Origin of the sequence: Tenacibaculum sp. 190524A02b (assembly GCF_964036645.1) — a bacterium.
Classification (GTDB): Bacteria; Bacteroidota; Bacteroidia; order Flavobacteriales; family Flavobacteriaceae; genus Polaribacter; species Polaribacter vairaonense.
This window is the reverse complement of sequence record NZ_OZ038525.1, coordinates 3,268,358-3,729,730: the sequence shown is the minus strand read 5'-3', so window position 1 is coordinate 3,729,730 and position 461,373 is coordinate 3,268,358. Positions and strand designations below refer to the sequence as shown.

Genomic DNA, 461,373 nt, shown 5'->3' with positions numbered 1-461,373 from the left:
ACTTCTTTAAATCTGAAAAATGGAAATAACAACCTATTAGAAAAGTATGATTTTCGTCAAAACCCCAATCTAACCTGTATTCAAGTAGATAACAAAACTTATAGTGATGCCAATTGGAGTCATAAAAAAGACGCTACCGCTATTTATAGTGAAAATTGCGCTACTGCTTCTATTGAAGAGTTAGATAAACATAGTTTTAGTATTTATCCTAATCCTGCTAAACAAAAAATAGAAATACAAATTAAGGAAGCAGTTAAAAATATAAGTATCTATAATATCCTTGGTAAAAAAGTACAACAAGACAACCACAAACAAATAAACATTAACAAGTTAAAAAGTGGCATTTACTTATTAAAAATACATACTACATCAGGAAAGGTAGGTTTTAAAAAGTTTGTTAAAGAATAATCTAACACATACCTATTCTCTACTAAAATGATCTGTAAAAGAAGGCTTTTTATACAAAAACCACCCGTTTCGGGTCTTAAATATATCGAATATTGTATCTAATTTTGCTATCAAGTATCAAGACAGATTGACTCTTAACAACCTATGGTAAAGTTTTTAAACAGGAGTATTAGTAGCTCATGCAATTTCATAATTATTGAGTAATTATAGGGTAGTCATTTAACATGGCTACCTTTTTTAATTTTTTTGTCAAACCGTTATATAAAGAAAAAACTACTACAAAATTGAAAACACATAATAAAAAAACAAATAAAGAAGAGCTTAAAGAAAATATTAACTATCATAAGTATAGCAACTCAAGTGCTTTAGGAATTTTTATGCTACTTAAGCCTAAGAAGGCACAAGTGCAAAGTCCGCCTCAACCTCAACAAGATTTTGATTAGCAAACTAATATAATCTAAATAAGAATCTTAGAAATTTAATTTTAATATCTAAAAAATAAAAAAGCCTTTGTAAAATTTACAAAGGCTTTTCTCTGAGGTGCCGAGCGGATTCGAACCGCTGTAGATGGTGTTGCAGACCACTGCCTAGCCACTCGGCCACGGCACCTTTTCCTAGATAGGAGTGCAAATTTACAGCTTTTATTTTTTAATGCAAATCTTTTTTAACTTTTACGCACATCTTTTAAAATTATTACCACTTCTTGTACATTTCCTCCTATAGGTGGATTTATCTTAGCAACACTTACTTCAGCCTCATCCACCATAGGTATTTCGTCAAAAATTCTATCTATAATTCGTTTAGCTACATGCTCTAACAACTTAGAACGTATTGCCATTTCTTCTTTTACAATTTTATTTAGATGTACATAATCAACCGTATCTTTTAGTTCATCAGTTTTAGCAGATTTTTGTAAGTCCGCCTTTACTTCTATATCTACTTTATATTCTGAACCTATTTTAGCTTCTTCTTCTAAACACCCATGGTTAGTATATAACCGGATGTTATTTACACGTATAATTCCCAATTCAACTTTAGTTTATAAATCACCGCAAAAGTACATCTTTTATCATTTTATTTTGTGCACTATTGATTTATGCATTTAAAAAAATGTTAGATTTGTAAAACTCTCCTATAAAAAAGGAGGTCGACCAAATACATTTATCCATAAATTACTCAGCTACTATTAAATTTTTAGTTTAACTTTTACTCTTAATTAAGTCTATGAATATTTTTATTCTTTCGGTTAGTGAACATATTTATTCTACTAAACGAATTTATGAGGAAGCCATTAAAAGAGGACATGAAGTTAGTATCATTAATCATACTAAGTGTTCTATAAAGCTAAGTAGAGGAAAAAGACAAATAATTTATGAAGGTGAAAATATAATTGATGAACCTGATATAATTATTCCTAGAATTGGTGCTTCAGTTACCAAACATGGTGCTGCTGTTGTAAAAGAGTTTGAAATGAATAATGTGTTTAGCACCGCTAGATCTTTAGGTATTCTTAGAGCACAAAATAAACTCAGAACTCTTCAAATTATGAATAGGAAAAATATTCCTATTCCTGATACTGTTTTCTCTGCTAATACTGAAAACATAAGTGAACAAATTCAATTATTAGGCGGTGTACCTGTTATTATAAAGTTACAAGAAGGTACTCATGGTATGGGTGTTATTTTAGCTGAAACAGAAAAATCAGCCAAATCAATTATTGATACACTCTATAGTATGAATACTAGTTTTTTACTTCAAGAGTTTATTAAAGAAAGTAATAGTGAAGATATTAGAGCTTTTGTTGTTGGTGACAACGTTATATCTTCTATGAAACGTAAAGGACTGGAGAATGATTTTAGATCCAATATACATAGAGGAGGTAGTGGTTCTAAAGTTAATCTAACCTCAAAAGAGCAAGACATGGCTATTAAAGCAGCACATTATTTAGGGTTACCTGTTTGCGGAGTAGACTTGATACGCTCGAAAAGAGGTGCTCTTCTAATAGAAGTAAACTCAACTCCAGGATTACAAGGAATTGAAGCCTTTACTAAAATTAATGTTGCAGAAGGAATTATAAAATATTTAGAGAAAAAATGTTCAACAAAGCGTTCAAAAACGAAGAGGTAATAATACGAGGTAAAAAAATTACTCTTGGAGAATCACGATTAATTAAAATTCCTGTAGATAGACTGCCCACCGGAACACTTATTGAAATACCTGTTTATGTTTTCAATGGAAAAGAAGTTGGCCCAACAGTATTATTGCAAGGAGGTTTACATGGCGATGAAACTAATAGTATTGAATTAGTGAGAAGAATGCTTATTGATAAAAGGTATAAAATTCAAAGAGGATGTGTAATTGTTGTTCCTTTATTAAATGTTTTTGGTTTTCTGAACCTATCTCGAGATATGCATGGTAAGGATGTAAATAGAAGTTTTCCTGGCTCAAAATCTGGTTCTTTAGCTGGACGAATGGCCTTTTATTTAATGAAAGAAATTACTAAAAATGTAGATTTTGCTATTGACTATCATACAGGTGGCGCACAAAGAAGTAACTTTCCTCAAATACGATTCACTCCTGAAGATGCTAATGGCTTTGAACTTGCCAATATATTTAATGCTCCAATTATGTTTGGCTCTAAACTAATTCGTAAATCATTTAGAAATGAATGCTTTAAAAACAACATCCCTGTTATTGTTTATGAAGGTGGAGAATCTTTACGTTTAGATGAAAATGCCATACAACAAGGAATAGATGGTACCTTACGGGTTTTAAAACATTTTAATATGATTTTAGATTCGGTAGAAATTTCAAATCAAAAAAACTCTATTTATATTCAAAAAAGAAGATGGATACGTGCTAAAGTTGCTGGACTATTTACTCCAAGAGTTACCAATGGTGCCTCTATAAAAAAAGGAGAAGTACTTGGACAAATAATGGACACTTATGGAGAAACTAACTTTTCTATAAAATCGCCTATAAATGGATACGTAATCGCTAAAAATAACTTTCCAGTTATCAATATGGGAGACGCTTTATTCCATGTTGGGACTACATAACTATTTGGTTTTATTTGCTTTATTGCTTTATTTTTAGTTAATTTATAAGCAATTTAACAAACAAAAAATCAATTATGGAACTAATTATTAGCTTACTTACAGGTGCTTTAGGAGGGAATTTAGCAGGTGCATTACTAAAAAAATTCTCACTAGGTACATTATGGAACTCTGTTGTAGGAATCCTAGGCGGTGGTTTAGGTGCTCAACTACTTGGAATGCTTGGTATTGATTTAAGTGGTATCTTAGGAAGCATTGCTGGTGGTGGAGTTGGAGGCGGAGTTTTAATGGTAATTGTAGGACTTATTAAAAACGCTATGTGGAAATGATAAAGAAATTTTAGAATGAAGGGTAAAAGATGCTTTTAAAAGCATCTTTTTTCATTCTATAGTTTTTATTCTATCGTAAAACTTTCGTTTTGAATCCAGTTAGCTCTTAATTTAAACTCTTTTTCAAAATATATCACTCGCTCTGGTTGTATTCTTCTTAAAAAATTTCCTGAATCCCATTTATTGTTTTTGTTCTCATCAATAATAGCTCTTACAGAATATTCCTTAGGTTCTAATAAATCAAAAGTTATTTTTTTAGAAGTAGAAACATATACCGTTTTTACTACCTCATCTTTTTCTAAAAGCTCTATAATTACAGGCGCATTTACCTTTTTTTGTAAATCTATTACAATACTTCCATAATCTTCAATATCCTTTGTATTAAACTTATAGTTCAGTGTATCGTTTTTAGTCTCATATAAATCAACAAAAGCATTAGGTAAAACTGTTAGTTCATAATTTGTTTTTGGTTTTTTCTCAAACAATATCGCCAATTTGTTAATCTCAATCTTTTTCAATTGGTAATTGACTGCTACAGTATCTTGATCTACAAAAGTTATCTTGGTACTATCTGTTTTAATTAATGGATTATTTGCTTCAAAAAACAAGGTATCATTAAGATGTAGTATACTTTTTACGTTTGATGATAGTGATAATGAATCTAACTTCTTTTTACGTAAACGAACGGTAATTGTATCAATAAAATCGTTCTTAGTAACGGTAAAATTTAACGAATCTCTTTTAATAGGTGAGTGCCAGTAAAACAATGTATCTTTATCTTTTTCAAATTGAAAATAGGAATTAAAATCTTGTGGCACCTTTGAAAGCAATTCAATTTTTAATGAATCCTTTCCTCCTTCAAAACCAAACTGAATTTTTCCTTTAGAAATTTCTTTCCCTCTTTTAAATTTAAATGGTTGTTTTTCTTTAAAAATCCTGATGTCTTTGTTGATAACGCTATCTCTAGGCAAGGAAATTGTATCGGATAAAAAGCCTATTTTATCAATTTTAGGATTAAATATATAATCATTAGCACTCTCTTTTAAAGCCAATAATAAATAGTTTCCTTCTTTTATATTTGAAAAATTGTAACTTGTACTATCTAGCGTACTGGTCACATAATCTGGTTTTCTCTTATAAATAATAGAATCATTAAAACTGCTATCAATTCTATATAATAAAACACCAATACTTTTATCTGTTTCTCTTGTCAACGCATCTTTTACACTTCCTTTTGTTTTTAGAGAATCGATATACTTTCCAGTAGAAAAAACATATTTAAAACTCTCTAATTTATTTCCTTCATTGTTATCCTGCACTGCATTTCCAAAATTAAAAGTATATGTAGTATTGGATTTTAAGGTGTCTAAAATTTTAATATTAATATACTTACTAGGCGTACCTTGTGGCTCTATTAATGCAGGATTTTTAAATGGTGGTGATACTACTAATTGTTTTGTTAGATCTTTTAAAACAATGTATTCATCAAAATAAATACGAATGTTTTTTTCATCAAATTCTATACTTTCATAAGGAGGATTAGCTGTCACCATTATAGGTGCATTTTCATCTTTAGGCCCTCCTTCTGGATTTCCTCTACGTGCGCAACTTGTCACCAATAATCCAACAAATATTAAAACACAAACTTTGATTACTCCTCTCACAAAACTATATTTAAATCGATATCAAAAGTAGTAAAAAACAATAATGAACGCCTATACTTTTTCTGTATATGCTATTGTACAAATACTAATTGTGATATTTTTAACTTTTAATAATTCCTTACAGCAAGCTTCTAAAGTGGCTCCTGTTGTTACTACATCATCAATTAACAATACATGTTTATTCTCAAAAACACTAAGATCGTTCAAATGAAATTTCGTTTCATTGTTAGTAAAACGCTCAAATCGTTGCTTAAATGTTTGGGTTTTAACTTTTGATACACAAACTAGAACTGCTGGTTTAAAATCTACATTCAATTGCTTACTTAATGTTTTTCCAAACTTAGTGAGTTGGTTATACCCTCTTTTTTTAAGTTTTGATACATGTAACGGAACAGGCACAATACAATCAACGTTATCAAATACTTTTCGTTTCTTCAATTCATACCCAAACCAATTCCCTATAAAAACACCTATTTCTTCTTGTCCCTTATATTTTAAAGCATGTATTAACTTTTGAACAATATTACTTTTTTGATAGTAAAGAAAAGATTGCACTTTCTTAACTGGTACTTTACCATAAAAAACGGATGATAATTTACTATTAACAAACTCGTTATTCTCAATAACAGGTAACTGATAAAAGCAGTTTGTACACAATTTTTTTTCAGATTCTAAAAGCGGTTCTGAACAATTTATACATATTTTAGGAAAAAATAAATGGAATATATCTTTAAAAAATCGCATCTTTGGCTAGCAAAATTTTTGAGAGAAAGATACAAAAAATCACAGTAAACTATTTTGGGGAAAAACTTTAATTTTTTTAGAGAGGCAGTAAAAAACTATAAAACATCGGGTACCTTAGTACCTAGTTCAAAATATCTTGCTAAAAGAATGCTTAACTACATCGATTTTAAAACGGCTAAAGTTATTGTGGAATTAGGCCCTGGCGATGGAGCAATTACTAAAAACATTCTAAAAAAAATTCAGCCTCAAACACTTTTAATTTGTTTTGAAATTAACGATGCTTTTCTGAAAGAATTAAAAAAAATTAATCACCCACAACTCATACTCGTAAAACAATCTGCAGAAGACATTGAAAATCAACTAAAAAAATTGGGATTAACTAATGCTGATTATATAGTTTCTAGCTTACCTTTAAGTATTATTCCTAAAAAAATATCATCATCAATATTACTAAACAGTTATAAGATTTTATCTAATAACGGGCTGTTTATTCAATACCAATACACCCTTTCTTACTTTAAAAAATTAAAAGAAGTTTTTGGTGAACATATTGTGCTAGATTTTGAAACTTTAAATTTTCCTCCTGCTTTTGTGTATAAATGTGCTAAAAAATAGTATTTTAGCGAAGAACAGATGTTCTATATGTTATTAATATTCCCCTAATATGATGGCTGTCAAGAGATTTTTAAACAAAGGTGTTATAGCCTTTTTACTTTTGTTAGTGATTGGAATTGGCTATTTAGCTTACCAAAACACTATGGACTTTTTGTACCTAAAAAATGCCTTTGATACTGAAAAAAAGGAGTTAGAACTTGAGTTAGACAATGTAATTCATGATTACCAAATTGCTATTAATGAAAATCAAGACTACTCTATAAAACTAGGTGAAAAACTGAAAGAAGTGGAAATGTTGAAAGATACTATTCAACGTTTAAAAACTTCAAACTATAATTTATTAAGAATTTATAGAAAGAAAATTTCTAGGCTTGAAAAAGAAAACAAAAGGCTATTAAATAAATTAGATTCTTTACGTGTTTTAAATCTTGAACTTTTCAATGAAAATGATAGTGTAAAGCAAGCTTTAAGCAAAGAGGAAATTTTAAACCTTACTCTTGTTAAAAACAATGAAGTGTTAGAAAAAAAAGTAGCCTTTGCTGAAGTAATTGATATTGATAAATTGGTGCTTAATGCCATGAAAAAAAGAAGTAGTGGTAAACTAACCACTACATACAGGGCAAGAAGAGCTAACGCCATTAAAGTTCAGTTTGATTTACTAGAAAACAATGTAATAGATAAAGGTATTAAGCCTATTTATGTACAGTTATTAAATTCAAAAGGTGACGTAATTGCTGGAAAAGAAGAAGTAACTTTAACCAATGGAACCATAATAACCTATAGTGATACAATTAATGCCGATTATTATAATGATAGACTTTCAGTTACCTCATTAATAGATATAATACCAGGCTCATTACAAACAGGCACTTATACCGTAAAAATATATGTAAATAAAGTATTTACTAAAGAAGCAATCATAAAGTTAAAATAATCATAAAAGCCCCTAACTATGAATACTAAAACTATTAAAAATGCAACTATAATTGTATTACTAATTATAATTTCTTTTCTAATTCTATATGCATCTAAGCAATCTAGTAAACTAAAGGATTTACAAGAAGTCTTTAAAAAAGAAAAAGCTGATTTAAAAAGCGATTTAGATGAAATGATTAAAGACTATACTGACGTAGTGATTAGAAAGAAAAGCCTTTCTAAAAGACTTAGAGTGGAAATTCAAAAAATGAAAGACCTTAGAGATTCTGTTACCAACCTAAAAGGTCATAATTATAATTTGATTAGACGTTACAGAAGTAAAATTGCTAGTTTAGAAAGAGAAAACAGACGACTTTTTATTAAAATTGACTCGCTTAATTCAGCCAATCAAGTTTTAGCTCAAGAAAACGTAATACAAGGTGAAATACTCACTCAAAAAGAGACTATAAATACTGAACTAACTGAGAAAAACAAAGAGCTAGAAGCTAAGGTTGCTATTGCCTCAAAAATTGAAATTAGTCCTGTAAAAGCCATTGCTATGAAAGAAAGAAGTAGTGGTAAGTTAACCAGTACTTCAAGATCAAGCAGAACGGATGCTTTTAAGGTTAATTTTGATTTACTAGAAAATGAAGTAACTAGATCTGGTAGAAAAATGGTTTACATTCAAATTATTGATGAAAACAAAACTGTTATTACTCCTAAAGGAAAAACTCGTTTAAACAATGGTGCTAGAATTATGTATAGTGATTCTATTTCTGTAAATTACAACAATAACAGGTTAAGCTTAGTTTCTTTTGTACTAGTAAATAGAGACGATATAAATAAAGGGAACTATACTGTTAGTGCTTTTGTTGATGGCGAATACTCTGGTAATTCAGTTGTAAAATTGAGATAAAATTATAACAATCTTAAATTAATAGATTAAGTGGAGATATTATTATCTTCACTTTTTTTTATGTTATTAACAATAGTTTAAATGCTTATTATATTTTTGCATTATGGCAAAACAAGAAGATCAATTTAAAAAGGTAATTTCACACGCAAAAGAGTACGGTTATATATTTCAATCATCTGAAATTTATGATGGCTTAAGCGCTGTGTATGACTATGCCCAAAACGGTGTAGAATTAAAGAAAAATATTCGTGACTACTGGTGGAAAGCCATGGTACAAATGCATGAAAATATTGTAGGGATAGACGCCTCTATTTTAATGCACCCAACTACTTGGAAAGCTTCCGGCCACGTAGATGCCTTTAATGATCCGTTAATTGATAATAAAGACAGTAAAAAACGATATAGAGCCGATGTTTTAGTAGAGGATTATTGTGCTAAAATTGAAGGTAAAATTGAAAAAGAAGTTAAAAAAGCTGCAAAACGCTTTGGAGACGCCTTTAATAAAGAGGAATTTGTAGCTACTAACGGTCGTGTTTTAGGATATCAAGAAAAAATAAATACCATTTTAAGTAGACTGGCTAAATCATTAGAAAATGAAGATTTAGCAGATGTAAAAGCACTTATTGAAGAGTTAGAAATAGCTGATCCTTTAACAGGAAGCAAAAACTGGACAGAGGTTAAACAATTTAATTTAATGTTTGGTACAAAACTAGGTGCTTCAGCTGATAGTGCTATGGATTTATATTTACGTCCAGAAACGGCTCAAGGTATTTTTGTAAACTTTTTAAACGTTCAAAAAACTGGACGTATGAAAATTCCTTTTGGAATAGCGCAAACGGGTAAAGCTTTCCGTAATGAAATTGTGGCACGTCAGTTTATTTTTAGAATGCGTGAGTTTGAACAAATGGAAATGCAGTTTTTTGTAAAACCTGGTACGCAAAAGAAATGGTATGAGCAATGGAAAGAAACGCGTTTAAAATGGCACTTATCATTAGGATTAGGTAGAGACAATTACCGTTTCCATGATCATGAGAAATTAGCACATTATGCTGATGCTGCCGCTGATATTGAGTTTAAATTCCCATTTGGTTTTAAAGAATTAGAAGGAATTCACTCTCGTACTGATTTTGATTTAAAAGCACACGAAGAATTTTCTGGTAAAAAACTACAGTATTTTGACCATGAAGAGAATGAAAGTTATGTACCGTATGTAGTAGAAACTTCTATTGGTTTAGATAGAATGTTCTTAGCCGTATTCTCTAATGCTTTACAAGAAGAGGAATTAGATAACGGAACTTCTAGAACTGTATTAAAACTTCCAGCGGTATTAGCACCTACTAAAGCTGCTATTTTACCATTAGTTAAGAAAGATGGATTACCTGAAATTGCTCGTAAAATAGTAGAAGACTTAAAATGGGATTTCAATGTATCTTATGATGAAAAAGATGCTGTAGGTCGTCGTTACCGTCGTCAAGATGCTGCGGGTACTCCTTTCTGTATTACTGTAGATCATGATACTATAGAAGACAACACCGTAACCATTCGTCATAGAGATACTATGGAGCAGAAGCGTGTTAAAATAGAAGAACTAAGAAATATTATTAAAGAAGAGGTTGAAGTGCGTTCTTGGTTAATGAAAATGTAAAACAACTAGATTTTAAAAATAGTAAAACCGCATAAAAATAATTTTTATGCGGTTTTTTATTACTTTAATTCTGATTTTAATATTGTTAGTTGATTATAGTCAGGTATTTTGTCTAAATCACTATTTTCAATAACAAAATTATCTATATTTTTTAAAGCTATTTCATTTAAAGGAGAATCTAATATATCGAATATGCCAATTATTAATGCTGCCCCTATGTGAGAAGGAGCAGTATCTACAAACAAACCCAAAACATCAATAAGCCTTATTTCTAATTTTTCTGACTTAAAAAAGGTTTCTACTAAAAATTGAGCTGCTGCTATGGCACTATTTTTCCAAACTTCAACTCCATTAGTATTGGGGTAGTCTTTTCTCATAATTTTCCATTGACAATCATCTATTATTTTTGATTTTTCTTCACTAGATAATACCTGAATTTCAACCATTCCAAATCTCCCTCGTCCATTTAATTGTTTTTTATAAAAATAAGTATGTACTCCTTCTTTCATATTTTCTTCGGTATTGGTGGGTATATCTCCATTCTTCTATTTATAAATAAATTTAGCTTTAGACCTTTTTTTGACCCTTCTTGAATTTCATTAAACACTTTAATAACTCTTAAAATCAAGCTATTTAATTCATTTATTTTACAAGTAAGTGAAACCATGAGTTTTTCTGGTGATTCAGAAAAACTATTATCTTTTCCATAATTAAGTATATCTTTTTTTAAAATGATTTTCAATTCTTTTATTGAATAAGACCTATCTTTCTTTATACTATCTTTTGATATACTTAAAATATTTTTAAACTTTAATAGTGGGAATCTACATCTTCCATATGAAGTTGATAATAGTATATTGTTTTTTTCTGTTTCTGTTTCAACTATCAAATACCCTTTTTTCCGTTTATAATTTAGTTTTTCAATACTATCAACCAACTGATGAAAGCTTCTAAACTCTTTTAAATCTATACATTGAAAATCTTCTTTTTTTGAAAATGCAACCTTAGTAGGAAAATAGTATTCCTCTTTAGCAATACTTCTTTTATTAGTTTTACATGAAGTAAAAATTAATATAAATAAAAGTGTTTTTAATAAGTTTCTCAATTTTAGCAATATCTTTTTTTATTATCGTACACAAATATAGTTATCTCTTTATAATAATTTAATTAGTTATTAAAGCCTACAACCAAATAATCCCCCAAGCTAAGTGCTTGGAGGATTAAAAAAGCTATTGTTTGTAAAATAAAATATAGCATGTAATCCTAGCTAGTAAGGATAAACACTATTCGGTTTTAAAACTACTTAGTAAGCAGTCTTTCCATTAATTTCTTTTCTCCGTATTGATTGTATACTTCCATTATATATACCGTGCCACGTATTAGCTCAGAAACATCTACGGTATTATCTATAATAGGCCTGTCAATAATTTTTTTACCAGATAAATCAAATACTTTAGCGGTCCATAATGTTGTATTTTCTTCTCCGCTTACATACACTCTATCCGCTACAGGATTTGGATATAAAGCCAAAGTAGTAACCGTTTCAATACTCTTTTTAGCTACTTTGGTTGTTCTAGCACCACTACTTAAACATACCTCTTTAGTTTCAGTACGTGCAAAACTTCCGCCTGATGCTAATACTGTATTACTACTATTGATAACCTTATACGATCCATTGCCGTAATTACAACAAATACCATCACCATACGAATCGTTAATTGTAAGATTATAACATCCCACAGGTAAACATTTTGACACTGTAACTGTTTCACCACTTCCTTGCGAATAGTTACCTCCACTCATCACGGTTTGCCCGTTGCTGTTTTTAAGTGTCCACGATGTTTCACTTGAATATTGATCAAATACTAAGGTTACAGATACGTTTTCACAAACAGGATTACCGCCACCACCTTGGTCACCAGTTTCATAAGAAACAACTAATTTTGGTGCTTTTGAACTACTGCCATCATACGATTCTGCAGTACGCTCACCTGATCCTGAAATGTAAAATAACATTTTATTACCTGCTTTCCACCCTGATTTATTAACCACACGCTGCACTAATGCTTTTAAATTTGGCGTACGTTGTGCTGAATCTGAAGCTCCTACTGAATTCCAAGAACTAGGATTCCAATTTACTGATTGACTGTAGTAAGTTCTTGAAGTTATGTTATAGCTTGAGGTAGTTATATCAGCAGGGTTTGCACTATCTTGTATTTTTATAGCTAATGAAGTACTTCCCGAATTTCTTTCATCTGTAGTAAACTGTATATACGCATTGGTAATGGTAGCATTAGTAGGAATATTTAAACTTCTAAATAACATACCTACATGTTGGTTTCCTTTAGAGCTTCCATCATATACCAGCTCTAAATCCGAACTATCCATATACATTCTTCCTGATGACTGGTATTGCTCAGCGTCGTCATTTGTTCTGTTAATTGTTGATGTTACTGTTTTTGAAACTGCCCCAACAAATACAGATCTTATTGAAGATGTGCTTTCATTTCCTTCATTATCTCTAGCTACTGCCTTTAAGCTATAGCTCTGGTTAGTTCCTGTTGGCGTCCAATTAACAGAATAAGGTGCGCTAGTATCTGTACCTACTAATGTATTGTTTGCATAAAACTTAACACTTGCTACATTTCCATCACTATCTGAAGCACTAGCACTAATAGCTATCCTTGCATTGTTAGCAAAAGAAGCTCCTGCTGCTGGACTAGTAAGTGCAACCTCAGGAAAACTAACATTACTATTAACAATAGTTACTATACTTCCGTTTGATGGGTTCCATATATCTAAGTTAGATGGAATTGAAAATGGGTTGGTGTTTGATACTAAACCTACACTACTTGCGTTGTCTACTTTAATGGTTCTTACTTCTATTTTAGATTCTTCAACAAAAATCCATTTGAACTGATTAAAAGTACTGTTGTTTCTAGTCCAATTTTTTGCATCGTTAGAAGAACGTAAAGGTGCGCCCCAACAACCTTCACCTACATACACTGTTCCGTTTACATTGTCTCTTACAAAACCTTCATCACATCCGCTTCCTCCTGAACAAGGTTTTACCGGCCATGTAGTTTTTACAGTATGTGAATCTGATTCAAAAACTAAGTTTACACCTTTGTTGTAAAATAATTGTGCCCAACTAGAATACTCATCATTCCCTTCTGATTTAGAAGACACATGCGGACGCATAGGCTTGTGGTATTGTGCCGATTTCCAAATAGCATTGCTACTGTTTAGACGTTGGTTTAACCATGAATACTGATTTCCTCCGGCTGAGATTTCAGAGTTTAAAGTATAAATAGTATATAAGTTATTTCCGAATGTTATATCATAATAAATACTTGTTGAAGGTACATTGAATAAATGGTAAATACTGTTATTTGAATCTTCATGATTTCCTCTTGCTGGAATAATAGGAAACATTCTTCCATCACTAGCAATTGTATTTTGCCAGTCATCAAACCAACCTTGCCACTCAGAACTTGAATCACCATTGGTCATATCTCCACCAAAGAAAACCGCCGTTGGTTTTAATTTTGATACTAGTAAATTAGCATTTCTTCTTGGGGTTCTATTATTTCTTGAATCTCCTCCTGCAATAAATGACATACGCTGATTATTACTAGGAGCCGTTTTAAACCAAAAACGATTACTTGTTCCTTGACTATCTCTAATTACAAAATAATAATTGGTGTTAGGTGTTAAGCCTGTAAGTTTAGCAAACCTATTGTTCATTCCTTTATAAGAAACAGAACGATCTACTGTTTTAGAACTTGGATAGCTTGACCAATTGGTTCCAAAATCACTGGTTCCATAATACACTGTTGGATTAGATCCTGATCTTTGATTCCAACCAATCATTATTGTAGTAGCTGGATTGTCCGTGATAATTAATCGGTATTTATCATTAGAAGCATTACTGAAAAAAGTAACCAAAAATGATAAAACCAAAAGCGTTTTTTTCATTGTAAAAGGGTTTTTTGTTTAGTTATGTGCGGCAAATATATTTTTCGAGTTTACACTTTCATACTCTAACATTCAATATTAATCTTATAATAATTTGGTTAACTTTTAATTAACCGTAGATTTAAAGTTTGCTAAACTTATATTAACGAACAAGGTTTGTTAGCATTTCTATATTTGCCGAAATTTAATTTATGACCTATAAAACCCTTCTCAGTTTATTAAAAGTTAGTTCGTTTTTTATTTTTGCTGGTAGAGCCTATCAACACTTGATTTGGGATGCTCCTTATCGCTCTCTTTTTTGGGATCAAAAGTTATTAGAGCCTATTATCAATCTTGTTTTTGATACTACTTGGCAAAAGTATGTTACTGATTTAAATACCGATTTGTCTATCCAAATTTTAACTCGTTGTGTTGGCTGTTTATATGTTGTATGTGCTGTGTTAAGCTTAACAATTACAGGTAGTACAAAAAATTGGCAACGTAATATTCTTAAACTTGGCGCTGTAAGTTTGGTCTTTTTATCCTTGTTACTTACTAAAGAGAAGTTCTATCATTTAATTATGTTCTTTGAACACACTATTCAGTTTGGAGTACCCATTGCGTTATTATATTTTATAAAAAACAAAAATAAAGAAAAGCTCATTTTTGCTCTAAAAATATGTATTGCCTTAACGTTTACTTGTCATGGAATGTATGCTATAGGCGTTTTTTATCCGCTTCCTGCTAATTTTGTTACCATGACGTTAAATATACTACCTGTTACCGAAAACATGGCTAAAAGTCTTTTATTTGTAGCTGGTGTTTTAGATTTTGCAATTGCACTATTTATATTTATTCCTAAACTGGTGAAACCTACTTTAATCTATGCCGCTTTTTGGGGTTTTATAACTGCTTTGGCTAGAATAATAAGCGGCTTGCATTATGAAGTTTCTTTAAATATGGTGCATCAGTACTTGTATTTAGTAATTTATAGAATTCCTCATGGATTGATTCCTATACTAGTATATATGTATATAAGCAAAATTACGTATAAAAATGGCTTAACGTTAAAAAAGAACTTTGTTCGTAAAGCTGTTAATTCATGATAATACCAATTAACTTTTTAAAATGAATTATAAATGGAATATTGTTACCGAAGGAACAGATAGCTTCCTAGCGTTACTAGGACATACTTTCAAATGTATTCCAGAAAACTATAAAATAAAAAAGCGAACCATTTCTGATTCGCTTTTTCTATATGATAATTAATTTCTTTAATTATTTAAAGCTTCTGCTCCACCAACAATCTCTAAAATTTCATTGGTAATGGCAGCTTGACGTGCTTTGTTGTACGTTAATAATAATTCATCACGTAATTCCTTAGCATTATCTGTTGCTTTATGCATGGCAGTCATACGCGCTCCGTGTTCGGCAGCAAATGAATCACGTATTGCTTTGTATAACTGTGTTTTTAATGACTTAGGAATTAACTCTAAAATTATTTCTTCTTTTGAAGGCTCAAAAATATAATCTGCATTAGCATTTACTTCTCCTTCAATTGGTTTAATAGGTAAAAATTGCTCTACTTCTACAATTTGAGTAGCTGCATTTTTAAATCTGTTGTAAATAACCTCAATTTTATCATAGGTACCTTCTACATACAAATTCATTAACTTTTCAGCTAAAGAAGCTACATTATCAAAAGTTAAGTCATCAAAAACATCATTTCTATTTTCAATAACCGAATATTCTTTTGATAAAATATCGTTTCCTTTTTTACCTATTGTTAAGATATCAACAGAAGCACTAGCATACTTATCAGTGATTGTTTTAACTGTTTGCTTAATAATAGCTGAATTAAAACCACCACATAACCCTCTATTTGAGGTTATAGAAACTAATAATACTTTGTTTACTTCTCTTTGTTCAGAATATACTCCACCTGCATCCCCTTCAAGAGTGGCACTTAGGTTTTGTAATAATTCTGTAAGCTTTGATGAATATGGACGCATTGCCGTAATTGCATCTTGTGCTTTTTTCAACTTTGCAGCCGATACCATTTTCATGGCAGAGGTAATCTGCATTGTTGATCCTATCGAAGTAATTCTGTTACGTATTTCTTTTAAGTTTGCCATGTGATTTGCACTTAAAATTATAAAGCTTCCCGCTTTTTTACAGCGGGAAATTGTTTTTATTTATTTACTAGGCTGAAAATTTAGCCGAAATCTCTTTAGCTGCTTCTGTTAAGGTATCTGTAACCTCATCAGTTAATTTTCCAGCTTTTAAGGTATCTAACACATCTCTGTGCTTAGCGTTTAAGTAGTCTAAGAAATCTCTTTCAAACTGCTTTACTTTATTTACAGGAACATCTTTTAATAAGTTCTTAGAACCTGCATAGATAATAGCAACTTGATCTTCTACTGTAAAAGGATCTCCTTGATTTTGCTTTAAAATCTCAACGTTACGCTTACCTTTAGAAATTACATTCATTGTAGCTGCATCTAAATCAGATCCAAACTTAGCAAATGCTTCTAATTCACGATACTGAGCTTGGTCTAACTTTAAAGTACCTGATACTTTCTTCATTGATTTAATTTGAGCTGAACCTCCTACACGAGATACCGAGATACCTACATTAATTGCAGGACGTACACCCGAGTTAAATAAATCAGACTCAAGGAAAATCTGTCCATCAGTAATCGAAATTACGTTTGTTGGAATATATGCAGAAACGTCTCCTGCTTGAGTTTCAATAATTGGTAATGCTGTTAAAGATCCACCACCTTTTACTTTACCTTTTAAAGAATCTGGTAAATCGTTCATTTCAGCAGCAATTGAATCATCATTGATTACTTTTGCAGCACGCTCTAATAATCTTGAGTGTAAGTAGAAAACGTCTCCAGGATACGCCTCACGTCCTGGTGGACGACGTAATAATAATGATACCTCACGGTAAGCTACTGCTTGCTTAGATAAATCATCATAAACAATTAAAGCTGGTCTACCAGTATCACGGAAATATTCTCCAATTGCCGCTCCTGCGAATGGAGCATATACCTGCATTGGTGCAGGATCTGAAGCATTTGCTGCTACTATTGTAGTATAGGCTAACGCTCCTTTTTCTTCTAACATATTAGCGATTGCAGCTACTGTAGAACCTTTTTGACCTACGGCAACGTAGATACAATAAACTGGCTCACCTGCATCGTAAAATTCTTTCTGATTTAAGATAGTATCAATAGCTACTGTTGACTTACCTGTTTGACGGTCTCCAATGATTAACTCACGTTGTCCACGTCCAATTGGAATCATTGCATCAACAGATTTAATTCCAGTTTGCATTGGCTCGTTTACTGGTTGACGGTAGATTACCCCAGGCGCTTTACGCTCTAATGGCATTTCATAAGTTTCTCCTTCAATTGGTCCTTTACCATCAATTGGGTTTCCTAATGTATCTACTACACGACCAACAATACCTTCTCCAACTTTTAAAGAAGCAATTCTTTCAGTACGTTTAACTGTAGAACCTTCACTAACGCCTACTGATGGCCCTAATAATACCACCCCTACGTTGTCTTCTTCTAGGTTTAATACGATTCCTTCTAAACCGTTACCAAAGTCAACTAATTCACCGTACTGAACGTTAGATAAACCATATACACGTGCGATACCATCACCTACTTGTAAAACAGTTCCTACTTCGCTTAACGTTGCTTTTGTTTCGAAATTTGTTAATTGTTCCTTTAAAATTGCTGATACTTCAGCTGGTTTAATTGCTGCCATCTTATATTGTTTGATGTATAATTAAATTTTTGGAATATAATGACTATTGTCAAACTCTCTTCTTAATTCATTAAATTGGTTAGAGATACTTGCATCATACTGCACATCTCCAACACGTAAGATAAATCCTCCTAAAATATCTGGATTTACTATATTTTCTATTGTCGCGCTATTTCCTGTAAGTTCTACTATCTTAGCTTGAATCTTATCTTCTAACTCCTTTGTTAGTGATACCGCTGTAGTAACTTTAGCCACACGCATACTCTTATAATAATCATATATAACAGTATATTGCTTAGCGATTGGTTCTAACATCAACATACGTTTGTTTTCTTCTAATAGATTAAACAAACCTTTTACAATGTTATTTACTTTTTCTCCAAAAAGTGCTGTTAGTACTTTACGCTTATCGGCTGCTTTAATTACAGGGCTTTTAAGCATTGCATTTAAATCGCTACTTCCTGCAATAGTATCTACTATTAACTTCATGTTGTCATTAACCTCAGTTTCTTTACCAGATTCTTTGGCTAAATTTAATATTGCTTTTGCGTAACGTAATGCTGGTCTTGCTCCTTTCATTGAATGATTAGTTTAAAGTAACTTCTTCTAACATTCCCTCCACAAGTTTTAATTGATCGTCCTGTGAAGCTAATTCTTTTCTAACAACAGTTTGTGCAATATCTATAGATAAGTCTGCTACTTTCTTCTTTAATTCAGCTATTGCTGCTTGTTGTTCTTGTTTAATAGTTGCTTTTGCATTATTAATCATAGTAGATGTTTGCTCTTCTGCTTCTTGCTTAGCATCTGCTATAATTTTATCTTTAATTTCACGAGCTTCTTTCATCATGGCATCACGCTCTTCTCTCGCTTCCTTAATTAAACGCTCATTATCTGCTTGTAAATTTTGCATTTCTTTACGAGCATTTTCTGCTTGATCTAATGCATTTTGAATTCCTTCTTCTCTTTCATTTAAAGCATTTAAGATTGGTTTCCATGCAAATTTAGCCATTAACGCTATTAATATTAATAATATAATAGCTTGCATGATAAATAGACCCGGTGAAAAATCATTAAATATTCCCATTACTAATCTAAATTTTTTCTTTTGTTTTTGTTTAATTGTTTAAAACAATTCTGTAACCAACCGTCACAGAACTGTTTTAGTTTTTTGTTTCGGAATTATGCACCTAAGATTAACGCACCAAATGCTAAACCTTCTAATAATGCTCCGATGATAATCATTGCTGTTTGGATTTTTCCAGCAGCTTCAGGTTGACGAGCGATAGCTTCCATTGCACTACCACCGATTTTTCCTAATCCTAATCCTCCTCCGATTACGATTAATCCTGCTCCAACTAAATTTGGGATTGTCATAATAATTGATTTATATATAAATTAAACAAATTTCTTTTCTAAATTAATGGTGGTCATGATCTTCTACAGCCATACCAATAAACAATGAAGACAACATTGTAAAGATGAAAGCCTGTAAAAACGCCACTAACAGCTCTATTAAAGAGATAAATAATGTTAATAATAAAGAAACACTAAAACCTCCTGCTGTTCCTAAAACTTCTCTTGCCGTATAAGCTACTGCAATAAGCCCCATTACAACAGCATGTCCCGCTGTAATGTTTGCAAATAAACGTATTAATAAAGAGAATGGTTTTGTTAACATACCTAAAACTTCAATAGGCATTAAAACTATTTTCATTGGTACAGGTACACCTGGCATCCAGAAGATATGTTTCCAATAGTCTTTGTTTGCTGAAAATTGAACTATAACGAATGTAAATAACGCTAAACAAATAGTAATTGCAATATTTCCTGTTACGTTAAATCCTAATGGAGTTAATCCTAATAAATTTAATATCCAAATAAAGAAAAACACTGTTAATAGGAATCCCATAAACTTTCTGTATTTATCTTTTCCGATATTAGGAATCGCAATCTCATCTCTAACAAATAACACTAATGGCTCTAAGAAACGTCCAACTCCTGTTGGTATAGCTCCTTTCTTATAACCGTTTGCTAATGATCTAAATCCTAAAATCATTAATAAACCAGCTAATAAGATTCCGAAAATATTTTTTGTTATAGAAAAATCTAAAACTCTGTGTGCATTCGTCGCATGATGTTCAGCATCAAACTGTACTGCTTCAGCACCTTCGTTTAACTCGTATATTTTACTGTGTATTTTTGTTAACTTAACACCTCCAGCATCTACAACAACATGCCCATCATCATTATGATGAAATTTTGACGACATAAATGTTTTTAATCCTTTGCTTGTCCATACGATTACAGGTAATGGAAAACCAACATGTTTCCTTTCACCAGCATCATTTGTGTATGAATACAACGCAAAATCATGTGAGTCTGCCAAGTGATGTTTAATGTATCCTTTGATTTCTTTTTTGGTGTTAATCTGACCTCCGTCATTCGAAGTAGTCTTGTCACCACCGCCAGCGAATGCTGTAAATGAAGTAAATACTAGTACTAAAACTGTAATTAACTTGATAGTTTTGTTTGCTACCATCATACCTTTACTAAATATAGAGTTTTTGGTCTGTAAATTTCCGTGCAAAGGTACACAATAAATTAAAACTACAAACCCTTTTCTTATTTAGTTTTAACATGGGTTTTATTTTCAGCCTCCAAGAATAAAACTACTTGTTATTCAATAGTTTTGAAACAAAACCTGCTTCTATTAGTAAAAAAGTAAGTAATGGAAGTAAAATGGCAAGTTTTTCTGGTTTAGATAATCCTGATTCTGAAAAAATAAACCCTTGAAATAAAAGTAAAAACACGCCTAGTTTTATCATCATTAAAGCTAAATACAGATATCCTGTTTCATTAGGCAAAGGAACTACAACTAGTTCTACTATAATGTAAATTAACACACATGCAGTTACATTAAACAAGTACATACTTAACAAAGGGAAAGACAACTGAATATCTTTAGTGTTTAAAACATAATTATGAAGAAAATAGGTGGTTAAAAACACTACTGCTACTACGGCTAAAAACACAAAAATTCGTTTAATCATTATCTTTAGTTAATTTGATTACTTGTCTAATTACAGAGTACATTGCTCCGAAAACTGCTGCAAGTGTACAAATTTTTGTGTAAAGTTGATTGTCGTTTGGAAATTTAGCATCCAACCAATTTCCCAACAAGCTTCCCAGATATATGGTTGCACCCATTTGAATAGCAATTCCTGAGAAGCGAAGGTATTTATTAAGCTGATTTCTCGGCACGTCCTTGTTCGTTCTTCTTCAGTTCTTTTACTGCTCCTTTCATTGAACAAGTAGCGTTAAAGGTAGCTCCTGGCTCAACCGAAAGTTTTCCTATAACAACATCTCCTGTTATATTTGCAGTTGATTTTACTGTTAAGGTATTTGAAACTTGTAATTCTCCCGAGAACTTTCCTTCTATATCTGCATTGGCACAATCAGCTTTTCCTTTTATTAAGCCTGATTCACCTATAATTACTCTTCCATTGGTTTGAATATTACCTTCTAGTGTTCCATCTATTCTAAAATCACCTTCCGATATTATTTCTCCAACTATTTTAGTATTACTTCCTATTACGTTTCTTTCAGAAACTGATCTGTCACCGCTTTTTTTACTTTCTTTACTGAACATAATTTGGGGAATTAAGTAGTATTATTAATTCTATTTACTTTGTTAACTGTTTGATTATCTCTTCTGCTTTTTGACCTTCAATGGTATTGGCATAACTCAAAGACACAAACTCAAGTGCTTTTTTGTAAGTCTCTTTATCTTGTGTTTTCCCTATTGACAAAGCCTTAAGAAGAGCTAATTTAGGAATTAAATTTGAATTTTGTGCAGATGGAGAGAATTTATCTATCTCTGCAACGGTTTCTTCAAACTTATTTTCTTTATACAAGTAGTAAATTTCCTTATATTTTTTATACACCTCATCATCTTTCGTGTTCTCTTCAGAAAGCTTTTTATTTGGCGATTGTATTACTTGTGCAAACTTAGATTCTGGATATTTATTTAATACTAGGTTCTTGTTTTCATTTGCTTTTTCAGTATTTCCAATACTTGAATATATTTGATACAAATGATAACCTATAGCTAGTTCTAGCTTATTATCTTTTTGAATTGCTTTTAGTCTTTCAAGATTTTTAATGGCTAACTCAGGATTTTTAAATTGTTCTTTATAAATTAATCCTAATTGATACAAGGCAGCTTTTCTATCTTCTCTTAATTTATCTAGTTCTTTAGGTTCTTTTGGAATAGCATCTAAATAAGTAGTTACTATATATCTTGGGTCTTCTTTCTTTTCTTCTTCTGAAGCTTCCTCATCATTAGTAATCAACTTGTTGTTTTTTTCTGAAAGTCGCCAGTTATCTTCCGAAGGTCTATTTCCCCAAACCCTTTCAAATTCTACCTTACCAAAAGCTACACTTTGTGTATTATAAAAATACCATTTTCCCTTTTTAGTTGTATTCTTTCCTATAAAAGTACTTCCAAATGCACTTCCAAAATTCTGAGCATTTAACATTTGTTGTCTTCGCTCTTCATCTTCTTTTTTAATTTTCTCAATATATTTTTCGAAAAAAGCGGTTTGCTCATCCTTACTCATAGCGACAATTTTCAAAATACTATCATTGGTTTTTACTGTTTCTTCATATTTTCTAAGCGTAGTTAAGCCTTTATTTTTTCGTTTTATTCTTCTAATCCTTTTTTCTTGATCAAATTCCTTCGAGGCTTTTTGTAACACACTATCATAATAAGATCCTGCCAACACATAATCTTGTTTATCAAAAGCAATATTTCCTAACTGTTCATATGCATACGTTTTTTGATAATCATTATTATGCTTAGCCTCTAGTGATTTTTTAAAATATTTTTCTGCATTCTCTGTTTTATTCCTTCCTTTTTCTAAAACACCTGCTTGATAATATAAGGCATTTAAGAACTTACGATTATCCGTATTTTTAATTAGCTTTTTAATTCTACTTAATACCACCACTGAAGCAGAGTCATTAGGTGTATTTTTTGCTAGTTCAATATTAGCTCTAATTCTGTATTTATAAGGTGCTCTTCTATAATCTGCTAACTTCTTAAATACCATTCTAGCAGAATCTTTTCTATTTAGTTCGCTATAGATTTGCCCTAAAATGAACATATTTCGAGCTGCTTGTTCTTTATTTTTAAATATCTCTGAAGCTTTGGTTAAGTGATAAATTACCTTTTGAATGGTATCTGTTTTTTCATAAGCCATTGCCATTGCGGTATGTGCTTCTTCTCTTACTCTATCTGGTAATTCTTCTTCATTCTCTTCTACTTCCAAAAGAAATTTTAAAGATTCAATCGCTAATTTTTCATTATCTAAACGAATATTAGTTTTTGCTCTCCAAATTTTAGTTTCATTAATAAGGTTAGCGTTTGGGTAGTTCGCTATTATGTAGTTAAAAGCTTCTATTGATGGAATAAACCGTTGTGTATAATATCTGGCTTTTCCAAGTAAAAAGTAAGCATCATCAATTTGACGATTCTTTTCATACCCATCAATATTCATAGAATGTTTTTGAACGGCTTTTACCGCTTTTTCTTCCGCTTTATCAAAATGCGTTAAATTTTTAGGTTCCTCTTCCTCATCTTCATTACCAAATCCTGCCCCAGGTTTTAATGATGGTGCTTGAATTTTTCTATCATCAAAAGTTATAGGCTCTATTTGTAAACGCTTCCAAAAATTATCTTGATGCTTGTCTTCAATTTCTTTAAGTCCTTTTAAATATGCTTGTTCTCCATTAAACAATACGTTATACTTGGTTGTAATTGCATGGAAGTTACGATTTATGACATTGTTCTTTTTTGTACTACATGATAACACAAGTGCCAAAATCCCACTGAATACTAATCCCTTAGTTGTTTTTTTCATATTAAATAACGCATTTACTTTACAACAACTATCCTTTTAAGTTATTGTGTGTAAATGCGTAAAAATAGTAATAAAATGGTAATTTTTATCTTATGCAGAAAAATAGCTTTCTAATTCTTCTAAAGTTTCTGTAGAGGTATTGATATCTTTGACTACATTCCCTTTATCTAAGACCACAATTCGTTCACAAACTTCTGTTACATGGCTTAAATCGTGACTTGATATTAACACTGTTATTTCGTTATCATCTACTAACTCCTTTATAAGTTTTTTAAGTCGTATTTGAGTTGTAGGATCCAAATTTGCAAAGGGTTCATCTAGTATCACTACTTCAGGAGTTCCCATCATTGCTGCGACAATCCCCACTTTTTTCTGATTTCCTTTACTTAAATCACGTAAATATTTCTTCTTTCCTAGAATTTCATCGTTAAAAAATTCTTCAAATTGAGTTATAAATATTGTTACATCTGCTTTATTCATTCCTCTAAGTTCGCCTACAAACTCAAAATACTCATTAGGTGTTAAATATCCAATTAAAAAGCTTTCATCAATAAAGGAGCCTGTTATTTTTTTCCAATCTTCTCTTTCATTAACTATAATTTCATTATTGGTGATTTGCCCTGTTGTTGGTCTTATTAAATCCAACAATGTATTAAAAAAGGTTGTTTTACCTGCTCCATTGTTTCCAACTAATCCAAAAGATTGTCCTTTCGGTATTTGTAATGTTTCAATATTTAAAACCTGATTTCCTTTATATTTTTTGGTAAGATTTGTTACTTGTATCATACTGTTTTCTGTTAGTTTTCTTGATCAAATGCATGGATCATTGCGTATTTATTTGTAATATATTTTTTAGTAATAAAGCTCATTAACTTTTGATGAAATACAATTCCTAATACCCCTAATATTATTAGAGTTAACGTTGCAACTTCAAAATTCACCAACCAATTGATAAGCCCAAATAAAATCATAGGTACTATCATTAATGGAATTCCTATTAACCATTGTACTGCTCCTGTTCCTTGATAATTAAATGCTGCTTTTTGATCAAGATTAATTTTCTTCCTATTAAACGAACCTCCATACATAATTACATGTGTATTTACACCTATATTATAAATAGCTGCTGCAAAATGCGCTACTAAAATTTTCCATCCAAAATACACATAGGGAATTCCTAATAGAAACAACGCAATGATACTAATAGCCATTAATATAAATTTAGATTTTAAATAGCGTTCATACTTAAAGTTTTGACTCATTAACATTTTATAGTAACCGCTATCCCAAGCAGGAATAAATTGTCCAAAATTCATTAAGAATATTCCTGTAGAAAAAATGCCTATGAAAATAAAAAAGAACTCTTTATCTGCATACTCTGGTTGTGGATAGAAGAATAAGCCATATAAAAGTCCTATAAATAACATCCAAACTGTTGATTTTGTTCTTTTATTACGCATAATAAGTTTTAAATCTAATTGCATAAAAGGTGCAATATCTCCAAAACGTTTTGTCCAAGTATAATCAGATGATTTGGCTTCTTCAACCTTATTTTTTATTGCTGAGTCTAAAAACAATACTGTTTTAAGTAGTTTATAATTCAAAACATACAACAACACCAATAACGCAATTAACACCAATATTAAAATGGGCATATTTGAGATTGCTAAAATTCCCTTAGCAATTAATTTTGAAAAGGAAAATATTTTAAAGTAATCAATTGCAAACAATACAGAAGCGATTGCCAGTATTGGTAAAAAAGACAAACTTGTTTTGGCACTTATACTTTCTATTATAAAGTTTAAGAAATTAATAATTAATACAATTATAATTAAGCTAAACATCCAAGTTACTATCTGTATGGAATCATACCCTTTACTCATCAATACAATACTAAAAGGTACGATAGCAAATAGTGGTAAGAAGTTAAAAAACGATACTGCTGATTTACCTAAAACATAGTTAATAATTTTACTTCTTTTAATGGGTAATATTAATAATGGTTTAATAGACATTACAGGTAGTTTTTGTAAGAAAAATCTAGCTATTAAATCGCCCATAAACCAAAAGAATAAGAATTCATTTACAACAATAAATGGGTCTTTTTCTGGATAAACTTTCTTCAAAGCTGGATACATACCAACCCCTAAAGACAAAAACATTACCACAAAATAGAGTGCAAAAAAGCCTAAGAGAATTTTAAGTCCAATGCTTCTTTCCCAATACGAGGAGCGGAAATATTGTTTTCTCTCTAAATTTAAAAAACGTAAAATCATTCAACTAATTAGTTTGTATAACAAATAGGTGTATTTTTTTTTGATTTTGTTACATAAAAAAAGCATCAATTTAAAATGATGCTTTTTTGTATTATAATTTTATCTCTAAGTTTGTTAAGCCCATTGACATACAATACCTCCCATTAAAGCAAGTGTTACCGTCCAATAACCTACATTAATAGCAATATATTTAAATGATTTTCTTTCAAACAATGCTTTTGTTCCTAAAATTGGTAGCACAATAAATATTCCAGCTAAAACGCCATGCAATGCTCCATGCTTAAATGTTCTAAAACGATCACCAAAATTAGACATGAACTCTTGATAATAGGCATAACCTCCACCCGTTTTCTCTGCAAAACCAGGTTCTCCTGCTAAGGTTGAGAATACTCCCCATTGATGTATTACTAGCATTTGCATTGAAAAAGCTAATATGGCGCTAAATACAAAGCTCAAACCAAATATTAGAAGCATATTACCTCCTTCAATATCTTTTTGTGTAAAGTTCATTTCTTTCATCCATGCTTTTTGAAAAAGCATAGGTCCGTACCAAAGGAATCCCATTATCATTGGCACAAAAGCTGCCCCAAGAATTGCTAAAAAATTTGTTTCCATTGTATAATTAAGTTTAAGGTTAAGTATCTCAAATATAACAAAAAAGCATCAGGACTAGTCCTGATGCTCTTTTTAAACTCAAAAATGAGTATACCTTATTTTATTTTCATCGATTTTGCTATAGCTTCTAATTCAAATAAAAAATCTCTTTTATTTACAGAAGGCGCATACGTAAACCCTTCAAAAATTACTAAACGTTTGTTTTGTTTATCAACTATTGTATAATTTAAAAATGGGCCTGCCATAAAATCATTTTTAACTTCCCATTTCCCTCTAGTTTCATAGGCATTCTTATTATCCATGGTGGTTGCATATGTAAATGGTGTGTATGCTTGTTCTGTAATCATATACATTCCTTCTTTGCTACCTGGAATGTGTTTTTTACCAATAGTGTCTCTAACTGCTGTAATATTATCTTCAACTTTTGTTTCGTCTTCAAAAGGAACACTGTATATAAGAATATTATTAGTACCATCTCCTCTAGCAATCCCACTTTTTAAACGTTGACGTAACCATAAAAAATCACCTGTATCATCCACTTTTTTAAATCTTTTGGGAATATCAATCGTAATTCCTAAGTTTTTAATTGTTTCAAATTGATTTTCATCTACTTTTTCTCTTTTAAAGATGTTTTGAATAAACTTAATATCTTCATTTTTGAATGTTTGAATAATTTCTTTGCCTCTTTTATTGATTAGTTTTATTATAGCTTCTTCATCTTTTGCTACAGCATACACTAATATTTGTGGTGAGGCATATTTGTTTTTTTCAACTCTAATACTTTCTTCTTTTCCTTTTCTTATAAAAAGAATAGCCTTATTGTTTCTCATAAAGGTTTTGAAACCTGATGGATCAACTTGGCTTACTGAAAGTAGTGTTTCTGGTTGTGGTAAACCAACTTGATGTTCTCCAAAAACAGTTCGTATTTCATCTCCTATTTTTCCTTCCCAATCGTTTCCTTTAACAACAATTAGGATTTTGTTTGTACTCCCTGTTGATGTTGGTAATACAAACGTGTCTTTACCTCCTGTTTTACAAGAAACAAGTGTTAATATAGATATTAGAAATAAGGCTATTTTCCTCATGTTTTCTAGCTTTTAAATATTTTTAATTTCATTCCTGGCTTAAGCTTTGTTACACTCCAAATATTGTTCCATTTTTTAATTTGGTCAATAGAAATTGAAGGGTATTTTTTAGAAATCGTCCATAACGAGTCTCCTTCTTTAACGGTATAGATTTCATATTTTCCTTTTGGTTCACTGCTAATTTTTTTTGTGCTTTTTCTTACTTTCCTAAATCTCCTTGGATATATACTTAATCTTTGTCCAATTCGTAAATTATTTGAACGTAGTCCATTCCATCGTTTTATACTACTTACTCTAACGCCAAATCTTTTAGCTATTTTCCCTAAATAATCTCCACTACGCACTCTATAACGGATTCGCCTATCCATTTCAAAATACTTAGGTAATGGTTTTTCTCTTTTGGCATCATCTTTTTCCACTAATGCATATAAATCATTCTCTTTTTCTAAAAAGTCTATGACTTTATTACGAGGTAACCTCACAACATATTTTCTATCTTTCACCAAAGGAATAATATCTAACTTGTATTCAGGATTTAAAAACGATAATAGTTCTGTATCAATCCCTGTTGTTTCTGAAATCTGATCAAAACTAACGGTCTTTTTAACTTTTATAGTATCTGTTTCAAAATGAAAAATTTTTGGTGCTTCAGGATATAGTTTATGTTCTTTTGCATATTCAAAAATGTACATAGTCGCATAAAATGCTGGTACATACCCTGCAGTTTCTCTTGGTAAATAAGGTCTAATATTCCAATAGTTTTTATACCCTCCAGATCTTTTAATTGCTTTAGAAACATTACCTGGTCCTGAGTTGTATGCTGCCAAAGCTAAATCCCAGTCTCCAAAAATTTTATATAGTTGATTTAAGTATTTACATGCAGCAATAGTAGATTTCACTGGGTCTTGGCGTTCATCTACATACGAACTCACTTTTAAACCAACTTGAACACCTGTTCCATACATAAATTGCCATAATCCTGTGGCTCCAACTCTTGATTTTGCTCTTGGTTTTAGAGCCGATTCTACAATTGCCAAATATTTCATTTCCAAAGGAATGTTGTATTGATCTAAATAGCGTTCAAACATTGGAAAGTAATACTGTGCTCTAGCCATTAAAGCTGGATAATATTTTCTTCTGCGTTTTAAATATCCATTAATTACTTGTTCTAAAGACGGATTATAAGCTAAATGAAATGGTGTATTCACATCTATTTTTGATAATCTGGTTTTTAATAATTCTGAAGAAAGTACTAATGTTGGATCACCAATAATGTCTTTATCGTTAATTACATATTGAATGCTATCAAATATAGGAGCATTAAACTGTTCTTCAACCAATAAACTATCTATTATTTTTAAATCAGCATCTGTAAATAATGTATTTTTAAGTTTATTAATGGAATCATTTTTTGTAGTTATAGAATCTATAGGTTGCTTTATTTCTTTTTTAGCAATAGTAGTACTATCAATAGGTTCTTGCGCAATTATTGAAGTTGTAAAAAAAAGTAGTAGTTTAAGTAGATTTTTCATTTTTATACCTGTAAGAAGTTAAAATCAATAACATTTTAATTTAAATATTATTGATTTTTTTATCTTATAATTCTGTTAAACATCCAGTTCTAGTGCTATTGGACAATGATCTGAGTGTTTTGCTTCTGGTAAAATATACGCTCTTGTTATTTTATCTTTTAAAGGCTCAGCAACCATTGCATAATCTAAACGCCAACCTTTGTTATTAGCTCTAGCATTTGCTCTATAACTCCACCAAGAATATTCTTGACGGTCTGGATTTATATGACGGAAACTATCTATAAATCCACTATCTATAAATTTCCCTAGCCATTCTCGTTCTTCTGGTAAAAATCCTGATACACCTTTCATTTTAGGATTATGAATATCTATTTCTTCATGACAAATATTATAATCTCCACAAATTACCAAGTTAGGAATTGTTTTTCTTAATTCAGTTGCATACTCTAGGATTTCATCCATGTATTTAAACTTGTAATCAAGACGAGCACTATTGGTTCCTGATGGTAAATACATACTCATAACCGAAACCTCATCATAATCCACACGAAGATTTCTTCCTTCAAAATCCATAGATTCTATTCCTGTTCCATATTCAATATGTTTAGGTTCTTTTTTACAGAAAACAGCTACTGAAGAATAGCCTTTTTTTTCTGCTGAAAACCAATAATGATATGGATATCCAGCATTCTCAAATTCTGTTACATCCAACTGTTCTTTATGTGCTTTGGTTTCTTGTATGCAAATTACATCTGGATTTGCAGCTTTTAACCACTCTATAAAGCCTTTTTTTAACGCTGCTCGTATGCCATTTACGTTGTATGAAATTATTTTCATTATCCCCTCTCTAACCTTCCCATAGGGAAGAAGTTTTAATTCTTAGTTTATTATCTATCTTTTTAGTACGTAATTTTAGGATGCGATATCCATTTCAGGAATATCTCCATTGACAACTAAAGTTCCTTCTGTTGCCGCTTTAATTTCCTCTACAGATACTCCTGGGGCTCTTTCCAATAAATGAAAAGTATTGTCTTTTATTTCTAACACGGCTAAATTGGTTACTATTTTAGTAACACATCCAACTCCTGTTAATGGTAAAGAACATTTTTTCAACAGCTTTGAAGCTCCTTTTTTATTAGTATGCATCATAGCCACAATAATATTATCCGCACTTGCAACTAAATCCATGGCTCCTCCCATTCCTTTTACCATTTTCCCTGGAATTTTCCAGTTGGCTATATCACCATTTTCTGCTACTTCCATAGCTCCCAAAATAGTTAAATGTACATGCTTACCTCTAATCATTGAAAAGCTGGTTGCTGAATCAAAAAAGCTTGCGCCTGGTAAGGTAGTTATCGTTTGTTTTCCTGCATTAATAACATCTGCATCTTCTTCTCCTTCATACGGAAAAGGTCCCATTCCTAAAACGCCATTTTCACTTTGAAATTCAACCTCAATATCATCACGTACAAAGTTGGCTACTAAGGTTGGAATACCAATTCCTAAGTTTACATAATATCCGTTTTTTACTTCTTTTGCTATACGTTTAGCTATTCCGTTTTTATCTAACATTTTATTTAATGTATCAATTTAGTAATGTAACTGTGTATCAATTGCATATTATAATTCAATTTTAAAATGCACCTAATTTGTTTACTGAACATCTATTTTGAAAAACAACGCTTATTTATTTTGACTTGATACTCGTACTTAAAATTTTATATAGAATTAAACCTAATTCTTTCACTTTAATATTTAAAGTTAAGTCAGAAGGGTAACTTTTTGACTTCTCACAAAGAATTAACCAGTATTTTGTTTCTTCTAATTCTTTGGTTGCGATCTTGATTTTATGAATAAAATCTGATTTACTTTCTGCATTCTGAGCTTCGTGAATATTAGCTCCAATACTAGTTCCAGATTTTAATAATTGCTTAGCAATGACAAACTTTTTATTCTTTTCTAGAATTTCACAAAATTCAATAATTAACAATGCAACTTCTATTGATTTTTCTACAACTACATTTTTCATTGTTACATTGATAGATTGCTACATTTAGGAATTAAAGTTTTTGACGTACCGTACGTTGTTCTATTCTTTTTTCGTAGTTTTCTCCTTGAAAAATACGTTGTACAAAAATCCCAGGTATATGAATTTGATTTGGATTTAATTCTCCAACAGGAACCAATTCTTCTACTTCTGCAACAGTAATGGTTGCTGCTCCACACATATTTGGATTAAAGTTTCTTGAAGTTCCTTTAAATATTAAGTTTCCAGCTGCATCACCTTTCCATGCTTTTACAAAAGCAAAATTAGCTTTAAATGCTGGTTCTAAAACATACATCTTACCATCAAACTCTCTGGTTTCTTTACCTTCTGCTACTTCAGTACCGTAACCTGCTGGTGTATAAAAAGCAGGAAATCCAGCTTGAGCTGCTCTGCATTTTTCTGCTAACGTTCCCTGTGGTGTTAACTCTACCTCTAACTCACCTGATAACATTTGACGCTCAAATTCATCATTTTCGCCCACATAGGAAGAAATCATTTTTTTTATTTGACGATTTTGTAATAGTAAACCTAACCCAAAATCATCAACACCTGCGTTATTAGAAATACAAGTAACATCTTTGATTCCTAATCGTACTAATTCTGCAATGGCATTTTCTGGAATTCCACATAATCCAAACCCACCTAACATCAATGTCATTCCATCTTTTACACCAGAAACAGCTTCTTGTACATCTTTTACTTTTTTATTAATCATATATACTGCTTAGTTAGTGTTAAAAATCAGTTTCTTCTTCTTTTTCCTCGTTCTCTTTTGAATCTTCTCCTTCTTTCTCTTTAGGTGCTTTGCTACAATCTATTTGGATTGTTAATTCTTCAGTAGGTTTTTCAAAATCTTCCGTACTTATATTTAACGTTTTATCTTCATAACATTTCTTCATAAATAATCCCCATGTTGGTAAAGACATAGTAGCTCCTTGTCCTAATCCTATACCGTAAAAATGGGCAGCTCTATCTTCACCTCCTGTCCATACTCCGGTTGCTAAATTAGGTACAATTCCCATAAACCAACCGTCAGATTGGTTTTGTGTAGTTCCTGTTTTTCCTGCAATTGGATTTGTGAACTCATAAGGGAAACCTGTAGTTGCTTTTTTCCTTTTAGTCCATTTTGAACGTAATCTAGCTCCTGAACCTGATTGAGTAACTCCTTTCATTAAATCAAGAATAACATACGCTGATTCTTCACTTAACACTTCTTTTGTTTCTGGAACAAATTCAGTTAATACTGTTCCGTTTTTATCTTCTATACGCGTAATCATCATTGGGCTTACACGTAATCCTTTATTTGCAAAAGTTGAATAAGCACTTACCATTTCAATTAAAGATAAATCAATAGAGCCTAATGCTATAGATGGATTTGCTTCAATCTTGGATTTTATCCCTGCTGATTCTGCCAACCTTGCTACATTAATAGGAGAAACCATATCAATTAGCCTTGCTGTAATAACATTTGTTGAGTTAGCTAAAGCGTCCTTTAACGTTTTTTCTCCTCCGTATTTATTGTTAGAATTTTTAGGCGTCCAGTCTTTAGGCATTCCATATTTTTCTTTTGGAATTGTATAAGGCGTATTTGGTAGTTTATCACATGGCGACATTTTTAATTGATTAATAGCTGTTGCGTATACAAAAGGTTTGAAAGTTGATCCCACTTGCCTCTTTTGTTGTTCAACAGCATCATATTTAAAATATCTATGGTTAATTCCACCTACCCATGCTTTTATATGTCCTGTTTGTGGTTGAATAGCTAATAATCCTGAGCGTAAAAAATGTTTGTAATACAAAATAGAATCATTAGGTGTCATTACTGTATCTCTTTCTCCTTTCCAAGAAAAAACACGCATGTCTGTTTCTGTATTAAACGATTTCTCTATTTCTTTCTCAGACTTTCCAGCCGCTTTCATTCTTTTATATCGAGTAGAGTTTTGTTTTGCTCTTCTCATGATTCTATCAATTTCTACTTTCTCTATATCATAAAAAGGGGCTGTTTTATTCTTTTTATGCTCTTTAAAAAAGAACTCTTGAAGATTAGCCATATGTTCTTGTATTGCTTCTTCAGCATACTGCTGCATACGAGAATCTATAGTTACATATACTTTTAAACCGTCTTTATAAATATTATATGCTTCTCCATTGGATTTTGGATTTTCTTTAGCCCACTTTTTAAGAAACTGCTTCAAGTTTTCTCTAAAATAAGTTGCTAATCCGTCACTATGACTTTCAGGTGTGAAATTTATTTTTAATGGTAATTTTTGTAAGGAGTCTTTTTCTTTTTCTGTTAAGAAATTATTTTTAACCATTTGCGCAAATACTACATTTCTTCTTTGAAGTGATTTCGCTTTTGATCTTTCTCTATGCGGATTATACTGTCTTGGGTTTTTTAGCATGGCTACTAAAATTGCAGACTCTTGTAAATCTAAATCTCGAGGTTCTTTTCCAAAATAAATTCTAGCTGCTGAACGAATTCCTGTAGCATTAAATAAGAAACCTTGTGTATTTAAATACATAGTTATGATTTCTTCCTTTGTATATTGACGTTCTAGTTTAACAGCTACAACCCATTCTTTAATTTTTTGACCAAGCCTTTTAAAAATATTACTAGAACCTCCTTTATTAAATAAGTTTTTTGCTAATTGTTGAGTAATAGTACTTGCTCCTCCCTTTCTACCTAAATTTGCAACCGCTCTTAATGTGCCTCTAAAATCAATACCTGAATGTTCATAAAAACGTTCGTCTTCAGTTGCTACTAACGCTTTTACAATGTTTTCTGGTAAATCTTTATAATTAATGGGCGTTCTATTGGCTTTTACGTAATACTTCCCTAATGTTTTCCCATCAGCTGATATTACTTCCGTTGCTAAATCACTTTTAGGGTTTTCCAACTCTTCAAAAGTAGGTAAAGCACCAAGTGCTCCCCATGAAGCTAATAAAAATATGAGGCAAATAAATCCTAAACTACCTAAAATGATTCCCCAAAACCATTTTATATACTTTCTAAAATTGGTTGTTTTTTCTTCTGTCATTATTCTGTTTTTTCAATTCTAAATCCAACATGTGTAAGTCCTTCCAACTCTTCTATACCTTTTATTTCGCCATTTTTACGCATAGATTGACGTACTTTTAAGGTATAGTTTCCTTTGTTTGGAAATGTTATGTTTTCTTTATAAAAAAGTTTGTTTTCTTTAACATCAAAAACACCACTTCCTAAAAACTTGCCTTTAGCATCCGCCATATCATATTCCAATGTATCAATAACATTGTTTCCATCTGGAAAATTCATTTCTGTTATTACAAATAAGTTACTATACGCATAGTCTTTATTGTTTCTAATGTTTAGAAATAAATTATGTTTTTTAAGTGTATCATTAATGGAAAAAGCAAATTGTATTGTATTTCTCTTATTCCATGTTTGTTGAGGAATGGGTATATATTCATCAAATACCCTATTCTTATCACAAGAAGCAATAAAAAAAGTAGCTATAATAGCTAATAGAAATATGTTACTTTTGCTCTTTGTTTTCAGCATTTCTATTGTTGTTTTTATTCCGCCTTCTATTATTATTGTTATTATTTCTCCTTTTTTGATTGTTAGGTTTGTTTCCTTGATTTTTATTTTGAGCTTGCTTTTTCTGATTTGGTTGTTGCTTTACCTCAGTTTTAGTATCCTTTGCTGGTCTATTTTTAGTTCTAGCTCTAGTATTTTCGCCTTTCTTTCTTTCTACTGTAGGTTTGTTTCCTGATGTATTGGTTTTTGGCTTCGGTTTAGCTTTTCTATTATTAGCATTAGCTTGAGGTTTCTTGTTTCCTCTAGTAGTTTTATCATTTGTTTTATTTGGACTATTTTTAGCCTTATTTGCTGGCTTTCTTCTTCCTTTTCTTCTATTCCTTCTTGGCTTTTTAGGCGTATCAAAACGAGTTAAGCTATCTTGACCAACTACATTCTCAAAATCTACTTCCGGTTCTGCTATTATTTCCGACTCATATTCTTCTAACGGCGAAGCTAATTCTTCATTAGCATTTAGCTCCAATATTTCTTGTACTTGTTCTAAAGATAATTTATACCATTTAAAACTTTCTTCTTTGTAGGTATACCAAAGTAGTTCTTTAAAGATATCCATTTTTACAAAAACAGCATCTCCTTTTTCCGTTTTTAAGATGACATCTTGTTTAGGAAATTCTTTTAAAGCATCTAAATACGTATCTAACTCAAAGTTTAAACAACATTTTAACTTACCACACTGTCCTGCTAATTTTAAAGGATTTAATGATAATTGTTGATACCTTGCTGCGGCAGTATTTACTTTTCTAAAATCTGTTAGCCAAGTTGAACAGCATAATTCTCTTCCACAAGATCCAACACCCCCTAGTCTCGCTGCTTCTTGACGCATACCAACTTGCCTCATTTCAACACGAATTGAAAAAGCACTTGCTAAGTCTCTAATTAATTGTCTAAAATCTACTCGATCATCCGCTGTATAATAAAAAGTAGCTTTGGTTCCGTCACCTTGGTACTCTACATCCGAAAGTTTCATTTTCAGACCTAGCTTACTAATAATCTCTCTTCCTCGTCTTTGGGTTTCAAGCTCTTTATTTCTAGCTTCTTGCCATACATCAATATCCTTTTGAGAAGCTTTTCTATAAATCCTTTTTACGTCTTCACTACTTGCTTCAACTTTTCTTTTCCTCATTTGCACTTTTACCAATTCACCAGCTAAAGATACTATACCTACATCATGACCTGAGGAACCTTCTACGGCTACCACATCTCCCATTGATACAGTAAATTTTTCTGTGTTTTTATAAAAATGCTTTCTTCCGTTTTTAAAACGTACTTCGTATATATTAAATGGAGCTTCACCTGTAGGTAAAGCCATATTTGATAACCAATCAAAAACAGCCAGTTTATTACCACTTCCACATGTTCCAGTACCACAATTTCCATTACTCTTACAGCCTCTTGGAACGCCATTCTTGTTAGTTGAGCAACTGCTACAACTCATAATTATTATGTCTATGTTTATATATATGTTTTTTAAACCTGAATAGCATCAGCATCAAAAAACAGTTTTATCGTATTGATTTTTAGCTAGATTAAACTTTCTCTTGTCTATATCTACCAATGAGTAAAGATACATATAATAACGGAATGTGAAAATTCAATTTTATACATAGAAAAAGTTGTTACTTTCACAGCTTTAAGAATACTTTTTCTTTACTTTCTAACTAAAGAAAAAGGCCTTGTGATATTCACAAAGCCTTTTTAAAATTATTTTATAGGATATATTAAACCACTCCTTGATCTAACATTGCATCCGCTACTTTTACAAAACCAGCAACATTTGCCCCTTTTACGTAATCTACATAACCATCTTCCTCTGTTCCGTATTTTACACAAGCTTCATGAATATTATTCATAATTCCATGTAACTTACCATCTACTTCTTCACGAGTCCAAGATAAACGTAATGAGTTTTGAGACATTTCTAATCCTGAAGTAGCAACTCCACCTGCATTAGAAGCTTTACCTGGTGCAAATAATATTTTTGCATTTTGGAATACTTCAATTGCCTCAGGAGTAGAAGGCATATTTGCTCCTTCTGCTACACAAATACATCCATTAGCTACTAATGTTTTTGCTTCTTCTCCATTTAACTCATTTTGAGTTGCACAAGGTAAAGCTACATCACATTTTACTCCCCAAGGTCTTTCTCCTTTGAAGAATTTTGCTGATGGATATTTCTCTACATATTCATGAATTCTTCCTCGTTTTACGTTCTTTAACTCCATTACAAATGCCAATTTATCAGCATCTATACCAGCTTCATCGTAAATATATCCTGAAGAGTCAGATAAAGTAACTACTTTACCACCTAACTCTGTTACTTTTTCAGTTGCGTATTGTGCTACGTTTCCTGAACCAGAAACAGCTACCGTTTTCCCTTCAAAAGAATCTCCTTTAGTTTTTAACATGTTCTCTGCAAAGTAAACATCTCCGTAACCTGTAGCTTCTGGACGAATTAATGATCCACCCCAAGTAGCTCCTTTACCAGTTAATACTCCAGTAAATTCATTACGTAAACGTTTGTATTGACCAAACATATATCCTATTTCACGTCCACCAACTCCTATATCTCCAGCAGGAACATCAGTATCAGGACCAATATGACGTGCTAATTCAGTCATAAATGATTGGCAAAACGCCATTACCTCACGATCTGACTTTCCTTTTGGATTAAAGTCTGAACCTCCTTTACCACCACCCATTGGCAATGTTGTTAATGAGTTTTTGAACACTTGCTCAAATCCTAAAAACTTTAAAATAGATAAGTTTACTGATGGGTGAAAGCGTAAACCTCCTTTGTATGGACCGATTGCAGAGTTAAATTCTACTCTATAACCTCTATTAACCTGAGTTTCTCCATTATCATCTACCCATGGTACTCTAAACATTAAAACGCGTTCCGGTTCAACCATGCGTTCTAATAATTTTTTTCCTTGGTATTTTGGGTTGTTTTCTATAAACGGAATAACTGTTTCTGCCACTTCATGTACAGCTTGCAAAAACTCTGGTTCATATGCATTACGTTCTTTAACGTAATCCATAAAAGCATTTATTTTAGATTCCATAAATCTTTTAGTTGTTCTGTTATTAAAATTTAACAATTTTACTTGGCAAATATAATTAATTTACAATTTGTTAAATTTGATTTTATACTTTATTTTTAAGTTTTCTCAATCGTTTTCGTTATTCAGTGATTTCTACTCTTTTTTTTCGTAAAAAAACGTAAATTTGTGGCTTAATTTGGACAGACGATATTACAATGTTAGATAAGGTTAAAGAACTGATTGGAGATGTAAAGACTTTCACGGCGACTTCTAAAGAGGAAGTGGAAGCTTTCAGAATAAAGTATTTAGGCAGCAAAGGCTTATTAAAAGATTTATTTGCTGAATTTAAAAATGTAGATGCTGAACTGCGTAAAGATTTTGGCCAAGCTCTAAACAACCTAAAGAAATCTGCGGAAGGAAAAGTTGCTGAGCTAAACGAAGCTATTGAGAGTTCTGTTGAGGAAAAAGGTGTTTATGGAGACTTAACTAGACCTGCTGAACCTATTGAGTTAGGTTCTAGACACCCTATTTCTATTGTAAAAAATCAAATTATTGAAGTTTTTAACAGAATTGGATTCACTGTTTCTGAAGGTCCTGAAATTGAGGATGACTGGCATAATTTTACCGCTTTAAATTTACCAGAATATCACCCTGCTAGAGATATGCAGGATACCTTTTTTATAGAAAAAAATCCTGATACGCTATTAAGAACACATACCTCATCTGTTCAAGTACGTTATATGGAGAATAACGAACCTCCTATTAGAACTATTTCTCCTGGTAGGGTTTTTCGTAATGAAGATATTTCTGCACGTGCACATTGTATTTTTCATCAAGTTGAAGGTTTATATATTGACACTGATGTTTCTTTTGCTGATTTAAAACAAACATTATTATATTTCACTAAAGAAATGTTTGGTAAATCGAAAATACGCTTGCGTCCTTCTTACTTCCCTTTTACCGAACCTAGTGCGGAAGTTGATATTTATTGGGGACTAGAAACTGAGACAGATTATAGAATAACAAAAGGAACTGGTTGGTTAGAAATTATGGGTTGTGGTATGGTTGACCCTAATGTTTTAAAGAATTGTAATATTGATCCAACTAAATATTCTGGTTATGCTTTTGGTATGGGGATAGAGCGAATTGCAATGCTTTTATATCAAATTCCTGATATTAGAATGTTTTATGAAAACGATAAGCGTTTCTTAGAGCAGTTTAAATCTGTGTTATAAATATTTATGAGACTTTTAGGTCTTCTACTTTTTTTTGTAGTATTTAATAGTTGTATTACTTTTTCTCAGAAGAGTTTTATAGAAAGTTCTGGAGATATTCTCCAAATAGGTATCCCTGCTATTGCTTTGGGCTCTACTTTCTTTTTAAAACAAAGTGACAAGCCTCATTGGCAATTTGCAAAAGCAATGGGCACTTCTTTTGTTATTACACACTCTTTAAAAAGAATACTAAACAAGAAAAGACCTAACGGCGGTAATCATGCATTTCCTTCTGGACATACTTCGGCTGCTTTTACTGGCGCTGCTTTTATTCATAAAAGATATGGCTGGAAATACGGAATTCCTGCTTATTTATTAGCTAGCTATGTTGGTTATTCCAGAATTTACGCAGACAAACATGATATTTATGATGTAATTGCCGGGGCTGGGCTAGGCATTATCTCCTCCTTTATCTTTACAAAGTCTTATTTAGAAAATAGAAAGATAACATTTGGAGGAACATTTACTAAAAATCGTATTTTAATTAGTTTTAATTATCATTTATAATGAAAAAAGATATTCATATACCTGAGGTTACAGATATAGAAATGGCAATTGTTCTGGAACATAATGACACTCACAATACTGAGGATTGGAATGTATACCTTATTAACAAAAAATCTACTAACATTGAAATGGTAGTCATTGTTTCTCAAGGTTTTTCTGAAACTAAAACCACCTCTGTTTTTAGAAAAAAGTTAGACGCTTTACCTGCTAATTCTATTGCTAAAATAGAATTAATTCAACCTGAACTATTTGCTTTAGACAATCGTTTTCAGGTTAGTTTTTTTGAAGGAAATACTTTGTACGACAAAACATTTCTATTTGAAAAGAACACCATTAAAGAAGGCTCTTTACGTATGATTAAAGGCATCAACAAAAGAGGAGTTATTTGTAAATAAAACAACAACTCCTCGGTTTTTATTCTTTATAAATTTTTATTTCTAATTCTCCTTTAGCATTCATTGAGGCTCTGTACATTCCTGCCGTATTGAATTCAAATGCCATATTTCCATTATTATCTATCGCTATTACACCTCCTGTTCCTCCAGATTTTGTCAATTTATTTTGAATTACATCTTTGGTTGCTTCTTTTAAAGATACTTTTTTATACTCCATTTGCGCGGCTATATCATGTGCTATAACCCCTCTAATAAAATATTCTCCCCAACCTGTTGATGATACTCCACAAGTAGCGTTATTTGCATAGGTTCCTGCTCCTATAATTGGAGAATCTCCAATTCTATTCCATTTTTTATTAGTCATTCCTCCTGTTGAAGTTCCAGCAGTTATATTACCATTTTTATCTAATGCCACGCAACCAACCGTTCCATATTTACTATTCTTAATATCTTCATCATAAAACAATGCTGACTTATCATCATGATCTAACTCAGCTTTCTCTTTATCTTTTATTCTTTGAAGAGATTTAAAGCGTTTTTCAGTATAAAAGTAGTCAGGACTCATAATTTCCAACCCTTGTTCCTTAGCAAACATATCTGCTCCTTTTCCCGATAATAATACATGGTTTGAATTATTCATCACCTTTATGGCAGCAGAAATTGGATTTTTAATTGTTTTTACACCAGCTACAGCTCCAGCGTTCAATGTTTTTCCTTCCATTATGGAAGCATCCATTTCATTTGCTTCATCATTCGTAAAAACAGCTCCTTTTCCTGCATTAAACAATGGTGAATTTTCCATAATTTTTATTGAAGCTTCCACTGCTTTAATACTTGTTCCTCCTTCTTTTAAAATACTATGACCAGCAGTTATTGCTTGTTTTAATTTTTCTTTATAAGCTTCTTCTTTCTCTTTCGTCATATTCTTTTTAAGAATGGTTCCTGCTCCTCCATGAATTACTATAGCAAACTCGTTTTTCTTACCATCTTCAAGGTTATTTATTACTTTAGTTTGCTTCTTTTCACAAGCGAATACTACTAATAAGAATAGTAAGTAGATTATTGTTTTCTTCATTTTGATTAGTATAAATTCATTATTTAAAAGATAGATAGTTTAGATTGAGTTGTAAACTCTTCTAAAAAACGCATTCCTTTAAAGGAATTTCCTTTTTTATTTAATTTAGGGCTCCAAACGGTAATAACATATTGATTTGGGTGCACTGCAACAATACCTCCTCCAACGCCACTTTTACCTGGTAAACCTACTTTGAAAGCAAACTCTCCAGATTCGTCATAAAAACCACATGTTTGCATTAATGCATTTACTCTTTTAGTTTGACTTGGTGTTAAAACACTTTTTCCTGTATTATGATTTACTCCTTTATTTGCCAAAAACAAAAATGTTTGAGATAGTTCTTTTGCAGACATTTCTAAAGAACATATTTCAAAATAAAAATCCAACACATCATTTGGGTTATTATCTATATTCCCAAAAGACTTAATAAAATTACATAAAGCTATATTTCTATAACCTACTGACTTTTCAGATATTGCTATTTTTTCTGAATAGTTAATATCACTTGACCCTGATAAACTTCTCACAAATAGTAAAAAATCTTCTTTTGGACTTTTCAGCTTACTTAAAAGTATATCCACTATAACTATAGCTCCAGCATTTATAAAAGGGTTTCTTGGTATTCCATTATCAGTTTCTAATTGTACTAAAGAATTGTAACTATTGCCTGATGGCTCTACACCAAGTCTTTCCCATATTTTTTCTCCAATAATACTATACGCCAAACTCAATGTTAATACCTTAGAAATACTCTGTATTGAAAACTTAACATTATATTCTCCTATACCATAATCAATATTATCAGTTGTAATAAAAGAAACACCAAAATTTTCTGGACTTACTTTTTTCAATTCTGGTATATATGAAGCTACTTCTCCTGTATCATTTATATCTTGTATCTGATGATAAATACCAGTGATTATATGGTCAAAACTCACTTTTACTTTAAATTATTTTTCGACTTTAATTTTATCATGCACCTTAGTTGGAATGTTATCATTCCAAAATGTTAAGATATCAGTTGCTACACTAGCTCCACTTCCTGCAGCTATAGAAAACTGACTTCTCCACCCTGCAATAGTACCACAAACATATAATCCTTCTTTTATTAAATGATTAAAATTACGAAGTTGAATCCTATCTTTCATCGCATTAGCTCTAGAGTGTCTTTCTGCATATTGCTCCAACCCAACAATATCAAAAGGTTTTGAGTAATTCAAAGCTACTACAACTATTTTACTATAATATTCATTTTTATTGGTTATAATTTTATAACCTTTTTCATCATCTAAAACTGCTTGAACTTTTTCTTTTTCTATTTGAATTACACTTGGATACTGATTTGATAGTTGTTCTTTACCCTCTTTTAAAATATCCCTACCTAAAGTTCCAGGAGGCATTCCTAAAACATTATTAAATAAAGCATCTTGTAAGTGAGAAGCTCTTTGATGCATCAATATGCCTATTTTCTTGTTTTTTACAAACTCTTTATTGTTTGCAGATCCTAAAACTAAGGCGCATTGCATACCAGCAACACCACCTCCAATTATTAAAGTATCAAAAATCATTTATGCCATTAACATTTTTATGTTTGCAGCAAATAGTTTTACTGCAATTGCTAACAATACTACTCCGAATATTTTTTGTATTATCTTAATCCCATTAGGTCCTATAAATTTCTCAATTTTAGAAGAAGTTTTTAAGACTACGTATATTAAAACTACATTTAAAAAAATAGCTACTAGTATATTTTCCCATGCATATTCTGCTCTTAATGATAATAATGTTGTTAAACTACCTGGACCAGCAATTAGTGGAAATGCAATAGGGAAAACTGATGCATTTAACGCCTCGTCCTCTTCTTCTTTATATAAGGTAATTCCTAAAATCATTTCTAAAGCAATAAAGAACAAAATAAATGCTCCTGCTACTGCAAATGAATTAACATCGATACCAATAAAACCTAAAAGTCTTTGTCCTGCAAATAAAAAAACTACCATGATGACTCCTGCTATGACGGAAGCTTTTTCTGATTGAATATGTCCAACTTTTTTTCTTAAATCAATAATTATTGGAATATTACCAATGATATCAATTACTGCAAACAAAACCATAAAAACGGTGAAAATTTCTTTTAAATTAAAATTCATGATATACTGTTTTTCATTCGTGAAATTTGACTAGAAAACTTTTAAACTAGTATTTTTGCAAAGATAATATGCATTAGCAATATAGTACTTTAATATTATATTATATAGCATCCTAATTTTCATTATTCATGTTTCAACTAGGAAAAACTATTGTTTCTGAAGATTTAATACAAAAAGATTTTGTGTGTAATCTATCTGCTTGTAAAGGTACTTGCTGCGTTGATGGTGAGGCTGGCGCTCCTTTAAATAAAGAAGAAACAAAAATACTTGAAGAAATTTACCCTAAAGTAAAACCTTTTTTACGTAAAGAAGGTATAGAAGAAATTGAGAAAAATGGTACATGGATTACTAGTGATTTTAATGAACTAGAAACTCCTTTGATTAACCATGCTGAATGTGCTTATGTTATTTTTGATGACAAAGGCACTGCTTTATGCGCTATTGAAGAAGCATATAATAAAGGTATTATTGACTGGAAAAAACCTATTTCATGTCATTTATATCCTGTAAGAGTAAGAGACTATAGTGAATTTGCTGCAGTAAACTATCATAAGTGGGACATCTGTGACGACGCCTGTTCTTTAGGTAAAGAATTGCAAGTACCTATATACAAGTTTTTAAAAGAAGCACTGATCAGAAAGTTTGGTCAAAACTGGTATGATGAATTAGAAAAAATAGCAGGAGAGACATCTTAAATGATGTTTCCTGCTATTTTTTTATGTAATCTAATAGCAAAGCCATCTGACAAACCTGACACGTAACTACATATCTGCATAATACGATCATACAAGCTATCCTTTTCTAACTGATATTCTGCTGGCAACAGTTTTAATACTAGCTTATCAAAGTTTGACATAGTTCCATCATATTTATTATTTAATGCTGTTACAAACACATCTAGTAAATCAGCAATAATTTTATAGCCTGCTACTTCTTTTTCTATTACTTCCTTACTATTATATATTTTCTCTACGCTTATTTTAATAATGTCATTTATTTGCGCTTCATATCTACATTTATCTAATAACCCTTTGTCAAAAGTTCCATTAAGTATTGCTTTTTCATTTTCTAAAAACACTTTTACAGCTTCATTTATTAAGACACCAATTGCTAAAGCTCTTAAATAACTTACTCGATCTTTTTTATGTTGAAGTGAATGGTATTTTTTACTATCAATAGTATCTTTTACCAACTTAATCATATACTCTAACGCATAATCTTCATCAATTAAACCTAAGTTAATTCCATCTTCAAAATCAATTATTGTATAACATATATCATCAGCTGCTTCTACTAAATACGCCAATGGATGTCTGTAGTAAGCCGTACCAATACTTTCCTTTTTTAACAAACCTAAATCTTCTACCAAATCTAAAAAAGCGTGTTTTTCAGATTGGAAAAAACCATATTTTTTATCAACTATGTGTTGCGTTGGTTTTTTAGGCAAACTTTCCTTAGGGTACTTAATAAAAGCTCCTAACGTAGCATAAGAAAGCCTTAAACCTCCTGGAATTCCTTCTCTATTTTCTGTTAAGATTTTTAGACCATTAGCATTTCCTTCAAAATCAATTAAATCTTGATATTCTAATTCTGTTAATTGACTTTTATATTTTAATCCTTTTCCAGTTTTAAAATACTCACCTATTGCTTTTTCTCCTGAATGACCAAAAGGAGGATTTCCAATATCATGCATTACTGAAGCTGCCGCAACAATAGCTCCGAAATCATTAAACGTATACCCTAAACTAACCAAATTAGGATACCGTTTTAAAATCTCTTGCCCCACTCTTCTTCCTAAAGTACGCCCAACAACTGAAACCTCTAAACTATGTGTTAATCGAGTATGAACAAAGTCAGTTTTAGATAGAGGAATTACCTGTGTTTTATCTTGCAAACTTCTAAATGCAGATGAAAATATAATCCTATCAAAATCAACTTCAAAACCTAACCTTGTTTCATCTTGATTGGCACGTTCTCTTTTCTGTTTGTCTCCATATCTTTTTAATGATAGTAGCTGTTCCCAATTCATTAATAACTTAATTTAAGTATAAACAAAGTTATTCATTCTTTTTATTTCGTGATCTTTAGTTTACCTAATTTATTTCATTGTTTTTTAAACAAAAAGACACAACAAGAACTTTTTTAACATAAAAATTTGTAAACTAACTACTTAATTTAACGAATTAATAGCTATTTTTGTCGAAATTTTCTTGACAATCAAAAAAATTGTGCTTAATTTTATTACAAATTTTAAAAGGTATGGGGACCACTAGTTCTGTAGCGAACGAATTTATAAAGCTTGCAAAGCATTCAGATTATGAATTAACTAATATGAAGTTAGTTAAATTAATGTATGTTGCCCAAGGACTATCCTTGTCTATTTTAGAGCGTCCTATTTTTAAAAACGATTCTATTGAAGCTTGGAAATTTGGCCCTGTAATTCCAAGTGTATATCACGAATTTAAACACTTTAAATCTAGTCCTATTACTAGTAACTCTGTGATGCTTGACAATGATTGGGAACAACTATCTGAACCAAAATTAAAGAATGAAGACGATAAGAAGGTAGTTTTACTAACTTGGCAGTTATACAAAAATATTTCTGCTACCGATTTAGTAGACTTAACTCACATGCCTGGAACTCCATGGAGTTTAACCTATAGACCTGGTCAAAATAGAGTTATAGACAATGAACTTATTAAAAGATACTACGATAAGTTTGTGATTAACCTAGACAAAGAGCTAAAAAGTGCATAACAATAAATTAGATGAGTTAATAAAAGGATCTAAAAACCTCCCCTTTAACACTAAAAAAATAGATAAAGACACCGTTTTAACTGAACAGGAGGTATATGATAGAGTTCAAGACAGGTACGAAAGAAAAAAATACGCTTCAAGAACTTTTATTTTTTTATGTGGATTTACCAGTATTATTCTGCTTATAATTATTGCTTCTGGATTTTCTAAAATTACAAATTTTAGCTTAAGTGATACTGTTTTAGTAGCTATTATAACCTCATCTTTAGCTACCGTAGTAGGCATCTTTATATTAGTAATGCGTTATTTATTCAAATAGTAATAATTTTTCCTTAAAATCAAAAAAGAGAGGCTTATAAAAACCCCTCTTTTATATATGTATGTTTTGATTTTAAATTAAAACTATAATTTCTATGAACCACACATTAAGCAATCGTCTGGACCAGCATTTTTAGACGCTTCTACCATGGCTTTAAACTCTTCAGCACTCATTGCCTCATCTTCTTTCTTTTTTTCCTCTACATTCAACGTAAACTGCTTAGCATTAACAGCAGACTTTGTACGTAAGTAATACATACCTGTTTTTAATCCTGATTTCCAAGCATAGAAATGCATTGATGTTAATTTACCAAAATCAGGATCTTTCATAAATAGGTTTAACGACTGAGATTGATCTATAAAATACCCTCTATGACGAGCCATATCTATAACATCTTTCATACTCATTTCCCACACTGTTTTGTATAAATCTTTTAAATCTTGTGGAATACTTTCAATATGCTGAATAGATCCGTTGGCACGCATAATATCTTCTTTCATATTATTATCCCAAAGTCCTAATTCAACTAAATCCTCTAATAAATGTTTGTTCACTACAATAAACTCTCCAGAAAGTACTCTTCTTGTATATATATTAGAAGTATAAGGTTCAAAAGCCTCATTATTTCCTAATATTTGCGATGTTGATGCCGTTGGCATTGGTGCCACCAATAAAGAATTACGAACACCATGCTCCACAACTTCTTCACGTAATGATTTCCAATCCCATCTTCCACTTAACTCATCATCTTTAACTCCCCACATGTTGTGTTGAAATTCACCCTGTGACATTGGCGAACCTTTAAAAGTAGAATACGCTCCTTTTACTTTAGCCATTTCCATAGATGAAGTTACTGATGCAAAATATAAAGTTTCAAATATTTCCTGATTCAACTTCTTTGCTTCATCACCAGTAAAAGGCAATCTTAACATAATAAATGCATCCGCTAAACCTTGAATACCTAGACCAACAGGGCGATGGCGTATATTTGAATTTTCTGCTTCAATTACAGGATAATAATTTCTATCAATTACCGTATCTAAGTTTCTAATAACTTTTTTAGTAACTTCAAATAATTTTTGATGATCAAAAAACTTATCTCCGTTTTCATCTTGTGCTACAAACATAGGAATCGCTATTGAAGCTAAGTTACATACAGCTACCTCATCTTCAGCCGTATACTCCATAATCTCAGTACACAAGTTAGATGAACGAATTGTTCCCAAGTTTTTCTGGTTAGATTTGCGGTTAGCTGCATCTTTATACAACATATAAGGCGTACCAGTCTCTATTTGTGACTCTAGAATTTTCTCCCATAAATCACGTGCCTTAATCTTTCTTCTTCCTTTTCCTGCTTCTTCATAACTTGTATATAAACGCTCAAACTCTTCTCCGTAAGTATCGTATAAATGAGGACACTCATGTGGACACATTAAAGTCCAATCAGCATCTTCTTGAACGCGCTTCATAAATAAATCAGAAATCCACATTGCATAAAACAAATCACGTGCACGCATTTCCTCTTTACCATGATTCTTTTTTAAATCTAAAAAGTCAAATATATCCGCATGCCAAGGCTCTAAGTACATTGCAAACGACCCTTTTCTCTTACCTCCTCCTTGATCTACATAACGTGCAGTATCATTAAATACGCGTAGCATTGGAACAATACCATTAGAAGTTCCATTAGTACCACTGATGTAGGATCCTGTAGCACGGATATTATGAATAGACAACCCTATTCCTCCTGCAGATTGCGAAATTTTAGCTGTTTGTTTTAACGTATCATAAATTCCATCAATACTATCCTCTTTCATTTGTAGTAAAAAACAAGAAGACATTTGTGGTTTAGGCGTACCGGAATTAAATAATGTTGGTGTAGCATGAGTAAAATATTTTTTACTCATTAATTCATATGTAGCAATAGCTTCATCAATATCCTCTTTATGTATACCGATAGAAACACGCATTAGCATTTGTTGAGGGCGTTCGACAATTTGCCCATTAAGCTTTAATAAATAAGAACGTTCTAAAGTTTTAAACCCAAAATAATCATAGTTGAAATCACGGCTATAAATAATTGTAGAATCTAACTTCTCCGAATTATCCATAATAATTTGATAAACATCATCAGCTAACAACGGTGCTTTTTTACCTGTTCTTGGATTTACATAGTTATATAAATCCGTCATTGTTTCTGAAAATGATTTTTTGGTATTCTTATGTAAATTTGACACTGCAATTCTTGCTGCTAACTTAGCATAGTCAGGATGTGCTGTAGTTAATGTTGCTGCAATTTCTGCTGCCAAATTATCAAGTTCAGAAGTTGTTACTCCGTCATACAATCCTTCAATAACACGCATTGCAACCTTTACAGGGTCTACAATACTGTTTAAACCATAGCACATTTTTCTAACACGTTCCGTGATTTTGTCGAACATCACTGGCTCTTTTCTGCCGTCTCTTTTTACTACATACATATATTTTTGATATTTTTTGAGTTTAATGGGGTCGCCAAAGCATCACCTGCTTTAAAGCAACTAAATAATAATTTAAAAAATGGTTTCTTATTTGAAACTAGACATAGCGCTAAAACAAGTATATTGTTTTAAGCATCTCACCTTACCGCATGTAGGGGATTAGCAGTATAAATTTTCATCAATTTAAAAATCAGCGTCAAAGCTAATATTTCCAGTACCACCAGATTTCACACCTGCTTTTTGATACTCTGAAACTCTTTTCTCAAAGAAATTAGTTTTACCTTCTAAAGATATCATTTCCATGAAATCAAAAGGGTTTGTAGATTCATACACTTTTTTACATCCAAACTCTACTAAAAGTCTGTCAGTAACATATTCTAAATATTGAGTCATTAACTTAGCATTCATACCAATTAAACTAACAGGTAAAGACTCAGTAATAAACTCTCTTTCAATATCTAGTGCTGAAATAATAATCTCAGAAATTCTTTCTTTAGGAACTTTATTCACTAAATGATTATTGTGTAAATGCACAGCAAAATCACAATGCATTCCTTCATCCCTAGATATTAATTCATTAGAAAATGTTAAACCAGGAAGTAATCCTCTCTTTTTTAACCAAAAAATAGAACAAAACGATCCTGAAAAGAAAATCCCTTCTACTGCAGCAAAGGCAATTAACCTTTCCGCAAAAGAATCGGAATCAATCCATTTCAATGCCCATTCAGCTTTTTTCTTGATTGCTGGAAATACTTCAATAGCTTTAAAAAGTTTATCTTTTTCTTCTTCGTTTTTGATATAAGTATCTATTAACAGAGAATATGTTTCAGAATGAATATTCTCCATCATTATTTGGAATCCATAAAAAAACTTGGCTTCAGAATACTGAACTTCATTTACAAAATTTTCAGCTAAATTTTCATTTACAATACCATCTGACGCTGCAAAAAATGCTAATATATGCTTAATAAAATAGCGTTCATCATCAGTTAACTTGTTATTCCAATCGTTTAAATCTGAATGTAAATCAATTTCTTCAGCAGTCCAAAAACAGGCTTGTTGCTTTTTATACCATTCCCACAAATCATTGTGTTGAATTGGAAAAATTACAAATCTATCCTTATTCTCCTGCAAAATTGGTTCAATTCTAGCCATCCTTTTACTAAATATTTTTAGGTGTTTTTTTTAATGTATAACCGAGTGACAAAGATTGGAATTTTTACTAAAAATTGAAAGTTATACTTATTCACAAATCCCTTGAAGTTTTTAACAAATCGCTAAATCAACTTAAACAAACCTCTTAAAACACCAAAGCACAACACACTAAAAAACAACAATTTAAAAACTTAAATTTTCGTTAAACAGTGATGTTCACTGAGTTTCTTAATTTACATAACAGCATAAAAAAAAGTGGTGTTTTTTAACACCACTTTAAATTCTCTAATTTTGAATTTTTAACACATCTTCAATAATTTGTTTGATCTGTTTTTTAGGCAATGCTCCATGTGCCATTTGTGGTTCTTCATCTACCGGACAAAAAAGCATAGATGGAATACTTCGAATACCAAAAGCTGCAGATAATTCTTGTTCAGCTTCTGTATCTATTTTATAGATATGTATTTTACCCTCATATTCACTACTTAGCTCTTCTAAAACTGGAGCTAACATTTTACAAGGTCCACACCAGTCTGCATAAAAATCTATTATTGCAGGGATTTTACCTTCAAACTTCCATTCTTTATTTTTTTCATAGTTAAAAACCTTTTCGAAAAAAGTGTCTTTTGTTAAGTTTTCTGTCATTCTTTTTTAATTCTAATTATCTTAATAAAGTATCTAACCGTAAAGTTAGTCGTTTTTATTATGTTTAATTACAAAAATTAATCTAGATGTTAAATTCCTCTTAAAATGTAACATTTCTGTTATTTTTTAATCTAACTTTGGAAAGTTTACCTAATCCTTTCAAACATGAGAAAACTAATCTTTCCTATTGTATTAGCTAGTACTTTTTTTATAGCTTGTAAACCATCAAACAAAACAAATACACAAAGTAAAATTACAGTGAATTATCCTGAAACTACTAAAAAGCCAGTAATCGACGATTATTTCGGTACAAAAATCACCGATAATTATCGTTGGTTAGAGGATGATAGAAGTAACGAAACTGAAGCTTGGGTAAAAGCCGAAAATGAAGTTACTTTTGACTACCTAAATAAAATTCCTTATCGTAATCAATTAAAAGAGCGATTAACCGAATTATGGAACTATGAAAAAGTAGGTACTCCTTTTAAAGAAGGTAACTATACTTATTATTACAAAAATAATGGACTACAAAACCAATATGTTTTATATAGAAAAGACAAAAATGGCAAAGAGGAGGTTTTTTTAGACCCTAATACTTTTTCAAAAGATGGCACTACTTCTTTAGGTGCAATTAGCTTTACTAAAGATGGAAAAACTCTAGCTTATTCAATTTCTGAAGGAGGAAGTGATTGGAGAAAAGTAATAATTATGGATGCTGAAACTAAAGAAATCAAAGAAGACACTTTGGTAGACGTAAAGTTTTCAGGAATTTCTTGGAAAGGTAACGAAGGGTTTTACTATTCTAGTTATGACAAACCTAAAGGAAGTGAGTTATCTGCAAAAACAGATCAACACAAATTATATTTTCATAAGCTAGGAACCCCACAAAGTTCTGACAAAGTAATTTTTGGAGCAACTTCAGAAGAAAAACACCGTTATGTGGGAGGTTATTTAACAGAAGACCAACGTTTTTTATTAATTTCAGCTTCAACATCTACCTCTGGAAACAAACTATTTATAAAAGACCTTACCAACTCTAATAGTAAACTAATACCAATTATCAACAATTTTGATAGCGATACATACGTAATTGATAGCAGAGGAGATACACTATATATGGTTACCAACTTAAATGCTCCAAACAAAAAAATAGTAACTACTAGTTTTAACAATCCTACCTCTGAAAACTGGGAAGACTTTATTCCGGAAACAGAGAATGTATTATCTCCATCAACTGGTGCAGGTTATTTTTTTGCTGAATACATGGTTGATGCTGTTTCAAAAGTTTTGCAATATGATTTTAATGGAAAATTAATCCGTGAAGTTAAACTACCAGGCGTAGGTTCTTCTGGAGGGTTTTCTGGTAAGACTGAAGCCAAAGAACTTTACTTTTCATTTACTAATTATAATACTCCCGGATCATCTTATAAGTTTAATCCAGAAACTGGGGAATATCAATTATACTGGAAACCAAGTATATCTTTCAACAGCGATAATTATGAGAGCAAACAAGTGTTTTATAACTCAAAAGACGGAACAAAGGTACCTATGATAATAACTCATAAAAAAGGCATTGAGTTAAATGGTAAAAACCCCACTATTTTATATGGTTATGGTGGTTTTAATGTAAGTCTTACACCTAGTTTTAGTATTGCTAATGCTGTCTGGATGGAACAAGGCGGAATATACGCAGTTCCTAACTTAAGAGGTGGTGGTGAATATGGAAAAAAATGGCATGATGCAGGAACTCAATTAAAGAAACAAAATGTTTTTGATGATTTTATTGCTGCAGCTGAATATTTAGTATCTAACAAATACACATCCTCAGATTACTTAGCAATTCGTGGAGGATCTAACGGTGGTTTGTTAGTGGGAGCTACAATGACACAACGTCCTGATTTAATGAAAGTAGCTTTACCTGCTGTTGGTGTATTAGATATGCTTCGTTACCATACCTTTACAGCTGGAGCTGGTTGGGCATATGATTATGGAACTTCTGAACAAAGCAAAGAGATGTTTGAGTATTTAAAAGAATACTCTCCTGTACATAATGTTAAATCAGAAGTTGAATACCCTGCTACGCTAGTTACTACAGGCGATCATGATGATAGAGTAGTACCTGCACATAGTTTTAAGTTTGCTGCTGAACTTCAAGACAAACAAAAAGGAACCAACCCTGTATTAATAAGAATTGAAACAAATGCTGGTCACGGAGCTGGTACTCCAGTTGCTAAAACAATTGAACAATATGCTGATATCTTTGGTTTTACACTATTCAACATGGGGTTTGAAGCACTACCTAGCTCTTTAAAAACTAAAATAAAATCTTAATTAAACCTACAAAAACAATGAGAACCTTTTATAAACTTGTTTTTACCACTGCTATTACTTCTTTAGTAACTGTAGCATGTAAAACAGATAAAAAGCAACCTGAGGAAAAAGTTCAAGGGATTGTTTTAGAAAACATGGATACATCTGTAAAGCCTGTTGATGATTTTTTCCGATATGTAAATGGAACTTGGATAGACAAAACCAACATCCCTGACGACCAAACTTCTTGGGGTGGATTTAATCAACTTCGTAAAAATACAGATGCAGATGTCTTAACTATTTTAAACAAGGCTATCAAAGAACGTGACTTTCCAAAAGTTAAGGATAGTAATGGTAATGAAATAGATTCTGATCAAGAAAAAGCTGTTAATTATTACGAAACCATTATGGACACTGTTGCTAGAAATAAATCTGGCAAAGAACCTGTTAAACCTTTTCTTAATAAAATTAAAGAAATTAAAAATTTAAATGATGTACAACAGTTTTTAACTAACATGGCTCCTTATGGAGGTGGTGCATTTTATGGTTTTGGTGTTTTTAATGATTTAAAAAACAGCAGTATGAATGCTGGTTATATGGGAGCCGAAAGTTTAGGTTTAACCAGAGATTATTATGTTGACGAAAAAGTAAAAGATAAATTGGAAAAATATCAAGAGTTTGTTGCTAGGATGCTTCAAGAGTTTGGAGACGATGAAAGTACTGCTAAAAAGAACGCAGCTACAATTGTTGGATTTGAAAAAAGCTTAGCAGAACCAATGATGACCAAAGAGGAACGTAGAGACACTCGAAAAATCTACAATCCTATGACTATAGAAGAATTAACTACTCTGGCTCCAACAATTGATTGGAACGCTTACTTAAAAGGTATTGGTGTAGAAAATATTGACAAAATAATTGTTACTGATCCTAACTACTTCAAAGCAATGAGTGAAATTTTAAATACTCGCTCTATTGAGGACATCAAATTATTACTACGTTGGAACACAATTAATAATTCTTTAGGTTTATTATCTACTGATTTAGAAAAAGCAAACTGGGAATTCTACAGTAAAGAAATGCGTGGTTCTAAAAAGCAACGTCCAAGAGACGAGCGTGCTTTAGGAAGTTTAAACCGTGCTATTGGGGAAGCTCTAGGTAAACTATATGTAGACGCTAAGTTCCCTCCTGAAGCCAAGAAAAAAGCTAAAGAGATGATTGACAATGTAATGTTAGGCTTTGAAAAACGTATTGCGCAATTACCATGGATGAGTGAAGAAACCAAGAAAAAAGCTTTAGAAAAACTTCATAAATTAACTGTTAAGATTGCATATCCTGATAAATGGAAAGATTATTCTGCTTTACAAGTAACAGGCTTAAAAAATGGTGGTACATACTTTGAAAATGCTATTAATGTTTCTAAATGGAACTTTAATAAAGGTATTGCCAAGCTAGGCAAAGAGGTTGATAGATCTGAATGGGGAATGTCTCCACAAACTGTGAATGCTTATTTCAACCCTGTAAATAATGAAATTGTATTTCCTGCTGCTATTTTACAACCTCCTTTTTACAATTACAAAGCTGATGAGGCTGTGAATTATGGAGGAATTGGCGCTGTAATTGGGCATGAAATCTCTCATAGTTTTGATGATTCTGGAGCTCGTTTTGATGGTGATGGAAACCTTAAAAACTGGTGGACCGAAGAAGATTCTAAAAAGTTTGCTGATGCTGGGCAAAAATTAGTAAGTCAATTTGACAACATCATTGCCATTGATAGTATGCACCTAAATGGTAAATTTACTTTAGGTGAAAACATTGGTGATTTAGGTGGTGTACAAGCTGCTTATGAAGGATTACAAATTTTCTTGGCTAAAAATGGTCGCCCAGAAAATATTGATGGATACACTCCTGAACAACGCTTCTTTTTATCTTGGGGAACCATTTGGAGGACTAAAATGCGTGACGAAGCTCTAAAAAATAAAATTATGACAGACACACATGCTCCTGGTATGTATAGAGCCTATATGCCACTTAAAAATGTGGACTCTTTTTATGAAGCTTTTGAAGTAAAAGAAGGAGATAAAATGTATTTAAAACCTGAAGATCGAGTTAGAATTTGGTAATTTTTAACTCTTTTAATCACGAAAATATTATTCACCAAAAAGCCGACAATCAAATTGTCGGCTTTTTTAGTCTACCAACTCGATACATTTAAAGCCTATTTTTTCAATCTTACTTAAAATGTATGTTTCATTTATAGTATCATCAGCTTCTATTCTTAATACACAATCAACATCTTCTAAGTCAATTGAAATATCTATAATACTTTTATCTCTATTAAATATTTCTTGAACTGATTGTGCTTTTTGATCCGTATTAACATCGGATTTAAAAATAAATAGTTTCATAACTTCTATATGTTTTTAATCAACATTCTGATTACTGTCATTTTCACCCTTACGTTTTACATATTCTTTAAAAGCTTTACCACCTTCATTTTCCCAAAACTCTTCATAATACTTCCAATTTGAGAATTCATTTTTACAATTCTGATTATAGTACGATTTCATTTTATGTTCTTTTCTTTTTTTAAAAGAACTTTCTGATTTCTTTCTACTCCCTCCACAATCTCCCGAAGAAAGCAGAATTTTAGACAGAATAAACAAACCTACAGCTTGCCAATAGTTTATAACTGGTAAGCCAAAAATTTCTGGCATTAAATTATTCCATAACCACATAATGGCATAACCAAATAATATAGCTAATCCAATTACCGCAATTACTCCAAATACAATTCTGCCTACAAACAACCCTGGAGACTCACCTTCCATTCTTTCTTTAAATAAATTTTCCATCTTATTTTTATTTTTTATTTTCAATTTTGTTTAATAAAATACCTAATGCTCTATGTCTTCTAGACATTAATGTTCCTTTTGGCACTCCTAAGTTTTCAGCCAATTCACTATACGTATATCCTTCAAAATCTATAGCTATAATAACTTCTCTATATACAGGCTTTAAATCCATTATTTTATTTTTTAAGCTTTTTAAAGTTTCCTCAGAATAAAATGAATCAGATAAGTCTTGTACTACCTCTGTAAAATGAATCAATTTCTCCTCTTCAATAGCTTGATTCTTGTAAGTTTTCTTTCTTCTAACATCAATAATCTTATTTTTTATTGACCTATATACAAATCCAGCCACATTATTGATAGGTGAATAGCTATTAGCTCCTGAAAACAACTTAAGTGCAACTTCTTGAATAATATCTTCAGCATCTTGATGGATACTATCTTTGATTCTAGATCCAACATAAGATTTCAGTACCGAATACTCTTTATCAAAAAATGCTTTTAGCTTTTTATTGTTTTCTGATTTTTGATTCATTTACAAGCTTTTAAAATCGCTTTTCATTAATAAAGACGAAGTTCTTGAAATCTATTGCATGTTTTTCAAAAAATTTAAATAAAAACTCAACATTACTTCTACTAAACTTTTATTTTTTATCCTATTACTTTGCCTATTTTTGTCTTATGCTACATGTTAATAACATCTCTTTTCAATACCCAAATCAGAAGAAAACTTTAAGTGATATTAATTTTACTCTAAAGAAAGGTGAACACTTATGTATTATGGGAGAAAGTGGCTGTGGAAAATCTACTTTGTTAAAAATTATTTATGGTTTATTGGATGTTAATAAAGGCTCTTTATTTTGGGGAAATCATCAAATTTTAGGACCAGCACATCATTTAGTTCCTGGCATGGATTTTTTTAAATATGTAGCACAAGATTTTGACTTAATGCCCTATATTTCAGTTAGCGAAAATATTGCTAAGTTTTTATCCCGTTTCTACCCTGAAAAATCTAAACAAAGAACTCTTGAACTTCTTGATGTTATTGAAATGAAAGAATTTGCTAATGAGAAAGTTAAAAATTTAAGTGGAGGACAACAACAACGTGTAGCTATTGCTAGAGCTTTAGCTAAAGAACCTGAGTTACTTTTATTAGATGAGCCCTTTAGTCAAATAGATAACTTTAAGAAAAACTCTTTACGTAGAAAATTGTTTTCTTATTTAAAAGAGAAAAATATAGCCTGTATAGTAGCCACTCATGATGGCAATGATGCTTTATCTTTTGCTGATAAAATGATGGTTATACAAAACCATAAAACCATTGCTATAGACTCTCCTAAAAACCTTTACAACAATCCTCAAAAAAAATATATTGCTTCTTTGTTTGACGATGTTAATGTTATTGAGATTGATAATGAAAATTATTTACTTTTTCCACATCAGATAAAAATTGTAGAAAATTCTACTATTAAAGCTGTGGTAGAAAAGTGTTACTTTAAAGGGTTTCATTGGTTAATAGAACTTAACCTAGACAAACAATCTCTTTTCTGCTATCACAACAATGCTATTCAAGAAAAAAAGACAGTCTCTTTATTAATCAATAAAGAAACCGTCTAACATTTCAAACAATTTAATATTCAGGGTAAAAAATTTATTCTATAATCTATTTTGTTTTGTTGTTGCCTCAACAATTACACTATCTCTAACCACTTCTCCATCTGCATACTTTACATAAGGCCTTAAGTAATATTTTGAACTAGGTTTAAGTTTTTCAACTGTGCCTATATATCTAGCTATCCTTGCTGTTCCATTTTCATTATGGCTTAACACTGCTTTTGAGCCATAAAACTCTCTATTTCCGCAGTATTCAAAACCAAAATCAACAGGTGATTCCTTTAACATACTAACAATCTCAGCTTTTATAATTATACTATTAGGTGTTATACATTCTGAATCTGGCTCATTTATTTTTATAATTATCTTCCTATCAGAACTTGCATTTACATTTGTATTTACCTCAACTTGATTTCCATAATAAACACTTCCGTCTACTCTCTCCAGAAAGCCTCTTACATAATATTTAACACCTTTAGGCAATTCTTTAAGAACACCTTTCACTTTCTGAAAACCATTAGCTAAAACTTTAATACCTCCATTATCTAATGCTGGATTTAAAGTCTTCGCATATACAAATCCTCTATTTTTAATAGTGTTTTTAAAACCAGTATAGCCATATTCTCCTTCAATAATTATATTTACCGTTTGATTTGCATTTATGAAAAAATCTACATCTTCACTAGTAATAAAACTTTCATTTACAAACCTAACATCAATTTCATTTTCTTTGCAACCTAAGCTAACACCCATTAAAAAACAACTAATTAATATATATACTATCTTTAATTGTTTCATTATTTAATCCTCATCCTATTCGTTTGATTAAACAATTAAAAGTAATATATCCCTACCTAGTTTACTTTAAAAAACTTCTTTTATGATATATTTAACATTATTAAAAACAAATTCTGTATCAGTAGATTTTCCTAACAAACATCGTCCTATGGGAGATGAAACAGACACAGCAAAATAATTTTCTCCTTCAATATTTATTTTACCTGCAGAAATACTAAGAAAATATGTCATTTTATTGGTCACGACTACACTTCCTAAACATGCTAACTTATTATCTTCTTTTGGATTTATTTTTGCTAAAATTTCTTTCATAGTTTGAATGGAAACTAATTGCTTACCTGCCTTTTCCATTTCTAACTGTAGCATTGCCCTACCCGTTTCATGTTTATCTCCAGCTGAACTTTTGGTTTCAGATTGCAAAGATCTTTTATGTGAATTGATTATATTTTCAATTGTTTCAGCTTGCTTATTTACAAAAACAACACATGCTTCATATAATTCTTCTTTTAAACTCATAATAAATCTGCTAATTCTTCGCCAACTAAACTACCAATAGCTACACCCATTCCTCCTAAGCGAACCCCACAAAAAACATTATCTGAAATTTGTTTAACAATTGCTTTTTTCTGGTTTCCAACTCCCATAATACCACTCCATCTTAAATCAATCTCAAAATCAGTATTAGGTAAAATAACTTCCTTCAAAATTTCTTCTAATTTATTTTGAATTAAAGATGTTTGTTCAAAACTCATTGTTTCTTCTGCTTTAAAATCAAGATTTCTTCCTCCTCCAAATAAGATTCTATTATCAATATTTCTAAAATAATAATACCCTTTTTCCAAGTGAAATGTTCCTTTAATTTTTAAGTTTTGTATAGGTTTTGTTATTAAAACCTGTGCTCTTGCAGGAGATACAGATTCGTTTAATAATGTTTTTGCAAATCCATTTGTTGCTACAAATACTTTTTTGGTATTAAATGTTACACTTTTTGTTTTCACCAAAACCTCATTACTAATGGTATCCTCAAAACCTTCCACTTCAATTCCATTTAAAATTTGTATTCCTTTATCTTGAACTCTCTTTAATAAAGAAACTATCATTTTACCAGTGTCAATTTGTCCTTCAAAATTATTAGTGATGTATTTTTGATATACATTTTTGAAGCCAAATATGTTGTTTGATTCGCTAAAAACAGTTTTTTGAAATAACGGTTTTAATAAATTATTTATTTTTTCTTTTTCTTCCATACATTCTTCATATATATTTTTATCTAGAAAGAGTTCATATCCATTATTTTGTTGAAAATCTATATTTTTATCTCCTAAATTTTTTCGTAACAACTCGAGCCCTTCCCACCTCTTTTTAACCAATTCTAGTACTTCCTTATCTGTATGACTCTTTAAATCATCAATAAGCTCTGACAAACTCCCAAAACAAGCAAATCCAGCATTTTTACTACTCGCTCCTTGTGGTAAAACACCTTTTTCAATAATTATTATTTTTGATTTAGGGTATTTCTTTTTTAACTTCAATGCACAATTTAAACCAACAATACCACTTCCAATAATGGTAAAATCAATATTTACAAACCATTGTTTTAACTCCCAATAACTATAATTCAACATTTTATAATCTGTAATAAATTAGTAACTTGGCATACTACTTGAACTTTCTAAAGTAAATAATATAAAATGAAAATAATGAAACTCTTTGGAATCTTAATTTTAACTATTGGATTAACACAATGTGGTAGTATGAAACCTGACCAAGAACCTCCTTTTACTATTAAAGAAGCAAGTGTTACTAATATTATTGGTGGAATGCCAGGTAACAACAGTACCAACTTAGACATTATTTTCTTTTCTGAAAAAAATGTTGTTTTTGAAAAATTATACTTTGCTGATAAAATAACTCAAGCAACTGTTGAAGAAAAAAATGGAGAAAAATATTTAATAGGGCGATTTAATACAGATATTCGAGATAGTAAATATGATTTAAATTTACATAGCGATCCTAAAAAAGAATATGGTAATAAACCACCTCAACAAAAAGAGAAACTCCCTTTTGAACTAAAAAAAGGAGAAGCTGCTGTAAGTTATAAAGTAGATAAAAAAACTAAATATTTTAAGATCAAGAATATTAAAAGAAAAAAAGACATTTTTATGCAATAAACGGTTTTTTTTAAGAAATATCAAAAGCTATTTAGATTTCTCTAAATAGCTTTTATTTTTGGATACATCTAGCTCTTCAAATACTATTTTGTTAAAAACAAATACTAAATTAACATTATTGTTAAAAATTAACATTCTTTTTTACACTTTCTTCAATAAGTATACTTTCATACAAATTTTTAAAAACAATAACAAATAACTAAAATGAAGAAAACGTTAATTTTCACCCTTCTAGTACTAACCTGCAAGTTATATGCCCAAATTAATCGAGGTCCTTATATTCAGCAAGGTGGTCCAAACAGTATTATTCTTAAATGGCGGACTGATAAAGCAGAAAACTCACAAGTAAATATTGGCCTATCAACCAACAACATATCTTTAGAATTTAAAGACAATACTATTACCAAAAATCATGAAGTAAAAATATCTGGTCTTCAAGCAAACACTAAATATTACTATCAAGTCGGATCACAATCATCTTTATACCAAGCAAGAGTAAACCAAGAAAACCAATTTTTTAATACAGCTCCCAATTTTGGAGAAGAAAAAGCCTTTAGAACCTGGATACTAGGAGATCCTGGCACTCAAGATTTCAGACAACGAAAAGTAAGAGATGGATTTCTAAATTTTTCTAACGGAAATTCCCCAGATTTGATGCTATTATTAGGAGATAATGCATACAGCTATGGAACTCAAGAAGAATACCAAGCGGCTTTATTCGAAAACATGTACGAAAACATCTTAATCAATACCCATCTGTGGTCTAGTACTGGTAATCATGATTTATTATACGGTTATGAAGATGTTTTTTACGGTATTTTTACTTTTCCTACGCAAGGAGAACTTGGAGGTGTCCCTTCTAATTCTGAAGGGTATTATTCTTTTAATTATGCTAATGCTCATTTTGTCACTATTGAAACTTCAGAAGAAGATCTAGATGATACAAATGGCGAAATGATTAAATGGTTAGAGAATGATTTAAAAAACAACACACAAGATTGGATTATTGTATACTTTCATCATCCTGTATATAGCGGAGGACATGATTCTGACAAAGAAAAGGATTTAATTAACCTTCGTAAAAACTTCGTTCCTATTATTGAAAAATACGGTGCAGATGTTGTACTGTACGGACATAGTCACAGATATGAACGAACAGGACTAATAAAAGGTCATTTTGACTTATCAAACACATGGAATCCTTCAACAATGGCTATTGATAATGGATTAGGACAAGAGAACAATGGTGGTGTTTATGATAAAACTACTTCAAGAGATGGTACAGTATATATTACCACAGGAAATGCAGGAAAGGGACTAGGAGACGATGGTGCTAAACCTGTTCATAAAGTAACAAGTGGAGCTATTGGCTCTGGAATTTTAGACATAGACGGAAAAAGATTAGATTACAAACAATTAGACGGAGATGGAAATATAATTGACCATTTTACTATTATCAAAGATGAATTTATAACAATACCAATCCCTGATGAAACTACAATTGAGATTGGAATTAACAATGATAATGATGATGTTGAAGAAAATGAAAATGGAATCATTAATTACAATAGTAGTGATTTAGAATTAGTTTATGATCACTCAACAATACAAGTAGTTGGCTTAAGGTTTAACAATATTGAACTTCCAAAAAATGCCACTATTAAAAATGCTTATATACAATTTACTGCAGATGAAAATAACAGCGATACTACTGAATTAGAAATTTCTCTTCACAACTTATCTAATTCTCCTGCATTCTCTACATCCAATAATGTATCACAGAGACTTACTTTCTCTGAGAAAATAAAATGGACCCCATCTCAATGGACTAGAAATCAAAAAACTGATAACCAAAAAACCCCTGAGTTAAAAAGTTTAATTCAAAGTTTAGTTAACAAAGAAAATTGGTCTTCAGGCAATAGTTTAAGTTTTATTATAAAAGGGACAGGAGTAAGTACAACTAACCCAAATTCAAAAAGAGTAGCTTATTCATATGACAACTCAACCAGTAAAGCCCCAAAACTAGTAATCACCTACAAACTTGAACAAGATTCAGATCCTGACCCAATAGAATACTGTAGCTCTAAATCATCAAGAACAGATTATGAATACATACAAAGAATTCAACTAAATACTATTGATAATAGTAGTGAAGGATCTGCTAGTGGATATGAAGATTACACAGAAATATCAACTGAATTAAACAACGAAAACACCATTTCAATAACCCCTAAATGGCCAAAAGGAAACTCATATAACGAAGGGTTTTCTGTATGGATTGACTATAATAAAGATGGTGACTTTTTAGATGAAGGTGAACTGGTTTTTTCAGAAGCTCCAAATAAAGAGGTTTTAATTTCTAAAAACTTCTTCTTACCAAAAACTTACACATCTGGGAACACAAGAATGCGAGTATCTATGAAATACAATAAAATACCTACAAGTTGTGAGTTGTTTACATATGGTGAAGTTGAAGATTACACGGTTATCCTTCCTACCAACTTAAGCAAATCAAAAACGAGTAACAAAACCTTAAACAATGTTAAAACCTACTTAAATATTTCACCAAACCCAGTTAAAAACAATAGTTTCATCAAAATTAAAACCAACATAACAGTCAATTTAAAATATCAATTAGTAAACTTAAATGGTAAAGTAATTCAATCTGGAAAGATTAATAGAAATTACACTATTCCAATTAAAAGACTTAAAACAGGAGTTTACTTACTGAACATTGAAGATTCAGAATCAAATAAATTTATCAACAAAGTAGTTATAGAGTAATATTTACTTTACCAACAACAAAACCCCAGAAAATTCTGGGGTTTTGCTATTTGTGTAACTTTTCAATTTTATAAATCAAACTTGATACCTTGTGCTAAAGGTAAATCAGTAGTATAATTTATTGTATTTGTTTGTCTACGCATATATACTTTCCATGCATCAGAACCAGACTCACGTCCACCACCAGTTTCTTTTTCACCACCAAAAGCACCACCTATTTCTGCACCAGAAGTACCAATATTAACATTAGCAATACCACAATCAGAACCTGCATGTGACAAGAAACGTTCAGCTTCACGTAAATTATTGGTCATAATAGCAGAAGATAAACCTTGTGCTACGCCATTCTGTAGCTCTAATGCATTTTCAACATCTCCAGAATATTTTAATAAATATAATACAGGAGCAAATGTCTCATGTTGAACGATTTCAAATTCATTAGAAGCTTCAGCAATTGCAGGTTTTACATAACATCCACTTTCGTATCCTTCACCTTCAAGAACACCACCTTCTACTACAATATTCCCTCCTTCTTCAACTACTTTACTTAAAGCAGTTTTATACATTTCTACGGCATCTTTATCAATTAAAGGCCCAACATGATTGTTTTCATCTAATGGGTTTCCAATTCTTAATTGTTTATAAGCATCAGCTACCGCTTGTTTTACTTTATCATAAACTGATTCATGGATAATTAAACGACGTGTTGAAGTACAACGTTGCCCAGCCGTTCCAACTGCTCCAAAAACAGCTCCAATTACAGTCATTTTAATATCAGCATCTGCTGTAACAATAATAGCATTGTTTCCTCCTAACTCTAATAATGATTTTCCTAAGCGTCCCGCTACCTCTTTTGCAACTATTTTACCCATGCGAGTTGATCCTGTTGCAGATACTAATGGCACTCTTTTATCTTTAGATAAGTATTCACCAACTTTATAATCTCCATTAACTAAACAAGAAATTCCTTCAGGTAAATCATTCTCCTTTAAAACCTCAGCAATTATGTTTTGACATGCTACACCACATAATGGAGTTTTCTCTGATGGCTTCCAAACACAAACATCACCACAAATCCAAGCTAAAGCTGTATTCCATGCCCAAACTGCTACTGGAAAGTTAAATGCAGAAATAATACCCACAACTCCTAATGGATGGTATTGTTCATACATTCTATGTCCTGGACGCTCTGAATGCATTGTTAATCCGTGTAATTGACGTGATAAACCAACAGCAAAATCACAGATATCAATCATTTCTTGAACTTCTCCAAGTCCTTCTTGGTATGATTTTCCCATTTCATAAGAAACCAATTTACCTAACGCTTCTTTTTTCTCACGTAACTTTTCTCCAAATTGACGTACAATTTCTCCTCTTTGTGGAGCTGGCATCACTCTAAAAGATTTGAAAGCCTCTGTTGCCGCTTCCATTACCTTCTCATAATCTTCTTTAGTAGATGCTTTTACTTTTCCTATTAATTTACCATCTACTGGAGAGTATGATTCTATAATTTCTCCATTAGAAAAGTTTACAGAACCTGTTGAAGTTCCTTCATTTATATCTTTTAAACCTAATTCTTTAAAAGCTTTGTCGATTCCAAAATTAGTCATTTGTGGTCTAGTTTTTAATTATTCTACACTTTTGCGGTAACAAAACTACAAATAAAATAATATTTCTAATAATTAAACATTTAAAAGTATTTTGTTTAATTAAATAACAAATAGTATTATTTAAAACAACTTATCTAAAAACAAAGAAAGCCGGCTATTTTAGCCGGCTTAAAATTTTATGTAATTATAAAAGCTTATCCTTTTAAACTAGCTTTTAAGAATTCAGAATTCATACGAGCTATGTTTTCTAATGAAATTCCTTTAGGACATTCAATTTCACACGCTCCAGTATTGGTACAGTTACCAAAACCTTCTAAATCCATTTGTGCTACCATGTTTTTAACACGTTCTGTTGCTTCTACTTGTCCTTGCGGTAATAAAGCATACTGAGATACTTTTGCTCCAACAAATAACATTGCAGATGAGTTTTTACATGTAGCTACACAAGCACCACACCCAATACAAGTTGCTGCATCCATTGCTTTATCAGCAGCTTCTTTAGAAATAGGAATTGCATTTGCATCTTGTGTATTACCTGAAGTGTTTACAGATATATAACCTCCAGCTTGTTGAATACGCTCAAAAGAACTCCTATCAACCACTAAATCTTTAATTACAGGAAATGCAGCAGCTCTCCATGGTTCAATAGTAATAGTATCACCATCTTTAAACATACGCATATGCAACTGACAAGTAGTTACACCACGATCAGGCCCATGCGCTTCACCATTAATATACATTGAACACATTCCGCAAATTCCTTCACGACAGTCATGGTCAAAGGCAACTGGCTCTTCTCCATTATTAATTAATTGCTCGTTTAATACGTCCATCATTTCTAAGAAAGACATATGCTCAGAAATATCGGTTACCTTATAGTCAACCATTTTCCCTTTATCGTTCGCTCCTTTTTGTCTCCAAATTTTTAGCGTAAGATTCATATTACTCATATCTCTATTCTTATTTGTATGAACGTTGTTTTAGTTCAATATCGTTAAACTCTAATTCTTCTTTATGTAAAACCGCATCAGCTGGCTCTCCTTTATATTCCCATGCAGAAACATACGCAAAGTTCTTATCATCACGTTTTGCTTCTCCTTTTTGCGGTCCATCTAACTCAACTGATTCTTCCCTAAAGTGACCACCACAAGACTCTGTTCTGTTTAAAGCATCTTTAGCAAATAATTCACCTAATTCTAAGAAATCAGCTACACGACCTGCTTTTTCTAACTCAGGATTCATTTCACTAGCTCCACCAGGTACTGTAACATTTTTCCAGAAGTCTTCACGTAACGCTTTAATTTCTGCCATTGCTTCTTTTAAACCTTTTTCGTTACGAGCCATCCCACATTTCTCCCACATGATTTTACCTAATTTTTTGTGGTAATAATCTACAGAATGTTCTCCTTTATTATTTACAAAGAAATCAATACGTTCTTTAACAGCTTTTTCAGCCTCATCAAACTCTTTTGTTTCAGTTGAAATTTTCCCTGTACGGATATCATCTGCTAAATAATCACCAATAGTATATGGCAATACAAAATATCCATCAGCTAAACCTTGCATTAAAGCAGACGCTCCTAAACGGTTTGCTCCGTGATCAGAGAAATTTGCTTCACCAATAGCATAACAACCAGGAATTGTTGTCATTAAATTATAATCTACCCAAATTCCTCCCATAGTATAGTGGGTTGCTGGATAAATCATCATTGGTGTTTTGTATGGATTGTCATCTACAATCTTTTCATACATCTGGAATAAGTTTCCATATTTTGCTTCAACTATAGCTTCACCTAACTCAGTAATTTTTGCTGCAGTAGGGTTATCTATTCCTTTTAATTTTGCTTGCTCTTTACCGTAACGCTCAATAGCAGATTTGAAATCTAAATACACAGCTTCACCTGTTGCATTTACACCAAACCCAGCATCACAACGCTCTTTAGCTGCACGAGAAGCAACATCACGAGGCACTAAGTTACCAAAAGCAGGATATCTTCTTTCTAAGTAATAATCTCTTTCCTCTTCAGACAAATCAGTAGGCTTCTTACGTCCTTCTCTAATTGCCATTACATCTTCCATTTTCTTAGGAACCCAAATACGTCCATCATTACGTAATGACTCAGACATTAAAGTTAATTTAGACTGGTAATCTCCAGAACGTGGAATACAAGTTGGGTGAATTTGTGTATAACAAGGATTTGCAAAGAATGCTCCTTTTTTATGAATTTTCCATGCAGCTGTAGCATTTGATCCCATTGCATTGGTTGACAAGAAATATACATTTCCATATCCTCCAGAAGCAATTACTACTGCATGTGCTGAGTGACGCTCAATTTCTCCAGTAACTAAGTTACGTGCAATAATACCACGCGCTTTTCCATCAACAATTACTACATCAAGCATTTCATGACGATTGAACATTTCAATCTTACCACGTGCTATTTGACGGTTCATTGCTGAATAAGCTCCTAATAATAATTGTTGCCCTGTTTGTCCTTTCGCATAAAAAGTACGAGACACTAATACTCCACCAAACGAACGATTGTCTAATAATCCTCCATAATCACGCGCAAAAGGTACACCTTGCGCTACACACTGATCTATAATATTAGCAGAAACTTGCGCTAAACGATACACATTAGCTTCACGAGAACGGTAATCTCCTCCTTTTACAGTATCATAAAATAAACGGTAAAAAGAATCTCCATCTCCTTGATAGTTTTTAGCTGCATTGATACCTCCTTGTGCCGCAATAGAGTGCGCACGACGCGGAGAATCTTGATAAGCAAAAGCTTTTACATTATATCCTAATTCAGCCAAAGTAGCAGATGCCGAACCTCCAGCTAAACCAGTACCTACAACAATTACGTCAATTAAACGCTTGTTAGCAGGATTTACTAAGTTAATTTTATCTTTATAAGTAGTCCACTTATCTTTTAATGGACCTTTTGGTACTTTTGAATCTAAAATTGCCATATTTTTAAGTGGTTTTTATTAATGATTGAAATGATGAAACAATGCAATAATGATAAATCCTACAGGAATACCAATCGCATAAATTTTACTAAATGTTTTCAATCCTCTTGTGTATTTATTATTTGCTCCAACAGATTGAAATGCAGAATTAAACCCATGTAATAAGTGTAACGCTAAGAAAACAAATCCAAGACAATACAAAGCTACTCTCCAAATTGGGACAAACTTTTCTTGTAATTCATGAAAATACCTAAACTCTCCATTATGAAGTCCGCTCATATCTCCAAGAACGTATTTTGTATTTAATTCAGGAATCCAAAAATCAATAAAGTGAATTACCATAAAAATTAAAATAAACAATCCACTGTAAATCATGTTACGACTCATCCAAGTAGAATTCGCTGCTCCATTATTTTTAGCATAGCTTACTTTACGTGCGTTTTTGTTTTTTAACTCTAAAACAAACCCCATTACAAAGTGAAAAACAACACCAAAAATTAATACTGGCTGCATCACATATTGAATTAGTGGATTTGTTCCCATAAAGTGAGACAACTTATTAAAAGTAGACCCATCATCTGGAAAAATTGAAGTAAAATTAATTACAAAATGCTGTAGTAAAAAAAACATTAAGAAAAATGCCGAAAGTGCCATGGCAAATTTTCTTCCGATAGAAGATTTTAGTAATCCGCTCATTATTTTGTTTGTTGATTAAATAATAGCCACAAATTTAAGGGCTATGCACTACTTGCACAAACTTTAGGAATTGTTTTGTTAAATATTTAGAATGGGTATAAATAGAGAAACCCTGCTTACATCTAACAAAGCAAAACAACTCAACACCAGTCTTTTAAACTTAAAAAAAACACAACTAAGTGCTTTAAAACAATCTCTTGATATTTATTATTCAAAGAAAATCAGTCAATAAATTTAAATTTTAGTAGAAAAAAGGCATTGTTTATACCAATAAAGTTAGTGAAAATAGTTAATCCAACATTGATCACTAACTAAATTTAAATTATAGTAAACTACCTCGGGGCAAGTCCATGAGGCATTTAACAAGACAATAAGTTTAATTTCGAGGCAAGTCTCGGGGTATTATACCCTTTGGTGGCGCCAATGAATTCAAAATATAGTTTAATTCTAATGGTTTTTCTAAAGGAATCATGTGTCCACAATTCTTAATAAGAATAGATTTCCCTTTTTTCAATTTTTTAGCAATGTTCTTTATTGTATTCGAATCAACTAGACTATCGTCTTGAGCTGCAATAAAAAGTATTGGCATTTCTATACGTTTCAAATTCTCAGAAATAGACATACGATTAGAAGTGGCTTTCAATTGTCTAATCAATACCTCTTTCCCTAACTCTTTATCCATCTTTTTTATAATAGAAATCAACTCTTGATTATTATAATTTTCAGGATGCAAAAACTGCAAGACTCTAGTTTGAGAAATTCCTTTATAAGAATGTGTTTCTAAAAAGTCGATGGTACTTTTTCTTAATGCTATTTCTTCCTTTTCTAAACCATTAGCATTGGCCGCTATAACTACTAGTTTTTCAACCATATTCGGATAATTTATCGCAAAATTCATTATAGAAAACCCACCTAACGAAAAACCTACTAATATGCTCGGTTCATTTATAGTAGTTAGAATAATTTTATTAATATCATCAAAAGAAATTGCAGCAGTTATATCAATATGTACTGGCTGAATATTTTCTAATTTCGGAAAAACAAATTGCCATAAATCTACAGTACACATGGTACCAGAAACAAAATATACCTTTTTCACTATTTCGAATAATTAGAATCAACTAAACATTTATTATTTTTCCATTTTCCTTTTAAAGATACTTTTGAAATAAGGTTACCAGAACACGTTAGAAACTGCCCATCTTTATCTTTTTTTATAACTTTCATTTTTCCTTGTTGAATTGCATTTACAATTTTATAAATCAACCCATTTCTTGAAGTCTTACTTCCTTTTTGAGTAAGTGTTAATCCAACTTCATTATTAAACAAATCCATTGTTGAAGAAATTTCATCAGGCACAACCCCATCTTCTAGTTTTCTTTTTTTAAAAGTTTGGTAATTTTCTTTTTCATGTGCTTTCCCTAAAGAACGTGCTGCACTTTTACCTATTTCTTGATGCAATCTAGCCATCCAATAAGCATGTCTAAACGCATCTACTTGTCCACCAGACCCATCACCATCTAGTATAGGTGATTTCCTTAAAGAATCAGCGACCCTATTTGTTTCTTTAGAAATAGCTAATGCTTTTTTGGCCTTAAACGGATGAAAAAGCACCCATGCTTTTTTGGCAGCAGAGAGTTTTTTAAATTTTTGCCAATTAGATTGTGAAAAAGAAGAAAAGTGAATTAGTAATAAAAGTAGTGTTATTTTCCGCAGCATTTTAATTTTTATGATTTAACCTTTCTTGTAACTCTACCACTTTACTTTCTAAATCGTGTAACCTGTCATACACGTCAATTGGTTCTGGCATTTGTTTAGAAGCAAACATGGTTACGTACCAAACCTCCATAATTTCTTCAGCATTTATAGTATAAGTTGGATAATTACCATCTTTATTATCGCTTTTCAGTATTAATTTTCCTCGTTCTTGGATCCTATTAATAACCCTTTTTAAAACAATTCCGTCATTTTTACTTACAATCACATACACTCTTCCATCTTTAACATCTCCTAAATCTTCCACATATTTTCCAAAAACCAAATCACCATCAAAAAATGTACGTACCATAGAATTTCCTTGTACTTCAAAACACCTAAATGTTCCGTTATTTAAATGCGGCATATGAAAAGAAGGTAACTGTTCAATATAACTAGCATCACCATATCCATTTAAGTATCCAGCCCTAGCTTGCGTAGGTACATAAATTACATTTTCATTCCCTGATTCATTAATAGCAACTACTTTTGGAACTCCCGAATATGTTTGATTTTTAGAAACTTCTGATTTTAGCATCACCTCACTTTTACCAAACAAGTAATCTGGGTTTATGTTAAACTCATTAATAATAGAGGTAAGCACATCATATCCTGGTTTGGTTTTTTTCCGAGTACCATCCGATTGCGGTCTACCATTAACAATACTATCTACGGTAGTTCCCGTAACTCCAATTCGTTTTGAAAACGAAAAATTATTTAAATTAAAAGCATCTCTAATAGCTGCTATTTTTTCTGATATCCCCATATCTATTTTAGTTAAGCAACAACAAACATTTTACATAAATTTTCACACTTTTGTTTTGATTATTTTGTAAAATGTGTTATATTTGCAGTGTAATTAATTGCTAATATACAAAAAAATTGTAAAATCAAACATTTGTATAATTTCAAGATTGCGTTTTGGAGATTTTAACTTGATAATACTTCATTTTTTTAAAATCTCATCTTTTTAATTCAAACATTTTATGGAATAAAGTCCATTACAAAACAAAACTGTTAGAAAAGCAAACAACAGTACGATTAGTAAACACTTTATTAAAATTTAAAAAAATTATTAAAAATGAGTAAGAAACCAATCAAATCAAATTTATTTAGATTTATTACTTTACGTGGGCCGCAAACTATTGAAGATAAAGAAAAAGGATTCATCGAGTTTCCTGCATCAAAAAAAACTGAAAGTATTGCCTTTAAAGCTATTAAAAACATCACAAAAGAAGAAGAAAGAAAATCAGCTCTTAAGTCTGCATTTAATTCAAGATTCATTCCAATAAGTAAAAAAGAAGAAGTAAAAGGTCTACACGCTGGACTTTATAAATTTTCAAACTGGTTAATTCGTCACAAAAATAATTTATCATACATATCTATTAGATCTAACCTTAATAATGCACAAATACTTACTCTTGATGAAGAGCTTTTAATTTGGGATAATTTATTTTATCAAACAATAAACAAAGCATCAGTAAGTATTAGGGAATATTTAATTCAACTACTAGTTGCTAATCAATTTTTAAAAGCTTTTAAAACTTTTGAAACAAGCTTACCTTCTAAGTCAGTTAGAGAAATCGTTTTTACCAATGAAGACGAAAAGAGCTTTGTACGCAGAGCGAACGCTAGTGTCGTAATCCCTAAAGAAGTTGTTTTTTCAAGTAAAGAGCAAACGCTAAATCAACAACAAACACTTTCAACTAGCTTAACTAACTATATGAAAGCTGATTTAAAAGTTGAACAAGCTAAAAAGAGAGCTCTTCAATACAAACAAGTTTTATCAGAAGTTGAAAAGCAAGAAAATGTATACCGAAAAAAAGAGGAATTAAGATACAAAACAGCATTAGATACTTACAATACAGAAGTTACTGCATTGAAAGATGCTGCTAAACCTTCTCTTAAAAAATATATGGATTTTGAATCTGGAGTAGAAAAAACCTTTGAAGTATACCCTGATTTAGATTTACCAGAATTTAAATTTACCGAAGCAATAGAAATTAACAGAGTGCCTGTTGTCAAAGACTCAAACTCACAGTTTTCAGAAGAAACTTTAAATTTTCTAAACGCTAGTGATATTAAAGATATTGACACATTTTCTGGTGTTAAAAAAGTTTTAACCGATAAAATAAAAGAACAATATCAAACCATTTTTAATTCTACACCTGAAAGAGTTAAAACTGTTAATGTTTTAGGAGAAAGTGTAGATATTGATATCGAAAAACAAAAACCTCTATATTCTTACACTGGTTATTTAGACAGTAATCAAAAAAGAGAATCGAGCATCATTATTTTATTAAAAGTTGAAGATGCTTCTAAAATATCTATAGATTCATGTAGTTATGAAATTACAAATTCAAGTGGAAAATCCTTACACACAAATACCTTAGTTGAAACAAAAAGAGGAAAATCAGATTCAATCTTAGAAATTAGACTATTTCCTGATTCAGGAAACTTTATTAACCAAGGAAGTTATTTTATTAGTGGCCAATTTGTATTGAGCAATGGATTAACAATCAACTTTGGGCCTGACGACTTCAATATTCTTATAAAAGACGGTTATTTAGAATCTGAAGGGATTTTTGGGCAATGCAAAGAAAATGAATCAGATAAAATTGATGTAGGCGGTGACGGTATTTTATATGGGATTTCAAATTTAGGAATAGCTGACTTTAGACGTGTAGAGCAAGAGCTTTGCTGTTATGTTCCTGGAGAAGTATCTCATATAGAAAATATTATGGCTAGAGAATACAAGGAACGATCAACAAAGAATTTAACAAGTTTTGAAAACTCTACAGAAAGAAGCTCTGAAAAAGAAACCGAAAACTTAACAGACACTTCATCTACTGAAAGAAATGAAATGCAAACTGAAGCTTCCTCTATTGTAAATAAAGACACAGCTACTAATTTTGGAGCCAACGCAAGTGTACATGGAGGAATTGGAACACAGTTCAACTTCGGTTCTAATTTTAACACAAGTAACAATAGCTCTAGTTCTGATTCAAATTTACAAGCAAAAACCTATGCTCAAGATGTTACTGAAAGAGCACTAGAAAAAGTGATACAAAAAACAAGTGTAAAACGTACCTCTAGAATGCTTCAGGAGTTTGAAGAAAACAATTCTCATGGCTTTGACAACAGAAAAGGTGACAAGCATATTAATGGTGTATATAGATGGGTAGATAAAATCTATAAAAATAAAATGGTTAACTACGGCAAACGTCTAATGTATGAATTTGCCTTACCAGAACCTGCTAAGTTCTTAGTAAACCTACAGTCTAACTCTAACAAAGGGAGTTTTATTAAAGAACCTATAAAACCTATACACCCAAAAGACATTGAAGGAGCTCCAATACGTGTTCCGTCTGATATTACTGAGAGTAATTACCAAGGATTAGAAGGAAAATACAATATTGATATTGACACTCCTTTAGATAGCCAAATTAAAATTACAGATATTGTTTCTGGAGCCTTTGGTAAAGGAGGTCATGCTGCTAGTTATTCTTTAAATATTCCTGAAAACTATGAAGCTTTTTATTACAAAGCTGCCATCTCAGCTACACACGCACATGGTGTGGAACCTTGGAGAATGAGCTTACTTAGTTTTAATGTTGGTGGTAAAATTACTGGAACTAACAACTGGAGTCCTAAAGGAGAATTAAGTAATATTACTGAAAAAGTTAGTTACTCCATCAATGCATGGGATATGGGAAGATACAATATTAGTCTTGAAATTAATTGTAAACTTTCTGATAGATCTATTAACGAATGGAAAAGTAAAGCTTACAAAAAGTTAATGGATAGCTACAATTCAATGTTACAAGATTACAATATTGAACTAAAGGAATATGAAGACAAATTAAAACTTCAAAAAGAAGAAAGAAAACAAGAACAAAATGAACAAAAAGGGGTGTTTAGCAATAAAAGTACCTTAATAAACAGATCAATAGAAAAAAGAGAATTAAAACGTATTGCTATTGATTTAATGACCAAACCTTTTGACATTAATACTGCAGATAGTCATTATGTTAACCAAGACTATAAAACAATAAATAGAGATCAAAGCTTACAAAAACACATTGAAGTGGTGAAGTTTTTTGAGCAAGCTTTTGACTGGGAAATCATGGCATATACCTTCTACCCGTATTTTTATGGAGCCAAGAAAGACTGGGGAACTTCAGTAAGTATTGAAGGAGGTAATGATCCTATTTTTAAAGCATTTTTACAAAGCGCTATGGCAAGAGCCATAGTACCTATTCGCCCAGGGTTTGAAGACGCCATAAACTGGTATATGAAAACAGGTGAAATTTGGAATGGTAAAGGAATGGTTACTGATATGGATAACGAATTATACTTGTCAATTGCTGAAGAGCTACAAACTGTTCAAGGTGAAGTTGAAGGCACTTGGGAAACAAGAGTTCCTACTTCATTAACTGTTTTACAAGCTGACTCTGTGGCATTAAACGAAGGAGGGTTACCATGCAACCCAAACTGTGAAGGAAATGGTTTATTTGACACTGTAAAAACCTCACCAGACGGAGTAGATTATGACATTGTTGGCGCAACCAACACAGTAGCATAATAATATTAACAGCAAGTCTTATTTAAAAACAGTTAAAGTGTTTAAGTGGTTTTGTATAGTGATTTTTCATTATACAACCACTTATGCTTAATTTTTCATCCTTGAGGTATTTTCAAAAACTACAAAAGCTTCAACAAAAAAAGACTTGTTTTTTAACTTAAAAAAACAAAAGCTATGCAGACGCATATTTATGGAAAAAAACATTTTAAACACAAAACCAATTTTGGTGACATGGTTGTGTTTTCAGATACGCTACAAGAAAAAATTAAAGATATTAAACCCGTAAACAATGTTCTTTTTGTTGAAATAGAAAAAGGATACCACCTAGCTAATAGATGGTTTATACATTTCAATAGAACACTTTCTGGTGAGTATGGTGATTTTTTCTTAGCGCAAACACCTGCTCCAACAGGAAACACTGATAAATTTGAATTTAAACCCACTAAAGAAACAGCTCAAATAATACGCCAACACCAACGAAAATTTAACAATGGAAAAGTACCTTATTATACCATTAACGGAAAAAACTACATACGTTTAGATGAAAGTTTAACTAATTATAATGTTTTTGTTGGTGATAATAAAAGTAAACCTAATTACAATGTAGAGTATGATGCTTTCCCTACCGTATTTATTTCAGAAGATGGAGCAAGACTGGAACATGCTTATCAAAAAATTAATCAAGTAAACAATCATGAAGTTGCTGTTTTTATAGAACGAAATTCTGGTACCAATGCCTTTGGTACAGTATTCCGGTTAAAAGTAGGTAAAAACATAAAAACACTTCCAGAAACAGACCGTATTAGGATTTCTGAAATTGCCAGAGCTTATGGTGTAAACATTAAATCTACTGAGCTATCTAACATGATTCAACAAGAGTTAAAAAACAGTAATAGTTGGTTTTACCTTTTACTTTTACAAGGTGCGCAAGGAAGCGGTAAAGTTATTCGTTGGAGTACAGATATAACTTTATCTACCCTTAAAGAAGGTGTAAATACGGTAAGTAAAGAACTAGAACAATTAAAACTAGGTGCTGAATACTGGAAAACTCTAACCGATGATGGTAAAGAAAACCCAAAATTCAAATCATTACTCCCTAAGCTTACTAAAGATGCTATAATTAATACAGAAACGTTTGTAAAAAACACATACAAAACCTATTTCCAACCGCTAGAGAACAAAGTTAGTTACCTAGAAAAACTCTTTAAACAGCATGCTTTTTTAGGTAAAATTATTCCGTTTAATACAGACAAAATAGTTTCTTTACTACAAAGTATTCCAGAACTTTTACAGTCTTTTTTTACCAAAGTTCAAAACTCGCTAATATCCTTTTACAACTTTATTAACGGCTTGTTAGTAGGATTAATTAACAGTATTATTGAATTTATCAAATCCGTTTTTGATATATTAGCCTTGTTAATTGGCATACTTAATGGTAGTATCCAATCTACCAAGTTCTTTGAAAATCCTGCAAGCTATCTCAGTTTGTTTGTAGAAAGTATAGAAAATACTATTGATAGCGTATATAATGCTTTTACTAAGGAAAATTTTAAAAAACTACTAGATTTTTTAAGCAACCTTCCTAAACAAGCCGGCATGCTGTTAACTAATATCACTAACAAAATTGGAAACACAGTTACTGATCCTGGTGCTATTGGTTATTACTTTGGCTTTTTAGTTGGTTTTATTGCTTCTGAAGTGGTTACTTTTTTTACTACTGGCGGAACAGGAAATATTGCCAAAGCTTTAAAAGCGGTATTACAATCGTACAAGTCTTTAGTTAAAACCACCGCAAAAACTGTTCAAAAAACCATTACGTTTAGTATGAACACTTTTGTGAGTTTGGTAAAAAAGATTTTAGAATTTTCTAAAAACGTTCCCAAACATTTAGATACGTTAAAAGCTTGGATTGATGAGTTTATAATTTCCTTACAAGCAAAAGCTATTCTTATTGATGATGTTGCTTATACTTTTGTTGATCCTATTTCTTTATTTGCCAACAGTGTTTTTAAACTATTTAAAGCCAATGCATGGAAAAAGCTTAATAGTATTGGTGTTTCTATGTTGAAAAATGAAGAAGGTTTATACACTTTCTCTTATAAAGGTAAAGACATTAAACATAACCTTACAATAAAAGAAAGTAAGTTATTCCTAGAAGAACTTCTAATAGATAATCAATTATATCAAAGACAATATATAGATGAATATTTAGATGAACTAGTTCGAGTAGCAAGAAAATCAAAAGAAATAGGTTTAGACCTAAAGACTATGCATAGAGAATACTTAGGTGAAAATCTAGGCCTTCATCCATATACAGGCAAAAAAAGTAAGTTTTATCCTGACAAAGTAATCTACTTTGATGAATATAAAAAGAGTAAAAATGAATTATTTATCCAAAATAATAGGCTAATTGATTCAAACGGAGAATTTTTCGACTCTTTAGATATAAATGATATGATGAATAACGGAAAGGCTATTTTTGTCATGGACGAACATGGAAGAATTTTTGCATCAAAACATTATGATATTGGAGTAATACATCATTCAAGTTTTCTATCTGGACAACCAGTAGCTATGGCTGGAGAAATAGAAGTTTATAATGGTTATATTATTTCAATAAATAACGCTACAGGGCATTATAAAACTTGGGAAAAACATATAAAACAATTCATTTCTTACCTTAAAGATAAAGGAATAACTGTTGAAGATATCAAAATAGACAAAATATAAATAACTTATGAAAAATAAAGTATATATAAACCAATTAATGACGCCTATTTGGGCATTATACAATGTAGATAATATAACTGATGTTAAATTTACTATAGAAAGCGCTAAAAGAATAGCAAATCTTTATCCAAGAGAAAAACTAGACAATATGTATAACGCCTTAAAATGGGCTGAAAAAAATTCAAATTATGATTTTTTAGAAATAATGAATGAAGCCCCTACTCACAGAAAATTAAAATTCTCTAATAGTGAAATTTTTAAGCATCTGATGAGTTTTAAAAAATTTATGGAGAATGAAGAATTTGGTTTATTAACTGATGACACACCTCCTAATCAACCTTTAAAAAATGATTAATTTAATAAAACTCACGTATTAACTATATTTATAAAACTACTTTACTGATGCAAAGTAGTTTTTAGTTTTAATTACTTTTTTGAAAACTTACTCTGTCTCGCCATTGGCAAATGCTATCGGGAGAGTTTCATAATGGAATAAAAAACTCTTCTAATTATATCTGGAGGCGGACAGGTGATTTACCTGGAATCCACGCTGAAGTCTTATCCCTAAATGAGATTTTATGGAGAATCGAATCAAAGGGATATAAAATTAATGATGATGTATTAAAAGAATTAATTGGATTTAATAGAAACTTATCAAGAAATAGAGTAATCATTCGTTGTGGTGATTGTAATTTTCTTACACACGGTATACAGTTTATTGAAAAATTTATTTAAAACAAAAAGAAATGAGTCAAGAATTAAAAAGACCAAAGATTTTAAGAATAAAAGAAGAAGATTTAAATGACAAAGGTACAGGAAAATACACAGGGCTAGAATACTGGTATAAAGGTAAACCTTTTACTGGTTTTGTTGTATTTGGTTACCACGACAATGGATTTGTGGCTTCTGAACAAGAATATGTTAATGGGCAAACAATGGGTTGGGCAGTAGATTATCATGAAAATGGTAAAATAGAGTATGAATCCTTAAGGTACGGAGCCTCTTCTGTAGTTTTTCATGAATATGATGAAGAGGGCAACCAAACCGATGGAGGTTTTGTAAATACAAAAGCTTTATATAACTCAGTTGCTCGCTACACTGGTATGCCTACAGTAGATGAATACGGCTATACTGAAGAATAAGTTCTAAACAATGATTACAAATACAAAACACTTTAATTAAGAAACTTTATAAAAAATACTTTGCCTCACTGTAAAGTAGTTTTTAGTTTTAATTACTTTTTTGAAAACCTACTCTGTCTCCCCACTAGTAAATGCTAGCGGGAGCAGTTGAAGTATAAAAGTTTTCTCTGTTGATGATATTGAAAGTACTAGAGATTTAAAAAAATATTTAAGAATTAAATAAGGTTTGATATGGATATAAAATATTTAAAAAAGATGGCAGAAAATCCCAGTTTAAAAAAATGGGGTAATGAAGGTATGTCCATACAGGAAATTGAAGAATTAGAAATAAAATATTTAAGAGGAGAAAAATTCCCTCAATCATACAGAGAGTTTTTATTTTTAGCTGGCAAGTATACTTATATAGAAGCTGATATTTTAGATTGGGATTGGATGATTGAAGAAGCAGAAGAACGCTTTGAGCAATATAATATTCCAAAAATAGAACGCCCAATTTGGATAACTGACCAAGTAGATCAATGTGAACAATTTGGATTTATTTATTTAGATGAAGATGTTGATGATCCTATTATATATAATTGCCGTCCTGCATATGTTGAGTTAGGAGACAAATTAATAGAACCAAGACCACAAGGAAAGTTTAGTAATTACATAGAAGTATCCGTTGAGAGAGCTAAAATCACTGATGAATCTCTAAATAAAAGACGCAATCAAGGTCTTCTTTAATAAAAACATATAATTTTATAAATTTTTATAAAACTACTTTGCATCTGTAAAGTAGTTTTTAGTTTTAATTACTTTTTTAAAAACTTACTCTGTCTCGCCACTAGCTAATACTATCTCGGGGGGAGTAAAATTTATAAAATAAAAAACATGACACAAATAAACGACAAAGAAGTAGACAAACTACTAGAAATGATAAGCATAGACAACTCTGGAGGTCCTATTTACCACTACAAAGGAAAACCGTTTAACGGAATTATACAGTCTTTTTATGAAAATGGCAATATAATGGATGAAGTCCAATACACAAATGGTCATATTGGAGGTGTTCAAAGAGAATATTTTGAAAGTGGGCAAAAAAAACATGAATACTTTAAGTATTTTGCTAAACCAGAAGGAGATTGGAAAGAATGGGATATCAATGGTAATATAATACACCATTCAATATGGGAGAAAGGAGAAAAAATTAAAACAATAATAAAATAAATTTTATAAAACTACTTTGCATCAGTAAAGTAGTTTTTAGTTTTAATTACTTTTTTGAAAACTTACTCTGTCTCGCCATTAGTAAATGCTAGCCTTTACTTTGTTTTAAGGAAATTTATTGAATTATAAAAAATATAAATTATGAGAAAAATAACATTAGAGTTTCAAGAAAAAAAATTAAACATAGAAGATATTAGCACTTTCGAAAAAGAATATAAATTTGTTTTACCAGAAAGTTACAAGAAATTCTTACTGGAAAATAATGGAGGAATTCCTAAAGAAAGTATTTTTTGGGACGGAACTATTGAAAGCCATGTTTCCAATTTTTATTCATTAAAATATGGTAACGTAACATTAGAGAACATTATAAAAGAAATTCACCGAGAAGATGCATTACCTACAATTTTTTTTCCCTTTGCTAGTACAGGAGGAGGAGGAGATTATGCTTTTTCACTGAAGGATAGTAATTTTGGGGAAGTTTATTTATTTCATTACGACGGTTCTGAACCTTTTAAAATATGTAGTTCTTTTGATGACTTTATCAAAAGTCTTGAAGAATAAAATTTACTCTCTAATATAAGCCTATAACACCCTAATTTATACATCTGTTTGAGACTGTAAACACATTAACTAAAAACCAATAAATTAAAAGAAATTAAAAGATAACTTCTTTAAGAGATTTTTTAATAAATATTACTAAAATGAAAACCAACACAAAAGATTTGTTTCTTGAAATTATAAAATTTGTTGACGAAAAAGATTATAAAACACTTTATTTCGATAACATAAACAAAAAAATAAATACAGATGTATTATCACTTATTTTTCAAGAAATTTTAATTTGGAATCATCCTGTTTTTTTGGATTTAAAAATAAGTCACGAAGATAAATTAGATATAAATGAAAAAGGTAAAGAAAACTTTTTACTTTTATTAAATAATAGTCCTCTAGGCGATATTTTTGAAATTAACGATACTTTCTTAAGGTTTAAAAAAAATATTAACCAAGAAGAAAAACAGGAAATAAGAGAATTAATAAACAAAACTAAAAAGTAAGGAGTCTAGAAAAATAAATTAGAACTTTTAATCCTATATTTTAAATTCACTCAATTTTTTTATAGAACACTAAAATTAAAAATGTATCATTGTAATACAGTTATTGATTTTAGACATATTATTACTAATGAAAATAATTGAAGCCTACCTTATGACCCCAATTTTTTATTTGTATAAATTAAAAAAAATAGAAGATTTTTTATTTGATAAAAAATTAAGTGAAAGAATAAAAGATTATGAAGAATTAAAACATAGAAAAGGTGTTTATGAAATGCTTAAATGGGCTGAAAAAAACCCAAGCTTTCATTTTGAATCAATCATGGAGAATGCACCTGTAAGAGGAAAATTAAAATTTACAAATGAAGAAGTTTATTCTTATCTAATGAGTTTTAAATCTTTTATGGAAAACGAAGAGTTTGGTTTATTAACAGATGACAGACCTACAAATAAACCTTGGGAAAATGATTAGTTTAATAAAACTCATGTATTAACTATATTTATAAAACTACTTTGCCTCACTGTAAAGTAGTTTTTAGTTTTAATTATTTTTTTGAAAACTTATTCGTATCGCCACTAGCGAATTCTATCGAGGCATAAGATTCAAAATATTAATCTAAAAAATGAATATTAATTATGAGAAGAATAAAATCACATTTAATGACCCCTATATTTTATTTATATGATATAGAAAAAATAGAACAAATTGATATGAATGAAATAATGAGCGAAAAATTTAAAGACATATACGAAAAAAGTACAAGAGTTGAAATTTTGAAATCTTTAGAATGGGCTGAAAAGAACCCAAGTTTTCATTTTGAATCAATCATGGAAAATGCACCTGTGAGTGGAAAATTAAAATTTACAAATGAAGAAGTTTATTCTTATCTAATGAGTTTTAAATCTTTTATGGAAAACGAAGAATTTGATTTATTAACAGATGACAGACCTACAAATAAACCTTGGGGAAATGATTAGTTTAATAAAACTCACGTAGTAACTATATTTATAAAACTACTTTGCGTTTGTAAAGTAGTTTTTTAGCTTTAAGCCTCCATACCATCCTTTAAAGCATAGCTAAACCCCCAATATCTATTAATACACTGATTTCTACCTCAACAAAGCGACTAAAAAGTAGTTTATTTACTACCAATACCTCGTAATCAACCTTCAAAAACACGTTAGTTAACAACCAATATACCGTTAATAAGTACTTATATTCTATTAAAAACAATCTTAAACCAGTTTACCTACAAGTTTTAACACGTTTATAACGACTAATTATCCGTTAAGAAGAATCTCCTCCCTCTTCCAACCCTCCCAATAGGGTGATCAGACACCCCTATTCAAATCAAAAAACTCAACCCTATACAAAACAATAATTCTTCATTTTAACAGAACAATAGCAACTTTTTAACAATAAAGCACAATGTATATTGTTATATTTAAACACCTAAAACAGACAACTTCAAGTAAGTATCAATTAAGGTTAAAAATTAGCTATTGTCCAATCCTTAAAATTGTTAGAATTATGAAAAACACAAATCAAAATACACCAGTAAACTACTGTGAAAGAATTTTTAAAATTGAAAAGAAAAAGAATCTTATTGATTTATCGCAATCCTTATCTATTGTCAACAACAAAGCTTCTCGTTTATTTTTTGAAAAAGAAGCCTATACACTAAATTTTTCAACATATCACAAAGGTATTTACACACAAACTCCCATTTTTGTAACTGCTAATGAATGTATACCTAATGAGGAAATTAAAATACTTCAAAAACAATTAGGTATTGAAATAGATGGTTGCGGTATGTATTTTAGTATTCTTAATTATTCTTGTAATTTTTCTATACAAGTAGATCCTAAAAACAGTGTATTTATTGACACACCTAGTGTAAAAAACGGTTATATGTACTTCTACAAATAACTTAAAACCAAACAAAACACAAATAAACACAAAAATATTTGTAATTTGTTTTGTATAATTATGTAATATGTTGTATATTTGTATTGCTTTTCTAATAGTTCATTTTATTTATTAACCATTGGTTATGCAGAAACTAAAGCAGTTAGATTAAACCACTATCTGGTAAAGAAAAAACGAAAAAGAATCAAAAACTCACTAGTTATGTCTGCAAGCGCTAAAAAATCAAACAATTGTATGAATAGTTTATTATCAGTAGCGTTGTCGCAATACGGAGTAAAGGAAATTAAAGGACAAAAAGATCATCCTCAAATTTTACATTACTTTAAATCCCTAGGCTTTGACAGTGCTAAATTTAAAGATGAAACAGCTTGGTGCAGTGCTTTTGCTGGTTGGGTTGCCCAACAAGCAGGTTATGAGCACTCTAACCAATTAACAGCAAGAAGCTGGTTGCAAGTAGGAACCACTACACATCAACCCAATCAAGGTGATGTAGTAGTTTTATGGAGAGAATCGCCAAATAGCTGGAAAGGTCATGTTGGTTTTTTAGTGAAAGAAACCAATCGTTATGTGTATTTATTAGGCGGAAACCAAGGAAACAGTGTATGCGTAAAAGCATATCCTAAAAACAGAGTAATAGGTTACAGAAAGTTAAGAAAAAATGGATAAAATAGTGCATTTCATTTTTTGGTTGTTAGCTTTACTAGCGCCTTTAAATGGAGTGTTAACTACCATGATGTTTCTTATTGTGGTTGATTTTATAACGGGAGCTTATGCCTCACTAAAAAAACAAATATCTATAACAAGTGAAAAAATAGCACATACAATTTCTAAATTCGTCATATATAACTTAGTTATTATATCCGCTTATTTTTTAGAAATATACATTGTAAATGAAGTCCCCTTTTTAAAAATAATAGCTGGTTTTATTGCCGTTACAGAGATAAAATCAATATTAGAAAATTACAATAAAATCTATGGAGTAAACCCCTTTAAAGTGCTGTATCATTTTATAAACCAAGCAGGTTTAAAAAGTACGCTAGAGCAAATAACTGAAGAAGAACAGAAAAACCAAGAAAAAGAAAAAGAGTAACAAAAGAAAAAGTCTAGTCGTTAGCAATAGTTTTTAACGACTCTTTTTTATCAAATAGTAATAATTATTAATAATCGATAAAAAAGAACAAAATGCAACAAAGTAAAGAAGATTTAAAACGTTTTTTTGAAACAGGTGACAAACCTACACAACAACAATACGCTGATTTAATTGATAGCTATGTAGATGCCAAACAACCTAAAGGCAAACCAAATCGTAAATTTATAATTGATGAAAATGGAGTTGTCTCACTAACAACTTCAGATGAAATTTCTATTAAAGAAAGCTCCTTTTCCATAAGAGTTTACAGCAAAGGTTCTACATTTTCATACCAACACTCATTAGCTAGAAAATACAAAATAGGCAAAAGAGTTTTTGTTGATATTCTTTTGAGTGGAGTAACTTCTGATGGGAATGCTCAAAACAACTACATTCAAATAACCGGTATGAATGAAATATCTAGTTTTTTCGCTAGCGGAACTGTTACAACTGAAAAAACACAGCAAGTAACTGGCGCAAGTATTCGATCAAACTCAACTGGTATTAGGTTTAAAGATCAAATATGGAATGATGAAACATTAATGATTTCAATCAACTTTTTAGGAGATGGAACTACTCATTAGATAGTAAAATTATCAAATCATAAATTTTAAAAAAAGTCTAGTCACTAGCACGTCTTTTTAGTGACTCTTTTTTTATCAAACAAACTCTAATCATAGCTTAGAGAAATTCAAAAAGCATTTAACAATCACTTAGTAAATATAAATTAAAAATCTATAAAAAAGATGGAACAAACAAAAGAAACCTTAAAACAATTTTTTGAAACTGGAGACAAACCTACACAACAACAATATGCTGATTTAATTGACAGTTATGTAGATGCTAAACAACCAGAAGGAGAACCTAACAGAAGGTTTGTAATTGATGAAACTGGTAAGGTAACAGTAGCTCCGGCACAAGAAATTCCTGAGTATGATATTTCTAATTTAGAAGGAAATACTTTGGTATTACTTAAAAATGGTAAAATTGTAAAAAAGATTAACTTATCATCTTACATTGACGATACCAACTTAGCTAGGTTAGTATCTGGAAAAGTTGACAAAAATGGTATGGCTACTTTCACAAGAGATGATGATTCTACTTTTACCGTAGATTTCAGTTCAATTGTTGGTGGAAATGTACAACAAATACAGGCTAATTGGCAGCAAACAGATAAAACTCAACCCGATTTTATTAAAAATAAACCTAATTTAAATCTTACTGGTGGTTTTCCTCCTAATTTTTATGAGGAAGGGCAATGGAATCCAGATTTTGGTTCTTTTGGATTTTCTTATAATACAACTAGTAAAATAGGTAAATACATAAAAATTGGCAATCTAGTTCATATAGCAATATCTTTAAAAGGCATTACTACTCCTGAAAACACTGTTACTGATTTAACTAATACATTTTACATTAGTTTACCTTTTGCCAGAGATTTAACCCTACAACCTACAAGTAATTTTAAAATAAATCATTTTATTTTAGGAGCTAACTCCACTCAAATCCCTTCAAATAATTTGTCTGCCCACGTAGGAAACATAGGAGTAGGAACACATGTTGTTTTTAATTACACTATTACAGGCACACAAAACATAACTAGACTAGGGAAACTTACCATTAATAATGGACAAATAAACATAACTGGAACTTACTTTACAGATACAAAAAAACCTAACGGTTAATAAGCTTTAAAAATTAGCAATAAAAACCGAGAGTTTTCCTCTCGGTTAAACTTCCTATTAACTTAATAAACTACCTTAACACAGGCATATGGGTACACAATAGAAAGTATTTAAACCATTATGATTATCGCCTTGCGATTAAAAAGAATAGAAATAGTAAAATCATAGAATATGAAAAAAGACAAAACAACCATTAAAACGTATTTTGAAACAGGTGACAAACCTACACAAGAACAATACATTAACTTAATTGACAGTTATGTAGATGCCAGACAACCTGAAGGAGAACCCAATAGACGGTTTGTAATTGATGAAAAAGGAGAAGTTACAGTTGCCTCTGAACAAAAAGCTCCCGAATATACATTAATTGAAATTGCAGGTAACAAATTAGCTTTATTAAAAGATAAAACCATTGTTAAAGAAATTGATTTAGCGCCTTATGTTGATGATACTAATTTAGCAAGGTTAGTTTCTGGAACAGTGGATGAAAACGGACTTGCTACTTTTACTAGAGACGATGATTCTACTTTTACAGTAGATTTTAGCTCATTCTTAAATCAGCCAACTACTCAGCCTGATTGGCAACAAATAGACGCTACCAAACCAGATTTTATAAAAAATAAACCTGATTTTCTACCAACTACTGGCGGAAACATTAGTAATAGTGTTATTATTGATACAGAAAAATCTACTACACCCATAGCACAATCGGTTTTAACCGTAAAAGAAAACTCTCCTAAAAAAGGAAGTCGTGCTGCAGTTTTTGTAGACGCTAATAATGAAAACTCAGAAGCTTCAGAAACTGACGATGTTTATGGAGCTGTCTTTAGAAATACTTTTAACGGAACTCATAAAATAGAGCAAATTGCAGGTATATTAAGTATTGGTAGAAATGTATCTTCTTCTGAAATAGACTGGGTTACTGGAACTAGAGCAACTGGTCAACACAACGGAACTGGAAATATATTCTCTACCTCTGGGGATATGGTAGTTGCTGAGGTAAACGGCTCAGGGAATTCTGAACATGTTTTTGGAAGTTTTGTTACCGCTAGAGTAAACAATAAGGATACGGTGGTAGATTATTTAGAATCTAACAAAGCAACTATTGACCTGAAACAAGGAACCGTTAAAAATGCCTATTTACAGTATCTTGATTTAGATTTTGATGCAGCAAATGCAGCGAATGTAAATTTAGAAAACCTATACTACCTATATGCTAAAAACGACAATAGGCCTGAGGTTTCTGGTGAAGCCTATTTTGTTAAATCCTTGGTAGATCTTCCTTCTCTTTTTTCTGGAACTGTAGAAATGAATGTTTCAAATGAAATTATTAATAAGGCAGGTAACAAGACTTTAATTACCAAAGAATTTGCAGACACTAAATACTCAAGAGCTTTCAAAGTAATTAATACTACTACTCCGCAAACCAGCGAAATTTTAAATACTTCATTCCCTTTGGAAAGCAATCCAATAGGAACACAAGTTATGAATCAAAACGTCACAGAAAGATATATCTACACAAGAATAACAGACACTGCTTGGAGAAGAGGTGAATTGTTAACAGATATTTAAAAACAACCAAAAAGAAAAAGTCTAGTCACTAGCATCTCGTTTTTAGTGGCTCTTTTTTCTTACTGCAAAATACTTATAAAAACCATTTACAACACTCAAAATAAAGCTATGAAACCTACCAATATCAAAACTGAAAAAGTACTATTATACGTGATAATAGGATTATTAATAACTCATCTTTTTTGGAAAAAAAAGGATACAACAACTAAAAATCAACAACCTAAAATCACCATTGTAAGAGACACGGTTTGGCAAACAAAAATCGACACTTTTAAAGTACAAACGGTTAAATACAAAAAAGTATATGTGCATAAAAACGATGTTACTAAAATTATAAAAGACACTGTTTTTATAAAAGATACTACCAATTACATCGCTGCTAAAATATACAGAGACACTCTAAACAATACCGATGTAGAAATTTATAGTTATGATCTGGTAAACGGAAAATTATTAGACAGTAATCTATCCTACAAACTAAAAGTTCCTAGAGAAATCACCATTACTAAAACCATAGAACACCCTAAAACCTACAGAAGTGGATTCTATTTATTTTCTGAAGTTGGTGGTAATACACAACAGTTTGACAATCTTAGTTTAGGATTACAATATAATCGAAAAGGAAAATGGTTTGCTAGTTATCGAGTCAATCTTAATACAATTAATCAGCCTACGCATAACATTGGTTTTGGGTATCGGTTGTTTAAGTAATTTAAAAGTCGTCTTAAATGTGACGGCTTTATTTTTTTGAAATACTTACAAACTGTATCTTTCGTTAGTATTATAAACTTTTACGACTAACCACTAAACTAATCGCTATTTATGGCAGTTCAAACCACAACTTCCTATACATACAAAGATATTTTTAACCTACATACTGTTCAGTTTGAAAAAGCTTGTGTGGTAAACAAACCTCAACAAATACATCAACTTAAAATATTTTGGATTAAAGAAGGAAGCGGTATTTACAATATAGATTTTAAGAGTTATGAGTTTAACAATAGCGTACTCTTTTTCTTATCACCAGGACAAGTATTTTCTATTACCTCTGAAAAAATAAAAGAAGCTTATCAACTAAGCTTTCATAAAGATTTTTACTGTATACAAAATCATGATGCTGAGATTTCTTGTAACGGTGTACTGTTCAATAACGTGTACGAAACTCCATTTATAACACCTACCGAAAATGATATTATTAAGCTAGACAGCATTCTAAATAATATGATTGATGAGTTTAAACTGGGCGGAACCGCACAATATGATATGCTACAAGCCTATTTAAAACAGTTTATTATACACGCTGTACGCATTAAAAAAGAACACGATGTTGTAAAAGAAGATCAAGAAACTAAGCTATTCAAGGATTTTAGTGTATTAGTAGAACAAAACTTTAAAAAACTACATAGTGTTACTGAATATGCCAATAGATTAGGAATCTCTCCAAAATCACTCACCAAACACTTTCAAAAAATTGGTTCACAAACCCCAAGTGATTTTATTAAAAACAGAATCATAACGGAAGCAAAACGACAACTCCTCTACTCTACCGAAGCTGTAAAATACATTGCTTTTGATTTAGGATTTAATGATCCTGCTTATTTTTCACGTTTTTTTACCAAAGCTACTGGGCTATCACCTAAACAATTTCAAAAACAGAATTAATAAAACATAATAAATCAACACCTTTTCTTTAGTTTAAACTCAAAGTAATCTAATATATTATCATTGTTTTTAACTTAAAAAATCTATAAACAATTAAAAATAAAACTGATTAATATTTATTGAAAATTACATTCTAAAAACAATCTCTTTTAAATATGTTCTAGTACGAAAATTATTGATTACGAATAAAAGGTTATATATTTCGAAAATTTAAACGAATTATATATGGGAAGAATTGCTACAAACTTTGACGATCAAATCAAAAAATTAAGAAGTAGAGGTATGATATTTGATTGTAGCGAAGATAAAGTAAAAGAATGCTTGTCTGATATTGGTTATTATAGATTAGGTTTTTATTGGAATCCTTTTGAAAAGGATAATAATCATAATTTTATAGAAAACACCAAATTTTCAGATGTAATCAACCTTTATTATTTAGATGTTGATCTTAGAAATATTCTAACCAAATATATTAACAGAATTGAGATAAACTTCAGAACAAAAATTGTTTATTATGTTTCTAATAAATTCAAACAATCTCCTACTTGGTTTATAGATCCATCTATAATGGAAAACTCTTTTTTAGAAAAAATTGATAAATATTATGGTTCAGACTTCAAGAGAAATAACAAAGCAATAAAAAAACACCATGAAAAATATATAAATGACAGGTATGCTCCAGCATGGAAAACACTTGAGTTTTTTACTTTTGGTACTATTCTTAATATCTATAGAGATATTAAAGATGATGATATAAGAGAAAGAATAAGTAAGCTTTTTGGTATTAATAACGTAGATAAGTTTGGTAAATTGATGGCTAGTGTTGTTTTAATACGTAACCTTTGTGCTCATGGAGATGTTATGTTCGATTTTGGTTTACCTAGAGCTTTACCTGTTATGTCTAATATTGTTGATAAAAATGATAAAACTTCTTTGAACGCATGTATAAAGGTTATTACATTTTTTTTGGAAAAAATTTCAACAAACAGAAAAAAGGATTTAGATGATGAGATAAAAAAACTCTTTTATAACTATAAAGAAAACGAAACCATTAAAAAGATAATAACTGACAAAATGAAATATTCATTAGAATAAACCTAAAAATATTTGACTTTCTAAATTAGAATTCTTAGATTTGCACCATGTTTTATTAAAAACATTTTTTATAAAATATGGTGCACTGCTACTCAAACTGATTTGCTGTTAGATTTCTGCACATAAAAATATTGAATATAAGCCTAGACATATGATGCTCTGGGCTTTTCTCTTTATTAATAAATCTATTTAGTTACTTAACAATATTTTAGTATAGGAACTTCACTTTTTCTACCTTAAAGCTTCAGTCAAAACAAGCTCAAATACTTTTTGTCCAACTCATAGGAACTTTTGTCCATTTTTCAAGGCTGATTTCGGTCGCATCTTTGTATCAGAAATAAAAACAAGGAAAAATGAGAACAGAAATCAATCAATGTCCCAACTGTTGGGGATATCAAGAATACGACGAACAATTTCCTGAAAGAGAAATGTGTAACTGTCCAAAAACAAATCAAGAATTATAAAACCTTAAAAACAAAAATTATGAGTACTAGAATTGAAACTTTAAATCCAGAAACTACTACCGGAAAATCTAAAGAATTATTTGATGCAGTAAATGCTAAACTTGGATTTATCCCTAACCTAATTAAAGTATTTGGAAACTCGCCTGCAACTTTACAAAGTTATTTAAGTTTAAGCGATCTTACAGCAAGTGGAAACTTTTCTGGAAAGTTTAGAGAGCAATTAGCTTTAGCAATTGCAGAAGAAAATCAATGTAACTACTGTTTATCAGCACACACAGCTATTGGTAAAATGAATGGTTTAACAGATGCTGAAACTGAAGAAAACAGAAAAGGAGAAGCTTCTGATGCTAAAGTACAAGCTGGATTACAATTTGCACAAAGCGTTACTAAAAATAGAGGTAATGTTACTTCTGAAGAAATTAAGGCTGTAAAAGACGCTGGTTATAATGATAGTGATGTATTGGAAATAGTACTAAATGTAGTTGCTAATACCTTAACCAACTATGTAAACCACATTGCAGAAACTGAAATTGACTTTCCAAAAGTTGAAGCAGGAAAATTTAGTGTAAACGCATAACCCAATAATTAAGAAACCTAAAATATAACCCATAAATTTTATACCGATGAAAAAAGTAATAGCCATTGCTATCTTATTAATAGGATTTGCATTTCAAGCAAATGCTCAAGAAGTAAAAACAGTAGCTTTAGAACAAACTAAAGGGGAATTCACTCAAAAATCATTAACTTTATCAGAAGGCACCTATGTTTTTGAAATTGCTAACAATGAAGTTGGACATGATGTAGGATTTGTATTAGCTCCTAAAGGAAAAACAGATCAAAAACACCACATACAAAATGCATATGTAACTTCTTTAGTTAAAAACAATAGCAAATCAACTTCAAAAGAAGTAAAACTAGCTAAGGGTGAGTATGTTTACTTTTGCCCATTAAACCCAACACCACAATATACACTTACTGTTAATTAAGTGTACTTAATTCAAATAGTTATATAAAAGGCTGTCACCAAAGTGACAGCCTTATTTTTTTTATTCTTCTAACTTCATGGAAAGCTCAAACCAGCGTTCTTCTTTTTCTTCCAGCTTCTCTATAATTTCTTGAAGTTCTATTGATTTATCATTAATCATATCAGCTTCAATTTCATTATTAGCAAATTGCTTTTCTATAAGCTCTTTCTTTTTTTGTAGCTTTTCAATATCTACCTCCAATAATCCATACTCCCTTTTTTCATTGTAGCTTAACTTTCCTCTTTGAGGTGCTTTTTCTTTAGTTTCTACTATTTTTTCTTCTTTTTTAGACTCAGATGGCTGTGAATTTTCATAAGCTCTAAAATCAGAGTAATTCCCTGGGAAATTCTCTACCACGCCTTCACCTCTAAACACAAATAAAGAATCTACAATTTTATCCATAAAATAACGGTCATGAGATACCACCATTAAATTTCCTGGATAATCTAATAGAAAGCTTTCTAATACGTTTAGAGTAATCACATCTAAATCGTTCGTTGGCTCATCTAAAATTAAAAAGTTAGGATTCTGAATTAAAACTGCACATAAATACAAACGTTTTTGCTCTCCTCCGGATAGTTTCTCTACAAAATCATGTTGTTTTTTTCTACTAAATAAAAAACGTTCTAATAACTGCGCAGCAGAGATTTTTCTACCTTTTGTTAATGGAATATATTCCCCAAACTCTTTAATTACATCAATTACCTTTTGTCCTTCTTTAACTTTAATTCCTTTTTGTGTATAATAACCAAATTTTACCGTTTCTCCTACCACCACTTTACCACCATCTACAGGCATTGTTTGTGTAAGAATATTTAAAAAAGAAGATTTTCCTGTTCCATTTTTACCAATAATACCTATACGTTCACCTTTCTTAAAAACATACTCAAATCCGTTTAAAATTACTTTATCATCAAATGATTTTTTTAAACTGTGTAGTTCTACTATTTTACTACCTAATCGCTCCATGTTAATTTCTAACTGGACTTCATGTTCTTGCCTACGTTGGTGTGCTTTTTTCTTAATTTCAAAAAAATCGTCAATTCTAGATTTGGACTTCGTTGTTCTCGCCTTAGGTTGGCGACGCATCCATTCTAACTCTTTTTTAAACAGACTTTTTGCTTTGCTTAGATTGGTAGCTTCCAAAGCTTTTCTTTCTTCTTTATTTTGTAAGTAGTACGAATAATTTCCTTTATACTTATACAACTTACCATTGTCTAATTCTAAGATTTCATTACACACACGTTCTAGAAAGTAACGATCATGTGTCACCATAAACAAGGTAATTTTTTCTTTAGCAAAAAACGCTTCTAACCACTCTATCATTTCTAAATCTAAATGGTTTGTTGGCTCGTCTAAAATCAATAAATCAGGTTTATTAATTAATATAATTGCTAAACCTAAACGTTTTTTTTGTCCTCCAGATAGAGTAGCTACTTTCTGAGAAAGGTTATCTAATTTTAATTTTGAAAGAATTTGCTTGTATTGCGTTTCAAAATCCCAAGCGTTGTGTTGTTCCATAGCTTCAAAAGCTTTTTGATATGCTTCTTGATCGTCAGGATTTTCTAATGCTTTTTCATATTCTTGAATTATGGGTAGAATTTTGTTTTCAGTTGAAAAAATGGTTTCCTCAATAGTTAAGTTTTCATCAAACTTATTGTCTTGCGCTAAGTAAGCAATATGAATTCCTTTTCTACTTATGATTTGCCCAGAATCTGGCATATCTCTTCCAGCAATAATATTTAAAATAGATGTTTTTCCACTACCATTTTTAGCTACAAAAGCAATTTTTTGATCTTTATTAATTCCAAAGGATATGTCTTGAAACAAAATGCGCTCACCATATGCCTTTGCTATACTTTCTACTGATAAATAATTCATTTGGCAAAAGTAACTAAAAAACCCCGAGCTTTCGCCCAGGGCCTACATTAGTTAAATGAAAGAAGGGTTTTAACTATTGCTTAATTAATTTAGTTGTTAATGATTTTTGAACATCATTAGCTTCTAATATATATATACCGCTTTTTAACTGAGAAATATCTACAGTATTATTAACAGTTTTACCTTTTAACACAACTTTACCAATTGCATTTGTTATTCTAAAGTTAACACTCTCATTATCACCAAACTTAACAATAACATTATTTATTGCTGGATTAGGGAATACATTTAAACTACCTACATTATCAGTATCAAATGGCTCCGCAGAAACATTACTTACAGCAGCAATTGATGCTAAAGAAGAAGATGAACTTACAATATTTACAGTATAATCTTCTACTTCTCCATCTGCAAATGTTTCACAAGCAGTTGAAGCTGCATTATACTTCATAGAAACACGCATTCTAGTTTGCCCTAAACTAGCACCAGCTGGAACTGAAATATTTGCCGTTCTATTAGTAGCACTCTTAGATGAACCTAATGCCGTTTTTTCACTTTCTTCAAAAGTTCCATCTTGATCAAAGTCAATCCAAACTGTAAAATATTCTGTATAAGCCGTGCTTCTAAATCCAGCACTTACAATAATTTGATTAGTGCTTCCTTGTGCTACTGTAGCAACTTTAGACGTAAAATCTCCATAACCACCATTCTTTCCTGTACTATTAGTCATTCCACCAAAAGAAACATAGTCAATCCACTCATAAGTATCTCTATTTCCTTTAGATGCACAGTAAGAAACCACGTTTTTCAATGTAGTTACATTAACAGTATTACTTGCCGCTGATTCATTTCCTGCTTCATCTTTAGCTTTTACAGAAAATGTATAAGCTGTATCAGGTGTTAATCCTGTTACATTATAAGTAGTTCCAGTAACCGTAGTTAACTTAGTAGTTCCTTGATACACATCATAACCAGTTACTCCTACATTATCTGTTGAAGCAGTCCAATTTAAAGTTAATCCAGTTTGTGAAACATTTGACGAAGCTAAACTACTTGGTGCAGTTGGTGCTTGTGTATCTGCAACTGCAGCTGTAATATTTACTGTATAATCTTCTACTTCTCCATATTGGAAAGAAGCTTCACAGGCAGTTGGAGTAGCGTTGTATTTTAACACAATACGCATTCTTGTTGCTCCATCTTTTGCAGAACTTGGCACAGTAAACGAAGTTCCAACAGGCGTGTCTTTAGATTTCGCTTTTGTCCATACTGTTTCACCAGCATCTGAAAAATCTCCATCTTGATTATAATCTATCCACACACCATATCCTTCATCATAAACAGTTCCTGTCCACTTTGGAGTAATGGTAATTGTATTTGATTTCCCTTTCTCTAAATTAGTTGAGATACTTGTATGATCTGAATATCCATTTCCTCCAGTTGAAGTATTATCAATACTTCCTAATTGAACTCTTTGAATATATTCATCAGATACACTATTTCCTTTTGAAGTACAATAGGTAAGTGTAGCATCAGGAGTAGTTACATTAACAATATTACTAGCTGCTGACTCATTTCCTGCAGCATCTTTAGCTTTTACAGAGAATGTATAAGCTGTACTTGCTGTTAATCCTGTTACATTATAGGTTGTTCCAGTTACAGTACCTAACTTTGTTGTTCCTTGGTACACATCATACCCCGTTACTGCTACATTATCAGTAGAAGCCGACCAATTTAAAGTTAATCCAGTTTCAGTAACTGAGTTTGCTGCTAAATTAGTTGGAGCTGTAGGTGCTTGCGTATCTGCAGCTGCATTACTTGTAAATGTTCCTGTAAACACTCCCCTACCATATGTAGAAGCTATTACTTTATTATTTGTATTATCCCCACTCACATCCCAATAATCAAATGAAGTAACACTCACATCACTCATTCCATTATATGCTTGTGACCAGTTAGGATTTGCATCGTTAAAATTAGAGGTTGACCAAACTCCTAATTGTGTTGCTAAAATAGCCTCGTTTCTATCTAATGGGTTTTGTAAAATATCTCTTACTGGAATATTAGGTAAATTACCTTCTTTACTTACCCAGTTAGCACCTCCATCTGTAGTTGCCCAAACACTTGTTACACCATAGTTATGCATAGTAACAAAAATATCATTAGCAGTAGCACCAAACCTAACCGCAGAAATAGACCCTACAAAAGGAGTATTTATGTTAGACCAAGTAGCACTACTATTCGTTACATTTGTTAACTTCAGTAATCTACCATTAACTAAACCAACATACCATGCATTGTTTTCAAAAGGTGAAGGTTGGAAAGCAGTTGGACTAGCATTTAATAATGCATTTGTTAAAGTTCCATTAGTATTAGCAGCAACATTTATGCTTAAAATTGCTTTATCAGAAGTGGTTCTTGAAGATTTATTAGATAATAATCTGTTAGCACCACTATCATATCCCATTGGGTTTACAAAATCTCCAGTATTTTGTGCATCATTAAATAAAGTAGTTGCACCTCCTTGCCTTCTTCCTTGTCCATTCCAAGGTAAATTAAAACGATAAATTACATTTCTAACATAAGTAGCAATCATGTACTGACCATCTTTATCTACAAATGTATAGAAACCGTCTCCATCACTTAACTCAGTTGAACTATTAATACCTGCTACCGCATTTCTGAAAGCCTGTGTTCCATTATCTTGTGCACCAGCACTAAAAATACCATCTGTATCTCCTGCTCCATCAGGTCCAATTCCAGCCTTTACAAACTGTGTAACATTATAACCTCTATTTCTTACACTAATATTAGTACCTGCATTTCCTGAGTAATAAATACCTCCATCATTTCCAAATAACATTCTTGATGAATTGTTATTACCAAAAGCAATAGAATGCTGATCAGCATGTACACTTTGAAATCCAAAACCTCCATACCAATGAGATAATTGAGACCATGAATTACCACTATTTGTTGATTTAAAAAGATCAATACCTCCAACATAAACTACATTATCATTAGTTGGATCTGCTTCAATAACTAAATCATAAAACGCCTGTCCTCTACAGAAATCATTTGCAGCAATCCCTGTATCTGCATCATTTGGTAACGATGTAGCTGTGGCTGTAGCAAAACCATCAGTAGTTTTATAAATATGTACTGGAGCTGTGTTTTCAGTTCCTTGTGTCAATGCATAAATTTTATTTGCATTAGTTGCTGATGGCTCTAACTCTACTCTATTTGAATTTGTTAATGGAGATGCTGCTGCTTCTGTCCAAGTTGAACCATTTGTTGAGCTATACACTCTACCACCACCATTTTCTCCTAATGCAGACTTAATAGTTCCCATCCAAAGTGTATTATTAGCACTTACTTCTAAGTCGTTTGGAATGTAATAGTAGTTTCTATTACTAAAAGTATGCCTCATATTTGCCGACTCTATTCTATTCCAAGTAGTTCCATTATCTGTAGAACGATATAAACCAGCAGATTGTAATCCTAACCAGTTTCTTGGATTTCCAGAATCTCCATATACATGTGCTCCAACAGCAACAAATAACTCTGTAGAGTTTCCATTATCCCAAGCTAAAACATCATTTACAAAATGAACACCAGATAAGAAAACATTACTAGCATTGTGATTTATAATTGCTTCTCCTGCTGCTGGTATATTTACAGCGTTCCATGTAGTACCACCATCAGTCGTTACATACACTCCATTTCCTACAACATCACCTGCTGTGTATTGCTCCCCAGTACCAACGTACCATCTATTATTATCTCTAGGATCAACTGTTATTGAAGTAACCGATAAATTTCCAGGTACATTTTGGACTCTAGTCCATTGTGAATTTGCATTTGTAATATCTGCATTTCTCCACAATCCTCCACTTACACCACCAGCAAAAACTGTATTATTAGAAGCATCATTAGGATCAAATAAAACAACTCTTGTACGTCCTCCTACATTATTAGGACCTCTTTCTACCCAAGCGTTTCCATTATCTCCTGGATTTCTTTCTTGTGTATTTTTCCCTTTTGAAGCTCTTTTTCTCAATAAATCTTCTCGCAATTTAGCTAAACTACCATCTTCCATTTTTCCTGTTGCAGGATTCATTGTAAGAAGATGCATTTGATCAAAGTATCTGTTTGGAGGTAATCCTCTTTGTTTTCTTTCTTTTTTACCCCATTGTAACGCTTCATTTAAAGGACTTTCTTTTAAAAAAGTGCTATGAACTTTACGTTTCTCCGCCAATTCATTTAAAGCGTTTTGTTGCTTTAAATAATCAACTCCAATCATTGATACAGCAGCTACTGATAAGCCACCTATCAAAACCTTTAATTTTAAATTCATATGTTTATTGAATAGGTTGAAAGAAATAGTTAGAAAGAGGATTTCTTTCTAACTATTTCCTAGTTAGTATATATGTAGTAAATTATTCTTTAACTAATTTGGTAGTTAATGACCTTTGACCATCATTTACCTCTAACATGTAAATACCAGATTTTAACTGAGAAATGTTAACGTTTGAAGAATTTAAACGTCCTGATTGTACAACACTTCCAATAGTATTTATTATTTTATATGTTACTCCAGCCTCTTTTGAAAGCATTCTTACCTGAACATAATCTTTAGCTGGATTAGGGTATGCCATAACATCAGAAACATTCTCATGTCTTAAAGCATCTCCATTTTCTTCAACATAAATTGTATACAAGTTTGCAGCACTAGAGCCTGTAATATTAACGGTATAATCTTCTACCTCTCCATCCGCAAATGTTTCACATGGAGTTGGTGCAGCGTTATACTTCATAGTTACACGCATTCTAGTTTGTCCTAAACTAGCACTTGTAGGTATTGTAATATTTGCTGTTCTGTTACCTGCACTGTTTGAGTTTCCTGATGCTACTAACTCAGAAGATTCAAAAGTTCCATTTTTGTTGTAATCAATCCAAATATAAAAATACTCATTGTATTGTGTACTTCTAAATCCTGCGCTTACTACAAGTTGACTTGTAGCTCCTCTAGAAACGTTCGCTACTTTTGAAGTATAATCTCCATAACCACCATCTTTTCCTGTAGTGTTTGTCATTCCTCCAAATGCAACATAATCAATCCATTCATAAGTTACTCTATTACCTTTTGAAGCACAATAAGTAACCGTATTCCCTAGCGTAGTAACGTTAACAGTATTACTTGAAGCAGATTCATTACCTGCCGCATCTTTTGCTTTTACAGAAAACGCATAAGCAGTACTAGCTGTTAATCCTGAAACATTATAAGAAGTACCTGTTACAGTTGATAACTTAGAACTTCCTTGGTATACATCATACCCTGTTACACCTACATTATCTGTTGAAGCTGCCCAATTAAGTGTTAATGACGTTTGCGCTACATTAGAAGCTGCCAGACTACTTGGTGCTGTTGGTGCTTGTGTATCCGCCTGAGATGAACCAATTACAACAGTATAATCTTCTGTTTCACCATAATTATAGGTTCCACAAGCAGAAGGAACTGCATTGTATCTTAGAATTACACGCATTCTTGTAGCTCCTTCAACAGCTCCAGATGGCACTGTAAAAGACCCACTAACAGGCGTATCTTTTGATGCTGATTTGGTCCAAACTGTTTCACCTGAATCAGAGAAATCCCCATCTTTATTGTAATCAATAAAAACTCCATATCCTTCATCATAAACAGTTCCTGTCCATCTTGGAGTTATGGTAATTGTATGTGAAGTTCCTTTTGCTAAATTAGTAGATATAGCTGTATGATCTGTATACCCATTTCCTGCTCCTGAAGCATTATTAATTGTACCTAATTGAACTCTTTGAATATATTCATCATTTACACTATCTCCTTTTGAAGCACAATAGTTTAGTGTTACAGCACTTGTTGTAAAGTTAACTGATGTACTATAATTTGAATTTCCAGAAGAACACTTACTACGAACCTGAACTTCATACTGTGTAGATGCTGATAATCCACTTAATGTTGTACTAGTAGCAGTAACAGCATTTGTTGTCCAAGAAGTCGTTCCTGCTTGACGATAACGTACATCATAAGTAGCTCCTGGTACAGCTGTCCAGCTTACTGATGCACCTGAAGAAGTAACTCCTGATGTAGATACTCCTGTTGGTACTGTTGCGTTACAAACTACTGGTGTACCAGTAACTCCAGTTACAATTAATGTATAATTTTGACTTCCTCCAGTTAATGTTCCTTTATGTGTAACTGTAATAGTATATGTTCCTGAAGCATTCGCTACATCTACTCTTTCATAAGGATCAACGTTATTATCCTGTTTAGTACTTGTTGTTGGACTTGTTAATTTGTATGGCAAATACGTAGTACCACTTTTAGAAACTCTTAAATCTAAATCATTTACTAATGCAGGAGTACTTAAATTCACAGTACCTGTATTAGCTACTCCAGGTCTGTCTGTCCAAGAAATAGATGCCAATAAAGGATTAGTACCATCAGCATCAACTGTAATTGTATACGTTTGACCAGCTGAAAGAGTTAGCTCTTCAATTTTAGTTTCATTTCCTCTTTTTGTAATACTTTCTGCAGCTTTTTTAGCATTTAACAATCCCCATCCAAAAACAGCATCTGGCCCAGAAGCTCCTGCGTCATCAGCTGTATGAAGTGCTAAACCTTTTAAAGTTGCTGCTCTCATATAAGAACCATGCGTGTTATTATAATGCTCTTGTAACAATAATAAAGAACCTGTTACATTTGGAGAAGCCATAGATGTTCCTGTTAAGTTTTGATAAGAAGCATCACCATTATGATATGTAGAGTAAACCCCAGTACCATTTCCAGTAATATCAGGTTTAATTCTAAAATCATCTGTTGGCCCTTCACTACTAGAGCTATTTATAGATACAGAAACCAAGTTTCCATTTGAATCTACATTAGCATCTTGAGCATTTGCGACTACTAAATTATTCTTTGATGTTGAATGTCCTGTTAATTTATCCCAACCAGATCCTCCAGCAGGGTTTGTATTAGCAGTATTATCATTACCATCATTACCTGCTGCTACAACCATTAAATATTGAGGCGCATTGAACATAATTTGATCCCAATCACGAGACTCATCAATATATCCTCCAAAATAATACTGCGGTATAATTACTTGTCCACTATTATCTCTTACTCTGAAACCATAAGAATGATTAGAAACTAACATTCCATTAGAAGCTGCTGTAGTAGCCTCAGCTTTGTCATTGTTCCAATCATAACCTACACCTTTTGCATGAGGTGCCATTCCTTTTGCAGAAGCTGTAACACCAGAAGCTATGATAGTTCCTGTAACGTGTGCTGCATGAAAGTTTTGAGAAGAACTTCCATCTCCTACTGAAAAACGGTTATTTCCTCCAGCTCCATCATATTCTCTATGAGTAGCTCTAGCAATTCCACCATCCCATACATGGGCAGTCATATTTTGCCCCATTAAATTCAATCCTAATGAACCACCAGAATTTAAATGATTTGTTCTAGTAGACCTAGCTGCATCTTCATTAAACGTAGTGTAATAGATTGGCTTTCCATCAACAACTCTTTGAAGCTCTAGCATACTACCATCTTTGGCGGTAAACTTAGTTTTCCAACCATTTTGTTTTGCTAAACGTAAAGCTTGTTGTTTTTCATCTGAAGCATCTTTTTCGAAGTTTTGCTTCATTCCTCGTAGTTTTGTTAAGTTGTACTTACTACGAATTTTCTGAGCCTCGTTTTTGCTTTGTGCTTGGATTTGTGACGTGAATCCAATAAACGCACTAGCAACTACAAGACTTTTTAAGTACTTGTGTCTCATTTTTAGAAGGGTTTTAAATTAGTTTTTGTTTTTATTTAATTGCTATTTTTTCAAACCTAAAATTCAAAAATCAATAACGATTTAATTAAAACAGTGCCAAATATATAATTTTTTTTTTAACAAAAAAATAACAACACTAAACAGTATTAAAATAATCTATTGAAAAACAACAAAAAACCCCGAGTTTTACTCGGGGTATATAGCAAGTTTAATTTTTTGTTATTTCTATAAAAACTATTGTTTTATCAACTTAATTGTTATCGTTTTTTGACCATCATTAACTTTTAATAAGTAAACTCCAGCATTTATTTTAGATATATTAATATTATTCAAATCTGTTCCTGTTTTTACAACCGAACCTAAAGTATTTACTATCTTATATGAGACATTTGCTGCTTTAGATGCTAATCTTACACTAACGTAATTTCTTGCAGGATTAGGATAAGCTACTATAGCTACAACTTCTTCATTTCCTAATAATTCAGCGTTACTATTCTCAGCAACAACAGTGGTTCTACTTGAATTAGCTACAATATTTACTGAGTAATCTTCTACTTCACCGTCATCAAACGTTTCACATGAGGTTTGAGCAGAATTATACTTCATAGAAACACGCATTCTTGTTTGTCCTAAATTTGCCCCAGCAGGTACATCTACAGTAGCTCTTAAGTTATTAGCACTAGATGATGATCCAGACACAACTTTTTCACTTGTTTCAAATGTTCCATTTTGATTAAAATCAATCCAAACAGCCCAATGTTCAGTATATGCTGTACTTTTAAATCCTGCACTTACAATCATTTCATTTGAACTTCCTTGAACTAAAGTAGCTACTTTAGAAGTAAAATCTTCATAACCTCCATTATCTCCTGTAGCATTTTTCATTCCACCTAACTCAACATTATCAATCCATTCATGTGTTGAACGATTTCCTTGTGAACTACAATAAGAAATTGCATTTGATAAAGTTGTTACATTGACAGCAGTACTAGATGCTGAAATATTTCCAGCTGCATCCTTAGCTCTAACAGAGAAAATATAAGAAGTTCCTGCAGATAGTTCAGTAATATTAACTGATGTATTAGTTGTTGTTCCTAATTTTGTTGTTCCTTGATATACATCATATCCTGTAACACCTAGATTATCTGATGATGCATTCCAATTTAATGTTAATGTTGTTTGCGCAACATTTGATACTGATAAATTAGTTGGAACTGAAGGTGCTTGTGTATCTGCACTTGATCCAGCACTAATTGTAATAGCATCAATAGCAGCATCTGAAGTATAAGATGTTGAGGTTGTCATATGAAACCTTAATTGTACTTTTTTGGCAGTTAAGTTAACCTCAGCAGTACTCCAAGAGTTCCCTTGGTTTCCTGTTTTACTCCAAATAGTAGTCCAACCAGAAGCTCCTTCTTCTTTTGCTTCTAATTTTAAAGTTCCCATTGCTGCTCCATACATATGATACTTGAAACTCATTCTAGGATTTGAAACTCCAGCTAAATCAAAACATGGCCCATTGAAAATAGCTGTTTTTGCTGGATAATTAGGGCTTGAAGATTCAGTATACATATAGTAAGAACCTGCAGATGCTGATGTAGGCCCTGTAGAACCAGATCTTGTTTCTCCTGATTGTCTAGACCAATCAAAATCATCTCCAGATGCTTGTGTCCAAGCTCCTAAACCACTTTCAAAACCTTCCTTATAAGGAAAGGAATTAATTGTTGATGAGCATGAACTTGATGGAGGAGTTGTATTTCCTGTTTTGTCAGATAGTGCTAAAGCTCTTCTAGCTCCACCTTCATTTAAGTATGTGTGCATTCTATTTTTCTGACCTAGTGTAAATAAGTTCATACAAGAATCATCTGAATAATCCATATAGTTTTGAACCATATCTTCAGACCCACATGATGTATGACCAGTTTCACACCCATAATTTGGTGCATCAGATTCAGGTGTATCAGCAACAAAATCGTCACTCCCACAAGGTCCATCACCCCAAATATGACGTAAACCTAAATAGTGTCCTACCTCGTGTGTAGTAGTTCTTCCTCCATCAAATGGAGCCAAAGCAGTTCCAGTTGTCCCAAAATATTGATCAGCCATTACAACTCCATCAGTAGATTTATCTGTATCCCAAGGAAATTGCGCAAAACCTAAAATTGTTCTAGTACCTCTTGTTAACTTATCTACAATCCACATATTAAGATACTCAGAAGTATTCCATGGATCAACTCCACCTTTAGATGATCTTTTCATATCATCACTTGTGCTTGAGTTTTGAAGATCCCAAGTTGCTTTACTAACTTGAGTTCGAGTAATACCAGTTGTTGCATTACCGTTTGGATCTATTTCCGCTAAATAAAATTCAATTTTAGTATCTGCTGCTTGCGACCACTTATTCGTTCTATCAGCATTTGTTCTACGAAAATCAGCATTTAAAACATCTAATTGTGATTGTATTTGTGCATTACTAATATTATTTGTTGAGTTTGTGTACAAAACATGTACTACAACTGGTATTTGGATAACATCTCCTGAAATTTTTGAATGATTTTTAGCCATTTGCTCAATTCTTCTTTGAGTAAATGCTTCCATTTCATTCATACGTTTTGCAATATTTGGGTTTTTAGCCATTTTCATTTCTAAAAGCTCCATTACATTACAGTCACGTTTGACTTTTGTTGTTTTTTGTTGAGAAAATGTTAAAGCAGTAAAAAAAGAGCACAAAAGTGCTAAAGTAATTTTGTATTTCATTAGTAGAAGGGTTTATAATTAATTCTTCAAAGGGTTGATTTTTTCTTATTAAAATTGGGTTTTTATTGAAAAAATCTTGGCAAATATACCAAAATCATACAAATATCAAAATATTTTTTATTATTCATAAATCAAAACATTTCTAAACTCCCAGTGTTTCAGTAGGTTTAACAACTATATTTTTTATTAAAAAATTCCTAAACAAATAACCAAAACACTTACTTTTCCATAAAAAAACACAACAAAAAACCATTTTAACTAAACTAAACATATCATTTTAATTAATTTTAACATCTTGTTAAGATTTCAAATATTAATAACAAAAAGCCTAACAAAAATTACCAGGCTTTTTTCTAATAAAAACTTATTTTTTATTATCTATTTTTTAACAAACTTTTGAACTATTTCTTCATCACCTTCATTAACTCTAAACAAATACACACCAGCTTCTAATTTACTTACATTTAGTTGTTCTGTAAGCTTACCTTTTTGAATAACTTGTCCTATTAAATTGGTAATTTTATAAGTAACTTTTAATGAAGAACACATTTTTAAAAATAGAGTATTTCCTTCTATAGGGTTTGGATAAATTAACAACCTGCTTGTTATTTCTTTTTGTGATTTTGCAACAAAATTACTTAGTTTTCTACTTGAAATAAAACCTTTAATTCTTACCTTATCAAGGTAAATCATATCTGTATAGTATTGATTTCCGTTAAAATCAAATCTAAACCTTCCTTTGTCACTGAAATTATAGTCTGAAGCATCCATAACAACTGTAGCTTTATAAAAAGCACTTTTATCTATACCTTGTATTAATGGACTACTATTAAAATCTCTATCTACCGTCCATTTTTTAACAATAACCCAATCTATACCATCAAAATACCTTAGAAAAAAATCTTTAGTAAATTTAATATAAAAGCTCATTCCATATATATAATAATCAAATTCAATTAAGACTTTATTATAGTTAGTTAAATCAAAATAAGGGGATGTGAATTTAGCTTCATGTTTATAATTTCTACTTCCCCTTAAACGAATAGAATACTCTCCATCACTAGATCTTGTACCGTAATATCTACTGCAAGTTTTCCCTCCATCTATCCAACCTCCCCAACCATTTTCAAAAGAGTCTCTAAAAATTAATTCAGTATTTTCACCTTGGCAAGGCAAGCAATTTCCTCCACAATCTATACCTGTTTCAAAACCATTTTTTACTCCATCGTAACATGTTGCACTTGTTGCTTCAATTTTAATTTTATCTAGATATACTTTATCACTATAAAACTTACCATTACATTCAAATTTAAATTTCGAGTTTTCTGTAAAATTGTAATCTTCTGAATTTAACTCAATATTTACTGAATAAAACATTTCATTCACAAAATCTTTACCTATTTCCCATGACTCACAAATAGTCCATTCTTTTCCATTATAATATTTTAACCAAAACCCTCTACCTTTACTCATACTCTCTGTATAAAAGTCAAAATATATATTTACTTTAGTAAAACTTCTTAAATTATAATTGGTAGATTCTGTAGAAGAAGCATTACCTAAGTTATCTCTTAAACGTATACTATAATCACCATCACTTGAATTATCTCCAAAATATCGATGGCATGCACTCCCTCCATCAATCCATCCTTCCCAACCTTTTTCAAATGAATCTTCAAAAAGAATTTGTTTTGTAGGTTTTGATTCTTCTTGTGTATATAAAAATTGGGTAACAAAATAACATGCATAAAAAAGTAATAATTGTTTATTCATATTTTTTAAAGTTTAGTTAGAAAAATTAGAAGTGAAGTAGTTAGCCTTAATTTACAAAAAAACCCAGCAAAATTGCTGGGTTTTAATACTTTTTAATTATTAATATTTTTTATCTCTTAACAAACTTTTGAACTATTTCTTCATCACCTTCATTAACTCTAAACAAGTACACACCAGCATCTAATTTACTTACATTTAATTGTTCTGTAAGCTTACCTTTTTGAATAACTTGTCCTATTAAATTGGTAATTTCATAAGTAGCTTTTAATGAAGAACGCATTTTTACAAATAGAGTATTTCCTTGAACCGGATTTGGATAAATACTGTATTCATCTTCCATCAGAAGCTCTTCTTTTGCTGTATCTAATGTTCTTAACACTATTAAAGAATTATTATTCATAGACCTAGTTCCTGAACCAGTTCCAGTAATCTTTACTTTATCTACATAAATTTGATCTGCATTTCCACTAGCATCACATTGGAATCTGAATTGAGAATTATTAGCAAAGTTTACATCAGAAGCATTTAACGTAACCGTTGCAGAATAAAATGAATTATTGTTAAAATCAGTTCCTCTAGCCCAAGTTTTTACTGTTGACCAACTTGATCCATTATAAAAACGAAGCCAGAAGTCTTCTCCATTTTCCATACTATATGAATAGAATTCAAATGATACTTCTACTTGGTTAAAACCAGTTAAATCATAAGATGGTGAAGTCATTGCTGATCTTGTACCTGAGTTGTCTCTTAAACGAATAGAATAAGTTCCATCACTTGAACGAGATCCAGAATATCTAAAGCAGTCACCTCCTCCGTCTATCCATCCTTCAAATCCAGTTTCAAAAGAACCTTCGAATAACACAGTTGATCCACCTGTTCCACAAGGTGTACATGATCCTCCACAATCAACTCCAGTTTCATCACCGTTTTGAATTCCATCATCACATGTTGGTGCAGCATTTCCTACACAAAAGTTTTTAGTTTCTGTACTTTGGAATTGTCCTCCAGATGCTAACGTATTCCCTGAATTTGTAATTGAATATGAACCACTTCCATAAGAACAACAGATACCATCTCCATAAGAATCATTAATTGTAAATGTATAACAACCATCAGGCAAACATAAATCCTCAGACAAAGTTGTTCCATTATTTGAACTTCCATATCCATTACCAGAAGCTACCGTACTTCCAGAAGCATCTGTAATTGACCAAGAAGTTTCAGAAGCATAATTATCAAATGTTAATGAGAAGTTCACTTCATTATCAGTACATGTTGTTTGACAAGGCTCACAAGATCCTCCACAATCAACTCCTGTTTCGTCTCCATTTTGGATTCCGTCATCACATGTTGGCGTAGTTCCTCCTCCAAACTTATCAGATAAAGCTAAACTTCTACGAACTCCTCCTTCAGCTAAAACAGCACGCATTCTTGCTTTTTGTCCTTGTGTATACAAATTCATACAACTATCATCCGAATAATCCATATAGTTTTGAACCATATCTTCAGAACCACAAGATGTATGACCAGTTGCACAACCATAGTTTGCAGCATCTGACTCAGGTGTATCTGAAACAAAATCATCTTGACCACATGCTCCATCACCCCAAATGTGACGTAAGTTTAAATAATGACCAATTTCATGTGTTGTAGTTCTACCTTTATCAAATGGTGCAGATAAGTAGAAACCCGATCCTTTATCAGAACTTCCAAAGTATTGTGGTCCCATTACAACTCCATCTGTAGCAGCACTTCCTCCAGGAAATTGAGCATATCCTAAAATTCCACCACCAATATTACATACCCACATATTAAGGTATTCAGCAGTATTCCATGGATCTACTCCTCCTTGTGCTGAACTTTTCATAGCATCGTTAGTTCCCCAAGATGTTTTTGTTGAAGATTTTCTAGTAATACCAGTTGTTGCATTTCCATTAGGGTCAACAGTTGCTAAAGCAAACTCTATTTGCGTATCAGCAGCTTGCGACCATTTGTTATCGGCATCCGAATTGGTTCTACGGAAATCCTCATTAATCACATCAATCTGAGACTGAATTTGAGCAACACTAATATTTTCTTGTGCATTACTATAAATTACATGGACAACTACAGGAATTTTAATAATATCACCAATTATTTTTCCTTGATCTTTTTTCATTTCTTTTACTTTTTTCTGAGTAAAAGCTTCAATTTTTTGCATTCGTAATTTTAAAGAAGGGTCTTTAGATTGTCGATACTCTAAATTGTTCATTGCATGACAATTTCTTTTTTTTTGGGCATAGGTAAGCCCTACAAAAAACATGCACAAAAGTGCAATAGTAATTTTTTGATTCATTTTGAAGGTTTTTGGTTAATGTTGGGTTTTTGGCTTGTTTTTTAAAATAAAAATAACAAATTATCATTATTTTAAACAAATCAATTCAAATATAATTTTTTTTTAACAAAACAACAACACTTTATTAAATAAAAATTTAAAAAATAAAAAACCACTTTTTTTGTAATTCAATAAAAAAAGTTTTCGTAAATAGCTATTTTTACAAAAAACTGGTGAATGCTTCAAGTTAAAAACTTATCCATAAGTTTTGGTAAAAACAGAGTATTAGATAATATTTCTTTTACCATAAAAAAAAATCAAATAGTAGGTCTTGTTGGAGAGAGCGGTAGTGGAAAATCTATATCCTCTTTAGCTATTATGGGACTTTTACCTAACTCAGCTGAAACTTCTGGTTCCATAATATTTAAGAGCACAGATTTGCTAACTTTTAGTAATCAAAAATTTCAAAAAATTAGAGGCAAAGATATTGCCATTATTTTTCAGGAACCTATGAGTTCTTTAAACCCAACATTAACTTGTGGTTATCAAGTAGTAGAAATTTTACAACAACACACTAATTTTTCTAAGAAAGAGATTAAAGAAGAAGTAATTAATTTATTTAAAAAAGTAAAATTACCAAGACCAGAACAATTGTATAATTCATACCCACATGAAATTAGTGGTGGTCAAAAGCAACGGGTTATGATTGCTATGGCAATTGCATGTAAACCCAAACTTTTAATAGCTGATGAACCTACAACTGCATTAGATGTAACGGTTCAAAAAGAGATAATATTACTTTTAAAAGAGCTTCAAAAAGAAAATGAAATGAGTATTTTGTTCATTACTCATGATTTGGCACTGGTTTCTGAAATTGCTGATGAAGTTATAGTCATGTTTAAAGGAAATATTATAGAAAAAGGAACTGCCAAAACAGTTTTAACAACCCCTGAAGAAAATTATACTAAAGCGTTAATCAACTCAAAACCAAACATAAAAAAAAGGCTTAAAACATTACCTACAGTTAACGATTTTATTAATAATTCAATTGACAATACTGAGTTTACTAATGAGGAACGTAAACAGCTTCATCAAAAAATATACAGCCAAACACCTTTATTAGAAGTATTTGATCTAACCAAAGAATTTACTAAAAAAGCTTCTTGGTTTTCAACTTCTGAAAAAGTTATCGCTATAAATAATGTTTCTTTTAAAATTTATGAAGGAGAAACTTTAGGGCTCGTTGGTGAAAGTGGTTGCGGTAAAACTACTTTAGGTCGTACTATTTTACAACTAGAAAAAGCTACTAGTGGTAAAATCTTTTATAAAGGTATTGATATTACACAAATAAAAAGATCTAAATTGAAAGAACTTAGAAAAGAAATTCAAATTATTTTTCAAGATCCTTTTTCGTCTTTAAATCCAAGAATTTCTGTTGGAAAATCTATTATGGAAGTAATGTCTGTTCATCATATTTTAAATTCCAAAAATCAACGAAAAACTTATGTTTTAGATCTTCTACAAAAAGTTGGTTTACAACCCGAACATTTTTATAGATATCCACATGAGTTTTCTGGTGGTCAACGCCAACGTATAGGAATAGCTAGAACTATTGCTTTACAACCTAAACTAATTATTTGTGATGAATCTGTATCTGCTTTGGATGTATCTGTTCAAGCACAAGTTCTTAATTTATTGAATGAATTAAAACAAACATTTAATTTTACGTATATTTTTATTTCTCATGATTTATCAGTGGTAAAATATATGTCTGACCAACTCATTGTGATGAATAAAGGTAAAATTGAAGAAATAGATGATGCTGATATCATTTATAATTCACCAAAAACATTATATACAAAAACATTAATCAATGCAATACCTAAAGGTGTTTAACTTTGTACACAACGCATTTATGTGGTATATTGCAACGTTAAAAAGAAATTTATGAAAATTATTGTTCCAATGGCTGGAATTGGGTCTAGATTACGCCCACATACATTAACGATTCCAAAACCATTGACTGTTATTGCAGGTAAATCTATTGTTCAGCGTTTAGTAGAAGATATTGCTTCCGTGGTTAACCAACCTATTGAAGAAATTGCTTTTATTATTGGACCTGCTGCAAAAGGATTTCCTACTAATACCAAAAATGAACTTTTAAACATTGCTGCTAATTTAGGAGCAAAAGGAAGTGTTTATATTCAGGAAGAAGCTCTAGGTACTGCCCATGCAATATACTGTGCCAAAGAGTCATTAAGTGGTCCTTGCATTGTTGCTTATGCAGACACTTTGTTTAAAGCTGATTTTACACTTGATGTAAATGCTGATGGAGCTATTTGGGTTAAACAAGTTGATGATCCAAGTGCTTTTGGTGTTGTAAAATTAAATAATGGTGTTATTACAGATTTTGTTGAAAAACCAAAAGAATTTGTGTCTGACTTAGCCATCATAGGTATTTACTATTTTAAAGATGGTGATAAACTTTTAAGCGAGATTCAATATTTAATTGATAATGATTTAAAAGAAAACGGTGAATATCAAATTACCAATGTACTTGAATCTTTAAAACAACAAGGTGCTCAATTTGTTCCTGGAAAAGTAGATGCTTGGATGGATTGTGGTAAAAAAGATCCAACAGTTGATACCAATAAGCAAGTACTAACTTTTGAAGAGAAAGCAGGAAACAATTTAATTTCTGAAGATCTTGTTTTAGAAAATGCTGAGGTTATCCAACCTTGTTATATTGGTAAAAATGTGGTGTTGAAAGATACTAAAATTGGCCCTTATGTTTCAATAGGTGAAAATAGTGTAGTAGAAAATTCAACTATTGTAAACTCATTAATTCAAACCAATGTGCAAATATCTAATGCTAATTTAGATAATGCCATGATTGGTAATCATGCAAAATATAATGGTAATTATACATCTGTAAGCATTGGTGATTATACAGAACTTACATAAAAAAAACGTTGAAAAACATTTAAAAAAAACACTTATAGGTTTGTTATGCAAACTTGTATGTGTTTTTTGTTGTTTTTTAGTATCTGGTAACATTTTAGCACAAGATAGCATTCCTGCAACTGCTAGTAATGATGAGCGAGATCATATTAATTTTCAAAAGCATTTTTTTAAGGCTATTACTCAAAAAGCTATTAACAACTATCAAAATGCTGTAGATGCTTTAGAGTCATGTAATGAGCTTGCCCCCAACAACAAAGCAGTGTTTTTTGAGCTATCAAAAAACTATCATAAACTGCATCGTTATGTTGAGGCAGTAGAGTACGCCAATAAAGCGCTTAGTATAGAACCCGATAATTTGTGGGTTTTAGAGCATTTAGTTCAAGTACATAGAAAAAATAATGCAATTGACGAAGCTATTAAAGTTCAGAAAAAAATAGCTAAAAACAGACCTAAAAAACAGCAATACTTGGTGTATTTATATTTACAAAAAAATGATAAAGCTAGCGCTAAAGCACTACTTTCTAAATTGGAAAAGGCAAAATTATTAACTCCTTGGTTAAAACGTACTAAAAAAAGGCTTTTTACTATTAAATCTGAACCTACAGAAATTGTAAATAAACCTTCTGATAGTAATGTAGAAAACGTGTTTAATAAAAACAAAACATTTGCTAGCTTAAAACAATTACTTACTAAGTTAGATACTGAAAACAACCCTAAATTACTAGATTACAGCGTTCAAGGAATTTCTCTTTTTCCTGCACAACCATTAGTTTATTTGATGAATGGTAGAGCTAATAACAAAAGTAAACAATATAAAAAAGCAATTAGTAGTTTACAAAATGGTATTGATTTTGTAATAGATAATCCTACTATGGAGCTTAATTTTTATAATGAGTTTATTAGAAGTTATGATGGATTAGGTGATTCTAAAAACGCTAATAAATATAGAAAAAAGTTAAAATAGTAGTATGCTATTTTTAAATGTAAAAAAATGAAATTAGTTAAGTTTATACTTATTTTCCTTATTCTATTTACGTCTTGTAAATCAAGTAAAACAGCCTCTGAAAATGTTGGTGTTATTAAAGAAATGTCTGCTAGAAAAGTAGCTAAAAAACATAAATTTAATTACTTTAATGAAAAAACTGTTGATGCTAAATTAAAGGTAAATTACAAGGGTACTAAAGAAAGTTTAGGCTTTTCAGTACGTATGAAAATTAAAAAAGATGAGGTGATTTGGTTAAAAGGCACCAAACTAATTACTATTTTTAAAGCTAAGATTACTCCTGAAAAAGTAAGCTTTTATTCACCTTATAAAAGGAATTATTTTGAAGGTGATTTTTCTATGTTAAAGAAAATACTAGGTACAGATATTAATTTTGAACAACTTCAAAATATGCTACTTGGTCAGGCAATGTTAGATGTAAAATCGCAACGCCAAAATGTAGCTATTGTAGAAAAATCATATCAGCTTTCTCCAAAAAAACAACCAAATTTATTTGACGCCTTCTTCTATATAAACCCAAGTCATTACAAACTTAACAAACAATCTTTAGTAAACTCTTTAAAAGATCAACGCTTAGATATAAGTTACCCAACTTATTTAAACAAAGAACAAGTTGTTTTTCCTAATAAGATTACTATTCTTGCTAAAGAGAAAACAAAATTTACAAGTATTGATATGACTGTTAGATCTGTTAATTTTAATACCAATTTAAACCTTGACTTTTCTATCCCTACGGGATATAAAGAAATACAGTTATAAATGAAAATAGCTTTTTTTTACATATTAATTTTATGCCTTCTCTTTACTAGTTTATCTTCTTTTTCACAAAGTAGAAAAGAGTTAGAAAAAAAACGAACTAAACTAGAAAAGGAAATAAAAAAGGTAAATACATTACTTTTTAAAACTAAAAAGAAAAAAACCAATGCCTTAGATGATTTAAAAGATTTAAATCAGAAAATTACAGTAAGAGAGCGTTTAATTGAAACTATTGAGCTTGAAACTGAAGAGATTGAAAAAGAAATTGATAAAAATAAAAAACAATTAAAAAAATATAATACCGAGCTAAATAATCTTAAAAAAGATTATTCTGCCATGGTAGTGAAAACTCATAAAAGTAAATCAATGCAAAGTAAAACTATGTTCTTACTATCATCAGAAAACTTTTATCAAGCTTATAAGCGTATTAAATATATGCAACAATACAATGATTTTAGAAAGAAGCAAGGCGAAGAAATCATTGTAAAAACAAAACAAATAGAAAAATTAAATGATTCTTTAAACAATAGAAAAAGATCTAAAGAACGTTTAGCTACTAAAGAAAAAAAGCATAAAGAAGAAATAGAAGGTGATAAAAAAGACCAGGAGAAGTTAATTACCACCATTAAAAAACAAGAGAAAAAATATAAAAGAGAGCTTATAAAAAAGCAAAAGGAAGAGAAAAAAATTGCTGCTAGAATTGACAGGTTAATTAAAGAAGCTATTGCCCGATCTAACCGTAATAAAAAGAAAAAAGGCACTAAAAAAGCTGCCGAATTTAGTTTAAATGCTGAGGAAAAAAAATTACGTGCTAAATTTGAACTAAATAAAGGAAGTTTACCTTGGCCTGTAAAAGGTGTTGTTACTAGAAAATTTGGTGTACAACCACACCCTACTTTTTCAGGGATCAGTATAAACAGCCCTGGTTTGCATATTGTAGCTAAACAAAACTCAAATGCAAAAAGTATTTTTAATGGAAAAGTATTAGTAGTACAAATACAATCTAAAGGATTAAAATCTGTACTTGTACAACATGGTAACTATATATCTGCTTATAACAACTTAGAAAAAGTCTTTGTTAAAAAAGGCGATAAGATTAAAACAGGTGATAAATTAGGGAAAATATTCACCAATAAAGTAACAGGAAAAACAAAACTTAGTTTTGTTTTATATAAAAATACAAAACGTTTAAATCCATCTGAATGGATTCAATAATTCTATATGAAAAACTCTGCCAATTTTATTATTGTAACTATAGCTATTGTAGCGGTTTTAGTAGTTGGTAAAGGTATTTTAATTCCTTTTGTTTTTGCTTTAATTTTTTGGTTTTTAACCAGAGAAATACGTAAAACCATATACAAAATACCTTTCACTAAAAAATTTATACCTAAATGGTTAAGTAATGTATTGGTTTTTTCTTTGATTATCTTAGGTTTTAGCTTTGTATCTGAAATCATTACTAACAGTATTACGGATTTAACGGAATCATATTCAAAATATGAAACTAACATTGATTCTATTATTAAGAATATTGACTCATATTTTCATGTTGACATTATTAAATCTATCAAATCAATTATAGGTAAATTTAATTATGGTTCTGTTTTAGGTGATATTGCCAATGGTATTAGTAGTATTTTGGGTGATACTTTTATGATTGTTATTTATGCTTTATTTATCTTCCTAGAAGAAACTAGTTTTAAGAAAAAGCTACACAAAATGTTTTTAAACAAAGAAAATAGCTATAATAATATACAAGTTATGCTAACCAAAATAGAAACTTCTATTTCTAACTATTTACGTTTAAAAACCTATGTTAGCTTATTAACGGGTATTTTAAGCTACCTTGTTTTGTTATTAGTTGGTGTTGATAGCGCTCCCTTTTGGGCTTTTTTAATTTTCTTACTAAATTATATTCCAACTATTGGCTCTTTAATAGCTACTGTTTTTCCAGCTATTTTTAGTCTTTTACAATTTGGTGAACTCACACCATTTTTAATTGTACTAATTGCTGTAGGTGTTGTACAAGTAATTGTTGGTAATGTAATTGAACCAAAATTATTTGGAAAATCGTTAAACTTAAGTCCTTTGGTAACCATTATTGCCTTAGCGGTTTGGGGGAAAATATGGGGAATCACTGGTATGATTTTGAGTGTCCCCATAACTGTTATTATGATTATTGTTTTTTCTCAATTTGAAAAAACAAAGTCTATTGCCATACTTTTATCTGAAAACGGCGATATAGAAGAAATTTAATTGCCTGTATGTATACATCTAGGCAGTTGATTTATATAAAAAACTAACTTCTTTTCTATAATAAGACAAATACAAAGTGTTTTAAACACCTTTAAGCCGTAAACAATGCTTTTAGCTCTGTAGCATCCTTTGGTTGCATTTTACCCGCTAAAACTAAGCTTAATTGCTTTCTACGTAAAGCACCTTCATAACGTTGTTTTTCTATAGCTGTTTCTGGTGTTATTTGTGGAATTGGCACTGGTTTTCCTGTTTCATCTACCGCTACAAATGTGTAAATACCTTCGTTTACTTTTGTTCGCTCACCAGATTGACGGTCTTCAATCCAAACATCTACATATACTTCCATAGAAGAGGTAAATGCTCTAGATACTTTTGCTTCAATAGTCACTACACTACCAACAGGAACGGATTTAGTAAACGCAACATGGTTTACAGAAGCTGTTACTACTATTCTTCTAGAATGGCGACGTGCTGCAATACTACATGCTCTGTCCATACGTGCTAATAATTCTCCTCCAAAAAGATTGTCTAAATAATTAGTTTCTCCTGGTAATACTAAATCAGTAAGGGTAGTTAACGATTCTTTAGGTGTCTTTGCTCTCATGTATTAATTTTGAAGCAAAGATACGTAATGCTATAAAAACCTACTTGTAATAGCTAATGAATCGGTATATAACAAATTTCTCTTTTTATTAATAACTCGTTTCTTGATAATCAAAAATTCAATAAAACCAATAATTGTAAAATTTTCATATTTTAAGTTTTTTCTCAGAGTAAAATTTATCCTATGTTCAAAAAGAGATTTAATCAATAGCGCTATACTTTTTGATAAAATGTAGAGTTTTGGGGTAAAAAACACTTAAAAGTTTAAAAATTACACATAAATACAAAAGAAACCATAAGTAAATTATATTTTTTTAAGTAAGAAATCAAATTTATGATTGATTTCTTACTTTTTGTTTAATCTTAAATTACCTTTTTATTTTTACAAGTGATATCATGCTTATCAACAAAACAAATAATGTTTAAAGGAGATAAATAAGTGTAATATTTTCCATCCGTAGAAAAGTTTACTTTTTCATTGTCATAATCATTTATATCTCCCATAACATTTTCTACTGCTCTAAAATATTTGTATCTAAATATTATTTTTCCTTCTTTGTTAAGTTTTTTAAAAAACTCAATCCACTGTCCAAGTTTAAAACTACCAAAAACCTTTTTGTTTTTTTGTATATATTCTTTTTTAAGTTCGCGAAAATAACTACTTGATCTTCTATCTAAAAAATCTAATAAAAAATTATGATTTAAAGATAAATTTTCGAATTCTATTACACTATAATTCCCTTTATAATGAATGCTACCCCATCTGTGAGCAGCTTGAATATTTTCTTCCCAAAAATAGTAGCCTTCACCTAAAAAAGGAACTCTATTTTTATTATTTCTACCTTTCTTTATTTTTGAAGAAAAAGGGGCTCTTTCTAATAAATATGCTTTTTGACTTTTTGCACATGTATGTTGGCATGTGTATTCTAATACAGGTTTATTCATTCTCTATTCCATCAATTTCAATCAAGTTTTCTATTATATCGTCTCTAAAACCTGATAGATTTAAAGTAGGTAAAGTAACTGTATCTAGTCCCGAAAGAGCTGTAAAGTTAGAGATGAAACTTCTAATATATGGAAATATGATTGCTGGACCATTTATTGATAAATAACTAGTTAATTCTTCTTGGTTTTCAGTATTGTATTCAAAAATACCTGTGCAAACCATTCTTAATTGAAAATGGTTTTCTATGTCTAACATTTCGAATATAATATTTATATGAAATTGTTTTTTTTTCCTACTAATAGCGGCGTTAGGAATAATATAAAATATATCTTCCTCTGTATTTTTTGGAAACTTTTCAAATTCAAAATTTGAAACAATAAAATTTTTAAATTCTAATTTTGCTTCTTTCATTTGGTTTTTGTTGTAAATAAAAAAAGAACTCTTTTAGAGTTCTTTTGATTAATTTTTTTGTTTACTTTTATTAACTTTACATTGAGTTCATGAAGTGAACTAAAAGTATCTGGTTTATTATTATATTTTTGGTATATATAACTATGGAAGTCTCCAAAGCTACTTAACCAGTTTTCTTGGATTAGACCGCAAGTTTCAATTTCACAATCTATAAATTCCTCTGCCAGTTCAATTAATTCATCATCAGAAACACCTTTTAAGAAATCCTTACTTGATTTTAAGGATTCCTTCATTTCTTGAGTGTATTCCATAATGGTAGTTTTTAAGAGTTAGTACCCTATATTTCCCTTACTTTTTTAAAAAAATAGCCGTTGTTTGCAGGCAAATATAATCTATAAAAAAAATATCAACAACAATATAACTGTTTTTAACCAAAAAACATTGAAAATATTATTTTTTCTGAGAAAAATATATCAAAAAATAGACCATTTCAATCTCAAAAAGGATTTTTTTTATATTGAATACGGAATTTCTTTTTTTAAAAGAGTAAAGACAAACAGGTATTTCTTCTGTAAATATTTTAAACCTATTTACATTAATTAAAATTAAATTGTAATTTCTACTTTTTATAGTTAGCTATAAAATATTCTTATAAAGTTTATGTTATTCCTCTATCTATTTAAGGTTTTAAATGGATTTTATTATATATTTGTTTTAACACATTTTTAACATTATTTATTATGCGTATTATACCAAACTTAATGGCCATTGCCTTAATTAGTTTAACTATTTCTTGTAAGAAAAATCCAGCTGAAAGCGCAGAACACAAAGCTCTTATAGCTGAACATGAAACTATGATGAAAACTCATACTGAAATGGAAAAACAACATTCAGCTATTAGTGATGACCATACATCTTTATTATCTTCTCATAAAGACATAGCTAATGATTCTCTTCATATAGTTAATGAAAAGAAACATGCTGCTATTTTAAATTCACATACTTTATTAGTTGAAAAACATAAAGGTTTAATTAGTGCACATAAAGCGCTTGAAGAAAAGCATGCTAGCGGTACAATTAGCTTAGAGGAAATGAAAAAAGATCATGAAAAGCTTAAAAAACAACATCAAGAAATGTTAGATGAGCATCATAAAATGATCAAAGATCATGAAAAAGTTACTGCTGAAGATGCTAAAATGGTAAAAGAACATGCTGCTGCTGAAGCTGCTAAAGAAGAGAAAAAATAGTATTTTTTAAATATAAAATAACCAAAAAGGTATACAGAATTGTATGCCTTTTTTATAACTTTTATATTGATATTCAATTATTACAAAATCGAAAAATTATTTAAACCACAACAAAAAACCTTTGAAATTAACTTCAAAGGTTTAAATAAACTTTTATAAATCTGTCAAACTATTTTTAGGATGACTAATGTATATTATAATTTTTTACTTTTCTAATAACCAAGCATCTTCCGATACTGTTTCTTTAATATGAAGTAACTCCTTACGAGCTTCTTGTTTGGTAGCATAACTTTTATAAGCTACTTGTGTAAGTCCCCAAGAGTTTTTCCCAATAATTTTAGGCTCAAATCCTTGTAATTTTAATTCTTCCACTTTTTTATGAGCATTGTCAACTTCTTGAAAAGCACCTGCTATTATGTGAAAATTTTTACCTTCTTCTTTTGTTACTTTTAAATTAATGGTAGGTAATGGATTGTCAATAACAAAAGTAGCTGACTGAATTTTCTTTTCTAATGACTTTTCTTGACTTGCTAATACCTCTTGTTGTTGCTGGTTTTGCATTCCGTTCCAAATACCATAAGTAATTCCCATAACTACGGCCGCTGCAGCAGCACCTTTAACATACATAGGGATTACCTTCTTTGTAGCGGTTTCCTCTTCAACAGGCAATTGTTTTATCTTTTCCTCACGTTCTATAGTTGAAGCTTGAGTATCAGTCAATCCAAAAGATTCAGCAAGGAAGTTAGATTCTTTATTAGGTTCAAAAACCAATTGATTTTCTTCATTTTTAACTAATGAACCTATACTGGCAATAGTAATAACATTCGTTTCTAATTGTTTTTTCCAGTTAGAAACTTCATTTACTATCTTTTTAGTAGCTTCCTCAAAAGATACTCCTTCTGTTGAAGCAATGTAATTAGCTAATAAACCATCATTATGTTGTAAATACGCATTAAAAGTAATTTGCTTTTTAGGAGGATAAAATGTATTTGTATCTTCATTTATCGTAGTACCAACTTTATTGGTTACAAATCCACCAAATTCAGGCACAATTACGCAATCGTATCTATATAATAAATCGTTTATGTAGTCGGCTATTGTCATATTACAAAATTACTAATTTTAAAAGTTGTTACCTCTTTTTTACTCCAATAGTTATTAACACATTTTTTGTATATTGGTAGTCAATATTTTGCACTATGAAAAAAGAAGAATTATTAGCCGTTCTTAGGCTACAAGCTACAAAACACATAGGTTCCATACTTGCTAAAAAACTTATTTCTGCTACAGGAAGTCCTGAACAAATCTACAAAGAATCCTTAAACTCATTAGCCAAAATTCCTGGCATAGGTAGTTATAGTATTCAGCATTTATTTGACACTAAAGTTTTAAATAGAGCAGAGGAGGAGCTACGTTATATTGAAGAAACTAACTGTAAATATCATTATTTTTTAAGTACTAACTACCCTAAAAACTTACAGCAATGTGTTGATGCTCCTATCTTAATTTTTAGAGATGGTAGTATTGACTTTACCAATCAAAAAATCATTTCTATTGTTGGTACAAGAAATATTACTTCTTATGGAAGAGATTTTTGTAATGAATTAATAAAAGATTTAGCTAATTATAATCCCATTATTGTTAGTGGATTTGCGTATGGTGTTGATATTTGTGCTCATAAAGCTGCTATAGATAACAACTTACAAACTATAGCTGTATTGGCTCATGGATTGGATGAAATTTACCCGAAAACACATAAAAAATACATGCATAACGTAATGGATAATGGTGGTTTTTTAACCGAGTTTTGGCATGATGAACAACCTATGCGAGAGAATTTTTTAAAAAGAAATAGAATTGTTGCTGGATTATCTCAAGCTACCATTGTGATTGAATCTGCTAAAAAAGGTGGTTCATTAGTTACGGCTGATATTGCTAATTCTTATAACAGAGATGTTTTTGCTTTAGCGGGTAGAAATACTGATAAGTTTAGTATTGGCTGCAATAATCTAATTAAAAATAATAAAGCACATTTATTAAGTAACGCTACTGATATTATTGAAATGCTTAATTGGGATGTTTCAAAAAACACAGTTCAAAAACAAACTGCCTTATTTGTTGATTTAGATACTAATGAGCAAAAGATCTATGACTATTTAAAAACAAATGGTAAACAGTTGTTAGATGTAATTGCTATTGAATGTGATATCCCTATTTTCCAATTGTCTTCTATTTTAATTCAAATGGAATTAAAAAATGCTATAAAACCATTACCAGGAAAAATGTTTGAGATATAATACTATTTCTAATTTCATTTACTCAAAAAACAAAAGCAATCTTCATACGTTGAATACCTCAACAAAAGATTGCTTTTTCCCCTAATAAAATGATTCTTCTATATTATTAATCTACCTTAATTGTAATAGGTAGCGTATATTTTACACATACATTTTCACCTTCTTTTTTAGCAGGTATAAATTGTGGTAGTTTCCCTATAATTTCTTCAGAATGTTTTTTTAGTTTTAGATGCGGTGCTCTCACTCTTATTTCTGTAATAGTACCAGTTTCAGAAATAATTAATTGAGCAAATATTCTATACTTTCCACTACTAAGCCCAAGGTTTTTAGTCAGATTAACATCAAAATTTTCCTTTATAAATTCTTTTATCCTTTTTTCAAAAACTTTCTTAGCTTCTTTTTCTTTTAAATTTTTGTCTCGTTTAAACCTTATAACCTCATCTACTCCATAAAAATTATAAGGTACATTCTTTTCTAATTTTATTTTTCCTAGTTCAACTATTCCATCAATCATCTCAGATTCTTTAATAGTTGATTTAAAATCTACTTCTCCTTCTAATTCAACTTTTTCATCCTTATCTTCTCTTGAAGGGCAAAATGTAGTATAACCTTTTAATGAATCTTTTGAATTAAAATATGTTAGAGAATCCATAATTTTTTCTGTAAATACACTATCTACTATTTCAACCTTTTCTATTTTTTGATTCTTACCTGTATCTGTTTTACAACTAAATAGGGTAGTGCCCATAATTAGTAGTAACGACAATACAAATAGTTTTTGAAAACTTAATTGATGATAAAATGTACTTTCTGGAATTTGAATAACAATACTATCTAATTGTTTTCTTTTAAAATGTCCACAAACTCGTTGGTTTTTATTTTCAATTAAATAATCCTGAATTTCTTTGGGTGATTTTTGAGTAAAATCAACTACAGTTTTAGCGCAAGAATTACAAAATCTTCCTTTTTCGTTTGGCGTCATGGTATTCCAATCTTCATGACAAGGTTTTGGAATTGTAATTTTGAATAGTTTGTTCATAGTAATTTCATTTGAGGCAAAAACTTGCAAATACTATTCCATAATCTATTTTTTGTGTAATAAATTTTTATTTTTGAGTAAACTACTTCGGGACAGGTTCTCGAATCGTCTGATTAGGACACTAAGTTTAATTTCGAAACAAGCCTTAGGGCATTATACCCTTTGGCGGTGCCAATAAAAGCCCCAATATATGCCGTCTTTTGAAAAATTAATGTCGCAGAAAAAACCTGCTTTTCCAGTAACTAAACAACTAAATGACTACTTAGTAGAGCATAGTAGAAATAGTAAAATTCCTATTTTTTATGATGATTTACTTCGTTTTCAAGGCTCAATAGTAGTGTATGATAAAGACGATGAAGATACCTTATGGGTAAGAACTTATTACTCTGAATTTGAACGACAAGAAATCGATTTAAGTTTAAAGAAAGTATATACCATTTTACATTCAAATGGAAACGAAGAAACCATTCCTTATTTGAATATTGATGCTATTGACTACTGTACTTTTGGAAATTCAAAACCTTTTAGAGTTAAGGTTAGAAATATTTTAAACGATAATTACACCTATTTTTACGTAAAAAAAACGGATGCTTCACGTATTTATGGTTTAGAATTAGAACACATTCTATCACCATATAACCTCAACTTTATGGTGTATAAGGATACTTTAATTGAAGAACATATTGCTGGTATTCCTGGTGATGATTTTATTAAAGATTTTTTACCTAAATGTACTGAATCTGAGAAAGCACAAATAGCCAAGGAGTTTGTAAAATTTAATGAGCGTTGCATGATTCGTTTGTTAGGGGATATGCGTTCTTATAACTATGTTATTGTACCTACTCACGATTTTGATCATGTTGTTTTTAAAATTAGAGCTATTGACTTTGATCAACAATGCTACGAGGGGAAGTTTAAAGTGTATTATCCGCAGTTTTTTAAAGAAAACCTACCTATGGTTACCTTAGTAGGAGAAAAACTACAAGAAACCTCTATTAATCAATATAAGATTGAAGAGCGTTCTATTGTAGCTAAGCGCATTCTTAGTTCAGAAAATAGAGTAAGAGAACTTATTTCATGTATGAAGAACGATGTTATTTCAACTGAAGAGAATATAAACTTATTAAAACAACAAATTTTCGATTTTACGAAAGATATTGTATTTAAAAAAAGCACCAATATGGGAGAAGTTTTAGAGGCTGCACTAGAGTTTGTAAAACGAAATTATGAAAACATGAGAATTACTTAGTAAGCTATCTCAGAATATTATACTCCTAGTACCAATAAAAAGAGGTTTCAAATTAAATGAAACCTCTTTGCCTTTTGTTACGTTAATAGTGTGTTTAATTTTTATAAACTAAACCTATAGAAAAGGCTTTTTCTTTACTAAAATTTCTTCCATCAATCGCAAAACCGTATCCTGCAGAAACCCCAAAACTTTGTTTATAAACGGGTACATATACATCAAAATGTAATGTAGTATAATCAACTTGTGTTTGAGATAAAGCAACTGGACCTCCATTTGCACCAAATTCAGCCGAACCAATATCATACCCTGAAGTAGAATCTTGTCCACCTAACTTAGCGTGTGCATAAATCCATTCATTATAATATCCTAATTTCAAGCTATACAACAATGCATTCGGTATTTTAAAGTCTGAATTACTTCTGATACTATATCCAGTTTGCCCTTCAAAGAAAAGATTAAAAGGCATAGTATATTGCATTACAACTACACCATCAAAAGTAGTTGCCTTATTTCCTATTGATAAAATTCCGTTTCCTTCATAATTACTCATAGGAAAACTAATCCCTGCCGCTGTTCCTATACTTAATTTTGAGCCTTCATCAAAGTTTTTATTTAATACTCTGGCTTTCATAAAAAGCGATAAGTCTTGAAGACCACTTACTTCACTTTTTTTATGAACTGGATCAACAGTACCTTCTTCACTCTTCAATGAAATATAAGGAAGCGATACTACAGCAGATAACCAATCGTTAATACCATAATCAGCATAGACACTAAAAATTGAAGAAGATATTTCTCCTAGATTTGCTGGATTTCCTTCTGTTAAAGTAGTACCTCTATAAAATCGGTCAGAAGTTTTATAGGCATAACTAGTTGCTATTGTAAGTTTATTTTTCTGTGGATAGAATCCGTTGACTAAAGTTTGTGCTTTTGTAAATAAAGGGAAGCATAAAGACATAGCTATCCCATAGATAGTTGATTTAGATTTTAGCATGTTTAGTAGTTTAAAGTTAAACTCTTTGACGTAGGTTTTTTAAACTACTTACATTTATTCATAAAGTTTATTTTTTCTTATTCCTAATACTTTCAATTACTACTGTAGCTAAAATTAAACTTCCTCCTAAAAAAGTATTTAAAGTTGGAATTTCTCGTAAGAAAAAGAATGCTAAAATAATTCCAAAAATAGGTTGTACACTGCTAATAATACTTGCTGTAGCAACTGAAAAAAATTGTAATGAATGTACCATTAAACTATGCCCGATTACTGTAGTTAAAAAAGCTAATAATAGTAAATAAGGGAATTGACTTTGAAATCCAGAAGTATCCATAAAAAACAAAACTGGTAACAAACAAACAGAAATAATTAAGGTTTGATATAACATTAACATTACCCCATTATATTGAGTTACATATTGCTTTAAAATCAAAATTCGTATAGAGTAACATATTGCCGATAATAAACCAAAAAGTATGCCTTGCATACTTGAGCTTTCAAGATTAAATTCTGGTGATAAAATATAAAGTCCTATTAAAACTAAAATTCCCAATACAATATGCATTGGATTAAACTTTACTTTTAAGAATATAGGTTCTAAAAAAGCTAGCATTACTGGAAAAGTGTACAATGCTAACATCCCTATGGCTACATTAGATAATTTTAAGGCATAAAAATAAGTTACCCAATGTGCCGCCATAAATACACCACTGATAATAAAAGGTAAATAATGTTTTGGTGATTTTATTTTGAGGTCTATTTTCTTGTATTTACAAAAAATATAGAGGAATATCATAGCAAATGCAGAACGAAACCATATAATAACCTCTGATGGCATGGCAATATATCTTCCTAAAACCCCTGAGGTACTGATAAAAAATGTAGCTATTAATAAACCTGCTAAATTTTTAATATAGTCGTTCTGCATTGTATATAAATATTTGTTACTACCTGATTTTTAATATCAGAATATCAAGTAACAAATATCCATTTTATTTCTTTATAATCTTTTTATAGGCACGTTTTTTATTGCTTTCAATATTTAAAAAGTAAACACCTGATTGTAAGAAATTAACATCTAATTGTTTATTTAAAATTCCTTTTTGAGAAAATACTTCAGCACCTTTGCTATCAAAAATTTGTAATTTATCAATCGTTTTGTTCCCACTAAAATTCAATACGCCTTGCGTTGGGTTAGGGTAGATATTGAATTCTTGTAATAATGAAACCTCTTCAGAACTTAAGGTACCATTATCATTAAAATAGTTGCTATATGCTGTTGAATACTCATAAGAAGATGCACATGATGCCGCTGCATCCCAATTTACAGACCAGGTCATCATTCCTCTAATATTAGCATGAGGGTTTCCTCTTAATGTATATTTTCTTCCATCATACTCAGTTCCAAAGCGTAAGTAATTTAATGCTTTTATAGTTTCTGAAGGACGAAGATAACCACCTGCTGGAGCAGCAGAAGGACATGATGGCAAACCAACCATTACTTTGGTAGCTGGTAATGCTGGAAAATTAAATCCTGTTGAAGCTACTTTAAAACCAGTTAACAACATATCTGTCATAGCAACAATAAAATCTGGTGTTGCTTGTGCATAGGCTATATCATCTAAAGCATTTATTGATCCTGTATTGTACAATTGTACCATTACTAAATCTAATTCTTCTCTTAAATTATGAATAACTGGTAAAAAAGATCCACCTCTGTTATTGTAAGTAGCGTATCCAACTTGTACATAAAAAGTTTCTGGAGCACAAGTAAGTATAAAGTGCTCACCATAATGTTGTTTTATTTCTTTAAAAGCATCTACTACATTCTTTAATTTTGGGAACGGTGCTAAATTTTCATATGAGAAATCTTTAAGAGCTCCAGCTCCAAAATCCATAGAACCACCTTCAAAATCTAAATCTAAACCATCAAAACCGTATTCATCTATAATTGCTTTAAGTCCTGCAACAAATTCGTCTTTATGCGCTGTAGTTCCTAGTTCAACATGTCCGTTTTGACCTCCAATAGAAGCAATTACAGGAATTCCTTTATCTCTTAAAAACTGAATATCATCTTTTAATAACTGCTTATCAAAAGCACCGTTACTTTGATATCTAGCACTATTAATAGTTAATTTAGGTGTATGCCCATTTTGACCTTCCGTTTCTATAAATGAATACATTACTACATTGTAATTTTTATCTGCCATATCTCTAAAGTATAAGAATGGTGCTCCTGCATTTTCCCAAGAATGCGCATATCCTAAAATGATATTTCCACTTGGTAATGGTGTAAATACTGAATTAATAATATTCAGTTTAGTAGTGTAGGTAGTACTTGCTCCTTCATTATCAGTAGCCGTTATGGTTACTGGGTATTCTTGGTGATTTGTTGGTGTAAAATTATACGTGTATTTATTTCCACCTGTAGCAGTCATGTTATTACTATTTCCATTGATTGTTATTTGAGCAGAGGCTATAGTTCCATCAATATCAGTAACAGTTACTTCAATAGGAATGTTTTTAAATCCGTCATTTTGATTTAATGTAGTACTTGCTGGCTTATTCCATACAATAGATGGTTTTAAATTAGGGCATCCAGAACCATTACATCCTAGTGTAAATTTAAAATCTTTAGTTAATGTACTTCCGTTAGATGCTTCTGCAACTACAGAAAAAGTATGTTCTACACCATAATCTGCATCTGTAGGAGACCATGAGCCTGTATAAACATCGTTTCCTGCATTTGAAGTTGTAACCGTAGTTCCATTTACTTTAAAAACTACCGATGATATATTATCTGATCCATTATCAAAAGATAATTTTACGGTTGCATTTAAAGCTAAAGCAGTTCCATAATCAATAGAAGTCAACGCATTATTTGGATTATTAATAGTAATGGCTGGCTTTACTTCTTGAGAATTAAAATCAAAAGTTTTAGGCGATGTTGGCATTGGTATGTTAGCAATATCAGTAGGGTAGTAGGTTACTCCACCATTGTTACCTGAATTTAATTTTAAGGAGTTGATAGTTTTATAACCATCTAAATCTGCATTAGAAAAACTATATTCTCCTTGTGCATTGGTAGTTGCTGTTAGATTAACATAAGGATGCGCACTGTCTGTCCATGGCATAATTAGGTTAATAGTTGCATTTGCCACTGGCGTAGCACCTTGTTTTACAGTTCCAGAAATTAAAGGGTCTTGTGCGGTTACTTTTACTAAAAAAAGAAGATTGACAATTGCATAAATAATTGTTTTTTTCATCAGTTATGAATTTAAGGGGTTTGTTTTTTAAAACAAAGAGTAATAATTGCTTTATAGATTAATAATTTTATTAATGCCACTAAAGGATTCAACTATATCCAGAAGTAACTTACTTTACGCTACAACAACTTAAAATGCTTCTAATTATTATATTCTCTATAAAGGTTTTCTAACTGATCTTATTATTTGTTAAAATAGTATCCTTTTACTGTCAATTTTTTATAGCTTTTATTTAGTAAATCTCACAATAGCAAGATCATCTGTAGGCATGTGATTCCATTGTTGTTTTAAATAAAGAATTTTTCTATCTAAACAGTTTTCTTCATTTATAAACTTCTTATCCACCAATAAAAACTGAATTATTTTAGTTTCTTTTTTTTGTTCATTTTTCTCTTTCAAATTTTTAAAAGAGAAAATTCCATCTGTACAAATAGAAAAGTCTTTAAAAGAAGTGATGGATATTTTTTGTTCTTGTTTTTGGTACCATAATTCAAAATCTTCATGTAAGTGATATCCTAAATAGTCTGGTTTATCTTCTTGTTCAAATTCATAAAATACCTCATCTACACATACCAAACCATCACCTACTACCAAAATTTCAGCATTAGTTTCTTTTGTATCTACTACACTTATAATTAGCGTAGAAAGTAACTCATATGTATCTAAATCTAATTGTTTTTTAGTTGCATTAATTGCTACTATTAACTCTTGAATAATATCTTTTAGCTTAGATTTTAAATCTGTGGTTTCTTTGGTTACAAAGTCTTTATAAAATGTTTTTTTAGCAATATTTCTTAAAATCTTTCCATACAACATGGCTGCAAAAACAGATTCTTTTCCCATGGTACATCCATCCATTACCGCTATTAGTTTTTGGTTGGTTGCTATGTTCTCAACTACTAAAAAATCTTCGCAATACTTTGTATGAAATTCTCCTATTTGTAGGGTAGTATGTATTTTCATTCAGGAGCAAAAGTACTTATTCTTATTAAGATTCTATTCTATTATTTAGAATTGATTTTGCAGCAGTAACAGCTGCTTCTTGATACATTTCTGCATTATTTATTATATAAAGTAATTCAATATCTGTTTTCTCTTTAAACTTAGATATAAAACCTTCCTTTTTATTTAAGTCTCTTTTTTGTTTTAAAATCTGGTCTTCTAATTCATTCTTCTTTTTTATATAAGGAAAAATTCTGTAAATTTTTTTGGTATTTCTTCCTTTTCTGAACTTATGAATGTTGTGAATCAAATTTGTCAAAAAATATCTATCCCCATTTGTAAACTGTACTTCCCAATAACCAAAATCATAGATTAAAAAATCTTCACTCATTGATGATGGTTTCCTTGATAAGGCTAGGTTATAATTTGACTTAACTATATCAGAAATTAAATATTCTTTTGTGATTTTTTTATGTGTTATTCTAATTTTTTTAGAATTATAAATAAACTGCGTGTCTTTATTCTCTATATAATATGTAAAAAACAACCAAAATGAAGGAAACATTAAGACCATCATGACTATTAGCATAGACATTAAGAGTTTTATTGAAATAAAGCTTATAATAATAACTAATATTATAATTAAGATTACATGTTTTTTTATAATTTTCTTACACTCTTTACTAGGAAATTTATTTATTACTTCCATAAAAATGAACCTTTTTATTTCTAAAAACAACTAGTATATCATTACACTGCTTCTAATGTTTTTAATGCTTTGTTTACGGTATCTATTTTTATAAAAGTGATTAATAAGCGTAACCCGTTTTTAGTTTCTTTTTCCTTCATTACACAGCTTTTAGAATGTTTCTGTACATATTGTAACATCCTTGTAAAAGCCTGCGTTTGATAAAAATCACTTTGCTGATCTGAAACAAAATATCCAATCATTCTCTTTTGTTTCAGTACTACTTTTTCCAATCCTAATGATTTTGCTAACCATTTAATTCGGACACTATCTAATAAATCAGCTACTTGCGTTGGGTATTCTCCAAAACGGTCTATAATTTCACCTTCAAATACCTTTAATTCTTCTTCAGAATTTACATCGGATAGTTTGTTATACAGTACCAAACGTTCACTTACAGAGTTTACATAATCATCTGGGAAAAGTATTTCAAAATCGGTATCAATTTGTACTTCTTTTACAAACTCTTTTGGTCCATTTTCTTCGGTATTATATAATTCCTTAAACTCGTTTTCTTTTAATTCTTCAATAGTTTCTTGTAGAATTTTCTGATAGGCATCAAAACCTATATCATTGATAAATCCACTTTGTTCTCCTCCTAATAAATCTCCAGCACCACGAATTTCTAAATCTTTCATGGCAATATTCAATCCGCTTCCTAAATCAGAAAATAATTCCAATGCTTGAATTCGTTTTCTAGCATCTTCGGTCATATGATGGTAAGGTGGTGTGATAAAATAACAAAAGGCTTTCTTATTAGAACGCCCAACACGTCCACGCATTTGATGTAAGTCTGACAATCCAAAGTTATTGGCATTGTTTATAAAAATGGTATTGGCGTTTGGTACATCCAATCCACTTTCAATAATTGTGGTAGATACCAATACATCAAACTCATTGTTCATAAAGGCTAACATTAACTCTTCTAACTTTTTTCCTTCCATTTGTCCGTGTCCAATACCTATTTTAGCATCAGGCACTAAACGTTGCAACATTCCTGCAACTTCTTTAATATTTTCTATGCGATTATGGATAAAAAACACTTGTCCTCCACGTGAAATTTCATACGAAATAGCATCACGAATGGTGTCTTCAGTAAAACGAATGACATTGGTTTCAATTGGGTGACGGTTTGGTGGCGGCGTTTTTATAACCGATAAGTCACGCGCAGCCATTAAACTAAACTGTAAGGTACGAGGTATTGGCGTTGCGGTAAGTGTTAAGGTATCTACGTTTTCCTTAATGGTTTTTAACTTATCTTTTGCCGATACTCCAAATTTTTGTTCTTCATCAATAATTAGCAATCCTAAATCTTTAAACTGTACACTCTTATTGGTTAATTGATGTGTTCCAATCACAATATCTACGCTACCATCTGCAACACCTTCTAACACGCCTTTTCTTTGTTTTGCGGTTCTAAAACGATTTAAATAATCAATGGTAACTGGAAAGTCTTTTAAGCGATTAGAGAACGTTTTAAAGTGCTGAAATGCTAATATGGTAGTTGGTACTAATACTGCTACTTGTTTTCCGTTATCTACTGCTTTAAATGCAGCACGAACTGCAACTTCTGTTTTACCAAAACCAACATCTCCACAAACCAATCTGTCCATAGGTTGTTCTTTTTCCATATCAGCTTTCACATCTTGTGTGGATGTATATTGATCTGGCGTATCTTCATATAAAAAACTTGCCTCCAGCTCATGTTGCATGTGTGTGTCTGGTCCAAAAGCAAATCCTTTTTCTAATTTTCTTTTAGCATAAAGTTTAATAAGGTTAAAGGCAATTTCTTTAACTCTTTTCTTTGTTTTTTGTTTTACTTTTTTCCAAGCTCCAGAGCCTAGTTTATATATCTTTGGTGGCTTTCCATCACGTCCATTGAACTTAGAGATTTTGTGTAAGGAGTGAATGCTTACATAGAGAATATCTCTGTCTCCATATATTAGCTTTATAGCTTCTTGCTTTTTCCCTTCTACATCAATTTTTTGGAGTCCTCCAAACTTACCAACTCCATGATCTATATGCGTCACATAATCGCCAACCTCCAATTTAGTAAGCTCTTGTAAAGTGATGGATTGCTTTTTAGCATATCCGTTTTTTAGTCGGAATTTATGATAACGTTCAAATATTTGGTGATCTGTATAACAAACAATTTTCGCATCTTCATCAATAAATCCTTGGTATATTGGAAATACTAAGGTTTCATAATGGACTTCTTTTTCAGCATCGTCAAAAATATCTTTGAATCGTTGTGCTTGTTTGTCATTTGAACAAAAAATATAATTAGTAAACCCATTGTTATGGTTCTCGTTTAAATTATCTATCAGTAAGTTGAATTGTTTATTAAACGAGGGTTGTGGTTTCACGTGAAATAATACATCCATTGCTGGGTTTTCTTTTTTCAACTCAGAACGGAAGCTTATATGTGCCACCATAAAATCTTGTAACTGCTTGATTATTTCAGTTCCGTTACAGAATAGGGTAGTGGGTGCTGCATGATTTACTTCTTTAGAAAGTTCACTAAAAGCAGTTTCTGCTTTTACGTAAAACTTATCTAATTGCGCTGCAATTACCTCTGTATTTCTTGTAAAGACTACCGTTTTTGAGGCAATGTATTTTAAAAAGCTTTCGCGAGTTTCTTGCAATGCTTTATTTTCTACATTAGGCATTATACTCACTTTGGTAAGCTTTTCTTTAGAAAGTTGAGTTTCTACATCAAAAGTTCTAATGCTATCTACCTCATCACCAAAAAATTCAATACGATACGGTTCGTCATTAGAAAATGAAAATACATCTATAATTCCTCCACGTACCGAAAATTCTCCTGGTTCTGTTACAAAATCTACGCGGTTAAAGTTGTATTCAAACAATACTTCGTTTACAAAATCTAATGATACTTGCTCGCCAACAGCTACTTTAAGCGTATTTTTTTCCAGCTCTTTTTTAGTCACTACCTTTTCAAATAGGGCAGTAGGATAGGTAACAATAATGGCTGGCTTTTTACGGGAATTGATACGATTCAATACTTCCGATCGTAACAATACATTTGCATTGTCTGTTTCTTCTATTTGATACGGACGTCGATACGAACCGGGATAAAATAATACATTTTTCTCTCCTAACAATTGTTCTAAATCGTTCAAATAATAAGCTGCTTCTTCCTTATCGTTACAAATTAACAAATAGGGTTTATTGGCTTGTTTAAAGGTTTCTGAAATAACAAAAGACAACGAAGACCCGACCAAATTCGTTATTTGAAAGTGGTGTGCATCTTGCTGTAACTGTGCAACAATCTGTGTTACCTTTTCAGATTGTTGGTAATGGTTTACAATGGTTTGCTTACTCAACAGTACACTATTTTACGCAAATATAAGGGTATTGTTTTTTCTTACTACTTTAATGGTAATTATACTATGCCTTTTTAGTTTAATTTTGATAATAAAACTACAAACAACTACCTACATACAAATTATTTAGTTCTAAAATTTTAGAATTGATTTCTTGTTCTGATTGATATGGTGAAACTCCCATAAAATAATAAAAAGCTAAATCATTTATCAATTCGTAAGCCTTTTCATAATATACTTTCGATTGTTTTTTTGGAAAATTTTGATGACTTGACAAACTCTTGATAAAGTAAGAAATATACCATACACCAGAAGCTGTTTCTCTCGATACTGTTTTAGTTTCTTTTATTCTAATACATTCTGTATTCAATTCATTTAAAAGGTTTATAAACGAGTGGTGGTTCCAATTAAAATCTGATCTTAGTTAAAGTAAAAAAGAACCTTCCTCAGCATTTAATTCATCTTTTAAATTCATTTTAAATTCATTTTAAATACATTTAAGCTAGTAAAAATAGCTACTAATTTAATTAATTTTTCTTACGTTCTAAAATAATAACAAAACCATCTCCGAAGGTCGCTAGTGGTTTTGTTGACAGAAAAGAGGCTTCCGCGAGTGTCGCGGAAGCTTCTGCAAAAAAACAGAGCCGTCAGCGAGCTTCGGGGACGACTCTGTTGTAACAACAAAACGTTCCCCGACACTCGCTGAACGTTCTGCAAGAAAACAATGCGATTTCCGACACTCGGGCATCATTTTGTTATAAAAAAACAACCTTGAATTTGATTTTAACATATCAAATTCAAGGTTTATTTAATTACTGGGAGATATAACCGAAAGATTTAATCCTCTTACCTTTTTTTCTCCACTGTAAAGTCCGCTTTATATTTTAATGTAATTCCAAATGGTGCTTTTCCTTCTATATACATTCTCCATAATATAGATACATCTCCATATTCAATAGAATGTAATCCTTCTCTTTCTGGAAAATTAAACTTTACTATTGGAACTTGTTTTAAATTTTTAACTTCTTTAGTAGGTGACCTATATAGTATCTGTGTATAGGTACTTGATGTTGTTCCTCTACTGTCTACAACTTTTTCAATAATATGATAATAAAGCTTTTTTTGAGTAACATTAAAATTTCTAGGTTTATGTATTTTACATAAAAAAACATCTTCATCATTTAAGGTTTCCATGGTTACTACACCTAAAGATTGTTTTACTATTTTTGCTACTATAAATACGGATGTAACAATTATTATAACACCCAAGAATATAAACATTTCTTCAAATTCAGGTATAAAATAAGCATAAATTACACCTACAAATAAAGTTGTTAAAAAACTGATTACAACATTGAATTGTAAACTAAAATTCACTTTAGTTTCTACTACTTTATACTCACTTTTTTCATCTTTTACACTAAAATATACTCCTTTTTTAAAAGAGTTATCAGCAGTAACTAAAGATTTTACTTTTGAAAAAAAGGATCTTTCAATTTTGTCTATATCCGCTTCATTTACCTCAATATTCACTTCTATTTTATAAGAAAAAATAGCATTTGTTCCTTTATAAGTAGGTAGATTATCACCTGATAATTCAAAAGAAATTGGGATTTCTTCTACTACTTCTTTTTCTAACATTTTATGAGTACATATAGTAAAGCTATCTATTTCTTCTTTTGTACTTGCCAATTTACCTCTAACCTCAAAATAAATAACAGCTTCTATTCTATCTATTTGTAAATTTTCAGTAGCTTTTATCTGTAAAATACCTTCTGTAACTTCATTTATTTTTGAGTTATCAATATGAATTCTGGTTTCTAATATTGCTTTTTTCATTGAAATTTTTCGTATAAATGATTTATTATTCCTCTATAATTATCACTATAGGTTTTAATTAATTTATCAGTGGCATCTATAGTAAATAAGTCTTTTTTATCTAAATCTGTTGCAGCAGCTAATTGTAATCTTTTATTTAATAGTTCTTTAAGTTTGTCACTGTCTATCCCTTTAAACAAAATACAATGTCTTTTTTTCTTAGCTATCAAACATTCAAATTTTCTATTCCAATGTGTTGTATAGATAACAACTCTCTTCCTTTTAAAAAGCTTTATTCTTTTAGTAAGAGATAAATGATGAATACTATCTACAAAAACAACCTCAGATTTATGCTGAATTATTTCTGAAAAATCATCATTTCCATCTAATAAGAAAATAGGATAATGTGGAATTTGATTTTGTAAATATTTTAAATGTGTAGTTTTCCCTCTGCCTTGCCTTCCTATAAATTCTATAGCTAATGATGTTGAATTTTCAATTTGTTCAAAAACTTCTTCTACGTTAAAACATGGAACAATTATTTTATCAATATCTTCTTTTAAAACTCCTGAAAAAGGATTAAACATAAACTTTTCTTTCAATTTTTTACATCTTTTTATGCTTGTTAAAAATACTAATTATTCATTCTTTAAACAGTAAAATTAATTCACCTTTGTAAAAAATCACTCTTTTTACTTGCTTTTTATAGAAACTTATTTAAACCCCCTTTTTAAACATTCTTGTAAACACTGATAATCTATTTACTTCTCTTTTTTTTAAATCGGCTTAAAACAGCGTTTAAAAAAGCCTATTTTATTATTAATTCTTATTACTACCACATAAAACATAAATAAAACTAATCGTTATTTTTCTTATAAAAATTATATGATAGTTCAACCTTTTTTTAATTGTAAAGAAAATCACGTGAAACATTTTATTCTTTTATTTAGTAACTTTAGTGTTGTGACTTTTTTTGTAAACAAGCTTCTAACAACTGGAGATTATTTACTTTTTATATTAACTAAAAACAAATTAAAAATTATGTCTATATCCGATTTATATTCTAGTGGAAAACATAAACAAGAAATAGGACACTTTGCAAGTATTGTAAAAATTGCTAAAGTTGATACTATAATTACTGAAGGGGAAGAAAAGCTATTAAATAAGGCTGCCAAAAAATTAAATATTAGCGAAACAGAATATGCTGAAATTTTAAAGAATCCAGAAAAATTTCCAGTAAATCCGCCTGTGAGTTATGACGAGCGTATTGAACGTTTGTATAGATTAACTAAAATGATTTTTGCAGATGCACAGGTAGATAAAGAAGAGGTAGGTATTATGCGAAAAATAGCAGTTGCCTTACAATTTCCTACTGATAATGTAGAGAAAGTTTGTGATGAAGCTGTGCATTTAATACTGAATGACAATGATTTAGAAGATTTTACGAATGCTATAAAAAAAGTGAATTTAGTGTAAAAATATACTAAATTTGCTTACATTTAGTTATTCTTATAAATCTCCCTTATGAAATCAAATTTTTTATTAGCAGCTGTTTGTTGTTTTTTAACAGCGTCAGTAATTTCACAAAACTTAAATGAATCCTGGCAATTTGGGGTTGGATTTGGTATTACCAAATTTAATGAAGGTGATGCCGCATATATTGGTGATCAGTACCAATTTCAAGTACCTGTTATTAATTTAACAATGCCTATTGGTGAGCGTTTAGCTTTAGATGGCGCAATGTCCTTCAATACTATTGATGATGTAGGTTTTATTAGTAATTCTGCTAAGTACTTTTCAATAGATGGTTCTTTACGCTATAATTTTGACGCAATTTTAGAGCGTTTTGGTCCATATATATTTATTGGTGGTAGTGTGGTAGATTCTGAACGTAAAATGACCCCAACCTTTAATGCAGGTGTAGGTGGTATTTTTTGGATTTCTGATCGTTTTGGTATTAATCCACAATTATACTATAAACATTCTTTAGAAAGTTTTGAAAGTATGCGATCACACATTCAAGGTACTTTAAAATTAATTGTTAAACTAGATTGGAACAATTTATTTGAAGGTGGTAATCACGCAGCTAAATCATCTGGAGTTTGCTTCTAGATGTTTAAAAATGAAATCATAAAAAAAGCGGCCATGAGCCGCTTTTTTAGTTTTTATAAGTTATTTATTGCATTTTGTATGCGTTCTACGGTAGCTTCTTTTCCTATCATTTCTATAATATCAAATAGGTGAGGGCCTTTTAAAGCACCTACTAAGCTTAAACGAAGTGGTTGCATTACTTTACCAAAACCTACTTCTTTTGCCGTAATCCATTCTTTTACTACAGTTTCTGTGTTTTGAGAGCTAAAATCTTCAATGCCTTCTACTATAGTAATCAATTCTTGCATTAATGCTGGAGTTCCTTCTTTCCATTGTTTTTTAGCAGCTTTTGCATCGTACTCTGTAGGACTTACAAAGAAAAAATCTGCTAAATCCCAAAAATCTTCTACAAAAGTGGCACGCTCTTTTATTAACGAAACTACTTTTTCTACATAGGTAGTTTCTTTGGTTTTTCCTTTAGCTTCAACTATAGGTAAAAACAATGCTGTTAAATCAGCATCCGACTTTTGTTGTAAGTATTGTTGATTAAACCATTTGGTTTTATCTGGACTAAACTTAGCACCCGATTTACTTACTCTACTTAAATCAAAAGCATTAATTAATGCTTCTAAAGAGAATATTTCTTGCTCAGTACCTGGATTCCAACCTAAAAAGGCTAGCATATTTATAAAAGCGTCTGAAAAATACCCATCTTCTTTGTATCCACGTGAAACATCTCCTGATTCTTCATTTGTGTATTCTAATGGGAATACTGGAAATCCTAATTTATCACCATCACGCTTGCTTAACTTTCCTTTACCTACTGGTTTCAATATTAACGGCAGGTGTGCAAACTTTGGCGCTTGCCAATCAAAAGCTTTGTATAATAATTCATGAAGTGGGAGAGAAGGTAACCATTCTTCACCACGAATTACATGTGATATTTGCATTAAATGATCGTCTACAATATTTGCCAAATGATAGGTTGGCATTCCGTCCGACTTAAATAATATTTTATCATCCAACGTATTGGTATCAATAGTAATGGTTCCACGTATTTCATCTTGCATTACCAAGGTTTCATCTTGTGGTGTTTTAAAACGAACTACGTATTTTTCTCCAGCCGCTATTTTAGCTTGTACTTCTTCTTCAGAAAGTACTAGGGAGTTTACCAATCTTCCTTTTTCTCTATTGTGCCAATTATAAATAAATGTTTTTCCTTCAGCTTCATGTCCTTTTCTATGCGCATCTAATTCTTCCGAAGTATCAAATGCATAATACGCCCATCCTTTAGCAAGTAATTCATCGGCATATTTTTTATAGATTTCTTTTCGTTCTGACTGACGGTAAGGGCCAAATTGTTCGTTTTTACCAGGTCCTTCATCAAAAGGAATATTACACCATTCTAACGAATCAATTATATACTGTTCTGCATTTGCTACATAACGTGTTTGGTCTGTATCTTCAATACGTAATACAAAAGTTCCATTATGCTTCTTAGCAAATAAATAGTTAAATAAAGCGGTTCTTACTCCTCCCATGTGTAAAGGGCCTGTTGGACTAGGAGCAAAGCGTACTCTTACGTTATCAGTCATTTTTTATGCTTTTAAAATCTATATAAGCGGTTTTTAAAGCGCAAAGATACTTATCCCGATTAAAGTTTAAAATTATACGCAAAAAATAACCCTCAAAATTTTGAGGGTTATCAAAGCACAATCTACTACACTGTTAGTTTTTAATAAACTTACATTTGTGCTCTTTGCCTTCTTTATTGGTAGTATTTAAAATATACATACCACTTTTTAAACTGATTATTTTAATAGAAGATGCTTTTTTAGGGCTTTTAAGCAACGTTTTACCATTCATGTTTTGTATAGTATAAGAAGTTACTTCTTTGTTTAAATTTAGTATTTCTTTACTAGGATTTGGATATACTTTTAAAGATTCTTCTTCGGTTTCTTCTTGATTATCATCAACAGAAGTACCTTTTCCATCAAAAGCTTTAAACATGGCTTTTATTTCTTCTTTCATTTTTGCATTTAATCCGCCTGCTTTAGCATTCCTTGCTCCTGTTGAGTTTAAGGTTAATTGATATGCCCAACCTTCATCATAACAACTTTCACAACAAGACGGAACATACATACCAATTAAGTACAATTTATTATCATCAAACACATAATCTGGGAAGGTAGTGGTTAAACTCCATGCCGAAGACAATGCACCTGTTGCCTGACTAAATCCTCCTTGGTTACTTGACCACGCAAACGTACCTGGAACCATATTACTACCTAATGATGAGAATGGATAGCTACTTAACTCAAACACAAACCAGTAGTATTGAATTCCTTGGTTTTGTTCTTTACACTCTTCATTTACCAATAGAATATCATCAGCAGTATCAATAGTGTTTACTGAACCTATTATTTGTTTTGGGGTTCCTTGGTGTTGTACTGTTATACTTAAATTTTGATCTAACTTTTCTTGTACAGCAATATCATCAATAGCTAAATCATTTCCATCTCCTAATCCGTCTTCTTTTAAGTGAATTTTTATGTTTACTAGATCATCTGTAGCTGAAAAACATTCTGAAATATTTTGCCAATCACAAGCATCTGAAGAAGTATCTATGGTTTGCCAAGGATATAATGTGCCATTAATTTCTAGCTGAACTTCTGGTAAAATATCAAATCTACATTGTGGTAAGTTTTTAAAATTAGCACAGAATTTATAGTTTCTATCTGGTTGTACACTTACATTTTGTTCCCAAACTACACTTGTTGTTCCTGTTGGCTGGGTAGTTTTACCATTTATTAATAAAAACTGACTGTTATTTGCGTATTTATTTGGGTCTTCACAATAGGAATGGTCTTTAATTTGTGTTCCAAACTGACTCGAATCATTATCTACATTATATGCTCCTGGGTACAATACTGGATCATTAGCATAATCACTACTAAAACCTGTATTTCCAAATTCAAAATTTCCGTTTTCCACCAAATTATCTCCTTCACAACAATAAGCACCTTCATCTGTAGGTTCTCCAACAATATCACAATCTTGAATACAAATATTATCGTATCCATATTCTTCAATTGGGTAACTGGTTAAATCCAATACAAACCTAATTCCCGTCATATTTTGTAGTAAATTATTCCAATCCGCGGCAGTAGATCCAGCTGCCATTGACCAAGATCCATTGGCATTTTGAGGAAAAGGATCACCAGCATTTAATACTTCAATAGGTGCACAAACATGTACCCATCCGCCACCTTCAGTAGTTTGTACCGTAGCTGTAAAAGAAGCGGCAGCTGTTGGACTTGTTGAAGAGCCACTATAAATAATTAATTTTGGTGATAATGGTTGCCCTAAATTTCCATCGTTAATTACTTTAAAGTCCCAGCAAAGGCATTGTCCATTATATTCTGTCCAATCACCTTTATAATCAACATCATTATAAATATATGAATATCCTTGATCGTCATAAGAATGTAAAAAATAGTCGTTACTAGCTCCTGAAGGTCCTGGAGAATCTGCGGTATTTGCTCCTGCTAATACGCCATTCCAGTTGGATACGTTTTGATCATTAAAATCGTCACAAAATTGACCGAATGTAATAGCACTTAGAAATAAAGCTATAATGGTAAGTTGTTTTTTCATAATAAATGGTTTTAGTTAAATGATGTTTCAAAATTCAGTTAACTAAAACCATTTGAGCTAATGCAAATCCTGATTTTAAAGAGTACTTTACCTAGGTATAAAAACAGTTAATCCAACTGTAAAATCAGGAAAAACACCTAGGTATTGTTTTTATTATAATTTATAATAAAGGCCAAAACTAATCGCTGGCTTTTTAGCTACATTTCTTCCGCCTAAAGCGCCACCTAAACCTACATTAGCACCAAAACTCTTATTAATTTCTCCTATTAATTTTAATCCAAAAGCAGCATAACTTTGGTTATTTACATATAACCCCGTTAATCTGTTAGCAATAGTATCCACTCTATCTCCATTTTTTAAAGAAGCTACACCATCTAAAAATCCAGCTATCCATAGCCAGTCAATAGCTTTATATCCAACTTCTCCTCCTAATTTATAATTGCTGCTATAATCGTTAGTTCTAACATCAAAGCCTGTAAATGCTTGAATATACCAGTTATTAAAACCTCTTCCTACTAAAAACAAAGGCGTAAAGGTCCAAGCATCATACCCAGTTCGTAAACCAGCAGCATTTTTATAACTACTTGTATTAGCTTCTATTCCTAACTGTCCAGATAGTAACCATTTTTTATTATAAAAGTTATGTTTTACTCCTAATTGAATATTTCCTAAAGATGTTTCTGAACTTGCAGTTGTAAATGGTAATAGTGATTGTGTAACTAAATCACCAGATTTTACCATTTTTAAAGGTATATTTCCAAAAAAAGTGGTTTTATCTGTGATACCATATTCTGCATATACTTGTAATGTATTATCAGTAATTTTACGCTCCGTTGCATAGTCAGGATTACCAAAAAGTTCATCGTAATTAGAAATTGTAGTAAAAGAAAGCTGCAAATAAGCTTCATTTTTCTTTTTTGTCCATGGGCTTTGTGCTAGCATTGAACTAACAAATAATAAAGCTACTAGAGTTTTAAGTTTTTTCATCGTTTTATTTTTCAATTATTTAGATAAGCTTATTAAGAACAATTATAGAATTGCTCTATTAAAAATATGCTTTTTTAGTTGCTTATTATACTGTTTTCTTACAAAAAATAGTTATGAATATTATTTTCTGTAAAGTAGTACCTTTATAGCTTACAATTTTATTAATAACTAATTAACATTTTCTAAGGGTTTCTTTTGTATATTTTAAAGAACCTGTTAGTAATTGCTTATAACATTATTTTGCTAATGAATAAAAGAGAACGATTTAGAATTAAAATGCTTAAATACAAGAAAAGACTAAAGAATATTGGTTTAAATGAAAAAGAATTTGGTAATCTCTATGCCTATAGATCACATGGAAAACCTTGCAGTTGTTTTGTGTGTAAAAAAGAGAGATTCAATAGAAAAATTAAACATAAACAAAACTATATAAAACAGTAGTTTATTACTTAAAGATATTACTTTATGGACGTTTTTAACAGTATTGAAAAAAAGTTACAACAATTTAGTACTAAATACTATACTAATGAACTAATAAAGGGAAGTATTTTATTCTTCTCATTAGGACTTATTTACCTTTTTGTAACTTTATTTATAGAATATTTTTTATGGTTAAAGCCTACAGCAAGAACCTTTTTATTTTGGTTATTTATAGCTATTGAGCTTTTACTATTAATTCGATTTATATGTTTCCCTATTTTTAAATTAATTGGTTTAAAAAAAGGAATTTCTACTGAAGAAGCTTCAAAAATTATTGGTAATCATTTTCCGGAAGTAAAAGATAAACTGCTAAATGTTTTACAACTAAAACAGAATTCAGAGCAATCTGACTTGTTATTGGCTAGTATAGCGCAAAAATCAAAAGAATTACAACCAGTACCCTTTGCTAAAGCTGTTAATTTTAAATCTAATTTAAAGTATGCTAAATATGGTTTGATTCCTGTTTTTATATGGTTACTAACTTTATTATCTGGATTAAACACAAAATTAGGGCAAAGTTTTAATCGTGTATTAGATTATAAAACGGCTTATGCTCCACCAGCTCCTTTCCATTTTTCTTTAACCAATAATCAATTAAACGTTATTAAAGGAAAATCCATTACTGTATATGCGGAAGCTAAAGGTGAACTTATTCCTGAAGAAGCCAAAGTTTCTTTTAATGATCAGCAATATTATATGCAAAACAACGGAAATGGATTGTTTTCTTATACATTTAATGAAGTACAAACGCCTATTAATTTCTTTATTTCTGCAAATAAAGTTGAATCTCAAGAATATAAAATCAACCTAATAAAAACACCTTCTATTCAAAATATTTCCTTGAAATTACAGTATCCTAGTTACACTAAAAAGAAGAATGAAACCATAACCAATACTGGAAACATGAATGTTCCACAAGGAACATTTGTTACTTGGCAATTAAAAACTTCTGAAACAGAATCCGTTGCTTTTGTTTTTAATGAAAAAAGAGAGCTTTTTAATGAAAATTCAAAAGAGGATTATTCATTTAAAAAACGAATTTTAGAGGATATTAATTACCAAATTACCACTTCTAATAAAAATTTAAAAGACTATGAACAGTTGCAATTTTCTATTAATGTAGTAAAAGATGAATTACCAACCATTAGTGTACAATCAAATATAGACAGTATTTCAAGAGGTAATGCACAGTTTGTTGGTCAAATTACTGATGACTATGGTTTTAGTAAATTAGAATTGGTTTACCATGAAGAAAATAACAACCAAACAACTGAAAACCAGTTAATTAAAATAAAAAATTCACCTATTCAAACCTTTGAATATCAGTTTCCTAATGGGTTGAATTTAAAGGAAAATACCAATTATGAGTTGTATTTTCAAGTGTATGATAATGACCGAGTAAATGGTGCTAAAAAAGTTGTAAGTCGTAAATTTTATTACAAACAAAAGTCTTCTGAACAAATAGAAGAAGAACTGTTACAAGAACAAAAAGACTTTATTGATAAACTTGAAAACTCTTTAGAAAAACAACAAAACAGTAAAAAAGAGCTTGAAAAAATTCAGTTTGAACTTCAAAACAAGAAAAATATTAGTTGGAGTGATCAAAAAAACCTGAAAAACTTAATAAAAAGACAAGAACAGTATCAAAAAATGATGCAACGTCAAACCGAGAAGTTAGAAGAAAACTTTGAAGAAAAAGAAGAAAAAAACGAGTCTTTACAAGAGAAAAAAGAACAGCTTAAAAAGCGAATGGACGAGCTCAAGAAGCTAGAAAAACAGCAAAAATTATTGGATGAATTAAAAAAATTAGCTGATAAGCTTAAAAAAGATGATCTTATTAAAAAGGCTAAAGAATTGTCTGAACAAAATAAACAACAAGAAAAAAGCTTAGAACGTATTCTTGAAATGACGAAACGTTATTATGTAGAGCAAAAAATGAATCAGATTTCTAAAAAATTAGATGATTTAGCAAAAAAACAAGAAGAGGCAGCTAAAAAGCAAGAAGAAAATACAAACAAAGATGGAGAAGAGCAAAATGAGAAAGCAAAAAAGGAACAAGAAAAACTAAACAAAGAATTTGATCAAATTAAAAAAGATATTGATGAATTAAAAAAGGATAACGAAAAATTAAAAGAACCTATGGACATTCCATCTATGGAAGAATTGAAAAAAGATACGCAAAAGGAACTGGATAAAGCCAAGGAAAACCTTGAGAAAAACAAGAGTTCTGATGCCAAAAAGAATCAGAAAAAAGCTGCTCAAAAAATGCAAGAAATGAGTAAAAAAATGCAGCAATCTATGGATATGATGAGTATGGAAATGCAAGAAGAAAACATGGAAGGGTTGCGACAAATACTAGAAAACTTGGTTACTTTTTCTTTTAATCAGGAAGATTTAATGAATACTTTTTCTAGCACTTCTTCTGCACATCCTAATTTTGGTTCTAATCTTAGAAAACAACATCAATTAAAAACTTATTTTGAACACATAGATGATAGTTTGTTTGTTTTATCCATGCGTGTGCCTCAAATATCTACTGAAGTACAAAATGAATTAGCAAATGCACATTATAATTTAGATCAATCTTTAGAAAACTTTGCAGATAATAGATTTAGAAACGGTGTTTCAAATCAACAATATGTCATGACATCAGCAAATACCATTGCAAATATGTTAAGTGATACTTTAGATGCTATGAAAAATCCTAAGCCAGGTTCTGGAAAAGGAAAAGGTAAGGGAGAATCTTTTAGTTTACCAGATATTATTCAAAAGCAAAATGAGTTGATGGAAAAGATGAAAGAAGGCATGAAAAAGAACAATAAAGGAAAACCTAAAGATGGAAAAGGAGAGAAGGATGGTGAGAAAAAAGGCGATAAAGGTAAAAAAGAAGGAAAAGGAGAAGGTGAACAAAAAGAAGGTGAAGGTATGAATGGTGAATTGTATGAGATTTATAAAGAACAATCACAATTACGCCAACAATTAGAAAATGCTATTAAAAAAGGAAAAGATGGTAATGGTAAAGCTAAAAAGGCCATAGAAAAAATGGAGCAACTTGAAAATAAAATTTTAGAGAATGGCTTTACTCAAGAAACTATAAACCGAATGAAACAATTAAATTATGAGTTATTAAAATTGGATAAAGCTACTTTTGAACAAGGAAAGAAAAAAGAAAGGAAGTCAAACACCAATTTACAAGAGTACAATAGTACGAATAGAAAAAACTTAGAGTTTAAGAAGTTGTTTTACAATCAAACAGAAATATTAAATAGACAATCATTACCTTTGCAGGAAAATTACAAAAACAAGGTTAAAAAATACTTTACAACTACTAAAAAGCAAGATTAAATTAACCAAAATTCAACTATTCAATCCTTCTAAAAACACCATAGATACTTTTAATTCAATTAAAAATTAATGATACAGTTTAATTACGAAAATAACTTTAAGTTACTTGATGAAGAAAAAACTAACACTTGGATTCAAAAATGTATAGAAAAAGAAGGTTTTGAGTTAGGTGAGGTTAATTACATTTTTTGTGATGATGATTACTTACATAAAATAAACGTTGAGTTTTTACAACATGATACATTAACAGATATTATCAGTTTTGATTATACCATGGGAAAAGAAGTAAATGGAGATATTTTTATTTCTACAGAACGTGTAGAGGAAAACGCTAAAGAATTCAACGTATCATTTGAGAATGAATTACACCGAGTAATAATTCATGGTATTTTACATTACTTAGGTTTTAAAGATAAAACTGATGAAGAGAAAGAAATTATGCGTGCTAAAGAAAATGAATGTTTAGAAATTTTAAATATAAAATAAAACGAGTTCCACGTGGAACTGAAATATAAAAATGAGTTTATTTAATACAACATACGACGTAATTGTAGTAGGAGGAGGACACGCAGGAAGTGAAGCAGCAGCTGCTAGTGCCAATATGGGGGCAAAAACATTGTTAATTACAATGAACTTACAAAATATAGCTCAAATGAGTTGTAATCCTGCTATGGGTGGAATTGCCAAAGGGCAAATTGTAAGAGAAATTGATGCTTTAGGTGGTTATAGCGGAATTGTAACTGATAAAACAGCTATTCAGTTTAAGATGCTAAATAAATCGAAAGGGCCTGCTATGTGGAGTCCTAGGGCGCAATCAGACAGAATGCAGTTTGCAGAATGCTGGAGAACTATGCTTGAACAAACTGAAAATTTAGATTTTTATCAAGATTCAGTGAATGGTTTAATTTTCAATAACAATACCATCACAGGAGTAAAAACTGCTCTAGGCTTACATATAAAATCCAAAAGTGTAATAGTAACCGCTGGAACATTTTTAAATGGTTTAATTCATATTGGTGAAAAAACTTTTGGTGGTGGTAGAGCAGGAGAAGGAGCTTCTACAGGTATTACTGAAGATTTAGTAGCAAAGGGTTTTGAATCTGGAAGAATGAAAACAGGAACGCCTCCTCGTGTTGATGGCCGTTCTTTAGATTATTCTAAAATGACTGAACAACCTGGTGATGATGCTCCAGAAAAATTCTCCTATTTATCAGTAACAAAACCTTTACAAAAACAACGTTCTTGTTACTTAACTTACACCAATCCTGAAGTGCATGATTTACTTCGTGAAGGGTTTGATAGATCACCTATGTTTAACGGTAGAATTAAATCTACAGGACCTAGGTATTGTCCATCAGTAGAAGATAAAATAAATCGTTTTGCTGAGAAAGACAGGCATCAAGTTTTTGTTGAACCAGAAGGATGGAATACGGTTGAAATCTATGTTAATGGTTTTTCTACATCACTCCCAGAAGATATACAAGACAAAGCTATACGATCTATACCTGGTTTTGAAAATGTAAAATTCTTTAGATATGGGTACGCTATTGAATACGATTATTTTCCACCAACACAGCTAAAACATAACTTAGAAACTAAGTTAATTGAAAACTTATTCTTTGCTGGACAAATTAACGGAACTACTGGTTATGAAGAAGCAGCTGCTCAAGGATTAATGGCTGGTGTAAACGCAGCTTTAAAAACTCAAAATAAAGAACCATTTATTCTTAAAAGGAGTGAAGCTTATATTGGTGTTTTAATTGACGATTTAATTACAAAAGGTACTGAAGAACCTTATAGAATGTTTACGTCAAGAGCTGAGTACAGAACCTTATTAAGACAAGATAATGCAGACTTACGTTTAACAGAAAAATCGTATAACTTAGGATTAGCTTCTAAAGAAAGAATGAATCGTGTTACTGAAAAGAAAAACAAAACAGCTTTAGTAATTGATTTCATAAAAGGTTTAAGCGTTACTAAAGAAGAAATCAACCCAATACTTAATAGTAAAAATTTAGCTCCCATAAACCAATCAATGAAGCTTTATAAAATTGCTGCAAGACCTCAATTATCATTTAATGATTTAAGAAAGATTGAAAAATTAGAGCAATATATTATAGAGAACAATATAGATCACGAAATCATTGAACAAGTAGAAATTCATTTAAAATATTCTGGTTATATAGAGAAAGAAAAAAACAATGCTGATAAATTAAACAGATTAGAAAATGTTCCTATACCTTCTAGTTTTGATTATACCAAAGTAAAATCATTATCCTACGAAGCAAGAGAAAAACTATCTAAGATACAACCTACATCTATTTCACAAGCTAGTAGAATAAGTGGTGTATCCCCTAGTGATATTTCTGTTTTATTAGTTTACATGGGTAGATAATTATTAGAAATAAAATTATATTAAAAAGGACGTTCCATGTGGAACGTCCTTTTTTTATCAGATTAATATTTACAAATTATATTTTATTTAAGTACTCAACACATAAAAATACGTACAATAGAGTAGAATTGTAACCTAGAACTACTTATTTAAGTTCAAAAAAATATTAACACCATATAAGAGAACTTCTTTAAAAAACAATATAATTCAAAACTACATTTTACTTAGAAATAAAAAATCAATTGTATTAGTAAAAAGAAAAACAAAACAGCTTTAGTAATTAGTTTTATAAAAGATTTAAGCGTAACTAAAGAAGAAACCAACCCAATCACTTAGTAGTAGAAATTTAACTCCTACAAACCAATTTATGAAGCTTTATAAAATTACTGCAAGACCTCAATTATCATTTAATAATTTAAGAAAGATTGAAAAATTAGAGCAATATATTATAGAGAACAATATAGATCATGAAATCATTGAACAAGTAGAAATTCATTTAAAATATTCTGATTATATAGAAAAAGAAAAAACAATGCTGATAAATTAAACAGATTAGGAAACGTCCCAATTCCTTCCTGTTTTGATTACACCAAAATTAAATCATTATCCTATGAGGCGAGAGAAAAACTATCTAAGATATAACCTACTTCTATTTCACAAGCTAGTAGAATAAGTGGTGTATCTCCTAGTGGTATTTCTGTTTTATTAGTTTATATGGGGTGATAATTATTAGAAATTATTATTATTTTAAAAAGGACGTTCCATGTGGAACGTCCTTTTTTTATTAGATTAATATTTACAAATTATAATTTATTTAAGTACTCAACACATTAAAACACGTACAATAAGGTAGAAGTGCAACCTAGAACTACTGATTTAAGTTCAAAAAAAATATTAACACCATATAAGAGAACTTCTTTAAAAAACAATATAATTCAAAACTACATTTTACTTAAAAATAAAAAATCAATTGTATTACTAAAAAGAAAAAAAAACAGCTTTAGTAATTAGTTCTATAGGAGATTTAAACGGAATTAAAAAAGAAATCAACCCAATCACTTAGTAGTAGAAATTTAACTCCTACAAATCAATTTATGAAGCTTTATAAAATTACTACAAGACCTCAATTATCATTTAATTATTTAAGGAAGATTTAAAAATTAGAGCAATATATTATAGAGAACAATATAAATCATTGAACAATTAGAAATTCATTTAAAATATTCTGGTTATATAGAAAAAGAAAAAACAAAGCTGATAAATTAAATAGGTTAGAAAACGTCCCAATTCCTTCCAGTTTTGATTACACCAAAGTCAAATCATTATCCTATGAAGCAATAGAAAAAATATTTAAAATACAATCTACATCTATTTCACAAACTAGTAGAATAAGTGGTGTATCTCCAAGTGATATTTCTGTTTTATTAGTTTACATGGGTAGATAATTATTAGAAATAAAATTATTTTAAAAAGGACGTTCCATGTGGAACATCCTTTTTTTATTAGATTAATATTTACAAATTATATTTAAGTACTCAACACATAAAAACATTTACAATAGAATAGAAGTGTAACCTAGAACTACTCATTTAAGTTTAAAACAAATATTAACACCATATAAGAGAACTTCTTTAAAAAACAACATAATTCAAAACTACATTTTTACTTAAAAATAAAAAATCAATTGTATTACTAAAAAGAAAAACAAAACAGCTTTAGTAATTAGTTCTATAGGAAATTTAAACGGAATTAAAGAAGAAATCAGCACAATCACTTAGTAGTAGAAATTTAACTCCTACAAACCAATTTATGAAGCTTTACAAAATTGCTGCAAGACCTCAATTATCATTTAATGATTTAAGAAAAATTAAAAAAATTAGAGCAATATATTATAGAGAACAATATAGATCATGAAATCATTAAACAAGTAGAAATTCATTTAAAATATTCTGATTATATAGAAAAAGAAAAAACAATGCTGATAAATTAAACAGATTAGAAAACGTCCCAATTCCTTCTAATTTTTATTACACCAAAGTTAAATCATTATCCTATGAAGCAAGAGAAAAACTATCTAAGATACAACCTACATCTATTTCACAAGCTAGAAGAATAAGTGGTGTATCTCCAAGTGATATTTCTATTTTATTAGTTTATATAGCGAGATAATTAATACACAAACCAGATACAATAGAGCAGGAGTATAAACTCTACATTCCTAATTTAACTTTTAAACAGGTATTTTTTTTATAAAAAGAATACCTAAAAAAACTTATTATTTAAAAAGCTAAACACTACTAAAAAACAATTGAATATTCATACACAAAAATCTTACTCTTATAAATCAATTTATAAAACTTTATAAAAACTAAATACATTATTTATATCTTAAATAAAATACAGGTCTTTATTAACTCAAAAAATTCATAATAATATAATATGTTCCACATGGAACTATTTCATATTTTTGTATAAAATCATAAAAGCTAGTTAACGTTCCACATGGAACATCATTTAATTCTACTAATTTGTTCGATCAAAAAAAAGTAAAAATTCAATCAGAAAATTATCTTGTAAGTAAAGATTATACAGTATCAAATGAAACTTTTGATATAATATACAATAAAGAATATGATTTACTAATTACTTCTCCTGCTCCTGATAATTTAGATAAATATTATATAAGTGAATCTTATATATCACATACAGATAGCAACAAAGGTTTATTCAATAAAACGTATCAAATAATTAAAAAATATGCTTTAAATAAAAAACTAAAATTAATAAACAACCAATTAACAACTGATAAAAGTATTTTAGACATAGGAGCTGGTACAGGTGATTTTTTAAATGTATGTAAACTGTCAGGATGGAAGGCTACTGGAATTGAACCTTCATTTCAAGCTCGAAATTTAGCTAATAAAAAAGGAATTACTCTTCATGAAAATATAGAAAATATTAAAAATAAAAAATTTGATGTTATAACACTTTGGCACGTATTAGAACATATTCCAAACCTTGAAGAACAAATAAAAGTTTTCAAAAACCATCTTAATAAAAACGGAACTTTAATCATTGCTGTTCCAAATTACAAGAGTTATGATGCTAAATATTATGGAAAACATTGGGCTGCTTTTGATGTTCCAAGACATTTATGGCATTTCTCTACAAATAGTATAAAAAAAATTTTTAATGAAATAAATATGGATGTGGTTAAAACACTGCCAATGAAATTTGATTCTTATTATGTATCTCTATTAAGCGAAAAATACAAAACTGGAAAAATGAACCCTTTGAAAGCTTTTCAAATTGGTTTTATATCAAATTTAAAAGCTAAAAAAGAAAATAACTACTCATCATTGATTTATTTACTTAAAAATAGTAAAAATTAATTTTAAATATATTTTAATCTATTTTAAATCAAAAAACATATAAACACCTTACCAAAAAATTAAACCTCTTTAAAACTAAGATTTAAAGAGGTTTTTTAATAAGAAAAAATTATTAAAATAAAATATACTATATTTTTTAATTATTTAACAAAAACATACCAAAAATGGTAATTATAAAGTAAACTGCTAGTGTCATTGCTCCAGCATAATCTTTTGCCAAGCGCTGACCTATTAATAAAAAAATTAATGTTAATGCAGAAAGTTGTACACCAAGTAAAGCTAATTCTTTTGTTCCAGTAGTTATTAAATTAAATATACCTACAAACATAAAAGCTCCAGCAATTAATTCTAAAACTAAAATTATAGCCAATAATAAAGGAACCATATTTTTTAATGGAGAATTTTTAAAATGTTCTTTTATAAAAGATAAATTACCATTCCAATCTGTTACTTTATCAACACCTGATTGTAAAAAAGTTACTATTAAAAATAATAAAACTAAAATTTCGGTTGCGTGTATTTTTATTAATTCCATTTGTTTGATTTTAAGCAAATATAAGTGATAGTGTAACAAAAATTAAAAATTACGTCATATAGTTAATAAATGGTATATTTATTAAAAAAATTCAATCAATCTTAAAATCTTAAATTATGGTATTATATGCTCCAATTATCTTTTTGTCGGTAATTATAGTAATCTCTGCATTTTTTATTGTTAAACAACAAACAGCAGCAGTTATAGAACGATTTGGTAAATTTCAAAGTATAAGACATTCTGGTTTACATTTTAAAATTCCTTTGGTAGATAGAATTGCTGGTAAACTAAGTTTGAAAATTCAACAATTAGATGTAATTGTAGAGACTAAAACGCTAGATGATGTATTTGTTAAATTAAAAGTTTCTGTTCAATATAAAGTGATACGAGATAAGGTATATGAGGCATTTTATAAACTAGATTATCCCCATGATCAGATAACTTCATATGTTTTTGATGTAGTTAGGGCAGAAGTACCTAAAATGCGCTTAGATGACGTATTTGTAAAGAAAGATGATATTGCTATAGCTGTAAAATCTGAATTAAATGATGCCATGATGGAATATGGGTATGATATTATAAAAACATTAGTTACAGATATTGATCCAGATGCTCAAGTTAAGGAAGCTATGAATAGAATTAATGCTGCTGAACGTGAAAAAGTAGCTGCACAGTACGAAGGAGATGCACAAAGAATTTTAATTGTAGAGAAAGCAAAAGCAGAAGCAGAAAGTAAGCGTTTACAAGGACAAGGTATTGCTGATCAACGTAGAGAAATTGCTAGAGGTTTAGAAGAATCTGTAGAAGTATTAAATAAAGTAGGTATTAATAGCCAGGAAGCATCTGCTTTAATTGTTGTTACCCAACATTATGATACTTTACAAGCTATTGGTGCAGATACTAATAGTAATTTAATTTTATTACCTAATTCTCCACAAGCTGGTAGTGATATGCTAAATAATATGGTAGCTAGTTTTACTGCAAGTAATCAAATAGGAGAGGCAATGAAAAACGCAAAAAATAAAAAGAAAAATAACGAAGAATAATTAATATATGATACTTACTACAACAAATAATATTGAAGGAAAACCAGTAAAAGAATACTTAGGAATTGTAACTGGAGAAACAATTATTGGAGCTAACTTTATTAAGGACTTTTTTGCAGGAATTAGAGATATAGTAGGAGGTAGATCCGGATCTTATGAAAAAGTACTTAGAGAAGCTAAAAATAGTGCTATGAGTGAACTTGAAGAAAGAGCTAAACAATCAGGTGCTAATGCTATAATTGGTATTGATTTAGATTATGAAACTGTAGGTCCAAATGGTGGTATGTTAATGGTAACTGCTTCTGGAACTGCAGTAATTATATAAAACATAAAAGCCGAATCTATTATGATTCGGCTTTATTATATATTATAAATATTTTCTATTTACTTTCAGTACTTTCTTCTCCTTCTTCCTTTTTTGTAGCATCTTTAAATTCTTTAATACCAGTTCCTAAACCTTTCATTAACTCAGGAATTTTTTTACCTCCAAACATTAATAAAACTAAAGCTACTATAATAGCTATTTGCCATGGTCCAATTATTCCTAAATAAAAAGTAAGTAAATTCATTTTATACTAAATTTATGACCGCAAAGATACAAAATTAACTTCTGTGTTCTATAACTCCGCCAATTACTTTTTTATCTTTTAACACTTCAGGTTTACCTTTATAAAATATAGAACCACCAAAAGATACTTTAGCGTCCAATATTTCACCAGATTGCACCTCTGCTTTTGCACCAGAACCTGCTCTCACAGTATTTAAGTTTTCAACAGTTAAATTATAACCGTGATAATTAGCTCCTAAATCAACGTTTACTGTTTGATTTTTAGCTTTACCTGATAACTTGATTACTGAGCCAGATGTACTTTTTACTTTTAAATGTTTAATAGCCACAACCATATTTATAAAAGCTCCTTCTTGAGCCTTTATTTCAACTTTCTGCTGGCTGATTTTTTTACTAGTTATAATAGCACCTTCATTAGCATCTATTATAGCTATGTCTTCTGTATAATACAAGGTTATTTTTGCTTTACCGTCTGCTGTTGTTTCAGGGAAAGCTAACACAATTTTAAGTGTATCATTAACAGATTTAAATTTTACTTTACCTGACTTTTCTCCTTTTACAATGGCTTTATTTTCATTTGACTTAATAAGTTCAACATCAATACCATTATAAACTTTTAATGTTGTAAAACCACCTAACTTTTTGGTTATTTCCTCTTGAGAAAATGTTGATAAAGCGATAAAAAATAAACTAAAAAAAACTAAATTTTTCATTATGTTTCATTTTATGTTATTGATTAACAGTAGTATTATAAACTACTAACTGTATAAAATAGTCAATAACTATACCAATACTATAAAGACAAATATGAAGATTTATTGTTACAATAGAAAGTATTAATGTGTAATTAACTCAAAATCGAGATGCTTTCGTTCTAAATCTGTATGCTTTACTTTAACAACTACTTCATCTCCTAACTGAATCATATTTTGAGTAGATTGCCCCACAATGGCATATTGTTTTTCATCAAAAATGTAAAAATCATCTTTTATATCTTTAATACGAACCATTCCTTCACATTTATTAGAGACAATTTCAACATAGATTCCCCATTCAGTTACTCCAGAAACTACACCATCAAACTCTTGATCTTTATGATCTTGCATATACTTTACTTGCATATACTTAATAGAATCTCTCTCTGCTTTAGATGCTAATTCTTCCATTTTAGATGAATGTTTACATCGTTCTTCATAAACTTCAGCTTTTGGTGAGTTTTCTCCATCAAGATAATGTTGTAATAGTCTATGTGTCATTACATCAGGGTATCGACGTATAGGTGATGTAAAATGTGAATAATAATTAAAAGCTAGACCGTAATGCCCAATATTCTGTGTAGTATATTCAGCCTTACTCATTGATCGGATAGCTAAAGTTTCAACCATATTAGCTTCTCCTTTACCATGAACATCACTCAATAATTTATTTAAACTTTCAGAAGTTTTTTCTCTTGTTTCTGTATTAATTTTATAACCAAACTTACTAACAATATTTTGTAATGAAGCTAATTTTTCAATATCTGGTTCATCATGTACTCTATATACAAAAGTTTTGTTAGTAGCTTTTCCTTTAGAAAAACCTATAAATTCAGCTACTTTTCTGTTAGCTAATAACATAAACTCCTCTATAAGTTTATTTGCATCTTTAGCTTCTTTAAAATATACACCAATAGGATTTGCTTTTTCATCTAAATTGAACTTTACTTCCACTTTATCAAATGAAATAGCGCCTTCCTTCATACGTTTTTTACGTAGTTTCTTAGCTAACTCATCTAACTTTAATGTAGCATCTACTATAGCTTTATCAACAATGTATTCTTCTCCTGTCAAAGAAATATGAGCAGGTATTACATTATTTTTTGTTTCTATGAGTACTTGAGCTTCTTCATAAGCAAACCTTTTATCAGAATACGTAACGGTTCTTCCAAACCATTGGTCTACAATTTGAGCTTTTTCATTTATTTCAAAAACAGCTGAAAACGTTAGCTTTTCTTCATTAGGTCTTAATGAACAAACCCCGTTAGATAGCATTTCAGGAAGCATAGGAACCACTCTATCAACTAAATAAACAGAAGTAGCCCTGTCATAAGCTTCATCATTCAATTTTGTTTTAGGTTGTACATAATGAGATACATCTGCAATATGAATTCCAACTTCATAATTTCCATTTTCAAGTACTGTAAAGGACAATGCATCATCAAAATCTTTAGCATCTTTTGGATCAATGGTAAAGGTTAAATCTTCACGCATATCTCTTCTTTTAGCTATTTCTTCCTTTGTTATTTCAATAGGCAATTGGCTAGCTTCTTCTTCTATTTCTTTAGGAAATTCATAAGGTAAACCATATTCTAATAAAATAGAATGAATTTCAGTATCATGTTCACCAGGATTTCCTAAAACTTGTTCTATTTTTCCAAATGGATTTTTAGAGTTTTCGGGCCAATCTGTAATTTTAGCTAATACTTTTTGACCATGTTTTGCATCTTTAAGTTTACTTTGAGGAATAAAAATATCTGCATACATTTTATTACTATCTGGCAATACAAAACCGTAATTTTTATTCAGTTGTAAAACACCAACAAATTCACGTTTAACACGTTCTACAATTTCAACTACATCCGCTTCAACTTTGTTACTTCTTTTCTTTTTGTAAATATATGCACGTACAACATCATCATGTAATCCTTTACCTAAATTTACGGAAGGAACAAAAATATCTTCTTCAAAATCATCACAAATAAAATAGGCATTTCCATTAGAAGTTACATCTAATGTACCTATATGATATTTTCTGTCTTCATTAATTTTATACTTTCCTTTTTCAACTTCAATAATCTTTTTAGTAGCTGTTAATTCAACTAATTTTTGTAAAATTTGAGTTTTACCATCTGTATCAACAATACCTAACTTACTAGCAATCTGCTTATAGTTATAATGTTTATTACTGTCTTTATTAAGTATTTTGAAAATGTTTCGGGTTAAATCTTTTATTACTTTGCCCTTTTTTTTGTAGATTTTTTTCTTTCTAGTCATTAATCTTACTTCTTATAAAATTTTGTACCAAAGTACAAATAAATTTGTTGCTCAAGCTATTAAATAACTGTTATCAATACATTTTTGTATTTTTCTACTCTATTTTTTTATTTTTTATATGGAAAAAACATGGTTTTTAATAGTTAATCCTAATGCAGGAAATGGTAATTTTAATAAGAAATGGGAAACTATAAAAAAAGAGCTTAAAGCTAATAATATAAACTATTTAAGTAAGAAAACGAATTATTATAAAGAAGAAAACGAATTAGTTCAAAAAGCTATAGAAAAAGGTTATAAACATTTTATATCCGTAGGTGGTGATGGTACTTTACATCATATTGTAAACGGTATAATGAGTCAAAATTATGTTCATCATTCTGATATAACTGTAGCTGTAATACCTATTGGTACTGGTAATGATTGGGTAAAAACTTACAATATAAGTACTAAAATAGCAGAAGCTGTGAACTTAATTAAAAAAGGAACAATTATACAACAAGATGTAGGCTTTTTACAACTTACTAATACTTCTTGTTACTTTGTAAATGTTGCTGGTATTGGTTATGATGGTTACGTTGTTAACAAACTAAAAAAATTAAAAAAACTAGGAAGTATAGCCTATTTATTAAGTGGAATTTTTGGACTTCTTTTTTACAGGAATTCTCCATTATCTATAGTTATTAACAATAAAAAACAACAAACTAAATGTTTAATGGTACTGTTTGGTATTTGTAAATATTCAGCAGGTGGAATGCAACTTACTGATTATAAAGATAGTACTAATGGTTTATTTGATATAACAATAGCTAAAAATTTGAATTTAATAGATTTAATAAAGAATTTACAAAAGCTATATAACGGATTAATAACTCAGCATAAAAAAGTAACTACACTTAACACTAAGAAGTTACTAGTAACACCAACTGACTTTAATACAACTACATACATTCAAGCCGATGGTGAATTAATAGGTAGCGGTAGTGTAGAAGTTTCTATTATAAGTAATGGAATTCAATTTATTATTTAAGCTTATCTAAAAACGTTAAAAAAAACTTAAGAAAACTGTAACGTTTCTTAAAATAACTCGTCTTTAGTATATAAGGGCAGTATAATGAAACATTTAAAGAAAATAATAGCGCTTTTTTTATTCATTTTTATAACGGGTATTTTCATAGCCGTTATAAGCATTAATAAGACCCTAGATAAACCTACAAAGAATTTAACAGTTAAAGCTAAAGACAGCGTTTATTTATTAAAAAAAGGAGTTTAATAAGTAAAGTACCTTTATATAAAACTGTAAAAGATATCCTCTTTACCCATAACTTACTATCAAATTTCACATAAATAAGATGCTATATCTTTTATAATCATTATAAAAAAGTATCATATACAACCAAGTAATTCAAAATTAAACTTATTACACTATAAACAGTTCCTGTATTTATTCTAAGGAAGTTTATCTAAAGTTAACTTCAACCTATTATAAGTAAACAAACATTTAAAGTATTCTTGAAATTCAATTTTAAAAACAACAATCAGTTATTAACACATTATATAATTATAAAAAAGAATTTTAAAATTTAAAAAAAGATATTATTGTTATTATAGCGTGTGAATATGTAGAGTAAATAGTTTAATTAATATTTGTTTTTCTTACTTATTAAAATAAATAAACAAGTTATTATAGTAATAAGAGCTTTTAAATCAATGAAAAAAGAAGGTTATTAACAAAAGTTATAAACAGCTATTCACCTCTTTTTTTGAATTGTTTATTTTATTTTCACTGTAAATAAATTGTAAATTTTATGTTGATAAATGTTCATTAAAAACTCAAAAAAAAAGTTGCATAATTCACTTGTAGTCTTGTATTGTAAAAAAAACACAAAAAGTCAAATATTTTTTTCCAAACATACTATTACTTCTTAACAATTTGGTAATATTGATTAATAGCTTTAAAATGAGTACTTTATTAAGTGTTCTAAAAAAAGCATTGTTAATTACTGTTGATAACCGTTAATAATGGTATTTTTGTACTTCACAACTAAATTAAAATCAACAAATTATGACAATTGCGATTGGTAACGATCATGCTGGTACCGAATATAAGTTTGAAATTATCAAATTTTTGGAAGAATTAGGGCATAAAGTTTTAAACTTTGGAACAAATACAAATGATAGTATGGATTATCCAGATGCTATTCATCCAACAGCTGAAGCAGTAGAAACAGGTCAGGCTGAAATAGGGATAATTCTATGTGGAAGTGGAAATGGAGCACAGATGACAGCCAATAAACATCAAGGTGTTAGAGCTGCTTTATGTTGGAATAATGAATTGGTAGCGCTAACACGTCAGCATAATGATGCTAACATTTTAACTATTCCTGCACGTTTTGTTTCTTTGCAACAGGCTTTAGGGTTTGTTAAGGTATTTTTAGATACTGAGTTTGAAGGAGGACGACATGCCAATAGAGTAAATAAAATAGCTTGTAACTGTTAATGAATATTATAGTAAAAACATTTAATGAACTAACAACTTCAGAACTGTATGATATACTTCAGTTACGTTCTGAAGTTTTTGTTGTAGAACAAGATTGTGTATATCAAGATATTGATGGAAAAGATCAAAAAGCACTTCATATAATAGGTGTAAAAGAAGGTAAAGTAGTTGCATATACACGTGTATTTGATGGTGGAGATTATTTTGAAACACCTAGTATAGGAAGAGTAGTAGTGGCTTTACCTGAGCGTAAATATGGTTTTGGACATGATATTATAAAAGCTTCTATAAAAGCTATTAATGAATATTATAAAAATAAGATAATAACTATTTCTGCGCAGACCTATTTACTTAAGTTCTATGGAGCTCATGGCTTTGTAGCTACAGGTAAAGAGTATTTAGAAGATGGATTACCTCATGTGAAAATGGTAAGAGAGGTGAATAACTAAGTTATTAACTTAGTTACTTCAATTACTTCACCAGGTTTCAAATCTTTTAAAAATATAGCACCTATTCTAATACGAACTAATCGTAATGTTGGGAATCCTACAGCTGCAGTCATTTTTCTAACCTGCCTAAATTTTCCTTCACGTAAAGTAACAGATAACCAACTGGTTGGTCCATGTCTGTCATCTCTTATTTTTCTTGTTCTCTCAGGAAAATTAGGAGGATCAATTATAGCAACTTTACAAGGATTAGTAGTGTATTTTTTACCATCAAAACCAATTTCAACACCAGATTCTAATTCTTTTATAGCTTCTTTTGAAATAATACCATTAACCTGTACGTAATATTCTTTTTCAACTTTATTACTAGTAATATGATAGCTTATTTTTCCATCAGTTGTTAATAATAATAGTCCTTCAGACTTTGCATCTAAACGTCCAATAGCCATAGTATTATCTGGAAAATCAAAAGCTAATTCGCTTAATAATTTGTTTTTATTTCTTTTTTGATTGGTAATAAATTGAGATAAAAAACCATAAGGTTTGTGAATAATAAAATGACGATGTTCCATATAAATACAAAGATACTATTTAAAAATACCTTTGTAGAGGTAATACTCTTTTATAGGATAATTATACTTATTAATTTTAATAGTATCAAGAAGTTGAATTTCAGAAAATAATTTTTGTAATTCTTTGTTTAACGGACTTCTATCATCAGTTAATATTAAAGAAGTAGTATTTGTTGTATGGTTTAAATTTTTAGTCCAATAATCAAATTGATCAAATCTTGAAGAATAAGAATACACCTTAGAATTATCAAGAGCAAAAGCCAATAAAGAAGCATTTCTATAAGAAGAGGCTAGTATAGGATCTTGTAAGTTTTCTTGATGTTTTGAAATCGTATTTTTTACAGTATTCCAACCATAATGGTAAGTACTATCTTGATCTTGTCCACCAAAAACACTAGTTAAAGGAACAATTCCAAAATGAACTGTTATTCCAATAATAACAATAGTTGAAAAAACTAAAGCACCCATGGCTTTTTTCTTTTGTACTATATAGTGAATACCTATTGGAGTTATAAACAATAAACCAACAATATTCCAATAGTATAAAACATTTGAAAATATAGATAAAAACAAAAAGGTAATAGAGGAAACTAAAAATATATGTTTAGCAAATTTGTAATAGACTACTGTAAAAGTTGATTTATCACTAAGGTTTTTATCCCTGAAAAAAGAAACAATTCCCCACCAAATAAAAGGTGATAACATGATTAAGCTACCAAATATAAAACCAGCATAATTCCCTTTAAAAAACTCATAATTTAAAAAAGGATCAATGGTTCTTTGTTGTAAGTTAAATTGAAAAGAGCCAAACTTATTTTTACTGTTCCAAAGTAATATAGGAGAACTCACTAAAAAGATTAGTAACAAACTAATATATAATCTAAAATCTTTAAATATTGAATGGAATTTTTTAGTAGAAATTAATAAAGAAAGAATACCTAAACCTAAAAATATTGCATTGTATTTAGATATAATTGCTAATCCAAAAAATAAACTACCTAAAAAAATATCTTTCGATTTTCCTTTTTTATCTAACCATACATCATGTAAAAAATTAAGGAAAAAATAACCAGAAACTAAACAATTGGTAAGTAAAACATAATCGTTCCAAGCAAAAGAGGTAAACAAGTAAAAAAGAGGACTTGAAAAGAATAAGAGTAAGTATAAACTATAATTCTTAAACTGTAACTTTTTAAAAAGTAGAACAAATACATAGGTAATTATTACACAGCATATAAATACAGGTAACCTCAAAGAAAATAAAGAAGCACCAAAAATATTTGTAAATATATTTTGAGTTAAAGCTTGTAAAGCTGGATGATCATGATAAGAATAATCAGGAAATCTACCCCATAACCAATAATAAGCTTCATCAGGGTTTGGAAATACAGCAAACCAGTAAAAAAGTTTACACAAACAAACTATGATTAATATAGAATAGAAATAATTTTTTTTAGGAAACATTTAAGTTTTTTAGAACCAAAAGTAAATAAATACTTTTTATGTAATGTTAACCATTGCCAATTTATAGCAAATAAAAAAGCTACTGTGTTTTTAAAACAATAGCTTTTTATAGGTAAAAATACCAAGTTAGTTTATTAAATTAATTATTATGCTATATCTTCATTTTTAGAAGTACCAAAAATTTTATTTTTAAAAGCAGTAAAAGCTCCAATAATTGCAATGGCTATAAATTTCCAAAACTTAAGAAGTAAAGCAAAAAAACCGACTTTAGTTAAAATTTTACCTGCAATTAAACCACCAATACCATAAGCAGCAACTTTATCTATTTCAGGGTTAAAATCAGCATAAGTATTTCCTTGTGTAAAAGAAACACTTTGTAAAACTTGATTTACATCTTTATTAAAGTTAGGTAAAACATCAATAGTTCCAATAGCGTTTAAATTTAAATATCCTTTTCTACCTAAAACACGAATATTATAATTTAAAGTATTTATTTCTTCTCCTTCAAATTTTAATTCTTTAGCCCAGTGCAGTTTTTTATTAGTAGCATCATAAAATGGTTGAGAAGCCCAACCTACAAGTTCTATTGTTGGATATCCTAATTTAGACCTTTCTTCATTACCTTTATTTGCATCATCTTGCATTTGTTCTAATAAATCGTTATAATTTAAGTCTTTAGCATCTTCGTCATTTATATACCCTTCATCAGAGTAAGTAATTTCAACAGCATAACTAAAATTTTCACTTAAAGGAGTAATATCTTCAGGAAACAACATTCCTAAAACTTCAGAAGGTGGATTCCCCCATAAATCAGTTAAAACAAACTTACTTTGTTTTGCATTTAAAAATTTGTAGCCTTTAGGTACATTAATTTCTGCTACACCATCTAGTAAATTAATTTTACCATGTTGGTAGGTAAAAGAATTATTAATACTATCTAATTTTTTAAAATAAGCTAGTTTTTGTTCTTCAGAAATTTCTTCATTATTTTCTTGAGAGAATGATAAAAATGTAATAAATGATAGAATGAATAGAAAAGTATTCTTCATAGTTATTTTTTTTAATTTCGACAAAAGTATAAAATTTTATAAAATTACATGTACTTTTTACATAACTTAGCAGCTCTTATTTTATAATACATTTTTAGCAGATTTTATGGCAGTAGATAAAGAAAAAGAAGCGAAACTAAAAGCGCTTCAACTTACACTAGATAAATTAGATAAGACTTATGGTAAAGGAACTGTAATGAAGTTGGGAGATAGTCAGGTAGAAGATATCGATGCTATTTCTTCTGGTTCATTAGGTTTAGATTTAGCTTTAGGTGTAGGTGGATATCCAAGAGGAAGAATTATTGAAATTTATGGACCAGAATCATCTGGTAAAACAACATTAACTATTCATGCAATAGCAGAAGCACAAAAAGCTGGTGGTATAGCTGCTTTTATTGATGCTGAACATGCCTTCGATCGTTTTTATGCAGAGAGTTTAGGAGTGGATGTTGATAACTTAATTATATCTCAACCTGATCATGGTGAGCAAGCTTTAGAAATTGCTGATAACTTAATACGTTCTGGAGCTATTGATATTGTAGTGGTAGATTCTGTTGCAGCCTTGACTCCAAAATCAGAAATTGAAGGAGAAATGGGAGACTCTAAAATGGGACTTCATGCACGATTAATGTCACAGGCACTTCGTAAATTAACAGCAACTATTAGTAAAACTAATTGTACTGTGATATTTATTAATCAGTTACGTGAAAAAATTGGGGTTATGTTTGGTAACCCTGAAACAACAACTGGTGGTAATGCTCTTAAGTTTTATGCATCTGTTCGTTTAGATATTAGAAGAAGAACGCAAATTAAAGATGGAGATAAAGTTATTGGTAATAGTACAAAAGTAAAAATTGTTAAAAATAAAGTAGCTCCTCCATTCCAACAAGCTGAGTTTGATATTATGTATGGTCTAGGAATTTCTAAAGTTGGAGAAGTTTTAGATATTGGTGTTGAATACGGAATTATAAAGAAAAGCGGTTCTTGGTTTAGTTATGGTGATACTAAATTAGGACAAGGTAGAGATGCTGTAAAAGGTATTATCAAAGACAACCCTGAATTGATGGATGAATTAGAAAACAAAATAAAAGAAGCAATAGAAAATCAGGAATAAGTATTTAAATTAAAAGTTCAAACTACTACTTATTTTAAAGCTATTGAGTTGACCAACTCAATAGCTTTTTTATTGAAGAAAAATTAGTAAAATGATAAAATTTATAAAATATTATGATTTTTTTACAAAAACAATGTTAATATATTGTTTAATTACCTTATAATAATACTATTCTATCAAAAATTTTCATTAGGGAAAAGTTAATGATACATTGCGGTAACATTAACTTAAAATAAACCCTTACTAACAATGAAAATATTAAGTAAATTTTTGTTGTTACTTTCTTTGGGCATAACTTCAATTTCTACCCAGAGTCAAGAAAGTAATGATATACCGTTGCGGTGTGAAACTCCTTCTAGAGAAACCTATTTTTCTGAAAATTCGAATGCTCGTGAAGAAGCATATAGTTTAGAAAAATTCACACAAAAATTCATAGCAAAAAGAAAAGAACTAGCAAAAAGAGGAATACAAAATAGAGCTTCTAAATACATAGTACCAGTTGTTTTTCATGTATTTGGAACTGATTTTGTAGGTAAAAAAGTAGATGATGCTTTAGTAAAAGATGCTTTAAAAAAAACAAATGAAGACTTTAATGGATTAAATAATGACTTTAACGATGTTTCTGATAGGTTCAAACCCTTAAGATCTACTCTTGATATTGAGTTTAGATTAGCAACTATTGACCCAAATGGAAACCCAACAACAGGAATTAACTATTATACTAACAGAGCTGGATTTGGAGCTGATAATATTTATGATGAAGAAATAGCAGAGTTTGCCTGGGATAATTATAAATATTTTAATGTATACATCTTATTAGATTTAAAGAAAGATGGTAAGTTAAATAGATCTGGAGTAGCTTGGTATCCTAACAAAAACCAATCGGATAGAAATGTAGCTAGAGCAGTTTTTAATGGAAGGTATTTAGGAACAAATGGTGATGAAAACTTTAGAAGAATTTTAACTCATGAATTTGGACATTACTTAAACTTAGCTCACACTTTTGAAGGAGGATGTTCAGGTACTGGAGACAATGTAGATGATACTCCAGCAACTACAGTGAGTTTAGAATGTTTGGTAACTCAAGAAAAATGTGCAGGTGCTGGAATACCAAATTCTGAAAATTTTATGGATTATACGGATTGCTACCGAATGTTTACTAAAGGTCAGGTACAACGTATGCAAGCTGCTTTAGAGTTTTCTTCTAGAAAACCATTATGGCAATCAAGTAATCATGCACAGGTATTTTCAACTACCAATGAAGCTAAAATATATTATGATTTTACAACATTCTCAGAAAGCTTTGAGAATGATGGAACTATAGGTGGTGGAAGAGATGTAAAAGTAAGATTAGAAAATGGACCTAAATTTTCAAGAGTGGGAACTTTGTCTAGCTCAAGCTTTACTACTGAAAATCTTCCAGCAGGTTTAGGAGTACAAGTTATTAGTAGTAGTGATACAGAAGCAGTTATTCGTTTAACTGGAAAAGCTACACAACATGCTAAAGAAAACAATATCAGAAATTTTAAATTAACCTTTACAAATGCAGCATTTTCTAATTATTCAGCGGCAAATATTAAAGGATATAGCAGACCAGATTTAAGAGTTGAATTCAATGATGCTTATGAAAGTACTTATTTAACTTTTGATGAATTAAGACAAGTATCTGTTGATGGTAATAACTTTACTTCAATTGGAATTAATGAAGGGCAACAAAGACCAAGATATGAATTGTCAATAGATAATGGTAATTTGATGTTTGGTTATGATGCTGGAACTAAACATGTAGCAGTAAACAATAACAAACAAGTATTATTTATAGAAGAAGGAACTACTATTGGAGCTAATCTTAATTGGGATCATAATGATAGAGATCGTGTATTATTAGATAACTCATACCAAGCATGGAAAGGCAAAAGAGGTTTTGTAGGATTAAGAATAGAAAGAGAATCTTTTCCTGGAAAGTATTATTATGGATGGGCTAGAATAGAAGTATCCGCAGATGGAAAAATTGTAAGATTTATAGACTTTTATTCACATAAAAATCCAGAAGTTACTGTAGTAGCAGGACAAACGGATAAGCCTTTCATAGCAATATCAAAACCAACTTTTTTTGAAAATGAAGTAAATAACGGAACGTTTTCTGAAGAAATAGATATTATTTTAGAAGGCTCTGCAACCTTTACCAATCAAAATTTAGCTAGTGGAATACATTATTCGGTTTCAAATTTACCAGAAGGATTATCTGCAAGTATTCAAAAAGTTAATAATAAATTAGCAAAACTTAAATTACAAGGAACAGCCAATACTCATGTTAAAGGAGATGGAGTCTTAACTAAATTACAATTTACTGAGTCTGCATTTACAACGTCACCAACCAATACAATGAACTTTGATGTTCAAGTTCGATTCTTTGATCCGTACGATGTAACGTATATTGATACAGCCAATTTATTACCATGGATTAATAAAAATAAAACAAACAGATGGATTTATGTAGATACAGATTTTGACTTTGGTGATAATTCGAGATATTCTGTAACTTATTATGAAGATAGTGCTGATAATGGAAAATATGTAGTGTTAAATGGTAGAGGTAAAGGATTTACTATGAATGCTGAAAATCTACATCCAGAATCTTTAAATGTAGGAACGCAAGTAGGCTCATCTAGTAATTTTGTATCAACAGGATATGGTGTGAATAATGCTCCAAAATTATCAGGAACTAATGTGCCTCATAATGGAAAAGTAACATATACTGGTTTCCGTTTTAGAGATAGAGCTGGTAGATTACATTATGGTTGGATAAAATTTGAATCTAGATCAAATGGTTTGGAAGCTAAATTATTAGCAATGGCATTTAATAGAAAACCAAATGAATCTATAACTGTAGGACAAATACCTAATGATTATTGCCATGCAGCAGCAAACATTAATGAAAAATATGATAATTCTTCAAATTCAATAGGAGAATTTAAAATTGAGCAATTTGTTCAAAAGTCTGATTTCCCTGAAAACTACACCAATTTTACAAGTAAACTGATAAAGGTCAGACCAGGTAAAAATAATTTTACTATGAAAAATGGAGGAAGAAGAGTATCGGATACAGATATCTTTGGAATGTGGATAGATTTAAATAACGATAAAGATTTTGAGGATTCAGGTGAACAAATTTATATGTCGTCTCCTTTTCCAGGTGGAAGTACTCATAGCGGTGAAGTAAACTTACCAAATGTTGATGGGACTTATACATTAAGAATTATTGTAAAAAGTGAAAAAGAATCTGACGATCCTAAACCGTCACCTTGTGACTTCTTTTTACATGGAGAAGTAGAAGATTACACCATTAATATATCCAATTCTAATCCTATTTATCCAGTACCTGATTTTGAAATGCCAAGTACTATTTCGGCAAAAGAATTAGTAGAGGTAACAGATAAATCTACAAGAAATCCAGATACATGGAATTGGGAATTTGAAGGTGGTGTTCCAGCTACTTTTAATGGTAAAACGCCTCCATCAATATACTATGAAAATGAAGGAACTTATAAAGTTACACTTACAGTTAAAAAAGGAGATATAACCCAAAAAATAGAAAAAACACTTAAAGTTAATCCACATCCAACTAATTATTGTGAAGTAACTAGAAGAGGAGATTACAAAAATAGAAGTGATGTAACTAAAGTAGTTTTTGGAGATATTAACAATACTACAGAAAGAGGAGGAACAGGATATGCTGATTTTACCAATTTATCAACAAGTTTAGTAGAAGGACAAACGTATTCTATAGAACTAAATACCTATCAACAAGTTACAAATTCAAATAATGATAGAGGAACTAATTTAATAGTTTGGATAGATTGGAACAGGAATAATGAATTTTCCGAGAATGAAATAGCTTATGAGAGAAGGTCGTTAGCTTCTGATACACCAGAAATGGTACTTACAAGTAATATAACAGTTCCTAAAATCTATTCAAATGGAGCATCTCGAATGAGAATTGTTCGTTATTATTCGTACGGTTTAGATGATAGACCAAGATGTGGAGCTATTACAGAAGGAGATACTGAAGATTATACGGTGAATTTAACAGGAACAATAGTTAAGGCACCAGTAGCAAGTTTTGAAGCTAATCCAACAACTATAAAAGAAGGAAATACAATTAACTTCTCAGATACTTCTACCAATGAGCCAACGGAGTGGGCTTGGACATTTGAAGGAGGTACACCAGCAACTTCAACAGCACAAAACCCTGTAATAGTTTACAATACAGCTGGAGTATATAAAGTTACGTTAACAGCTAAGAATTTAGGTGGAGAAAACACCATTGTTAAAGAAGATTATATAACAGTTGAAACTTCAGGTGGAGGTGATGTTGTCTATTGTGAGTCTTCAGGTTCAAGAGTTCAATATGAATGGATAGCTAAGGTACAAGTAGGTGATTTTACAAATACATCTGATGCTCAAAAGTATTCTAATTTTACAACCAAAACTATTCCTTTAACAAAAGGCTCTGCTACCAATATTACATTAACGCCTGGACATTCAGGATCAGCTTATGAAGAGTATTTCAAAGTCTGGATAGATTATAATCAAGATGGTGTATTTGCAGCAAATGAAGTAGTTTTTGATGCCGGTAAAGCTTCTAAAGTTGCAGTTTCTGGAACCATTAATGTTCCTAATACTGCAACATCTGGAACTACAAGAATGCGTGTCTCTATGAAATATAAACAAGCTCCAAATGCTTGTGGAAGTATTGGAGATGGTGAAGTAGAAGATTATACAGTAAATATTTCAGGAGGAACTACGAATCCACCAAATAATGGAGATGTAGTTTATGTAGATATGCCAGATGTTACTGTAAACTCAAGTAATACTTGGTCACCTTTTCAGATAGAAAAAGGTGATGAAAGATATTTTGGACCTTGGTATTCTTCAGCAACTATTAACTTAGTTAACTATGGTAAAGATGTTGTGTGTGAAAATACAACCAATAACGCTTCTATTCTTTCAGAAGGAGTTACTGTAGGAAATGCAAGTAATTTTAATTCTGACCCAAGTAGGTTTGTAATAAGTTCAGCAAGTTATACCAATTGGCATGGAAAATCGGGATATATAGGTTTTAGTTTCAATATTAATGGAGACAAACATTACGGATGGTTCTATGCTACAGTTTCTAACGACGGAAAAACAATTACGTTTAAAGATTATGCATACCATAGTGAAGCTGGAAAAAGTCTTGTAACTAAAAGACCAGACGTAAGTTCTGCTAAATCATCTAAAGCTTTATCAGTAAATAAAGAAGAACTTCTTAAAGGCATTCAAATGTTCCCTAACCCTGTAAGCACTGAGTTAGTTGTTCATTTTAATAGAGAAATGAACATTGATAAAGCTAATTTCAATATTCAAATTTTAGATGTTACAGGTAAATTAATACTTGAAGAAACTAAAATGGATAGAAATGAGCTTAGGTTCAATGTTGAAAATTTTAAAAACGGAACATACATCCTACAAATTAATAATGGAGGTATCCAAGAAAACAAACTGTTTATTAAGCGGTAGTTCTGTAAGTTTTAATTAAAAAAGAGAAAACGTCTAAATTCAATTTAGACGTTTTTTAACTGTTTAGATATGTAAAAAATGTAACTTTTAAATTCAATATACAATATGAAAAACTCTATTAAGTCTTGGTTAATTTTTAAAATAGATTTTAAACAATAAAAGATTAAATGTTAAATTATTGTTTTATAAATGGTAAGATGTTTATTATAATAATAATCGTAAATACTAAACGTTTCCTTAACGCTTAGTATTTGATAAATATAGATACTTTGAAAAATAAATTTTTAAAACTCAAAAAAAATGAAATCCCTTAAAATTACTTTACTCCTTTTAATAGGAGTTTTATCAATTCCTATGGTTGGTCAACAACATAATGATGAGATACCGCATAGATGTGACACACCTTCAAGAGAAGCTTATTATTCTAAAAACTACCAAGCCCGGGTAGAGGCATATGAATTAGAAGTGTTTACCAAAAATTTTATAGAAAATAAAAAAAGACTGGCTAAAAAAGGAATTAAAAATAGAGCACCTAAATATGTAGTTCCTGTTGTTTTTCATGTATTTGGAACTGATTTTGCAGGTAAAAAAGTAGATGATGCTTTAGTAAAAGATGCCTTAAAAAAAACTAATGAAGATTTCCATGGTTTGAATAATGATTTTAATGATGTTTCAGATAGGTTTAAAGGACTAAGAGCAACATTAGATGTAGATTTTAAACTAGCTGAAGTAGACCCGCATGGAAATCCAACTACTGGAATAAATTATTACACAAATAGAGCAGGATTTGGAGCCGATAATATATTTGACGAAGAAATAGCTCAATTTGCTTGGGATAATTATAAATACTTTAATATTTATATTTTACTAGATTTAAAGAAAGATGGTAAATTAAATAGATCTGGAGTAGCATGGTATCCTAATAAAAATCAATCTGATAGAAATGTAGCAAGAGCGGTTTTTAACGGAAGATATTTAGGAACAAATAGTAATGAAAATTTTAGAAGAATTTTAACTCATGAATTTGGACATTACTTAAACTTAGCGCATACATTTGATGGAGGATGTTCAGGAACAGGAGATAATGTAGATGATACACCGGCAACAACTGTTAGCTTAGCTTGTTTGGTTACTGAAGAAAAATGTGCAGGAGCAGGAATACCAAATTCAGAAAACTTTATGGATTATTCTGATTGTTACAGAATGTTTACTAGAGGACAAATAGAGCGTATGCATGCGGCTCTTGAACATGAAACAAGAAAACCATTATGGCAAGCTAGTAATTTGGCAGAAATATTTCCTTCTAATACAAACGAACCAAAATTATACTATGATTTTACCACTTTTAGTGAAGGATTTGAAAATGATGGTACTATTGGAGGAGAAAGAGAGGTAAAAATAAGGTTGGAAAATGGACCAAAATTTTCAAGAATAGGAACTTTACCTATAAATAGTTATACTACTGAAAATTTACCTTCAGGTTTAAATGTAGAAGTAATAAGTACAAATGAAACTGAAGCTGTAGTGAAATTAACTGGAAAGGCAACCTCACATGCAAAAAGAAATAATATTAGAAACTTAAAGCTGACTTTTAATAATGCAGCTTTTACAGGTTTTAATGCCACAGATATCAGAGGTTATAGTAGACCAGACTTACGTATTGAGTACAACGATTCCTATGAAAGCACTTATGAAACTTTTGATGAATTAAGACAAGTAGCTGTTGATGGTAATAATTTTGTTTCTTTTGGAATAAACCCTGGACAACAACGTCCTCGTTATGAATTATCAATTGAAGATGGAAACATAAACTTTGGATATGATGCCGGAGCAAAACATGTTGCTATAAATAATGATAAAAAAGTATTATTATTAGAAGAAGGAACAACTATTGATGCAAGTTTAAATTGGGATCATGATACTAGAGATAGAGTATTAATAGATGAAGCGTATCAAGCTTGGAAAGGAAAAAGAGGTTATGTTGGATTGAGAATAGAAAGACAATTATTTCCTGGAACTTATTATTACGGATGGGCAAGAGTAGAAGTATCTGAAAATGGAAAGATAGCTAGATTTATAGACTTTTATTCACATCAAAATCCAACGTATACAGTAAGAGCAGGACATACTGATAAAGGCGTAATTACGTTATCAAAACCTATATTTTTTGAAGATGAAACAAATAATGGAACATTTTCGGAAGAAATAGATATCATGTTAAGTGGTTCTACTACTTTTACGGATAACAATCTAGTAAATGGAGTTCATTATAAGGTAACAAATGTACCTTCAGGTTTAACAGTAAATATTCAAAAGATAGATAATAAAACGGCTAAACTTACTTTACAAGGAGCAGCAACTAACCATGTTAAAGGAGATGGAGCTTTAGTAAAGTTGAATTTCTTAGAAGATGCTTTTACAATAAAACCTGTTAATAGAATGGATTTTAAAGTTCAAGTTAGATTTTTTGATCCATATGGAGTTACGTATATAGATACTGCTAATTTAATGCCATGGATTAATAAAAGTAATGATAATCAATGGTTTTATTTAGATACAGACTTTGACTTTGGAGATAATTCTAGATATGCAATGAGTTTTTATGAAGACGGAAGTGATAGCCAAGAATATGTTGTAATGAATGGTAGAGGAAAAGGCTTTACTATGACTCCTACTAATTATCATGCAATCTCTTTAGCACAAGGCTCACAAGTAGATGCTTCTAGTAGTTTTATTTCTACGGGTTATGGGGTGAATAATGCACCAAAATTTGCTGGTTATAATATTCCTTCAAATGGGAAAACTATTTATACAGGACTACGTTTTAGAGATAGAGCTGGTAGATTACATTATGGATGGATACAGGTTGAAGCGAAATCAGATGGAACTGGAGCACGTTTATTAGCTGCGGCTTTTAATAGAAAACCGAATGAATCAATTACAGTTGGTGAGGTTGAAAATATACATTGTTATGCTGGAGCTAATCAGAATGAAAAGTATGATGATTATTCAAGTGCTATTGGAGAATTTAAGTTTGAACAATTTATTCAAAGATCAGATTTTCCTCAAAATTATACAGATTTTACTAGCCGAGAAATTAAAGTAAGACCAGGTAAAAATAATTTTTCTATCAAAAATGATGGTGTTAGAACTTCTGAAACTAATACAGTTGGAATGTGGATTGATTTAAATAATGACAATGATTTTGATGATGATGGTGAAGAAGTTTATATGTCATCACCTTATCCAGCAGGAAGCGGCTATGCAGGTGAAGTTAATTTACCTGAGATAGATGGTACATTTAAATTAAGGATTACGGTTAAAAATGAAACTGCAGCAGCAGATCCAAAACCATCTCCTTGTGATTTGTTTTTACATGGTGAAGTAGAAGATTATACAATTAATATTTCTAATTCTAATCCAATATATCCAGTACCAGATTTTGAAATGCCAGAGAGTATTTCAGCTAAAGATTTATTAAATGTAAAAGATACATCTAAAAAAGATCCAGAAACGTGGAATTGGGAGTTTGAAGGAGGAGTTCCTTCAACTTTTAACGGGCAACAACCACCTTCTATTTATTATGAAAATGAAGGTACTTTTAAAGTAACATTAACAGTTACTAAAGGAGATATTACTCAAAAAATAGAAAAAACATTAAAAGTAAATCCAAGTCCATCAGATTATTGTGATGTAACTAGAAGAGGTAGATATACAGGAAGAAGTGATGTTACTAAAGTTGTTTTTGGTTCTATAAATAATACTACTGAACCGGGAGGAGATGGTTATAATGATTTTACTAGCTTATCTACTGATTTAGCTGAAGGACAAACTTATCCTATAGAGTTAACAACTTATAAACAAATAACTAGTTCAACAAGTGATGCTGGTACTAATTTAATAGTTTGGATAGATTGGAATAAAAATAATAAGTTTTCCGAAGATGAAATCGCTTATGAAAGAAGATCTTTAGCATCTGATGACGATGAAATGGTTTTAACAAGTGATATTACTGTTCCTAAAGTATATTCAAATGGAGCTACTAGAATGAGAATTATACGTTATTATTCATATAGTATCAATCACAGACCAGTTTGTGGAGAAATTCCTGAAGCTGATATTGAAGATTATACTGTGAATTTAACAGGTAGTACTTTAAATGTTGAAGAAAGTATCTTTGAGTCTACTAAAATATATCCTAATCCAACCAACAATGAATTAAATATTAGTTTTAATAAAAATTTAAAGATTAATAATGATAATTTTAAGGTTCAAATTTTAGACATCACAGGTAAGTTAATACTTGAGAAAAATAAAGTAGAAGCTAAAAGATTAAAGTTTAATGTAGAAGATTTTGAAAACGGTACTTATATATTACAAATCCGTAATGGAAGTAACTACATTCATAAATTATTTATAAAGAAGTAATTTAAATACTTAATAAGAAACTCTAAACCGTCTTAATTTTTAAGACGGTTTTTTTTATAACTGTAAATAAGTAAAATAGTTGTAAATTAAAAGATGTCAATTTATGACAAAAGTAACACAGTAAAGTAGTTATACATTTGTATTCGTGGAAACAAAAGAGTTTTATAAAAATCGGTTGCAACAAATAGTTTCCTATTTAAGAACCAAATACAATCAAAAAATCTTAATAGAAGAATTGGAGAGTATTTCAAATTTTTCTTATCGAAATTTACAAAGAGTATTTAAAGCACATTATAATGAAACTATAGGTGCTTATGTTACGCGGATAAAAGTAGAAAATGGAGCAAAAATGCTTATGTATTCTTTAAAAGAAATAAAAGTGATTGCTGAAGAGGTCGGATATTCAGATGTTCAAACTTTTAGTAAAGCATTTAAAAAACATTTTGGAATTTCACCTGCTATTTATAGAAATAAGAAAGAAGAATTATTTCAAAAAAAGAATATAAAACACACACAAACAATGCCTTTTTTTGAAGAAAAAATTACTGTTTTGACAGCTAAAAGAGTATTATATACCACTTTTAAAGGAGACTATTATAATACTAAACTAGATGATGTTTGGGATGAGTTTTTAGAAAGAGTTACTTTATTAGATATAGAAGTAAATAATACTGAATGTTTAGGAATAATTTGGGATGAACCAATTATATCAGAAATTATTAATTACGATTATGATGCTTGTATTGTAATTGATTCATTAGAGATACCCGAACAAAAATTTAAAGTAAAAACACTACCTGAACAAAAATATGCTGTTTTTACTCATGTAGGATCTTATAGAAGAATTAATGAAACTTATGATAAAATTTTTAGTAGATGGTTATTTACCACAAACCAAATAGTTTCAGAAAAACCTTTTATAGAAAAATACACGAAACATGAAGGAAATACAAATAATATAAACCTTTACGAAACAGAAATTTATATACCCATTGAAGGCTGATTTAAAATCAGAATAAACATGAATAAAATGAAATTGATAACTATTTTATTAAGTATTGTAATAACATCAAAAGCTTGTGTTAAAAAAGAAGAATTAGCACCTATTGTAAATATAAACTCGACTGAGAAATTATATTTTAATGGAAAAATATATACTGTAAATGAAAAACAACCATGGGCAGAAGCAATTCTTGTAAAAGAAAATAAAATAGTATATGTAGGTTCTACAAAAGATGCAGAACTAAAAGCTACTGAAAATGTAAAAAAAATAGATTTAGGTGGAAAATTAGTACTACCAGGTTTTCATGATGTACACATGCATCCAATGGAAGTTGGTTCTACAACAACCGCTTTTACGTTAAATGAAAATGAAACTAATGCGGAAAATTATATTTCTGAAATAAAAAATGCAGCGAATCAAAATCCAAATGTAGAATGGTTAATAGGTTTTGGACACTCAATAAATACATTATTTTCTGCATTAAGAAATCCTATAGAAATTTTAGATGAAGCTGTTTCAGACAGACCAGTAATTATTATGGAACAAACATCACATTCTATGTGGGTAAATTCAAAAGCATTAGAATTAGCAAACATTACATCTACAACTCCTAATCCCCAAGGTGGAATTATAATGAAGGATAATGGCAAGTTGAATGGTATTTTAGTTGATAATGCTGGAGATGTTGTTTTTCAACAAGCAATAGCAGCTTTAAAAAATGAAGAAGGTGAATACAATGGAATGGTTAGTTATGTACTACCTGAATTGGCAAAAAACGGTATTACATCTGTGTCAGATGCTAGAACTTATTGGAAAAGAGATCAACATAAAACTTGGATTAAATTAGCTAAAGATGGTCAATTAACTGCTCGTTTTAACCTTGGTCTTTGGGCGTATCCAACTGAAGAAGATATAAATCAAATAACTACCTTAAAATCCTTATTTAAGAATGATGAAAATAGTTTACTAAGAATTAACCAAATAAAGTTATATGCGGATGGAATTACGCATAATACCACAGCTGCATTACATTCTGATTATAAAGAAAATTACTTTGGGTTACCTACTAATAATGGATTAAATTATTTTACACAAAATAGAATAACAAAATATATTCAAGAATTAGAGTCAGTAGGTTTTGATTTTCATATCCATGCTATTGGAAATAGAGGAATAACAGAAGCATTGAATGCAATAGAAAAAGGAGGAAGTTTAAGAGGTGGACACCGATTAACACATGTAGAAATGATTGATGAAAAAGATTTGTCAAGGTTTAAAAGTTTAAATGTTACTGCTGATGCTCAAGTAGCGGGTGATTTTACTAAACCTGAATATTGGCATGAAAATGAACATTTGGTAGGAAGTACGTTAGCAAAAAATTTAATACCAATAAAATCTTTAAAAAACTCGGGAGCAAGGATAACACTTAGTAGTGATTGGAATGTAAGTACTTTAAATCCATTTGTAGGTATTCAAAATGCAGTCACAAGATCACCTCAAAATATTTCATTAGAAGAAGCCATAAAAGCTTATACAATTAATGGAGCTTATACTATGAGACAAGAAAATAAAGTAGGTTCTATAGAAGCAGGTAAATTAGCAGATTTTATTATAATTGATAAAGATATTTTTAAGATTCCAACAAATCAGATAAAGAATACGAAAGTTCTAATGACAGTTTTTAATGGAGAATTGATTTATAAAAAGTAATAACTTTTTGTTTAAAATAAAAAACATAGTGAAGCTTCGTATAATAAGCAATAAAATTATTTTCTAGATATTTTTATGAGTAATTTGCCTTAAAAAATAAGATGCAAATTACTTCAAATATAGCACTAAAGAAAATAACTAATCAAGATTGTGAAGTATTATATACAGTAATGAAAGAAGTTTATCCTTTGGCATACAAACATTTTTGGAAAGATGAAGGAGTTTGGTATTTAGAAAGTCAATACTCAAAAAAGAATATTGAAAAAGAACTATTAGAAGACAATGCAACATATTATTTTATTCTTTTTAATGGTGAAAAAATAGGAAACCTTCGTATTCTTTGGAACAAACAATTATCAGGTTTAGAAGATAAAAAAACACTAAAACTACACCGAATATATTTACACTCAAAAGTACAAGGGCAAGGTGTAGGGAAAGCAGTGTTAAAATGGTTAGAAAAAGAAGCTCTTAAAAAGCAATATGAATTGATATGGCTGGATGTTATGAATGAACAACCACAAGCATTTAACTTTTATAAAAAGTTAGGATACCAATATCATTCACATTGCTTTTTAGATTTTGAATTATTACATGATGAGGTAAGAAAAATGAGCCAAGTGTATAAAAAACTTAGCTAGAAATTAAATTTATGGTCTCATTAAATACTTCGTGAGATTGTCTTGAAGTAGTTTTCTATATTATTTAGAAAAAATTTTAACAACCCATAAAATTAAGTATAAACCTATTCCAACTCCAGCAAATATAACCGAAGCAACAAAAGCTATTCTAATATAAGATGCTTTCCAACCTAACTTACTACTTAACCAATCTGATACTCCTAAAATCATATGTTATTTTTTATATTAAGTAATTATACTCCAGTACTTCCAAAACCACCGGCACCACGTTCAGTTTCATTTAAAACATCTACCTCTTGCCAAGTAACGCGTTCATGTTTTGCTATTACTAATTGAGCAATTCGTTCACCATTATTTATAACAAAATCCTCATTGGATAAATTTACTAAAATAACACCTATTTCTCCTCTATAATCAGCATCCACAGTTCCAGGAGCATTTAATACAGTAATTCCTTTTTTGGCAGCCAAACCACTTCTTGGGCGCACTTGAGCTTCAAAACCAATAGGTAATGCTATAAATAATCCTGTTTTAACTATAATTCTTTCTAAAGGTTTTAAAGTAATAGGCTCTTCAATATTGGCACGTAAATCCATTCCAGCAGAGCCTTCAGTTTCGTAAGCAGGAATTTGGTGCTTAGATTTGTTAATAATTTGTACGTTCATAAACTCTAATATATTTTCATGGTCAAATATAATAACCTTAACTTTTAGATTGTAGTTTATAGTTTTATTAATTTCGCAGTATTAAATAGTACTATTGAATGAAAGACACGCAAAAAATAGCCGTATTAGGAGGCGGAAGTTGGGCAACAGCTATTGTTAAAATGCTTTCTGAAAACCTAGAAACTATAGGTTGGTATATGCGTAGTGTATATAATATTGAGCATATTAAACGTAATAAACATAATCCTAGTTATTTAAGTTCAGCCGAATTACACCCTGAACAATTAGATTTATCAGATAATATTAATAAAATAGTAGAAAAGTACGATACGTTAATTTTTGCCATTCCATCGGCTTTTTTAAAAAGTGAATTAGAAAAATTAACTATTCCTTTAGAAAAGAAAATCATTTTTTCGGCAATAAAAGGAATCATTCCAGAATCAGGATTAATTGTAGGAGAACATTTTCATGACATTCATCAAGTACCTTTTGAAAACATTGGGGTTATAACAGGACCTTGTCATGCTGAAGAAGTTGCTATGGAACGTTTATCTTATTTAACCATAGCTTGCCAAGACGAACAAAAAGCAAAAGATATAAGTAAATACATTGCGGGAAGATATATTAAAACCAAAATTTCTGATGATATTATTGGAACTGAATATGCCGCTGTGTTAAAAAATATTTATGCAATTGCTGCTGGAATTGCACATGGTTTAGGTTATGGAGATAATTTCCAGTCTGTTTTAATGAGTAATGCCATAAGAGAAATGAAACGTTTTATTAAAAAAATACACAAAATGAAACGTAACATAAATAACTCTGCATATTTGGGTGATTTGTTGGTTACAGGATATTCTGTTTTTAGTAGAAATAGAATGTTTGGTAATATGATAGGGAAAGGATACACTGTAAAATCAGCTATATTAGAAATGAATATGGTAGCGGAAGGTTATTATGCAGCTAAAAGCGCCTATAAAATAAAAGAAGAAAACGGAGCTAAAACACCTATCATTGATGCAGTTTATAATGTATTGTATGATAAGAAAGAAGCGAAAGATGAGTTTAAAAAGTTAACAAATAGATTAGATTAGTTGTTTGCATCTGTACAAATAACTCCCATCAATCGCCTCTTAATTTGAGTTGTGTGTTAAAGTTTTGTAAAACTTACAATGTAGCAAATGTAGGTTAAAAATCTGATTTACAAATTATTTTATAAAATATGTTAATTTAAAATTAAAAGTATATTTTTACATTACAGATAATTTTTATTACTTTTAGTTTAAAATTTAACAATAATGAAGACAATTCAAGAAGCTGTTGAAATTACAATCAGAAAAACACCCTTTATAGAAGAGGCGTTAAATGAAAAATTAATTAACGTTTCTTCATTAGCTAGAGAAATATTACCAGAGGTTTCCAAACTATTAAAAAAAGAAGTAAAAGTTGGCGCTGTAATGATGGCTATTAATAGGTTATCACCAGTAAATGAACTTAGAATTAGAAAAAATATTAAGAAATTAGCTTTAGATTTAGGTGATGTAATAGTACGATCTGATTTATGTGATTTTACATTTAAAAACACACCATCACTTTTAAAAGAAATTGCTAAAATTTTAAGTAAATCGGCAGATAGTAATGATTATTTCTTAACTGTATCTCAAGGAATATTTGAAACAAATATTGTAACTAGTAAAAACTTACAACCTTACGTTGAAGATATTTTTAAAAGCGAAGTATTAATAAATAGCGTAACAGATTTAGCTTCAATAACTATAAAATTACCAAAAGAAAACTTAGAACAATCAGGGGTTTACTATTTCATATTAAAACAATTTGCTTGGGCTAATATAGCAGTACAAGAAGTTATTTCAACTACACATGAAATGACCATAGTTGTAAAAGAAGAAGATGTAAACGAAACTTTTTCCATTTTAATGGACTTAAAACTGAATTAGAAAATACCTAATGGATAAAAAAGATCCCTATGCCTCGCTAAGAATTAAAGAGTTTAATATTTTTCTTTTAGTTCGTTTTGCATTAGTATTTGCTTGGTCAATGCAATTTATAATTATTGAATGGCAAGTATATTCATTAACTAAAGACCCATGGAGTTTAGGACTTATTGGTGCATTTGAGTTTATCCCGGCATTTTCAATGGCATTGTTTGCTGGTCATATTGTAGATCAAAAAGAAAAACGGAACTTATTAGCGCTTTGTATAGGACTATTTTCTTTAATTAGTTTAGGATTATTTTTATTAACAAGTCCTGATTTTACAATTGGATGGTCTAAAAAAACAGTATTGTATGCTATTTACACTTTAGTGTTTTTTGGAGGATTTTTAAGATCATTTTTCGGACCAACAATCTTTTCTTTAATAGCCTTAATAGTACCTAAAAAACTATATCCAAATGCAGCAACTTGGAGCAGTACTACTTGGCAAGTATCTGGAGTATTAGGTTCCGCTTTCGCTGGGTATTCTATACACCTTTTAGGCGTAAATACATCGTTATGTATTGTTTTTGGCTTAGTTCTTTTTTCTCTATTAATGGTGTTTTTTATTAAAAGAAAACCTATAATGAATCCTAAAAAAGGAGAACCAATACGAAAAAGTTTAGCAGAAGGAATTTCGTTTGTATTTAAAACAAAAGCCATTTTAGGAGCTATTACTTTAGATATGATTTCTGTTTTATTTGGAGGAGCCGTAGCTTTATTACCCATTTTTGCACAAGACATTTTAGAGGTAGGAGCCAAAGGATTTGGTGCTTTACGTGCGGCACCAGCCGTAGGTGCGTTTTTGACTATGTTGGTAACCGCTTATATTCCGATTAGCAAAAATGCAGGAATGAAATTACTAACCGCAATTTTTGGTTTTGGTATTTGTGTAATTGTATTTGGAGCTTCTGAAATATTTTGGGTTTCTTTATTAGCTTTGTTTTTTTATGGAGTTACAGATGGCGTTTCTATGGTTATACGTCAAACTATATTACAATTAAAAACTCCTGATCACATGCGTGGTAGAGTAGCTTCAGTAAACTCTATGTTTGTAGGATCTTCTAATGAACTAGGTGCTTTAGAAAGCGGTTTAACAGCTAAATTAATGGGTACGGTAACTGCGGTTATTTTTGGAGGAACAATGACCCTAATTACGGTAGTAGCTACAGGAATATTTAATCCAACATTACGTAAGTTAGATTTAACTAAAGATATGGAAGAACATGAAAAAGATGATTAACGTTTCATCTTAGAAAATAAGTCCCATAAAACAACACCACAACTTACTGAAATATTTAAAGAGTGTTTAGTACCCAATTGAGGAATTTCTATACACGCATTAGAAGCTGTTACAACTTCTTGTTGTACACCTTTAACCTCATTACCAAAAACAACAGCATATTTCTGGTCAGTTTCAGGAATAAAAGTATCTAACATAGTACTGTTTTCTGCCTGTTCAATACTTGCTACAAAAACATCATCTTTTTTTAACTGTTCTACTAAATCAATGGTATTTTCAACGTATTCCCAAGCTACAGATTCTGTAGCACCTAAAGCAGTTTTATGAATTTCTTTATTAGGAGGCGTAGCTGTAATACCACACAAATAAACTTTTTCAATTAAAAAAGCGTCAGAAGTTCTAAAAACAGAACCTACATTGTTTAAACTTCTAATATTATCTAAAATCACTATAATAGGTGTTTTTGAAGTTTGTTTAAATTCTTCAACACTAATTCTTCCTAATTCGTTGTTTCTAAGTTTTCTCATTCAAAATATAATTAGATAATAATTGGTACTGTTAACATAAAAACCATGTTAAAAACAGTCAACTACTCACTTTTTTCTATCTTCGCAAAACTAACAGAAAAAAACCATAAACTTGGCAAAAACAAAGGCAAAAAAGGTAACACCATTAATGCAGCAATACAACGGAATTAAAGCAAAATATCCGGATGCTATGTTACTATTTAGGGTTGGAGATTTTTATGAAACCTTTGGAGAAGATGCAATAAAAGCGTCGGAAGTGTTAGGTATTATTTTAACTAAAAGAGGTGCAGGAAGTGAAAGTGAAACCGCTTTAGCTGGTTTTCCACATCATTCTTTAAATACCTATTTACCTAAATTAGTTAAAGCAGGATTACGCGTGGCAATTTGCGACCAGTTAGAAGATCCTAAAATGACTAAAAAGATTGTAAAACGTGGGGTAACGGAATTAGTTACACCAGGTGTAGCTTTAAATGATGATATTTTACAATCTAAATCTAATAACTTTTTAGCGGCAGTTCATTTTGGAAAAAAACTAATAGGAATTTCTTTTTTAGATGTTTCTACTGGAGAGTTTTTAATTGCCCAAGGAAATGAGGAATATGTAGATAAATTACTTCAGAACTTTTCACCAAGTGAAGTACTTGTACAAAAACAACATAAACAACGTTTTTTAGAATTATTTACCAATCAGTTTCATACATTTTATTTGGAGGATTGGGTATTTCAAAAAGACTATGGCTATGAAACATTAACCAATCATTTTAAAGTACAGAATTTAAAAGGATTTGGAGTTGATGAATTAGAACATGGAATTGTAGCAGGTGGAGCTGCTATGTATTATCTGTCTGAAACGCAACATAATAAAATTGAACACATTCAATCTATAAGTAGAATAGCTGAAGATAATTATGTTTGGATGGATCGTTTTACCATAAGAAACTTAGAGTTGTATGGTGGAAATTCTGTGAATTCGGTATCATTGCTAAACGTTATTGATAAAACCATTTCTCCTATGGGAGGAAGATTATTAAAACGTTGGTTGGCATTACCTTTAAAAGATTTAGATGCTATAAAACAACGTCATGACTTAGTACAATATTTAATTGATAATGATGATTTTTTAGATACGGTAAGTTATCAATTAAAGCAGATTTCTGATATCGAACGTTTAATCTCTAAAGTAGCTACTGGGAAAGTTTCACCTAGAGAAACCATTCTATTAAAAAATTCGTTAAAAGCAATTTTACCCATAAAAGAAGCAACATTAAGTAGTAAAAATGCTTCTGTAAAATTAATAGGGAATAGATTAAATGATTGTAAAGATTTAATCGAAAAAATAAGCAATACTGTTTTTGAAGATGCACCTGTAAATATCAATAAAGGAAATGCTATTGCAAGTGGAGTTTCTGAAGAGTTAGACGAATTAAGAAATATAGCTAATTCAGGTAAAGAATACTTGGATAATATGGTAACCAGGGAAGTAGAACGTACGGGAATTCCTAGTTTAAAAATAGCTTTTAATAACGTTTTTGGTTACTATATTGAAGTAAGGAATACCCATAAAGATAAAGTTCCAGAAGAATGGATTCGTAAACAAACGTTGGTAAATGCGGAACGTTATATTACTGAAGAACTTAAAGAATACGAATCTAAAATATTAGGAGCAGAAGAAAAAATACAACAGTTAGAAACTGATATTTTTGCAGAACTAGTACATTATGTTATTGATTTTGTGCAACCTGTGCAACAAAATGCACAATTAGTAGCACAGTTAGATTGTTTACTGTCTTTTGCAACGTTAGCTATTGAAAGTAATTACATTCGTCCTGTAGTTGATAAATCTACAGATATTGAAATAAAAAATGGACGTCATCCAGTAATTGAAAAACAATTACCTATAGGAGAAGAGTACATTGCCAATGATGTTGTTTTAAATAGAACATCACAACAAATTATTATGATTACTGGGCCTAATATGTCTGGTAAATCGGCAATACTTAGGCAAACCGCATTAATTGTATTATTAGCCCAAATAGGAGGCTATGTTCCTGCTGAAAGTGCTAAAATAGGTTTAGTAGATAAGATTTTTACAAGAGTTGGAGCTAGCGATAATATTTCAATGGGAGAATCAACTTTTATGGTTGAAATGAATGAAACAGCTTCTATATTGAATAATATTTCTGAAAGAAGTTTGGTATTACTTGATGAAATAGGTAGAGGAACTTCTACTTATGATGGAATTTCTATTGCTTGGGCCATTGCCGAGTATTTACATGAACACCCAACCAAAGCAAAAACATTATTTGCTACGCATTACCACGAGTTAAATGAAATGACTACTACGTTTGAGCGTATTAAAAACTTTAATGTATCTGTAAAAGAATTAAAAGATAGTATTATTTTTTTAAGAAAACTAGTAGAAGGCGGAAGCAATCATAGTTTTGGAATTCATGTAGCTAAGTTAGCTGGAATGCCAAATATGGTGATAAAAAGAGCGAATAAAATTTTAAAGCAATTAGAAGAAAATCATTCTCATAAAGAAGTTGAAGACACTCTAAAAGACATTCAAAACGAAGAAATGCAATTAAGTTTCTTCCAATTAGATGACCCTTTATTAGAAGATTTAAGAGAGGAAATCTTAGATACTAATATAGATACTTTAACGCCTATTGAAGCCTTAATGAAGCTTAATGAAATTAAGCGTATGCTACAAAAAAAATAAAGGAGATAAAAACATAACGATACACTCAAAGGCTTTTCCATTACCCTTATGGGTTCTTTAGTACGGTACACCAAAAGGCTTTATAATTCCAATTAGATTTAAAATGATATTACTGAAAATTTATAGCGGTAGCTATTTTAGAATCTAATTCATTTAAGTATTTTGAAGCATCTTTAGTACTCCAGTTAAAGTACTTAGCGAACTCTGTAATAACAAAAGCTTTATAAACATCTACACTTGGTTTGTCAAAAAATAAACGTCCAGTTCTTCTCATAAAAAAGTCAGTAGGCGTACAGGTCATTTCATGCTGAACGGTAAACCAAACTTCAGCTTTTAGTAAACGTTTTAAACTATCTTCTTCTGTTAATTCATCAAACTTATCTAAAATAATATCAGATTGTTTTCCATAGTTATGAACTAAATAGCTAGCATCTTTTTCAGATAAACCAAAAGGTTTTATATGTTTATATACTTGATTAATATATAGTTTTACCGATTTGTAATTTTGAAATGGTCCACCTGATAGTACAATTTCTTCAGTTTGAATAGGCTCAAATTCAATTTCAAACCTTCTACGCATTTTTTTAGCTACCAAATCAACAATACGCTCAGCCATTTTTCTATATCCTGTAAGTTTTCCGCCAGCTATGGAAATAAGCTTCGTATCAGAAACAAAGATTTCATCTTTACGAGATAGTTCAGAAGCAGATTTTCCTTCTTCATGAATAAGCGGACGTAATCCAGCCCAAGAAGATTGAATATCATCTAGGGTAAGCGTTATATCTGGAAACATATTATTTACCGCTTCAATTAAATACAAAGCATCCACAATACTAGTTTCTACATTGTCTTTATCTAGTTGGTAATTGGTATCTGTAGTTCCAAAATAAGTTACTTTTCCACGTGGAATGGCAAACATCATACGACCATCAGGAATATCAAAATAAACAGATTGTTTTACAGGTAATTTTTCATGAGGAACTACTAAGTGAACTCCTTTTGTTAAATGCAAGCGTTTCCCAATTTTAGAGTTGTTAATTTGACGTAACTCATCAACCCAAGGTCCAGCAGCATTTACTACATATTTGGCTTTAATATCAAAGGTTTCAAGGGTAATTAGATTAGTAGTTTTTGCACCAACTACACGTTTATTTTCATAAATAAATTCGTTAGCCTCAACATAATTTAAAATATGAGCATCATATTGACTAGCAGTTTTTAACAACTCAATAGTTAAACGGGCATCATCCGTTCTATATTCAGCATAAAAACCAGCTCCGTTCAATATTTTTTCAGGCAATAAAGGTTCTTTTTCTAAAGCTTCTTCTTTAGTTAACATTTTACGTTTATCATCACCTTCAACAGAAGCTAGTACATCATAAACTTTTAAACCAATAGAAGTTAACCAGGATCCATATGTGCCACCTTCAATTAAAGGTAAAATCATTTTTTCAGGAATAACTAAATGTGGTGCTAACTTGTGTACAATGGCACGTTCCGTTCCCACTTCTTTAACCAACCAAAAATCAAATTGCTTTAAGTAGCGTAATCCTCCATGAATTAATTTAGTTGATTTACTAGAAGTACCTGAAGCAAAATCATTTTTTTCAATCAAAGCTACTTTCATTCCTCTAGAAGCAGCGTCTAAAGCAATGCCTGCTCCTGTGATTCCTCCACCAATTATAAGGATATCAAATTCAGTATTTTGTAGTTCTTGTTGAATGTTAGCTCTGTTAAAAAACGAAAAAGTGTTCATATTTGAAAGGTGTTATGCTAACAAAAATAAGAATAAAAACGAGTGTAATACCAATAAAAAAGAACTGAAATAAATCAGTTCTTATCGTTACCCCCCGGATCGTGTAAAATCAATAATAGTATCTATTGTCTTATCAATATCCAGTTTTTATCGGCTTGCTTTCGCAGCGTCTCAGGTTGCTCTTTTAACCATAATTTTAAGGTATTTGTACCCCAAGAATTATAGAATAGATACAACTTGTTATCTCTTATTTCAAAGGTTTTAGGATCTATGCCTACTTTTTTACCATTTTTACCAATGGCATAAGCACAATATCCGCCATATTGCGGAATGTATTTTTCAGGTGCTTCTTTAAAAGTAGTAAGGTTCTTCTTTGAAGAAAATCTAAAAGTAACATTGTCGTAAACAGTACTATGTTTTTTAGTTCCTTTTTTTGCTTCATTATTAAAATAAGCAACTACATCATAACCATTAGCTACAGCTCCTTTTTTAGTATTGTAATTATTTTGTGAAAAAGCAGTAGAGGTTATAAATAATAAAATGAATAATAATTTACGCATTATTGATTTTTATATTTTATTTCTTCCCAGTTTTTATCTCCTTTTGATTGTAATTCTTTTGTATCTCCTTCCTTCCAGTCATCTAATTTATTAGATAACCAAGAGTTATAAAATAGATACAATTTACCATCTCTAACTTCATAAGCTTCTGCATCTACGTACATTTTAGTTTTTTTTGCTGCAACGGCGTAAGCACAATACCCACCATATTGCGGAATGTATTTTTCAGGTGCTTCTTTAAAAGAATTTAAGTTTTCTTCTGAAGAAAATTTAAACTTAACACCATCATGAGTAATTTGGTATTTGTTTTTACCCTTTACAGGCTTTTCATTAGTAAAATAGGAAACAACATCATATCCTTCAGCTACATAGCCTTTTTTAGTATAATAATCTATTTTTTGAGCTAAAATGCTAGTGGTGGTTACTAGTAATAAAAGGGTGATTAAGTTTTTCATGAAATTGTTTTTTAATATTCAATTTAAGGTTAGTATAACGAGTCAATAACAGTAAAATTTCTTATAAATGCTCTTGACTCGTTTTGTAAGTAGTTATTCTCCCAAAGGTAGTCTTAGATAATTTAAAAACCTTACAAGAAATATAACTATTGGTTTTTTAATAATTGCCATTCAGGCTGAATTTTTCCATTTTTTAGAGGTAATATTTCTCCAAACTGTAGAAAGACGAATTCACTTTGTTGAGGTCTTAAAAAAATAAAATCATCAACTTTTAATAAGGTTTTTTTTGGTGAATTTATCATTGTTTGATTGGTAGAAACACCATACAAAGCGTTTTGTTTTATGGTTTTTGGATAATAAAAATCAGCTTTCCAATAACCTCCATAAATAAAATAAGATTGTTTATGTATAGAATTCAATAAATTTAAAAGTCTTGAAAACTTTTCTATACCAGGTATGCTTGTATTGGTAAATTTTTTTAAAATAGGAGTTGCAATAAAACAAGCAGGTTTATATTCTTTTAATGAAGGAATGTCAAAAGTTGAAGGTTTTACAAAACAAGAGCCTACAGCAATATCATTAATAGGAGAATCTTCATTTTTATGTAAGTTAACTGTTGGACTTCCAGCACCATTAAAAGTTAGTTTTTCATGCCATAAATTAGGAAACTCATTTTGTATTAATTCTTTACAACTTTTGTAAAATCGATTAGCTTTTAAAATTGATTTTCTAGGTGATTGAAGAATTTTAGGAATTTTTACTACATGAGGATCATACCCCATCAAACCACTAAAATTTACCCATTTATTATTAGTTATAATTAAATTTAAAGCCTTTCGAAGGTGGTTAATAGAAGAAAAGCCACCTCTATGCAGCCCAACATCTATTTCTAAATTTAATTGAATTTGTTGATTCAGTTGTTTAGCCAAATTAATATACTCTTGAATTCTTATTTCGGTATCAACTAACCATTGAATTTGATGGTATGAATTAAACTTTTCATTTTTAGATGTATTTTCATAGAAATATGCAGCTGTTTTTACCGGCATTGGTTTACCTAATAACACATCTGATTTTTCATGCAAATAAGGTATTAAATCAGTTAAAAAAGGCTGATGAAAAACCATTAATTTGTTTGTGTTGGTTTTTTTGAGTACATATAAAATTAAATCAATTGATGGTAATGATTTTACCACAATTCTAAGATCAGATTTTTTAGGAAAGTTATGTAAAAGTATATCTATATTTTCATCTAACTTATCAACATCAACTAGCATACAAGGAATATACCTTTTATGATTATGTAGCTGTTTTTGGATATTTTTAAAATAAATAGTTTCACTATGCATAACTTAGTGATTTAACTCCTAGTAGTTTTTTTATATATGGATTTATAAATAACTGATCTGGGTCTTGCATTTCTCTAATGCTCATAAAATCTTCAAATCTAGGATAAGAATTAGCAATATCTTCAGGGGTAAAAGAATTCATTTTCCCCCAATGAGGTCTACCTTCATAAGCTTTAAAAATTTCTTCAACTGCAGAAAAATAGGCTTTACTATCTTTTTTATGATATACATGACAGGCTATATATGCAGATTCTCTACCATAAGCAGGACTCATGTAGATAGCATCTTTTTTTACCCAACGATTTTCAATAGGAAAATGCACATGAAACTTTTTTTTATTAATCATTTTAGTAATGTCTTTAAAAACATCCCAATAAGTTTCCGTTGGAATATTGTATTCCATTTCATGAAATTTAACTAAGCGCTGTGTAGCATAAACTTTATGGCTATGGTATATTTTTTTAACATTGCTAATACTAGCGGCTGTTATTTTTGAAACCATTTTATTTTGAGAAGGAAACGCGGTGGCATAATCACATAACATTTTAAAAACATAGTTTTCCAACACATATTCTGTCCAATAATTAAAGAAATTAATTTTATCAGGAGTAGCATCTTCAACAATATTAGATGTTTTAGTCCAAGCTGTTTGTGTATATGGAATCCAATAAAATTCAAAATTTCTATTATTATTTTTTCGCTCTTCCAAGGAGGCTAATACATCATTTATGTTTTCTTTTCTATTTTGAAGTTTTAATTTGTAGGCAGGAACACATTGTAAGGTAATTTCAGTGATAATACCTAAGCAACCTAAAGAAACTTGAGCAGCTTTAAATACATCTTGATTTTCATTTACGGAACAAGAAATAAGTTCTCCTTTTCCATTGATAAATTTTAAAGCAATCACTTGATTACTAATAGAGCCAAATGTAATTCCGGTTCCATGAGTTCCAGTACTAATGGTTCCAGCAATAGATTGTACATCTATATCACCTAAATTTTCCATAGCAAGTCCTTTTTTAAATAAAAGTTCGCCCAATAATTTAAGTTTAGTTCCACCTTTTACGGTAGCTTGATTAGTTTTTTTATCAACTGAAATAACACCTTGATAATTATCTAAGCTAATTAATAATTCATTGGTAGCACATAAAGCGGTAAAAGAATGTCCAGTACCAATAACTCTTATTTTTTGATTGTTATTAGCCGCTTTTAAAACTAGCTGTTGAATTTCTTCTTGATTGGTTGGGTAATTGATTTGGGATGGATTCCATACCACATTTTCAGCCCAATTTTTTAGGGTATAATTCATAGTTAAGTTTGGTTAGTTAGTAAGGTTAAGTAAGGTAGAATTACCTCATTATATTTTTGTTCTAAAAAATCTTTACTATTTTCTTTTAAAGTAGAATGATGAATAGCTATTCCTTCAATCATACTAATAAGTTGTTGTGTTATAACTGATACAGAAAGTAAGTTAGTAATTTCTTTAGTTTCTTGAGCTTTTTTTATAATTCGAGTTACCTCTTGCTTATAGTGTTGTATAGTATCTATGATTTTCTCTCTTATAATAGGATCTTGTTCACTTTCTAATTGAAATAAAAAAAATTGTCGAATAGGGTAGGTAATACCATTACCAATATTTTCAATATAATTTATTAAATCTGTGAAAAAGGTATAACTATACTTTATATTTTCTTTAAAGTTAGAAAATTCATTTTTTGAAAATAAATCCTCATAAAGTTTAAAGAAATAAGTATCCAAAGAGGCTAAATAGATTTCATGTTTACTTTTAAAATGATGATAAATAGCTCCTTTAGATAATTGAGTTTCTTCCATGATATCCTTTAAACTAGTTTTTTGATAGCCTTGTTTTATAAAAAGTTCAAAGGCAGAGTTTATAATAACTTCTTTACTGTTATTAGGCATAAATAAGAAAGTTGGTTATCTCAAATATAAGTAAAAAAACACAAACAGACCAATTGGTCTGTTTGTTGAATATTATATATCTTAAAATATTTTATAAAACCATTAAGTTACAACCCCTAATATCAGAATTATCAAAACGACCAATAATTTCAAAGCTTCCATCTTTATGTACTTTACCCAAATCTTGCGTTGCAATAAAAGAACATGAATTATAATTTGCTAAATCAATTACATTAATTCCTCCTGATTTTCCGTGTGGTAAAATTGTTAAAGGATCTTCAGTATCTCTTGTTAGAATTTTCATCCACGGAGGTGTATTAAAAATACCATTTCCATTTGAATATCCTTGGCTTAACAACTCCGTCATACCATATTCAGAATGTATATGAGAAACACCAAAACCTTTACTCAAAATTTCATGTAGTTCAGTACGAATGATTTCTTTTCGCCTACCTTTCATACCACCAGTTTCCATAACAATGGTATTTTGTAAGTTAAATTGATAGGTGTCTAATAAATCTAATAAAGCAAAAGAAACTCCAATGAGAAGTGTTTTTTTACCAGAAGCATCTAGTTTTTTAAGTGTGGATGCTAATTCATCTAAATTATTTAAATAGAATCCACTTTCAGGTTGTTTTGATTTATTTATTAAATCATTTACCATATAAATCAAAGAAGAACCCTTACGTTCTAAATAATTGGGTAAAAGAGCCAGTACCACATAATCTTCTATATTTCCATAAAAACTTTTAAAACCTTGTAAATAACTTTTTTCATACCATAGTAAATCAGTAACTAAATGTTTACTGGTAGTACTTCCAGTAGTTCCAGAACTAGTAAATGTAGCTTTAATTTGTTCTGTTGACGAGATTACTTCTTTACTCTTAAAAAACTGTATTGGTAAAAAAGGAATTTGCTGAATACTAGTAATATCTGATGGATGAATGTATAATAAATCACAGAAAGAACGATATACCTTATTATTAGAAAATTGATGTTGAAAAATAGTAATAGCAATGTTTGTAAATGCTGTTTCAGACCGTATGTTAAAAACTTCGTTTTGCATAAGAATTACAAAAATAGGGGTATTCTATTACCTTCAGTACATTTTTTTTGAGATAAAATTTTTATCAAAAAACTAATTACTTATTCTTTAAGTACAATTCCTTTAAACATCACTATAAGCATATGTTTTACAATGCTGTTTGTTTTATAAATATTCTTAATTTTTTGTTAAGAAAAAATCTTAAGTTTAAATTATTATTTTGGTTAATGGTTTAATAATTAGTATATTGTTAATGTTTTAGTAAAGAGAATAAAACAAAATAATTTTGCTATTACAACTTTAACATATTCTATATTTAATAAAAAATAGAAGAAATAATTAGTTTTAATTTAACCCCCGAAATCATGAATCAAAAACTAAAGTATGCACTATTACCATTATTTATGGTAACTGTTGCTTTTTCGCAATCCACAAAAACTTGTAGTAGTCCAGACGATGATACTCTTGCCGATTTAAATAGTATCACCAAATGTTCTATAGACAAATCTAAGGATGGTAAAGAGCAAAAAATTTCAGTTGAAATTGTTACAAGAAAGAGAATTGTTAGAAAAAGAAACAAAGCCACTGGCTTAACTAACCAAAACAATCATTCACATAAACTTGCTGCTGTTAAAAAGAAGGTAGATGTAGTAAATACTATTATTGATAAAGGTAATAAGGAAGCAGTTCCTGATATTTTACCTTTTAGTTATGTAGACCAAATACCATTATTTAAAAAATGTGAATCAGTACCAATTTTAACACAAAGTAAATGTTTTAGAAGTCAGGTAATGAGTCATATAAAAAGAAATATGAAATACCCTGAAATAGCCTATAAAAAAGGAATTCAAGGAAAGGTTTATGTCCACTTTATCATCAATAAAGATGGAAATATAGATGAATTAAAAGTAGTACCTCCTTATAAAGGGGAGTTATTAGGAAAAGAAGCTGAGAGAATTATTAAAAAATTACCAAAACTTACTCCAGGAGAACATAAAGGAAATCCAGTAGTAGTTAAATACGGATTACCAATTACATTTAAAATACCAGGAGTTAAACGTACTAATATTAGAAAAGTATCAGCTAACAAAAAAATTAAAGAAGTTATCTACAGTTTCTCTTCATTAGATGAAATACCAAAATTTGATGCATGTGAAAAATCTAATGATGACACAATGAGTTGCTTTAATAAAAACTTAATAAGACACATTGAAAAACATTTTGCTTATCCAGAAGAAGCTAAGTTAAAAGGTATTCAAGGTAATGTAATGGTAAATTTTGTGATTAATAAAGAAGGAAATATTACCGATATTACTAGTAATGGATCTGAAAGCGGAAAAATTTTGGAGTTGGCAGCTGTAAAGCTTGTTGAGAAACTACCAAAACTTAATCCAGCTAAAAAAGCTGGAAAAAATGTGAATACTTCGTATTCCTTCCCTATTAATTTTAAGCTTGACTAACATAAAACTTTAAAATAATAAAGCACAAATAGTATCTAATTTTATAGATACTGTTTGTGTTTCATACAACCTCCTTGAATATTTAGCCAAGTTCAAAAACCTTTTTATTAAGTTCTATATGAAAAAACTATTAGTATACTTTACTATGTTTTTTGTATTTGTTGTGTCATATGCGCAAGAAATAGAAGTAACAGGTAAAGTTTTAGACGGGGCTACTGGGGATCCTATTCCTGGTGTATTTATTTTATTAAAAGAATCATCTGTAATAGCAGAAACAAGTTTTGATGGTTCATATCTTATTAAAGCAGAAATTGGTAAATCTATGGAAGTCAGTTATCCAGGATATGTTACCAAAATAGTGGTGATAACCAGTTCTATGATTGATGTAGAATTGGAAGAAGACACCGAAGAAAGTTTTTTAAATGAGGTAGTTATTATAGGGTATGGTTCAGAAAGAAGAGAATTAGTTGCGGGTTCATTCTCTAGTATTAGACCAGAAGCTATTGAAAAAAACAACCCAATTAGAATTGAACAAGCTTTACAAGGTAGAGTATCAGGAGTTCAAGTCTCCTCCAACTCGGGGTCACCAGGTTCATCATTAAACATTCGTATTAGAGGTATTACTACTAATGGAAATAATTCACCTTTGGTAATAGTAGACGGTGTACAAGTAGGTACAGATCTAAGTATTATTGACCCTAATGATATTGCAAAGTTTGATATTATTAAAGATGCGAGTACAGCAATTTATGGAGTACAAGGTGCAAATGGGGTAATTTTAATCACAACCAAATCAGGAGAAGCAAAAACCCAAACCAAATTTACCTATAATGCTTCTTTAACACTACAAGAAACTACTAAGAAACTTAATTTATTAAAAGGATTAGAGTATGCAGCCTTGGTAAATGAAATTGAAGCTGCCGATGGAAATGTAGCACCTTTTCAATTACAAAATATTACATCTGAAACAGATTGGCAAGAGCAGCTTTTTCAAACATCACCAATGATTACACATTACATTGGAGCTTCTGGAGGAGGTGAAAAATATACGTATAATATTAGTGGTAGTTTTTTAGATCAAGAAGGAATTATAGCTCCTCAAAAATCGAGCTTTTCAAGATGGACGGTTAAAAGTAATTTAGGGTTTAAGTTAACTGATGATTTAAAATTAAATACACTATTATTATACACAAATAACGTACGAAAAACCATTCCAGAAGGAGACAGAGGTTCCATACTGTATTATGCAAACAATGCTTCACCATTAACACCAATATATGATGGAACAGATGGTACTGGTCCTTCAAGAGGTTTTTCATATATAGAAAAAGGAAATGAAATAGTCAATCCATTTGCAGTAATTCATAATACATATAACGCTACCAGAGTAAATAGGTTTACCGGAAAAGTAGAATTTGAATATGAACCTATTGAAAAATTAAAAATTACGTCTAGATATAATTTTAATTATTCTAATGTAGAAGGAAGGGAATTTTTCCCATTACAATTTTACGGACAAAACAAAGTAGTAAACAATGTAAGCTTAAATACGGCAAACACAGCTTTTGATTTGGATAGAAATGATAATGGCGAACGCGATGTATTTAGCAGGGTAAATGAAAATACTCAAAATTACCATGATTATACCTTTGAAAACTTTGCTAATTATGATTTTACTATAGGAGAAAATAATAATTTTCAAACCATGTTAGGATTCTCTTTACGAAGTGAGCAAAGTAAAGGAGTATATGGTTCTGGATTTTTAACGGCTAATGAATCTTGGGACAATGCGTACTTGTTTAATACGCAATCAGATATAAACGACTTACACATATACTTAGATCCAATAAAAAATGAAATAGTAGATGAAAGTATAAGAGAAAAAATAAATTCAGATTCCTTCAATGTAGAAGATAGATGGGTATCAGCATTTGCAAGAGTACAATATGATTATATGGAGAAATATATTGTGTCTGCCATGATACGTAGAGATGCCTCTACACGATTTGGACCTGAAAATAGAGTAGGGTATTTTCCATCATTTTCAGCAGCTTGGGTATTACACAATGAAGATTTTATCAATAATGTAATTTTTTCTAATTTCAAGTTTAGGGCCAGTTGGGGTATTACAGGAAATGACAAAATACCTTCGTACAGATGGATTGGGGTTTTACAAGGAACTAATGGAGAAGCAACCTATCCGTTTGGAGACGTATTATCATTTGGAAATGCATTAGGTGCTTTATCTAACAAAAAACTACAATGGGAAACAAACTATCAAACCAATATTGGGGTAGATCTAGGTTTCTTAAATAATAATTTAAACTTAAGTTTTGATTATTTTAAAAAACGTACGGAAGACTTATTAGTAATACCTGAAGTATCAGCATTATTAGGAACTTCAGCAGGAGGTGGGCAAGCACCTGTTATTAATGCAGGAATTGTAGAAAACCAAGGATTTGATTTAGATCTTGATTATACTCATTATTTCACAGATGATATTTCACTGAATTTAAATTACAACCTTACTAGTATCAATAATGAGGTGATTGATGTAAACAATGCTGCTGGGTTTATACCTGGAGGAGAATTTAGTTTAGACCAACAGCCTTCAAGAATGCAAAAAGGACTTCCTATTGGTGCTTTTTACGGGTTAAAAACTGATGGTGTTTTTCAAACCCAAGCAGAAATTGATGCTTTAGCAGTAGATAGAAACAATGATGGTATTTTAGATGAGTACCAACCAGGTGCTGCTCCGGGAGATTTAAAATATGTAGATATAGATGGCAACGGATACATTGAATTTGGTAGCGATAAAGATTTTACCATGATAGGAAATCCAATTCCAGATGTTACTATGGGAGGCGGATTTAATTTAAAAGTGCATGGGTTTGATTTCGGTGCTTCTTTTTATGCATCATTAGGAAATGATATTGTAAGAAGTTATGAGCGTTTTGAAAGTTACAGTAATAAACTATCACTGTACAATGGAAGATGGACAGGTCCTGGAACGTCTAATGAAATACCAAGAGCTTCAACTAAAGCAGCTAACAATCAATTGTTTTCTTCATTTTACGTAGAAGACGGTTCTTTTTTAAGAATACAAAACGTACAATTAGGATATACATTAGGAGGTAATCAGATAAAAGGAATTGATAAACTTAGAATTTTTATAGCTGCTAACAACTTATACACATTTACAAAATATAGAGGTTATGATCCTGATATATCCAATGAGAATGCCATTGGAGCAGGGGTAGATTTAGGACAATATCCACAAGCTAGGATGTTTATAACAGGAATTAAAGTATCATTTTAAAACATAGTAAAGATGAAAAGAGCAATAAAATTAGTACTTATAGCACTTACCTTTATAGTGTTTGGTTGTGAAGATTATTTAGATATAACACCTGAAGGAAGAGAAAACTCAGAAAATTTTTTCAATAGTGCAGATGATTATGAAAAAGCATTAACTGGAGTTTATGATTTATTATCAACAACTTATTTAAATCAAATTTTAGGAGAAATAGCATCAGATAATAGCCTTTGTGGAGGAGAAAATGCTACGGATGTATTAGACTGGCAGCAAATTGATGACATGACACACAACCCAGATAATGGAGCTTTACGTAATGTTTTTCAATGGATGTATGCTGGAATTAGTAGAGCCAATTATATTATAGAGTTTAAAGACAAAACTAACTTTGAAAGAAAACCACAAGTACTGGCAGAAACAAAGTTTTTAAGAGCTTATTATTATTTTGAATTGGTAAAGTTTTTTGGAAGTGTACCTATGTATTTAGATAAGAGGATTACACGTGAAGAAACACAAACGATTAATAAATCTACCAAAGCAGAAATTTACCAACAATTAGAAAAAGATTTACAGGCAGCAGCAGCTGTACTTCCTTGGACACAAACACAAAAAGGAAGAGCTACAAAAGGAGCCGCTTTAGCTTTGTTAGGTAAAGTTTATTTATATCAAGATAAATTTTTACCAGCAACACAGGTATTAGATCAAGTAATCAATTCAAGTCAGTATAATTTAGTAAGTGATTTTGCTTCCATATTTAGCAATCAAAATGAAAACAATGCAGAATCTGTTTTTGAAGTACAATACTTTGGACAAGAAGGAGGGAGCTTTGATTGTTTTCAATGTGTAGAAGGTAATATTGCCGTTGGGTTTATGGGACCAAGATTTACAGGTGGAGATTATGAACCTTATGCAGATGGTTTTAGTTTTAATATTCCTACACCAGAAATTGTAAATCTATTTGAATCAGGTGACACTAGAAAAGAAGCTACTATATTTAATATAGAAACCTTTGTACAATCCAATCCAGGAGTTACTTATAATGAAGGGCATGACCATAATGGATATTTTAACTTTAAATACATTCCATATGCAGAAGGAAATGCATCAGATCCACATTTAACACATAGTAATAATTACAGAGCTATAAGGTATGCAGATGTTTTATTAATGGCAGCTGAAGCCTATAACAGAGGTAATATTAATGATGGGATGGCTAGAAATTATGTAAACCTTGTTAGAAGAAGAGCCTTTGGAGACACCAATCATGATATTATATCAGGAGGATCAACATTAACGGATGCCATTTTAAATGAACGAAGGTTGGAACTAGCTGGGGAAGGACATCGTTTCTTTGATCAGGTAAGAACGAATAAAACAACAACAATATCAGGTTTTATAAGTCCTAAAAACACCGTATTCCCAATTCCAAGAGTAGAAATTGAATTAGCAGGGAACAGATGGGAACAAAACACAGGGTATTAATAAAATAAAGATTATGAAAAGTTTATATAAAACACTAGCCTTATTACTATTCTTAGTAGCTTGTACAGATGATAGAGATCTTTCTTTTATAGAAGTAATTAAAGCACCTACAAATGTTACTGCTGATTATACTATAGCACAAGATAATACAGGTACAGTAACCATTACACCTACAGCAGAGGGAGCCAATAGTTTTAAAGTATATTTTGGAGATGGTACAGCTACTCCAGTAGAACTAAAAGTAGGAGAAAGTGCCAAACATACCTATACAGAAGGTACTTATACTATAAAAATAGTAGCCTTTAGCATAAATGGAAAAAAAACAGAAGTTACACAACCTTTGGTGGTTTCGTTTAAAGCGCCAGAAAACCTAGTTGTTACTTTAGAAAATGACGCTCAAGTATCTAAACAAGTAAACATTACTGCCAATGCAGATTTTGCTACCATGTATGAGTTTTATTCAGGAGAAACTGGGGTAACACAACCAGTGGCCACAGCTAATATTGGAGAAGCAATAACATACAAATACCAAACAGCTGGTATGTATGATATTAAGGTAGTAGCAAAAGGAGCTGCAATAGCTACCACAGAATATTCAGAGAGTTTTACAGTAACTGAAATTTTACAACCTATTGTATCTGCTCCTACTCCGCCTAATAGAAATAGCGCAGATGTTATTTCTATTTATGGAAGTGCTTATATCAATATAGCGGATACCAATACATTTCCTGACTGGGGACAAGGAGGACAAGGAAGTTCATGGGCTGAATTTGATTTAAATGGTGATAAAATGTTACAATATAGTAAAATAAGTTACCAAGGAATTGAATTAGGAAGCAGACAAGATATTTCTAGTATGGAATATTTACATTTAGATGTTTGGACTAACGATGTAGATAAATTAGAAACTTCTTTAATTAATATTACCAATCAAACACCATCAGTAACAACTGAAAAACCAGTAGTTAAAGACTTAACTAAAGATACATGGACCAGTATAGATATTCCTATTTCAGAATATACTGCACAAGGATTAACCGTAAATGAAATACTACAGTTAAAATTTGTTGGTACACCATGGGCTACAGGAACTGTTTTTATAGATAATATTTATTTCTGGAAAATGCCTGCAATAACAAATGAAGTAACGCCTATTGATTTTGAAACTTATACGCTTAGTGGTTTTGATGGTGGTGTTACAGAAGCAGTGACCAATCCAGATACAAATGGAAACAACTCTAGTACAGTATTAAAAATGGTAAAAAATTCAGGACAACCATGGGCAGGATCAAAGGTAACCATTCAAGAACCATTTTCTTTTGCTAGTGGAACTACAATAAAAGCAAAAGTGTGGTCGCCAAGAGTTGGGGTAAAACTTACTATGAAGTTTGAAGATGCTGTTCCTTGGCCAAATGGAACTGCTTCTGCTGAAGTTGAAGCAACTACTACAGTAGCCAATACTTGGGAAGAATTAACGTTTGATTTTACGGGAATTAACAATAGTATTGATTTTTACAACTTAGTATTAATCATGGATAATGGAACCCAAGGTGATGGATCTGCAAATTATACCTTATATGTTGATGATATTACTACAACGCCAATATTAGATTTTGAACCAAAATTTACCTTAAGTAGTTTTGATGGTGGTGCTATGTCTGTAGTAACGAATCCAGATATGAATGGAAACACTTCAGCTATGGTAGCACAATTGGTGAAAAATGGAGGACAGGTATGGGCTGGGTCAAAAATTACGGTACCTGAAAAATTCTCTTTTGAAGGTCAAACAAAAGTCAAATTAAAAATATGGTCACCAAGAGTAGGACTTAAATTATTATTAAAGTTTGAAGATGCCGTTCCTTGGCCAAATGTAACCGCTTCTGCTGAAGTTGAAGCAACTACTACAGTAGCCAATACTTGGGAAGAATTAACTTTTGACTTTACAGGAATTAGCAACGCCATAGAATTTTACAATCTGGTGCTAATAATGGACAATGGAACCCAAGGTGATGGATCAACAAATTATACAATTTACATAGACGACATTACGCAATTTTAGAGGATACACATGAAAAAAATTATAAATAAATCAATTTATCTAGTAGCATTTTTAGGAATACTACTATTTACCCAATGCAAAGAAAATGAATATGAGTTTGGTAGTATTGTTGTACCATCAAATATTCAGGTAAGTGCAGAAATTATTGGGCAAGATGCAACGAATCCTTATGGAGATGGAAGTGGAGAAGTAAATTTTACTTTTAGTGCAACCAATGCGCTGAGTTATGTAGTTAATTTTAGTGATGGAACAGAAAAAACAGCACCCTCAGGTAAAGCATCACATACTTTTTCAAAAACTGGAGTTCACAAATATATAGTTACCATAATTGCTGTTGGAACCGGAGGTGTAAAAACTTCATCTACTATTGAAGTTGAGGTGTTTAGTGCCTTTTCAGATGTAGAAGCAGAAAACTTTTTAGCAGGGCTAGCAGTTGGTGATAGTAAAAAATGGTATTGGCAAGCAGATGTTGCTGTGCATGTTGGATTGGGACCTGTAACTGATGATTATGGAAATGGAGAATTTGCTTATCCAGCTTGGTGGAGTGCTATTCAACCTTGGGATACTGAAAAATCATGTATGTATGATAATGAATTTGTATTTACCAGAACAGCTACAGGAATTACATTTGAACAAACTGTAGGGCCTGCATTTGTTCCTAAAGCTTATGCAGATGTTATTGGGGTAGCAGGAGATACTTGTCATGATGATTCAGTAGCTAGCTCTATGTTTGGCGTAAAAGAAGTATCATTTGGTAAATCAACTTCTAAAGCAGGAGTAGAAGGTACATGGAATGGACAACCGTATAGAGGAACTTTTTTTCAAATTGCTGATGATGGGTTTATGGGATGGTATGTAGGAGCTAGTAGATATGATATTATTACAATTACTCCTGATAAAATGATTGTAAGAATTATTCAAAAAGGAGACGGTTTTGCTTGGTATCATACATTTGTCTCAACAAAACCAACACAAGGCTCTAACTACATATATAATAATTTAGTTTGGGAAGATGACTTTACTATAAATGGAGCTCCAGATACCTCAAAATGGACGTATGATATTGGTACAGGAACCAATGGTTGGGGAAATAATGAAAGTCAGTATTATACCAATAGAGCAGATAATGTAGTCGTTGAAAATGGACATCTTATCATTACCGCAAAAAAAGAAGACTATATGGGAAGTGCTTATACTTCTGCTAGGTTAAAAACCGAAGGACTTTTTGATTTTAAATATGGTAGAGTAGAAATAAAAGCAAAATTACCAGGAAGTGCAGGTACATGGCCAGCGTTATGGATGTTAGGAAGTAATTTTTCAACAATAGGATGGCCTAGATGTGGAGAAATTGATATAATGGAACAAACAGGAAATGACAAAAATACAGTGTTAGCCACTTGCCATTGGTTTGATACAGCTAGTAATACAAAAGCTGATTTTGGTCAAACTACAAGTATTACCAATGCCACCACTGCTTTTCATAAGTACACATTAGAATGGACGCCTGAAAGTATTAAAATGTATGTAGATGATGTCAAATATTATGAGTTAGCCAACAATGCTAATTTACCATTTGATCAAAATTTCTTTTTACTATTTAATATAGCAATGGGTGGTACTTTAGGCGGAAGCATTGATGCCGCTTTTTTACAAGAAACCATGGAAATAGATTACGTTAAAGTATATCAGTAAACTTGATATTAACCATGTCACCTCAAGCGTAGTCGAGAGGTTAATTATTGATTATAATAAACAGATTGCTTCGATGTCTAGTGATGATATTCATTTACGTCATTACAAATGTAGCCTAAGTGGAGTGAAGTAATCTGTTTGTTGAACAAAGAGATTACTTCGGTTTTTCGTAATGATGTCCAGTTTTCCGAACATAGTTTACGAAGTGAAGGAATCTTTAAAAACATAACTAAGGTATATTACCTTAGTATAAGTAAAAATGTCACTTCGAGTGAAATTATTTGAAATACAATGGAAAATAATTTTGTATCGAGAAGTTTTCATTTTCGGAATTGTTCTCGATACATCTCCTTATAGTCGATACTCGAACTGATATAGTATATATAATTATAATATCTAAACAGTATTATTTAATTTGTAAAACCTATAAAAGATGAAAAACTATCTTTTAGCAAGCATATTACTATGTGTGTGTTTTAGCTGTAAACAGAAAAAGACACTTCAAAAAAAAGAAAATAGTATTGATTACAAAGTCGATTCTCTTTTGCAACTAATGACATTAGAAGAAAAAGTAGGACAGATGAATCAATACAATGGATTTTGGGATTTTACAGGACCACCGCCTAATGAAGGGCATGCAGCACAGAAATATGAACACCTTAAAAAAGGATGGGTAGGTTCTATGCTAAATGTTAGAGGTGTAGAAAACGTAAAAAAAGTACAAAAAATAGCTGTAGAAGAAAGTCGATTAGGTATTCCTTTAATTATAGGTTTTGATGTAATACACGGTTATGAAACACAAAGTCCAATTCCGCTTGCAGAATCCGCAAGTTGGGATTTAGAAGCTATAAAAAAATCTGCGCAAATGGCGGCCAAAGAAGCTGCTTCAGCTGGTATTAATTGGACGTTTGCCCCTATGGTAGATATTTCAAGAGATGCCCGTTGGGGACGTGTAATGGAAGGAGCAGGAGAAGATCCATTTTTAGGAAGCAAAATAGCCAAAGCTAGAGTAGAGGGTTTTCAAGGTAAAGATTTATCGAGTCCATTTACCATAGCAGCTTGTGCCAAACATTTTGCTGCTTACGGATTTGCTGAATCTGGAAAAGATTATAATACAGCAGATCTAGGAACTTCTACCTTATACAATACAGTATTACCACCTTTTAAAGCAGCCAAAGAAGCTGGTGTAAAAACTTTTATGAATGCCTTTAATGAATTAAATGGAATTCCGGCTACTGGAGATGCCTTTTTACAGAGAACCATTTTAAAGGAAGCGTGGAATTTTGAAGGATTTGTAGTCTCGGATTGGGGTTCTATTATAGAAATGGTAGCCCATGGTTATGCAAAAAATAAAAAGCATGCCGCAGCATTGGCTGCCAATGCAGGATCTGATATGGACATGGAATCCTATGCCTATGTAAGTGAATTAGTAACGTTGGTAAAAGAAGGAAAAGTATCAGAAAAAGTAATAAATGATGCCGTAAAAAGAATTTTAAAAGTAAAATTTGAATTAGGCTTATTTGAAAATCCTTACAAGTATTGCAATGAACAACGAGAAAAAAGCACTATTGGTAGTAAAGAAATTCAAGAAGCAGCATTAAGCATGGCTAAAAAATCCATAGTCTTACTAAAAAATGAAAATAAGATACTTCCACTTTCAAAAAATGGACAAAAAATAGCCTTAATAGGCGCTTTAGCAGCTGATAAAAACAGCCCTTTAGGAAATTGGAGAATAGCAGCTAAAGATCATTCAGCTATTTCAGTATTAGAAGGCATGCAAAAATATACAGGTAACGAATTAACCTATGCAGAAGGCGCAAAAGTAGCAATTGGAAATACCAACTTTATTCATGAAGTAACCATAAACACCAATGATACCTCACAATTTAAAGAGGCAATACAAGTAGCAAAAAAAGCAGATGTAGTTGTTATGGTTTTAGGTGAAGTTGGCTTTCAAAGTGGAGAAGCCAGAAGTAGCGCAAACTTAGGTTTACCAGGAGTACAACAAGCATTATTAGAAGCGGTTTATAAAGTAAACAAAAACATAATATTAGTACTTACTAACGGAAGACCTTTAACTATTAATTGGGCAGATAAAAACATACCAGCTATTGTAGAAGCTTGGCAATTGGGATCACAAGCTGGCAATGCCATTGCACAAGTATTGTATGGTGATTATAACCCAAGTGGAAAACTACCAATGACCTTTCCTAAATCAGAAGGGCAAGTACCTATATATTATAACTATAAAAATACAGGAAGGCCAGGGCCTAAAAAAGAAGTATTTTGGTCACATTACCAAGATGAAACCAATACACCACTATACCCATTTGGTTACGGACTTAGTTATACCACATTTACCTACAATACTATAAAAGCAAATGTAACTTCTAATGAAGTTGAAGTATCTGTTGAGGTAACCAATTCAGGAAACGTAATAGGAAAAGAAGTTGTACAACTTTATATTAGAGATGTAGTAGCTAGTGTAACCAGACCTGTAAAAGAATTAAAAGGGTTTGAATTAGTGGAATTAAAACCTAACGAAACCAAAAAAATTACGTTTACACTAAGCTCTAAAGAATTAGGTTTTTATAACAATCAAGGAATCTTTGTTGTAGAACCAGGAATCTTTGAAGTTTTTATAGGAGGAAGTTCAACAACAACTTTAAAAACAAAATTTAATTGTGATAGCGAAGAGTTTAATTCCCCGATGCCTAGTATCGAATAGTTTTAAAAAATATTTTCGGCTAGATATCCTGTATTGCATTTGGGTAGTTCTTTTTTAAAACAAAAGCAAGTAATTGTTTTTACTTGCTTTTATAATATATAGAATTAAGCTATTATTGGATGGTGTAACTAGTTTTGGCAAATTGGCTTAAACGAAAGTACCCTAAAACTTCTTCATCAGGGTTATTAATATTAATACAGTTTCCTTTTAATTGTGCAGGTGTTGCCTGAAATGGGCTGCCACCTTGTGTTCCAGATTGCTCAATAAGTTGCTCTATGTATAAATAAAACCTTTCAGATATTCCATAAACATTAATATCAATTTTAGTTCCTTTAACATTCTTTTCATCAAAGTGTAAAACAAAGGCTTCATTTCCATTTACAAACTCATCTTTAATAGAAGCAAGTGAAGGTACCGCTAAATTAGTTTGAATAAATTCTCCCATATAATAATTTACTTCATCCGCAGGATCATCAAAAACTACACGAATTCGATATTCATCTTCATTAAAACCATCTTCCTGACTAACCCCATTAATTTTAGTAAAACCAATTAAAGTTTCTTTAGCAGAATAGGTTTCTCCCTTATAAATAATGTTTAACGTATATGCTGCATTAACTTCAGGAACAAAACTATTGGTGGTATAATAACCATTATTCTGATCTGTAAAAATATATTCAGAGCCATCATTTTCTTTAGTAATAGTAACTGTTGCACCTGTTGCTGGTACATTTGGATTATTATCAAAATAAGCAGTAGACGTACTTAACTTAATTGTTTGTTCATTACCAGCTGTTCCTTTTTCCCAATTAATGGAAGCTTCAACAACTAGTCTTGCTCCTGCATTTGGAACATCAATATTTACAACATCGGTACAAGATGAAAAAATTGTACTAATTGCTACAAAAAGGCTAAATATTAATTTTTTCATTTTTTTAAAATTTAAAATTATAAGTTACAGAAGGAACGATACCAAAAATAGAGGTACGTTCAGCTTCATTAATTCCAGTTTCATTATTTACGCCAAAACTAATAGCCGCTGCATTTTTTTGAGAGTATAAATTATAAATACCAAACACCCATTCAGCTTGCCACTTTCTATTTTTGTTTTTTCTAGGCGTTAACGTAGCAGAAATATCTAAGCGATGGTAAGAAGGTAATCGGTTAGCATTTCTAGTTGCATACGTTGGAATTGATAAGCCATTGTATTGAAATTGTCCGTTAGGATAGGTTACAGGTCTTCCAGTTTGAAAAACAAAATTTGTGTTGAATGTCCATTTTTTGTTAAACTTATAATTACCTGTAATAGATACATCATGAGTTCTATCAAAAGGCGTATTATACCAATTACCATTATTTAAGCCCAGCCCACCAGCTGCTCCACTTAATGTACGTTGTTCAGATTTTGACAGTGTATAAGCAATCCAACCTGTTAAATCTCCTTTATTTTTTCTTAGTAAAAACTCTAATCCATATGCTCTGGCATTACCATTTAAAATTTCTGTTTCAATGGTGTTTTGTGCAATTAAATCAGCTCCATTAATATAATCTACACGGTTTTTTACGGTTTTATAATAGGCTTCTGTTTCAATTGAGTAAGTGTTGTTATCAAAATTTCTAAAATACCCAATGGCGTATTGATCCGCAATTTGTGGTTTTAAAAACGTACCACTAGGTGCCCAAATATCTAATGGCGTTGCTGAGGTAGTATTTGATATTAAATGTAAGTACTGTGCCATTCTATTATAACTTGTTTTGATTGACGACTTTTCATTTAATTGATAGGATAACGCAAAACGTGGTTCAAAGTTATCAAAACTTGCCATACTTTCCTTATCTCCATAGCTTACTTTACCTGTTGGTTTTGCACGTTCGTAAACCCCTAAGGTACTATTATAAACAACAGGTAAATTATTAGCGTACGTATTTAATGTTTGACTTCCAAACCTATTAAAGTAGCTATAACGTAAGCCATACATTGCTGTTAACTTGTTAGATATTTTATGTTCTAAACTAGCATAAATTCCTGCTTCAGTAGCAAACTTTTTATCTAAAAAATCTTCATTAATAGAAGATTCTGGTGTTAAAGGACGAATTTCTCCTGGATTGAATTTGTAATAAATTCCGCTTACACCAAAATCAAACTTTAGTTTATCATTAAGGTAGTAATCAATATCGTATTTTAAATTATAATTATCAATACGAGACAGCCAATCTAATCCAACAAATTCAAGTTGTAAACCATAGTTATATCTGCTATAAATTGCAGATAAATTAGAAAATAATTTATCATTAAAAATATGGTTCCATCTTAAGTTAGCAGATAAGTTTCCGTAAGAGTTAAAAAATGAATTGGTAAAGTTTACATCATCATTTCCAAAATAAGCTGATAAATATAAACGGTTCTTATCATTAAGCTGGTAGTTAGTTTTAAAGTTTACATCATAAAATCCAACTCTGTTTTCATTCTTAGCCAAGGCTAAAAATATATTTGCGTAAGAAGCACGACCCGCAACTAAAAAAGAACCTTTGTTGTTAAATAAAGGGGCTTCAGCTGTTAATCTGCTAGAAATTAAGCCAATTCCTCCTGTAAGTTTAAACTCTTTATTATTTCCATCTTTTTGTCTAACATCGAGTACAGATGAAATACGACCTCCAAATTTAGCTGGAATCCCTCCTTTATATAATTTTACATCTTTAATAGCATCATTATTAAAAACAGAGAAAAATCCAAATAAATGTGAGGCATTATAAATAATAGCTTCATCAAGTAAAATTAAATTTTGATCTTCTGCACCACCACGAACGTTAAAACCTGATGCTCCTTCACCAGCATTGGTAACTCCTGGTAGTAATTGAATAGATTTAATAACATCTACTTCACCCAATACTACAGGAATTTGTTTTATGGTTTGTGCGTTAATTTTAGCAACACTCATTTGAGGACTTCTCAGATTAACTTTTTTACTTTCTTCAGAAGTAATTATTACTTCTTCTAATAGATTTGCATTTTTACCTAAAGAAGTATTAAACTTTATATTTTTTGTAAGCTCAATTTCTTTTTCAATAGGTGAATATCCAATATAGGAAATGCTTAGCGTATAATTTCCTTTAGGAGCTGTAAGTGAATAAAAACCATATTCATTAGTAATTGTACCTAAACTAGTTCCTTTTAAAAATACGGTAGCACCAAATAGTGTTTCACCATTAGCTTTGTCTTTTAATGTACCACTAATAGTGAATTTACTTTGAGAAATTCCCATAAATGGAATTAAAAGCAACATAATGATTGTGTGAATTTTCATAATTAATTATTGGTTTTATTTATTAACCACGCTTTTAAGTTTGATAGTGTGTATGTTATTTTATTTAATACTTTGCTAATTATATTTTATAGAAATTGGATTAATTCATGAAGAGCTAATAAGCTACCTTTAACAATTAATTAAAAATAATGCTAACAAAATTATATGTTTAGCTTTTTGCCTCAAAAATTAAAAGCTTAAATCTATATTAAAAAATATGTTTTCAATTTAACATTCTTTCATGTTACCATTTAGGTAACATATAAGTTTTTGTACAATAAATTTTCGTTTTTATTTTTTGATTGTACACAGCAGCTGTACAAATTTTTTTTCTGAATTTTTTTTCTTGTACAGTATGGTGTTTTAAAAGTAAAAACCTAGGAATTACGTACAGAATTAAGGTAAATGATTAAAAAAGAGGCTGAAAAAGTTGTTGAAATAAAAAAAGAAACTAAATTTGCCTAAAAATATTAGAAAAGAATTTAAAATAAACGATTGCTAATTTAATCACATTTTTTTATGAAAAAAACATTGTTATGCATTTACGCAATGCTATTAGGCGTAGTAGGCTATGCACAAAAACAAGGAGATATTCCACAACTCCCTAATTTAATACCTCCTTCACCCACGGCTTATGAGCTAGGAAAGTACGGAGAAGTACAAGTAGGTCATTTTACAGGAACCGTCCAACCCAGCGTTCCTTTAACCGTTTATAAAACCAATAATTTACAAGTACCTATTAACTTAAGTTATAACGCAAGTGGTATTAAGGTAGACCAATTAACAAGTAATGTTGGTTTAGGTTGGAGTTTAAATATTGGCGGGGTTATTTCAAGAACGGTAAGAGGAAAGCCAGATGAAAATAGAACGTCAAAAATACCCGAAAGTGTAATTGGAAACTATGCAGATAGAGAAACTATCCGTTATTTTGAATCTTTTGCTATTACTAATAATAGAGAAAATCTAAAAGATACTTCAATTGATGTTTTTAATTACAACTTCTTAGGACATTCGGGGCAATTTATACTTGATAATGATAAAAACATTGTACCCCTAATACCTAAGGGGTTACAAATAGCAATGACTAATGATGGATTTACAATTACAGATACATTAGGAGTACTATATTATTTTACTGTTTTTGAAAAAACAGCAAATAGAACCTACGGACAAGGGCATAATGTAGAAAGTTTGCCAGCAAAAACAGCTTGGTATCTAACTAAAATTATTCACCCAAAAGGAGATGAAATTTATTTGGCTTATGAATCAGATGCCTATACTTATGACTCTAACAAAGCACAATCTTTAACTGTTTTAGAACCATTTTATCAAGTAGATTGCAAAGGTAGTATTTTAGGCTCTAATGCAGAAATAAGTAGAGTATCTACCACTATGATACGAGTTATTGGAGGAAAAAAACTAAAACGTATTACTAATAATAATGACAATACTACTTTAGTTATAAAGTACAAAAACAACCCAGATGTTGGTATAACTAATCTAGTAGATGAAATTACATTAAGTAAAGAATCAGAAATAGAAGCTTTTACATTAAAACATTTAATAACGAATAAAAATAGAGTTTTTTTAGAAGAAGTAATTTATAAAGATCCTTCTAAAAAATATGTATTCCAATACAAAAAACCTGAATTATTACCTGAACGCATGTCGTTTAGCCAAGATCATTGGGGGTTTTACAATGGTAAAAACAATTTGTATTTTTTTCCAAACCCATCAAAAACAGAAACATTTTCTACCGCTTTAAGTGTTCAAAATATAGGAGCAGATAAAGAAATTGACCCTATAGTGTGTCAATATGGTATATTAGAAGAAATAGAATACCCCACAAAAGGAATTAGTAAATTTACTTATGAAAACCATTCAAGAACTGTAGTAAAAGATGTGTACCCTGATAAAACACTAGTATCAATAAGCTCAGGCGATTTTCCTGGTCCTCCGCCTCCTGGAGGTACTACTTTAGGCGGTATACAAATTGATGAATCAGGAGAAATAACCACACCTAATTATGAGCAAGACATTGTTATTAACGCTTACGTAAGTTTAGATGATTTTTCAGAGAGTTGTAGAAATAAAAACATTCCTCCCCATAGAGTAAGTGCCAATTTTAGTGTTTATAATGTTAATAAATCACAATTAGAACAATTGTATGTTAAGAGTGTTGCGGGCTTAACATCAATAGGTACAGGTGCTACAATTGCTCCAAATAGATTCCACAAAACATTTTATATCAAGCTAGATGCAAATACTACCTACAGGTTCTCACTCAATGGAGGAGATTGTGTAATTGCTGGTGCTAGTTTTTTATTTCATAAAGAAAAGCCAATACCTGAAACTATTGAAAAAACAGATCTTATTGGTGGATTACGAATAAAAAAGAAAGAGAATATACCAAATGTAGGAAAAACAGAAACTATAAGATATTACTATGGTGATTTGAATAACTTAAACAAATCATCAGGTTTTAATTATCGTTCGCCTTGGTATGTTTCTAATCTTGTAAGTACCACACCATGTCAAGAAGGGATTCCTATCTCAGGATTTTATAATTATTACACTCACAAATCACTAACTTCTTCTAGCTTACGGAATTTATACGAGTCATCCTCAGCCTTTAATACCAATTATAAATATGTAACAGTAAGCTATGGCGGAGATAATTTTGAAAAAGGAGGTGAACAGTATGAATATTTTGTTAAACCAGATACTCCTCCAGCTATAGTTTATGGCTCAATAATAGAAAATAGTCCTTTTGATAATTTTGGATGGGATAATGGTTTATTAAAAAGGAAAACCCTATTAAAAAAGAAAGAAGATACTTTTATTAAAGTACAAGAAGTTACCAACCAATATAAAAGAGATAATAGGTTTAATGATGTTGTTTATGGTTATACAATTAAAAGGGTTTACGAATTAGGAACCGTATTTACAAGACCAGATTTACGTAACCTATCTAATTTAGATGTTATGGAAACAAGGTATAGAACTAACTGGTTCTATATGGATAGAAGTGAACAAAAGCTATACGATGACAATGGAGAAAACCCCATAACAAGCAGCACCAACTATTTTTATGATAACGATACACATTTACAATTAACTAGAACTGAAACTACAGATAGTAATGGTTTGGTGTTAAAAACCAAAACCTATTATCCTGATGATGTGACAAGTACTTCTTCATTAGGGCATGACAATTTAACCACCACAGAAAAAGCTGCTATAGATCAGTTAAAAACCCAAAACCGTATTGCAGAGCCTATACAGGTAGAGAGTTATAAAAACAATGTATTACAATCTACCCAACGTACCAATTACAAAAACTTCGGCGGTTTGTATTTACCAGAGTTTGTACAAACGGCAAAAGGAACATCAGCATTAGAAGACCGTGTAGTTTATCATTATTATGACAATAAAGGAAATCCAGTAGAAGTAAGTAAAAAAGACGGGACAAAAATCTATTACGTTTGGGGCTATCAGCAAACCCAGCCCATTGCAAAAATAGAAGGCTATGGTAGCATTACTAGCGCACAACAAACCGCGATAAACAATGCCATTACAGCCTCGAATAATGATGTTTCAGAAGCAACTGAAAATACATTAAGAACACGTTTAGAAACCTTACGAAACAGCTTTGCCAATGAAGCTACGCAGGTAACTACTTTTACCTACAATCCATTAGTAGGTGTTACCAGTGTTACCGACCCAAGAGGAATTACCATGTATTATGAGTACGATGCTTTTAACCGCTTACACTTGGTTAAAAATTCAGAAGGACATATTGTCAAAGAAAATGAGTATCACTATAAAAACTAAGCGTCATGAAAAGGAGATTTATTAACAAAGTCAAAGCAAGTTTAGTTGTCGGATGCACGCTACTAGCTATTGGACTACAAGCCCAAACACAAACAGAAAACTATGTGGTAAGTAAAACGTATAAAAAAGCACGTACCACAAAAGTTACAGGAGATAACAAAGACGAGGTAAGTACCACCATTCAATATTTTGACGGTTTAGGACGTCCAAAACAAAGCATTGCTATACAAGCTGGAGGGTTTTTAACCAATGCCAATGAAATGCCTATTGATTGGACGGTTAATAGTACAGCAACTGATTTTTACAACCGTAATGGCGGGAGTGTAGAAAACAAAATTATAAATGGAACAACGCCATTTGGCGCTACGGATTTATTATGGGAATGTATACCTGATGTAACTAGAAACGCAGACGGAGGCTGGAATACTGATTATTTTACTATTGACAATACCAAAACTTACCGTTATACAGTATGGGTAAAAAAGAATAAAATTGGAGATGAGTCCCAAGGGCTTACTTGGCATGGAACTCAAAATGTAAACAATTTGAATGGTACAGCCAATACCAATCCTTATTTTTGGTATGGACATTTACCAAATGCAGATACATGGTATTTATTAGTAGGAATAGTACATCCGCATGATTATACAGGAGGAGATACAGGAGTAAGTGGAGTGTATGATAAAGAAGGGAATAAGGTTTTAGATGGGATTGAATTTACTTGGCGTTCAAATATAACGAGTACTCGTTTAAGAAACTACTTATATTATTCTACAGATACCAGCGTACGTCAATATTTTTGGAGTCCATTATTTCAACAAGTAGATGGCGGTGATTTAACAGTAGAAGAAATTGTAAACTCAAAGAGTGCTATCAGTTCTTTAGCAGCACCAAAAGATATTGTTACACATTTTGAGTATGATGAGTTTGGACGTCAAACCAAAGAATACCTACCCTATGCTTCTGCTACTAGTGCAGACATACGAACAGGAGATATAGCCACAGCTACGAATGCCTATTACCAAACTAAGCATACTACTGATTTTGCAGGCGTTTCTTTACCAGAGGTCAATGCCTATTCAGAAAAAGTATTGGAAGATTCTCCATTAAATAGAGTCTTTGAACAAGCAGCTCCGGGGAAAGATTGGAAAAAAGGAAGTACTTATTCAGCAAAAGGGTATACTAACAATAGCCATAGTATTAAATTTGAATATGCAACTAATAGTACTTCAGAAGTACGTAGTTATTATGTAACTACTAGTTTTGCTAACAATACTTATACGCCAACTTTAAGAACTAGAACAACCAATAATGGGTATTACAAAGCAGGTGAATTGAGTAAAACAGTAACCAAAGATGAAAACTGGGAAGCTACAGATGGTAACAATCATACCACACAAGAGTTTAAAAACAAACAAGGACAAGTAGTTTTAAAACGTACATATAACGCCAACCAAGCGCACGACACCTATTATGTATATGATGATTTTGGGAATTTAACCTATGTACTGCCTCCAAAAGTAACCACCAATGATGGGGTTTCAACAAGTGAACTATCTGAGCTATGCTACCAATACAAATACGACCACAGAAACCGATTGGTAGAAAAGAAAATACCGGGCAAAGGATGGGAGTATATTGTATATGATAAATTAGATAGACCGGTTTTAACGCAGGATGCAAACTTAAAAAGTCAAGGGAAGTGGTTATTTACGAAATACGATATTTTAGGAAGGGTTGCCTATACAGGGGTTTATAAGTCAAGTAACCTAAGAACATCTCTTCAAGCTACTTTCAATGCCAAAAACAAAGAAGATAATTATGAGGGGAAAGTATCTCCAGGTTATAGTTTAGCAGGTACTTTTATTTATTACTCAAATAATGATTTTCCTAATACCATAGATGAAGTTTTAACAGTTCAATATTATGATGATTATTTGGTAAATAGAGATGGAGGAGGATTGACTATGGAAGCTTATGAGGTAACTTCAGTACGTCCTGTTAAAGGATTACCAACAGTTACAAAGACAAAGGTTTTAGGTAGTTGTTGTACAATGGTTACTACAGTTTCTTATTATGATACTAAAGGTAGAATTATAGCAAATTATTCTAAGAATCCATATTTACAAACCACTGACATAACAGAAAGCAAACTAGATGCTTTTACAGGCAAGGTTTTAGAAACCAAAACCACGCACACAAAAACAGGCAAGGACGCTATTGTTACGGTAGATCGTTTTGAATACGATCATATGGATAGGTTGGTAAGTCAAACCCAACAAATCAATGAGCAAATTTCTGAGCGTATCGTTAAAAACAATTATGATGAGTTAGGTCAACTAGAAAGTAAGCTAACTGGCAACGGAACAAGAGCAGGTTATAAAGATGTAACTAGTGGTATTAGTATTAATAAAGGTGTAATAAGTAAAATAGGAGGTTTAGGTTGGGCAGTTGGTTTAGCTACCCTAGGAAGTTTTAATCAAGATGGTTATGTAGAGTTTTCAGCTACTCAAGTTAATAAATATTATATGGTTGGATTATCTAATGCAAACACCAATGCACACTATAATACAATTAAGTACGCAATTTATATTAGAAATTCAAATACTGTTCATATTTATGAAAAAGGAAAACCAAAAGGACAAAAAACAACCTATAAAGTAGGCGATGTATTTAGAGTAGAACGTATAGGAAGTGAGATACATTACAAAAAGAATGGCGAGACATTTTATATTTCACAAACGCCATCAACAGGAAGTTTGTTAGGAGATATTTCTATGTATCATACAGGTGGGAAAATCAAAGATTTTAAAATTGTAGACAATAGTAAAGGATTACAAAAAGTAGATTATACGTATAATGTACGTGGTTGGTTAAAAAAGATCAACGAAGATGCGGTAGATGATAATGATTTATTTAACTTTAGCCTTCAATACAATGATGTGACCGACCAAAGCAAACGTTTATACAATGGAAACATAGCTCAAACCAATTGGCTAACAGCTAATGATAACAAGTTAAGAAGTTATCAATATGGTTACGATGCTTTGAATCGAATCACCTCAGGAACCTACGTAGCTACTGGAGAAAACGGAAGGTACAACCTGTCAGGAGTAACTTATGATAAGAATGGAAATATTTTAACATTACAAAGAAACTACAGGGACGGTAGTGGAAGCAGCCAGTTAATGGACAACCTCAGTTATAGCTATGATAATGGAAACAAACTACAAAAAGTAACAGACAATGCACATAGTTCTCATAAAGCCAATGGTTTTAAAGATGGTACTAACTCAGGAAATGACTATACCTATGATGTGAATGGTAATATGATTAGTGATTTAAATAAGAAAATAGGAGCTATTAGATATAATCATTTAAACTTACCAAGAGAAATAGATATTTATGATGAAGGTGGAAGTGTGATTGAATATGTTTATGCAGCAGATGGCACCAAATTAAGAAAGGATGTAACCGACGAAGGAGATGATATTCAGATAACTACGGATTATGCTGGTAACTACATCTATGAAAATAATAAACTACAATTTTTTAATCATCCAGAGGGTTATGTAACTAAAGATAACACAGGGAAGTTTAATTATGTATATCAATACAAAGACCATTTAGGGAACGTTCGACTATCCTATACCGATAACAATGGAGACGGCGTAATACAGACTTCTTCTGAAATCGTAGAGGAGTCAAATTATTATCCTTTTGGACTTAAACACAAAGGGTATAATAACAACGTCTCATCCCTTGGAAATAGCACCGCACAGAAGAAAGGTTTTGCTAATAAAGAGTTAGAAGAGGAACTCGGAAAAAACACAATAGCTTATCAATGGAGAGATTATGACCCTGTAATAGGAAGATTTAATAAGATTGATAGGTTTGCTGAAAAATATCAAAATCTTTCCCCTTATATATATGCTGCAAATAACCCAATTAAATACAGAGATATAAAAGGTGATAGTATAGCGGGAGTTGATAGAAAAAGTACACGAAGAGCAAGAAGATTGATAAGAAGAACGTTTAGAAAAAACCGTAAAATTGCTCGTTTATTTAAGACTAAAGGGAAAGGGTTTAAAAAAATTAGTGATAAGAAGTTTGCTAGAGCAACTAGAGGAGCTACAAAAGATGAAAAAGCATTAGCTTCTGCTTATAGAAATTCAATTAATTCCAATAACGTAAATTTAGTTGAAATTAGAAAAAGTAAAGAAAAAATGAGTAGTTTTACTCAAAAATATGGAGTACTAGCATTAGCAAATGACAAGAAAGGTAGTGTGCTAAATAATTTTGGAGGAGGTTTAAGTTTTAAAGTAGGAAGGAAAGGGATAGATACTTGGTCTGGCGTTTTATTAGACTCTAAGCAACAAGTTCCTTTTGGTAATATTTTTGGTATGCAAACTCCAATAACTAATGACCCAGGAGATACTTTAGCTCATGAATTACTCGGGCATATGCTAGGTAAAATGAACAATAGTTCAAGTTATAATCATATAGACGCTGTTCAAACAACTAATTTATATTATAGGGTTATAGGAAAGGGGCAATTTCAATGGAATGGAACAGGTCACGGAAAAACTTTACCTTCAAACATATATTCTGGCATACCAACTCATTTTTAAATTAAAACTCATGAAAAATTATTATATTTTTGTTATGATATTTTGTAGTTCCTATTCAATTTCTCAGAATAAGGATTTATATAAATTGGATTCAATTTATCATAAAAATGAATTAATAAAACTTATTGACAAATCTGAAGCGAATACTTTTTCTTATTTAACATTTTATAATTTCGTTAAAAATGAATCATACTTTTTTCAACTGAAAAATAACGACATCGAAGCGATTTATTTAACTAATAAGAAATTTTCTAAAGATATTAGATGTAAAAAAATAAAGTTATCTGATGATAATAAAAAAAATATTTTAAAAGTTCTTAAGAGTTCAAAAAGTAAAAGTTTTATTTTAGATAGCACAAAATGTTTTAAAAGTAATGTAGCCCATTATTATGATATAGAGATTAGCATTTTTGCTAAAAAACACAAAATAAGTTCAAAATGTATTATAGCATTGAAGGAGAATGGAAATTTGAAACCTATATTTAGAGCGATTGATAAATAATTTCTTTGCTCCGCAAAGTGGTAGTGTAGTAAAATAGGTTATAGACAAATTCATAACTGTAAATAATTAAGAATAAGTAGTTAAAGATTTATTTCACTACTCGGCACTCTCTACTTAAAATCACGACAAAAAGGTTCCAATATTGGAATTTCATAGTAATACTAAGGGTTAAGAAGATATTTGTAGAGCCCAGTTATAAAGTATAAATGCTAGTGCAGATTTGTAATCTGTACCCAGTATTAATAAGTAAAAAAATAAAAATAAAACCACGTTATACCTATATAGCGTGGTTTTTACATTTTAAAAAAAGTACTAATTAGTAAAGAAAGATTAAAAACACTGTTTTTTAATACTTTTAAACATTACAAGCCATGATTTTTGTACAATCATTAAACAGTTGATTGCTGCTAAGTCTATTCTTTCTAGCCAATAGTATTTGTTGTTTAAACCTATTTTTATCAGGAATTTTACCTAGTATAATTTCCATAGGAGTATATCCATAAAGCTCAGTAGGATATCTTTCATAGTTATAATATTGAACAAACCGCTCTAAATCTTGTAAATGCATTTGTGTATTTAAAGACAGTTTTCCGTTCTTAAACTCCGTTTTGTAAATACTATGCGTACTTTCAGACATGGAATTAGAAAAAGGAAACTCTTTAGTTTGCGCCGTAATTTTGGTAACTATAGGCGGCGCTTGTATATTTTGAACCCATGTAAGTAATGCTCCTTTATTCTCACTTCCGCCATCAGACAAAATGTTAATCGGACTCACTATATTCAATAACTGATACTTCTCAAAAGTTTCTTGAAAAAGGTTTTTAATAAATTCGCTACCAGCTTTTCCATTAGTAGAACTGTAATGTAAAATTGCTTTCGAAAAATTATCTTTTACAAAAGCAACTTTTTGTATTCCGTTTTCTGTGGTGTGAATATTGGTAATATCTACATGCAACCATTCAAAAATACGAGAAGCTCTAAATCCTTTTTTAGATTTATTTTTAAAACGTTTTGGTTTTTGATACCCCAAAACATTAGCATATTTAAAAAAAGTAGACTTACCACAGGTAACTATATTATTAACAAGTGCATGATAATACAAAGTGGTTTTCGTTTTCCCAAAATGATTAGCATCTGTTACCAAATATTCAATAGCTATAACTTCTTTAACTGTTAGCTGATTCGGGTGTTGTTTATAGCATTTTTGAAAAGGACTTAAATTACAAATCAATTTCCTTTTCTGTATGTAATACCAATCTTTAGAAACCCCATAATATTTACAAGCAGTAACCACCGATACTTTAGATAAGGAAGCAAGATGATTTATAGAACTGACTATTTTAGAAGCATGCAATTGTAAAAGGTTTTTGTTATGAGCTAATTCTCCTAACATATGTAAATACCCTTTTCTAGTTGCAATTAAAAACCGTAGTGATGTAAATAAAAACTTAGAAGCATATACCTCCTTTATAGCATCAAATTGCTCAATATAATCAGTAGCCCATTGATACCCATAATACTCTTGGTGTGTAAATTTTTTCCAGTTATGTCTGGTAGTTTTGGGTATTTGAGCAATTTGTTGGTCACTTAACATATCGCTAGTATACAAAACAATAAGCAACGGATGATAACATCGTTTATACATTTTTCATAGCTTTTTAAAAAACAGTACAAAGCTAGTTATTTTTTGTACAATGAATTTTCGTTTTTGTTTTTTGATTGTACACAACTGTACAAACTTTTTTTTTACAATTTTTTTCTTGTACAGCGTTGTACAAACTTTTTTTTCTGAGAAATTTTCTTGTACAGTGTTGTACAAACCTATCTTGTACAAATATTTTTTTTGCATTTTATTTCTTGTACAAGAGTGTACAAACTTTTTTCTGAGAAATTTTTTCTTGTACAGTTATACACAAAAATGATAAGAAAAAGTATTTTATATTGTTATAATGGTAAATAAAAGGCGAGTATAATGGGAAGGAATACATAGCAAAAAAATTAAAAAGTAAAGTTATTAACAACAAACCCTTATTAAAGTAAAATAAATAAAGACTTTTTTTATTGATAACGGGTTAAAAAATCAATATTTTTATTAAAAAACGAACTAAAAACATCAAAAGTGACTACCCAAATCAAATTTTTAAAACAAGACGAATTTTACTTTAGAATTATTTTATTAAAAGATAGTGAATATTACGGATTGGATGGCGTATTAGACTTAGTAGATAAATTACCAAATAATATAATACCAGAATCTATTAAAATAGGAAAACCAGCATGTAAAATTTATTGTTTAACAACAAGTCATTCAGATTATATTGGTCTTGAAAGTCGTCTAAAAATAAGAACGGAATTAATTTAATAACTGAATACTAGTTAAGTAGTTTAGTTATCAATGTAAAAATTAAAACTACTAATAAAAAACCTCTCTGTTAGAGAGGTACAAAATATAGCCTTTTAAATTAGTTAAATTCATAACTATTACACATATTTAATTTACGATAAAATTATAAAAGCCAGATATTTATTCGCTTAAAAACAGAAACTGTAGCATGAAAAGCTTTACTTTATATCTAAAAATATATGAAATAGAAAGCTTAGTAAAAACAGAGTATATTTTAAGTTAAATTTAACATACAGTCAATTAATTATAGGAGCATATGGTAATTGATTTTTAGTTTCTTTGCAGGTTAGAAAAACCATTTTTAAATTAACTAACTATCAATAATATAGGATGAAACACCTAATTTTAATTTGTAGTATTTTATTTGTACAACAATTTTATTCACAAACCATAAAAGGAAAAGTAACTTCTCAAAACAATATTCCTGTTGCAGAAGTTCATATTTTAAATATAAGCGAGAAACACCATACACATACTAATGGAAGAGGAGACTTTATACTTCATCATGTAACCTTAGGAGATACACTTGTAATTAGTCATATTAATTACGAAAAGAAAAAAATAGTAGTAAAGAATTTTGAACCTATTGCTATTACTATAGAAGAAAAACTGATTTCTCTTGAAGAAATAACCATAGGAAAAAAAATAAATGCACTAAATGTAATTACAGCAGTAGATATTCAAACAAATCCTGTAAATTCTTCACAAGAAATTTTACAAAAAGTACCAGGATTATTTATTGGGCAACATGCAGGAGGTGGAAAAGCTGAACAAATTTTTCTTCGTGGTTTTGATATAGATCACGGAACAGATATTACCATTACTGCAGATGGATTACCTGTTAATATGGTGTCACATGCGCACGGACAAGGGTATGCCGATTTACATTTTGTGATTCCAGAAACAGTAAATAAAATAGATTTTGGAAAAGGCGCTTATTATGCAGATAAAGGAAACTTTAATACGGCTGGATATGTTAATTTTAAAACAAAAAACAGGTTAAAAGCTAACCTTTTAAAATTAGAAGTTGGGCAATATAATACACAACGTTTATTAGGGATGTTTAATGTATTAAATAACAATAAAGAAAGTGCTTACATTGCTTCAGAATATACACTTACAGATGGTTACTTTAATAGTTCACAAAACTTTAATAGGTTAAATATTTTTGGAAAATATACTGCCAATGTAACGGATACAGATAAAATAGGCGTAACACTATCTCATTTTACAAGTGATTGGGATGCATCAGGGCAAATTCCACAAAGAGCCGTAAATAGCGGTTTGATTACACGTTTTGGAGCTATTGATGATACCGAAGGTGGTAGGACTAGCCGTACAAATGCACTTGTAAATTATGATAAAATAATTTCAGAAAACGCATCTATAAAAAATAAAATATATTACAGTAAATACAATTTTGAGTTGTTTTCAAACTTTACATTTTTCTTAGACGATCCTGTAAATGGAGATCAAATTAAACAAAAAGAAACACGTAATATTTTTGGTTTTAACAGTGATTATCATCAAGAATTTACGGAATTAGATGGAAGTTTCTCTGCTGGAATTAGTTTACGAAACGATCAAAGTTTTAATAATGAATTATCCCATACAGCAAACCGAAAACAAACATTAAACCAAATTCAGTTGGGAGATGTTAACGAAACCAACTTAGGTGCTTATGCAAGTGCTAATTTTAACCTTGGTAAATTTACCATAAACCCAGCAGTACGTATTGATTATTTTAAATTTAAATACAATGATGCTTTACAAACCAACTATACAACACAATCAGAAACAGAAAGCATTGTAAGTCCTAAATTAAATGTTTTTTATAATTATAATGACAATTTACAGTTGTATGCAAAAGCAGGAAAAGGTTTTCACTCTAATGATACTCGCGTAGTAGTTGCTCAAAAAGGAAATAATATTTTACCTGCTTCTTACGGATTTGATACAGGTTTTATATGGAAACCTATTCCTAAATTACTTATAAACACTGGGTATTGGTACTTATTTTTAGAACAAGAATTTGTATATGTGGGAGATGCTGGAATAGTAGAACCAAGTGGAAAAACAAATCGTCAAGGAATTGATTTTAGTTTACGATATGAACCTATAAGCCACTTATATTTTAACTTAGATGCTAATTATACACATGCCAGAACTATTGAAGAAGCAGAAGGGCAAGACTTTATTCCTTTAGCTCCTGATTTTACACTAGCAAGTGGTATAAATTATAAAAGTGATTCAGGTTTTTTTGGAGGAATACAGTTAAAACATATAAATGATAGGCCTGCAAATGAAGACAATTCAATTGTTGCAGAAGGTTATACCATAACAGATCTTAATTTAGGATATGAGCTTAAAAATGTTACGTTGGGTGTACAAGTTCAAAATCTTTTTGATGTTGATTGGAACGAAACTCAGTTTGCAACAGAGTCTCGTTTGCAAAATGAAGTAACTCCTACAGAAGAAATTCATTTCACACCAGGAACACCATTTTTCTTAAAAGGAACAATTACAGTGAATTTTTAAAGATATAGACCTAACTCATTTATTTTATTGGCACCGCCAAAGGGTATAATACCCCGAAGCTTGCCTCGAAATTAAACTTATTGTCTTATTAAATGCCTCGTGGGCTTGCCCCGAGGTAGTTTACTAAACTATGTTTTACTACAAGTTATCGACACTTATTGTTGTTATATCTATGATTAATGCTTTAATCGTTGTTTGTAATGTATTTTAGCCATGAGTTTGGTTAGTTAGTTTTTAGAGACACTTCCGGGGGGATAGTGTCTCTTCTTATTGAAGAACATTATTAGTTTCAAAAATAAAAAGCAAAAAAAGACTGTCTGAAGGTTTTTTAGCATCCAGACAGTCTTAAGTTTGGTTTATTAGAAGAGTTAAACGCTAAATGTGTACATATAAATGTTTTACTCTTGCCCTAAGATACTAATTATTGTGTTGATTTGCAATAGTATACGTAGTGTTAGTTATTGTATAAAACAAATGTGTTTAGAATTCCAATTCTAATGAAAGCATAAAAACGATTGTTTTATAAAAATGTACCAGAATAATCTTTTAAAAACACTTATAATAATAGTATACTTGTTTTTTAAAAAATACGTATAAATACATGAAAGTTCAAGTTTGCTCTGATTTACACCTTGAGTTTAAAGAAAACCGAGAATGGTTGCAAAAAAATCCAATAATACCTAAAGGAGAAATTTTAATCATTGCTGGAGACTTTTACCATTTAGATAAAAACTTTGCAGCATTAGATTTTATAAACAAAGTATCAGAAGAGTTTGAAGCTATATACATAGTGCCAGGAAACCACGAATACTATGGAGGTTATGATATTTCTACAGCACTTGGTTCAACGTGTAAAAAAGTTAAGAATAATGTGTTTATAGTCAATAATTACCAAACTGAAATAAAAGGAACTAAATTTATTTTCTCTACCATGTGGTCTAAAATAGAGAAGAATATTTATGAAATTACACAAGCTGTAACCGACTTTAGAAAAATAAAATTCAAGAATGAACAATTCAATGCCATTCATTTTAATAAAATTCACGAAGCATCTTTTAACTTTATAAAAAAGGCTGTACAATCAGAAGGAAAAAAAGTAGTGGTAACACACCACTTACCAAGTTATGACTGCATGAATGAAGCATTTAAGAAAAGTATGTTTAAAACGGCTTTTTGTGTTGAGAAAAAAGAATTTATTAAAGATAGTAACATCGATTTTTGGATTTATGGGCATAGCCATAGAAATTTAGGAGATCTTAAAATTGGTAATACGCAAATGATTTCAAACCAATTTGGTTATGTGAATTGGAAAGAACATGAAACGTTTGATTATGAAAGAATAATTGAAATATAACTCCTCATATACTTGTAATAATGATTCAAAACCGTCTCAACCTCGTTGAGAAGCTTTTAATACTTACCGAAACCGTCTCAATCTCGTTGGGAAGCTTTTAATACTTACCGAAACCATCTCAACTTCGTTAGGAAGCTTTAAATATCTTTAAATAAGGTGATTATATAGTTGTTTTCAAAAAAATAAAAAAAACTACGCAACCCTTAAGTCTTCTTTGCATCTATAGAGTAAATAACTCAATTAAGAAGAAATATGAAAACAACTGTACTACTACTAACTTTAGTGTTCTTTTTTTCTTGCGCTGATAACGATGTTAAAAATGAAGTTTGCGGTGTAGAGAATCCAATAGAACAACTAGCTTGGTTAAAAAAGAAAAAAGAAGACCTAGAAAAAATGGCTTCTCCAGGAAAAAAACATATCATTCAATATACCTATAAAAACCAGCCAGTTTTTTTGATAGATGCTTGTGTAGATTGTGCCGATGGTTTACAGTATCTATTTAACTGCGCTGGTGAAAAAATTTGTGAATTTGGTGGTATTGATGGCCGAAACACTTGCCCTGATTTTGATAAAACTAAAACCAATAAAATAGTATTATGGGGAAATTAAAAATAGTAAAAGGAATAGTATTAGCGGTCATTTTAATGGCAACCGCTTGTCAGAAAAACGAAGAAATACCAGTAAACACTAATAACTTATTAGTAGGCTATTGGGCCAATGCTGTACATACCGATGATAGCATAACTTTTGAAAGAGTAGGAGAATTACCTACGAATAATTATGGAATAGCTTTTAAAGAAAATAATGTTTTTATACAACGTACTTCAGGTTGGTGTGGTACGCCTCCATTATCATTTTATGATGATAATGGAACTTATGAAAAAAATGAAGATCAGATAAAAATAACTTTATCCGTTTTTCCGCTGAATTATAATTGGAAAATATTAGAATTGACCAAAGAGAAATTAAAAGTGAAAGTAGAATTATCAGATAGAGAAAAAGAACACCAAGCTTTACTACAATTATTTGATGAAATTAAAGCATTAGCAACTAGTAAAACATGTGAAGATGATAACGATTGGACATTTACAGCTTATGGAAGTAAGGCATGTGGTGGTCCTCAGGGGTATATAGCATATTCTAAAAAGATAAACGTACCGGAATTTTTACAAAAAGTAACAGTGTATACACAAGCAGAAGCAGCCTTCAATAAAAAATGGGGCGTAGTATCTACTTGTGATATTATAGCGCAACCTACGGGAGTTACTTGTGAAAACGGAAAGGCCGTGTTAAAATATTAGTATTTTTAAATAAACTTTTAGCACATTAATTTAAAAGAAATCATAGTAGAGTGTTGCCGTCAGAATATCAAGGCACAGGCAAAAGTTTATCAGTTATATGCTGATAAGCTTTTTGCACTATGCTTAAAGTATTCTAGAAATTATGAAGATGCACAAGATACTTTGCAAGATAGTTTTATCACTATTTTTAAAAAGATAAAGCAATACAATCATCAAGGATCTTTTGAAGGATGGATGAAGCGGATTACTATCAATACAGCTTTACAAAAATACCGTCAAAAATCACCTTTACAATTAGTAAAAGAGGAAGCCCTTGAAGAAGATTTTGAGGAAGTAGAATATGACGATGCTTCTGTAAGTGTAGATTTTTTATTACAATGTATTCAAGAACTACCAGACAGATATCGATTGGTTTTTAACTTATATGTTTTAGATAAATTTTCACATAAAGAAATAGCCGAAATGTTAGCAGTCTCGGAAGGAACTTCAAAATCTAACTTATCAAGAGCTAGAATGTTGTTAAAACAAAAAATTGAAGTACATCAACAAATGCAAAAGGAAGCCTAAATGAACGATAGAAAAGACATAGATAGATTATTTGAAGAAAAACTTAAAGGGTTTGAAGCTTCTCCAAATCCAGAAGTTTGGAATGCTATTGAGGCAAAACTTAAAAAGAAAAAACGTAGAGTTTTACCTATGTGGTGGTTGTATGGAGGTGCGGCGGCAGTATTGATTATTGGTTTTTTAATATATCCTTCAGTAACAAAAACAACAACTTTACCAGTAAATGAAAAGGAAGTTGTAGTAGAGCAATCTGATAAAGAAGTACCAACAAAAAATAACGAAGAAAATAAATTAGAGCAAACGAATATTGAAGAAGTACCAGTAGAAGTTATAGCAATAAAAAAAGAGCCTAAAAAGAATGCTATTGATACTACAAAATCAATAGATGAAAAGAGGAAGAAAAATTCATTGTATGATGAAATAAACACCACCAATGAATTGATTGCTAGTAAGAGAATAATACCTGATAAAACAAGGGAAGGGGTTTTATCAGGTAAAAAAACGGCTATGAAAAAGATTTTACCAAATATCAATAAAAAAGACAGTACATTAATTGTAAAAGATTCGATACTAAAAAAAATGGAGGTAAAGAAAGATTTTATTGCTGAGATGAGTGAAAAAGATAGTACAACAATTGCTAAAAAAGAAAAAGATAAATGGGCATTGTCACCGGTTTTTGCCATTATAAAATCAAACTCCTTTACCAATACGTCTTCTTTAGATCAAAGTTTAGCTACTACTGAAACTACTGGAAATAATAATTTTTCTTATGGAGTAAAAGTAGCGTATCAATTAGCAGATAAATGGACAATTCAATCGGGAGTTTTAGTTCAAAAAATGGGATATACTAATGATAATTTATCCATTTTATCTAATGTAAAAGGAAGTAGTTTGCAAGGGGTAGATTATGAGCAAGAACCTTCTTTTATGTTAGTAGAAACTAGAAATGGAACCTCTGATGTTGCTAGCTTAAGTGCAGCAAATGTTGAAACCCAAGAAGCTACCTTAACTCAAAATTATAATTATATAGAGGTTCCAATAGAAGTAAAATACACTTTTTTAGAAACTAACCGATTTAATTCTAAAATAGTAACAGGTTTTAGTTCTTTATTTTTAAGTAAAAACAACATAATGCTTTCCTCTTCTATACTTACAGAGAATTTAGGAAAAGCCAATAATTTGAACGCTATAAACTTTAGCGGAAACATAGGAATAGATATTGAGTATTCTATAAATCCAAAATTAAAGTTTACTGTTAATCCAATGTTTAAAATGCCTTTGAATACATTTTCAAAAAATGATAATGGGTTTAGGCCTTATACAATAGGAGTTTACTCAGGAATTAGTTATCAATTTTAAAAACAAACATCATGAAAAAAATAATAGCATTAATCACAATTTTAGTTTTATCTGCTTGTTCTATGGATGGAGATTCAGGAGGACAAGTAATCACCTTATTACCAATAGATGAATCCGTTACGCCTTCAAATTTTACCTATAGAACTACTGACACTATTAAGGTAAAATACTCGTTGCCTAGTGGTTGTCATATGTTTTACAATTTATATTACCAGTATAAAGATACTACGAGAATAGTAGCCATTCGATCACTTCAAGATTTAAGCCTTACTTGTTCAGACGCTTTAATAGAGAAAGAATTAGAAATTCCTATTCAAGTAACCCAAAAACAAGATTATGTCTTTAAATTTTGGAAAGGCAAAGATGCTGATGGTAAAGATACTTTTGAAGAAAAAGTAGTACCAGTTATTAATTAAGCAGCCTTATACAGGTATTAAACTTTTAGTATAGTCTCATAATTAAACACGGATTATATTTTCTGAGGTTAATAACGGTTTGTTACAAAATTTAAGAAGTAGTTGTGCAATAGCAATAGTATCTTTTTCACAATATGTTACAATGCGTTGTAAATTCTTTTCTTGATAATATACTTTACAAACCTCACTCCCTTCAATATCTTGTTTTGGAGAAGGAATCCCTAAAATATGAGTCAGTAATTTTAATGAGGTATAATGTTTGTAATCACCAAATTTCCATAATTCCAGCGTATCTAAATGCTTAACATCCCATGGTTTTTTACCAAATAAATTCAATTTTTCTGGTAATGGAATTTGGTGAACAATCATACGTCTAGCAATATATGGAAAGTCAAATTCTTTTCCGTTATGCGCACACAAAAGATGCCTGTGTAAATTAAAATGATTGTCTAAAAGATGTTTGAAACGTAATAGAATATCAACTTCTTGATTATCATAAAAAGAAGTAATTCTAAATTGTTTTTTCTTGTTTGTTGTTACAAAATAACCTACCGAAATACAGATAATTTTACCAAACTCAGCCCAAATACCTGCACGCTCATAAAATTCTTCCACCGCATGTTCTTCTTTTCGTTGATACTGTGTTTTTAAAGTATATAATTCTTTTTCGGTTTCAGAAACTTTATGCCAAGTTTCATGTTGAGGTACTGTTTCAATATCTAAAAACAATACATTTTCTAAGTTTAAATTATTTAGCATTTTTTTCTTTGATAAACACATACGCTTGTGCGTTGTTTATAGTATAGTTAGTATTCTTTTTCGTTAAGTTGATGTTTTGAAACAGTATTTTTACCGCAATATCTTCCCATTCTTTTTCAATAGTCATCATAGCTGGGTCAATATTATAATCTTGAGTTAATAGTGATAAACTATTTATTTTAGTACTTAAAACAATAGTATAGCGTTGTTTTTTATTAGAGATTTCAACCAAATTTTTATCGTTTATGATTTTGAAAAAGTACCCATGAATACGGTTTTGATCTTTCTCATAATTATTAAAATACATGATTTTAAAAAAATCATAATTTTTAATAGGTATTAATAAATCAGATTCATTAATATTTAAATGACGGTACTTACTATTTGCTAATGGCGTATCTGTGGTTTTTATTTGAAGACTGTCAAGAATTCTATTAGGCAATTCCCAAGATTTTAGTGTACTAAACGTTGTTGTAGGGTTGTAGTTTAAAATTGGTGTAAGCTTTGTTAATTGTTTTTTATCGTTCAAATAATAAAGTATAGAACTCAGTTGCTTTTTAGTTTTAGTAGTAGTTACAAAATCTGAAGTAAGAAGACTATTATAAACCTTTTTAAATTGATGTATTTGACTTTTAGTAGCAATAGAAAAAGCGCCCCAAAAACCAAAAGAAGCGAATACACAAAGTATGGCTAAAGAAGAAAAAAACACACGTATTTTTTTTGACTTACTAAATAACATGTACAGCGTAATTCCTAAAATCCAAAAGGCCAATACTAATACAAAATACCTATTCTCAGTAAAACCATACTCACTAATTCTTCTAAAAATGGCTATAAATAATAAAATAAGTAAGGGTACTAAAGCGTAATAGAATTTAGGGGTAAACTTTTTTATAATTTTAGAATCTATAGTTGTTTGTACAGGGTTAATCAGTACTTGAATAAGAAACCCAAGAAAAGACAAAGCAATAACCAAATAAGAAACCCATCCTTTAGGTAAATTCCAATTAATAAGTATTTTAAAACTATACGCATATAAAATAATCAAGTAAATAATAACCAAAGGAATAAGGATATACTTCACAAATATTTCAAGAGCCTTGGTATATTGAACAGTGTTTTTTTGATGAATGTTTTTAGGGAAATCTGCCAAGTAAATCCAAGTATTGACAATACCTATGCAAACCACAAACATTTGAAAAAATCGTTTGTCGTTAAAATCAAAGACAAACAAATGTTTAATAGCTAACAACGCCAACGTAATCCCTAAATAAAGTACCAAAGAGAAAAATAAACTTCTAACAATAGCTATAAACACACTTTTTATATATCTGAAATAGTTTGTGTTATTCCATTGAGTAATAAAAGGAGCAATAAGTAATAGTAAATGCCCAGCAATAAAGTAGAGTGCAAATCTAATTCCACTTTCTTCAGTGATGTTGCGTTCAGTGGTAACAATACTAGTGTAAAAGATTCCTAAAAAGGAAAATGTGAGTAGAAATAACCATTGAAACTTTTTAGGGAGTTGTTCAGTTATAAAACGTGTTGTAATTAACCAACTAATACCCAAAATGAAGGTTAAAATAATTTTGCCCCAAAACGGCGTGTCAAAATTTTTATTTTCAATGACAGTTAAGGTAAAAAACGTACCAATAATTGCCCAGATGATAACAATAGGAAAACGTTTAAAAGCTTCTTTACACTTTAAAGCAAACTCTCCAAAAGAAGGAATAAACTTCATATACTCAATTTTTGTTATAAAGATATAAAAAAAGAGGGTTTTAGAAACCTAAAACCCTCTTTTTATGTATTGTAAATACTTAATCCTTATTTAATCACTAATTTCTTAGTAGCAGAATTAGCATTTTCATTCACTTTTAAAAGGTAAACACCTGTTTTTAAATTTGCAATATTAATTGCTTTATTGCTACCTGTAAAAGTTTCTTTTTGAATTTCTCTACCTAAAATAGTGTAAATAGTTACTTCTTTTTTAGCAGTAGAAGCAGTAGTTAAAGTAAAAGTATCTCCACTTATTGGGTTAGGGAAAATGCTAAAACCTTCAATAGTATTTTCTTGTATAGAAGCTGTTGCTCCAGTAGGAGTAACCTCTTTCCACGAAGTAGCAATCCTTAATTCATCAAAATTGATATTAGGTGTTTCTGTACCAGAATCTTGCCTTAATAAAAATCTTCCTAAATTTCCAGGAATATCATTTCCAGACGCAGTAAGTGTTAAGCTTGCGCTTGGAGCAGAGTTAGTAGCGAAAGTGTTTGGAGCCGGGTTTTCCCATAATTTTAATTCATTACTTGCAAAGTCATAAGCAACAACTACAAAAACCTCTTCACCTGGTGTGTGCATAGTTGTAGTGTAAGAAGTATTACTACTTCCTGTACTAACACCAATCCTATATTTTGTATTATCTGTATCATCTTGCTTTAACCATATTCTACTTTTGTATGAACCACCAGCTTCAGTTAATACAACAAAATAACCACCATTGGCATTTGTTAAACCACTAATATCTGAAGCTGTAAATAAAAAAGAAGCATAAATAGTTCCAGAATTTTGTTGATTATACTCTAAGTAAGGGTCAGCACCTGTTCCGTCAAAACTAACCATATTTCCAGTAGGATTTGGAAATTCTGACGCTTGAAATGGATTAGCAAGAGTAGCGGTTGTTACCTTAACTTTATCAGATGAAGATGAGGTTGTTTGCCACCAAGCAGCATCAGTTAAATTAGAATCTGCAGCGTAATCAAATGTCTCAACAATTGGAAAAGGAATACATGTTGGACTGTATAAAGTTCTTGTATAATCACAACTACTGTTAGCACCTCCTTTAATAGTTACTGTAACATCTGAACCTTCTGTTATACCTGTAACTGTAATTGTTCCTTCAGCTATAGAGTTAGGATTGTCTCCTCCAATAGTACCTTCAGATGCAGTAATTGTATAAGTAACTCCTGTGTTTCCTCCTGTAAAAGCAATAGAACCATTAAATGTATCAGTACCACTAGTAACAGCATCACAATTGGTAGCGATTGATCCTAAGGTTAAATCACATGGATGTTTAACAGAAAAGTTTACTGTTTTATTAACAGCAGTAGCTAAAGGGTTACCACTATTATCAACTAATTCAATATATACTTTATAAGATGTACCACCAGTTACTGGAAAAGTAATGTCATTAGTGTCAAATTTATCAGCTTGTGCAACATCGTTCAACTTCCATTTGATATAACCGTCACCAGTTCCTCCGCTAGCAACATTAAAGTTAGCTACTGATAATTTAACTGTAGCTGTGGTTGTATGATCTAATTCAGCTCCTTCAGAAGGAGATGTTATTGTTAAAGAAGGTTCACTTGAATTACAAGTAGTACAAGTTACGGACAGATCATCCCAATATACCATAGAGCCAGAATACGAACGAACTTCAAAAATAAGAGTATCTACGCCATCAGGTGCTACTACAGTAGTTTCAAACTTTGTCCAAACCCCACCATTGTTATCTAAATAACCATTATTTGGACCTCTTAACGGGTCAGTTGAAGCATCACTACTTGTACCAGTGTGATATACTGTTGTGGAACCGCTTTTCCATACAGACCATATACGTACATCTTCACCATCTCCACTTGCTTTATACCAAAAAGATATTTTATAGCTAGAACCAGATATTATACCACTAATATTTTGTGTTAAATCTTTAGTACCACTACCTCCGTTTCTAAAAGCAGAATAGGTACCCCCATGTTTTTCGGTATTAGTCTTAACTAGACTTTCAGCTTTATTCCACCCATTTGGGGTTGTGTCATCGTCCCACAACTCTAAATCTCCATTAGTTAAAAGTTCTTGCCCAAAAGCAAAGTGGCCAAGAAAGACCAACATTAAAGATAATAAGTAATTTTTTTTCATTTTGTTTGTAAGTTTTAATTCCTTCCAACAAAACTACAAAAAATGTTAATTTTAAAACATTAATTTAAAGTTAAGTAGTTGAATTTTAACCTTAGGTAATGCTTTAGGTTTATAAAACATTAAATGAACGTTAAGTTCAAGGGCAGCACATCTAATTTGTTATTTTATCGTTACTTTTGGAGTGATTACTTAAATAATTAATGTATGAATACTAGTGATATTAAGATTTTATTGGTGGATGATGAACCAGATATTTTAGAAATAGTTGGTTATAATTTAAAATCTGAAGGATATCAAGTTTTTACAGCTAACAATGGAGCAGAAGCCGTAAAAACAGCTAAAAAAGTAAGTCCACATCTAATTTTATTAGACATTATGATGCCAGAAATGGATGGTATTGAAGCTTGTGAAAAAATTAGAAGTATTAAGTCTTTAGAAGATGTAATTATTTCTTTCTTAACAGCAAGAGGGGAAGATTATTCTCAGGTAGCAGGTTTTGATGCTGGTGCAGATGATTATATTACTAAACCAGTAAAACCAAAAGTACTGGTTAGCAAAGTAAAGTCATTACTTCGACGTTTAAAAACAGATGAAAAAACAGATACCACTACCAAAATTGGTGACATTATTATCAATAGAGATGAGTATGTTGTTTTTAAAGGAGAAGACAAAATTTCATTACCAAGAAAAGAATTTGAATTATTTTCTTTATTAACTTCTAAACCAGGAAAAGTTTTTAAAAGAGAGGTAATTTTAGATAGCGTTTGGGGTAATGAAGTAGTGGTAGGAGGAAGAACAATTGATGTTCACATACGTAAATTACGTGAAAAGATTGGAGATCATTACTTTAAAACTGTAAAAGGAGTAGGATATAAATTTGTATTAGAAGGGTTTGATAAATAATTAAAAACCTTTAAAAATATTCTAGTAGATTGCTTGTTAAATTATAACAAGCAATCTACTTTTATTTAATAGAAGAATGATAGCAAGGAAATAATTATTAAATGCTTACATTCAATCGTTTATTTAATATGAAAATAAAAAAAACATATAAATACGCACTTTGGTCAGCGTTATATTTAACCGTTTTGTCAATCACCTTTGTGGTGTTATCTTATTTATTTCTGTTTAAGTTTTTTGGATTAGGAACCATCATTATTTTTGGTGTTATTTTATTTGTTTTATCATTCTTTGTTATTCAGTATAGAGCTGAACATTTTATATATCAGCGAATTAAAAAACTATATGAAGATATTTCAATATTAGATATTAACGATTTAAAAAGAAAAAAAGTTACTACAGATGTTGAATCGTTAACAAAAACAGTACAAGAATATGTAGAAGGTAAAAGTGAAGAAATTGCTGATTTAACCCAAAGAGATTCTTTTAGAAGAGACTTTTTAGGAAATGTATCACATGAATTGAAAACACCTCTTTTTACCGTACAAGGATATATTTTAACTTTAATGGAAGGCGCTGCGGAAGACAAAGTAATAAGAACTAAATATTTAGAGCGTGCTAATAAAGGTGTTGAGCGGTTAACCTCTATTGTAAAAGATTTAGATATGATTGCTAAATTGGAAACAGAGGGGATGAAAATGAATATTGAAACGTTTAATATTTTAGAGCTAATTCAAAATGTATTTGACCTTTTTGAGATGAAGGCTAAAAAAAGAAATATTACGTTGAAGTTTGATAAAGCATATGAGTTCCCATTCTTTGTAAAAGGAGATGTTGAGCGTATTGAACAAGTATTAATTAATTTAGTAGTTAACTCTATTAAATATGGAAAAGTTGATGGCGTAACTACGGTTAGTATTGAAAGTTACAATCCTAATAAATTTATTATTAAGGTAATTGATAATGGTGAAGGAATAAAACAAGAACATTTATCGCGTTTATTTGAGCGTTTTTATAGGGTAGATCAAAGCCGTTCTAGAGAACAAGGAGGTTCTGGTTTAGGGTTATCTATAGTTAAACACATAATAGAAGCACATGGTGAAACCATACTTTTAAAAAGTAAGTATGGAGAAGGTTCTGAGTTTTCTTTTACTTTAGAAAAAGCTAAGTAAACTACTTCGGGGCAAGTCCACAAGGCATTTAATAAGACAATAAGTTTAATTTCGAGGCAAGCCTCGGGGTATTATACCCTTTGGCGGTGCCAATAAAATATACTGTCCTGTTGCAAACATCCAGGGAGTTAAACCTTTTGTGATTAAAACCAAAATCCTAAATTAAACAGCCAAAAGTTTTCCTTATGATCTGGTGACCAAGTATATTTAATTTCTATAGGGCCTAAAAATGTTTCTATTCCATAACCAATAGCATAACCAGATTTGGTGTTTTTAAATAACTCCCCATTTAAAAATATATCATTTTCAACACGGGCATAATTAGCAATAAAATTAGCATAATGCTTGTCAAAAACACGATATCTGAAATTAAACTCAGACCTTAAAAAAGATTGATTATTTAAGGTAGCAGTATCATAACCATAAAAAGCATAAAAGCTATTGGCATAGTTTTTATTATAGCCACCTAACCTAAAATCAAAAACCTCAGAAGAAACATTACCTAAGGTATACCCAGCATCCGAAGTGTATTGAAAAGTAAGCTTATCAAAAAATGTTTTTGCAAAACCTATAGTACCAGAAAGTTGGGAAAATTGAGTAAATCGATCACTTCCGCTAGGAAATTCATTAAATCGCTCATTCCTATCCGACCAAACAAACCACTTAAAACCAATATCAGCATAAAAACCTGAGGTTGGAAACATGTTTTTATCATAAGTATCTAGCTTTAAAAAGCTATAAGCATTTACGTAATTACTATTGTCAAATACAGTATCTTCATTATTAACTAAAAAAGTATCTGAAGTAATTTTAATTCTCTTATTTTCAATACCTAAACCAAAAGCAAATTTTTTATCCATAGTAGTTTGTACATAAAAAGCATTGGTGAAATCTAAATAACGAATGTTTATTTTGTTAACTACATCATCATATAAAAAATTACTTGTAAAAGAATTATAATTTGAAGAAAACCCATAACTAGGAATAATTCCATTATCTATAAAGTAATTTAAATTATATCGAATTCGGTCACCAATTCCCACATCAAAGGTAAATTCATCATTCTGTTTTAATAATTTTTTATGGCTATAATTAACTAATACAGCAGATTTGTAGAGTAAATCGTAATGTAAACCAAAACGTAAGAAAGATTTTATATTATCTTCTTTTACTTTTAAAACTAACTTTTTTCCTTTAAAAGAACTTTCAAAATGATAATCAATTCGTTCAAAGTTTTTCGTAGCAGTTAACGAACTTATTTTTTTTGAAATATCTTTATAAGATACACTATCACCTTCTTCTAACTGTAATTTACCCAATACATAATTATCTGTATAGTTTTTATTTCCTTTAATAATAATTCTATCTACTAATAATTTATGAGGCTTAATATTTAATTTTGGTCTTCTTTTTTTTCTTGTTTGCAGTTTAGCAATACTGTCAAAAACAGCTTTGTATGGTTTAGCTACTTTAATACCTTCTTGTAAAATTTCTTTTTTCTTATCAAAAGAAATTACACTGTACTCTATAATATCAGGTTTTAAAGAGATATCTAATAGTTTTATATGCTCATCTGCCTTTTTATACATTTGAAAATTGATAATTTGTAACAAAAGAGAAGCAACGGAAGAAAGTTCATCTCTTTTTAAAAGTTGGCCTTGTACATTAACTCCAATAATCAAATCAACATTTTTAGTTTTCATAATATCAACTGGGTAGTTGTTTACTACACCGCCATCTACTAGCAATTGTCCATCAATATCTACAGGATTTAACAAAGAAGGAAACGCACCACTAGCTCTTAATGCCAAGGGTAAAGAACCTTTTTCTAAAACCACTTCGTTACCAGTTTCAATATTAGTTGCTACACAATAAAAAGGAATAGATAGTTGAGAAAAATCATTAATATCATCAACAGGAGCTAGTAATTCTGTTAAAAAGTTTAAAACATTTTGCCCTCTGGATAATCCTAAAGGTAAACCAACACCATCTTTTTTAATAGGTAAAGAAATAGCATATTTTTCACCATGTTGTTTCATAAAAAAAGGCTTCGAATTTCTACTTACTTTATCCTGAAGTAAGGTCATAAAATCGGCACTTTTAATAATATTTTCTATTTGCTTAGCAGAATAACCAGAAGCATACAATCCTCCAACAATAGCTCCCATACTTGTTCCGCCAATATAGTCAACTTGCAGACCAGCTTTTTCTAATTCTTTTAATACGCCCACATGAGCAAAGCCTTTAGCACCTCCGCCACTTAAAACCAATCCTATTTTGGGTTGTTGTTGCGCAAATAAGTTTAAGGTTATAAAAAAGGGAAGTAGTAGTAGTTTTTTCATGGCTAGTTTTTATGATAGTATTGATAAATTTTTTGTGCTCTTGCAAATCCAACAGCTTCTTTTAGCTCGTCAAAGCTAGCACTTTTTACGCGTTTAGCTGATTTAAATTTACGTAATAAATTAGTTATGGTTTGTTTACCAACGTTAGGAATTTGTTCTAATTCAGATTGTATAGCACTTTTACTTCGTTTATTTCTATGGAAGGTAATTCCAAAGCGATGGGCTTCATTACGTAAGTATTGAATTATTTTAAGTGTTTCAGATTTTTTATCTAAATATAAAGGCACACTATCACCAGGATAATAAATTTCTTCCAAACGTTTAGCAATACCAATAATAGCTATTTTTCCACGTAAACCTAGTGCATCTAAACTTTTTAAAGCAGAAGATAATTGCCCTTTTCCACCATCAATAACAATAAGTTGTGGCAATGGTTTTTCCTCTTCTAGTAAACGTTTATATCTTCGGTATACAACTTCTTCCATAGAAGCAAAATCATCTGGACCTTCCACAGTTTTTATATTAAAATGGCGATAATCCTTTTTACTAGGTTTTCCATTTTTAAAAACCACACATGCGGCAACAGGATTGGTTCCTTGTATATTGGAATTATCAAAACATTCTATATGACGAGGTTCTACACGTAAACGTAAATCTTTTTGCATTTGCCCCATAATACGTTTTACATGTCTATCAGGGTCAACAATTTTTATTTGTTTAAACTGCTCTTGACGATAGTACTTTGCATTTCTTTCAGATAAATCAACAATCCTTTTCTTATCTCCTAATTTAGGAACTGTTACTTTTATTTTATCTCCTAAATCTACCTTAAAAGGAACGTATACTTCTCTTGATAAAGAGTTGAATCGTTGTCTGGTTTCAATAATAAAAAGTTCTAGTAAATCCTTATCCGTTTCGTCTAATTTCTTTTTAATTTCAGTAGTGTATGACTGTACAATAGCACCATTCATAATTTTAAAGAAGTTAGCATATCCGTGGGTTTCATCTGAAATAATAGAAAAAACATCTACATTATTAATAGACGGATTTACAATGGTAGATTTAGCCTGATAATTTTGCAATGAGGCTAGTTTATCTTTTATCTTTTGAGCTTCTTCAAACTTCATTTCTGAAGCAAAATCCAACATTATTTGATGAAAATGCTCTAAACTTTCTTTAAAATTACCTTTAATAATATTTCGGATAGATTTAATATCTTTTAAGTAGTTATCTTCAGTTTGTAAATCTTCACAAGGTCCTTTACAATTGCCTAAATGATATTCTAAACATACTTTATATTTATGTGCATTAATTTTAGTTTCATGCAAGTCATAATTACAAGTTCGTAAAGGATATAATTCTTTAATTAATTCTAATAAATGGTTTACTGTTTTAACGTTTGTGTAAGGACCAAAATATTCAGAACCATCTTTAATGACTCTTCTGGTTGAAAAAACACGAGGAAATCGTTCTTTTTTTATACAAATCCAAGGATAAGATTTGTCATCTTTTAGCAATACATTATACCTTGGTTGGTATTTTTTAATCAAGTTATTTTCTAGAAGAAGTGCATCTGTTTCCGTATCCACCACAATATGTTCCAGTCTAACAATTTTCTTAACTAAAATTCTAGTCTTTCCATTATCATGATTTTTAGTAAAGTAAGAAGAAACCCTTTTTTTTAAGTTTTTTGCTTTACCAACGTAAATAATAGTATCTTCTTTATCAAAATACTGATAAACTCCAGATGAATTTGGTAGTGTTTTTACTTGTAATTCTAAAGGTGTTGGCATATGACGAAAATACGATTTTATAAAAAAATATGTAAGTAATACTGTACATTTATCCTTTTTTAACTAGAAATGCAAAAACCAACAGATTTTTACTCGGAACAACTTGATAAGTTAAAACAGCAACTCACAGAGGTTAATAAAAAAATAAGTACCGTTAGGTTATTAAGATTTATTGTTTTTATAAGTTTAGTAATAGGAATTTATTACACATTTAATCAAGCATATATTCCAGTTATAATAGGAGTTATAGGAATAGTTGTTTTTAGCTTTTTGGTAGTAAAGCACCAAACATTGAAAGAAAAAAGAAAAATAATAAAACATAAAATTTCTATTAACCAAACTGAGATTAATGTATCAAAAGGCGATTTTAGCAACTTACCTAACGGAGCTGAGTTTATAGATTCTCAGCATTTTTATAGTTATGATATTGATTTATTTGGAGAAAACTCCTTCTTTCAATATATTAATAGAACCATTACATCTAATGGAAAAAAATTGTTGGCGAAAATAGTATCCGATAATTCTATTAGTCATATTCAAGAGAAACAAAAATCACTTCAAGAACTTTCACAAAAAGTCAATTGGCGTCAACATTTTTCATCATTAAAAACATTAATTTCTTCTGGAGAAAATGATACCCGAAATATTGTGGATTGGATGACAAGTTATGAAAGTAAACTTTCGCAAAGTTTGATTAATCTAGCTCGTTTGTTTTCTATAGTTTCTATTTTATTAATTGGACTCGTTAGTTTTAAAGTAATTTCCTTTTCAGTAATTATCAATTGGTTTTTTATAGGGTTGGCGATCACAGCTTTTAATTTAAAAAAGACACAAAAAATATATACTTCAGCAAGTAAATCAAAAGATGTTTTTAAGCAATATTATGTATTACTTGAACAAGTAGAAAAAGAAACATTTTCTTCAAAAATTTTAAAAGAAAAACAAAAAAGTATTCAAACAAACACCCAAAAAGCATCTTTAATTTTTAAAGAGTTTTCTAAAATTTTAGACGCTTTTGATCAACGTAATAACGTAATTATTGCTGTTTTTGGAAATGGACTGTTTTTGTGGGAAGTTTTAAATGCGTGTAAAGCAGAAAAATGGATAAATAATCATAAAAATACTGTAGAAGAGTGGTTTAATACTATTAGCTTTTTTGATGCTTATAATTCACTGGCTAATTTTGTGTTTAATAAACCTCAGTATGTTTTTCCAACTATTCAAGAAGAACACAATAATATTAGTGCTAATAATTTAGGGCATCCATTATTAAACCCATTAAAACGAGTGGATAACAATTTTACCATTCAAAATGGACAATTTTTTATTGTAACCGGAGCTAATATGGCTGGTAAAAGTACTTTTTTACGTACGGTTTCATTATCAATTATTATGGCTAATTGCGGATTACCTGTTTGTGCGGAAAGTTATAAATACACTCCAACAAAACTAATTACTAGTATGCGTACTTCTGATTCGTTATCCGATGACGAATCTTATTTTTACTCAGAACTAAAACGATTAAAGCTAATTGTAAATACTATTGAGTCAGATAACTATTTTATTATACTTGATGAAATTTTAAAAGGAACCAATAGTAAAGACAAAGCAATAGGGTCTAAGCAGTTTGTTGAAAAGTTAAATAAATCAAACTCAACAGGAATTATAGCAACACACGACGTAAGTTTGTGTGATTTAGCCGATGAATACCATGAGATTTTAAATTATTATTTTGATGCTGAGATTGTTAATGATGAATTGTACTTTGATTACAAAATGAAAACAGGAGTTTGTAAAAATATGAACGCTTCATTTTTGCTCAGAAAAATGGAGATTGTGTAACTGAACTACTTGAAACATTAATACGTACCTTTGTAGCATGCAAAAGCTTATAGATAGTTTTGGTCGTCAAATCGACTATGTTCGATTAGCTGTTACGGATCGTTGTAATTTACGATGCCAGTATTGTATGCCTGCACACGGAATTGAAATTGTTCCAAGAAAAGAATTGCTTACTTACAAAGAAATGTACCGAATTATCCGAGTATTAACAGAGCTTGGTGTAACTAAAGTAAGACTTACCGGTGGAGAGCCTTTTGTTAGAAAGGATTTTGTGAAGTTTTTAGAAATGCTTTCTTTCAATGATTTATTAAACATAATTAATGTAACTACCAATGGAGCTTTAATACGAAAACATATTGAAACTATTGTGAAACTTAATAAGGTTAAAACTATTAATTTAAGTATTGATAGTTTACAATCAGATAAGTTTCACCAAATAACAAGGAGAAATGTTTTTTCTGAAGTTTATAAAACACTTGAACTGTTAGAAGAAAGTAGTTTAAATCTGAAGTTAAATGTGGTAGTACAATCTGGTTTTAATACTAATGAAATTAATGACTTTGTACGTTTAACTAAAGATAAAAATGTTGTAGTACGATTTATTGAAGAAATGCCTTTTAATGGAAATGGCCAGCGTGAACTTGGAGAATCATGGAATTTTAATAGAATTTTACAGGAAATCAAATCGGAGTTTGAGGTAGTTGAAGTATCTGCAAAAAAATCATCTACCTCTAGAAATTATCAGGTTTCTAATTTTAAAGGAAGTATTGGAATTATTCCAGCCTTTACAAGAACCATTTGTAATGATTGTAATCGTATTCGAATTACATCTACTGGAATGTTAAAAAACTGCTTGTTTGATGATGGTGTTTTTAATATCCGTGATTTTATTAGAGATGGCGCTAGTAATGAAGATTTAAAGGAATTGTTTTTATCCTTGGTAAAACAAAAACCTAAAAATGGTTTTGTAGCTGAAGCCAACAGAACTAAAGGAAAAGTTTCTGAAAGCATGTCAACTATTGGTGGGTAAAAAACTATTCTTATGATTAATTATAAAACAGTAACTTTAAATACCTTAATCTTTTGTTTAATTTCACTGCTTCTAGTTTTTCTAAATACTTTTTTATTTTTTCTAGTTTTTGGTTCTGGAAATGAAGCGTCAAAAATTACTGATAAACCGTATATTAGTTTTCTATTTAATTACATTCCTCTTCTTTTACCATTGATTTACTTAATATATTTGATTTTTAAATATAACATGGAGAATAATATAATTCAACGGAATTCATTTTTTACCGTGTTAATATTATTAGTTATATTTTTTCTTTTTAAAGGACCTTTTTTAGACGTTATAATTATATGATTTCAGTAAAAGAAGCAACAGATAAAATTTTAAATCACACCCGTGATTTTGGTGAGGAAGAAATTCCTTTTATAGATGCAGTTGGAAGAGTTTTAAAAGAAGATATTATTGCCGATAGAGATTTTCCACCTTTCAATAGAGTAGCCATGGATGGTATTGCAATCAACTATCGTTTTTTTGAATATGGTGTTCGTGATTTTAAAATTGAAGGGATTCAGCCAGCAGGAAGTGCGCAAGAAAAAATGGAAAATGCAACGCATTGTTATGAAGTAATGACAGGCGCAGTGTTACCAGAAAATACAGATACAGTGATTCGTTATGAAGATGTAGAAGTAAATACGCTAATGGCAACGGTAACGGTAGATACTATTAAGGAAGGGCAAAACATACATTACCAAGGTTCAGATAAAGAACAAGGAACTGTTTTAATTAAAAAGAACACCATTGTTTCTCCGGCAGAAATTGGTGTTTTGGCTACAGTTGGAAAAAGCAAAGTAAAAGTAGCTAAACAACCTAAAGTGATGATTGTTTCTACTGGTGATGAATTGGTAGGTGTTGAAGAAACACCATTAGCACACCAAATAAGAAGAAGTAATGTATACACTTTGGTATCTTTATTAGATAGGTTGAAAATTCCTTCTGAAACAGTACATTTGACTGATGATAAAGAGGTTTTAAAAGAAAAGATAAAAGAATACTTAAAAGAGTACGATGCCCTATTATTTAGCGGAGCGGTTAGTAAAGGAAAATTCGATTTTTTACCTGAGGTGTTAGATGGGTTAGGTGTAGAAAAACTATTTCATAAAGTAGCACAACGTCCAGGAAAGCCTTTTTGGAGTGGAATTACTGATAATTGCTGTGTATTTGCGTTTCCAGGGAACCCTGTATCTACTTTTGTAAATGGGATGGCATATTTTTACCCTTGGTACTATAAATCTGTAGGTGTTGCGCAAAAAATAGAAGCGGCTGTTTTAACAGAAGATGTAATTTTTAAGCCAAACTTAACCTACTTTTTACAGGTAAAACTGTCTGTTGAAAATAGTGAGCTTAAAGCGACGCCAGTTAAAGCAAATGGTTCTGGAGATTTGGCCAGTTTAATTGATGCTGATGGATTTATTGAGTTGCCAAAAACTGAAGAAATAACATTTAAAAAAGGAACGGTTTTTCCTGTGATTCTATATAGAAATTTTTAATTTTTAGTGTTTGGTTTTTAGTTTCTATACTGGAAACTAAATCAGTTTGATGGTTTTACTATTATAAATATAAATGTACTTTTGATAATTAATTATGTTATCACCGTGGTTGTAAAAACATCTCAAAAAAAATTAACTAAAAACTAAACATTAAACACTCAAAACTATCTATTAAATGAGTTTTACACATTTAAACGAAAAAAATCAACCTAAAATGGTTAACGTTTCTGATAAAAAAGTGACGAAACGAGTGGCTATTGCTAAAGCAACTATGTTTTTAGGAGAAGAAGTAATTAATCATTTTACAAATGATGAATTAATTACTAAAAAAGGACCCGTTTTTCAAACAGCAATTATTGCAGGAATTCAGGCTGTAAAAAAGACATCAGATATTATTCCAATGTGTCATCCATTGTTAATTAATGGGGTTGATATTGATATTACTATTGTAGATGATATGCATATTGAAGTGTTTTGTAAAGTGACTATTGAAGGAAAAACAGGGGTAGAAATGGAGGCGTTAACAGGAGCTTCTGCTACTTGTTTGACTATATACGACATGTGTAAAGCTATTAGTCAAAAAATGGTAATTAAAGAAGTTAAATTAGTAGAGAAAACCGGAGGGAAATCAGATATTAAAAATGGATAAAAAACATACCAAACATACCAATTTATTAAGAAAACATAATGATAATTTTGCGCCTAATGAAGTAGCTGTTTTAGGAACAAAGTGTAGTACCATTGCCGATTTAGTTTACAAGGTTTCTGCAAAACTTTCAACCTATAATTTAGGCTATTTTGATGCTTCTCATGCAAAAGATGTTGCATCTAACATCCTAACGGAATATACATTTCATCATGAAGGAAATTTACAAATAACAACTTCTTCTAGTATTAATAAATATGAACAACGATTACAGTTTTACAATCATGATTTAGTGTTTGTTAATGGAAATCATTATGAAGGAGCAAAGCAAATTTTAATTTTAGATAAAGAGAAAGAAGCTTCCATAAAAAAGAGGCTACATCAGCTCACAAATATTCAGTTTATTATTAAGTTGAGTGAAGACACTGTGTATTTTGACTGTTTGTTAGAAAAGTTTCCAAACATAAAAAACTTAACTAGTTATCACATTAATGAGGTAGATAAAATAACTAATCATATTCAAGGTTTAGTAGAAGAACATATTGCTCCGGTAAATGGATTGGTTTTAATAGGAGGGAAGAGTACCAGAATGGGTACTAATAAATCTGAATTAAATTACTTTGGAAAACCTCAAAAAGAATATGCAAAAGAGTTATTAGAGAACTGTTCCTTAAAAACCTATTATTCGGTTCAACAAAATAATGAAATTGAAACTGAGATACCAGATACTTTTGTGAATTTAGGGCCATTTGGAGGTATTTGTTCTGCTTTTCAAAAAAATCCTAATACCGCTTGGTTAGTTATGGCAACGGATGTTCCTTTTGTGAATGAAGAACTTATTAAACTATTGTTGCAAAAAAGGAATCCAAGTAAAGTAGCTACAGCAATTAAAGGAAAAGGGAAGGAATTTCCGGAGCCTTTGATAACTATTTACGAACCTAAAGCTTATGGAAAATTATTACAATATTTAGCGCAAGGATATTCTTGTCCTAGAAAAATGCTGATTAATTCAGAGGTAGAACTTGTAGAAGTAGATGACAGTTTTATTAGAAATATTAATACACCTGAAGAGTATGAAATGGCTCAAGAAGAATTGAGGAATAATTAATGAGTATTAAAAACAAAATGCTATTATCCTATGCAATTGCTTTTTTAGGGGTGGTTTATATAATAGTACTTCCCAATTTATCTTTAACTAAAAAGGAAGTAATTGAGTGTGGAACAATAACTCCAAGATGTGGAAATGTTTTGAATGAATACCAAAGAGAAGGAAAGAAGCTTTTTCGAATTTTATGTGCTAGTTGCCATAAAATAGACAAAAAATTAATTGGCCCAGCGTTAGGAAATATTAAAATAGACAGTTTAGCATTGTATAAATATCTTTCAAAAACGGATACTATAAATTTTCACACTCCACGCTTTGAGCAGGTAGATATTGAAAATATTGGAATGTTATTGAGTTATATAAAAGATGAGTAAAAAAATAAAAAGTATCCCCCCTTCTAAAGGATACTTTTTATAACAAACTACTAACAAAAAAGCTATTTTTTTAACTATATGATAAAAGTACATGATACTTTAGAAGAATTTTTTATAAAACGGTGAATGGAGCTTATATATCGGTGAATGGAGGAAAAGTAAGGTTCAGTTAACTTAATAACCAAAAAAAACCACAGGGTATGTGGTTCTTTTGAAAAAAAATAATGGGGATTATATTAATTCAACAATGAAAAAATTACACTTTTAAATTTATTTTCTAGGAGAAATTTGATTAAAAATACCTACTTTTTTAAAGTAGGTATTTTCCCCTTGAATTATTATAAGTTGATTAATTTACCAACTTTAACACATAGTAAAAGTATGTAGAAATTAGATGCTGTGAAATAAGTACAATCCCTAAATGTTTAATAGTCAGAAACCCTTAAACAAGTACCTGAAAACCCTATAAGTATTTTTTTAATTCCCTAATTCTAATTGATTTTTAACTAAGCTATAATAGTCTCCTTTTTCTTCTACAAGCATTTTATGAGGTCCTTCTTCAATTACTTTTCCATTTTTAAGAACAATTATTTTATCGGCATTTTTTACAGTACTTAATCTGTGTGCTATAATAATTACAGTTCTGTTTTTAAAGAATTCTTGTAGATTATCGTGAATTATTCTTTCGTTTTCAGCATCAAGTGCAGAAGTAGCTTCGTCTAATATAATAATCTCAGGGTCTTTATACATTGCTCTAGCAATTAGAATACGTTGAATTTGTCCTTTACTTAAGCCTAAACCATTTTCACCAATTTTAGTCAATTCTTTTTGAGGAAGTTTGTTAATAAACTCATAACTATTTGATAGGTATACGGCTTTTTCAAAGCGTTGTTTATCAAATTCAGCTCCTAATGTAATATTACCTTGTACGGAGTCAGAAAAAATATATCCCTCTTGAAAAACAACACTAATCAAATCTCTCCATTTATTTGGTTCTATTGAATCTACATTTTTTCCTTTATATCTAATTTCACCTTCCAATAATTGGTAATATTTAAGAAGGAGTTTAATGATTGTTGTTTTACCACTTCCACTTGTACCTACTATAGCTGTAACTTTATTAAGAGGAAAATTAATATTTAAATTTTCAAATAAAGAAGGAGAGTTAGGTCCTAAATAAGAATATCTTGCATTTGTAAAACTAATAGCATTATTGTTTGGGAAATTATCTGTCTCTTCTTGTTGTTTATGCTCTAAAAAAAGTTGTTCTTCATCTTTTTTTCTATACACATCAGAAAGCCTATCAATGCTAATAGAAGCGTCCTGATATGAATACAAATATTGAATAAAACTTTCAATAGGAAGTGTTAATTGACCTATAATAAATGATATACTTAAAAGCGCTCCAAATGTTAATTCTCCACCAATTACCAAATAGGCAACATATCCTATAATTAAGGTGTTTTTAAGTTGTGACATATAATTGATACCTATGCTTTGTTTTAATTCTAAAAGCATTGTTTTCTTGTTTAGCTCAAACAGGTCAGTTTCTGTTTTTTGCCATTGAGATGTTTTGTAGGTTGTAGCATTGTTTATTTTAAGATCTGAAATACCATTTACTATTTCGTATAAGATATTTTTATTCTCCGTTTCAATTTCAAACCTTTTATAGTCTATGTATTTTCTTTGATTTTGAAAACGATATACCCAAAGTATGGATAAAGCTGAAACGAATAAGAAAAAACCAAAAACTAAAGAAGAATAGTTTAATAATAATATTGAGTAAATAATAAATACAATAATTGATACACAGAATTGAAGTGAATGATTTGAGAAAAATTCTTCTATTCTATTATGATCATCCACCCGTAACATAATATCTGTAGTTAATTTACTATCAAAAAAAGACAGTGGCATTGTTATTAATTTTTTTAAGAAATCAGAGATAAGGTTAATACTTAATCTTGTATTTACTTTTAAAAAAATCCACCCTTGAAAAAACTCTAAAACATTGGTGCTTGTATATAAAACTAGTTGCGCTATTAAAAGATATACAACAAATTGAATATTATTATTACTAATTCCTTGATCAACTAACTTTTCATTTATTAGAGGATAAAAAACACTAATACCAGCAATCCCTAATAAGAGCAATAATAGAAATGCAAATTTGGTTTTAAAAGGTTTTAAGTATTTCATAAAATACTTTACCTTTTCAAACTCTTGATTTGTTTTAATTTCTTCTGTAGAAAAATTATCATTTGGTTCTAAAAGTAATGCAATTCCTTTATTATTAGCATCTTGTTTCCAGAATTTTAAAACATCAGATTTATTTAGTTTTAATTTTCCAAATCCTGGGTCAGCAATTACTATTTCACCTTTTTTAGTAGTTCCTAAAAATACAACATAATGATTATCTTTCCAGTGTAATAAACATGGTTTTGGAGCTTGGTGAATTAATTGATGTAAGGTAATTTTTACAGGAACTGTTTCAAAACCTAATTTGTTTGAAGCATCTATTAAATCTGCAAAGTTTACACCATTTTTATTAATATGACAAAGTTCTCTAAGGCTATGGATATCTACTTTTTTACCATAAAACTTTGCGATCATTTTTAAACAAGTAGGACCACAATCTGCAGATTCTAATTGTTTGAAAAATGGGAATTTTTTATACGACAAGTTTATATTTTCCATCTGAAATCTTTTCTAAATCGTTAGTTATAATATAATTGTATCTCAATTCACTGTTTTGAATATCTGTGATTTGATCATGAGTTACATGCCAAAACTCTTGAAAGCTTTTGCTTGTGACCACTTTTTCTAGTGAATCATTTTTTACATTTCCAAAAACAGTAGTGTTTTTAATACAATTCTTTATTTGTCCTTTTGAGTCAATAGAAACTTTTTTATTGTAATAAGGATTGAATTTTTGACATTCATAATAGTATTCTATGCTATTAACTAAAAACTTTCTATTAATATTGGAATTGGTAATGTCTTTAAGTTGTTGCGTTATAAAAAACGTTTGTTGGTTTTCTCTCTCTAAGGACTTATTTGACTTACTGTTATAAAAGATTATGCAATCTATAATTGGAAATGATTTTGTTAATGCTATTATTTTTTTTGAAACCTCTTTTGAAACGTATGGAAGATAGATGCGTGTACTTCTTAAAACTGAACGACTACAAAACTTCAAAAGCTCTTCAAATTCTGTAATGTTTTCTTCTGTAAATGAAGTAAATCTAAATTCGATAAACTTTGTACAAAGGTTATCTAGTTGGTATAAAACTTTCTTTAGATTGTATGCTTTAAAATCATACTCAATAATTGCATTGTTAATTACTTCAGGACTTGTCCAATAATTCTCTATGTCTATAAAGTTTTCTTTGTCTTTACTATAGAACGCAAACCCTTCAGAAATTAAAAAATTTATATATGAGTTAAAAACTTCAGCGTCTTCTTCAAAATATTCTTTAACTGAGTTAAAAGGTTTTTCTTTTAACATTGTTATTATTTCTCCCATTTCATTTGGAATAAACTTAATTTTTTCCCTTTGAAAATCACAAATAATACTTTTTTCTGTTCCTTTTACTACCTTACAAAAATTAAATAGTAGCAAGTGTTCTGCTTTAGATTGTTTCATCATCGATTAAAAAATTTGAAATAGGTTTGTGAGAATTAAATATCATATACTTTTTACTAAAGTGCTTATCACTTCTACTATACATACTTCCTACATATAGTTCACCAATATTTTTAGTTTCTTCAACTTCCATTTTTCTATAGGTTAATGGAAGGTGCTTTAAATCTTCTTCTGTAAAAACAGATGTTTTTGTTAATTTAGTTGTCATAACTTATAAGCCAATTGGCGATTTTTTCTTCTAGGTTATAATTACATCGATACCCTGGTGCACTGTATTGACCAACAGGATTTACTTCTAACATTACATATTCGTTATCTTTAGTTTTCATAATATCTAGCGAACCTGTATTAAGGTTTATAGATTTCATAAAAGCATCTAATGACTGTTCATATTTTTCAGGTAGTTTATAAGGTACCCAGCTAATATTATTGGAGTTGTAGTTTAATTTCACATCAACCACATTATCTGGTTTGTCAGAAACTATTATAGCTGTAGCGTAAAACTCACCATCTAAATAGAATACTCTTATTTCAAATTCAGAATCAACACATTCTTGAAATAATGTTAAAACAAAATTTTCTGGTAAAGTTTCTATTTCAGGTTTTTCAAATTTTTGGGTGTATATACTATAGGTGTGCTGGTTGTCAATAAAATAAGAACTGTGCCTTATTGGTTTACTTATTAAGTTTGTTTTAACGTTGGCTTGAAAATCTAAAAGATCCTTTTTATTGTTGGTTATAATACTTTTAGGAGTTTTAAGGTTAAACTGTTCAGCAAAATAAGTTACTTCAGGTTTGTCTAATGAAATACCTTCATTATAAGGCATCCATTTTTTATCAGCTAAGATTCTTTTTAAATAAGAAACTGTTACTTCTACTTCGTTCTTAAGCTCAAATAATGCTTGTTCTGAATGTTCACTATTTGGAAGTTCAGATACTAAATCTTCTTCAAATCTTCTATACCATATTACCTTAATTTCATCAGTAATATCTTTTCCTTCTACAAAAATTCGTCCTTTATTTATATCAATATTAAAACGGATGTTTGTTTGTATTAAATCTTGTATGGTAACTTTTACAAAGTCAGCTTTGTGATACAATAACCAATCTATTACTGGATCTGTACCTTGTTCGTAGTAATCAAATGAAAGTACTAAAATCATAGTTTAAAATTTAAAATGTGTCGTTTTTAACAGTATCAGTAGCATCAGAGTTACATACTCTTTTAGACTTCCTTTTTTTACCTTTCTTTTTTTTATCTGATTGTACTTGACCTCCAATAATATATATGCTCTCTTCTGTAGAGATTTCTGTCAGTTGTTTTAATTTAATTTTCATTTTTTAAAGTTTAAATTACCTATAGTTAGTTCTTGTTTTTAAAAAGAAGAGATTGCTAAAAGTTAAGTTTATGGTTAAACAAAACTTATCTTTGCGTTTATTAGCCTTAGTATTAAAGCTATTATGAACTTGAGAAAAGTTTAAAGTGGTAGTTAATTGCTTTTAGACAATCCCTTCTAGTAATCTAACAAACATCTTTCTTGTATTAATAAAGTATAATAGCTACGTACACTATTTAAATATCCTAAAGACTTTTTTGTGTTTAGTGATAAAACAAACGTCTTAAGTATTGAAAGTTTAAATAAATCAACTAACCTTTTTTTTCTTTGCAGGTCTAGTTGGTTGGTTGTTGTCGTCTATTTTACAATTTTTTTTACAAGAATGATAAAATACTTGGCCTCCGTTAATAAAGGTCAATTCTTCGTTATTAACTTTTTCTATTTGGTTTAAGGATGTTAATTTCATGATTTTTAGTTTTTAAAAAGCCATTAAAGCGGCTGTATCTTGTTTTTTACTATTACCACCTACGTCCTTTTTTTTACAATCATGACTGGTAGAGTCTTGCCAAAGTTCAGAGTCTGTTCTCATTCCGCCTCCTACTATAAAAGATAATTGCTGTTTGTTTAGTGATTCGAATGAATCTAAAGATTTTAATTTCATAATTTAATTGTATTTATTGAGCTATGTGTTTGAATTGTCCGCTTGCACCTCCGTCTTGTTTTTGTGAGTCGTTTCTTAGAGTATCGTGTCCTCTAGTATGATTGTATTTCAAACCAGTTCCTCCATTAACAAATGCTAATTCTTCTTTGTTAATTTTTTCAATTGTGGTTAAAGATGATAGTTTCATGCTTTTATTGGTTAAAAGGAGGAATACATCCTTGCCCGTCAGATCTATCACTATCTTGTCTAGTATCATTTTTTTTAGAATGTACTAGTGAAGTACCTCCATTAACAAATACTAATTCTTCTTTATTTAAAGTGTCTATATGTTTTAATGATTTAAGTTTCATAATTTATTTGGTTTTTATTTTTATTAATTTTACCTTTGATTTTATTCTTATAATTAAGAGGACAGTTCTTTTGTCAGAGGATACTGCCCCCTAATTAATTTTAAATGATAAGTTTTTTGAATTTGCTTGTTCGATAAACTTAAATTTTATGAAATGGTATGTTGAGTCAGCTTCTTTATAGCTGCTCTTCTACCCAAAGTCACTTCAATAATTTAGTTATTAAATTTTTCGAACAATTTTATTTCAATCAAGCTATTTTTAAGTAAGCTATTAATTAAACTTATCTCCTTTTTTACAATCTTTTGTTTTACTATCATTACGTCTAGAATCACCATCTCTTCCTGGTACTCCACTTCCAGTAATAGTTTGAACAGTTTCGTTTTTTAAAGTTTCGAATTGTGTTAAATTTGATAATTTCATTTTATTTAAATTTTAATTGATTACTAATTATGCTTGTCCTACAGCTGCAGATGTAAAAGTGTCACCTTTTTTACAGTCATGAGATTTAGAGTCATTTCTTCTAGAATCTAAAGCGCTACCACCAGTAATAGTTTGAACAGCTTCGTTATTTAAAGTTTCGAATTGTGATAAATTTGATAATTTCATTTTTATTTAATTTTAATTGGTTACTAATTATGCTTGTAATATTACTACTGGAGGATCATTTTTTTTACAATCCTTTCCTGTAGAATCATTACGTCTAGAATCTCTTCCTGTTGCACCACCGGTGATAATCTCAACAGTTTCACTATTTAAAGTTTCAAGTGATGTTAGCTTTTTTAACGTCATTTTTAAAATAATTTTAAGCTTGAGCTATAGAAGCTGATTCAAAAGTGTCACCTTTTTTACAGTCATGAGATTTAGAATCATTTCTTCTAGAATCTAAAGCGCTACCACCAGTAATAGTTTGAACAGTTTCGTTATTTAAAGTTTCGAATTGTGATAAATTTGATAATTTCATTTTTATTTAATTTTAATTGATTACTAATTAAGCTTGTCCTGCAGCTACTGATTGAAATTCGTCATTTTTCTTACAGTCATGAGAAGTAGAATCGTTTCTTCTTGAATCTCTTCCAGCTGCTCCACCATTGATAGTTTCAACAGTTTCGTTATTTAAAGTTTCGAATTGTGATAAATTTGATAATTTCATTTTTATTTAATTTTAATTGGTTATTAATTACGCTTGTCCTGGAGCTCCAGATTTAAACTCATCGTTTTTCTTACAGTCATGAGAAGTAGAATCATTACGTCTAGAGTCACCATCTCTTCCTGGTACTCCACCTCCAGTGATAGTTTGAACAGTTTCGTTACTTAATTTTTCTATTGCTTTTAAATTTGATAATTTCATTTTGTTTAAATTTTAATTGGTTACTTATTAAGCTTGTACGTCAGCTATTGCATTAAACTTGTCGTTTTTCTTACAATCTTTAGTTTCACTATCATTACGTCTAGAATCTCTTCCAGCTACACCACCACCAGTGATAGTTTCAATTGTTTCATTGTTTAAAGTTTCGAATGCTTTTAAATTTGATAATTTCATTTTATTTAATTTTAATTGGTTATTAATTAAGCTTGTCCTGCAACTCCAGATTTTGACTTAAAAACGTCCCCTTTTTTACAGTCTTTTGTTTCGCTATCATTACGTCTAGAATCTCTATCCGCTGCACCGCCAGTGATAGTTTCTACAGTTTCATTGTTTAAAGTTTCGAATTGTGATAAATTTGATAATTTCATTTTATTTAAATTTTAATTGGTTAATTAAACCTAAAGTTTAAAGTCATTGGTTATTTACGGACTTGCTTGCAAGCGTTATTTTATTGTTTGTGTTAGTTGATTAAGATTGGTGTTTTAATGATGCGTATGCGTATGAGCGTGAGAATGGACTTTCTGTAATTTGTCTGCATTCTTTTTTATTACGCAGCAATCTCTTACATCTGCACATCTATGACTGTCTCCTTTTTTTGAAGGACGTTGTGTTTTTCCTCCATTGATAAGGTTAATAGTTTTTTCGTTTAAGATTTCGAATGATGTTAATTTTGATAATTTCATTGTATTTAATTTTTAATTAGCTCTACTTCTTTCTTCTTCATTACTAAAGCTTTTTCTTTTACTTCTAAGCTTACTATTACCAAACTTGTAAGTAAGTGAAACCCTTAATTGTCTATTATCATAGTAGTTGTTGTATTCTTGTTTTATACCGTTTACTATACTTTTAATAACACTTCTATTAGTTTTAAAAATATCCGTTAACACAAAGTTTACTTGTAGTTTTTTATCTAAAAAAAGCCATTTTAACCCCATATCAGCAGCATAACTTTGCCCAATTCTATCAACCCCGCTAACACTTGGACTTGAATACCAAAAATTAAATTCTCCTAGAAAAGTTTTACTATTGTTAAAATAGAATGAGTTGTCTATGGCTCCATAAAAGTTAAAACCATCTTGCTCTTGAATAGTATTTGGAAGGTTTGATTTTATTTTTGAATAATTTACATCATATTGTAAATAAGACTCTAACCATTTTACTTTTTTTAGTGTATAAGATTGGTATATTCCAAGTACATTTTGTGTTAAAAAATTTCTTCTAACAGTAGCTTGTATATTGGTGTTGCTATCTGTTAAAGTTATTTGGTCACTTCCATCTTCAGTAAATGAAACATAAAAAGAAGTATTTAAGTTGTTTTTAAAAGTATGTGATAGCTCAAAATTATCTATAAAAGAAGGCTGTAAAAATGGGTTTCCTTCAGAGTAAGAAAATGGATTAGAATACCACCTGAATGGATTTAACTCATGATAATTAGGTCTGTTAATTCTTTTACCATAATTTAATGATAAAGAGTGACTATCATTTGGATTATAAGTAACATAAGCTGTTGGAAATAACTTATTATAATTGTTTTCATTTAATTGATTAAGCGTAATTGAATTTCCTTCAGTTTGCGTAAACTCCATACGTAAACCTAATTTAAAATCCCATTTTTTTAATGACTTGCTAACACTGGCGTAAATAGCTTGTGTATTTTCTTGGTATTCAAAAACATTTGATTGGTTAGGATTAATTGTAAATGTGTTGTTTTGAAAATTAAAAGCACTTACATCACTATTATTTTTAATGAATGATACCTTTCCTCCAAATTCAAGATTAGCAAATTTACTTGGCCATTCAAGGTCAATGCCTGAAGTAAATGATTTAATATGCTGATTAGAAGTATTTCTAAATACATTTGTTGAATTTTGTACTAAATTTCCTTGTTGAAAAGTTTCAGTGGTGTTATTTCTAGTTTGCTTATTATCATAAATAAAGTAATCAACATCCACATTTATAGATTTGCCTAATGTGTCCAATTCAGCTTTAAAATGACCATTAAAAGAATGGTAATAGTTTTTCTTATCTACCCCAGCTTTTGTTAACAATAAAGAATCTATTGTTCTTAAGTTATTAATTAAGTTAGTATTTGTTATTTCATTATTGTCAGGTTTGCTTGTTCCTCCAAGATATTGAAATCCAAATGAGGTGTTCTCATTAATATCATAATCAATACCAGCTCTAGCAGCAATAGATTTAGTAAAGTACCTAACCTTTGAATCTGTATCCCAAGTTTGATTTGGATAAAATATTTTATTAGTTTCATTTACTTCTACAGATCCATTACTTGCATTTATATTAGTAAATAATGATAGCTTGTTTTTTTGGTAGGTTATTCCTCCTCCTAAAATAGCACTAGCATATGTAGCTTGTCTATACGTGGACCTAACATTACCTCCAAAGTAATTCTTTTTTGCTTTTTTAAGAACTATATTAATAAGTCCGCTATTACCAGCTGCTTCATATTTTGAAGGCGGATTAGTAATAACCTCAATTTTAGTAATATCATTTGAGTTAAGTGATTGTAAGTAATTGGTAAGGTCTTCTCCTGTTAAAGGTGAAATTCTGTCATTAATTAAAATTCTAACCGAACTTTTTCCAATTAATGAGATTGCATTATCTCCTACACGAACACCGGGTGTTTTTTTCAAAACATCCATAGCATCTCCTCCGGAAGAAACAATACTATTTTCAATATTAAAAACTAATCGATCTACTTTTCTTTTTATAGTTGGCTTTTTTGCTGTGATTATAACCTCATCTAATTCGTTTTTAATTTCTTTTAAGATAATAACTCCAAAATCAGTATTACTAATAGCTGTTACTTCTTTGTGCCAACTTTCATAGTTAATAAAACTAATTTCTATTTGAAAAGGCTTCTTTTTTGTTACTGTAATTTCAAACTTACCTTCTTCATCAGTAATAGTCCCTGTAATCATTTGATTATTTTGTTTTACTATTACATTGGCAAAAGCAATAGGAGTGTTGTTATTGTCTTTAATAATACCTTTAAAAGTTTGCCCAAAAACAAGATTGCTTACTAAAAATAAAAATGTACTAATTATTATATTTTTCATATCTATTAAATATCTTAATAACCACTGAGGCTTTTTTGAAATTAATTTTTTAGAGTTCTAATTTTGTGTTTACAAAAAATCTAGTTTCATCTTCTGGATACTTAAAATGTTGTTATAACTTTTTTACTTTTGGTATTAGTTCTAACTACATTGTCCAGTTCATTTCCGTCAACAAAACAATAAATAAACTCAATGTATTCAAAGTGTTTGGTCTTGGGTTTTATAAAAAACACACTTGATATTTATAAATGTCAAGTGTGTTTTTTGTTTGTTAAGTTGTTGTTTTTTAGTGTTTTGCATTGTTTTTTATGTTTTTGTTCTTAATTTTAACAGCAATAATTCTCAAACACGATAAAAAACATTATTTGCCAGTTCTTATTGAATGAATTAATTTCGTACAACTACCAAACTATATATTATGATTAAAAAGAAAAACCCTTATAGCTTTTTAAACACGTTTTATTTTAGGGTGCCTCTTTTTTCTATTGATTTCTATAAAAATTTGTTTGAAAAAAAGAAAATATCTCTTGAAGTGTTAAAAACCATTTGGGAAAAAGAGCAAATAAATGAAGCAATACTTATAGCTTCTCCTGTTTTATATAAGGAGCTTAATAAGTTTTTTAAAGAAGAAATACAACAACCTAAAAAAAGAGAACAACTTAAACAATCTTTTTTGAAGTACTTAGTAAGGCTTTCAACAAGATGTACTCCTTTTGGTATGTTTGCAAGTGTAGGCTACGGAGAAATAAGTAAAGAAACTCATATGGAGTTGGTTGATAGTAGTGCGTATGAAAAGATAAATAGATTAGATACCGATGTTTTGTCTTCTATATTAGAGTTTATTTCTAAAGATCCTAATGTTAAAGAGAAACTACTTTTTTACACAAATACAACACTATATAAAGTAGCTAATCAATATCGATATATAGAGTATCAAATATTAAATAATAAAAGATTGTATACCGTAGAAGGTGTAGAGGAAAGTGTTTTTTTAGAAAAAATTTTAAAAAAAGCTAAAAATGGTGCTACTATAAGATGTTTAGTTCAGGTTATTATTGAAATTGATACTAGAATTTCTATAGAAGATGCAAATACGTTTATAAATACCTTAATAGATAATCAATTTATAGTTAGTGAGCTGTGTGTTAATTTAACAGGTAAAGATACCTTGGCCCATACCATACAATCTTTAAAAAAAATTGAAGCACCTTCTGAAGTTTTGAAGTATGTGGGCGCATTACAACATAAACTAGACTTATTGAATAAAAAAGAGGTGTGTTTTGGTAAAAGTAATCAAGAAATACAAGAAATGTTAAAACGCCTTGATATCTCTTATAACCCTAAATATCTTATTCAAACAGATATGTTTAGTGATGCAAGCACCAATAAATTAAAAACCAAACACCTTTACACACTTAAAAAGTTAATTCCTTTTCTTAATAAATTAAGTTCTTATAAGGATAACACTAGTTTAATTCAATTTAAAAAAGCTTTTTTAGAAAGATATGGGAGTAAAGAAATGCCTTTAGCTCATGTTTTAGATATTGAATCAGGAATTGGTTATATACAACACAATGCTATTTCTGATACCACGCCTTTTTTACAAAAGATTACCCCAAAGAATAAACCAAAAGATAAAAATTTATCATGGACGGAAGTAAATGAAATACTACTTTTTAAACTATTAAATTTAAAAGGAGCATTTGTATTAGAATTAACAGATAAAGATTTTGAAAAAATAGCGTTAGATTGGGAACATACTCCAGATACCCTTTCTGCTTTTACTGAGGTTTTTAGCAATGGAGAAAAAGAGCAAGTTTTTCTAAAAGGATTTAGTAACAATGCAGGAAAATTATTAGGTCGTTTTGGGTATGGAAATAAGAAGTTAGGAAATCATTTTAAAGAAATTACAGAAATTGAAAAACAACTTCAACCTAATAAAGTCCTAGCAGAAATTGTACATCTTCCAGAAGCTAGAACAGGGAATATTTTAAAAAGACCACATGTTAGAGATTATGAAATCCCCTATTTAGGAATGTCTACATTACCAGTTGATAACCAGTTGTTAATAGATGATTTATGGATACGTATAAAAAATAATAGAATTATTTTAAGGTCTAAAAAGTTAAATAAAGAAGTGGTTCCTAAGCTGACTAACGCACATAACTATGCACCTAAAGCATTGCCTATCTACCATTTTCTATGTGACCTTCAATCTCAAAATGAAAAAAATTATATTGGATTTTCTTGGCCTTCAGTAGTAGAAAATTATAGTTTTTTACCAAGAGTAATATATAAAGATGTAATTATATCAAAGGCAACTTGGTTTATTTCAAAAATAGATATAGAGAAAATGTTGAATAATTCTGATAAAGAAGAGAAGCTGTTAGAAGAAACATTAAAATTCAGAAATAAGTTAAAAATACCTAGATATGTTCAATATAGTAAAAAAGACAACTCATTGTTAATAGATTTTCAGAATATTGAATCTATTAAACTACTTCTTAATAGTATAAAAAATAAGCAAAAGTTTAGGCTAAATGAATTTCTTTTTACAAATGAATCAGTAGTTAAGCATAAAGGAAAACAATTTGTTAACGAGTTTGTGTTTACCTTTTTTAAAGAGAAAAACCTTAAAGCGGTTTAGATGAAAAGAATTTTTATACCTGGAGAAGAATGGTTGTATTATAAAATCTATTGTGGAAATAGAACAGCCGATTTAATTTTAACTGAAGCTATAAAACCATTAACTGAAAAGTTGTTGAAAAATAATAGCATAGATAAATGGTTTTTTATAAGATATTCAGACCCTAAGCCACATTTAAGAATCCGATTTCATTATACAAAAAGTAAAGAGCTAGGCAATATTATATTTAATGTAAAAGATACATTAAAACCTTTTGCTGAGAATAATTTGATATGGAAAATTCAAATTGGTTCTTATGAAAGAGAAGTGGAGAGATATGGAGAACATACAATTATCAATGCAGAGGATTTGTTTTTTATAGATAGTGTGTATTGTTTAAATATATTAAGTAACATAGATGATGATGAGGTATTGTTTCTTTTAATGTTGAAGCTAATAGATGATTTACTTACTAGCTTCTCATTCTCCGTAGAAACAAAACAAAGTTTTACTAAAAGACAACTAAACGCTTATAAAAGAGAGTTCAATTCTGATAAAGATTTAGTAAAACAACTAGGTGTTAATTATAATAATAGTAAAGAAAAAATAGTTTCTTTATTACTGGAGCAGGATAACTCTATGAAAGGAGTATACCAACTGTTGAAAAATAAGAAAAATGAAATAGAAGGTATAGCTAACACTATTGTTGAGTTAAATAAAAAAAATAAAAATCTTGATATTGAAAGCCTTTTATCTAGTTATATACATATGATGGTAAATAGATTTTTTAGAGATAAACAACGATTATATGAATTAGTTTGTTATGATTGCATTCATAAATTCTATAATTACTTAATAGCTACAAAAAGATGATTTTATTAAAAAAAAGATATTTGTTATATCTAATATCCTTTATTTTGACTTCATTATATAGTCAAACAAACAACGATTTCTATAAATTACCCATTGAAAAAGTAGAGCAAAGATTTATTAAGTTAGAGAAAATAGAGAAGAATATTATTTCTAATAAACTATTATTAAAAGCTAAAGAAAATAATGACTCAATTAAAATAGCTAAAGGTTTTTATTTTAAGGCTCTAGCAAACTCCCATGATCAGGGTTCATTAGTTTATTTGGATAGTTTAATAACACAAACTAAACATTGGGAAAATTCAAATTTTCCTGCAAAAGCATATTTGCAAAAAGGAATTCAATTGTACTATTTATATAGGAATAAAGAAGCATTAAATAGTTTATTGTTAGCCAGTGAAAAATTTGAACGAGATAAAAATCAATTCGGAAAAGTACAAACATTACATTATATAGCACTGTTAAAAGGTGTTGCAAAACAATATGAAGAATCGCTTGAAATACTTGAAAAAAACATACTTTTTTTTGAAGAGGGAAATAATAAAACAAAATATGAAAATCAGTATTTGAAATCATTATTTGCCTTAGTACCTTTTTATAATAGACTTGATAAGTTGGATTTAGCTGAAAAAATAAATAAAGAAGGAATAAAAAAGAGTAAAGAATTAAAAAATGACATTTATCCTCACTTTTTAATGTCATACGGAACCACTTTTTTAAGAAAAGGAAATCCGGAATTAGCAATAGATAGTATTAAGAAAGGTGTCAGTTTGGTAAAATATAAAAAAAAGGCATACTGTGCAGGATTATTAAGAGTAGATGAGTGTTTAAAATTACTTGGAGAGAAAGATAATAAGTATTTATTAAAAATTGATTCTACTTATAATGTTGAACCACAAGTTGTATTTTATGCTAAAGAAGCAAATCAAAAACTATATAATTATTATAAAGAGAAAAACGATTTAGAAAAACAATTAATTACAGTTGAAAAACTTTTAAAAATAGATAGTTTATTGGCTGAAAAAAATCAATTGAGAGAAGTGCTTTTAAAAAAATATCAAATTCCTAATTTATTAAATGAAAAAGAAAATTTAATATCTAAATTAGAAAAAGAAAAAGGATTTGAAAGTCAAAAGTCTATCTTATTAATAATAGTCTGTCTAATCTTAGTAGTATTAATTATAAGTTTTGTTCAAAAAAATCAACGAAACAAGAAAAGATACAATGAGTTAATTCTTTCTTTAGAAAAAGAAAAAGTTCCAGTAAAAGACACGAAAAAAGAAATAGATGCTTCAGTAAGTATTGGTGTTTCTGAAGAAATAGTAACAAGTATCTTAGAAAAGTTAACCTCATTTGAAGAGAAAGAAAAATTTGTACAAAAGAGTTATACACTAAGTTCGTTGGCAAAAGAATTAAAAACCAACAGTTCTTATCTTTCAAAAGTAATTAACTCTTCAAAAGGAACCAATTTCTCAAATTATATTAATAACCTAAAAATTGATTATAGTGTTAATAGATTAAAAAATGATAAAAAGTTTAGATCCTATACAATTACAGCCATAGCAAAAGAGTCTGGATTTAATACAGCACAGTCATTTACCAAGGCATTTCAAAAGAAAACAGGGTTGTATCCTTCATACTTTATTAAACAGTTGAATAATGTATAGGGTGTTGTTTATTAGTGTTTTGAGTGTTGTTTTTTTACGTGAAATTTATAAATCACACCTATATATAGTAGGTTTTAAAGGGAGAAATGATATATGTTTGCAGTGTAACTAACAAACAATATATCATGAAAAAATTACCATTACAAAAAAACAAAACAGAGTTATTTTTTAACAAATTTCAAATTTCAAAAATAGAAAACCCGCATACTATTTTTGGAGGAAGAGGAGGAGTAGGAGGGTTACATGGTTTTAACGAAGATGATGATGACGATGATACAGAAGACCCAACCCAAAGTGGTTTTGTTAAATAAAGGATTAGAAATAATTAAAGGCTTCTATATAATTTAGACTATATAGAAGCCTTTAATTATTCTCATATTTAAAAATGGATAAACAAATTTCTAAATTAAGAAATAATTGATTTAATAGATGAATACTAAATAATGAAACAGATTTTTATAGTTTTTCTTATGATTTTTTGCTTAGAGTGTAACACTGATACTGCAAAAAAATACCCTTTCATTGATAAGCAAGAAGAAGTTAGCAATCATTTTGGGGTTAAAATTGTAGACGCTTATAGAGGACTTGAAAATATAGATAATGAAAATGTAATTAATTGGTATAGAACACAAAGAAAACAAACAAATAAAATATTTTCTAAAATTGAAGGAAGAGAAAAACTATTTAAAAACCTTAATAGTGTAGATTTTAAAAAAAACTTTCAAATAAGAAAATTAGTAATATCTGAAAAGTCGAATTATTTTTATTTAAAAAGAGAAGATCAAGAAAAAAAACACAAACTGTTTTATAGAAAAGGAATACATGGAGAAGAAGTTGTTTTACTAAACCCAAAAGATGTTTTTATAAATGAAGACTATATTATTAACTACATAAACCCATCTTGGGATGATTCAAAAATAGTAGTTAGCTTTTCTAAAAATGATGAAGAATTTTCTATTTTAAAAGTTTTAGACCTGAAAACAAAAAATATTCTAGAAGGTGAAGTAATTAATACCAAACCTAATTCTTATGGAGGCATTGAATGGCTACCAGACAACTCTGGGTTTATTTGCACTCAAATCCCTGAAATAAATCCAACTAAAAAAGGATATAGAGAAAATTTAGAAGCAGTTTTGTGGAATGTTAAAAAAGAAAAAATTACTCCAAATAAAGTAGTTTTTTCAATTAAAACTAACCCAAATGTTAGTTTTAAACCAGAGTCTATACCTATTACTTATATTAAAGATTCAAAAAGCAATTTTGTGTTAGGGGCTAATGCATATACTTCAGGTTATAGAGATACTTATGTAACCACTATAAAGAGTATAAATTCAAAATCACCAGTAAAATGGGAGTCATTATATAAAAAAGAAGATAAAATTAAACAGTTTTTTATTGTAGGAGATACCCTGTATTATAGAACAGCAAAAAATGCTTCTAATTTTAAAATATGTAAGACATCACTAAAAAAACCAAATTTTAAAAACCCTAAAGTCCTAGTGAATGAAGATGTTAAATCAACTATCAGTGATTTTACGGTAGTAAAAAACAGCCTATTTTATGTTAAAACTACAAATGGAGTAGATGCCAAATTGTTTCAAAAAACAAACAATAAAGTTAATGAAATAGAATTACCTGTTTCTTCTGGGTATATTAACGTAAAATCAAAAGGAATTGCTTTTGATGATGTTTGGATAGAAATTGAAGGTTGGGCTATGAAAAAAACTAGATACAAGTATAATTATGAAAATAAATCTTTTGTAGAGGAAGGTTTTATACCTGTTCAACAATTTAAAGAATTAGAAGAGGTTGAAATAAAAGAAATAGAAATTGCTTCTCATGATAATGTAAAAGTTCCCTTATCTATAATTTATAAAAAAGGTACTTCACTTAATAGTTCTGCCAGACTGTTAATAAATGGCTATGGTAGTTTTAAATGGAGTAACAAACCAAAACTATATCCACATTTATTAGAGTGGGTAAAAAGAGGAGGAGTGTATGCTGTAGCTCATGTAAGGGGAGGAGGAGAAAAAGGAAATGACTGGCATTTAGAGGGATCAAAATTAAAAAAACACAATTCATGGAAAGATTTAATAGCATGTGTTGAATATTTAATTGACAATAAGTTTGTTGACAAGGAAAAAATAACTGCTTGGGGAGCAAGTGCAGGAGGTGTACTATTGGGTAAAGCCATTACTGAACGTCCTGACTTATTTTCTGCAGTAGCTATTAGAGCAGGTGTTTTTAATACCCTTAGGTTAGAGCACTCTATGAATGGTAAAAAGAACGCGAAAGAGTTTGGTTCTATTGAAGATTCTTTAGGTTTTATCTCTTTAAAAAATATGGATAGCTATGATGCTATTAAGAAAGGAGAAAAGTACCCAGCAGTATATTTAAAGGTAGGGATGCGCGATAGCAGAGTTTCTCCTTGGCATTCTTTTAAGCTTGCAGCTAAGCTTCAAGAATGTTCCAATTCAAATAAGCCAATATTATTAGATATTGATCCTAAAAGTGGACATGGTTTTGAGTCCTCAAAAGAAAGAAGGAATATTGAATTAGCCAATATGATTTCATTTCTATTATGGCAAACCAATCATCCAGAGTTTCAATTAATGGAATAGTAATTATACATAAGAAAAAATAAAAACCCGAAACCAATATATATAGATTTCGGGTTTTTGTACCAAAGGTGGGACTCGAACCCACACGTCCTTGCGAACATCGGATTTTGAATCCGACGTGTCTACCAATTCCACCACTTTGGCATTTTGGAAGGCAAATTTATAAAATATTTTAGTTAATTCATTAAAATACTTTCAAACTCTCAAAATAGTTTTATTTTTGCTCCATCACAACACACTAATACAAAAAATATACTTCGGTAAATGTCTACAAATCAATTAAGTCCAAAGGTTTTTGCTTGCTCGCAAAGCGTTGAGTTGGCAAAAAGCATAGCAAATAAGTTTGGAACAGAATTAGGAAATGTAAAAATATCACGATTTAGTGATGGCGAATTTCAACCAGCTTTTGAAGAATCAGTAAGAGGAAGGCGTGTATTCATTGTTGGCTCTACTTTTCCATCTTCAGATAATTTAATGGAAATGTTATTAATGTTAGATGCTGCTAAAAGAGCATCTGCAAGACACATAACAGCAGTAATGCCATATTTTGGTTGGGCAAGACAAGATAGAAAAGATAAACCAAGAGTTGCAATTGGTGCTAAATTAGTTGCTAAGTTACTGGAGGCTGCTGGAGCTACTAGAATTATGACTATGGATTTGCATGCAGATCAGATTCAAGGATTCTTTGAAAAACCAGTAGACCATTTATTTGCTTCTTCTATATTCTTACCTTACGTAGAAGGTTTGAAATTAGATAATTTAACAGTGGCATCCCCAGATATGGGAGGCTCTAAAAGAGCTTATGCATATTCTAAATATTTAGAAAGCGACGTGGTTATTTGTTATAAGCAACGTAAAAAAGCAAACGTAATTTCTCATATGGAGCTTATAGGAGATGTGCAAGGTAAAAATGTAATCTTAGTTGATGATATGATTGATACAGGAGGTACACTTGCAAAAGCAGCAGATTTAATGATGGAAAGAGGGGCTTTAAGTGTTCGTGCTATTTGTACGCATCCAATACTTTCTGGAGGAGCGTATGAACGAATTCAAAACTCAAAATTAACCGAGTTAATTGTTTCAGACACAATTCCTTTAAAAAGACAGATATCTAAAATAAAAGTTGTATCTTGCGCCACTTTATTCGCAGATGTGATGCACAAAGTGCAAGACAATACATCAATTAGCGATGAATTTTTAATGTAAATTATAATTAATATATAAGTAATGAAGTCAATTACAATCAATGGATCTCAAAGAGAAAGCGTAGGTAAAGTAGCAACTAAAGCCTTACGTAATGCTGGAAAGGTTCCTTGCGTATTATACGGAGGAGATAAGCCTGTACACTTTTCAGCAGATGAAAAAGCGTTCAAACCATTAGTTTATACTCCAAATGTATACACTGCTACGATTGAACTTGAAGGAAAAACATATAACGCTGTTTTACAAGATATTCAGTTTCACCCAGTATCTGATAAAATTTTACACATAGATTTCTACCAGTTATTTGAAGATAAGCCAGTAACTATGGAAATTCCAGTAAAATTAGTAGGTAGCTCTAAAGGGGTTATGGTTGGTGGAGCTTTACGTCATAACATGCGCAAAGTAAAAGTAAAAGCATTACCAGCTGACTTACCAGATTTTATTGAAGCTGATATCACTGAGTTAGAAATTGGTAATAAATTATATATTACTGAGCTTAAAAATGAAGCATATACATTCTTGCACCCAGATAACACTGTGGTTGCTCAAGTACGTATGTCTCGTAATGCTGCTAAAGCTGCTGCTGAAGCTGAAAGTTAATAGCTTAGTTTTAAAAAATATAAAAAGCGTTACCTTGTGTAGCGCTTTTTTAGTTTAAAACAATGAATATTTTTACATATTTAAAAACAGTATTTAAGAATTCTAATCAACCTGATAAAGAAACAGATCCGATGAAAAAATTTTTAATTGTAGGTTTAGGAAATATTGGTGAAAAATACCATAATACGCGTCACAATATTGGTTTTCGTATTGTAGATGCTTTTGTAAAGGAGAACGAAGGGAGTTTTGAAACTGAAAAGCTAGGAGATCTAGCTAAGTTAAAAATAAAAGGAAAAACAGTTTTTGTATTAAAGCCTAACACTTATATGAATTTGAGTGGTAAAGCTGTCATGTATTGGATGAAAAAAGAAAATATTCAAGTAGAAAACTTATTGGTAATTACTGACGACTTGAATATTGATTTTGGTAAGGTTAGAATTAAAGGAAAAGGAAGTTCTGGAGGCCATAATGGTTTAAAAGACATTCAAGATAAATTTAATACAGGCGCGTATCCTCGTTTTCGTTTCGGAGTAGGTGCTGATTATAGAAAAGGAAGACAAGTTGACTTTGTATTAGGTGAATGGAGTGGAGAAGAAGAAAGTGCTATGATTGAACGTATCCCCTTTTCAGTTAATGCAGTAACTTCTTTTATTACTGCAGGACTCTCAAATACAATGAATGAATTTAATGGCAAATAAAATGCTAGTTTTCACTAGCATGCCATTCAGCGAAACTTGTATCTGTTTCTTGTAATTTTAAAGAATGTAGCTGAATATTCTCAGGTAATCTCTTTTTAATTTTAGAAGCAAAATCAATAATCATCATTTCACTAGTTGGTTGGTAGTCAACAAGTATAACATGATGATCTCTATCCATCAATTCTTTAGCTAACTCAATATGAGGCGTGTTTTGGTTAAAAACAGTAGCATGATCAAAAACATCAACAATTTCCTCTTTAACTATTTTTTTTAAGTCGCCAAAATCTATAACCATTCCATACTTTACATTAGTAGAATCAGTTATTGGTTTACCAACCACAGTAACAGATAGTTTATAACTATGCCCATGTACATTTTTACACTTTCCGTCATAGCCATACAATGCATGACCTGTTTCAAAACTAAATTGCTTAGTTATTCTAATAGTACTCACTTTCTTCTAAACTTTTTGTTACTTCTGTATTTATTAAAAAAATACACAATTACAACTAAAACTGCTAAACCAGCAAATAATAAATTGTCCATCTTAAACTGCTTTTACGCGCCGAAAATACAAATTTTGATTTTAAAAGTTCTAGTTTTAGAAGGTTAAAAAGTCCTTAAAAATTAATGCCTAGCTCTAGTTCAAGGTTAAACTCTCTATTTAATACGTTAGAATTGATAAAATACTGTTTGTAATTTATCCCCAAAACAATACCCAGTTCTTTCCAAGGAATCAATCGTATGCCTTGCTTAGACTCGAAACCAATTAAGAATTTTGATTGTTGTTTATTGCTCAAGTTTCTAGTTGTTTCATAACCAAAAGGAATATTTACACCAATACCAACATAAAAACCTTTATAAAATTTAATAAACCCATCTAAACCAGCTCCTAATAAAAATTGATTAGAACTTTTGTAGCCTTTGCTTTTTAAAATATTAGACTTTAGTTGGTAGTTGTTAAATGAAAATACAGCAGGAATTATAAAATCCTCTTCAGTATCTGTAAACTCTGAGTATTTTATTTTAAATCCTTTATACTGTTTACTAAAAATAGTATTGTAAGAAACTATATGGATAGTTTTTTGAGTTTCTTTTGTATTGGTATTGGGGCTTTGAGAATGAATGAAGCCCATTGAAAAAAGAGCTAACCAAAATAAACAACGCATCGCTTATTGTTTTTTATAATGAAAAATAATATAGTCTAAATCTTTAGTATTGTACTTTATAGTTAAAAAATCCGAAGTGATTTTTAATAAAGTAACCTCTAAGCTTTGGTTGTCATCTGTTATAAGTGATATTTTAGCTTCTTTGTTAAAACTCCAAGATCCTTTGTCTTGATTTCCTTCCGAGAAAATTTCAAAAAACATGTTGGTTTTAAATAAAATATAATCATTACGTTCTTTTAAAGAAGGTTGATGTATTTCACCAAGTATTTCATAACTTTCAATTTGCCATTTTCCATATAATTTTGACTTTAAACCTTTTTGAGAAAAAAGAGAAAGAGATAGTAAAAACAACATAATAAATAAAGTGATTCGATACATATTACAAAAGCTTATTAAATTTTTAGGTAAAAGTATACTTTAGGTTAAGTGTGGGTTTGTTCATTTAAGACAATAGTTTTTTTTCCTTTTGTCCTAGATAAACAAACCATTAAGAAAAAACTTACTGTAATTTTGGTAGATACAACACATACATGAAAAATGAAACACAAGTAGAGCGATTTAATAAGTTGTTAAACTTTTTAGAAACGCGTTTTAAAACATCAATCGACGTACATGAAATTGAAGATATTTCTTTTTATTCCTATCGAAATATTAATAGAATATTTTTAGCATTACAGCACGAAACTATTGGTCAATTTCTTAAAAGAAGAAAACTAGAAAAAGCTGCGGAATATTTAAAGTTCTCTGATGCTGAAATTTCAGATATTGCTTTAGAAATTGGGTATAGTGATGTGGCTGCTTTTAGTAAAGCTTTTAAAAAGCATTTTCGTTGTACTCCTTCAAGATTTAGGAATTCTTATACATTACAACAAAAAATTACCAATGAAATTCTAGAAGAACCTATTAAAAAAAACAATCCTTTATTAAGATTTGAAATTGAAACACTGCCAACATTTCAAATGCTTTATTTGCAATATCAAGGAACCTATGAAAATATAAAAGGTATAGAGAAGACTTGGAAACAGCTTTTAAAGTATGCATATAGTAATAAGTTATTAACTGATGAAACGATTGTTGTAGGACAAATTTTAGATGATGATGAGATAACGGAATCTATTAATTGTAGATATAATGCTGGTGTTATACTTGCTAAAAAACAAAAGATTGAAGAAAAAGGAATGTTTAAGATTCAAGAGGTGCCTTCTCAAAAGTATGCAAAATTTATTCATAAAGGAAGCCATGAAAGCTGTTTTGAGACCTATAATACAATTTATGCTCATTGGATATATGAAGTTCAATTAGAGTTTGCAGATGCACCAATCTTAGAGTTTTATTTGAACGATGAAGAAGATACTCCTCAAGAAGAATTGATAACTGAAATCTATATTCCTGTCATTTAACTAAATACAAAAGATAAAAAATATCTTCTTGCTATGATGATTGTTTTTGTCTTAAATAAACAAACACTCCAGCCTTACTCACAACTACTTTTGTATTGTAAAATGAAATACCCCGATGTATGTATACGGGTATCTAGTAGAAAATATTTAAAAATTATGTAATGCAAGACGTCTGGAAATTAAACTCTTGGCGATCTCTCTTACGATTAAAAATTTGGGAACATGAAAGATTATAAAGTACAAAAGTATTGGTATTTAGGTTTTTTAGGTTTTGTGGGAATCTATTATATTCCTTATATAATCGACTTTTTTCAAGGAAACAATTCCCCATGGGTTTTAACAAATCTACTGTGGTTTTTATGGTTCTCTCACTTTATTCCTGAATACGTAACTAAAAAACAAGCATAAGAAAATGAGTTTTGCCAAATTAATATCACTGTTCCAAGAGTCGTCAATTATGTTGTATATAGGTTACTTTTTTATATTCAACATAAGTTTAATACTATTAGAAATAGTTATTGATGTATTGTTGAGAAAAAAAAGAAGATGGAAAGATACTTTAGCGAATATTGCTATTTTCTTTATGAATCAACTTATAGAAAAAACAATCATAGGTTCTATTGGTGTCATCTGTTTAATGCCTTTTCATTGGATAACTCCAATAACAATTCCTAGTAATATTTATACTTGGGTATTCGCTTTTATTGTAGCAGATTTAACCTATTATTGGATGCATCGTTTAGAACATGAGCATCGAATTTTATGGGCAAGTCATAGCGTTCATCATTCTTCAGAAGATTATAATTTAACTATTTCTATGCGATTAAGTATTGTAGAAGGATTGTTTGAGTGGGCATTTTTAATACCAATGGTACTTATAGGTTTTTCACCATTTCAGGCAATTGTAGGGTTGGTTTTAGTAGCACAATTTCAAACCTGGATTCATACAGAACGAATTGGTAAATTAGGATGGTTAGATGAGGTATTCAATACGCCATCCAATCATAGAGTGCACCACGGATCCAACCGAAAGTATTTAGATAAAAATTATGGAGGTGTTTTTATTTTGTGGGATAAACTTTTTGGAACATTTCAAAGAGAACAAGAAAAAGTAGTTTACGGACTTACCAAAAACATAAAAACAAACAATCCTATTAAAATTAATTTTATAGAATATATAAATATCTATAAAGAAGTAAAAAAATGTAAAACGTTAAAACACAAACTAAAAATAATATTTGGGAACCTAATTTGGAAACCAAGTTATTTTAAAAACAAATAGGTTTAGTTTTCTATATAGTTATACCATTTATAATGTGAATTTACTCATAAGAAAAGTAGACAGTTTAATTGAGCAAACTTACGTTATGAATGGTATTAAGTACGGTATTAAATAGTTTATATTGAATACCGTACTGTTTTTATTTTTTAAATTTTTCTAATGCTTTTTTAGTAAAATCAGATAAAACAAGCTTTCCAGAAGTTTCAGCTCTTTCAATAAGTAGTGTATCCCAATGTTCAGTGCCAACCCATAACGCCTGTTTCATTTCAAGCAAAGCTTCAGGATTATAAGAAGCTAATTTTTCAGTAAAAATAACAAGCTCTTTATCTAAATCTTCAATATTTTCAAAAACCCTGGCATACAATCCTTTTTCCTTTGCCCAGTAGGCATTTTTCCAACTAGTCGCATCTAACGTTAGCTCAGCCAATCCGCTAACGCCTATTTTACGTTTTACAGCAGGAGCAATTACAAATGGCCCAATACCAATGGTAAATTCAGAAAGTTTAATAGCCGCATGTTCTGTAGCTAACACATAATCACAAGCTGCAGCCAAACCAACACCGCCGCCAACAGTTTTTCCTTGAACACGACCCACAATTAGTTTAGAACACTTTCGCATAGCATTAATAACATTTGCAAAACCAGAAAAGAAATATTTTCCATTCTCTAAATTGTTAATAGCTACCAATTCATCAAAAGAAGCACCGGCACAAAAAGCACGTTCTCCTTCAGACTTTAAAACAATAATTGAAACTTCATTTAAGTCAGAAAGCTTATCAAACTCTTTGGCCAATCTATCTAACAATTCACTAGGAAAAGAATTACTAGCCGGATGCCCAAATTCAATAATAGCAATGCTGTTTTCAATTTTAGTATATAAACTTCCGTTAGGTCGAGTTGTTTGCATTTTTTTAAATTTTAATCAAAAATAAGGAATTTTAGTCGCAAGGTTCAACCATTATCATATTCTTCAATTATACGGTCTATGAAATACTTTTTCTTAAGTTACTAAGGAAATTTATTTAAAAGAATCTTGTGTTATACTGTTTTCGAATATTTTTTTCGCGTATGTCAATTCGAGTATCGACTATAAGGAGGTGTATCGAGAACAATTCTATAAACGAAAACTTCTCGATACAAAATTATTTTCCATTGTATTACAAATAATTTCACTCGAAATGACATTCAATAATGCAATTAAAAATTACTATAGTTTGTAAAACTACTTAGAAAGCGGCACAAACTTTTTTCTAAACAGAAAAATTAAAGGAATTCCCCTGGCAATAATCCAAGCATAAAAAGCAATCCAAATAGCGTACAGTTTATAGTCAAAATAATCAAAAACCAGTAAAACAGGCACAAATACCAATGAAGTAGCTAAAAGTAAAATATTTCTAAGATATTTAGTTTCACCAAGTCCTTTAAACATACCATCATAAATAAAAGCAATAGCACAAATAGGTTGCATAGCTAGTATAATCCAGAAACTAGTGTAAAACTGCTCTAAAACAAGAGCTTCCTGTGTAAAAATTTGACCAATAAATTGATAAAAAATAAAGCCTATTACACCTAAAGCAGTCCCAAAAATAAAACCATATAAAATCAATTTTTTGCCCAAAGCCAATAAAGTACCATAAGCCTTTGCGCCTAACAACTTTCCTGAAAGTATATTACCAGCACTAGAATAACCATCAATCATAAAAGCAGCCATAAGCCATAAATTTAAGCCAATAGTATAAGCAGCAATGTATTCTTTACCATAAGCAGTAGCATAGGAAGTAGCAAAATACAACGCCACATTAAGAGCAATAGTTCTTACAAATAAGTTTAAAATCATGGTTATAAACCGTGGTGTTTCCTTATTAAAAGGTAAAGTAAAACGTAATGAAATACTTGTTTTTTTCAATAATAAAACCCCAGAAATAACAGCCATAGTAAACTGAGCAAAAACACTAGCATAGGCAGCACCTTGAATATTCATAGCTGGAATGTATCCCTCAATTCCATATACCAAAATAACATCCAAAACAATATTAACTACTGTACCAATAATAGCAATAAGCATAGGGTAATACGTATTTTGCAAACCTCTAAAAACCCCAAACACAGCAATAACAAATAAGGTTAAAGGAAAACCAAAAACACGAATTTTATAATATTCAATAGAAAATTCAAGTATGGTACCTTTTGCATTATAGAACTCAAAAATTTCTTTAGCAAACGGATAGGTTAACCCTAGAATTAATAAGCTAGTAGTAACTACTAAAACAATAGCTTGTGCAGGTAAATCTTTAATAGCATTGAGTTGATTAGCTCCTAAATATTGTGAAACAATAGAAGAAATGGCACTACGTGTTTGTCCAAACACCCAAATAAGCATGGATAAAAAAGCACCAACCACACCAATAGCCGCAATACTTTCGGTAGCATTGGTGTCAATATTACCAACAATAGCCAAATCTGTGGTAGAAAGCAAAGGTTCTGCAACACCTGCAATTAAAGCAGGGATGGCAAGTTTATTTATCCGTTTAAAACTGATGTCTTGATCCATAAAATATAATAGACCTCAAAAATAAAAAATGTAAAACCAATAAGGTGAATTCCTTTACTTATTTTTAAGTGGTATGGTTTTTATGGAGATTGAGCTTCCCGAAATCTAAATTTGAATAAAATTTAATCAAAACATGATTCTATATGTTTGATTTATATTTATTTAATATACCTGATGTCAGTTCGAATATCGACTGTAAGGAGATGTATCGAGAACAATTCCAAAGATGAAAAATTTTCGATAATAAAAATCTATTGTATTGTAAATCGTATACTTCCACTTGGAACTAACATTTTAGTTTTAAAAAGGATTTATTATTAATTCGATACAAACCGAGCTCAGGTTACAAAGCTGTACAATGAAAAAATAAATTTTAAAAAATATTGTACAGTAACTGTACACGAAAAATTTCTCAGAAAAAAAACGTGTACAAAAGATACCTATGAGTAATCAGATATAAATTTCACTCTAAAAAATAAAAAGAGTGACTAAAAAGGAATAAATAGAATCAGAGATTATGAAAAACTAGTAATTACTTCAAAAATAAAAGTTATGAACCAAAGTTTAAATTTTTAGAATTGATGCGGTATGAAAAACGAAATGTAAAAACGCTTAAATATTGATAATGAGTTTACAAAAATAGGAGCTAAAAATAATTTTAATAATATCAAATTATCCAATGATACGCTAAGCTCCCATAAATACTAGAAAAACTTTTTAAGATTAGGTAAAAAACATTATTTTTAAAAAATTATATAAATATTATTAAAAATAAACAAAATGAAAAGTAATTACACATTAGAAAAGCAAGTGGTATTTCGTAGCCCAATAGACGAAGATAAAATTGGAGATAATACTGGAGGAAGTGGTGATGGTTCAAGTGGTGACGGAGAAGGAGGAGGAAAATAGACTTATACCAAAAAAAAACTATTAGGAAGCAACCTTTAATCATTTAAAGGTTGCTTTATTTATAAAATAACTTTACTATGTGCTTAATCTTAGTTAAGAATGTGTTACTTTTACTGAGAATTAAAGTATCCTAATGCGCTTTTTTCTCATAATTATAATTTTATCGATAACTACTACATTTTCTCAACAAGGTGAAGAGTTGTTGAGTTCTTATGATTTAAGGAAAAAAAAATTGGTAGAGATAGGTATAGATTCTTATTATAAGAAAGATACTTTTACTTTAAATAAATCAGGAAAAAAATTATTACAATTATATAGAAAATATAAGGATTCTTCCGCCTTAGCTAAATATTATCATTTTAAAGCTCTTCATCACAGAATCAAATTTATAGCTGATAGTTCTTATTATTTTTATCATGAATCAAAAAAAATATCAAAAGATTTAAAAGATTCCTTAGAAGTTGGAAGGAGGTTGTTAAGTATTGCTGTTTTGCAAAGGGATGCAAAGGATTTTTTAGGTAGTGAAATAAGTTCTATTGAAGCATTGCATTACTTAGAGCCAATTAAATCATTTAGGTTTTTAGAGAGCTTGTATAATAATTTAGGTTTAATATCTGAAGAGTTTGATAGAAAAAAAGATGCGATAGATTATTATAATAAAGCGCATGAGGTTAGTAAGTTAAATAATAATAAACAAGTAAAGGAAATAGGATATTTAAGAGTTTTTAACAACTTAGGATTACTGTACCAGAAAAGAGACCAGCATAAAAAAGCGATAGAGTATTTTGAGGAAGGTCTAGCATTTGATAGCATAAAAATTAAGTATCCAGAAAATTATACCTTACTATTAGAGAATTTTGCTGTTAGCAGTTCTTCTTTAGGTGTGAGTAAAGATATTTTGGGTAAATATATAGAAGTTGCTGATATAAGAGAAAAGCTAAAGGATTTTAATAGATTAAGTACTGTTTATGTAAATATAGGCAGGTATTATATTGATAGTGAGGATTTTAATTTGGCTAAGTTTAATTTAATTAAAGCTTTAAAGTATGCAAAACAAACCCATAACAATAAACGTTGGTTAGAAGCTTTGGAATTATTATCTGAGCTTAGCAAAGGAGAAGAAGCAACCAATTATTTAAAAGAATACATACAACTAAATGATAGTTTAATAAAGAAAGAACGGAGTTTAAAAAACCAATTTGCAAAAATCCGTTATGAAACCACTAAAAAAGAAGAAGAAAACACCTTTTTAAAAGCAGAAAACGATAAAAAACAAGCAGAGATAGTAAGGCAAACCCAACAAAAAATCATTGGTTGGCTAATGTCATTAATCAGTTTATTAGGTTTAGGGTTTAGTATTTTGTTTTTTGTTTTCAGACGAAGAAAATTGTTATACCAAGCACAATTACAAAAAGCACAAGCACGAGAGCAAGAGCGTAAACAAATTGCCAAAGCCTTGCATGATGAAGTAGCAGGAGATTTACGTTTACTACATAGAAAACTAGAACGTTCACAACTTTTAGACGAAGCCCAAAGATTGGATGCCGTTAAAGAAAATGTACGAAACTTATCGCACCAGTTAAGTAGTGTAAGTTTTAAAAAAGTTTCTTTTAAAGATCAGATTATCAATTTGGTTACCGATTATTTTGAGCCAGGGTTTAGAATTGTTGTACAAGGTTTAAATGAGCACAATTGGGAAGAGGTAGATAGTACTTTAAAAAGACTATTATATATATGTACTAGAGAGAGTTTACAAAACTGTAAAAAACATGCAGAAGCATCAAAAGTAATGATAGTTTTTTCGGTACATAAAAAAAATGTATTTTTGAATATTACTGATAATGGTATTGGTTTTGATACCACCATTAGTAAAAAGGGAATCGGTTTACATAATTTACAAGAAAGAGTTGAGGAGTTAAAGGGAGAACTCGCAATTAGTAGTAAGGTAGGTTTGGGAACTGAAACCAATATTCAAATACCTTTAAATGTCTGATAAAATAAAAATACTTTTTGTTGATGATCATCAACTAATTATTGAGGGAATACTTTCATATCTTAAAGATATTGATGGACTTGACATAACCAGTACCAATTCTTGTGATGAGGCTTTTCATATGGTAAAATCACATCTGCATACAGAACCTTTTCATATACTTTTTACCGATTTAAGTTTTGATAATGCTACGGATAATAATACTATTGATGGTGGAGAAAACTTGATTAAAGCTATTCAAAAAGAAAAATTACCCATAAAAGTGGGAGTAATTACTGGACATTCAGAAACCAATAGAGTATATAATGTAGTACGTAACCTAAACCCGTTAGCTTATATTTTAAAAGGAAAGTGTAATACAAACGAGTTGAACTTTGCCATTCAAAAAATGTTGAATGATGAAACGTATTACACGCATGAAATTCATGAAAAATTAATGAAACGTGCTATGATTGAAATTCAAATGGATGATGTAGCCGTTCAAATTTTAAAGGAATTACCAAGGCATACTAAAATCTCAAATATGGAAGGTGTAATTACAAAGCCTGATGGGAATTTAGTTAAAATTAGAGCTATTGAAAGTAAGTTAGCAAAATTACGTACAGATTTAAATGCCAATAACAATACTGATTTAGTGTTGAAGGCTAAGGAGTTAGGTATTTTGGATTAAAATAATACTACAAAAAATAGCTTTTCAGTATAAAAAAAGCTATCTTGGTATAAGATTTGATTCTAGAAAAACAACTTTAACTAACGTTGTTTATCATCATACAAAGAAAAGCGAAGTTCTTATAAAATAGGTTGTTTAATCGCAAGGGCGATAGCCAAAAATTTAATTCCCGATGCCTTGCATCGAATAATTTTTTATTTAGGCTAGATATCCCGGATGCTTCATGGAAGCAATTCATTTGCGGAAAACAACATTTTTTTGTGCGGACATCCCTTTTTCTACCCCTTGAATGTTGCATAACTTTGTTACAGAGTTAATCGTAAAGGGAGAAATTCCTTGAGAAGAAGAGGAAATTTAAAAGAAAACCTTCAGGCCTAAGCTAGAAGGTTTTTTTTATGTCGAAAAATTAACTGCTGTATCTTACAATTTTCCCATTATCACTTTGAAAATTATAAAGTGTATTTATAAGTACATAGTTTATTGTTTTTAAGTTTTTATGTGGTTTAAGCTTCAGTAAAACAGTTGTTTATGGTTGTGTTTTGCGGAAAACTACATTTTTTTGTGCGGAAATCCCCTTTTTAAAAAACAGAATAGAAGATATATTTGTAGTGTTACTCGTTTTTATGAGAAGAATAATTTAAGGGGAAAATGAAACCTTCTAGATGGGGAAATCTAGAAGGTTTTGTATTTTATAATGTTTTGTTTTGCGGAAAATTACGGTTTTAACAACGGTAAACCCATTTTTAACGCTGATTATCAGTGGTATATTTGTATTGGTTATTTGAGGGAATAACCATAAGGGAAAAATTTAAAACATATTAAAAATGGGAAAACAATTATTTAAAAAAGTAAAAAATGCTCTAGTAGGAGTTTTATCAGCTTTAGCTGAATTTGGAAAAGGTGCAAGTTATGCACTTAGGCATTAAAGAATTTGAACCTAAGGTAGTAACTAAGGGTTTAATACCTTGATAATTGTTGTTAAGGTAGTTTAATTATTCATAAAGGTCTCTTATTAATTTAAGAGACTTTTTTTATGGAATAATTTATTGGTACCGCCAAAGGGTATAATATCCCGAGGCTTGCCTCGAAATTAAACGTATTATCTTATTAAATGCCTCATGGGCTTGCCCCGAGGTAGTTTACTTTAAGAATAGGGTTAACGGAAAACTACACTTTTATATGCGGAAATCCCCTTTAGTGAAAAATATACTTCTTGTAAATTTGTAGTATGTCACTCAATCATGAGCGGATAATTTAAGGGGAAAAGCAAACACCTTCTGAGGGGATTTCAGGAGGTTTTGTGTTTTTATATAGGAAACATATCTTGATTGTTTTATTGCGGAATTATACAATTTTAACAACGGAAAAACCCTTTTAGATACATTTATTTGAATTTAATTTTGCCAAAGATTATTTGAATAATTAGTTGAAAAACTAGATCGGGTAAACTTTAATAAAAAGAACCAACAATGTCTTATTTTGAAATTAGTACTGGTAAATAAATTACAAGTATAATGGATGAACAAAGACGACTCTAAGACCTCTCGAATACTATCGAGAGGTTTTTATTTGTAAAGCATTTTATTTGTACGGAAAATTACATTTTTAGTTGCGGAAAACCCATTTTATAGAAGGTATTGGTCATATACCTTTGCAGTGTCACTCATTGATATGAGCGGATAATTTAAGGGGAAAAGCAAACACCTTCTGAGGGATTTCAGGAGGTTTTGTGATTTATACAGGTAAGTATAATTGTCAAGTTAATTTATCTGAAAGCATAAAAGTTCAATACTTACGGAAAAAGACAAATCTATTCGCGGAATTCCCGTTTTAGTTGTGGTGTATCAGGTTTACTTTTGTATTGGTTATTTGAGGGAATAACCATTAAAGGGAAAAATTTAAAATCAATTATCATGGGGAAACAATTACTTAACAAGACACAAAAAGTAAGACATAACTTTATAACACTTTTATCAGAATTTGGCAAAGCAGCAGGATATGCGCTAAGTCATTAAAAAGAAATCACTAACCAAATTATAAACCTCTCAGTATTAATTGAGAGGTTTTTCTTTTTTAAGAAACTTTACTTAACGGAAAATAGCATATTTAGTTGCGGAAAACCCATTTTATAGAAGGTATTGGTCATATATCTTTGCAGTGTCACTCATTGATATGAGCGGATAATTTAAGGGGAAAAGCAAACACCTTCTGAGGGAAATTCAGGAGGTTTTGTGATTTATACAGGTATGTGTAGTTGTCTAGCCATTTTAACTGAAAGCATAAAAGTTCAATACTTACGGAAAAAGACAAATCAATTCGCGGAATTCCCGTTTTAGTTGTGGTGTATCAGGTATACTTTTGTATTGGTTATTTGAGAGAATAATCACAAGGGAAAAATTTAAAATCAATTATCATGGGGAAACAATTACTTAACAAAACACAAAAAGTAACACATAATTTTATAACACTTTTATCAGAATTTGGCAAAGCAGCAGGATATGCGCTAAGTCATTAAAAAGAAATCACTAACCAAATTATAAACCTCTCAGTATTAATTGAGAGGTTTTTTCTTTTTAAAACATTTTAGTTATACGGAAAATAGCATATTTAGTTGCGGAAAACCCATTTTATAGAAGGTATTGGTCATATATCTTTGCAGTGTCACTCATTAATATGAGCGGATAATTTAAGGGGAAAAGCAAACACCTTCTGAGGGAAATTCAGGAGGTTTTGTGATTTATACAGGTAAGTATAATTGTCAAGTTAATTTATCTGAAAGTGTAAAAGTTCAATACTTACGGAAAAAGACAAATCAATTCGCGGAATTCCCGTTTTAGTTGTGGTGTATCAGGTTTACTTTTGTATTGGTTATTTGAGGGAATAACCATTAAAGGGAAAAATTTAAAATCAATTATCATGGGGAAACAATTACTTAACAAGACACAAAAAGTAACACATAATTTTATAACACTTTTATCAGAATTTGGCAAAGCAGCAGGATATGCACTAAGTCATTAAAAAGAAATCACTAACCAAATTATAAACCTCTCAGTATTAATTGAGAGGTTTTTTCTTTTTAAAACATTTTAGTTATACGGAAAATAGCATATTTAGTTGCGGAAAACCCATTTTATAGAAGGTATTGGTCATATATCTTTGCAGTGTCACTCATTAATATGAGCGGATAATTTAAGGGGAAAAGCAAACACCTTCTGAGGGAAATTCAGGAGGTTTTGTGATTTATATAAGTAAAGTTAAGATGTTGCGGAAAATAACATTTTTAGTTGCGGAATTTTCATTTTAATTACTGTAAATCAGTTATATATTTGTGTTGGTTGTTTGAGGGAATAACCACAAGGGAAAAATTTAAAATCAATTATCATGGGAAAAAAATTACTTAACAATATTAAAAAAGCAACGCTTAATTTAGTAAACATCTTATCAGAATTTGGAAAAGGAGCTAGTTATGCAATAAGTAATTAAAAATGTAAAAATGAAAAAAATACTATTTATAAGTTTATTGTTGTTTTGTATAACCAATATATGTGGGCAAGATGTAACAAAAAAGGATATTTGTAAAGGTGCTGCCTTTTCAATTGTTTACACTATAGATGGAGCAGTAAGAGCTAATATGAGTGAAGCTATGGTAAAAGAAATGAGTAATGAGTCTTTTAAGAAAGTAGCTTTACCTTATGCTGAAAAGGCATATAAGTTATTGAAGCAAGGAAAAGAAAGAAGTAAAGTAGTTGAGGTAATACAATCTGAACTCATGAAAATAGATAATAAAATTCTATTCCAAGGACTTTTAAAAGGTTCTAAAGAAAACTAAATATATTAGTATATAACACTTTATTAGACGTAGTAACAATAGGGTTTTTCTATGGCCTTTCAGTATAAACTGGGAGGCTTTTTTATTAAAAATATCTAAAGAAAAAGTGAGCGGAAAATAACATTTTAAGTTACGGAAAACCCATTTTATAGAAGGTGTTAGTCATATATCTTTGCAGTGTCACTCATTAATATGAGCGGATAATTTAAGGGGAAAAACAAACACCTTCTGGAAGGATTTCAGGAGGTTTTGTGATTTATATAAGTAAAGTTAAGATGTTGCGGAAAATAACATTTTTAGTTGCGGAGTTTCCATTTTAGTTGTTGTAAATCAGTGGTATATTTGTGTTGGTTATTTGAGGGAATAACCACAAGGGAAAAATTTAAAATCAATTATCATGGAAAAAAAATTACTTAACAACATTAAAAAAGCAACACTTAAATTAGTAAACATCTTATCAGAATTTGGAAAAGGAGCTAGTTATGCATTAAGCCACTAGTAAACACAATAGGATTATACGAAAGCCTCTCAGTTAACATTGAGAGGTTTTTTTATTAAATAGGATGTTGTAAATTGCTGTTTTTAAAATTAACTAAATGCCGAAAAAGTACATTATAGCTTTAGATCAAGGAACTACGAGTTCAAGAACTGTAATTATTAATGAGAAAGGAGAAATTGTAGCTATGGAACAACTAGAGTTTACACAAATATTTCCCGAATCTGGTTGGGTGGAACATGAGGCAGAAGAAATTTTAGAAACACAATTAACTACTTTAAAAAAAGTACTAGAAAAATCAAAAATAGAAGCTAATGAGATTGCGGGTATTGGTATAACCAACCAAAGAGAAACTACGGTAGTTTGGAATAAAAAAACAGGAAAACCAATATATAATGCTATTGTTTGGCAAGATAAGAGAACAGCAGCTATTTGTGAAGATTTAAAAAATAATGGATTTGATAATTATGTTAGGGAAACAACAGGGTTGGTGATTGATAGTTATTTTTCTGCAACAAAAATTCATTGGATTCTAAAAAATGTAAAAGGAGCAAAGGAGGAAGCAGAAAAAGATAATTTACTATTTGGTACCATTGATACTTGGTTGTTATGGAATTTAACAGATGGTAAAGTGCATGCAACGGATTATAGTAATGCATCAAGAACAATGCTGTATGATATTAAAAAATTATCTTGGGATGCTAAACTTCTCAAGGCGTTGGATATTCCTTTAGCATTGTTGCCTGAGGTGAAACCTTCTTCGTATCATTTTGGAAATTTTGAATTAAATGGAGTTTCTATTCCTATATCAGGTATAGCAGGAGACCAACAAGCGGCATTATTTGGTCAGGCATGTTTTCAAAAAGGAGAAGCTAAAAACACATATGGTACAGGGTGTTTTATGTTATTAAATACAGGAGAAAATATAGAGTATTCTGAAAATGGATTATTAACAACTATAGCTTGGGGAATTGATAATAAAGTATATTATGCATTAGAAGGAAGTGTTTTTGTAGCCGGATCAGCCATTCAATGGTTACGTGATGGATTGAAGATTATAAAGAATGCAAAAGAAAGTGAGCAATTTGCTAAAAAGGTAGAAGGAGAAAATCCAGTATACGTAGTACCAGCTTTTGCTGGCTTAGGAGCTCCTTATTGGGATATGTATGCAAGAGGCGCTGTTTTTGGATTAACCAGAGATACTGGAAAAGAACATTTAATAAAGGCAACATTAGAATCGTTAGCGTATCAAACAAAAGATGTGCTAATGGTGATGGAAAAAGATAGTAAAATAGCCTTAACATCTTTGAAAGTAGATGGCGGAGCTTGTGTTAATAATTTACTGATGCAGTTTCAATCAAATATACTAAATGTATCTGTTGAGAGACCAGAAGTTATTGAAACTACCGTAATGGGAGCGGCTTATTTAGCAGGGATTTGTGTTGGGTTATGGAAAAAAGAAGATATTATAGAAAGAAGAAGAATAGACAAACAATTTTCTCCAGATTTTTCTGAAGAAAAAAGAGAAAGACTGTATAAAAAATGGCAAAAAGCAGTTGAACGCACAAAAGATTGGATAGATTAAATTTAATTATAAGCTATGGCAAAGTTTTATGATAACATACCACAAAGAGTACAAAAATTTATAAAAGAACAAAAGATGTTCTTTGTCGCAACCGCTGCTTCTGAAGGAAGAATAAATCTTTCTCCTAAAGGAATGGATACTTTTAAAATACTTGATGAGAATAAAGTGGCATGGTTAAGTGTTACTGGAAGTGGCAATGAAACCTCTGCACATTTGTTAGCAAATAATAGAATAACTATTATGTTTTGTGCTTTTGAAGGCGCTCCTAATATTGTTAGATTATATGGAGAAGCTGAAGAGGTTTTACCAACTAGTGAAGTATGGTCTAATTATATTGACTTATTTCCAACATTACCAGGGACACGCCAAATATTTGTAGTAACCATAGAAAGTGTACAGACATCCTGTGGAATGTCTATTCCGTTTTACGAATACAAAGGAGAACGAAATCAGTTAAATGAATGGGCAGAAAAGAAAGGAGAGGATGGAATCAAAACATATTGGGAGGAAAGAAACCAGCACAGTATTGACGGTTTGAAAACCAAATTTCAAGAATAACTATTCATATCATTTCTGTTTGAAAAAAGTTAGAAATGATATGAATAATTTTTAAATGTTATTTAAAGGCATTTAATCCAGTGATGTCTAAACCTGTAATTAATAAATGTACATCATGAGTACCTTCATAAGTAATTACACTTTCTAAATTCATGGCATGGCGCATAATAGAATATTCGCCAGATATTCCCATAGCACCTAAAACTTGTCTTGCTTCTCTGGCAATATTTAGAGCCATTTCAACATTATTTCTTTTAGCCATAGAAATTTGTGCAGAAGTAGCTTTCCCTTCATTTCTTAACGTTCCTAAACGCCAAGCTAAAAGTTGTGCTTTGGTAATTTCGGTAATCATTTCAGCTAATTTTTTTTGCTGTAATTGAAATTGACCAATAGGTTTACCAAACTGAGTACGCTCTTTTGCATAACGCAACGCAGTGTCATAACAATCCATGGCTGCACCAATAGCTCCCCATGCAATACCATAACGAGCAGCATCTAAACATAGTAAAGGAGCTCCAAGTCCTGATTTTTTTGGTAAAATATTTTCTTTAGGTACTTTTACATTGTCAAAAATTAATTCTCCAGTAATAGAAGCCCTTAAAGACCATTTGTTATGAGTTTCAGGTGTTGAAAAACCTTCCATACCACGTTCAACAATTAAACCGTGAATTCTACCTTCTTCGTTTTTTGCCCAAACCACAGCAAGATTACAAATAGGTGCATTAGAAATCCACATTTTAGCGCCATTTAATAAATAATGGTCACCCATGTCTTTAAATTTGGTTTCCATGCCACCAGGGTTTGAACCATGATTAGGCTCTGTTAATCCAAAACTTCCAATCCATTCACCAGAAGCAAGTTTAGGTAAATATTTTTTACGCTGAGCTTCGTTACCATAGTTATATATAGGCCCCATAACTAAAGATGTTTGCACAGAAGCAGTAGAACGAATACCGCTATCACCTCTTTCTAGCTCTTGCATAATTAAGCCATAAGAAATTTGATCTAGTCCAGCACCACCATATTCAGTAGGAATATAAGAACCAAAAGCGCCAACTTCAGCCAATCCACCAATGAGTTGATCAGGGAATTGTGCTTTTTGAGCATACGTTTCAATAATAGGTGATACGTTTTTTTTAACCCAAGTTTGTGCTGAGTCTCGTACTAACTTATGCTCATCGGTCAGTAAATCATCTATTTGGTAGTAATCTGGAGATTGGAATAAATCAGGTTTCATATTTTTCGTACAGAATTTGTTCAAAAATACTTAAATAAAATGATTATTTATTTTGGTTTTACGTATGTTTGCACTTTATGAAATTTACTTTAGGAAAAGAAGAACGATTAAAAAGCCGAAAGCTAATTGGCAAGTTATATGAAGAAGGAAAATCCATCAAGGTTTTTCCGCTAAGAATGGTATATATTCAAGCGGAACATACATCTAACTACCCTGTCCAAGTCGGAGTTTCAGTACCTAAACGTAATTTTAAAAAAGCTGTTGATAGAAATAGAATCAAGCGCTTGTTAAGAGAAAGTTACCGTAAGGAAAAACATACTATTTATTCGGAAGTAGATAAACACTATGTGTTTATGATTTCTTATCTTGCAAAGAATGAGTGGGAATATGCAGATATTGAACACAAAATGAAGAAAATAATAGCAGTTTTTTTAGATGAAATTAAGACAAATGAACAATAAAAATATAGTTACTCTTATTGGTTTGGTAGTAATTACCATTTTCTTTTCATTTCAATCTCGTTTTTTTGAAATAGCAAAACAGATAGAGATTTATAATAACCTTTTTAAAGAGTTAAATATAAACTATATTGATGAAATTAATCCGGGAGACTTAACCGATAAAGCGATAAAGAATACACTTAAAAACTTAGATCCATATACTAATTTTTATAATGAGCAAGATGTAGAAGATGCACGTATAAGAAGAGAAGGAGAATATGGAGGAATTGGAGTACTTTCTTACTATACCAAAAAAGGAATTATTTTATCAGAAATTTATAAAGGTTTTTCTGCTGATAAAGCAGGTTTAAAAGCTGGTGATATTATTGTTAATGTTGATGGGCAAGAACTGAAAGATTTAGAAAGAGAGCAATTATCACAAATGCTAAAGGGTACACCTAATAAGGAGATATCTTTAAAGGTAGTTAGAGGAAGTAAAAATTTAAATTTTAATTTAAAGTTAGATAAAGTAGTTGTAAACCCAGTGCCTTTTTATGATATGATTGATGCAGAAACTGGTTATGTGGTATTAACAAGGTTTACAAGTATGAAAGCTACCGAGGAGGTTAGAAAGGCTATCAAAAATTTAAAAGAGCAAGGAATGAAAAAGCTAGTTTTTGATTTAAGAAGCAATCCTGGAGGCTCTCTTTTAGATGCAGTGAATATTACGAATTTGTTTATCCCTAGAGATAAAAAAGTGGTAGATACTAGAGGTAAAATAAAAAAGAATAGTAGGTCATACAAAACAAATAGAGAACCATTGGATATTGAAATGCCAATGGTGGTTTTGATAGATGATAGATCTGCTTCAGCTTCAGAAATTGTATCAGGAGCATTACAAGATTATGACAGGGCTGTAGTCATGGGGAATCGTTCTTTTGGTAAAGGTTTAGTACAACGTTATTTTAAATTAAACTACGGCACCCAAATGAAAGTAACTATTTCTAAGTATTATACGCCAAGTGGAAGGTGTATTCAAGAGTTAGACTATGCTAATAGAGATGCTAAAACAGGAAAAGTTCCATCTTTTTCTGAAGGAGTTATAAATAAGTTTACTACAGAAAATGGGAGACCAGTTTATGATGGAGGAGGAGTTACTCCAGATGTTAGTTTGGAGCATGCTGAAAAAAACAAAACGATTAAAGATTTATTAAAATCAAGAGCAGTATTTAATTTTGTTACAGATTATTTAAAGACCAAACCTGTTGTAGATTCACTTAGATTTAAATTTACAAAACCAAAGTTAGAAGATTTTAAAACATATTTATTAACAGTTGATACTACTTTTCTAACTAAAGAAGAAAGAATTTTTAAAAGAGCGTACAAAGTATCAAAAGAAAAAGTAGAAATTGATTCTGATTATAAAAGTATTGTGAGAAAGCTAAAACAAGCTAAAATAAAAAAATTGGAAGAGAATGATGAAATACTTTTAAATGAAATAGAAAAAGAAATTATTAAACGTTCTTTTTATAAAGAAGGAATGTATAAACATCAATTAAAAAACGATGTTACAATTAAAAAAGCTACAGCTTTATTAAAAAACAAGAATAAGTATAACACAATACTTAAAAAATAAAACAGTTATATAACTTAATTTTTGATTGAAATATATGTCAAAACCAAACCAGAAAGAAAGAACTAGAGCACAAGAATCAACAAATGCAATTGAGCGTTTATATATATCTATGCGACATTTATTTAGCCGTGGATTTTATAAGCCAATGGGAGTTTCTGGAGAAACATTAAGGAAATCATTATTAGCATTGCGTCCTGAAATTTATGGGTCTATAGCAGAAGATAAAACAGAACTTAATGGGTTGATTTATGTGATAGAAAGACTGCCTGAAGGAATTGAAGAATGTCAGTTTATCAACTTAACAGCTGATGAAGGATATCGTAATTCACGTTTTAAGGCAATAGTACCCCCAAAAAGAAGACGAAACTGTTACCGAATAGATAAAGATCAAATGAATATTGAAATCACAAGAGGTCGATCTGAAATCTATGATATTCTTACGCATCTTACCTTTTTATTTATTGAATCTCATAAAATAAAAGATAGGGTTTCTATTGGTAGTTCAGGAACAAAGTTTATTAGAGAATGGATGCACTTAGAAGAAGTGGTGCTTCATAATAAAACACTTACTGATGAAGAAAAAGATGTAATAATAGTTCATCTTGGTAATATTTTAGGTAGAACCTATGATGAGGTTTATGATGTATATAATTCGTTTGCATCACAAGAGAACCCTAATAGGTTTTTACATCTTATTTATTGGCTTGGCAAATTGGCAATCAATGAAGTGTTATTAGACCAAAAAAGATCTATAAAATTTAGTTCGGTTTTAATTGAAGAAATAGGACATCATTTTTACGGAGAAATCTGGGCAAACAACATAAAAGAAACCTTAGTTCAAAATAATTTAATTAATAGACCAATTCATATTATTAGTGCCAATATGCATAGTGTAATGAATACAGTTTATGCTAAAAACGCATTACCAACAGAAGCTAAAAAGCACGAAGGTTTTGCTTTGTTTGAGTTGTTAAGTAATTCAAATAGTGAGTCTTTACAGAAAAAAGTTAAACAATATGCTTCTGAAAACGGATTGATTTATTTAAAAGATACCTCAGGAACTAACATTAATGTACAAATTATTGATACTAAAAAAATTGATATAAGCTCTACGTCTTTTAGTAAGATAAATTCTGTAGATAAAGACCCTGTTATTATAGTTATGGACTATGCTTTTGGAGAGCAGGCTTATGAAACAATGGATGAATTGTTAAAGCCGTATAAAACTAAAGAAGGCAAGGTTCATTTAAACGTAGAGTCGATTTCTATAATGGGTAAAGCTGGAATTTTAGAAGGAGGAAAAGGAGATATAATGATTCCGTCTTCTCATATTTTCGAAGGAACAGCAGATAATTATCCTTTCCGTAATGAGTTATCAAAATTAGATTTAGAAGGTTTTGGTGTTCAGGTTTTTGATGGTGCTATGGTTACAGTATTAGGAACATCTTTACAAAATAAAGACTTATTAAAGTTTTTCCATGATTCTACTTGGAACGTTATAGGACTAGAAATGGAAGGGGCTCATTATCAAAAAGCCATTCAATCTGCTTCAAGAATTAGAGGAAATATTTCTGAAAATGTAAAAGTGCGTTATGCCTATTATGCATCTGATAATCCATTAGAAACAGGTGCAACTTTAGCCTCAGGAGGTTTAGGGATGAGTGGAGTAACACCAACATATGCAATAACACAAAAAATAATAGAACAAATTTTTTAGAACATGAGTGCTAACAAACACGAAGAAGAAGTAGATTTAGGTTCCTTATTTGTATTAATAGGTAAAGGATTTACTAAGTTTTTCAACTTTATTGGAGGAATCTTTGTAGGAATTTTTCATTTTTTAATATTAATTCTTCTTTTTTTCAAAAAGAATTTTTTAAAACTTGGAATAGCTATGGTAATTGGAGCTGGTTTAGGTTTAATAATTGATGTAAAAGAAGATAAAAAATATGGATCTAATCTTTTAGTACAAACAAATTTTGATAGTGCTAGACAATTATATAATAATGTTGAGTTTTATAATAACTTAGTAAAGCAAGAAAATATTCCTTTATTAGTAAAAACATTTAATATCAATGAGGAAGAAGCAAAATCCTTACAAAAGTTTATAATAGAACCTGTTGAAAATAGTAATGATATTGTTACTACTTATGACGAGCTAATTTTATCTATTGATACACTAACAGCGAAGAGTTTTACGTTTTTAGATTTTAAAAAATCATTTACCAAATACGATTATAAAGTACATAATCTTGAAGTTAAAGCAACTAAAAATGACGTGTTTACTAAGTTAGATGAGGTGATTATTTCTTCTATCACAGAAAATAGTTATTTCAATAAGTTGAAAGAATTAACGAATGAAAACTTAAACAGAACGGATAAGTTATTGAGGAAAAATCTTTCTCAAACAGATTCGTTACATAATTTATACAAAAAAGTACTACTAGAAGAAGCGAAATCAGTTAGTCAAGGCACAAATATAGATTTGGGAAATAGTAAACAAAATAACAAAGAACTGGATTTGTTTTCAACGTCTTTAAAACTTAATAAAGAACTAAAAGCGGTAAGCGTAGAGAAATCAGAAAAGTCTGAAGTAGTGAACGTAATCTCTAATTTTCAACCAATAGGGTATGAAATAAAAGGGGTTTCTAAGTACAAATTTGTTCAGGTTGCTTTGTTAGCTTTAGGTGTAATGATTTTATATTTATTGGGAGGGATGCTTAATAGGTATCTTAACGGTTATAAAAAAAGTAATTAACATTTAATTGTATATAGATATCTCATACAAAATATTAATAGATTTTAATTGGGCGAACTCTCATTATTTATAAAAAGATAAAAATGTTTAAAGGTAGATTAATACAGCAAACAGTTATAGTTCTTTTTTTTAGGGTTTTAGGTGTTTGTTTATTATTTGGTTTAACTTTATATTTGACTAATAATTACTCAGCTAGTTTAGTAGGTAAATATGATTTTATTAGATCTTTTTTACTTGTAGTTGGGAGTATTTGTCTGCTAGGAACTGACCATTCAATTTTATATTTTTCAGGAAAATTAAGTAGTGTAAATAGATCTAAAGATTTAAAAGGGGTTTATTATACAATGATTAAGTTAATTCTTTTAGCTACCTTATTTCCTATTATTATTTTAATAATATTAGGAAAAAAAAATGTCAACTTATTTTTTCAAGATTCAAGCATGTATTTTTTAATTTTAAATGGTACTTTAATCTTATTTTTCTATTGTTTGAGTATATTAAATACAGAATTTTTTAGGGCAATTAATTTAGTTTCTTTATCAGAGTTATTTAGAAATATAATAAAGTATGCCCCCTTTTTTTTAGGTGCAATTTTACTTTCAATATTTAACAAACAAGAGTTGTTAATTATATTGTTTTTATATGGTTTTGTTTTTATCTCTATTATTTCAACAGGTTTGCTTTTTATTAAGATGAAGAGGATGAACTTTACTTCCTTTAAAAAAGGACGTATTTCTAATAGAGAAGTTTTTAAAACATCATATCCAATGGCGATAAGTAATATGGCTTTTTTTTTATTATTAAGCATTGATGTAATGTTGTTAAAAAAATATAAAGGGGATGAAGTTGTAGCTTATTATAGTGTAGCTGTGAAATTTGTTTTAATATTATCAATGATAATTAATACTATTAATATAAATGTTTCATCAAAAATAGCTGAGCTTTATAAGAGTCAAGATTTTAAAAAACTAAGTAAACTTTTAGTGAAAAGCTCAAGATTGATAGTAGTGTTATCACTTCCTTTAATTCTTATTGTAATTTTTTTTAGTGAAAGAATTCTTTATTTGTTTGGAGAAAAGTATGTAGAGTCTAAAGAAGCTTTAATAATTATGGTAGTAAGTCAGGGAATATGTACCGTTTTTGGAAGTGTTGGAGTTTATTTGAATATGACAGGAAAGCAAAAAGCATTTCAAAATATTTTGATTATGTCTGTTGTAATAAATTTTATACTCAATCGTTTTCTAATTCCTATTTACGGTATGAAAGGAGCTGCAATATCTTTTAGCTGTAGTTTGTTTTTTTGGAATATAGTATCAACGTTTTATATATATAGAAAGGACAAAGTAAAAGTGTTTTTAAAATAATTGAAAATGGAAAAGGTCTTAATTTTATCTTTGGGAAGGTCTGGTTCTCTACCAATTTATGCTGAGAATATAGTATCTAACTTTGATTGTGATAATTATGATATATTAGTATCTAAGAATAGGTTTATTAAGAGGAGAATAAAAAACTCAATCGAGTTTTATACTTATACAAATAAGTTTTCATTTGTTTTAAGCACATTTTTTTATTTACCTTTAAGGGTTTTATTTTTATTACCTCGAATTTATAAAGACTATCATACACTTTATTTACCCTATAAGCATTTTTGGGACATATTATTTATTTTTATTTTTAAGCTTTTTAAAAGAAAGGTTGTCTTTACTGTACATGATGGTGTTTTACATAAAGGAGAAAAGAATTTTTTTACCCAATTACTCTCTAATATTAGATTAAAAAATACTTCTGAGTATATTTTTTTAACGAATTATGTAAAAAAAATAGTTGAAGATAAAATAGAATCTAATAAAAAGAGGTATGTAATCCCACATCCAATAATTGAAAATGAGTTTGTAAAAAAGGAAAGTAAATATAATGAAACAAGAAATATTCTTTTTCTGGGAAGAATTGATAAGTATAAAGGAATAGAGTTATTAATGAATAGTGCAATTCTTTCTGAAAGTTATTATGATAAATTAATTATAGCTGGTAAAAGTAATTACCAAGTTAAATATATAGATCATAGTAAAATAGAAATACTTGATAAGTATCTTACTGAAAAAGAAATAGGAGATTTATTAAGTTGGGCAGATTTACTTGTATTGCCTTATACTGAAGCAACTCAATCTGGTGTAATATCATTGGGGATATTTTCAGAATTACCAATGATTTGTACAAATGTAGGAGGTTTTTCAGAACAGCTAGAAAAGGATGAATGTTTTTGGAGTGAACCAAATGAGGAGGATTTAGCAGCTAAGATAAGAACAGTATTTAATGATTATCAAAAAATAAATGATATTAAAAATAAACTGAAGCTAAAAAGAACAAAATTGTCATGGGCTGAAATATCAATTAGAATTGAACAAGTAATATTTAATTAAACATGTTGAATCATTAGGTTTTATTATGAAGTTTTTCGTTAATAAATCAAAACTTACTTTTTTACTCTTGTCTCTAATAGGCGGAGTTATAGCAATGATGGGTTTTTTTTTCTTGCCTGAACGCTTTTTCTTTGATACTGAAACTATATTATTCGATAAGTATAATGAGATAGGTTGGGTAGGTAGTTACCCTTTTACAATTCTGTTTTATCGTTTAACAGGCATAGGTAATTTACACTTTTCTATAATTGGTCTGTTTCAATATTCGATAGTAACTTATTTGACATATAGAATTGGAGTACCTAAGAAATTTGATATAATCACAGCAAAAAATATAATTACTTATCTGAGTTTTGTTATGGTTGCTGTTTTTTTATGCATGCCTACAAAAGAATTTATTAATTACATTTATTTGTCAATGGTGGTTTTAATTTTAAAGAATCAAAAATTTAGATTTAAAAAAACCGTTTTCTTGGTGTTATTGTTGCTGGTGTTTTTTGGTGTTTTCTTCAGAGAATATTATATACTTATAGCGTTCTTATCTCTAATTTTTTGGGCAGTAAGTAAAATAAATATAAAGAACAAAAGAATAGCAACTATTGCGTATGGATTAATAACAGCAATATGTATATCTTTAAGTTATGGGATTATAAAAGGACAGTTTATATCAAATAAAACAAGGGAAAGTTATAATCTTTCAAGGATTAATGGAGAAGCAAGTAATTCGATGATAATGTCTCCAATTGATACTGAATATTGGTATGGAGAATCTTTTGGTATTATCTATGGTTTTTTTTCAGTTAATTTACCAGTAAATGGTTTAAAACATATTTTTTCTCCTCAAATTTTAGCTTTTATACTTTGGCAGCTTTTAATTTTCATAATACTATTTATTAGATATGAAAGATGTTTAAAAAAGGGAGTTTTTAATAACCAAGAGATATGGATTTTTTATATTTTATTTTCTTTTTTTATTGTTCAGGGAGTTTTTGAACCAGACTTGGGGTCGGCTATAAGGCATAAAATGGGATTTTTCCCAATAATATATTTTGCATTATATTATGATAAATTTCAAAATTAATTATTAACGAGTTATGCTTAATTTTAAGTTTTTATTTTATCTCAAAAAAGACCTAAACATTTTATTTTTGTTTATTCTATCTTCTATTACGTTTGTACAAACTAATGTACTTACGCTTCCTCTAATTATAGTTTTAACTTTATTTCAGATTTACAGGCTAAAAAAAGAAAAAATTAAAGAAGTTGATTTTTTTTATAGTTTTTTTTACCTTTTTATATATTCTTTGGTTTTATTTAGTGTTTTAGCTAAAGTTTATTTAATCTCTCTTTTAATATTTTTCTACTTGTTTAAGAGAGAAAGAAAAGGGTTAAGATATGATAAAAAGATGCCAGAGTTTTTAGTACTTATATTTTTTATTTTTATTTTAATAAACCACCTTATTTTTCCTCCGTTTGGTATAGGAATAGATGTATTTTTATACTTTTTGTTAATACCAGTATTATTTTTAAAAATAAAAAGATATAAATACAATATTAATATCAATGAGTTAGTTAAAGTGTTTGTAAGTTCTGTTTTAATTTGTTCAATATTAATGTTAATTTATAGTAGTTTTTTTGGTAAAACTAAACTTCCGATTAACACTTTTTTTTCAGAACCTATTGAAATGATTCATGTTTATTTTGGAATGTTAGTTGGAGTTGCAAGTAGTTTTATATTGATATTAAACCTAAATAAGGATAATTATATTTCAAGTTTAATAGATGTTTTTATATACATTTTTTTTACTGTATTATTATTTCATATTGGAGCAAGGATTTCACTGTTAGGAAGTATTTTTATTTTATTTGTTTTTTTTCTAAAAAAATTAAACACTTCATTATTGGTGAGGTCATTACTAATGATAATACTGTTTTCTAGTACTATTTTTTTAGGAATAAAAACACCAAGATTTAAAAAAGGTATTAAACAGGTAGAAGATATTTATACTTCAATTATTAATGATGATAAAGAGAGTCTAATTAGGAATTCATGGTTAAATATGTATAGGAGATTTCTAGTAACTAAATATACTATTGAAGAGATTGAAAAAAACTTTTTTTTAGGAATTGGTATGCAAAATGTAACAACCAAAATCTCTTCTAAAATAAAAAAAGATGGTTACATTCATTTTTATCCTATAAACACACATAATCAATATTTACATTTTTTAGTAGGTATGGGAGTTTTTGGGTTACTTTACTTTATCTATTTAAGCATTTTTTTTATTAAAAATTCTTACCCTAACTCTAGCTTATTTCTATTCTTTTTTTTATTAATAATGTTGACAGAATCTATTTTGGTTAGAGAAAAAGGAATTTCTGTTTTTATAACTTTTTATTTAATTTTTTTGAGTCAAAAACAAGCTAAACACAATGATTAAGATATTACATATTGCTAGACCAGTGGGAGGAGTTGGTGTTTATATTCAGTTGCTTTCTAAGTTCTTAGAAAAAGAGAGTTTTTCTAATGTTATGATATGCAATAAAAAAGAAAAGATAATACCAATAAAAAATAACCTAGGCGAGGATATAGAGAAATACCATGTTAATTTAAAAAGAGAAATAAACCCTTCTAATGATTTACAATGTTTAAAAGAGATAATAAGAATAGTAAAAGATAAAAAACCAGATGTAATACACTGCCATAGTGCAAAATCAGGTATATTAGGGCGTTTAGCTGGAGCTTATCTAGGAATTCCAACTTTATACACACCGCACGCATATTCTTATTTAAGTACGGATTCAACTATCAAGAGGAATGTATATATACTTATTGAAAAAATATTTAAATTTTTACCATCTAAAACTTTATGCTGTTCAGAATCTGAAAAGCGAAGAACAATAGAAGATTTAGGGTTTAATATTGAAAAAGTACTTCTATGGAATAATTCAATAGAGAATGTTTCCGTTAGGTTACATGATAATTTTGAGTACAAACTACCGTTAAATTATATTTGCACAATAGGAAGACCATCCTATCAAAAGAACACAGAACTTTTGATAGAAACTATTTTTGAAGTAAAGAAAGAGGTTAAAAATATTCATTTAGTGATATTAGGTGTTGGATTTTATTCACCATCATTAGACAATGTAAAAAAAATGATAAATGAAAAAGAATTAAATAACAATGTTACTTTAATAGAGTGGGTGGAAAGAGATAAAGCCTTGGGTATTTTAAGGAAATCTGACCTTTACATATCAACATCTAGGTATGAAGGTTTGCCATATGCAGTAATAGAAGCTATAGCCTTAGGAAAACCTTGTGTGGTTACAGATGTAGATGGGAATAAAGATTTAGTTAAAGATGGATTTAATGGCTTTGTTGTTAAGGAAAATGTTAATGAAATTGCTAGAGGAATAATATCGTTGAATGAAGATGATAAAAGAAGAAATATAATGGGAAAGAACTCAAAGGTTTTTTTCGATAAAAATTTTAGTATGGAAAATAATATAGAATTGTTAAGAAATATTTATAGAAAAATAAAAAAATAATGAAAAAAAGATATTCAAAATATATAAACATAGCCTTTTTGTTGGTTGATTTACTAATAATTTATTTAGTAGTCTTTTTAGTAAAAGATAAAGAATACTTAAATCTAAATTTTTTAGGATATATATCTTTGTTTTGGGTTACATCCTCATTATTTACTAATTTTTATAAAGTTTTTCGTTTTACTACATTTTTGAGAATAGTAAATTTATTAATAAGGCAATTTTTAATATTTGCTTTAGGGTTTTTTACCTATTTTTCTATTTTTAGAGAAGGAGTTATAGTTGACAATCAATTCAAAACATTATTAATTCTTTTTATATCTATAAGCGTCAGTAAAATTTTAGGTGTTTTTATTTTAAAAAAATACAGAAGATTAGGTAATAATTATAGAAAAGTTATTGTCTTAGGGAACGATAGTTCAGCAAAAAAGCTAATAGATTTATTTAAAATGAATAAAGAATTAGGATATCAATATTGTGGTTTTTTTTCAGATACGAAGAATAATGATAAAGAGTACTTAGGAACATTAAAGAAAAGTTTTTCTTATACTTTAGAAAATGAAGTAGATGAAATATATTGTTCTCTAACAGAAATGGTTAAGGGTGATCTTAAAAAAGTGAAAAAATTTGCAACCAAAAATAATAGAATTGTAAAATTGATTCCAAATTCTAATGAATTATATCAAAAAGATACTGTAGCTGAATATTATGGAGATGCAACTATGATATTAAAGGTGAAAAAAATGCCTTTTGAATTAAATGAAAATCGAATTATTAAACGAATCTTTGATATTATTTTTTCTTCACTTGTTTGCATTTTTGTAATGTCTTGGTTGTATCCTTTGTTATTTATTCTGATTAAATTAGAATCAAAAGGCCCAGCTATTTTTAAACAAAAAAGAGAAGGGCTACATGGAGGTGAGTTTGTTTGTTATAAGTTTAGATCCATGCGTTTAAATGATATGGCAGATAAAGTACATGCAAGTAAAAATGATAGTAGAGTTACTAAAATAGGAGCTTTTTTAAGGAAGACTAGTTTAGATGAATTTCCACAATTTTTTAATGTGTTTTTGGGTTCTATGTCAGTTGTAGGGCCAAGGCCACATATGAATGAACAATCGTCAAAATTTACTAAAGAAGTAAGAAATTACATGAAAAGAAAAGAAGTAAAACCAGGAATTACAGGTCTAGCCCAAATAAGTGGGTATAGAGGAGAAATAATTAAAAAGTCAGATATAGAAAACAGAGTACGTTTAGATATATTTTATATTGAGAACTGGTCGTTGGCACTAGATATAAAAATAGTATTCCAAACGTTTTTTAATGTTTTTACTGGCGAAGAAAAGGCATATTAAATATTGAATAACAAAGTAATCATATCAGCATCTATAGTACTCTACAAAGAAAATATAGTAGAGTTAACAAAGACTATTGAAAGCTTTTTAGCTATCCCTTTGTCAAAAAGACTATTTTTAGTTGACAATACATTTACTGCTGATTTTGAAAATAAATTTAACTCAGAAGAAATAGTTTATATAGCTAATAGGAGAAACTTAGGATTTGGTAAAGCACATAATCAAGTTATAGAGAGAATTAAACAAAAATCTAATTATCATTTAATATTAAATCCAGATGTTGTTTTTTTAAAAGATGCTCTCCCCAATTTAATAGAAGAGTTAAAGATAAATACTGATGTAGCAATGATAGCTCCTAGAGTACTATTTCCTGATGGACAACATCAATTTTCATGCAGGAAATACCCGACTATTTCCGATTTATTAATAAGGAGATTAGGTTTTCTTAAACCATTATTTGAACAATCGATAAAGAAAGGAGAATATAATGATAGAGATTTAACAAAACCTTTTAACCCAGAGTATTTAACAGGTTGTTTTCAATTGTATAAAACTGAGGATTTTATTGCTATAAATGGTTTTGATGAAAGATATTTTTTATACATGGAAGATATTGATATATGTAAAAAAATAGAGAAGTATGGAAAAAAGAAACTCTATTTTCCAGAAGAAAAAGTATATCATAATCTTAAACAAGGCTCTTCAAAAAAAATAAAACTACTTTTATACCATATTTCTTCAGCTTTTAAATATTTTAATAAATGGGGAATTAGTTAAGTACTCCCAACTGAATTGCCTTTTGAATCAACCCAGCGTTAGACTTTACCTGAAGTTTTAGAAAAATATTTTTCTTATGAGTTTCCACAGTATGTCTACTTAAAAAAAGAGCTTCAGCAATTTCATCAACCGTAAATTCCTGAGCAATTAAATTAATCACTTCCTTTTCACGTTTGGTAACTATTTTAGAAGAAAAAGCTAATTCGTTTGAAGAGCTAATCGAAGGGCTAAAATAAGAAGTGTCTTCATAAACAACACTTTTAATAGCATTTACTAGAGTTTTAATTTCAGCATCTTTTAATAAATACCCGTCATAAAAATTTTCCTCAAAATGAACAGGTTTAAACATGCTTATGGCAATTACTTTGATAGTAGAATTTTGTTTTTTTAATTTTTTAATAAACTCTATTCCATTCAACTCAGGCATAGAGATATCTGTAATCACTAAATCAATAGTTTCTTTTTTAAGAAAGTTTAATGCTTTATTTGCTGTATTAAAAGTAGCAACTATTTCAATGAAATTATATGGTTTTAAAGCTGCTTTTAAACCTTCTAAAAACAACGTATGATCATCTACTAAAACGATTGTTATTTTTTCCATAGTATTTTTATTATATATTCATTCTTTGTACAATAATCCAAATCGTACCTTGTACGAAGTCGAAAGATTATTATATCTAAATATTTATCATTTTAATTTACTAAACCAATAGGTATTTTAACAATAATAGTTGTTCCATGTCCAGAAGTACTATCTATAGAAAGTTCTCCCTGTAAATTATCAACACGTTCTTGAATATTATGTAAACCAATTCCTTTACTTTTAACAGAAGTATCAAAACCAATACCATTATCTTCAATCATAAGAATAATATCATCAATAATAGTTAACGAAATAGTGACCAAATTCGCATTGGCATGCTTGTAAATATTATTAATTAATTCCTGAAGTGTTCGGTGTAAAAAATGCTTCGTTTTATCCGAAACCTTTTGCAAAGCTTCCTCAGGATAAATAGAAATCTCAGTTTTAAAATGATTTTTATACTGCTCTTGTAATACTTGTAATAAATCCGTTAAAGGTTGTTGCATACTATAGCTAGAACTCAAGCTATGTGATAATAAACGAACTTCTTTAGTTACATTGCTTAAATCTTTTAAAAGTATCGTTTTCTCTTTACTATCCTCTAAAGAAGTAGCATAATGTTTAATGCCCGAAAGTTGTCCACCAATACCATCGTGTAATTCCAAAGCAATTCTATTTTTTTCTTTTTCTTCTCCAGCTACATAACCTTCAATACGTTTTATTCTTTGTTGCTGTTGTAACTGCTCTTTTTCTTTTTGATGTAATTCAGCTTCTTTAGCTCTAATTGTTTTTTGAGATTGTACTCGGTTTCTATACATGAAAGCTATTAATATGGCAGGGATTAAAAGTAATAAACCTATAATCAAAATCAATTTTTTACGCTGGCTTTCCAAAGCTTTTTCCTTTTTTAAAAGTTGAATTTTACTGTTTTTCTTCTCAACTTCATACTCCGTTTTTAAGCGTTCAAACTCTTTATTTTTATTCTCCGTAAATAAACTGTCTTTTAAGAGAATAAATTTTTCCTGAAACAAACAGGTTTCTTTAAATTGCTTATTTCTATAATAAGCGCTGTAAATAAGATCATATACTTTTAATTTTTGAGATTTACTTATATGAGAGCCGTATTCTTCAATAGCTTTTTTATATTTTTTAATTGCCTTAGTGTACTTTTTTGTATTATCATAATAAACACCAAGGGCTATATTAATATGAAATAAGTTTGTATAGCTAAAAATTTCTTTTCCTATTGTTTCGGCAGCTACTATATGTTTTTTTGCATTGACTAATTGTTTCAGCTCAAGATAGGTGAAGGCAATATTCGTATGTAATACTTTTTGGTAATACTTATTTTTTATTTTCTTTGATAAAAGAAGGGCTTTGGTATAGTAATAAATACTACTATCTTTTTTGTTTTCAATATCTAAAATATCTCCCCAGATGCTAAAGGTGGCAATACGGTTAATTAAATTTGTTTTATTATTTTTTAGATTTTCTTTTATAAGCTTTTTCGCTTCTTTATAATCCCCGTTGGTACTATATAAGTTTGCTATACTGTTTGTAATCTTGTGACTAAGGTTATTAAATCCATTCTTATTTGCTATACTTATTGCTTTTTTATGATAGGTTAATGCCTCTTTATAATTTCCTTTTTTTCGTTTAACAACTGCTATTTTATTATACGATTTGGCTATAAATTCAGGGTTGTCTAGTTTTTGAGCTATTGTTAAACATTTTTCTGATGAATCATAAACCTTATTGATTTTTTTTTGACGAAGATATATTACAGCCAAATTATGATAAGATTGCATGAGTAGTGTAGAGTCTTGTAATTTTTCACCTAAAGAAACTTCTTCTATAGCTATTTTATATGCAATGTTTAGGTTATTATACTCATTTTGTTCAAATTTTTGTTGAAGTCTTATAAACTCGTCATTACTTTGTGCGTAAATACAGGTTGCTAAAAACACCAATACTAAAAAAAAACGATTTCTCATCTATCTATTTTACACCTATTTCATAAGGTATTGTTTGTTAATAATTTTGTTGGTTAGTATTAGTGTGTAAATATAATTAACTCTTACATAAAGTTTAGTTTTGTGTTCTCAAAAATACCATATTTATGGTATTTTATTTAAAATATATTAATCGCAACTTTGTATTAAATCATGGGGGAATGAAAACAAGAAAACTAGGTGCATTTTTACTGCTATGCAGTATGACTTTTTATGCACAGGAAAACAACAACGAACAAAATGAAATTTGTAAAGAGTTCCTATGGGAATGTGGTAAGCCAGTACACGGAGAAGTTTGTAATATAAGCTTCGGAAACTGTAATGATGATGTTTTTATTACCATAAAACCAGAAGATGAAAATGGTACTAAAATTAGTGGTTTTTTATCGGCTAGAAAAAGTATTGTGATAAAAGGAAATAGCTTAGGGACTATAAAAATTATACCTCTTGAAAAACATGCAATAGATATAACGGAAGAAAATACGGATATAGATGAATTTGATATATGGATAGGATTAGGTGATGATTCTCCTTCGAATATTGGTATTAAAGACAAAGGAGATGATAAAGACCCAATCACTCCGTTTGCTTCAAAAGTAACTGTTTATCCAAATCCTACAGAAAGTAGTATTACAATTTCTACTGAAAACATAATTATTAATCGTTATCAGTTATACAATTCAGTAGGGCTTTTATTAACAGAGATAACAAATCCTGATTTAAATAAAAGTAAGGCTATCTCATTAGAAGAGTACCCCAAGGGTTTATACAACCTAATAATGTACACAGAAACAGGAGAGGTATTGACAAAAATAATTTCAAAAAAATAAACATAAAAACACCATGTTTATGGTATGTTTTTAAAAACAGATTAACCGCAATTTTGTAACGAGAAAAATTACAAATAAAAGTACAAATTATAACTAAAACATTTATTAAAAATTAAACATTATGAAAAAAGTAATTGTAGGTGCGGTAGCACTAGTAGCATGTTTTACAATGAATGCACAAGATTTAGTAAGTGGAGGCTCTAACTCTTGGATTTTCCACACACCAGATAATGGAAGAACCTCAATGCATATAGCACCTAAAACTAATGGAAGTTGGGATTGGTCAAAAGAAATTAAGTTTGAAAATAATGGAACGGTTTCTGCTTTAAATCTAATATCACGTGTTGATCTTACAGTTGGAGGTTTTTTAAAGGCTAAAAATGACATTATTTTTGAAGGAGGTAATGATTGGATAATACATACACCAGGTGATAATCCAGGAAGTTTACATTTCGCTCCAAAAATTGATGGAGATTGGAGTTGGGGCAAACAGGTTTATTTTACAAAAGATGCTGATGTAATTGTAGATGGAAAAATTGGTATTGGTACAAGAAATCCATTGAGAAAATTAGATATTGAATCTAGTGATTTTATTGTTTCTAGAATAACTAGAACTACTTCAGGAGGAGGAGTTGTAAGTGAGGCAGTTAATGGGAATGGAGAAAGTTGGAGATATGGAGTTGGTGGAGGCGTTAATAGTAAATTTTCTATATATCAAAGTACTAAGTCTTTTGGAGAAGGATTTTTAATAGATTCTGAAGGTAATATTGGTATTGGTTCAAAAAGTCCAGATTCAAAATTAACGGTTAATGGTACCATCCATAGTAAAGAAGTACGTGTAGATTTGCAAATACCAGCAGATTATGTTTTTGAAAAGTATTATGAAGGAGCATCTACCTTAAAAGCAGATTATAAAATGCCAACTTTAGAAGAAGTAGAAGCATTTACTAAAAAAAATCACCACTTACCAGCCATTCCATCAGCAGCAAAAATTCAAGAAGAAGGATTGCACTTAAAAGAAATGACTAACTTATTGTTACAGAAAATAGAAGAACTTACCTTATACACTATTGAGCAAGAAAAACGTATTAAAACGTTAGAGAAAAAGTTAGCTACTAAATAATAGTATCATCTTTTATTTAAAGCAATTACTTATAAAAGTTTTCTTTATAAGTAATTGCCACCCTTAAAAACTTAAACAAATTGTTTAGGTTGGGGTTTTATTGTCAAAACTTAAATAAAAAACGATGAAAAAAATAATAGCTTTTTTACTCTTATTTATCATGCAATTTGTTGGGTTTGCCCAGATAGCAACTCCAGCCCATCAAAATGTATCTGTAAAATATGGAGAAACTAGAATAGTTTATGTAGATATAAGTAGTGGGAGACTTGATGCTACTTGGAGCATTTCTGGAGCTGGGGCTTTACATATTTCACAAACATCAGGTACATTGCCTAAGTACCAAAGAAAAGTAATTCCAATAATTATTAGAAATAATCAGTATAATATCAATATAACAAATACTTACATTGGTACGGTACATTTTAGGACATCACTTGGAAGTTTTTCTTTTAACTTTAGTATTATAGTAAACTACTTACCAAGTTGTATGAGTACTATTTCTGTAGTAAGTAATATCAATTCAGGACAAACGCATAACCTTTCTGCAGGAACAACCATAAATGCTACTAACATAATCCATAATAATGCAGTTGCAAATTATAATGCAGGAAGTAATGTAATGCTGAAACCAGGATTCAAATCAGTTTCAGGGTCTAAATTTAAAGCCTTTATTAAAGGTTGCACAATAGCTAGAAAAGTTGGAGGTAAAGAAAATTTTGCATCACTAGAAATAGAAGGCTTTGTAATTAATGAGGTTGAAGAAGTAAAAGTATATCCAAATCCTTTTTCAACAGTATTAAATATTTCAAATACTGAGAATATTGTTAGCTGGCAATTGTTAACCATGCAAAACAAAATAATAAAATTTGGAGAAGGAAGAGAGCATCAAATAAATACAAGCAACTTGCCAAAAGGTATGTACGTTATGCAGTTTATTTTAAAGAATGGGGGAATTCTGAAAAAGAAGCTTATTAAAAACTAGCTATGAAATTTGTAGTATTAGTATTTGGTTTATTAATGTTTAGTTTGGGAAGCTATGCCCAATAAAAAAATAGAAACATTAATTAAAAACAAAGCTCTCAACTTAAATGAAGTTGAGAGCTTTTTAGAAGAGAATTAATTAATGTCTTCTAATAAACAAACTTAATTTAGCAAAATTAAAATTTATGAAAAACAATCTATTTTTTATAATCTTATTACTTTTTGGTTATAAGATGTTTTCACAAAGATGTGGAACTGATCAGTATTTAAATGCTTTAAATAGTTTAGATTCATCAGTGAAGGGAAGTATAAGAGGTGAGGTGAATAAAATAATAAACAAGAGGAAGAATTTACTTCAGATAGATAAGAGTGAGGAAACTATTAATATTCCTGTAGTTTTTAATTTAGTATATCCAGCTTATTATAGTTTAGGTCAAGGAGCTAACCTTCATGGTTCAGTGATACAAAATCAAATAGACATCCTCAATACAAGGTATTCAGGAGAGGGAAAAGGAGTAGATACTAAAGTGAGATTTTGTTTAGCAAAACAAAATATTTATGGATTAAAAAGTACTGGTATTAAAAGGTTTTTTGGAGAATCTAGTTATCAACCAATGGTTCTGTCTGGTAATGTTAAGAAGCATTTTCTTGAGGTTGATAGTAGTATTAAGAAACATATGGATAATGGATTTCCTGAAGATAGTTTTTTAAATATATGGGTAGTTGATTTAAAAGACTACAAAGGAAATGATGATTTAGCAGGTTATTCTTCGACACCAATACCAAAATATAGTCAAAACTTACCTGTTAAAGATGGAGTTGTAATAGATTTCGCAGAAGTAAATAAGTACACTATGTCTCATGAGGTAGGTCATTGGTTGGGCTTATTTCATGTCTTTTCTTCACAGGAAATTTCGTCAGGGAATTCGTGCGATGAAACTGATTGTGAATTACAAGGTGATTTTATTTGTGATACTGATAATGTACCTAGAAGTGGTATCAAAAATATAGCTCCTGGTGAATGTAAAGGTTATAATTGTAATGGAAAATCTAGTTCAGTTGTACAAAATTATATGGATTACCAGGAAAGAGAAAGAGAATATTGTTACAATAATTTTACCATTGGTCAAAAAAATCGAATGAGGGATGTTTTAAAAGACAAAAGATTTATTATATATAATAATAGTGTTTTAAACTTAAAAAATTATTGTGAAACTCCTACGAATTCTGGAGGTGGAGGTTATAACCCTCCTTTTAATTTATTCTGTAGAACTTGTTATGATCCAAGTTTTTTGTTACCAGACCCTTACAATAAGCACTACTATGGTGTACATAACATTAAAAATGATTTTAAGGATAATACATATATAGTATCCTACTTTAATGCTGGTTTTTCAAGAACTGTAATTTACGAGAGAAATTGTCTGGATTTTCAAGAAAAACAAGCTTTGGATAATGTTTATGGAGAAGTACATATAGTTGATAGCGACACGTTTTTTGTTTTTTCTATGGGATCAAGTAACAATTTTAAGATTTATAATAAATCTAAAGGACAATGGTCATTAGTAAAGGAATATTCAATTAAAAGAAATATGAGAGATAAAATAATAAAAAATGAAAAAGGAATTTATTTTACTAGTTTGGATTTTCATTCTGGAAGTAATACTCCTCAGATTGTTACTGTTTATAAATTTGATAAACTGACAAATACTATAATTAATGTTGATAGTTTTTATACAGGGTTTATTGCTGCTGATAGTTTTGGTTATCATGAAATTAATTATTCAATGAGTCATGAGAGTTTCTTTTTAGAGGTAAATAGAGGTGTTTTTAAACAATTTGATTTAAGTACTTCAGGAAATAAATTATATTATAATTCAGAATTTTCTGTACCTCTAGTTGGTACTTACATAAATGATTATATTGGTGCACCTATGCCAGGGAAAACTTTAACAGTAGGTGCTTATAAAGATTATCTTGTAGTTGAGGAGCTACGAAATGATGAGGTTGGAAGGCCAGTTCCTAAGAAAAGTAGTTACTTAAAAGTTTTCAAAAAAGAAGGTTTAGGTTGGAGTTTGATTAAAGATATTGAGATTAATTTTGGGGTTAGAGAAATTAGTTTTATAAATGAAGATTTCTTCATTGTCAGAAAAACTGGGTATAAAGAAGAAAGATTATATTTATTTAAAAAAGATAATAATGATGGCTTTGAATTAATGAACTTAAATCACATGTACGCTAATTCACCAGATACAATAGATTTTCTTTGTTCAGGCAACTTTTCAATCAACCATAATACTAATGAGTTGATTTTAGATGATAGAATGTTAAAATTGGATGATGTTCTACAAACAGATACCTCTAATTTTAGTTTTGCTTTTGAAGAAAAAACAACTATGGATATTTGTAAGTCAATAGAATATGATTCTTATCAGGATTTTAATATTAAGATAAGTGGAAATTTAAATTGTAAGGCAGTTTTTAATAATACTAACAAATTATTTAAAGCTAGCAATCAAATTTTAATTAGCCCTAATACCATAGTGTCAGGTGGTAAAAATACTTTTAAAATATCTAGTATAGGAGATTATAATGTCTGTAATTTTGAAAACAATTGTACTTTATCTAGTAAACTGAATCAAGATTTTGTAAAAAAAACAGATGAGCTTAATAAGTTTTCAAAGTCTCAGACAAGTGAAGGATTTGAAATTTATCCTAATCCTGTTAAAAAAGAGGTTTTTATAAGTAATTATAAAAGAGTGTCTAATTTTAAATTGATAGATGTTTGGGGTAATATTGTCTCTAGTTTAAATAAATTGGACTCAGGAAAAGTAAGTTTATCTAACTTAAAAAAAGGTATATATGTAGTAAGAATAACTTCAGTAGACAATAAAATTTTTAATAAAAAAATAATTAAACAATAATTGCTATTGTAATACTTTTATTTTCAATACCTCTAATAGAAATGATTATTGTTTCTGTTGGAGGTTCTTTTTCTTCTCAAAAAAAGTAAAAGATAATTTTTACATTGTTTAATTAGGAAAATTTATATGCTGCGTGAAGTTTATTTAACGTCTCAAGGAAAAGTTTATATGTTACGTGAATTTCCTAGAGTATCTTATAGAAAATATAGAAACGGTATAAGCTGTAAATGTAAAGCATTAATGTTTTTCAGTTTAAGTGTCCGTTTTTTTTAGGAAGACTTTATATTTGCAGAACAACACAACAAGAATATGAATATTTTAATTTTAGGATCAGGAGGAAGAGAACATGCATTTGCATACAAACTCTCTCAGAGTGATAAAGTTGAACAACTTTTTGTAGCACCAGGAAACGCAGGTACTGCTAACATCGCGGAAAACTTACCAATAAACCCCACAGACTTTAAGGCAGTTAAAGAAGCTGTATTGAATAATAACATAAGCATGGTAGTGGTGGGGCCAGAAGCACCTTTAGTTGAAGGAGTTCACGATTTTTTCTTATCAGATCAACTCTTGAAAAATATTCCAGTGATAGGGCCTAAAAAAGATGGTGCATTATTAGAAGGAAGTAAAGACTTTTCAAAGCAATTTATGCAAAAGCATAATATACCAACAGCAAGATATCAATCTTTTACAAAAGAAAACTTAGCTGAAGGTTTTGCTTTTTTAGAAACTTTAGAAGCACCTTATGTATTAAAAGCTGATGGATTAGCTGCTGGTAAAGGGGTTTTAATCTTAAATGATATTCAAGAAGCAAAATCTGAATTAGAAGAAATGGTTTCTAATCAGAAATTTGGAGAAGCTTCATCAACTGTGGTAATTGAAGAATTTTTAAAAGGAATAGAATTATCTGTTTTTGTATTAACAGATGGTAAAAGCTATAAAATATTACCATCTGCTAAAGACTATAAAAGAATAGGAGAAGGAGATACAGGGCTAAATACAGGAGGAATGGGCGCTATTTCACCCGTTCCATTTGCAGATGATGTATTTCTGCAAAAGGTAGAAGAAAAGATTGTAAAACCAACTGTAAATGGACTGCAGAAAGATAATATAGATTATAGAGGATTTATATTTATAGGTTTAATGAATGTAAAAGGAGAACCATATGTGATAGAATATAATGTACGTATGGGAGATCCAGAAACAGAAGTTGTATTACCAAGAATAGAGTCTGATTTATTTGATTTATTTGAAGGAGTTGCTTCGCAAACTCTTGAAAGTAAATCTTACAAAGTAACTAATAAAACAGCTACAACAGTAATGTTAGTCTCAGGAGGATATCCAGAAGCTTATGAAAAAGGAAAATCTATTAGTGGCTTTGAAAATATTATAGATTCAATTGTATTTCATGCAGGGACAAAAGTTACTGATGAAGATGTAGTAACAAGTGGCGGAAGAGTAATGGCAGTAACTTCTTTTGGAGATACTATAGAAGAAGCTTTACAAAAGTCATATAATAATATTAAGTCTATTTCATTTGACAAAATGAATTATAGAAAAGATATTGGTTTTGATTTATTATAAAACCAAGTTTTTATAAAAAATAAAACCCCATTCTATATTAATAGAATGGGGTTATTTCATAATAAGATTTGCCTTACTTACTTTTTAAGTTCTTTTTTTTATAAAAGAATTTATATTGTAAGTACATGTAAGCATCTCTAGGTAAAATCTTAATCCACTTTTTATATTTTAAAAACCATTTTACTTGAATAGAAACTAATCCTTTAGTGAGGTAACCTGCAAGAAAAGGATGAACATTTAACGTGATGTTTTTGTATTGCCTATCACTATTAATTATACGATCAAGTTCTGATTCAATTTTATCTAATAAAACAATAGGAGCTTCTACTTCTCCATTTTTATTAGGGTTAGGTTCTCTTGTTTTTATATGTAATTCAGGTCGTACGCGTTGTCTTGTGATTTGCACTAATCCAAATTTACTTGGAGGAAGTATTTTGTGCTTTGTTCTATCTAAAGACATTGCTTCTTTTAAATGCTGATATAATTTTTGTCTATTTTCAGCACTTTTCATATCAATAAAATCAACTACTATAATCCCTCCCATATCTCTCAATTGTAATTGACGAGCAATTTCAGAGGCAGCAATTAAGTTTACTTCTAATGCAGTTTCTTCTTGGCTTAAAGCCTTATTTGAACGATTTCCACTATTTACATCAATAACATGCAAAGCTTCAGTATGCTCTATAACTAGATAGGCACCTTTGCTCATAGAAACTGTTTTACCAAACGATGTTTTAATTTGTCTCTCAATGCCATATTTTTCAAAAATAGGCATTTGTGATCTGTGTAATTTCACTATTTTTTCTTTCTCTGGGTAAATTTCTTGAAGGTACTCCTTAATTTCTACTTTTAAGGCTTCATCGTTTGTTACTATACTTGTAAAAGAATCGTTTAGAACATCTCTTAAAATTGAGGAAGCTCTATTTAATTCACTTAGAATTTTAGTTGGTGTATTGTTATTAGGTATACGTTTACACATATTTTTCCAACGATCAAGTGAATTTTGTAAATCTTTGTCTAGTTCTGCTACTTTTTTACCTTCAGCAACAGTACGTAAAATAAGTCCAAAACCTTTTGGTTTTATACTTTTTGCTAATTTCTTTAAACGTTCCTTTTCCTTACTATCAGCTATCTTTTGCGAAACTGATACTCTATTAGAAAAAGGGACTAAAACTAAATATCTACCAGCAATAGATAATTCAGAGCTAATTCTTGGCCCTTTGGTAGAAATAGGTTCTTTTACAATCTGTACTAATAAATTTTGACCTGATTTTAGTACATCATTAATACCTCCGTCTTTATCAATATCTTCTTCAGAACGGAAGTTTTTTAAAGTGAATTCTTTGAATTTACCTGTGCTTACTTTCTTAATGAATTTATTTAAAGATTGTACTTGCGGCCCTAAATCATGATAGTGTAGAAAACCATCTTTAGGATAACCAACATTTACAAAAGCGGCATTTAAACCAGTCATAACTTTTCCTATTTTTGCAAGAAAAATGTCTCCAACTGAAAATTTATTATCGCTTGTCTCTTTATTTAATTCAATAAGTTTACCATCTCTTAGTAAGGCAAAATCAATATCAGAAGAATTTGAACGAATAATTAATTCTGTTTTCATCTGAAACTAGTTTTTATGCCTACGTAAATTTTACGAAGACGGATTAAAAATTGTAAACAGGTAATTTAATACCATTTAAGGTGTTTAAACCTTAATGTCAATGAACTTTTAAAGTGCTTAAAGCAAACGGAAAAAGTAAGCTACTGCTTACTTTTTCTTATGACGATTTGCTCTTGCTCTTTTCTTTCTTTTGTGTGTAGAGATTTTAGCTCTCTTTCTTTTTTTACCACTTGGCATAATTAAAATGTTTTATAAAACCAGAAAAATGGTTTGTGTTAATACTTTAGTTACAAAATTATTTTACAGCAACTTTAGCTTTAACTCCTTCTGTAAATACTTTTGAAGGCTTGAAAGCAGGAATGTTGTGTGCTGGAATTTTAATGGTAGTATTCTTAGAAATGTTTCTACCAGTTTTTTCAGCTCTTTTTTTGATGATAAAGCTACCAAAACCTCTTAAGTAAACATTATCTCCATTTTCTAATGCTTCTTTTACCTCTTCCATGAATGCTTCAACAGTTGCTAAAACATCTGCTTTTTCGATTCCACTCTTATCTGAAATTTTAGATACGATATCTGCTTTTGTCATTATAAATATTTTTTGATTTATTTTCTTTAAAAATTGAGGATGCAAATATATGATAATTATATCTATTCCAAAAGGTTAAAAGGTTAAAAATTAAATATAATAAAAAAACCCCAAGATTTTGAAAATCATTGGGGTTAAATATATTTAAGTTTTAAAATTTATTATAATTCCATAATAAACCAAACATTAGGGTCTTTTGTACTAGTAAGTTTCACTTCTGTTGGGCTTGCAGCAGGAGTTGGTTCAGTAGTATATGGGGCATTGTCAATATATAAATCTAATAAAGGATTTAAATGTCTATAAAAACGCCAGTTAAAACCTTCAGAAACTCTAACAATATCTATTTGAGTTGGTTCTCCAAAAACACCTTGAAAAGCAACATTATACTGAGCAGTAAAACCTCTACCTGGTCCAGTAAAAGAGAATAAAGAGAATCCTTTTCTACCACTAGCTAAATTCCCAAATCTAGCCCAATTTGATAAAGTTTCTCCCCAAGTAGCTGTATTTGCCGTCTTAGCTGTAGCATGAGCTGTATTAACAGCTGGAGATGATTTAGTTGTTGAAGCGGCGTTAGACCACCATTCTTGGTTTATGTTAAAAGGCAGTTTTAAGAAGAAAATAGTGAAGTTTCCATCTAAAGAAACTAATTGTGTCTTATCATCACTTAACGTAAACTCACTATACTTAGTACCATTAACATCAATTGCAGGAGAAATTACAACTCCTGTAGATGTAAATCCTACACCAAATCCAGCAGTACCATTATTATCTGTATTACTAGCAAACCATCTTAGAGGGTTAAAAGAGAAATTACTAACTTTATCTCCAATTTTATAGGCCATATGGTTAGTAGGGAAACTTTCTCTAATCGTTTTGTGTTTCTCTATATCTGTCCAATCAGCAGCAGTTGCTTTCTTAAATCTTAAATAATTTGAAGCATCTCTATTAACTCTAAAAATAATATCATCTCCATCATACGAAGAAAGTAAGAACTCAAAGTCACCTTTATAACCTCTACCTACTAAATCATTATCTGGATAATTATCTCCATCGGCTAATTCATGTAATACATTTTTTGTAGTAAAAGAAAGCTTTATGGTAGATCCTAAAGTGATGTCATATAAACTTAACTTGTTAGGATCAGGATTTCCAAAATCAGAATGCATTTTAACTTCTTCATCACTGATAAAGTTAAAAAGGAAAGTATAACCACCTAGAAGTTCATCATCTGTAAAGTAAGTAACTTTCCACCCGTTTTCAGATGATTTTAATGCGGTTCTTAATTTTTGAATAGCTTGTTTAGTTCTTGCCGTTGGAGTGTCTTCAAATAATAATTCAGGATCATTATTGTCTTGACAACTAGTTATAAACAGTGAAAAAACTGTAAACAAGGCAAGATATATATGTGATTTAAATAATTTCATAATATCAAATTTTAATTAATAGCTTTTAAGATATTTTCAGAAGCAACTCTTTGCAACTCGTAAATATCAACTTGAAATTCTCTCTTAAAGTAATCAGCAACTATAGCTTCTTTTTGTCTTATTAAACTAACAGCTTTATCAGCATTTGGAGTTGCAGTTACTGTAGCAGCATCAGTAGCTATTTGAATTTGTGCAGCTGTTGCTCCTGAACCTAATGCTGCAACAGCTTCAGTTACGGCTTTGTTAATGATTCGAGTTCTGATATTACTTAGAAGAGCTGCATATTCAGTAGCTGAATTAGATAATAAAGCAGTTACCATTTCAGCAAAGTCTTCCGTGTGGTTTAATCTAGAATAATCAGAAATAAAACCTAGGCTATTTGCAATATCAACTCTTTCAGTTTCATTTGCTGGGTTAAACCATTGAGCTGTATAATCCGCAGGTGTAATTTGTTTAAAAGCCTCTTCATCAAAACGTACAGTTTGATTTAGAATATGTGTATATTCATGTTGAATAGTCTCTACAAATCGGATAACACTAGCTTTACTTTTTAGGTCAATTAAATCAGCTTCAAAAAGTACTATGTTTTTTCCACCTTCAGCAAAACCAAGTGTTCTAGTACCATCCTCATTTAAATTTTTACCACCTACTAAAACAAGTTCTCTAGGAGCAATCTTTTTAACAAAATCTGCACCACCTACTTGACTATAAGTATCTAACCATATAGTTTTTACTATTTCCATAACAGGAATTACATTTTCTAAATAAGGAGGGTGTAAATATCTATTTAAATCAACTCTACCTTCATCCCATTTGTATGTAACTTCAATGTTATATGGAGTTGTGTAATTATCCCTTAACCATTGGTCCGTAGTGTTTAAATTTGGAGTATTAATATCTAAATTACTACCCTCTAGCTTTTCATCAGTTGGATTACAAGAAAATAATAATCCAGATATTGCCATAAGTAAATATATTTTTTTCATAATTATCTAGGATTAGGAGTTAAACCAAAGTTTATTGCAGATTGCGGTATTTGCAATTGCTTACGATTGTCATCTTTTTCTAAGGTTATAGGAGTAGATACTCCACCTTTGATAAAGTCACGTTCTATTTTTATTTTAAACCTTCTAACATCAAACCAACGCATACCTTCATGGTAGAACTCTTTTTGTTTAAATTCTAAAATAGCTTTAGCAAAAGAAGTTTGTTTATCATCCATAGGGTATGGAGGTGTTAATTCATCAGCAACTACAGGGAATGTGTTAACGATCATGTTTTCAGTGACATTGTCGCTACCATCATTAAAACCTAAAGTTTTTTGTGATAGGTAATCTGTTAAATCTTTTAAAGAGTTAGTATAATCACCCAACATTGCGTAAGCTTCAGCTCTATTTAACAAAACTTCATCTTTACTAAATAAAACTTGAGCGGTAAACCCGAAACCAGTTCCTGCACTTTGATTAGTAATTTTAAAATATTCATCATACTTAGGTCTATTAGAGAAACGATTTCCTCCAAAAGTTTGGTAAGCCCAAGCTTTACCAAGAGGATTGTTTGAAGATAAAATTGTAGAACCAGAAATCAATCCATAGTTAGTACTTGCATAATTCCTTGCCCACCAAGAACTAACAGAGTTAATTAACATATTAGCTCTTTCTAATGAACCATTATACCTTAAAGTTTGTTGAGAATAAGATAAACCTCTTAATTCTATTTGGTTTCTTATTTCATTTCTAGGATCTGTTAAAGCCAGAGAAGCATGTTGTATAGCTTTAGCCCATTCTCCTTTGAAAGTATAAAACCTTGTAGCAAATGCATGAGCAGACTCTTTTGAGAAGTGAAATTTAGCATTTCTTTCTCTTTTTACGATTAACTTTATTCCTTCAAGTAAATCTTTTTCTACTAAATCATATACTTCTTGAACCGTGTTTCTTTTGTATTTTTTTATCAATACAGTTTCAGGTTCTGTAACATAAGGTACACCTAAATCACTACTAGCTGTACTTGGATCGTAATGTTTTCCCCAGAAGTTCACTAGCATAAAATGAGCATAAGCTCTTGCTACAAGAGCTTCTCCTTTTTGTGCATTTAAATTATATTGACCTTTTAAATCTTCAATAGATTTTAAAGCTTGGTTTGCTTGAGAAATAGCTTCGTAACAATTAGACCAATAAAAAACCGGAGTATCTTGGTTATCATCATTAGAAGTTTCCCAGTTGAACATATCTTCATGCAGTCTAGAGTTAACTACCCCATTTGTGGTGTTTTTTGAGAAAGCATTGTCTGACATTAATTCTGCCATTAACATATAGTTACCTTGAGGGTAAGCTCCAGTAACTAATGCACTAATTTTTTCAGGAGAGTCTATATCTGTCCTATTATCTGGTAATTCAGATAAATACTCGCTACATCCTACGAAAGAAAATAATAACGTAAGAGAAACGATTGCTGTTATATATTTATATTGTAATATTTTCATTTTTATATTTTTTAAATTCCAATATTTAATGACATTGTATATTGTCTAGTAATAGGCAATGCAACACCACCAGTTCCGTAGAATTCTGGATCTTGTCCATTTAACTTATCATCAGAATATAATAAGAACAAGTTAGTTCCTTGTACTTGAATTCTAAATGTGCTTAATCCAATCTTATTTAAGAATTCACTGTCTAAGTTGTATCCTAAAGCAATATTCTTCATACGTATAAAGTCACCTTTAGCAACTCTAGCAGTAGAGAAATTATAGGCATTATAAGCTCTAGAAAGGTCACTGTTTGTGTAGCTGTTATTATTTCTAACATCAACTATCTTAGGAATATTAGTCACGTTTTCATCACCTTCTAATACCCATCTGTTTATTGAGCTTTTAGTAAAAACATTAGTTCCTGAGTAGAAATTATCTAATGAAGGATTTAATCTAATTACATTACCTCCAGCACCAGTTATTAATACATTTAAGTCCCAGTTTTTATATTTAAATGAATTTGAAATACCACCAGAAATATTAGGAATAACTGATCCATTAAAAACTAAATAATCACTAATGTTTTCCGAATCTTGAAAATCAACACCTGTAGTTGGATCTTCTCCTTCTGCTAAATTGAAAGTAGGAAGACCTTCATTATTTAAGCCTTGGAAATCAAAAGAGAAAAGAGAGTTAATAGGATACCCTTCAAGATTACCACCTTGAACACCTACAAGATCTACAACTCTTGGTTCATTTTGTAGTTTTGTTATCTTTTGATCATAGTATGAGAAGTTTAAATTAGAAGTCCAAGAAAAATTATCTGTAGAAATGTTCTTGGTAGTAATTCCAAACTCAATACCTTTAGTTTCTACATCAGCATTATTCCCTTGTTTAAATAATTCACCACCAATACCTGAAGTTCTTACAAAATCAATGTTGTCAAAAATATCTCTAGAGTATACGTCTGTAGTTATATTTACACGATTGTTAAATAAACCAAGATCAAAACCAATATTCAATTCATATTGCTTTTCCCAAGTAAGCTCTGAGTTTTCAAGATCATTAATGTCTAAATAGGTTTCTCTTTCTGAAGGAGTAAGTCTATCTGTAATTTGACTTCTAAAAATAGCTAAAGCATTTGTAGCTGAACCAGGAGTTGCTACTAAACCATATGAACCTCTAAATTGAAGATTACTAATAGTATTAGAGTTTTGTAAGAATTTTTCTCTAGAAGCATTCCATTTAGCACTTACAGTACCAGTTGGTAACCATCTAGAGCTAGCGCTTCTACCTTGTCTGTTGGATCCATCATATCTTCCAGTAACAGAGAAAATATATTTGTCATCAAATCCATAAGTAGCCTTACCAAAGAAAGCAACAGTTCTTTCTCTTTCTTGCCCAACACCAAAGTAATTACCACCATCAGTAATAACCTTTTCTAATAATCTTGGGTCTGTAAACGGAGTATAACCATTATTATATTGTAACCCATAACCAGTAAAGTTATTATTATCTCTATTGATATACCTTAAATCTTGACCTAATAATACATTTAAACTATGTTTCTCATTAAAAGTATTATCATACTTAATACTATTTCTTAAGTAATAAGAAGTCAATCTATTGTCATTTTTAATATATAATCCTCCTTCAGGAAAAACTGGAACTGGAATAGCGTCAGGATTATTTGGATCATTATACAAGAAAATGTTAGCATTTGCAATTACAGGAGTTTCATTTGAGTTATATGCTCTAACTACATTTGAATCTTCTTTAATTTGGTGTTCTCTAGAGCTATTTACATATCTGGCAGCTCCATTAACCTCATAAGTTATATGATCAGTTAATTTATATGAAGCATCTGCTTGAAAACGGATATCACTTACGTTTAAGTCTATAAAGTTATTTTCTAACTCTTCTAAAATGTTAAATGGAGCCCAGTTATTAGTATAGTACTCGTAATTTCCATTATTGTCTCTAGGTCTTAAAGCCCTAGAAGTATTCAAAGCATAACTAAATGGGTTAATGTCAAAATCTCTTGAAAATTGACCATCAACTACATTAGCTTCTCTACGGAAAGTACCTGGAGCTCTTTGTTCTCTGATAGAAGCAACTGAAGCTAATGATAATTTGAATTTATCAGAAAAGAAAAAAGTGTTTTTCAGATTAGCTGTTAATCTATTAACATTATCAGCTACTGTCCATCCTGGGTCATTAAAGAAACCAACTGAAGCATAAAAAGCATTTTTCTCACCACCACCACTAAAATTGATTGAATGATTTTGAGAAATTGATTGGTTAAATAATGTTTTGAACCAGTTAGTGTTAGCTAATTCATAGTCTCTTAAGAATCTATTTCTCGCTTCCACAACGTTAGGAGTTCCAAAAGTTCCATTGTTTAAATAAGTGTTGATTCTTTTTTCTAAAATACCATATACCCCAGAAAAACGAGCATTACCAACATCAGGGAATCTTAAATAACCTTGACTTCTTAAACCTTCTAAAATACCAATAGTTTCTCTAGAGTCTAAAATATCATATTGAGAATAGCTAGGGATATCTCTAACAGTTTGCTCTAATGAATATTTTACCTTTAAAGGAGTTGATCTTTTACCACTTTTAGTAGTGATAACAACAACACCATTTCTTGCTCTTGCCCCATATATAGAGGTAGCAGAAGCATCTTTTAATAAGTCAATTTTCTTAATATCACTAGAGTTAATACCAGCAATTGAAGAGCTAATTAAGGTAGAAGCGTCACCAGAAGTTAATGCATCTAAATTTTGTTCAACAATGTCTTCTTGAACTACTCCATCAATTACATATAAAGGAGTATTGTTACCAAAGATAGAAGATGAACCACGAATCGTTATTCTTGGGGCAGCACCAAAAGTACCAGAAATGTTTTGAACATTAACTCCGGCAACTTTACCTTCTAACATTCTTGAAACATCAACAACTCCATCAATTTTAAGGTCTTCAGCTTTAATTGTAGCAGCAGAACCAGTAAAGGCTTTTTTGTTGATATTGTCATAACCAGTAGCAACTACCTCTACTTCATTTAAGACATTTGAGTCTTCTTCTAGCACTACATTAATAGTACTGATACCTTTAACACTTTTCTCAACAGTTTGCATTCCAATGTAACTGAAAACAATAATATCGTTTTCATCTACTTTAATGTTATAAACTCCATCGAAATCGGTTTCGGTACCTTTCATAGTGTTTTTAATAAGTACAGTAACTCCAGGTAAAGGACCCGAGCTGTCTGACACAACACCTGTAACTACTTTTTGCTGAGCAATTACATGATGTAAAACAAACAAACAAAACAGTGTAAGTGTTTTTGTAATTTTAAACATAGATTATTTGAATTAAATTAAAAAAATTTAGTTTTCTGTTACCATATTTGCTGAAAAAGCAAAGAGATGGCATAAACTAGAACAAATATAGGTACAAATACCCTACTTTTTAAAGTAAAATTTAATAAAATAATAGGAATTTATGTTAATAAAAGCTTTTAATTATCATAGTTTCGCAAAAAAAATAGAGTTAATGTAGATGATTTTTTATAAAGAATTAGCTATTTGGTACGAGAATAATAAGAGAAATTTACCATGGAGAGAGACTCAAAACCCATACTTTATATGGTTAAGTGAAATAATGTTACAACAAACTAGAGTTTCTCAGGGTTTACCTTATTTTTTGAAGTTTACTGAAGTATTTCCTACAGTTTTTGATTTAGCAAAAGCAAAAGAGGAAAAAGTATTGAAACTTTGGCAAGGTTTGGGGTATTATTCAAGAGCTAGGAATTTGCATTTTGCAGCTAAATATGTGGTTGATGAATTAAATGGTATATTTCCAGATAATTATAAAAACCTTTTAGACTTAAAAGGTGTTGGAGATTATACAGCTTCAGCTATCGCTTCTATATGTTTCAATGAACCTGTTGCAGTAGTAGATGGTAATGTTTATAGAGTTTTATCAAGATTTTTTGGAGTTTCAACTCCAATAAACACAACAAAAGGAATCAAGGAGTTTAAAAAGCTGGCTCAATCTTTAATAGATATCGATAATCCTGGTGATTATAATCAAGCTATTATGGATTTTGGAGCTTTACATTGTAAGCCTCAGAATCCTCTTTGTTCTGAATGTAGTTTAGCTAATAGCTGTGTTGCTTATCAAAATAAACAAGTTAATGTTTTGCCAGTAAAAGTGAAAAAAATTAAAATTAAAAAGCGTTTTTTTAATTATTTAGTTCTAGAAACTTTTGATGGTAAAACAATCTTAGAAGAAAGAATAGGAAAAGGTATTTGGCAAGGATTGTATCAATTTCCTTTGTTAGAGTCTGAAAAAAGGATTGAGGTTGAAGAATTAATAGAGTCTAAAATTTTTAATGAACTATTTACTGGAGAATTAACTGTTAAACTTTTTAATTCTAAAGAAATTGTACATAAACTTTCTCATCAACATTTACATGTTCATTTTTGGATAATTAAATCTAAAAGCAAAATAAAAGTAAATGTAGATTGGGATAAAGTAAGAGAGTTTCCTGTTCCTGTTTTAATAGAAAATTTTTTGAAAGCCTACTTAAATAATAAAAGCTAATTTTTGTATATTTGGATTTACTCAAAACACTAAATTTTGGCTGGAACAGTTAATAAAGTTATTCTTATAGGGCATTTAGGAGACGAGGTGAAAATGCATTTTTTTGAAGGAGGAAACGCAATTGGGCGTTTTCCTTTGGCTACTAATGAAACATATACCAATCGTCAAACGGGTGAACGAATAACAAATACAGAATGGCACAATATTGTTGTTCGTAATAAATTAGCTGAAATATGTGAAAAATATTTGGTAAAAGGAGATAAGGTTTATATTGAAGGACGTATAAAAAACAGACAATACGAAGTTGATGGGCAAAAGCGTTATACTACAGAAATTCAAGTGCAAGATATGACCTTTTTGTCTACCAAGAAAGACCCAAATAGTAATGGAACTTCTCCTTCACCAGTAAGTAATCAGCCTAATGTTGATGCTAAACCAAAGGTAGATCAAAGTCATAATGAAGATGATGATTTACCATTCTAGTATAACTAAACTTTAAACTTTGGATCCAGAACCCGAATCAGTAGTACATTTTTTTTTATTTATAGATTGGTTAACTTCAGTAAACCTGATAGTACTTTTCTTTTTATTAGTTTGTTCAGCTTTGATTTCTGGAACTGAAGTTGCTTTTTTTTCAATCTCTCAGGTTGATTTAGACCGTCTTTCTGAAAAAACAAAAGGGAAGAGTGTAGTAGTTAATTTATTAAAAAAGCCTAAAAAACTTTTAGGAACTATACTTATAACAAATAACTTTATTAATATACTAATTGTACTATTGTTTGCTTCGTTAGGTGAGGTATTTTTTAGTGGTTTATCTGAAGGAGTGAAGTTTTTAATAGAAGTAGTTTTAGTTACTTTTTTAATTTTACTTTTTGGAGAGGTGTTGCCTAAGGTATATGCTACACGTAAATCATTACAGTTTGCTAACTTTATGTCAAAACCAATTCAGTTTTTAGATATGGCTTTAACACCATTAAGTATGCCGCTTATAAAACTAACGGGGTTAATAGAAAATAAACTAGGAAATAAAAACAGTAGCTTATCTGTAGAAAAGTTATCGCAAGCATTAGAGTTAACATCGGATGCTGCTACTACAAAAGAGGAACAAAAAATATTAGAAGGAATTGTTACTTTTGGAAATACGGAAACAGTTCAGATTATGAAACCTCGAACTGATGTATGTGCTATAGCAGACGATACAAGTTATGAAGAAGTACTTAAGATAATTTTGAAGAACGGTTATTCTAGAAATCCTGTTTACAAAGAAAATATAGATAATATAACTGGTGTTTTATATGCCAAAGATTTACTGAAACATTTAAATAAATCTTCATACAGTTGGCAATCTTTAATAAGAGAACCATTTTTTGTGCCTGAAAATAAAAAGCTGGATGACTTATTAAACGAATTTCAAGAAAAAAAGAAACATTTAGCAATTGTTGTAGATGAATATGGAGGTACTAGTGGTATAGTAACTTTAGAGGATGTTATAGAAGAAATTGTAGGGGATATTAATGATGAGTTTGATGATGATGATTTGTCATATTCAAAATTAGATGAGAACAATTATATCTTTGAAGGTAAAATAACGATAAAAGATTTTTGTAGAGTTTTAGGAGATGACGATGAAGAACAGTTTGAAGAAGAAAAAGGAGAAAGTGAAACGTTAGCGGGATTTATCTTAGAAGTGTCTGGTAAATTTCCAAAGAAAGGAGAGAAAATAAACTTTAGTAATTATACGTTTACTATTGAAGCGTTAGATAGAAAGCGTATAAAACAAGTAAAAGTGACGAAAAATGCGTAAAATAATTTTACTGTTAGTAACAATGTTTTTTTTTAGCTGTGGAGAAGAAACAACACCCAAGCCTAAGGCATATTTAAGTTTAGAATATCCAGCTCAAAAATATGTAAACTTAAGAATAAAAAGGCCTTATTTTTTTGAAATTTCTGCAAACACAGTTATTAAAGAATTACCTAAAAAATGGTTGAAAATTAAATATCCAAAACTAAAAGCATCGGTAGATATTACCTATAGACCTATATCTAATAATTTGAGAGAATTATTAATGGAAGCTGAAAAGTTAGTCTTGGAGCATACGGTTAAAGCTGATCATATTTCTTGGAGAAATTTTACAAATAAAGAAACAGAAGTTTATGGAAAAATGTGTGAAATTGCTGGTAATGCAGCTTCTCAAGTACAGTTTCATGTAACTGATAGTACAAAACATTTTGTAAAAGGGTCATTATTTTTTTATGTAAAACCTAACTACGATTCAATTCTTCCTGCTGTTGAATATATTAAAAATGATATGATTCGTATGATGGAAACTCTTGAATGGAGGGATTAACGAATTTTCAAATTGCTATAAAAAAATGAAAACAATATTCTGTTTAGTTTTTAAAAACCAAAAGGGTTTAAGGCTTTTAGCTGATAAATATGAAGATGATTTATATAGAATTAGCCTTGGTGTTTTTGCTGTTTTTGGTATTGTGAATTTTTTTAAAAATAAAGGAGAAGGTTTATTTCACAATAATTTATATGGTTTGCTAATAGCTGTTTTAATTAGTTTGTTTTTTGGTATGCTTTGTAGTTTTGTGTTATATAAAATTGGAAGAGTATTAAAAGGAAAAGGCGAATATGCAGATATTTGCCCATTATATGCCTATGCTATAATTCCTATTGTTATGGCTAATATTTTTAAATTAATGCTTGAACAGGTGTATACAAATGGATTATTAAGTCTAGGTTATTTTAGGTTGTTAACTATTGTAAATTCCATTGTCTTTAGTTTAATATCTTTGAAAATTCTTTTTTTTGGGTTGAAGAAATTTAACCGATACTCTTATTTAAAAAGTGCTATAAATATTATAGTTTTTTCATTGCCAATAATAGGTTTATATTTTTACCTTTTATTAGCTTAATTTTCTTCTACTTTGAAGCCATAAATAAAACTGTAGTCCAAATAAAACAGCACCAGCTAATAAATGTATGGCTTGTGTACCTATAGGAAACTCCGCATAATACATTAAAATGCCTGAAATAGTTTCTAAAAAAATTAAAAAGACAATCCAGTTAACTAGTTTGAAACTTAAGTTTTTAATTTGATTTAAGTAAAACATACCTAAATTTACCAGCACTATAGCAATAGTAAAGGATCTATGGAAATAAAATTTAAAACTGGGATTTAAAAGGCTATACTGTTTATGTTCAAAACCATAAAGTTTTACTTGCTCATCAATAAATTGACGAACCTGCGTTCCCATAGCTATTTGTATTAAAGAAAATATAACCGAGACTATTAGTAACTTATTAAATATTGAGTTGTAATTATCTTTTGACGTTGTTTTTTTTGAGACTATAAATAACAACCATAATAGTAAGGCGATAATTACAAGTCCAGCAACCATATGGATAGTAATTACGGCAGGTTTTAAATTGGTGTCAACAACAGTTTTACCTAGCCAAGCTTCAAAAAGCATTAAAAAGAAAGCTGTATATGTAATTATAGAAATTATCTTTTTTTCTTTCCAAAATTTTGAAGCTGCATACACTAAAAATAAAAATACAAATCCAGATAAAACTGATGCTAGTCTGTTTATGTATTCTGTCCAAGTATGGTATTTATTAAACTTAGCGTAATTGTGCTTTGTGTATTTTTTCCAGTTGTTATTGTCAAAAGTATTGTTTGTTTTAACATTGTTTTCAGCAACAAACAAAGCTTCATCTTTAACTATAATCATTCCTTTTTTATAACTAGTATTAGGCTGCCATGTAATTTGTTCTTCTGAAGTAGGAGGTATGTAATAACCAAAACATTTTGGCCAATCAGGGCATCCCATACCTGAGCCTGTCATACGAACCACTGAGCCAGCTAAGAAAATTAGGTATACAGATATTAAGGCAATTTTTACTAGTAATGGAAAATGTTTTTTCAATTTACTACTCAATGTTAAAAAGTTTTTACAAAGATACGTAAAAAGCAAATTTTAGCATAAGAATGATGCGTGCTTGTATCAAGAGTGTTTTTTGTAGGGTTAGTAAAAATAAAAACACCTGAAATTTTGTTTTTCAGGTGTTTAATAATTAATTGTTATTTAGGAAGATTTTTTTTGAAACTTTAATTTTTCGGATCTTCCCTTTTTAAATATTTTATTACTAGCATGTTTTCCTTTTCGAAGTTCTTTTTGTTCTTCATAAGGTAAGTGTATTATTTCTTGACATTCAGTTGAACAAGTATTTTCCATTTGTTCAGCACATTCATCACATTGAATAAATAATAAATGACAACCTTCATTAGCACAATTTGTATGAGTATCACAAGGTTTTCCACATTGATGGCAGTTAGAAATCACATCATCAGAAATACGCTCAGCACGTCTATGATCAAAAACAAAGTTTTTGCCTAAAAATTTATTCTCTATACCTTCAGATTTAACTTGCCTTGTATATTCTATAATTCCACCTTCAAGCTGAAAAACATTTTTAAATCCTTTATGTTTGTAGTAAGCAGAAGCTTTTTCACAGCGTATTCCACCTGTACAATACATTAATAAGTTTTTATCTTCTTTATGTTCTTTTAAGTCTTCTTCAATAATATCTAATGAATCTCTAAAAGTATCTACGTCTGGAGTTACAGCACCTTCAAAATGACCAATTTCACTTTCGTAATGATTTCTCATATCAACACAAACAGTGTTAGGGTCTTCTAGCATTTTGTTAAATTCAGAAGCTGATAAATGAACTCCTTTGTTAGTTACGTCAAACGTATCATCATTTAACCCGTCAGCAACAATTTTGTTACGAACTTTAATCTTTAACTTCAAAAAAGATTTATTGTCTTGTTCTACAGCTACATTAAGACGAATGTCTTTAAGGAAAGAAATGGAGTCTAGTTGCTTTTTTAGAGTTAAGAAGTTTTCTGCAGGAACGGAAATTTGTGCATTAATTCCTTCGTAAGAAACATAAGTTCTTCCTAAAACATCTAACTCGTTCCATTCAATAAAAAGCTTATTTCTAAATAAAGTAGGGTTTTCTATCTTGTAATATTGATAAAAAGAAATGGTAAGACGGTCTTTACCGGCTTCATCAATTAATTTAGCGCGTTCTTCTGCGCTTAACTTGTTGTACAGTTGCATGCTATACTTTTTTAAGTTAAACAAAAAATGTGTCGATTTTTTTCAAAATCAAGGCAAAAATACAGATTTTTTGGTTTTTAGCTGTTTGAAATATCACTTTTATGAGTTAATATGACAAGAATTAAACTATTTATAAAAAAAACATAAATTTAATATACAACCAAAAGTAATTTTTTAAACCTTTGTAATCATTGTATAAAGATTTAACTATAAAAAAAATAAAAATGAAAGTAGCAGTTGTAGGAGCTACCGGAATGGTAGGTAATGTAATGTTGCAAGTATTAGCTGAGCGTAACTTTCCTGTAACAGAATTAATTCCTGTTGCATCTGAACGTTCAGTAGGTAAATTAATGTCTTATCAAGGAAAAGAATATTCAGTAGTTAATTTGGCTACTGCTGTTGAAATGAAACCTGATGTAGCTTTGTTTTCAGCAGGAGGTTCTACTTCTTTAGAATGGGCACCTAAGTTTGCTGAAGCTGGAACAACGGTAATTGATAATTCATCAGCATGGAGAATGGATCCAACCAAAAAGTTAGTGGTTCCTGAAATTAATGGAGATGTTTTAACAAGTGATGATAAAATTATTGCTAACCCTAATTGTTCTACAATTCAGTTGGTAATGGCTTTAGCTCCATTGCATAAAGAATATAAAATGAAACGAGTTGTAATTTCAACCTACCAATCAGTTTCTGGAACAGGAGTTAAAGCGGTTCAGCAATTAGATAATGAAGAAGCTGGAGTTGAAGGAGAAATGGCATACCCACATCCAATAGGTAGAAATGCATTACCACACTGTGATATTTTCTTAGAAAATGGTTATACTAAGGAAGAAATGAAGTTAGTAAAAGAACCTAAAAAGATTTTAAGAGACGATTCATTTTCTGTTACAGCAACTGCGGTAAGAATTCCAACTGCTGGGGGACATTCGGAATCTGTAAATGTTCAATTTGAAAACGATTTTGAACTTGAAAAAGTATTAGATATTTTAGGGAAAACCGATGGAGTAGTAGTGCAAGATAATGTGCAAGAAAATGTATATCCAATGCCTATTTTAGCTAATAATAAAGATGAGGTTTTTGTTGGTAGAATTAGAAGAGACGAATCTCAGTCAAATACATTAAATATGTGGATTGTAGCTGATAATTTACGTAAAGGGGCAGCTACAAATACTGTTCAGATTGCTGAATATCTAGTAGAAAAAAATATTTTAAAAGGAAACGTTTTAGCTTAAAAAACAAATAGCTTTTAATTATAAAACTCCCGAGTTTATTATAAACTCGGGAGTTTTATTTAGTTACTTTTGTTATATGGATAAAACTCAAATTATAAATAATACAATAGATTTTGTTAAAGAATCATTAAAAGGAGCAGAAGGAGGTCATGATTATTTTCATGTTGAAAGAGTGTATAGAAATTCACTCCTAATAGCTAAAACTGAAGAGGTAGATGAATTTGTTGTGAGTTTAGGAGCTTTGTTGCATGATATAGCAGATAGTAAATTTTATAATGGTGATGAAACAAAAGGTCCCAAAAAAGCAAGGCAATTTTTACTGTCAGAGGGAGTAGAGAATGAGGTAATTGTACATGTAGAGAAAATTATAGTTAATATTTCATTTAAAGGTGGAAACTTTGAGCAAAATTTTAGGTCAAAAGAATTGGATGTAATACAAGATGCAGATAGATTGGATGCTATAGGAGCTATTGGAATAGCTAGATGCTTTAATTATGGTGGGTTTAAAAATAGAGAGCTATATAATCCTGGTATAGAACCCAATTTATCAATGTCTAAGGAAGAGTATAAAAAATCTAAGGCGCCAACTATCAATCATTTTTATGAGAAGTTACTTTTGTTAAAAGACAGAATGAATACGGTAACAGGAAAACAAATTGCAAAAGCAAGGCATAACTATATGGAAGAGTTTTTGAATCAGTTTTATGCTGAATGGAATGGAAAATTATAAATACATATACTATATTAACATTATATTGTATTATATAATCTATATCTAATGTATTGTTTTGTTGATCAGTAATTTAGCTTTATATTTGAAGTGTAAAAGTTTAACATTCCCCTTGATATTACAATTTTTACAATTCCCTTAAATTAAATGGCATCTAGTTAGCAAACACTTAGATGCTATTTTTGTTTTCAGCCATTTTTATAAAAACAACCTTATTGATATAATATTACCTTTATATTGTATAATATATGCTTGTTTAAGTAATTATTGTATTTGAATGAAAAAATAATTGTATATTAGAATTGTAATTAATTTACATCCCCTTAATACTGTAAGTTTTACAATTCCCTTAAATTAAGAATGGCATCTAGTAAGCAAACACTTAGATGCTATTTTTGTATTTACTCTTTAATAAAATCATATTTCAACCTACTTTTGCATTTATACAGTGATTTAAAATGTGTTAATATACTATATTATCATAAAAGTATACTATATATACATTATATGTGATTTTTGTATAGCTGTTTAAATTTAAAATGTATATTTAGCTAGTTGAGATTAATTAAATAAATTTCGACAATTTTTATTTTTTTCCCTTAAGTTAAAGTAGCATCTAGTAAAATTCCTAGATGCTGTTTTTTTTATGATAACCTTCTTAAATGTTTTTCTATTTGAAAAATGTTTAGTTCCCTGGGAAGTTTGGTTTTCTCTTTTCTAAAAAGGCAGTAGTTCCCTCTTTAAAATCATTTGTGCCAAAGCAGTTTCCAAATTCAGTAATTTCAGTTTGGAAGCCATTAATTCCTTCTTTAAAATTGTCATTAATTGCTTTAATAGCGCTGCTAATAGCAACAGAGGAATTTCTCATTATTTTTTGAGCTAATTTTTCAGCTAAAGGTAATAATTCGTTTAACGGGGTAACATAATTAACAAGTTTTAACTCTTTACTCTCATTTGCATCAATCATTCCAGCAGTCATAATTAATTCCATAGCTTTCCCTTTTCCTACCAGTTGAGGAAGTCGTTGTGTTCCACCATATCCAGGAATAACGCCTAAAGAAACCTCTGGTAATCCCATTTTAGCATTATCAGAAGCAATTCTAAAATGACAAGCCATGGCTAACTCTAAGCCTCCACCTAGTGCAAACCCATTAATAGCAGCAATAACAGGAGTAGATAAGTTTTCAATAAAATCAAAAAGTATTTCTTGACCCTTTTGAGCTAATTGTCCACCTTCATTTATGGAAAAATGAGCAAACTCTGAAATATCTGCTCCAGCTACAAAAGCTTTTTCACCACTACCAGTTATAATAATTACTTTGGTGTTTGTATCATTATTTAAAGCTTGAAAAGCTTTGTGTAGTTCCTCAATAGTTGCTTTGTTTAAAGCATTTAATTTTTTAGGGCGGTTAATAGTTATAGTAGCTAACCCGTTTTTTTGGTCAATTAAAATATTATCAAAATCCATGTTTCTATTCTTTATAATCTATTTGTTGTTGTAGTGTTATATTTTAGGTAAAATAACCGTAAAAACAGTACCAATACCTTCTGTTGATGAAAAACTAATTGTACCATCATAAGTTTCAATTATGTTTTTTATCATGGCTAACCCTAAGCCCATGCCGCTTGTTTTGGTTGTAAATTTAGGTTCAAAAATTAAATCTTTGTTCTTTTCTATAATGCCTTTTCCATTGTCAGAAACAGTGATTTTTACATTACTATTTTCTGAAGCTACTTTAACTTCTATTCTTGGCTGTGTGCCATCTTTTTTCATAGCTTGTGTAGCATTTTTAACTAAATTGGTAACAATACGTATAAGTTGAGTTTTATCTAAGTTTGCATAAAGCTCATTTTCTTTAGGGATATAATAAATATAATCTTCGGTAAAAATATCCAAAGCATGTTTTACAACCTCTACTACGTCTAACTTTTCTCTACGTTGTGTAGGCATTTTAGCAAAGTCAGAAAAGGCAGAAGCAATGGAACTCATTACATCGATTTGTTGAATAAGTGTCTGACTATATTCAGACATTTTTTCTCGGATATTAGGATCATCTGGGTTAAATCTTCGATCAAAGCTTTGTACAGAAAGACGCATTGGTGTTAGCGGATTCTTAATTTCATGAGCTACTTGTTTAGCCATTTCTTTCCATGCTTGCTCGCGTTCGCTTCTAGCTAATCTTACAGCACTATTTTCAAGCTGATCAATCATATTGTTGTAAGCATCAACTAATGAATTTATTTCAGCACTAGCAGAGCCTAAAGTTATTTTTTCATTTCGTTTATTTAAACGTGTTTCTTTAATTTTTTCCGAAATAGTTTGAATAGATCTTGTGATATAACTAGATAGAAAATAAGCTAAAATAATGGCAAGAATAAACATTAAAAAATAAACAATAGATAGGCGAGACATGAACTCTTCTAGTTCTTTTTTCTGATCTTCATTGTCTTGGGCAATTTGAAGTTCTAGAATACCTATTCGCTTAAATCTAGGGTCATTAATATAGGTATAAGATGATTGGTAAGTGACTCCTTTTTCTGTTCTGCTTTTTAAAATTCTATGATTAGAATTGTTAGCTAACTCCTTAATTGTTTCTTTGGGTAAAGGCTCTTCTTTGGCTTTATCAAAATTATAAGGAATGGATGATTTTAATAGCGTACCATTCATGTCATACATAGAAATAGTTAGTTTATGTACAGTGGCTATTTCATATATTCTATCCTGAAAAATTTTAGATAAATTCTCCGTAGTTACAGCGTAAGTAGTTTTGCGCTTTAATTCTATTTCAATATTATGTTTGGTAGCATCTTCTTTTCTTCCAAAACGTTGAATATTATATTCTTTTGTTTGTTCATCATACTGGTAAATAGTTACAGAAACAATAAGAACAGAAGCCAATAATATTAACAATATCATTGACAAGAATATTCGAATGCGGAGTGATATATTGTTAACGTTTATCAATTTGTAGTAGTTATTCTTTTGGATTTCATAAGTAATTTATCATCAAATTCTCCATCATTGTCCCAATCATAAATAACTTTACCTTCAAATCCTTCTTTGGTTTTTGTAATTAAATACCAAGCTTGTACTTGTTTTCCTATATAAGGATAGTCTACATACAAACTATCTCCTTTGGTTTTCCATGTACCATTGGTAACTCCAGACTTTTTACCATCAGGTTGCAAAAACCATGCAGAAAACGTACCATCTTCTTTATAGGTAGATTGTGCTTTTCCAGAATTAGGATTACTAAAGTCATCTTCAAAAACTTGTAAACTATCTGTTTTATTAACAGTTGGCATTTCTATTTTAATATAGGATGTTTCCCAGTTACCAACCATATAATTTTTTAGTAGTGCTTTAGGTATGTTATTTTTTTCTGTGTTTTTTTCAACTTTCTTTTCTTGTTTACAGGCTATAGCAAGTAAACACACACAAATAATAAGAGAAATATTTTTAAACATTATGATTTGATTTTGTCTTCTTTTGAATGTAAAAGACGTGTTAGTTTAATGGATAAATCTAATAAAATTATTTTTGCATTTCCATTACGCTCAATATGGTATTGTGCTTCTCCAATTTCTTTTTCAATAGTGAGTATGTTGCCGCTATGCACAAAAGGGGCAAATTTAGCTAATTGAAAGTTAGGGGTTTTTGTTTCTAAAAAAACCAAATCAGGAGTCCCATAATTTAATAGCAAAGCTTGCCTGAAAAATTGTAAACAGTACTGTAAAAATTGTTTTTGAGTTTCTCTACCAGTACTAGCAATAGTTTCAGACCATTTTATTAAGTCTTGTATTACAGTAGCATTTCCTTTTGCTTTAAAAGCACTTCGAATCCAAGTAATAAACCATTCTTCAAAAATAATATCATTAGAATTATTATGAAGCAGTTGTACTGCTTTGTTATAGTTTCCTTCAGCCTGATGAGCTATTCTAGTAGCTTCTCCTTCATTAGTACTTTCCCTTTTTAATAAAGTTTCAATAATATCTTGTTCACTTAAAGAAGGAAAATGTAAAGCTTGGCATCTAGATTTTATCGTGTTTATTATTTGGCCTTCATCTTCAGTAACTAATATGAAAATAGTTTTACTTGGAGGTTCTTCTATTAATTTTAATAATTTATTAGAAGCGGCAATATTCATTTTTTCCGCCATCCAAACAATCATTATTTTAAAACCTCCCTCGTAAGATTTTAACTGTAGTTTTTTTACAACATCTTCAGCTTCATCAACTCCAATTTGTCCCTGTTTATTTTCAACCCCAATATGTTGAAGCCAATTGAATAAGTTTCCATAAGGATACTTGTTAATAAACTGACGCCACTCTTCTAAAAATAGATTGCTAACAGGGTGTTTTTTAACAGTATCGGTGGTAGTTACAGGAAAAGCAAAGTGTAAGTCTGGATGTTGTAATTTATTACACTTAATTACACAGGCTTCTTGATTGTTAGAAAAGCTGCAAAGTAAATGTTGTGCGTAAGCTATAGCCATAGGTAAGGTTCCTGAACCTTCTTTGCCTATAAATAATTGAGCATGCGGAATTCTTCCGTTTTCAGTAGATTTTTTTAAGTGTTTTTTTATATGTTCTTGTCCAATAATATCCTCAAATGTCATACTACAAATATACTATTTCAGTAAAAGCAAACAATGTTAACATGGTGGAGAAAGTTATAAAGTATTTATTCTAGTTTAGAACGGTTCTATTTTAGTATATTTGCAAGCTAACATACACTTAATTTATTGAGTACAATTGCATCATTACAAATAGGGGAAAAGGGAGTTGTATCAGAAGAAAGCTTAGATAGAATACCTTTAAAATTACTGGAAATGGGATGTTTACCTGGGGCAGAAGTAGAATTAATACAAGTTGCTCCATTGAATGATCCTTTATATATATGCGTTAATGGAAGTTATTTGGCCATTAGAAAAAAAACAGCTGCAAATATCCAATTAATTAAAGTTTAATTATGAGTAAAAAAATTAATGTAGCTTTAATAGGAAATCCAAATACAGGAAAAACATCATTGTTTAATCAATTAACAGGATTGAATCAAAAAGTAGGAAACTACCCTGGTGTTACAGTTGATAAAAAACAAGGAAAATGTAAGCTTTTTGATGATAAAATAGCCTCTGTAGTAGATTTACCAGGAACTTATAGTATCAATCCAACTTCATTAGATGAAAGTATGGTAATCAGATCAGTAGTAGCCACTGAGGATTTACCAGATGTAATTATTGTAGTTGCAGAAGTAGAGAATTTAAAAAGGAATCTATTACTTTTTACGCAAGTTCAAGATTTAGGATTACCAACCATTTTGGCAGTAAACATGTCAGATCAAATGGAACGCAAGGGAATAAGAATTGATGTTGAAAAATTATCAGCTAAATTAAATACAGAAGTAGTTTTAATTTCTGCTAGAGCTGGAAAAGGCATTGATGAGCTTAAAAAACAAATAGCAGATTATTCAAAAATAGAAGTTACAAAAGATTTTAATTCAATTACGTCAAAGATTGATAATTCGTACTTTGAATCATTAAAAACTGTTACAGATCGTTATTCTTTATATAAAACATGGTTAATGCTTACGCAAAACCAAGTCTCTTTGTTGACAAAGGAGGAAAAAGAGAAGCTTTCTACTTTTAAGAACGATGTATCTACCTTAAAAAAATACCAGCACAAAGAAACTATTTATCGTTATCAGTACATTAATGAAGTTTTAAAAGAGACATATATTGTTGATAAAACTAAAGCTACTGATGTGCGAAGTAAGTTGGATAAAATATTTACACATAAGGTATTTGGTTATGTCATATTCTTTGGGCTCTTATTGTTAATGTTTCAATCTATTTTTGAATGGGCTTCTGCTCCTATGGATTTTATAGATGGAACATTTGCTAATATCTCTGAGTATGTAAAAACAATACTTCCAGAAGGGAAATTAACAGATTTACTAACAGATGGAGTAATTCCAGGTATTGGTGGGGTTGTTATTTTTATTCCTCAAATAGCTATTTTATTTTTATTTATCGCCATTTTAGAAGAAACAGGTTACATGAGTCGTGTAGTGTTTTTAATGGATAAAATAATGAGGCGTTTTGGAATGAGTGGAAAAAGTGTGATTCCGTTAATATCAGGAACAGCTTGTGCTATTCCAGCAGTTATGGCTACTCGTACTATTACTAGTTGGAAAGAGCGTTTAATAACTATTTTAGTAACACCTTTTACCACTTGTTCGGCACGATTGCCAGTATATGCTATTTTAATAGCTTTGATAATACCTGATAGAAAATTATTTGGTTTTTTAAGTTTACAAGGGGTTACCTTGTTAAGTTTGTATTTGTTAGGTTTTATAGCAGCAGTAGGTTCAGCGTATGTTCTACATAAAATGTTAAAAATTAAAAGCACTTCATTTTTTGTAGTAGAAATGCCTAATTATAAAGTGCCTTCTGTAAAAAATGTAGGATTAGAGGTCTTAGAAAAAACAAAAGCATTTATTTTAGGTGCTGGACAAATTATATTAGCAATATCAATAGTATTGTGGTTTTTAGCATCTCATGGACCAACATCTTATAATAATGTAGAAAAAGAATTAACGGAAGCCACTACCAATCTTACAGGTACTGAGTTAGACCAAAAAATAGCATCTGTAAAGCTAGAAAAATCGTATATTGGAATAATGGGTAAAACTATTGAGCCAATAGTAACACCATTAGGATACGATTGGAAAATAGGAATAGGTTTAATAGCTTCTTTTGCTGCACGTGAAGTTTTTGTAGGTACGTTAGCTACTATTTATAGCGTTGAAAATAACGATGAAGATACTACTACAATTAAACAAAAAATGGCTTCTGAAGTAAATGCAGTAACAGGAGGAAAACGATTTAATTTTCCTACTGGGATTTCATTACTATTATTTTATGCTTTTGCTATGCAGTGCATGGCTACTTTGGCAATAGTTAAAAGGGAAACTAAAAGTTGGAAATGGCCAATGATTCAACTTGTAGGTATGGGGTTATTGGCATATGTTAGTGCGTTGTTATCTTATCAAATATTAAGTTAATGCAAGAGATTATAGCTTATAGTATTGTTTTGTTGGCAGTGTTTTTCTTGGTGAAGAAGTTTTTTTTACCTTCTAAAAAGAAAAATGGCTGCGATACAAATTGTAATTGTTAAGGATTTATTTTATAAATAATCACATATAGACAGGTTTACAACAATAAGTAGACCTGTTTTTTTATGTTGAATGTTGTACAATAAATTTTCGTTTTTATTTTTTGATTGTACACAGCTGTACAAACTTTTTTTCTGAATTTTTTTTCTTGTACAGTATGGTGTTTTAAAAGTAAAAACCTAGGAATTACGTACAGAATTAAGGTAAATGATTAAAAAAGAGGCTGAAAAAGTTGTTGAAATAAAAAAAGAAACTAAATTTGCCTAAAAATATTAGAGAAGAATTTAAAATAAACGATTGCTAATTTAATCACAATTTTTTATGAAAAAAACATTGTTATGCATTTACGCAATGCTATTAGGCGTAGTAGGTTATGCACAAAAACAAGGAGATATTCCACAACTCCCTAATTTAATACCTCCTTCACCCACGGCTTATGAGCTAGGAAAGTACGGAGAAGTACAAGTAGGTCATTTTACGGGAACCGTCCAACCCAGCGTTCCTTTAACCGTTTATAAAACCAATAATTTACAAGTACCTATTAGCTTAAGTTATAACGCAAGTGGTATTAAGGTAGACCAATTAACAAGTAATGTTGGTTTAGGTTGGAGTTTAAATATTGGCGGAGTTATTTCAAGAACGGTAAGAGGAAAGCCAGATGAAAATAGAACGTCAAAAATACCCGAAAGTGTAATTGGAAACTATGCAGATAGAGAAACTATCCGTTATTTTGAATCTTTTGCTATTACTAATAATAGAGAAAATCTAAAAGATACTTCAATTGATGTTTTTAATTACAACTTCTTAGGACATTCGGGGCAATTTATACTTGACAATGATAAAAACATTGTACCCCTAATACCTAAGGGGTTTCAAATTGAAATGACTAATGACGGATTTACAATTACAGATACATTAGGAGTACTATATTATTTTACTGTTTTTGAAAAAACAGCAAATAGAACCTACGGACAAGGACATAATGTAGAAAGTTTGCCAGCAAAAACAGCTTGGTATCTAACTAAAATTACTCACCCAAAAGGAGATGAAATTTATTTGACTTATGAATCAGATGCCTATACTTATGACTCTAACAAAGCACAATCTTTAACTGTTTTAGAACCATTTTATCAAGTAGATTGCAAAGGTAGTATTTTAGGCTCTAATGCAGAAATAAGTAGAGTATCTACCACTATGATACGTGTTATTGGAGGGAAAAAACTAAAACGTATTACTAATAATAATGACAATACTACTTTAGTTATAAAGTACAAAAACAACCCAGATGTTGGTATAACTAATCTAGTAGATGAAATTACATTAAGTAAAGAATCAGAAATAGAAGCTTTTACATTAAAGCATTTAATAACGGATAAAAATAGAGTTTTTTTAGAAGAAGTAATTTATAAAGATCCTTCTAAAAAATATGTATTCCAATACAAAACCCCTGAATTATTACCTGAACGTATGTCGTTTAGCCAAGATCATTGGGGGTATTACAATGGTAAAAACAATTTGTATTTTTTTCCAAACCCATCAAAAACAGAAACATTTTCTACCGCTTTAAGTGTTCAAAATATAGGAGCAGATAAAGAAATTGACCCTATAGTGTGTCAATATGGTATATTAGAAGAAATAGAATACCCCACAAAAGGAATTAGTAAATTTACTTATGAAAACCATTCAAGAACTGTAGTAAAAGATGTGTACCCTGATAAAACACTAGTATCAATAAGCTCAGGCGATTTTCCTGGTCCTCCGCCTCCTGGAGGTACTACTTTAGACGGTATACAAATTGATGAATCAGGAGAAATAACCACACCTAATTATGAGCAAGACATTGTTATTAACGCTTACGTAAGTTTAGATGATTTTTCAGAGAGTTGTAGAAATAAAAGTATTCCTCCCCATAGAGTAAGTGCCAATTTTAGTGTTTATAATGTTAATAAATCACAATTAGAACAATTGTATGTTAAGAGTGTTGCGGGCTTAACATCAATAGGTACAGGTGCTACAATTGCTCCAAATAGATTCCACAAAACATTTTATATCAAGCTAGATGCAAATACTACCTACAGGTTCTCACTCAATGGAGGAGATTGTGTAATTGCTGGTGCTAGTTTTTTATTTCATAAAGAAAAGCCAATACCTGAAACTATTGAAAAAACAGATCTTATTGGTGGATTACGAATAAAAAAGAAAGAGAATATACCAAATGTAGGAAAAACAGAAACTATAAGATATTACTATGGTGATTTGAATAACTTAAACAAATCATCAGGTTTTAATTATCGTTCGCCTTGGTATGTTTCTAATCTTGTAAGTACTACACCATGTCAAGAAGGGATTCCTATCTCAGGATTTTATAATTATTACACTCACAAATCACTAACTTCTTCTAGCTTACGGAATTTATACGAGTCATCCTCAGCCTTTAATACCAATTATAAATATGTAACAGTAAGCTATGGTGGAGATAATTTTGAAAAAGGAGGTGAACAATATGAATATTTTGTTAAACCAGATACTCCTCCAGCTATAGTTTACGGCTCAATAATAGAAAATAGTCCTTTTGATAATTTTGGATGGGATAATGGTTTATTAAAAAGGAAAACCCTATTAAAAAAGAAAGAAGATACTTTTATTAAAGTACAAGAAGTTACCAACCAATATAAAAGAGATAATAGGTTTAATGATGTTGTTTATGGTTATACAATTAAAAGGGTTTACGAATTAGGAACCATATTTACAAGACCAGATTTACGTAACCTATCTAATTTAGATGTTATGGAAACAAGGTATAGAACAAACTGGTTCTATATGGATAGAAGTGAACAAAAGCTATACGATGACAATGGAGAAAACCCCATAACAAGCAGCACCAACTATTTTTATGACAATGACCAACATTTACAACTTACACGTACCGAAACTACTGATAGTAATGGTTTGGTGTTAAAAACCAAAACCTATTATCCTGATGATGTGACAAGTACTTCTTCATTAAGGCATGACAATTTAACTATTGCAGAAAAAGCCGCTATAGATCAGTTAAAAACCCAAAACCGTATTGCAGAACCTGTGCAGGTAGAAAGCTATAAAAACAATGTGTTACAATCTACCCAACGTACCAATTACAAAAACTTTGGAGGTTTGTATTTACCAGAATTTGTACAAACGGCAAAAGGGGTATCAGGATTGGAAGACCGTGTAGTATATCATGACTATGACAATAAAGGAAATCCAGTAGAAGTAAGTAAAAAAGACGGGACAAAAATCTATTACGTTTGGGGCTATCAGCAAACCCAACCCATTGCAAAAATAGAAGGATATGGCAGTATTACTAGCGCACAACAAACTGCGATAAACAATGCCATTACAGCCTCGAATAATGATGTTTCAGAAGCAACTGAAAATACATTAAGAACACGTTTACAAACCTTACGAAACAGCTTTGCCAATGAAGCTACGCAGGTAACTACCTTTACCTACAATCCATTAGTAGGTGTTACCAGTGTTACCGATCCAAGAGGAATTACCATGTATTATGAGTACGATGCTTTTAACCGTTTGCACTTGGTTAAAAATTCAGACGGACATATTGTAAAAGAAAATGAGTATCACTATAAAAACTAAGCGTCATGAAAAGGAAATTTATTAACAAAGTCAAAGCAAGTTTAGTTGTCGGATGCACGCTACTAGCTATGGGACTACAAGCCCAAACACAAACAGAAAACTATGTGGTAAGTAAAACGTATAAAAAAGCACGTACCACAAAAGTTACAGGAGATAACAAAGACGAGGTAAGTACCACCATTCAATATTTTGACGGTTTAGGACGTCCAAAACAAAGTATTGCTTTACAAGCCGGAGGGGTTTTAACCAATGCCAATGAAATGCCTATTGATTGGACGGTCAATAACACAGCTACTGATTTTTACAACCGTAATGGCGGGAGTGTAGAAAACAAAATTATAAATGGAACAACGCCATTTGGATCAAATGATTTATTATGGGAATGTATACCTAATTCAGGAGATGATGCAGATGGAGGTTGGAATACTGATTATTTTACTATTGATAATACCAAAACCTACCGTTATACAGTATGGGTAAAAAAGAATAAAGTAGGAGGAAGAGCTCAAGGAAGAACTTATCATGGTACTAGAAATGTAAACAATTTGAATGGTACAGCTAATCCAAACCCTTATTTTTTATCACCTTTTTTACCTAAAGCAAATGAATGGTATTTATTAGTAGGTATTGTACATCCGCATGATTATACAGGAGGAGATACAGGAGTTAGTGGAGTGTATGATAAACAAGGGAATAAAGTTTTAGATGGTGCGGAGTATACTTGGCGTTCTAATGTACATACCACGCAATTACGTAACTATTTATACTATTGTACAGATACCAGCGTGCGTCAATATTTTTGGAGTCCATTATTTCAACAAGTAGATGGCGGTGATTTAACAGTAGAAGAAATTGTAAACTCAAAGAGTGCTATCAGTTCTTTAGCAGCACCAAAAGATATTGTTACACATTTTGAGTATGATGAGTTTGGACGTCAAACCAAAGAATACCTACCCTATGCTTCTGCTACTAGTGCAGACATACGAACAGGAGATATAGCCACAGCTACGAATGCCTATTACCAAACTAAGCATACTACTGATTTTGCAGGCGTTTCTTTACCAGAGGTCAATGCTTATTCAGAAAAAGTATTGGAAGATTCTCCATTAAATAGAGTCTTTGAACAAGCAGCACCCGGAAAAGACTGGAAAAAAGGAAGTACTTATTCAGCAAAAGGGTATACTAACAATAGCCATAGTATCAAATTTGAATATGCAACTAATAGTGCTTCAGAAGTACGTAATTATTATGTAACTACCAGTTTTGCTAACAATACCTATACACCAACTTTAAGAACTAGAACAACCAATAATGGGTATTACAAAGCAGGTGAATTGAGTAAAACAGTGACCAAAGATGAAAACTGGGAAGCTACAGATGGTAACAACCATACTACACAAGAGTTTAAAAACAAACAAGGACAAGTAGTTTTAAAGCGCACTTACAATGCCAACCAAGCGCACGACACCTATTATGTATATGATGATTTTGGAAATTTAACCTATGTACTGCCTCCAAAAGTAACCACCAATGATGGGGTTTCAACAAGTGAACTATCCGAGTTATGTTATCAATACAAATACGACCACAGAAACCGATTGGTAGAAAAGAAAATAGCTGGTAAGGGATGGGAATATATAGTGTATGATAAATTAGATAGACCGGTTTTAACGCAGGATGCAAACTTAAAAAGTCAAGGGAAGTGGTTATTTACGAAATACGATATTTTAGGAAGGGTTGTTTATACAGGGATTTTTAAAAACAATAATAACAGAATTGTTGTTCAAGAAGCGGCTAATAATCATAATACCCTGTTTGAAGAAAGAGGGAATCATTTATATCATTACACCAATAATGCTTATCCCAATGTAATTTTTGTCAATGATATTTATAGCATTACTTATTATGATAATTATGATTATTGGAAACATGGATTAGTAGTACCTTCAACCGTACAAAATGTAACAACAACTAATAATGTTAAAGGTCTTGTTACAGGTACAAAATCAAAAGTATTAATAGGAGGAGAACCAAAATGGGTAATGACTATTAATGGTTATGATACTAAAGGAAGAACTATTTATGTGGCAAATAAAAATGAGTATTTACAAACTACGGATATAGTAGAAAGCAAGTTAGATGACTTTACAGGCAAGGTTTTAGAAACCAAAACCACGCACACAAAAACAGGCAAGGATGCTATTGTTACGGTAGATCGTTTTGAATACGATCATATGGATAGATTGGTAAGTCAAACCCAACAAATCAATGAGCAAATTTCTGAGCGTATAGTTAAAAACAATTATGATGAGTTAGGGCAACTAGAAAGTAAGCAAACTGGTAATGGAACAAGAGCAGGTTATAAAGATGTAACTAGTGGTATTAGTATTAATAAAGGTGTAATAAGTAAAATAGGAGGTTTAGGTTGGGCAGTTGGTTTAGCTACCCTAGGAAGTTTTAATCAAGATGGTTATGTAGAGTTTTCAGCTACTCAAGTTAATAAATATTATATGGTTGGATTATCTAATGCAAACACCAATGCACACTATAATACAATTAAGTACGCAATTTATATTAGAAATTCAAATACTGTTCATATTTATGAAAAAGGAAAACCAAAAGGACAAAAAACAACCTATAAAGTAGGCGATGTATTTAGAGTAGAACGTATAGGAAGTGAGATACATTACAAAAAGAATGGCGAGACATTTTATATTTCACAAACGCCATCAACAGGAAGTTTGTTAGGAGATATTTCTATGTATCATACAGGTGGGAAAATCAAAGATTTTAAAATTGTAGACAATAGTAAAGGATTACAAAAAGTAGATTATACGTACAATGTACGTGGTTGGTTAAAAAAGATCAACGAAGATGCGGTAGATGATAATGATTTATTTAACTTTAGCCTTCAATACAATGATGTGACCGACCAAAGCAAACGTTTATATAATGGAAACATAGCCCAAACCAATTGGCTAACAGCTAATGATAACAAGTTAAGAAGTTATCAATATGGTTACGATGCTTTGAATCGAATCACACTTGCAGACTACACTGCCACTGGGGAAGAGCATAACTTTAGTGTGTTTAACATCTTGTACGACAAAAATGGAAACCTTACCCAGTTAAAAAGAAACTATCGAGACGCTTGGGGACATAGCCAGTTAATGGATGACCTTAGTTATAGTTATGATAGTGGAAACAAACTACAAAAAGTAACAGACCGTGCGCATAGTTCTCATAAAGCACATGGCTTCAAAGATGGAGCAAATGTGGATACAGAATACTACTACGATGTTAACGGGAATTTAAAATCAGATATAAATAAAGGAATTAATCTTATAGATTATAACCACTTAGGCTTACCTACAAGAGTAGCTAAAATACCTAATCGTGAAGAAATAGTATATGTATATGACGCTACAGGTGTTAAGTTAGAAAAACAAGTAGTGTCTAATAATGCAAGGAATGTAACACAATACGCAGGTGATTATGTGTATGATTATTTCCCAAAAGTAGGAGTGACTAATTTAGAGTTTATTAGTCATCCAGAAGGGCATGTAAAATATGATGGAGGCGCTTTTAACTATGTATATCAATATAAAGACCATCTAGGAAACATACGATTATCATATACAGATAATAACAAAGATGGTGTTATTACACCTAGTACTGAAATCATAGAAGAATCTAACTATTATCCCTTTGGATTAAAGCATAAAGGGTATAATAACAACGTTTCTTCGCTTGGAAACAGCACCGCGCAGAAGTTTGGTTATAACGGGATTGAGTTAGAAGAATCATTAGGATTAAACCTAATGGAAATGGATATGAGAAGTTATGACCCAGCTATTGCAAGATGGACTTCGATTGACCCTGTTACGCATTGGAGTAACTCTACTTATAATGCTTTTGACAATAATCCTGTGTTTTTCGCTGACCCTAGTGGAGCAGATTCTATTTATAATTTTGAAACACAGCAATATGTGATAAATGGAACAGTTGTTTCTGAAGAAGAAGCTATTAAGTATGCTAAAAACGGGGGTAATGCTGATGGAAGTAATAACAATAAAGTAGATGATAAAATTACTCTAACTGGAGATGAAAAATTAATTAAAAGAACAGTAGATGTATTAAATACTGCTTTAAACGGTTTTTATAAAGTTTCTTCTAAAAAAGGGGTATTATCTCTTCAAAAAACTAACAAGAAAGGAAAAATCAGTAAAAATGTATCATTAATTGCAAAATTATTAGGTACTATTATCAAAGATGATGAAAATATTACGATTGGGGTTTCTGAAAAATCTAACCAAGTTTTTATAGGTAGTTATGAGTTAGAAGAAATAGATATATCAGATATAGAAAAATTTGGTAGTACGAGTGATGTTCAGACTTCTGGAGCTGCTCTTTTACATGAGTTTGTAGAACAATATAGAAAGCAAAAACTAGGAGAAGAATATAGAAGTGCTCATTCTAAGGCTTCAAAAGCAGAAAACTTAATTAATGGCTCTGAAAGGGTTCAATCACAGATGACAAGAAATAGAAATGGTTTTTTAGTTCCTTACAGGAAAAATGGAAAGCTTAAGTATATATCAATACAAATATCTAATAACAATATTATAAAAGTGACACCCAAATGAAAATATTAAAATTTTTAGTTGTAGTTTTTATTTTTTCTTCATGTAAACAAAGAAGTAATCAAAAAGAATGTTTTAAATATTTAAAAGAGTTAAAATATTTAAAGGAATATAGTGAAAACACTAAAGATACTATTTATACAATTGAGAAAATTAGTGATAAAATAGAATCTATTGAAAATTTCACTGGTATAAAAGCTATTAATCAAGGAGATTGGATAGGTAAGCATGAAGTCAAAAGCAAAGATATTAGAGCTTGGGAGGATTGGTTTAATAAGAATTGTAAATAATGGTAGTGTGCACTCTCTACTTAAAACCACGACAAAAAGGTTCCAATATTGGAATTTCTTAGTAATACTAAGGGTTAAGAAGATATTTATGGAGCCCAGTTATAAAGTATAAATGCTAGTGCAGATTTGTAATCTGTATCCAGTATTGGTAAGTAAAACAATAAAAATAAAACCACGTTATACCTATATAGCGTGGTTTTTACATTTTAAAAAAAGTACTAATTAGTAAAGAAAGATTAAAAACACTGTTTTTTAATACTTTTAAATATTACAAGCCATGATTTTTGTACAATCATTAAACTGTTGATTGCTGCTAAGCCTATTCATTCTAGCCAATAGTATTTGTTGTTTAAACCTATTTTTATCAGGAATTTTACCTTGTATAATTTCCATAGGAGTATATCCATAAAGCTCAGTAGGATATCTTTCATAATTATAATATTGAACAAACCGTTCTAAAGATTGTAAATGTGTTTGGGTATTTAAAGACAGCTTTCCGTTCATAAATTCGGTTTTATAAATACTATGTGTACTTTCTGACATGGAATTAGAAAAAGGAAACTCTTTTGTTTGAGCAGTAATTTTGGTAACTGTTGGCGGAGCTTGTATATCTTGAATCCAAGTTAAAAGTTCTCCTTTGTTTTCACTTCCACCATCAGACAAAATGTTAATCGGACTCACTGTATTCAATAATTGATACTTCTCAAAAGTTTCTTGAAAAAGGTTTTTAATAAATTCGCTACCAGTTTTTCCATCGGTAGAACTGTAATGTAAAATTGCTTTCGAAAAATTATCTTTTACAAAAGCTACTTTTTGCATTCCGTTATTTTCAGTACGAACATTAGTGATATCTACATGCAACCACTCAAAAATACGAGAAGCTCTAAAACCTTTTTTTGAGTTGTTTTTAAAACGCTTTGGTTTTTTATACCCTAAAGCCAAAGCATATTTAAAAAAGGTAGATTTCCCACAAGTTACCAAATTATTAATCATCGCATGGTAATATAAAGTGGTTTTCGTTTTTCCAAAATGATCTGTATTGGTAACTAAATTTTCAATGGCAACCACCTCTTTAACTGTTAGCTGATTCGGGTGTTGTTTATAGCATTTTTGAAAAGGACTTAAGTTACAAATCAATTTTCTTTTCTGTATGTAATACCAATCTTTAGAAACCCCATAATATTTACAAGCAGTAACCACCGATACTTTAGATAAGGAAGCAAGATGATTTATAGAGCTGACTATTTTAGAAGCATGTAATTGTAAAAGGTTTTTGTTATGAGCTAATTCTCCTAACATATGCAAATACCCTTTTCTAGTTGCAATTAAAAACCGTAATGATGTAAATAAAAACTTAGAAGCATATACCTCCTTTATAGCATCAAATTGCTCAATATAATCAGTAGCCCATTGATACCCATAATACTCTTGGTGTGTAAATTTTTTCCAGTTATGTCTGGTAGTTTTGGGTATTTGAGCAATTTGTTGGTCACTTAACATGTCGCTAGTATACAAAACAATAAGCAACGGATGATAACATCGTTTATACATTTTTCATAGCTTTTTAAAAAACAGTACAAAGCTAGTTATTTTTTGTACAATGAATTTCCGTTTTTGTTTTTTTATTGTACACAACTGTACAAACTTTTTTTTTCGAAAATTTTTCTTGTACAGTATGGTGCCTACCAGTTTTGTACAAACATTTTTTTTACAATTTTTTTCTTGTACAGCGTTGTACAAACTTTTTTTTCTGAGAAATTTTCTTGTACAGTGTTGTACAAACCTAGCTTGTACAAATATTTTTTTTGCATTTTATTTCTTGTACAAGAGTGTACAAACTTTTTTCTGAGAAATTTTTTCTTGCACAAGTTTTAAAACAACGAATTATTTAAAAACCGTGCTTCTTGTTCATTTTACACCAATTAAACTATTTTTGCGTTCATTACGTTGATAAAATATGACGAATAAAATCTTTTGTGTTTTGTTTTTTATGCTGGGAGTAGTTGGATATTCACAAACGAAACCAAAAGAATTTCAATTAAAAAAAATAGCTGTAAAAAATGATACCATTCAAATTGATAGTGTAAGTATCAATCCTACAAAATTTAAAATCCTTTCACAGGAAGGAAAAGTCATTGCTCCAGAAAACTATAAGGTAAACTTTGGATTGTCGCAGCTGATAATTGATAAAGAAAAGCATCCAAATATTGTTATAGAATACTATCGTTATCCAGAATTTATTACCAAAACATATTCACCATTTGACAAACGATTAATTGTAGAAAGTACTCAAAATACAGGGAAACTCTATAGTGAAACTACCAATAAAAAAACAAAAAATGTTCGCCTTTTTGAAGGTTTAGAAACCAAAGGGTTTATTACCCGTGGTGTTACAGCAGGGAATAATCAAAATGCGGTGACCAATTCGTCTTTAGATTTAACTATTTCAGGAAAACTTTCAGAAAAAGTGGGGATAAGAGCTAATATTTTTGATACCAATTTTCCGTTACAGCAAAACGGATACTCACAAAACGTTACGGATTTTGATCGGATTTTTGTAGAGTTATACAGTAAAAATTGGCGTGTAAAAGGAGGAGATGTAAGCTTAGAAAATAAGGATAGTTATTTTTTAAATTTCAGTAAACAAGTATCAGGAATAGAAGTAGCCGCCAATATAAACAAAGAAACAAATATATCTGCATCTGGAGCCATTGTTAGAGGTAAGTTTTCTACGTTTAATTTTACAGGAATAGAAGGAAACCAAGGGCCGTATAAAATTTTTGGTTCTAACAATGAGTCGGCAATTATTATGGTAGAAGGAAGTGATAGGGTGTATGTAAATGGAACCCTAATAGAAAGAGGAACTAATAAACACTATGTAATAGATTATAATCTTGGAGAAATAAGGTTTAACACCACATACCCAATAACTAATGATATGCGTGTGCGTATAGAATTTCAATATTCAGATAGAAATTACACACGTTTTATTACTTATGAAAAAGCACAATATAAAGGTGAAAAATTTTCGATAGCAGGGTTTTTCTATAATGAAAACGATGCTAAAAATCAGCCTATACAACAAAGCTTAACCGATAATCAAAAGCAAACTTTGGCAGATGCAGGTAATGATGTAGAAAAAATGATAACGCCTAGTGCTTTTGCCGATGAATTTTCTGTAAATAGAATCCAATATAAAAAAACAATAACTGCAGGAGTAGAATTTTTTGAATATACAACTAATGAAAATGATGAAGTATATTCAGTACTATTTTCTAATGTTGGCATAAATGAAGGAGCCTATGCCATAGATAAAACCATTGCTATTGGAACCATTTATAAATATGTTGGAGAAAATTTAGGGAGTTTTAATCCAGTGGTACAATTAATTCCGCCTACAAAACTTCAAGTGGCTGTGGTAAATGCTGGTTACTCACCTTCAGAAAAAACAATAATAAAAGCAGAATTAGCATATAGCGACCAAGATGCCAATTTATTTTCAACAATTGGCGATGCTAAAAATCAACGCTTGGCTACAAAACTAGGATGGAAACAACGATTGTTAGATAAAAAATGGCGCGTAACTAGCAATGTAGATTATAAATTTATTCAAGATAATTTTCAAACCGTTCAAAGATTTCAAGCAGTAGAGTTTAATAGAGATTGGAATTTGGTAAATACGCTAGGTGATCAGCATGAAATAGGAACCACGTTTAGTATAGATAATAAAAAACAAACAGCGTTTTCGTATGGTTTTCACCATTTAAATTTCACTAATAACTTTTCAGGAAATAAACATGTTTTAAAAGCAGTTACTAAAATAGATAGTACTCGTTTTTGGTTGAATGGAAGTTGGCTGCAAAATAAAACAACAACCAAAAAAGGAGAATTCTTCAGAGTAAAATCCAAAGCAGTTCACAGTCTTAAAAAATCATGGGTTGGTGGTTTTGTAAACCTTGAAACCAATTCACAAAAAGAAATAACTACTAATAATTTTGATGCTAACAATCATCAGTTTCAAGAATATGAAGGGTTTTATGGAATAGGCGACAGTGCAAAAGTATTTGTAAAAACGGGTTTTAATTACCGAACCAATGACAGTATTAGAAACAATACATTTACTCATATAAATAGCAGAAAAACATGGTATATAGATAGTAAGTTAATTCAAAACAAACGCACTAATTTATCTGTGTATGCTAACTATAGAATTACAAATAATAGCTTTTCAGCTAACGAGACCGCTTTAAATTCAAGGCTTAATTATAATCAACGGTTTTTTAAAAACTTCTTGACGCTGAATACCAGTTATGAAACTTCTTCGGGGAATATAGCACGACAAGATTTTGTATATATAAAAACAGAACCAGGACAAGGATATTATACTTGGATAGACTATAATAATGATGGTGAACAGCAGTTTAATGAATTTGAGGTAGCACAATTTCAAGATCAAGCTACCTATTTAAGAATAGCGCTGCCTAATATTCGATTTTTGCCAACCCAACGTGTAAAATGGAAACAAGCTATTACGTTAAACCCTTCCCATTGGAAAACTAAAAAAGGAACAAAAAGTATATTTTCATATTTATATAATCAAACATATCTGTCTATTGATAATGAACGTATTCGAGATAAAGCTAGTTTTCATTGGAATCCTTTTAATACAGAAGAAACAGCACTGTTGGGATTAAGTTTTAATTTTAGAAATAGTTTTTACATTAATAAAGGCATTCAAAAAAATACGTGGATTTATACCTATGGACGATCAAAAAACAAACAACAATTTTCTATAGGAAATCAAGAAAGTAATTCCTTTATCCATCAATTAGAATGGCAGCATAAACTAACTAAATTCTGGTTGTTTGAAACCAAAGGTTCTATTGCAGAAAATAAACTACAAACCGAAAATTTAGCCAATAGAAATTATATAATTGATAGCAAAGAGGTTCAGCCAAAACTGACTTTTTTATATAGTAAAGATCATAAGTTTTCTGTTTCTTATCATTATAAAAACAAGGAAAACAGACTTTTAAATTTTGAGAAATTGCAACAGCAAAAATTAGGAGCTTCTTACTTTTTTATGAGTAAAAAGAAAAACCAATTAAGTGCAGATGTATCAATGTTTCTAAATAACTTTACTGGAAATACCAATTCACCAGTAGCGTATCAAATGCTTGAAGGGCTTCAGGCAGGCAAAAACTATACGTGGAACTTACAATGGAATCAAAAGTTAACAGCCATTTTAAACCTATCACTCAATTATTTTGGCAGAAAAAGTAAAGATGTTCAAGCAATACATACAGGTTCTGTTCAATTAAAAGCTATTTTTTAAGTAAGTTTGTGGTATTATAATTGCATCATACAGAAATATTATAGTAATAAAATAAAATACACATGAAGAAAATAGTAGTAGCAGCGTTACTTTTTGCTAGCTCTTTAGTGAATGCACAACAGGAAATAAAATTAGACTTAGCAGATGCTTTGGTGATGAAAACAATAGAAGTATCTTACGAATACTATTTAAGTGATCAATCTTCAGTAGGACTTTCTGCATTGTTCAACTTTGAAAAAGTATCAGCTGATTTTAGATATAACGAAAAACAAATGTTTACACCCTATTTCCGTCATTACTTTACTAGTAACCGTAATTGGAATCATTTTGGAGAAGTATTTTTAGGAATTAATACAGGAGAAAAAGAAATAGATATAGCAGGAGCAAAGGCTTATAAAAAATATACAGACGGAGCTTTAGGGTTAGCTGTAGGTACTAAATATATATCTAATGGAGGTTTTGTAGTTGGTATATATGCAGGAGCCGCTAGGAATATGTTTGCGGAAGACTCTTATGCAGTTGTACCAAGGGCTGGAGTTAATGTTGGGTATAGATTCTAGAAAGTAACAACTAAAAAATATTCATAGTTGCTGAAAAATATAATAAAAAGACGCTCTTTTTAGTGTGTCTTTTTTCTTTTTATAAAGACTTTAAGTTTCATTTTTTTATATTTATAATTCTAAAACCTTGTTTTTTAGTGGTTTTTTGAAAAATGATGTGTATGGCAAAAATAATTACGCTGATATTCTTTTTTAATTCGTTAATAGTTTTAAGTCAGTTTGATAGTGGTAACTTAATGGGCGTTCCAGTAGTGCCAAATTTGACTGATGCTACTGGTATAACTGGTGCTAATAATGGAAATATGGTATATGTAGATGCTGAAAAAAGTATGTATATCTATGATGGAGCCAATTGGGTTAAAATATTGAATAATGCTCCCGTAATCACTAACGAATTACTATTTGAAGATAATGACTATATCTATGTTTCAGTGAGAATAAATACGAATGATTGGATGGTGAGTAGGTATCATAAAAGTGATATTAATACAGAAACTTTAGCAATGGGAACAGGCACGCAACCCACAACTTTGGTGGCGGTTGCAGCATTAACCTATAATTAAAAATATAAAATATGAAGTGTTTTTTTATTAGTACGTTTCTATTTTTAGGAATATCGGTTAGTGTGTTTTCTCAAATAACCCTTAATCCGTCCTATAACCCAGGTGGTCCAGGAGGCGCAAGAGCTTCTATCATTATTCAAGGAACACAAACTGGTGACGATTTAAGAACTTTTGTTCAGGCAAACCCAACCACAGGAACTGTTACCAATAGAGATATTACTTTTAATGCAGAGTTGGTAATTAATAACAATGCAACGTTTACAGATAATAATGCGGTTTACCATTTTCCAAATGTGTTTAGATATACACCAAGGAGTAATTGTACAGTAAACCTTACAGATATTACCATACATTATAGCGGAAGTCAGAAGCTACATTCTTTTAATCAAGCGTATACTGCTAATTTTACAAGAGTGTTTTATTTGCAAGGAGTTGTTAGTGGTAGAAGTGACTTTTTTAATAATGGAAGTTATAGCTTCAACATGGATAATGTAACTTTTGTAAGTTATGGCGGAAGTGATTTTTTACACTTTCAAACCAATACCACTTTAAATAATATTACTATAACCAATGCAGCAGGAGGTTTGAATTTTGAGCCTGGAGCTAGACTAGCTGGAGAAACGGAGATTATTAATAATTTAAAGTTGGAAGGTGTTACAAGAATGGTAGGAGGTTCGGGCTCACAAGGAGATTTTAAAACCTTTGATATGGAATGGGATGCCACCAATTGGAATTTTAGCCCACGAAATGTAGATTTCTTTTTTGTAAACCCAATTAAGCCAGCTGGATGGACAGGATATTCTGGCGGTGGTACTTTACCAGTACAAGAATTTTATACACATGACCTTACCTTAAGATCACCAAACCTTACACCACTAAATGGATTGACAGTTGCATTATATAATATTAACGGTAATAGTTTTGATTATACATTAACAACCGATGCTCAAGGGACAATCCCCACACAAGAAATATTACGAATAGACAATACGGTAGCTTTAAATTTTAATAGAGGAATGTCTGTAATTGTAGTTCCTAATTATTTGAAGAACTATATTGCTTTAGATAGAGATTTTACAGCACCAATTACAGACAATCTTGTAGTAACGGATGATGAATTTATAAGTGAAACAAATACAACTACCGTAGGAGCTTATGCAGGTGTCAACATTAATCATGCATCTAAAACCGTAACTATTTCTGAGAACAGAACACTTTGTGAACTGTATGATTTTATTAAGTTGAATAAATTAAGTAATCTAACTGAGCCAACAATATATGAGGTTTTTGCAAAACCTAGTACAGATGTTTTAAGTATAGATGATTACCAGTTAGTACTTAGTGGAACAGCAGTTCTTTCACCGTGTGATAAGTTTGTAAAAATAGAAAGTACCGTTACTTCTAGTATAGCAGACCTAAATAATTTGAATGTAGGTTTGCAAGATGCTGCACAGTTGTATAAATTTATTAGTATTACCAATTTAACCAATGCCAATTTAACCATTACGGATAATGCAGTGACCCCAAGTAATACTTTTTTAAGTCTTACTAATTACACAGGAGAAAGTAATAGTGTAACTCAGTTTAGTAGTACTAATGTTAGAATAGACGTTACAAGAGATGGTTATACCGATTGGAGTACAGAACAAGACTTTTCCGGACCTGAAGATATTTATAAATTTGTGGTTTATCAGGCACCTATAGAAGAACCGGCTACTTCAAATAATCAAGATGATATTTTGTTTTTAACTAAAAAAATACTTCAAAAAAATGAAGGCATCTTACAGCAAGTTAATGGCGTAACCCCTACTGTAACTATTCAAAACATAACACAAAATGCTACTTTACAAGCAACAGAAGAAAGGCAAATAGAAATATTAGGACTTTTGAAACGTATTCTAACAAAAACAACCGTAATCAAAAAACGATTAGAATAATGTTAGTTTTTAGCTTTTAAAAGATTAACAAATCCAAAACTCAAAACAGCAGGAAGTACCCAACCTAAATGATATTTTGCTAATGGAATTAAATTAATAATTCCTGTTAATTTATCCTTATCAACTACAAACTGCAAAAAATCTGGAATACTAAATACAAAAGTTACTAGAACTACTATTTTAAAAACAAGATCAGAAGCTAGTTTGTTAGGTAGAATGTTTAATAAAATTAGAATAATAGTAATTGGGTAAATGAACATCAAAGCAGGTAATGCAATATTAATAATATAATGTACGTCAAACTGACCAATTACAACCCCTAAAATACAGCTAATAATAGCGGTAATTAGGTACGCTTTTTGAGAATTATTAAAATACCCTTTAAAATAATCCGCAGTACCTGTAATAATACCAACTGCAGTGGTAAAGCAAGCCAAGGCAACTAAAACACTTAAAAATGTAGTACCAATAGTACCTAATGTTTGTGTACTTAAAGAAGATAATATTTCTGCACGAGTGGCTTTTTCAGGAAAAGAAGCATTGAATAAAGCACCATTAAAAATTAATCCAGCATAAATAATTAATAAGCCTAAACCAGCAATAAAACCAGCTTTGGTTATCAACAATTTTTTTTCTTCAAAAGAAGCATTTTTGTTAAAATTCATTGATATCACTAATACGCCACCAACCACAACAGCACCAATAGCATCAAAAGTTTGATAACCTTCTAATAAACCATCAATAACAGGTGTTTTAAAAATACTTGGTTCCATGGTATTGGGTGCTATAAAAATACCTACTAAAATAATAGCTAATAAAATTAGGATGATAAGCGGTGTTAAAAGTTTTCCTAATAGATTTAAAACTTTAGTTCTATTTATAACAAATAGAAAAACAAGAACAAAATAAATAGTACTTGTGAATAAAGAAGATAAATCAAAATATGGAGCAATAGCCATTTCATGTGTTACAGAAGCAGTTCTTGGAGCTGGTAGCGTAATAGAAATAAGGTATACAATAAAACAATATGCAATACTAAAAATAGGAGAGACCTTTTTACCAAAATCATACATAGTACCTTGAAGCTTCGCATGTGCTAAAATTCCAAGAATAGGAATAAAAACAGCAGTAATAAAAAAACCAACAGTAACTAAAAACCAATAATCACCCGCATTTTTACCTAGTAATGGAGGTAAAATGAGATTTCCAGCACCAAAAAACATAGAAAATAAAGCAAATCCAGTTATTAATACATCTTTCGTTTTGTTCATGATATAACAAATTTATCTTTGTCCAATATACATTAAAAATGATTGTAAGTTATAAAGGAGCTTCTGTTTTTTATACAGTACAAGGTACAGGTAACACTATTGTTTTACTGCATGGTTTTTTAGAAAACACCTCTATGTGGAAAGATATAGCATCTGAATTATCAAAAACTAAGAGAGTGGTTTGTATTGATCTATTAGGTCATGGACAAACAGATTGTTTAGGGTATGTTCATACAATGGAAGAGATGGCAGATGCAGTAAAAGAAGTGTTAAAGCAATTGAAGGTTAGACGTTGTTTTTTAATAGGACATTCAATGGGAGGTTATGTAGCCTTGGCTTTTACAGAAAAGTATTTTAAAAATGTAAAAGGAATTTGCCTATTAAATTCTACGGCACAAGAAGATACTAATGAACGTAAGGAAATTAGAGAGAAAGCAAATAAAATGGTTCCTAAAAACTTTCATAAAATGGTGCAAATGTCGATACCAAATTTGTTTACACAATTATCTAAAGAAAAATATGCAGCTGAAATAAATGAAGTTTTAAAACAAGCATTAAAAACATCGATTAGAGGCTATATAGCATCTAATGAAGGAATGCGTTTACGAGAAAATAAAGAATTGGCTTTAAAACTAATTTCAAAAAGAATGATTATTGTAGGGAAAAAAGACCCGGTATTAAATTTTGAATCTATAAAAAAAGAAGCTGAAAGAACAGAGACTGAATTAATTATTTTACCAAATGGACATATGAGTCATATTGAAGATAAAGAAGAGTTGCTTAGAGTTTTAGTAGGTTTTATAAATCGTAAACCTTAAATAAAATAATACAATTATATTTGATTTGTAGGTTTTAGTAGATGCTAAATTTTAGAAGAAAAAGTATTTTAAAAAATAAGGTAATATAAATTAATTCATGGAAAATACAGTTGTAATAGGAGTGTTGGCTTTTGTTTTTTCATTACTTCTTTTAGTTTTTTCAGTGTTTTTATTAACAGTAAAAACTAGTAAAAAACTAAGTAATATATTATTATCGCTATACTTAATAGTTGTAGCATTAGATTGTACCGCATTCTTTTATCATTTTTTTGGAGAAGTTAATTTGATGTTTGATATGTTAAGAATGAAGCTTTCGCATTTTAAAGAACCTTTGCTTTTTTTGTATATTTTATCTGTTATCTACTCCAACTTTAGGTTGAAAAAAAAGCATTTAATCCTTTTATTACCATGGTTAATTAATATAATAGTACTATTCCCTAACTTTTTTTTAGCAGATTATAATGGTAAAATTCAGTTTTATAATAACTTTAATGAGAACCCTGAAGTAGTTGTTTTTACAGTTTTAGGGCATTGTATCTCGTTTGTCTATTTTGTTGCTTATATATATTATGTTTTAAGATACCGTAAGTTATTGTTAGAAAATCATACAAATGAAAATGATTTTAAAAACTATAAGTGGTTAAAGCAACTGCTAATTATAATGGCTATAGGTTCGGTAATAACTATTATTAAAGGAATGGTTAGAGATGGGGAATATACAACACAAACCATAGAAATTTGGAGAATAATAATGCTGCTTTTTGGAATGTTCTTTGTTTTTTGGTTGTTTTTTAAAGCGCTTATTTCTCCAAAATTATTTAGAGGAATTGATGTGAATTTAAGTACATCAAAAGAAATAATGATTGAAGATGAGAAGACAAAAAATAAGGAACAAATAGTGTATTTAAAAAAGTATATGCATACAGAAGAGCCTTATTTAAATCCTTCACTTACTATTCGAAATTTAGCAGAACAAGTAAATATCCCTATGCGAGATTTATCAGTATTGATTAATCAAGATTTAAAACAACATTTTTTTGATTTTATAAATGAATACCGAATAGAAAAAGCAAAAGAAATTTTAAAAGATAGCACAAAAAGTAAGCAAACAGTATTAGAAATTTTGTATGAAGTTGGCTTTAATTCAAAATCTTCTTTTAATACTGCATTCAAAAAACATACAGGAACTACACCTACTCAGTATAGGAAATCTATTGTTTAATAGTGTGTTAACGTAAAGTCGAACGCTTGGTTTAAAAAGTCGAACTCATTTTTGCACTTAAAATGAGTTCGACTTTACGTTTTCGGTCGTGTAGTTTTACATTCCGTAGCACTTTTGTCTCATCAAAACAAAAACAAGTTATTATGAGACGATTAATTCTAATTTTTTTAGCACTTATTTCAACCCATATGGTTTCGCAAACTATTACGGGTATAGTTAAAGATACAATAGGAAGTGTTGCATTTGCAGATGTTATTTTAAAAGATACATCAAACAATATTATAACAGGAACAACAACAAATGACAACGGGAAGTTTAATATTAAAGCACAAAAAGGAACTTATACAATTCAGGTTTCTTTTTTAGGATATCAAAATTGGAGTAAAAAAGTTACTATTGATAGTGATTTAAACTTAGGAGTGATTAATTTAAAAGAAGACGCAGAAGCACTAGAAGAAGTTGTTGTAAAAACTAAGAAAAGAGTAATTCAAAGAAAGGTAGACCGATTGGTGTTTAATGTAGAAAAAAGTATCGTTGCAGAAGGAGGAAATGGAATAGATATTTTAAAAATAGCACCAAGAGTACAAGTACAAAATGGAACAGTTGAAATTCTAGGTAAAGGAGCTTCTAGACTACTAATAAATGGAAGATTATCCCCTTTAGAAGGAGATGAATTAACCGCTTTTTTAGAAAATTTAAATTCCAATGATATTAAAAGTATTGAAGTAATTACCAATCCGCCAGCAAAATATGAAGCATCTAGTAGTGGAGGTTTAATTAACATTATTCTAAAAAAAGGATTAAAGAATTCATGGAAAAATGCAATAACATTAACCCACAATCAAAATAAGTATCATTTTAACTCTTTAAGAAATAGTTTTACTTACAATAAAAATAATATTTCACTAGCAATGAGTATGAATGCTACCAAAGGGTTTCATAATCATATAGAAGGCTTGGTAATTAATTATCCAGAAAATTTGTGGGATATTAATGTGCAATCTAAAGAAAGAGATGTTAATTATTCAGGGCGATTTTTATTAGATTATACAATTTCTGATAAAACAACCATAGGAGTCCAGTATTTAGGAAGTAAAAGTAATCCAGGTGGTTTTTCTACAGTTACTTCTACAGTTTTTAATACAAACAAGAACGTAGATAAAACGATAGAGAATAAAGGAGATAATAATATTAATACCAAAAATAACGCAATAAACTTTCATGCTATAACAGCAATAGATTCCTTAGGGAAAAGTATTTCATTTGATGTTGATTATTTTCAATATAACTCAAAAAATAACAGAGATTTTATTACAGAAAACTTTTCAGCTAATAACAATTCTTTAGGAGTTGTGGCTGAAGTATTAAATACATCAAATCAAAATATTGAAAACTTAAGTGCTAAAGCGGATGTTGAATTCCCTTTCAATAAAGTGAAGTTGTTATTTGGAGGAAAAGCAAGTTTTACAACGACTAATAGTGAAGTGTTATTTTATAATAGACTTTCAGGAGTTCCAATATTAGAAACAAATAAATCAAACAATTTTAAGTATGCAGAAAATAATATAGCAACCTATGTTTCTGCAAATACAAATCTAACTGGTAAAGTTAAAATGAAAATAGGAATGCGTATGGAAAATGTAACTACTAAAGGCACAAATGAAGGGATGTCTGAAGAAAATAAAAATAGATACACAAAATTATTTCCTACAGTATTTTTTAAGTATACTAAAAATGATAAAAATTCCTTTAGTTTCTCTTATGGGAGAAGAATTAATAGACCAAGGTTTTCAGATTTAAACCCATTTAGGTATTATATAAATGATAATAGTTATAGCGAAGGGAATCCGTTTTTACAACCATCGTTTACAGATAGTTTTGAACTTTCTCATACCTATAAACGAAACTTAACAAGTAGTGCTTTTGTAAATGTAACAACCAATGGTTTTGGAGTAGTATTTACTTCAGATACAAATAATCAAACGCAAATAATAACTAGGGAAAATTATTTTACACAATACAATTACGGAATAATAGAAAGTTTTTCTTTTAATAAAATTTCTTGGTGGCAAAGTCAAAATAGCTTGAATTTACTTGGTTACTATTCTATTTTTGATAAAACATTTAAAGCTAAACCTAAAAACGGAATGCAAGTTTTGGTAACATCTAATAATACCTTCTCTATGTCAAAAAGCACGAAATTTATGATTAATTCCTGGTATAGTTCAAGCCACAATAGAGGGTTGTCTAGTGTTGGAAACATGTTTAATTTATCAATAGGATTGCAACATACTTTTAAAAATAGCGGATTTAAAATGTCTTTTTTAGCAAATGATATATTTGATACAAGTAGTTTAAACAATTATGAATCTATAGTCAATGGAGTAAAACAAACATACCGTGCAAATTCCAGTACAAGAAATTTTAGAATTTCTGTATCATATAATTTTGGAAATCAAAAAATAAAAAATAAAGAAAGAGAATTCGGTAATAATGAAGAAAGGAATAGAGCACAATAACTTTGATAGTTTATCAAGTAAAACAAGATAAGATTGCTTTGAAATGGATTGAGTACTTTAAATATAACTTGTTTTTGAGAGCTTTGCTATTTAAATAGTGAAGCTTTCTTTTTCGTACTTTTGTGAAAAATAATTTGTATCCATGAAAGTTCATCATATAGCCCAAAATAATTCTATTTTAAATAAATTTCTTTTAGAAATAAGAGATGTCTCAGTTCAAAAAGACGCCATGCGATTTAGAAGAAACATAGAAAGAATAGGGGAGATTTTAGGATATGAACTAAGTAAAGAACTTGAATATTCCGAAGAAAAAACAACAACACCTCTAGGAACTAAAACAAGTAGTATTCCAGTAAATGATATTGTTTTATGTTCTATTTTAAGAGCAGGTTTGCCTTTGCATAACGGGTTGTTAAATTATTTTGATGATGCCGAGAATGCATTTATTTCTGCCTATAGACATCACCCTAATAATGATGAAAACTTTGAAATAAAAGTAGAATATTTTGCTTCACCAGATATTAATGATAAAACTTTATTCTTAATTGATCCAATGCTAGCAACAGGTAAATCATTAGTAGCGGTTTATCAGGCAATTTTAAAATACGGAAAACCTAAAAAAATTCATGTTATTTCAGTAATAGGTTCTCAAGAAGGAGTATCTTATGTAAAAGAACATTTTCCTGATACAACAGAGTTATGGATTGCAGATATAGATGCCGTTTTAAATGAAAAAGGTTATATAGTTCCAGGATTAGGTGATGCTGGTGATTTAGCTTTTGGCGTGAAAAAGTAACTATAAAATAAAAGTTACCACAGAGGCTATGATAAAGCAAATCATAAGCACGTCTGTATACCATTTTTTTTGAAAAAGCTCTATTCCATTAGCTAATATTACTGATGTAGGAAAAAGTAGGAATAAGAACTCAACTCCTGATTTTTTAGGAATTAAAATAAATACAATTCCAGAAAGTAATAAATGTAGAAGTATTAATAACCAATTTTTTCGAAACCTATTAAGTATAGCAAGTGTTTTTGGTGTTTTCAAAAATAATGAAACTAAAGTAAATAAGCCTGTAAAGGCAACAGGGAAAAGGTACTTTGCTTGTTTATATAAATTAAAATCAAAAGGAACTTCCCACCAATGGTATAGTTGGAAAAAGTGTTCAGTGAAATCATACCAATAACAGTAAGTGAAATACAAAATTATAGGAGATAAAAAACCAAGTATAGGTGTAAAAATGGTTTTGTATGTTAACTGTTGGTGTAAAAATATTGAAGCAAAAACCAACGGTGTAAAAACTATAGTCATAGGCTCTATAATAAAAGATATACCTAACCATAATCCACCATCAAAAAGCTTTTGAAATATATTCTTAGTAGATTGTAAACTATATACTTTTCTTATGAATAACAAAGAGGTTAAATTGGCATAAAATAGAGTAGAAATAGAAATGTTTCTAACAAAAAATAGAACTAATATGGTATAAAAAAAGTAAGCAAAAGAGTTGTCAAACGTTAACTCATTTTTTAGAATGATGAAATTATAAATAGAAAAAAGAGTAATAAAAAAGAAGAGTTCTTTACCTATGATTCCAATGGTTATTTCTCTTGAAAATAATCCTGCAATATAAAAGCATAAAAAAAGCAAGAAAAGAACTAAGAAATTTACAGGCTTAGATTTGCTGAAAAAATTGGCTAACATGGTTTCTTTTTATATTTTTGCAAACGTAAAGATAATCAAGTTATGTTAGGTTTAAATATTTTTAGATTAATTGGAGATTTGTTTGAGTTATTATTAACGCCATTTGAGTGGATTCGTCGTACAGTAGCGAAATCAGATGGAGGATGGTGGAGCTCTAATTTAATCAATTGGATATTCCTACTTGTTCTAATTGTTCTATTAGGGTACTGGATGTCACAATCTCTTAAGTTTAAAAGAGAAGGAACAGAGGATAGAGCTTAATTCTACATACTATTGGGAAGCAAGAATAAATTAAAACGTTTCAAAGAAAATGAAACGTTCGCTAATGTAATACAACCAACCCGAGAAGAAGTTGTTGAAAACTTTCGTTATAAAGGGAAATGGAATACCTTTTTTAAAAATGACAATCCAATTGTACTAGAGTTAGGATGTGGAAAAGGAGAATACACCATTGCGTTAGCTGAAAAAAATCCAGATAAAAACTTTATAGGAATTGATATCAAAGGAGCTCGTTTTTGGAGAGGAGCAAAAACAGCCATTGAAAACAATATGCAAAATGTAGCTTTTATAAGAACTCAAATAGAACTTATAGAGTTTATATTTTCTGAAAATGAAGTCGCTGATATTTGGATAACTTTTCCCGATCCACAAATAAAATACAAACGAACTAAGCATCGTTTAACAAATTCTGAGTTCTTAAAGAAGTATAACCGCATTTTAAAACCTGAAGGAACCATTAATTTAAAAACTGATAGTGAATTTATGCATGGTTATACATTAGGATTGTTGCATGGCGAAGGACATGAGGTTTTACATGCAAACCATGATGTATACAAAAATCACTACTCACCAGAAGAAGTAACAGGAACCCAAACCTTTTACGAAAAACAATACTTAGAACAAGGAAAGCCAATAACCTACGTCAAATTTAGAGTTAAGAATTAAAAGTAAATACGTTTCTTACTAATTAATTCTTGTTTTTTTGAGGGAGTATATACTTTTTGATACAGAGTAAATTCACTACAACCTCATTTCTGATATAAATTAACATCTCTCTTTTAATGTTTAATTGACATTATAACGGTATATTCAGCATTATAACTTTATTTTTAAAATATGGCAACATCTGAAAACTTTTTTAATAAGGTATATGAGGTAGCAAGATTAATCCCTTATGGTAGAGTTACTAGTTATGGAGCAATAGCAACATATTTAGGTGCAGCAAGATCCGCAAGAATGGTTGGTTGGGCTATGAATAACTCAAGTAGTCAAGAAGAAGAGGTACCAGCGCATAGGGTGGTAAATAGAAAAGGATTGTTAACAGGAAAACATCATTTTTCTGGGGTAAACTTAATGCAGCAACTTTTAGAAAGTGAAGGAATAAAAGTTATAGAGAATCAAATTCAAGATTTTGAAAATATTTTCTGGGATCCGTCTAAAGAGCTTGAGTAATACTATTTTTTATATAGAAACCCTTTATTAACCTATAAATATTCCTAATTTAAACACTTTATTTTATAAGGTGTAAAGCGTATCTTTGTAGTTTAGAATAAAATAGATAAATAATTATAATAAAAGTCAGTTGTTTAGGCAACTGCATTGATAATGAGTTTTAAAAAACAAGATATTTACAAAGCGTTAGAAACTATAACAGCGCCAGGTGAAGGAAAAAGTTTAATAGAAAACGAAAATGTAAAGAATGTAGTAGCTTTTGGTGATGAGGTGATTGTAGATGTTACAATAAGTAACCCTTCTTTACAAGCTAAAAAGAAAGTTGAGGTTGAAATCATGAAAGCAATTCATGAACACGTAAACCCAAAAATAGACGTTAAAGTTAATGTCAAAGTAGAAGTTGCAGCAAAAGAAAATCCTAATTTAATAAGAGGAAAAGAGATTCCTAACATACAAAACATAATAGCAATAGCTTCAGGAAAAGGAGGTGTAGGAAAGTCTACAATAACCTCTAATTTGGCTGTTTCTTTAGCAAAAATGGGATTCAAGGTTGGGGTTTTAGATGCAGATGTGTATGGACCATCTCAACACTTGATGTTTGATGTTGAAAAAGAAAAACCTTTAGCTGTTAAAGTAGAAGGAAGGTCTAAAATGAAGCCTGTTGAAAATTATGGTGTAAAACTATTATCCTTAGGCTTTTTTACAGATCCTAATCAAGCAGTAATCTGGAGAGGACCTATGGCTTCTAAAGCTTTAAATCAATTAATATTTGATGCAGATTGGGGAGAATTAGATTTTTTGCTGATAGATTTACCACCAGGAACAGGAGATGTACATTTATCTATTGTACAAGCTGTGCCAATTACTGGAGCCGTGGTAGTAAGTACACCTCAAAATATAGCTTTGGCAGATGCTAAAAAAGGAGTAGCTATGTTTAAACAAGAAAATATAAAAGTCCCTGTGCTAGGAATTGTTGAAAACATGGCGTATTTCACACCAGAAGAGTTGCCAAATAATAAATATTATATATTTGGACAAGCTGGTGCTAAGAATTTAGCAGAACAAATAGAAACAAGCTTTTTAGGAGAAATACCATTAGTTCAAGGTATCCGAGAAGCTGGAGATGTAGGGCATCCTGTAGCTTTACAAGAAAACACACCGTTATCTGAAGCATTTACAGAAGTAACAAAAAACATGGTGTCTGAGTTATTAAAAAGAAATGCAAACTTACCACCAACAGAAGTAGTTAGAATAACTACAATGAGTGGTTGTAGTACAAAATAAACGTAAGTAATGAATACTCAAATACCCGTTTGAGTTCCTTTTTAAAGGTAAAGTAGGGATGTATTATGGAATTAACAGAAGAAATAAGAAACAATGTAGAAAAAGCTTTAGAAGAAATTCGTCCTTTTTTAAAAAGTGATGGAGGAGATATAAAGTTACTTTCTATTGAAGATAATACAGTAAAAGTTCAGTTAGAAGGAGCATGTAGTGGTTGTTCTGTAAATCAAATGACATTGAAAAATGGAGTGGAAGCAACCATAAAAAAATATGCCCCAGAAATAAAAGAAGTAATTAATGTAGCTTAATTTTTCGAAAGAAAATAAATCAAAAGCTAACAACTTTTAGTAAACCTCATTTTGTGTGTTTACACTCATAATAAAATTTATTCCTGTCTTTATTTAAAGGCAGGAATCTCCGTATAAAAGAAGAATATTTTTGTAAGAAAATGATAAAAACAGACATACTAATTATTGGAGCAGGGCCTACTGGGTTATTTACCGTTTTTGAAGCTGGTTTGTTAAAATTAAGATGCCATTTAATAGATGCTTTACCACAACCAGGAGGACAATGCTCAGAAATATATCCCAAAAAACCAATTTATGACATACCTGCTTACCCAGAAATATTAGCTGGAGATTTGACAAATAAATTAATGGAACAAATTAAGCAGTTTGAACCAGGGTTTACTTTAGGAGAAAGAGCAGATACGGTTGAAAAACAAGAGGATGGAACCTTTATTGTTACTACTAACAAAGGGACAAAGCATCAAGCTCCAGTAGTAGCTATTGCTGGTGGTTTAGGTAGTTTTGAGCCAAGAAAACCTCCTATTGCAAATATTACTGATTATGAAGACAAAGGAGTAGAGTATATGATTAAAGAGCCAGAATTATATCGAGACAAAGATGTGGTAATTGCTGGAGGAGGAGATTCTGCGTTAGATTGGTCTATTTTTCTTACCGATGTAGCTAAGTCGGTAACTTTAATTCATAGAAGAAATGAATTTAGAGGAGCTTTAGATTCTGTAGATAAAGTTCAAGAATTAAAGAATGAAGGTAAGATTAACTTGATTACACCTGCTGAAGTAAAATCAATTGTTGGTGAAGGTAAAGTTGAAGGAGTTGTTGTTGAACAAAAAGACAAAGAGCCAGTTACATTAAAAACGGATCATTTTATTCCTTTATTTGGATTAGCACCTAAATTAGGTCCTATTGCTAATTGGGGATTAGAAATTGAGAAGAACGCTATTAAAGTAAATAATGCTTTAGATTACCAAACTAACGTTCCAGGAATATATGCCATTGGAGATGTAAATACGTATCCAGGTAAATTGAAACTTATTTTATGTGGATTCCATGAGGCTACTTTAATGTGTCAAAGTGCTTATCAACGCATTCATCCAGACAAAAAATATGTAATGAAATATACAACTGTTGGTGGGGTTCATGGGTTTGATGGTACTAAAAAAGAAGCACCAAAAGCAGTGGTGAAAAAAATTGAATAATTTTCAATCCTTTAAACAGACAGAATATACTCAATTTAATTCGGGAAGATTAGTTAAATAGTCTTCCTGATTTATCTTTAGGATTAAAAAATCATTTAGAAAGTTAAATTTTTAATGGTTTTCACCTTAAAAAATAAGTTAAAGTAGTATTTGTTTTAGGTTAAAATAATATTGTAAAAGAAATGCTAAATTTGTAGCAACCAAAAACAAAATTAATATTGACTTTAACAGATTATATACAACAGCTATCTCAAGACACACTTTTATATTTTGCGCTACCAGTTTTTTTTATCAGTATGTTGGTAGAGTATCAATTTGCAAAAGAAAAATATCACGGAAAAGACACAGGAGTTTCCTTAGCTATGATGATTTTCTCTGCTATTATTGAGTTTTTACCTAAAGTGTTAGCTTTTGTTGTGTTTTTTTATTTGCATGAATTAAGTCCGTTAAAAGATATAGTACAACGTCAATGGTGGGCTTGGATATTGTTGTTTTTTGCAGATGACGTTTCTTATTACTGGTTTCATCGTTTAAATCACGAAGTACGACTGTTCTGGGCAGGTCATGTGCCTCACCATTCATCTGTATATATGAACTTAGGAACAGCATTACGTCAAGGAGTAGGAGAGCGTATTCATAAATTTTTCTTTTGGTTGTGGATTCCTTTGTTAGGAATTGATCCTTTAATGATGTTTACTATGATGGGAATTAGCTTAATTTACCAGTTTTTTGTGCATACAGAATTGGTAGATAAGTTTCCTAAACCAATAGAGTATATTTTTAATACACCGTCACATCATAGAGTACATCATGCATCGAATATTCGTTATTTAGATTGTAATCATGCAGGCATTCTAATTATTTGGGATCGTATGTTTGGAACGTTTTCAGAAGAGTTAAAAGAAATAGACCAACCTGTTTATGGTTTAACAGTAAATATTGAAACATTTAATCCAATAAAAGTAGCGACACATGAATATACGGCTATATGGAAAGATGTAAAAAGAGCAAATACATGGAGTGATAAATTAAATTATATATTTAATTCGCCAGGGTGGAGTCATGATGGAGAAGATAAAAGAGCAAAAGTTTTAAGAAAGAAGTTAAAAGAACAAGAAGAAAATTAGGTTGTAAATAAAAACTATGTTAGTTATAAATTGTTTAGGAAATTATTTTGATTCCGAAATTTCTGGGGTTGATTTGTTTGTTTTTTTTATTGGTGCTTTGTTAATACTTGGTTTGTTAAGCTGGTATTATGGTAAAATTTCCAATAAAAGTTCTATAGTAAGTTTAAATTCAGAAAGCAGTGTTTTTTATGATTTAAGAGATGTGCTTCTTCAAGAAAAAAGTAATATAAAAGACTACCATTTAGTAAATGAGAATAAGAGTGTTTGGGTAAAACTAGTTGTTTTTGTTTTAGTACTATTGGTAGCAACAACACCTTTATTTGAGTTGTTTGGAATACAAACTATATACTAAAAATGGATAACCAAGATATTAATATAAAAATTACAGATAGAGAAGGCGTAACACATGAAGTAGTTGCACCAACTGATATGGCAATGAATTTAATGGAAGTAGTACGTTCATATGAGCTGGCACCAGAAGGTACTATTGGTATTTGTGGAGGTATGGCAATGTGTGCTTCTTGTCAATGTTATGTAAAATCCAATCATGAACTTCCTGAAATGACAGATGATGAAGATGCCATGTTAGCTGAAGCTTTTTATGTAGAAGACAATAGTAGACTTGGATGTCAAATACAAATAACTCCAGATTTAGATGGTTTGGAGGTTGAATTAGCTCCCGAGAGCTAATTCAACAACCTTTTTATATTCTTTCTGAATATCTTCTAGCCAAGTTTTCAATCGTTCAGAGGTTAATTCTGGTTGATTGTCTTCATCAATGGCTAATCCATAAAATAAATCTTCGCCTTCAATTTCGGCTTTAGACTCTGTAAAGTCGTATCCTTCAGTAGACCATTTACCTACTACAGTACCTCCATTATCAGTAACTACTTCAGCAAGCATACCCACGCCATCAATAAAATACTCACCATAACCGTATTGATCTCCTAAACCAAAAATGGCTACCGTTTTTCCTGTAAAATCAATAGTTTTAAACTCATCAAAATAACTTTCCCAGTCACTTTGTAAGTCGCCATCATACCAGGTTGATAAGCCTAGGATGAGAAAATCAAATTGTTCAAAATCTGAGGTGCTTGCATTACTAACTTCAGTTACTTCAATTTCACTAAGATTCCATTGATCTACAATAGAATGTGTAATTTCTTCTGTCATACCAGTATCAGAACCGTATATTAATCCTATTTTATCCATTGATGCGTTGTTCGTTTAAATTTTTAATTAAGAAAACACTGGCTATCACCATTAATATTAAAACTAATATCTCTGATATGTTAGAAGCTTCGTACATGAAAGAGCTTAAAACATGGTATAGATTATATAAACCTCCAATAATAGCCCATATAAAAGATATCCAAACAAACCATTTTTTGGAAACCTCTAAGGTTAATAAGGCAAAAAGTAAAGCCATGCCTTCAAACAGAATTCTATACATGTGGTGTACAAAAGGAACTTCTCCAGTTGCGTCTTCCATCATTACACTTTCATGGTAGTATACACTGAAAAGCCCATATATATGGTGTACAATCCATCCGATGGCAATAAAAAACCATAAAATTGAAATTTTTGTTCTCATAGGTATTGTGTTGTTATTAAGTTCTTGATTGTTTTTTTGTGTTAAAGTTTTTGCACGTTTCTTTTTTCTGTTGTGTAGCCATAGCATGGTACCTGTAACTGGCAAAGAAGCTCCGATTAGCCCAGCCAGAAAAACGATTATTTTACCACCAATACCTAAAATACTTCCAGTATGGATATCGTAGTATAGGGAGTTGAATTTTTCTCCAGCATTTTTTTGAGAGTCTAGTTTACTTTTTATTAGTTTACCAGAATCAGGCTGTAGGTAATAATTGTCTGAACTACCAAAACTATCATCATTTGGATATGCTGTTACTTGAAGAGGAATGGTGTCCTGTTGAGGTAAAAAATAAATAAAAAGGTTTCTGTTGTTTTGATTATAGTCTAATTGTTGTTTGGTGGTAGCTAATGCATTTTTATTAAAAACAGTTGATGTTATCGTGGTTGTTTTTTCTGTTTTCTTCTTTTCAAAAGTAACTAAACTATATAATGCTCCATCTACCCATGTAAAAGTCCAAGCTATTCCGGTTATGGCTACAACTAATAAAATAGCAGAGGCATAAAACCCTAATACATTATGTAAATCAAAGATAACTTTGTGTTTTTTTGCTTTTGCTTTTGTTTTTATAGAAAACTTAGATTTTCTACCCTTTTTGGTTTTAAAAACTTTAGTGTTTTTAGGGAACCATAATATTAATCCGGTTATTAATGATAAAATGAAAACAACTACAGACCAACCAATTATTTGGGTTCCTAATTCGCCTAGTAATAGATTTTGATGTATGTATAAAACAATGACAAAAAAATCACTAGCTAAATTTTTCTCTTTTAATAAGTTACCGGTGTAAGGGTTTAAATAACTAAAGAAATATTGCTGATCTTTTTCAGTAAGTAAAATGGTACTTCTGGTGGTTTCGGTAAAATCGTATATCCTAAGAACATTGTTGTCAGATTGTTTTTTGTATTCGTTTAATAAATTATCTAATGTTAGTTCTTGTTGGTTTTTATGAACAACAGTGTAATAAGGATATGCAGCTAAGCGTATTTCTTTTTGAAAAGCATAAATACAACCAGTAATACATACAATAAAAACAATAAGACCTGTGAGCAAGCCTATCCATAAATGAATGAGTCGTACGTTTTTTTTAAAATCAATTTTTTTCACATTTTTTTATTTAATAACTAAACTCTGATTGTATAATCAGAGCTTAGTTTAACTAATTGAAATTTATTAACATAAATCGTTAAATGAATGAAACTATATGTATCATATATTAATGTTTAATAGCTATAGTTTATTCGATTTTTTAAACGATTAAAATTTATAAGTTAAAGAACCGTAGATTGCTCTAGGTTGTTGTGGAGTTACTGTACTCCAACCTTTGTAATATATTTTATCAGTAAGGTTATTAGCATTAATGCTAGCTCTAAATTTGCTGTTTTCATAATAAACCGCTGCATTGAAAATTGTATATGCAGGCAAAATGAATTCTCCAGCAATAGGGTAGTCAACCATAGTATTTACATCACTAGCTCCGTTAAAACCACCAGCAATTCCAAAATTCTTTAAAGTCCCTTGAGGGAATTTATAATCAGCCCAAAAGTTATAGTTAAACTTAGCGCCAGCTTCAGCAAAACGTTGCCCCACTGAACTTGGGTTAGAGTCAGATCGTGTAATTTCTGAATCATTATAACTAAATCCACCTCTAACATTTAAACCATCTACTGGGTTAGCGTTTGCTTCAAATTCTATACCTTGACTTTTTACAGCACCATCCTGTGTTTTTGTAAAGCCAAACCCCATTATTTTATTATCTACATTAATGTTGTAGTAAGTAAGGGTAGTTTCCAATTTGTTTCCAAACAAGTTTGTTTTAACTCCTCCTTCAAATTGATTAGCATTCTCTAAGTCGAAAGATAAAAGCACTCCTTGGTTAGTAGCTGGATTGATAGCATATTCAGGATTTACATAAGAGAATCCATTTTGATAATTTGCAAATACTGAAACTTTATTAAGAATAGGTTGGAAAACTACACCAAACTTTGGTGAAAAAGTAGATTTAGTATATTCTGTAGGGTCATCTGAAGGTGTGTTTTTATCCCCTTCATAGTCAAAGCGATCATAACGTACACTAGCCATTACTGATAATTCTGGTAAAATATTTACCACATTAGAGATGTAAGCGCCAAAAATATTTTGATTAAGATCACTATCATTGTTTGCTGAATTGGCTAAAGCAGCTGTAATATTTCTTTTATTAACAGGTAAATTTGCAAAACCAAAAGCTGCAGGAAGAGGTATTAGTTGCCCCTGTGGGTTAACTGCATGTATACCTACTCCAGAACCACTAGTGTCTTGGTTTAAGGTTTGAGACTCAAGATAATCAACACCTAAAACAACTCTATTACGAACTTCACCTATTTTAAAATCACCAGTAAAGTTTTGTTGTAGGTTTAATGTATTGGTTTCTGAGTTTAAGTTCATGGCATACAACCCAAATACATTTGCTTGCAGGTTATATAAGTAGGTATACTGTCCGTTAGATTTTGCATTACCTCCAGCAATAATAGATTGAGAAGTTATGTTATCTGTAATTTTATAAACTACCTCTCCACGATAGTTTTGTGTTGGGTTTTTTACAGACACATCATTGTTGGTTAAAGATAAATTGGTGTCGTAATTTAATTCATCAAGATTTTTAAAAGCTAATGGAGCGTTTCTGTTTAAGAATAAAAAAACTTGATTAGTTTGGTCAGTTGATGATAGCTCATAATTAAAGTTTAACGCTAACTTATCTGAAACTTGATAAGAGATTGCTGGAGCAAAAAAGTGTGATTTTCTAAATCCAGCATCTTGAAAGCTGTCTTCAGATTGGAAGCCAGCATTTAAACGTAAAGAAAACTTTTCACTTTGATCAGTAGTGTTAACATCTACATTTAATTTTTTAAAACCAAAAGAACCATAGCCTAAACTAATATTTCCACCAGTTCCTTTATATGGTTTTTTGGTAACGATGTTTATTAAACCACCATAAGACGTTACAGTACTTCCAAATAATGTGGCAGATGGACCTTTGATAACTTCAACACGCTCCACATTAGAAGGATTTATAAATCCATTAGTAATACCAGGCATTCCATTTACTAATTGAGGTTGAACTGAAAAACCTCTTACAGAGTAGTAACCAGCTCCGTCACCAGTTCTTCCTGTAGAAGGCCATAGTTGGTCTACACCTACTGCATTTTTCAATGCATCAGAAAAATTGTTTACATTTTGAGATACTAAAAGTTGATTAGTAATTGTACTGTAAACTTGTGAGTTTTCAATGTTTTTTAAAGGTAATTTAGCTACATAGGCAGTCTTTTTTCTAGAAAATTTATTTGCTCTGTCCGTATCAATTACAATTTCTTGTAGTAATTCGTTTCCTTCAAATAATACAATATTAATAGTATTGTCTGGTGCTTGAAATTGTATAAATTTGGTTTTGTAACCAACAAAAGAGGCTATAATTTCTTGAATGCCACCTGGAGCATTTTTAATTTCAAACTTACCATCAATATCAGTTTGAGTCCCTTTTTTGGTTCCTTTTATTAAGATGTTAACACCTACCAAGGGCTCATTATTATTGTCTTTTACAGTACCACTAATGTCTCCCCCTTGTGCTACTGAGATTGCTATTCCTAAAAATATAGAAACAGCGGTTAATAATCCTTTCATTGTTTTTATTTAGATTTATTTTAATTAAGGCAAAATTATCTTACTTTTGGTAAAAAACAAATTTTATTTAGATTAATTTTAAATAAAAAACTATAACCTTTTGAAAATTTGCTGTTTATGAAGCCAAGAATATTCTGTATATTTGTAGGAACAATTACTAATTATGATGGCTTGTAATCCTTTTGATGGTTTACTAATACTTCTAAAATTTCTTATTAAAAGAAATCCAGAATAATGTAGGTTTAGAGAATACAGTGTTTTAAGTATTAATCTTTAAATCAAATAAATTATGCCTTTTTATCATAAACTTGGGAGTATTCCTCCTAAAAGACATACACAGTTTAGAAAACCTAACGGAGATTTGTATTATGAGCAACTTTTCGGAACCATAGGTTTTGATGGAATGTCAACCAATAGCTACCATGAATTTAGACCAACTATGGTCAAAGAAATCAGAAAACAATATTCGGTAGCTCCAAAAGTAGCTAAAGAAAATAATATTCAATCGTATCGATTAAGAGGGTTTCAAGTACCTCAAATAAATGATTATCTAGAAAGTAGAAAAGTTGTTTTAACAAATTCAGATTGTAACATTATCTTATCTGCTCCTAAAGAATCAACCAAAGAGTATTTTTATAAGAATACTGATGCTGATGAAGTAATTTTTGTTCACAAAGGAACAGGAAAATTACGTACCATGTTAGGGAATTTAGATTTTAAATATGGTGATTATTTAGTAATTCCTAGAGGGGTTATTTACAAATTAGATTTTGATTCAGACGATAATCGTTTATTTATAGTAGAGTCTTATAGACCTGTGTATACACCTAAAAGATATAGGAATTGGTTTGGTCAATTATTAGAGCATTCTCCATTTTGTGAAAGAGACATTAGAAGACCAGAGGAGTTAGAAACTCATAATGAAAAAGGAGATTTCGTTATTAAGATTAAAAAGAAAAACGAAATTTTTGAAATGGTGTATGCTTCACATCCATTTGATGTAATTGGCTATGATGGATATAATTATCCGTATGCATTTTCTATACATGATTTTGAGCCAATAACAGGTAGAATTCACCAACCACCACCAGTACATCAGACATTTGAGACTGATGCTTTTGTAATTTGTAGTTTTGTGCCAAGATTATATGATTATCATCCTGATAGTATTCCTGCTCCATATAATCATAGTAATATTGATTCTGATGAAGTTCTGTATTATGTAGATGGTGACTTTATGAGTAGAAATGATATTGAAGCAGGACATATTTCATTGCATCCTGCAGGGATACCTCATGGGCCACATCCTGGAGCCACGGAAAGAAGTATTGGAAAAACAGATACGGAAGAGTTAGCGGTAATGGTTGATACTTTTAAACCATTAATGGTAACAGAGGAAGCTATGAAAATAGCGGATGAAGACTACTTTAAGTCTTGGTTAGAGTAATTTAATTAGTTAAGAGGAATTTTGTATTGAGTTAATATTAATTTTCTCATTTACATTATAGTTTCTAGTTGTAGTTTAATGCTAGAACTCAAACTAACATTACTTTTCTACGTAAGATTATTTAACAAAACAAAAATTAACAAAGATTGAAAAGAGGATACGTTGAACTTTAAAAGAAAATATACTTGATAAAGTATCAGTTTTATAACCTGTTTTCAGTTTCAAAAAAGAACAACAATGTCAAAAGAAATAAAATCAGTAAACTACGGTTTAGAAAAAATATTTGAAGGAGCACAAGACTTTCTTCCGCTTTTAGGAACAGATTATGTTGAGTTTTACGTTGGTAATGCAAAGCAATCTGCTCACTTTTATAAAACAGCTTTCGGATTTCAATCACATGCTTATAAAGGACTCGAAACTGGTTCTAGAGATTCTGTAAGCTATGTGTTAAAACAGGATAAAATACGTTTAGTATTAACCACTCCATTAAATAGTAAATCACCAATTAATGATCATATCGTTAAGCATGGAGATGGAGTTAAGATTGTGGCACTTTGGGTAGAAGATGCCAGAAAAGCGTATGAAGAAACTACAAAGAGAGGTGCAAAATCATATATGGAACCTGTAGTAGAAACAGATGAACATGGAGAAGTTGTAAGAGCGGGTATTTATACGTATGGAGAAACGGTACACATGTTTGTGGAGCGTAAAAATTATAACGGAACATTTTTACCAGGATTTAAAGAGTGGAAAACAGATTACAATCCACCAAGTGCCGGGCTTAAATTTATTGATCATATGGTTGGTAATGTTGGTTGGAACCAAATGGATAAATGGGTAAAATGGTATGAAGATGTAATGGGATTTGTTAATTTTTTATCTTTTGATGACAAGCAAATCCATACAGAATACTCAGCATTAATGAGTAAAGTAATGTCAAATGGAAATGGAAGAATAAAGTTTCCAATAAATGAACCAGCCAAAGCTGCTAAGCGTTCACAAATTGAAGAGTATTTAGATTTTTATGAAGGAGAAGGTGTACAGCATATTGCAGTTGCTACGGATGATATTATTAAAACAGTAGCACAATTAAAAGCTAACGGAGTAGAGTTTTTACCACCACCACCGCAAGCGTATTATGATATGATTCCTGAGCGTTTAGGAGAACATATGTCTATTATGAAAGAAGATATTTCAAAATTACAAGAGTTGTCAATTTTAGTAGATGCTGATGAAGAAGGATATCTTTTACAAATATTTACCAAGCCAGTTGAAGATAGGCCAACATTGTTCTTTGAAATAATTCAACGTATGGGAGCAAGAGGATTTGGAGCAGGAAATTTCAAGGCTTTATTTGAGTCTATTGAAAGAGAACAACAGTTAAGAGGAACACTTTAATCAAATAATTTATAGTAAAATGATAAAACGTCGTTACAAAAAGTATATTTGTAACGACGTTTTTTAATTTATAGACCCATGAGCAAAGAAGAAATTTTAAAGGCATTAGAAAAAAAGTATGAAAATTTAGACGTGCCTTTAAATTCCATGTTAGAAGGTTTACTATGGAGTAAGCCAATTACCTATTGGGATTATATTCAAACAGATGCACTACTTGGATTACAAATACCAAGAACCACTGAAGCAGATGAGATGGTATTTATTATGTACCATCAAGTAAATGAAATCATCTTTAAAATGGTGTTGTGGGAAATAGATCAGGTGGCAAAAGCAACGGAATTAACCGCAGAAAAATTCTCAAAACATTTAATGAGAATTAGTCGATACTTTGATATGTTATGTAGTTCTTTCAATGTAATGGCAGAGGGAATGGATATTGAGCAGTATTTAAAGTTTAGAAATACATTAACACCTGCAAGTGGTTTTCAAAGTGCGCAATATCGTAAAATAGAATTTGCTTCAACTGAATTAATAAATTTAATAGATGCACGCTACCGAGATACTATTGATAGAGATTCTTCGTTTAAAAATGCATACCAACATTTGTATTGGCAAGCGGCAGGAGTAGATCATAAAACAGGAGAGAAATCAACCTTAATTAAGTTGTTTGAGAAAAAATACATGGGAGATTTTATCGACTTTATGGAAGATTATAATGACTGTAACTTGTCAAAGAAGTTTCAAGAGCTGCCAAAAGAAGTTCAAGAAAATGAAGAATTAATACAAGCAATGCGCCACTATGATTATTCAGTAAATGTAAAATGGGTAATGGCGCATTATAACGCGGCTGGAAAATATTTGGGAGGAGATGATTCGGCATTAGAGGCCACAGGAGGAAGTAATTGGCGTAAGTATTTACATCCTAAGTATCAAAGAAGAGTTTTCTTTCCATACGTGTGGAGTGAGGAAGAACTAAAAAATTGGGGTACTTTTTAATCGTAAGATTAGTAGCCAAGGAGTTAGTTCGTCAATGCTTTGTTAAGAATTTTCTTTTAATATTTTTGGCTAGATTCTCCTATGCTTGCATTGGGATAATTCAATAAATAATAGAGCCATTAATTTAAATTTAATTAATGGTTTTTTAATTTTTGGAATGGAAATTGTCTATTAAAATCCATAAGTTTGACATTATGAAAAAAAATAAAATTATAATATTATTACTTTTAGTAGCTGCTAATATATGGTCGCAAGAAGAGGTTGTACCAGCTTTCAAAGGAGGCGAGTGGTTACGTTATAAGATGAGTTACAGTGGTTTTTTAAGAGCAGGAACTGCCGTTTTAGAACTAAAAGAAGAGGAGTTAAAAAGCAAAAAAGTAATTCATGCTACAGGAAAAGGTTGGACAACAGGTATGGTAAGTTGGTTTTTTGAAGTAGATGATACTTATGAAAGCTATTTTGATTCGCAGGAAGTTAAACCTTATCTCTTTAAAAGAGATATTAACGAAGGTGGATATAAAACGAAGCGAAATATTACCTTCAACCATGAAAATAATACTGCTTATATACAAGATTTTATAAAACAGAAAGATAGTGTAGTCTCTGTTAATGGACCACAAGACATGATTTCTACTTTTTATTTTTTAAGAAGTCACAATACTAAGAAAATGAAGAAAGGCGAAGAGATTAATGTAGACATGTTTTTTGATGGTAAAAGTTTTCCGTTTAAATTAAAGTTTTTAGGATATGATACATTAAGTACGAAGTTTGGAAAAGTAAAAACACAAATGTTCCGTCCTTTAGTACAGGCAGGTAGAGTTTTTAAAGCACAAGAAAGTGTAACTGTTTGGATTACTGCAGATGATAATAAAATACCGATTAAAATGAAGGCTTCTTTAGCAGTTGGCTCTTTAAGAGCAGAGTTAGAAGCATATAAAGGATTAGCAAATCCGTTTGAAATAATTATAGATTAAACCATTCACAATTTTTAGGAATTGAATTTTTAATTATTTTCTACGATTAAATCAAAGTTGTTTAACGTATTGTTAAAGTGTAAAAAACAAGTGTAAATATTTGTATTTTTGCGGTTATTTGGCAATTTAAAACAACTTTTTTGAGAAAATTCACCCTAGCACTCGTCATTCTTATCGCATTTTTTTCTTGTAAAAAAGAAAAACCAGTTGTAATAACACCTGTTAAAGTGGTTGAAAAACCCAAACCAGTGTTTTTACATGGTTTTAATTTAGATAACTATAATGTAGTGAATGACACGATAAAAAATGGTGAAAGTTTTGGTGTTATTTTAGATAGACATCATGTTATGTATCCAAAAATTAATAAAATTGCCACTGTTATAAAGGATACTTTTGATGTAAGAAGAGTGAGATCCGGAAAAGCATATACTATATTAACTACCAAAGATTCACTACAAAAAGCACAAGTGTTTATATACAAACACAATAAAATTACATCCACCGTAATTAATTTTCAAGATTCAATTATAGAAGCTTATAAGCATAGAAAAAAGGTAACAACATTAGAAAAAGAAATTGCTGGTGAAATATCCTCAAGCTTATCTATAACTATGGATAGTTTAGGGTTACAGCCTACACTTACTAATTCTGTGGCTGATATTTATGCATGGACGTTAGATTTTTATAGATTACAAAAGGGAGATACATTTAAACTAATTTTTGAAGAAAAGTTTATTAATGATACCACGTTTGTAGGATATGGAGAAGTAAAAGCTGCTATCTTTAAGCATAAAGGTGAAGACTTGTATGCCTACCAGTTTGTTGCCGATAGTATTAAAAACGTAGCAGAGTATTATGATGAAAAGGGAAATATGTTAAGAAGTACCTTTTTAAAATCGCCTATAAAATTTCAATATAGAATTTCTTCAAGATATAATTTAAGAAGACGTATAAAACTGTATGGTAATAGGATACGACCACATAAAGGAACTGATTTTGCAGCTCCGTATGGAACACCTATTATGACTACGGCTAGCGGAACAGTAATAGAATCTAGAAGAAGAGGTGGTAATGGTAACTATGTAAAAGTGAAACATAATAGTACCTATTCTACACAGTACTTACACATGAAAAGAAGAAAGGTACGTGTTGGAGACTATGTAAAACAAGGCGATATTATAGGTTGGGTTGGAATGACGGGGAATACTAGTGGTCCTCATGTATGCTATCGTTTTTGGAAAAATGGAAGGCAAGTAGATCCTTTTCGTGAAAAATTACCTTCTGCAAAACCTTTAGTAGATAGTTTAAAACCAAAGTATTTTAAGTTTATAAAACCTTTAAAACAACAGTTAGATAGTATTCCTTCATTTACAAAAGAAATTCCTAATTTAGTTGAAAAAGAAATAATAGCTACAGAGTAACTATGGCATTAAAAAATACGAATCCAACCCAAACAATAGCTTGGAAAAAGCTAGAAGAACATTTTCAAGAAGCAAAACATTACCAACTTAAAAAACTCTTTCAAGAAGAAAATGAAAGAGCTACAAACTACAAATTACAAGTTGGTGACCTCTCTTTAGATTATTCTAAAAACCACTTTACTTCAGAAACCTTAGCACATTTAGTAGCTTTAGCAAAAGAGTTAAACCTTAAAGATGCTATTGAAAAATATTTTACAGGAGCGGTTATTAATCAAACAGAAAATAGAGCCGTTTTACATACTGCATTAAGAAGCACTACAGATGAAGTAGTTTTGGTAGATGGAAAGGAAGTAAAACCAAAAGTTCAAACTACCTTAAGAAAAATTAAGGCATTTAGTAATAAAGTCATTTCTGGAAAATGGAAAGGGTTTACGGGTAAATCCATTACGGATGTAGTAAATATAGGAATAGGAGGGTCAGATTTAGGACCTAACATGGTGGTAGATGCACTTAAATTCTATAAAAATAAATTAAATACACATTTCGTGTCGAATGTAGATGGAGATCATTTACACGAAATCATAAATACCTTAAATCCAGAAACAACACTATTTGTTATTGTTTCAAAATCATTTACTACACAAGAAACCATCACTAATGCCAATACTATAAGAGATTGGTTTTTAAAATCGGCAACAGTATTTGATGTAGCCAAGCACTTTGTGGCAGTATCTACAAATTTAGAAGCCGTTACTAATTTTGGAATAGACAAAAAGAATATTTTCCCAATGTGGGACTGGGTAGGCGGTCGCTTTTCATTATGGTCTGCTGTAGGGCTAACCATTAGTTTAGCTTTAGGGTTTGATAATTTTAAAGCGTTATTAAACGGAGCGGAAAAAATGGACTTGCATTTTAGAAATACACCGTTTGAAGAAAACATGCCTGTAATTATGGCTTTATTAGGAGTTTGGTATACAAATTTCTTTAAAGCGGAAACCGAAGCCGTGTTAAGTTATGCACATTATTTGCAAAGATTCCCAGAATATTTACAACAAGTAAGTATGGAAAGTAATGGTAAGGGAGTAGATAGAAATGGAGAACCAATCAATTACCAAACAGGAGCTATATTGTGGGGAGGTGTTGGTACTAACATACAACACTCTTTCATGCAGCTGGTACACCAAGGAACAAAAAATATACCAGTTGATTTTATAGGAGTTGAAACTTCTTTACATGCAGATAGTAAGCACCATGAAATACTAATGGCTAATTTTTACGCACAATCAGAAGCTTTGGCTTTTGGAAAAACAAAACAAGAAGCCCATTTAGAATTGAAAATGGAAGGCAAAATGCAGGATTTGAATACTTTATTACCCTATAAAGTATTTGAAGGAAATAGACAATCCAACACCATTTTGCTAAAAAAATTGTCTCCAGAAACCTTAGGAATGTTAATTTCTGCCTATGAACACAAAGTTTTTACCCAAGGAGTGTTGTGGAATATTTATTCATTTGACCAGTTTGGTGTAGAATTAGGAAAGGTTTTAGCTAAAAAAATATTAGAATCGCATAAATAGTATCTTAACATTTGTGTATTTAAAACTTAAAGGAGTGTTAAAAAACTTAACATTAAGTTAATATTGGACAGATGTAAAAACAAGAATTTTGCCCAAGCATTTAATAACAATTAGATTAGACAATGAGAAAATTTAAAAATGTATTGCTTGTAGCATTGTTCTTTGTGGCTGCTACAGTTTTAGGGCAAACCAAAATTACTGGTACAGTGGTTGATGAAATGGGTGAGCCATTACCAGGAGCTAACGTTGTAGTAAAGGGGACTACCAGCGGAGCTGCAACTGATTTTGATGGAAAGTTTATGTTAAACGCTACATCAAACTCAGGTACTGTTATTGTATCTTTTATTGGTTACAATAATAAAGAGGTAGCATATTCAGCTGCACAAACTAATTTAGGAACAATTGAATTGGAGCCTTCTAATGTTTTAGGTGAAGTTATTGTTACTGGTGTAATTGATGTAGCTAAAGATAGAGAAACACCTGTAGCTGTTTCTACTATTAAGGCAGAAGAAATCCAAGAGAAATTAGGATCTAAAGAATTTCCTGAAATTTTAAACACAACACCTTCTGTTTATGCAACTAAGCAAGGAGGAGGTTTTGGTGATGCTAGAATTAATATCCGTGGATTTGACCAAAGAAATACTGCGGTAATGATTAATGGTATGCCGGTTAATGATATGGAAAATGGTTGGGTATATTGGTCTAACTGGGCTGGTTTATCCGATGTTACTTCTGCAATGCAAGTGCAAAGAGGTTTAGGTTCTTCTAAATTAGCAATTTCTTCTGTGGGTGGTACTATTAATGTATTAACTAGTGCAGCAGATAAAAAAGAAGGAGGTAGAGTTTATGCAGGTGTTGGTAATGACAACTATTTAAAAACTACTGTTTCATACAATACTGGGTTACTAGATAACGGAATGTCTGTATCTGCTTTATTTGGTAGAACATCAGGAGATGGTTATGTTGATGGAACTGAATTTGAAGGATATAATTATTATTTAGCTTTAGGATATAGACCTAATGATGATCATAACTTACAATTAACTATTACAGGTGCTCCACAAAGACATAATACTAGAGGTTTTGCACCATCTATAGGTGATTATATTAAATTTGGTGGAGTTGCAGGAGAGCCTAATAGAAAGTATAACTCTGATTGGGGATACAGAAATGGTAAAGAAGATACTTTTGGAGGAAACTTTTACCATAAACCAGTTGCTTCTTTAAACTGGAACTGGCATATTAATGATAAATCTAAATTATCTACAGTATTATATGCTTCTTTAGGACGTGGAGGTTCAGTAGGAGCAATAGGTAGAATTAATGGAAAGCAGTTCTTTCAAATTAGAGATGAAAACGGTTTAAATCGTTTTGATGATATAATTAAGTGGAATTCTGGAGGTACTGTAGCTGATTTTGGTGCAGATAGAGAAGTGTATACAGGTGGAGCAGGAGGACCAGCTTCATTAAATGGTCAGTATGTTAACGGTAATAACAATCCAGGTCAGCATTTTTCTGCTGATAAACCTTGGACTAGGAGCGGAGAGAATGGTATTTCTCAAAGATCTTCAGTGAACTCACACAACTGGTATGGAGCAATTGCTAACTTTAATACAGAGTTAAATGAAGAATTAACTTTTGATTTTGGTGTTGATTTAAGAAGTTACAAAGGGATTCATTACAGAAGATTAGTGGATTTAATGGGAGCTGATGCATATATTGATAATGATGATATTAATAATGTAGGAAGAGTTGTTACAGCTACTTATGAACCTGAAATCTCAAATATTTTAAATGTTTTTTCTAGTGTAGATGATGAGGTTAAAGTTGATTATTATAATGATGGAAAAGTAAATTGGATGGGAGCTTTTACTCAATTAGAGTATAAGAAAGATGATATTTCTGCATTTATCCAAGGAGCAGTTTCTCGTCAAGGATTCAAAAGAATAGATTACTTCAATTATTTAGATTCTGATCCAGAGCAAGAATCTGCATGGCAAAACCTTTGGGGTGGAAACATTAAAGGGGGTGTTAACTGGAACATCAATGAGAAGCATAATATTTTTGCTAACGCAGGTTACTATTTAAAACAACCTATTTTTGATGCGGTATTCCCAAACCGTACAAATAATAATGTAAATGAAGGTTTAACTAATGAAAAAATATTAGGAGTTGAATTTGGTTATGGTTTCCGTCATGAAAACTATAATGTAAATCTTAACCTATATAGAACTTCATGGAAAGATAGATTCTTAAATTCTACAGCTACTTTTAATGAGGGAACTGCACAAGAAGTAAGAGGTACAGCTAATTTAAGTGGTGTTGAGCAAGTGCATATGGGAGTTGAGTTAGATGCTACCGCTAAATTTGGAAATTTAACTGTTAGCTTAATGGGGTCTATAGCAAGTTATGAGTATGGTGCTGATGTAACAGCAACTTATTTTGATGAGAATAATGCACCTATTTTAGTTGGGGGTGTTCAACAAGAAAACACTTTGTACTTAGATGGTAAGAAAGTAGGAGATGCACCTCAAACTACATTTAGATTAGGTTTTGATTATGAAATTATCGAAGGGCTAAAGTTTGATATTAGTAATTTCTTTGTAGGTGACCTTTACGGAGGTGGTATAGATCCAGAGGCTTTTGGTGCTCAAAACAATGCTCCAGACGCTGTTAAGTTGGCTGCAAAAGAAAGACAAACTATTAAATTACCAGGTTATTCTTTAATTGATGCAGGCTTATCTTATAAGTTTAGATTTAAGAATGATTCATCTGTAGGGTTAAGATTTAATGTAAGTAACTTAACTGATGAGTTATATATTTCAGAGTCTGATACTAACCGTGAAGCTAACCCAGGAGATACTACTTGGAGAGGTATAAATACAAGAAACAGAGTTTTCTTTGGATTAGGTAGAACTTGGAATTTAGGTGTTAACTACACGTTCTAAGAAATATTCTAAAATTAAAATACAAAACCACCTCAAATGAGGTGGTTTTTTGTTTGTTATGGCTTCTTTTATAGGTAAAATATGAGAGTGTTAATGAATAAGAATTTTAATCTTAATGAGTACGGAAAAATCAGTAAATTTGCTAGAACATAAACTAGCAAAAACATGATGAAAACAATCCACTCTTATTGGGCATATTTAGTACTAGCAGTGTTAATTTTTACCGTAGTAAATGCCATTATAGGATTAACACAAAAAAAAGAATTTACCCATAAAGAATTTCGTTTAGGGTTATTTACTTTAATAACCACCCATATACAATTGCTTATTGGTTTAGGATGGTATTTTATGTCGCCTTGGTATAAAGCTTTAAAAGCCAACGGAGGCGAAGTAATGAAAGATTCTGGAGCTAGATTATTAGCTATAGAACACCCATTAATGATGTTGATAGCCATTGTATTAATTACCATAGGATGGTCAAAACATAAAAAACAAGTTAAAAGCGAAGCGAAGTTTAAAACCTTTGCTGTTTTTTACGGAATAGCACTGTTATTAATACTAACAAGAATTCCTTGGAGTAATTGGTTTTAAAACAAATAATATAATAAGTCCCGATTTAAACGGGACTTTTTTATTTTTGCCAAAATGTATACAAACAAATGAAACTAATAAGTTATCTATTGTCGCCAATATTTGCATTGGTGTTTTTTTTAATGCTGTTACTATTTCATCCATTACAATGGTTAGGGCTTAAACTATTTGGTACTAAAGGACACCAAAAGGTAGTAGACATCATGAACTGGTTTTTAATAAAATCACTATTAGTGTTAGGGGTAAATGTTCAAGTTAAAAATGAACACCAATTACCTGAAAATACCACGTTGTTATTTGTAGCGAATCATCAAAGTATGTTTGATATTCCACCTATTATTTGGCATTTTCGTAAACATTGGCCAAAGTTTGTTTCTAAAAAAGAGTTAGGAAAAGGCATTCCAAGTATTTCGTTTAATTTACGCCATGGAGGAGCCGCTTTAATAGATAGAAAAGATGGAAAACAAGCTTTAGGAGAATTAGCAACCTTTGCTAAACGTATTAAAGAAAATACATGGTCGGCAGTAATATTTCCAGAAGGTACAAGAAGCAGAACGGGAAAACCAAAATCATTTGCACCTAACGGATTAAAAATGCTGGTAAAGTACAACCCAGAAGCCTATGTTGTGCCTTTAACTATAAACAACTCATGGAAAGTATTTAAGTATGGTAAATTTCCACTAGGTGTAGGTAGTCCTATTAAAATAACTACCCACAAACCTATAAAAGTAGATAGCATGCCTTTTAATGAGTTGTTAGCTACTGTAGAAGAAACTGTAAAATCAGGAATCCAATAAAAAAGGGACTAATTAAAAACAAATGAGTTAATAATAATAACTTAGCATTTAAGTTACTTGTTATAGCAAATATTTGCTGATTAATTTGTAGTATTGGTTTACAGAACTTAATAAAGATCAAGTGCTGCTTAAGCAAATAAAATTAAAAGGAAAATTGGTCTTAAAAAGAACAAAGACTAATAGTTAAACACCATAAAGCTGAAGTACTAAATTCTATAACTCCTTTAAAGGAAGTTTAATGTAAGTAATTAGTACCTTTAAAAACCACACTATAAGTTATGTGGTTAATAATGTGTATATTGCGCGACTTAAAAACAAACACAAAAACAACTAAAATATAAAACCCCATAAATAACATTATGTCTATACAAAACATACGTAGAGAAGTAATGCAAACGCTGGAAAAAAACATTGACAGTTTTGTAGACAAATTTTTAGTACCTATAGAAAAAATATGGCAACCCACTGATTTCTTACCCAATTCACAAGAAGACAGTTTTATAGAAGAAGTACAAGAAATACGAGAAATATCAAAAGAATTAGATGATGACTTTTGGGTGGTGCTAGTAGGAGATACTATTACAGAAGAAGCCTTGCCTACTTATGAATCTTGGTTGTTAGATTTAGATGGTATAACGCAACAACCAGACAATGGCTGGGCAAAATGGATTCGTGCTTGGACTGCGGAAGAAAACCGACATGGAGATGTATTAAACAAATACTTATACCTATCAGGTAGAGTAAATATGCGAGAAGTTGAAATATCAACCCAGCACCTAATTGCAGATGGTTTTGATATAGGTACAGCAACCGATCCATATAAAAACTTTGTGTATACCAGTTTTCAAGAATTAGCTACTTACGTATCTCATTTAAACGTAGCCAAAATAGCAAAAGCTAAAGGACACAAAGCTCTGGCTAAAATGTCTAGAATTATTGCAGGAGATGAAATGCGTCATCATTTAGCCTATACAGAATTTGTAAAAGAAATCTTTAAAATAGACCCAAGTGAAATGATGTTGGCGTTCCAACACATGATGAAGCATAAAATAGTAATGCCAGCCATGCATTTACGTGAGTCCTTTGGTACTAAAGGAGATTTGTTTGATGATTTTTCAACAGTAGCACAACGCATAGGCGTATATACTGGTTTTGATTATGTAGACATTTTAAAGAAGTTAAACACTGCTTGGGAAATAGATAAAATAACCAATTTAACACCAGAAGCAGAAAAGGCAAGAGACTATCTAATGAAGTTGCCAGAAAGAATGTATCGAATAACAGAACGTATAGTAGTTCCAGATACCAAATTCAACTTTAAGTGGATGATACCCGCATAATTACTTATAAGTACTTAGTGTTTAATTTTTAGTTAGTAATTAAAAATTAAACACTAAAACTTATATAGAAGTACTTTTTTAGAATTTTGTTAGTTCTAATACAAATAACCTTTGATTCCTTGCTTTGATTCTGTAATTATCCTTAAACCCTAGATACATATTTAAATATCTAGTCATTACAAACGTAGCCTAAGCGAAGTGAAGTAATCTTTCACTTCAAACCTTTTACCTTTTCCAAAAAATACTGCCAAAGACTGAAAACTAACAGCCCTTTTTGCCTAACCAAAAATTATAAAATATTTAGATGTTTCGTGCTAAAGAGTTCATAGGGGTAATGGAAAAGTCTTTTGGTGCTTCGTACTAAAGAGTTCATAAGGGTAGTGGAAAAGCCTTTTGGTGCTTCGTGCTAAAGAGTTCATAAGGGTAATGGAAAAGCTTTTGTTAACTGCCAATAGCTAAAAACTAAGAGTTTAGCCACATTTTAAATTTATGGTCATTACAAACGTAGCCTTTGCGTAGTGAAGTAACCTGTTTGTCAAGACTTAGAGATTGCTTCTTCCGTTAACACTGCATCGCAATGACGTGATAAAATTTTGTTTGTTATCGTCATTACGAACGTAGCCTAAGCGAAGTGAAGTAATCTTTTAGTCAATAATCTGTATTCAGTTATAAGTGTTTATTATTAGTATTGAGTATTGAGTATTGAGTATTGAGTATTGAGTATTGAGTATTGAGTATTGAGTATTGAGTATTGAGCACTGAGCACTGAGTAGGAGCTAACTGCCAATAGTAAAGACTAAGAGTTTAGCCACATTTTAAATTTATGGTCATTACGAACGTAGCCTAAGCGAAGTGAAGTAATCTTTTAGTCAATAATCTGTATTTAGTTATAAGTTTTTATTATAAGTATTGAGTATTGAGTATTGAGTATTGAGTACTGAGTATGAGGAACTAACTGCCAACAGCTAAAAGCTAAAAATCCATTTCCACCTTCTACCTCAAACCTTCCGTCTTCAACCAGAACCAAGAGATTGCTTTATACCTCATATAGTTTTTAATGCTAAGTATTTAATTATTAGTTTTAGCAACCGCCAACCGCCAACCGCCAACCGCCACTGCCATTTCCTTCCGTCTTCAACCCAAAAACTAGAAGGTCATTTTATGGGTTTTAACACTTCTTTAACAAAAACAAGGCTAAAAAGCACCCCAATAGACCAAAAAGTACCTTTTTCGATTACTTTTTGTAACGGAAAAAAGTCCCCCTTTTACAAAAGAGCTATTTAATTTTGTTTTGAAAAAATTATGAACTTTAATTATTTACCAGTATGAGATAAGAAGAAGCTTTTGTTTTATTTAACATTTATTTAAGAAAAAACAGTAAAAATCATCAAAAAACACTAAAAAAGTAAGTCAGTGACTTACTAAAAGTAAGCCGTTGGCTTACCACTTTTAGTTTAAGTCCAATTAATTTTGTTTTTCAGACTTAGCTAATTAGGTCTGAATGCAACACCAAATACTAATTAACTAAAAACAATTAAAATAATTATGAAAAAAGTAGTATTTAGCATTTTTACAATGCTATTTTGTGTATATAGTTATGCACAGGAATTACCCAAGGTTGTTCCGCCTTCTCCAACGGCTTATGAGTTAGGAAAATATGGAGAAACCCCTAAAGGAAATTTTACAGGAACCGTACAAGCTAACGTACCATTATTGGTTTATAAAACCACTAATTTAAGTGTTCCTTTGTATTTATCTTATAGTTCAAATGGAATTAAAGTAGACCAAATGGAGAGCAATGTAGGTTTAGGTTGGAGTTTAAATGCAGGAGGCGTTATTAGCCGAACTGTAAGACAAAGACCAGATGAAGATAGAACTACATCAATTCCTGAAGCCATTTATAGCTCAGTTACTAGCCCAGCAGTCTTAAAATACTTGTTTGATTCTTCGCAAGAAGACTCTAAAGCAGATGCACAAGTAGATGTTTTTAATTTTAACTTTTTAGGAAAAACAGGAAAGTTTGTATTAGATAAAAATAAACAACCTGTATTGCTTACTGGTAATAGCTTACAAATAACATTCACAAATAAAGTTTTTGAAATTACGGATGAGCTAGGTATTCAGTATACCTTTAGAACAACAGAAAGCTCACAAAGCAAATCAAAAACAATAGGAGGAGTTCATGAACCTTGGAGTGATTTGTTTACTACCTCTTGGTACTTATCAGAAATAAACCACCCAAAAGGCGATCAAATAACATTTGTGTACGAGGCAGATACTAAAAATTATAACACAGGAGAAAGCCATTCTTTAAGAAAACATTCAGATAACCATACTACAGCAACCTATTATAAAACCTCTAAAAGCATTAGCTATGGAATATTTAATGGAGTACTTTTAAAAGAAATTTACAGCAATCAAAGTACCTCAGGCATGGTATTACTTACCAATGTTGAACATTTTACCAAAAAAATAGAATTGAAAAAGTCTAATACTATTTTTGAAGAAGTATCTTTTAAATATCTTAAAAACAGTAAAGAAAGAGTTTTTCTTGAAGAAGTTACTTTTAAAGATCCAGCTAAAAAATATACATTCAACTATATCAATCCTGTAAACTTTCCTGCTAGATTATCCTATAGTCAAGACCATTGGGGGTATTACAATGGAAAATCAAATAGTACTTATTTTTTCCCAAACCCTTCAATTACCAAAAATATGTCGGGAGTTTTTGAAAACTATAATGGTGGTGCTAATAGAGAAATAGAAGGAAACTTAGCTCAAACAGGATTGTTACAAAAAATAACCTATCCAACTAAAGGTTATACAAGCTTTGAATATGAGAGTAATACATATTATGGTAGCGAAGAAATTCAGCCTCCACGAATAAACAAAGCACTCGCTGCTAATACAAGCTCAACAATTAGGCAAAGAAGTAGCTCATTTGTGTTTGATGAAATAACAGATCATCAAGAAGTAAACTTTTTTACGGATTTACTATACCTAGCCAATTGTGAAACATTTGCTCCTCCACATAGAGAAAGAGCAGAGATAAAAATAGAGAATTTAAGTGGTGGAGCTCCATCTTTTTATACCAAAACTTCGGGAGAAAAAATTTACATTGGTAGTTCTTTTTATATCTCTCCAAACCAAAGTAAAGTATTTTACGCTTCTTTAACTAAAAATACAAAATATAGAGTAACCATTACCACAGAATCTTATTGTTTAAAAGGAAACTTGCGTTTTTCTTATTACAAAGGCAGCCCTACTTTACTATATAAAAACATACCTACTGGAGGTATGCGTGTTAAGAAAATTATCAACACATCTTCAAACGCTAATGAAAATGAAATTACAAGGTTTTATTATGCTAAAAAGGACAACTTAACCAGATCTACAGGTTATAAAGGATTAAAACCTTGGTATGTAAGAGCTGTAAAAAATAAAACATTAAAAAATGGAGTGTTAGTAGATGATAATTATAGTGTGTTAATGTCATCAAGTATTCGAAATCTATACCATAATGAAGGAGCGTATGGTACTAAATACCCTACAGTTACCGTAAGTTATGGAGGTGATAATTTTGAAAAAGGAGGCGAAGAACTTACCTATAACATAGGAGATGATTTACAAGGTAGGTTAATGTATGGAGATAGAATTGAAGGGAGTGTTAATAGTGTTATAGCTTGGAAAAACGGATTGCTAAAAAATGCTACAAAGTTTAAAAAAGTAAACGGTAGGTTTATAACGGTACATACTACTGAAAACTTATATAAAAGAGATAGTAGAATAAATAGTAATGTAAGAGGTGTTAGTGTACGAAAAAACTACGATTTGTTTAGACCTTATGATCCCTCTAAAGGTATTTTAAATATTGAGAACTTGGATGTAATGACTAATACATTTGTAACTAATTGGCATTATAAATACCGAACTATAGAAAAACAGTTTGATGAAAATGGTAGTAACCCAATAATTAATACCACCAATTATTTTTATGACAATGCAAACCATTTACAGTTAACCAGAACAGAAACTACGGACGCTAATGATTTGGTATTAAAAACCCAAACCTTTTACCCAAATGATAAAAATAAATTAAGCGGATTAAGTGCTACAGCGTCTATGGCTATTGATCATTTAATAAGCGAGCATAGGATTGCAGAACCTATACAGGTAAAAACATTTATAGGAACAGCATTACAAGCTACAGAGCGTACCAATTACAAAAACTTTAAAGGTTTGTATTTACCAGAAACCATACAAACAGCAAAAGGTAGCTTAGGTATGGAGAACCGCGTGGTATACCATAATTATGATAATAAAGGAAACCCTATAGAAGTGAGTAAACAAGATGGTACTAAAACATATTACGCTTGGGGGTATCATAGGACCCAACCCATTGCTAAAATAGAAGGATATACAAGCTTAACTACAGCCCAAAAGACTGCCATTAACAATGCTATTACCGCTTCTAATAATGATGTTTCAGAGGCAACAGAAAATACATTAAGAACTCGTTTACAAAGTTTACGAGATAGTTTTACTAATAAGGCTATACAGGTAACAACTTTTACCTATGATCCATTGGTAGGTGTAACAAGTATTACAGACCCAAGAGGAAAAACGACCTATTATACCTATGATGGTTTTAATCGTTTACATTTAATAAAAGACAGCAATAATCAAATAGTAAAAGAAAATCAATACCATTATAAAAATTAAGTCAAATGAAAAGGAAATTTATTAACAAAATAAAAGCAGGTTTAGTTGCAGGATGCGCTATGCTAACCATGGCATTACAAGCCCAAACACAAACGGAAAACTATGTGGTTAGTAAAACCTATAAAAAAGGAAGAACTAGCGTAGTTGCAGGAAATAATAAAGAAGATGTAAGTACTACCATTCAATATATTGATGGTTTAGGGCGTGCTAAACAAAGTGTGAATTTGCAAGCAGGCGGAGGATTAATCAGTCCTAAAGATATTGTTACACATTTTGAATATGATAATTTTGGGCGTCAAACCAAAGAATACTTACCCTATGCCTCAGCTACTAATACGGAGATAAGAACAGGTGATGTAGCAAACACTATCAATACCTATTATAAAACAAAATATGCCAATGATTTTGCAGGCGTTTCTATACCTAATGTCAATGCCTATTCAGAAAAGGTGTTGGAAAATTCACCATTAAATAGGGTTTTTGAACAAACTGCTCCAGGAAAGGATTGGAAAAAAGGAAGTTCCTACTCTGCTAAAGGCTATACTAACAATAGCCATAGTATTAAGTTTGAATATGCTACCAACCATAATACAGAGGTACGTAATTATTATGTAACCACCAGTTTTGCTAACAATACTTATACCCCAACTTTAAAAGTAAGAGCCAGTAATAGTGGTTTTTACAAAGCTGGAAAATTAACCAAAACTGTAACTAAAGATGAGAATTGGTTGGCATCAGACGGCAATAACCATACTACACAAGAGTTTAAAAATAAGCGAGGTCAGGTGGTTTTAAAACGTACGTACAATGCTAGTCAAGCCCATGAGACCTATTATGTATATGATGATTTTGGGAATTTAACCTATGTAATTCCACCAAAAGTAACAACTAATGATGGCGTTTCACCTAGTGAGTTAACTGAACTGTGTTACCAATATAGGTACGACCAACGAAACCGTTTGGTAGAAAAGAAGATACCCGGAAAAGGATGGGAGTATATTGTGTATGACAAATTAGATAGACCTATTTTAACACAAGACGCTAATTTATACAGTAGAAGAAAATGGTTATTTACTAAATATGATATTTTAGGAAGAGAAATTTATACAGGAGAGTTTTCTGATTCTAGAAGTAGAGTTGATATGCAAAAGCATATAAAAGCAACTAATAATTTAGCAACTGAGCAATACGAAACGAGGCAAAGTACTGAAAGTTCTTTAGGGCTTTATTATACAAATAATAACTACCCTACAGCTATAAAAATACTAACCGTTAACTATTATGATGATTATGAGATAGGTAATCAAATATGGTTTAACCCTGCTACCATGGAAGCTCCAGTTTGGGAAGGAATGCGTTTTACTGCAAATGTAAAAAGTTTACCTACGGTTTCAAGAGTACGTGTATTAGGTACTAATGCAAATGATTGGGTTACTACAGCTAGTTATTATGATGATAAAGGAAGAGTTTGGGGCGTGTATGTTAAAAATACATATCTGAAATCTGGAGACTGGAAGCTAGATAAGTTAGATTTTACAGGAAAAGTATTATTAACTAAACATATCCATGAAAAGCAAGGAAAACCAAACTTGACCATTTTTGACCGTTTTGAATACGACCATAGAGACCGATTAATTAGTCATACGCAAAAAATAGAAAACCAACTATCAGAACGAATTGTAAAAAACAATTACGACGAATTAGGGCAGTTAGAAAGTAAATTAACAGGAAACGGAACAAGAGCAGGTTACAAAGATGTAACCAGTGGTATTAGTATTGATAAAGATGTAATAACAAAAGCTAGCGGTTCTGTATGGGCAGTTGGTTTAGCTACTTCAGGAAGTTTTAATCAAGATGGTTATGTAGAGTTTTCAGCTACTCAAGTTAATAAATATTATATGGTAGGGTTATCTAATGTAAATACCAATGCACATTATAATACAATTAAGTACGCAATTTATATTAGAAATTCAAATACTGTTCATATTTATGAAAAAGGAAAACCAAAAGGACAAAAAACAACCTATAAGCTAGGGGATGTATTTAGAGTAGAGCGTATTGGAAATACAATCTATTATAAAAAGAACAATGAAATTTTTTATACCTCACAAACGCCATCTACAGGAAGTTTGCTAGGAGATATTTCTATGTATCATACAGGTGGACAAATCAAAGATTTTAAGATTGTAGACAATAGTAAAGGGTTACAAAAAGTAGATTATGCGTATAATGTACGTGGGTGGCTAAAAAAGATAAACGAAGACACCTACAATGACAATGATTTATTTAACTTTAGCCTACAATACAATGATGTAACAGACGTGAGTAAGCGTTTATATAATGGAAACATAGCACAAGCAAATTGGCGTACCGCAAATGATAATAAATCAAGGAGTTATAAATATGGCTATGATGCCTTAAATAGAATAACTTTTGCCAATTATGATGCTGTTGGAGAAACACATAATTTTAGTGTATTTAACATTTTGTATGACAAAAACGGAAACCTTACCCAGTTAAAAAGAAACTATCGAGACGCTAGTGGGAACAGCCAGTTAATGGACAATCTTAGTTATAGCTATGATAATGGTAATAAACTACAGAAAGTGACAGACCGTGCGCACAGTTCTCATAAAGCCAATGGATTTAAAGATGGAGCTAGCATAGGTAACGATTATGCATATGATTCTAATGGATTATTAAAAGCAGACCAAAATAAAGGAATTAATCTAATACAATATAATTATTTAAATAAACCTACTAGTATAGCTAAAATACCAAGACGAGAAGAAGTAGTGTATATATATGATGCCAATGGTGTTAAGTTAGAAAAACAAGTAGTGTCTAATAATGCAAGAAAGATAACACAATATGCAGGAAATTATATATATGATTACTTTCCTAAAGTTGGTTCAATTAAATTAGAGTATTTTAGCCATTCAGAAGGCTATGTAAAAAATGATGGCGGTACATATAATTATGTATATCATTATAAAGACCATATTGGGAATGTTAGGTTATCTTATACAGATAATGATAAAAATGGCTCTATCTCACCTAGTACTGAAATTATAGAAGAATCAAATTACTATCCTTTTGGATTGAAGCATAAGGGGTATAATAATAAAGTATCTTCGTTAGGTAGCTCAAAAGCACAGAAGTACAAGTACAATGGTAAAGAATTACAAGATGAGTTAGGAATTAACATGTATGATTATGGGGCAAGATTTTACGACCCTGCTACAGGTAGATGGTTTACGCCTGATGCTATGGCAGAAAAGTATTACAATCAATCCTTATACACATACACGCTTAACAATCCTGTTTATTATATTGACCCTGATGGAAATCAGGTTGCAATGTGTTGTGATTCCTTAATAGGTTTTGTAGCAACAATGGTTGATAATACTTTTGGAAGTAATTTAAGAAATACTTTAGACACAGGTAGCGCTTCCTATGGTACAGGTGTTCAGTCAGCACACGCAGTATCACAAGTAGGGGGTACATTTTTACAACTAAAAGGAACATTTGATATAGGTGCTGGTGGTACAGGAATGGCAGCAACAACATCAGTTACAGTTGGTAGTGGAGGAACACTTTCTGTAGGTACTGCACCCGGTTTTGCTGCTAGTGCAAGTTTAACTGTAGCTGGTGTAGCAGAAAAAGTAGTAGGTTCAGCTTGGGTTAATAATAGTAAAAATAACATGCAAGCTGATGGGACTAAGTTTAATAGAGGGGGTGGTTCTAGTTCATCTAATAATACGACAACTACATCTAACGCTTCTTCAAATAAATATACCCCAAATAGAGCGATTAAAAATGACCCCAAAACAGGTAGACCTATGGTTGATCCTGAAGCAAAAGGAACCACACACACTCAACTAGGGAATAAAAAAAGTTCAAATAAAGGAGTAGGAACTTATTCAACAAGAAGAACTATAGACTCAAAAGGTAATGTGAGAAAACAAATAGATTATACAGATCATGGTAGATCCAAAAATCATAGTAATCCTCACACTCATAATTATCATAAAACTGAAAATGGTCAATACAAAAGACAAAAACAAGAAAAATACAACTAAAATGATGAAACTTTTTTTTTCGACAGCTTCCTTAAAATCTGACTTTGAATTAATTGATTTAACATATATTTTTAGTAAAGTTTTTAAAGATGATAACTTAATATTTAAAATATATCAATACGAATATAATGGAGTGAAAGATAATTGGAAAAATATTAACCCTAGAATTATTGATTTTTTAGAGAATGAAAACTCTGAGTACATACGTGTGGAATACAATGATTTCATAAAGTTTGCAAAATTTATTAATCAAACTGAGAATGGTTTTTTTATAGTATCTAATATCCTTAAAAACCTAGATTTAGAAGTTGAAGTATTTGATTCATATTTTTGGAGCATTTCTTCTAAAAATAAAGATATATTAAAGGAAATCATGCGTGATGAGAGAATAATTAATTTTAATCCAGAATTGGAAAATGCAGTAAATTAGCTCGTACTGAAATTATAGAAGAATCAAATTATTACCCTTTTGGGTTGAAGCATAAGGGGTATAATAATAAAGTATCTTCGTTAGGTAGCTCAAAAGCACAGAAGTACAAGTACAATGGTAAAGAATTACAAGATGAGTTAGGAATTAACATGTATGATTATGGGGCAAGATTTTACGACCCTGCTACAGGTAGATGGTTTACACCTGATGCTATGGCAGAGAAATATTACAATCAATCCTTATACACATACACGCTTAACAATCCTGTTTATTATATTGACCCAGATGGAAATCAGGTTGCAATGTGTTGTGATTCCTTAATAGGTTTTGTAGCAACAATGGTTGATAATACTTTTGGAAATACTTTAGACACAGGTAGCGCTTCCTATGGTACAGGTGTTCAGTCAGCACATGCAGTATCACAAGTAGGGGGTACATTTTTACAACTAAAAGGAACATTTGATATAGGTGCTGGTGGTACAGGAATGGCAGCAACAACATCAGTTACAGTTGGTAGTGGAGGAACACTTTCTGTAGGTACTGCACCCGGTTTTGCTGCTAGTGCAAGTTTAACTGTAGCTGGTGTAGCAGAAAAAGTAGTAGGTTCAGCTTGGGTTAATAATAGTAAAAATAACATGCAAGCTGATGGGACTAAGTTTAATAGAGGGGGGCTTCTAGTTCATCGAAAAAAGCAACAAATCTAGATAGAAGAGGTAAAGTAAAGAATGACCCTGAATTTGGAGACTTGAAAGACCATGCAAAAAGACACAGCGAATTTGGTGGTGGTGATGCAAATAAATATTATAATTCAGCTTTAGAACATACTAAAAGTTCTAAATGGTCATTTAAAGTAACACATGATGGAAAAACAAAAATAAATTATGTAACACCTACAGGTAATGATAAATATATGTTTACCTCAGGAAGTAAATCAGGAAATAGAATTTACACTCATATGGAAGTTGATGGTAAATATTTATCTAACAAAGGAATTACATTACCAATTAAAAAATAAAATTTTATGACTTTTAAACAAAATATAAAAGAAGTTGAAGAATTAATATCTAAGGGATGGCACTATAATGCAGCTTGTTTACTGTCTGAAATATTCCTTCTCGATAAGGAGAATGAAAAAATAGCTCCACTTAACTTTTTTAGTGAACTTAACTTTTCAGACATAAATAGTAATCTAACTAAAGATTATGAAAAAATTATTAATATTACTTCATATGGTAAAAAATGGGATGAAGATGAGTTACTCTTAATCTTTACATATTATATCAAAATAAGGCTATTAGCTGATTATTTTAATCATTTTAGTATTGATTTAAATGTTGATTTTTTAAAACTTAACTCTTGTATTGGAGATGTTAATTTAAAGCTTCATAAAGCTGAAATAGATTATGTAAAAAAAATGATAAATAAAAATTGGAAAGGGATAAATTTTGAAACCTATTGGAAACTGAATTAATACAATTCTTGATTCCTTGATACTCCTAGTATGCGTAACGGCTCCCGCTAGCTTTTATAGCTAGTGGCGTTTAAGCTGAGTTTAGAATACAAGCCACGTTATACGGTAAATAATAGTATAGCGTGGTTTTTGGTTAGAAAAAAAGTATATACTTTAACTTTTGAGTTGTAAACAAAGAATTTGCTTCGTATCTCATATAGTTTTTAAAGCTAAGTGTTTATTGTTAGTATTGAGTATTGAGTATTGAGTATGAGGAGCTAACTGCCAACAGCTAAAAACTAAGAGTTTAGCCACATTTTAAATTTATGGTCATTACGAACGTAGCCTTTGCGTAGTGAAGTAACCTGTTTGTCAAGACTTAGAGATTGCTTCTTCCGTTAACACTGCATCGCAATGACGTGATAAAATTTTGTTTGTTATCGTCATTACGAACGTAGCCTAAGCGAAGTGAAGTAATCTTTTAGTCAATAATCTGTATTTAGTTATAAGTGTTTAGTACTGAGTACTGAGTATTGAGTATGAAGAGCTAACTGCTAACAGAGCTGATTGCCAAAAGCTAAGAGCCAACAACCAAAACTCTTTAAATGCTTTGTATTGTCCTTTTAGTTAATTAAATATGGAATAGAAATTGTACATTTGTAATAATAACCACAAGAAAATTATGGATTTATCTTCAAGAAAATACCATTTTATACAAGAGCTTATAAACGTTGATAAAGAAACGATTATGGATGCTTTGGAACGTGTTTTAAAAAAAGAAAAAGAACAACATCAAGAAATATCTTCAATAAATAAGCAAGAGCTAGACAAACGTATAGAAAGTTATAAAAACAACTCATCGGATTTATTAGACTGGGAAGATATAAAAGATAACTGGTAGCGTGAGTTATGTTATAAAGTTGCTTCCTGTTGTTTATCAAGATTTGCAAAAAGCAAAACAATGGTATAATGAACAAAAAGAAGGATTAGGAGAGGAGTTTAAGTCTGAAATTAATAAGGAGTTTGCTTATATAAAAGAATATCCATCACATTATCAGAAAAAGTATAAAGATTTACGTCAATCTTTAACACCACGTTTTCCGTATGCTATATTTTATTTGTTGGAAGAAGATAAAAAGAGAATTATTGTTTTTGGTGTTTTGCATACTCGAAGGAACCCAGAAGTAGCAAGAGAAAGAATGAAATAACTCCGTTTTTATTAGTGTAATAAAGAACTTACGAAGTGAAGTAATCTGTTTGTCAAGACTTAGAGATTGCTTCTTCCGTTAACACTGCATCGCAATGACGTGATAAAATTTTGTTTGTTATCGTCATTACGAACGTAGCCTAAGCGAAGTGAAGTAATCTTTTAGTTAATAATATGTATTTAGTTATAAGTGTTTATTATTAGTATTGAGTATTGAGTATTGAGTATTGAGTATTGAGTATTGAGTATTGAGCACTGAGCACTGAGTATGAGGAGCCAACAGCCAATAGCTAAAAACTAAAAGCCATTTCCACCTTCCGTCTTCAACCTGAACCAAGAGATTGCTTCATACCTTATATAGTTTTTAATGCTAGGTATTTATAGAAACAAAAAAAATCACACTGAAACAATGTGATTTTTAAATGAATGATCATTATTACTAATTCTAGTCGGGGGGACTAAAGAAATTCTTAATAGTTAGAGTAAGGTAGTTAACTAATAATCATCTATTTTTTATCCTAATTTATTTAAAAAGGAAACCTATTTTTCGTAGCGCAAGATATTACGATGTTAAAAGTTAATAGATTAAAACCCGTTTAATGGTAGTAATCTATAGTTGAATGGTATTAAAAGTGTAGGTGAGTGGTTTTAAACTAGGCAAATAAACCTTAAAAATAACTGATTTAAAGTAAGGTATGGTAGTTTATGCAAGATATTAGTTAATAAAATATAGCTAATAAAAATATTAACTATTAATGTACAATAAAAAGAATATCTGTCTGTTATCGTCCTCATAACAAAGACATTTTAAAATAGGACGGTTAAATATATTAAATGACAAATAAATACTAAACTCAAACACAACCCCTTTATTCATGAAACACATTTATTTTTGTATGGCCATGCTAATGGCTATGATTGGTTATGGTCAATCTTTTACCAAAACACACACTGTAGGTACTAATACTTACGAATTAGGAATGACATTTACACCTCAAAACTGGGGTGATGTATATTTAGATGTAGTATTAAAAAACACAGGAACAACGGATTTAGATATCCGTAACTCCGTAATTCGTTTTTTATCATCACATGCAGCCGTATATAGGAGCGTAAATACCAATAGTAATGCTACATTTCCAGAAGTATCTATAGATCACAAAGCACAAGGAGAGCAAACCATTAATTCAGCATTGTTAAGTTTAACCACGGAAGACTGGGTAGATAATATTTTAGCAACTAATGAAACCTTGAATTTAAGTTTAAACTTAAAAGCAGTAGATAGTGGTAGTTTTGAAAGCATTGCTAATGACATGCGTTTTTACCCAGAAAGCGAAGTGCCGTTACTATTTGTTACGGTAAACGCCAGTGTAAGTGGAAACGATGGAGAAATGGTAACCATTGTTTATAAGAATAAAGTAACGGATATATCAGGACAATTAAAAACAAATAGTTCATTAGAAAAGCCATTAAGAGTAAACCAAGAGTATGCTATTTGGGCAACTGATTTTGTGTCAGGTAATTCATATTACACCAGTCAGTACACAGAAGCTAGCCCTTTATCATTTACACCAAGTACAAGCAATAAAAACGTTACTGTTGCTTTTACTAAATCTGCCGCAGATGTAGCATCGGTTACTGTAACAGTATCAGGATTGCCAAATGGTGTAGCAGCCCCTATTACATTAAAAAACAAAACAAACCATAGCATTACGTATAATAGCACCATAACTAATGGTAGTACTACTATAGAAAATGTATTAAAAGGAGAATATACTGTAACCTTAAATAGAGTGGCGGAAAATAACTCATTATACACGCCACAGTATACCGAAACATTAACAGTAGGGAATGCTAGTAGTTTAGAGGTAACATATACAGCTAGTGATTTATTTCCATTTACAGTAAAAGGTTTTCCTGAGTATTTAGCCCAAGGGACTATTACAAGTGCTTCTGAATCAATTGATGGAAACTTTAAATCACCATTAGATGTATTGTTTAAATATTCAGGAATAGATGGAGCTGGAGATAGAGGTAAAATTCCATCAATGATACCAGCAAAAAATACGATTGAACAAGCTAGACGATTAGAGAAAAAGCAACCAGGTAGAAAAATATTACCAGTAATGGTGCATTATACGGCTAACGCCAGTGGAGGAGGTTCTTTAGAAGCAATTAAAGATATAGATGAAAATGAAAATCTTTATTACCATTACCGTAACTTAATTCAAGAGATTAAAACCATATTAAGTTATGAAGATGCAGAGCATCCAAATCCAGGTGCTTTTGTAATCAGCCCAGATTTAATTGGAGCTATTCAGCAAGATGTAGTATTTGGAAATGACCATGATATTACTACAATGCAAATTGATGTAAATGAGGATATAGCAAAAGCTTTTAAAGATGAAAATATAAATATTAGCGAAATACCAACATTTACAGATGATTTAAAAGGGTACTTCCAATCAATAAACTATACCATAAAACATGTTGGAGAATGTAAAATACCTTTTGGATACCAAGAAAATGTATGGGCAGCTGGATCAGCATTATGGGTGTTTGAAAATGCGAATGAAGCCAATGATGCAGTAAGTGAAGCAATAGAAGTAGCTAACTTTATCAATTCATTAGAATTATATACTGGAGAATGGAAACCAGATTTTATAGCTTTTGATAGGTATGAAAGAGACTGCTTTGGTCCTGATGCTGTATTGAATTATGCATGGACAGCAAAACATTGGGATAAGTATTTAGTGTTTTGTAAAGAAATAGCAGAAAGAATAGGAGACATGCCTATTATGTTATGGCAAATTCCTGCTGGACATATGGTAACGAACGACGAAACAATTACCAATTATAGTATTCCAAGACATTCTTCAGCAGCAGCTCCTTACTTTTTAGGAGATGATAGAATAGGAACCAACTTAAATAATATTCATGCAGACGTACGTAATATTCCGCTTACTTCAGGACACTATAATGCAAGTTCAGTAGGAGAATTATTAGCTAAAGATGGTAACTACGATTGGAGTAAATCTAACCTACAACGTTTAGCAGATATGAAAGTCTTTTCAATTCTTTGGGGTGGCGGTTCAACTACAGGCGTTGCAGCTATTGGAACAAATGGTGATGATGATGGTTGGATGGCCAATAAAATAACAAAGTATTATGAAAATGTAGTGTACAATACTAAAGAGGCACCAACCTATACAATTCCTAATGCATGTGGAGGTGTGTTAAATGTAGAAGAATCTGTATTAGAAACATCAAATATATATGTATATCCTAACCCAGTTGCAGATAAATTATATGCTTCGCAAAACACATCGTTTAACGATTTTTCAGTACAGGTGTATGATATAACTGGAAGAATAATACAAAAAGTAAACATATTTGAAAAATATATAGACGTATCGCAATTACCTGTAGGAATTTACGTTATAAAGATAAATACAGACAACAACCAAAACATAATAGCAAAGTTTATAAAAGAATAAAGAATTAGTTTTCTATTTAAAAAGTGTGTGTAAACACAGGATATTTGAATTGGAGAAGGAGCGTTTAATTACGTTCCTTTTTTATTGGAAAAGGTTTTATAACTCAAAGTTTGCTTCAAAATTAAATTTATAGTTTTATTAAATGCTCCGAGGTAGTTTACTGAATAATAAATAAATCTCGATCTTCTAAAAAAGAAAACTTAGTTCTTAAGGTTTCTTGTTGCTCTTTATCTATTTCAACCATTAAAACAGTGTCTTCACCGTTGTCTTTTTTAGCTAAACAATTGCCTAAGGTATCATATACAACAGAATTTCCTGAGTACTCAAAATTAAGACCATCTGTTCCTACACGATTCACGCCTATGGTATAACTCATGTTTTCAATAGCTCTGGCTTTTAATAAAGCATCCCAAGCATTAATTCTAGGTTTAGGCCAGCTAGCTACATACAGTAATACATCGTAATAATCTGTATTTCTAGCCCAAGCAGGAAAACGAAGGTCATAACAAATTAGCGGACAAATTTTCCATCCTTTATAGTCAATATGAATCTTTTTTGTACCAGCAGTATAAACGGTATGTTCGTTAGCTAGTGTAAAAGTATGTTTCTTGTCATAAAACTCAATATCCCCAGTAGGATGTACAAAAAGCAATCGATTAAAATAATTTACCTCATTTTCAACCTCTTCTTTTATGATAGTGCTTCCAACTATGGCAGCATTTTTTTGTTGTGCAAGTTGTTGCATCCAAGTGACCGTTTCACCTTGCATAGTTTCTGCATACGGATGGGCGTTCATGGTAAACCCAGTGGTAAACATTTCAGGAAGAATAATAAGATCAGTGTTTTTAGGTAAATCATTTATTTTTTCTGAAAAAGCAAGTCTATTAGCTTCAGGGTTTTCCCAAACTAAATCCGATTGAATTAAAGCGATGTGAAGTTTACTAGTCATTTGTTTAATAAAAATTTCAATAAGCCTACTAAAGATTGTTTACAATAAAAAATTTCGGCTTCTCAAAAATAAGATAAAAATTGTACTTTGCCTTGTATATAGTTGAGCAATGCAGTCCTTTATTTCCGATACCTTAGATGATATTTTAAAAACCACCAAATCTTTTGAAAATGTAGTATTTGTATTGCCTTCTCAAAGGGCAGGAGTATTTGTAAAGCAAGCGTTGAAAGATAAAATTTCGGTAGGCTTTTTACCCAAAATAAGCAATATTGGTGATTTTATAGAAGAAGTATCAGGGATTAGAAAGGTAGATTCCGTTCAACTATTGTTTTATTTCTATGCTATTTATAAGGAAGAAGCAAAGCCCGATACTTTTGATGTATTTTCTTCATGGGCATTTACCGTATTGCAAGACTTTAATGAAATAGATCAGCATTTAATAAACGCACGTGAAATATTCTTATACTTAAGAGATATTCATCGATTGCGAAAATGGTCAGTTTCCGGAACTTTTGAAGAAACAGAATTAATGAAAGATCATTTTGCGTTTATGGAAAAACTGCACAAACTCTATGATTTATTCTATACTTTTTTAGTAGATCGAAAAATAGGATACCAAGGTGTTATATATAGAGAAGCGGTAAAGGAAATAGCAACTTTTGCTGAGAAAGAAGAAGGCAAAAAATACTTTTTTATAGGGTTTAATGCCTTAAATGCGGCGGAAGAATTTTTATTTCAAAAAATGCTTGCCGTAGGAAATACTAAAGTATACTGGGATATAGATAAAACATTTTATGAGAGCACACATCAAGCAGGAAGTTTTATTAGAAAGTATAAAACTACTTGGAAGCATTATCAACAAAACCCTATAGAAACAGTAGCCAATCATTTTGCAGGAAGTAAACATATAGAGGTTATTGGAGCTTCTAAAAACATTACGCAAATAAAATATGCAGGAGAAATTCTCTCTAAGTTTTCAGCATATAACAATACAGCATTAGTATTAGCAGATGAATCATTACTGCCCATTACCTTAAATTCGTTACCTAAAAATGTAAATGCCGTTAACATTACTATGGGATATCCGTTAAAAGATGTACCAACCACTAGTTTATTGTTAGCTATTTTTCAACTTTTTCTAAATCAGGAAAAATTGCAGAAAGTAACAAAAGGACTGTTTTATTATAAAGACGTAATTATTCTATTAAAAAATCCATCCATATATAAGTTGCTAGTATTAGAAAAGGGTAATTTATCAGACACCATTGCTGAGGTGATAGTAGTAAGTAACACCACTTTTGTAAGTCAGAAAAAAATAACTTCTTTTTTAAATGAAATAGAAGAGCCTATACGAAATACAATAATCGCTTTATTCAATCCATTTAGTACAATTGAAGATTTTTTAAAGCGTATTTTAAATATAATTGATCTAGTAAAAGATACAGCAAATGAGTTAGAGAAAGAATATTTATTTCGTTTTTACACAGCGTTAGTACAGTTACAAAATTTACAAGAAACCTTTAATTATATACAAGATTTAAAAACACTACAACAGTTTTTTAAGCAACTCATTCAGTCAGAAAGTCTATCGTTTCAAGGAGAACCTTTACAAGGGTTACAGTTAATGGGAGTTTTAGAAACCCGTGTGTTAGATTTTGAAAATGTAATTATTACCTCAGTAAATGAAGGGATATTACCCGGAAATCACCAACAAAACTCATTCATACCTTTTGATGTAAAAATAGAATTTGGATTGCCTACTTATAAGGAAAAAGACGCCCTGTTTGCATATCACTTTTTTAGATTATTGCAAAGAGCTAAAAATATATACATATTGTATAATACAGAACATGATGTGTTTGGTAGTGGAGAAAAAAGTAGGTTTATTACACAGTTGGAGATGATGCGAAATGATATAAAAGAAGAGATTATAGTTCCTGAGTTGGTGAATGATACAGAAGAACCTAAAGTGATTGCTAAAAACAATCGGGTTTTATTGCGATTAAAAGAGCTGGCTACCAAAGGTATTTCACCTTCTGCTTTAACTAACTATTTATACAATCCAATAGCGTTTTACAAACAAAAGGTTTTAAAGATCAAAGAGTTTGAAGAGGTGGAAGAAACGGTAGCAGCAAATACCATGGGTACTGTAGTACATGATACTTTAGAAGCATTGTATAAACCTTTTGAAGGGAAATTTTTATCTGTGGCAACTATAACTGAAATGCAACAGAAAACAAAAGAATTGATAGTGTATTATTTTTCCAAACATTTTAAAAATGGAGATATAAGTACAGGGAAGAATCGCTTGATATTTGAAGTAGCCAATCGTTTTGTAATTAATTTCTTAAAACAAGAGAAAGAATTGTTAAACGACGAAGCAAATCAACTAAAAATAATAGCAACAGAACAAACATTAGCAGCTACTATAGCAGTTGAAGGGATAGATTTTCCAATTAAAATACATGGGCAGGTAGATAGAATAGATGAATTGAATGGTGTACTTAGAATTATAGATTATAAAACAGGAAAAGTAGAAGAAGCAAACTTAAAGGTGTTAGATTTTGAAGATGTAAGAGAATTAAAATACCATAAGGCAATTCAGGTAATGCTATATGCGTTTTTATATACTCAAAATAAAAAAGAAACATTAGGTAAACCTATGGAAGCGGGAATCTTTTCTTTTAAAAATTTAAGAAAAGGGTTTTTAAAAATGAATTTCTCTTCCAATTATCGTAATCCAGATAACACTATTTCAGAAGAACGTTTGGAAGAGTTTATGACAGAAATAAAAGAGGTATTAAAAGAATTATACAATCCTGAGGTCTCTTTTGTAGAACCTACAGATTTAAAATATTAAAAGAAGTAACTTTTTTAATTACTCAGCTGATTAGTATTCCTTAATTTTGGATAGTTAAGAAAAGATTTAGGTTAGTTATTGTTCTCTGTAACAAAGTTTAAAGAGGTTCGTCTTCAGTTAAACTAATTGACTAATAATAACTTAATAATGAAAACTAAATCTATTTTTACAGGAAAAGTAAAGTTTGTCCTAGCAACTTTTATTTTTACACTCTTACTTATTTTACGTGAATATTATAGCGGAGGAGTTATAACTCATTATCTATTAGCTAGAGAAGATTTGCCAAGCTTTTCAAATTGGTGGGGACTTCTGACGGTTTCGTTGCTAGCGATAGTAACCTTATCTATTAACAGTCGGGAGAGAAAAGGAAAAATCTTTGAAATAAATGATAGTCAGTTTTTAAGACGTTTACTAGGTGGATTTGTATTTGGTGTCATCATCTCATTACTATGGGAGTTTAATTTAGAGCATATTTTAAGATATTTTATTCTCTTACCTATTGTCATAGCTATTTTTAAACCAGTACATTTTCTAGAATATTTGTTAGGTTTTGTATTGGGAATGTTATTTTCATTTGGTGGTGTTTTACCAAATATAATCGGAACCGTATTATTAATAGCATGTTTTGTAGTGAATAAGTTGGTGCAAATAATCAAGAATTTGATTGTATAGGTTTGATTTCTCATTCGAGAGCTCTAATTCCAAATAACAATCAAGTATGTTCCAGAGTAACTAATTCGACGTTAAAAGAAATTTAATATCAAAACACAATATTTAAAATTCAATTCTAAACCGAGAGTTATATATTCATAAATACCACAACCCAAGTTTCACCTTCAAAATCGTAGCGGATTAATTCGTTAAAACCAATACTACTATGTGCGTTAATTGAACGAGTGTTTTTAGCATTAATCTCCGTTATAATACAATCGAAAGTTTCAAAAAATACTTTTGCCATATGGGTGTACAAACCTCTAAAAACACCTTGACCACGAAAACCCTTAGCAACACAAACTTGTCCCATAACTAGATAATTATCATTAGCTCTGTTAGATTTGTCAATTTCAGTAAACATAGGTGCTAATATTGGAATCTCTTCTCTAAAACTTTTAGACATTGACAAAGCATAGCCAGCAAGAGTATCATTTTCCTTAGCTATTATATGAGGGTGCACCTCGTGCATTTTTGATAATATTGTTAAGTCATGTTGTACAGTTACAAAACCTTGTGTTTTCTTTTCTTCTTCAGTTAAATTAGTAGGAAGATTGCTCTTTTGTAATTCAATAATTTGAAGTAATTCTTTTTCAGTTTGTGTAGAGGTGTAAGTAATCATGTTTAATCTTTGTTTGAATTAATAACTACTATGGTAGTTTAAAAACAGCCTCTTTGTTTATGGGGTTACAAAGTTTTTTGTGGAGCATATCGGAGTCGAACCGATGACCTCTACACTGCCAGTGTAGCGCTCTAGCCAGCTGAGCTAATGCCCCATTATGGATGTGCGTTTACCCATACTTCTCCATCTGTAAAATACTCTTTCTTCCAAATAGGAACTGTTTCTTTTAACGTGTCAATTGCATATTGACAGGCATCAAAAGCAGCCTTTCTATGCGGAGCAGAAACCGTTATAATTACTGGAATATCACCTATTTTTAGCAAACCTTCTGCATGATGAATAGCTATTTTTTTGATAGCAAATTGACGTATTGCTGTTTCGGCTATTTTTTGCATTTCTTTGATTGCCATAGGTTTGTAAGTAGAGAAGTCTAACTGTCTAACTTCTTTGTTGCTAGTAGCATTTCTTACCGTACCTATAAAAACAGCAATACCTCCACAAGAAGCATCAGTTACAAAATCATAACAGGTTTGTAAGTTTAATTTTTCAGATAATATTTCAACAGAGATAGTACTCATAAACTTTAACAAATATATAAGTTTGTTATGAAAAATGAAGCTGTTGACATATAGTTTTAAATAGTTATTTTTGTTTGTAAAAAATTTAGAAACACAACAACACTATTAGAAATACAACACAACACATGAAAACACTAAGCAATTATAATTTTGAAAAAAAGAGAGCTTTAATTAGAGTTGACTTTAACGTACCTTTAAATGAGGCTTTTGAGGTAACAGATGCTACAAGAATTCAAGCAGCTAAACCAACTATAATTAAAATTTTAGAAGATGGAGGAAGTTGTATTTTAATGTCGCATTTAGGACGTCCAAAAGGTGTAGAAGAGAAGTATTCCTTACGTCATATTGTAGATAAGGTTACTGAAGTTTTAGGAGTGAAAGTAACTTTTGTTGAAGATTGCATTGGAGAAAAAGTAGCAGAAGCAGTAACGAATTTAAAAGCAGGCGAAATTTTATTATTAGAAAATCTTCGTTTTTATGGAGAAGAAAAAGCAGGAGATGTAGCTTTTGCAGAACAACTTTCTAAATGGGGAGATATCTATGTAAATGATGCATTTGGTACAGCGCACAGAGCACATGCTTCTACAGCAGTAATAGCGCAGTTTTTCTCAGAAGATAAATGTTTTGGTAATTTATTAGCTCAAGAAATAGAAAGTATTGATAAGGTTTTAAATAATTCAGAAAAACCAGTAACGGCTATTTTAGGAGGCGCAAAAGTATCTTCTAAAATAGGAATTGTTGAAAATATTATTGAAAAAGTAGATCATATTATTATTGGTGGTGGTATGACGTTTACTTTTGTAAAGGCTTTGGGAGGAAAGATAGGAAATTCCCTAGTGGAAGAAGATAAGTTAGATTTAGCTTTAGATATTTTAGCAAAAGCTAAAGAGCATAATACAGAAATACATTTACCAGTAGACGCTGTTATAGCTGATAATTTTGCAAATGATGCAAATACACAAACGGTAGATACAAAAGAAATCCCTGATGGGTGGATGGGCTTAGATGTTGGACCAAAAACTTCAGAGAATTTTGCAAAAGTACTAGCAGAGTCAAAAACCATTTTGTGGAATGGTCCTTTAGGTGTTTTTGAAATGGAAAATTTTGCTAAAGGAACAGTGGAATTAGGAAATGCAATTGCTGAAGCAACAAAAAATGGAGCTTTCTCGTTAGTAGGTGGTGGTGACTCTGTAGCTGCTGTAAAACAATTTGGCTTTGCAAATAAAGTAAGTTACGTATCTACCGGTGGAGGTGCTATGTTAGAAAGTTTAGAAGGAAAAACATTACCAGGAATTGAAGCTATTTTAACAAGTACAGTTAACAAATAAAAACAGATTAATTAATACATGAAATATACAACCTTACCCAATACAGATATTAAAGTTTCTAAAATTTGCTTAGGAACTATGACCTGGGGAAATCAAAATACAGAAGCAGAAGGACATGAACAAATGGACTACGCCTTAGAAAAAGGAGTTAATTTTTTTGATACTGCTGAATTATACGCAGTTCCTGCTACTGCTGAAACCTATGGTGCAACTGAAAAAATAATAGGAACTTGGTTTAAAAAAACTGGAAATAGGGATAAGGTAGTTTTGGCATCTAAAATAGCTGGAGCAGGGGATTATACAGCGCATATTAGAAAAGATGGTTTTAGTAAACGTGCTATTAAAGAAGCTATAGAAGGGAGTTTACAGCGTTTGCAAACAGATTATATTGATTTATACCAGTTACATTGGCCATCTAGAGGAGTAAACTGTTTTGGAGTTAGAGACTATCCTTATAAAACAGCGACAGAAGAAGCTGAGAATCATTTAGAAATTTTAGAAACATTAAATGATTTTATAAAAGAAGGTAAAATAAAGCATATAGGGTTATCTAATGAAACACCATGGGGAACTATGAAGTATTTAGAAACAGCTAAAAATCATAATTTACCAAGACCGTTAACTATTCAAAATTCATATTCTTTAATTCATCGTTCGTATGAATATGGAATGTCAGAAGTTTCTTTACGTGAAGACATTGGTCTTTTAGCTTACTCTCCATTAGCTCAAGGGGTGTTGTCTGGTAAATACTTAAAAGGCGGTCAGCCTGATGGAGCAAGAGGTACTTTATTTCCGCGTTTCATAGCTAGATACAAAACAGGGAGTTCAGAAAAAGCAGTTGAAGAATATTTAGCTATTGCTCAAAAACATGGATTAACATTAACGCAATTGTCTTTAGCTTATATAAATCAGTTGCCTTTTGTAACTAGTAATATTATTGGAGCAACAAAGATGGAGCAGTTAAAAGAAAATATTGATTCTATTAACATTGAATTGTCGGAGGAGATTTTACAAGAAATTGAGGCGGTTCATAGCCTAATACCAAATCCAGCACCTTAATTGCAATCAAAACAAAACATAAAAAAGCCGATGAAAACTTTCATCGGCTTTTTTTATGCTGTACTATGTGTTGTTTAAAATAGTGTATATCCTAAAGTTATATTGAATGATTGATAATTACCCTGCCAATAAACATAGTCTCCCAATATGTCTCTATTTTCTTGAAACTCCAGTTCAATACTATACTTATCATATTTGTATCCAACCCCAAAAGCTAAATTGTTTTCGGAGTTAATATCAAGATCACTTAAAATTGAATTATCATTTCTTTTAATGTCAATATTAGAACTAAAAGGAAAGTCAAATACATATGCTACTTGTGCAAATAATTTTGATTTTTTATTTAAAAAGAAATAATGCCTTAAACCAAGGGGGAATTCAATAGAGCTGTAATCAGCATCAGCTTTAAAAAGTCCACCAACTACAAAATCAGAGCTCTTTTGTTTACTAGCTTTAAATGATTGATAAGTAGGCTTCGTATATATACCCCATTTGTCGTTATTAAAAGGTAAAATGTACTCTAGTTCAATTCCAGCACGAAAGCCATTTTTACTTCCAAAATTAGTATTTCTGTCATTAGAAATATTGTTGTCAGCATCTAAAGAAGAAGTACTAAATCCAGCTTTAATTGAAAGGTTAAAAGAGTTTTTAGCTTTTCTTTTTTTTATCAAAGAAGTAGTCAAAGCATTATGGCACTGATTGTATTTAATAAAAAACTTACTTAAACTACTTGTAGTATAATGTAATTTTTTTACATTAAAAGTTTTATTTTCACAAATAACTTCTTTTAAAAGTTGTTGCTTGTAACGTTCATTAACAGCTACACTATATTCTTTTACTTTGAATTTTTTATAAATAAGTTGTTTTGTGTCCGTGTTATTTACTGAGTAAAAGAATCGTCGCAAGTTATCATGTTGGTATGAGTATAAATTAGCTTTACCTTCAATTAAAACTTTTAAAAAAAGAGTTTCTTCTTTGAAAGCAGGAGCTCTTTCATTACTTAGTTTGTTTATGTTACTACTTGAACGATCAATATTTACCTTTTTTCTCACATATTTAGAAATGTTGTAAATACCAAACTCTTTAATGTTTCTAATGCCTTTGTTCTTTTTGTCTGAGCTGTCATTTAATTTATAATTGAATTTACTAGGATTGTTCATCCAGTCTAAATCTTCAATTAAACATTCAGTACGTTGGTTATTATTACTAATAAAATATCCCTTTTTAAAAGTGTTTTGAGCAAATGAGTTAAAAGAATAAATAAAAAGTGCTAAGTAAAGTATGCAATTTTTCATATTAGAATTTTTTAAATTTTTGACAAATATAAAAAACCAATGAAAAACTTTCATCGGTTTTTGTTATATATTTAATAAAACTTTAGTTTATTATTTCAAATGAGTTTATTAGAAATTTATTGCTGCTTATTTTACCTGTAACTTTTGCTTTACGTACAACATTACAAAAACCAATATTTTCATCATGAGCATCTCCATAATCATCTATATGTGCTCCTTCAACAAAATAAGCTTTCCCGTTAATTTTAACGGCTAAGTCACAACCTTTTTGAGTTTTTAAATCAAATTGACATTGTCCACAAGAAGCCTCAACAGTTTGTGTTATTTGTTTTGGTCTAGAACAAGACAAAAACAAACTAACTATTAGTGTTAATGAAATAATAAAAGATTTCATTAATAGCCAATTTTTTCACGAACACGTTGTAAAACATCTTTTGCTACTGTTCTAGCTTTTTCAGCACCTACAGCTAAAGCTTCATCAATCTCATTTCTATTTTCCATATAATGGTTGTACTTAGAACGAATATCGGCAAATTTGTCAATAATTAATTCGTATAATGCTTGTTTAGCATGTCCGTAACCATAATTACCTCCTTCATAATTAGAACGCATTTCAGTTATTTGTTCATCAGTAGCTAATAATTTATAGATGGCGAAAACATTATCAGTGTCTGGGTTTTTAGGTTCCTCTAAAGGAGTACTATCCGTTTGGATACCCATAATTTGTTTGCGTAATTTTTTATCTGGTAAAAAGATATTAATTATATTATCTCTTGATTTACTCATTTTTTGTCCGTCAGTACCTGGAATTAATTTAGTTTCTTCACTAATTTTAGCCTGTGGAGGAACTAACGTATCGCCAACAATGTTATTTAATCTGTTAGCAACATCACGAGACATTTCTAAATGTTGTAATTGATCTTTACCAACAGGTACAATTTCAGCATCATATAATAAAATATCTGCGGCCATTAACATGGGGTATGTAAATAATCCACTATTAACATCAGCTAATCTATCAGCTTTATCTTTAAAACTATGTGCTAATGTTAGACGTTGGTATGGAAAAAAACAGCTTAAATACCATGATAATTCAGTTACTTCTGGAATATCGCTTTGACGATAAAATACAGTTTTACTAATATCTATACCACAAGCAAGCCAAGTAGCAGCCGTACTATAAGTATTTTCACGTAATTGCTTACCGTCTTTAATTTGCGTTAAAGAGTGCATGTCAGCAATAAATAAAAACGATTCATTATTAGGGTTATTAGCCATTTCAATAGCAGGTAAAATTGCGCCTAATAAATTACCTAAGTGTGGTGTTCCAGTACTTTGTACTCCAGTTAAAATTCTTGACATTTGGTATTGTTATAAATAATAAATTACTCTTAAATTAGGTGTATAAACCTAATGTAGCTAGCAAAAGTAAGGTTTAAATTTTTCAAACAAAAGAAATTACTACTTTAGCAAAATATGAAGTATCTTAAAGTACCATTTTTATTGGTTTGGAGAGTATGGTTTTACGTTTTAATGTTCAGCTCAATAATTATCATGCTCCCTTTTTTACTAATATTAACTTCTTCTGAAAAATATTACCCTACTTTTTGGAAAATGATGCGAGCTTGGTCGTTTTTGTTAGTTTATGGAATGGGGTTTCGGTTGAAAATTGAAAGAGAAGAAACTATTGAAAGTGACAAAAGCTATATGTTTATTGCAAATCATGCTTCTTTATTAGATCCTTGGGTAATGATTATAATGAGTAAAAACCCAATCGTTTTTGTTGGTAAGAAAGAACTGGTAAAAATACCTGTATTTGGTTTTTTCTATAAAAAAGTAGTAATAATGGTTGATAGAGGTTCGGAGAGAAGTAGAAAAAGAGTGTATGAAATGGCAAAAAAGAGATTGCAAAATGGTACTAGTGTAGGTATTTTCCCAGAAGGATTGGTACCCACTGAAAATGTTGCATTAGCACCTTTTAAAAGTGGGGCGTTTAACTTGGCAATAGAATATCAAATCCCACTGGTTCCTCAAATTTATTATGATTGCAAACGTTTTTTTTCTTGGGATTTTTTTAAAGGCGGGCCAGGTGTTTTTAGAGTAAAACAATGTAAATTTATAGAAACCGATGGGCTTGTTTTGGAAGATAAAGATCAATTGAAAGAGGAAGCTTATTCAGTTATTTATGACGAATTAACTAAAGATTTGTTGTATATGGAAGATACAAATAGACCTAATAATGACCGAGAATTTAAATCACCGCTATAGTGAAAAAGAAGAAAAGTTAAATGTTATAACACATGGTATTGGCCTTTTCTTAAGTTGCATAGCTTTTCCTTTTTTACTTTATAAAGCTTTTCAGTTTGACTCATTTTTTAAGAGTATTAGTTTTATTCTTTTTGGTTTAGGGTTAATTGTTTTGTACGCGGCTTCTACCTTTTATCATGCAGCAAAAGAGCCTATACTAAGAAGAAAGTTAAATATTTTTGATCATGCAGCCATATATGTATTAATCGCCGGAAGTTATTCTCCTTTTTGTTTGGTTGTCTTACCTAAAAGTATTGGTGTTCCCATGTTTATTTTTGTTTGGGTATTTGCTTTTACAGGTGTTGTCTTAAAATTATTTTTTACAGGAAAGTATGATAAGTTGTCTACATTTTTATATGTGTTAATGGGGTGGCAAGTTGTTTTTTTTATAAAACCATTGGCAAATAACTTAGTTAGTGAAGGTTTGTGGTTTTTAATTTTAGGAGGTGTTTTTTACACAATTGGGGCTATTTTTTATTCTATTAAAAAGATAAAATATAACCATGCTATTTTTCATGTATTTGTTTTATTGGGTAGCTTTAGTCACTTTATAACTATCTTCTTTTTTGTTTGATTTTTTAATTATAATGTTAATTAATTGAATAAAACTTAAACCAAAAGTTAATAAAATGCTAATGGTTAATTTTTTATTTATTTTAGTTAGTATTGTATTGATTTAATTTGTTTTATAGATGTAAGTTTGATTAAACTATTTAAAATCAACTAATTATGAAACAAAAAACTATTCTATTACCCTTCTTACTTATGATGGTTTTGTTAGCTATAGATGTATCGGCGCAAGATTGTAAGGTTACAAGTGAAAATCAAAAGGTGTTTTTAAAATACCCAGAATCGAAAAAGGAATTTGACAATTTTAACGAGTACTCAAGAAGAGTTACTCGAGAGAAAAAAACTTCAATTTTTAATAGAGCAGGAGAAACGTATACAATTCCAGTTGTGATACATGTATATGGTGATGTTCAACATGGACAGACTGTGACTTATGATAAAATTAAAGTAGCATTAGATAAGCTAAATGAAGATTTTAATGGACTTAATGATGATTTCAATACAGTGGATCCAGTGTTTTCAGGAAGACGTGGTACTTTGAGCATTCGATTTGCTTTAGCAAAGATTGACCCGAATGGAGGAGGTACCAATGGAGTGGTATTTCATCCAGAAAAAGGAGGCTATGGAAATGGATCAGGGTATGATGCGCAAATAGCTGCAGATGCTTGGGATAACTATAAATATATGAATGTATATATTATGGGAGATCTTTATGCAGACGGAAAAGCAACTAACTCAGGAGTTGCTTGGTACCCAAATACGGCAATGTCTAATAATAATACTGCTAGGGTTGTTTATAACGGGCGTTATATCCATGGTAATACTAATAAAGAATTTGCATCTGTATTTACGCATGAATTTGGGCACTGGTTAAATTTAATACACACTTTTGAAGGTGGTTGTAATGATCCTAATGGAGATTACGTAGATGATACACCAAAAGAAGATACAAATTCGGGTGATGATGGGTGTGTTGTTGGTGCAAGTGATTGTGGCAATCTAATTAATTATGAGAACTACATGGGATACGATGCAGCTGCTGGTTGTGGAAAAATGTTTACACAAGGGCAGATAAGTAGAATGTTAACGGCTTTACAGCATCCTGCACGTAGACCATTATGGCAGCCTGCTAATTTAACAGCAACAGGAGTTAACTTAACAGGTGCGTCTTTAGTTGTAGATAATTCAACAGTAGAAGAGGCAGTAATTAATAATGGTACAATTGCTAATGAAGCTAAAAATGTTACACTACAAGGAGGTACCTTCGCTGTTGGATCTGGAAACTTATCTGCCGGAACTCATTTTGATGCCAATCTTCCTCAGGGAATATCAGCACAAATTACGGTAGTGAACAATCAAAAATTAAGTGTAAAATTTACAGGGCAAGCATCAAATCATGCGAAAGCGAATAATGCTACAGGTACTATTACATTTAGAAATGCAGCTATATCTGGAGGAACAGCAGCTTTAAATTCAAATAAGATAGCTTTCGAGTTTAGTTTTTATGATCCGTATAAAGTAGTATATGTTGATAATGATGATTATACTGCAAACTCAGGAAAAACATGGACTTTTTTTAGAATAAATGGAGCTGAAAATGATAGAGGTTTTGGAACATTCTTTGAAAATAACGCGCTTAAATTAGAAACCTATCAAAAAGCATTGGTTTGTCAATCTGGAACTAGAAACCCAATTCCGCTAGCACTAAATACTGAGATCAACCAACAAAGTTCTTGGGTTGCAGGTGGTGCTTATCCTGATTTACATGTAATTCGAGATGCAAATTATACAGCATGGGATGGGAAAACAGCTTATATAGGATTTCAATTTCAATTATACCCAGGCAAAGTAAACTATGGATGGTTTAGAGTGCGGGTAAATAGTAATGGAAGTTCTTATACATTGCTGGATTATGCGTATAGTACAGAACCTAGTGGTAAAATTAGAGCAGGAAGTAAAGTTTGGGATGGTGGTGATACTGGAGGACCAACTTGTAATGACGGAATTCAAAATGGAGATGAAACAGGAGTAGATTGTGGCGGTTCTTGTGAACCATGTGATACAACAGTTACCTATTGTGATTCTAATGGTAGAAGTATTAATGATGAGTTTATCAGTAGAGTTCAGTTAAATACCATAAATAATAGTTCGTCTGGTTCAAATGGAGGATATGCTGATTATACAGCTACGGTATCTACTAGTTTATCTAAAGGAAGTAACTATTCAATAACCATAACACCTAGCTGGAGAAGTACTGTGTATTCTGAAGGATATAGTGTATGGATTGATTATAATAAAGATGGTGATTTTACAGATGCAGGTGAACAAGTATGGAGTAAGGCGGCCTCAAAAGATACTTCAGTTACAGGGCAGTTTACAGTGCCTAATTCAGCAACCTCTGGAAATACTAGAATGAGAGTATCAATGAAATATAATGGAGTAGCAACTTCGTGTGAATCGTTTGGATACGGTGAAGTTGAAGATTATAAAATTGTTATAGATGGTGGTGGAAGTACACCAACGTGTAACGATGGGATTCAAAATGGAGATGAAACAGGAGTAGATTGTGGCGGTTCTTGTGCACCTTGTAATACAAATGATGATATAGTGTATGTAAACATGGATGATGTAACGGTTACCTCTAGTGATACTTGGAAGTTTTTTAGAATTGAAACAGGTGATGATACAGGGTATGGTGCCTGGTATACGGGAAATTCTGTGAGATTAGTTACCTATAATAAAAATATTGTTTGTGAAGGAACAAGTAGTAATGCATCTTATTTAGGTGAAGGTGTCTCAGTGGGAAGTTCAAGTAATTTTGTAGCAAATTCAAATAGTTATATTGTAAGTGATTCTGGCTATACTTCTTGGAATGGAAAAACAGGGTTTATAGGTTTTACATTTAAGATTAATGGAAATACTCATTACGGTTGGTTCCGCATATCAGTAGCTAGTAATGGGTTATCCTATACAATAACAGATTATGCGTATAATAAAAATGCTAATGGAGCCATAACAACTGTGACAAGAAATGGTGCTGTTGGTCCCAATTATAATAAGTTAAGTACTAGTGGAGCTATTTCAGCAATACCTAACCCATTTACAAAACATACTAAAATAGATATTTCTAGTTTATCAAAAGATGGGGCTATTAGATTAGAGGTATATGATTTATTAGGTAGGCATATTTATAAGGAAAACATTCAGTCACCATCAAGCTTTATTTTAATTGATGATGCAATGTTGAAAAATGAAGGAATGTATTTGTTAAAAATACAGTCTGGAAAACAAGTGAAGACTCTTAGTATACTTAAACAGTAAGAAAAGAGTTTTGTAGGGTTTAAAAGCTGCTTGATATTTTCAAGCAGCTTTTTTACCATTTATTAAAAGGTAATTTACTTAAATTAGAATTGTAATATTTAGGAATTCCCGTAACTTCTATTCCTAGCCAATTAGGTTTAGTAAAAGTTTCATTTTCATTTGTTAATTCAACTTCAGCTATGAGTAATCCATCATTATTTCCCAAAAACTCATCAACTTCAAAAGTATGAGCATTACTTTTAACTAGATATCGGTATTTCTCTATAATGTTTTCCTCACAAAGAAGAAGTAATTCCGCTGCTTCTTGCTTACTAATTTCTTTTTCCCACTCAAATCTTGAAGTTCCAGTATTATTAGAAGGCCCTTTAATAGTTAAAAAACCAATATCATCCTTTATTCTAACTCTAACCACTCGGTTTTTGTTGGAATTTAAAAAGCCCTGTTTTATATAGTTTTTCTGAAAAGCATCAGCTTTAAAGTTTAAAGAACTAACTAAAAACTTGCGTTCAATCTCTATGGCCATAAAAACAAAAAATCAAATTTGTACGAATGTACCGTTTTTTATCGTTAATAATAAATATCTTTGAACTTGATATGAAGAAAATAGTAGTACTTTTCTTAGTGTTTTTGAGTGGAAAACTCGTTTCGCAGACAGATTATAGTGACCGTTGGGAAGATTTGTATTCTTATACAAATGTAAAAGATTTTGTGAAAATTGATGATGTAATTTATGCAGTAACAGATAATGCTGTTTTTGTATATAATATACAAACAAATGAAACAACAAAAATATCATCAATACAAGGTTTGTCAGGTGAAACTACATCTGCAATTCACTATAATGTTAAAAATAAACGATTAGTAATTGGTTATGAAGATGGATTGATTGAGGTAATTGATGAAAAAGGAAAAATAACTACCTCTCCAGAAATAACCAATTTTAATCAAGCTGGTGAAAAAAGAATTAACCACATATTTGAATATAATAATAAATTATACCTAGCAACTTCATTTTCAATTGTTGTATATGATATTGATAATTTAGAGTTTGGTGACACTTATTTTATAGGGCTGGGTTCAACGGATGAATTGATTAATCAAATTACCGTTTTTAATGATACTATTTATGCTGCAACTAAAAGCGGAATTTATACAGCAGCTATAAACAATCCGAATTTAATTGACTTTAAAAATTGGACACTTCAATTTACAGGTGATTATACAAATGTTACAGTATTTAATGATCAAGTTTTTGCTTCCAAAGAAAATGAATTATTTAGAATTCAAGGAAGTGTTAGTAATAGTGTGCAAACTTTCACAGAAAACATAGAAGGATTAAAAGGAGGTAATACTAGTTTGTCGGTTGCTTTAAAATCAAAGGCTATAATTTTTAACTCAAGTTTGAGTCAAGTTGCTGAAGTAAATAGAACAAGCGATTTTTCATTTAATTTAAATGAAGTTTTAGAAGATAATAACCAAGTTTATTTAGCTACAGCTAAATTTGGGATATTAAAAACAGAATTAGGAGCTTTGTCTACTTTTCAAGAAGTTCACCCAGATGGGCCAATGCTAAATGATATATTTTCTGTTGAGACTCATAATAATAATGTTTGGGTAGTGTATGGAGGGCATACAGGAACTTATGCTCCTTTAAATAGAAGAATTGGGTATTCTCGTTATACGGGCGAAAAATGGATTAACACACCTTTTAACTCAAATCAACCACCAGATTTAACATCAATAACTATAGATAAAACTAAAGAAAACACAGCTTTTATTAGCGCGTTTGGGGCTGCTTCTGGGGCAGATATGAACACACCTTTAACTGGAGGTTTGTTAGAAGTTGAGGATGATAAAATAAAAACTTTCTATAATCATTTAAATAGCCCTTTGGAAGATATAGAAAAAGATTTACCCAATTTTGTAACGATTAGAATTGGAGGAACAGCTTTTGATAACCAAGGAAATTTGTGGGTTTCTAATATAAGAGGAACCAAAAAAATAAAGAAGCTATCGCCATCAGGAGGATGGACAGAGTTTGATATTGAATCTTTAGTTATTAATAATAAGGCTTTAGGAATGAGTGATGTGGTTGTTGATAATTCAAATACGGTTTGGATAGCTACAAGGAGTAATGGGGTTTATGCGTTTAATGAAAGAGGAGATAGAAAAAAATCATTAACAACAGAGGCAACAAGAGGAAGTCTACCTCATATAAAAGTAAATACTTTAGCTGTTGATAAAAATAATAGAATTTGGATAGGTACACTTACAGGTTTAGTTACATTTAATAATGGAGCTGGAATTTTTGATAATAATGTAAATGATGCAAATCCTATTGTTATTTTAGATGAAGGTATACCTAAAAGACTTTTGGGGGATCAATCAATTAACTCTATAGTGGTTGATGGAGCAGATAACAAATGGTTTGGAACGGAAACAGGAGGTGTACTTTATACTAATCCAAGTGGGCAAAAAACTTTAGCGCAGTTTAATAAGGATAACTCTCCTTTACCAACAAACAAAATAAAGAAAATAAGCGTAGACCAAGAAACGGGTAAAGTGTACTTTGCAACAAGTAAGGGTATGGTTGCATACAACAGTAAAGTTGCACCATTTGGAGAAACATTGGAAGAAGTGTATGCTTATCCGAATCCTGTTCTTAAAAAACACGATATCGTAACTATTGATGGGAGAAATGGGACTCATTTACCTAAAGGCACTAATGTGAAAATTTTAGATACTTCAGGTAATTTAGTTTATGAAACAAATGTAGTTGAAGGTCAGCAATTAGGAGGAGGGAAAGTAGAATGGAATAAAAGAAATTTAGCAGGTACAAAAGTAGCTTCAGGAATTTACATTGTCTTACTTTCAAATGAGGACAACACAGAAACAGCTTCAACCAAAATAGCGATTGTTAATTAATGGCTATTATAACTACAAAAGCCATTGTTTTTAATACAATTAAGTACGGAGATACTAGCTTAATAGTTAAATGCTTTACTTTTGAAGATGGTGTAAAGTCTTACATGATAAAAGGAGTTTTAAAATCTAAAAAAGGAAAATTAAAAACAGCTTATTTTCAACCTTTAACACAGTTGCAAATTGTAGCAAATCATACTAATAAACAAGGGTTAAATTCTATAAGAGAAGCTTCAATTATCCATCCTTATAACACATTACATACCTCTATAATAAAACAAACGATTGTGCTTTTTCTTTCAGAAATATTGTCTAGTATTATACAAGAAGAAGAAAAAAATGAAGCATTATATACGTATATTGAAACAGCACTTGTTTGGCTAGACACACATACTGATGTGTCAAACTTTCATTTATTGTTTTTGTTAAATTTATCTAAGTTTTTAGGGTTTTATCCAGATGTTTCTGACCAAGATAAGGAAGCCTTTAGTTTGTTAGAAGGAAGCTTTACTGATACGATTCATGATAAGTTAATAATTCATAGTAATGAATTAATTTCATTTAAAAAGCTGTTAGGCATAAATTTTGATGCAATAAACACAATTTTATTTAACAAGAAAGAAAGGCAAATGATACTTCAAGTTATAATTCAATATTTTGAACTACATTTGGAGGGGTTTAAAAAACCAAAATCATTAGATATTTTAGAAACGGTGTTTAGTTAGTTATGAAGCAGATAATAGCCATACTTTTTTTTATTACAATTACTCCAATGTTTTCCCAAACATTAACAGTTATTGATGCTGAAACTGGTAAGCCTATTGACGCTGTTGCTGTTTTCAACCCAAATAAGTCAAAATCGTCTATAACCAATGAAAATGGAGAAGTAAATATAACATCGTTTAAAGAAGAAGAATTGCTTATTTTTTCTCATGTAGCTTATGCAGAATATCAGTTAAAAAAATCTATAGCTAAACTTAATAACTATCAGGTTTACCTATCTAAACAATCAGAACAGTTAAATGAGGTTGTGCTTTCTGCTTTTAAAAATAATGAAAAAGCAAACCGAATTGCAGAACAAATAGCAGTAATTACAGCTAAAGATATTGAAAAAGTTTCGCCACAAACATCAGCGGATTTATTGGCTAATATTCCTGGTATAAAAGTACAGAAATCTCAATTTGGAGGAGGTAGCCCAGTTTTAAGAGGAATGGAAAGTAATCGTGTGTTATTGGTTGTTGATGGAGTGCGAATGAATAATGCAATTTATAGAAAAGGACACTTGCAAAACTCAATAACAGTAGCACCAAATTTACTTGATAGAACTGAAGTGATTTTTGGGCCATCTTCTGTAATGTATGGTTCTGATGCCTTAGGAGGGGTGATTCATTATTTTACGAAAACACCAAAGATTTCAGAAAAAAATGAGGTTTTAACGTCGCTGTATTCAAGGTATAGCTCGGTAAATAACGAAACAACAAACACTTTGTCCACAGAATTAAGGTTTAAAAAATGGGCGTCTTTTACAAGTGTTTCATACAGTAATTTTGGTGATTTAACTATGGGAGAAAATAGATCCCATGGGTTTCAAAATTGGGGTAAGGTTCCTTTTTATTCGGATAATTTAAACGGAAATTATAGCGAAAATCCATTAGCTAATACTAATGTGAACCTCCAAAAAAACACAGGATTTAGCCAAACAGATGTTTTACAAAAATTCTATATACCTTTATCTAAAAAAACAGACTTTAAACTTAATTTACAATATTCAACCTCTTCGGATGTTCCACGGTTTGATAAACTAATGGAGTTGAAATCTGGAAACCTGAAATTTGCTGAATGGTACTACGGTCCTCAAAAACGTTTGTTGATTTCTCCACAACTAGAAATCAACCCTAAGAAATCATGGATTGAGAAAGGAGTATTTACGGTAGCTTATCAAAATATAGAAGAAAGTAGAATACAACGTAAGTTTGGAAGCTTTGATAGATCATACAGGGAGGAAACTGTTCACATATATAGTATTAACGGAGATTTTTCGGTACCATTAGCAAAAAAAAGGAATTTAGGTTATGGTTTTGAAGTAGCTTATAATGATGTTGGGTCATATTCATATGGGAAAACACTAGATGTAGTAAATGATGAGGTAGTTGGTTTTAATGGGAATTTTGGAGTGCAATCAAGATATGCAGATGGAGGAAGTAGTTACTTAAGCTCTGCTTTATATGTAGATTATAGGCAAGATATAAACAGTAGATCTACTTTGAATACAGGTGTTCGTTTAACAAACACTAATTTAACTGCTAAATGGAATGACGAGCAGTTTATTCAACTTCCTGATAATGATATTAGTCTAAATAATACAGCCTTAACAGCAACAATTGGCTATGTGTTTAAACCCAATAAAACTTGGCAGTTAAACGCGGTTTTATCTTCAGGTTTCCGTTCGCCCAATATTGATGATGTAGGTAAAGTAAGGGAAAAAAGTGGTAAGGTAACGGTGCCAAACGTAGATTTAAAACCAGAACATGCTTATAATGCTGAAGTTGGAATACAGAAATATTTTAATAACAGAAGATTTAGAATAGGGGCAAATGTGTTTTATACATTATTAGATAATTACATTTACAGAGAAGCGTTTGAGTTAGGAGGAAGTGGAAAAATATTATTTGATGGAGAAGAAGGAGCTATTGTGGCTAATGTAAATAAAGGAAATGCTTATGTTACAGGAGCTACTGTCAGTTATCAAGGTAAATTACATGAAAATTGGAATACTTCAGGGTTTATAACATATACGAAAGGAGAGAGTTATGATTTAAAAGAACCTATGTCCTCTATTCCGCCTTTATTTGGAAACTTTGAAGTAAATTATACAAATAAAAAGTTTGAAGGTGGTGCAAATTTGATTTTCAATGCGAAAAAAGATATCAAGGATTACAATATAAATGAAGGAATAGACAACCATCAACAAACACCAGTAATAAATGAAAACGCTGATAAAGATGTGGATAAGTATTATGGCACACCTAGTTGGATGGTAGTAGGGCTTTATGGAAGATATAAAGTAAAACAGAATATATTTGTACAAGCAAGTGTAAATAACCTATTTGATGAACATTATAAAGAATTTGCTTCTGGTATCTCAGCACCAGGAAGAAATTTCTCTATAGCAGTCAACGTAAATTTATAAAACCAAACATGATAAACGTATTTAAAATCGTTAGTTTTTTAGAAGGAATCTCTTATATCTTATTATTATTTATTGCCGTGCCTATTAAATACCTACAAGGCAATCCAGAATATGTAAAACTTCTAGGTATGCCGCATGGGCTTCTTTTTGTGGCTTATATAATTATAGCTATTATGCTTAAATATGAGTTGAATTGGAATGGAAAAACTTTTGGTATAGTTTGTTTGCTTTCTATACTACCTTTTGGAACTTTCTTTGTAGGTAAATATTTAAAAAAATAATTGTTTTTTGTAAAATTATCCGCCACTTACAGGTGGGATAATAGCTACAACATCATTTTCTTGTAGCACAGTGCTGTCTTGTGCATAAGACTCATTTACAGCAATAGCAAAAGAACTAACATTTTTCATTTTTGGAAATGTTTCTATTAAATGTATTTTAAAATCTTTAACTATAATCCTTTCTGGAACGTTTATGCTGGTAGAAGATGTATTAAGGATGTCTCTAACAATACCAAAAGCTAATAATTGAATGTTCACTAATTTGTTTTTTAAGCTTGAAAATAAGCTATTCCTATAAACAAAGTTACAAAAGCTATTTTACCAGAACAATAGTGTCTTGAAAGTTTACAGAAGTCATTTCTTGGTGTATGACGATTCTGTATTTGATGCAAGAGGTATTTCACAATGCAGGAAGCTTTTGTAAGCTTACATTTTTAAGTTTCCTAGTGCATAGTGATTCTGTAGGTTAAGAACTTGAAATAAAGTCACACTTATTTTGTATGACTTTATTTAATGTAACGTTTAGCTGTTATTTAGGGAGATAAATTTTTCTTAAAGCAGTGTTTCCAAATTCAGAAACATAGAGAATTTTGTTCTTTTTATCCGCGGTAATTCCATTTGGGTTGCTAAAAGCAGCTTCAGAAAAATCACCATCAATCGTTTTAAGTTCGCCAGTACCTACTAATTCTGAAAAGCTTCCGTCAGGTATAGAAACTTTAAAAATTTTATTCACACCAATTCCAGTAGCAAATACTGTATTTTTAATAACAGTTATATAGCCAATTCCAAACCCTTGAACGACAATATTTGGGATGTTAGTAACTAATGATACTTCCCCATTAGGGGAAATGGATAAAATATCGGCTGTAGCAAAATTCCCTACAATTATATTTCCAGAAATATCAAAATCAATCCCAACACAACCCGCTAATCTAGGATCAGAAGCAAATAGGCTAACTGTCCCATCAGGAGAGATTTTATGTACTGTTGGAGCTGAAAAGTTTGAAACATAGATGTTATTGTTTTTATCAATAGTTAACCCAGAAGGAAAGCCATCAATAGTAGCTAGAATAGTTCGTTTTCCTTTTTTAGAAATTTTTAAAACATTACCATTACTGAGGTTATTAGCATCATTTACATAAATATTTCCTTTAGCATCTATGGCATTCCCTAAAGGACCGCTTAAGTTTGTTACTGCTTCAGAAACAACGCCGTTTTTTGTAACTTTAAAAATTCGAGTACCAGAGCCGCCTGTTTCTCCAAAAACACCAAATTCAGAAACAAATATGTTTCCATGTTTATCTAATGAAACAGCATCATTCCCTAATAAATCAGATGTGATAGTTTCTACCTTTGGCACTCTTGGAAATTCGTTGTCTGTGCAAGCAGATAGTCCAATAATAATAAGTAATAATGAAATAGTTTTTTTCATAATGGTTAGATTTATAGTTCAAAGCCAAAACTATTTCTTAAAACAGTGGTAATCGACATTCTGTATACAGATGGACTATTTTAAGGAGAGTGTGCTATGCTTTTTATAAAACCAGAAGGTGTTTGTTGTGTGATTTCTTTAAATACCTTATTAAATGTTGATTTTGAACTGAAACCAACATCTAGTGAAAGTGCTAAGATTGTATGTTTCTTATATTCTCCATTATGGATTTTTTCAATAAAAGCTTGCACTCTATAAGAGTTTACATAGTCATAAAAACTAGATTTATGAACATTATTAAGTAGCCATGAAGTGTTATTAGTAGTTGTGTTTAATTTTTTAGCTAATTGAGTTAATGAAAGTTGATGATCTAAATAAATTTTTTCTTGAATCATTAAAAACTCTAAATCATTTTTTAAACGTTCTAGTTCTATTTTATCTATTCGTTCTTTTTTCTCTGTAATTTTTTCTAGAGGTTGCACTCTAAATATTTCAGGTTGCTTTAAACTAAAAAAACTCACAATGTAAATAAATAAAGAAATACTAACCCAAACAGAGTTGTAGTTTATGTAATTTGAAACTAATGATAGTTGTAAGTTTCTGTTTAAAAAACTGCAAAGCCAAAGCGTTACAAAAATTGAAATACCCAACAGTAAGCAATGTAAAAAAACACTGATAGCTTGATGGTAAGACAAATTATTTTTTTCTGCTTTTCTAAATCTAGAAAGTAAGATGAGTGATTTTAAGATGTAAAAAATTACGGATAAAATACCCAAAAGTTCTATAATAAAATAAACACCATTTAAAACACCTAATCGAAGTAATTTGTTGTAAGATGAATTGTTATAACTGAGTGTGTAAAGAAAAAAAAGAAAGTGAAATAAAGGAAGGGTATAATGATAGAATGGTAATTGAAACCTTTTTGAGTCCTGCACTATTAGTCGTCTGACATAGGTGTATAATAAGGGGCCAAAAAAGAAAATGATAATATCTACAAATTCGGTGAACCTATAAAATTGTATGTTAGTAGCGTATTTAAAATAACAAAACCTTCCTAGAAGCATTATTGAAATAATAAGAAGGAGTAAAGACAATGTGTTGTTGGCTACTTTATTGTTTTTATGTATGAATTGTAGTGTACTAGCTAAGAAAATCCCTTGACTAATGCCTAAGAATAAAATAAGTTCTAAAAATCCAATATTCATGAGTAGGTTAGTTTTATAGTAAAACTACTAGAATTCTAATAAATTAATGTCCGTTTGTATATAAACAGACCTATTTGTACGATGTTTTTTGATTTCAGAATAAATGCGAATATTATTCCCTGTGCTTTAGTTTAATGCTAAGTTTACTAATAAGAAAAATCAATTATACAACAACAATGGTTTTCTCTTTTATGTTTTGGGAATACAGTAACTGTGTCAGTAACATTATCTTTACTAAGAATCAAATCTGATTCAGCAAAGTTGGGTTACATAGCATAAGATTTCATAGGATACTCAGATATTATATCAATTTTTGAAGATATAGAAGATGCTATTTTAGAAAATAGCAATTAAATAAAAAAATCCCGATTGGTTAAATCGGGATTTGTATTTAGTAAGCTCTTTTGTTGTTTCCTTCATAAAAGTTAATGAATGCTTGGTTTACCACTCGGTGTCCTCCATCAGTAGGGTAATCACCAGTAAAGTACCAATCTCCTAAGTTTTCAGGACAAGCTTTATGAAGCTTGCTTACTGGTTGGTAAATCACTTCTACTTGCGCTTTAATTTCTGGAGTTTTAAGCATTTCTGCAATTTTACCAGAAATCTGCTCGTCAGTAAAAGGCGCATAAATTTCTTTTACGTAGTTTACAATGTCTTTATCGCTATTCTTCTGCTGTGCAATGCATTTTTGGTATACGTCATATACAATATGATACTGATTAGTTTCTTTTAAAAGCTCTAAAGCAGCTTTAAAAGCAATAAAGTCACCAATTCTAGCCATGTCAATACCATAACAATCAGGATATCTAATTTGAGGAGCAGAAGAAACAATAACTATCTTTTTAGGTTGTAAACGATCTAAAATTTTAATAATACTCTTTTTTAGAGTAGTACCTCTTACAATACTATCGTCAATAATAACTAAGTTATCTGTAGGTTTAACAACACCGTACGTAATGTCATATACATGCGCTACTAAATCATCTCTACTACTATCATCCGTAATAAAAGTTCTAAGTTTAGCATCTTTAATAGCTATTTTTTCAAAACGAGGTCTTTGTGATAAAATTTCAATAACTCTTTCTTTAGAAAGTTTACCGCCACCAGCCAAAATAGCTTCTGTTTTTTGTTGATTTAATACATCTTCCGCAGCTTCCATCATTCCAAAAAACGAAGTTTCGGCAGTATTTGGAATGTAAGTAAAAACCGTATTTTCTAAATCATTATTAATAGACTTTAAAACTTCTGGAAAAACATATTTACCTAAATTTTTACGCTCTTCATAAATACTAGCATCACTTCCTCTTGAGAAGTAAATACGTTCAAAAGAACACGCTTTTTTAGGTCTTTGATCCAAAATTGGATCCATAGAAATTTTTCCATTCTTTTTAATGATTAAGGCATGTCCTCTTTCAATTTCCTTTATCTCATCAATTTTTACATTGAATACTGTTTGTATTACTGGACGTTCAGAAGCAACAACTACCACTTCATCATCTTTATAATAAAATGCAGGTCTAATAGCAGCAGGATCTCTTAATACAAAAGCATCTCCATGACCAAGTAAACCAGCCATGGCATAACCGCCATCCCAATTTCTAGAAGAACGTTTTAAAATTCGCTGAATATTTAAATTTTCTTCAATAAAGGGTGAAGCATCTTTTTTATTTAAGCCTTCTTTTTTAGCATCTAAGTATGTGTCAGCTACTTGATCTTCTAAAAAATGACCAATTTTTTCCATTACAGTTACTGTATCGGTAGATTCTTTTGGGTGTTGCCCTAAATCAATTAACTCTTTCATTAATTCTTTAGAGTTAGTCATATTAAAGTTACCAGCTACAATTAAACTTTGATGGCGCCAGTTACTTTGACGTAAAAAAGGATGGACGTTTTCTATACTATTACCTCCAAAAGTTCCATAACGTACATGTCCTAAGAATAAATTACCAATGTAAGGCATGTTTTCTTCTTGCCATTGTACATCATTAATCTTATCAGGATTCTTTTCAAAAACACCATTAATTCTTTCATTAATTTGTCCGAAAATATCTTGAATTGGTTGTGATTTATTAGAACGAATTCTACTAATGTATCTCGTTCCTGGCTCCACATTAAATTTAATACTAGCTATACCAGCACCATCTTGACCACGATTATGCTGCTTTTCCATAAGCAAGTACATTTTGTTAACACCATAAAATGCAGTACCATATTTTTCTTTATAGTATTCCAATGGCTTTAGTAATCTAACCATCGCAATTCCACATTCATGTTTTAAAGCGTCACTCATTTTTCAAAGTATTTAGTTGTGTTTGTGTGTGTTGTATGAAAAAAAAGTCCGCAGATTTCCTGCGGACTTTGTTTATGATAACTCTATGTCAAAGTGTGTTAGTTCTTTAAAAGCCTGTAAGCGCTCTCGTACTTCATCCTTGCTTAGCTCTTCCATGCGTTGTGTTCCAAACTTTTCTACACAGAACGAAGCTAAATTAGAACCATAAATAATGGCATTTTTCATGTTTTCAAATGAAACATCTTCGGTTTTAGCTAAATATCCGCAAAAACCACCTGCAAACGTATCTCCGGCTCCAGTTGGGTCAAAAACTTCCGCTAAAGGCAATGCTGGTGCAAAGAACATTTTACCTTCGTTAAAAAGTAAAGCACCGTGTTCTCCTTTTTTAATAACTACATATTTAGGACCCATTTCATGGATTTTCTTAGCAGCGTTTACTAAAGAATACTCTCCACTTAATTGACGGGCTTCTTCATCGTTAATAGTAATTACATCAATGCGTTTTAAAACTTCATGTAAATCATTTAAAGCAATATCCATCCAAAAGTTCATGGTGTCTAAAACCACTAATTTCGGACGCTCATTCATTTGGTCTAAAACAGAAGCTTGTGTTAAAGGGTGTAAATTCCCTAACATTACTATTTTTGAATCTTTAAACTTTTCCGGAACAACTGGCTGGAAATGTTCTAAAACATTTAATTCAGTCACTAAAGTATCTCTTGAGTTCATATCGTTATGATACCTACCACTCCAGAAAAATGTTTTACCATCTTTAATAATTTCTATTCCATCAGTGTTAATTCCTTTGTTTTCCATCATATCCAAATATGATTGAGGAAAGTCACCACCAACTACAGAAACAACTCCAGTTTCTACTCCAAACTGAGCAGCTGCTAAACCAACAAATGTTCCTGAACCTCCTAAAATTTTATCCGTTTTACCAAAAGGCGTTTCAATAGCATCAAAAGCTACAGTACCAACAGCTAATAATTTACTCATAAATTTTAATTAAACTTTCCATATAGGGAAAGTATTATATTAAGTTTGATTTAATAAATACCAAACAAAATTAATAATTACGTTTACTTTATACTTAACGGGTATTATAAATACCTTATTTTGTCGTAATTTTGCACCTTTAATATAAAAAGTGTCGTTTGACAGTGCAAAAATAGTTTTAAAAAATGACTATCAAAGAAATACAAGAAGAAATTATTGATGAGTTCTCTATGTTTGATGACTGGATGGAACGTTATGAATATATTATAGAATTAGGGAAATCATTACCTTTAATTGATGACACATATAAATTGGATGAAAATTTAATAAAAGGATGTCAGTCTAAGGTATGGTTACATTCTAATCTGGATGGAGAAAAGATTAAATTTACTGCTGATAGTGATGCTATTTTAACTAAAGGAATAGTAGCTTTATTACTTAGAGTATACTCAAACCAAACTCCACAAGCTGTTTTAGATGCCGATACTAGTTTTATAGATGAAATTGGTTTAAAGGAACATTTAAGCCCAACAAGAGCAAACGGATTAGTATCTATGGTAAAGCAAATAAAAATGTATGCAATTGCTCAACAAAGTAAATTAGCAAATTAAATAGTAGATTATGACTGAAGAAAACTTAGAAGAATTAGGAGATAAAATAGTACGCGTTTTAAAAACCATCTTTGATCCAGAAATTCCTGTAGATATTTATGAGTTAGGATTGATCTATGATGTATTTGTTTCTGAAGATAATGATGCTAAAATTTTGATGACCTTAACTTCACCTAACTGTCCAGTTGCGGAAACACTGCCAGTGGAAGTAGAAGAAAAGGTGAAAACATTGAAAGAAATTAATAATTGTGAAGTAGAAATTACTTTTGACCCTACTTGGACACAAGATATGATGAGTGAAGAAGCAAAGCTTGAATTAGGACTTTTGTAAGGAATGGCTGACGAAATTATAAATAGAGTTGCAAATAGCAAATTAGTAACCATTGATTTGGAAGACTTTTACCCTAAAGGAAATCGATTGGTTTTTGATATAAAAGAGTGGTTGTTTGAAGGGTTAATTCTTAGAGAAAAAGATTTTAGAGAGGAAGTGAAAAATCATGACTGGTCTCAGTATCAAGATAGTTATATTGCATTAACATGTAGTACAGATGCTATTATTCCATCTTGGGCATATTTACTAATTACAGCTGAAATGTCCATTTATGCTAAGAAAGTAATAGTAGGTGATTTAGAATTATTAGAAACAGTAATTTATCAAGAAATAATAGCAGACTTAAATGTAGAAGAATTTAAAGATAAACCTGTTATTATAAAAGGTTGTGCTAATAAGCCTATTCCGCCTTCAGCATATACATTGTTAATTCAAAAGGTGAAAAATACAGCTAAAAGTTTAATGTTTGGAGAAGCATGCTCAACTGTGCCTTTATATAAAAGAAGATAAATTATTAATTACCTAATTGCTAATAATGATTTAGAATGAAAAAAGTGATTCTAACCAAACTGCTTATATTCTATTCAGTAACTACCACTTTATCACAAACAAGTACAGATAGTATTCCAAAAAGCTGGAATGATAATGGGAAGTTTACCTTTCTATTTAATCAATCCTCATTTTCCAATTGGGTTGCAGGAGGAAGTAATACCATAGCTGGAAATATTATGCTTTCCTATAATTTTAACTATAAAAAGAACAATTGGAATTGGGATAACGAAATCAATTCTAGTTACGGTCTAAGTTATATAGATGGTCAAGGAGTAAGGAAAACAGATGATAGGTTTGAATACAATTCTTTATTAGGGCTTAAAGCAGAGAGATATTGGTACTTCTCATTTATAAGTAATTTTAAGACTCAGTATACAAGAGGATATAACTATAAAAAAGAGCCTAAAGAACCTATTTCAGATTTTTTGGCACCTGCATATTGGGCTTTTGGTCCAGGTATGCTTTGGAAAAAATCTGAGAATGCAAAAATAAATATTGCTTTAGCTACTGCCAGATTTACTTTTGTCTCAGATGAGTTTTCTGGAAAATATGGAGTGAGAGAAGGAGATAACTCAAGTTTTGGATTGGGTTTTAATTTATCTGCCTATTTTAAATTCCAGTTAATACAAGACCTTACAATGGAAAATATTTTGGCGGTATATTCCGATTATTTAGATAACCCTCAAAATATAGATATTGATTACCAAATGAGGTATTTAGTTAAGGTAAATAAATACCTTTCTATGAATTTAGGTTTTCATCTTATAGTAGATGATAATGCTTCTAGTAAGATACAATTCAAACAAGTTTTTGGGTTAGGATTAAATTATATTTTTTCTTAAAAAGTGACTTTTATAGAATAACTTTGTCTTAAACCAAAGTAAAGGTGTACTTTTGCGCCCCGAAAAATTAAAAATCATACAAAATGAAAAAATTATTAGCTATTGCAATTTTATTTGGAGCATTGTCTGCTAATGCTCAAGAAAAGAAAGAAGAACCAAAAGAAGGATGGAAAAAGAGTGGTAACATTTCGTTCTTATTCAACCAATCTGCATTCAACAATTGGTTAGCTGGTGGAACTAACAACATTTCTGGAACATTAGGTGTAAATTATGACTTTAATTACGCTAAAGGTGATTGGACTTGGGATAATAAAATTATTGCTTCTTACGGTTTAACAAAATTAAAAGGACAAGGAACTCAAAAAACAGATGATCGTTTTGAGTTAAACTCTTTGGCTGGTAAAAAAGCTTCTGAATACTGGTATTACTCAGCATTTTTTAACTTTAAAACGCAAATGTCATCTACCCATGATGCTAATGGAGTACATCAGTCGCACTTTTTCTCTCCTGCATATTTCCAATTTGGTCCAGGTATGTTATGGAAAAAATCAGATAACTTAAAGGTGAATATTGCACCAGCTACTTCTAAATTAGTTGTGGTAAATAAAGATTTTACAGCTAACTTGCCAGCTGGAGCTAGTTATTTTGGTGTTGAGCCTGGAGAAACTACTCGTTATGAGTTGGGAGCTTCTATTAGTGGTTATTATAAGTTTAATATAATGGAAAATGTTTCAGTAGAAAACATTTTAAACTTATACAGTAATTATTTAGAAGAGCCACAGAATGTAGATATTGATTACACAGTAAATGTGGTAATGAAAATTAACAAATATTTATCTGCTAACTTAGCGTTACAAGCTATTTATGATGATAATGCGTATAAAGGTTTTCAAACAAGAGAAGTGTTTGGTTTAGGAGTTAACTATAATTTTTAAGTTAAAAAAAACATAAAAAATTGAAATACCGTCTTTAAGACGGTATTTTTTTTTAATATTGCAAATTGTTATTTAAGTTCTTTGAGGAGGTAGGAAAATTTTTGGCATGCAATTTGAATTTATCATAGTATAATGTTAACCACATATGCTTATGAAACGTTTAAAAATACTATTACTGCTTGTACTAACAGGAACTACATTAACATCGTGTGTAGTTACTAATAATGAATATGTAGACGATGCTATTTCTTTAAATGAATTAGTTTCAAGTTACGATTTATGGTACATAGATTACCACAGAACAGAAGGGAATTCAGATGTTCCTTTTGTGTCTAAAGCTTTTACAGTTTCCTTTTTAAATGGGAGGATGTATGCCAATAATAATATTGTTGATGTAGGAAAAACAGGAAACGGATTAGGAATTTATATTGGAGCCTATGATACGTTTAATAATGTTTTAGAAACTAGACATAGCTTAGATGGAAGATATGATTTTGATGTTGTACAGCTATCAAGTAACGAAATACGAATTGATCACATATCAAGAAACGTTAGTTATTATCTTATAGGTTATAACAAAGGTAACTTTGACTATGATAAATTGTTTTATGATAATATAGAGTATTTTTTACAAGAATATGTAGCATGGGAGCGTACCAAAACAGATGGCGGAGCGCCTAATGTATTTGATAAGGAACATTATTTACAATTTACACCTGAAAATGATGTAACGTTTTACTCATCTCACGATCCATTTGGCATGAATATTGATCATATTAGTTGGGACTTCATAGGAAGTTATGAAGTAGCTAATGTTTTAGGGTATGATGACCTGAAAATTTTAACACTTAATTATGAAGGTGGAGATACTGAAAAGTTTGAATTAAGCGTTATAAATGATGAAACGATAGCGTTGTTTCATATACGTTCAGAAACAACTTATACGTTTTCAGGAAGGGGCTTTACACAATATTTAAAAAGAGAAAATACAAAAAAATCACAAACCCTTGTAAGGAATAATAGTAGGAAACGTACTAAAATACAAAGAAGAACCTTACAAAGAAGGGTTTTAAAATAAAGTTTGGTTAGTTGATTTTTGGTTGGTTTTTTAAAACCAATTGAAATGGCCGCCCCGCCTGGGGCGGTTTTTTTGTTTTATAATATTCCGTTTACATAAAAAAAAGTACCTTTATAAGAAATTAAAAACATGGCTAAAACTGCTTTAATAACGGGAGCAACTTCAGGAATAGGAAAAGCAACAGCACAACTTTTTGCAAAGAATAATATTAATTTAATTATTTGTGGAAGACGCATTGAGCGCTTAAACCAATTAAAAAAAGAATTATCAAGTTATGTAGATGTTCATATTTTACAATTTGATGTTCGTTATAAGGAGGAAGTGCAAAAAGCAATTGAAAATTTACCAGAAGGTATTAATCAAATAGATATACTAATTAACAATGCGGGTAATGCACATGGATTACAATCTATACAAGAAGGAAGTTTGGAAGATTGGGATGCGATGATAGATGGAAATGTTAAAGGATTGTTGTATGTGTCAAAAGAAATTATACCTCAAATGGTAGAAAGAAAAGAAGGTTTTATACTGAATATAGGTTCAATTGCAGCAAAAGAGGTGTATCCTAATGGAAATGTATACTGTGCTTCAAAATTTGCTGTAGATGCTTTAAATAAGGGAATGCGTATTGATTTAAATCAACATAATATACGTGTTTGTGCTATACATCCAGGTCTAGTAGAAACTGAGTTTTCTGATGTCCGTTTTAAAGGAGACTCTCAGAGAGCTAAAACGGTATATCAAGGCTATAAGGCCTTACAACCTGAAGATATTGCTGATATAATATATTTTGTGGTTACAAGGCCTTATCATGTGAATATAGAAGACCTAATTGTATATCCTACTGCACAGGCCAGTGCTACCATATTAAAAAAGGATGATTAATAAACGGCTTCTAATTAAAAACCTGCTTTCTAAAAATGATGAAAATAGTTTTTACGATAAAAAGCAAAAACTCTCATTAAATTCAAAAGAAGGTAAAGCAAAGTTTGTAAAGCATGTATGTGCTTTATCTAACTCTAATCCTGATAATAACTCCTATATTGTAATTGGGGTTGAAGATGAGAATAATAAAATTGTTGGAGTAGATTTTTTTGATGATAGCAAAATTCAAAATTTAGTCAATGCCTATTTAAACAATCCTCCAAAAATTGAATATGAAAATGTGCCATTTCCAAGATTACCTAGGTATAAAGTAATAGGTTTGGTAACGATTTACCCTAACAGTGAAATTACCTCGTTAGCAAAATCAGCTTGGAAATATTCAAAAGGAACTGTTTTTTTTAGAAGAGGTAGTAATTCTATTCCTTCAGAAGAAGGTTTTGAGTTAAAAAACACCAATAAACCAGCTGTAGATTCCATTGAGAAAAATGCTCGTAATAATATTGAATTAACTCTAAACGGAGTTTTTGATTTCTTTAATCGCCATAAAGAATACAATCCTAAATACAAAGTTTTTAAAGAACAGTTTGTGTTATGTTGGGCAGGTAAAGAAAATAAAATAAATAATGAAACCTATTTTTCAAGAGTTGATATAGAGTTGGTTAATGAACAAGTGCGTTTGTTTTTTTCAAATTTAGACGATGTGCAGATATTTTATAATGAGCATTCATTTATTATTACAGAATATATTGTTTTAGGGATAGATACCATACAGAAACATTACCCTCTTGAAAAAACAATTATTCATTTTAAAGATAACGGAATTCATGATATTGCTACTGAATTTTTATTTGAACCACCTCAATTTGATAAAAAAATCTTACATCATATTTACAATAATAATAACACGATTATATCTAAAATAAGTAAGGGGATTCCACTTTCTGATACAGAGTTTGAGGATGTTTCAAAGTTGCCAACATCATACTTGATTTGTTATCTAAATGGTTTTTTAGAAGCACCGTTATATTTGAGAAAAGCTAAAAAATATATTAGAAACTTAGAAGATAAAACTACTTACGTAAAATATAAAGAAGCAATGCGTGTATTACGTAAGGTAAAGTATAATTAAAATAAAAAGACTTCGAATTTCCGAAGTCTTTTTATTATTACCTAAGTTTAGGCTTTTCCGCCGTCAAGCTCATCTTGCCATTTTAGTAGTTCTTCCCACTTGCCTTCGTAAGCCATTTGTGCTTGTTTTGGCCAGGTGTTAGGCTTATGAATTTTATATCTTTCTCCACCGCTATCCAAAACCTCTTGACATTTTTCTATAGAAGTTTCTCCTAAGGCTTTCCATGTAGAGATCCCAAAGCTTTGAAATAGTTGTTCTATTTTAGGTCCAATACCTTCTACAATCTTTAAATCATCTTGTTTAATTTTTTTGCCAAATACAGCTTTAGCAGCATCAGCATTAAAAGGAATTGACGCTACAGTAGTTGCTCCTGCAAGTGAAGCGGCGAAATTAGTATTTCCAGTATTAGATTCTTTAGCAACTTTTAAATCAGATTCTAAAGTTAATTTACTTTGATTACAAGCATCTAAGTCAGCTTGTAAAGCTAATCTAGCTTTTTTACAAGTTTCTAAATCAGTTTCTAATTTTGCTATAATATCATTAGAGTTATTGTTGTCGTCAGATTTATTTTTTCCCAGTAAATAACCAAAGTAAGCACACAAAGCACCTACTAGTAAAGGGATTAGCCAACAAGGTATAATGTCAAATAAGTTCATGTTTTTTCTTTTTTAGGTTTGTTTAGTTTATGGTTACTTCTATTCGTCTGTTTAAGGCTCTTCCTTCTTCAGTAGCATTGTCAGCAATAGGTTGGTTTTGCCCTTTGGAAGTTGCAGAGATATTTTCTTGTAAAATTCCATTTCTAATCAAATAGTTTTTTACAAAATTGGCTCTATCTTGTCCTAATTTCATATTTGCATCAGGGTTTCCAGTATTGTCAGTATGGCCAAGGACTATTATTTTAACGCCTAATTTATCCACACATTTAGAAATGTTAACAAATTTTTGTCGTTGTTCAGGTGTAAGATTAATACTAGCCTGACCAGTCTTAAAATATAATTTTAAAGGCTTGTTTTTTAGAGAGTCACAAGAAGCCTTCAAAAGTTCATCGTTTTTAACCGATTCTTCATTTCTTGTAAAAATATCAAAAGCTAAAGGACCGTGTAGAATATTGTTGCTATCAGGAATCAAATCATCATTTAATTTACCAAAAATATTAATTAACTTAGGTGAAATCCCTTTAGAAATCATGTAGTTTTCTACTGCTTTTGCTCGAGCTAATCCTAAGTTAGGGTAAGCAGTATCATTTATTTCATCACTTCTATAAAAACCAACTATGTTAAAACGTTTGTTTCCGTTTGCATCTAGATATTCTTTAATAATTGAAGTACCTTTTTCAATAGAAGAAGATATAGGAGTAAGTATTTTAAAATCTGAAGTGTTGAAATTGAAATTATCATTAATTTCATAAGATAAATCTCCGTTGGCATCTTTAATACTAAAAGGTATTAAAGTAGGTTCCTGTTTAGGCTTTGCTACTTCAGTATTGATTACCTCATTTTTATTAGTGCCTGTTATTTTGCCACAGCAAACTTTGCAGCAAAAAAAACAATAAAAAAAAGTACCAATAATGATGGTAAGTGCAATAAGTCCTAATAAATAAAGTGATTTTTTACTCATTAAGTTAGTTGTTTAAGTTAATGAATGTTAAAGTATTAAAAAATAATTAGAAATGAAAATTTGTTTTTTTAACAAACTAATATTACAAATGCTAAATAAATGTTAAGTATTGTAAAAAAGTGAAACATTTTTTTGTGAAGCCAGTCTTATAGGTGTAAATTTAATCTTATAAAAATCAACTCTCATGAAGAAATTTTTAGTAACTACCTTAGTACTTGTATTGTCATTTTCAACAATGAATGCAACAAACTCGATAGAAGATAATAAAACTACAACTACAAAGTATTTTAGACTAAGTACTTTTTGTAAAATGATCCAATCTGGAGATTATGAAGCTGTGGCCGCTTTTGTTAAAAACGGAACAGATATCAACAGAAAATCTATGGGATTAACTCCTGTAATGTATGCAGCAAGGTATAACAGAACAAAAATATTAAAATTGTTAATAGATAAAGGAGCTAGGTTAAAAACAAAATCAGATAAAGGGCATACAGCTCTTGATTATGCAAAGATGTCTAAAGCAACTGAATCTTACGATTTATTGAAAGCTGCATTGGAAAAATAATAAAAGAAGGTGTAATTATTTGAATTAAGACTGTCTATGTTGACAGTCTTTTTTATTTTTGCTAAAAATTTTAAAAATGACTTTATTACTGATTTACGCAACACTATCTATCTTATTTTCATTTCTATGTTCTATTTTAGAAGCAGTTTTGTTAAGTGTAACACCAACGTTTATTAATGTAAAAAAGAAAGAAGGAAAAGCATTTGCTAATGATTTAGAAGTGTTGAAAAAAGATGTTGATAAGCCTTTAATTGCCATTTTAACGGTAAATACAATTGCACATACAGTTGGGGCTATTTTGGTGGGAACACAAGCTAAAAAAGCATTTAATGATGATGGAAATGGTGTTTTGATTGTTTCTGTAGTGATGACCATTTTAATATTAGTGGCTTCTGAAATTATTCCAAAAACAATTGGGGCAACTTACTGGAAAGGGTTGGCAGGATTCTCTACAAGAGCTTTAAATATTTTGATTTTTGTTTGTAAATACACAGGAATTATTTGGGTATTACAATTGTTTACGAAAATGTTTGGTAAAGGTGCACATGGAGAAAGTGTGTTGAGTAGAGAAGATTTTTCTGTAATGACAGATATTGCTGAGCAAGAAGGAGTTTTTAAAGAGAGTGAAAGTAAAGTAATTCGTAATATGATAGGTTTTAAAGAGGTGCAAGCAAAACATATTATGACACCTCGTACTGTTTTAAAATCTGCGGATGAAAATCAAACCATTCAATCATTTTTTGATGAAAATAAATCTTTGCGATTTTCAAGAATACCTGTATATGCTAATAATTCGGATAATATAACTGGGTATATTTTAAAAGATCAGTTATTAGTTTCATTGATTAATAATGAAGGAGATAAACCGTTAAAAACAATTAAAAGAGATATTATTGTAGCAAAGAGAGATTTGTCTATTCCTAGTTTATTTGAGAAGTTAATAGAGCAAAGAGAGCACTTAGCTTTAGTGGTAGATGAATATGGTACAGTAAGTGGATTGGTAACACAAGAAGATGTTATTGAAACCTTGTTAGGTTTTGAGATTATGGATGAAAGTGATAACGTAGCAGATTTACAAAACTTTGCAAGAAAGAACTGGGAGGATAGAGCAAAACGTTTAGGAATTATTGATACTACTGAGGAAGCAGAGTAGGCTTCAGGTAGTAATAAAACAAATAAAAAAGAGAGCTAAGGTTGAATAGCTCTCTTTTTTATCTATTATAATTTTATCCCAAACAACATAGTGTTTTCTTTACGACCATTGAAGTTAGATTGTACAAAGTCAACTCTTAATATATTCCATTCTCCAATACCTATATTGTCAAGACCAATAGAGAATTCTGAATAAGGTTTGTTTTCTTTCGTAAATAATGCTTTAGCGCCAATAACTAAATGATAGTTTAACTGGTTGAGTAGTGGTATCTTATTAAGTAAAGCACCTCTAAAGTTTTGTTCTGCGTGCATTTCACTATACCTGTCATTGGTACTTAACGTATAGTATGGTAAAAGTAAAAAACCATTTAAATAATTGTTTTGTGGAGCTACGGTTAAACGATTACTATTAAAGTGAGCATAATCCATAAAAGGAATATCTTTCTTTTCTAAAAAGAGTCCACCTTTTACACGATATTTAAAGTCTCCCCAATTATCTAACGAAACCTGTTGGTTAATTTGAGAAAATACAACATCAGAATCCCAAGCTTCGTTTCCTGAGCCAAAATTCTTTTTATAGCCAATATATAACGATGGATATTTCTTATTGTCAATGTTTATTTTTCTATTTGGGTAAGACAGGTATTTCTGACCAAACTGAATAGAAAAACCTAAGTCGAAAGTCCACATTTTATGAGCAATGAATGAGGGAGTATTAAAGTTATTAGGCTGTAGTGGATTGTTAGAAGTGTAATTAACATCTTCTTGTGGGAACATTACGTAGCTTGTAGTGTTAAATAATGGATTTCTATCAGCATATTCTAAACCGGTGAATAAATGTAGGCCATTGGTTAACTCTTGAGAATAAGTAGCTTTAGCAAAGGTTTTTTCATATAGTTTTAAATAGTTTCTTTCAAAAAAAACAGAACTAATAGTATTCCAAAATCGAGAAATAGGTTTTTTACTGTTAAATTGAGTAGTAGTTACTCCACCAGATAGTTGTAGTTTTGGATAAGAAATGTTATTCCATTTATAAGAGAAGTGCCCAGTAGTTCTTGCTCTTTTGTCAGAGAAACCATAATCCGTTTTTAAGCCAACATCAAGGTTTTTTCCAGTTTCATTAAGTTGTTTTGAAAAATTTACATCAATTCCAGTATTCCATCCTTGAACTGTGTTGAAGCTCAGTTTTTCAATAGGTGAGGAAACATCAATAGACCATTTTTTATAAGTATTACTATACGTGTAGCCTGTAAGTATATTGAGTATGTTAAATTTATTCATACCTGTATCTACAGAATCTAAATATTTTTTTGAACTTCTAATTGTCTTAATACTATCTTTAACTTTATAATCTTTGATTTCTTCCTTAGTTAATGGCATTGGTCTAATTGTGTTCCAATAAGCAGAGTCTTTTTTAGTGGCATTTTCAGAAAAAGCAAGAACTTCGTTAGTAAAAGACTTACTAGAAAATGTAGGCTCTAAATTGTAATTAGAATAAGTAGCAGTAAATCTACCATCAAAATTAAATCCAAGTAACCCAGCTTTAAAATCAATTATCTGTGTAACAATAGGCCAAGATTTGGTGCTGGGGTCAAAATTGTAATTCTGTTTAATTTTAAGGTCTTTAATCATAGGGATACCTACTTGTTTACCAGAAATATAAACATCGGCACCATAAATAGCCCAATCGTCTTCTACAATATAAATAAAACCATTGAAAACACGATCTTTCTCTCTTTTAGGAAGTAGCTTTATTTTATTAATTAAGCGTCCGTTTTTATCATAAAAAGTACCTGAAAGTTTATAGTTATAATATCCAAAAGCACCGTTAGCAATAGGCGATATCATTTTTATATCAGCCAATTCAAAAGAGTTTTCATAGAAGTTAAAGTTTACATCATCTGCCTGATTAAAGCTAATACCGTTATCTTTCCCCGAAACTTTAGATGCAATAATATATTCGTTAAAGTTTTTCGGATTTTTTTGATATTTTATTTTAGAAATAGTTTCAGATAAGTATATAACTCCAGTACGTGTAGAATCTAATCCGCCACCAAAATCACCAACATCCATCCCTAGAAATGTTTCAGGAGCATCTTTGATTTTAAACAACCCTCTTGAATAAAAATCTGCAGTATATTTACCTAGTTTATCCGTGTTTTGATCTTTGTTAGCAATAGTGTTTCTTATAATTCTGTTAGCAGGGTTTTCTTTGGTGTTTATTTCAACCTCTTCTAAAGATACTTGTTCCTCTTGGAGTGTAACATTTAGTGTATATGGGAATTTAGAAACATCAATACTTTTTTTAACAGTTTTAAAACCTAAAAATTGGAAAATAATAGTGTGCTTTCCTTTATGTTTTATCTCTAAATTATAATCACCATTATTGTTGGTAGTTGTACCTGTTACAGAGTTTTCTAAGTACACACTAACAAAAGGTAATGGTTCTTGTTTTGTGTTGGTTACTTTCCCTGTTATTTGGGAAAAAATAGAAAAAGAAGTTAGTAAAAAAAGAAGCAATACTTTTTTTGATATAGTTTTCATAATTAATGATTAGTTTTATTGGTACCGCCAAAGGGTATAATAACCCGAGGCTTGCCTCGAAATTAAACTTATTATCTTATTAAATGCCTCGTGAGCTAGCCCCGAGGTAGTTTACTTATAGGCAATAACAGGTATTAATTTCCCATGTTAGGTCTAATTGTTTTGTAACAAAATTAACTTGAAATCTCAAACACTTATAATTGAGAGAGTTCATTAGCAAACGTAACAACTATATAGCCGATAACATGTCTTTATTATGTTAAAGATGTTATAATATAATCTTAAAAAAAGACGCTTCTATTTTATAAAAGGTTGCCTACTGTTTCTTTTTTTCTTCCTTTTTATTCTTTTTACCAAAAAGCCCGCCCAAAACATCCGTTACTTTTTTAACAGTATTGTTTTTTGTGTTGTTGTTAGCAGATGTTTTTGTAGTATCCTTTTTACTGCCTCCTAACAAGCTTCCTAAGGTGTTCTTAACAAGGTTGTCTTTTTGCTGTTGTACTAACTTTTGAGTTAGTTTAGAAATAGAAGAAGATAAATCAGTTTGTATGCTGGGAGAAGTCATGTTTCCTGTAATATTTGCTGAAACAGGTACCGTAACATTTTGCTGATTATCATTAAGCTTAGCCAATAAACCAGATACCTCCGATCCTAAGTATTTTGCAGGAACATCAAAAGTAACATTATAGTTCATACTTTGGTCAAAACCATGACTACCGCCTACTTTGATACCAATGTCTTTATATTTTAAATTAAAAGGTTTTACGTTTACTTTTCCATCATTAAAAGAAAGATGTGTTTTGATGTCAGATAAGTCAAGTTTAGTTAAATCAACAAAAGATAATTTGTTATTTAATAAGTTAAGTGCTTTTGTTTTTTCAGGATTAATTTTAGTTGATAATAGCTGCGCTAAAGCATCACCAGAAATAGAGTTCATATTAGGTGTAAAATCTTTATTTAAACTACCAGATAAATCAATTTCAGAATTTAACTTTCCATCCATAGCACCAGCAATTGGACTCAATGATTGTAGTAAATCCATACTAGTAAAAGATTGTGCAATGTCAAATGATTTCATTCCTAATTTTATAGCAAAAGTAGGTGTTGTTTTTTGTGTGTTTACTTCACCATTTAAAGAAATTTGACCGTTAAAAATACCAGCATTAACATCTTGTAAAGTGGCTTTTTCATCCTTTAGCCATAAAACACCTCTAACATTTTTCAAAGTTAAATTATCATAGTACACTGTTTTTGCATCAGCTAATACCTTGCAATCTAAAAAAGCAGGGATTTTTAAAGATTCTTCACCAGTTTTAGTTGGCGTATCTTCTTCAGAATTTTCTTTTTTAGTAGTTGATTCAGGTTTTTTCTCCATAAAATCACTCACGTAAAAGTTATTAGATTTTACGTTGAAAGTTCCCTGAAGTTTTTTGTCAGAAAGTAAAAAACCTAATAAATTGTTTATTTTACCAGTAGCATTTAAATCACTTTTTCCAGTTTTAGCATCAAATTTAGTTAAAGAAATAACCTTGGGGTCAAAATTTATGTTGGCATCTTTAATTTCAATAGCGTTCACTACATCTTTAGAGGAAAAAACAAAATCACTAATTCCTACAGTACCTTTGTTTTTTATTCGGTTTACCTTATTGGTTTTGATTGCGTCAACATCAAACTGTGTTTGTAAATTTGCTTTTAAAACACCTTGTAATTCATTTTCTAAATCAACAGGATACGCTTTGTTAATATTAGCTAAGTTGAGGGTTCCATTAATAGTAGCATTTACATTTGGATTTGTAGTTAAATTATGAACATTTCCTTTTCCTGAAAAAGTGTCTTCATCAATTTTAAAAGAGAGTTTATCAATAGTAACAAACGTATTTTCTACTTTTCCAGTCGTGTTTTTTATTTGCGAGTTTATATTGATGTTTCTAACACTTTTAGGAAGATCAGGATATTTAAAAGAAGCATTTTCCGCATTAATAGCAATATCTAATTTAGGAATATGTTTGTCATCTATAATACCATCCACTTTTCCTGCTACACTAAAGTTTCCAGAAGTTTTAACATTACTAATGTTTTTAGCATATACTTCAGGAATTAATCCTAAAAAGTTTTTAAAATCAGAAGAAGGTGTTTTAAAATTGATGTGTACTTCTTGATTATTTTCATTTATCTGAATAAGGCCATCAAATACCAATGGTAAATTATTTAGTTTGGCCTCATTTTTTAAGAATGAAAACTTTTTGTTTACCAAATCCATTCCCAAAACCGCATCCAAAGAAACTTTTTGATTTTTAGCATACGCTGTACTGTCCATTATAAAGGATACATGTGTACTAGTATTAGTTTTTAATTCAGAATTAGATTGAGAAAAGTCTCCACTACCACTATGGTTAAAGTCTGAAAGAAGTAAAGACATTTTACTCTTTTCATCATTATAGTTTATAGTTGTATTGGTAATACCATATTCTTGAATAGATAAACCAAAACTAGAAGGAGCGTCATTTGAAGTCTCTGTTTCTTGTTTAGAAGTATCAGAAGGTTTAGCAATATCATAATTAGCTTTACCATTTTTATTGGTTAGTACATTTACTAGCGCATTATCAACTTGAAAAGATTTAATATTTAATTGATCAGATGAATTTTTAAAAAGCTCTGTGAGTTGTAATTTTAAAACTATAGCTTCTGCATATAAAAGTGTATCTCCTTTAAAAGGTTCGTAATTAATTACAGAAACATTAGAAAGTTGTACAGCAGCATTTGGGAAATTTCTGAGTAAACTTAAATTACTATCAGAAAAATCTACTTGAGCATTTACATTATTATTAATAGTTTCTTTGATTAATCCAACAATCTTATCTTGAAATAAAAGAGGAATACTGATTAATAAAATAAAAAGACTTACTACAATACCGATTACAATTTTATAAACTTTTTTCATGAAGGAAGTTTTTAGTATACATATGCTAACGAACAAAGTTCAACATTTATTTGTTAACATATCGCTAAGAAAAGTATAAAAATAAAAGAATTGGTAATTTTGCAACAAAATAATTCCTCAATATAAATAGTCTATACAGGCAATTCTTAGACTGTTTTTGATAAAAATAAGCGTATTAATGGATCAAAAAGAGCAATATTCAGCATTTATCAAAACCCAAGCAAAACGTTTGGGGTTTTTAGGCTGTGGTATTGCCAAAGCAGATTTTTTGGAAGAAGAAGCACCGCGCTTAGAAAAATGGCTACAAAATGGATTTCATGGTAATATGCACTATATGGAAAATCATTTTGATAAACGTTTAGATCCAAGATTATTGGTAGAAGGTTCAAAATCGGTGGTTTCACTTTCGTATAATTATTATCCAGAAGAAATACAGGAAGAAGGCAGCTATAAAATATCAAAATATGCGTACGGGCAAGACTATCATCATGTTATAAAAGATAAACTGAGAGAATTATTACAATTGATTAATGATGAAATAGGAGAAGTCTCTGGTAGATGTTTTGTAGATTCGGCACCAGTAATGGAAAGAGCTTGGGCAGAAAAATCAGGATTAGGATGGAATGGAAAACACTCTTTATTAATTCAAAAGCAACAAGGTTCTTTTTTCTTTTTGGCAGAATTAATTATCGACTTAGAATTAGCATACGATCATCCGTTTACAACAGATCATTGTGGAAAATGTACCCGTTGTATTGATGCCTGTCCTACACAAGCTATATTACCTAATAATACAGTAGATGGGAGCAAATGTATATCTTATTTAACGATTGAATTGAGAGATAATATTCCCTCGGAATTTAAAGAAAAAACAGCCGATTGGATGTTTGGTTGTGATGTTTGTCAAGATGTGTGTCCATGGAATCGTTTTTCAAAACCTCATTCAGAACCTTTATTTGCTCCACAAGAAAGCTTACTAAAAATGTCAAAAAGAGAATGGGAAGAAATCACACAAGAAACCTTTAGTAAAGTATTTAAAAAATCAGCGGTAAAAAGAACAAAGTTCTCTGGATTGCAACGAAACATTTCTTTCTTAAAAAATGAATAACTAAACCAAGGATGAGCCTGTTGAAGTCGATACTTATAAAGTAAAACAGATCTTCGGCAAGAGTTGAGGTGTTCCCAATGCTGTTGAGACACTTTTGTTAGTTGTTTAGAAGCGCCCCAACATAATTGAGATGTTTTAAAGAAAATTAAATTTAAGTACTAGGTTATATTAAAGTCTTTTTTAGTATGTATTTTAAGAATTCAAAATACTAAGCAAACTCACCGAAGAAAAACCAATGCAAGCCTTTTTTAAAGTTGCTTTTACCGTCTTCTTTTTCTAGGTATTCTGCTTTTTTACTCTCTTCTTCAAATAAGTCTACTACAAATTCATTGTAGTTTTTTCCAACTTCTTCTTTTAAATAAGCATTAAAATAGAGTTCGCTAGCTTTTTCGCCTTTAAGATTTTCAATTTCTAATAATGTTCTATATAAAGGTTCAATTTTTTCTACAACTCCATTAGGGACTGCTTTTCTTCTAGCGGTATAACCTGTAGGATTTCCGCTTTCATCTTTATCAATTGAGAAGTCAGTAATTACCCAATAATACCTTCCTGTTCTGGTTAAGTTTTTAATTATAGCATGGAAATTTTCTCCTTTTTTTAAACTCTCCCATAAAATTTTAAAGGCAACTTTAGGCATATCTGGATGTCTAATTAAGTTGTGAGGTTCACCAATTAATTCAATAGCATTATATTCTGAGGCTTGGGTAAATGTGTCATTTGCATACAAAATTGTTCCGTGTAAATCAGTTTTGCTAACAATAACTTTGGAGGTGTCCCAAGAGACCTCTTCGTTAATTATTTGTTTTGGGGGCATATTCATTTCGGTATAATTTATAATTATTTACCGTGCAAAACTCTATTAATAAAGGATAAATAAATATGACTTTTATCAGGTTGTAAGTTATTTTAATTTCTAACAAAGCGTATATTTGTACGCTAATACAAACAACAACTATCATGAGTGAATCTAGAAAAAGGCGAGAAGCTTTGCTATACCACGCAAAACCCAAACCTGGAAAAATTTCAGTAGTTCCCACTAAAAAATATGCTACACAGCACGACTTATCTTTAGCATATTCTCCAGGAGTTGCAGAACCTTGTTTAGAGATAGCAAAGGATAAGAATAATGTATATAAATATACTGCTAAAAGTAATTTAGTTGCGGTAATATCAAATGGAACAGCAGTTTTAGGATTAGGAGATATTGGTCCAGAAGCATCTAAGCCTGTAATGGAAGGGAAAGGGTTACTTTTTAAAATATTTGCAGACATAGATGTTTTTGATATTGAGGTTGATGCAACCGATGTAGATAGATTTGTAGAAACTGTAAAAGCAATAGCACCAACTTTTGGAGGAATTAATTTAGAAGACATCAAAGCGCCTGAAGCTTTTGAAATTGAAACTAGATTAAAAGAAGAACTGGATATTCCTGTAATGCATGATGATCAACATGGAACGGCTATTATTTCTGCAGCAGCCTTAAAAAATGCGTTAGAAATTAATGGAAAGGATATTGCTAAGGTTCAAATAGTAGTAAATGGAGCAGGAGCAGCGGCAATTTCATGTACCCGTTTATATTTAGCTTTAGGTGCTAAAAGAGAAAATGTGGTAATGTGTGATAGTAAGGGAGTGATACGAAAAGACAGAGGAAACCTAACATCTCAAAAAGCAGAATTTGCTACAGATAAAGATGTAAATACATTAGAAGAAGCAATGTTGAATGCAGATGTATTTATTGGGCTGTCTAAAGGAAATGTGGTAACTCCAGAAATGCTATTGTCAATGGGGAAAAACCCAATAGTATTTGCTATGGCAAATCCAGAGCCAGAAATAGCTTATGATTTAGCAGTAGCTACCAGAGAAGATATTATAATGGCTACAGGAAGATCAGACCATCCTAACCAAGTGAATAACGTATTAGGTTTTCCATTCATTTTTAGGGGCGCTTTAGATGTAAGAGCTACCAAGATTAATGAAGAAATGAAAATGGCTGCAGTACATGCTTTGGCTGATTTAGCAAAAAAATCGGTACCAGAGCAAGTAAACATAGTGTATGATGAAGTAAGTCTTTCTTTTGGTAAAGATTATATTATTCCAAAGCCATTTGATCCAAGGTTAATTTATGAAATTCCACCAGCAATAGCAAAAGCAGCTATGGATTCTGGAATAGCAAAAGAACCTATTACAGATTGGGAGAAGTATAGAGAGGAATTAATGGATCGTTCAGGAACGGGAAGCAAAGAGATTAGATTATTACATAACCGAGCTAAGAAGAATCCTAAAACGATTGTATTTGCAGAAGCAGATCATTTAGATGTTTTAAAAGCGGCACAAAGAGTTTATGAAGAAAAAATAGGAACTCCTATTTTATTAGGTAGAAAAGATGTAATTCTTGAATTAAAAGAAGAGTTAGGTTTTACAGGTGAGGTGCCAATTATTGATCCAAAAACAGATGAAGAAGAAGGAAGAAGAAATCGATTTGCAAAAGCTTTTTGGGAAACACGTCAACGTAAAGGGGTTACTTATTTAGAAGCGCAAAAATGGATGAGAGAACGTAATTATTTTGCGGCAATGATGGTGAATACAGGGGAAGCAGATGCTTTAATAACCGGATATTCTAGGCCATATGCTTCTGTTGTAAAACCAATGTTAGAGTTAATTGAAAAAGATAAAGGGGTAACAAGAGTAGCGGCAACTAATCTTATGCTTACAAAGCAAGGCCCTATGTTTTTAGCAGATACAACGATTAATATCAATCCAACAGCTAAAGATCTAGCAAAAATTACACAATTAACATCTTCATTAGCAAAAATGTTTGGTATGAAACCTAATGTAGCTATGTTAGGATTCTCAAATTTTGGCTCAGCCAAATCAGAAACTTCAGCAAAAATTAGAGAAGCAGTAGCTTACATACATAGGAATTTTCCAAATGTAGTAGTAGATGGAGAATTACAAGCAGATTTTGCATTGAATCCAGAGTTGTTAGCTAAAGAATTTCCATTTTCAAAATTAAACGGAAAGAAAGTTAATGTGCTAATTTTTCCAAATCTTGAAGCGGCTAATATTACGTATAAGTTAATGAAACAGGTAGATGGAGTAGAGTCTATTGGTCCAATTTTATTAGGAATGAGTAAGCCAGTACACATTTTACAACTAGGGGCAAGTGTAGATGAAATGGTGAATATGGCAGCTGTAGCAGTGGTTGATGCACAGAATAAAGAGCTCCAAAAAAAGTAAGGAAAAAACCTTGAAAATGAATGTTTTTAAAAACAAATAATTTTTCTACTTTAGACAACGCGAAAAAATTATAGATGATAACACAAATTAGGGGAAGACTTGTTGAGAAAAATCCAACATACGTTGTGGTTGATTGTAATGGTGTTGGTTACTTATTACATATTTCTTTAAACACATTTTCAGCACTTACTAGTGATGAGAATATTGTGCTATATACACATCTATCAATAAGGGAAGATGCACATACCTTATATGGTTTTATCAATAAAACGGAAAGAGAAGTTTTTAGACTTCTTGTTTCGGTATCGGGAGTTGGCCCAAGTACAGCACGTACTATGCTATCTTCAATGAGTTCCGAAGAAATTCAACAAGCCATTGCTTCAGAAGATGTGAAATTAATCCAATCTGTAAAAGGAATTGGAGCAAAAACAGCGCAGAGAGTTATTGTTGATTTGAAAGATAAAATTCTTAAAACGTTTGATTTAGATGAAGTTTCTGTGGTTCAAAACAATACAAATAAAGAAGAAGCGTTATCTGCTTTAGAAGTATTAGGATTCGCTCGGAAACAAGCCGATAAAGTAGTTAGCAATTTATTAAAAGAAACTCCTGAAGCTACTGTTGAGCAGCTTATAAAACAGGCGTTAAAAAATTTATAAAAAGGTTGGGAAAGACATTTAGGAATAAATTATTTACAGCACTTACTTTATTAGTAAGTGTTGTTTCGTTTTCACAAGGTATTACAAAAAATAACAAAGAAGAAACTAAGAAAGACTCGGTTGTACCGCTTAAGTATAACTTTAAATACAATCAAAGAGGGAAGCTTTTTCTAAACAACCCATCTGAGTTTCAAGTGTCCTATGACAAGGCATTGAATAAATTTGTTTTGGTAGAAAAAATAGGTGATTATTATATTGGAACTCCTATTTTTATGACACCAAGAGAGTATGATAAGTATCGTTTAAAAAACGATATGAAAGCTTATTTCAAAGAAAAAGTAGATGCTACTGATTCAAGAAAAAAAGGAAATAAAAACGCTAGAAAAAACTTATTACCTAAGTATTACGTAAATTCTAAATTCTTTGAATCTGTTTTTGGAGGAAATACCGTTGAGGTGATTCCAAGAGGACAAGTTAATATTAAGTTAGGTGGTGTTTATCAAAATAATGAAAATCCACAAATAACTATAGACCAGCAAAGTAGTTTTACATTTGATTTCGATCAGCAAATTAGTGCTAGTTTACAAGCTAAAGTAGGTAAGAGATTAAAAGTAACAGCCAATTATGATACGCAGTCTACATTTGATTTTCAAAACTTAATAAAATTAGAGTATACTCCAACTGAAGATGATATTATTCAAGGAATTGATGCAGGTAACATTAGTATGCCTATTAAAAACTCATTAATTAATGGGGCACAAGCATTATTTGGTGTAAGAGCAGATTTACAATTTGGAAAAACAAAAATTACAGCAGCATTTTCACAACAGAATTCACAATCTAGAACGGTTGTTGCTGAAGGAGGAGCTACTATTGAAGAGTTTGAGTTAAGAGCTTCAGATTACGATAATGATCGCCACTTTTTCTTATCACAATACTTTAGGGAGAATTATAAAGAAGCTTTAAGAAACTATCCATTAATTAGTAGCCCTATTAACATAACAAGAGTTGAGGTTTGGATTACTAATAGAACACAAAATGTAAATGATTTTAGGAGTATTGTTGCTGTTGCCGATTTAGGGGAATCTGAAAATAGCAATAAAGTAAATTCAAATATAGATAATAGTACAAATCTTGTTTCGGTTAGAGGAAAAGTAATTCCTTACAATGAGGTAAATGAAATAGGAGGTTTATTAACTGAAAATAGTGGTCTTAGAGAGGTTTCTACGGTAAATGCTGCATTAGATGGTTTGTTGCCAGGAGGTAGCAAAGTTACTCAAGGAACTGATTTTTCATATTTGCAAAATGCACGTAAACTACAAGCAAATGAGTATAAATTACATCCACAATTAGGATTTATTTCTTTAAATAGAAGACTAAATGATGGTGAGGTATTAGCCGTTTCTTATGAATATACAGCAGTTGGAGCAACAGAAAATGGAGCGCCAACAAATAAAACAATATTCAAAGTAGGAGAGTTTTCTAATGATGGAGTTATAGCGCCTGCTAATTTAGTGGTAAAGTTATTACGTAGTGAAATATTAACAACCGTTAGAGAGGTTGCTGGTGTTAAAGAATCATTTCCAACATGGCGTTTAATGATGAAAAATGTATATGCTATTGGCGCATATCCATTGCAACAACAAGGATTTCGTTTTGATCTTTTATATCGAGATGATGAAACAGGGACATTACAAAATACGTTACAAAATGCAAGTGCTTCCACTATAAAAAACACACCATTAATGCAGGTATTTCATATTGATAGATTAGATCAAAGTCAATATGCAGTTGCTGGCGGAGATGGTTTCTTTGATTTTATTGAAGGCGCTACGGTAAACTCACAAAAAGGATATATTATTTTCCCTGATCCAGAGCCATTTGGAGACAATTCATATTTAGATAGTAAGTTAGCTCCAGCGGATAAAAGTAAGTACTTATTTGAAGATTTATATTTAACTACTAAAATTCAAGCAAAAAATGAGTTTCAGAATAAAGATAAATACTTCTTAAAAGGATACTTTAAATCTGAAACAAGTAGAGGAATTTCTTTAGGAGCTTTTAATATTCCAAGAGGGTCTGTAAAAGTAACAGCAGGAGGAAGACAACTAGTTGAAGGGGTTGATTATGTAGTAGATTATCAGTTGGGAAGAGTACAGGTTTTAGACCCAGGTTTAGAGGCTTCAGGTGTACCTATTAATGCTACTGTAGAAAATAACACCTTCTTTAATCAACAAAGAAAAACATTTATAGGTATTGATGTAGAGCATCGTTTTTCTGAGAACTTCACATTAGGAGGTACTTTTGTAAATGTAAGCGAAAGACCAATTACACCTAAGGTTAATTTTGGAGGAGAACCTATAGATAATACCATGTTAGGTTTAAATTTAGACTTTTCATCAGAAGTTCCTTATTTAACTAAGTTAGCAAACAAACTCCCTTTTGTAGAGACGGATGCACCTTCTAAGGTATCCGTAAGAGCTGATATGGCATATTTATTACCAGGTTCACCTAGTGGAATTGATGTAAACGGAACAGCTACATCATATTTAGATGATTTTGAAGCTTCGCAAATTCCTATTAATTTAAATGCACCACAACAATGGTTTTTAGCAAGTACTCCAGAATCTCAAGGTTTTGAAACCGATGGACAAAAGAATGATGATTTAGGATATAATGACCATAGAGCTAAAATGGCTTGGTATAATGTAGATCAGTTGTTTTATGGAACTGCAAATAGACCAGGTAGTATTGATGAAAATGAATTGTCTAGAGATGAGGTTCGTCAAATTCGTTATGAAGAACTATTTGATATTGATTTAGATATTACACAACAAAATTTAGTAAGAACATTAGATTTAGCTTATTATCCAGAAGAAAGAGGGCCTTATAATTTCAACACAACCGATGTAGATTCTGAAGGAAATTTTGATTCACCACCAGAAACTAACTGGGGAGGTATTATGCGTCCGTTAACTACTAATAATTTTGAACAAGCCAATGTAGAGTACATTCAGTTTTGGTTAATGGATCCTTATGAAAATTATTCGATTACAGAAGCAGAAGGATTACCAGCAGGAGCTAACCCAAAAGATGTTACCAATCATGGTAAGTTATTTATAAACTTAGGAAACATTTCTGAAGATATTTTACGTGATGGACGTAAGCAATATGAAAATGGATTACCGGAAGATGGTGTTAAAAATGCAGGAAGTAATGTAAGACAATCTGCTTGGGGATACACACCTATTAATCCTTCTATATTATATGCTTTTGCAACAGATGAAGCAGCTAGAGCAAATCAAGATGTTGGATTAGATGGTTTAACAGATGCAGAGGAAAGAACAATTTTCCCAGCACCATATTCAAATTTACCAGATCCGGCTGGAGATAACTTCCAGTTTTTTAGAGGAGGTAATTTGGATGCGGCAGATGCATCTATTTTAACAAGATATAAAAACTATAACAATACTCAGGGAAATTCACCAACAGCAAATCAGTCACAAGAAGCTTTTCCTACATCGTCAACAACTTATCCAGATACAGAAGATATTAATAAGGATCAAACGATGAATCCTGTAAGTAGTTATTTTGAATATGAAATACCTTTAAGCGCTACAGAGTTAAATAAAGGAGTTGGTTCTAATCATATAGTGGATGTAAAAAACAGTTCGGTTTCTTTGCCAAATGGAGAGACTAGAACTACTAGATGGTATCAATTTAGAATTCCAGTAAAAAGTGGTACACCAATAAATGGAATAACAGACTTTAATAGTATTCGTTTTGTTAGATTATTTGTTACGCAATTTAAAATTCCAGTGGTTTTACGTTTTGGAGAATTGGAATTAGTACGTAGTGATTGGAGACGTTACACTCAAAATGTGCCTAGTGGTGAGTTAAATAATTTTGAGATTGGTATTATAAATATTGAGCAAAATAGAGACAGATATGCATTGCCTCCTGGTATTCAAAGAGAGCAATTACAAGGAACGAATAGAATACAACGCCAAAATGAACAATCGGTAACTTTAAAAGTAACTGATTTACCAACTGATTCTATTAGAACTATCTATAAAAATATAAGTATTGATATGCGTAGGTATAAAAACTTACGAATGTTTTTACATGCTGAAGACCCTAATAGAATAGCGAAGCAAGGAGAAAATGCGGAAGCGGTGGCTATTATTCGTTTAGGGACTGACTTGAATGAAAATTATTACGAAATAGAAAAACCTCTAATATACTCCGAACCAAGTGGAACACCAGTTGATACTAGGGTATGGCCAGTAGAAAATGATTTAGATATTTTAGTAGAAGAGTTAGCAAAGCTAAAATTAGAAAGAACAGGTAGTTTAACAGATGTGTTTTCTGGAACTAGTACCAACGGATTAAAAATATCTGTAAAAGGTAATCCTACTTTAGCCCAAGTAAGAACTGTAATGTTAGGAGTTAAAAACACTTCAGCTTCTTCTAAAGATATAGAAGTGTGGTTTAATGAATTAAGAGCTGTAGGTTTTGATAATAAAGGAGGTTGGGCAGCTGTTGTAAATGCAGATGCTAATCTTGCGGATGTAATGGATATTTCATTAGGAGGAAGAATGTCTACCATTGGTTTTGGTAATGTTGAAGATAGGGTGCAACAGCGTAGTATCGAGGAAGTAAAGCAATATAATGTAGCAACGAATGTACAGTTAGGTAAAATGATGCCTAAAAAGTGGGGCATGCAAATACCAATGAGTTATAGTTATGGTGAAGAGTTTAGAGATCCTAAATATGATCCGCAGTTTCAAGACGTGACTATTGAACAAGCAAGAGATGCTGCTAATAATTCAGGAAATGAAAAGGCGAAGGAAAATATAGCAAATGCACAAGATTATACAAGAAGAAAGAGTATAAGCTTTATTAATGTTAAAAAGAATAGAAATCCAGAAAGTAAGAAAAAACAAAAGTTCTATGATGTAGAGAATTTGTCTGTTTCGTATTCTTTTAATGAAGAGTATCATAAAGATTATAATATAAAAAAATACGTGAATCAAAACGTAATGGCAGGAGCTAGCTATAATTTTAATTTTAAACCTTGGGTGTTAGAACCTTTCAAAAACTCTAAAAAATTAGGTAGTAAATATTGGCGTTTTATTAAGGACTTAAATATAAATCCAGTACCTAAAACTATAGCTTTAAACTCAAGGATAAATAGGAATTATAGTGCACAACAATCAAGAAACTTAATTGAAGGATTATCTGAGCAACCAGAACTCAAGCAACGAAATTTTGTGTTTGATTGGGACTATACAGTTGGTTTCGATTTAACTAAATCGCTACAGTTAAACTTTAATGCGACTAATAATTATATTTATGATAGTTTTGGTAGAGATGAAGATTTAGAAATCTATGATAAGTTTTTTAATATAGGTAGGCCTAATAGCTACCACCAAAAATTAAATGCTACTTATAAAGTACCGATCAATAAACTACCATATTTAGGATTTATTTCTGCAGATTATGGATATACCGCAGATTTTGACTGGCAAGCAGCATCACAAAGTCCAATTTTTAACGATGTAGGAGAAATTGTTGGAGATGTAAAAGACAAAGTTGGTAATATGATTCAGAATGCAAATACGCATAATTTGAATACAACTATTGATTTTGGAAGATTTTATAAAACATTAAAACTAGATAGACTTCTAGTTAAAAAAGCTAAAAATGCTCCAATTCAAAAAGGTTCCGTTAAATTGGGAGCAAATAATCAAGTTGCAAAACCTAAACTTAAAAAGAACGCTAAGTTTGGACAAAGAGTTTTAAAAGGAGTGTACGATGTTTTAACCTCTGTAAAAAGAGCAAAAATAAGCTATAGTCAAAACAATGGTACTTTATTACAAGGGTATAGACCATCTATAGGTTTCTTAGGAAGAAATAGTTATAGTGGAGGCATGGCACCAACATTTGGATTTGTTTTTGGAAGTCAAACAGATATTTTAAGAACTGCTATTGATAATGGTTGGTTAGTAACTAGAAATCAAAATGATCCAAATGATGAATACTTCAATAAAAACTATGGTAAAACAAGTAATAAGAAGTTAGATTATACCATTTCTGTAAAACCGTTTAAAGATTTAACTATTGATTTTAGAGGTAACAGAATAAAAACAAGTAATCTTACGCAGCAGTTAGATGTAGTTTTAAAAAATGGAGTAACAGATATTACTAATCCAACTAACTTTGAGCAGAATAGAGAAATTAGAGCGTTTGAATCTGGTAATTATAGTATTAGTCACTTTATGTTAGGAACTATGTTTACAAATGGAGAAACATTATATCAGAACTTTAGAAACTACCGAAGTACTATAGCTACTAGACTTCATGCCCAATCAGGTTTACCTAGTAACACAAATGGTGCGTATCAATTAAATGGTCAACAGGTAATGTTACCAGCATTTATTGCTGCGTATTCTGGAAATGATCCAAATTCAGTAGATACAGGTATCTTTAAAAACATACCAATACCTAACTGGACACTTCGCTACAATGGTTTAATGAAGTTTAAGTGGTTTAAGAAAAACTTCTCTTCTTTTGCTGTTACACATGGATATAAATCATCGTATACTATTGGAGATTACACCAATAATTTACAATATGGAACTGCCGATAACCCAGGAGTAAATACTGCGAAAAATTACCAATCACAATTGTTAATTTCATCTGCTACTTTAATAGATGAGTTTTCTCCTTTAATAAAAGTAGACTTTAGAATGAAGAACTCTTTATCTTTTAAAGGAGAGATTAGAAGAGATAGAAGTTTAACTTTAAACTTTAATAATAATACGTTAACAGATATTAATGGAACAGAATATATAATTGGATTTGGATATAAGATCAGAGATGTTAAATTTGTAACCCGATTTACAGGTAAAAAAGAAACCTTAAAAGGAGACATAAATTTAAGAGCAGATATATCATTAAGAGATAATTTAACATTAATAAGAAGCGTTGATGAAGACAATAACCAAGTAACAGGAGGAGAACGATTGTTTGGAATTAAATTCTTAGCAGATTATAATTTAAGTAAGAACTTAACAGCTTCTTTTTATTATAATCATCAAACATTTAATTACGCAATTTCTACAACGTTCCCAAGACAGTCTATCAATGCCGGAATTAATTTAGTATATAATTTAGGAAATTAAACAAACACAAAACAATAAAAACAATACAATGAACATTCCATCAGAATTAAAGTACACAAAAGACCACGAGTGGATCAAAATTGAAGAAGACGTAGTAACTATTGGTATTACGGATTTTGCTCAAGGTGAATTAGGAGACATCGTTTATGTTGATGTTGACACTTTAGATGATACTTTAGACGCAGAAGAGGTTTTCGGATCTGTAGAAGCTGTTAAAACAGTATCTGATTTATTTATGCCAGTTTCTGGAGAGGTAATTGAATTTAATGAAGAACTAGAAGACGAACCAGAATTAGTAAATTCTGATCCTTATGGAAAAGGTTGGATGATTAAAGTTAAAATCTCTGACGCTTCACAATTAGAAGACTTATTAAGTGCAGAAGCTTATCAAGAACTTATTAAAGGATAAAAAAATTAAAGTAGCAATAGCGATATTTATAACAATAAGTATCGCTATTCTTAGTTTAATACGGATAGGTAAACAACCGGTTGCTATAGCCAATATTGATAAAATAGAGCATATAATAGCCTATTTTGCTTTAACTTTCTCATGGTTACTTGCGCTTCCCAAAAATAATAAGCAAGTATATTTTATAACCTTTTGCTGCCTTATTTACGGCATAATAATTGAGCTTTTACAAGCTAGTATAACGACGTATAGAACTGGAGACTATTATGATATAATAGCAAATTCGGTAGGTATTTTAATAGCTTTTACATTTTTTAGCTTCTTTTTCAAGAAAAAACAGTGTTAATTGAAAAAATAGCTTGTAAAAGTTGGAATAAATTAATTAAATTAGCGAACTATTAAAAACTTATAGGATGGAAATTAAGAAAAATCCAAAATCAAACTTAGAGAATTACAGCAAGCTGTTTATGCAGTTAGGTTTGGTTTTAGCTTTATTTGTAACGTATGTTGCCATAGAGAATAAAACATACGATAAAGAATATGGAGATTTAGGGGTTGCAAGTATGAACTCTGATGTAGAGGAAGAAACTATTGAAATTCAACCAGAACCTATTAAACCACCACCAAGTACACCACCACCACCAGCTCCAGAAAAGATTGAAATTGTAGAAGACGAGAAGGAAGTTGAGGAAACAGTAATTGAATCAACTGAAACTGATGAATCTGAAGCTGTAGAAGTTGAAGAGATTGTTGAGGTGGAAGAGGAAGAAGAAGTAGTGGAAGATGTACCATTCTCAATTATTGAAGATGTACCTGTATTTCCAGGTTGTACGGGAAGTAAGGCTAAGAAAAAAGCTTGTTTAAATAAAAAAATGCAAAAACACGTACAACGTCACTTTGATGCAGATTTAGCAAATGAGTTAGGATTAGCACCTGGTAAAAAAAGAATTTACTTAATTTTTAAAATTGGTAAAACTGGTAATATTGAAGATATTAATGCAAGAGCTCCACATCCTAGATTAAAGAAAGAAGCAATTAGAATTGCAAAAAAATTACCTAAAATGCAGCCAGGAAAGCAAAGAGGTAGACCTGTAAGAGTTGGGTATACATTACCAATTACTTTCAATGTAGAGTAAACTTTTTTACAATATAAATGTTAAAAAAAGCAATCCATCACGGATTGCTTTTTTGTTGGCATATTTCTTGCTTCTTAACAAAGCATTAACATAAATTTTTATACTATGAAAATGCTTAAAAAAAATCCCAGAAAACAACTTGAAAAATTCTCAACAGTATTTACCCAATTAGGGTTAGTATTGGTGTTATTTGTGGTTTATGTAACACTTGAGTATGAGTCCGAGAGAACAAATACAATACCTGAACCCGTAGGAGAAGAAATTGGAGAAGTTTGGGACTTAACTGAAAAACCTAAAGTCTTTGTAAAAGAAGTAAAAAAGGTAAAAAGAGTAGTTGTAAAACCTATTTCTAATGATTTATCTAAAGTAAAAAAAGTGGATAATAATGAGGTTATTAAAAGAGTGGTAGATATTACACCAACAGATGAAGACCCAATTTTAGATATAGATAAGTTACCTGAGGTAGATGAAGGAGATGATATTGAACCTATAGATGATCCAAATACATATACCATACGTAACTTACAAAACGCCCCAGTTTTTAGAGGCTGTGAAGGACTAAATGAAGTCGAAGGCAGAAAGTGTTTGGAAAGAAAAATTAAAAAACATGTACAACGCTATTTTGATGCAGATTTAGCACAAGATTTAGGAATGCGTGCTGGAAAATATAGAATTTCAACTCAGTTTATAATTGATAAAGATGGACAGGTGAAAGGTTTACAAATAAGAGCACCTCATAAAAAATTAGAAAAGGAAGTAAAGAAAGTAGTTACAAAATTACCTAAGTTTACACCTGGTAAACAAAATAATAGGCCTGTTAAAGTAAAATATACCTTACCTATAACTTTTAGAGTAAATTAGTATTGAAAAACTCAACTATAAACAGTTGAGTTTTTTTATTTTTGATTTATGAGTGATTCAAAACAGTATTTTGCGCATGAAACTGCGGTAATAGACGAAGGTTGTACTATTGGTAAAGGAACTAAAATTTGGCATTTTAGTCATATAATGCCTAACTGTAAAATAGGAGAAGGTTGTAATATTGGTCAAAATGTAGTGGTTTCTCCTGAAGTAGTTTTAGGAAAAAATGTAAAAGTACAAAACAATGTATCCATATATACTGGAGTAATTTGTGAAGATGATGTTTTTTTAGGGCCTTCAATGGTATTTACCAATGTGATTAATCCAAGAAGTGCTATTAAACGAAAAAATGAATACAAAAGCACTCTAGTAAAAAAAGGAGCCAGTATAGGAGCCAATGCAACCATAGTTTGTGGCAATGATATTGGTGAATATGCATTTATTGGTGCTGGAGCCGTTGTAACAAAGGAAGTTTTGCCATATGCTTTAGTCGTTGGTAACCCTTCTAAACAAATAGGCTGGATAAGTGAATATGGACATCGTTTAAAGTTTGATAAAGAAGGGGTCGCAGCTTGTCCTGAGTCAAATGAGGAGTATAAGCTTACTCAAAATACTGTGATAAAACTTATTTAAGCCTTTATTTTTATGGAAATGTTAAATTTTTGTAAAAAAATTTGGTGATACTAAAAAAGAATTATATATTTGGAGTGTGGTTGAATAAACCACTTTCTTTTTCTTTTTCATAGCAATTTTTCCCACTCAGATTTTTTTGAGTGGGTTTTGTTTTTATAATATTTCATTTTTTTAAAAGAAGGTCAGATTTAGTTTTTGTGTTATCAAACCTATTTAATTTGAATTAATGGGTCTTGTAGATTCTCTTATTACTAAATCAGTTCTAATAACTTTTGTTTCATTTTTATTAGAATCTGCAGTTTTCTTTTTTTCTAACTTATTAATTAACATTTCAGCGGCAGTTTCTCCCATTATTTCACCGTGTTGACTTACAGTTGTCATTTTGGGACTAGAATGCCTAGCTAAAATTCCATTTGAGAATGATATTACTGAAAAATCTTCTGGAATTCTAAGCCCTTTTCTTATAGCTACTTTCATTGAAGCAACAGCCGAAGATTCATCTGTTGTAATAACACTATCAATAGTGTTGTTTTCAAATATAGGCGTTAAAATAGACTCATATTTTTTATAATCTTCCTCATGAATATTAATAACAAGGTTTTTGTCTAAAGGAATATTTAAGTCCTCTAAACCTTGTAAATAACCTAAATATCTTCGTTCACCAATTCTTAAGTCGCTCATTGTAGAAATAAAAGCAATTTTCTTGTGTCCTATTCTGTATAAATGCTTAACGGTGTTAGCGGTAGCTTCAAAATCATTGGTAATAACTTTATCGCATTGTATATTTGGGGCAACACGGTCAAACATTACGATAGGAATACCATTATCTATAGTTTTTTGAAAGTGTTTAAAACTATTTTTTCGTATCGTTTCCTCCGCTAAAGAAAGGATAAATCCATCAATACTACCATTAGAAAGCATTTTGATAGTTTCAACTTCTTTTTCATAGGATTCATTTGAAATACATGAAATTATTTTATAACCTTTTTTACTAGCAACATTTTCAATGCCTTTAAACACTTGAGCAAAAAAGTAATTTAACATATTGGGTATTATAATTCCTATAGTTTTTGTTTTTCTACTTTTTAAACTTAAGGCAGTTACATTGGGTTGGTAGTTATTTTCCTTAGCATATTTTCTAATTCTCTCTTTGGTAGCTTCACTAATTTCGTAACTATCATTTAAGGCTTTTGAAACTGTAGAAATTGAAACATTTAAATGCTTGGCTAGGTCTTTTATAGTAAGTCTTTTCATATCTAAGAGAATATTGGAAAAACAATAATATAAAAATTCCTTTTAGATTACTTAAAAATTGAGGTTAACTTTCTCTTAGCATTCTCAGGAGAATATTTTATTTCAAAAATTAGAAAGGTATAAAGCAGGATGTATTCAAGAAAAACAAGCCATAAGTTTTCCTTCCAAGGGACATTGGCATAAGCTTGATAACTAATAATTATTACAAAGCTCCAAACAATGGGAAATCTATAATTGGCAAAAACAGAAAGTATTATTAATGTAGAAAGATACCATGGATGAACTGTTGTTGATGTAAAATAGTAAAAGGAAAGACCAAATAACATTATAGCACATAACTCTTTAATTGTTTTTCCTTTTTTGAGGAATGTAATATATAAAAGGAAAAGAACAGTTAAAGCGGGCATTATTTTTCCAATAGTGGCAATTTCATTATAACCTCTAAATAAATAGCCTATTTCTCTTGCTATATAATAAATACTTGCGTTAAATTCAAAATTACGAAACCATAAACCAACAGAGTTACTATAGTTTTGTATAAACTCAAAAGAGAAAAAGGGCAGGAATAGCAAGAAAGTGGTTACTAATGTTATTAGATAGAATCCAATTAGCTTTTTAGCACCCTGAAAAAAAGTAGCTTCATTTTTAACAAAATACTGATAAAATAAAGGTAAAAAAAGTAACGGGATTAACTTGACAGATACAGAAAAGGCTAATAAAACAGCTGCAATAACCCATTTTTTTTGATGCAATTTGTACAAACTTAATACCAAAAAAAATAACATTACAGGCTCAAAATGAAGATTTCCTGTTAGCTCTATAATTACAAAAGGATTCAGTATATATAAGAATATATTGTGAACAGGTATATTTAGTTTGGTAAGTAATTTTTTTCCATAAAATAGGATTCCAATATCTGCGGCAATAATTAATAGCCGCATAATAATTACGGAACCTAATATACTTTTGTTAGCTAATACTCCTGCAATAAAAAAGCATAATTGATTTATAGGAGGATAATTGGTATAGTGACTTCCATTCATTTCTCCCATACCTTGATATAATTCGGTAGCTTGATGTATAGGGTATATCCTTTGTTCAATAAAATTTTGAGGTAAAGAAAGGTATGGGTTCAATCCTTCAAATAACATTCTCCCATCCCAAATAAAACGATAAAAGTCTTGAGATAAATTAGGTATTGAAAATAAAAACGCTAACCGAAATAGTATAGAAATACTTGCTAAAAAGCTGAAATCATTTTTTCGATACTTTATTAGAAAGTAAGAAGAAGTAAATAAAATACTCCAAAGTGTTACCAACCAAGTGAATTGTGTTCTTTCTAAAAAGTAAGCAAATAAAAAATAACAGAGCAGAGTAAACCCTACTAAAGTATGAATTTTATATTTTCTCAATGTAAACATCTATGCTTTTGAAAAGATAGATTTAAAAAACACATACCCAAATCCTATAAACAACATGAAATGAAATGGAAATAAACCAAAATCACCACCTTGATCACCAACTATAAAAGCACTGTACATTCCAAAGGCAAAGTAAACTGCAAGCAATCCTTCAATAATAACATTTGTGCTTAATTTATTTTTAATGTATTTATTGTTTTTCCAACTATCCTTTAGCGATTTAATATTGAACTTAGGAGTTCTAACAAATTCACTCTTTTTTCCAAAATGTCCTTCTAAAACAGCAACAGTATTATGAAGAGAAAATCCCATTGCTATTGAAAAAAATGAAAAGAAAGCACCAATGTATTTTATAAAACTGAGAAAACCTCCTCCGTATATTTTTTTGTACATAAACCAATAACAAATAAAAAATATAAGTGTGCTAACAATAAAAAAGCTCATTACTAAAAAATAAATCTTTAAATGGGCATATTCATTTTTTATATAAAGCATTGGGATACTTAATACGGCGACTAAAAATATACAAGTAAACATGGAGCTATTTAACAAGTGTAACATTCCATGTATTTTTGTTTTCCATGAAATAGTATCATTCACAATAATTTTACGCAGCATTTTTTGAAAGTTTTCAGCACCTCCTTTATTCCATCTAAATTGTTGCGAACGAGCAGCACTAATAATAACAGGAAGCTCAGCAGGAGTTTCTACATTTTCTAAATATTTAAACTTCCATTTTTTTAATTGTGCTCTGTAGCTTAAATCAAGGTCTTCAGTTAACGTATCTCCTTCCCAGTTTCCAGCATCATAAATACATTCTTTACGCCAAATACCAGCAGTGCCATTAAAGTTGATAAAATGCCCTTGGCTATTTCTTCCAACCTGTTCTAAGGTAAAATGAGCATCTAAGGCAAAAGCCTGAATTTTAGTTAATGTAGAATAATTTCTGTTAATATGTCCCCATCGTGTTTGAACAACACCAATTTCAGGATTTTTAAAAAAAGGAACTGTTTTTTCTAACCAACAAGGTTTTGGTAAAAAATCGGCATCAAAAATGGCAATAAATTCACCTTTTGCAATTTTTAAACCTTCTTTTAAAGCACCAGCTTTAAAGCCTTCTCTATTTTCTCTTCTAATATGTTGAATATTCAGCCCAGATTTTTGTAGCTTTTGAATGTGTTTCTCAGTCGAAGTAACAGATTCATCTGTAGAATCATCCAAAACTTGTACTTCAAGCTTTTCTTTAGGATATTTCAACTGTGCTATATTATCTAACAAACGTTCCATAACATACAACTCATTATAAACAGGAAGTTGAACAGTTACATAAGGAACCTCATCAGGATTGTTTAAATCAAATTTAGGAGAATTGTCTGTTTGTTTACTTGCTTTTAAGTAATTAAAAAGTAAGTTTAATTGTGCCAGTGCATACATTAAAATAAGCACTAATGCTACAGTGTATAACGAAATTATAATATATTCAAAAATCATTATTTAAAACTATATTTAAATATCCAACTTAATATTTTTACGCCTGCTAAAATGCTTCCTTTAACCGTTCCAGAAACTTTAGATACACCTATTCTATTTCTATATTTTACAGGTATTTCCATGTAAGTTAGCTTTTGTTTTAAAGCTTTTAATTGCATTTCAACTGTCCAACCATACGTTTTATCTTCCATATTTAAGTTTAACAGTTTTTCATATTTAATAGCCCTGAAAGGTCCTAAATCTGTAAATTTTGCCCCAAAAAATAATTTCATTAAAAAGGTAGCTAACCAGTTACCAAAAATTTGTTGCGGTGTCATAGAACCCTGTTCACGTAGTCGTTTAACACGAGCTCCAATTACAAAATCAATATTATTATTTAAAATAGGAGCTATAATTTCTGTAAGCTGCTCAGGGTAATCAGAATAATCACCATCTAAAAAAACAACAATGTGAGGTTTTAATGATTGATTGGCTATGTAATCCATTCCTTTTAAGCAGGCATAACCATACCCTTTCCTTTTTTCAACCAAAACAGTAGCACCTGCATTTTTAGCATTGAGCTCAGTATTGTCTGTAGAATTATTACTAACTACAATAACTTCGTCAACTACTGTTGGAATATCTTTAATTACATTTGCTATAGAACCTTCTTCGTTGTACGCAGGTATAATAACTTTTATAAGTAAGCTCATTATTTATTGTAAATCCTTCAAATTATTCTCTTTTTTAAAAGAAGAGAATTCAGTCCATTCATTTATTTTCTTACCATTCTTAAACCGAATGGCTTTTACTAATCGTTTTTTCTTGTATAGTAAACAATAACCATTTTTTTTATTGTCTTTTAATTGACATTTATAATTAACTTCTCCTTGTTTGTTATAAAATAACCACCATTTATTTTGTTTACCATTAATATAATGACCTTCTTTTTCTTTAATTCCATTTTGACGGTAAAAGTACCAATATTTTACAGGAAGGTTATTAATAAAATGTCCCTGTTTTTTTACTTGTCCATTTTTGTAATAAAATTTCCAGTAATCTACTTTATTATTAGCTACTAACCAGCCTTCTTCTTTTAAGTTACCGTTAAGATAATAACTTTTATAATATTCTTTTTGAGAAAAAGTTTGAAGGGAGAAAGAAAGGAAACAGATATATAACATCCATTTCATTTCTTTAACTAATTCATTTTTAAGTTTCATTATTATATTTAAAAAATGGAATAAGTTTTATTGTTTATTTACAAGCTTCATTAAATCCACGTCGTTCCCTAATAAAATTTCTGTAGGATTAATTCTGCCTTCTTCAGGCCCATTTTCTAGCTTTAATACACCTCTAGGACAAACAGCAGAGCAAATACCACATCCAACACAACTAGCTCTTACTATATTCTCTCCTTTTTGAGCATAAGCGCGTACATCAATACCTTGCTCACAATAGGTTGAACAGTTTCCACAAGAAATACATTGCCCTCCGTTTGTAGTAATTCTAAAACGAGATTTAAAACGTTGTACTAATCCCATATAAGCTGCTAATGGACAACCAAACCTACACCATACTCTATTTCCAAAAATAGGATAGAACCCTGTACCAATAACTCCTGCAAACCAAGCACCAATTAGAAAGCTATAGGTGTCTTTAATCCATTGCGATTTAATACCTAAAAATGAATGTGTTCCAGTAAAGTAACAATATAAAGTAACTAGGGTCATTACTAAAGAAAATACTAATACAGAATGAATTACCCAGCGTTCAAGTTTCCATGCTTTTAGGCTTTTGTCTGAGTGCTGACGATAAGGGTCACCTAAAGTTTCAGCCAATCCTCCACATCCACAAACCCATGAACAGTACCATCTTTTACCAAAAAAGTAAACCATTACAGGAACAATAACTAAGGTTAGTAAAATACCCCAAACAAGTATAAAAATTCCAATTCCACCACTATTAGTTAGAGTATCAAGATTCCACTCAAAGAAAAAATCGTAATCTAGAGGAAAAGCATTTTTAAAGTCATAACCAGGCATATTTAAACTAGTCATGATTTCTGGGATTAAAAAAGCAAAAACAATTTGAAAAAATAACACAGAGGTAGTACGTACTATTTGGTATTTATTATGACGGTATTTTATGTACATTCTAATGCCCATGACAATCATAATTACACAATATAAAAAACCATATACAAACCACTGACTGGCAGCACCGCCATTTAGCGCTTTACTAATAGGATCTAAAATAAAGGTCCAATTAACCACATAGTCAGGTAAAAAATATAGAAGTATATAAAACAGCACTAAGTATACTAACACCATCCAAGCAATCCAGCCTCTATTTGTACTAGCTTCTAAGTAAATTCCATTATTTTTAATACCTGGATTCCCCAATAAAATAAAGTTAGGTAGTATAAATAATAAAGCACCAATAATTCCAAGTCCAAAAGTTAAAAACCATAATAAACCGGGATTGTTTTTTACAAAACCTTTTCCTGCTTTTTTGGCTAAATTGTAACTTAAAGTATGAGGTTTGCCAAATATTTTATACTGATATTGTGCTCCTTTTAAATCCCAATTTTTTTCAGCATCGTATTTAGCTATTAATTTATCGTAATGGCTGTTTGAGTTTTCAAACGCTTTACGAGCAGCTGATGAAAATTCAAAAATATTCATGGGCGTTTCCGTGACAACTGCTTTTGATAGTTCCTCTTTAATAACTTCGTTTTTAAAGCCCTTTTCTTGAATATAGCTGTCTAATTCAGCAGAGCTCAAGTTAAAAGATCCAGTAAATAAGCTACCTGTAAATATGCTAAGTCCTAGTAAGAAAATAACTAGGCCAATTTGTTGTATTGCTTTCATATTTTAATTTCTGCTAAAAATTCGTTTCCAGCTTTTTGGTTTTAATTGAATATTGGTATTATTTTCTTTATTGAACTTGGCTACAATTTCTGATTCATGTAATTTGTAAAATTCAGGATCAAAATTGGCATCAGCTAAATGTTCTAAAACATGTTCTACAGTCTTTTTTTGATTCAATACATTGTCAAAAAATGCATGTCGCATTCGAATTCCAAAAGTGTTTATGCCAATAAATTTTCGAGTAGATTTATCATAATTTATATGAATGCACTTTTTACCACTCTGATGCTCCCAATAAAAGCGAGCTTCATTTTCTTTAGGTTGTGCCCAAACCCAACCGTAGGTTTGATATTCTATATCAATAAATTTGGCTGAATTAAACCAATGTCCAGGTTTGTATTCAATTCTATTACCGCAAATAGTTTGAGCTACAGTTTCTCCCATCATTCTACCAGTATACCAAACAGCTTCAATTGGTCTTCGTTGTCCAATAGCTTCATGTTGTTCAGCACAATCACCAATAGCATAGATATTAGAGATATTTGTTTCTAAATAGCGATTCACTTTAACACCACGACCAAATTCAATTTCGGAAGTTTTAACAAACTCTATATTTGGAGAAACACCAGCAGTTAAGCCAACAACATCACAAGCTATTTCTTCTCCAGTTTCAGCAATTACTACTGAAGTGGCTTTACCATTTTTATCAGTTTTAATTTCTTTTAAGTTAACACCTAAACGTAAATCTATATGATTCTCTAAAATCTCTTTATTAATCATTTCGGATTCCTGTTTAGGTAGTACCATATTCCAAAAACTACTCTCACGCACTAAAAAGGTAACAGGAATATTTCTACTGTGTAACATTTCAGCTAACTCAATACCTATTAATCCGCCACCTACAATCACAGCTCTCTTACACGTTTTATTATCGGGAGCATATTTTTCAAGATTTTCTAAATCTTGTTTATGATACATCCCCATAACACCTTTAGCATCTTGACCAGGCCATCCAAATTTATTAGGTTTTGAACCTGTTGCTATAATTAGCTTGTCATAGGAGATGGTTTCACCACTTTTCAATTCTAATTCATTTTTTGAGGTATGAATTTTAGTAACATATCCTTTTTTTAAGTTGATATTGTTTTTTTTCCAAAACCAAGGCTCATAAGGTTGTGTGTTTTCAAACTTCATATGCCCCATATACACATACATAAGTGCTGTTCTAGAAAAGAAATACTCAGTTTCGGCTGAAATAATAGTGATTTTTTTATCTGATAATTTTCTAATATGTCTGGCAGCGGTTACGCCAGAAATTCCATTACCAATAATTACAACGTGTTCCATAAAGAGTTGATTTGCAAATTAGGTCGCACTTAAAGTTAAGAACTTAATTAATTGCTTAAATTTAGAATGAATTTAAATAGGTGTAGTTTGTAAGAAGCTATATATTTTGTCGACCGATGCAATAGTTTAAAAAATAAATATACAATGAAAGATAATCTTAAACTTCTATTAATTGCTTTCTTAATGATAAGCGTTCAATCTTTCGCTCAAGAAGAGGAAGAAGAAACAAAAAGTAATATTCAAACATATACGCCATCAAGGTTATTAGATAAAGGACAATGGGATATTAAATTTTTTAATAACTTATATACAGAAACTAAAGCTAACTTTAATGATGTTACTGCAGATAAGCCTAGAGAAAATTATTTTACCTCAACTTTAGAAGTTTTCACTGGGGTTTCTGAAAACAATAGAATAAATGTAGGAGCAATTTTTGAATTCCGTTCAAATACTATTGGAGGACGTCAAGCATTGTCTGTTTTTAGTTTAGAAGATACAAATACAGATAGGAAAGGACTTACCACTATTGCTCCAGCTATAAAGTTTCAGCCTCTAGAAAACGTAGGTAATTTCTCAATTCAAACAGCAGTTCATATTCCTTTACTTTCAGAAGAATCCGATGCTAATGGTGTTTTTTTAGATCAAACTGCGTGGGTTTTGCAAAATAGATTTTTCTATGATTATACTTTTGATAGTGGTAAATGGCAACTATTTACAGAGTTAAACACAGAGTATAATTTTGGTGATGAAAAGAGTTTTGCTAATAACACCTTTTCATTAATTCCGGGTGTGTTTTTAAGTTATTTTCCAACAGATAAATCAACTGTTTTAGTGTTTTCACAACATGCACAACGTTTTGGTGAATTTACTCAAGATTTTACAGCACTAGGATTTGGAGGTAAATATCAAATATCACAAGTTTTAAATTTAGAAGTATTGTATAGTAACTTTGTTAGAGGTACAGATACTGGTTTAGGACAAAGTTTTAATATTGGTTTAAGAGCATTATTTTAATTAAAATATAATAATTTGGGGCTATGAAATATAAATGGCTCTTATTGGTAAGTATCATTTTTTTGAATTTGTCTTGTAAAAGTCAAGCTCAAAAAATAAATGGAATTAGTTTTGTTGCCTCTTCTGAAGCAATTAATCAAGAACATATAATTCCTGTAAAAAAGGTATTAACGAATTATGTATCGTTAATGCCTTTTGCTTTTATAAAAAACTTGGAAACACCTAATGTAACATTCGGTTTTTCTGGACAATGGTTTGGAGAAACAGAAGAAGGCATTGAGCAGTATGTTGCTGAGTTTAGGAAAAATAACATAAAAATAATGTTGAAACCTCAAATTTGGGTATGGAAAGGAGAGTATACAGGTAAAATTCAAATGGATACTGAGGAGAAATGGAAAGTATTAGAAAATTCCTATTCTGAGTTTATTCTTACTTATGCAAAATTGGCTGAAAAATTAGGTGTTGAAATTTTTTGTATTGGTACTGAGTTAGAAAA

The 461,373-nt window shown here is 30.4% G+C and carries 382 protein-coding genes, 3 tRNA genes and 2 pseudogenes (2 of these 387 only partly in view); 216 read left to right on the top strand and 171 right to left on the bottom strand.

Features of this window, described 5'->3' with window-relative positions; translation table 11 throughout:
• Both ABNT65_RS15305 and ABNT65_RS15300 read left to right on the top strand, forming a co-directional pair.
• Nucleotides 1-408 carry the 3' portion of a T9SS type A sorting domain-containing protein gene (locus tag ABNT65_RS15305; RefSeq protein ID WP_348746225.1) on the top strand. It extends 1,998 nt beyond the left edge of the window, so the window shows 408 of its 2,406 coding nt (coding positions 1,999-2,406); its start codon lies off the left edge, out of view; the stop codon is at nt 406-408.
• Nucleotides 409-692: 284 nt separating this feature from the next.
• Nucleotides 693-851 (top strand): hypothetical protein, encoded by a 159-nt coding sequence (locus ABNT65_RS15300; protein WP_348739555.1) that lies wholly within the window; start codon nt 693-695, stop codon nt 849-851.
• 95 nt (nt 852-946) lie between these two features.
• Here ABNT65_RS15300 and ABNT65_RS15295 read toward each other — a convergent pair.
• Both ABNT65_RS15295 and folB read right to left on the bottom strand, forming a co-directional pair.
• Nucleotides 947-1,017: transfer RNA gene (locus ABNT65_RS15295), tRNA-Cys, on the bottom strand.
• Nucleotides 1,018-1,072: 55 nt separating this feature from the next.
• Nucleotides 1,073-1,435 carry a dihydroneopterin aldolase gene (gene folB, locus ABNT65_RS15290; RefSeq protein WP_348703042.1) on the bottom strand — a complete coding sequence of 121 codons (363 nt, stop codon included), beginning with the start codon at nt 1,433-1,435 and terminating at the stop codon, nt 1,073-1,075.
• 197 nt (nt 1,436-1,632) lie between these two features.
• Here folB and ABNT65_RS15285 point away from each other — a divergent pair, with 197 nt between their 5' ends.
• The 3 genes from ABNT65_RS15285 (at nt 1,633) to ABNT65_RS15275 (ending at nt 3,793) form a co-directional block, all read left to right on the top strand.
• Complete coding sequence (locus ABNT65_RS15285; protein ID WP_348739554.1) at nt 1,633-2,535, top strand: RimK family alpha-L-glutamate ligase; 903 nt, start codon at nt 1,633-1,635, stop codon at nt 2,533-2,535.
• Nucleotides 2,502-3,467 carry a succinylglutamate desuccinylase/aspartoacylase family protein gene (locus tag ABNT65_RS15280; protein WP_348746224.1) on the top strand — a complete coding sequence of 322 codons (966 nt, stop codon included), beginning with the start codon at nt 2,502-2,504 and terminating at the stop codon, nt 3,465-3,467. The genes ABNT65_RS15285 and ABNT65_RS15280 overlap by 34 nt, the downstream gene beginning before the upstream one ends.
• Nucleotides 3,468-3,541: 74 nt before the next feature.
• A complete protein-coding gene (locus tag ABNT65_RS15275; protein ID WP_348746223.1) occupies nt 3,542-3,793 on the top strand; it encodes a hypothetical protein in 252 nt (83 codons plus the stop codon).
• Between the two features lie 65 nt (nt 3,794-3,858).
• Here the strand turns inward: ABNT65_RS15275 and ABNT65_RS15270 are convergent, their stop codons facing one another.
• Nucleotides 3,859-5,457 (bottom strand): Ig-like domain-containing protein, encoded by a 1,599-nt coding sequence (locus ABNT65_RS15270; RefSeq protein ID WP_348746222.1) that lies wholly within the window; start codon nt 5,455-5,457, stop codon nt 3,859-3,861.
• A 51-nt stretch (nt 5,458-5,508) separates the two neighbouring features.
• Nucleotides 5,509-6,114, bottom strand: coding sequence for a ComF family protein (locus ABNT65_RS15265; protein ID WP_348746221.1), 606 nt, complete (start codon nt 6,112-6,114; stop codon nt 5,509-5,511).
• 141 nt (nt 6,115-6,255) lie between these two features.
• On the opposite strand from ABNT65_RS15265, the gene ABNT65_RS15260 reads away from it, so the two are divergent.
• The 4 genes from ABNT65_RS15260 to ABNT65_RS15245 all read left to right on the top strand — a co-directional run bounded on the left by ABNT65_RS15260 (nt 6,256) and on the right by ABNT65_RS15245 (nt 10,292).
• Complete coding sequence (locus ABNT65_RS15260) at nt 6,256-6,816, top strand: class I SAM-dependent methyltransferase (RefSeq protein ID WP_348746220.1); 561 nt, start codon at nt 6,256-6,258, stop codon at nt 6,814-6,816.
• Between the two features lie 49 nt (nt 6,817-6,865).
• Nucleotides 6,866-7,750, top strand: coding sequence for a hypothetical protein (locus tag ABNT65_RS15255; RefSeq protein WP_348746219.1), 885 nt, complete (start codon nt 6,866-6,868; stop codon nt 7,748-7,750).
• Nucleotides 7,751-7,768: 18 nt separating this feature from the next.
• Nucleotides 7,769-8,647, top strand: a complete 879-nt coding sequence (locus tag ABNT65_RS15250) for a hypothetical protein (protein WP_348703050.1) — start codon at nt 7,769-7,771, stop codon at nt 8,645-8,647.
• Nucleotides 8,648-8,750: 103 nt separating this feature from the next.
• Nucleotides 8,751-10,292 carry a glycine--tRNA ligase gene (locus tag ABNT65_RS15245; RefSeq protein ID WP_348746218.1) on the top strand — a complete coding sequence of 514 codons (1,542 nt, stop codon included), beginning with the start codon at nt 8,751-8,753 and terminating at the stop codon, nt 10,290-10,292.
• Between the two features lie 59 nt (nt 10,293-10,351).
• On the opposite strand, the gene ABNT65_RS15240 is transcribed toward ABNT65_RS15245, so the two are convergent.
• The 3 genes from ABNT65_RS15240 to ABNT65_RS15230 all read right to left on the bottom strand — a co-directional run bounded on the left by ABNT65_RS15240 (nt 10,352) and on the right by ABNT65_RS15230 (nt 14,270).
• Nucleotides 10,352-10,801: a hypothetical protein gene (locus ABNT65_RS15240; protein WP_348746217.1), complete on the bottom strand. Its 450-nt coding sequence runs from the start codon at nt 10,799-10,801 to the stop codon at nt 10,352-10,354.
• Nucleotides 10,798-11,397 (bottom strand): hypothetical protein, encoded by a 600-nt coding sequence (locus tag ABNT65_RS15235; RefSeq protein WP_348746216.1) that lies wholly within the window; start codon nt 11,395-11,397, stop codon nt 10,798-10,800. The genes ABNT65_RS15240 and ABNT65_RS15235 overlap by 4 nt, the downstream gene beginning before the upstream one ends.
• 194 nt (nt 11,398-11,591) lie before the next feature.
• Nucleotides 11,592-14,270 (bottom strand): Ig-like domain-containing protein, encoded by a 2,679-nt coding sequence (locus ABNT65_RS15230; protein WP_348746215.1) that lies wholly within the window; start codon nt 14,268-14,270, stop codon nt 11,592-11,594.
• Nucleotides 14,271-14,461: 191 nt separating this feature from the next.
• On the opposite strand from ABNT65_RS15230, the gene ABNT65_RS15225 reads away from it, so the two are divergent.
• On the top strand, nt 14,462-15,355 hold the full coding sequence (locus ABNT65_RS15225) for a hypothetical protein (RefSeq protein ID WP_348746214.1): 894 nt from the start codon (nt 14,462-14,464) through the stop codon (nt 15,353-15,355).
• Between the two features lie 22 nt (nt 15,356-15,377).
• Entirely contained in the window at nt 15,378-15,518 is a 141-nt protein-coding gene (locus ABNT65_RS15220) for a hypothetical protein (RefSeq protein WP_348746213.1), read from the top strand.
• Nucleotides 15,519-15,523: 5 nt separating this feature from the next.
• On the opposite strand, the gene atpG is transcribed toward ABNT65_RS15220, so the two are convergent.
• The 23 genes from atpG to gdhA all read right to left on the bottom strand — a co-directional run bounded on the left by atpG (nt 15,524) and on the right by gdhA (nt 38,150).
• A complete protein-coding gene (gene atpG, locus ABNT65_RS15215) occupies nt 15,524-16,384 on the bottom strand; it encodes an ATP synthase F1 subunit gamma (RefSeq protein ID WP_348703055.1) in 861 nt (286 codons plus the stop codon).
• 67 nt (nt 16,385-16,451) lie between these two features.
• On the bottom strand, nt 16,452-18,032 hold the full coding sequence (atpA, locus tag ABNT65_RS15210) for a F0F1 ATP synthase subunit alpha (RefSeq protein ID WP_348703056.1): 1,581 nt from the start codon (nt 18,030-18,032) through the stop codon (nt 16,452-16,454).
• Nucleotides 18,033-18,053: 21 nt separating this feature from the next.
• Nucleotides 18,054-18,611, bottom strand: coding sequence for an ATP synthase F1 subunit delta (gene atpH / locus ABNT65_RS15205; protein ID WP_348703057.1), 558 nt, complete (start codon nt 18,609-18,611; stop codon nt 18,054-18,056).
• A 7-nt stretch (nt 18,612-18,618) separates the two neighbouring features.
• Nucleotides 18,619-19,116 carry a F0F1 ATP synthase subunit B gene (locus ABNT65_RS15200; protein WP_348703058.1) on the bottom strand — a complete coding sequence of 166 codons (498 nt, stop codon included), beginning with the start codon at nt 19,114-19,116 and terminating at the stop codon, nt 18,619-18,621.
• Between the two features lie 95 nt (nt 19,117-19,211).
• Entirely contained in the window at nt 19,212-19,406 is a 195-nt protein-coding gene (locus tag ABNT65_RS15195) for an ATP synthase subunit C (protein ID WP_010181760.1), read from the bottom strand.
• A 43-nt stretch (nt 19,407-19,449) separates the two neighbouring features.
• Entirely contained in the window at nt 19,450-20,574 is a 1,125-nt protein-coding gene (gene atpB / locus ABNT65_RS15190; protein WP_348703059.1) for a F0F1 ATP synthase subunit A, read from the bottom strand.
• Between the two features lie 127 nt (nt 20,575-20,701).
• The gene (locus tag ABNT65_RS15185) at nt 20,702-21,082 is read right to left on the bottom strand and encodes a DUF6168 family protein (RefSeq protein WP_348703060.1); all 381 of its coding nucleotides are present in this window, start codon (nt 21,080-21,082) and stop codon (nt 20,702-20,704) included.
• A complete protein-coding gene (locus tag ABNT65_RS15180) occupies nt 21,075-21,293 on the bottom strand; it encodes an AtpZ/AtpI family protein (RefSeq protein ID WP_348703061.1) in 219 nt (72 codons plus the stop codon). Before ABNT65_RS15180 ends, ABNT65_RS15185 begins: the two co-directional genes overlap by 8 nt.
• A complete protein-coding gene (locus ABNT65_RS15175; RefSeq protein WP_348703062.1) occupies nt 21,274-21,681 on the bottom strand; it encodes a polymer-forming cytoskeletal protein in 408 nt (135 codons plus the stop codon). Before ABNT65_RS15175 ends, ABNT65_RS15180 begins: the two co-directional genes overlap by 20 nt.
• 34 nt (nt 21,682-21,715) lie before the next feature.
• On the bottom strand, nt 21,716-23,953 hold the full coding sequence (locus ABNT65_RS15170) for a tetratricopeptide repeat protein (protein WP_348746212.1): 2,238 nt from the start codon (nt 23,951-23,953) through the stop codon (nt 21,716-21,718).
• A 90-nt stretch (nt 23,954-24,043) separates the two neighbouring features.
• Nucleotides 24,044-24,739, bottom strand: a complete 696-nt coding sequence (locus ABNT65_RS15165; RefSeq protein WP_348703064.1) for an ABC transporter ATP-binding protein — start codon at nt 24,737-24,739, stop codon at nt 24,044-24,046.
• 11 nt (nt 24,740-24,750) lie between these two features.
• Entirely contained in the window at nt 24,751-26,229 is a 1,479-nt protein-coding gene (locus ABNT65_RS15160; RefSeq protein WP_348739531.1) for a DUF5687 family protein, read from the bottom strand.
• Between the two features lie 114 nt (nt 26,230-26,343).
• Complete coding sequence (locus ABNT65_RS15155; RefSeq protein WP_348703066.1) at nt 26,344-26,844, bottom strand: DUF1761 domain-containing protein; 501 nt, start codon at nt 26,842-26,844, stop codon at nt 26,344-26,346.
• Nucleotides 26,845-26,939: 95 nt separating this feature from the next.
• Nucleotides 26,940-27,929: a DUF4837 family protein gene (locus tag ABNT65_RS15150; RefSeq protein ID WP_348746211.1), complete on the bottom strand. Its 990-nt coding sequence runs from the start codon at nt 27,927-27,929 to the stop codon at nt 26,940-26,942.
• A 5-nt stretch (nt 27,930-27,934) separates the two neighbouring features.
• Nucleotides 27,935-29,461 carry a lytic transglycosylase domain-containing protein gene (locus tag ABNT65_RS15145; RefSeq protein ID WP_348746210.1) on the bottom strand — a complete coding sequence of 509 codons (1,527 nt, stop codon included), beginning with the start codon at nt 29,459-29,461 and terminating at the stop codon, nt 27,935-27,937.
• Nucleotides 29,462-29,536: 75 nt separating this feature from the next.
• Nucleotides 29,537-30,298 (bottom strand): exodeoxyribonuclease III, encoded by a 762-nt coding sequence (locus ABNT65_RS15140; protein ID WP_348703069.1) that lies wholly within the window; start codon nt 30,296-30,298, stop codon nt 29,537-29,539.
• Between the two features lie 75 nt (nt 30,299-30,373).
• On the bottom strand, nt 30,374-31,033 hold the full coding sequence (locus ABNT65_RS15135) for a 3-oxoacid CoA-transferase subunit B (RefSeq protein WP_348703071.1): 660 nt from the start codon (nt 31,031-31,033) through the stop codon (nt 30,374-30,376).
• A gap of 115 nt (nt 31,034-31,148) precedes the next feature.
• The gene (locus ABNT65_RS15130; protein ID WP_348703072.1) at nt 31,149-31,490 is read right to left on the bottom strand and encodes a four helix bundle protein; all 342 of its coding nucleotides are present in this window, start codon (nt 31,488-31,490) and stop codon (nt 31,149-31,151) included.
• Nucleotides 31,491-31,521: 31 nt separating this feature from the next.
• Nucleotides 31,522-32,223, bottom strand: a complete 702-nt coding sequence (locus ABNT65_RS15125) for a CoA transferase subunit A (protein WP_348703073.1) — start codon at nt 32,221-32,223, stop codon at nt 31,522-31,524.
• 19 nt (nt 32,224-32,242) lie between these two features.
• Nucleotides 32,243-34,546, bottom strand: coding sequence for a transglycosylase domain-containing protein (locus ABNT65_RS15120; RefSeq protein WP_348746209.1), 2,304 nt, complete (start codon nt 34,544-34,546; stop codon nt 32,243-32,245).
• The gene (locus tag ABNT65_RS15115; RefSeq protein WP_348746208.1) at nt 34,546-35,049 is read right to left on the bottom strand and encodes a gliding motility lipoprotein GldH; all 504 of its coding nucleotides are present in this window, start codon (nt 35,047-35,049) and stop codon (nt 34,546-34,548) included. The genes ABNT65_RS15120 and ABNT65_RS15115 overlap by 1 nt, the downstream gene beginning before the upstream one ends.
• On the bottom strand, nt 35,024-36,523 hold the full coding sequence (gene ricT / locus ABNT65_RS15110) for a regulatory iron-sulfur-containing complex subunit RicT (RefSeq protein WP_348746207.1): 1,500 nt from the start codon (nt 36,521-36,523) through the stop codon (nt 35,024-35,026). Before ricT ends, ABNT65_RS15115 begins: the two co-directional genes overlap by 26 nt.
• 283 nt (nt 36,524-36,806) lie before the next feature.
• Nucleotides 36,807-38,150, bottom strand: coding sequence for an NADP-specific glutamate dehydrogenase (gene gdhA / locus ABNT65_RS15105; RefSeq protein WP_348703077.1), 1,344 nt, complete (start codon nt 38,148-38,150; stop codon nt 36,807-36,809).
• Between the two features lie 194 nt (nt 38,151-38,344).
• Between gdhA and pheS the strand changes: the two genes are divergently transcribed.
• Genes pheS through ABNT65_RS15090 form a run of 3 tightly spaced genes read left to right on the top strand, consistent with a single transcriptional unit; the run spans nt 38,345 to nt 40,305 of the window.
• Nucleotides 38,345-39,364 carry a phenylalanine--tRNA ligase subunit alpha gene (gene pheS, locus ABNT65_RS15100; RefSeq protein ID WP_348703078.1) on the top strand — a complete coding sequence of 340 codons (1,020 nt, stop codon included), beginning with the start codon at nt 38,345-38,347 and terminating at the stop codon, nt 39,362-39,364.
• A gap of 6 nt (nt 39,365-39,370) precedes the next feature.
• Nucleotides 39,371-39,910 (top strand): phosphatase PAP2 family protein, encoded by a 540-nt coding sequence (locus ABNT65_RS15095; RefSeq protein ID WP_348703079.1) that lies wholly within the window; start codon nt 39,371-39,373, stop codon nt 39,908-39,910.
• Entirely contained in the window at nt 39,910-40,305 is a 396-nt protein-coding gene (locus ABNT65_RS15090) for a hypothetical protein (RefSeq protein ID WP_348739523.1), read from the top strand. Before ABNT65_RS15095 ends, ABNT65_RS15090 begins: the two co-directional genes overlap by 1 nt.
• 19 nt (nt 40,306-40,324) lie before the next feature.
• Here the strand turns inward: ABNT65_RS15090 and ABNT65_RS15085 are convergent, their stop codons facing one another.
• The 4 genes from ABNT65_RS15085 to ABNT65_RS15070 are packed head-to-tail and all read right to left on the bottom strand — an operon-like array spanning nt 40,325 to nt 43,530.
• A complete protein-coding gene (locus ABNT65_RS15085) occupies nt 40,325-41,380 on the bottom strand; it encodes an isoaspartyl peptidase/L-asparaginase (RefSeq protein ID WP_348746206.1) in 1,056 nt (351 codons plus the stop codon).
• A gap of 23 nt (nt 41,381-41,403) precedes the next feature.
• Nucleotides 41,404-42,318: a glutaminase gene (locus ABNT65_RS15080; protein WP_348703082.1), complete on the bottom strand. Its 915-nt coding sequence runs from the start codon at nt 42,316-42,318 to the stop codon at nt 41,404-41,406.
• Between the two features lie 12 nt (nt 42,319-42,330).
• Nucleotides 42,331-42,948, bottom strand: coding sequence for an NAD(P)/FAD-dependent oxidoreductase (locus ABNT65_RS15075; RefSeq protein WP_348746205.1), 618 nt, complete (start codon nt 42,946-42,948; stop codon nt 42,331-42,333).
• On the bottom strand, nt 42,949-43,530 hold the full coding sequence (locus ABNT65_RS15070) for a MarC family protein (RefSeq protein WP_348703084.1): 582 nt from the start codon (nt 43,528-43,530) through the stop codon (nt 42,949-42,951).
• A 128-nt stretch (nt 43,531-43,658) separates the two neighbouring features.
• On the opposite strand from ABNT65_RS15070, the gene ABNT65_RS15065 reads away from it, so the two are divergent.
• Entirely contained in the window at nt 43,659-44,225 is a 567-nt protein-coding gene (locus ABNT65_RS15065; RefSeq protein ID WP_348703085.1) for a DUF3109 family protein, read from the top strand.
• Here the strand turns inward: ABNT65_RS15065 and ABNT65_RS15060 are convergent.
• Complete coding sequence (locus ABNT65_RS15060) at nt 44,222-45,559, bottom strand: deoxyguanosinetriphosphate triphosphohydrolase (protein ID WP_348703086.1); 1,338 nt, start codon at nt 45,557-45,559, stop codon at nt 44,222-44,224. The genes ABNT65_RS15065 and ABNT65_RS15060 overlap by 4 nt on opposite strands.
• A gap of 230 nt (nt 45,560-45,789) precedes the next feature.
• Here ABNT65_RS15060 and ABNT65_RS15055 point away from each other — a divergent pair, with 230 nt between their 5' ends.
• Nucleotides 45,790-46,287, top strand: coding sequence for a Panacea domain-containing protein (locus ABNT65_RS15055; protein WP_348703088.1), 498 nt, complete (start codon nt 45,790-45,792; stop codon nt 46,285-46,287).
• Nucleotides 46,280-46,606: a hypothetical protein gene (locus ABNT65_RS15050; protein ID WP_348703089.1), complete on the top strand. Its 327-nt coding sequence runs from the start codon at nt 46,280-46,282 to the stop codon at nt 46,604-46,606. Before ABNT65_RS15055 ends, ABNT65_RS15050 begins: the two co-directional genes overlap by 8 nt.
• Nucleotides 46,607-46,698: 92 nt before the next feature.
• Here ABNT65_RS15050 and ABNT65_RS15045 read toward each other — a convergent pair whose 3' ends face one another.
• The 3 genes from ABNT65_RS15045 to trxA all read right to left on the bottom strand — a co-directional run bounded on the left by ABNT65_RS15045 (nt 46,699) and on the right by trxA (nt 50,886).
• Nucleotides 46,699-49,086 (bottom strand): ribonucleoside-diphosphate reductase subunit alpha, encoded by a 2,388-nt coding sequence (locus tag ABNT65_RS15045; RefSeq protein WP_348703090.1) that lies wholly within the window; start codon nt 49,084-49,086, stop codon nt 46,699-46,701.
• A 183-nt stretch (nt 49,087-49,269) separates the two neighbouring features.
• Nucleotides 49,270-50,241, bottom strand: a complete 972-nt coding sequence (locus tag ABNT65_RS15040; RefSeq protein ID WP_348703091.1) for a ribonucleotide-diphosphate reductase subunit beta — start codon at nt 50,239-50,241, stop codon at nt 49,270-49,272.
• 285 nt (nt 50,242-50,526) lie between these two features.
• Nucleotides 50,527-50,886: a thioredoxin gene (gene trxA, locus ABNT65_RS15035; RefSeq protein WP_348703092.1), complete on the bottom strand. Its 360-nt coding sequence runs from the start codon at nt 50,884-50,886 to the stop codon at nt 50,527-50,529.
• A 165-nt stretch (nt 50,887-51,051) separates the two neighbouring features.
• Between trxA and ABNT65_RS15030 the strand changes: the two genes are divergently transcribed.
• Together ABNT65_RS15030 and ABNT65_RS15025 are read left to right on the top strand one after the other, a co-directional pair.
• Nucleotides 51,052-53,217: a prolyl oligopeptidase family serine peptidase gene (locus ABNT65_RS15030; protein ID WP_348746204.1), complete on the top strand. Its 2,166-nt coding sequence runs from the start codon at nt 51,052-51,054 to the stop codon at nt 53,215-53,217.
• 17 nt (nt 53,218-53,234) lie between these two features.
• Nucleotides 53,235-55,316, top strand: coding sequence for a M13 family metallopeptidase (locus tag ABNT65_RS15025; protein ID WP_348746203.1), 2,082 nt, complete (start codon nt 53,235-53,237; stop codon nt 55,314-55,316).
• A 66-nt stretch (nt 55,317-55,382) separates the two neighbouring features.
• On the opposite strand, the gene ABNT65_RS15020 is transcribed toward ABNT65_RS15025, so the two are convergent.
• From ABNT65_RS15020 to ABNT65_RS15010, 3 genes are read right to left on the bottom strand one after another with little or no spacing between them, the layout of a single operon-like run.
• A complete protein-coding gene (locus ABNT65_RS15020; protein WP_348703095.1) occupies nt 55,383-55,601 on the bottom strand; it encodes a hypothetical protein in 219 nt (72 codons plus the stop codon).
• Between the two features lie 15 nt (nt 55,602-55,616).
• Nucleotides 55,617-56,048 (bottom strand): hypothetical protein, encoded by a 432-nt coding sequence (locus ABNT65_RS15015; RefSeq protein ID WP_348746202.1) that lies wholly within the window; start codon nt 56,046-56,048, stop codon nt 55,617-55,619.
• A 7-nt stretch (nt 56,049-56,055) separates the two neighbouring features.
• Entirely contained in the window at nt 56,056-56,580 is a 525-nt protein-coding gene (locus tag ABNT65_RS15010) for an RNA polymerase sigma factor (protein ID WP_348703097.1), read from the bottom strand.
• A 146-nt stretch (nt 56,581-56,726) separates the two neighbouring features.
• Between ABNT65_RS15010 and ABNT65_RS15005 the strand changes: the two genes are divergently transcribed.
• On the top strand, nt 56,727-57,662 hold the full coding sequence (locus ABNT65_RS15005; RefSeq protein ID WP_348739512.1) for an ABC transporter ATP-binding protein: 936 nt from the start codon (nt 56,727-56,729) through the stop codon (nt 57,660-57,662).
• Nucleotides 57,663-57,701: 39 nt separating this feature from the next.
• Here the strand turns inward: ABNT65_RS15005 and ABNT65_RS15000 are convergent, their stop codons facing one another.
• From ABNT65_RS15000 to ABNT65_RS14990, 3 genes are all read right to left on the bottom strand, one after another.
• A complete protein-coding gene (locus ABNT65_RS15000) occupies nt 57,702-58,457 on the bottom strand; it encodes a hypothetical protein (protein ID WP_348703100.1) in 756 nt (251 codons plus the stop codon).
• Nucleotides 58,458-58,523: 66 nt separating this feature from the next.
• Nucleotides 58,524-58,973, bottom strand: coding sequence for a 3-oxoacyl-ACP synthase (locus ABNT65_RS14995; protein ID WP_348703101.1), 450 nt, complete (start codon nt 58,971-58,973; stop codon nt 58,524-58,526).
• Nucleotides 58,970-60,079, bottom strand: a complete 1,110-nt coding sequence (locus ABNT65_RS14990; protein WP_348747835.1) for an FAD-dependent oxidoreductase — start codon at nt 60,077-60,079, stop codon at nt 58,970-58,972. Before ABNT65_RS14990 ends, ABNT65_RS14995 begins: the two co-directional genes overlap by 4 nt.
• 69 nt (nt 60,080-60,148) lie before the next feature.
• On the opposite strand from ABNT65_RS14990, the gene ABNT65_RS14985 reads away from it, so the two are divergent.
• Nucleotides 60,149-60,628, top strand: a complete 480-nt coding sequence (locus tag ABNT65_RS14985) for a hypothetical protein (RefSeq protein ID WP_348739510.1) — start codon at nt 60,149-60,151, stop codon at nt 60,626-60,628.
• Nucleotides 60,629-60,832: 204 nt separating this feature from the next.
• Nucleotides 60,833-63,412 (top strand): GEVED domain-containing protein, encoded by a 2,580-nt coding sequence (locus tag ABNT65_RS14980; RefSeq protein ID WP_348739509.1) that lies wholly within the window; start codon nt 60,833-60,835, stop codon nt 63,410-63,412.
• Nucleotides 63,413-63,480: 68 nt separating this feature from the next.
• Here ABNT65_RS14980 and ABNT65_RS14975 read toward each other — a convergent pair whose 3' ends face one another.
• From ABNT65_RS14975 to ABNT65_RS14945, 7 genes are all read right to left on the bottom strand, one after another.
• Nucleotides 63,481-65,022 carry an aldehyde dehydrogenase family protein gene (locus ABNT65_RS14975; protein ID WP_348746201.1) on the bottom strand — a complete coding sequence of 514 codons (1,542 nt, stop codon included), beginning with the start codon at nt 65,020-65,022 and terminating at the stop codon, nt 63,481-63,483.
• A gap of 194 nt (nt 65,023-65,216) precedes the next feature.
• Nucleotides 65,217-65,972: a succinate dehydrogenase/fumarate reductase iron-sulfur subunit gene (locus tag ABNT65_RS14970; protein ID WP_348703105.1), complete on the bottom strand. Its 756-nt coding sequence runs from the start codon at nt 65,970-65,972 to the stop codon at nt 65,217-65,219.
• A gap of 10 nt (nt 65,973-65,982) precedes the next feature.
• Nucleotides 65,983-67,998, bottom strand: coding sequence for a fumarate reductase/succinate dehydrogenase flavoprotein subunit (locus tag ABNT65_RS14965; RefSeq protein WP_348739507.1), 2,016 nt, complete (start codon nt 67,996-67,998; stop codon nt 65,983-65,985).
• 18 nt (nt 67,999-68,016) lie between these two features.
• A complete protein-coding gene (locus ABNT65_RS14960; RefSeq protein ID WP_348703107.1) occupies nt 68,017-68,694 on the bottom strand; it encodes a succinate dehydrogenase cytochrome b subunit in 678 nt (225 codons plus the stop codon).
• A gap of 376 nt (nt 68,695-69,070) precedes the next feature.
• Nucleotides 69,071-69,793, bottom strand: coding sequence for an alpha/beta hydrolase (locus ABNT65_RS14955; RefSeq protein ID WP_348703108.1), 723 nt, complete (start codon nt 69,791-69,793; stop codon nt 69,071-69,073).
• Nucleotides 69,793-70,413 carry a DUF6973 domain-containing protein gene (locus tag ABNT65_RS14950; RefSeq protein WP_348703109.1) on the bottom strand — a complete coding sequence of 207 codons (621 nt, stop codon included), beginning with the start codon at nt 70,411-70,413 and terminating at the stop codon, nt 69,793-69,795. The genes ABNT65_RS14955 and ABNT65_RS14950 overlap by 1 nt, the downstream gene beginning before the upstream one ends.
• A 1-nt stretch (nt 70,414) precedes the next feature.
• Nucleotides 70,415-71,215: a LexA family transcriptional regulator gene (locus ABNT65_RS14945; RefSeq protein ID WP_348703110.1), complete on the bottom strand. Its 801-nt coding sequence runs from the start codon at nt 71,213-71,215 to the stop codon at nt 70,415-70,417.
• Nucleotides 71,216-71,530: 315 nt separating this feature from the next.
• On the opposite strand from ABNT65_RS14945, the gene ABNT65_RS14940 reads away from it, so the two are divergent.
• From ABNT65_RS14940 to ABNT65_RS14835, 22 genes are all read left to right on the top strand, one after another.
• The gene (locus tag ABNT65_RS14940; RefSeq protein ID WP_348746200.1) at nt 71,531-75,034 is read left to right on the top strand and encodes a hypothetical protein; all 3,504 of its coding nucleotides are present in this window, start codon (nt 71,531-71,533) and stop codon (nt 75,032-75,034) included.
• Nucleotides 75,035-75,208: 174 nt separating this feature from the next.
• Nucleotides 75,209-77,764, top strand: coding sequence for a hypothetical protein (locus ABNT65_RS14935; RefSeq protein ID WP_348746199.1), 2,556 nt, complete (start codon nt 75,209-75,211; stop codon nt 77,762-77,764).
• 7 nt (nt 77,765-77,771) lie between these two features.
• Nucleotides 77,772-78,119, top strand: a complete 348-nt coding sequence (locus tag ABNT65_RS14930) for a hypothetical protein (RefSeq protein WP_348746198.1) — start codon at nt 77,772-77,774, stop codon at nt 78,117-78,119.
• Nucleotides 78,120-78,229: 110 nt separating this feature from the next.
• Entirely contained in the window at nt 78,230-78,499 is a 270-nt protein-coding gene (locus ABNT65_RS14925) for a hypothetical protein (RefSeq protein ID WP_348746197.1), read from the top strand.
• Between the two features lie 11 nt (nt 78,500-78,510).
• On the top strand, nt 78,511-78,906 hold the full coding sequence (locus ABNT65_RS14920; RefSeq protein WP_348746196.1) for a hypothetical protein: 396 nt from the start codon (nt 78,511-78,513) through the stop codon (nt 78,904-78,906).
• 255 nt (nt 78,907-79,161) lie between these two features.
• The gene (locus ABNT65_RS14915) at nt 79,162-79,632 is read left to right on the top strand and encodes a hypothetical protein (protein ID WP_348703113.1); all 471 of its coding nucleotides are present in this window, start codon (nt 79,162-79,164) and stop codon (nt 79,630-79,632) included.
• Nucleotides 79,633-79,779: 147 nt separating this feature from the next.
• Nucleotides 79,780-80,115: a hypothetical protein gene (locus ABNT65_RS14910; protein ID WP_348746195.1), complete on the top strand. Its 336-nt coding sequence runs from the start codon at nt 79,780-79,782 to the stop codon at nt 80,113-80,115.
• 141 nt (nt 80,116-80,256) lie between these two features.
• On the top strand, nt 80,257-80,676 hold the full coding sequence (locus ABNT65_RS14905) for an SMI1/KNR4 family protein (RefSeq protein WP_348746194.1): 420 nt from the start codon (nt 80,257-80,259) through the stop codon (nt 80,674-80,676).
• A 140-nt stretch (nt 80,677-80,816) separates the two neighbouring features.
• A complete protein-coding gene (locus ABNT65_RS14900) occupies nt 80,817-81,170 on the top strand; it encodes a hypothetical protein (RefSeq protein WP_348746193.1) in 354 nt (117 codons plus the stop codon).
• A gap of 127 nt (nt 81,171-81,297) precedes the next feature.
• Nucleotides 81,298-81,639 carry a hypothetical protein gene (locus tag ABNT65_RS14895; protein ID WP_348703115.1) on the top strand — a complete coding sequence of 114 codons (342 nt, stop codon included), beginning with the start codon at nt 81,298-81,300 and terminating at the stop codon, nt 81,637-81,639.
• Between the two features lie 164 nt (nt 81,640-81,803).
• The gene (locus ABNT65_RS14890; protein ID WP_348746192.1) at nt 81,804-82,145 is read left to right on the top strand and encodes a hypothetical protein; all 342 of its coding nucleotides are present in this window, start codon (nt 81,804-81,806) and stop codon (nt 82,143-82,145) included.
• A gap of 553 nt (nt 82,146-82,698) precedes the next feature.
• Nucleotides 82,699-83,097 (top strand): hypothetical protein, encoded by a 399-nt coding sequence (locus ABNT65_RS14885; protein ID WP_348746191.1) that lies wholly within the window; start codon nt 82,699-82,701, stop codon nt 83,095-83,097.
• A 234-nt stretch (nt 83,098-83,331) separates the two neighbouring features.
• The gene (locus ABNT65_RS14880; RefSeq protein ID WP_348739498.1) at nt 83,332-83,763 is read left to right on the top strand and encodes a TIGR02594 family protein; all 432 of its coding nucleotides are present in this window, start codon (nt 83,332-83,334) and stop codon (nt 83,761-83,763) included.
• Nucleotides 83,756-84,187, top strand: a complete 432-nt coding sequence (locus tag ABNT65_RS14875) for a phage holin family protein (RefSeq protein ID WP_348746190.1) — start codon at nt 83,756-83,758, stop codon at nt 84,185-84,187. The genes ABNT65_RS14880 and ABNT65_RS14875 overlap by 8 nt, the downstream gene beginning before the upstream one ends.
• 92 nt (nt 84,188-84,279) lie before the next feature.
• A complete protein-coding gene (locus ABNT65_RS14870) occupies nt 84,280-84,810 on the top strand; it encodes a hypothetical protein (protein ID WP_348703120.1) in 531 nt (176 codons plus the stop codon).
• 162 nt (nt 84,811-84,972) lie between these two features.
• Complete coding sequence (locus tag ABNT65_RS14865) at nt 84,973-85,911, top strand: hypothetical protein (RefSeq protein ID WP_348746189.1); 939 nt, start codon at nt 84,973-84,975, stop codon at nt 85,909-85,911.
• Between the two features lie 171 nt (nt 85,912-86,082).
• A complete protein-coding gene (locus ABNT65_RS14860) occupies nt 86,083-87,483 on the top strand; it encodes a hypothetical protein (protein WP_348746188.1) in 1,401 nt (466 codons plus the stop codon).
• 108 nt (nt 87,484-87,591) lie between these two features.
• Nucleotides 87,592-88,194, top strand: a complete 603-nt coding sequence (locus ABNT65_RS14855) for a hypothetical protein (protein WP_348746187.1) — start codon at nt 87,592-87,594, stop codon at nt 88,192-88,194.
• A 111-nt stretch (nt 88,195-88,305) separates the two neighbouring features.
• A complete protein-coding gene (locus tag ABNT65_RS14850) occupies nt 88,306-89,145 on the top strand; it encodes a helix-turn-helix domain-containing protein (RefSeq protein WP_348703124.1) in 840 nt (279 codons plus the stop codon).
• A 225-nt stretch (nt 89,146-89,370) separates the two neighbouring features.
• Complete coding sequence (locus ABNT65_RS14845) at nt 89,371-90,240, top strand: Abi family protein (RefSeq protein WP_348746186.1); 870 nt, start codon at nt 89,371-89,373, stop codon at nt 90,238-90,240.
• Nucleotides 90,241-90,723: 483 nt separating this feature from the next.
• Nucleotides 90,724-91,281: a carboxymuconolactone decarboxylase family protein gene (locus tag ABNT65_RS14840; protein ID WP_348703125.1), complete on the top strand. Its 558-nt coding sequence runs from the start codon at nt 90,724-90,726 to the stop codon at nt 91,279-91,281.
• A gap of 46 nt (nt 91,282-91,327) precedes the next feature.
• Nucleotides 91,328-91,690: a hypothetical protein gene (locus tag ABNT65_RS14835; protein WP_348703126.1), complete on the top strand. Its 363-nt coding sequence runs from the start codon at nt 91,328-91,330 to the stop codon at nt 91,688-91,690.
• 60 nt (nt 91,691-91,750) lie between these two features.
• Here ABNT65_RS14835 and ABNT65_RS14830 read toward each other — a convergent pair whose 3' ends face one another.
• The 6 genes from ABNT65_RS14830 to ABNT65_RS14805 all read right to left on the bottom strand — a co-directional run bounded on the left by ABNT65_RS14830 (nt 91,751) and on the right by ABNT65_RS14805 (nt 108,295).
• Entirely contained in the window at nt 91,751-93,610 is a 1,860-nt protein-coding gene (locus ABNT65_RS14830) for an ABC-F family ATP-binding cassette domain-containing protein (protein ID WP_348746185.1), read from the bottom strand.
• A gap of 73 nt (nt 93,611-93,683) precedes the next feature.
• Nucleotides 93,684-97,964 carry a GEVED domain-containing protein gene (locus ABNT65_RS14825; RefSeq protein WP_348746184.1) on the bottom strand — a complete coding sequence of 1,427 codons (4,281 nt, stop codon included), beginning with the start codon at nt 97,962-97,964 and terminating at the stop codon, nt 93,684-93,686.
• An 82-nt stretch (nt 97,965-98,046) separates the two neighbouring features.
• The gene (locus ABNT65_RS14820; RefSeq protein WP_348746183.1) at nt 98,047-101,430 is read right to left on the bottom strand and encodes a GEVED domain-containing protein; all 3,384 of its coding nucleotides are present in this window, start codon (nt 101,428-101,430) and stop codon (nt 98,047-98,049) included.
• 234 nt (nt 101,431-101,664) lie between these two features.
• Nucleotides 101,665-104,187, bottom strand: a complete 2,523-nt coding sequence (locus ABNT65_RS14815; RefSeq protein ID WP_348703131.1) for a GEVED domain-containing protein — start codon at nt 104,185-104,187, stop codon at nt 101,665-101,667.
• Between the two features lie 378 nt (nt 104,188-104,565).
• On the bottom strand, nt 104,566-105,960 hold the full coding sequence (locus ABNT65_RS14810; RefSeq protein ID WP_348703132.1) for a T9SS type A sorting domain-containing protein: 1,395 nt from the start codon (nt 105,958-105,960) through the stop codon (nt 104,566-104,568).
• A 109-nt stretch (nt 105,961-106,069) separates the two neighbouring features.
• Complete coding sequence (locus ABNT65_RS14805; RefSeq protein ID WP_348703133.1) at nt 106,070-108,295, bottom strand: M43 family zinc metalloprotease; 2,226 nt, start codon at nt 108,293-108,295, stop codon at nt 106,070-106,072.
• Nucleotides 108,296-108,511: 216 nt separating this feature from the next.
• Here ABNT65_RS14805 and ABNT65_RS14800 point away from each other — a divergent pair, with 216 nt between their 5' ends.
• Genes ABNT65_RS14800 through ABNT65_RS14775 form a run of 6 tightly spaced genes read left to right on the top strand, consistent with a single transcriptional unit; the run spans nt 108,512 to nt 115,253 of the window.
• Nucleotides 108,512-110,170 carry an ABC transporter ATP-binding protein gene (locus tag ABNT65_RS14800; protein WP_348746182.1) on the top strand — a complete coding sequence of 553 codons (1,659 nt, stop codon included), beginning with the start codon at nt 108,512-108,514 and terminating at the stop codon, nt 110,168-110,170.
• Nucleotides 110,171-110,221: 51 nt separating this feature from the next.
• Entirely contained in the window at nt 110,222-111,238 is a 1,017-nt protein-coding gene (locus ABNT65_RS14795) for a sugar phosphate nucleotidyltransferase (protein WP_348703135.1), read from the top strand.
• Entirely contained in the window at nt 111,216-112,202 is a 987-nt protein-coding gene (locus tag ABNT65_RS14790; RefSeq protein WP_348703136.1) for a tetratricopeptide repeat protein, read from the top strand. The genes ABNT65_RS14795 and ABNT65_RS14790 overlap by 23 nt, the downstream gene beginning before the upstream one ends.
• A 27-nt stretch (nt 112,203-112,229) precedes the next feature.
• Complete coding sequence (locus ABNT65_RS14785) at nt 112,230-113,000, top strand: DUF4292 domain-containing protein (RefSeq protein ID WP_348746181.1); 771 nt, start codon at nt 112,230-112,232, stop codon at nt 112,998-113,000.
• Nucleotides 113,001-114,212 (top strand): murein hydrolase activator EnvC family protein, encoded by a 1,212-nt coding sequence (locus ABNT65_RS14780; protein WP_348746180.1) that lies wholly within the window; start codon nt 113,001-113,003, stop codon nt 114,210-114,212.
• A 6-nt stretch (nt 114,213-114,218) separates the two neighbouring features.
• Nucleotides 114,219-115,253: an AI-2E family transporter gene (locus ABNT65_RS14775; protein ID WP_348746179.1), complete on the top strand. Its 1,035-nt coding sequence runs from the start codon at nt 114,219-114,221 to the stop codon at nt 115,251-115,253.
• 91 nt (nt 115,254-115,344) lie between these two features.
• On the opposite strand, the gene ABNT65_RS14770 is transcribed toward ABNT65_RS14775, so the two are convergent.
• The 4 genes from ABNT65_RS14770 to ABNT65_RS14755 form a co-directional block, all read right to left on the bottom strand.
• The gene (locus ABNT65_RS14770; protein WP_348703140.1) at nt 115,345-115,857 is read right to left on the bottom strand and encodes an acyl-CoA thioesterase; all 513 of its coding nucleotides are present in this window, start codon (nt 115,855-115,857) and stop codon (nt 115,345-115,347) included.
• A gap of 362 nt (nt 115,858-116,219) precedes the next feature.
• Entirely contained in the window at nt 116,220-116,801 is a 582-nt protein-coding gene (locus ABNT65_RS14765) for a hypothetical protein (RefSeq protein WP_348746178.1), read from the bottom strand.
• Nucleotides 116,794-117,213, bottom strand: a complete 420-nt coding sequence (locus tag ABNT65_RS14760) for a protein-export chaperone SecB (protein ID WP_348746177.1) — start codon at nt 117,211-117,213, stop codon at nt 116,794-116,796. The genes ABNT65_RS14765 and ABNT65_RS14760 overlap by 8 nt, the downstream gene beginning before the upstream one ends.
• Nucleotides 117,210-117,524 carry a hypothetical protein gene (locus tag ABNT65_RS14755; protein WP_348746176.1) on the bottom strand — a complete coding sequence of 105 codons (315 nt, stop codon included), beginning with the start codon at nt 117,522-117,524 and terminating at the stop codon, nt 117,210-117,212. Before ABNT65_RS14755 ends, ABNT65_RS14760 begins: the two co-directional genes overlap by 4 nt.
• A 429-nt stretch (nt 117,525-117,953) precedes the next feature.
• Between ABNT65_RS14755 and ABNT65_RS14750 the strand changes: the two genes are divergently transcribed.
• A complete protein-coding gene (locus ABNT65_RS14750; RefSeq protein ID WP_348746175.1) occupies nt 117,954-118,460 on the top strand; it encodes a hypothetical protein in 507 nt (168 codons plus the stop codon).
• A 204-nt stretch (nt 118,461-118,664) separates the two neighbouring features.
• On the opposite strand, the gene ABNT65_RS14745 is transcribed toward ABNT65_RS14750, so the two are convergent.
• Nucleotides 118,665-119,564 carry an SPOR domain-containing protein gene (locus ABNT65_RS14745; protein WP_348746174.1) on the bottom strand — a complete coding sequence of 300 codons (900 nt, stop codon included), beginning with the start codon at nt 119,562-119,564 and terminating at the stop codon, nt 118,665-118,667.
• A gap of 95 nt (nt 119,565-119,659) precedes the next feature.
• On the opposite strand from ABNT65_RS14745, the gene dprA reads away from it, so the two are divergent.
• Nucleotides 119,660-120,757 carry a DNA-processing protein DprA gene (gene dprA / locus ABNT65_RS14740; protein WP_348739476.1) on the top strand — a complete coding sequence of 366 codons (1,098 nt, stop codon included), beginning with the start codon at nt 119,660-119,662 and terminating at the stop codon, nt 120,755-120,757.
• A gap of 106 nt (nt 120,758-120,863) precedes the next feature.
• Here the strand turns inward: dprA and ABNT65_RS14735 are convergent, their stop codons facing one another.
• On the bottom strand, nt 120,864-121,796 hold the full coding sequence (locus ABNT65_RS14735) for a hypothetical protein (RefSeq protein ID WP_348746173.1): 933 nt from the start codon (nt 121,794-121,796) through the stop codon (nt 120,864-120,866).
• 190 nt (nt 121,797-121,986) lie between these two features.
• Between ABNT65_RS14735 and ABNT65_RS14730 the strand changes: the two genes are divergently transcribed.
• Nucleotides 121,987-123,045, top strand: coding sequence for a hypothetical protein (locus ABNT65_RS14730; RefSeq protein WP_348703146.1), 1,059 nt, complete (start codon nt 121,987-121,989; stop codon nt 123,043-123,045).
• 94 nt (nt 123,046-123,139) lie between these two features.
• Here ABNT65_RS14730 and ABNT65_RS14725 read toward each other — a convergent pair whose 3' ends face one another.
• The 9 genes from ABNT65_RS14725 to ABNT65_RS14685 all read right to left on the bottom strand — a co-directional run bounded on the left by ABNT65_RS14725 (nt 123,140) and on the right by ABNT65_RS14685 (nt 134,762).
• Nucleotides 123,140-124,039 carry a transporter gene (locus ABNT65_RS14725; RefSeq protein WP_348746172.1) on the bottom strand — a complete coding sequence of 300 codons (900 nt, stop codon included), beginning with the start codon at nt 124,037-124,039 and terminating at the stop codon, nt 123,140-123,142.
• Between the two features lie 67 nt (nt 124,040-124,106).
• Nucleotides 124,107-124,967, bottom strand: coding sequence for a DMT family transporter (locus tag ABNT65_RS14720; RefSeq protein ID WP_348703149.1), 861 nt, complete (start codon nt 124,965-124,967; stop codon nt 124,107-124,109).
• Nucleotides 124,968-125,031: 64 nt separating this feature from the next.
• Nucleotides 125,032-127,305: a T9SS type A sorting domain-containing protein gene (locus ABNT65_RS14715; protein ID WP_348746171.1), complete on the bottom strand. Its 2,274-nt coding sequence runs from the start codon at nt 127,303-127,305 to the stop codon at nt 125,032-125,034.
• A gap of 228 nt (nt 127,306-127,533) precedes the next feature.
• Nucleotides 127,534-128,268: a protein phosphatase 2C domain-containing protein gene (locus ABNT65_RS14710; protein WP_348739468.1), complete on the bottom strand. Its 735-nt coding sequence runs from the start codon at nt 128,266-128,268 to the stop codon at nt 127,534-127,536.
• Between the two features lie 25 nt (nt 128,269-128,293).
• On the bottom strand, nt 128,294-128,842 hold the full coding sequence (locus tag ABNT65_RS14705) for a hypothetical protein (RefSeq protein ID WP_348746170.1): 549 nt from the start codon (nt 128,840-128,842) through the stop codon (nt 128,294-128,296).
• A 155-nt stretch (nt 128,843-128,997) separates the two neighbouring features.
• Nucleotides 128,998-132,342 (bottom strand): transcription-repair coupling factor, encoded by a 3,345-nt coding sequence (mfd, locus tag ABNT65_RS14700; RefSeq protein WP_348746169.1) that lies wholly within the window; start codon nt 132,340-132,342, stop codon nt 128,998-129,000.
• A 97-nt stretch (nt 132,343-132,439) separates the two neighbouring features.
• A complete protein-coding gene (locus ABNT65_RS14695; protein WP_348746168.1) occupies nt 132,440-132,712 on the bottom strand; it encodes a hypothetical protein in 273 nt (90 codons plus the stop codon).
• 476 nt (nt 132,713-133,188) lie between these two features.
• Nucleotides 133,189-134,181, bottom strand: coding sequence for a hypothetical protein (locus tag ABNT65_RS14690; RefSeq protein ID WP_348739461.1), 993 nt, complete (start codon nt 134,179-134,181; stop codon nt 133,189-133,191).
• Nucleotides 134,178-134,762, bottom strand: a complete 585-nt coding sequence (locus tag ABNT65_RS14685) for a hypothetical protein (RefSeq protein ID WP_348703156.1) — start codon at nt 134,760-134,762, stop codon at nt 134,178-134,180. The genes ABNT65_RS14690 and ABNT65_RS14685 overlap by 4 nt, the downstream gene beginning before the upstream one ends.
• Before the next feature lie 439 nt (nt 134,763-135,201).
• On the opposite strand from ABNT65_RS14685, the gene ABNT65_RS14680 reads away from it, so the two are divergent.
• On the top strand, nt 135,202-135,636 hold the full coding sequence (locus ABNT65_RS14680; protein ID WP_348703157.1) for a TerB family tellurite resistance protein: 435 nt from the start codon (nt 135,202-135,204) through the stop codon (nt 135,634-135,636).
• Between the two features lie 48 nt (nt 135,637-135,684).
• Nucleotides 135,685-136,272, top strand: a complete 588-nt coding sequence (locus tag ABNT65_RS14675) for a hypothetical protein (RefSeq protein WP_348703158.1) — start codon at nt 135,685-135,687, stop codon at nt 136,270-136,272.
• A 53-nt stretch (nt 136,273-136,325) separates the two neighbouring features.
• On the opposite strand, the gene gltX is transcribed toward ABNT65_RS14675, so the two are convergent.
• The 3 genes from gltX to ABNT65_RS14660 all read right to left on the bottom strand — a co-directional run bounded on the left by gltX (nt 136,326) and on the right by ABNT65_RS14660 (nt 140,895).
• On the bottom strand, nt 136,326-137,846 hold the full coding sequence (gene gltX / locus ABNT65_RS14670) for a glutamate--tRNA ligase (protein WP_348703159.1): 1,521 nt from the start codon (nt 137,844-137,846) through the stop codon (nt 136,326-136,328).
• 133 nt (nt 137,847-137,979) lie between these two features.
• On the bottom strand, nt 137,980-139,908 hold the full coding sequence (locus tag ABNT65_RS14665) for a T9SS type A sorting domain-containing protein (RefSeq protein ID WP_348746167.1): 1,929 nt from the start codon (nt 139,906-139,908) through the stop codon (nt 137,980-137,982).
• A 153-nt stretch (nt 139,909-140,061) separates the two neighbouring features.
• Nucleotides 140,062-140,895 carry a hypothetical protein gene (locus ABNT65_RS14660; protein ID WP_348746166.1) on the bottom strand — a complete coding sequence of 278 codons (834 nt, stop codon included), beginning with the start codon at nt 140,893-140,895 and terminating at the stop codon, nt 140,062-140,064.
• A gap of 465 nt (nt 140,896-141,360) precedes the next feature.
• Here ABNT65_RS14660 and ABNT65_RS14655 point away from each other — a divergent pair, with 465 nt between their 5' ends.
• The 8 genes and pseudogenes from ABNT65_RS14655 (at nt 141,361) to ABNT65_RS14620 (ending at nt 150,507) form a co-directional block, all read left to right on the top strand.
• The gene (locus tag ABNT65_RS14655) at nt 141,361-144,720 is read left to right on the top strand and encodes a DUF4175 family protein (protein WP_348746165.1); all 3,360 of its coding nucleotides are present in this window, start codon (nt 141,361-141,363) and stop codon (nt 144,718-144,720) included.
• 69 nt (nt 144,721-144,789) lie between these two features.
• The gene (ybeY, locus tag ABNT65_RS14650) at nt 144,790-145,206 is read left to right on the top strand and encodes an rRNA maturation RNase YbeY (RefSeq protein ID WP_348703163.1); all 417 of its coding nucleotides are present in this window, start codon (nt 144,790-144,792) and stop codon (nt 145,204-145,206) included.
• A 31-nt stretch (nt 145,207-145,237) separates the two neighbouring features.
• Nucleotides 145,238-147,115 carry a tRNA uridine-5-carboxymethylaminomethyl(34) synthesis enzyme MnmG gene (gene mnmG, locus ABNT65_RS14645; protein ID WP_348746164.1) on the top strand — a complete coding sequence of 626 codons (1,878 nt, stop codon included), beginning with the start codon at nt 145,238-145,240 and terminating at the stop codon, nt 147,113-147,115.
• A gap of 252 nt (nt 147,116-147,367) precedes the next feature.
• Nucleotides 147,368-147,838: pseudogene (locus tag ABNT65_RS21040) on the top strand (tRNA uridine-5-carboxymethylaminomethyl(34) synthesis enzyme MnmG); the annotation flags it as partial.
• Between the two features lie 474 nt (nt 147,839-148,312).
• Nucleotides 148,313-148,560, top strand: a pseudogene (locus ABNT65_RS14630) (tRNA uridine-5-carboxymethylaminomethyl(34) synthesis enzyme MnmG); the annotation flags it as partial.
• A 443-nt stretch (nt 148,561-149,003) separates the two neighbouring features.
• Entirely contained in the window at nt 149,004-149,105 is a 102-nt protein-coding gene (locus tag ABNT65_RS21035; protein WP_412766870.1) for a hypothetical protein, read from the top strand.
• A gap of 20 nt (nt 149,106-149,125) precedes the next feature.
• Nucleotides 149,126-149,284: a hypothetical protein gene (locus ABNT65_RS14625; protein ID WP_348747833.1), complete on the top strand. Its 159-nt coding sequence runs from the start codon at nt 149,126-149,128 to the stop codon at nt 149,282-149,284.
• A gap of 359 nt (nt 149,285-149,643) precedes the next feature.
• Nucleotides 149,644-150,507: a class I SAM-dependent methyltransferase gene (locus tag ABNT65_RS14620; protein ID WP_348703166.1), complete on the top strand. Its 864-nt coding sequence runs from the start codon at nt 149,644-149,646 to the stop codon at nt 150,505-150,507.
• 136 nt (nt 150,508-150,643) lie between these two features.
• On the opposite strand, the gene ABNT65_RS14615 is transcribed toward ABNT65_RS14620, so the two are convergent.
• Nucleotides 150,644-151,042 (bottom strand): DoxX family protein, encoded by a 399-nt coding sequence (locus tag ABNT65_RS14615; RefSeq protein WP_348703168.1) that lies wholly within the window; start codon nt 151,040-151,042, stop codon nt 150,644-150,646.
• A 116-nt stretch (nt 151,043-151,158) separates the two neighbouring features.
• Here ABNT65_RS14615 and ABNT65_RS14610 point away from each other — a divergent pair, with 116 nt between their 5' ends.
• On the top strand, nt 151,159-152,088 hold the full coding sequence (locus tag ABNT65_RS14610; protein WP_348703169.1) for an SPFH domain-containing protein: 930 nt from the start codon (nt 151,159-151,161) through the stop codon (nt 152,086-152,088).
• A gap of 7 nt (nt 152,089-152,095) precedes the next feature.
• Nucleotides 152,096-152,413 (top strand): heavy metal-binding domain-containing protein, encoded by a 318-nt coding sequence (locus ABNT65_RS14605; protein WP_348703170.1) that lies wholly within the window; start codon nt 152,096-152,098, stop codon nt 152,411-152,413.
• Between the two features lie 55 nt (nt 152,414-152,468).
• Here the strand turns inward: ABNT65_RS14605 and ABNT65_RS14600 are convergent, their stop codons facing one another.
• The 3 genes from ABNT65_RS14600 to rnr form a co-directional block, all read right to left on the bottom strand.
• Nucleotides 152,469-152,657, bottom strand: a complete 189-nt coding sequence (locus tag ABNT65_RS14600) for a twin-arginine translocase TatA/TatE family subunit (protein ID WP_348703171.1) — start codon at nt 152,655-152,657, stop codon at nt 152,469-152,471.
• A 34-nt stretch (nt 152,658-152,691) separates the two neighbouring features.
• Nucleotides 152,692-153,369, bottom strand: a complete 678-nt coding sequence (locus ABNT65_RS14595) for a head GIN domain-containing protein (RefSeq protein ID WP_348703172.1) — start codon at nt 153,367-153,369, stop codon at nt 152,692-152,694.
• A 123-nt stretch (nt 153,370-153,492) separates the two neighbouring features.
• A complete protein-coding gene (gene rnr, locus ABNT65_RS14590) occupies nt 153,493-155,688 on the bottom strand; it encodes a ribonuclease R (protein WP_348703173.1) in 2,196 nt (731 codons plus the stop codon).
• A 118-nt stretch (nt 155,689-155,806) separates the two neighbouring features.
• Between rnr and ABNT65_RS14585 the strand changes: the two genes are divergently transcribed.
• The 3 genes from ABNT65_RS14585 (at nt 155,807) to ABNT65_RS14575 (ending at nt 158,634) form a co-directional block, all read left to right on the top strand.
• On the top strand, nt 155,807-156,715 hold the full coding sequence (locus ABNT65_RS14585) for a diacylglycerol kinase family protein (protein WP_348746163.1): 909 nt from the start codon (nt 155,807-155,809) through the stop codon (nt 156,713-156,715).
• Between the two features lie 1,035 nt (nt 156,716-157,750).
• Entirely contained in the window at nt 157,751-158,185 is a 435-nt protein-coding gene (gene rpiB / locus ABNT65_RS14580; RefSeq protein WP_348703175.1) for a ribose 5-phosphate isomerase B, read from the top strand.
• A complete protein-coding gene (locus tag ABNT65_RS14575) occupies nt 158,185-158,634 on the top strand; it encodes a GNAT family N-acetyltransferase (protein WP_348739446.1) in 450 nt (149 codons plus the stop codon). Before rpiB ends, ABNT65_RS14575 begins: the two co-directional genes overlap by 1 nt.
• On the opposite strand, the gene ABNT65_RS14570 is transcribed toward ABNT65_RS14575, so the two are convergent.
• The 3 genes from ABNT65_RS14570 to ABNT65_RS14560 all read right to left on the bottom strand — a co-directional run bounded on the left by ABNT65_RS14570 (nt 158,631) and on the right by ABNT65_RS14560 (nt 161,716).
• Entirely contained in the window at nt 158,631-159,203 is a 573-nt protein-coding gene (locus ABNT65_RS14570; RefSeq protein WP_348746162.1) for a pseudouridine synthase, read from the bottom strand. The two genes, ABNT65_RS14575 and ABNT65_RS14570, sit on opposite strands and share 4 nt — an antisense overlap.
• A gap of 15 nt (nt 159,204-159,218) precedes the next feature.
• Nucleotides 159,219-160,619: an ArnT family glycosyltransferase gene (locus ABNT65_RS14565; protein ID WP_348739444.1), complete on the bottom strand. Its 1,401-nt coding sequence runs from the start codon at nt 160,617-160,619 to the stop codon at nt 159,219-159,221.
• A gap of 194 nt (nt 160,620-160,813) precedes the next feature.
• Complete coding sequence (locus tag ABNT65_RS14560; RefSeq protein ID WP_348746161.1) at nt 160,814-161,716, bottom strand: DUF2167 domain-containing protein; 903 nt, start codon at nt 161,714-161,716, stop codon at nt 160,814-160,816.
• Between the two features lie 106 nt (nt 161,717-161,822).
• On the opposite strand from ABNT65_RS14560, the gene recA reads away from it, so the two are divergent.
• The 6 genes from recA (at nt 161,823) to ABNT65_RS14530 (ending at nt 176,171) form a co-directional block, all read left to right on the top strand.
• Entirely contained in the window at nt 161,823-162,830 is a 1,008-nt protein-coding gene (recA, locus tag ABNT65_RS14555; RefSeq protein WP_348703181.1) for a recombinase RecA, read from the top strand.
• Between the two features lie 249 nt (nt 162,831-163,079).
• Complete coding sequence (locus tag ABNT65_RS14550; RefSeq protein ID WP_348746160.1) at nt 163,080-168,392, top strand: GEVED domain-containing protein; 5,313 nt, start codon at nt 163,080-163,082, stop codon at nt 168,390-168,392.
• A gap of 300 nt (nt 168,393-168,692) precedes the next feature.
• Entirely contained in the window at nt 168,693-172,820 is a 4,128-nt protein-coding gene (locus tag ABNT65_RS14545; protein WP_348746159.1) for a M43 family zinc metalloprotease, read from the top strand.
• Nucleotides 172,821-172,965: 145 nt separating this feature from the next.
• Entirely contained in the window at nt 172,966-173,823 is an 858-nt protein-coding gene (locus ABNT65_RS14540; RefSeq protein WP_348739436.1) for an AraC family transcriptional regulator, read from the top strand.
• An 18-nt stretch (nt 173,824-173,841) separates the two neighbouring features.
• The gene (locus ABNT65_RS14535) at nt 173,842-175,533 is read left to right on the top strand and encodes an amidohydrolase (protein WP_348746158.1); all 1,692 of its coding nucleotides are present in this window, start codon (nt 173,842-173,844) and stop codon (nt 175,531-175,533) included.
• A gap of 101 nt (nt 175,534-175,634) precedes the next feature.
• Nucleotides 175,635-176,171, top strand: coding sequence for a GNAT family N-acetyltransferase (locus tag ABNT65_RS14530; protein ID WP_348739433.1), 537 nt, complete (start codon nt 175,635-175,637; stop codon nt 176,169-176,171).
• A 60-nt stretch (nt 176,172-176,231) separates the two neighbouring features.
• Here the strand turns inward: ABNT65_RS14530 and ABNT65_RS14525 are convergent, their stop codons facing one another.
• Together ABNT65_RS14525 and dut are read right to left on the bottom strand one after the other, a co-directional pair.
• Nucleotides 176,232-176,381: a PspC domain-containing protein gene (locus ABNT65_RS14525; RefSeq protein ID WP_348703187.1), complete on the bottom strand. Its 150-nt coding sequence runs from the start codon at nt 176,379-176,381 to the stop codon at nt 176,232-176,234.
• Nucleotides 176,382-176,404: 23 nt separating this feature from the next.
• Nucleotides 176,405-176,836 (bottom strand): dUTP diphosphatase, encoded by a 432-nt coding sequence (gene dut / locus ABNT65_RS14520; RefSeq protein ID WP_348703188.1) that lies wholly within the window; start codon nt 176,834-176,836, stop codon nt 176,405-176,407.
• Between the two features lie 98 nt (nt 176,837-176,934).
• On the opposite strand from dut, the gene ABNT65_RS14515 reads away from it, so the two are divergent.
• The 3 genes from ABNT65_RS14515 (at nt 176,935) to ABNT65_RS14505 (ending at nt 180,073) form a co-directional block, all read left to right on the top strand.
• Complete coding sequence (locus ABNT65_RS14515) at nt 176,935-177,930, top strand: NAD(P)H-dependent glycerol-3-phosphate dehydrogenase (RefSeq protein WP_348703189.1); 996 nt, start codon at nt 176,935-176,937, stop codon at nt 177,928-177,930.
• A 204-nt stretch (nt 177,931-178,134) separates the two neighbouring features.
• A complete protein-coding gene (locus tag ABNT65_RS14510) occupies nt 178,135-178,794 on the top strand; it encodes a hypothetical protein (protein ID WP_348703190.1) in 660 nt (219 codons plus the stop codon).
• A gap of 10 nt (nt 178,795-178,804) precedes the next feature.
• Nucleotides 178,805-180,073 (top strand): MFS transporter, encoded by a 1,269-nt coding sequence (locus tag ABNT65_RS14505; RefSeq protein ID WP_348703191.1) that lies wholly within the window; start codon nt 178,805-178,807, stop codon nt 180,071-180,073.
• On the opposite strand, the gene ABNT65_RS14500 is transcribed toward ABNT65_RS14505, so the two are convergent.
• Complete coding sequence (locus tag ABNT65_RS14500; protein WP_348703192.1) at nt 180,070-180,600, bottom strand: RNA methyltransferase; 531 nt, start codon at nt 180,598-180,600, stop codon at nt 180,070-180,072. The two genes, ABNT65_RS14505 and ABNT65_RS14500, sit on opposite strands and share 4 nt — an antisense overlap.
• A 112-nt stretch (nt 180,601-180,712) precedes the next feature.
• Here ABNT65_RS14500 and mutS point away from each other — a divergent pair, with 112 nt between their 5' ends.
• Nucleotides 180,713-183,322 carry a DNA mismatch repair protein MutS gene (mutS, locus tag ABNT65_RS14495; RefSeq protein ID WP_348739427.1) on the top strand — a complete coding sequence of 870 codons (2,610 nt, stop codon included), beginning with the start codon at nt 180,713-180,715 and terminating at the stop codon, nt 183,320-183,322.
• 109 nt (nt 183,323-183,431) lie between these two features.
• Here the strand turns inward: mutS and ABNT65_RS14490 are convergent, their stop codons facing one another.
• The 7 genes from ABNT65_RS14490 to ABNT65_RS14460 form a co-directional block, all read right to left on the bottom strand.
• Nucleotides 183,432-185,078 (bottom strand): glycerol-3-phosphate dehydrogenase/oxidase, encoded by a 1,647-nt coding sequence (locus ABNT65_RS14490; RefSeq protein WP_348703195.1) that lies wholly within the window; start codon nt 185,076-185,078, stop codon nt 183,432-183,434.
• Between the two features lie 122 nt (nt 185,079-185,200).
• Nucleotides 185,201-185,638, bottom strand: coding sequence for a YHS domain-containing (seleno)protein (locus tag ABNT65_RS14485; RefSeq protein ID WP_348703197.1), 438 nt, complete (start codon nt 185,636-185,638; stop codon nt 185,201-185,203).
• Nucleotides 185,638-186,093 carry a YHS domain-containing (seleno)protein gene (locus tag ABNT65_RS14480; RefSeq protein ID WP_348703199.1) on the bottom strand — a complete coding sequence of 152 codons (456 nt, stop codon included), beginning with the start codon at nt 186,091-186,093 and terminating at the stop codon, nt 185,638-185,640. Before ABNT65_RS14480 ends, ABNT65_RS14485 begins: the two co-directional genes overlap by 1 nt.
• Nucleotides 186,094-186,239: 146 nt before the next feature.
• On the bottom strand, nt 186,240-187,442 hold the full coding sequence (locus ABNT65_RS14475; protein WP_348746157.1) for an alanine racemase: 1,203 nt from the start codon (nt 187,440-187,442) through the stop codon (nt 186,240-186,242).
• Nucleotides 187,435-188,751, bottom strand: coding sequence for a D-arabinono-1,4-lactone oxidase (locus tag ABNT65_RS14470; RefSeq protein ID WP_348746156.1), 1,317 nt, complete (start codon nt 188,749-188,751; stop codon nt 187,435-187,437). The genes ABNT65_RS14475 and ABNT65_RS14470 overlap by 8 nt, the downstream gene beginning before the upstream one ends.
• Before the next feature lie 2 nt (nt 188,752-188,753).
• Nucleotides 188,754-189,365 carry a TetR/AcrR family transcriptional regulator gene (locus tag ABNT65_RS14465; RefSeq protein WP_348739420.1) on the bottom strand — a complete coding sequence of 204 codons (612 nt, stop codon included), beginning with the start codon at nt 189,363-189,365 and terminating at the stop codon, nt 188,754-188,756.
• Between the two features lie 91 nt (nt 189,366-189,456).
• Complete coding sequence (locus ABNT65_RS14460) at nt 189,457-190,431, bottom strand: acyl transferase (RefSeq protein WP_348746155.1); 975 nt, start codon at nt 190,429-190,431, stop codon at nt 189,457-189,459.
• 344 nt (nt 190,432-190,775) lie between these two features.
• Here ABNT65_RS14460 and ABNT65_RS14455 point away from each other — a divergent pair, with 344 nt between their 5' ends.
• The 6 genes from ABNT65_RS14455 (at nt 190,776) to bglX (ending at nt 203,147) form a co-directional block, all read left to right on the top strand.
• Nucleotides 190,776-191,870, top strand: a complete 1,095-nt coding sequence (locus tag ABNT65_RS14455) for an energy transducer TonB (RefSeq protein WP_348746154.1) — start codon at nt 190,776-190,778, stop codon at nt 191,868-191,870.
• A 118-nt stretch (nt 191,871-191,988) separates the two neighbouring features.
• On the top strand, nt 191,989-195,189 hold the full coding sequence (locus tag ABNT65_RS14450) for a SusC/RagA family TonB-linked outer membrane protein (protein ID WP_348746153.1): 3,201 nt from the start codon (nt 191,989-191,991) through the stop codon (nt 195,187-195,189).
• Between the two features lie 12 nt (nt 195,190-195,201).
• Nucleotides 195,202-196,668: a RagB/SusD family nutrient uptake outer membrane protein gene (locus ABNT65_RS14445; protein ID WP_348703208.1), complete on the top strand. Its 1,467-nt coding sequence runs from the start codon at nt 195,202-195,204 to the stop codon at nt 196,666-196,668.
• A 13-nt stretch (nt 196,669-196,681) separates the two neighbouring features.
• Nucleotides 196,682-198,727: a hypothetical protein gene (locus ABNT65_RS14440; RefSeq protein ID WP_348739413.1), complete on the top strand. Its 2,046-nt coding sequence runs from the start codon at nt 196,682-196,684 to the stop codon at nt 198,725-198,727.
• A 9-nt stretch (nt 198,728-198,736) separates the two neighbouring features.
• On the top strand, nt 198,737-200,419 hold the full coding sequence (locus ABNT65_RS14435) for a family 16 glycosylhydrolase (RefSeq protein WP_348746152.1): 1,683 nt from the start codon (nt 198,737-198,739) through the stop codon (nt 200,417-200,419).
• 433 nt (nt 200,420-200,852) lie between these two features.
• The gene (gene bglX / locus ABNT65_RS14430) at nt 200,853-203,147 is read left to right on the top strand and encodes a beta-glucosidase BglX (RefSeq protein WP_348746151.1); all 2,295 of its coding nucleotides are present in this window, start codon (nt 200,853-200,855) and stop codon (nt 203,145-203,147) included.
• 112 nt (nt 203,148-203,259) lie between these two features.
• On the opposite strand, the gene ABNT65_RS14425 is transcribed toward bglX, so the two are convergent.
• On the bottom strand, nt 203,260-204,078 hold the full coding sequence (locus ABNT65_RS14425) for a DUF4249 domain-containing protein (RefSeq protein ID WP_348746150.1): 819 nt from the start codon (nt 204,076-204,078) through the stop codon (nt 203,260-203,262).
• A 4-nt stretch (nt 204,079-204,082) separates the two neighbouring features.
• Nucleotides 204,083-206,452 (bottom strand): TonB-dependent receptor, encoded by a 2,370-nt coding sequence (locus ABNT65_RS14420; RefSeq protein ID WP_348746149.1) that lies wholly within the window; start codon nt 206,450-206,452, stop codon nt 204,083-204,085.
• Between the two features lie 519 nt (nt 206,453-206,971).
• Between ABNT65_RS14420 and ABNT65_RS14415 the strand changes: the two genes are divergently transcribed.
• Genes ABNT65_RS14415 through ABNT65_RS14405 form a run of 3 tightly spaced genes read left to right on the top strand, consistent with a single transcriptional unit; the run spans nt 206,972 to nt 215,419 of the window.
• On the top strand, nt 206,972-210,286 hold the full coding sequence (locus ABNT65_RS14415) for a hypothetical protein (RefSeq protein WP_348746148.1): 3,315 nt from the start codon (nt 206,972-206,974) through the stop codon (nt 210,284-210,286).
• Nucleotides 210,287-210,291: 5 nt separating this feature from the next.
• Nucleotides 210,292-214,917 (top strand): DUF6443 domain-containing protein, encoded by a 4,626-nt coding sequence (locus ABNT65_RS14410; protein ID WP_348746147.1) that lies wholly within the window; start codon nt 210,292-210,294, stop codon nt 214,915-214,917.
• Nucleotides 214,918-214,927: 10 nt separating this feature from the next.
• A complete protein-coding gene (locus tag ABNT65_RS14405) occupies nt 214,928-215,419 on the top strand; it encodes a hypothetical protein (protein ID WP_348746146.1) in 492 nt (163 codons plus the stop codon).
• A 355-nt stretch (nt 215,420-215,774) separates the two neighbouring features.
• Here the strand turns inward: ABNT65_RS14405 and ABNT65_RS14400 are convergent, their stop codons facing one another.
• On the bottom strand, nt 215,775-217,064 hold the full coding sequence (locus ABNT65_RS14400; protein ID WP_348746145.1) for a hypothetical protein: 1,290 nt from the start codon (nt 217,062-217,064) through the stop codon (nt 215,775-215,777).
• A 474-nt stretch (nt 217,065-217,538) separates the two neighbouring features.
• Between ABNT65_RS14400 and ABNT65_RS14395 the strand changes: the two genes are divergently transcribed.
• The 8 genes from ABNT65_RS14395 to ABNT65_RS14360 all read left to right on the top strand — a co-directional run bounded on the left by ABNT65_RS14395 (nt 217,539) and on the right by ABNT65_RS14360 (nt 225,355).
• On the top strand, nt 217,539-217,781 hold the full coding sequence (locus tag ABNT65_RS14395) for a hypothetical protein (protein ID WP_348703221.1): 243 nt from the start codon (nt 217,539-217,541) through the stop codon (nt 217,779-217,781).
• Nucleotides 217,782-218,153: 372 nt separating this feature from the next.
• Nucleotides 218,154-220,361 carry a TonB-dependent receptor gene (locus ABNT65_RS14390; protein ID WP_348739405.1) on the top strand — a complete coding sequence of 736 codons (2,208 nt, stop codon included), beginning with the start codon at nt 218,154-218,156 and terminating at the stop codon, nt 220,359-220,361.
• 601 nt (nt 220,362-220,962) lie between these two features.
• Nucleotides 220,963-221,715 (top strand): metallophosphoesterase, encoded by a 753-nt coding sequence (locus ABNT65_RS14385; RefSeq protein ID WP_348703223.1) that lies wholly within the window; start codon nt 220,963-220,965, stop codon nt 221,713-221,715.
• Between the two features lie 252 nt (nt 221,716-221,967).
• Nucleotides 221,968-222,324, top strand: coding sequence for a DUF6970 domain-containing protein (locus ABNT65_RS14380; protein ID WP_348739403.1), 357 nt, complete (start codon nt 221,968-221,970; stop codon nt 222,322-222,324).
• Nucleotides 222,312-223,016, top strand: coding sequence for a hypothetical protein (locus ABNT65_RS14375; RefSeq protein WP_348746144.1), 705 nt, complete (start codon nt 222,312-222,314; stop codon nt 223,014-223,016). Before ABNT65_RS14380 ends, ABNT65_RS14375 begins: the two co-directional genes overlap by 13 nt.
• A gap of 24 nt (nt 223,017-223,040) precedes the next feature.
• Nucleotides 223,041-223,583 (top strand): RNA polymerase sigma factor, encoded by a 543-nt coding sequence (locus ABNT65_RS14370; protein WP_348739574.1) that lies wholly within the window; start codon nt 223,041-223,043, stop codon nt 223,581-223,583.
• A complete protein-coding gene (locus tag ABNT65_RS14365) occupies nt 223,584-224,939 on the top strand; it encodes an outer membrane beta-barrel protein (RefSeq protein ID WP_348746143.1) in 1,356 nt (451 codons plus the stop codon).
• A gap of 11 nt (nt 224,940-224,950) precedes the next feature.
• Nucleotides 224,951-225,355: a hypothetical protein gene (locus ABNT65_RS14360; RefSeq protein WP_348739401.1), complete on the top strand. Its 405-nt coding sequence runs from the start codon at nt 224,951-224,953 to the stop codon at nt 225,353-225,355.
• Nucleotides 225,356-225,397: 42 nt separating this feature from the next.
• Here the strand turns inward: ABNT65_RS14360 and ABNT65_RS14355 are convergent, their stop codons facing one another.
• From ABNT65_RS14355 to ABNT65_RS14345, 3 genes are all read right to left on the bottom strand, one after another.
• Nucleotides 225,398-226,114, bottom strand: a complete 717-nt coding sequence (locus tag ABNT65_RS14355) for a 3'-5' exonuclease (RefSeq protein ID WP_348746142.1) — start codon at nt 226,112-226,114, stop codon at nt 225,398-225,400.
• Nucleotides 226,104-227,855: a DUF4153 domain-containing protein gene (locus ABNT65_RS14350; protein WP_348746141.1), complete on the bottom strand. Its 1,752-nt coding sequence runs from the start codon at nt 227,853-227,855 to the stop codon at nt 226,104-226,106. Before ABNT65_RS14350 ends, ABNT65_RS14355 begins: the two co-directional genes overlap by 11 nt.
• Before the next feature lie 86 nt (nt 227,856-227,941).
• Nucleotides 227,942-230,029, bottom strand: a complete 2,088-nt coding sequence (locus ABNT65_RS14345) for a T9SS type A sorting domain-containing protein (protein WP_348746140.1) — start codon at nt 230,027-230,029, stop codon at nt 227,942-227,944.
• Nucleotides 230,030-230,233: 204 nt separating this feature from the next.
• On the opposite strand from ABNT65_RS14345, the gene ABNT65_RS14340 reads away from it, so the two are divergent.
• Both ABNT65_RS14340 and ABNT65_RS14335 read left to right on the top strand, forming a co-directional pair.
• The gene (locus tag ABNT65_RS14340) at nt 230,234-230,932 is read left to right on the top strand and encodes a response regulator transcription factor (protein WP_348703231.1); all 699 of its coding nucleotides are present in this window, start codon (nt 230,234-230,236) and stop codon (nt 230,930-230,932) included.
• Nucleotides 230,933-231,060: 128 nt separating this feature from the next.
• Nucleotides 231,061-232,101, top strand: coding sequence for a sensor histidine kinase (locus ABNT65_RS14335; RefSeq protein ID WP_348703232.1), 1,041 nt, complete (start codon nt 231,061-231,063; stop codon nt 232,099-232,101).
• A 143-nt stretch (nt 232,102-232,244) separates the two neighbouring features.
• On the opposite strand, the gene ABNT65_RS14330 is transcribed toward ABNT65_RS14335, so the two are convergent.
• Together ABNT65_RS14330 and uvrC are read right to left on the bottom strand one after the other, a co-directional pair.
• A complete protein-coding gene (locus tag ABNT65_RS14330) occupies nt 232,245-234,443 on the bottom strand; it encodes a patatin-like phospholipase family protein (protein WP_348746139.1) in 2,199 nt (732 codons plus the stop codon).
• A gap of 2 nt (nt 234,444-234,445) precedes the next feature.
• Complete coding sequence (gene uvrC, locus ABNT65_RS14325) at nt 234,446-236,236, bottom strand: excinuclease ABC subunit UvrC (RefSeq protein WP_348746138.1); 1,791 nt, start codon at nt 236,234-236,236, stop codon at nt 234,446-234,448.
• A 69-nt stretch (nt 236,237-236,305) separates the two neighbouring features.
• Between uvrC and ABNT65_RS14320 the strand changes: the two genes are divergently transcribed.
• The 6 genes from ABNT65_RS14320 (at nt 236,306) to ABNT65_RS14295 (ending at nt 242,759) form a co-directional block, all read left to right on the top strand.
• The gene (locus ABNT65_RS14320) at nt 236,306-238,078 is read left to right on the top strand and encodes a MutS-related protein (protein WP_348746137.1); all 1,773 of its coding nucleotides are present in this window, start codon (nt 236,306-236,308) and stop codon (nt 238,076-238,078) included.
• Nucleotides 238,079-238,115: 37 nt separating this feature from the next.
• Nucleotides 238,116-239,108: a GTP 3',8-cyclase MoaA gene (gene moaA / locus ABNT65_RS14315; protein WP_348746136.1), complete on the top strand. Its 993-nt coding sequence runs from the start codon at nt 238,116-238,118 to the stop codon at nt 239,106-239,108.
• A gap of 329 nt (nt 239,109-239,437) precedes the next feature.
• A complete protein-coding gene (locus ABNT65_RS14310; RefSeq protein ID WP_348746135.1) occupies nt 239,438-240,634 on the top strand; it encodes a molybdopterin molybdotransferase MoeA in 1,197 nt (398 codons plus the stop codon).
• 175 nt (nt 240,635-240,809) lie between these two features.
• Complete coding sequence (gene moaC, locus ABNT65_RS14305; RefSeq protein ID WP_348746134.1) at nt 240,810-241,283, top strand: cyclic pyranopterin monophosphate synthase MoaC; 474 nt, start codon at nt 240,810-240,812, stop codon at nt 241,281-241,283.
• Nucleotides 241,276-242,388: an NTP transferase domain-containing protein gene (locus ABNT65_RS14300; protein ID WP_348746133.1), complete on the top strand. Its 1,113-nt coding sequence runs from the start codon at nt 241,276-241,278 to the stop codon at nt 242,386-242,388. The genes moaC and ABNT65_RS14300 overlap by 8 nt, the downstream gene beginning before the upstream one ends.
• Nucleotides 242,388-242,759: a cytochrome c gene (locus ABNT65_RS14295; protein WP_348746132.1), complete on the top strand. Its 372-nt coding sequence runs from the start codon at nt 242,388-242,390 to the stop codon at nt 242,757-242,759. Before ABNT65_RS14300 ends, ABNT65_RS14295 begins: the two co-directional genes overlap by 1 nt.
• Before the next feature lie 477 nt (nt 242,760-243,236).
• Here the strand turns inward: ABNT65_RS14295 and ABNT65_RS14290 are convergent, their stop codons facing one another.
• The 19 genes from ABNT65_RS14290 to ABNT65_RS14200 form a co-directional block, all read right to left on the bottom strand.
• Nucleotides 243,237-245,456, bottom strand: a complete 2,220-nt coding sequence (locus tag ABNT65_RS14290; protein ID WP_348746131.1) for a peptidase domain-containing ABC transporter — start codon at nt 245,454-245,456, stop codon at nt 243,237-243,239.
• Nucleotides 245,431-246,408 (bottom strand): grasp-with-spasm system SPASM domain peptide maturase, encoded by a 978-nt coding sequence (gene gwsS, locus ABNT65_RS14285; RefSeq protein WP_348746130.1) that lies wholly within the window; start codon nt 246,406-246,408, stop codon nt 245,431-245,433. Before gwsS ends, ABNT65_RS14290 begins: the two co-directional genes overlap by 26 nt.
• Nucleotides 246,392-246,613, bottom strand: coding sequence for a hypothetical protein (locus tag ABNT65_RS14280; protein ID WP_348703246.1), 222 nt, complete (start codon nt 246,611-246,613; stop codon nt 246,392-246,394). Before ABNT65_RS14280 ends, gwsS begins: the two co-directional genes overlap by 17 nt.
• Nucleotides 246,603-247,568, bottom strand: coding sequence for a hypothetical protein (locus ABNT65_RS14275; RefSeq protein WP_348746129.1), 966 nt, complete (start codon nt 247,566-247,568; stop codon nt 246,603-246,605). Before ABNT65_RS14275 ends, ABNT65_RS14280 begins: the two co-directional genes overlap by 11 nt.
• Before the next feature lie 10 nt (nt 247,569-247,578).
• A complete protein-coding gene (locus ABNT65_RS14270) occupies nt 247,579-247,743 on the bottom strand; it encodes a hypothetical protein (protein ID WP_348703248.1) in 165 nt (54 codons plus the stop codon).
• 306 nt (nt 247,744-248,049) lie between these two features.
• Nucleotides 248,050-248,208: a hypothetical protein gene (locus ABNT65_RS14265; protein WP_348703249.1), complete on the bottom strand. Its 159-nt coding sequence runs from the start codon at nt 248,206-248,208 to the stop codon at nt 248,050-248,052.
• Between the two features lie 12 nt (nt 248,209-248,220).
• Complete coding sequence (locus ABNT65_RS14260) at nt 248,221-248,403, bottom strand: hypothetical protein (protein WP_348703250.1); 183 nt, start codon at nt 248,401-248,403, stop codon at nt 248,221-248,223.
• A gap of 13 nt (nt 248,404-248,416) precedes the next feature.
• On the bottom strand, nt 248,417-248,590 hold the full coding sequence (locus ABNT65_RS14255; protein WP_348703251.1) for a hypothetical protein: 174 nt from the start codon (nt 248,588-248,590) through the stop codon (nt 248,417-248,419).
• A 4-nt stretch (nt 248,591-248,594) separates the two neighbouring features.
• Complete coding sequence (locus ABNT65_RS14250; RefSeq protein ID WP_348703252.1) at nt 248,595-248,753, bottom strand: hypothetical protein; 159 nt, start codon at nt 248,751-248,753, stop codon at nt 248,595-248,597.
• A gap of 270 nt (nt 248,754-249,023) precedes the next feature.
• Nucleotides 249,024-249,173, bottom strand: a complete 150-nt coding sequence (locus tag ABNT65_RS14245) for a ComC/BlpC family leader-containing pheromone/bacteriocin (RefSeq protein ID WP_348703253.1) — start codon at nt 249,171-249,173, stop codon at nt 249,024-249,026.
• 27 nt (nt 249,174-249,200) lie between these two features.
• The gene (locus tag ABNT65_RS14240; protein WP_348703254.1) at nt 249,201-249,359 is read right to left on the bottom strand and encodes a ComC/BlpC family leader-containing pheromone/bacteriocin; all 159 of its coding nucleotides are present in this window, start codon (nt 249,357-249,359) and stop codon (nt 249,201-249,203) included.
• A gap of 27 nt (nt 249,360-249,386) precedes the next feature.
• Nucleotides 249,387-249,542 (bottom strand): hypothetical protein, encoded by a 156-nt coding sequence (locus tag ABNT65_RS14235; protein ID WP_348746128.1) that lies wholly within the window; start codon nt 249,540-249,542, stop codon nt 249,387-249,389.
• A gap of 13 nt (nt 249,543-249,555) precedes the next feature.
• The gene (locus ABNT65_RS14230) at nt 249,556-249,714 is read right to left on the bottom strand and encodes a ComC/BlpC family leader-containing pheromone/bacteriocin (RefSeq protein WP_348703257.1); all 159 of its coding nucleotides are present in this window, start codon (nt 249,712-249,714) and stop codon (nt 249,556-249,558) included.
• A gap of 27 nt (nt 249,715-249,741) precedes the next feature.
• The gene (locus ABNT65_RS14225; protein ID WP_348746127.1) at nt 249,742-249,903 is read right to left on the bottom strand and encodes a ComC/BlpC family leader-containing pheromone/bacteriocin; all 162 of its coding nucleotides are present in this window, start codon (nt 249,901-249,903) and stop codon (nt 249,742-249,744) included.
• A 27-nt stretch (nt 249,904-249,930) separates the two neighbouring features.
• The gene (locus tag ABNT65_RS14220; RefSeq protein ID WP_348703260.1) at nt 249,931-250,101 is read right to left on the bottom strand and encodes a hypothetical protein; all 171 of its coding nucleotides are present in this window, start codon (nt 250,099-250,101) and stop codon (nt 249,931-249,933) included.
• Between the two features lie 27 nt (nt 250,102-250,128).
• A complete protein-coding gene (locus ABNT65_RS14215) occupies nt 250,129-250,293 on the bottom strand; it encodes a ComC/BlpC family leader-containing pheromone/bacteriocin (protein WP_348703261.1) in 165 nt (54 codons plus the stop codon).
• 26 nt (nt 250,294-250,319) lie between these two features.
• The gene (locus ABNT65_RS14210) at nt 250,320-250,487 is read right to left on the bottom strand and encodes a ComC/BlpC family leader-containing pheromone/bacteriocin (RefSeq protein WP_348746126.1); all 168 of its coding nucleotides are present in this window, start codon (nt 250,485-250,487) and stop codon (nt 250,320-250,322) included.
• Nucleotides 250,488-250,601: 114 nt separating this feature from the next.
• Nucleotides 250,602-250,802: a hypothetical protein gene (locus ABNT65_RS14205; protein ID WP_348746125.1), complete on the bottom strand. Its 201-nt coding sequence runs from the start codon at nt 250,800-250,802 to the stop codon at nt 250,602-250,604.
• Between the two features lie 12 nt (nt 250,803-250,814).
• Nucleotides 250,815-253,196, bottom strand: a complete 2,382-nt coding sequence (locus ABNT65_RS14200) for a TonB-dependent receptor domain-containing protein (protein WP_348746124.1) — start codon at nt 253,194-253,196, stop codon at nt 250,815-250,817.
• A gap of 418 nt (nt 253,197-253,614) precedes the next feature.
• On the opposite strand from ABNT65_RS14200, the gene ABNT65_RS14195 reads away from it, so the two are divergent.
• The 5 genes from ABNT65_RS14195 to ABNT65_RS14175 all read left to right on the top strand — a co-directional run bounded on the left by ABNT65_RS14195 (nt 253,615) and on the right by ABNT65_RS14175 (nt 260,980).
• On the top strand, nt 253,615-255,843 hold the full coding sequence (locus ABNT65_RS14195) for a lantibiotic dehydratase family protein (RefSeq protein WP_348703266.1): 2,229 nt from the start codon (nt 253,615-253,617) through the stop codon (nt 255,841-255,843).
• The gene (locus tag ABNT65_RS14190; protein WP_348703267.1) at nt 255,844-256,695 is read left to right on the top strand and encodes a thiopeptide-type bacteriocin biosynthesis protein; all 852 of its coding nucleotides are present in this window, start codon (nt 255,844-255,846) and stop codon (nt 256,693-256,695) included.
• A 44-nt stretch (nt 256,696-256,739) separates the two neighbouring features.
• A complete protein-coding gene (locus ABNT65_RS14185; protein WP_348703269.1) occupies nt 256,740-258,359 on the top strand; it encodes a helix-turn-helix transcriptional regulator in 1,620 nt (539 codons plus the stop codon).
• A gap of 125 nt (nt 258,360-258,484) precedes the next feature.
• The gene (locus ABNT65_RS14180) at nt 258,485-258,670 is read left to right on the top strand and encodes a hypothetical protein (RefSeq protein ID WP_348703270.1); all 186 of its coding nucleotides are present in this window, start codon (nt 258,485-258,487) and stop codon (nt 258,668-258,670) included.
• A 159-nt stretch (nt 258,671-258,829) separates the two neighbouring features.
• The gene (locus ABNT65_RS14175; RefSeq protein WP_348703271.1) at nt 258,830-260,980 is read left to right on the top strand and encodes a prolyl oligopeptidase family serine peptidase; all 2,151 of its coding nucleotides are present in this window, start codon (nt 258,830-258,832) and stop codon (nt 260,978-260,980) included.
• Nucleotides 260,981-261,040: 60 nt separating this feature from the next.
• On the opposite strand, the gene ABNT65_RS14170 is transcribed toward ABNT65_RS14175, so the two are convergent.
• Nucleotides 261,041-261,124, bottom strand: a tRNA-Leu gene (locus tag ABNT65_RS14170).
• A 120-nt stretch (nt 261,125-261,244) separates the two neighbouring features.
• Here ABNT65_RS14170 and ABNT65_RS14165 point away from each other — a divergent pair.
• The 3 genes from ABNT65_RS14165 to pth all read left to right on the top strand — a co-directional run bounded on the left by ABNT65_RS14165 (nt 261,245) and on the right by pth (nt 263,481).
• Nucleotides 261,245-262,186 (top strand): ribose-phosphate pyrophosphokinase, encoded by a 942-nt coding sequence (locus ABNT65_RS14165; RefSeq protein ID WP_348703272.1) that lies wholly within the window; start codon nt 261,245-261,247, stop codon nt 262,184-262,186.
• A gap of 21 nt (nt 262,187-262,207) precedes the next feature.
• The gene (locus ABNT65_RS14160) at nt 262,208-262,783 is read left to right on the top strand and encodes a 50S ribosomal protein L25/general stress protein Ctc (RefSeq protein ID WP_348703273.1); all 576 of its coding nucleotides are present in this window, start codon (nt 262,208-262,210) and stop codon (nt 262,781-262,783) included.
• A 62-nt stretch (nt 262,784-262,845) separates the two neighbouring features.
• Nucleotides 262,846-263,481: an aminoacyl-tRNA hydrolase gene (gene pth, locus ABNT65_RS14155; protein WP_348703274.1), complete on the top strand. Its 636-nt coding sequence runs from the start codon at nt 262,846-262,848 to the stop codon at nt 263,479-263,481.
• A gap of 4 nt (nt 263,482-263,485) precedes the next feature.
• Here pth and ABNT65_RS14150 read toward each other — a convergent pair whose 3' ends face one another.
• From ABNT65_RS14150 to ABNT65_RS14140, 3 genes are all read right to left on the bottom strand, one after another.
• On the bottom strand, nt 263,486-263,935 hold the full coding sequence (locus tag ABNT65_RS14150) for a 6-carboxytetrahydropterin synthase (protein WP_348746123.1): 450 nt from the start codon (nt 263,933-263,935) through the stop codon (nt 263,486-263,488).
• A gap of 166 nt (nt 263,936-264,101) precedes the next feature.
• The gene (locus ABNT65_RS14145; protein WP_348746122.1) at nt 264,102-264,650 is read right to left on the bottom strand and encodes a hypothetical protein; all 549 of its coding nucleotides are present in this window, start codon (nt 264,648-264,650) and stop codon (nt 264,102-264,104) included.
• A 3-nt stretch (nt 264,651-264,653) separates the two neighbouring features.
• Nucleotides 264,654-265,028 carry a lipocalin family protein gene (locus ABNT65_RS14140; RefSeq protein WP_348739359.1) on the bottom strand — a complete coding sequence of 125 codons (375 nt, stop codon included), beginning with the start codon at nt 265,026-265,028 and terminating at the stop codon, nt 264,654-264,656.
• A gap of 152 nt (nt 265,029-265,180) precedes the next feature.
• On the opposite strand from ABNT65_RS14140, the gene ABNT65_RS14135 reads away from it, so the two are divergent.
• The 3 genes from ABNT65_RS14135 to ABNT65_RS14125 all read left to right on the top strand — a co-directional run bounded on the left by ABNT65_RS14135 (nt 265,181) and on the right by ABNT65_RS14125 (nt 267,332).
• Nucleotides 265,181-266,050 carry an AraC family transcriptional regulator gene (locus ABNT65_RS14135; protein WP_348746121.1) on the top strand — a complete coding sequence of 290 codons (870 nt, stop codon included), beginning with the start codon at nt 265,181-265,183 and terminating at the stop codon, nt 266,048-266,050.
• 222 nt (nt 266,051-266,272) lie between these two features.
• The gene (locus tag ABNT65_RS14130) at nt 266,273-266,458 is read left to right on the top strand and encodes a hypothetical protein (RefSeq protein WP_348739357.1); all 186 of its coding nucleotides are present in this window, start codon (nt 266,273-266,275) and stop codon (nt 266,456-266,458) included.
• Between the two features lie 4 nt (nt 266,459-266,462).
• The gene (locus ABNT65_RS14125; protein WP_348739356.1) at nt 266,463-267,332 is read left to right on the top strand and encodes a sterol desaturase family protein; all 870 of its coding nucleotides are present in this window, start codon (nt 266,463-266,465) and stop codon (nt 267,330-267,332) included.
• Between the two features lie 139 nt (nt 267,333-267,471).
• On the opposite strand, the gene ABNT65_RS14120 is transcribed toward ABNT65_RS14125, so the two are convergent.
• The gene (locus ABNT65_RS14120; RefSeq protein WP_348746120.1) at nt 267,472-268,239 is read right to left on the bottom strand and encodes an enoyl-CoA hydratase/isomerase family protein; all 768 of its coding nucleotides are present in this window, start codon (nt 268,237-268,239) and stop codon (nt 267,472-267,474) included.
• 315 nt (nt 268,240-268,554) lie between these two features.
• Nucleotides 268,555-269,883, bottom strand: a complete 1,329-nt coding sequence (locus ABNT65_RS14115) for an MATE family efflux transporter (RefSeq protein WP_348739352.1) — start codon at nt 269,881-269,883, stop codon at nt 268,555-268,557.
• A 780-nt stretch (nt 269,884-270,663) separates the two neighbouring features.
• On the opposite strand from ABNT65_RS14115, the gene ABNT65_RS14110 reads away from it, so the two are divergent.
• The 6 genes from ABNT65_RS14110 to ABNT65_RS14085 all read left to right on the top strand — a co-directional run bounded on the left by ABNT65_RS14110 (nt 270,664) and on the right by ABNT65_RS14085 (nt 279,923).
• Complete coding sequence (locus ABNT65_RS14110) at nt 270,664-270,792, top strand: hypothetical protein (protein WP_348746119.1); 129 nt, start codon at nt 270,664-270,666, stop codon at nt 270,790-270,792.
• 133 nt (nt 270,793-270,925) lie between these two features.
• Nucleotides 270,926-272,785 (top strand): tetratricopeptide repeat protein, encoded by a 1,860-nt coding sequence (locus ABNT65_RS14105; RefSeq protein ID WP_348746118.1) that lies wholly within the window; start codon nt 270,926-270,928, stop codon nt 272,783-272,785.
• Nucleotides 272,778-273,455 carry a response regulator gene (locus ABNT65_RS14100; protein ID WP_348703285.1) on the top strand — a complete coding sequence of 226 codons (678 nt, stop codon included), beginning with the start codon at nt 272,778-272,780 and terminating at the stop codon, nt 273,453-273,455. Before ABNT65_RS14105 ends, ABNT65_RS14100 begins: the two co-directional genes overlap by 8 nt.
• A 3,493-nt stretch (nt 273,456-276,948) precedes the next feature.
• Nucleotides 276,949-277,284, top strand: coding sequence for a hypothetical protein (locus ABNT65_RS14095; protein WP_348746117.1), 336 nt, complete (start codon nt 276,949-276,951; stop codon nt 277,282-277,284).
• Nucleotides 277,285-277,880: 596 nt separating this feature from the next.
• A complete protein-coding gene (gene glpK, locus ABNT65_RS14090; RefSeq protein ID WP_348746116.1) occupies nt 277,881-279,365 on the top strand; it encodes a glycerol kinase GlpK in 1,485 nt (494 codons plus the stop codon).
• A gap of 15 nt (nt 279,366-279,380) precedes the next feature.
• Nucleotides 279,381-279,923: a pyridoxamine 5'-phosphate oxidase family protein gene (locus ABNT65_RS14085; protein WP_348703288.1), complete on the top strand. Its 543-nt coding sequence runs from the start codon at nt 279,381-279,383 to the stop codon at nt 279,921-279,923.
• A gap of 58 nt (nt 279,924-279,981) precedes the next feature.
• Here ABNT65_RS14085 and ABNT65_RS14080 read toward each other — a convergent pair whose 3' ends face one another.
• Nucleotides 279,982-281,160 carry an acyl-CoA dehydrogenase family protein gene (locus ABNT65_RS14080; protein WP_348746115.1) on the bottom strand — a complete coding sequence of 393 codons (1,179 nt, stop codon included), beginning with the start codon at nt 281,158-281,160 and terminating at the stop codon, nt 279,982-279,984.
• 77 nt (nt 281,161-281,237) lie between these two features.
• On the opposite strand from ABNT65_RS14080, the gene rnpA reads away from it, so the two are divergent.
• From rnpA to ABNT65_RS14025, 11 genes are all read left to right on the top strand, one after another.
• Nucleotides 281,238-281,621 (top strand): ribonuclease P protein component, encoded by a 384-nt coding sequence (gene rnpA / locus ABNT65_RS14075; protein ID WP_348703290.1) that lies wholly within the window; start codon nt 281,238-281,240, stop codon nt 281,619-281,621.
• On the top strand, nt 281,611-283,236 hold the full coding sequence (locus tag ABNT65_RS14070; RefSeq protein ID WP_348703291.1) for a S41 family peptidase: 1,626 nt from the start codon (nt 281,611-281,613) through the stop codon (nt 283,234-283,236). Before rnpA ends, ABNT65_RS14070 begins: the two co-directional genes overlap by 11 nt.
• 34 nt (nt 283,237-283,270) lie before the next feature.
• A complete protein-coding gene (locus ABNT65_RS14065) occupies nt 283,271-284,953 on the top strand; it encodes a DUF6909 family protein (protein ID WP_348703292.1) in 1,683 nt (560 codons plus the stop codon).
• Nucleotides 284,954-284,956: 3 nt separating this feature from the next.
• Entirely contained in the window at nt 284,957-285,994 is a 1,038-nt protein-coding gene (locus ABNT65_RS14060; protein ID WP_348746114.1) for a hypothetical protein, read from the top strand.
• A 173-nt stretch (nt 285,995-286,167) separates the two neighbouring features.
• Nucleotides 286,168-287,358, top strand: a complete 1,191-nt coding sequence (locus ABNT65_RS14055; protein ID WP_348746113.1) for an MATE family efflux transporter — start codon at nt 286,168-286,170, stop codon at nt 287,356-287,358.
• A gap of 6 nt (nt 287,359-287,364) precedes the next feature.
• On the top strand, nt 287,365-288,414 hold the full coding sequence (locus ABNT65_RS14050) for a glycosyltransferase family 4 protein (protein WP_348746112.1): 1,050 nt from the start codon (nt 287,365-287,367) through the stop codon (nt 288,412-288,414).
• Nucleotides 288,415-288,439: 25 nt separating this feature from the next.
• A complete protein-coding gene (locus tag ABNT65_RS14045; protein WP_348746111.1) occupies nt 288,440-289,495 on the top strand; it encodes a hypothetical protein in 1,056 nt (351 codons plus the stop codon).
• A 283-nt stretch (nt 289,496-289,778) separates the two neighbouring features.
• Nucleotides 289,779-290,855 (top strand): O-antigen ligase family protein, encoded by a 1,077-nt coding sequence (locus tag ABNT65_RS14040; protein ID WP_348746110.1) that lies wholly within the window; start codon nt 289,779-289,781, stop codon nt 290,853-290,855.
• Nucleotides 290,848-291,966 carry a glycosyltransferase gene (locus ABNT65_RS14035; protein WP_348746109.1) on the top strand — a complete coding sequence of 373 codons (1,119 nt, stop codon included), beginning with the start codon at nt 290,848-290,850 and terminating at the stop codon, nt 291,964-291,966. The genes ABNT65_RS14040 and ABNT65_RS14035 overlap by 8 nt, the downstream gene beginning before the upstream one ends.
• Nucleotides 291,966-293,321, top strand: a complete 1,356-nt coding sequence (locus tag ABNT65_RS14030) for an exopolysaccharide biosynthesis polyprenyl glycosylphosphotransferase (protein ID WP_348746108.1) — start codon at nt 291,966-291,968, stop codon at nt 293,319-293,321. Before ABNT65_RS14035 ends, ABNT65_RS14030 begins: the two co-directional genes overlap by 1 nt.
• 3 nt (nt 293,322-293,324) lie before the next feature.
• Nucleotides 293,325-294,098, top strand: a complete 774-nt coding sequence (locus ABNT65_RS14025; protein ID WP_348746107.1) for a glycosyltransferase — start codon at nt 293,325-293,327, stop codon at nt 294,096-294,098.
• On the opposite strand, the gene ABNT65_RS14020 is transcribed toward ABNT65_RS14025, so the two are convergent.
• Nucleotides 294,091-294,699 (bottom strand): response regulator transcription factor, encoded by a 609-nt coding sequence (locus ABNT65_RS14020; RefSeq protein WP_348746106.1) that lies wholly within the window; start codon nt 294,697-294,699, stop codon nt 294,091-294,093. The genes ABNT65_RS14025 and ABNT65_RS14020 overlap by 8 nt on opposite strands.
• A gap of 92 nt (nt 294,700-294,791) precedes the next feature.
• On the bottom strand, nt 294,792-296,675 hold the full coding sequence (locus ABNT65_RS14015) for a tetratricopeptide repeat protein (protein ID WP_348746105.1): 1,884 nt from the start codon (nt 296,673-296,675) through the stop codon (nt 294,792-294,794).
• Between the two features lie 179 nt (nt 296,676-296,854).
• Here ABNT65_RS14015 and ABNT65_RS14010 point away from each other — a divergent pair, with 179 nt between their 5' ends.
• From ABNT65_RS14010 to purD, 5 genes are all read left to right on the top strand, one after another.
• Nucleotides 296,855-297,523: a T9SS type A sorting domain-containing protein gene (locus ABNT65_RS14010; RefSeq protein ID WP_348746104.1), complete on the top strand. Its 669-nt coding sequence runs from the start codon at nt 296,855-296,857 to the stop codon at nt 297,521-297,523.
• A gap of 121 nt (nt 297,524-297,644) precedes the next feature.
• Nucleotides 297,645-298,646, top strand: coding sequence for a hypothetical protein (locus tag ABNT65_RS14005; protein ID WP_348746103.1), 1,002 nt, complete (start codon nt 297,645-297,647; stop codon nt 298,644-298,646).
• 124 nt (nt 298,647-298,770) lie between these two features.
• On the top strand, nt 298,771-299,628 hold the full coding sequence (locus tag ABNT65_RS14000) for a T9SS type A sorting domain-containing protein (RefSeq protein ID WP_348746102.1): 858 nt from the start codon (nt 298,771-298,773) through the stop codon (nt 299,626-299,628).
• Nucleotides 299,629-299,812: 184 nt separating this feature from the next.
• Entirely contained in the window at nt 299,813-302,551 is a 2,739-nt protein-coding gene (locus ABNT65_RS13995) for a zinc-dependent metalloprotease (RefSeq protein WP_348746101.1), read from the top strand.
• Between the two features lie 309 nt (nt 302,552-302,860).
• Entirely contained in the window at nt 302,861-304,135 is a 1,275-nt protein-coding gene (gene purD, locus ABNT65_RS13990) for a phosphoribosylamine--glycine ligase (RefSeq protein ID WP_348737545.1), read from the top strand.
• Between the two features lie 73 nt (nt 304,136-304,208).
• Here the strand turns inward: purD and ABNT65_RS13985 are convergent, their stop codons facing one another.
• The 6 genes from ABNT65_RS13985 to ABNT65_RS13960 form a co-directional block, all read right to left on the bottom strand.
• Complete coding sequence (locus ABNT65_RS13985) at nt 304,209-305,756, bottom strand: ribonuclease E/G (RefSeq protein ID WP_348703313.1); 1,548 nt, start codon at nt 305,754-305,756, stop codon at nt 304,209-304,211.
• Nucleotides 305,757-306,051: 295 nt separating this feature from the next.
• Entirely contained in the window at nt 306,052-306,342 is a 291-nt protein-coding gene (locus ABNT65_RS13980) for an HU family DNA-binding protein (RefSeq protein ID WP_348703314.1), read from the bottom strand.
• A gap of 161 nt (nt 306,343-306,503) precedes the next feature.
• Nucleotides 306,504-307,766 carry a DUF4302 domain-containing protein gene (locus ABNT65_RS13975; RefSeq protein WP_348703315.1) on the bottom strand — a complete coding sequence of 421 codons (1,263 nt, stop codon included), beginning with the start codon at nt 307,764-307,766 and terminating at the stop codon, nt 306,504-306,506.
• A gap of 11 nt (nt 307,767-307,777) precedes the next feature.
• Nucleotides 307,778-308,752, bottom strand: a complete 975-nt coding sequence (locus ABNT65_RS13970) for a substrate import-associated zinc metallohydrolase lipoprotein (RefSeq protein ID WP_348703316.1) — start codon at nt 308,750-308,752, stop codon at nt 307,778-307,780.
• Between the two features lie 2 nt (nt 308,753-308,754).
• Nucleotides 308,755-310,248, bottom strand: coding sequence for a RagB/SusD family nutrient uptake outer membrane protein (locus ABNT65_RS13965; RefSeq protein ID WP_348746100.1), 1,494 nt, complete (start codon nt 310,246-310,248; stop codon nt 308,755-308,757).
• 11 nt (nt 310,249-310,259) lie between these two features.
• On the bottom strand, nt 310,260-313,601 hold the full coding sequence (locus ABNT65_RS13960) for a SusC/RagA family TonB-linked outer membrane protein (RefSeq protein ID WP_348703318.1): 3,342 nt from the start codon (nt 313,599-313,601) through the stop codon (nt 310,260-310,262).
• Nucleotides 313,602-313,800: 199 nt separating this feature from the next.
• On the opposite strand from ABNT65_RS13960, the gene mutY reads away from it, so the two are divergent.
• From mutY to ABNT65_RS13935, 5 genes are read left to right on the top strand one after another with little or no spacing between them, the layout of a single operon-like run.
• The gene (gene mutY, locus ABNT65_RS13955) at nt 313,801-314,847 is read left to right on the top strand and encodes an A/G-specific adenine glycosylase (protein ID WP_348746099.1); all 1,047 of its coding nucleotides are present in this window, start codon (nt 313,801-313,803) and stop codon (nt 314,845-314,847) included.
• Nucleotides 314,848-314,883: 36 nt separating this feature from the next.
• Nucleotides 314,884-315,330, top strand: coding sequence for a single-stranded DNA-binding protein (locus tag ABNT65_RS13950; protein ID WP_348703320.1), 447 nt, complete (start codon nt 314,884-314,886; stop codon nt 315,328-315,330).
• A 19-nt stretch (nt 315,331-315,349) separates the two neighbouring features.
• Nucleotides 315,350-316,651, top strand: a complete 1,302-nt coding sequence (gene gldE, locus ABNT65_RS13945) for a gliding motility-associated protein GldE (protein WP_348703321.1) — start codon at nt 315,350-315,352, stop codon at nt 316,649-316,651.
• Nucleotides 316,644-317,195, top strand: coding sequence for a gliding motility lipoprotein GldD (gldD, locus tag ABNT65_RS13940; RefSeq protein ID WP_348746098.1), 552 nt, complete (start codon nt 316,644-316,646; stop codon nt 317,193-317,195). The genes gldE and gldD overlap by 8 nt, the downstream gene beginning before the upstream one ends.
• Before the next feature lie 25 nt (nt 317,196-317,220).
• Entirely contained in the window at nt 317,221-317,769 is a 549-nt protein-coding gene (locus tag ABNT65_RS13935) for a YIP1 family protein (RefSeq protein ID WP_348746097.1), read from the top strand.
• Here ABNT65_RS13935 and ABNT65_RS13930 read toward each other — a convergent pair.
• Both ABNT65_RS13930 and ABNT65_RS13925 read right to left on the bottom strand, forming a co-directional pair.
• Nucleotides 317,761-318,783: a COX15/CtaA family protein gene (locus tag ABNT65_RS13930; protein ID WP_348703324.1), complete on the bottom strand. Its 1,023-nt coding sequence runs from the start codon at nt 318,781-318,783 to the stop codon at nt 317,761-317,763. The genes ABNT65_RS13935 and ABNT65_RS13930 overlap by 9 nt on opposite strands.
• Before the next feature lie 159 nt (nt 318,784-318,942).
• Nucleotides 318,943-319,983, bottom strand: coding sequence for a rhodanese-related sulfurtransferase (locus ABNT65_RS13925; protein WP_348703325.1), 1,041 nt, complete (start codon nt 319,981-319,983; stop codon nt 318,943-318,945).
• A 224-nt stretch (nt 319,984-320,207) separates the two neighbouring features.
• Between ABNT65_RS13925 and ABNT65_RS13920 the strand changes: the two genes are divergently transcribed.
• Entirely contained in the window at nt 320,208-321,215 is a 1,008-nt protein-coding gene (locus tag ABNT65_RS13920) for an aspartate-semialdehyde dehydrogenase (protein WP_348703326.1), read from the top strand.
• Between the two features lie 76 nt (nt 321,216-321,291).
• Complete coding sequence (locus tag ABNT65_RS13915; protein WP_348746096.1) at nt 321,292-321,945, top strand: HD domain-containing protein; 654 nt, start codon at nt 321,292-321,294, stop codon at nt 321,943-321,945.
• Nucleotides 321,946-322,630: 685 nt separating this feature from the next.
• Here ABNT65_RS13915 and ABNT65_RS13910 read toward each other — a convergent pair.
• The 4 genes from ABNT65_RS13910 to ABNT65_RS13895 are packed head-to-tail and all read right to left on the bottom strand — an operon-like array spanning nt 322,631 to nt 326,564.
• Nucleotides 322,631-323,413: an enoyl-CoA hydratase/isomerase family protein gene (locus ABNT65_RS13910; protein WP_348737529.1), complete on the bottom strand. Its 783-nt coding sequence runs from the start codon at nt 323,411-323,413 to the stop codon at nt 322,631-322,633.
• A gap of 36 nt (nt 323,414-323,449) precedes the next feature.
• Nucleotides 323,450-324,862, bottom strand: coding sequence for a sensor histidine kinase (locus tag ABNT65_RS13905; RefSeq protein WP_348703329.1), 1,413 nt, complete (start codon nt 324,860-324,862; stop codon nt 323,450-323,452).
• Nucleotides 324,863-324,906: 44 nt separating this feature from the next.
• A complete protein-coding gene (locus tag ABNT65_RS13900; RefSeq protein WP_348703330.1) occupies nt 324,907-325,413 on the bottom strand; it encodes a hypothetical protein in 507 nt (168 codons plus the stop codon).
• Nucleotides 325,413-326,564 (bottom strand): DNA polymerase III subunit delta', encoded by a 1,152-nt coding sequence (locus tag ABNT65_RS13895; RefSeq protein ID WP_348737527.1) that lies wholly within the window; start codon nt 326,562-326,564, stop codon nt 325,413-325,415. The genes ABNT65_RS13900 and ABNT65_RS13895 overlap by 1 nt, the downstream gene beginning before the upstream one ends.
• A gap of 126 nt (nt 326,565-326,690) precedes the next feature.
• Here ABNT65_RS13895 and ABNT65_RS13890 point away from each other — a divergent pair, with 126 nt between their 5' ends.
• The 5 genes from ABNT65_RS13890 to ABNT65_RS13865 all read left to right on the top strand — a co-directional run bounded on the left by ABNT65_RS13890 (nt 326,691) and on the right by ABNT65_RS13865 (nt 337,688).
• Nucleotides 326,691-326,915: a FeoA family protein gene (locus tag ABNT65_RS13890; protein WP_348703333.1), complete on the top strand. Its 225-nt coding sequence runs from the start codon at nt 326,691-326,693 to the stop codon at nt 326,913-326,915.
• A 2-nt stretch (nt 326,916-326,917) separates the two neighbouring features.
• Nucleotides 326,918-329,011, top strand: a complete 2,094-nt coding sequence (gene feoB / locus ABNT65_RS13885) for a ferrous iron transport protein B (RefSeq protein ID WP_348737525.1) — start codon at nt 326,918-326,920, stop codon at nt 329,009-329,011.
• Between the two features lie 432 nt (nt 329,012-329,443).
• Nucleotides 329,444-332,758 carry a hypothetical protein gene (locus tag ABNT65_RS13875; RefSeq protein WP_348746095.1) on the top strand — a complete coding sequence of 1,105 codons (3,315 nt, stop codon included), beginning with the start codon at nt 329,444-329,446 and terminating at the stop codon, nt 332,756-332,758.
• A 5-nt stretch (nt 332,759-332,763) separates the two neighbouring features.
• Nucleotides 332,764-337,401 (top strand): DUF6443 domain-containing protein, encoded by a 4,638-nt coding sequence (locus tag ABNT65_RS13870; protein WP_348746094.1) that lies wholly within the window; start codon nt 332,764-332,766, stop codon nt 337,399-337,401.
• On the top strand, nt 337,398-337,688 hold the full coding sequence (locus ABNT65_RS13865; RefSeq protein ID WP_348746093.1) for a hypothetical protein: 291 nt from the start codon (nt 337,398-337,400) through the stop codon (nt 337,686-337,688). Before ABNT65_RS13870 ends, ABNT65_RS13865 begins: the two co-directional genes overlap by 4 nt.
• A 261-nt stretch (nt 337,689-337,949) precedes the next feature.
• Here the strand turns inward: ABNT65_RS13865 and ABNT65_RS13860 are convergent, their stop codons facing one another.
• A complete protein-coding gene (locus tag ABNT65_RS13860) occupies nt 337,950-339,239 on the bottom strand; it encodes an IS3 family transposase (RefSeq protein ID WP_348746092.1) in 1,290 nt (429 codons plus the stop codon).
• A 406-nt stretch (nt 339,240-339,645) separates the two neighbouring features.
• Between ABNT65_RS13860 and ABNT65_RS13855 the strand changes: the two genes are divergently transcribed.
• From ABNT65_RS13855 to ABNT65_RS13840, 4 genes are all read left to right on the top strand, one after another.
• Nucleotides 339,646-343,023, top strand: coding sequence for a hypothetical protein (locus ABNT65_RS13855; RefSeq protein WP_348746091.1), 3,378 nt, complete (start codon nt 339,646-339,648; stop codon nt 343,021-343,023).
• A gap of 62 nt (nt 343,024-343,085) precedes the next feature.
• Complete coding sequence (locus tag ABNT65_RS13850; RefSeq protein WP_348703339.1) at nt 343,086-343,583, top strand: DUF3575 domain-containing protein; 498 nt, start codon at nt 343,086-343,088, stop codon at nt 343,581-343,583.
• Between the two features lie 161 nt (nt 343,584-343,744).
• Nucleotides 343,745-344,146: a hypothetical protein gene (locus ABNT65_RS13845; RefSeq protein WP_348746090.1), complete on the top strand. Its 402-nt coding sequence runs from the start codon at nt 343,745-343,747 to the stop codon at nt 344,144-344,146.
• An 11-nt stretch (nt 344,147-344,157) separates the two neighbouring features.
• Complete coding sequence (locus ABNT65_RS13840; protein ID WP_348746089.1) at nt 344,158-346,083, top strand: hypothetical protein; 1,926 nt, start codon at nt 344,158-344,160, stop codon at nt 346,081-346,083.
• Nucleotides 346,084-346,085: 2 nt separating this feature from the next.
• Here ABNT65_RS13840 and brnQ read toward each other — a convergent pair whose 3' ends face one another.
• Nucleotides 346,086-347,354: a branched-chain amino acid transport system II carrier protein gene (gene brnQ, locus ABNT65_RS13835; protein WP_348737508.1), complete on the bottom strand. Its 1,269-nt coding sequence runs from the start codon at nt 347,352-347,354 to the stop codon at nt 346,086-346,088.
• A 38-nt stretch (nt 347,355-347,392) separates the two neighbouring features.
• Here brnQ and ABNT65_RS13830 point away from each other — a divergent pair, with 38 nt between their 5' ends.
• From ABNT65_RS13830 to upp, 4 genes are all read left to right on the top strand, one after another.
• The gene (locus tag ABNT65_RS13830; RefSeq protein WP_348737507.1) at nt 347,393-348,172 is read left to right on the top strand and encodes an alpha/beta hydrolase; all 780 of its coding nucleotides are present in this window, start codon (nt 347,393-347,395) and stop codon (nt 348,170-348,172) included.
• Nucleotides 348,173-348,269: 97 nt separating this feature from the next.
• A complete protein-coding gene (locus tag ABNT65_RS13825) occupies nt 348,270-349,394 on the top strand; it encodes a helix-turn-helix domain-containing protein (protein WP_348737506.1) in 1,125 nt (374 codons plus the stop codon).
• 143 nt (nt 349,395-349,537) lie between these two features.
• The gene (locus ABNT65_RS13820) at nt 349,538-351,913 is read left to right on the top strand and encodes an outer membrane beta-barrel protein (RefSeq protein ID WP_348746088.1); all 2,376 of its coding nucleotides are present in this window, start codon (nt 349,538-349,540) and stop codon (nt 351,911-351,913) included.
• Nucleotides 351,914-352,055: 142 nt separating this feature from the next.
• Nucleotides 352,056-352,709 (top strand): uracil phosphoribosyltransferase, encoded by a 654-nt coding sequence (gene upp, locus ABNT65_RS13815; protein WP_348703346.1) that lies wholly within the window; start codon nt 352,056-352,058, stop codon nt 352,707-352,709.
• Here upp and ABNT65_RS13810 read toward each other — a convergent pair whose 3' ends face one another.
• Nucleotides 352,710-353,618 carry a DUF6427 family protein gene (locus tag ABNT65_RS13810; RefSeq protein ID WP_348737501.1) on the bottom strand — a complete coding sequence of 303 codons (909 nt, stop codon included), beginning with the start codon at nt 353,616-353,618 and terminating at the stop codon, nt 352,710-352,712.
• Between the two features lie 42 nt (nt 353,619-353,660).
• On the opposite strand from ABNT65_RS13810, the gene ABNT65_RS13805 reads away from it, so the two are divergent.
• The 9 genes from ABNT65_RS13805 (at nt 353,661) to ABNT65_RS13765 (ending at nt 359,672) form a co-directional block, all read left to right on the top strand.
• Nucleotides 353,661-353,879, top strand: a complete 219-nt coding sequence (locus ABNT65_RS13805; protein ID WP_348703348.1) for a DUF6341 family protein — start codon at nt 353,661-353,663, stop codon at nt 353,877-353,879.
• Between the two features lie 12 nt (nt 353,880-353,891).
• Nucleotides 353,892-354,563, top strand: a complete 672-nt coding sequence (trmB, locus tag ABNT65_RS13800; RefSeq protein ID WP_348737500.1) for a tRNA (guanosine(46)-N7)-methyltransferase TrmB — start codon at nt 353,892-353,894, stop codon at nt 354,561-354,563.
• A gap of 171 nt (nt 354,564-354,734) precedes the next feature.
• On the top strand, nt 354,735-355,070 hold the full coding sequence (locus ABNT65_RS13795) for an MGMT family protein (protein WP_348703350.1): 336 nt from the start codon (nt 354,735-354,737) through the stop codon (nt 355,068-355,070).
• Between the two features lie 153 nt (nt 355,071-355,223).
• Nucleotides 355,224-356,354: an Mrp/NBP35 family ATP-binding protein gene (locus ABNT65_RS13790; RefSeq protein ID WP_348746087.1), complete on the top strand. Its 1,131-nt coding sequence runs from the start codon at nt 355,224-355,226 to the stop codon at nt 356,352-356,354.
• Between the two features lie 65 nt (nt 356,355-356,419).
• Nucleotides 356,420-356,659: a NifU family protein gene (locus ABNT65_RS13785; RefSeq protein ID WP_348703352.1), complete on the top strand. Its 240-nt coding sequence runs from the start codon at nt 356,420-356,422 to the stop codon at nt 356,657-356,659.
• Nucleotides 356,660-356,799: 140 nt separating this feature from the next.
• On the top strand, nt 356,800-357,855 hold the full coding sequence (locus ABNT65_RS13780) for an NAD(P)/FAD-dependent oxidoreductase (protein ID WP_348746086.1): 1,056 nt from the start codon (nt 356,800-356,802) through the stop codon (nt 357,853-357,855).
• A gap of 218 nt (nt 357,856-358,073) precedes the next feature.
• Nucleotides 358,074-358,982 carry a sterol desaturase family protein gene (locus ABNT65_RS13775; RefSeq protein WP_348703354.1) on the top strand — a complete coding sequence of 303 codons (909 nt, stop codon included), beginning with the start codon at nt 358,074-358,076 and terminating at the stop codon, nt 358,980-358,982.
• A 16-nt stretch (nt 358,983-358,998) separates the two neighbouring features.
• On the top strand, nt 358,999-359,334 hold the full coding sequence (locus ABNT65_RS13770) for a hypothetical protein (RefSeq protein ID WP_348737497.1): 336 nt from the start codon (nt 358,999-359,001) through the stop codon (nt 359,332-359,334).
• Nucleotides 359,335-359,336: 2 nt separating this feature from the next.
• The gene (locus ABNT65_RS13765) at nt 359,337-359,672 is read left to right on the top strand and encodes a 2Fe-2S iron-sulfur cluster-binding protein (protein WP_348703356.1); all 336 of its coding nucleotides are present in this window, start codon (nt 359,337-359,339) and stop codon (nt 359,670-359,672) included.
• Here the strand turns inward: ABNT65_RS13765 and ABNT65_RS13760 are convergent.
• The 3 genes from ABNT65_RS13760 to ABNT65_RS13750 form a co-directional block, all read right to left on the bottom strand.
• Nucleotides 359,655-360,194 (bottom strand): flavodoxin, encoded by a 540-nt coding sequence (locus ABNT65_RS13760; RefSeq protein WP_348703357.1) that lies wholly within the window; start codon nt 360,192-360,194, stop codon nt 359,655-359,657. The two genes, ABNT65_RS13765 and ABNT65_RS13760, sit on opposite strands and share 18 nt — an antisense overlap.
• Nucleotides 360,187-361,740, bottom strand: coding sequence for a PepSY-associated TM helix domain-containing protein (locus ABNT65_RS13755; protein WP_348746085.1), 1,554 nt, complete (start codon nt 361,738-361,740; stop codon nt 360,187-360,189). Before ABNT65_RS13755 ends, ABNT65_RS13760 begins: the two co-directional genes overlap by 8 nt.
• A gap of 150 nt (nt 361,741-361,890) precedes the next feature.
• Nucleotides 361,891-364,293: a TonB-dependent receptor gene (locus tag ABNT65_RS13750; protein WP_348703360.1), complete on the bottom strand. Its 2,403-nt coding sequence runs from the start codon at nt 364,291-364,293 to the stop codon at nt 361,891-361,893.
• A 289-nt stretch (nt 364,294-364,582) separates the two neighbouring features.
• Here ABNT65_RS13750 and ABNT65_RS13745 point away from each other — a divergent pair, with 289 nt between their 5' ends.
• The 19 genes from ABNT65_RS13745 to ABNT65_RS13655 all read left to right on the top strand — a co-directional run bounded on the left by ABNT65_RS13745 (nt 364,583) and on the right by ABNT65_RS13655 (nt 393,170).
• Nucleotides 364,583-365,740, top strand: a complete 1,158-nt coding sequence (locus tag ABNT65_RS13745) for a homogentisate 1,2-dioxygenase (protein WP_348746084.1) — start codon at nt 364,583-364,585, stop codon at nt 365,738-365,740.
• A gap of 237 nt (nt 365,741-365,977) precedes the next feature.
• Nucleotides 365,978-367,138, top strand: a complete 1,161-nt coding sequence (gene hppD, locus ABNT65_RS13740) for a 4-hydroxyphenylpyruvate dioxygenase (protein WP_348703364.1) — start codon at nt 365,978-365,980, stop codon at nt 367,136-367,138.
• A 78-nt stretch (nt 367,139-367,216) separates the two neighbouring features.
• Complete coding sequence (locus ABNT65_RS13735) at nt 367,217-368,134, top strand: tryptophan 2,3-dioxygenase family protein (RefSeq protein WP_348703365.1); 918 nt, start codon at nt 367,217-367,219, stop codon at nt 368,132-368,134.
• A 194-nt stretch (nt 368,135-368,328) separates the two neighbouring features.
• Complete coding sequence (locus tag ABNT65_RS13730; protein ID WP_348703367.1) at nt 368,329-369,108, top strand: DUF3108 domain-containing protein; 780 nt, start codon at nt 368,329-368,331, stop codon at nt 369,106-369,108.
• 140 nt (nt 369,109-369,248) lie between these two features.
• A complete protein-coding gene (locus ABNT65_RS13725) occupies nt 369,249-370,529 on the top strand; it encodes a peptidoglycan DD-metalloendopeptidase family protein (RefSeq protein ID WP_348746083.1) in 1,281 nt (426 codons plus the stop codon).
• Between the two features lie 2 nt (nt 370,530-370,531).
• Nucleotides 370,532-372,106, top strand: coding sequence for a glucose-6-phosphate isomerase (pgi, locus tag ABNT65_RS13720; protein WP_348746082.1), 1,575 nt, complete (start codon nt 370,532-370,534; stop codon nt 372,104-372,106).
• Between the two features lie 122 nt (nt 372,107-372,228).
• Nucleotides 372,229-375,054, top strand: coding sequence for a TonB-dependent receptor (locus ABNT65_RS13715; protein WP_348746081.1), 2,826 nt, complete (start codon nt 372,229-372,231; stop codon nt 375,052-375,054).
• A gap of 168 nt (nt 375,055-375,222) precedes the next feature.
• Nucleotides 375,223-375,645 (top strand): hypothetical protein, encoded by a 423-nt coding sequence (locus tag ABNT65_RS13710; protein ID WP_348703827.1) that lies wholly within the window; start codon nt 375,223-375,225, stop codon nt 375,643-375,645.
• Between the two features lie 68 nt (nt 375,646-375,713).
• Complete coding sequence (locus tag ABNT65_RS13705) at nt 375,714-376,442, top strand: lysophospholipid acyltransferase family protein (protein WP_348746080.1); 729 nt, start codon at nt 375,714-375,716, stop codon at nt 376,440-376,442.
• Nucleotides 376,443-376,801: 359 nt separating this feature from the next.
• Entirely contained in the window at nt 376,802-377,782 is a 981-nt protein-coding gene (locus ABNT65_RS13700) for an acyl-ACP desaturase (RefSeq protein WP_348703373.1), read from the top strand.
• Nucleotides 377,783-379,327: 1,545 nt separating this feature from the next.
• Nucleotides 379,328-382,504, top strand: coding sequence for a hypothetical protein (locus ABNT65_RS13695; RefSeq protein ID WP_348746079.1), 3,177 nt, complete (start codon nt 379,328-379,330; stop codon nt 382,502-382,504).
• A gap of 5 nt (nt 382,505-382,509) precedes the next feature.
• Nucleotides 382,510-386,586: a DUF6443 domain-containing protein gene (locus tag ABNT65_RS13690; protein WP_348746078.1), complete on the top strand. Its 4,077-nt coding sequence runs from the start codon at nt 382,510-382,512 to the stop codon at nt 386,584-386,586.
• A gap of 1 nt (nt 386,587) precedes the next feature.
• The gene (locus ABNT65_RS13685; protein ID WP_348746077.1) at nt 386,588-387,016 is read left to right on the top strand and encodes a hypothetical protein; all 429 of its coding nucleotides are present in this window, start codon (nt 386,588-386,590) and stop codon (nt 387,014-387,016) included.
• Complete coding sequence (locus ABNT65_RS13680) at nt 386,995-387,720, top strand: RHS repeat-associated core domain-containing protein (RefSeq protein ID WP_348747832.1); 726 nt, start codon at nt 386,995-386,997, stop codon at nt 387,718-387,720. Before ABNT65_RS13685 ends, ABNT65_RS13680 begins: the two co-directional genes overlap by 22 nt.
• Nucleotides 387,721-387,761: 41 nt before the next feature.
• Nucleotides 387,762-388,031, top strand: a complete 270-nt coding sequence (locus ABNT65_RS13675; RefSeq protein ID WP_348746076.1) for a hypothetical protein — start codon at nt 387,762-387,764, stop codon at nt 388,029-388,031.
• 6 nt (nt 388,032-388,037) lie between these two features.
• A complete protein-coding gene (locus tag ABNT65_RS13670; RefSeq protein WP_348746075.1) occupies nt 388,038-388,487 on the top strand; it encodes a hypothetical protein in 450 nt (149 codons plus the stop codon).
• 661 nt (nt 388,488-389,148) lie between these two features.
• Complete coding sequence (locus tag ABNT65_RS13665) at nt 389,149-389,367, top strand: addiction module protein (RefSeq protein ID WP_348746074.1); 219 nt, start codon at nt 389,149-389,151, stop codon at nt 389,365-389,367.
• A 1-nt stretch (nt 389,368) separates the two neighbouring features.
• Complete coding sequence (locus ABNT65_RS13660; RefSeq protein WP_348746073.1) at nt 389,369-389,674, top strand: type II toxin-antitoxin system RelE/ParE family toxin; 306 nt, start codon at nt 389,369-389,371, stop codon at nt 389,672-389,674.
• Between the two features lie 874 nt (nt 389,675-390,548).
• Entirely contained in the window at nt 390,549-393,170 is a 2,622-nt protein-coding gene (locus tag ABNT65_RS13655) for a T9SS type A sorting domain-containing protein (RefSeq protein ID WP_348746072.1), read from the top strand.
• A gap of 157 nt (nt 393,171-393,327) precedes the next feature.
• On the opposite strand, the gene ABNT65_RS13650 is transcribed toward ABNT65_RS13655, so the two are convergent.
• Entirely contained in the window at nt 393,328-394,119 is a 792-nt protein-coding gene (locus ABNT65_RS13650; RefSeq protein WP_348746071.1) for an amidohydrolase, read from the bottom strand.
• A 109-nt stretch (nt 394,120-394,228) separates the two neighbouring features.
• Between ABNT65_RS13650 and ABNT65_RS13645 the strand changes: the two genes are divergently transcribed.
• Both ABNT65_RS13645 and ABNT65_RS13640 read left to right on the top strand, forming a co-directional pair.
• Nucleotides 394,229-396,979, top strand: a complete 2,751-nt coding sequence (locus ABNT65_RS13645; RefSeq protein WP_348746070.1) for a PD-(D/E)XK nuclease family protein — start codon at nt 394,229-394,231, stop codon at nt 396,977-396,979.
• A 147-nt stretch (nt 396,980-397,126) separates the two neighbouring features.
• Nucleotides 397,127-397,651, top strand: coding sequence for a hypothetical protein (locus tag ABNT65_RS13640; protein ID WP_348746069.1), 525 nt, complete (start codon nt 397,127-397,129; stop codon nt 397,649-397,651).
• A gap of 127 nt (nt 397,652-397,778) precedes the next feature.
• On the opposite strand, the gene ABNT65_RS13635 is transcribed toward ABNT65_RS13640, so the two are convergent.
• From ABNT65_RS13635 to ABNT65_RS13625, 3 genes are all read right to left on the bottom strand, one after another.
• Nucleotides 397,779-398,312, bottom strand: coding sequence for a GNAT family N-acetyltransferase (locus tag ABNT65_RS13635; protein ID WP_348746068.1), 534 nt, complete (start codon nt 398,310-398,312; stop codon nt 397,779-397,781).
• 80 nt (nt 398,313-398,392) lie between these two features.
• A tRNA-Ala gene (locus tag ABNT65_RS13630) sits at nt 398,393-398,466 on the bottom strand.
• Nucleotide 398,467: 1 nt separating this feature from the next.
• Nucleotides 398,468-398,890, bottom strand: a complete 423-nt coding sequence (locus tag ABNT65_RS13625) for a molybdenum cofactor biosynthesis protein MoaE (RefSeq protein WP_348746067.1) — start codon at nt 398,888-398,890, stop codon at nt 398,468-398,470.
• A gap of 125 nt (nt 398,891-399,015) precedes the next feature.
• On the opposite strand from ABNT65_RS13625, the gene ABNT65_RS13620 reads away from it, so the two are divergent.
• Nucleotides 399,016-400,218 (top strand): phosphoglycerate kinase, encoded by a 1,203-nt coding sequence (locus ABNT65_RS13620; protein ID WP_348746066.1) that lies wholly within the window; start codon nt 399,016-399,018, stop codon nt 400,216-400,218.
• Nucleotides 400,219-400,236: 18 nt separating this feature from the next.
• Entirely contained in the window at nt 400,237-401,277 is a 1,041-nt protein-coding gene (locus ABNT65_RS13615; RefSeq protein WP_348703382.1) for an NADP(H)-dependent aldo-keto reductase, read from the top strand.
• A gap of 74 nt (nt 401,278-401,351) precedes the next feature.
• Here the strand turns inward: ABNT65_RS13615 and ABNT65_RS13610 are convergent, their stop codons facing one another.
• From ABNT65_RS13610 to trpS, 3 genes are all read right to left on the bottom strand, one after another.
• Nucleotides 401,352-402,572: a tRNA modification GTPase gene (locus ABNT65_RS13610; RefSeq protein WP_348746065.1), complete on the bottom strand. Its 1,221-nt coding sequence runs from the start codon at nt 402,570-402,572 to the stop codon at nt 401,352-401,354.
• A gap of 82 nt (nt 402,573-402,654) precedes the next feature.
• Nucleotides 402,655-402,966, bottom strand: a complete 312-nt coding sequence (locus ABNT65_RS13605; protein WP_348746064.1) for a DUF6370 family protein — start codon at nt 402,964-402,966, stop codon at nt 402,655-402,657.
• On the bottom strand, nt 402,966-403,934 hold the full coding sequence (gene trpS, locus ABNT65_RS13600; protein WP_348703387.1) for a tryptophan--tRNA ligase: 969 nt from the start codon (nt 403,932-403,934) through the stop codon (nt 402,966-402,968). Before trpS ends, ABNT65_RS13605 begins: the two co-directional genes overlap by 1 nt.
• Before the next feature lie 114 nt (nt 403,935-404,048).
• Between trpS and ABNT65_RS13595 the strand changes: the two genes are divergently transcribed.
• The 3 genes from ABNT65_RS13595 (at nt 404,049) to ABNT65_RS13585 (ending at nt 408,770) form a co-directional block, all read left to right on the top strand.
• The gene (locus ABNT65_RS13595; protein ID WP_348739702.1) at nt 404,049-404,840 is read left to right on the top strand and encodes a lysophospholipid acyltransferase family protein; all 792 of its coding nucleotides are present in this window, start codon (nt 404,049-404,051) and stop codon (nt 404,838-404,840) included.
• Nucleotides 404,812-405,453 carry a PAQR family membrane homeostasis protein TrhA gene (gene trhA / locus ABNT65_RS13590; RefSeq protein WP_348746063.1) on the top strand — a complete coding sequence of 214 codons (642 nt, stop codon included), beginning with the start codon at nt 404,812-404,814 and terminating at the stop codon, nt 405,451-405,453. The genes ABNT65_RS13595 and trhA overlap by 29 nt, the downstream gene beginning before the upstream one ends.
• 155 nt (nt 405,454-405,608) lie before the next feature.
• A complete protein-coding gene (locus ABNT65_RS13585) occupies nt 405,609-408,770 on the top strand; it encodes a M43 family zinc metalloprotease (protein WP_348746062.1) in 3,162 nt (1,053 codons plus the stop codon).
• Nucleotides 408,771-408,822: 52 nt separating this feature from the next.
• Here ABNT65_RS13585 and ABNT65_RS13580 read toward each other — a convergent pair whose 3' ends face one another.
• Complete coding sequence (locus ABNT65_RS13580) at nt 408,823-409,293, bottom strand: CYTH domain-containing protein (protein ID WP_348703391.1); 471 nt, start codon at nt 409,291-409,293, stop codon at nt 408,823-408,825.
• A gap of 71 nt (nt 409,294-409,364) precedes the next feature.
• Here ABNT65_RS13580 and ABNT65_RS13575 point away from each other — a divergent pair, with 71 nt between their 5' ends.
• The 4 genes from ABNT65_RS13575 to ABNT65_RS13560 are packed head-to-tail and all read left to right on the top strand — an operon-like array spanning nt 409,365 to nt 415,163.
• A complete protein-coding gene (locus ABNT65_RS13575; protein WP_348746061.1) occupies nt 409,365-411,695 on the top strand; it encodes a two-component regulator propeller domain-containing protein in 2,331 nt (776 codons plus the stop codon).
• Nucleotides 411,695-412,417 (top strand): DNA repair protein RecO, encoded by a 723-nt coding sequence (gene recO, locus ABNT65_RS13570; protein ID WP_348703394.1) that lies wholly within the window; start codon nt 411,695-411,697, stop codon nt 412,415-412,417. Before ABNT65_RS13575 ends, recO begins: the two co-directional genes overlap by 1 nt.
• A 47-nt stretch (nt 412,418-412,464) precedes the next feature.
• On the top strand, nt 412,465-414,882 hold the full coding sequence (locus tag ABNT65_RS13565; protein WP_348746060.1) for a TonB-dependent receptor domain-containing protein: 2,418 nt from the start codon (nt 412,465-412,467) through the stop codon (nt 414,880-414,882).
• 8 nt (nt 414,883-414,890) lie between these two features.
• A complete protein-coding gene (locus ABNT65_RS13560; protein WP_348703396.1) occupies nt 414,891-415,163 on the top strand; it encodes a DUF3817 domain-containing protein in 273 nt (90 codons plus the stop codon).
• Nucleotides 415,164-415,178: 15 nt separating this feature from the next.
• Here ABNT65_RS13560 and ABNT65_RS13555 read toward each other — a convergent pair whose 3' ends face one another.
• The 5 genes from ABNT65_RS13555 to ABNT65_RS13535 all read right to left on the bottom strand — a co-directional run bounded on the left by ABNT65_RS13555 (nt 415,179) and on the right by ABNT65_RS13535 (nt 421,089).
• Nucleotides 415,179-415,421: a MoaD/ThiS family protein gene (locus ABNT65_RS13555; RefSeq protein WP_348703398.1), complete on the bottom strand. Its 243-nt coding sequence runs from the start codon at nt 415,419-415,421 to the stop codon at nt 415,179-415,181.
• A 271-nt stretch (nt 415,422-415,692) separates the two neighbouring features.
• Entirely contained in the window at nt 415,693-416,595 is a 903-nt protein-coding gene (locus ABNT65_RS13550) for a hypothetical protein (RefSeq protein ID WP_348746059.1), read from the bottom strand.
• Between the two features lie 80 nt (nt 416,596-416,675).
• Nucleotides 416,676-417,800 (bottom strand): AraC family transcriptional regulator, encoded by a 1,125-nt coding sequence (locus ABNT65_RS13545; protein ID WP_348746058.1) that lies wholly within the window; start codon nt 417,798-417,800, stop codon nt 416,676-416,678.
• 391 nt (nt 417,801-418,191) lie between these two features.
• Nucleotides 418,192-420,090, bottom strand: coding sequence for an amidophosphoribosyltransferase (locus ABNT65_RS13540; protein ID WP_348703403.1), 1,899 nt, complete (start codon nt 420,088-420,090; stop codon nt 418,192-418,194).
• A 72-nt stretch (nt 420,091-420,162) separates the two neighbouring features.
• Nucleotides 420,163-421,089 (bottom strand): PfkB family carbohydrate kinase, encoded by a 927-nt coding sequence (locus ABNT65_RS13535; protein ID WP_348703404.1) that lies wholly within the window; start codon nt 421,087-421,089, stop codon nt 420,163-420,165.
• Nucleotides 421,090-421,274: 185 nt separating this feature from the next.
• On the opposite strand from ABNT65_RS13535, the gene ABNT65_RS13530 reads away from it, so the two are divergent.
• From ABNT65_RS13530 to ABNT65_RS13495, 8 genes are all read left to right on the top strand, one after another.
• The gene (locus tag ABNT65_RS13530) at nt 421,275-421,700 is read left to right on the top strand and encodes a SufE family protein (protein WP_348703405.1); all 426 of its coding nucleotides are present in this window, start codon (nt 421,275-421,277) and stop codon (nt 421,698-421,700) included.
• A gap of 10 nt (nt 421,701-421,710) precedes the next feature.
• Nucleotides 421,711-422,031, top strand: coding sequence for a DUF59 domain-containing protein (locus tag ABNT65_RS13525; protein ID WP_348703406.1), 321 nt, complete (start codon nt 421,711-421,713; stop codon nt 422,029-422,031).
• A 3-nt stretch (nt 422,032-422,034) separates the two neighbouring features.
• Nucleotides 422,035-422,541, top strand: a complete 507-nt coding sequence (locus ABNT65_RS13520; protein ID WP_348703407.1) for a DUF2480 family protein — start codon at nt 422,035-422,037, stop codon at nt 422,539-422,541.
• Between the two features lie 35 nt (nt 422,542-422,576).
• Nucleotides 422,577-423,425 carry a DUF3078 domain-containing protein gene (locus ABNT65_RS13515; RefSeq protein ID WP_348703408.1) on the top strand — a complete coding sequence of 283 codons (849 nt, stop codon included), beginning with the start codon at nt 422,577-422,579 and terminating at the stop codon, nt 423,423-423,425.
• A gap of 83 nt (nt 423,426-423,508) precedes the next feature.
• Complete coding sequence (locus ABNT65_RS13510) at nt 423,509-424,360, top strand: DUF3078 domain-containing protein (protein WP_348703410.1); 852 nt, start codon at nt 423,509-423,511, stop codon at nt 424,358-424,360.
• A 151-nt stretch (nt 424,361-424,511) separates the two neighbouring features.
• Nucleotides 424,512-425,438, top strand: a complete 927-nt coding sequence (locus ABNT65_RS13505) for a hypothetical protein (protein ID WP_348746057.1) — start codon at nt 424,512-424,514, stop codon at nt 425,436-425,438.
• Between the two features lie 129 nt (nt 425,439-425,567).
• Nucleotides 425,568-426,323, top strand: coding sequence for an SDR family NAD(P)-dependent oxidoreductase (locus ABNT65_RS13500; RefSeq protein ID WP_348703413.1), 756 nt, complete (start codon nt 425,568-425,570; stop codon nt 426,321-426,323).
• Nucleotides 426,316-427,452 (top strand): ATP-binding protein, encoded by a 1,137-nt coding sequence (locus ABNT65_RS13495; protein WP_348703414.1) that lies wholly within the window; start codon nt 426,316-426,318, stop codon nt 427,450-427,452. The genes ABNT65_RS13500 and ABNT65_RS13495 overlap by 8 nt, the downstream gene beginning before the upstream one ends.
• Before the next feature lie 47 nt (nt 427,453-427,499).
• Here ABNT65_RS13495 and ABNT65_RS13490 read toward each other — a convergent pair whose 3' ends face one another.
• Together ABNT65_RS13490 and ABNT65_RS13485 are read right to left on the bottom strand one after the other, a co-directional pair.
• Complete coding sequence (locus ABNT65_RS13490) at nt 427,500-428,108, bottom strand: hypothetical protein (protein WP_348703415.1); 609 nt, start codon at nt 428,106-428,108, stop codon at nt 427,500-427,502.
• 22 nt (nt 428,109-428,130) lie between these two features.
• Nucleotides 428,131-429,069 (bottom strand): OmpA family protein, encoded by a 939-nt coding sequence (locus ABNT65_RS13485; protein ID WP_348746056.1) that lies wholly within the window; start codon nt 429,067-429,069, stop codon nt 428,131-428,133.
• A gap of 184 nt (nt 429,070-429,253) precedes the next feature.
• On the opposite strand from ABNT65_RS13485, the gene ABNT65_RS13480 reads away from it, so the two are divergent.
• Nucleotides 429,254-429,634 (top strand): ankyrin repeat domain-containing protein, encoded by a 381-nt coding sequence (locus ABNT65_RS13480; protein ID WP_348703418.1) that lies wholly within the window; start codon nt 429,254-429,256, stop codon nt 429,632-429,634.
• A gap of 76 nt (nt 429,635-429,710) precedes the next feature.
• Nucleotides 429,711-430,787: a CNNM domain-containing protein gene (locus ABNT65_RS13475; RefSeq protein ID WP_348746055.1), complete on the top strand. Its 1,077-nt coding sequence runs from the start codon at nt 429,711-429,713 to the stop codon at nt 430,785-430,787.
• A gap of 65 nt (nt 430,788-430,852) precedes the next feature.
• Here the strand turns inward: ABNT65_RS13475 and ABNT65_RS13470 are convergent, their stop codons facing one another.
• Together ABNT65_RS13470 and ABNT65_RS13465 are read right to left on the bottom strand one after the other, a co-directional pair.
• Nucleotides 430,853-433,330: a DUF5686 and carboxypeptidase regulatory-like domain-containing protein gene (locus ABNT65_RS13470; protein WP_348746054.1), complete on the bottom strand. Its 2,478-nt coding sequence runs from the start codon at nt 433,328-433,330 to the stop codon at nt 430,853-430,855.
• Between the two features lie 316 nt (nt 433,331-433,646).
• A complete protein-coding gene (locus ABNT65_RS13465; protein ID WP_348746053.1) occupies nt 433,647-436,271 on the bottom strand; it encodes an AsmA-like C-terminal region-containing protein in 2,625 nt (874 codons plus the stop codon).
• A gap of 178 nt (nt 436,272-436,449) precedes the next feature.
• Here ABNT65_RS13465 and queG point away from each other — a divergent pair, with 178 nt between their 5' ends.
• Nucleotides 436,450-437,379: a tRNA epoxyqueuosine(34) reductase QueG gene (gene queG, locus ABNT65_RS13460; RefSeq protein ID WP_348746052.1), complete on the top strand. Its 930-nt coding sequence runs from the start codon at nt 436,450-436,452 to the stop codon at nt 437,377-437,379.
• Between the two features lie 208 nt (nt 437,380-437,587).
• Here the strand turns inward: queG and ABNT65_RS13455 are convergent, their stop codons facing one another.
• On the bottom strand, nt 437,588-438,199 hold the full coding sequence (locus ABNT65_RS13455) for a PAS domain-containing protein (protein ID WP_348703426.1): 612 nt from the start codon (nt 438,197-438,199) through the stop codon (nt 437,588-437,590).
• Between the two features lie 137 nt (nt 438,200-438,336).
• Here ABNT65_RS13455 and ABNT65_RS13450 point away from each other — a divergent pair, with 137 nt between their 5' ends.
• The 8 genes from ABNT65_RS13450 to ABNT65_RS13415 all read left to right on the top strand — a co-directional run bounded on the left by ABNT65_RS13450 (nt 438,337) and on the right by ABNT65_RS13415 (nt 451,498).
• The gene (locus tag ABNT65_RS13450; RefSeq protein ID WP_348703428.1) at nt 438,337-440,616 is read left to right on the top strand and encodes an NADP-dependent malic enzyme; all 2,280 of its coding nucleotides are present in this window, start codon (nt 438,337-438,339) and stop codon (nt 440,614-440,616) included.
• Between the two features lie 74 nt (nt 440,617-440,690).
• A complete protein-coding gene (ruvA, locus tag ABNT65_RS13445; protein WP_348703430.1) occupies nt 440,691-441,272 on the top strand; it encodes a Holliday junction branch migration protein RuvA in 582 nt (193 codons plus the stop codon).
• Nucleotides 441,273-441,277: 5 nt separating this feature from the next.
• A complete protein-coding gene (sprA, locus tag ABNT65_RS13440; RefSeq protein ID WP_348746051.1) occupies nt 441,278-448,459 on the top strand; it encodes a cell surface protein SprA in 7,182 nt (2,393 codons plus the stop codon).
• A 28-nt stretch (nt 448,460-448,487) separates the two neighbouring features.
• Entirely contained in the window at nt 448,488-448,868 is a 381-nt protein-coding gene (gene gcvH / locus ABNT65_RS13435; RefSeq protein ID WP_348703432.1) for a glycine cleavage system protein GcvH, read from the top strand.
• Nucleotides 448,834-449,214 carry a VanZ family protein gene (locus ABNT65_RS13430; RefSeq protein ID WP_348746050.1) on the top strand — a complete coding sequence of 127 codons (381 nt, stop codon included), beginning with the start codon at nt 448,834-448,836 and terminating at the stop codon, nt 449,212-449,214. The genes gcvH and ABNT65_RS13430 overlap by 35 nt, the downstream gene beginning before the upstream one ends.
• Before the next feature lie 67 nt (nt 449,215-449,281).
• Nucleotides 449,282-450,004, top strand: coding sequence for an energy transducer TonB (locus ABNT65_RS13425; RefSeq protein ID WP_348703434.1), 723 nt, complete (start codon nt 449,282-449,284; stop codon nt 450,002-450,004).
• A 105-nt stretch (nt 450,005-450,109) separates the two neighbouring features.
• On the top strand, nt 450,110-450,865 hold the full coding sequence (locus ABNT65_RS13420) for an energy transducer TonB (RefSeq protein WP_348746049.1): 756 nt from the start codon (nt 450,110-450,112) through the stop codon (nt 450,863-450,865).
• 48 nt (nt 450,866-450,913) lie between these two features.
• Nucleotides 450,914-451,498, top strand: a complete 585-nt coding sequence (locus tag ABNT65_RS13415) for an acyltransferase (protein WP_348739680.1) — start codon at nt 450,914-450,916, stop codon at nt 451,496-451,498.
• Between the two features lie 213 nt (nt 451,499-451,711).
• On the opposite strand, the gene ABNT65_RS13410 is transcribed toward ABNT65_RS13415, so the two are convergent.
• The 7 genes from ABNT65_RS13410 to ABNT65_RS13380 are packed head-to-tail and all read right to left on the bottom strand — an operon-like array spanning nt 451,712 to nt 459,863.
• Entirely contained in the window at nt 451,712-452,752 is a 1,041-nt protein-coding gene (locus tag ABNT65_RS13410) for a LacI family DNA-binding transcriptional regulator (RefSeq protein ID WP_348703437.1), read from the bottom strand.
• A 47-nt stretch (nt 452,753-452,799) separates the two neighbouring features.
• Complete coding sequence (locus tag ABNT65_RS13405) at nt 452,800-454,173, bottom strand: mannosyltransferase (RefSeq protein ID WP_348703439.1); 1,374 nt, start codon at nt 454,171-454,173, stop codon at nt 452,800-452,802.
• Nucleotides 454,174-455,664 (bottom strand): cellulose synthase family protein, encoded by a 1,491-nt coding sequence (locus ABNT65_RS13400; protein WP_348703440.1) that lies wholly within the window; start codon nt 455,662-455,664, stop codon nt 454,174-454,176.
• A complete protein-coding gene (locus tag ABNT65_RS13395; protein WP_348746048.1) occupies nt 455,664-456,356 on the bottom strand; it encodes a glycosyltransferase family 2 protein in 693 nt (230 codons plus the stop codon). The genes ABNT65_RS13400 and ABNT65_RS13395 overlap by 1 nt, the downstream gene beginning before the upstream one ends.
• A 3-nt stretch (nt 456,357-456,359) precedes the next feature.
• Nucleotides 456,360-456,866, bottom strand: a complete 507-nt coding sequence (locus ABNT65_RS13390) for a hypothetical protein (protein WP_348746047.1) — start codon at nt 456,864-456,866, stop codon at nt 456,360-456,362.
• 27 nt (nt 456,867-456,893) lie between these two features.
• Nucleotides 456,894-458,516: a 4Fe-4S binding protein gene (locus ABNT65_RS13385; RefSeq protein ID WP_348703443.1), complete on the bottom strand. Its 1,623-nt coding sequence runs from the start codon at nt 458,514-458,516 to the stop codon at nt 456,894-456,896.
• Between the two features lie 3 nt (nt 458,517-458,519).
• Nucleotides 458,520-459,863, bottom strand: coding sequence for an FAD/NAD(P)-binding oxidoreductase (locus ABNT65_RS13380; RefSeq protein ID WP_348703445.1), 1,344 nt, complete (start codon nt 459,861-459,863; stop codon nt 458,520-458,522).
• 144 nt (nt 459,864-460,007) lie between these two features.
• Between ABNT65_RS13380 and ABNT65_RS13375 the strand changes: the two genes are divergently transcribed.
• Together ABNT65_RS13375 and ABNT65_RS13370 are read left to right on the top strand one after the other, a co-directional pair.
• Complete coding sequence (locus ABNT65_RS13375) at nt 460,008-460,877, top strand: hypothetical protein (protein ID WP_348703446.1); 870 nt, start codon at nt 460,008-460,010, stop codon at nt 460,875-460,877.
• A gap of 23 nt (nt 460,878-460,900) precedes the next feature.
• Nucleotides 460,901-461,373, top strand: the 5' portion of a protein-coding gene (locus ABNT65_RS13370; RefSeq protein WP_348746046.1) for a glycoside hydrolase family 113. It continues 529 nt past the right edge of the window; 473 of the gene's 1,002 nt are visible here — the first part of the coding sequence; its start codon is at nt 460,901-460,903; its stop codon lies beyond the right edge, outside the window.

Bases quoted from the DNA above. Each gene is read 5' to 3' on its own strand.
- ABNT65_RS15285 (WP_348739554.1), top strand. From the start codon at position 1,633: ATGAATATTTTTATTCTTTCGGTTAGTGAACATATTTATTCTACTAAA.
- ABNT65_RS15280 (WP_348746224.1), top strand. From the start codon at position 2,502: ATGTTCAACAAAGCGTTCAAAAACGAAGAGGTAATAATACGAGGTAAA.
- ABNT65_RS15275 (WP_348746223.1), top strand. From the start codon at position 3,542: ATGGAACTAATTATTAGCTTACTTACAGGTGCTTTAGGAGGGAATTTA.
- ABNT65_RS15255 (WP_348746219.1), top strand. From the start codon at position 6,866: ATGATGGCTGTCAAGAGATTTTTAAACAAAGGTGTTATAGCCTTTTTA.
- ABNT65_RS15250 (WP_348703050.1), top strand. From the start codon at position 7,769: ATGAATACTAAAACTATTAAAAATGCAACTATAATTGTATTACTAATT.
- ABNT65_RS15245 (WP_348746218.1), top strand. From the start codon at position 8,751: ATGGCAAAACAAGAAGATCAATTTAAAAAGGTAATTTCACACGCAAAA.
- ABNT65_RS15240 (WP_348746217.1), bottom strand. From the start codon at position 10,801: ATGAAAGAAGGAGTACATACTTATTTTTATAAAAAACAATTAAATGGA.
- ABNT65_RS15230 (WP_348746215.1), bottom strand. From the start codon at position 14,270: ATGAAAAAAACGCTTTTGGTTTTATCATTTTTGGTTACTTTTTTCAGT.
- ABNT65_RS15225 (WP_348746214.1), top strand. From the start codon at position 14,462: ATGACCTATAAAACCCTTCTCAGTTTATTAAAAGTTAGTTCGTTTTTT.
- ABNT65_RS15220 (WP_348746213.1), top strand. From the start codon at position 15,378: ATGAATTATAAATGGAATATTGTTACCGAAGGAACAGATAGCTTCCTA.
- atpG (WP_348703055.1), bottom strand. From the start codon at position 16,384: ATGGCAAACTTAAAAGAAATACGTAACAGAATTACTTCGATAGGATCA.
- atpA (WP_348703056.1), bottom strand. From the start codon at position 18,032: ATGGCAGCAATTAAACCAGCTGAAGTATCAGCAATTTTAAAGGAACAA.
- atpH (WP_348703057.1), bottom strand. From the start codon at position 18,611: ATGAAAGGAGCAAGACCAGCATTACGTTACGCAAAAGCAATATTAAAT.
- ABNT65_RS15200 (WP_348703058.1), bottom strand. From the start codon at position 19,116: ATGGGAATATTTAATGATTTTTCACCGGGTCTATTTATCATGCAAGCT.
- ABNT65_RS15195 (WP_010181760.1), bottom strand. From the start codon at position 19,406: ATGACAATCCCAAATTTAGTTGGAGCAGGATTAATCGTAATCGGAGGA.
- atpB (WP_348703059.1), bottom strand. From the start codon at position 20,574: ATGATGGTAGCAAACAAAACTATCAAGTTAATTACAGTTTTAGTACTA.
- ABNT65_RS15185 (WP_348703060.1), bottom strand. From the start codon at position 21,082: ATGATTAAACGAATTTTTGTGTTTTTAGCCGTAGTAGCAGTAGTGTTT.
- ABNT65_RS15175 (WP_348703062.1), bottom strand. From the start codon at position 21,681: ATGTTCAGTAAAGAAAGTAAAAAAAGCGGTGACAGATCAGTTTCTGAA.
- ABNT65_RS15170 (WP_348746212.1), bottom strand. From the start codon at position 23,953: ATGAAAAAAACAACTAAGGGATTAGTATTCAGTGGGATTTTGGCACTT.
- ABNT65_RS15165 (WP_348703064.1), bottom strand. From the start codon at position 24,739: ATGATACAAGTAACAAATCTTACCAAAAAATATAAAGGAAATCAGGTT.
- ABNT65_RS15160 (WP_348739531.1), bottom strand. From the start codon at position 26,229: ATGATTTTACGTTTTTTAAATTTAGAGAGAAAACAATATTTCCGCTCC.
- ABNT65_RS15155 (WP_348703066.1), bottom strand. From the start codon at position 26,844: ATGGAAACAAATTTTTTAGCAATTCTTGGGGCAGCTTTTGTGCCAATG.
- ABNT65_RS15150 (WP_348746211.1), bottom strand. From the start codon at position 27,929: ATGAGGAAAATAGCCTTATTTCTAATATCTATATTAACACTTGTTTCT.
- ABNT65_RS15145 (WP_348746210.1), bottom strand. From the start codon at position 29,461: ATGAAAAATCTACTTAAACTACTACTTTTTTTTACAACTTCAATAATT.
- ABNT65_RS15140 (WP_348703069.1), bottom strand. From the start codon at position 30,298: ATGAAAATAATTTCATACAACGTAAATGGCATACGAGCAGCGTTAAAA.
- ABNT65_RS15135 (WP_348703071.1), bottom strand. From the start codon at position 31,033: ATGTTAGATAAAAACGGAATAGCTAAACGTATAGCAAAAGAAGTAAAA.
- ABNT65_RS15130 (WP_348703072.1), bottom strand. From the start codon at position 31,490: ATGAAAAATGTAGTTGTAGAAAAATCAATAGAAGTTGCATTGTTAATT.
- ABNT65_RS15125 (WP_348703073.1), bottom strand. From the start codon at position 32,223: ATGATTAATAAAAAAGTAAAAGATGTACAAGAAGCTGTTTCTGGTGTA.
- ABNT65_RS15120 (WP_348746209.1), bottom strand. From the start codon at position 34,546: ATGACAGAAGAAAAAACAACCAATTTTAGAAAGTATATAAAATGGTTT.
- ABNT65_RS15115 (WP_348746208.1), bottom strand. From the start codon at position 35,049: ATGCTGAAAACAAAGAGCAAAAGTAACATATTTCTATTAGCTATTATA.
- ricT (WP_348746207.1), bottom strand. From the start codon at position 36,523: ATGAGTTGTAGCAGTTGCTCAACTAACAAGAATGGCGTTCCAAGAGGC.
- gdhA (WP_348703077.1), bottom strand. From the start codon at position 38,150: ATGGAATCTAAAATAAATGCTTTTATGGATTACGTTAAAGAACGTAAT.
- pheS (WP_348703078.1), top strand. From the start codon at position 38,345: ATGTTAGATAAGGTTAAAGAACTGATTGGAGATGTAAAGACTTTCACG.
- ABNT65_RS15095 (WP_348703079.1), top strand. From the start codon at position 39,371: ATGAGACTTTTAGGTCTTCTACTTTTTTTTGTAGTATTTAATAGTTGT.
- ABNT65_RS15090 (WP_348739523.1), top strand. From the start codon at position 39,910: ATGAAAAAAGATATTCATATACCTGAGGTTACAGATATAGAAATGGCA.
- ABNT65_RS15085 (WP_348746206.1), bottom strand. From the start codon at position 41,380: ATGAAGAAAACAATAATCTACTTACTATTCTTATTAGTAGTATTCGCT.
- ABNT65_RS15075 (WP_348746205.1), bottom strand. From the start codon at position 42,948: ATGATTTTTGATACTTTAATAATTGGAGGTGGTGTTGCTGGTATGCAA.
- ABNT65_RS15070 (WP_348703084.1), bottom strand. From the start codon at position 43,530: ATGAATTTTAATTTAAAAGAAATTTTCACCGTTTTTATGGTTTTGTTT.
- ABNT65_RS15065 (WP_348703085.1), top strand. From the start codon at position 43,659: ATGTTTCAACTAGGAAAAACTATTGTTTCTGAAGATTTAATACAAAAA.
- ABNT65_RS15060 (WP_348703086.1), bottom strand. From the start codon at position 45,559: ATGAATTGGGAACAGCTACTATCATTAAAAAGATATGGAGACAAACAG.
- ABNT65_RS15055 (WP_348703088.1), top strand. From the start codon at position 45,790: ATGGGGACCACTAGTTCTGTAGCGAACGAATTTATAAAGCTTGCAAAG.
- ABNT65_RS15045 (WP_348703090.1), bottom strand. From the start codon at position 49,086: ATGTATGTAGTAAAAAGAGACGGCAGAAAAGAGCCAGTGATGTTCGAC.
- ABNT65_RS15040 (WP_348703091.1), bottom strand. From the start codon at position 50,241: ATGGCTAGAATTGAACCAATTTTGCAGGAGAATAAGGATAGATTTGTA.
- trxA (WP_348703092.1), bottom strand. From the start codon at position 50,886: ATGACAGAAAACTTAACAAAAGACACTTTTTTCGAAAAGGTTTTTAAC.
- ABNT65_RS15030 (WP_348746204.1), top strand. From the start codon at position 51,052: ATGAGAAAACTAATCTTTCCTATTGTATTAGCTAGTACTTTTTTTATA.
- ABNT65_RS15025 (WP_348746203.1), top strand. From the start codon at position 53,235: ATGAGAACCTTTTATAAACTTGTTTTTACCACTGCTATTACTTCTTTA.
- ABNT65_RS15020 (WP_348703095.1), bottom strand. From the start codon at position 55,601: ATGAAACTATTTATTTTTAAATCCGATGTTAATACGGATCAAAAAGCA.
- ABNT65_RS15015 (WP_348746202.1), bottom strand. From the start codon at position 56,048: ATGGAAAATTTATTTAAAGAAAGAATGGAAGGTGAGTCTCCAGGGTTG.
- ABNT65_RS15010 (WP_348703097.1), bottom strand. From the start codon at position 56,580: ATGAATCAAAAATCAGAAAACAATAAAAAGCTAAAAGCATTTTTTGAT.
- ABNT65_RS15005 (WP_348739512.1), top strand. From the start codon at position 56,727: ATGCTACATGTTAATAACATCTCTTTTCAATACCCAAATCAGAAGAAA.
- ABNT65_RS15000 (WP_348703100.1), bottom strand. From the start codon at position 58,457: ATGAAACAATTAAAGATAGTATATATATTAATTAGTTGTTTTTTAATG.
- ABNT65_RS14995 (WP_348703101.1), bottom strand. From the start codon at position 58,973: ATGAGTTTAAAAGAAGAATTATATGAAGCATGTGTTGTTTTTGTAAAT.
- ABNT65_RS14985 (WP_348739510.1), top strand. From the start codon at position 60,149: ATGAAAATAATGAAACTCTTTGGAATCTTAATTTTAACTATTGGATTA.
- ABNT65_RS14980 (WP_348739509.1), top strand. From the start codon at position 60,833: ATGAAGAAAACGTTAATTTTCACCCTTCTAGTACTAACCTGCAAGTTA.
- ABNT65_RS14975 (WP_348746201.1), bottom strand. From the start codon at position 65,022: ATGACTAATTTTGGAATCGACAAAGCTTTTAAAGAATTAGGTTTAAAA.
- ABNT65_RS14970 (WP_348703105.1), bottom strand. From the start codon at position 65,972: ATGAGTAATATGAATCTTACGCTAAAAATTTGGAGACAAAAAGGAGCG.
- ABNT65_RS14965 (WP_348739507.1), bottom strand. From the start codon at position 67,998: ATGGCAATTTTAGATTCAAAAGTACCAAAAGGTCCATTAAAAGATAAG.
- ABNT65_RS14960 (WP_348703107.1), bottom strand. From the start codon at position 68,694: ATGAGCGGATTACTAAAATCTTCTATCGGAAGAAAATTTGCCATGGCA.
- ABNT65_RS14950 (WP_348703109.1), bottom strand. From the start codon at position 70,413: ATGCTGCGGAAAATAACACTACTTTTATTACTAATTCACTTTTCTTCT.
- ABNT65_RS14945 (WP_348703110.1), bottom strand. From the start codon at position 71,215: ATGGGGATATCAGAAAAAATAGCAGCTATTAGAGATGCTTTTAATTTA.
- ABNT65_RS14940 (WP_348746200.1), top strand. From the start codon at position 71,531: ATGAGTAAGAAACCAATCAAATCAAATTTATTTAGATTTATTACTTTA.
- ABNT65_RS14935 (WP_348746199.1), top strand. From the start codon at position 75,209: ATGCAGACGCATATTTATGGAAAAAAACATTTTAAACACAAAACCAAT.
- ABNT65_RS14930 (WP_348746198.1), top strand. From the start codon at position 77,772: ATGAAAAATAAAGTATATATAAACCAATTAATGACGCCTATTTGGGCA.
- ABNT65_RS14925 (WP_348746197.1), top strand. From the start codon at position 78,230: ATGCTATCGGGAGAGTTTCATAATGGAATAAAAAACTCTTCTAATTAT.
- ABNT65_RS14920 (WP_348746196.1), top strand. From the start codon at position 78,511: ATGAGTCAAGAATTAAAAAGACCAAAGATTTTAAGAATAAAAGAAGAA.
- ABNT65_RS14915 (WP_348703113.1), top strand. From the start codon at position 79,162: ATGGCAGAAAATCCCAGTTTAAAAAAATGGGGTAATGAAGGTATGTCC.
- ABNT65_RS14910 (WP_348746195.1), top strand. From the start codon at position 79,780: ATGACACAAATAAACGACAAAGAAGTAGACAAACTACTAGAAATGATA.
- ABNT65_RS14905 (WP_348746194.1), top strand. From the start codon at position 80,257: ATGAGAAAAATAACATTAGAGTTTCAAGAAAAAAAATTAAACATAGAA.
- ABNT65_RS14900 (WP_348746193.1), top strand. From the start codon at position 80,817: ATGAAAACCAACACAAAAGATTTGTTTCTTGAAATTATAAAATTTGTT.
- ABNT65_RS14895 (WP_348703115.1), top strand. From the start codon at position 81,298: ATGAAAATAATTGAAGCCTACCTTATGACCCCAATTTTTTATTTGTAT.
- ABNT65_RS14890 (WP_348746192.1), top strand. From the start codon at position 81,804: ATGAGAAGAATAAAATCACATTTAATGACCCCTATATTTTATTTATAT.
- ABNT65_RS14885 (WP_348746191.1), top strand. From the start codon at position 82,699: ATGAAAAACACAAATCAAAATACACCAGTAAACTACTGTGAAAGAATT.
- ABNT65_RS14880 (WP_348739498.1), top strand. From the start codon at position 83,332: ATGAATAGTTTATTATCAGTAGCGTTGTCGCAATACGGAGTAAAGGAA.
- ABNT65_RS14875 (WP_348746190.1), top strand. From the start codon at position 83,756: ATGGATAAAATAGTGCATTTCATTTTTTGGTTGTTAGCTTTACTAGCG.
- ABNT65_RS14870 (WP_348703120.1), top strand. From the start codon at position 84,280: ATGCAACAAAGTAAAGAAGATTTAAAACGTTTTTTTGAAACAGGTGAC.
- ABNT65_RS14865 (WP_348746189.1), top strand. From the start codon at position 84,973: ATGGAACAAACAAAAGAAACCTTAAAACAATTTTTTGAAACTGGAGAC.
- ABNT65_RS14860 (WP_348746188.1), top strand. From the start codon at position 86,083: ATGAAAAAAGACAAAACAACCATTAAAACGTATTTTGAAACAGGTGAC.
- ABNT65_RS14855 (WP_348746187.1), top strand. From the start codon at position 87,592: ATGAAACCTACCAATATCAAAACTGAAAAAGTACTATTATACGTGATA.
- ABNT65_RS14850 (WP_348703124.1), top strand. From the start codon at position 88,306: ATGGCAGTTCAAACCACAACTTCCTATACATACAAAGATATTTTTAAC.
- ABNT65_RS14845 (WP_348746186.1), top strand. From the start codon at position 89,371: ATGGGAAGAATTGCTACAAACTTTGACGATCAAATCAAAAAATTAAGA.
- ABNT65_RS14840 (WP_348703125.1), top strand. From the start codon at position 90,724: ATGAGTACTAGAATTGAAACTTTAAATCCAGAAACTACTACCGGAAAA.
- ABNT65_RS14835 (WP_348703126.1), top strand. From the start codon at position 91,328: ATGAAAAAAGTAATAGCCATTGCTATCTTATTAATAGGATTTGCATTT.
- ABNT65_RS14830 (WP_348746185.1), bottom strand. From the start codon at position 93,610: ATGAATTATTTATCAGTAGAAAGTATAGCAAAGGCATATGGTGAGCGC.
- ABNT65_RS14825 (WP_348746184.1), bottom strand. From the start codon at position 97,964: ATGAATTTAAAATTAAAGGTTTTGATAGGTGGCTTATCAGTAGCTGCT.
- ABNT65_RS14820 (WP_348746183.1), bottom strand. From the start codon at position 101,430: ATGAGACACAAGTACTTAAAAAGTCTTGTAGTTGCTAGTGCGTTTATT.
- ABNT65_RS14815 (WP_348703131.1), bottom strand. From the start codon at position 104,187: ATGAAATACAAAATTACTTTAGCACTTTTGTGCTCTTTTTTTACTGCT.
- ABNT65_RS14810 (WP_348703132.1), bottom strand. From the start codon at position 105,960: ATGAATAAACAATTATTACTTTTTTATGCATGTTATTTTGTTACCCAA.
- ABNT65_RS14805 (WP_348703133.1), bottom strand. From the start codon at position 108,295: ATGAATCAAAAAATTACTATTGCACTTTTGTGCATGTTTTTTGTAGGG.
- ABNT65_RS14800 (WP_348746182.1), top strand. From the start codon at position 108,512: ATGCTTCAAGTTAAAAACTTATCCATAAGTTTTGGTAAAAACAGAGTA.
- ABNT65_RS14795 (WP_348703135.1), top strand. From the start codon at position 110,222: ATGAAAATTATTGTTCCAATGGCTGGAATTGGGTCTAGATTACGCCCA.
- ABNT65_RS14785 (WP_348746181.1), top strand. From the start codon at position 112,230: ATGAAATTAGTTAAGTTTATACTTATTTTCCTTATTCTATTTACGTCT.
- ABNT65_RS14780 (WP_348746180.1), top strand. From the start codon at position 113,001: ATGAAAATAGCTTTTTTTTACATATTAATTTTATGCCTTCTCTTTACT.
- ABNT65_RS14775 (WP_348746179.1), top strand. From the start codon at position 114,219: ATGAAAAACTCTGCCAATTTTATTATTGTAACTATAGCTATTGTAGCG.
- ABNT65_RS14770 (WP_348703140.1), bottom strand. From the start codon at position 115,857: ATGAGAGCAAAGACACCTAAAGAATCGTTAACTACCCTTACTGATTTA.
- ABNT65_RS14765 (WP_348746178.1), bottom strand. From the start codon at position 116,801: ATGAATAAACCTGTATTAGAATACACATGCCAACATACATGTGCAAAA.
- ABNT65_RS14760 (WP_348746177.1), bottom strand. From the start codon at position 117,213: ATGAAAGAAGCAAAATTAGAATTTAAAAATTTTATTGTTTCAAATTTT.
- ABNT65_RS14755 (WP_348746176.1), bottom strand. From the start codon at position 117,524: ATGGAATACACTCAAGAAATGAAGGAATCCTTAAAATCAAGTAAGGAT.
- ABNT65_RS14750 (WP_348746175.1), top strand. From the start codon at position 117,954: ATGCGTATTATACCAAACTTAATGGCCATTGCCTTAATTAGTTTAACT.
- ABNT65_RS14745 (WP_348746174.1), bottom strand. From the start codon at position 119,564: ATGACAATAGCCGACTACATAAACGATTTATTATATAGATACGATTGC.
- dprA (WP_348739476.1), top strand. From the start codon at position 119,660: ATGAAAAAAGAAGAATTATTAGCCGTTCTTAGGCTACAAGCTACAAAA.
- ABNT65_RS14735 (WP_348746173.1), bottom strand. From the start codon at position 121,796: ATGAACAAACTATTCAAAATTACAATTCCAAAACCTTGTCATGAAGAT.
- ABNT65_RS14730 (WP_348703146.1), top strand. From the start codon at position 121,987: ATGCCGTCTTTTGAAAAATTAATGTCGCAGAAAAAACCTGCTTTTCCA.
- ABNT65_RS14725 (WP_348746172.1), bottom strand. From the start codon at position 124,039: ATGCTAAAATCTAAATCAACTATCTATGGGATAGCTATGTCTTTATGC.
- ABNT65_RS14720 (WP_348703149.1), bottom strand. From the start codon at position 124,967: ATGCAGAACGACTATATTAAAAATTTAGCAGGTTTATTAATAGCTACA.
- ABNT65_RS14715 (WP_348746171.1), bottom strand. From the start codon at position 127,305: ATGAAAAAAACAATTATTTATGCAATTGTCAATCTTCTTTTTTTAGTA.
- ABNT65_RS14710 (WP_348739468.1), bottom strand. From the start codon at position 128,268: ATGAAAATACATACTACCCTACAAATAGGAGAATTTCATACAAAGTAT.
- ABNT65_RS14705 (WP_348746170.1), bottom strand. From the start codon at position 128,842: ATGTCTATGCTAATAGTCATGATGGTCTTAATGTTTCCTTCATTTTGG.
- ABNT65_RS14690 (WP_348739461.1), bottom strand. From the start codon at position 134,181: ATGAAAAAAGCAATATTAGAAACCAGAATTCATATTGATAACTCAAAA.
- ABNT65_RS14680 (WP_348703157.1), top strand. From the start codon at position 135,202: ATGTCTATATCCGATTTATATTCTAGTGGAAAACATAAACAAGAAATA.
- ABNT65_RS14675 (WP_348703158.1), top strand. From the start codon at position 135,685: ATGAAATCAAATTTTTTATTAGCAGCTGTTTGTTGTTTTTTAACAGCG.
- gltX (WP_348703159.1), bottom strand. From the start codon at position 137,846: ATGACTGATAACGTAAGAGTACGCTTTGCTCCTAGTCCAACAGGCCCT.
- ABNT65_RS14665 (WP_348746167.1), bottom strand. From the start codon at position 139,908: ATGAAAAAACAACTTACCATTATAGCTTTATTTCTAAGTGCTATTACA.
- ABNT65_RS14660 (WP_348746166.1), bottom strand. From the start codon at position 140,895: ATGAAAAAACTTAAAACTCTAGTAGCTTTATTATTTGTTAGTTCAATG.
- ABNT65_RS14655 (WP_348746165.1), top strand. From the start codon at position 141,361: ATGGACGTTTTTAACAGTATTGAAAAAAAGTTACAACAATTTAGTACT.
- ybeY (WP_348703163.1), top strand. From the start codon at position 144,790: ATGATACAGTTTAATTACGAAAATAACTTTAAGTTACTTGATGAAGAA.
- mnmG (WP_348746164.1), top strand. From the start codon at position 145,238: ATGAGTTTATTTAATACAACATACGACGTAATTGTAGTAGGAGGAGGA.
- ABNT65_RS14615 (WP_348703168.1), bottom strand. From the start codon at position 151,042: ATGGAATTAATAAAAATACACGCAACCGAAATTTTAGTTTTATTATTT.
- ABNT65_RS14610 (WP_348703169.1), top strand. From the start codon at position 151,159: ATGGTATTATATGCTCCAATTATCTTTTTGTCGGTAATTATAGTAATC.
- ABNT65_RS14605 (WP_348703170.1), top strand. From the start codon at position 152,096: ATGATACTTACTACAACAAATAATATTGAAGGAAAACCAGTAAAAGAA.
- ABNT65_RS14600 (WP_348703171.1), bottom strand. From the start codon at position 152,657: ATGAATTTACTTACTTTTTATTTAGGAATAATTGGACCATGGCAAATA.
- ABNT65_RS14595 (WP_348703172.1), bottom strand. From the start codon at position 153,369: ATGAAAAATTTAGTTTTTTTTAGTTTATTTTTTATCGCTTTATCAACA.
- rnr (WP_348703173.1), bottom strand. From the start codon at position 155,688: ATGACTAGAAAGAAAAAAATCTACAAAAAAAAGGGCAAAGTAATAAAA.
- ABNT65_RS14585 (WP_348746163.1), top strand. From the start codon at position 155,807: ATGGAAAAAACATGGTTTTTAATAGTTAATCCTAATGCAGGAAATGGT.
- rpiB (WP_348703175.1), top strand. From the start codon at position 157,751: ATGACAATTGCGATTGGTAACGATCATGCTGGTACCGAATATAAGTTT.
- ABNT65_RS14575 (WP_348739446.1), top strand. From the start codon at position 158,185: ATGAATATTATAGTAAAAACATTTAATGAACTAACAACTTCAGAACTG.
- ABNT65_RS14570 (WP_348746162.1), bottom strand. From the start codon at position 159,203: ATGGAACATCGTCATTTTATTATTCACAAACCTTATGGTTTTTTATCT.
- ABNT65_RS14560 (WP_348746161.1), bottom strand. From the start codon at position 161,716: ATGAAGAATACTTTTCTATTCATTCTATCATTTATTACATTTTTATCA.
- recA (WP_348703181.1), top strand. From the start codon at position 161,823: ATGGCAGTAGATAAAGAAAAAGAAGCGAAACTAAAAGCGCTTCAACTT.
- ABNT65_RS14550 (WP_348746160.1), top strand. From the start codon at position 163,080: ATGAAAATATTAAGTAAATTTTTGTTGTTACTTTCTTTGGGCATAACT.
- ABNT65_RS14545 (WP_348746159.1), top strand. From the start codon at position 168,693: ATGAAATCCCTTAAAATTACTTTACTCCTTTTAATAGGAGTTTTATCA.
- ABNT65_RS14535 (WP_348746158.1), top strand. From the start codon at position 173,842: ATGAATAAAATGAAATTGATAACTATTTTATTAAGTATTGTAATAACA.
- ABNT65_RS14530 (WP_348739433.1), top strand. From the start codon at position 175,635: ATGCAAATTACTTCAAATATAGCACTAAAGAAAATAACTAATCAAGAT.
- ABNT65_RS14525 (WP_348703187.1), bottom strand. From the start codon at position 176,381: ATGATTTTAGGAGTATCAGATTGGTTAAGTAGTAAGTTAGGTTGGAAA.
- dut (WP_348703188.1), bottom strand. From the start codon at position 176,836: ATGAACGTACAAATTATTAACAAATCTAAGCACCAAATTCCTGCTTAC.
- ABNT65_RS14515 (WP_348703189.1), top strand. From the start codon at position 176,935: ATGAAAGACACGCAAAAAATAGCCGTATTAGGAGGCGGAAGTTGGGCA.
- ABNT65_RS14510 (WP_348703190.1), top strand. From the start codon at position 178,135: ATGAAGACAATTCAAGAAGCTGTTGAAATTACAATCAGAAAAACACCC.
- ABNT65_RS14505 (WP_348703191.1), top strand. From the start codon at position 178,805: ATGGATAAAAAAGATCCCTATGCCTCGCTAAGAATTAAAGAGTTTAAT.
- ABNT65_RS14500 (WP_348703192.1), bottom strand. From the start codon at position 180,600: ATGAGAAAACTTAGAAACAACGAATTAGGAAGAATTAGTGTTGAAGAA.
- ABNT65_RS14490 (WP_348703195.1), bottom strand. From the start codon at position 185,078: ATGAACACTTTTTCGTTTTTTAACAGAGCTAACATTCAACAAGAACTA.
- ABNT65_RS14485 (WP_348703197.1), bottom strand. From the start codon at position 185,638: ATGCGTAAATTATTATTCATTTTATTATTTATAACCTCTACTGCTTTT.
- ABNT65_RS14480 (WP_348703199.1), bottom strand. From the start codon at position 186,093: ATGAAAAACTTAATCACCCTTTTATTACTAGTAACCACCACTAGCATT.
- ABNT65_RS14475 (WP_348746157.1), bottom strand. From the start codon at position 187,442: ATGCATAGTGAAACTATTTATTTTAAAAATATCCAAAAACAGCTACAT.
- ABNT65_RS14470 (WP_348746156.1), bottom strand. From the start codon at position 188,751: ATGAATTATACCCTAAAAAATTGGGCTGAAAATGTGGTATGGAATCCA.
- ABNT65_RS14465 (WP_348739420.1), bottom strand. From the start codon at position 189,365: ATGCCTAATAACAGTAAAGAAGTTATTATAAACTCTGCCTTTGAACTT.
- ABNT65_RS14460 (WP_348746155.1), bottom strand. From the start codon at position 190,431: ATGCAAAACGAAGTTTTTAACATACGGTCTGAAACAGCATTTACAAAC.
- ABNT65_RS14455 (WP_348746154.1), top strand. From the start codon at position 190,776: ATGAATCAAAAACTAAAGTATGCACTATTACCATTATTTATGGTAACT.
- ABNT65_RS14450 (WP_348746153.1), top strand. From the start codon at position 191,989: ATGAAAAAACTATTAGTATACTTTACTATGTTTTTTGTATTTGTTGTG.
- ABNT65_RS14445 (WP_348703208.1), top strand. From the start codon at position 195,202: ATGAAAAGAGCAATAAAATTAGTACTTATAGCACTTACCTTTATAGTG.
- ABNT65_RS14440 (WP_348739413.1), top strand. From the start codon at position 196,682: ATGAAAAGTTTATATAAAACACTAGCCTTATTACTATTCTTAGTAGCT.
- ABNT65_RS14435 (WP_348746152.1), top strand. From the start codon at position 198,737: ATGAAAAAAATTATAAATAAATCAATTTATCTAGTAGCATTTTTAGGA.
- bglX (WP_348746151.1), top strand. From the start codon at position 200,853: ATGAAAAACTATCTTTTAGCAAGCATATTACTATGTGTGTGTTTTAGC.
- ABNT65_RS14425 (WP_348746150.1), bottom strand. From the start codon at position 204,078: ATGAAAAAATTAATATTTAGCCTTTTTGTAGCAATTAGTACAATTTTT.
- ABNT65_RS14420 (WP_348746149.1), bottom strand. From the start codon at position 206,452: ATGAAAATTCACACAATCATTATGTTGCTTTTAATTCCATTTATGGGA.
- ABNT65_RS14415 (WP_348746148.1), top strand. From the start codon at position 206,972: ATGAAAAAAACATTGTTATGCATTTACGCAATGCTATTAGGCGTAGTA.
- ABNT65_RS14410 (WP_348746147.1), top strand. From the start codon at position 210,292: ATGAAAAGGAGATTTATTAACAAAGTCAAAGCAAGTTTAGTTGTCGGA.
- ABNT65_RS14405 (WP_348746146.1), top strand. From the start codon at position 214,928: ATGAAAAATTATTATATTTTTGTTATGATATTTTGTAGTTCCTATTCA.
- ABNT65_RS14400 (WP_348746145.1), bottom strand. From the start codon at position 217,064: ATGTATAAACGATGTTATCATCCGTTGCTTATTGTTTTGTATACTAGC.
- ABNT65_RS14390 (WP_348739405.1), top strand. From the start codon at position 218,154: ATGAAACACCTAATTTTAATTTGTAGTATTTTATTTGTACAACAATTT.
- ABNT65_RS14385 (WP_348703223.1), top strand. From the start codon at position 220,963: ATGAAAGTTCAAGTTTGCTCTGATTTACACCTTGAGTTTAAAGAAAAC.
- ABNT65_RS14380 (WP_348739403.1), top strand. From the start codon at position 221,968: ATGAAAACAACTGTACTACTACTAACTTTAGTGTTCTTTTTTTCTTGC.
- ABNT65_RS14375 (WP_348746144.1), top strand. From the start codon at position 222,312: ATGGGGAAATTAAAAATAGTAAAAGGAATAGTATTAGCGGTCATTTTA.
- ABNT65_RS14365 (WP_348746143.1), top strand. From the start codon at position 223,584: ATGAACGATAGAAAAGACATAGATAGATTATTTGAAGAAAAACTTAAA.
- ABNT65_RS14360 (WP_348739401.1), top strand. From the start codon at position 224,951: ATGAAAAAAATAATAGCATTAATCACAATTTTAGTTTTATCTGCTTGT.
- ABNT65_RS14355 (WP_348746142.1), bottom strand. From the start codon at position 226,114: ATGCTAAATAATTTAAACTTAGAAAATGTATTGTTTTTAGATATTGAA.
- ABNT65_RS14350 (WP_348746141.1), bottom strand. From the start codon at position 227,855: ATGAAGTTTATTCCTTCTTTTGGAGAGTTTGCTTTAAAGTGTAAAGAA.
- ABNT65_RS14345 (WP_348746140.1), bottom strand. From the start codon at position 230,029: ATGAAAAAAAATTACTTATTATCTTTAATGTTGGTCTTTCTTGGCCAC.
- ABNT65_RS14340 (WP_348703231.1), top strand. From the start codon at position 230,234: ATGAATACTAGTGATATTAAGATTTTATTGGTGGATGATGAACCAGAT.
- ABNT65_RS14335 (WP_348703232.1), top strand. From the start codon at position 231,061: ATGAAAATAAAAAAAACATATAAATACGCACTTTGGTCAGCGTTATAT.
- ABNT65_RS14330 (WP_348746139.1), bottom strand. From the start codon at position 234,443: ATGAAAAAACTACTACTACTTCCCTTTTTTATAACCTTAAACTTATTT.
- uvrC (WP_348746138.1), bottom strand. From the start codon at position 236,236: ATGCCAACACCTTTAGAATTACAAGTAAAAACACTACCAAATTCATCT.
- ABNT65_RS14320 (WP_348746137.1), top strand. From the start codon at position 236,306: ATGCAAAAACCAACAGATTTTTACTCGGAACAACTTGATAAGTTAAAA.
- moaA (WP_348746136.1), top strand. From the start codon at position 238,116: ATGCAAAAGCTTATAGATAGTTTTGGTCGTCAAATCGACTATGTTCGA.
- ABNT65_RS14310 (WP_348746135.1), top strand. From the start codon at position 239,438: ATGATTTCAGTAAAAGAAGCAACAGATAAAATTTTAAATCACACCCGT.
- moaC (WP_348746134.1), top strand. From the start codon at position 240,810: ATGAGTTTTACACATTTAAACGAAAAAAATCAACCTAAAATGGTTAAC.
- ABNT65_RS14300 (WP_348746133.1), top strand. From the start codon at position 241,276: ATGGATAAAAAACATACCAAACATACCAATTTATTAAGAAAACATAAT.
- ABNT65_RS14295 (WP_348746132.1), top strand. From the start codon at position 242,388: ATGAGTATTAAAAACAAAATGCTATTATCCTATGCAATTGCTTTTTTA.
- ABNT65_RS14290 (WP_348746131.1), bottom strand. From the start codon at position 245,456: ATGGAAAATATAAACTTGTCGTATAAAAAATTCCCATTTTTCAAACAA.
- gwsS (WP_348746130.1), bottom strand. From the start codon at position 246,408: ATGATGAAACAATCTAAAGCAGAACACTTGCTACTATTTAATTTTTGT.
- ABNT65_RS14280 (WP_348703246.1), bottom strand. From the start codon at position 246,613: ATGACAACTAAATTAACAAAAACATCTGTTTTTACAGAAGAAGATTTA.
- ABNT65_RS14275 (WP_348746129.1), bottom strand. From the start codon at position 247,568: ATGATTTTAGTACTTTCATTTGATTACTACGAACAAGGTACAGATCCA.
- ABNT65_RS14270 (WP_348703248.1), bottom strand. From the start codon at position 247,743: ATGAAAATTAAATTAAAACAACTGACAGAAATCTCTACAGAAGAGAGC.
- ABNT65_RS14265 (WP_348703249.1), bottom strand. From the start codon at position 248,208: ATGAAATTAACATCCTTAAACCAAATAGAAAAAGTTAATAACGAAGAA.
- ABNT65_RS14260 (WP_348703250.1), bottom strand. From the start codon at position 248,403: ATGAAATTAAAATCTTTAGATTCATTCGAATCACTAAACAAACAGCAA.
- ABNT65_RS14255 (WP_348703251.1), bottom strand. From the start codon at position 248,590: ATGAAACTATCATCTTTAACCACAATTGAAAAAATTAACAAAGAAGAA.
- ABNT65_RS14250 (WP_348703252.1), bottom strand. From the start codon at position 248,753: ATGAAACTTAAATCATTAAAACATATAGACACTTTAAATAAAGAAGAA.
- ABNT65_RS14245 (WP_348703253.1), bottom strand. From the start codon at position 249,173: ATGAAATTATCAAATTTAACACAATTCGAAACTTTAAAAAACGAAACT.
- ABNT65_RS14240 (WP_348703254.1), bottom strand. From the start codon at position 249,359: ATGAAATTATCAAATTTATCACAATTCGAAACTTTAAATAACGAAGCT.
- ABNT65_RS14235 (WP_348746128.1), bottom strand. From the start codon at position 249,542: ATGACGTTAAAAAAGCTAACATCACTTGAAACTTTAAATAGTGAAACT.
- ABNT65_RS14230 (WP_348703257.1), bottom strand. From the start codon at position 249,714: ATGAAATTATCAAATTTATCACAATTCGAAACTTTAAATAACGAAACT.
- ABNT65_RS14225 (WP_348746127.1), bottom strand. From the start codon at position 249,903: ATGAAATTATCAAATTTATCACAATTCGAAACTTTAAATAACGAAACT.
- ABNT65_RS14220 (WP_348703260.1), bottom strand. From the start codon at position 250,101: ATGAAATTATCAAATTTAAAAGCAATAGAAAAATTAAGTAACGAAACT.
- ABNT65_RS14215 (WP_348703261.1), bottom strand. From the start codon at position 250,293: ATGAAATTATCAAATTTAAAAGCATTCGAAACTTTAAACAATGAAACA.
- ABNT65_RS14210 (WP_348746126.1), bottom strand. From the start codon at position 250,487: ATGAAATTATCAAATTTATCACAATTCGAAACTTTAAACAATGAAACT.
- ABNT65_RS14205 (WP_348746125.1), bottom strand. From the start codon at position 250,802: ATGAAATTATCAAAATTAACATCATTCGAAATCTTAAACGAAAAAACT.
- ABNT65_RS14200 (WP_348746124.1), bottom strand. From the start codon at position 253,196: ATGAAAAATATAATAATTAGTACATTTTTATTTTTAGTAAGCAATCTT.
- ABNT65_RS14195 (WP_348703266.1), top strand. From the start codon at position 253,615: ATGATTAAAAAGAAAAACCCTTATAGCTTTTTAAACACGTTTTATTTT.
- ABNT65_RS14190 (WP_348703267.1), top strand. From the start codon at position 255,844: ATGAAAAGAATTTTTATACCTGGAGAAGAATGGTTGTATTATAAAATC.
- ABNT65_RS14180 (WP_348703270.1), top strand. From the start codon at position 258,485: ATGAAAAAATTACCATTACAAAAAAACAAAACAGAGTTATTTTTTAAC.
- ABNT65_RS14175 (WP_348703271.1), top strand. From the start codon at position 258,830: ATGATTTTTTGCTTAGAGTGTAACACTGATACTGCAAAAAAATACCCT.
- ABNT65_RS14165 (WP_348703272.1), top strand. From the start codon at position 261,245: ATGTCTACAAATCAATTAAGTCCAAAGGTTTTTGCTTGCTCGCAAAGC.
- ABNT65_RS14160 (WP_348703273.1), top strand. From the start codon at position 262,208: ATGAAGTCAATTACAATCAATGGATCTCAAAGAGAAAGCGTAGGTAAA.
- pth (WP_348703274.1), top strand. From the start codon at position 262,846: ATGAATATTTTTACATATTTAAAAACAGTATTTAAGAATTCTAATCAA.
- ABNT65_RS14145 (WP_348746122.1), bottom strand. From the start codon at position 264,650: ATGCGTTGTTTATTTTGGTTAGCTCTTTTTTCAATGGGCTTCATTCAT.
- ABNT65_RS14140 (WP_348739359.1), bottom strand. From the start codon at position 265,028: ATGTATCGAATCACTTTATTTATTATGTTGTTTTTACTATCTCTTTCT.
- ABNT65_RS14135 (WP_348746121.1), top strand. From the start codon at position 265,181: ATGAAAAATGAAACACAAGTAGAGCGATTTAATAAGTTGTTAAACTTT.
- ABNT65_RS14130 (WP_348739357.1), top strand. From the start codon at position 266,273: ATGAAAGATTATAAAGTACAAAAGTATTGGTATTTAGGTTTTTTAGGT.
- ABNT65_RS14125 (WP_348739356.1), top strand. From the start codon at position 266,463: ATGAGTTTTGCCAAATTAATATCACTGTTCCAAGAGTCGTCAATTATG.
- ABNT65_RS14120 (WP_348746120.1), bottom strand. From the start codon at position 268,239: ATGCAAACAACTCGACCTAACGGAAGTTTATATACTAAAATTGAAAAC.
- ABNT65_RS14115 (WP_348739352.1), bottom strand. From the start codon at position 269,883: ATGGATCAAGACATCAGTTTTAAACGGATAAATAAACTTGCCATCCCT.
- ABNT65_RS14110 (WP_348746119.1), top strand. From the start codon at position 270,664: ATGAAAAGTAATTACACATTAGAAAAGCAAGTGGTATTTCGTAGCCCA.
- ABNT65_RS14105 (WP_348746118.1), top strand. From the start codon at position 270,926: ATGCGCTTTTTTCTCATAATTATAATTTTATCGATAACTACTACATTT.
- ABNT65_RS14100 (WP_348703285.1), top strand. From the start codon at position 272,778: ATGTCTGATAAAATAAAAATACTTTTTGTTGATGATCATCAACTAATT.
- ABNT65_RS14095 (WP_348746117.1), top strand. From the start codon at position 276,949: ATGAAAAAAATACTATTTATAAGTTTATTGTTGTTTTGTATAACCAAT.
- glpK (WP_348746116.1), top strand. From the start codon at position 277,881: ATGCCGAAAAAGTACATTATAGCTTTAGATCAAGGAACTACGAGTTCA.
- ABNT65_RS14085 (WP_348703288.1), top strand. From the start codon at position 279,381: ATGGCAAAGTTTTATGATAACATACCACAAAGAGTACAAAAATTTATA.
- ABNT65_RS14080 (WP_348746115.1), bottom strand. From the start codon at position 281,160: ATGAAACCTGATTTATTCCAATCTCCAGATTACTACCAAATAGATGAT.
- rnpA (WP_348703290.1), top strand. From the start codon at position 281,238: ATGAAATTTACTTTAGGAAAAGAAGAACGATTAAAAAGCCGAAAGCTA.
- ABNT65_RS14070 (WP_348703291.1), top strand. From the start codon at position 281,611: ATGAACAATAAAAATATAGTTACTCTTATTGGTTTGGTAGTAATTACC.
- ABNT65_RS14065 (WP_348703292.1), top strand. From the start codon at position 283,271: ATGTCAAAACCAAACCAGAAAGAAAGAACTAGAGCACAAGAATCAACA.
- ABNT65_RS14060 (WP_348746114.1), top strand. From the start codon at position 284,957: ATGAGTGCTAACAAACACGAAGAAGAAGTAGATTTAGGTTCCTTATTT.
- ABNT65_RS14050 (WP_348746112.1), top strand. From the start codon at position 287,365: ATGGAAAAGGTCTTAATTTTATCTTTGGGAAGGTCTGGTTCTCTACCA.
- ABNT65_RS14045 (WP_348746111.1), top strand. From the start codon at position 288,440: ATGAAGTTTTTCGTTAATAAATCAAAACTTACTTTTTTACTCTTGTCT.
- ABNT65_RS14035 (WP_348746109.1), top strand. From the start codon at position 290,848: ATGATTAAGATATTACATATTGCTAGACCAGTGGGAGGAGTTGGTGTT.
- ABNT65_RS14030 (WP_348746108.1), top strand. From the start codon at position 291,966: ATGAAAAAAAGATATTCAAAATATATAAACATAGCCTTTTTGTTGGTT.
- ABNT65_RS14020 (WP_348746106.1), bottom strand. From the start codon at position 294,699: ATGGAAAAAATAACAATCGTTTTAGTAGATGATCATACGTTGTTTTTA.
- ABNT65_RS14015 (WP_348746105.1), bottom strand. From the start codon at position 296,675: ATGAGAAATCGTTTTTTTTTAGTATTGGTGTTTTTAGCAACCTGTATT.
- ABNT65_RS14010 (WP_348746104.1), top strand. From the start codon at position 296,855: ATGAAAACAAGAAAACTAGGTGCATTTTTACTGCTATGCAGTATGACT.
- ABNT65_RS14005 (WP_348746103.1), top strand. From the start codon at position 297,645: ATGAAAAAAGTAATTGTAGGTGCGGTAGCACTAGTAGCATGTTTTACA.
- ABNT65_RS14000 (WP_348746102.1), top strand. From the start codon at position 298,771: ATGAAAAAAATAATAGCTTTTTTACTCTTATTTATCATGCAATTTGTT.
- ABNT65_RS13995 (WP_348746101.1), top strand. From the start codon at position 299,813: ATGAAAAACAATCTATTTTTTATAATCTTATTACTTTTTGGTTATAAG.
- purD (WP_348737545.1), top strand. From the start codon at position 302,861: ATGAATATTTTAATTTTAGGATCAGGAGGAAGAGAACATGCATTTGCA.
- ABNT65_RS13985 (WP_348703313.1), bottom strand. From the start codon at position 305,756: ATGAAAACAGAATTAATTATTCGTTCAAATTCTTCTGATATTGATTTT.
- ABNT65_RS13980 (WP_348703314.1), bottom strand. From the start codon at position 306,342: ATGACAAAAGCAGATATCGTATCTAAAATTTCAGATAAGAGTGGAATC.
- ABNT65_RS13975 (WP_348703315.1), bottom strand. From the start codon at position 307,766: ATGAAATTATTTAAATCACATATATATCTTGCCTTGTTTACAGTTTTT.
- ABNT65_RS13970 (WP_348703316.1), bottom strand. From the start codon at position 308,752: ATGAAAAAAATATATTTACTTATGGCAATATCTGGATTATTATTTTCT.
- ABNT65_RS13965 (WP_348746100.1), bottom strand. From the start codon at position 310,248: ATGAAAATATTACAATATAAATATATAACAGCAATCGTTTCTCTTACG.
- ABNT65_RS13960 (WP_348703318.1), bottom strand. From the start codon at position 313,601: ATGTTTAAAATTACAAAAACACTTACACTGTTTTGTTTGTTTGTTTTA.
- mutY (WP_348746099.1), top strand. From the start codon at position 313,801: ATGATTTTTTATAAAGAATTAGCTATTTGGTACGAGAATAATAAGAGA.
- gldD (WP_348746098.1), top strand. From the start codon at position 316,644: ATGCGTAAAATAATTTTACTGTTAGTAACAATGTTTTTTTTTAGCTGT.
- ABNT65_RS13935 (WP_348746097.1), top strand. From the start codon at position 317,221: ATGAAAACAATATTCTGTTTAGTTTTTAAAAACCAAAAGGGTTTAAGG.
- ABNT65_RS13925 (WP_348703325.1), bottom strand. From the start codon at position 319,983: ATGCAACTGTACAACAAGTTAAGCGCAGAAGAACGCGCTAAATTAATT.
- ABNT65_RS13920 (WP_348703326.1), top strand. From the start codon at position 320,208: ATGAAAGTAGCAGTTGTAGGAGCTACCGGAATGGTAGGTAATGTAATG.
- ABNT65_RS13915 (WP_348746096.1), top strand. From the start codon at position 321,292: ATGGATAAAACTCAAATTATAAATAATACAATAGATTTTGTTAAAGAA.
- ABNT65_RS13910 (WP_348737529.1), bottom strand. From the start codon at position 323,413: ATGGATTTTGATAATATTTTAATTGACCAAAAAAACGGGTTAGCTACT.
- ABNT65_RS13905 (WP_348703329.1), bottom strand. From the start codon at position 324,862: ATGATATTGTTAATATTATTGGCTTCTGTTCTTATTGTTTCTGTAACT.
- ABNT65_RS13900 (WP_348703330.1), bottom strand. From the start codon at position 325,413: ATGTTTAAAAATATTTCTCTTATTATTTGTGTGTGTTTACTTGCTATA.
- ABNT65_RS13895 (WP_348737527.1), bottom strand. From the start codon at position 326,564: ATGACATTTGAGGATATTATTGGACAAGAACATATAAAAAAACACTTA.
- feoB (WP_348737525.1), top strand. From the start codon at position 326,918: ATGAGTAAAAAAATTAATGTAGCTTTAATAGGAAATCCAAATACAGGA.
- ABNT65_RS13875 (WP_348746095.1), top strand. From the start codon at position 329,444: ATGAAAAAAACATTGTTATGCATTTACGCAATGCTATTAGGCGTAGTA.
- ABNT65_RS13870 (WP_348746094.1), top strand. From the start codon at position 332,764: ATGAAAAGGAAATTTATTAACAAAGTCAAAGCAAGTTTAGTTGTCGGA.
- ABNT65_RS13865 (WP_348746093.1), top strand. From the start codon at position 337,398: ATGAAAATATTAAAATTTTTAGTTGTAGTTTTTATTTTTTCTTCATGT.
- ABNT65_RS13860 (WP_348746092.1), bottom strand. From the start codon at position 339,239: ATGTATAAACGATGTTATCATCCGTTGCTTATTGTTTTGTATACTAGC.
- ABNT65_RS13855 (WP_348746091.1), top strand. From the start codon at position 339,646: ATGACGAATAAAATCTTTTGTGTTTTGTTTTTTATGCTGGGAGTAGTT.
- ABNT65_RS13850 (WP_348703339.1), top strand. From the start codon at position 343,086: ATGAAGAAAATAGTAGTAGCAGCGTTACTTTTTGCTAGCTCTTTAGTG.
- ABNT65_RS13845 (WP_348746090.1), top strand. From the start codon at position 343,745: ATGGCAAAAATAATTACGCTGATATTCTTTTTTAATTCGTTAATAGTT.
- ABNT65_RS13840 (WP_348746089.1), top strand. From the start codon at position 344,158: ATGAAGTGTTTTTTTATTAGTACGTTTCTATTTTTAGGAATATCGGTT.
- brnQ (WP_348737508.1), bottom strand. From the start codon at position 347,354: ATGAACAAAACGAAAGATGTATTAATAACTGGATTTGCTTTATTTTCT.
- ABNT65_RS13830 (WP_348737507.1), top strand. From the start codon at position 347,393: ATGATTGTAAGTTATAAAGGAGCTTCTGTTTTTTATACAGTACAAGGT.
- ABNT65_RS13825 (WP_348737506.1), top strand. From the start codon at position 348,270: ATGGAAAATACAGTTGTAATAGGAGTGTTGGCTTTTGTTTTTTCATTA.
- ABNT65_RS13820 (WP_348746088.1), top strand. From the start codon at position 349,538: ATGAGACGATTAATTCTAATTTTTTTAGCACTTATTTCAACCCATATG.
- upp (WP_348703346.1), top strand. From the start codon at position 352,056: ATGAAAGTTCATCATATAGCCCAAAATAATTCTATTTTAAATAAATTT.
- ABNT65_RS13810 (WP_348737501.1), bottom strand. From the start codon at position 353,618: ATGTTAGCCAATTTTTTCAGCAAATCTAAGCCTGTAAATTTCTTAGTT.
- ABNT65_RS13805 (WP_348703348.1), top strand. From the start codon at position 353,661: ATGTTAGGTTTAAATATTTTTAGATTAATTGGAGATTTGTTTGAGTTA.
- ABNT65_RS13795 (WP_348703350.1), top strand. From the start codon at position 354,735: ATGGCAACATCTGAAAACTTTTTTAATAAGGTATATGAGGTAGCAAGA.
- ABNT65_RS13790 (WP_348746087.1), top strand. From the start codon at position 355,224: ATGAGTTTTAAAAAACAAGATATTTACAAAGCGTTAGAAACTATAACA.
- ABNT65_RS13785 (WP_348703352.1), top strand. From the start codon at position 356,420: ATGGAATTAACAGAAGAAATAAGAAACAATGTAGAAAAAGCTTTAGAA.
- ABNT65_RS13780 (WP_348746086.1), top strand. From the start codon at position 356,800: ATGATAAAAACAGACATACTAATTATTGGAGCAGGGCCTACTGGGTTA.
- ABNT65_RS13770 (WP_348737497.1), top strand. From the start codon at position 358,999: ATGTTAGTTATAAATTGTTTAGGAAATTATTTTGATTCCGAAATTTCT.
- ABNT65_RS13765 (WP_348703356.1), top strand. From the start codon at position 359,337: ATGGATAACCAAGATATTAATATAAAAATTACAGATAGAGAAGGCGTA.
- ABNT65_RS13760 (WP_348703357.1), bottom strand. From the start codon at position 360,194: ATGGATAAAATAGGATTAATATACGGTTCTGATACTGGTATGACAGAA.
- ABNT65_RS13750 (WP_348703360.1), bottom strand. From the start codon at position 364,293: ATGAAAGGATTATTAACCGCTGTTTCTATATTTTTAGGAATAGCAATC.
- ABNT65_RS13745 (WP_348746084.1), top strand. From the start codon at position 364,583: ATGCCTTTTTATCATAAACTTGGGAGTATTCCTCCTAAAAGACATACA.
- hppD (WP_348703364.1), top strand. From the start codon at position 365,978: ATGTCAAAAGAAATAAAATCAGTAAACTACGGTTTAGAAAAAATATTT.
- ABNT65_RS13735 (WP_348703365.1), top strand. From the start codon at position 367,217: ATGAGCAAAGAAGAAATTTTAAAGGCATTAGAAAAAAAGTATGAAAAT.
- ABNT65_RS13730 (WP_348703367.1), top strand. From the start codon at position 368,329: ATGAAAAAAAATAAAATTATAATATTATTACTTTTAGTAGCTGCTAAT.
- pgi (WP_348746082.1), top strand. From the start codon at position 370,532: ATGGCATTAAAAAATACGAATCCAACCCAAACAATAGCTTGGAAAAAG.
- ABNT65_RS13715 (WP_348746081.1), top strand. From the start codon at position 372,229: ATGAGAAAATTTAAAAATGTATTGCTTGTAGCATTGTTCTTTGTGGCT.
- ABNT65_RS13710 (WP_348703827.1), top strand. From the start codon at position 375,223: ATGAAAACAATCCACTCTTATTGGGCATATTTAGTACTAGCAGTGTTA.
- ABNT65_RS13705 (WP_348746080.1), top strand. From the start codon at position 375,714: ATGAAACTAATAAGTTATCTATTGTCGCCAATATTTGCATTGGTGTTT.
- ABNT65_RS13700 (WP_348703373.1), top strand. From the start codon at position 376,802: ATGTCTATACAAAACATACGTAGAGAAGTAATGCAAACGCTGGAAAAA.
- ABNT65_RS13695 (WP_348746079.1), top strand. From the start codon at position 379,328: ATGAAAAAAGTAGTATTTAGCATTTTTACAATGCTATTTTGTGTATAT.
- ABNT65_RS13690 (WP_348746078.1), top strand. From the start codon at position 382,510: ATGAAAAGGAAATTTATTAACAAAATAAAAGCAGGTTTAGTTGCAGGA.
- ABNT65_RS13685 (WP_348746077.1), top strand. From the start codon at position 386,588: ATGATGAAACTTTTTTTTTCGACAGCTTCCTTAAAATCTGACTTTGAA.
- ABNT65_RS13670 (WP_348746075.1), top strand. From the start codon at position 388,038: ATGACTTTTAAACAAAATATAAAAGAAGTTGAAGAATTAATATCTAAG.
- ABNT65_RS13665 (WP_348746074.1), top strand. From the start codon at position 389,149: ATGGATTTATCTTCAAGAAAATACCATTTTATACAAGAGCTTATAAAC.
- ABNT65_RS13655 (WP_348746072.1), top strand. From the start codon at position 390,549: ATGAAACACATTTATTTTTGTATGGCCATGCTAATGGCTATGATTGGT.
- ABNT65_RS13650 (WP_348746071.1), bottom strand. From the start codon at position 394,119: ATGACTAGTAAACTTCACATCGCTTTAATTCAATCGGATTTAGTTTGG.
- ABNT65_RS13645 (WP_348746070.1), top strand. From the start codon at position 394,229: ATGCAGTCCTTTATTTCCGATACCTTAGATGATATTTTAAAAACCACC.
- ABNT65_RS13640 (WP_348746069.1), top strand. From the start codon at position 397,127: ATGAAAACTAAATCTATTTTTACAGGAAAAGTAAAGTTTGTCCTAGCA.
- ABNT65_RS13635 (WP_348746068.1), bottom strand. From the start codon at position 398,312: ATGATTACTTACACCTCTACACAAACTGAAAAAGAATTACTTCAAATT.
- ABNT65_RS13625 (WP_348746067.1), bottom strand. From the start codon at position 398,890: ATGAGTACTATCTCTGTTGAAATATTATCTGAAAAATTAAACTTACAA.
- ABNT65_RS13620 (WP_348746066.1), top strand. From the start codon at position 399,016: ATGAAAACACTAAGCAATTATAATTTTGAAAAAAAGAGAGCTTTAATT.
- ABNT65_RS13615 (WP_348703382.1), top strand. From the start codon at position 400,237: ATGAAATATACAACCTTACCCAATACAGATATTAAAGTTTCTAAAATT.
- ABNT65_RS13610 (WP_348746065.1), bottom strand. From the start codon at position 402,572: ATGAAAAATTGCATACTTTACTTAGCACTTTTTATTTATTCTTTTAAC.
- ABNT65_RS13605 (WP_348746064.1), bottom strand. From the start codon at position 402,966: ATGAAATCTTTTATTATTTCATTAACACTAATAGTTAGTTTGTTTTTG.
- trpS (WP_348703387.1), bottom strand. From the start codon at position 403,934: ATGTCAAGAATTTTAACTGGAGTACAAAGTACTGGAACACCACACTTA.
- ABNT65_RS13595 (WP_348739702.1), top strand. From the start codon at position 404,049: ATGAAGTATCTTAAAGTACCATTTTTATTGGTTTGGAGAGTATGGTTT.
- trhA (WP_348746063.1), top strand. From the start codon at position 404,812: ATGACCGAGAATTTAAATCACCGCTATAGTGAAAAAGAAGAAAAGTTA.
- ABNT65_RS13585 (WP_348746062.1), top strand. From the start codon at position 405,609: ATGAAACAAAAAACTATTCTATTACCCTTCTTACTTATGATGGTTTTG.
- ABNT65_RS13580 (WP_348703391.1), bottom strand. From the start codon at position 409,293: ATGGCCATAGAGATTGAACGCAAGTTTTTAGTTAGTTCTTTAAACTTT.
- ABNT65_RS13575 (WP_348746061.1), top strand. From the start codon at position 409,365: ATGAAGAAAATAGTAGTACTTTTCTTAGTGTTTTTGAGTGGAAAACTC.
- recO (WP_348703394.1), top strand. From the start codon at position 411,695: ATGGCTATTATAACTACAAAAGCCATTGTTTTTAATACAATTAAGTAC.
- ABNT65_RS13565 (WP_348746060.1), top strand. From the start codon at position 412,465: ATGTTTTCCCAAACATTAACAGTTATTGATGCTGAAACTGGTAAGCCT.
- ABNT65_RS13560 (WP_348703396.1), top strand. From the start codon at position 414,891: ATGATAAACGTATTTAAAATCGTTAGTTTTTTAGAAGGAATCTCTTAT.
- ABNT65_RS13550 (WP_348746059.1), bottom strand. From the start codon at position 416,595: ATGAAAAAAACTATTTCATTATTACTTATTATTATTGGACTATCTGCT.
- ABNT65_RS13545 (WP_348746058.1), bottom strand. From the start codon at position 417,800: ATGAATATTGGATTTTTAGAACTTATTTTATTCTTAGGCATTAGTCAA.
- ABNT65_RS13540 (WP_348703403.1), bottom strand. From the start codon at position 420,090: ATGAGTGACGCTTTAAAACATGAATGTGGAATTGCGATGGTTAGATTA.
- ABNT65_RS13535 (WP_348703404.1), bottom strand. From the start codon at position 421,089: ATGAGTAAATTATTAGCTGTTGGTACTGTAGCTTTTGATGCTATTGAA.
- ABNT65_RS13530 (WP_348703405.1), top strand. From the start codon at position 421,275: ATGACTATCAAAGAAATACAAGAAGAAATTATTGATGAGTTCTCTATG.
- ABNT65_RS13525 (WP_348703406.1), top strand. From the start codon at position 421,711: ATGACTGAAGAAAACTTAGAAGAATTAGGAGATAAAATAGTACGCGTT.
- ABNT65_RS13520 (WP_348703407.1), top strand. From the start codon at position 422,035: ATGGCTGACGAAATTATAAATAGAGTTGCAAATAGCAAATTAGTAACC.
- ABNT65_RS13515 (WP_348703408.1), top strand. From the start codon at position 422,577: ATGAAAAAAGTGATTCTAACCAAACTGCTTATATTCTATTCAGTAACT.
- ABNT65_RS13510 (WP_348703410.1), top strand. From the start codon at position 423,509: ATGAAAAAATTATTAGCTATTGCAATTTTATTTGGAGCATTGTCTGCT.
- ABNT65_RS13505 (WP_348746057.1), top strand. From the start codon at position 424,512: ATGAAACGTTTAAAAATACTATTACTGCTTGTACTAACAGGAACTACA.
- ABNT65_RS13500 (WP_348703413.1), top strand. From the start codon at position 425,568: ATGGCTAAAACTGCTTTAATAACGGGAGCAACTTCAGGAATAGGAAAA.
- ABNT65_RS13495 (WP_348703414.1), top strand. From the start codon at position 426,316: ATGATTAATAAACGGCTTCTAATTAAAAACCTGCTTTCTAAAAATGAT.
- ABNT65_RS13490 (WP_348703415.1), bottom strand. From the start codon at position 428,108: ATGAACTTATTTGACATTATACCTTGTTGGCTAATCCCTTTACTAGTA.
- ABNT65_RS13485 (WP_348746056.1), bottom strand. From the start codon at position 429,069: ATGAGTAAAAAATCACTTTATTTATTAGGACTTATTGCACTTACCATC.
- ABNT65_RS13480 (WP_348703418.1), top strand. From the start codon at position 429,254: ATGAAGAAATTTTTAGTAACTACCTTAGTACTTGTATTGTCATTTTCA.
- ABNT65_RS13475 (WP_348746055.1), top strand. From the start codon at position 429,711: ATGACTTTATTACTGATTTACGCAACACTATCTATCTTATTTTCATTT.
- ABNT65_RS13470 (WP_348746054.1), bottom strand. From the start codon at position 433,330: ATGAAAACTATATCAAAAAAAGTATTGCTTCTTTTTTTACTAACTTCT.
- ABNT65_RS13465 (WP_348746053.1), bottom strand. From the start codon at position 436,271: ATGAAAAAAGTTTATAAAATTGTAATCGGTATTGTAGTAAGTCTTTTT.
- queG (WP_348746052.1), top strand. From the start codon at position 436,450: ATGGATCAAAAAGAGCAATATTCAGCATTTATCAAAACCCAAGCAAAA.
- ABNT65_RS13455 (WP_348703426.1), bottom strand. From the start codon at position 438,199: ATGAATATGCCCCCAAAACAAATAATTAACGAAGAGGTCTCTTGGGAC.
- ABNT65_RS13450 (WP_348703428.1), top strand. From the start codon at position 438,337: ATGAGTGAATCTAGAAAAAGGCGAGAAGCTTTGCTATACCACGCAAAA.
- ruvA (WP_348703430.1), top strand. From the start codon at position 440,691: ATGATAACACAAATTAGGGGAAGACTTGTTGAGAAAAATCCAACATAC.
- gcvH (WP_348703432.1), top strand. From the start codon at position 448,488: ATGAACATTCCATCAGAATTAAAGTACACAAAAGACCACGAGTGGATC.
- ABNT65_RS13425 (WP_348703434.1), top strand. From the start codon at position 449,282: ATGGAAATTAAGAAAAATCCAAAATCAAACTTAGAGAATTACAGCAAG.
- ABNT65_RS13420 (WP_348746049.1), top strand. From the start codon at position 450,110: ATGAAAATGCTTAAAAAAAATCCCAGAAAACAACTTGAAAAATTCTCA.
- ABNT65_RS13415 (WP_348739680.1), top strand. From the start codon at position 450,914: ATGAGTGATTCAAAACAGTATTTTGCGCATGAAACTGCGGTAATAGAC.
- ABNT65_RS13410 (WP_348703437.1), bottom strand. From the start codon at position 452,752: ATGAAAAGACTTACTATAAAAGACCTAGCCAAGCATTTAAATGTTTCA.
- ABNT65_RS13405 (WP_348703439.1), bottom strand. From the start codon at position 454,173: ATGTTTACATTGAGAAAATATAAAATTCATACTTTAGTAGGGTTTACT.
- ABNT65_RS13400 (WP_348703440.1), bottom strand. From the start codon at position 455,664: ATGATTTTTGAATATATTATAATTTCGTTATACACTGTAGCATTAGTG.
- ABNT65_RS13395 (WP_348746048.1), bottom strand. From the start codon at position 456,356: ATGAGCTTACTTATAAAAGTTATTATACCTGCGTACAACGAAGAAGGT.
- ABNT65_RS13390 (WP_348746047.1), bottom strand. From the start codon at position 456,866: ATGAAACTTAAAAATGAATTAGTTAAAGAAATGAAATGGATGTTATAT.
- ABNT65_RS13385 (WP_348703443.1), bottom strand. From the start codon at position 458,516: ATGAAAGCAATACAACAAATTGGCCTAGTTATTTTCTTACTAGGACTT.
- ABNT65_RS13380 (WP_348703445.1), bottom strand. From the start codon at position 459,863: ATGGAACACGTTGTAATTATTGGTAATGGAATTTCTGGCGTAACCGCT.
- ABNT65_RS13375 (WP_348703446.1), top strand. From the start codon at position 460,008: ATGAAAGATAATCTTAAACTTCTATTAATTGCTTTCTTAATGATAAGC.